Here is a 455,370-nt window from a genome sequence, read left to right as displayed (position 1 = left end):
GCAGGGGGCGCCGAGTGGTTATGCCAGGACGCTGAAGCAGCGGAAGCGTGCTGGAGCACACCGATCAAACAGGATAGTAAGTGCGAGGCGTGGCGAATCCGTAGTTCGGACCGATCTGCAAGCCCTGGTCCCTACCGCCCTTGAGTTTCTTGAGGGGGAAATTCGTCATAATCCCGTTACGGGTATGTTCATAGCGAAACGATCTGATATAGCTCGGGTCCAGTACGTGAATGACTTCGTCGTAACCGATCACTGGCCTGCGCAACACGTTAGCGACTTCCTGCGCTGCGCCGCTGGAACCGCCCTCGCACGCCAGCAGCACGAGCGGTCGGTGCGTCTCCTGGTTGGCCAGGCGAGGCGCGATTTCGCGTTTTGCGACGTTAGCGGCCGGTTCGAACACGCCCTTGGCGTTCATCAGATAGCCTTCAGGCGTACCGTGGGTCTCAAACCCTTTGAGACTTTTTCTGCCCCATAGCTGGTTGTGGAATGCCACGTCATGGTCGCCGAATACTTTTTCAAAGAGGACATCGGCGCTGGCGTCGCGTCGCAGTGTTGCGGCAGGACGGCCTGGATGGCGTGCGGCCAGCTTTGCGACCGATCCGGCGAGTCCGCTCAGCGCACCGGCAGCCAGACCGGTGCCCAGTGAGACCCAACCCAGAACGTCACCGACATTGCGGTCCGCACCAGCGGCCTCACAGATCAATCCGGCTATACCGGTGCCTATGGACACGGCATCCAGGGCACCGGCGCTGATGATCATTGCCGCGCTTGGTGTCAACGCGGCCCATCCGGCATATCCAATCGAGGCAATAACAGTGGCGGCTGCCCCGAAGCTGGCCACCGCTACCCCAATACTGATCAAAATGCCCACTGTTGCCAGAGCAGGAGCCACCCAGCTGTGGCCGTCAGGGTCGATGCGATTGACCGGATCCCCAGCGCAATAAACGTAGGGGTTGATGCCGCCCTTGCCAAACGGGCTCTCACTGTCGGGGCTCAAAAAGCACATCAGCACCGGGTCGTAAGGGCGATAGTCGCCCAGAATCTGCCATCCAGTGAGCGGCTCATGGCGTTGACCGGCGTAGCCGAACGGCACGTCTGCCTCGTCCCGTGGCTCCACGCCGTGGGCGCTGTAGCGGCGGGTGCGCACCGAGCATCCGGTCTCCAGGCGAACACTGCCTTGTACGTCTGCGCCGAGCAGGGTGGTTTGACGGATTCCCGCGGTCACTTTGCTGACGGCGAACAGGCCCTGTTCACCTGAACAGAACTGTTGGCTGATGTCACCGGTCGTTTCATGGGTCAGCTTCTCGCCACTGTAAAAGCTGCGGCTCAGCGTGCCATCGACGGTTCGGTCGGCCAGACGGCCATGAGCGGTATAACCATATTGGCAGGAGCGGTTCGCATGGCGTACTTCGACCAGGCGATCTTGCGAGTTCCAGACCATGCGACGGCCCAGGCTGTCACTGATGACCCGACCACGGGCGTCATACGTGAGGGTCACTGCCTTGGGCCACGCCGGGTGGGTATGGGTGATTTTCACCACTTGAACCGGGTTGTTGTCGGCGTAGGTGAAGCGCGCCTCATCGACGCTGGTGTCAGCGTAAAGGGTCACCACCTTTTCATGACCGTTGAGCGCGTTGAAGGTGAAGGTCTGTCTGACGATACGATTGCCGAACGGATCCTCGGGGGCGACTTGCGGGTCTGCTGCGTAACCGGTCAAGCGGCCTCTGAGGTCGTAGGTGAACATTTCTACGCCCGTTCCGGTGTCGTCGACCCAAGTGCGCGAGGTCATTTGATCCAGCGCCGAATAGCCCAGTGTCTGAGTGGCTCTCGTGGACTCACCGTCCAGCGTGACAGCCGTGAATGTGCGTGTGTGCTCCCGGCCCAGGCTGTCGTAGGTGAGCGTTGTCATCAACGAGCCAGCACTGTCAGGGTCGTCGACGACGATTTCGACGGGCCGAGACAGTGCATCGTATCGATAGCGGGTCACCACATTGCCCACCCATGTTTCCTGCACGCGGCCGGAGGCGTCGAAGCGTCGGCGGTGAGCCTTGCCCAACGCATCGACGAAACCCTGAGGCGTGCCGTTGAGCGAGTAATGCCAGTGGGTATGGTGTCGACTGTCGTCCACCGTCCAGATGTCTTCCTCAGGCTGCCCGGACGTCGTAAAGCTGAACGACTCATTGCCCAGCGCGCCGCTTGCCGAAGCCGGCATGCCCATCGGGTGGTAGGTGATGCGCTGCGTCGCCTCGTCGTGAGGGGTGACACTGAGCAGGCGGTTGTTCAAATCCGGCTCGTAGGTGAACTCGACGTGTTTGCCGTCGGCCAGGGTATTGCCCGACGGCGGAAGTTGTCCTTTCGCATAATGGAAGCGTGTCACACAGCCCGCTGCTTCCACCGATAACTGACGGCCCAGGCCGTCGAAGGTCTGACGACCTAAAATGAGAGGAGCATTCATGGTTCCAATCCTTGGAGGTGATGTCCGAGAAGTGCGCCGACGATTCAGACCGGCACCACGGTGCCGTCAGGGTGATAGATATTGGATCGCGCCGGTTTGTAGGTGGTTTTCCAGGCTTTGAAAGGGTTGCCCGTCGCGCGCATGCGCTCGAGATAAGAAGTGGCTTGCGTCGGGATGTTTGCCGCGTTCGGGTTCAACTGCAGATTGGCGAACCCTTTGACAAACACCTTTTCCGTGAAGCCCTGAACGGGACGGCCCAGCTCCTTGGCAATCTCCAGCGCAGCACCGTTCTTCCCGCCCCAGCACGACAGCAGCACGAACGTGTCATCTGCGCCGGCACCGAGCGCTTGCAGTCGAGGGGCGATGATGTCTCTTGCGAGGTCAGCTGCGCGCAATGTACTGCCGTCTGGCGCCATGAGCAGCGCGCGTTTTGGATCTCCGTGGGTCAGAAGGGCGGCGCGGTTGGAGCCGAGATAAGTCTCGATGAACCCGACGTCCACCCCCTTGGATGTGTGCTGCGCCAGCACTTCTCCCTTGCCCAGCCGGCCCGGCTTGGGCACTGCCCATCCTTGCTTGCGGTCCAGCGCCTTGAGCTGTTTGCCTGCCTGTTTCAACGTGAACAGCTTTAGGCCTACGCCAGCGCCCGCCAGGCCGGCGACCATGGAAATGCCGCCCAAGACACCGGAGGCGGCGCTGTCGTCGCCAGCGGCTTCCAATATCACGCTGGCAATGCCTGTCGTCATGCCGACGATGTCCAGCGCCATACTGACAAGCCCGGCGATTTGTGCGGAGGTCAGCAAGCCTGGTCCGACGCTGATCAGCGCTCCTGCCGCCGGCATGGTCGCAATGAGCCCCGCGATTACCGATACCACGGCCACTGCGATACCTGCGACAGGGAGAATGTAATCCGTCCAGCTATGGCCATCGGGGTCTACACGATTGACCGGATCCCCTGCACACCACGCATATGGATTGATCCCGCCCGGCCCGAACGGGCTGTCGGTGTCGGGTGCGAGAAAGCACATCAGCACTGGGTCGTAGGGGCGATTGCCGCCGGGAATGCTCAGTCCTGACAGGGGCTCGATCTGCTCGCCGGCGTAGCCAAATGCGACTTCGCTGGCGTCTGGAGCCTGTGCCCCATGGGCGGTGTAGCGGCGTGTGCGCACGGTGCTGTCGGCTTCGAGGCGCACGCTGCCCTGTGCGTCAGTGCCCAGCAGGATGGTCTTGCGGATGCTGCCCGTCACTTTGTTCACGGCGAACAGTGTGCTCAGATCGCCGATCAATTCGATGCTGTCTTCGCCGCAACGCTGATGGGTGAGCTGATCGGCACTGTAGAAATCACGTGTCAGCAGGCCGTCGACTTCTCGGTCAGTCAGCTGTCCGCTGGGGTCGTATCGGTACGTGCAAATGCCGGATGGCGAGCGGACCTGGGTCAGTCGACCCTGGGTGTTCCAGCTCAGGTGACGACCAAGGCTGTCGCTGACCACGCGCCCACACGCGTCGTACTCGAGCGTGATCTCTGACGGCCAGGACGGATGGGTGTGAGTGACTTTCACCGGACGGGTCGGGTCGTCGACGGCGTAGCTGAAGCGGGCTTCATCGCGGCTGCCGTCAGCGTAGGTGCTCACGACTGTCTCGTGCCCGTTGTACGCGTTGAAGGCGAAGGTCTGATCGACGATGAGGTTGCCGAATGGATCTGGCGCTGCCGCGCGCTTATCTGCGGTGTAGCGCACGAGCCGGTCGCGCACATCGTAGGCGAAATGCTCTGCGTGGCGCTCGGTGCCATCGTCCCAGGTTCGAGAGAGGATCTGGTCGAGCCCGGTGTACGTCAGGGCCTGGGTGATCGTTCGACCATCTGTGCCGTGCGTCTCACCCGTTCGCATGAGGGCAAAGGTGCGCGTGAGCTCACGCCCCGCGGCATCGTACGTGATCGCAGTGGTCAGGGTCTTCCCGGTTTGCGGGTCGCTGACACTGACGGTCACCGGTCGCGACAGGGCGTCGTAGGTGTAGTGGGTGTCAACCTCGCCGACGCGGGTGGTGCACACGCGGCCAGATGAATCGAACTCGCGCTGATGGGTTACCCCCTTGGCATCTCGAAAGCCTTGCAGCAGGCCACTGAACGAGTAGCGCCAGGCGGTGGTGTGCGTTTGTCCGTCGACGGTCCAGCTGTCTTCGGTCGCCTGTCCTGTGGTGCTGAATGCGAAAGCCTGGGTACCCAGCTCACCGACGATCGTCGAAGGGTGTCCGAATTGTGCGTGCCTGGCTATCTGCGTTGCCGCTTCACCATCAGCTTCAACCCTGAGCAAGGGGTTGTTCAGGTCTTTCTCATAGGTGAACTCGATCTTTTTGCCATCAGCGAGCGTGGTCGATGAAGGCGGCAGTTGCCCGGCGCGGTAGTGAAAGCGGGAGGTGTTGCCGCCGACACTGACCGACAGCTGACGGCCCAGGCCGTCGAAGGTCTGACGACCGATGATTGTGGGGTTGTTCATGTTTTCGATCCTTCGAAATGTTGCTTCCATCGCAAGCGCTGCTCTGCACCGCAGCGTTCCCGTTCATGACATGCCGTGTTCCAGCACTGTGCTCACGAGGCCAGGGTGACAAGGGATGCAGTGACAGCGATGGTCTCGGGGTGGTTATCGTCGCTGTGAGCGGCGAAGGTCCAGTTCACGACCGTGTCGTCAGCCAGCCGCTGTTCGACGATGCGCCCGTATGCGTCCAGCTGAACGGACGTTACGCGATCGACCTGGCCAGGCACCTGAAGGGTGGTTCGGGTCACTCGATCCAAGCCATCGCGTTGCCATTTTCTGGCGCGAATCAACCCGCCCTCGGCGTCGTAGAGCTGCTCCATGATCGCGCTGCCGGCGGCGTTATGGTGCGTGACCGTATGCGGCCCCTTGAGCGCGCCGTTCTGCTGCCAGCTTTTGACGCTGAGGTTGATCGGGTTGTGCTCGGTATGGCTTTCGACCCCATCGGGTGTAACGCTCAGGCTTGTCTGGCCCCAGTCGTCATAGTGCGTGTGAGTGGTCAGTCTGAGTGCGGTCACGGTGGTCGGATCCTCGGGATCGCGCAGCCAGTCCTGCTGCATTTCACTGACCGTGCGGCCTTCGGCGTCGAACACACAGCAGGCAATCTCGCGGAACACGTCAGGGCGTGGTCGATGTCTTCGAGCTCTACGCGCACTGTGCGACCCTCGCCATCGAGCCATTGGCGACGACGCTGTCCGGTCGAATGCCGATGCTCGATCATCACCGGGTTCTCGTCACCGGTCCTGCATCCACGCGCTTTTTCATCGTGCACATGGTAGGTCGACGCGCGCCTGGCCTCGTAGCGAGTGTCATCGGCAGTCACCGCCAGTGTGACGCGACCGAGGCTGTCGTAGACGTAGCGCGAAATGACGCCCGCTTGATTGCGCTCCCGCGTCAGCCGGCCCGTGCCGAGGGCTCTGGCACTGCTCTGGGTGGCACGCACGTCATCGGTGTTCTCGAAACCGGTGATGGTGGTGTGAGTGCTCAGCTCGTCTTCACTCAGCTCGTAGCGAAAGCTTGTCGTGGTGGCTTTGCCGTTGAGGGTCGTGACCTTGCTGTCCAGACGCGCATAGTGCGGTCCCGGTTCAGTGATGTAGGTCTGCGTTGTGGTCTCCAGCAGGCGACCCTGGGTGTCGTCCCGCACGATTTCGGTGTTCACCACGACAAACGCAGGCGCGCCCTCGAGCTTCGAGGCCAGTGATTCGTAATGGTAGGTGGTGGATATGACCGGAGCGCCGCCGTGGATACCGTCATCAAGGGGCGCGGGTTTGATGGTCTTTTTCTTCAGGTGCCTTACCATGCCCAGCGCGTTGGGCGGGCAACCGTTGCCTTCGGCCGAAGCCGGAGCGCCTTCAGCCGGGTAATACTCGCTGTGCTCTTCCACGCCGGCGGGCGATCGGGCGAATACGATATTGCCCGACACATCGTAGCGATATTCAGTCTGCTCGCTGCGTTGCGCACCGGCGCGGCTGTGGTCGATGTACGTGACGGTCTGCAGATGGGGCAATTGGCACCACGCGGGCTGGCCATCCCAGTCGACATCGGGCTCAAGGCCGAACGTGGTTTCGGTGCGCTTCTCGGCGCTGCCGCGGCGTGTCACTTCGCAGGTCAGCAGATGGAAGCGGTTCCACGTCCGGGTAATGGTCGCCAGGGTGTTCCCGTTGGGCCCGGTCAGGGTTTCGACGACTTCGTACTCGTAATCCTGCTCGACCTGATAGAGGTTGTCGCGCCCTCGCTGCCAGTCAAAAGCCTGATCGCTGCCGAACCCGAGAAAGTTGTGGGCGCCGGACCATTCGTAATAGCGGGTGAGTGCGGTATGGGCCGTTCCCGCCGAGTGTGTCCATTCCAGCACTCTGGGCATGACGTCGAAAGGCGCACCGGGTGGCAGTCGATGGCCTTCTTCACCAGTTGCCCAGATCATGGAATCGGTCGCGCCCAGCGGGCTGGTGACACCCGTCGGCAGCAGCAGGAAGTTCTGGGCGTCGAGGGCATGATGGTCGTAGACGATGGAGAAGGGCGTCTCGATGCCGGGCAGGTACATCTCGCTGAGTTTGTCGTTAGCCAGTTGCAGGCGCACGGCCTCGTCCTCGCGTCCCGGTATCGTGAATACGACTTCGCTGTCATCGGTTTTCACCTCGAGCAAGGTCCGGGTTTCGTCGCGGATCGTTTCAAGGATGAAATCGCCGTTGCCGTAAGGCGCCCATTCGACGAACACGCGATTGCCTTCCGGGCTGCGCACTTCCGTGACCAGGTAGCGCGCGCTGTCGTGTTGTCGAGTGAGGATTTCCGTCTGACCGTTTTTCTGATCCACGCGAAACACGTCTTCATGCTCACATGTCACCACCATGGATGTGAGTTTGGCGTCGAACAGCTTCAGCTCGCTGCCCGGGGTGAAGGTGGTGTTGTCGAGGTCGACGGCGAACTGTTCTCCCGACGACAAGCGCAAAGACGGCGCATCCTGATGCAGGTCGAGCTCGCTCAAATCCAGCGACCAGCCCAGTCCGAACCCTTTATTGCGGGTCGAGCCCAGTACGCCAAAACTCAGCGTGGGCGTGAGCGCGGGACCGGCCAGATGGTTGGCCGGCAGTAGAGGCAGTTTGAAAGCGATGGTGAATTGTCCGGTGCGGGCATCGACTCCGGTCTTTATACAGTCCATGAAGTTGTTGGCTTGGGTATGAATGCTGGACATGCGAATTCTCTTTAGCGATAAGCCATTAAGGTGGAAACGACGCGTCATCAGCGAGGGGGTATGACGCGCCGGCGCAAGTTCTATTGACACGTCAAAACATTTTGAAATCTATCTCGTTGCCCGAGTTTTTTTGGGTCATTTCAATACCGTACGAGTTACCATATTGGTCGAATACTATCCAGCGCGTTGGTCCGTACGTGCGGGAGTGGGGAGGCAGCAGGCCGATCAACTCCAAGCGTAAAAAATTCATTGCGCCGGGACGATCGTTTATTGCGACGGAAATATCTTTATACCTGAAGTCTCGGGCAGCTCCAGGTTTGAACCCGAAGTGGTACTGAGTTTCAAAGTAGGTGTAGCGAACCCATGATCGGAGTGGGTAGTAGGCTTCCGAGTCTTGATAATAAAAATGCTCATCGTCGCCATCCCGCGGTATGGCGCCTGCAATTCGCAACGTCCGATCGGCAAACTGCAGATAATAGACGTCAATGTCTACATCGGTCTCACCGTCGTCGGTGGAGCCTTCGAACGCGTGGACTCGTTCCAGTGTAAAGTCACTGCGTCTGCGGCGCGGGGTGCTAATGGCCTCCAGCTCGATATGCGAGTTGAAACGCGACGTGCAGGTGGCATATTCAACACCTTCCTCTTTAGTGATACCTGCGTACAGTTTGTAGCGTTCGCCACCATGGGCCAGTGTGGAGATATAATAATCCCGGCTCCGCGGCGCGGACTCGAGCAGAGGCTGGGGTGCAAAACCTGACGCGGCATAGTATTCCACGTTCGGATGCTTATTGAGCGATACTTTGAAATAGTCTTCCGGAGAAAAGCTGTTGTTGTTCTCCACGTCTGGATGTTTGGCATTCAGACCGAAGCCCTGACCCAGATCGCGAAAGTCGCTGCCGTCCTTTATCAGGAAGATCCAGATGCTGTCCATCTGTTGATCGGTAATTTCCTGTCCTTTAACGGGTGTCAGACTGACCGTGACCTTAATTTGCTGATTGCCGTTGTTATAAAGCTTGTTCGTGTTGGACGTCACGTCAATCTTGAATTTGCTCAGCCATTTGGCGTCATCTTTGAATTCGATATGCATGGGTAACCTTCCGTGGTTGTTGAGTGCAGCCTCAGACTAAGCGCTTGCAGCGTCCGAATTGATATAAATATATATAGAGAAGCGGCCAGATATAACGCGATGTTTCGACGCACGCAGCGGGGAATCGGCACTCAGCGTACGGCGTAGTACCAGAATCATTACACTCAAATGGCAGTATCGACACGTCGGGCGACAGGCGCGTTGGCGAAACGCGCGGTTTCCACTACATTGGCATCTTCCCGGATGATCGAAGCGTCCACTGACCTCTCTCGGCCAGCGGCGCGAAGCAGGCCCCTGTGGCCGGACAGGACGAAAGCGCAGACGATGACGACCCAGCCTCCATTAGACGGATCTATCCAGCGCTTACGGCTCAAGCGTTTTGGCCTGGCAACTGGCACCTATGTGTTATTGATCGTGCTGATAATGGTTGCCTACTGCGCCGGGTATTACCACGCGACGTTCTTTGGCGTCTGGCTCGCCAGTGTGTCGGTATTGCTGATGCAGGGCGTGCTGAGTCTGGTGTTCTTCGGCGGCTACAACCTGCGCTTCAAGGACCCGAGCCTCACTGAGTTTCAGGTGCTCATGGGGCTTGGCTGGCAGACCTTTCTGCTCGCCCACATGGATTCGGCTCGAGGCACGTTTCTGGTGCTGTATGTGCTGGTCTTGCTGTTCGGTCTGTTTCACCTGAGGCCGAAAGTATTCATCCGCTGTTCGGTGCTCGCCTTGCTCGGTTTTACAGGGCTGAACTTGTGGGACGCGGCCCATGACCGACTCGACGATCCTGGCCTGGCTGCGCTGCAGACCTGTGCGTTGTTCATCGTGCTGGCCTGGCTGTGCCTCTACGCGCGCTTCGTGCAAGCTTCCCGTCAGCGAATGCATCAGCGCAGGATCACGTTGCAGGCGCATCAGGAAACCCTGCGTGGAATGATGTTCCAGCTCGAGGAACTGGCGTCCACGGACGAACTGACCAACCTGTATAACCGCCGGTATTTCCTGCGCCTGGCGACCCGTGAGCTGGAAGCCATGGAGGGCAGTTATGCGGCCGGACTGGCGCTCATCGACCTCGACCACTTCAAGCGGGTCAACGACATTTATGGTCACGCTGCAGGTGACCGGGTCCTGCAGGTCTTCGCCAAAATTGCCGACGAGTGCCTGCGCCCGGATGACATTCTGGCGCGCTATGGAGGAGAAGAGTTCGTGTTGCTGATTCCGCGCTGCACCCGCGCGCAACTGGTCGATTGCTGTGAGCGTATCCGTCTGGCGTTCATGCAGGTCAAGCTTGCGGATGTGCCTGATCTGGACCTGAGTCTGTCCATCGGCATGACCCTCATCGAGCGCAACGACCACATGGACCCGGCACTGCAGCGGGCCGACCAGGCGTTGTACCGCGCCAAGCATCAGGGCCGCAATCGCTGTCATGGCGCCTGGGATTATGCCGATGCCTGAATTGCGGGCAGGCGGCCGTCAATGGACGGTCGCATCGGCTGCCAACCTGCTCGATGCCCTGAACGATGCCGGTTTCTCCGTTCCTTACAGCTGCCGAGCCGGCAGTTGCCACACCTGTCTGGTGCGCTGCGTCGTCGGCGAGCCGCTCGATGAACTGCCACAGGCGCTGGACGCCGACAAACGTGACCAGGGCTGGCGGCTGGCGTGTCAGTGCCGCGTGGTCGACGACCTGGCCGTGGAAATCTTCGATCCTGCCTGCGATGGCCTGCCCGCCACGGTGAGCGACTGCCACTGGCTCAGTGCTTCGGTGTTGCGCCTGCGCCTTGAACCCGAGCGCCCGCTGCGCTATCGCGCCGGGCAGCATCTGGTCCTGTGGACCGCCAGCGGCGTCGCTCGACCATATTCGCTGGCCAGCCTGCCCGGCGAGGACGGATTTCTGGAATTTCACATCGATTGCCAGCGTCCCGGTGCCTTCGCCGATGTGGCGCGCACCCTCAAAGCGGGCGATCCGCTCAGGCTTGGCGAACTGCGCGGCGGCGCACTGCAATACGATCGTGACTGGCAGGACCGGCCGTTGTTGCTGCTGGCAGCCGGCACCGGCCTGGGTCCCTTATGGGGCGTATTGCGCGAAGCCTTGCGGCAGGATCATCAAGGGCCGATCAACGTACTGCATGTCGCTCGCGACAGCAGCGAGCACTATCTGGCCGAACCGATGAATCAGCTTGAGCACGCGCATACAAACCTGAAGACCGAACTCGTAGCCGCTGCCGATTTTCACGCCGCCCTCGCGCATCTGCGCATCGCCTCCCGGCAGACCATCGCGCTGGTGTGCGGCTCGCCCGCGAGCGTCGAGGCGTTTTCCAGGCGCTTATTCATCGCCGGATTGCCGCGAGGGCAGATGCTCGCCGATGTGTTTCTGGAGAAAACCTGACCGAACGACGTCCGCCATTCGGTGTGCCACCCAAGGTAAGTGGCGTCACCTGCAGGAGTATGGTCACCCGCGATCAGACCCGAGTGGCCGTGTGATCCTGATTCGCAGCCATACGACGCAAAAGCCCCGACCTCTCAGGAGCGCCGGGGCTTTTGCCTGTTGCGTGCCGCGTCTTAAACCATCGGGTCGCCGACGTGCAGGATCTTCATGCCGTTGGTGCCGCCGATCGTGTGGTAGCTGTCGCCCTTGGTCAGGATGACCCAGTCACCCTGCTCGACCAGACCACGCTTGACCAGTTCGTCCACAGCCGACTGGCTGACCTGACCGGCCGGCAATGCCGCCGGGTCGAACGGAATGGTGTAAACGCCACGGAACATCGCGGCGCGCGCCTGGGTTTCGCGGTGCGGAGAAAACGCGTAGATCGGCACCGAGGAGCGAATGCGCGACATGATCAGCGGGGTGTAGCCGCTTTCGGTCAGCGCGATGATCGCTTTGACGCCCGGGAAGTGGTTCGCCGTGTACATCGCCGCCAGCGCGATGCTTTCGTCGCAACGGGTGAACGAGTGGCCGATGCGGTGGCTGGACGTCTTGCCGGTCGGGTGACGCTCGGCGCCGACGCAGATGCGCGCCATCGCTTCCACCGCTTCGACAGGGTAGGAGCCGGCAGCACTTTCGGCGGACAGCATGACGGCATCGGTGTAGTCGAGCACGGCGTTGGCCACGTCGGACACTTCGGCGCGAGTCGGCATGGGGCTCGAAATCATCGATTCCATCATCTGCGTGGCAACGATCACCGCCTTGTTATGGCGACGTGCGTGCAGGATGATTTTCTTCTGGATGCCGACGAGTTCAGCGTCACCGATCTCGACGCCCAGGTCGCCGCGGGCAACCATGACCGCGTCACTGGCGCGGATCAGCGCATCGAGGGTCTCGTCATCGGCGACGGCTTCAGCGCGTTCGATCTTCGAAACCAGCCAGGCGGTGCCGCCGGATTCGTCACGCAGCTTGCGGGCGTATTCCATGTCCGCAGCGTCGCGCGGGAAAGAAACGGCGAGGTAATCCAGGTCCATTTCCGCAGCGAGCTTGATGTCCTGCTTGTCTTTTTCGGTCAGCGCCGGAGCCGTCAGACCGCCGCCACGGCGGTTGATGCCTTTGTGGTCCGACAGCGGGCCACCAATGGTCACGGTGCAGTGCAGGGCGTCGGCGGTCTGCGTGTCAACGCGCATCACCACTCGTCCGTCGTCGAGCAACAATTCGTCGCCTACGCCGCAGTCCTTGACCAGATCGGGATAGTCGATACCGACGATTTCCTGAGTGCCTTCGGTCAGAGGATGGCTGGTCGAGAAGGTGAACTTGTCACCGACCTTGAGCTCGATCTTCTTGTTGGCGAATTTGGCGATACGAATTTTCGGGCCTTGCAGGTCACCCAGCAACGCGACGAAGCGGCCGTTCTTGGCGGCGATGTCGCGGATCAGCTTCGCGCGAGCCTTGTGCTCGTCGGGCGTGCCGTGGGAGAAGTTCAGGCGGGCGACGTCCAGCCCGGCAAGGATCAGCTTCTCGATGACTTCTGGCGAATTACTTGCAGGGCCAAGTGTGGCTACGATTTTGGTGCGGCGAACGGACATGCACAAACTCCTTAAATGAAGCGCAGCGAGAGGCTACTACTGTATTGGTCTGTAGTCATTGTTCCTTTGCACTACCTGACTGCCCGAATGGTGGGCAACTGGCAGACCGGCGGCGGTCAAATCGCTGTTGAAGAAATCCCGCCAGGCGCCGATACAATGCAGAGCACAGGAGACTCTCATGCGAATCGTGATCATATTTGTGGCGCTTGCCGCGCTCAGCGGCTGCACTCGTTGGGCGATGAACAGCCACTTGAACAATGCCAACCGCGCCTATGCCCAGGGCGACTGCGACGCTGTGATGTACAACCTGTCGAAGGTGGACCGGGAGAGCCGCGCGCGCCGTTATGTGCAACCGGAAGTGTCAATGTTGCGCGGCCAGTGCCTGGAACGCCAGAAATTGTACGTCGACGCCGTGCAGACCTACCGCTTCATCATCACTCAGTTTCCGTACAGCGAATACGCTTTCCGGGCTCAGGCGCGCCTGGATACCTTGCACCAGCTGGGTTACGACAACCTTGCCCCGCCGGCGGTGGCTCGGCCTGCCTCACTCTGATTACACCCGTATGGATGGACGGCACCTGTTTTGAGTGGCCATTGTAAAAATCTTGGCTAGGCTGTAATGAGTAGGGACCTAAGTTTTTCTCACAGGAGTGGCGAAGGGCGCTCGGTTTATCGTCGTGGTTATCGCGAAATCGAATAATCGGATGAGTGACTTCGGTTAACGCTGGTGAGTCAGATGACGTCCCTGTTGTAATGAACAGGTGGATTCGCTCGTTTACGTCGTCTCGGCAGTTCACGAACGACCGAATCTCAATGCACTAGCACGACCATGCTAAATGGTCTTTCCAGGGCGAGTGTCCAATGCTGAACGAAAGGCGAATAGAACGTCACCAGCTGCCGTATTACCTGCAGGTGTTCAATCGATACACCGATAAGCCGCTAGGTTGCCTGGGTAATGTATCCGAACAGGGGCTGATGCTGATCAGCGATCTGCCCATTCTCGTCGGTGCCGACTTTCAGCTTCGCCTGAAAGTCCCGGATGAGAAGAACGGACTTTACAACATCGATATCAATGCCAGCTGCCTGTGGTGCCAGGAAGACGAAACGCCCGGCGTTTTCGATTCCGGCTTCCGGCTGCAGGTCGCGCCCGCCGAGTATTTCCATCTCATTCAGGCCTTGCAGCGTTATTTCAGCTTCTATCCTCTGGAAGCGTCCGCCTGAAAACGGCACCTTTATAAGGTGCCGGCTTTCTTCCAGCTCAGGTAGCGACTCACCAATTGCGGTCCCAGCTCCACAGGGCGCACGTCCAGCACCGGAATGCCGTGGGCGCTCAGGCGCTCATGCAGGCTGGTCCGCGCGTTGGAAAACTCCACCGTGCCGCAGTAATCCAGCGCCTGTTGCCAGGTGTGTACCGGCGTGTGACGAAGTTCGTCGAGCACTTCCTCGCGCAGGCTGGCGACCAGAATCCGATGATGTCTGCCCAGCCGCTTCACTGACTCAATGAGCTGTTCGTCGTCCTCATCACGAAGGTTGGTGACCAGCACCACCAACGCACGGCGTTTCTGTCGGGCCAGTAACTGGCGGATCGCCAGACTGTAATCGGCCGGACGCTGGGTGCTGTTCAAGTCATAGACCAGATTCAGGAGCACGCTCAATTGCCGCGTGCCTTTGCCCGGTGACAGGTGGCGATCCTCATCGGCGGCAAACGTGGAAATGCCTACCGCATCACCTTGGCGCAGCGCCACATGACTGAGCAGCAGGCAGGCGTTGAGCGCGTGGTCGAAGTGGGTGAGATCGCCATCCTGGCTGCGCATGCGTCGTCCGCAATCGAGCATGAAGACAATCTGCTGATCGCGCTCGTCCTGGTATTCCCTGGCAATCGGCGTGCGCTGCCGCGCGGTGGCTTTCCAGTCGATCTGGCGCAGGCTGTCGCCCTCACGAAACTCGCGCAACTGATTGAATTCCAGCCCCAGCCCTCGACGCTGTCGCTGCCGTATGCCGATCTGGCTGAGCCAGTTGTCCACTGCCAGCAACTGGCCGTTGTGCAACCGGGCGAAGTCCGGATAGACCCGCGCCGTGTCCGTGCTCGCCAGAAAACGTCGCGACAGCCACAGCCGCAACGGGCTGCGCAGCTGGATTTCGATGCGTTCGAAGATGAATGCGCCGCGGCTGGTCGGCCTCAGCCGATAACTCAAATCGGCTTTGCGCTGTGGACGCAGCACGATGTCCTGCGGCAGATTTTCGACCTCGAAGCGATTGTCCGGGCCTTGCGGGCCGTGATCGAACAGGCTCAACGCAACCGAACGGCGCGAGTCGTGCAGCAGTTCAACGTGCACATCGCTCCAGCGGCCCAGCGCCAGACTCCCGGGCAATCGGCGCTGAACCTGTGGCGACGGCGTGCGCCAGACCCAGAACGCATCGAGTGCGGCCAGGCCGCCCATTACCCACAGCAACGACCAGAACAGACCCTCCAGTCTGGTCGCGATCCCGCGTCCGAGCGCCTGGCTGATGCCCAGCAATACGGCGATGCCGGCCAGAATCGCCAGCCACTTGAGCAGTCGCGTCGAGGGCTTGAGCAGTTGCTTCATTGGCGGGGCGCCGGGACCTGATCGAGCAGTTGTTTAAGCACCTGATCGACAGACAGCCCTTCGATGTCCAGTTCGGGCGACAGCCTGACGCGATGACGCAGAACCGCCAGGGCGCAGCCCTTGATGTCGTCCGGAATGGCGAACTCGCCACCGCGCAGCAATGCACGGGCGCGCGCGCCACGCACCAGCGCGATCGATGCGCGCGGACCTGCGCCCAGGCTCAGTCCCGGCCAGGTGCGGGTCGCACGCGCCAGTCGCACGGCGTAATCGAGCACCTGTTCATCCACCGGCAGTTCGCTGGCAATGCGCTGCAACGCGATGACGTCCCTGGCCTGCATGAGCGCGCGCAGCGGTTGCACATCGAGCATGTCCGAGCGCGTGGAGCGGGTGACCTGACGGACCATTTCCAGCTCCTGTTCAGCCTGCGGATAGTCCATGCGCAGCTTGAGCATGAAACGGTCCAGCTCGGCTTCCGGCAGCGGGTACGTGCCTTCCTGTTCGATCGGGTTCTGCGTCGCGAGCACCATGAAGGGCTGGGGCACCGGCAAGGCGCGCCCCTCCAGGGTGACCTGACGTTCCTGCATGGCCTCCAGCAACGCCGCCTGGGTTTTCGCCGGCGCGCGGTTGATCTCGTCGGCGAGCAGAAGATGGGTGAAAAGCGGGCCTTTGCGCAGCTTGAATTGCTCGCTCTGCATGTCGTAAACAGCGTGACCGGTGACATCGCTCGGCATCAGATCGGGCGTGAACTGGATGCGTGCGAAGTCGCCCCCGAAGCATTGGGCGAGGGCGCGCACGAGGAGCGTTTTGCCCAGCCCCGGCACGCCCTCGAGCAGGACGTGCCCGCCGCCGATCAGCGCGGTCAAGACATCGTCGATTACAGCATTCTGGCCGATGACGGCTTTCTGTAACTCGTGGCGCACAGCCTGCGCCAGATGGATCGCACGCTGGCGCTGCTGGGCGGGATTGCTCAATGGCGCCGTGCTTGCCTCACTGTCTTTGGGTTCCAGTGCCGCGGGGTCAGTCTCGCTCGCTCCGTTTGCTACGGAACTCGACGGTTCGGTCGGATGTTCGCTCATAAGGCATTCCTGAGTGTTTGCAGGTACGCAACCTGACGGGTGAAGTCGCTGTTGGACAGGCGTTCTTCGGGGCGTGGCCGCAGCGCCTGACCGACGCTGCTGGTGGGTTGGCGCGTCATGCGCGCCAGGGTCTGCCATTGCTCGGTCACAGGCAGCGTTTCGAATCCGGGGTGTAACTGGCGCGCGCGGCGCAGGATATCCTGCTGAAGCGCACGCAGCAGGGCATGCTGGCCTCGGCGCCGCAGCATGAAGTCAGCGCTTGCACGCAAATGTTCACTCAATTGACGACGTGCGCGAGGGGCAAGGGGCAGCATCGGCCCGTGACGCATGCCGGCGTGCCAGAGCGTGGCGACCAGACAGAGCCCCAGCGCCAACAGGGCCTGTGGGAAAAACTTCCACAACAGGCCGAACAGATCGTCGTGTTCGGTACGAAGCAACATTGTCACCTCGCTGTCCTGACTCAGGTACCACAGCAGCCACGCGTTGTCGTACTTGCCGATCGCGCGGGTTTTCCACAGGTCGGCATCGGTGACGATGGTAATCAGCCCTTTGCCGTAGATCAGTTGCAAGAGGTGCGTGGCGTCGGCGCTGTTGGCCCAGGATCGGGCATGATCCTGCGGGTCGTCGAGATGAAAGGCCGGGTCGAAACTCATGTACGCCGGGTCGCTTTCGTTTTCGACGTAGAGTCGCGTCAGCTCGGGCCAGGGCGTTTTCGGTGTCTGAACCTCAGGTGCGCTCAGGGGAATGACCGGCTTGATCAACTCGCGCTCGCGTCGCCGGTCCTGTTCACGCACATCGCGCGTGAGGAACTGGCGAATCTGCAATTGATCCAGCAGCAGATCGCCGCTGCGTCCTTTTTCTTCATCCCACAATTGCTCGGCGACGAACAACAGACGACCGCCGGCGCGCGCCCACGCCAGCAAACGCCTGACCTCGCCCGGCGTCATGTTTTCACGTGTGTCGAGCAGCATCAGGGTCTGTGCCTGCTGGCCGGTGTCTGGAAGGCTGTTGAGCGTCTCGGCGACGCTCACCGGCACGTGCTGCCCACGCAAATAAGTCTGGGCTGCAAGGTAGGGATTGGCCCGCACGTCTGGCGAAGGCCCCTGATCGACCACCTCCTCATAGTGCTCGATGCGCTTGAGCAACGGCAGGCTGGCGATGCTCAGGCCGATCAGCACCAATACGCTGACCAGAATCCACGTGTTACGCCGGCTCATGTCGCGCCCTGCGCTGCGAACAATCGCCGCCAGCGATCGCAGAGGTTTTGCCTGGCGTCCAGGGGCGGCAGCTGATGGCCGTAAGCGAGATTCTGCCAATGTTGTGTCAACTCATGGCTGAACGCGTCCAGTGACGGCTGCTTGAGTTCGGCGATGCGGGCGAGCACCTGACCTTCGGTATCGGCGTGCCTGAGCGGCAACTGATAGTCCGTCAGCAGGCGGCTGAGCAGCGCGCGATAGAGCAGGCTCAAGGCCTCGCGTGGCGATTGCTGCCACAGGCGTTCGGCGGTGCCGGCGATGTCGGCCGGCAGACTGTCGGCACTGACCTGCAGGCCGAACAACTGTTCAGGCGTGCTGCGCGGCACCGGCGCTTTTTGCTGTGAACGCCCGACATACGTGCCGAACCAGGCGCGATAGCGCCAGATCACCCACGTCATTCCCAGTGCAAGCAGTGTCCACAGCGCCACCTCGAACACCGTTGAAAGGGTCTTGCCAACATTCAACAGCCCGACCACCCACTTCGCGAGCCAGTCGGGTGCATCGCCGGTCTTGCCTGCTTTCTGGTGCTCGGCCAGGCGCCAGCCGGAAACCGGCTTGGGGTTCTTGAACGGCGGGTTGCCCAGCACGGATTTGATGGCGGTCTGTGACGCCTGGCTGGTCAATGGCTGATTGAGCAGACGCGGCGTGCCCGGCGCTGCGGCCTGTTCGTCCAGTTCGGGGGAATCCAGCGGCGGCAGCGGGCAACTGTAGACCTGTTCCTGTGGGGCATCGTCAGCCATGACCGCCGTGGGTGAAAAACTCAAGGCAACCGACGCGCCGAGCAGCAACGCATAAGCGCTGCCCATGACGCGCTGGCGAAGCCTGCGAAACGCCAGTTCGATGTCCCAGGCCTCCAGCGTGGTGCGTCGATTGAGATACAACGCAAATCCGCACGACACGTAAATCGGTCCCCACAGCACCAGCACGATGGCGTACAACCCGTTGGTCAGATGCTCAAGCCAGTTCCAGTCGCCCTCGACATCCAGCAGGCTGCGCCACGACCATTCGATTTCGATCTGCAGCGGGATCATGGCGTAGAACAGCAGCATCAGCCCCAGCCACAGACACAACTCCAGCGAGCCGCCCATGGATGTCAGCAGCCGGGCCGCGCGCAAATCTTTCTGCCCCAGCAACGCGATGCGCTGAGCGTGAGCGGAACCGTCCAGGCCCTCCAACTGTTGAACTGGCAGGGTGAAGCTGCGGCTCAGGCTCAGCCGGCGCAGCGTGAGGCTGGCAATCAATTGCGGTTTGAGCGCCGCAATCCAGGCCTTCAATGACTGCTTGAGCGTTGGCGTGGCGCCGAACAGTGCCTGGGAAAGGATCAACAAGGGCAGTCGTTCGAAAGCGGGTTTGAGCCACCAGAACAACAGGATCGCCAGCGACGGGTAATCCCACAGCAACAGGCTCAGCAGCGTGAACACCGGCAGCGTGACGATCGCCCAACTGCTCATCAGCAAGCGCCGATGCCGGCGCGCCAGGAGCACGCCCAGATCGACAGCCTCCCAAGGACTGCGCGGACGCAGTTCGACGCTGGCTTCAGTCAGGCGCATGGGACGAGCGTCCAGCGAACAGCAGGTAAGCGGCGACCAACGCCCAGAGCGCTGCGCCGACCAGATACTTGGTGGTCGGTTGCGGCCAGGTCATCGACGACCAGTACGCCTCGATGAACGCGGCGATCAGTAAAAACAGCATCACGCCGCCAATCAGCCGCACGCTGGTGCTGGCCGCCAGGCGCAGCGCTTCATCCCGTCGCAGAGCGCCCGGGGCGAGTAATGCCCAGCCGAGTTTGAGTCCGGCGGCGCCCGCCAGCGCGATGCCGGTCAGCTCGAACGCGCCGTGGCCGATCACGAACGGCCAGAAGGTCTCGCCAAAACCCACATCGGTCAGGTGGCCCGCCACCGCTCCGATCATCAAGCCGTTGAAGAAGAGGAAAAACAGGCTGCCGACGCCAAACAGCAGGCCGCTGGCAAAGGTCTGAAACGCGATGCCGATGTTGTGCATGATGTAATAGCCGAACATCAGCCAGTCAGTGCTCGACGCCCGTTCGACGGCCTGGCCGATGCGCCGCGCGGCGGGATCGTACATGGCTTCCATTTCATCCACCTGAGCGGGGCTGACCACGCTGTAGATCAGATCCGGGTAGGCGTACACCAACCCTCCCATGACGATCAGACTGCCGAAAAACAGCAGCGCGGCCAGTGCGACCCAACGCCATTCTGCACGCACCGCGCGGGGAAAATCGGCGAGCACGAAGCTCAACAGTTGTGCGGCAAACTGGCTGCGATGGCGATAGAGCTGTTGATGCCCGCGCATCGCCAGTTGTTGCAGCGGATCGACCAGATGGCTGCTGTAGCCCCGGGCCTGCGCGAGGGCCAGATGCTGGCAGATCTGCCGGTAATCACGGGTGAAATCGTCGCCGGATTCGCTCCTGCCGCGGCTGCGCTCCAGCACGTCCAGCCGAGCGCCGAAGCGCTGCCATTCGTCCTGATGCCGTTGTTCGAACTGGTTCTGCTTCATCTCGCCCCCCGCATCATGTCATCCCCGCCAGCCCGCGAGCGATACCGTTGAGCCGGTCCACAGACTGATGCGGATCCGTCTGCAGCGGGATTTGCAGGGGCTCGACGACAATGGCCGCCAGCTCATGGGCGCGCGCCGTGACGAGCTGGCCCTGACGTTCGGCGAAGGCGAGCAGGGCGCGTTGTTCATCCAGCGTCAGGGCGACCGGTGCCGCCAAAGGCGCGGCGTCCGGCAAGACCGGTCGGGGTAACAGCGTATCGCGGTAGATCACCAGCGTACCGGCGGCAATGTCGCCCAACCGTTTGAACAGCGGATGCTGCAGGCAACTGAACGCGCCCACGGTGTAGCCAAAGGGCAGCATGTCCACGAAGCGCAGCAGGTTGCGCAGCAGTGACGCAGACCAGCCGACGGGCGTGCCGTCGTCGTGGATGACCCGCAGCCCCATGATCTGCTTGCCCGGCGTGCGCCCCTGATGCAGTACTTCGAACAGCACCATGTACCACCAGTTGATCAGGAACAGCGAAAGCACGAACAGCCCGGTGCCGAAGTCGCCGAGCGTCCCGAGCAGGAGAAACAGACCGGTCAGCAGCACGCCTCGAATGACCAAGTCGATGGCGAACGCCAGCGAGCGGGACAGCAGACCGGCCGGGCGCAGAAGCAGGTCAATGCCCTCAGGCGTTTCCATGCGAATACGGGTGTCCAGTGGAGCAGGCTGTGCAGCGATCCTTGGCCAGGCTTGCGAGGAGGACATTCGGAGGAGGTACGCCGGAAAATAAAGTCTGATGCTAGCCACGCCACGACCGGTAAGCAACCTGCGTTACAAAGTGCTGCGCGCGATCAGGCGCTCACATTTCGTAGCAGTCCGACCAGACGGCAGGCGCGCGGTCCTGCACCTCGACTGCGCCGTTGAACCGTGTCCCACCCATGTTGCGCGGATTGGCGTAGAACCCATCTGGTAGACTTCGTCGGTCTTTTGTTCAGGATCAGCCCGTGACTTCCAGCATCTTCTGGTACGACTACGAAACCACCGGGATCAATCCGCGTAACGACCGTCCGTTGCAAGTGGCGGGCATTCGTACGGATGACCAGCTCAACGAGATCGGCGAGCCGGTCAACCTTTATTGCCAGCCCAGCGACGACATCCTTCCGCATCCCGCCGCATGTCTGGTCACCGGGATTACCCCGCAGCGTCTGGCCGAAAAAGGGCTTTGCGAAGCTGATTTCATGACGCGAATTCATGCCGAGCTGTCGCTGCCGGGTACCTGTGGCGCCGGTTACAACACCTTGCGCTTCGACGATGAAATGACGCGTTACAGTCTTTACCGCAATTTCTTCGATCCCTATGCGCGCGAATGGCAGGGTGGCAACAGCCGCTGGGACCTGATCGATGTGGTGCGCACGGCCTATGCCCTGCGTCCGGAAGGCATTGTCTGGCCGGAAGAAGAGGGCAGGGTCACGCTCAAACTCGAGCGTCTGACCGCGGCGAACGGCATCGACCATGGTCACGCTCACGATGCGCTTTCGGACGTGCGGGCGACGATTGCGCTGGCGCGTTTGATTCGAGAAAAACAACCCAAGCTTTATGACTATCTGTTTCAGTTACGCAGCAAGCACAAGGTGCAAGAACAGATCCGCCTGCTGCAGCCGCTGGTGCATGTATCAGGACGGTTCTCCGCCGCACGAAGTTATTTGAGCGTGGTGCTGCCGCTGGCCTGGCATCCGGTCAATCGCAATGCGCTAATTGTTTGCGATCTGTTTCATGACCACAGTCCCTTGCTCGACGAAGATGGCGACACGTTGCGTCAGCGTTTATATACCCGCCGCGAAGATCTGGCGCAGGGGCAATTACCAGTCCCGCTCAAGTTACTGCATATAAATAAATGCCCCGTGGTCGCGCCATTGAGCGTGCTGCGCGAGGAAGACCGTCAACGGCTGCAATTGGATATGTTGGCCTACAAAGAGCGCGTCGCGCGCTTGAATGAAGGTCAGGCCGTCTGGCAGGAAAAGTTGAAAAGCGTTTATGCCAGCGACGATTTTGCTGTCAGCGAAGACCCCGAACAGCAGTTATATGATGGTTTTATTAACGACCGCGACCGGCGCCTTTGTGAGCAGGTGCGCACTGTCGAACCGCAGCAACTGGGCACTGACCCTTGGCCATTCGATGACCCACGTCTTGCCGAATTACTGTTCCGCTATCGCGCCCGTAACTTTGCCGAGACACTGAATGTCGCCGAGCAGCAACGCTGGTTGAATTTCTGCCAGTGGCGCCTGACTGATCCCGTCGCCGGGGCCCCCAATACATTGAAAGCCTTTTCCCGGGCGTTGATCGAGCTGTCCATGAAGGCGACGCCAGAGCAGTTGAAGGTGCTCGCCCAGTGGCAGGAATACTCGCTGCAGTTGCAGCACCGGCTGGGCATACAGACAGGCGGGCGGTGAACCTCGGACAATAAAAAACGCCAGCGAGTGCTGGCGTTTTTTTACGTCGTACATCACTGCACAACTGCTGTCACATCACGCAGGCTGTTAGCCCAGCAGAGTTGCCCAGCCTTCAACCTCGTCACCGCCCCACTTGGCTTTCCACTCTTTCAGAGTCTTGTGGTTGCCGCCTTTGGTTTCGATGATTTCACCGTTGTGCGGGTTCTTGTATTGCTTGACCTTGCGCGCGCGCTTGGTGCCGGTAGTTTTGACGGCGGCGCCGCGTGGTGCTTTCAGTTTGGAATCCGGATCCAGCAGCGCGATGATGTCACGCAGGGATTTTTGATATTCACCCATCAAGGTGCGCAGTTTGCCTTCGAACTCAAGTTCCTTTTGCAGTTTGTCGTCTTGTTGCAGGTTCTGCAGACGGGCTTGCAGTTCTTTGATGGCTTCTTCTGTGGCGCGGTATTCGTTGATCAGAGACATGAGGACTACCTATGTTGTGATGGGCAGGGTGCAATGACGCAATAATAGTCATAGCGTTTGCGCAAGTAAACATTTAAGAAAAGTTTTATCGGTCGATTGTTGAAATAGTGACATGCGCTGCGCGTCTTAGAAACAAATGGGCGCTGTCGACAAAAAATATCGCTTATTTAGTGCCGGCGTCTGGCGCCGAAATCCCGGCGCCCCGAAATGCCGGGCCGGCCGTCCATTACCGCCGATCGGACGTGGTTTTGTTTCCGCATCAATCAGGTGCACCGGAATACTGCACAGTCCTCAGGTAATCGCTAGAATAGCGGCCTTTGCGAAGTTCTGGAGTTTCCCCTCATGCGCACTTTTCGTCTGGTGATTGCTTGCCCGGACCGTGTTGGTATCGTTGCCAAAGTCAGTAACTTTCTGGCGTCGTACAACGGCTGGATTACCGAAGCGAGTCATCACTCTGACAACCTCAGCGGCTGGTTCTTCATGCGTCACGAAATCCGTGCCGATACCTTGCCGTTTGACCTGGAAGGCTTCCGTCAGGCATTCACGCCGATAGCAGAAGAATTCTCGATGGACTGGCGCATCACTGATTCGGATCAGAAGAAGCGCGTGGTGCTGATGGCAAGCCGCGAGTCCCACTGTCTGGCGGACCTGCTGCATCGCTGGCACAGCGATGAACTCGACTGCGAGATCGCCTGCGTCATTTCCAACCACCAGGACCTGCGCAGCATGGTCGAGTGGCACGACATTCCTTATTACCACGTCCCGGTCGACCCGAAAGACAAGGAGCCGGCATTCGCCGAGGTGTCGCGGCTGGTTAAGCAGCATGAGGCGGATGTCGTCGTGCTCGCGCGCTACATGCAGATCCTGCCGCCGCAGCTGTGCCGTGAATACGCCCATCAGGTGATCAACATTCACCACAGCTTTTTGCCATCGTTCGTCGGCGCCAAGCCCTACCATCAGGCGTCACTGCGGGGCGTGAAGCTGATCGGCGCGACCTGTCACTACGTTACCGAAGAGTTGGACGCAGGGCCGATCATCGAACAGGACGTGGTTCGCGTGAGTCATCGTGACAGCATCGAGAACATGGTGCGCTTCGGCCGCGATGTCGAGAAGATGGTACTGGCCCGGGGTCTGCGCGCTCACCTTGAGGATCGCGTACTGGTGCACGACAACAAGACGGTCGTGTTTGACTGATCGGGCTCGATCCGACTCGGCGGGGCAGGGCGTGCCTGCCCCCGCCGGGCTTCACGCGGACATACCGTTCAGATTACGAGGCCGGATTTGCATGGTTTAGTGATGCTGCACGGAACAACCTTGGACGCCGCGTTTACTCCTTACAGAGGTGATCCCCATGACCGACCCGCTCGATAAAGCCACCTCCAAAGCGCCGCCAACGCTGGGAGAGGGCTGCCTGAGTCGCTACGATGTCGACGCCCTTTCGCCGGACGACGGCACGGAATTCGAGGGCGCTGCGCAGCTGTGGGAACAACTGAAAGCCAATGAGAAAAACGACGGCTCAGGCGGCTCGAACCCGCAGTAGCTTCAACAGCAACGGACGTCCGACCATCAACAGAAACACCGGACCGCCCGCCACCAGATAGAAGTAGTAGGTGACGATCCGCCAGATCAGGATCGCCGCCGCTGCAGTCGATTTGCCCACCATCGGCGCCAGCAAGGCGGCCGACGTCAGTTCCGCAGCCCCTGCACCGCCTGGCGACAGGCTGAATTGCCCGGCGCTCAGCGACAGCATCTGCACCAGGAATGTCCAGGCCCACTGGATATCCACGCCCAGACCTTGCAGCGCCAGGTACATCACGCTGTAGCGCAGGCTCCAGTGAATGCACGTCAGCACGAAGACCTGGAACAGAATCCGGTGCGGCATTTTCCAGGTGTCGGCCAGCGCGTCGCGAAAGTGCAGCAGCTTGCGAGCCCAGCGAATGCGGGTAGTGTTCTTACGCTTCAGGCGCTTGAGCAGCCTGCCGTTGAACAGAATGATTCGTCGGTGATACCGCGCGAACCCGGCGCAGGCGCATAACCCGGCGCCGATCAGCAGCGCGCTGGCAATCAGCATCCATTCCAGGTTTTCACTGAGTTTGTGAAACACCGCGTAAATCAGAATGCCGATCAGCGCGAGCAGGAAAAACACCAGATCGTTGAGTTGATCCGTCGCAAACGCCGCCGTGCTTTTCGCCGGCCCAATGCCGCTGCGCGACAGCAAGGCAACCAGCGTCAAAGGCGCGCCGCTGCCGCCGGGCGTTGCGCAATAGGCGAATTCGGTGGCCATGACCACACCCAGGCTTCTGCGCATGCCGAGGCCTTTGGCGCTGTCACCCAGCAGCAGGCGCAGGCGCATCGTGTTCATGCACCAGCCGACCAGCACCATCGCGAACATGCCCATCAGCAGCATGACCGGGAAGTTGCGTAAGCGGTGGAACATATCCGTGCCGCCCATGAACAAGGGAATGAGGAGGGCGAGGATCAGGCCTGCCGCCAGCCAGCCAAGTCGCTTCACGCTGCGGACCTGATCAATGGCTGATGCTGTAACCAAGTGAACTTGGTTACCGGTTCGCGGCCGTTTTCCAGCAAGCGTGTCAGTGTCTGCAGCCAATAGCGGCGGGAAAATTCGTGGCGCATGTCGACCGGGTGCAAACCCAGGCGAATGGTGGCAGCGTTGTGCAAATGAGCCTCTCGATGGTCGCTGATGATTTTCGACAGCCCGCGACGTACGGCGCTGCGGGCGCTCCAGACGATACCCGGTGCGTCTATCGCGTGAAAGTCAGGCAGACGATACAAGTGTTGGGCATCACTTGTGTAGTCCAGCGGCAACTGGCGAAGCGCCTGGCGGGTGCCCTCACTCATCAGCCACGCAGGGGCGACGAAGCCGTGAAGTGGCCAGTCGTTATGTCGAAAGACCTCGATTCCGGCTTCGAGGCGTTGCAGGGCCTGACGCTGGTCAAGGGTGTAAAACTCGCCTTCCCAGGTGTAGATCCGGCGCATGAAAAAGGCCTGCGGGGTGCGTGGCGCGGGGCTGTCGTCGCAATGGAAGTACCCATGCAACACCAACTCATCTCCGCGTGCCAGACGCGAGTGCATCAGCCGCTGAAACGCTGGCGCCGCGTCCACGCGGTCTTGTTTGTGAAAGTCCGGCACGACCAGCCAGGTGATCGGGATATCGCCCAGCGCATCGACCGCCTCGACAAAGGGGCGATAATCTTCCCAGGTCTGCGGCGCGACGTCGTGCAGCACCAGCATGACGCTACGCGACTGGCGAACGTGAGCTTCAGCCATGGGCGTACACCGGAGTGCTGACACCGAGCACCGCTTCGTAATGGCCCAACAGTCCGGCCACGACGGCGTCCCACTCGTAGTGTTGCTCGACATGCCGACGCGCAGCCATTGCGCGGACTTCGACGTCTTCGCTGAACAGCTGCCGGACAGTCGCGGCCATGTCCTGCGCATGATTGGGTTTGCACAGCAGGCCGCAGCTGTCGGGAATGATTTCGCGAAACGCCCCGGCATCGACAGCCACGACGGGAATCCCGCATGCCATGGCTTCAAGAACGACCAGCCCGAATGTCTCCTGATCGCCGGCATGCACCAGCGCATCGGCGCTGGCCAGTAACCGTGCAACCTCCCTGGCAGGGCAGAAGTGATCGATGACGGAAACGTTGTCCGGCACGGCGGTCGGCATGTGCGAGCCGACCAACAGCAGGTGGTAGCCCTTGCCAAGAGACTTCATGCATTCGAGCAGCACCGGCAGGTTTTTCTCCTTAGAGCCGCGACCTGCGAAGATCAGCAGGCGCGTGTCCGGGCTCAGCCCCAGTTCGGCTTTGAGGCCCGGATCGCGGCAGCCTGGCTCGAACGTCTGCAGGTCGACCCCCAGCGGCTGCACATGGACATGCTTGACGCCGATACGGATCAGCTTTTCAGCCATCGCGGTGCTGGGCGCCAAGACCCGGTCGAAGTTACCGTACAGCTTGCTGACATAGGCCTCTACGTTAGCGCCCAGCCAGCTGCCTATCCGGTTGCTCACCAGCAGCGGCAGATCCGAGTGATAGAAGCCGATCACCGGGACATCCAGTTGCCGACGCGCATCGAGCGCTGCCCATGCCGTCAGGTAGGGATCGCCGACCTCGATCAGGTCCGGCTGCAAATTGTTCAACGTGTTTCGCCAGGGCGCCAGACGCAGCGGAAAGCGATAGCCGTTGCCGAAAGGCACGGGCGGCGCCGGAACCCGATAGATGCCGTCTTCATGACTGTTGTCCGGACCTGGCACCAGAAGACTGTGCCGAACCCCGGAATAGAGCGCCAGACGCCGATGCTTGGCGTCCAGATAGGTGCGCACGCCACCGCTGGCAGGGGCGTAGAACATGGTCATGTCAGCGATGTGCACGGTATGCCTCCGTCCGGATTGTCGTCATTGGTTGACCCTTCCCGAGAATAGATGTTCGGTTACATATCCGCCGCCATGAGCGTCTCCGGGGGGAATTGCGCCACCTGGGCTAAAGTGAAAAAGCCAACCTGGCCGGCACTGTGGGTTGCGGACGATGCAGGCCGCGGCTTCGATGCGCTCGGGAAAATCAATTGCGACTTGTGGGTAAAGACATGTCTGATTCTCAACAGATTCTGATCGGCGCTGATCCGAGCGGCGAACCGGTGGGCCAGGCGTTGCGGCTGGCTAACCGTCACGGGTTGGTGGCAGGGGCGACCGGGACCGGCAAGACCGTGACGTTGCAACGCTTGGCAGAGGTCTTCAGCGATGCTGGCGTTGCGGTGTTCGCCGCCGACATCAAAGGTGACCTCTGCGGGCTGGGGGTGGCTGGCACTCCCCAGGGCAAGATCGCCGAACGCATTGCCGGTATGCCGTGGCTGAACCACAAACCGCAGGGATATCCCGTGACATTGTGGGATGTTCACGGTCAGTCCGGTCATCCGTTGCGCACTACATTGTCGGAAATGGGGCCGTTGCTGCTGGGCAGCCTGCTGGAGCTGACCGACAGTCAGCAATCGGCGTTGTATGCGGCGTTCAAAGTGGCGGATCGCGAAGGCCTGCTGCTGCTGGATATAAAGGACCTCAAAGCCCTGCTCAATCATCTTCGGGACCACCCCGAGGTGCTAGGCGAAGACAGCGCGCTGATGACCACCGGTTCCAGTCAGGCCCTGTTGCGGCGTCTGGCGGTCCTTGAGCAACAGGGCGCCGAAGCGTTGTTCGGTGAACCCGCCTTGCAGCTCGAAGACCTATTGCAGCCAGCCAGCGATGGTCGCGGGCGCATCCACCTGCTCGATGCCAGCCGGCTGGTGCACGAGGCGCCGAAGGTCTACGCGACCTTCTTGCTGTGGCTGCTGGCCGAGCTGTTCGAGCAGTTGCCCGAGCGGGGTGATGCCGACAAACCGCTGTTGGCGCTGTTTTTCGATGAGGCCCACCTGCTCTTCGCCGACACGCCGAAGGCCTTGCAGGATCGGCTGGAGCAAGTGGTGCGGCTGATCCGCTCCAAGGGCGTTGGCGTCTACTTCGTGACTCAGTCGCCGGGGGATCTGCCGGACAACATTCTGGCGCAACTTGGCCTGCGGATTCAGCACGGCTTGCGCGCGTTCACCAGCAAAGAACAGAAATCGCTGCGCGCCGTGGCCGAGGGGTTTCGTCCCAATCCGGACTTCGATGCGCTGGCCGTACTGACCGAACTGGGCATCGGCGAAGCGCTGGTCGGCACTCTTCAGGACAAGGGCACGCCCGCCATGGTGCAGCGGGTTCTGGTCGCGCCCCCACAATCGCGGATCGGACCTCTGAGCGAATCGGAGCGCGCGGCGTTGATCGGCCAGTCGGCGCTGTCCGGCCGCTATGACAAGCCCGTCGACCGGGAGTCGGCGTACGAAATGCTGCTGGCGCGCAAAGGCGAGACCGGAAAAGACACTGCTTCACCTGCGCCTGTCGAAGCCAGGCCCGAAGGTGGCTTCGCCGACCTGGCAGGCGGTTTTCTGGGAGGGCTGGCTGGGCAGGCGATGAAAAGCGCGGTGCGTCAGGCGGCCAATCAGATCGGCCGAGAGCTGGTGCGTGGGTTGATGGGGTCATTGCTGGGTGGGGGCAAGAAGCGTCGGTGACGGTTCCCGCCGGAGATGTTCAAGCAACTTCCGGACAAAAAAATGCCCATTCAATGAATGGGCATTTTCACATCGGTCGGGTCAGGCCAATGCTTTGGACGCCAGCCAGAACAGGCCGGCAGACAGCAGCACGGTGGCCGGCAATGTCAGCACCCACGCCAGCAGGATGTTGCGCACGGTGCCCCCTTGCAGGCCGCTGTTGTTCGCGACCATGGTCCCGGCGACGCCGGACGACAGGATGTGGGTGGTCGAAACCGGCAGGCTGAACACGTTGGCCAGGGCAATGGCACTGGCGGTGGTGATCTGCGCGGACATGCCCTGCGCGTAGGTCATGCCCTGCTTGCCGATCTTCTCACCGATAGTCAGCACGACGCGCTTCCAGCCCACCATGGTGCCGATGCCAAGCGCCAGCGCGACGGCCAGAATCACCCAGAACGGCGCGTATTCGGTCGTGGCGGTCAGGTCTTTACGCAGCTTCTCCAGATCGGATTTCTCGCGGGCATCGAGCGCCGGCAGCTTGCCGACTTTGCGCGCGGTGTCGTCCAGGCACAGCAGATAACGGCGAACTTCGATGCGATGTTCAGGCGCCAGGCTGTGGTAGTCGGTGACGCCTTTGAGATTGTTCAGCAGCGCATCGATGGTCGGCTCGGTCTGCTCCGGGTTGCAGCTGAAACGCTCAGGCAGATCGCCTGTCGTCGCCTTGCCCAGTGCGAGGTATTCACCCAGCGTCGCATTATTGCGCTGATAGAACTGACTCAGGTGCAAAGTCGCGTCGCGAGTACGTTCGATCTGGTAAGTGGTGGTGCTCAGGTCCAGTACGAACTGAGCCGGCACGATGCCGATGAGCACCAGCATGATCAGGCCGATGCCTTTCTGGCCATCGTTGGAGCCGTGTACGAAGCTCACCGCCATCGCAGAGATCACCAGGACGAGGCGGTTCCAGAACGGAGGATGCTTCTTGTCGTCGAGCTTGCGGCGTTGCTCGGGCGTCTTGTGCATTTTGGACAAGGGACGCCAGGCTTTCAGGCCGATCAGCACCAGACCCGCGACGATGAAGCCCGCCAGAGGCGAGAAAACCAGCGAGGCCCCGATGTCGATCGCCTTCTGCCAGTTCACGCCTTCGCCCAGCGGGATGTGGTTGATCAGCGCGTTGGCCAGTCCCACGCCGAGGATCGAGCCGATCAGCGTGTGCGAGCTCGATGCGGGAATGCCGAAATACCAGGTGCCCAGATTCCAGGTGATCGCCGCCGCCAGCAGGGAGAACACCATCGCCAGCCCGTGACCGGTATTGACGTTGATCAGAAGCTCGACCGGCAGCAGATGGACGATGGCGTAAGCCACGCCGACGCCGCCGAGCAATACCCCGAGAAAGTTGAAAAACCCCGAGAAGAACACGGCCAGATGTGGCGGCATGGCCTTGGTATAAATGACTGTCGCCACCGCGTTGGCGGTGTCATGAAAGCCGTTGATGAACTCGAAGGTGAGGACAAAAGCCAGGGCGAGCAACAGGCTCACAATCACCCAAGCATCCAGTCCGCTGAATAAATCGATCATGGAAGGTTTTCTGACCCGGTATTAAGGGGGCGGGATTATGACAGAAAAAAAACTAATCGATAGGCAAGCTGCCAACTGGTAGCACGCTGCAACGAAATTTCTGCCGATACGGCCCATTGACTTCCTGTCGGGAAGCGCACACGCATGCTTCGACCTTAGCTGAATCCGGGAAGGGGCGAGGCGAGTGGCCGTCAGTGACGCATGTCGAACGCACTGCCAGACCGCTCAAGGCTCTTCTTTCAGTTCCTGTTCCATCTTCTGCAGTTCTTGCTTGAACGCCTGATCGAGCAGGCTTGCTCGCTTGCGCCACGGTTTGCGCTCTGGTTCGGGTTGAGCGGCATAGGTGGTCACTTCACCACCGTAAACTTCCTTGTAACGTTGTTCCTGGCGCTCTAGTTCTGCGCGCAGTTCATCTTTGGTCACGTTATTACCTGAATGGTCGAGTTTGATTCCGGCGATAACGCAGCGTCTGAAATTACCAAGGCCCCCGCTGCCCGGATTGCCGGTTTGCCAGGGCTGACTTTCGCAATCAGGGCGCGGCGAAAGTGTTAGCACATTTCATAACTGCGGCTACGTGCACCAGAACGACAAGCTTGTCGTAGCTACATTCATTATTGGATGCCAGGATGCTGGCATATTGACCTGGCTTCTGGCCTGTCTATCGCTGAACCTGCTCGACGAGTTGCGCAGGGCCTGCGTGAGTTGGATCCATGCCGGGTAAGCGATGAATCGAAAACACGCTATAGCATTTAGATCGTCAATGAATGGCTACTATCTCCAAGAACTACAGAGGAGTCAACTGTAGAAAGTGTCGCAGTTCCATTAGATGGGATAAATACTATTTTGCTGTACGAAGGTTCCGAAGTTTAGAGCCAACGGAGTTGTGACAGAACTTTGTTATTCAGGATTCAGAAGTGCCGAGACAAAATTCTGACGACGTAAATTGAGGCGGTGGTGCGTAGGACGCCGTGAATGTATCCGAACTCATGCGCGTATCTGGAAGTGGTGGCGGGCACAGACAAAAACGGCCTTGCGGTGAGCAAGGCCGTGCCTGGGACTTCTCAGTGGGTACCTGACCAGTATTTCCAAGAAGCCACATGGTGGCGTGTGAAAGGTATAAGCAACGGGGCGACGGGTCAATTGCGATTATCGGCCAATGGTTCGATAATCGCCCAAAGTAGCCTTGCCGCATTTGCAAAAAGAGGCGAGAGTGGCGCAACAGAAGGCCTGCATGGCCGCGACGAACGGTGTCAGCATGAACGATCAACTGCGTAATTCCTTTGCTTCTTTGGCGCCGCCTATTGTGGCGTCACCCGCGAAGAGGATTCAGGCCCTCACAGGTGATCCGGATTTCATGACCTCGCTGGCGCGCGGGCTTGCCGTGATTCAAGCGTTTCAGGAGCGCAAGCGGCACCTGACCATCGCGCAGATCAGCCATCGAACCGAGATTCCGCGCGCCGCCGTGCGCCGTTGCCTTCACACGCTGATCAAGTTGGGGTACGCGACCACTGATGGCCGCACCTACTCATTACTGCCGAAAGTGTTGACCCTCGGCCATGCTTATCTCTCCTCCACGCCGCTCGCGGTGTCGTCCCAGCCTTATCTGGACCGTATGAGCAATCAGCTGCACGAAGCCTGCAACATGGCGACGCTGGAGGGAGACGACATCCTTTACATCGCGCGCTCAGCCACTACCCAGCGACTGATCTCCGTTGATCTGGCGGTGGGCGGGCGACTTCCTGCCTATTGCACGTCGATGGGCAGGATTCTGCTGGCGGCGCTGGACGACGTTTCTTTGCGCGAATACCTGGACCACGTTGACCTGCAGCCCAAGACCAGTCGAACGCTGCGCACGCCCGAAGCGCTGCTCGAGTGCCTGCAGCAAGTTCGGCAACAAGGTTGGTGCATCGTCGATCAGGAGCTCGAACAAGGTCTGCGGTCGATTGCCGTGCCCGTCTATGATGCATCGGGCCAGGTCCTGGCCGCGTTGAATGTCAGCACCAGCGCTGGCCGGGTGACGCGCAACGAGCTGGAGCAGAAGTTTCTCCCGATCATGCTCGACGCTAGCCGAGACTTGAGTACTCAGCTGTTCACCTGAATTCTGTCCTCTCACTATCTGTTCGATTATCGAACAGATAGTCGATTATCGGATTGTCGCTTTTCTTGCTCAGGCATAACCTCGATTTCATCCCGGCGCTGATGTCCTTGCGCCGTCCACCGATCGAGATTTGAACCTGGAGCACCCCATGGCTGAAATTCTTTCCCTGCACGATGCCGTGAAGCAATTCGTCAACGATGGCGACACCGTTGCGCTGGAAGGCTTCACCCATCTGATTCCTACAGCGGCCGGTCACGAACTCATTCGTCAGAAAAAGAAAGACCTGACGCTGGTTCGCATGACTCCGGATCTGATCTACGACCAGTTGATCGGTGCAGGCTGTGCGAAGAAGCTGATTTTCTCGTGGGGCGGTAACCCTGGCGTCGGGTCCCTGCACCGGCTGCGTGACGCCGTCGAAAAACAGTGGCCGCAGCCGATGGAAATCGAAGAGCACAGCCACGCCGACCTGGCCAATGCTTACGTGGCTGGCGCCTCCGGCCTGCCGTTCGCGGTGCTGCGTGCCTACGCCGGTTCTGATTTGCCCAAGGTCAATCCGCTGATCAAATCGGTGACCTGTCCTTTTACCGGCGAAGTCCTGGCGGCGGTGCCCTCCGTGCGGCCAGACGTCAGCGTAATCCACGCGCAGAAGGCCGATCGCAAGGGCAACGTGTTGCTGTGGGGAATTCTCGGAGTGCAGAAAGAAGCCGCGCTGTCTGCCAAGCGCTGCATCGTGACTGTCGAGGAAATCGTCGATGACCTCAACGCCCCCATGAACGCTTGCGTCCTGCCTACCTGGGCATTGAGCGCGGTGTGTGTGGTTCCCGGCGGAGCGCATCCTTCCTACGCCCACGGTTACTACGAGCGCGACAATCGTTTCTATCAGGCGTGGGACCCGATCGGCCGTGACCGTGAGGCGTTTACCGCGTGGATCGACGAATACATCCACGGCACGCGTGATTTCCGTGAATTCCAGAGCAAGCTGGCCCACGCTTCGGAGGCAAAATAATGACCTACACCACCAGTGAAATGATGACCGTGGCCGCTGCCCGCCGTTTGAAGAATGGCTCGGTCTGCTTCGTCGGCATCGGTTTGCCATCCAAGGCGGCCAACCTTGCCCGACTGACCTCATCGCCTGACGTCGTGCTGATCTACGAATCCGGCCCCATCGGCGCGAAGCCCAATGTTCTGCCGCTGTCCATTGGCGATGGGGAACTGGCGGAAACCGCTGACACGGTGGTCTCGACCAGTGAGATTTTCCGCTACTGGCTGCAAGGCGGTCGGGTGGATGTCGGATTCCTTGGCGCTGCGCAGGTCGACCGTTTTGGCAACATCAATACCACGGTGGTCGGCGATTATCACAACCCGAAAGTGCGTCTGCCGGGTGCCGGTGGCGCGCCGGAGATTGCAGGTTCGGCCAAGCAAGTGCTGATCATCCTGAAACAGTCCGCGCGGGCTTTCGTCAACAAACTGGATTTTGTAACGTCGGTCGGCCATGGCGAGGGCGGTGACTCGCGCAAACGCCTCGGTCTGCCTGGGGCGGGCCCGGTCGGGATCATCACCGACCTGTGCATCATGGAACCTGAAGCCGACACCCATGAGTTCGTCGTCACCACGCTGCACCCAGGCGTTACCCGTGAACAGGTGATCGCCGCGACCGGCTGGGACGTTCGCTTTGCCGACAATGTGGCGGTGTCCGAAGCACCTTCCGAATACGAATTGAACGCCCTGCGTGATCTGGAAGCGCGTACCGCTGCCGCTCACGGTCAGGCGCCGGGAGAAGCATGATGCGTGAAGTATTTATCTGCGACGCGATCCGCACGCCCATCGGCCGGCTCGGTGGCGCATTGGCAACCGTTCGTGCCGACGACCTGGCGGCCTTGCCGATCAAGGCGTTGATGGAGCGCAATCCTTCGGTCGACTGGAATCAGGTCGACGAGGTGTTCCTCGGCTGTGCCAACCAGGCCGGTGAAGACAACCGCAACGTGGCGCGCATGGCCGCGCTGCTGGCGGGACTGCCGGAAACCGTACCCGGCGTGACGTTGAATCGCCTGTGCGCATCGGGCCTCGATGCGGTGGGCACGGCTTTCCGCGCCATTGCCTGTGGCGAAATGGAGCTGGCGATTGCCGGCGGCGTCGAATCGATGTCCCGCGCGCCATTCGTGATGGGCAAGGCAGACACAGCGTTCGGTCGCGGCCAGAAGTTGGAAGACACCACCTTGGGCTGGCGCTTCGTCAATCCGCAGATGAAAGACCAGTACGGTGTCGAAACGATGCCGCAGACCGGCGACAACGTGGCGCAGGATTTCAAGGTTTCTCGCGAAGATCAGGACGCCTTTGCCTTGCGCAGTCAGCAACGGACCGCAGCGGCGCAGGCCTCGGGTTTCTTCGCTGAGGAAATCGTGCCGGTGCGCATCGCCCACAAGAAGGGCGAAACCATCGTCGACAGGGACGAGCACCCTCGTGCAGACACCAGTCTGGAGGCACTGAGCAAACTCAAGCCGGTCAACGGCCCTGGCAACACGGTCACGGCAGGCAACGCGGCAGGCCTGAATGATGGCGCGGTGGCGATGATTCTTGCGTCGGCCGATGCGGTGAAAAAGCACGGTCTGACCCCACGCGCCCGCGTGCTGGGCATGGCCAGCGCCGGTGTCGAACCTCGCGTCATGGGCATCGGACCGGTGCCGGCCGTTCGCAAACTGGTGGAGCGGCTGGGTCTGGCGGTCTCGGACTTCGACGTCATCGAGCTCAACGAAGCGTTCGCCAGCCAGGGCCTGGCGGTCATGCGCGAACTCGGCCTTGCAGACGATTCGCCCAAGGTCAACCCGAACGGCGGAGCGATTTCGCTCGGACACCCGCTGGGGATGAGCGGCGCGCGTCTGGTCCTCACAGCATTGCATCAATTGGAGAAGACCGGCGGCAGCAAAGGATTGGCAACCATGTGCGTCGGCGTTGGGCAGGGCCTGGCCCTGGCGATCGAGCGCTAAGCGCTACACAACCAAATCAGCCACCCGAGTCGTTGGTTGCCTCCACGAAAAGGCAACTTGATGGCTCGGGCGGTTGTCCTTGTGATGTCGAAGTGTTACTGCTTAAGTCTAAGTATTACAGACTATGTCGTAGACTGGTGGTCTGAAGCTGGTCTTATAAAAACTGGGGATAAAATAATGACAACGACTCACTACACCGGAGAAGAAAGGAGCAAACGGATTTTTGCGATTGTGGGCGCCTCTTCAGGCAACCTCGTGGAATGGTTCGACTTCTATGTTTACGCCTTCTGCGCAATCTATTTCGCACCGGCTTTCTTCCCGTCCGACGACCCGACCGTGCAATTGCTCAATACCGCAGGCGTGTTCGCAGCCGGCTTCCTGATGCGTCCGATTGGCGGGTGGCTGTTCGGTCGCGTGGCCGACAAGCATGGCCGCAAAAACTCGATGATGATTTCCGTCCTCATGATGTGCGGTGGCTCGCTGGTCATCGCCTGTCTGCCGACGTACGCCTCGATTGGCGCGTGGGCGCCGTTTCTTTTGCTGGTGGCGCGTCTGCTGCAAGGCTTGTCGGTCGGTGGTGAATACGGCACGACGGCCACCTATATGAGTGAAGTCGCGTTGCGGGGGCAGCGCGGATTCTTCGCCTCATTCCAATACGTGACGTTGATCGGCGGCCAGTTGCTGGCGGTTCTGACCGTGGTCATCCTGCAGCAATTTCTTTCTGCCGATGAGCTAAAAGCCTACGGCTGGCGGATTCCCTTCGTGGTCGGCGCCGTTGCCGCCGTCATCTCGCTGTTGCTGCGCCGCTCGTTGAAGGAAACCACCACCGCCGAAGCACGCCAGGACAAGGACGCCGGCAGCATGGCCGCGTTGTTCCGCGACAACAAAGCGGCGTTCATCACTGTGCTGGGCTACACCGCCGGTGGTTCGCTGATTTTCTACACCTTCACCACGTACATGCAGAAATACCTGGTGAATACCGTGCACATGGACGCCAAGGTCGCGAGCTACATCATGACCGGTGCGTTGTTTCTGTACATGTGCATGCAACCGGTGTTCGGCGCGCTCGCTGACAAGATCGGGCGCCGCGCCTCGATGCTGTGGTTCGGCGGCCTGGGTACGCTCTGCACGGTTCCGCTGCTGTTGACGCTGAAAACCACGACCAGCCCGATCATGGCATTCATCCTGATCACGCTGGCGCTGGCCATCGTCAGCTTCTACACCTCGATCAGCGGGCTGGTCAAAGCCGAGATGTTCCCGGTGCAGGTCCGTGCGCTGGGCGTCGGCCTGGCCTACGCCGTAGCGAACGCGATCTTCGGTGGTTCGGCGGAATACGTTGCGCTGGGTCTGAAGAACATGGGCATGGAAAACACGTTCTATTGGTACGTCACCGCCATGATGGCGATTGCCTTCCTGTTCAGCCTGCGCTTGCCGAAAAAGCCGGCTTATCTGCACGAAGATCATTGATCCATTGCGCGCGCCTGTGGTCGGGCGCGCGTCTTCCATACTCCTCATGACGTTCATGACAGTCCGAAAAAGGGGGCCGCTATGGCATTCGTACAACTTGAAGACGGTGAAATGCATTACCAGATCGACGGGCCGGCCGACGCACCCGTGCTGGTGCTGTCCAACTCCCTGGGCACCGATCTGCACATGTGGGACGCGCAGATCGCAGCCTTCAGCCAGTCATTTCGTGTGGTTCGTTACGACACTCGCGGCCACGGCAAATCGCTCGTCACTCAAGGCCCGTACACCGTCGAGCAGTTGGGCCGCGATGTGCTGGCCTTGCTCGACGCGCTGAAGATCAAGCGCGCGCATTTTTGCGGGCTGTCTATGGGCGGCCTGATTGGCCAGTGGCTGGGCATTCACGCCAATGACCGTCTGCACAAGCTGATCCTGTGCAACACGGCCGCCAAAATCGGGGGGCCGGAGATGTGGGGACCGCGCATCGAGATGATCGAAAAAGGCGGTGAGCAGGCGATGCAGGAATTAGGCGCCGGCGCGGTAGGGCGCTGGTTCACGCCGGAGTTCGCGCGCGATCATGCCGACAAGGTCAAGGCGGTTACGGACGTACTGGCCGCGACCTCGCCCTTGGGTTACGCCGCATGCTGTGCGGCGGTGCGCGACGTCGATTTTCGCAAGCAGGTCGGGTCAATCACGGTGGACACGCTGATCATATGCGGCAGTCACGATGCAGTGACGACGGTGGCGGACGGTCACTACCTGCAGAACCATATCCATGGCTCGCAGCTGTCTGATTACTACGCGGCCCACCTTTCCAACGTAGAGCTGGGCGAAACTTTCACCCTGCGTGTGAGAGAGTTCCTGCTGAGCTGATACCCAGTCCGGGCGCATCCCCATTGTGGGAAGGCATTCATTCACGCAGCTCTTCTGGCCGGTAAGGGCTGCTGTCCGAACTGACGAGCGATGCAAACAGCCATAAAAAAACCCACCAGACGGTGGGTTTTTTATTGAGCGTGGATCAGAACAAGCGTGTCGAGGGGACATCACCCGAGGTCGGCTGTTTCTGGCCGGTCGGGGTTTGTTCATACCAGCCGCCGCCGAGGGCGCGGTACAGGTTGACCTCGCTGTTCAGCTGCGACAGGCGATCGGTGATCAGCGACTGCTGGGCACTGAACAGCTGGCGCTGAGCATCGAGGAACGTCAGGTTGCTGTCGATCCCGATACGATAACGACGCTCGGCCAGGCGGTAGTAATCCTGGTTGGCGTTGACGAAATCGGTCTGTGCGCGCAACTGATCGGTGAAGGTCTTGCGCGAAGCCAGTCCGTCGGAGACTTCCTGGAACGCCGTCTGAATCGCCTTCTCGTAGTTGGCGACGCCGATGTCTTTCTGGATCTTCGAGTAATCCAGGCTGGCCCGCAGGCTGCCGGCGTTGAAGATGGGCAGATTGATCGTCGGCTCGAACAGCCAGGTGCCTGAGCCGCCTTTGAACAGGCCGCTCAGATCGCCACTCGCGGTACCGGCACTGGCCGTCAGGCTGATGCTGGGGAAGAACGCGGCACGCGCCGCGCCGATGTTCGCGTTGGCGGCCTTGAGGCTGTGCTCGGCCTGGAGGATATCCGGACGACGTTGCAGCAACTCCGAAGGCAGACCGGGCGGCAGTTCGCTGAGCATGTCGGCGCTCAGCGGTTGCGAAGCCGGCAGGTTGGCGGGCAGGGCAGCGCCCAGCAACAGCACCAGGTTGTTCTCGTCCTGCGCGACCAGACGCTGATACTGCGCCAGCTTCACGCGGGCACTTTCGACCGACGTACGCGATTGCGCCAGATCCAGTGCCGAGGCGACACCGACTTCGTTGCTGCGCGAGGTCAGACGCAAGCTTTCTTCGAACGCACCGAGTGTGTCCTGCGTCAGCTTCAACAGCTCCTTGTCCGCCTGCCAGGTCAGATAAGCGTTGGCGACGTTGGCCACCAGGCTGATCTGCGTGCTGCGACGGGCTTCTTCGCCTGCGAAGTAGGTTTCCAGAGCCTGCTCGCTCAGGCTGCGCACGCGGCCGAACAAGTCCAGCTCGTAGGCGCTCACGCCCAGACCCACCGAGTACTGGCTGCTGATGCCAGCCTCACCGGTCTGCGACAGGTCACCCGGCACACGCTGACGTGTGCCGGTCGCCTGTGCATTGATGCCTGGGTACAGGTCCGCACGCTGAATGCGGTACTGCGCCCGGTAGGCGTCGATGTTCAACGCGGCAACGCGCAGGTCGCGGTTGTTTTCAAGCGATGTCTGAATCAGCTGTTGCAGCGCCGGATCGTGGAAGAACTGACGCCAGCCTTGCTCGGCGGCCGCCTGGTTGGCCGCCTGGGCCGGCGAATACGCCGGACCTTGCGGATACTGTGCGGGCACCGGTGCGGCAGGCTGATTGTAATCGGGGATCAACGAGCAGCCGCCGAGAATGAACGCGGTGACTGCCAGCGAGATCAGGGACTTGCTCATTGGCCAGCCTCATCGTGTGGGGTTTCTTTCTGTTTGCTCTTGAACAGCGAGGATACCGAAACGAAGAACAGAGGTACCCAGAAGATCGCCAGAATCGTCGCCGTGATCATACCGCCGATAACGCCGGTACCGATCGAATGCTGGCTGCCTGAACCTGCGCCACTGGAGATCGTCAGCGGCACCACGCCGAGGATGAACGCCATCGACGTCATCACGATCGGACGCAGACGCATCCGGCACGCTTCCACCGCTGCATCCATCAGCGACTTGCCCTGCTCATGGAGTTCCTTGGCGAACTCGACGATCAGAATGGCGTTCTTCGCCGCCAGACCCACCGTCACCAGCAGACCCACCTGGAAGAACACGTCGTTGGACAGACCGCGCAGGCTGGTTGCCATCAACGCACCGATAACGCCCAGTGGAACGACGAGCAGAACCGCGATCGGAATCGACCAGCTTTCGTACAGCGCCGCGAGGCAGAGGAACACCACCAGAACCGATATCGCATACAGCGCCGGGGCCTGCGAACCGGAAAGTCGCTCCTCGAACGACAGCCCTGTCCAGGAGTAACCGATGCCCTGCGGCAGCTGCTTGGCCAGATTCTCGATTTCGGCCATCGCCTGGCCGGTACTGTAGCCCGGCGCCGGCGTACCGAGAATTTCCTCGGCCGGAACACCGTTATAGCGCGACAGCTTCGGCGAGCCGAACACCCACTCGCCGGTGGCGAAAGCGTCGAACGGAACCATCGTGCCGCTGGCGTTGCGCACGTACCACTTTTTCAGGTCTTCAGGGCTCATCCGGGATTTCGGATTGCCCATGATGTAAACCTTCTTCACGCGGCCGCGGTCGATGAAGTCGTTGACGTAGTTACCGCCCATCGCCACCGACAGGGTGGTGTTGATGTCCGATTGCGTCACGCCCAGTGCACGGGCTTTTTCATCATCGATCAGCAGCTGGTATTGCGGCTCGTCGGTCAGACCGTTCGGACGTACGCCGGTCAGGATCTTGCTCTGCGCGGCCAGCCCCAGCAGTTGGTTACGCGCCTGCATCAGTTTCTCGTGGCCCAGACCGGCCTGATCCTGCAGATACAGGTCGAAACCGGTGGCGTTACCCAGTTCCAGTACGGCGGGAGGAACCACGGCGAACGACATCGCGTCACGGAAACCGAAGAAGTGCGCCTGCGCACGCTTGGCCACCTCGAACACGCTGTTCGACGAATCCCGCTCTTCCCACGACTTGAGCATCACGAACGCCAGACCCGAGCTCTGACCGCGACCGGCGAAGTTGAAGCCGTTGACGGTGAACACCGAGCTGACGCCTGCGTCGGTCAGCAGGTATTCGCGCATCTTGTCCAGGGTGTTCTGAGTACGCTCGGCGGTAGAGCCGGGCGGCGTTTGCACCTGGGCGAAGATCACGCCCTGATCCTCTTCGGGCAGGAAAGCGGTCGGGATGCGGGTAAACATCCAGATCATGCCGGCGAAAATCAGGATGTAGACGAGGAACGACGGAATCTTGTGGCGGATGACGTTGCCGACGCCGCGCTCGTAGCTCAGTACGCTGCGGTCGAAGGTGCGGTTGAACCAGCCGAAGAAACCCTTGCGCGGCTGGCCGTGCTTCTCGGGATCGATCGGCTTGAGAATTGTGGCGCAAAGGGCAGGGGTGAAGATCAGCGCCACCAGCACCGAGAGCGCCATGGCCGATACCACGGTGATCGAGAACTGGCGGTAGATCACGCCCGTGGATCCGCCAAAGAATGCCATTGGCAGCAATACCGCAGAGAGGACCATGGCGATACCGACGAGGGCGCCCTGGATCTGCTGCATGGATTTGCGCGTCGCTTCCTTGGGAGACAAATGCTCCTCGGCCATGACCCGCTCGACGTTCTCCACCACAACGATGGCATCGTCCACCAGCAGACCGATGGCCAGCACCATGCCGAACATGGTCAGCGTGTTGATGGTGAAACCGGCTGCGGCAAGGATACCGAAGGTGCCCAACAGTACGACCGGTACCGTCATCGTGGTGATGACAGTGGCGCGGAAGTTCTGCAGGAACAGGTACATCACCAGGAACACCAGGACGATTGCTTCACCCAGTGTGTGGACAACGCCGTTGATCGACTCTTTGACCACTGGCGTGGTGTCATACGGGTAAACGACTTTCATGCCTGGCGGGAAGAAAGGTTCCAGACGGCTGACGGTGTCACGGATCGCCTTGGCAGTGTCCAGCGCGTTGGCACCGGTCGCCAGTTTGATCGCCAGGCCCGAGGCCGGCTTACCGTTGAACTGTGCGTCGACGCTGTAGTTTTCACCTCCCAGACCAATGCTGGCGACATCTTTCAGGCGAACCTGAGAGCCGTCCTGATTGACCTTGAGCAGGATGTTGCCGAACTGCTCGGCGGTTTGCAGACGGGTCTTGCCGATGATGGTGGCGTTAAGCTGCTGGCCCTTGACGGCTGGCAGACCACCGATCTGGCCGGACGAAACTTGAACGTTCTGCGCAGTGATTGCGCTTTTGACGTCGACCGGGGTCAGCTGGAAATTGTTCAGCTTGTCCGGGTCGAGCCAGATGCGCATCGCATACTGCGCACCGAACACCTGGAAGTCACCCACGCCGGGAGTACGCGCGATCTGATCCTGAATGTTGGAAACGATGTAGTTGGACAAGTCTTCCTTGGCCATGCTGCCGTCTTCCGACACCAGGCCGACCACCATCAGGAAGTTCTTCACCGCCTTGGTCACGCGCAGACCCTGCTGCTGCACTTCTTGCGGCAGCAGCGGAGTCGCCAGGTTCAGCTTGTTCTGCACCTGCACCTGAGCGATATCCGGGTTGGTGCCCTGGTTGAAGGTCACCGTGATGGTCATGCTGCCATCGGAGTTACTTTCAGACGAGATATAGCGCAGGTTGTCGATGCCGTTCATCTGCTGTTCGATCACCTGAACCACGGTGTCCTGCACGGTTTGTGCAGACGCACCCGGGTAGGTCACCTGAATGGCGATGGCCGGTGGCGCGATCGCCGGATACTGGTTGATCGGCAGCTTGAGAATCGATAACGCACCGACCAGCATGATCACGAGGGCGATAACCCAGGCGAAAATCGGTCGGTCGATGAAAAACTTCGACATGGATCAGTTACTCCCTTGCGCGGGAGCCGGGGCGGCAGCAGGTTTGATGTTGGTCGCCTCGGCCACTTTTACCTGCGCGCCTGGCTTGACGTACTGCAGGCCTTCGGTAATGACGCGGTCACCCGCGCTCAGACCTTTTTCCACGACCCAGTCTGTGCCGCTGGTGCGGTTGGCGACGAGGGTACGCAGTTCGACTTTGTCGTCCTTGTTCACCACCAGCGCGGTCGGTGTGCCTTTCAGGTCACGCGTCACACCTTGCTGTGGAACGAGGAGCGCTTTTTCGTTCACACCCGATTGCAGACGTGCATGCACGAACATGCCCGGCAGCAGCGTGTGGTTCGGGTTGGGGAACACGGCGCGCAGGGTCACGGAGCCTGTGCTCTGATCGACCGACACTTCAGAAAACTCCAGCTTGCCTTCAGTCGGGTATTGGCTGTTGTCTTCCAGAGTCAGTTTGACTTTTGCTGCGTTGTCGCCCGCTTTCTGTAGCTTGCCGCTTTCCAGTTCGCGGCGCAGACGCAGCATCTCGGCCGACGACTGGATCACGTCCACGTAGATCGGGTCGAGCTGTTGAATGGTTGCCATCGCATCGGCCTGGCCGTTGCTGACCAGCGCGCCTTCGGTGACCAGCGAGCGGCTGATGCGACCGGAAATCGGCGCGTACACTTTGGTGTAGCGCAGGTTGATCTCGGCAGTCTGCACGGCGGCCTGTGCCTGGCGAGCATTACCGACGGCGGTGTCGTATTCCTGACGGCTGACGGCCTGTTCGTTGATCAACTGCTTGTAGCGATCAGCGAGCGACTTATTGGAGTCGTACGTCGCCTTGGCGCTGTTGAGGTTGGCCTCGTAGACCGCAGGGTCGATCTGATACAGCTGCTGACCGGCCTTCACGTCCGAGCCTTCGGTGAACAGCCGTTTGAGAATGATGCCGTTGACCTGTGGACGCACTTCAGCGACGCGATAAGCCGTGGTGCGGCCTGGCAGGTCGGAAATCAGTGTGTAGGCTTGAGGCTGGATAGTCACGACGCCGACCTGAGGGGGCGGTGGTGCAGCCGCGGCCGCGTCTTCCTTTTTACTGCATCCGCTGAGCAGCGATGCCAAGGCGGCGGCAGTGACCAGTACGGTAACAGCTGGCTTGAATTGCATGAAGATCCTCGGGTCAGGAGCATGGCTCATGAAAAGTGGAAGGGGTGTTTAAGCGTTCCGGCTGGATAAGTAGCAAGCTAATGAATATACTTACGTTCACGGTTGTTTGTAAACACCCGCCCCTGCGACACTCGAACGCAGCGAGGGCATCGATTGTAGGTCCGGGACAAGGCATTACAAAGGCCGCCCGGCATGCTGTTCAGGCCACTCGACCAGAGAGCCTGAAGCATTTTTATTGAGGATTTACTGCCATGGTCCGTCGCACGAAAGAGGAAGCCCAGGAAACCCGCAGGCAGATTCTGGAAGCCGCTGAGCAGGCTTTTTACGACCGTGGCGTTGCGCGCACGACCTTGGCAGACATCGCCGCCCTGGCGGGTGTGACGCGCGGCGCGATCTACTGGCACTTCAGCAACAAGGCCGATCTGGTGCAAGCGATGCTCGACAGCCTGCACGAGCCGCTGGAGGAAATGGCCAGGGCCAGCGAGAGCGAGGACGAGGTCGACCCGCTTGGCTGGACGCGAAAACTTCTGATTCATTTGTTTCAGCAAGTTGCGCAAGATCCCAAAACCCGCCGCATCAATGAAATCCTGTTTCATAAATTCGAGTTCACCGATGAAATGTGTGACATGCGCCGTCAGCGTCAGTCGGTCTGGCTCGATGCCAATGAGCGCATTGCACTTGCGCTGGGTAATGCTGCGCGTCAGGGACAGTTGCCCGCCGACCTGAACCCCCGGCGCGGCGCATTGTGTCTGCACGCCTATATTCACGGCATTCTCGGTCAGTGGCTGCTGGTGCCTGACAGCTTCTCGCTGTACGACGACGCGGAACGCCTGGTCGAAACGGTGCTGGACATGCTGCGCTTCAGCCCGGCGCTGCGCGACCCTGCACCCGAAGCCGTCGCGCGACTCGCCTGATTCGCCTCCTGCCGCGTCATATCGTCTGCAAGCCGCGCCGTTCGGCCTGTTTGCCCGTCGGACTATAACTGTGTGGCGGTTAGCCTGCATCTATACATTCGTTCTTTCCGATTGAACAGGAGGTTTACCGAGCCTTTACCTGAATTCATCTTCGCATTCAGCCAGGCGACAGCCAGCACCTGCATCTTCAGAATGTGTAGGCCATTCATCCAGCGCCCGAATGCTTCCCTATTGCCATCGCCCGTCTAAGCTTTCTGCCAAACCAATAAAAACGGGGGAAGCGCGATGCCGGTCGTTTCAGGATGTGGAGCGTTGAAAAGGCACTTTTTCGGCTTGCTGGCCTGTCTGTGCATCGGTCAGGCATGGGCGACGGGCGATGAAGCACAAGAGGCTCCGGCCGCCAGAGCGCTGCTGGAAAAAGCAGTGGCGCGTTATCAGCAGCAAGGCGACAAGGCATTGGCCCAATTCAGCCGTCAGGGCGAGTTCGTCGATGGTGAGCGTTACGTATTCGTGACCGACACCAACGGTGTCATGCTGGCCAGCGGCGGGCCCTCTGTCGTGCTCATCGGGCGCGACGTTTCTTCGGTCCTCGATCCCGATTTGCAAAAGGCCTTCAAGAAGGTGCTGCAGACCCCGGAAAGCGCCGGCATTCAACAGGCCGAATACCGCTGGCAGAACTGGCGCGATGGCAAGGTCGAGCGCAAACGCGTGTATTTTCAGCGCATCGGCGACCGCGTCCTGGCGGTGGGCTATTACTTGCCCCGTGCGTCGCCCGAGCAAGCTCGCGCTTTGCTGGACAAGGCGTCCAGGGCGCTCGAACAGGACGCGGAGAACACCGTTCAGGCAATCAACAGCCTCAAGGGCGGATTCCTGCAAGATGACCTTTATGTATTCGTGGTCGACGTCGACACCAAGCGTTATGTCGCCCATGGCACCAGCCTGCGCTTGGTGAACACCGACTTCAGCAAGGTCAAGGACCCGGAAGGCAAGCCGGTGGGGGCGCCGATACTGGAGATGATTAAAAAGCAGGCCGAAGGCGAGTACGAGTATCGCTGGCGTAATCCGGTTACCAGCAAGATCGAACGCAAACACGCGTACGTCCGCAAAGTGGGCCATTTCCTGGTTGCCGTGGGGTATTACAACGGCTGAGGTGTCGAGCCTTTGAGTCGACACCATTGGGAAAGCAAACCCACAGGTTCGCAGGCACGGTTTTAGCGGTCTTTGTCTTCGCGCCCGCGCAGCAGATGATTGGGCATCGCCAACGCTGCCGCCAGACCCAGCAGCGACACCGCGGCGCTGCCCATCAACAGGTGCTGGAACGTCATCGACAGTTGTCCACGCAACAGATCCAGCGCGGGGCCGCTGGCCGCGTGCAGGCTGTCCATCAACAGGTTGCCGGAGCTGCCTTCGACGCCGATCATGCTGCGATCTGCCTGGGCAATCCCGGAACCCGCGAGCATCGCCAGCAACAGAGCCGACATACTCGCCACGCCGACGGCACCGCCCAATGAGCGAAACAGATTGGTGGTGCTGGTGGCCACGCCCATGTCTTTCATGTCTACCGAGTTCTGCGTCCCGACCAGTGAGGTCGGAAATTGCAACCCGCTGGCGATCCCCGTCAGCACCATGAACAGCCCGGTCAGCAGCGCCGATTGCGGCGGCGTGAAGGCGATGCCGAGGATAGCCAGCGGCATGAGCAGCGCACCGGTGAGGATGATTGGCTTGTAGCGCCCCGTCAGCGAAGTTCTGCGCCCGCCGAAGTACGCGCCCATCGGCATGCCGATGGCGAGCGGCATCAAGTGCAGTGCAGCGCTGTCGGCACCGCCACCGGTGACGGTCTGAAAGCGCAGCGGCAGCAAAACGATCAGCGAAATCGCCTGGAAACTGGTGAAGAAAATCGTGCACCAGCACAGCACTGCGCTGCGATTGGTAAACAGGTGCATCGGCAGCAACGGTTCGCGGGTGCGGCGTTCGTAGAGGACGAAGATCACCAGCGCCAGCAGCGCCACGCCCAGTTGCACCTGCACGTGTTCGCCCCGCCAGCTGTGGCCTTGTCCGATTTCAGTGATGCCGAGCAGCAAGGCCGTCAGGCCGATGATCATCAGCACCGTCCCGAGGTAATCGATGATCGGTTTACGCTGCGGAACCGGCAGTCCGACGAGCGTCTTGCGCGCCACCCACCACGCTGCGAAGCCCAGCGGCAGATTGATGATGAACACCCAGCGCCACGACAGATATTCGGTCATGAATCCGCCCAGAACCGGCCCCGCCACACTGGCCGCCGCGTACATTCCGCTGAAATAACCCTGATAACGCCCGCGTTCGCGAGGCGGCACGATGTCGCCGATGATGGCCTGACTGACCGAGACCATGCCGCCCGCGCCGATGCCTTGAAGCACGCGCGCCAGCACCAGTTGTTCCATGCTTTGTGCCAGGGCGCAGAACAGTGAGGCAACCGTGAAGGTGCCCAGGCCGAACAGCATCAGGCGACGTCTGCCGTACAGGTCGCCGAGTTTGCCGTAGATCGGCACGGCCACGGTGAGGGCGACCATGTAGGCCGAGATCACCCAGGCCAGCAGGTCAAAGTCTTTGAATTGGGCAGAAATGGCGGGCATCGACACCGCGACGATGGTCTGGTCCAGCGCGCTGAGAAATACAGCCATCATCAACGCGAAGAGAATGCTGCGGATGTCCGGGCGGGTTTGGTTCAGGCTCGTCACGGAAAAGACTCGAACTGGCAAGTTGACCCGCGCAGACCCGCGCGGGAAAAGTGGGTCCAGTCTAGTCCGTTAGCTTGCTAATCGATAGCCGCCTGTATCGATTCACCCAGGTCGAAACCTGTGATCGTCAGCGCAGAGCGCTGAAAGTGGCGTCTGTCGGCATGCAGTGGCCAAACGTGCAGACCACCGCCATGCGCGGTTCACTGCGAAGCTGCTCGATCCTGTAGGCGCCCGCTGCATAGATGCTGAGTACGGTCACAACGGCGGCTACATAAACGCACTGTCTTTTTATTGTGGTTTTCATGACGTCTGCCTCGATCCGGTCAAAAATGAATTTCTACCGTTAAGGTCAGTGTAGGCGCCCATGGCCATCATGACGTGCCGATCGGGATTGAATGTTTATATCGACCGCGCAGCTGCCAGAGAAGCACTCATGCAGCCGTTCGGGGCAGTTAATGCGCGATCTGCCGCTGGGCTGCCTGGGTCTTCAGCCAATCCAGCAGTTCATTGAGTTGTGCAGGGACAGTCGCGCGCTCCGGATAGACGAAATAGTAGGCCGCACCCGTTCTGAGCTTGAGCTCGAACGGTGTGACCAGCCGACCTGCGCTCAGGTCTTCGCCGATCAGGGCCCAATCGCCCATGGCCACGCCTGACCCTTGCGACGCCACGGTCATCGCCAGGTCCATCGTATCGAAATGCTGACCCTTGCCGACGTTGCTCAGCCGGGTGCCCGCCGCTTTCAACCACTGCGTCCAGTCCTGCTCGTCCAGCGTGGGGTGCAGCAGCATGTGTCGTTCCAGGTCGCTGTACTGCGCGAGCGGTTGCGACTCGCCGATCAGCGATCGGGAGCAGACAGGCGTGAGCTGTTCGTCGAACAGGTGATGTACGTTCATCGAGTCGCCGGGATGAGCGCCGTAGACCACCGCCGCATCGAAGCGCTCTCGTCGAAAGTCCACGCCGTGAGCGATGGTGGTCGTCAGTTCCACGGGGACGTCGGGCCGTTCTTTTTGCCATTGCATCAAGCGCGGCAGCAGCCATCGCGTGATGCAGGTCGGCGCCTTCAACTGAAGCGCCTGACGCGCCGTGCTCACCTCGTCCACCGCATCCTCGAGCAAGCTGAAGATTTGCTCGATGCGGGGAAAAAACGCCCGGCCTTGGGCGGTCAGGCTCAAACCCCGCGCCTGGCGGTGGAAGAGGCGATAGCCCAGGTGGCTCTCCAGCCCGGAAATCTGTCGGCTGACCGCGCCTTGAGTGATGTGCAACAGCTGCGCCGCGCGCGTGAAGTTGCAGCATCGCGCCGTGATCAGGAAGGTGTGCAGAGCGGGCAGGGGAGGCAGACGTTTCATGGCAGGCGCGAGGCATGAGCTGGAGACATGGCTAAGCATGACATTTTTTGCGTTGTCACCGATATGGCCGCGCAGGTCCAATGACCGCGCATGCTCAAGCGGGAGCAGTCCGGCGAGCGGCACAGATGTCATCAAAATGAATAAAGGGCCCTGACACATGGCGACGTGCGGCGAAGTATTGGTCAAGTTACTGGAAGGTTATGGCGTCGAGCGGGTGTTCGGCATTCCGGGCGTGCATACCGTCGAGCTGTATCGCGGACTGGCCAGTTCGTCGATCACGCATATCACCCCGCGCCATGAGCAGGGCGCAGGCTTCATGGCCGATGGCTACGCGCGTACCCGCGGCAAGCCGGGGGTGTGCTTCATCATCACTGGCCCAGGCATGACCAACATCACCACCGCCATGGGCCAGGCGTACGCCGATTCGATTCCGATGCTGGTGATTTCCAGTGTGCAATCGCGCAGTCAACTGGGCGGCGGGCGGGGCAAGCTGCACGAACTGCCGGCCCAGGGCGCGTTGGTGGCGGGCGTTGCGGCGTTTTCACACACGCTGATGTTGGCTGACGAACTGCCGGCGGTACTGGCGCGCGCGTTTGCGCTGTTTCAGGCCGGCCGTCCTCGCCCGGTGCACATCGAGATCCCGCTGGATGTGTTGGTGGAAAACGCCGATCACTTGCTCGACAGCCAACCTGTCTCGGTCACCCGCGCGGGGCCTGCGCCCGTGGCAATCAAGCAAATGGCGGCGCTGCTGGCAGGTGCCAGACGACCGCTGATTCTGGCAGGCGGCGGCGCGATTGATGCCGCGGCGCCTCTGACGAAACTGGCCGAGCACCTGAACGCGCCTGTCGCGCTGACGATCAACGCCAAAGGCATGTTGCCTGCCAGCCACCCGTTGCTCATCGGCTCTACGCAGTCGCTCGATCCGACGCGCGAGATCATTGAGGCCGCCGACGTGGTGCTGGCCATCGGAACAGAGCTGGCGGAAACCGACTACGACATTACCTTTCAGGGGCACTTCAAGGTCCCAGGCACGCTGCTGCGTATCGACATCGATCCAGACCAGACTGTGCGCAACTTTCCGCCGAAAGTGGCGCTGGTGTCCGACGCCAGCACGGCCGCCGAGGCGCTGGTCGCCGCTGTGAAAAACGAGGCTCTGACGCCGCGCAGTGGGGACTGGGGACCGGCACGTGCCGCCGCGCTGAAAACCACGCTCGATGCGAGCTGGGATGAGGCGACGCGCGTGCAGACGCTGTTCCTGCGCACGGTGCTCGAGGTTTTGCCGAAGGCCGTGATCGTCGGCGACTCCACGCAGCCCGTCTATACCGGCAACCTGACGCTAGATCTGGACGAGCCCCGTCGCTGGTTCAACTCCTCCACCGGCTACGGCACGCTGGGTTATGCACTGCCTGCGGCGGTGGGCGCCTGGCTTGGCAGTCAGGACTCAGGCGAACGCAACCCGGTGGCGTGCCTGATCGGCGACGGTGGCTTGCAATTCACCTTGTCCGAGCTTGCCAGCGCCGTTGAAGCGAAGACGCCGATCATCGTGTTGCTGTGGAATAACCAGGGCTACGAAGAGATCAAGAAATACATGGTCAACCGCGCCATCGAGCCGGTCGGCGTGGACATCTACACGCCTGACTTCATCGGCGTCGCCAAAGCCCTGGGTTGCTCGGCCCAGACGGTGGTCGAAGTCGAGGAACTGAAAGCTGCATTGCGGGCCGCCAGTGAACGCAACGGCCCGACTGTGATTGAAATTGACCAGCGTGGCTGGATGAACGGATTGAAAGCATCATGAGTGAGGCGACTGTGTTGAACCCGGTTTTGGCGGGGCTGTATATCGACGGGCAATGGCGTTCCGGCGGCGAGCAACTGACGGTGATCAATCCTTCGACCGAGGAGCGTCTGGCCATTGTGACCGGCGGCGACGCCAATGCGGTGTACGATGCCGTTCAGGCGTCTCGCCAAGCTTTCGTGGCCTGGTCAAAAACCACAGGCGCGGCGCGCGCCATGATCCTGCGCAACATTGCCGCAGGCGTGGCGGCCAAGCGTGAAAGACTGATCGAACTGCAGTGCCGCAACAATGGCAAGCCAGCCTTCGAAGCAGGCATCGACGTCGATGACGTCATCGCCACTTTCAATTATTACGCTGTGCTGGCGGAGGCATCCGATGGTCAGCAGAACAGCGCCGTGGAGCTGCCGAGCGACGACTTCACCGCGCGACTGCGTCGTGAGCCATGTGGGGTCGTCGGCCTGATCGTGCCTTGGAATTTTCCGATGGTGACGACCGCCTGGAAGCTGGCGCCCGCGCTGGCGGCAGGTTGCTGCGTAGTGCTGAAACCTTCGGAAGTGACGCCACTGGCGGAACTGGAGCTGGCGCATATCATCGCGTCCAGCGGACTGCCCGGCGGCGTGTTCAACCTGGTATGCGGCACTGGCGCAGCGGTCGGTGCGCCGCTGTCCGGGCATCCGGGCGTTGCGAAAATATCCTTCACCGGCAGCAATGCGGTGGGCGTGCAGGTCATGCAGCGTGCGGCGGAGACCGTGAAGGGCGTAAGCCTGGAACTGGGCGGCAAGTCGTCGTTGCTGGTGCTCGCCGATGCCGATCTGGATCTGGCAGTGGAACTGGCGAGTGGCGGCGGTTACTTCAACGCAGGCCAGATGTGCTCAGCCACCAGCCGGGTGCTGGTCGCGCAAGCGCTGCTGGAGCCGTTTCTCGAACGCCTCGTCGCCAAGGCTGAGTCGATCAAGGTGGCCGGGCCGCTTGAAGAGGGCGCCGAAATGGGGCCGCTGGTCAATCAGGCGCAATACCAGCGGGTGATTGCCCATATCGAGGCCGGCAAGCAAGCCGGAGCGCGTCTGCTGTGCGGCGGAGGCCGTCCCGACAATCAACCTCGCGGGTATTTCCTGCAACCGGCGGTGTTCACTCAGGTGCCGCTGGACAGTGCGCTGTGGCGCGAAGAGATATTCGGCCCAGTGCTGTGCGTGCGCGGCTTCGATTCAGAGGCCGAAGCGATCGCGCTGGCCAACGACAGCCAGTTCGGTCTGGTCGCCAGCGTGGTCAGTGGCGACACCGCAAACGCCGAGCGGGTCGCCGATGCGTTGCAGGCGGGGCTGGTCTGGATCAACGCGCCACAGGTCATCTTTGCGCAGGCGGCATGGGGCGGTTACAAACAGAGCAGTCTGGGACGCGAGCTGGGCCCTTGGGGCTTGCAAGCGTTCCAGGAGATCAAGCACGTGATCCGCGCCGTGTGATCACAGCGTTTTGCGCAGGCGCGCCAAGTCTCGCAGGGGCGGCGCGCCGAACAGACGACTGTATTCGCGGCTGAACTGCGACGGGCTCTCATATCCCACTCGGTAACCGGCTGCCGACGCTTCTAGGCCGTCGGACAGCATCAACCGCCGGGCTTCCTGCAAACGCAGTTGCTTCTGGTACTGCAGTGGGCTCATGGCGGTCACGGCCTTGAAACGGTGGTGCAGCGTCGACACGCTCAGGTTGACCTCCCTGGCCAGTTCCTCAATGCGCAGCGGTTGCTGAAAGTGGCTGTTCAGCCATTTGATCGCCTGGCTGACGCGATGGGTCTGGCAGTTTGAGATGGCGATTTCGTACAGACGATATCCCTCACTCCCACGCAGCAGGCGGTAGAGAATCTCTCGAGTGATCAACGGCGCCAGCATGGGAATGTCTTTCGGGCTGTCCAGCAGGCGAATCAGGCGGATGACGGCGTCAAGCAACTGCGCGTCGATGCGCTCGACATACATCCCGCGACCGCTCGGCCGGGTTGGCACACTCATGGGCCCTGCCTCTGCGATCAGCGCGTTGATGTCGGCCGGGTCGATGTCCAGGCGCATGGCCAGATGAGGGTCTTCCGGCGTCGCGTGAATCACCTTGCCGCTGATCGGCAGGGCGACTGACAACACCAAGTAGTTGAGTGGATCATAGGTGAACACTTCGCCACCCAATGTCACGTCCTTGCGGCCCTGGGCCATGATGCACAACGCCGGTTGTACAAGGCCAGGCACCGATTGCAGCGGACGGTCGTGACGCACCATGAACAGTTGCTTGATCACCGTCTGGAAGCTGCCATCGGTAGGCGCATGACGGCGGATCAGTTCGGCCAGCTCAGCACGCTGCTGCTCCAACTGCGCGCTCAGCTCAGGCATGGGGCGGCTGTCCGATACGGTGGGCTCAAGGGCGGATGGCAACATCGGGAAATTCCTCTGACAGAGCGTTAATGCAGCACAGCTTATTTTTGTGCAAGCGCAAGCGTTAGGCGAATCCTGTCGGATGATTGCCTGATTCTGTCAGCGCTTCACGTCTGTCGCGACAGAAGGCCCTGTAATGCCGGGACGATTGCTTGAAAGTCCGGTGTGGCAGCAGGCGAATCCGGTGATCAATGCTGCCTGCTTCGAATCACCCTCGCAGAATCAGGCAATAACCTGGCAGTAATCGGCTAACGGCATTGACCCGCGTCCGCCTAATCTTCACTTCCGGCCACAACGCCTTCCGTGATTGTGGCTGCATCAAAAGGAGCGCAGACCATGCACAGCCAATCAGTCGTGAGCCATCTCGTATCAATTCGCTCGAGCGCCGGAAACAGCGCGCAAGTGGGCGCACGTTTGAGCGCATTACTCGCCCCTGCACGCAAGGCCGCCGGTTGCTTGCACTTTGTCCTGCAACAATCGCTGATCGAGGACGATGTCTGGATGATCAGTGGATCGTGGGCTGACCGATCGGCGATGAATGACTGGTTTTCCAACCCCGAGCTTCAAGTGTTCGCTGACCTGGTGACCGAGCGGCTGGTGAGCAGTCTGGATTTCCAGACCTTCGCCAACGTCGGTGCGGCTCAGGCCCAAGCGTCGGTCCAGCTGCGCGACATGCGCAAAGCCGGTTAACGAGCTCGCACCTGCGTCATGGACCAGGCGCGCCAAAGTGCTGCTGACGGTTTAAAATCCCGGCCTCTCTCACCAAGGCAGGGTTTTTGATCCATGGCACGCAAAGAATTCCAGCATTACGAAGCAGTGTCGGCCGCCGTCCCGGGCAATGAAGGCTACGGCGCCGCCATCGCCGTCAAAGGGTTGGGTGCCGGTGGCGCGCCGACTTTCCATCGTGTACTGCTCGATCAGACATTCAAGACCGCGCTGGCCGCCGATCAGGCCGCGGTCGAGGAGCTCGAGCGCCTGATCGACGTGACGTCCGAAGGCGAACTGATGTTCGCTCAGGATTGATCAGGCCTTGGGGCGGTACATTTTGAACAACGACTCTGGCCCCGGCTGGAAATAGTCGGCGGGGCCGCCGCCGCGCAAGATCGGCTCGCCGGCCGCGGTGTCATAGACGCCGTCCTTGAGCAGCCGTTTGGCAATATGGACCGCCACCACTTCTCCCAGAATCAACCAGCTCGGCACGACTTCCTTGTCGGCGCGCTGCAGCTGGATGATCTGCGTCACCTTGCACTCGAAGGCCACGGGGGTCTCTTTTACGCGCGGCACCGAGACGATCCGCGAGGGCTCGGCGGTCAGATTCGCCAACTCGAATTCGTTGACGTCGGCGGCCACCGCAGCGCAGCTGAGGTTCATCTGCTCGGCCAACGGGCGCGTTGCCAGATTCCAGACGAACTCGCCGGTTTGCTCGATATTGTTCAGGCTGTCCTTGCGACCGATGCTGCAGAAACCAATGATCGGCGGCACATAGTTGAACGCATTGAAGAAGCTGTAGGGCGCAAGGTTCAGCTTGCCTTGCGCATCTTTCGACGAAATCCAGCCAATTGGCCGTGGGCCCACGATCGCGTTGAACGGATCGTGCGGCAGGCCGTGGCCCTTGGAGGGTTCGTAGAAATGAATTTCATCTGACATGGCGCATTTCCTGAAAAGTGCTTCTACACAGCGGGCCGGTAACGACGTCCGCAGAGGATGAGGCCTTTCATAGTGCAAGGCATTCCTGCGCTATTCCAGAGCTGGTCACCACGTGGGCAAAAAAAAGCCCGACATGTGCCGGGCTACAAAGGGAGTTCGGGAGGTGGAACGTGAAGCGTGAAACGTAGAGCGTGTTGAAACGGATCAGCTGACGCGGTTTGCACCGACGTGGTCGGCACCGTCTGCTGCCAGGCGGTTTGCGCCAACGTGGTCAGCGCCATCAGCGGCTTGACGGTTTGCACCGACGTGATCGGCGCCGTCTGCTGCGAGGCGGTTTGCACCGACGTGGTCAGCGCCATCAGCGGCTTGACGGTTAGCACCGACGTGGTCGGCACCGTCTGCTGCTAGGCGATTTGCCCCAACGTGATCGGCGCCATCAGAAGCTTGACGGTATGAACCAGTGTGCGAGGCATTGGTGTGAGACGAGCCACCTTCCGCAACAACAGTGCCATTCAATGCCGAATGAGTCTCAGAAACAGGCAGAGCGAAAGCGCTCGATGCCAGGATGGAAAAACTAAGGCCAAACAGGATATTTGAAGTTTTCATGATGTTCGCTCCAGCGAAAGTTCAATAATTTTTTAACTTGGGTATGGAGCTAATAATACGCGCGCACGGATTAAGTTGAAGTTAACAACATTGCTAACGACCATCGCTAAAATTGATAGTTGGCTGAAGCGCCCGGTTTTAAAGCGTTTCAGCGGACGGTGAACCGAAATGGGGCAAAAATGAGCGGCGTCGGCAGATTTGCCTGTTGACCTTTTGTACATTTTGTGAGCTAACGAATTTTTAGGCTGGCGTTGCTGAGGCGGCTTGCAGCCTGAAGGGTCATTGCAGGAATGGCGCAAGATCGGACGAAAGCTGCCAAGTGGAGATCAGAAATGAGATAACCCAACGATTGTGACGAGTTGTTGCGGCAGAAAAAATTAAGCCCGGCAAAAGCCGGGCTGCAGGATGAGCGTTTCAAGATCAGCTCAAGCGATTTGCACCCACGTGATCGGCACCGTCGGCAGCGATGCGATTTGCACCAACATGGTCAGCACCATCAGCGGCAAGGCGGTTGGCACCTACATGGTCGGCTCCATCAGCGGCGACGCGGTTTGCACCTACGTGGTCAGCGCCGTCAGCGGCAAGGCGGTTGGCACCTACGTGGTCAGCGCCGTCAGCGGCGAGGCGGTTGGCACCTACGCGATCAGCACCATCAGCAGCAACGCGACCCATGTTTGTATGAGAAGAACCGTTTTCTGCAACGACAGGGGCATTGACGTGTTGGCTGGCATCAACAGCTGGAAGTGCAAAAGCGCTGCTGGCAAGAATCGAGAAAGCCAGGCCGAAGATCAGTTTGTTAGTTTTCATGGTAGTTGCTCCAGATCTATTTAATTAAGTGGTAACTCGGTATGGAGTTAACTTTACTCGGGTCTGGATTATTAAGAAGTCAATCGCATTAGTAGCGAACATCGCTGAAATTGATACTGCGCAAAGGGCCAGGGGTTTCAGCGACTTAGCTGCGTTCACGGCAGCAAAAAGGGCAGCCACCTGCGGGGCTGCCCTTGGCTCGGCGTCTCAAAAGCCGGCGTTGGACCGGTTTTTTCTCATGCTCTTGCTCCAGCAGACTGCTCTGGCAAGGCAGTTGCGACGCTTATTCGGTCAGTCGGTCTCGATGCGAGAATGCTTGCGGGTGTCCTTCATGAACACGTACACCAGCAGAGAAACCGCGATGCACGCGGTGACGTACCAGTAGTAGCCGGTCTCCATGCCAATGCTCTTGAACCACAAAGCAATGTACTCAGCAGTGCCGCCGAAGATCGATACGGTCAACGCGTAAGGCAGCCCCACGCCGAGCGCGCGGATCTCGGTCGGAAACAATTCCGCCTTGACCACTGCGTTGATCGATGTGTAACCGCTGACGATGATCAGCGCGGCCATGATCAGGAAGAACGCGCCCCACCACGTCTGGATCGTATGCAGCGTGCTCAGGATCGGCACAGTGCAGAGCGTTCCCAGCACGCCGAAGGCTATCAGGATCGGACGACGGCCGACCTTGTCGGACAGCGCACCGATGACCGGCTGCAGGCACATGAACAGGAACAAGGTCGCGGCAGAAATGGTGGTGGAGTCGGAGATACTCATGCCGACCGTATTGACCAGATACTTCTGCATGTAGGTGGTGTAGGTATAGAACGCCAGCGTGCCGCCCATCGTGAGGCCGACGACGGTCATCAGCTCTTTGGGGTGACGCATCAACGTGCGCATCAGGCTTTCTTTCGGGGCTTCTTTCTTGCGCGTGAACGATTCGGTTTCTTCCATGCCGCGGCGCAGGAACAGCGCCACCACTGCGCACAACGCGCCGATGGCGAACGGGATACGCCAGCCCCATTCATTCAATTGCTCGGTGGTCAGCACCTGCTGCAGCACGATGAGTACGGCCAGAGCGATGAGCTGGCCGGAGATCAACGTGACGTACTGAAAGCTGGAATAGAAGCCGCGGCGCTCCTTGGTCGCCATCTCGCTGAGATAAGTGGCGGAAGTGCCGTATTCGCCGCCCACCGACAGCCCCTGCATGAGGCGAGCGAGCACCAGCATGATCGGCGCGCCGACACCGATGGTTTCATAGCCTGGGGTCAACGCGATGATCAACGACCCGAAGCACATCAACAGCACCGAGGCCATCAATGCGGCTTTGCGGCCTTTGCGGTCGGCATAGAGGCCCATCAGCCAGCCACCGATCGGGCGCATCAGAAAGCCCACGGCGAAGATCGCGGCAGTGTTGAGCAGTTGTGCGGTGGTATCGCCTTTGGGAAAGAAGACTTTGGCGAAATAGAGGGAGAATGCGGCGTAGACGTACCAGTCGTACCATTCGACCATGTTCCCGACAGAGCCGCTGAAAATGGATTTCAGACGACTGCCGGTGGTTTTCTCGGCGGTTGGCGCAGCCGTCGAGCCGTTCGACACAGAGTTGGGGATAGCCATAGGTTGTCCTGCAATCATTGTTTTTAGAAGGAGCGCAGCGATGCGGTCTGGTGAGTGTGATAGCAGGAGCCGTGCCATGGCCAAGAGGCCCGGTTTAGAAGGGTTTTGGGGCAGGCGATGAGCGAAAATCCGCTTGCTCCACGATATTCCTGAGCGAAAATCCGCTCATGGTCCTGCGGGGTGGGATGTCACGACACGTGCTTCGCGTGCTTTTCGTGGGACCGGCTTCAGCCGGGAAGGCGTCAGGTGTCGCGCTGCTGAATTGAGGTGTGCATGGAGACTTGTTCCCGGCTAAAGCCGGTCCTACAGATGTCGCGTACACCGCGTACACCGCGTACACCGCGTACACCGCGTACACCGCGTACACCGCGTACACCGCGCAAACCGCGCACACCGCGCACACCGCGCACACCGCGCACACCGCGTGCGTTGCATGCTCTGCGGGCTTTCGTAGGACCGGCTTCAGCCGGGAAGGCGTCGGGTGGCGCACCGTTGAATTGAAGGTGTTCATGAAGGTCTGTTCCCGGCTAAAGCCGGTCCTACAGATCCCGCGGACGCCGCGCACCCGCGCCCGTCGCGTACGCCGCGTGTTCTTTGTAAGACTCGCTGAACCGGTCTTGCTCGGTCCAGGTCAGCGCTGAGCATTACCCTCAGCCAGAAAGTTCTCGCGCACCAACCCGTGCCGCTGCATCTTCTCGTTGAGCGTGCGGCGGGGCAGTTGCAGTTCGTGCATGACCGCCTTGATGTCGCCTCGGTGGCGTCTGAGCGCCGAGCGAATGCAATGGGCTTCGAAGGCTTCCTGCTGCGCCACCAGCGACTGCCCCGCCGGGATGCCCTGCACAGCGGGCCCGTCCAGCCCCAACACTTGGCGTTCGGCGGCATTGGCCAGTTCGCGCACGTTGCCCGGCCAGTCATGGCTGAGCAGGTGGCTCAGCTGTTCACCGCTCAACACCGGCGCGCGGCGGCTGAGGCGTTCCGCTGCATTGCGCGAAAAGTGGCTGAACAGCATCGGAATGTCTTCGCGTCGGTCCCGAAGCGGTGCCAGCCGCAGCTCGGCAATATTCAGGCGATACGCCAGATCTTCGCGGAAACGCCCGGCCTTCGCCTCTTCCAGCAAGTCCGGCTTGGTCGCGGCGATGATCCGCAGATCGACCTCGATACTCTGGTTCGATCCCAGCCGTTCCAGTCGGCGCTCCTGGATCACGCGCAGCAGTTTGACCTGCTGAGCCAGCGGCATGCTTTCGATTTCGTCGAGAAACACCGTGCCGCCGTCTGCGAATTCCAGCTTGCCGATGCGCTTGCCCTGCGCCCCGGTGAACGCACCGCTTTCATGACCGAAGAGCTCTGCTTCGAACAGTTGCTCGGGGATCGCCGCGCAATTGACCGCCACGAAAGGCTTGTTCGCGCGAGGACCGAAGTCGTGCAGACAACGCGCGACCATCTCTTTGCCACTGCCGGTTTCGCCCCGTATCAGCACGTTCACCGGCAGTTGCGCCAGATCAAGCACCTGACGCCTGAGGGTCTGCATCGGCGGCGACATCCCCAGCAGGGTGGCGTCCAGACGCGTGCGACTGTCCGCCTGTTCGAGCAGTCTTCGGTTTTCCAGCACCAGTGCGCGTTTTTCCAGCGCCCGGCGCAGGCTGTCGAGCAGTGTCTGAGGCGTGAACGGTTTCTCGAGGAAGTCATACGCGCCGTCGCGCATGGCGTCGACTGCCATCGGCACGTCACCGTGACCGGTAAGCAGTATCACCGGCAGATCGCGATCCCGCGCCTGAAGCTCTCCCAGCAATTGCAGTCCGCTCATGCCGGGCATGCGCACGTCGCTGAGGATCACGCCGGGAAAATGGGCCGGCAGGTGCGTCAGACAATCCTCGGCCCGGCTGAACACCTGAACGGTAAAACCGGACAGCGAAAGCCATTGCTCGACCGCTTCACGAATCGGTGCTTCGTCATCAACCACGATCACTGAATTCAGCATGGGGGTTCGGTCTCCGGAGCCTTGCTCAGCGAGAAGAAAAATCGTGCGCCATTATTCAGGTTTTCGGCGCTCAGACGACCGCCCGACTCGTGAACGATCGCGTAGGACACTGCCAGCCCCAGGCCGAGTCCGTCGCCGACCGGTTTGGTGGTGAAGAACGGATCGAAGACGTTGGCCAGGTGTTCATCGGCAATTCCGCCGCCGCTGTCGCCGACCGTCAGACGCCAATGTTCGCCGGTGTCATCGATGCGGATTTCCAGGCGCCTGAGTGGCTTGTCGCGCATGGCGTCCAGCGCGTTGCGCAGCAGATTGATCAGCACTTGTTCGAGGCGAATGGCATCGCCGCGCACCCACGCCGGGCGCGTCAGATCCAGCACGCAACTGACGCGCTCTTCGCGGATGCGCGCGTCCAGCAGCAACAACGCCTGATCGACCACGCACGCCAGATCGACGCGTTCGCGCAGGCCGCTGGGGCTTTTGCGCGCGAAGGTCTTGAGGTGGCCGGTCAGGGCGGCCATGCGTGTCAGTTGCTGATCCAGCAAATCGAGCGCCTTGCCAGCTTCTTCGACACGACCGTGGTCGAGCAGCAGGCGCAAGGTCGCCAGCTGCATGCGCTGAGCGGTCAACGGCTGGTTGATTTCATGGGCGAGGGCGGCGGACATCTGCCCCAACGCCGCAAGCTTCGTCGACTGGACTAGCCCGTCCTGCGCGGTCTGCAGGTCCCGCGTGCGCGCGGCGACCAGTTGTTCGAGCTCTTCGCGACTGCGCTGACGCATCCGGGCCAGCCGCCAGCGCTGGTAAAGGAAAAGCCCCAGAAAGACCAGCGTCAGCCACGTGCCGGCAGCCGCCAGCGCCGCATTGCGAATGTCCTCATCGGCAGGCTGCGGTTTGCGCAGCAGGTGCAGCGTCCAGCCTTCCGGCTGCAGCGGGAGCGATTGCCACAAGTAGTCGGCTTCTTCGCCGGGAGCGGCAACGCGGCTGAGCTGACTGTGCTCGCCGAACGTGCGCAGTGTCGTGTGCGTGAGCGAGGTCAGCGGCTGTTTGTCGTACTGGCGAGTGCTGGCCAGCTCTGCGCGATCCTGTTCGGACAGCGGGCGCAGCGCACGATAGCGCCAGCCAGGATGATTGGCGATGAACACAATGCCCTTGGCGTCACTCACCAACAGCAGATCGTCGCCCTGCGCCCAGGTGTGCTCCAGATCAGGAAATTCGAGTTTGACCACCATCGCGCCAATGAACTGTCCGGCATCGTCGCGGACCGCGCTGGACAGGAAGTAACCGGGAATGCCGCTGGTCACGCCCACCGCGTAGAACCGGCCGACGCCGTTCGCCCTGGTTTGCGTGAAGTAAGGCCGGAAGCCGTAGTTGTGGCCGACGTAACTGCTGGGCAGCCGCCAGTTGCTGGCGCCTACGGCGAGACCCTCGCGATCCAGCAATTCAAGTGTGGAGGACTGCGCGGCGCCGTTGATCTGCTCCAGCTTCAGGTTGAGCACCTGCGTGGTTTCAGGGCTCACGGGGCCGCTCAAGGCTTCGCGCATTTGCGTGTCCAGCGCGAGGACGGCAGGCAATGCCCGGTAGCGCTCGATAAGTGTCTGCAACGTATTCGCGTACAGCGAAAGGCGATCCTCGGCGCGTGCCGCATCGTCTTCGAGTGCATGACGCTGCGCCTGATGCATCGCCAGGGCGGCAACGAGCACCGCCCCGGCGAGAATCAGCAGAATGGAGAGAGCGAGGCGCGCTGAGCGGGACATGGAGGGGGCCTGTCATGTGCGGCGATCCGGTGGGCGCCGTAGCGAGTCATCCCGATGACTAACGGGCTGCTCACACTGTTCTTGTTATTGACGAAAACCTGAATCGACTCGCCGTGGCACGGTCCAGCGCAGCTGCGGCCGCCTGACCTCGTCCCTGGATCGCAGCGCTGCACGTGTGAGTGCGGCCGAAACGGACCGCACCCCGGCCGCGATGCTTACAGCAGATTGAACGTTGTTTCTTTCACATCTTCTGAATCCAGGCCGATCATCAGCTTGAACTCGCCGGCTTCGGCCGCAAATTGCAGTGAAGGATTGAAGAACTTCAGGTCTTGCTCCGTCACGGTGAAGCTCACGGATTTCTCTTCGCCCGGCTTGAGCATGATCTTCTGGAAGTTCTTCAGCTCCTTGACCGGACGGCTGAGCGAAGCGGCGACGTCACGCAGGTACAGTTGCACCACGGTCTCGCCGGCGACTTTGCCAGTGTTCTTGACCTGTACGGTGGCGGTGAGTTTGTCCTTGCGCGTCATCTTGTTGATCGACAGCGTGATGTCCGAGACGCTGAACTGCGTATAGCTCAGGCCGTAGCCGAACGGGAACAGCGGGCTGGTCGGCTCTTCGAAGTAGTTCGAGGTGTAGTTCGAATCGTTCGGGCGGTACGGGCGGCCGGTGTTCAGGTGGTTGTAATACGCAGGCACCTGACCGACGGAGCGCGGGAACGTCATCGGCAGTTTGCCCGACGGGTTGTAGTCGCCCAGCAGGACATCGGCCAGCGCGTTGCCGCCTTCGGTGCCGAGGAACCAGCTCTCCACCATGGCGTCGGCCAACTGGTTTTCTTCGCCCAGCGCCAGCGGCCGGCCGTTCATCAGCACCAGCACCAGCGGCTTGCCGGTGGCCTTGAGCGCGCGGATCAGGTCGCGTTGACGCCCCGGCAGAACCAGGTCGACGCGGCTCGCGGCTTCGTGAGACATGTTGCGCGACTCACCCACGACGGCGACGATCACATCCGACTGCTGAGCGACCTTGACCGCTTCGTCGATCATCTCCTGTTCCGGACGGCCGTCGATGTGAATCTTGTCGTCCATGTTGTTCAGGTAAGCGATGGCTTCCTGGTTGTCAGTCACGTTGGAACCGGCCGCGTAAAGCAGTTTTGCCTTGTCGCCCACGGCATTGGCCAGCCCGTCATAAGCGCTGACGGTCTGGCGCGCCAGACCGGCTGCCGACCAGCTGCCCATCATGTCCAGCGAGCTTTTGGCCAGCGGGCCAATGACGGCGATGGTGCCTTGCTTCTTGAGCGGCAGGGTGTTGCGCTCGTTCTTCAACAGCACGATGCTCTTGCGCGCGACGTCGCGGGCTTCTTCGCGATGCAGGCGGTTTTCCGCGTTGCGATCGGCGGGATCATCGACCGCAGCACCGATGCGCAGATAAGGATTGGCGAACAGACCCATGTCCCATTTCGCGCCCAGAACCTCACGCACGGCATTGTCGACTTCCTTGACCGACACTTCGCCGCTCTTCACCAGCGCCGGCAGTTCTTCGCCGTACGCCTTGTCGTTCATGCTCAGGTCCACGCCCGCCTTGATAGCCAGCTTGGCGGCCTCACGGAAATCTTTGGCGACCCCGTGATCGATCAGTTCCTTGATCGCGCCGTGATCGCTGACGGTCACGCCTTTGAAACCCCAATCCTTGCGCAGCACGTCTTGCAGCAGCCAGGCGTTAGAGGTGGACGGCACGCCGTTGATCGAGTTGAGCGCGACCATGACACCGCCCGCGCCGGCGTCGATGGCGGCGCGATAGGGCGGCAGATAATCCTGCTGCATGCGCACCGGGCTCATGTCGACGGTGTTGTAGTCGCGACCGCCTTCAACTGCGCCATACAGCGCGAAATGTTTGACCGCCGCCATGATGCTGTTGGGCGCTTGAGTGCTGGTGCCCTGAAAGGCGCGGGTCATGGTCGCCGAGAGGCGTGAAACCAGATACGTGTCTTCGCCGAAACCTTCGGAGCTGCGGCCCCAGCGGGCATCGCGTGTGATGTCGACCATTGGCGCGAATGTCATGTCCACGCCATCGGCAGCGGCTTCGATCGCCGAGACGCGACCGGCGCGGGTGACCGCGTCCATGTCCCAGGTCGAAGCCAGACCCAGGCTGATCGGGAAAATGGTGCGCTGACCGTGTACGACGTCGTAAGCGAAGAACATCGGAATTTTGCTGCGGCTGTGGGCAACTGCGGCGTCTTGCATGGCGCGGTTGTCAGGCAGGACCACGGAGTTGAATGTGCCGCCAATGCGTCCGGCGGCGATTTCCTTGAGAATTTCCGGCTTGGGCATCTCCGGACCGATGCTGATCAATCGCAGCTGGCCGATCTTTTCGTCCAGCGTCATCTGCTTCATCAGATTGGCGACGAACGCATTCTTGGCCTGGAGTGTGGAAAGGTTGCCCGCAGGGCTGGCGGCGTTCTCGGCCCAGGCCGACTGGCTGGCCAGACCGATGACGAGACTCAATAAACACAGCTTATTCATGAATGGTTTTCTCAAGGCGGTACCGGCAACTCGCGCGTAATACCGGTCAGCCATTTTTCAGGTGTCGAACCTTTGGTTTTTATTGTCGTCAGGACGGGGAAGTCGCTGAACTCCTGATCCTTATGAGCATCAGTAGCGCAGCGAGTTTTATCTGATTGCGGTCTGGCAATCCAGACCCCTGACAACGCGATGGGCAGGATTATGCCGGGGATCATCCGATTTGGCTAAAGTCATGTCTGACCGGAACCATTAATAGCGACAACAAGGAGCGCGCAGGCCATGCAAATAGAGCGTTACGGGCACATACGGGGCAGTCGTTACAATTTGTCACTGACATTGTTGATGTTCCTCAGCACCTTGTTGGCCGGCTGCGGCATCAACAATATTCCGACCTACGATGAACAGGTCAAAGCGGCCTGGGCGCAAGTGCAGAACCAGTATCAGCGGCGTGCCGATCTGATTCCCAACCTGGTGGAGACCGTCAAGGGCTACGCCAAACAGGAGCAGGACACGCTGACCGCTGTCATCGAGGCGCGCGCCAAGGCGACATCCATCCAGGTCGACGCCAACACTCTGAATGACGCGGCCAGACTCAAGCAGTTCCAGGACGCCCAGGGTCAACTGACCGGGGCGTTGAGCCGACTGATGGTGGTTTCCGAGCGTTATCCGGACCTGAAATCCAACCAGAACTTTCTGGCCTTGCAATCGCAGCTTGAAGGGACTGAAAACCGCATTGCCGTTGCCCGGCGCGACTTCATCGCTGCGGTGGAGAAATACAACACCGAAATCCGCACCTTTCCCGGTCGCCTGTGGCATTCGGTGATGTACAGCGATCTGCCGGTACGGCCCAATTTCGAAGCCACTGCCGCCGACGCCGACAAAGCGCCGCAAGTGAAATTCTGATGCTCGGGGTTCGGCGGCGTGGTGCGTGGCTGGCGATTCTGACGCTGTGCCTCAGTGTCTGCGCGCAGTGGGCGCAGGCTGACCTGACGTTTCCGCCGTTGAGCGGCCGGGTGGTGGACACCGCTGGCATGCTCGACACACCCGGTAAGGAACGCTTGTCCCAGATGCTGCGGGCGCATGAGGAGCTCAGCACCGAGCAGGTCGTGGTGGTGACGGTGCCGAACCTGCAGGGCTCGACCATCGAGGATTTCGGCTACCAGCTCGGCCGCTACTGGGGCATCGGGCAGAAGGGCAAGGACAATGGCGCGCTGCTGATCGTCGCCCGGGACGAGGGCAAGGTGCGTATCGAGGTCGGCTACGGCTTGGAGGACCGGCTGACCGACGCGCAGGCGTCGGTGATCATCAGCCAGATCATTACGCCGGCTTTCAGACAAGGCGATTTTGCTGGCGGGATCACCCGTGGCACTGAAGCGATCGTGCAGGTCCTCGGCGGCGATCCGCTGGCCGAACCGGCAGTTGGCGCCTCGGGCGGCGAAGAAGAGGTTTCGGACTGGCGAATCACGTTGCTGCTCTTTGCGTTGTTCGTGATTGCCGGCTACATCAGCATGCGCTGGGGCAACGGGATCGGCTTCATCGGTTCGGGCGGCTCGGGCGGCTTCGGCTCCGGCGGTATGGGCTCGGGCGGATCGAGCACGGGCGGAATGAGTGGCGGCGGTGGCAGTTTTGGCGGTGGCGGTGCCTCCGGTGGCTGGTAGTCGATAGCTCAATAAGGATGCGTGGCATGGCGTTACTCAATGAAGACGAACAGCGACAGGTGGCCGAGGCCATCGAAGCGGTCGAACGCGTCACCGACGCGGAGCTTGTGACCGTGCTGGCGGCCAGCGCCGACGATTACACCTATGTGCCGCTGATCTGGGCCGGGTTCATCGGAATGCTGTTGCCCGGTCTGATCAATTTCTATCCCGGCTGGCTCAACGCCAACGAACTGCTGGTGACGCAAGTGGCGACCTTTATCGCGGTCGCGTTCTTCTGCCGCCTGCCGGCCATCACCACGCGGCTGGTGCCCGCCGCCGTGCGGCACTGGCGAGCGGGGAGTCTGGCCCGGCGTCAGTTTCTCGAGCAGAACCTGCACGCGACGGTCAACGGCACCGGCGTGCTGATATTCGTCAGCGAAGCGGAGCGCTATGTCGAGATCATCGTCGACGATGGCATCGCGCGGCGGGTGGACGATCAGGTCTGGCGGTCGATGGTCGACACCTTCACCGGGCAGGTCAGAGAAGGGCGGATTCTGGAAGGGTTTCTGAGATGCATCCGCTCCTGCGGCGAGGTGCTGAGCGAAAGTGTGCCGGTCACCGATGCGCGCAATGAATTGCCCAATCGTCTGGTGGTGCTCCACTAACCGGCGAGCAGGCGCGCGCGTGGTTGCCTGGACGGGGGCCAGTCGATCCGGTCCGGTCTGCAGACCGGTCGGCAATTAAATCCACCACAATCGTCGGACACGCCTAAAATACCGGCCTCGCATTTTCGCTCCCGAGGCTTCATCCGATGTCCGCAACAGCTTCCGCCGTCGCTTCAGCGCCCGATCACCGCGCTCAGTTCCTCAGCCTGCTGGAGACCTGCCTGACGCAAAACTCGCTGATCAAGCTGGTACTGGCCAAGTATGTCGGGAATGAAGTGGACCTGCAGCGGATCATCATCAAACCGGTCACGGTGAAGGATCAGGCTTGCCTGTCATTCGTCTACCGCTACAAAACCCGGGACATCACCAAGAATCATCCGCTGACCGATGCTCAGGCGCTGATCGCCACGTTGATTCCCGATGCGTTCAAGAATGCGCACTTGCTTTCGCTCACCGATGAAGTGCAGCTGGAGTTCAGCAAGAAGGGCAAGAGCACGCTGTTCCGCAACAAGTCCGGGCAACAGCGCCAGGCGCCTGCGGCAGAACACGATCGCGAGAAGAAGCGTTATCTGGAGCTCAGCCGGCCGTTTCTGGTGGATCTTGGTGTCACCAACAAGCAGCACGAGCTGATTCCCGCGATGTCGCGCAAGTGGAAGCAGATCAACAAGTTCATCGAGGTGTTTTCCCACGCGCTGGCAACGTCGCCCATTCGGCTCGACCAACCGGTGACGGTCGCCGATTTCGGTTCGGGCAAGGGCTACCTGACGTTCGCCATCCATGATTACCTGAGCAACACGCTGCAGGCGCAAGGCAACGTGACTGGCGTGGAATTGCGCGAGGACATGGTTACGCTGTGCAACGACGCGGCGGCGCGGCTGGATCATCCGGGGCTGGTGTTCAAATGTGGCGATGTGCGCACTGTGGCGCCGAGCGAGCTGGACGTGATGATCGCGCTTCACGCCTGCGACATCGCCACCGATTATGCGATTCACACCGGCATTCGCTCCGGCGCCTCGATCATCATGTGCTCGCCTTGCTGCCACAAGCAGATCCGCTTGCAGATCCAGAGCCCCACGCTGCTCAAGCCGATGCTGCAATACGGACTGCACATGGGCCAGCAAGCCGAGATGGTCACCGATGCGTTGCGTGCGCTGTTGCTGGAAGCGTGCGGTTACGAGACCAAAGTGTTCGAATTCATCTCGCTGGAGCACACCAACAAGAACAAGATGATTCTGGCGGTGAAGCGCGCGACTCCGGCCGATCCCGCGCAGCTGCTGGCGAAGATTCAGGAGCTGAAAACCTTCTACGGCATTCAGGAGCAATGCCTGGAGAGCTTGCTCCAGGCGGACGGCCTGCTCGGCTAGATCCTCGCCGAGGTCACTGGTTTGGGCGCGATGACGGCGGTCTTGCGCCCGATGGCCAGGGTGACCACGACGCCCGCTGCGAAGATCCAGGTGATCGGGTCAATGTGCTCGCCAAAGAACAGCGCCGAGAACGCCATCGTGAAGAACAACTGGATCAGCTGGATCTGACTCACGCGCGCAATGCCGCCCATGGCAAGGCCGGCATACCAGGCAAAAAAGCCGATGAACTGCGAGAACAGCGACACGTAGCCGAATGCCCACCATGTGCCTGCCGAGATCGGTCCTTCATGCCGCGCGGCAAGATAGCCGACCGGAATGATCAGCACCGGAATCGAGATCACCAGCGCCCAGCAGATCACCTGCCAGCCACCCATCTGTTTGGCCAGTCGCCCGCCCTCGGCGTAGCCCAGGCCGCCGATCGCCACTGCGCCGACCATCAACAGATCGCCCGCCTGTAGATTGCCCGCGCCGCTGATCAACGAGTAACCGAGCACCAGCACGCTGCCCATCGCCGCGCACATCCAGAAGGCTTTCGACGGACGTTCATGCGACAGCCAGGCCGCGTAGATCGCAACGAGCAAGGGCTGCAGACCATTGACCAGCGCGCCGTGCGACGCCGGCAGGGTTTTCATTGCCCAGGCGGACAACACCGGAAACCCGATGATCACGCCCAGCGCCACGACCATCAGCGCCTTCAATTGCGCACGCGTCGGCCATTTTTCCCGGCGCCATAGCAGCAGCGCTGCCGCCGGGATCGCGGCGAACAACGCGCGGCCCAGACCGTTAAGCAGCGGGTGAATTTCCTGAACGACGATACGGGTCATGGGCAGGGTCAGGCTGAAGATCACAACGCCGATCAGGCCGAGGATCATTCCAGTGTTTTCACGAGAGGACATGGTAAGCGTGCCTTTCTTTTTATGAGTAAGAGCCGGGGTGGGAGAAGGCATTCATTCAGCCATAGATCGTCGCGAAAGCCCCTTAACAGCTGGCGACAGATTCATCCGTACACTTGCCGTTAATGAGGGAAGCGCCGTAATCGAGGATTTTTCAGCTGCAACCATTTGCAGCCCGGATCTTGGTGCAAAACTTGAATGCAATCTTGCTGCAACCGTTTGAAGGTCAAATGGGTGCCATCGAATTCAGCTAGGAGAACAATCGTGTCGGTCATCGGAAAGTGGGCGTTGCAAGGTGTCGTGGTGTTCCTGTTCGCATGGATGGCGACCGTAGCGGCTCAATGGTCATCCAGCGTTGTCAGATCGACCAGCAGCGACCGCCTGGCGGCGCTGAACAGCGTGCGCCTGTCAACGGAATCGATTGCTCAAAGCGTCAATAAAAAATCACCAGGCGAGGCCGTTGTGGTCGGCGCGCTGTCGGACGGTAACGAATAAGCGTCAGGGTTGGGAAGTTCAGAAGCATCCGGCTTCATCCTCAACAGAGCCGTCTTCGGGCGGCTCTTCCTCATCCGGTCCTGGCAGAACCGGCTTGCATGTCCCGCAGACTCACGCCTTCTTCTGTTCCAGCGTTTCCTTGAGTCGTCCTGTGGACACACTCAAATGCGGCTGGCCGAGCGGATGGGTCTTTGCATTGAAAAACTGCAGCTCAATGTGCTGGCCCGCGAACAGTGCGCTGTAATGGCGCTTCTGGTGCTGAATGAACGCTTCGCTGCGTGGCAGCACGGAAATCGCGACAGTCTTCGGTCGGGCTTGCAGGATTGCCTGCAGGATGTGTCGATCCTGCTTGCCCAATGAGTGACCGAAGATGCACAGCGCGCCGTCATGTTGCGCCAGTTGCGCGTGACAGAACGACAGGTAATCGGAGCTGCGGATGATCTTCATCTTGTCGTCGCTGCGTCCTTCGCAGACGAACAGTGGCACGTCGTCCAAGGCGTTCACCGCGAAACTGCCGAGCAGAGTGCTTTCCGAAGACATCAATTTGCGCGCCGTGCCGTCGAAGTTCTTCACCAGGTGCATGCCGCCGTGCAGATAGAGAATGCGTGTGGCATGGCTGTGGGTGCGATGAAGATTGAAGACCGCGTCTTCTTCGAACAGGTCGTCGAATGGCTGCGCCCCGTGCATCACCGCCCAATAGGCGAGCAGGTCGTAGTTGGTCGAGTAAACGGTCGCGTATTGGCTCAGCGCCGCGCTGAGGTGGGCAATCGTGCTGGTTTCCATGAGTCGCCACGGAATGTGCGCCGAACGAATACCGTGGATCAGCGCTTCCTTGATGGCGAAATAGCGATTGCGCGGAGAGGACGAGCTGATCGTCAGCGCCGCGTTCACCCGCATGGCGATCTTCAAGCCGCTCAGGACGGGCTCGAAATTTTCGGTCTCCATGGATTTGAACAACGCCAGTTCGGTCGGGCTCAGCGGCTTGTTGCGCGTGGTCTGTGCCAGTTCGAAGAGCGAATCGTAGGCAAAGTTCTTCCACACGGCCAGACTGGCGCCATTGCCCATCAACAGCCCCGAGCAGGGATGCGTGGTCTGCAGCGTGTTCCAGTCGGCCAGTTCGGCATCAAAATCCGTGAATTCCATCTTCTCGCTTCGCTTTCAGGTGAGCAGTACTGACTGGGCGCCAGAACGGAGTGGACTTATAGAAACCCAGGTCCGCGTTGTCAACGCTGCGGGGGACGGGTTGCCGCCCGGCAGATATTTCGAACCCACACATCGGACGTGCTTCTAAGCTTTGAACCCCGAATCCGGTTCGCTGCGAGGTGAGCATGAAAACCGATCCAGTGAATAGCACAGCGGCACAGAGTCCCGGTCCGCACCCAAGCCCCATGGAAAACTCGCGCAAGGATGCGACCCGCCAGCAGGCCCAAGAGTTCGAGCGGATAGAACACGCCAATGAGCAACAGTCCGAAACAGCCCCACCGCAGACCTGGAAACACCCGGACGACGGTAAGAGTCTGTCGGAGAGAGACGAGGAAATCCCCCTCAAGCCTTGAAGGCCATTTGTCTGGCGGTTGTCTGTAGAAGAATGCTCCGGCGTAAGGTTTTGCTTCCAATAACACTCTCAAAACGAGAGGGAGGTCACCATGCACAACGCGATGCTCAGTAAAACGCACTTCAACGGTTACGACGTCATCAACGTCAACAACGGCCCATGGCGGGTCTGCACCCACCATGATCGATTAGGTTCGTTCAGCACCCGCGAGGAGGCGATGGCCTTCGCGGCATCGTTGCCTGCTTACCAGGAGCGAACGGCGTACCGCGCTGCGGATGCGTCAGATGAAGCTGAAAAGCCACGAGCCAAGCACTGATCGACCAGAGCCCCGGGAAACCGGGGCTTTTTGTATGGACAGGTTTTTTGGCGGGTCATGGTCTCGCGCCTGTCACTCCCGGGCTGACCTGTCGTGGTCCCTTCATATGCAACACCCGTTTGCGCAGATTCATGCAAGGTGCACGATCCCCTGCCTCTCGCGCTCGACTTAACTCATTGTAATTACGGAAGAAAAACGATTGGCGCCCGGCGGCACGGTCGATGCAACCCACTTAGGGTACTTGCAGGATCGACGTCAGATCGGTCCACCATTCGTGAAGCCAGAGGAAATAATCATGAACGCTATCGACCTTCTCACCGCCGACCATGAACGCGTGAAGAGCATCCTGTCGCAGCTGAGCGAATCCACCGAACGTGGTGTGAAAAAACGCACTGATTTACTCAACAAGCTTGAGATGGAAATCACCATTCATACCAAGCTGGAAGAAGAGCTTCTTTATCCAGCCTTCAAGGAGGCCGGCGCCAAAGAGCAGGACATCATGTACTACGAAGCCAAGGAAGAGCACCGCACCGTTGACTCCCTCGTACTGCCAGACCTCAAGCAGACCGACCCGTCGACGCCAGAATTTTCAGGCCGGGTGAAAGTGGTCAAGGAGTTGCTGGAGCATCACATCGAGGAAGAAGAATCCGAGATGTTCCCGCAGGCGAAAAAACTGCTGGGCAAAGCCAAGCTCGAAGAGCTCGGCGCACAGATGGAGGCCATGAAGGCCCAGTATAAAAAGTCGCTGATGTCCGACCTTGCCGCATAACGCCGCGATGCACGCTAAAAACCCGGATCTGTTCCGGGTTTTTTTATGGGTGATTTCTGGAATGTCGCGTTGCGCCCGAGCGAACGTTTCTCGTGCTGTGAGGCCGAAGGAGTAATCGAGCCAGATGTTGCGAGCATGATAAAAATCGAACAAAGCGAATGTCGTCGACGGGCGTGGGGATTGGCATTTGTCGTCTGGTCAGTGGGTGCTGTAGTGGTTATCTGCTTGCACCGCAGTTTGCCTGAATCAGGATGGGGCGCGTGGCTGTCCTACCTCATGTACTTTCTGGAATTCTGGTATTTCCTGGCGCTTGGTGAGTTACACAGGTGCTTTTATATACTGCTGACCCGATCATCCGAATAGCGCGATGCGTCCGGGCAGCGGTCCTGTCGCTTGAAGTGGCGGATGCGGGTTTGATACATTTCGTCACAGACATTGCGCGAACCCGCGCTTTGCGTAAGCGTTAACGTCAACCAACGCAACCTTAGGACACGTCCGTCCTTAAGTTGCGTGGTTTTATGACGTCCTCTTCACCGGCCGCTTGTGTCGGTCATGTTTCAAACACCTTGTTTTTACTGATTCGTACTGCGCGGACTGCCGTCGATGCGCGCGCATCGAATATGGGTTTATCGCTCCAGTGCGACGAGAGCGTTTCAAGGTGTTCTCGAGTCATCGACGTGAATGACGCTTTTCCTGATTTTCCTTTTAAAGAGCACTTCTAATGTCTATCCAGCAAACACCTGGCCCAGTGTTGTCTGCCCACAACGCAGCCAAGATGGAAGCGGCGATGGCGGTGGGCAGTTTCGCCATCGGCACCGGCGAATTCGCGATCATGGGCCTGATGCCGGACATCGCCAATAACCTTCATCTAAGCGAGCCGCAGGTCGGACATGCGATCAGTGCTTATGCTTTAGGGGTGATGGTCGGGGCACCCTTGCTGGCCATTCTCGGCGCGAAGATGTTGCGCAAGCATTTGCTGATTTTATTGATGGTGCTGTATGCAGCGGGCAACGTAGCGACGGCGTTTACCGCCACCTTCGGAAGCCTGGTGGCATTTCGATTCATCAGCGGGTTGCCCCACGGCGCCTACTTCGGCATCGCTGCAGTCGTCGCTTCGAGCATGGTGCCAGCCAACAAGCGTGCCGGTGCAGTCGCGAGAGTGATGATGGGGCTCACGTTGGCGATGCTGCTTGGAAACCCTCTGGCGACGACTCTGGGGCAGTTCTTCGGCTGGCGCTCTGCGTTTGCGCTCGTGGGCGTCATTGCAATCGTCACCATTGCGTTGATATGGCTCTGTGTCCCTGATCGTCGAGACGAAGCCCGAAGCAATCCGCGTAAAGAGTTGCAGGCATTCAAGAAACCTCAGGTCTGGATGGCACTGTCCATTGCCGCCATCGGTTTCTCAGGCATGTTTTCGGTTTTCAGCTATCTGGCCCCGACGATGCTTGAAGTAACCCGGACGTCTCCGACGTTGATCCCGTTTGGTCTGGCAGCCTTCGGTTTGGGCGGCATCATCGGCAACATCGCAGGCGGCAAACTGTTCGATCGTCTGCAATTTCGCGCGGTGGGATGCGTTCTGCTGTGGTCGATTGCGGTGTTGACCTTCTTCCCGTGGGCGGCCCAGTCGGTCTGGGGAGTGATGCTCGGCATCGGTCTCGTCGGAACCATGATTGCTATGGCGGCACCCTTGCAGATTCGCTTGATGGATATCGCCCATGAAGCGCCCAGTCTGGCGGCGGCTTCAAATCATGCCGCGTTCAACCTCGCCAATGCCCTGGGGCCATGGTTGGGTGGAATGGCGATAACGGCGGGATTTGGCTGGACGAGCACGGGATATGTGGGCGCTGCCACTGCACTGGCAGGGTTGGCGATCTATCTCATCGCCCGACGAATGAAGGGCGGCGAATGACAGTGGTTGGATGACCATTTTGGAAGATGTTTGCGCGCACTTTGGGAAACTGCATATCGGTTTCCCAAGATGCGCTGATGATTTCATCTTCATGCCGCAAAGTCAGCTGTCAGGACATTCTGATCAGCGTTGAAATTGCGTGACTGCAGTGTGCAACTGACTGCAAGAGGGCTTCCAGAATCGAGAAGTAATACCGGCGTCGGGGTCAGCCAGGAATGCCAGTGAGGGGAAGAGCCAGAGGATGGAAACGAGGAGGAAAGGTGGAGCGGGTAGAGGGAATCGAACCCTCAACTAAAGCTTGGGAAGCTTTCGTTTTGCCACTAAACTATACCCGCTTTTTTCGTCTGTTTACTCACTGAACGGACAGGTCTGTCAGAACCCTCGTATCAGCTGTAAGAACGCTATGACGCTTTCAGCGGCTGACTTTGTACCAGATGCGGGCGGTGAATTGAAGCGTTAAATCGTCGGCGGGGAAATCCGCGTTGTTGCGCGAAGGGACAGGATTCATTCGTCGCCGCGAGTGACGGGCGTTGACGAATGAATCCGTTCCTTGAGACCTGCACGGTCAGATTGCAAATGCATGGTGCGTCTGTACCTGTCGATAGCGAGTTCTGCCGGGCTCGGGTGTCGGTGCGAGAAAGTCCATCAGGGCGTTTTGCGATTGCAGGCATGCCGCCTTGTGTTCCATGTCCAGGAAGTGGCCGGCGCCGTGGATCGTGGTGAAATGGCAATCGCGAATGTGGTGGGTAAACAACCGGGCGTCCAGTGCTGCGGTGTACTCATCCCATTCGCCGTTCATGAACAGCACGGGGACGTTGATGCGCTTGGCCGCTTTCAGTTGATGCTGGGTGTTGGTGTCCAGCACATGGTTGATGTGATGGTGCATCTGCGCATATTCATGCAGATCCAGCGAGCTGACGTGCTTGTAGTTGAAGCGCTTGAACAGCGATGGCAAGTGCTTGCCGATGGTGCTGTTGATCAGCGTGCCAACCTCGTAGCGGTCGAACGCGCCCAAGTGTTGCTGACCGCGTTCGAGGTAGTCGCGCATGGGATCGTTGATCACAGGCGAAAACGAACTGATCACGGCCTTTTCGATGCGCCTGGGCCGATGCGCGAGCGCGACCAGCGCGGCCGCGCCACCCCATGAAAACGACATGATGTGCTCGGCGTTGAAGTGGTCGATCAGCTCCAGCAGGATCTGGCCTTCTGTCTCCTTGGTGAGCGGTTTTTCATGAAGATTGTGGGGCTTGGATTTGCCCGCGTAGGGCTGATCGTAGAGAACCACATTGAATTGCGGATACAGGTTGCGGACGGTCTGGGCGAAAGATGCAGTAGTGGCCAGTGAGCCGTTGACCATGACGATGGTCTTTTCTGCGGCATCTGCGCGATAGAACTCCGTGTAAACTCGAAACTGGCCCTGTATATCAAGCACAGCGATTTCTGGCCTCATATCCATGTCTCCTGACGTAAAAACAGGTGTGCGCGCAACCACGTTGCACGAGTTTCGTGACAGGTAGGCATTTGCCTTGAAGGGGCCCCATGTCGGTCCGCAACGGTCTGTCCGACAGGTATTGTTATTGGCGGGCGGGTTGCCGGGCGCAGTGCCAGGGAAGGCATCTGCGGCGGCGAAATCGTTTTTTGGATGCACAGGTGACTCGCCGGTCACTTGTGGACCGACGTCTGGATTCAAGCAGGCGATCGGGTAACCCGCAAGTGCCGTTGGTGAATTGTCCGACACGATCTGCCCGGCGGTCGCAAGCCTTCAGATCAGCTGAATCTCTTCAGCCGTCAGTGGCCGGTACTCTCCGGGCGCCAGCGATGGGTCGAGCACCAGCGGCCCCATGCTTTCACGGTGCAGGCGCACGACCTTGTTGTCGTAATAACCGAACATCCGTTTTACCTGATGGTAGCGGCCCTCGACGATGCTGAGCCTGGCGCAGTGACTGTCGAGGATCGTGAGCAGCGCCGGCTGCGTGGTCAGGTTTTCGAACGCAAAATAGAACCCTTCGGCGAACTTTTCGAGGTAATGATCGCCCACCGCTTGCTCGGTCTCGACGTAGTAGACCTTCGGAAGTTTGGTGGTTGGCTGGGTCAGGCGTCGCGACCATTGGCCGTCGTTGGTGATCAGCATCAGCCCGGACGTATTGAAGTCAAGACGCCCGGCAATGTGAAGGTCGTGCTTGTCAGGCTCGTGCAGCAGATCGAGCACGGTCGGATGCTGAGGATCGGTGGTGGCGCTGACGCATCCGGGCGGTTTGTGCAGCATGAAGTAACGAGCGGGCTTGCCCACCTGCAATACTTCGTCGTCGAGCATCACATGGCTGAACTCACGCACCTCGTGCAGCGGATCCCGGACCGTGCAGCCATCGACCTGCACACGGCCAGCGAGCAGCGCGAGGCGCACGTCTTTACGACTGAAGCGGGGGAGGTTGCTGAGAAAGCGATCGAGGCGCATGGCTATGTTCGGCAGGCGAGCGTCATAGGGCCGGCAGGTGTTTATCAGCCAGCCCGGCGCATCGCGGACACAGGCATGCCTTGTCGCGCACCTCGTCAGGCAAGGCGGCGAGAACGGCGGGGTCGATGGTTTCGCTGAAACACCAGCAGGCGCGGTCCACCGTGCGTGGATCGGCCAGTGTGCAGCGATTGCTCTGGCCGCAGACCGGGCATCTGTCTGCGGCGGGGGATATCAGGGTCATGCCGGTTCCGCTGCTTCAGTGCATACCCGATTGCGGCCGCTTTGTTTGGCGCTGTAGAGCGCCTGGTCAGCGCGTGCGATCAGGCTTTGCAGGGTGTCGTCGGGATGCAGTTCGGTGAGGCCCAGGCTTACCGTTACTTGTAGGGCTGAGCCTGTGAACACGTAAGTATGTTGCTCGGCCAGCAAGCGAATCTTCTCGGCGACGCGTCGGGCACCGCTGATGTTGGTGTCCTTGAGCAGAATGATGAACTCTTCTCCACCCCAGCGGCAAATGATGTCGGTGTCTCGCAGGCAACGCCGGATGTCATCGGCAAATCCGCTCAGCACTTCATCGCCGGCCAGGTGGCCGTGGGTGTCGTTGAGCCGCTTGAAGTGATCCAGGTCCAGCAGCATCGCGGACAATGCTTTGTGCTCGCGACGCGCCTCGGCAATGGCATTCATGGCGATCCGGTCGAAGCCACGGCGGTTAGGCAGACCGGTGAGGCTGTCGGTCATCGCCTGGGTTTCGATGCGCAACTGGAATCGGCGCACGACCCGGTTGAGCAGAATCAGCACCACGATCATGACGACAAGGCAGATCAGCAGGTTCAGAAACAGGGAGCGGCGAATCTCGTTCAGCGCGCCGTTTTCGCGCTTGTCGACGAACAGGTACCAGTTCAACTCCGGAATGTAGCGCACGTTGAGAAAGTGCCCGTCATCGGTGGCGTCATATTGATAGCTGCCGCTGTGGGGCTTCGGCATCTGCCGATGCAGCTGCTTGAGATCCGGCAAATCACGCAGCACCTGACCGATCTTCGCGCCATTGGGGCCGCCTTCAGCGCCTGTCAGGACCAGCCGACCGAACGTGTCGACGAAATAGACACTGCGTTGATAGCGCTGCTGATAGCGATCGATCAGCTTGATCACGGCGTCCACCGTCAGGCCCACGCCGGTGGCACCAATGAAGTTGTCGTTGTAATCGAAGACCTTGTAGTTGATGAAAAAGGTCAGGTTGTCCTTGTTGGCCATGTCCGGATCGACGTTGATCTCATACGCGTCCCGCATGTCGCGCACGCGGTAATACCAAACGTCCCGGGGTTCATCGGCGCGGATTTTTTTCAGGACGCCCTTGGCCTGGTAGTAGGTCAGGCTCTGGTTGGAGACGAAGAAAGCGGTATACGCGCTGTAATGATCCATGACCTCCTTGAGATAGCGGACCATCTGCTGCGGATCTTTTTCACCCGCCACCACCCAGTCCCGCACGAACGTATCGCGGGCCATCATCGACGACAGCAGGACTGGCCTGACCAGGTCTTTCTGGATCTCCGAGTAGACCGTGTCGGAAGTCAGCGGCAATTCGGTGTTGACGATGCTGTCGCGTATGGCGTCCCTGGAGGCGAAGTAACTCAGCAAAGACGTTGCCAGAAAGCCGCTCCCCAAAAGGATCACCAACGTCAACAGCAGGGAGCGTTGTGAATGGAGCGTGGAACGAAGGGGCATGACCGATCCGCTTGAATGATTAATCCGTTAAGCCGGACATGCTAGCGTGCGGCCACTGTTTTGCGCCATGGGCGTTTTCAGTTTGCGACGGAGCGGATCAGGGCGTTATCGGCGACGACCCCGGCGGCGCGACGAATTCCGGCGCCCGACCCAGCAGCGAGCTGAGCGCAGAACAACGGCAATGCAGCAGCAGGATTCTGTCGTAATGAATGCCGCAGCGATGCAATTCGGCGAACAGATCCTCAAGGCTCGGGTTGGGCATGCCGAACCGGTTGCGCACGGTCATCACGTCCATCGCCACGGCAGGCAGATCACTGCCGGGCGAGGGCTGGTGAGAGTTGCGCACGATATGGCTGATTTGCCTGTAGCTCTCGTAGCGATCACTCTGGAATTTGGCCAGTGTGTAGTTTTTGATGCGCCCTGCCAGCGGCGTGCCGGCCATGAGGATGTCGGCATCGGGGGCGCCAGGCAACTCGCCGGTACGCGGTCCTGGAAGTGTGTGCGTGTCATTGAGCATCGAGTAAGGCGCCACCTTCTGACTGACCACTCGATGCAGCGACGGGTCGACCAGCGAGTGACCATGGGGCGCGTAGGTCCTCAACTCGGTGCCGTTGGGAACGGCGCTTGTGCGCGACCAAGGCAAATAATAGCCGTGGCTGCTGACCACCAGCGTGCGCGCCTGTCGGTGTTCGGAAGTCCAGAGCAGAAACCGCCGGCCGAGTTTCCAGGCTCGCACCGGTTCGGTCCCGAACGTCGCGTTTCCGGCCACGGTCCAGGTCTTGAGTGGGCCAAGGTCGTTGAAAAACGGCTTGAGGATTGTCTTGCGTGATGCCGTGCTGCGCTCGAGCCAGCTGTTGAAACCGCGCGACGGAGGGACCGGCACCGCTTGCCGCGTCAGCGGGTTCGAGACGCTGATCCCCCTGAATGCCCGCAGCAGTCGGGGTGTGGCCGGTCCCATCTGCAGCAACCCCAGCGAGAGAATGGCGAACAACACCTGCCGACGCTCCGCCTCGCGATCCCCCGGCAGACGAGCGGCCTGGACATGAAGCGCGAGTGTGGCGGCGCCTGCGGTCAGCGACGCAATAGACGCCGCGGGGATGAGCAATGCCAGCGGTGCCAGCAGCAACTGCAATCGCTCAGCCAGTCGGGTCCAGTTGCGCAGCGCCACCTCCCTGTCGGTCACGATGCTGTCCTCTGCGTCGTACTGGCTGTTGCGTTGCAGGCCCTGACAGATGAAGGCTGCCGGCGGCCCGTCCACCTGCATCTCGCACAGCGTGTGTTGTCGGGCTTTGTGAGTATGTGGGCGATAGAGGGGTTCAAGCCATGGACGCAGAACGGAAACCGGCTCCGGTGGCTGTCTTGTACCGGCCCACAGCTCGAGAATGTACGTCAGTCTGGCGTGATGACGCGCCGGCATGTGGTTGAGCAACGTCCGGCGCCACTGCTCGTCACCGGCTGCATGCGCGAGGTGAGCGGTCAGTTGTCGCGGATCGCGAAACTCCATGAACGGTTGTTTCTGGCCGGCCTGAAACAGCAGGCCGCCCGGTCGATCCTTGTGGCGCAGCAGCAACAGGCCCACACAGGAAGGGCAGTCACTTTCGGCGGGCAGTCCGGTGCTGACATAAAAGCCTAACGTGCTCCACTGCAGCGAGGCGTGTGGCGTCTGGCATTCGGCCGCTTGCATGGCCGCCGTCAGCAGGTTGAAACCGTCAATCGAGAGACCGCCGCTTTTCAGGCTCACGAGCGCCTGGCCAATCAGGGTTGAGCACAAGGCGCGCTCTGTCGCTTCGCGCTGACCGCGCCAGAAGCGCTCGAGCCGGCGATGCATCAGGGACAGCAGATCGACGCTTGCGAGGCAGGTGTCGACTTCGTCTGCATGGATGGGCAGTTCATTCCGGCTTGTCCAGTGGCCTTCAGCGCTCGGGTCCGCGTACACGACCCAGCGTCCGCCGTGGTCGTCATAGCCTTGCGGGGCGCGCAGCCGCAGGTTGTCCACCAGTGCCTGATCCAGCGCGACAGGTGTTTCGTCAGGGGTGAACATGACATTGCTGGCCGCAATGGACGGACGCCCCCATGGTGTCGTCGACGTGCCGCGCAGATAGCGGATGAACACCTGCCGTGGGTCCAGATTCAGGTCATATTGGTGCTTGAGCCACTTCCTCATTATCCGGTTGGCCAGTTTCAGCGGCGTCGGCACACGCTGCGGCATCTGCGCGGGGTCGTGCCAGTGGTTCAGCGCGCCGATCAGCGTCAGCGCCGGCAGGATCGGCATCACCACACAGTCATCCTCGTCGGTGGTGTCGTTTTCAAGAAGTTCGTGGGCGTCGCCCGACTCGAGTCTCGCTGTGCAGAACGCCTCCTGCGCGCGCTGCAGCAGGGTGAACACGTCGTCCACCGGTTCTGTCAGCGTGAGCCCTTGTTCGAAATCGCCGGGCTGCAGATGCAGCCGATGCCACTCGGACGCGTTGAGCGCATCCAGAACGCTCTGCGCGCGCCACGGCGCGTCGTCGCTGATGTATTCGCGGCATTGCGGATGCTGGCCGAGCACATGAACGTAGCAGTGGCCGGTGTGTCTGGCTTTCAGGTGAAACACGCCAGGAATGATTCTGCCGTTCAGCGCGATCCCGCAGACCGAGGAGCCGCGGCGTCGCCTGCCCTGACGCAGCTGCGCCACTGTGCGCGGAAACGCGTCCAGACCCAACACATCGAGCGCGAGAGCGTAGCCTTCCTTGTCGATGCGTTTACGTGCTCCCAGTCGGCACAGACCGTCGAGAAACGACAGCCTGGCGAGCGTTTGCCAGGTGTCGCGATGGCGCGCCCAGAAATGGCTCAGGGTCTGCTCGTACTCCAGCGTCCAGCGAGCGCTGATGAGCTGTCTGAAGAACGCGTTAATGGTAAAGCCGGGAAGATCATCCCGCAGCACGCGATCGGGCTCGGCACAGCGCTTGAACGCGAGGAAGGCGGCAGGGTCCAGAACAGCCCGGCCCAGTTGCCGCAGGGACAGTCGTCGTTCGAAACGCTCCTCCCCGTTGCTGTGCACTTCAGGCGCGTGGTCGGTGCTGAAACCGATGTGGATCGCGTCGAGATCAAGCGTCTGGCCATACTCATCTCGCAAGCCGGCCTGCAGGCAGCGGTCCAGATGGTCGTGGATCGGAGGGGGCAATTCGAGGTCCAGTTGCCAGGCGCGCAAAACCGTGACCGATCCGACCAGCAGCCTGGCGACGGGGCTGGCGGACAGCTGCGCCAGGCGCCTGTGATTCAGGGTGCGCGGCGCATCGGCTTGCGGCTTGGAGGGCAGCACGGTTTCAGGCCGGGCCAGTTCTTCGAAAGGCGGGGTGCCCGAGAACGCAGGGTCCGGCAGGGCGTCATTGATGTTGAAGTTCAGGCCGTTCAGGGCAGAAGGGTGGATGCTGTCGTTCATGAATACTGCGCCACGTGAAAAGACCCTCACTATGGCGCGGTAAGCCCGTCGAAAGGCGCTAACTATTTATGGCGCCTGCGACGGTTTTTTGTGCCTGCGCTCGGGCCGGCCGACGGGCGTGGCGGTCAGATCGACGCCTCCAGCACCACGACCCGTTGACCTGAGCGGACGGCGGAGCCGGGCTGCACACGGATTTCGCTGACGATGCCGGCAACGGGCGCCAGCACTGGAATCTCCATCTTCATCGACTCCAGTACCACCAGTGTTTCCCCCGCTTCGACGCGCTGGCCGACGTTGACCTGAACCTGCCAGAGATTGCCGGCGATATGGCTGTCCACACTCATCAGCCCGGCCTGCAATTGCGCTTCTTCGCAGGACTCGGCCACCGCTTCCTCGCTCTCGAAAGTCGCCTGACCGTTGGCAATCCAGCGCTCGCGCTCGGCGTTGAAAGCGCCTTGCTGCTGAGCGCGAAACGCCGCGATGCTGTCGGCCTCGTCAGCCAGGAACGCCTGATAGTCCGCCAGATTGAGCGTGCTGTGCTCGATCTGCAGCGGGTAACGTCCGAGCGGGAAGTCGCGACGGATTTTGAGCAGCTCGTCGGCGCTCACCGGGTAAAAACGGATCTGGTCGAAGAAACGCAGCAGCCAGGGTTTGCCATCGAACGCTTCGACGGCGCGGTAGCGGTTCCACATCTGCAACGTGCGGCCTACGAATTGGTAGCCTCCCGGACCTTCCATCCCGTAAACGCACATGTAGGCGCCGCCGATGCCGACCGAGTTCTCGGCGGTCCAGGTGCGCGCCGGGTTGTACTTGGTGGTCACCAGCCGATGGCGCGGGTCCAGCGGCGTGGCGACGGGCGCGCCGAGGTAGACATCTCCCAGCCCCATGACCAGATAGCTGGCGTCGAACACTGTACGTTGCACTTCGTCCAGGTTCGGCAGGTCGTTGATGCGACGGATGAACTCAAGATTGCTCGGGCACCACGGCGCATCCTTGCGCACGGTCGTCATGTACTTCTCGATGGCCAGCTGACAGGCCGGGTCGTCCCACGACAGCGGCAGGTGCACGATGCGCGAAGGCACCTCAAGATTCTTGCTGGCGCAGACGCCGTCCCATTCACCCGCGACGACAGCGAGGAGTTCGGTCAGCGGCAGTTGCTCGGGCTGGTAATGCACTTGCAGGGAGCGAATGCCCGGCGTCAGGTCGATCACGCCCGCAAGGCGCTTGCCTTCCAGCGCCTGCATCAGCGCGTGGCCCCGAAAACGCAGCACCAGGTCCAGCTCCGGCGCGCCAATCTCCAGCAACAGGTGCGTATCGCCGGACAGGCGAGCGACGAGGCGCGTGTCGGCGACACCAATGTCCAACACAATCGGCGAGGTCAGCGCCGCTCCCTGTACGAGCGCGCTTGCCCGCGAAGAGGCCGGTACATCCATTGCATCTCTGGCGGCTGATCCATCGTCATCGCGGGCAAGCGCGCTCCTACAGGACTGAGGATTGGACGCGATATCAGAGGCGTCATCCACGCCGCTGCAAAAGGCTGTTCGCGCGGCTTCGAGGCTGACGGGGTGAAACCGGACTTTATCCCCCGCCTTAAGCTGCCCCAATTGCCACAGATCGGCCTCGATGATGGTCACCGGGCACACGAAGCCGCCCAGGCTCGGGCCGTCCGGGCCAAGAATCACCGGCATGTCGCCGGTGAAATCCACTGCCCCGATGGCATAAGGATTGTCGTGGATATTCGAGGGGTGCAAACCGGCTTCGCCGCCGTCAGCGCGCACCCATTCAGGTTTCGGTCCGATCAGGCGGACGCCGGTGCGGCTGGAGTTGAAATGCACCTCCCAGTCGGTGTCGAAAAATGTCTTGATGTAGGCTTCGGTGAAGTATTCCGGCGCGCCGTGCGGGCCGTAAATCACCCGGATGTCCCGCACCGTCGGCAGATCGGCGATCAATTCGGCGGCCAGTTGCTGACCGGCGCTGCGGTCCACCAGCGGCGCGAGATGAAGGACATCACCGGCACGCAACGCACGTCCCCCGTGTCCACCGAACTGACCCAGTGTGAACGTGCTCTTGCTGCCCAGATAATCCGGCACATCCAGCCCGCCGCGCAGACACAGGTAACTGCGCGCGCCGGCGCCGGCGATCGTCCCGAGCGACAAGGTCGAACCGGCCGGAACCCGCAGCGATTGATTCATCGGCTGCGCTTTGCCATCCAGCGCCACCGGGATCACCGCACCCGTCACCGCCACGACCGCGTCGGTATTGAAGCGCAGCATCGGCCCGCTCATGGTGATTTCCAGCGCGGCGCAGCCTAGCGGGTTGCCCAGCAAGCGATTGCCCAGGCGCAGCGAGCGGCTGTCCATCGGCCCTGACGGTGGAACGCCGACTGCCCAGTAGCCCAGGCGCGCCGGATAGTCCTGAACACTGGTCTGGGTGCCACCGCTGATGACTTCGAATGTGTCGGCGCGGTACACCAGACCTTCCAGGCAGCGCGTCCACGGCTGGCCGCTGGCGAAGGGCGCATCGTCGATGATCTGGCGCAGATAGTCGCGATTGGTTTCGACGCCGTACAGGCGCGACTCGCTCAACGCCTTCGACAGCCCGGCACTGGCCGCTGCCCGATCAGGCGCCCAACTGATGACTTTGGCGATCATCGGATCGAAGAACGGCGGGATCTCGCAACCGGCTTCGACCCACGTGTCGATGCGCAGCTGTCGACCATCGGCGGGCGGAAACTGCACCGAAGTCAGCAGGCCAGGGCTTGGCTGAAAATCCCGGCCCGGATCTTCGGCGTACAGGCGTGCCTGAATCGCATGACCGTCCGGTTTGAGTTTCGCAGCCAACTGCGGCAATGGCGGCAGATCACCGGCCGCCAGTTGAATCATCCACGCCACCAGATCGACGCCCCAAACCTGCTCGGTGACGCCGTGTTCGACCTGCAGCCGCGTGTTCACTTCAAGGAAATAAAAGCGCTGATCATCGCTGTCAAAGACGAATTCGACCGTGCCCGCGCTGCGATAACTGACGGCTTTCGCCAGTTGGATCGCTGCGGCGCACAATTCATCGGCCATGCCGGTGGGCAGGTTTGGCGCGGGGGTTTCTTCGAGCACTTTCTGGTTGCGCCGCTGCACCGAACAATCCCGCACGCCCAGCGCAATGACATCCCCCTGACCATCGCCGAATACCTGAACCTCCAGATGACGAGCGCGCTGAATATACTTCTCCAGAAACACGCCTGCGTCGCTGAAGTTGTTCTGCCCCAGACGCTTGACCGCCTCGAACGATTCGCTCAGCTCGCTGGCGCTGCGGCACACGCGCATGCCGATGCCGCCCCCGCCCGCCGTACTTTTCAGCATCACCGGGTAGCCGATCGCCGATGCTGCGTTCAGGGCCGCCTCGACACTGTCGAGCAGTTCGGTGCCTTCGAGCATCGGCACGCCATGCTGTCTGGCCAGCGCGCGGGCGGTGTGCTTGAGCCCGAACACGCGCAGTTGCTCAGGCGTCGGACCGACGAAAGCGATGCCCGCGTCTTCACACGCTTGTGCGAACGCGGCGTTTTCGGAAAGAAACCCATAGCCTGGGTGAATGGCTTTGGCGCCGGTGGATTGCGCGATGGCGAGAATCTTGTCCACCGCCAGGTAAGTCCCGGCCGCGCCGCCTTCGCCGAGGCTGTGGGCCTGATCGGCTTCGAGAATATGCAGGCTGGCGGCATCGGCTTCGGAATAAACCGCCACGCCCTCGACGTTCAAGGTGCGCAGGGTGCGCAGAATGCGGCAGGCGATGGCGCCGCGGTTGGCGATCAGCAGTGTGTCGAACATGGCATTGACCCTGGAGACCGACGAGCATCGATCCCGAACTGGGGTAGCGGGCCGTCCCGCTGTGGTACTGGTTGCGCGAAGGCCGTCCCTCGCGCCGAAACGTCAGATCGGTGAGCGCCGCTCGCTCAATCCCACACCAACAATTCAGCGGGCGTCGGGTTGTAGCCGTTGCACGGATTGTTCAGCTGCGGACAGTTGGATATCAGCACGATCACGTCCATTTCAGCGCGCAGTTCCACGTACTTACCCGCGCCGGAGATGCCGTCTTCAAAGGTCAGGCCGCCTTCCGCGGTGACCGGCACATTCATGAAGAAGTTGATGTTCGGGCTGATGTCGCGCTTGCCCAGGCGGCCGTCGTGCATACAGGCGCGCAGGTAGTTGTCGCGGCAGCTGTGCATGTGGCGTTTTTCCAGCGCGTAACGCACGGTGTTGCTCTCTTGCGCACAGGCGCCGCCAAGGGTGTCGTGGCGCCCGCAGGTGTCTTCGACGATGGTCAGCATCGGTTTGCCGAGGTTGGAATACAGCACGCTGCCCTTGCTCAGATAAACGTTGTTCTGCCGACGCAACGTGCGCTGTACGTCATAGCGCTCGCGCGGGTTGGCCAGACTGTAGAACAGCGTATCGACCGCCTGATTGCCTTCCAGGTCGAGCAGGCGCAGGGTCTGCCCGGCCTTGAGCTCGGTCAGCGACGGTTCGCCTGCCGGAATGTGGGTGATGGAAACGGGGGCGTTCGTGTGGGTGTGTGCAGTGTTCATGGCAGGCCTCCTCAGGCGAACAGGCGGTCGGTATTGAAGAAGCCGCGCACGTTTTCCTCGCGTGAGGTGCGGCAGTGCTCGGCGACACTGGCGTCAGCTTTCATCCAGCTCAGCTTCACGGGCTGCGGGGCATAGTCGGGATTGGGGTCCATCGGGTGTTGCAGCGCGGTCAGCACGACCAGCGTGTCCATCGGGGCATAGAGCTCGATGTAGTCTCCCGCTTTGGCATTGCCGGGGACGAAGGCGAGGGCGCCGTGATCATCGACGTTGACCCGACTGAACAGGTTCAGGGTCATCAACAGATCGGACAGCCCCAGCCCCCATTTGCCCATTTCCACCAGCAAGTTGTCGGCGCCGTTGCGGAAGAAGCCGTTGCGCAGTTCCTGATAGCGGCCCTGGCCATATTTTTCAGTCACTTCTTCGGCGCACAGCACGCCGCCGATGCTGTCGCTCCAGCCGCAAGTGTCAGCGGTGATTGCCGCCAATACGCGGCCCATGTCCGAATACAGGCAATGGCCGGTGGTCAGCTTGGCGGTGTGTTGGCATTTGAGGCTGTCGGGCAGGTTCAGCCGCTCGGTTTTTTCGTGGGCGTTGAACATCGTCAGGCTGACGTTGGCGTTGCCATTGATGTCGGTCAGGCGCAGCAGCTCGCCACGTTTGAGCACGAAAGACAGGTGGCCGCCGCCAGGCAGCAGCTCTTCGGCGAAAACCGGGAACACAGTGGTTGAATCAGTCATGTCGAAATCCTTCAAGCCGTTTGCAGCGATTCGATGGCCGCTCGCGCGGCGCGGCGATCGCTGTTCAGGGGAATGTCGTAAGTGATGCGGGCGCCGTAGGCACCGGGGGCGTGCGGGTCGTGGCGGACTTTGTCGAAGACCATCAGGCGCGTGCCGAGATTGAAGCCTTCGGACAGGTCATGGGTGACCATGAACACGGTCAGTTGCGTCTCGCGCCACAAGTCCAGCAGCAGCGCGTGCATGTCCTTGCGGATGCCTGGGTCGAGTGCGCCGAAGGGCTCGTCGAGCAACAGCACGCGAGGTTTCATGATCAGCGCCTGGGCGATGGCGAGACGTTGTTGCATGCCGCCTGACAGCTGCGTCGGGTATTTGTCCAGCGCGTGGCCCAGGCCAACCTTGTGCAGCAGCACCGAAGCCTGCTCCCGCGCGTCGCGTTTGGCTTTTCCGAACAGTCGCCCCAGCAGCGCCGAGCGCGGCAGTTCGAGCCCCAGCGCGACGTTGTCGAGCACCGAAAGGTGCGGAAACACCGAGTAGCGCTGAAACACCACGCCGCGGCTGGCATCCGGCTCTCGGGCCAAGGGCTGGCCGTCGAGCAGAATGCTGCCTTTACTCGGCACCTCCTGGCCCAGCAGCAAGCGCAGAAAGGTCGATTTGCCGCAGCCCGATGCGCCGACGAGGGTGCAGAATTCGCCTTCGGCAATGCTCAGGTTCAGGCCTTCGAGCACCACTTGATCGCCGTATTGTTGCCAGACGTTATTGACCGAAATGAAGCTCATGCGCGCGCCCCCTCGTACCACGGAAACGCTTTACGCGTGAGGGCCTTCAGGCCCCAGTCCATCAGCCAGGCCAGCAAGGTGATCCAGACCACGTAAGGCAGGATCATGTCCATCGCCAGATACCGCCGCACCAGAAAGATCCGGTAACCCAGCCCGTCGGTGGACGCAATGGCTTCCGCCGCGATCAGGAACAGCCACGCCGAACCCAGCACCAGCCGCAGCGAGATCAACAGGCGCGGCAGCAGCTGCGGCAGCACCACCCGCAGAATCAACGTCCATGTCGAAGCGCCGAGTGTCTGTGCCTTGATCAGCAGTTCGACCGGAATTTCCCGGGCGCGCTGCTCCAGATCACGCGCGAGCACGGGTGTAATGCCGATCACGATCAGCATCACTTTCGACAGCTCGCCCAGCCCGAAGACGATGAACAGGATGGGCAGAATCGCCAGTGGCGGCACCATCGACAGGACGGTCAGCAGAGGAGACAACGGCGCACCGAACAGCGGCAGCACGCCCGATGCAATGCCCAGGCACAATCCGACGATTGCGCTGATCGCAAGCCCGATGGCCAGACGCTGCAGGCTGGCGCCGGTGTCCTGCCAGAGGATGTATTCGCCAGTGCGTTGGTCGGGAATGACCGCCACACGTTTGATCGCATCCGTCATTTGCACGGCGCTGGGCAACAGCTTGTCGTTGGGGTTTTCCGTCAGCCGCGTTGCCGAGCCTGTGAAGTAGGCGAACAGCAGCAGGGCGAACGGCAGGATCACCAGAATCAAACGGCTGGCGCGATCCGGGCGGCGGTTTATCAGACGCATAAATGTGACCTTCAGCGGAGCGGGTTTTACAACTTGCCGTCAGCGGCCATCTGCACGTAACTCGGGTCGAAGTGCAGCTTGAGATTGCCCTTGTCACCCTCGGTCACGCTGTTGGCGAAGGTCATGCCCACCGCGCTCGAGTCCTTGGCGCCTTCGCCCAACAAGCCGTGTTCGAAGGAAAAGTCGGCCACCTTGCGCATGGTGCTCGGCAGCTGTTTGCTGGTGGCGAATTCCAGGGCTTCTTTAGGCGTGGCGAACAGCTTGGTGGTGTCCAGTTGCGACTGGAAACCGGCCAGATCGGTACCCGAAGCCTTGGCCATGTGCTCAAGCGCCTTGCTGGACTCGTCGGATTTGGCGTTCATCAGTGCGACGACTTCGAACCAGGCGCCGGTCAACGCCTTGCCCAGTGCCGGGTTGTCCTTCAGGGTCTGGGTGTTGACGACCATCATGTCCATGATCTCGCCAGGGATCTTGCTGGAGTCGAACACTTCAGTGACGCCAGGCTTGGCCTTGATCTCCGACAGCATCGGGTTCCAGGTGGTGACGGCTTTGACCTCGCTGGTGTTGAAGGCAGCCGCGATGTCTGCGTCGGAGGTGTTGACCACCTTGAGGTCCTTCTCGGTCAGGTCCACCGAGTCCAGCGCGCGGGCCAGCAGGTAATGGGACACCGACAGCTCCACCAGATTGACGTCCATGCCTTTCAGATCGGTGACTTTCTTGCCGTCGCCCTTGATGACGATGCCGTCGTTGCCGTTGGAGAAGTCACTGACGACCAGCGCCGTGCTCTCCACGCCACCGGCGGCAGGAATGGTGAGGGCGTCCATGTTGGTCATTGTGCAGCCGTCGAACTGCCCGGCGGTGTACTGGTTGATTGACTCGACGTAGTCGTTGAGCTGGGTGACCTTGATGTTGATGTTGTACTTCTTGGCCCACTTGTCGACGATGCCTTGAGTGCCCGCATACTCCCACGGCATCCAGCCGGCATAGATCGTCCAGCAGACGTCGAAGTCTTTTTTCGGGGCGGCGTTGGCCGAGAGGCTGAAAGCTGCGATGAGGCCTGCGGTGATCAGGCCGAAGAGAGGGGACTTCTGCATTGGAAAACCTCCAGTAGCGAAAAGGGGCGTTCAGGAGCACGGCGACACCACTGGTGTCCTGTCTCCCGGGCTTTTATCCCGCCGTGTAACCTCTACTGGAGGTCGCCAACTCTCGGACCAGCCACTCGCTTCAAGCGAGCCGGAACCCTAGTCGGCTATTGCAAATTGTGGTGCCGCGAACCGGTGTTGACTCCTGCACAGGGATTACCAAGCGAGAGTTGTGCCAAGTTGTGGCAGGCCTTGTTAGGTGGGAGCTGTGGCGAAAACCTTGGTCTCGGGAGCGGAAGAACATGCACTGTTGCGGGGCGCCGTCCGGCGGTTGGGGCTTGAGCTGGGGCACTCGAAACGGATCCGGCAGTCTTAAATTACGTTCTCGGCAATTGGGAGAACGCCGACCAGCGCCGCTGGTTCGAGCTCTATCGCGGTCCGGGAGGCCGCCATGTATCGACGAAGCTTGCTTACCGTTTTGATGACACTGTCCCTCGCAGGTTGCTACGGAGGCTATTACGAGTCAGAGACGTATACGCTGCCAAGACCGGTCTACGGCAGCGGCTATAGCAGCAGTTATGTGTACGACGGCTATCGCCCTTACGCTCCATCCGGATATTACGGATCAACAGTTTATTACTCATCGCCGCGTTACTACTCGGCACCGCGCTATTACGCGCCGCCTCCGCGGTATTACGCCCCGCCACGCTATTACGGCCCGGGCTATGGCGGCGGTCGCCCCGGATACGGTGGCGGTCGACCCGGTTATGGGGGTGGTCACTGGAATGGTGGGGGAGGCGGCTATCACGGTGGCGGTGGCTACCATGGTGGCGGCGGCTCCGGTTATCACCCACCACCGCCCGGTCCAAGGCCCGGCGGTGGCGGTAATGGTCCGCGTCCGGGATGGAACGGTAATCCGGGCGGTGGCGGCGGGGGAGGCCGACCTCCGGGAAGGCCCTCAGGCGGCATTCGTCAGGACGGCGGATTCGGCCGTGGCGGACACGGCGGTCCCGGCGGCGGGAATCGCTGAAGCAGACACCCCTCGTGAGAACATTCAACGGCGCTCCTGTGAGCGCCGTTTTCTTGTCCCGACCTGGCATGCAACGGCGGCCAATCCAGCACACCGATCTGGCTGATGCCGCTGGCATACAGAGTACGACGGCTGGGAGCGCTGTATCTGTCAAGTCAACGTGTAGGAGCGTGGCTTGCCCCGCGATCTGGCGCGCAGCGGCAGTCAATCCTTCGCATCTGCCTGAATCTGCCAATGCATCAGGTTGATGACTGCTCTGCGACCGAACACGCAGCAAGCCATGCTTTTGTTTGTCCGACCTTCAATATTCCGACAGATCAGCCAGCGGATGACGTCCTTCCCAGGCCTTTTCGAAATGCGCATCGATCACGGCCAGCGGTATCGTCGCGATGTCCTGCCAGTGCCAGCGCGGCGTCTGATCCTTATCGATCAACCGGGCACGTACCCCTTCTGCGAACTCAGGATGCCGGCAGCAATTAAGGCTCATGGCGTACTCGAGTTGGAACACCTCGGCCAACGACATATGTCGAGCGCGCTGTATCTGTTCCCAGACCAGTTGTGCCGTCATCGGGCAACCTTCGATCAGCGTCTTCGCAGCCTTGGCGATCAGCGCGTCGTGCGAGCCGAGTTCAAGCTTCAACGCGTTCCAGGCCCCCGGTGCATCGGCGACATCCAGCAGTTCGTCGATGGCCTTTCGACGCGGCAGCCATTGGGCCTGGGGCAACTGCACTACGGCCTCCTGCTGCAAGGCCTTGAACAGGCTGTTGAGTTGCACGGCGGTCTGTTCCTGCCAGTTGATCTGCAGCAGCCGGTCGATCATTTCCTCCTGCTGGCCGTCCAGCAGAAACCGATCGGCGAGGTCCAGATCCAGCGCGTCGCGACCATTGATGTGGGCGCCGGTCAGGCCCAGAAACAGCCCGAGCTTGCCAGGCAATCTCGACAGGAACCAGCTGGCGCCTACATCGGGGTACAGGCCAATGCTGACTTCCGGCATCGCCAGCCGGCTGCTCGGCGTGACGACGCGGATGCTGGCCCCTTGCAGCAAGCCCATGCCTCCGCCAAGGACATAACCGTGGCCCCAGCAGATAAGCGGTTTTGAGTATGTGTGCAGCTTGTAGTCCAGTCGGTATTCAGCCGCGAAGAAGTGCGCCGCCAATGGTGGGACGGTTCCGGTTTTTCCGCGTCCGGCCTCGATCAGCGCCCTGACGTCTCCTCCCGCGCAAAAGGCCTTCTCGCCGTTGCCGCGCAACAGCACGCAGACGATTCCGGAGTCGCTTTCCCACGCGTCGAGCCGATCCTGCAGGGCGAGGATCATTGGCAAGGACAAGGCATTCAGGGATTTTTCCGCGTCCAGCGTGGCAACGCCCAGACGGGCGCCATCGGCGGCGGTGAGCTCTTCGAATTGCAGATTCATCGTGACCTCTTGTCAGTGGTACGGGCATCTAAAGGACTGTGAGTCCCGTCGAGGCCGGGAAGTTGCAAATCAGGTGACGCAGACCAGTGTAGGAAACGCGACGCGCGCTGCGCTGGAAATAATTGGCGACAACCCCTAAAGTCCGCCCATTTGTTCCTGCCGGATTTAGCATCATGACCAATGACGACCGCATCAAACTGGAGGCCAGCTGGAAGCAGGCCCTGCGCGAGGAATTCGAAAAGCCTTACATGGGCGAGCTGCGTGAGTTTCTGCGTCAGGAACATGCGGCGGGCAAGGAGATCTACCCGCCAGGCCCGCTGATTTTCAATGCCTTGAACTCCACTCCGCTGGACGACGTCAAGGTGGTCATCCTCGGTCAGGATCCTTATCACGGCCCCAATCAGGCGCACGGGCTGTGCTTCTCGGTGCAGCCAGGCGTGCCCGCGCCGCCCTCGCTGGTCAACATTTACAAAGAGCTCAAGCGCGACCTCAACATCGACATTCCCAATCATGGCTATCTGCAATCCTGGGCCGAGCAGGGTGTGTTGCTGCTCAACACCACCCTTACCGTCGAGCGGGCGAATGCCGCTTCCCATGCGGGCCGCGGGTGGCAGCACTTTACCGACAAGATCATCGAAACCGTCAGCGCCCACCAGCCGCATCTGGTGTTCCTGCTGTGGGGCGCTCATGCGCAGAGCAAGAAAAAGCTCATCGATGCCACCAAGCACCTGATCCTGACGTCCGTGCATCCTTCACCGCTGTCGGCCTACAAAGGCTTCCTCGGTTGCGGGCATTTCGGCATGGCGAACAAGTTTCTGATCGACAACGGCATCTCGCCGATCGACTGGCGGCTGCCGGCCAACGTCTGACGCAAGTGTTTCGCCAGTCGCATGAAGGTCGAATTCTGCGGCGCAGGTATCCACAGCATGCCCCGGCCTCTTCCCGGCTGAAGCCGGGTCTGCAGACGCTGCAAACGTTTTGTTTGACCGGCTTTGCCAGCTTGCGAAAACAGTCGAACGCCTACGGTTTTGGGTCGGCGCAGGCTTTACGATCCCAATAGCGAAACAATGGCTCCGCCAGAAATAACACAAACAAAAGCCTCATCACCTGCATCGCCGTCACTAGTGGCACTGACAGTTGCAGCACCTCGGCGGTCAGGCTCATTTCCGCAATGCCGCCGGGCATCATGCCTAGAGTGAGGGAGCGCAGGTCCAGGTGAGTCAAGGTGCTCAACGCCAGTGCGCACAGTGCGGCGATGCTCATCGTCAGCGCCGTGCCAATCAGCGTGCGCCCGATGAACGAGGGCGCACGGCGGAAAAACGCACGATTGAAATGACACCCCAGACCGCTGCCGATCAGCCATTGACCTATCTGACTGCCGCCATTGGGCAGGCCGATGTGCAGGTCGAAGCTGACGCTGATCACCGCGCTCACCAGCAACGGCCCGAACAGCCACGGATTGGGCTGCTTCAATCGTTGCCAGAGCCAGGCCACCAATGCGCCCAGTGGAAACAGAATCAGCAGCCACCACCCATCCACCACGCTTGCGTGGGAGGGCGGGCCGCCGTTACCCATCAGGTATTTGAAGATCGCCGGAACGCACAGCACCACCGCCAGCACCCGAAGGCTCTGGCCGGCGGCGACGTTGCTGAGGATCGCGCCATTGCGCGCGCCAAGGTTGACCATTTCGCCCGAACCACCGGGCATGCTGGAAAAGAAAGCAGTCGCGCGGTCTTCGCCGGTGCGCAGCATGAGCCACACGCCAACGACGCTGGATACGCTGGTCACCAGCGCGCCGATGAAAATCAGGCCGAAGTGCGAAACCACCTGTTCGATGACCACCGGGGTGAAATGCAGGCCGATCCCGATGCCGACCACCCATTGGCCGCACTTGCGGCCGCCGGGAATTTCAGCCAGCTGCCATGGCGTCAGGCAGCGAACCAGAATGATCGCCAGCAACGAGCCGACCATCCACGGCAAAGGCCAGCCGACCTGACTGGCGAGGTATCCCCCCAGCAGGCCGACCAGCGGTGTTCCCCACCATGTCTTGAATGGCCGGTCAGACATCGGCCAGCGCGCGACGCTGCACGGCGCGTTTACGCCAGATACGGATCAGCGGCAGCACCAGCATGAACGCGGTGACCACCCAGACGCCCAAGGTGATCGGGCTGGACCACAGGATGTCCATCGAGCCATTGGAAATCGACAACGCGCGACGCAGGTTCTGCTCCATCAGGCCACCCAGAATGAAGCCCAGCAGAATTGGCGACAGCGGGAAGTCCAGCTTGCGCAGGATGTAACCGAAGATGCCGATGCCCACCATCAGGAACAGGTCGAACGTGGTGGCGTGCACCGCATAGACACCGATACCCGTGATGATCGCGATCACCGGCACCAGCGCCCAGTTAGGGACGGCGAGGATGCGGGTGAAGATGCGGATCATTGGAATGTTCAGGATCACCAGCATGATGTTGGCGACGAACAGCGAGGCGATCAGGCCCCAGACGATGTCTGGTTGCTGTTGAAACAGCAGTGGCCCAGGGGTGATGTTGTACAGCGACAGCGCGCCGATCATGACCGCAGTGGTGCCTGAACCTGGAACGCCCAGCGTCAGCATCGGCACCAGCGCACCGCAGGCGGTTGCGCCGATGGCGGTTTCGGGCGCTGCCAGACCGCGCATGTCGCCCTGCCCGAATTTGCCGCCCGCACCCGCGATGCGTTTCTCGGTCATGTAGGTCACGGCGCTGGCAAGCGTGGCACCGGCCCCTGGCAGTACGCCCATGATGAAGCCCATCAGACCGCAGCGGATGTTCACGGCGAATACCGAGCTGGCTTCCTTGAGGTTGAACATCATGCGGCCCGTCGCCTTGACGGCTTCCTGACCGCGATGGGTCTTCTCCAGCAACAGCAGGATTTCACTGATCGAGAACAGGCCCAGCACCAGCACCACGAACTGAATGCCGTCCGCCAGGTGAATGTTGTCGCCGGTGAACCGGTACACGCCGCTGTTGGCATCGATGCCGATACTCGACAGAAACAACCCGATCAACGCCGCGACGAAAGTCTTGAGCGGACGATCGCCGGCCATGCCGCCCAGGCAGACGATGGCGAACACCATCAGCACGAAATACTCAGCCGGCCCAAAGGCAATTGCCCATTTCGCCAGCAGCGGGGCGAACATGACCATGCCACACGTGGCAATCAGCGCGCCGATGAACGAACTCCATGCCGACAAGGACAACGCCACACCCGCCAGCCCTTGGCGCGCCATCGGGTAGCCATCGAGCGCGGTCATGACGGTAGATGCCTCGCCTGGAATGTTCAGCAGGATCGAGCTGATGCGCCCGCCATACTCACAGCCCAGATAAACCGCCGCCAACAGAATCAGCGCCGACTCCGGTGGCAGGCCCAGTGCGAAAGCGATGGGGATCAACAGGGCGACGCCGTTGATCGGTCCCAGCCCCGGCAACAGGCCGACGATGGTGCCGATCAGGGTGCCGGAAAGTGCTGTAACCAGGTTGTATGGGGTCAGCGCGACGCCGAAGCCCTGGCCCAGATAGCCGAGAGTGTCCATATCAGTTCTCCAGAACGTCGAGCAGGCCCAAGGGCAGTGGCACATCCATCACCTTGTCGAACAGCACGTACAGCGCGATGCTCATGAAAGTGATGATGACGATGCTGGGCAGCCAGCGACCGCCATACAGGCGCGCCATCGGGATGCCGATCAGCATGCTGCTGAGCACAAAGCCCAACGGTTCGAACAGCCCGGCGAAGATCAGCAGTAAAAGGGTGCAGATCCCGATCTTGATCAGGGTCGGACGGTCCAGCGGCGGTTCGTCCTCGGAATGCTTGATCGGCGTCGGGCGGATCAGCATGTAGAGCAGCGAAATGCCCATCAGCCCCAGCATCAGCAGCGGAAACGCACGCGGGCCGACGGGCTCATAGGAAAACGGGGCCTGATAAGGCCAGGCCATGAGTGCCAGGCCGATACAGGCCAATAGCAGCACCAGGGCGAAAATGCGTTGCAAGACCATGGGAAAGCTCCTGGGTCACACCACCGCGCAGGCGGCGTGACCGTCGTCAGTCAATTGGACTCAATCACTGAATCAGGCCGAATTCCTTGGCCAGCGTCTTGTATTGCGCGACTTGCTTCTTGACGTATTTGTCCAGTTCCTCGCCGGTCATGGCGAACGGGAACAGTTCACGCTGGTCGCGCAGCTTGGCGAAATCCTCGGAGGCCAGCAGCTTGTCGAACGAGTCTTTCCACCAGTTGTATTCTTCGTCGGTGACCTTCGGCCCGAGGTAGAACCCGCGCACCACCGGCCAGACGATGTCGTAGCCCTGTTCCTTGGCGGTCGGGATGTTCTTCATTTCCGGTTCGTCCAGGCGTTGCTCGGAGAACACAGCCAGCAGGCGCATGTCGCCGCTGAGAATGTGTGGCATGGAGTCGGAGATGTCGGTGGAACCCACTTGAATATGTCCGCCGAGCAATGCCGTGGCGATTTCGCCGCCGCCTTCCAGGGCCACATAACGCAGGTCACGCGGGTTGATGCCGGCGGCCTTGGCGATCAGCGCCGTCTGCATCCAGTCCTGACTGCCCACAGTACCGCCGGAACCGATGACCACTTTGCTCGGGTCGGCCTTCAGCGCTTTAACCAGATCGTCGAGGTTCTTGTACGGTGAGTCGGCTTTCACCGCGATGGCGCCATAGCTGGTGCCAACGGCCGCCAGCCAGCGCACGGCGTTTTCATCGAAGCGCCCGAACTTGCCCTGTGCCAGGTTGAGCAAAGAGCCGCTGGACCACGCGACCAAAGTGCCGGCATCTGCCGGCCGCTGGGCGACCACCGCGTTGTAGGCCACCGCGCCGACGCCGCCGGGCATGTAGGTCACGCGCATGGGTTTGGTCAGGATTTTCTCGTTCACCAGCGCGCTTTGCGCCAGTTTGCAGGTCAGGTCAAAGCCGCCGCCGGGCGAGGCCGGGGCAATGCATTCAGGACGCTTGGGCTCACTGGCCGCCCACAACTGGGTGGCAAGCAGCATGCAGCTGGCAGCAACGCTGATTCGACGCATCGATAGGGTCATGGTCTGTCTCCAGAGGAGTTGTTGTTTTTGGAAGGTCAGGTAATCGGTCAGGCGCGTCCGCACGCTGGCTGCGCGTTAAAGACCCGTGTCAGGGACGTGACGAAGCACCGCGCGACAGGGCTGCGTGGCGAACAAAAAACGGAACGGGATTCGGGCGGCACGGTGGCCGAGGATTGCAGTGATTGCATCACCGATGACTCCGATATTGTTTTTATTGTTGAAAACGCGTCGAGGCGTTTTTCGTCACGACTCAGGGCCATTGCGCAGGCGGCGCTGGCCGCAGGCGTAACAAGTCGTGACTGAATCCTAATCAGCGAAGCTTTCATCAACCTTTCAACTACCTTTCATAAAGCTTTCGCCACAGGCGCACTGAGCGGAGGTGGCCTGATTCGAGCGGGACGGGTCTTCACAGACGGCAGCGCGCCTGTAAACTCCGCCACCAACCAACGCCTGATTCGGGAGAAGTCGATGCGTGTCCTGCTCGTCGAAGACCATCTGCAACTGGCTGAAAGCGTCGCACTGGCGCTCAAGGGCAGCGGACTCACCGTGGACGTTCTGCATGATGGCGTTGCAGCCGATCTGGCGTTGGGCAGCGAGGAGTACGCGGTCGCGATCCTCGATGTCGGCTTGCCGCGCATGGACGGTTTCGAGGTGCTGGCGCGCTTGCGTGCTCGCGGCAAAAACATCCCGGTGCTGATGCTCACGGCGCGCAGTGACGTCAAGGATCGCGTTCACGGCTTGAACCTCGGCGCGGATGACTACCTGGCCAAGCCCTTCGAACTCACGGAACTGGAGGCGCGGGTCAAGGCGCTGCTCAGGCGCAGCGTGCTGGGGGGCGAGCGTCAGCAGCGCTGCGGCGTACTGGTCTATGACCTGGACACGCGGCGGTTCACTCTTGGCGATGAGATGCTGACCCTGACCTCCCGGGAGCAATCGGTGCTCGAAGCCCTGATCGCCCGACCTGGAAGGGTGATGAGCAAGGAGCAACTGGCGGCGCAGGTGTTCGGTCTCGACGAAGAGGCGAGCGCCGATGCCATCGAAATCTATGTGCATCGCCTGCGCAAGAAGCTCGATGGTCAGCCCATCGCCATCGTCACCTTTCGTGGGCTGGGTTACTTGCTGGAAAGCCGGGATGCTTAATCCGTTTCCCTCCGCGGAAAACAGCCTGCGCTGGCGCTTGCTGTGGAACCTTGGCCTGTTGTTGGTCGTGCTGATGATCGCCAGCGGCATGAGCGCCTACTGGAACGGTCGCGAAGCGGCTGACACCGCTTACGATCGCACCTTGCTGGCTTCGGCCAGAACCATCGCCGCCGGTCTGTCCGCGCACGACGGCACTCTCAGCGCCGACGTCCCCTACGTGGCTCTCGACACCTTCGCTTACGACAGCGCCGGGCGCATCTACTATCAGGTCAACGACATCCACCAGAAGCTGATTTCCGGCTACGAAGATTTGCCTGCGCCGCCGCCCGGCACGCCGCGAACCGATGCCTATCCCGCGCTGGCGAAGTTCTACAGCGGTCGTTATCAGGGCCAGGACGTGCGCGTCGTGAGCCTGCTCAAAGCGGTGAGCGAACCGAACATGAACGGCATCGCCGAAATCCGCGTGGCCGAAACCGAAGAGCAGCGCGTGGCCATGGCCCGCAGCCTGATGGCCGATACGCTGCTGCGCCTTGGTATGCTCGGCAGCGGCGCGTTGTTGCTGGTGTGGTTCACCGTGAGCGCCGCGCTGCGTCCGCTGGAGCGCTTGCGCACGGCGGTTGAAGAGCGTCAGCCGGACGACCTGCGCGCGCTGCCCATGGTTGAGGTGCAGCATGAACTGCGGCCCTTGGTCAGCTCGCTCAATCACTTTACCGAACGCCTGCGCATGCAGTTCGAGCGTCAGGCGCAGTTCATTGCCGATGCCGCCCATGAACTGCGCACGCCACTGGCTGCGCTCAAGGCCCGCGTCGAACTGGGGCTGCGCGATCAAGAGCCGGATGCCTGGCGCGCCACGCTGGAAAGCACGGCCATCGGCACTGACAAGTTGACGCATCTGGCCAACCAGTTGCTCTCCCTTGCCCGCATCGAAAACGGTGCGCGGGCGGTTGCGGAAGGCGGCGCTCAGTTGCTCGATCTCAGCCAGTTGGCGCGCGAACTGGGCATGGCGATGGCGCCGCTGGCACACGCGCGCGGTGTCGCCCTGGCGCTGGAGGCCGATGCGCCGATCTGGGTACGCGGCGAACCGACGTTGCTCAACGAGCTGCTGAGCAATCTGGTGGACAACGCCCTGGCGCACACGCCGCCGGGCGGAAACGTCGTGCTGCGCGTGCATGCGCCGTGCGTTCTTGAAGTCGAGGATGACGGCTCCGGCATTCCGCTGCACGAGCGCGACCGCGTGTTCGAGCGCTTTTACCGGCGCCATCAACAAGGCACTGGTTCCGGGCTGGGTCTGGCGATCGTGGGTGAAATATGCCGGGCGCATCTGGCGCGCATCACGCTGCACGACGGTGCTCAGCGCGGCCTGAAAGTCCGGGTGACATTTGCGGCGGTGGAAACGGAAGGACGGTAGCGGCGCAAGACGTTTGAGGCCGGCTCAGTACAGCAGTGTCATCGCTTCGTTCATCTGGTTGATCAAGGCGCCTTCCGCCATGTTCAGGCCCAGTTGAGCGACCGCCGGAATCGCCTGGACGTCCAGGTGCGGGTAGGGCCTGCCGGTGGCTTCATGAACGTGAACCGTCGCCACTTGCACCAGGTCCACGTAATCGGCCTGTTGCGACACCCTGCTGAAATTCTGGAACTGGCGCGGCACGATCGCCAGGGCTTCGGGGAAGTCCCAGGAACGCAGCAGCCGCTCGCCGATGATCGGATGAATCCGCTCGATGACATGATTCAGGCTGATCGGGTCTGCGAGCAGTTCGAAGTTATCTTCTGCGTACGTGAGGATCGGCAGCACGCCGATGAGGTGGATCAGCCCGGCAAGTGTGGCTTTGTCGGCTTTCAGATGCGCCCGGCGGTGGCTCAGCAGGTTGCTCACGCCCGCCACCTGCAGGCTGAGCTTCCAGATGTCGCGCATCTTGGTTTCAACGACCTCGGATTTGGCATGGAACATCTGCTCCACCACCAGCCCGATCGCCAGGTTGCAACTGTAATTGACGCCCAGCCGCCGAACCGCTGTCAGCACGTCGCTGACTTCGAAGTTCGGCCGCAGCAGCGGGCTGTTGACGACTTTGATCAGGCGCGCGGACAGCGCTGTATCACTGCCGATGACCTTACTCAGGGCAATGATGGAAATTTCCGAATCTTCCGCCGCCAGGCGAATTCTCATTGCCACTTCAGGGAGCGTCGGCAGGAACAGGGCGTCTTTGTCGATCGCCTTGATCAGGTTCCTCTGCACCTCGTCAGCCATGCTACTCATATCGGGTCTCTGGATATTGCCTTCCGGCCAGCGCCTGGCCATCCGATGGCCCAGGCGCGGGCGACTACGCTGACAGCTGAACGGTGTCTGTATCAAGGTTCAACGCTGTGTTTCAAGCTTGGCGTCGAGAGTGTATGGCAATTCGCCCAATTGCAATGCGGCGCCATCGGACGAGCCCAGGCGGATATCGCCATTTTCCACCGCATCAGCCTGCAACACCGCCAGCAACTCAATGCCTGCAGAGGCGCGCGCAGCCACGACGACGTTGCCCACCGAACTTGCATGCACCGGCGAAAACAATTCGACACCCGGCGCTGGTACGTCTTCGCCAGACAGCGACAGGCGATACAGGCGGCGCTTGAGTTTGCCCAGATACTGCATCCGCGCAACGATCTCCTGCCCCGTGTAGCAGCCTTTTCGGAAGCTCACGCCGCCCACCGCTTGCAGGTTGATCATCTGCGGGATGAACTCTTCGCGGGTTTGCCCGAACACCTGACCGATTCCGGCGCGGATCTGGCCGAGCAGCCAGTCGTTCAGTGTGCCTTGCGTCAATTGCGCGGCGAGACGATTGTGCAGCTCATCGGCGTGATCGGCTTTTGCCCACAATTCACTGCGCGAAGGCGAGACGCGAATGGCGATCAGATCGTTCGCGCGCACGACCGAATCGGTGTCCTGGGGCAAGTCGAGCCCGAGGCTCATCAGTGCGCCGTCGCCGCCGTCCAGGCCAAAACGCACCCAGGATGCACTTTCGTCAGTCAGTTTCGACTTGGAAAACACGGCGTATTTCTTCAGATCCAGCAGCTGTGGTTCGACCAGTTCGCTGGCCATCGCGAGCACAACGCCGTCGCCTTCAAACAAAATGCGGAAGCTGGACTGCATGCGGCCTTTCTGCGTGCAACGCGCGCCCAACGTGGCCTTCGCCTCGCTCAGGTAATCCATGTTGCAGGTCAGTTGGCCTTGCAGGAATTTGCTGGCGTCCACGCCGCGAACGGCAAGCACACCTTCATGGGACAAGGGGCAGAAAAAAGCTGAATCGGCCATGAGTCATCGCAGGGGTAAAAGTCTGGGGCACCATCATAGTGCCGTGATTCGTTTATGGGTATATGCAAAAAGCTGCGACTAAGTGCGGGTACGCCCCGCGACGCTGCCCCTGTATACTCGCCGGCAAATTCGAGGAGCGCCCCATGGTCGAAGATGTTGAACTCAATCGCCTCTTTTGGCACAGCCGCCGCGGCATGCTCGAGCTGGATGTGCTGCTGGTGCCGTTTGTCAGAGAAGTCTATCCATCGCTCAATGATGTCGATCGCGAACTCTACCGTCGCCTGCTGACCTGTGAAGATCAGGACATGTTCGGCTGGTTCATGCAGCGCGGCGAATCGGAAGATCCGGAGCTGCAGCGCATGGTCCGCATGATTCTGGACCGTGTCCAGCCGAAGTGATCGATTCGAATGCCGTTGGCAGGCCTCTCGGGCATTGCTGACGGCGTACCTCGGCGCGCAGGCCCTGGCGCTCGTGTCACTCTCTCAACTGAATATTCCCCTTTGGGCCGGATCGGTCGGCGCGTTGCTGTGCCTGCTGCACGGCGCGTGCACCCTGCGGGGATTGACCGCGAAGCACAGCGCGCGGATGTTCACGGGCCTGCGCCGCGACAGCACGGGCTGGCATCTCTGGAGCGAGGAGGGCGGGTGGGAGCCTGCGCAGCTTCGTCCGGACAGCGTTGCGCTGCCGCAGCTGGTCATCTTGCGATTCCGACTGCGCTCTGGCTCCTGGTTGCGACAGTTGCGGGTTCGCAGTCTTTGCATTCCTGCCGACGCAATGGCGCCGGACCGCCACCGACGCTTGCGTCTGCGCTTGAAGTTCAGTCGACGAAGGTGGGCGGCACCAGAATAGTGTCGAGCGCCTCCGGCAACATATCCGGATAGTCCAGCGTGTAATGCAGCCCTCGGCTTTCCTTGCGCGCCATGGCCGAGGCGATCATCAACTCCGCGACCTGGGCCAGGTTGCGCAGCTCGATCAAATCACGGCTGACTTTGTAATTGCTGTAGAACTCGTCGATCTCGTCCAGCAACAGCCGGACCCTGTGTTGCGCGCGCTGCAAGCGCTTGCTGGTGCGTACGATGCCGACGTAGTCCCACATGAAACGCCGTAATTCATCCCAGTTATGCGCGATGATTACGTCTTCGTCCGAATCCGTCACCTGGCTCGAGTCCCACGCTGGCAAGTCCTGAGGCTGACTGACCTCGGTCAATTGTCCGACGATGTCGTTGGCTGCCGAGCGTGCGTACACAAAGCACTCCAACAGTGAATTGCTGGCCATGCGATTGGCGCCATGCAGCCCCGTGAAGCTCGTTTCGCCGATCGCGTACAGCCCCGGAACATCCGTTCGCCCTTGCTCGTTCACCATCACGCCGCCGCAGGTGTAGTGGGCAGCCGGCACCACTGGAATGGGCTGGCGAGTGATGTCGATATTGAACTCCAGACAGCGTTCATAAACGGTCGGGAAGTGGCTCTTGATGAACGCTTCGGGCTTGTGGCTGATGTCCAGATAGACGCAGTCCGCTCCCAGACGCTTCATCTCGTGGTCAATGGCCCGGGCAACGATGTCTCGCGGCGCCAGTTCGGCCCGAGGATCGAAACGCTGCATGAAGCGTTCGCCGTCAGGCAGCTTCAAGTACGCGCCTTCGCCGCGCAGCGCCTCGGTAATAAGGAAGCTCTTGGCTTGCGGGTGATAAAGGCAGGTGGGGTGAAACTGATTGAATTCCAGATTGCCGACTCGACACCCCGAGCGCCACGCCATGGCAATGCCGTCACCGCAGGCACCGTCCGGGTTACTGGTGTAAAGGTAGACCTTCGCTGCGCCCCCGCAAGCCAGAACGGTGAACCGGGCGCCATGCGTGTCCACCTCGCCTGTGGCACGATCCAGCACGTAGGCGCCCAGGCAGCGCTTACCCTCCAGTCCCAGCCGCCGCTCGGTGATGAGGTCAACGGCGACGCGTTGTTCCAGCAGCTCGATGTTCGGACGCGCCTTGGCTTGAGCGAGCAGCGTGCGGAAGATGGCCGCTCCCGTCGCATCGGCGGCATGGATGATACGACGATGACTGTGGCCGCCTTCGCGGGTCAGATGAAACTCGAAGCCGCCATCTTCCACCGAGGACTGATCATCCCGGGTAAACGGCACGCCCAGGTCAATGAGCCACTGAATGGCTTCGCGGCTGTGCTGCACGGTAAAGCGCACAGCCTGTTCATTGCATAATCCGCCACCCGCATTCAGGGTGTCTTCGACGTGGGACTGGACCGTATCGGCATTGTCCAGAACGGCCGCAACGCCGCCCTGAGCCCAGAACGTAGAGCCGTTGGCCAGGTCGCCCTTGCTCATTACGGCGATGCGCAGGTGTGCGGGCAAGGTCAACGCCAGACTCAAGCCCGCGGCCCCGGAGCCGATCACCAATACGTCGTGCTGAAAATGCTGACTCATGTTTTATTCCGGCTTCTGATGGCCACTAGTATATGAAGGGTGGGAACGGCACAATGGCCGCGATTTATGGCAATTGTGAATCACGGCGGAGGCGAATTGTGCGCCACTCCGCGACATCGTGCATACCGTTTGGCAGTCGATCCCGGCACCGGGTTTCTGGGCGGGAATGGATCCTACATACGGGCAGATGCGTGTCTTACGCCCTAATGCGAAATGTGGGAACTTTTCATAAAGCACCACGTTCAATAGAGGGTTGCCGATAAAGGGACAGCGTCGGCGTTCTGCAATGGCCGTTTTACGGACCGGCGCAAGCGCTTTCGACGACAAGATTATTCACGCAGCCGACCTGGTTCGAGCTGCGTTTTTCGTGCGGGCTACCGACGCTCGCCGGAAACTTGCTTGAAGGGGGGAGAACTTTTGCTAAAAGCCCGAGTCTATGTTTGCAAGCCTGCGAAAGAGCCGATGCAATGCTCCTTTAAGCTCTATGAGGAGTGTTCATGCTAACCCAGGAAGAGGATCAGCAACTGGTCGAACGCGTACAGCGCGGCGACAAGCGAGCCTTTGATCTGCTAGTGGTGAAATATCAGCACAAGATTCTTGGGTTGATCGTGCGCTTCGTCCACGACACCCATGAAGCCCAGGACGTTGCGCAAGAGGCTTTTATCAAGGCTTACCGTGCGCTTGGGAACTTCCGCGGCGACAGTGCGTTTTATACGTGGCTGTACCGCATCGCCATTAACACGGCGAAAAACTATCTGGTGTCGCGAGGTCGGCGACCGCCGGACAGCGATGTCAGATCTGAAGACGCGGAGTTCTACGACGGCGATCATGGCCTCAAGGACATCGAGTCGCCGGAGCGTGCATTGTTAAGGGATGAGATCGAAGGCACCGTCCATCGGACCATCCAGTTACTGCCAGAAGATTTGCGTACAGCTCTAACTTTGCGTGAGTTCGACGGTCTGAGTTATGAGGACATTGCCAGCGTCATGCAATGCCCGGTTGGTACCGTGCGCTCTCGCATTTTCCGCGCTCGGGAAGCCATTGATAAAGCCCTGCAGCCTTTGTTGCAGGAAACCTGAGACAGCGGCGATAGCCATATGAGAGGAACCGCCATGAGTCGTGAAGCCCTGCAGGAATCGCTGTCCGCGGTGATGGATAACGAAGCGGACGAATTGGAATTACGTCGGGTGCTCAATGCAATCGACGATGCGGATACACGTGCCACATGGTCGCGTTATCAGATTGCTCGCGCAGCAATGCATAAAGAACTACTGATGCCCCATCTGGACATCTCGGCGGCCGTCGCTGCCTCGATCGCCGATGAAGTCAGCCCGCTGAAGGCCGGCCGCGGCCCGTGGCGTACCTTGGGTCGTCTGGCAGTGGCTGCTTCCGTCACCGTGGCTGTCCTGGCAGGTGTCCGTCTGTACAATCAGGATGAGATCGCTGGCGCTCAGTTGGCCCAGCAATCGGCTCAGCCTGCCAACATCGCTATGCCTCAGGTGAAAGGCCCTGCAGTACTGGCCGGCTACACCGAAGGCGAGCAAGCACCCGGCCCGATGGCCAGCGGTGTGTTGCAGAATCAGGCTGGCTGGCATGATCAGCGTCTGCCGGGTTACTTGCGTCAGCACGCTCAGCAAGCTGCGTTGAAAGGCACTGAAAGCGCTCTGCCATACGCGCGCGCCGCCAGCCTGGAAAACCGTTAAGGAGGATCATGCGCGCCATCCCTCTAGTGCCGCTTCTGCTTGGTGGATGGCTGGTCCTTCCAGTTCATGCCGATGATGCGCAAGACCAGCTCAAGCGTCTTGCGCAGGCAGAACAGCAGCAAAGCTTTCAAGGCACCTTCGTTTACGAGCGTAATGGAAGCTTTTCCACTCACCGAATCTGGCACCGCGTTGTCGACGGCAAGGTTCGTGAGCACCTTCTCCAGCTTGATGGTTCCGCACAGGAAGTACTGCGCGTCGACGGGGTGACCCAATGCGTAAGCGGTACCCTTGAGGCGGGCGTTTCCAATATCCCCGATTCTCCTGCCCACGCATTCGATGCCGCGAAGCTGTCTTCGTGGTACGACATGAAAGTGGCGGGAAATTCGCGTGTAGCGGGCCGTCCAGCTGTTGTCGTGACATTGACGCCTCGTGACCAGCATCGCTACGGAATCGAGCTCCACCTGGACAATGAAACCGGCCTGCCGCTCAAATCGCTGCTGTTGAGCGAAAAGGGCCAGTTGCTCGAGCGCTTCCAGTTCACTGAGCTGGACACCAAAGAACTGCCGAACGACCAGGCGCTGCAGCCAAGCGGTGACTGCAAGCCGGTGGATGCGGTGAAGGCCAAGGCCGCTGACGCGCAGAAGACTCAGGTAGCGTGGCGATCTGACTGGCTTCCGCCAGGATTTGCGCTCAGCAGTGCTGCCGCTCGCAAAGATCCGCAGTCCAAAAATCTTGTCACCAGCCTGATGTACGACGACGGGCTGGCGCGGTTCTCGGTGTTTATCGAGCCGGTTAGTGGCGCTGCGGTGACGGATATCCGCACTCAGTTAGGCCCGACCGTTGCCGTTTCTCGCCGTCTGACCACGCCCAAGGGCGATGCGATGGTGACAGTGGTCGGCGAAATACCGATCGGGACGGCAGAGCGAATTGCGTTGTCCATGCGTAACGAGCCCGCTGCCACGAGCAAGAAGTAACCTGACAATACCGGTGAATGCCCAGTGTGAAAAAGGTTTCATATTGGGCGTTTCAGGCTGCCGGCCCGGCAATTTCGGGCTTTGGACGAGACACTGAAATGTTTGGTGAGCTTTGCAGGTTGCAAACCCACTCTTTTTTTTCTATAGGTCACAGCTTCGCAGCTCTGGCCTTTGTCGTTTCAGCCCCAGTGAATCGGCTGAGTGCTGAAACAGGCGTTGAGAATGCGCTGCGGATGATCGCAGCGCGTAGATGCTCCTCGAACCGATTGGTTCGTACCGCTTAACCATGCTCGTTGTGAACGGGAGCCGTATGTCGATACCACGTTTGAAATCCTATCTGTCCTGGATGGCCGCAGTGGTCATGCTTGGTCAGGTCCTAACCGCGCAGGCAGAAGCGTTGCCAGACTTCACCTCTCTGGTGGAGCAGGCCTCACCTGCCGTCGTCAACATCAGTACCCGCCAGAAGCTGCCGGATCGCTCGGTAGCGCAGGGGCAGGCGCCCGACCTTGAAGGGCTGCCGCCGATGCTTCGCGAATTTCTGGAGCGGAGCATGCCGCCAGGTTCGCGTCCGCCGGGAGCCGGTAAAGGCGACCGTCAGCGTGAAGCGCAATCGCTGGGTTCCGGTTTCATCATCTCCGCAGACGGTTTCATCCTCACCAATAACCATGTGATCGATGGCGCTGATGAAATTCTCGTGCGCCTCTCCGATCGCAGCGAGATGAAGGCCAAGCTGATCGGCACCGATCCGCGCACCGACGTCGCGGTTCTCAAGATCGATGGTAAAGACCTTCCCACTGTGAAGCTGGGTAATTCAGACAAGCTGAAGGTGGGTGAGTGGGTACTGGCCATTGGCTCGCCATTCGGCTTTGACCATTCGGTGACCAAAGGCATCGTCAGCGCCAAGGGCCGCAGCCTGCCGAATGACACTTATGTGCCGTTCATCCAGACCGACGTGGCGATCAACCCGGGCAACTCCGGTGGTCCGCTGTTCAACATGGCGGGTGAAGTCGTGGGCATCAACTCGCAGATCTTCACCCGTTCCGGTGGTTTCATGGGGCTGTCGTTCGCGATCCCGATCGACGTGGCCATGGACGTGGCCAACCAGCTCAAGGCTAATGGCAAGGTCAACCGCGGCTGGCTCGGTGTGGTCATCCAGGAAGTGAACAAGGATCTGGCTGAGTCGTTCGGTCTGGACAAGCCTGCCGGGGCGCTGGTCGCGCAGGTTCTCGAGGACGGTCCGGCAGCGAAGGGCGGTCTGCAAGTGGGTGATGTGATCCTCAGTGCCAATGGCACGCCGATCATCATGTCCGCTGATCTGCCGCACTTGATCGGCAACCTGAAAGACGGCAGCAAAGCCGAGCTGGAAGTGATTCGCGACGGCAAGCGTCAGAAGCTCACGGTGACCGTGGGTGCATTGCCGGCGGAAGGCGAAGAGATGGGCGCAGCCGATGCCGGCGTCGAGCGCAACAGCAATCGGCTGGGCGTCTCGGTAACGGATCTGACCGCCGAGCAGTTGAAGTCGCTCGACCTCAAAGGCGGCGTCGTCATAAAGGACGTGCAGGACGGTCCGGCTTCGCTGATCGGTCTGCAGACCGGTGACGTGATCACGCATCTTAACAATCAGGCGATCACCTCGGCCCGGCAGTTTACCGAGGTTGCCAAAGGCCTGCCGAAGAACCGTTCGGTGTCGATGCGGGTCCTGCGTCAGGGACGTGCGACGTTCATCACGTTCAAACTGGCCGAATAAGCGTCGGAAATAGAAAAAGGAGCGGTCAGACCGCTCCTTTTTTTGTGCGCGGAGGGCTTGTGGCCGTCCGGCTTCGCGTGTGAACGTGACGCCTCAGGCTTCCTTCAGGTACAATTCCCGGCTATTTTTCGGCGGGCAGTCTGCCTGCAACCTTTTTCGAGTGTTGATCCGTGAGTGATTTGAGTCATATCCGCAATTTCTCCATCATCGCCCACATTGACCATGGCAAGTCGACGCTGGCTGACCGTTTCATTCAAATGTGCGGCGGCCTGACCGAGCGCGAAATGGAAGCGCAGGTGCTTGACTCCATGGACCTGGAGCGTGAGCGCGGTATCACGATCAAGGCCCACAGCGTCACCCTTTATTACAAGGCGAAGGACGGCATCACTTACCAGCTGAACTTCATCGATACGCCCGGCCACGTTGACTTCACCTATGAAGTCAGCCGGTCGCTGGCCGCGTGCGAAGGTGCGCTGCTGGTGGTTGATGCCGGTCAGGGCGTCGAAGCGCAGTCCGTCGCCAACTGCTACACGGCCATCGAGCAGGGCCTGGAGGTCATGCCGGTCCTGAACAAGATGGACCTTCCGCAGGCCGATCCGGACCGTGTGAAGGAAGAAATCGAGAAAATCATCGGCATCGACGCCACCGACGCCGTGGCCTGCAGCGCCAAGAGCGGCATGGGCGTGGATGAGGTCCTGGAGCGTCTGGTTCAGACCATTCCGGCGCCGACCGGTAACATCGAAGATCCCTTGCAGGCGCTGATCATCGACTCCTGGTTCGACAATTATCTGGGCGTCGTCTCCCTGGTGCGCGTGCGTCATGGCCGCGTCAAGAAGGGCGACAAGATTCTCGTCAAGTCCACCGGCAAGATTCATCTGGTGGACAGCGTCGGCGTATTCAACCCCAAGCACACCGCGACCGCTGACCTGAAAGCGGGCGAAGTGGGCTTCATCATCGCCGGCATCAAGGACATTCATGGTGCGCCGGTCGGTGACACGCTGACCCTCAGCTCGACGCCAGACGTTGAAGTGCTGCCCGGTTTCAAACGCATTCAGCCGCAGGTCTATGCCGGTCTGTTCCCGGTCAGCTCCGACGATTTCGAAGACTTCCGCGATGCACTGCAGAAGCTGACGCTGAACGACTCGTCGCTGCAGTACCTGCCTGAAAGCTCCGATGCACTGGGCTTCGGCTTCCGCTGCGGCTTCCTGGGCATGCTCCACATGGAGATCATCCAGGAACGTCTCGAGCGCGAGTACGACCTTGACCTGATCACCACGGCGCCTACGGTCATTTTCGAGCTGTTGCTCAAGACCGGCGAAACCATTTACGTCGACAACCCGTCGAAGCTGCCGGATCTCTCGACGATCGAGGACATGCGCGAGCCTATCGTGCGCGCCAACATCCTTGTGCCTCAAGAGCATCTGGGCAACGTCATTACGCTGTGCATCGAGAAACGCGGCATTCAGCACGACATGCTGTTCCTCGGTACCCAGGTTCAAGTGACTTACGACCTGCCGATGAACGAAGTGGTGCTGGACTTCTTTGACCGTTTGAAGTCCACCAGTCGCGGTTATGCGTCGCTGGACTATCATTTCGATCGTTACCAGTCGGCAAACCTGGTCAAGCTCGATGTATTGATCAACGGTGACAAGGTCGATGCGCTCGCGCTGATCGTGCACCGTGACAACGCGGCCTATAAAGGCCGGGCGTTGACCGAAAAGATGAAAGAACTGATCCCTCGTCAGATGTTCGACGTGGCTATTCAGGCTGCCATCGGTGGCCAGATTATCGCGCGTACAACCGTCAAGGCCCTCAGAAAGAACGTACTGGCCAAATGTTACGGTGGCGACGTGAGCCGTAAGCGCAAGCTGCTTGAAAAGCAGAAGGCCGGTAAGAAACGCATGAAGCAGGTCGGCAACGTGGAGATTCCACAAGAAGCTTTCCTTGCAGTGCTCAGGTTGGAATAGTCAGGCCCTATGTCACTAAATTTCCCGCTGTTGCTGGTCGTCGCCGTGTTTGTCTGCGGTTTGCTGGCCTTGTTCGATCTGATCATACTGGCGCCCCGTCGCCGCACCGCGATAGCGAATTACGAAGGCAGCGTCAGCCAGCCGGACGTCGCCGTCGTGGAGCAGTTGAACAAGGAACCTCTGCTGGTCGAATACGGCAAGTCGTTCTTTCCCGTGTTGTTCATCGTGCTGGTCCTGCGCTCGTTTCTGGTCGAGCCGTTCCAGATTCCTTCGGGATCGATGAAGCCGACGCTGGACGTGGGTGATTTCATTCTGGTCAACAAGTTTTCCTACGGCATTCGTCTGCCGGTGATCGACCTGAAGGTCATTCCCGTCGGCGATCCGCAGCGCGGCGACGTGATGGTGTTCCGCTACCCAAGCGATCCGAACGTCAATTACATCAAGCGTGTGGTCGGTCTGCCGGGCGATGTCATTCGCTACACCAATGACAAGCAGTTGTTCATCAACGGCCAACTGGTCGCCAAGCAGTTGATTGGCTCGGAGCCTGGAACGCTGGGCAGCGCCGAGCTGTACAACGAGAAGCTGGGCGAGGTTGAGCACCAGATTCGTCAGGAAATGAGCCGCTATCGCGCGCCACCCGATCACGAATGGACGGTGCCGGCCGGTCACTACTTCATGATGGGCGACAACCGCGACAACTCCAATGACAGCCGCTATTGGGATGATCCCAACATCCCCAAAGACGAACTGGGCATGGTTCCGGATCGGAATATCGTCGGCAAGGCCTTCGCGGTGTGGATGAGCTGGCCCGAACCGAAACTCAGCCACCTGCCTAATTTCTCGCGGGTTGGCCTGATCAAGTAACCGATGCGGCGCTGCCAGATGCAGCGCCGTATGTCATTTCGGCGGGCTATGTTGCGTAGCTGAACGTGCAGGCAGCAGGGAAGGACTATTCTTGAGGGCAAACATGAGTTCTGCCAGATCGCAAAGAGGTTTGTCATTCGTTGGCTGGCTGGTGTTGCTGGCGGTTCTGGCGTTTGTCGGGAGTACCGCAGCCAAACTGGTGCCGCATTATCTGGATTATCTGTCGTTGAAGAAAATCATCGAGGCCGCGGGCACGGACCGGGGCGGCGATATCAGTGACAGCGACGATTTCTACAGTTATGTCGCCAAAGGCATGCAGGTCAACAATATTCGGGATGTCGATTTGAAGAAGGCGTTAAGTGTGACGACGGAGAACAACAGGTTCCTCGCCCATTTGAAATACGAGCAGCGTGAGCCACTGATCCAGAACATCGATCTGGTGGTCAGGTTCGACCACGAATTCAGCGTGGGTAAACCGTGAGCGTGTCATTGAGTCGCCTGGAGCGCCAGCTCGGCTATACCTTCAAAGACCAGGAACTGATGGTTCTGGCCCTGACCCACCGCAGTTTTGCCGGTCGCAACAATGAGCGTCTGGAATTCCTCGGTGATGCCATTCTGAACTTCGTCGCCGGCGAAGCGCTGTTCGAGCGCTTTCCGCAGGCGCGCGAAGGTCAATTGTCGCGACTGCGCGCCCGTCTGGTGAAAGGCGAGACCCTGGCGCTGCTGGCGCGCGGTTTCGACCTGGGCGAATACCTTCGTCTGGGTTCGGGTGAGCTGAAAAGCGGTGGTTTTCGTCGCGAGTCGATTCTGGCCGATGCGCTTGAAGCCTTGATCGGGGCGATTTACCTCGACTCAGGCATGGAAACCGCGCGTGATCGCGTGCTGGCGTGGCTGGCGAGCGAGTTCGACAGCTTGACGCTGGTCGACACCAACAAGGACCCGAAGACCCGTCTGCAGGAATTCCTGCAGTCGCGCGCCTGTGAATTACCGCGTTACGAAGTAGTGGACATTCAGGGCGAGCCGCATTGCCGAACGTTTTTCGTCGAATGCGAAATCACCCTCTTGAACGAAAAAAGCCGGGGACAGGGCGTCAGCCGTCGCATTGCCGAACAGGTAGCCGCGGCCGCAGCCCTTATCGCCCTGGGTGTGGAGAATGGCAATGACTGATTCAACTGCAACACGCTGTGGCTATGTCGCCATCGTCGGCCGGCCAAACGTGGGCAAGTCGACGCTGTTGAACCACATCCTCGGGCAGAAACTGGCGATCACATCGCGCAAGCCCCAGACCACGCGTCACAACATGCTGGGCATCAAGACCGAAGGCGACGTGCAGGCGATCTACGTCGACACGCCGGGCATGCACAAGGGCAGCGACAAAGCGCTCAACCGCTACATGAACAAGACGGCCTCGGCAGCGTTGAAAGACGTCGACGTGGTGATCTTCGTGGTCGATCGCACCAAATGGACCGAAGAAGACCAGATGGTGCTGGAGCGCGTGCAGTACGTCACCGGTCCGCTGATCGTGGCACTGAACAAGACCGACCGCATCGAAGACAAGTCCGAACTGATGCCGCACCTGTCGTGGCTGCAGGAACAGCTGCCGAACGCGCAGATCATTCCGGTTTCCGCTCAGCAGGGGCATAACCTTGAGGCCCTGGAAAAGGTCATCGCCGAGCAGTTGCCCGAAAACGATCACTTCTTCCCGGAAGATCAGATCACCGACCGCAGCAGCCGTTTCCTCGCTGCCGAGCTGGTGCGCGAGAAGATCATGCGTCAGCTGGGTGCTGAGCTTCCGTACCAGATCACGGTCGAGATCGAAGAGTTCAAACAGCAGGGCAAGACGCTGCACATCCATGCGCTGATCCTCGTCGAACGTGACGGGCAGAAGAAAATCATCATTGGCGACAAGGGCGAGCGCATCAAGCGCATCGGCTCCGATGCGCGCCGTGACATGGAAGTGCTGTTCGACTCCAAGGTCATGCTCAACCTGTGGGTGAAGGTCAAGGGTGGTTGGTCCGACGACGAGCGCGCGCTGCGTTCGTTGGGATACGGCGACCTGTAAAATCAGGCAATACGCCGGCCGACTGTGGGAGCGAGCGTGCTCGCGAATGAGGTGTAGCACTCAGCATTGATGTTGACTGATACGCCGCTTTCGCCAGCAAGCTCGCTCCCACAGTGGTTTTTCCCACACTGTTTTCTGGATTGCCTGTAAGACCCGTTCTTTCATTGAGATCGCAATGTCGCAAACGCCTCCCGTCGGCCAGCTTGCCTACGTTCTGCACAGCCGGGCGTACCGCGAAAACAGTGCGCTGGTTGATTTCCTGACCCCGCAGGGACGTCTGCGTGCCGTGCTGCGCAGTGCCCGTGGCAAGGCAGGTTCTCTGGCGCGTCCGTTCGTGCCACTTGAAGTCGAATTTCGGGGCAAGGGCGAGCTGAAGAACGTTGGCCGGATGGAAAGCGCGGGCATCGCCGCCTGGCTCGAAGGCGAGGCGTTGTTCAGCGGCCTTTATCTCAATGAGCTGTTGATCCGTCTGCTTCCCGCCGAAGACCCGCATCCAGGTGTTTTCGACCATTACGCCGCAACGCTGTTGGCGCTCGCCGAAGGGCGCGCGCTGGAACCCTTGTTGCGCTCGTTCGAGTGGCGTCTGCTGGACGACCTGGGTTACGGTTTCGCCCTCGATGCGGACTTGAACGGCGACCCGTTGTCTGGCGACGGCATGTACCGGTTGCAGGTAGACGCTGGGCTGGAGCGGGTGTATCTCTTTCAGCCGGGGCTGTTTCAGGGCGCCGAACTGCTGGCGATGTCAGAAGCCGACTGGACCGCGCCCGGCGCGCTTTCGGCAGCCAAGCGCTTGATGCGTCAGGCCTTGGCGGTCCATCTGGGAGGGCGCCCGCTGGTCAGCCGTGAATTGTTCCGCAAGCCTTAATCGATAAAACCGTCGCAGGCGTCAATCGCCTGTTCAGATCAAGTTTCAGGAGAGACCCGTGACCCACAGCACCCGAATTCTGCTCGGCGTCAACATCGACCACGTTGCCACCCTGCGTCAGGCCCGCGGTACTCGCTATCCCGACCCGGTAAAGGCCGCGCTGGACGCTGAAGAAGCCGGTGCCGATGGCATCACTGTTCACTTGCGCGAGGACCGTCGCCACATTCAGGAGCGCGATGTGCTGTTGCTCAAGGACGTGCTTCAGACCCGCATGAATTTCGAAATGGGCATTACCGAAGAGATGATGGCGTTCGCCGAGCGTATTCGCCCGGCGCATATCTGTCTGGTGCCGGAAACGCGGCAGGAATTGACCACCGAAGGTGGTCTCGATGTGGCGGGGCAGGAAGCGCGGATCAAAGCAGCGGTTGAGCGGCTTTCGGCCATCGGCAGCGAAGTGTCGCTGTTCATCGACGCCGACGAGCGCCAGATCGAAGCATCGGCGCGGGTGGGCGCACCGGCCATCGAGCTGCACACCGGTCGCTACGCCGATGCCGAAACCCCGACCGAAGTGGCGCTGGAACTCAAGCGGATTGCCGATGGTGTCGCCTTCGGGCTGGGCCAGGGCCTGATCGTCAACGCCGGTCATGGTCTGCATTACCACAACGTCGAAGCCGTGGCCGCGATCAAGGGGATCAACGAGCTGAACATCGGTCATGCGCTGGTGGCGCATGCCCTGTTCGTCGGCTTCAAGTCGGCGGTGTCGGAGATGAAGGCGTTGATTCTGGCGGCGGCCAAGGGCTGAAGCTGTGGGCACCTTGTAGGAGTGAGCTTGCTCGCGATTGCGGGGTGTCATAAGACAATCGCATGGCTGGCTCACTGCGGATCGCGAGCAAGCTCACTCCTACAGGGGGCGCGGAGGGTCATGACCGCTGTTTTGTGATCAGGCTTTGCGACCGACGATCACCGCACGACGTGGCGCGGGCAGTCCTTCTACGGTTTTACTGTGGTCGGCCGGATCGAGGAAGTCGCTCAGCGACTGGTAACGCATCCATTCGGTGCTGCGCTGTTCCTCGATCGTCGTGGTGCTGACGTCGACACAGCGCACGTCGACGAACCCGGCGCGGCGCAACCACAGTTCCAGGGCCGGTACGGAGGGCAGAAACCAGACGTTGCGCATCTGTGAGTAACGGTCTTCCGGCACCAGCACCTGCTGCGCATCGCCTTCCACCACCATGGTTTCCAGGACCAGTTCGCCGCCTTTGACCAGGCAGTCCTTCAGTGCCAGCAAGTGATCGATGGGCGATTTGCGGTGGTACAGCACACCCATCGAAAAAACGGTATCGAAACCCTCCAGTCGCGCAGGCAAATCTTCGAGCGTGAACGGCAGGTGCCAGGCCGGCAGGTCCGGCAGATAGCGCTGCATGGCCTGGAACTGGCAGAAGAACAGCCAGTTGGGATCCACGCCGATGACGCTGTCGGCGCCAGCGCCCAGCATGCGCCACTGGTAATAGCCGTTGCCGCAGCCGACATCCAGTACGCGTTTGCCTTTCAAATCCAGATGCGGGGAGACTCGCGACCATTTCCAGTCCGAACGCCATTCGGTGTCGACGTGGACGCCGAACACATCGAACGGGCCCTTGCGCCAGGGCGACAGGCCCATCAGTGCGGCGCGTGTCTGTTCGCGCGTGGCGTCATCGCATTCGGCGTCGAGAATGAAGTCGTCCTTGAGCTCGACGCGGCTTGGCGTGAGATCAGGCAGTGCATTGAGCGCACCCTGCCAGCGATCGAGGTCGCCATGGCCCTTTTCAAGCTTCGCATCGAGTTGCGCCTGCAGGCCTTGGGCCCAGGTGTACAGAGGGGTGCCCGCCAGACGGCGAACCAGTGGGGCAAGATCAATCATGGCAGGGCAATCAACGAGGCAAAATTAAGACACTGGAACCAAGGCACGACTTTACTGAAACCGGCCGCGAGGAGGCGTTCGCGGTGTTGCTCGAGGCTGTCGGGCTTCATCACGTTTTCGATGGCGCTGCGCTTTTGGGCGATCTCCAGCTCGCTGTAGCCGTTGGCGCGTTTGAACGCCACGTGCAGCTCAGTGAGCAGGGCCTGTTCGCCGTCATCATCAAAGCGCAGCTTCTCCGAGAGGATCAAGGCACCCCCGGGCAGCAGCGACTGGCGAATCCGGCCGAGCAGCGCCAGACGCTGATCGGGCGCAATGAATTGCAGCGTGAAGTTCAGCGCGACGACCGAGGCAGGCTGAAATTCCAGAGCCAGAATATCGCCTTCGATCACCTCGACCGGCAGCAACTCCTGAAACATCGAGTCCTGCGCGTTGAGGTATTCGCGGCAACGCTCGACCATCGCCGAGGAGTTGTCGATCGCGATCACCCGGCAGTCCTCGGTGCGCACGTGTCGGCGCAGCGCCTGAGTGACTGCGCCAAGCGAGCTGCCCAGGTCATACAAGACGCTGTGCGGCTGCGCGAACTGCGCCGCGAGCACGCCAAGATTCTCGACGATGGTTGGGTAACCCGGCACCGAACGTTTGATCATGTCCGGAAAGACCCGCACCACGTCCTCGTTGAAAGCGAAGTCGGGCACCTGGGCCAGCGGCTGGGCGAATAGGCGGTCGGGTTCTTGGCTCACGGCGATTCCGGGGGACGAGGCGAAAAGTGCGGCATTTTAGCCAATTGTGTGGCAATGCCGAAACCTCATCTGATCCGGACGTTTGAGCTGGCAGGTGTCGCGGGTGAGCGCTGCCGTGTTACTGCACGGTGATCGCGCAATCGAACGTGCGTTCAGGCGCGACTTCCGGCGCCCACGGTTGCTGATAGACCATCATCAGGTGACCGCTGCCTGCCGCCGCGGCTTTGTAGCGCCAGACGGACTGGCCCGAGGTGCCGACCAGACCGACGTCTTCCGGCGCGTTGAACACTTCCGGGCCCAGGGCATTGAGGATCGACGGCGCGGGATTCTGCATCAGCCAGCGGTGCCCGGTGGTGGGGTTGCTGGGCAACATAAGCATCAGGGTCTGGCCGGTCTTGAGGGTGATCGGGCAGTCTTTTTGATCTTCGAGAGACACGATTTGTTTCGGTTGCTGGGCGCAGGCGGCCAGCAGGGCAAGGCTCAGCGGAACGAGGAGGCGGGCACGGGTCATGGAGGCTCCGGTCGTGGGCAATGTGAGGGGAGCATAACCGAAGAATGCGGGAGTGAAACCCTGTAGAAGTGAGCCAACTGCCTTTAACGCCGTCTTCGATCAACGCGTAACACCCAACGCCTTCCGGGCTAAAGCCGGTCCTACGACAAACTTGCAACGTCTGTAGGACCGGCTTTAGCCGGGAAGAGGCCAGTGAATGCCGTGGGGATGCAGCGTCTGGAATTCAGTCTTCGCGGGCAAGCGCGCTCCTACAGGGTTCGTGTCTGGGAGGAGAATTCGGGAATGCCCGGTGATCCCTGCAGGAGTGAGCGTCCTGCAGGGCATCGAGCGAGTGGCGCGTGCTTAGAACAGCACCTTCGCCACGTCCGAGAAGCGCTTGGCGAAGTGCACGGTCAGGCCTTCTTTGAGGTAATCCGGAAGCTCCTCGAAGTTGCCGCGGTTCGGTTCAGGCAGGATCAGCTCGAAGATTTTCTGCCGTCTGGCCGCGATGACTTTTTCGCGCACGCCGCCAATAGGCAGCACGTGCCCGGTCAGCGTCAGTTCGCCGGTCATGGCGACACCTTTTTTCGGCGCCTGATTACGAGCCAGTGAGAGCAGGGCGCTGGCCATGGTCACGCCAGCACTCGGGCCGTCTTTCGGCGTCGCGCCTTCCGGAACGTGAAGGTGGACGAAGGCTTCATCGAAGAAACCCTTGTCGCCCCCGAACTTCGCCAGATTGGAGCTGACGTAGCTGTAGGCGATTTCGGCCGATTCCTTCATCACATCGCCCAGCTGACCGGTGAGCTTGAAACCACGGTTGTGTGTGTGAATTCGCGTGGCTTCGATCGGCAGCGTGGCGCCGCCCATGCTGGTCCAGGCCAGTCCGGTGATGACGCCGGTGCCGGACAACACTTGCTCGCTGCGGAAGACCGGCATGCCAAGGGACGCTTCGAGGTCTTTAGGGCCGATCTTGACAACGGTTTCCGGGTTGTCGAGCAACTTGACCACCGCCTTGCGCACCAGTTTGCCCAGCTGCTTTTCCAGCTGCCGCACGCCGGCCTCACGCGCATAACCTTCGATGACCGCACGCAATGCGCTGTCGCTGATGGTCAGACTGTTTTTCGACACACCCGCCTTGTCCAGCTGCTTGGGCCACAGGTGACGCTTGGCAATCGCGAGTTTTTCCTCGGTGATGTAGCCCGACAGGCGAATCACTTCCATACGGTCCAGGAGCGGGCCTGGAATCGAGTCCAGTGTGTTGGCGGTGCAGACGAACAGCACCTTCGACAGGTCCAGACGCAGGTCCAGATAGTGGTCGAGGAATTCGACGTTCTGCTCCGGATCGAGGGTTTCCAGCAGCGCCGAGGCCGGGTCGCCCTGATAGCTCTGGCCCATCTTGTCGATCTCGTCGAGCATGATGACCGGGTTCATCACTTCCATGTCCTTGAGCGCCTGCACCAGCTTGCCCGGTTGGGCGCCGATGTAGGTGCGACGGTGGCCCTTGATCTCGGCCTCGTCACGCATGCCGCCGACGCTGAAACGGTAGAAAGGACGACCCAGGGATTCGGCGATGGACTTGCCGACGCTGGTCTTGCCCACACCCGGCGGGCCCACCAGCAGCACGATGGAGCCGGAGATCTCGCCTTTGTAGGCGCCCACGGCAAGGAATTCCAGAATGCGGCTCTTGATGTCGTCGAGCCCGGCGTGGTGCTGATCAAGCACTTTGCGCGCATGCTTGAGGTCGAGCTTGTCTTCGCCATACACGCCCCACGGCACCGAGCTGGCCCAGTCCAGGTAGTTGCGCGTGACGGCGTACTCCGGCGAGCCGGTTTCCAGCACCGAGAGTTTGTTGATCTCTTCATCGATACGTTTACGCGCTTGCGGCGGCAACACCTTGCCTTCGAGACGTTCCTCGAACTGTTCGATGTCGGCACTGCGATCGTCTTTGGTCAGGCCCAGCTCCTGCTGGATGACCTTGAGCTGCTCCTTGAGGAAGAACTCGCGCTGATGCTCGCCGATCTTGCGGTTCACTTCGGCGGAGATTTCTTTCTGAAGGCGCGCAACCTCGACTTCCTTGCGCAGCATCGGCAGCACTTTTTCCATGCGCTTGAGCACAGGCACGCAGTCGAGGACTTCCTGCAACTCGACGCCTGTGGCCGAGGTCAGGGCGGCAGCGAAATCGGTCAACGGCGAAGGATCGTTGGGGCTGAAGCGGTTGAGGTAGTTCTTCAACTCCTCGCTGTACAGCGGGTTGAGCGGCAGCAGTTCTTTGATCGCATTAATCAGCGCCATGCCATAAGCCTTGACCTCATCGGTCGGCTCGTTGGGCTGATGCGGGTATTCGACTTCCACCAGGAACGGCGGGCGATGGTGCTTGAGCCAGGTCTTGATGCGCACACGGCTCAGGCCCTGGGCCACGAATTGCAGCTTGCCGTTTTCACGGCTGGCGTGATGAACCTTCACCAGCGTGCCGTATTCAGGCAGCGCCTTGGTATCGAAGTGGCGAGGGTCATCGGGTGGCGTGTCCATGAAGAACAGCGCCAGCGAGTGGTGGTCGGACTTGCTCACCAGTTCCAGCGTTTCGGCCCACGGATCTTCGTTGACGATGACCGGCAGGACCTGCGCCGGGAAGAAGGGACGGTTGTGGATCGGAATGATGTAGACCTGGTCCGGCAGGTTCTGACCGGGCAGAGCGAGACTTTTTCTGTCTGAACCAATGACTTCGTGTTCGTGCTCGTCGTCGTGTTGCGCGTGTGTTGAGTCGGTTTGCTGGTCGCTCATGGGGCACCTGCATAAATGGAGATGAGGCTTAGATGGGGCAGTCGGGCTCAGGTTTCAATAGGAGCGGTCGATAGCATTGAATAACGACGCCGATATAAGAGAAGAGAGTGCCTGTGTGCCTTTCGTCGGTGGTTTCAGAGTGATGGCCTTATGCCTGCTTTTAATGCGTGATCTTCCGTCGGGTGGCGGTTAATCTGCGCGGGACGCTCCAACACTTGCCAGGGCCGGCGCTTTTTTTACCGACTACGCCGTTCTGGAACATCTTTATGAACCCTGTCCTTCCTTCACTGCTGGTGACCGCATCTGTCCTGTTCGGGTCTGCCGTCAGCGCCGCTACACTGACCGCCGAGTTCGTCGACGGGCAGGGCAAGCCGTTGACTGACGCCGTGCTGACCCTGCAAGGACCGTCACCCAGAGCAGAGCCCGCGTTCAGGGCCGACATGGATCAGCGCGACCAGCGTTTTGCGCCACATGTCCTGGCCGTGCGCACCGGGACGCAGATCAAGTTTCCGAACAGCGACAACATACGTCATCAGGTGTACTCCTTTTCGACGCCCAAGCGTTTCGAGTTGCGCCTTTATGGCGGCACGCCGTCGGATCCTGTCCTGTTCGACAAACCCGGCGTCGTGGTGCTCGGCTGCAACATTCATGACTGGATGCTGGGCTACGTCTACGTCACCGACGACCCCTGGTTCGGGGTGAGCGACGACAAAGGGACGCTGACGCTGGATCAACTGCCGGCGGGCCACTATTCGGCAACCCTGTGGCATCCGCTTGCGCCTGACATGCAGCCGGTGTCCGGAGGCGAGTTCGACATTCCGGCCTCGGGCCTGCGCCAGCGTTTCAGCGTTGCCGTGCAGCCCAAGGGTGACGACATGCCCGCAGCGCCGCCTTCCAGTGCGTTCGGCGACGCCTTTCACAAAGCCGCCCATGAATGAAACTGCGAACTAGCTTCCAGGCACGCATTGCCGGCGTGCTGATCATGCTGCTGTTGATCGTTGTCGTCGCGGTGTTTCTGGCCGTCAAGGCCGCGACGCAGGATGCTGTGCGCCAGCAGGCTCAAGCGCAGCTGGAAGTGGGTACGCGGGTATTCGAAGGCTTGCTGGAGATGCGCGGCAAGCGTCTGCGCGACGCGGTGCAGCTGCTGGCCGCCGATTTCGGGTTTCGGGACGCCGTCGCGTCTGCCGACTCGGCGACCATTCGTTCGGTGCTGCTCAATCACGGCGCGCGCATCAATGCCACTGACATGTTCCTGCTGGGCATGGACGGGACCGTGCTCGCCAGCACCGTGGCGCAGATTCCCGAAGGCACGCCTTTTCCGTACATCCAGGCGCTGCGCGACCTGAAGGGCAAAAACCAGTCGATGCTGATCGTGCCGTTGCAGGGTCAGCCGCACTTGCTGGTCGACAGCACAGTGATGGCGCCGCTGCCGATTGCGCGCGTGGTCATGGGGTTCAGCATGGACAACGACCTGGCGCAGGAACTTCGTTCGCTCAGTGGTTTGCAGGTGTCGTTCCTGTCGGTCGTGCATCGTTTGCCGGGACAGATTATCAGCACGCAGCCCGAAGCGCTGTTCGAAAGTCTGCGCGGCGTCATGATGAGCACGTCCAGCGATCACATGCAGATGACCGAGCACCAGAGCCTGAGCTTTCTGAGCAAAACCCTGAGGCTGGGGAGCATCAGTGACATCGACGGCGAAGTCGTGGCGTTGCTGCAAAGCCCGCTGGATCAGGCCATGCAAGCATTCGCGCCTCTGGACGAGAAGCTGTTCTGGATCACTCTGGTGGCGCTCGCCGGTTCATTGATCGGCACGTTGTTGCTGGCGCGCAGTGTGTCGTTGCCGGTGCGCGAACTGGCCCAGGCGGCCCAGCGCATCGGCGACGGCGACTACAGCACGCCGGTGGTGCTGGCGCGCAGCGATGAGTTGGGTCTGCTGGCCGGTGCAATCAACTCGATGCAGAGCGGCATCGCCGAGCGCGAACAGCAACTGGCACACAATGCGCTGCACGACGGGCTGACCGGTCTGCCCAACCGGGCGCTGGTGATGGAGCGTCTGGGCAGTGCGATTGCGGCCAAGCGTGCCGTGGCCTTGCTGTATCTGGGGATCGACAATTTCCGGGCGATCAATGACAGCATCGGTCCTGAGGGCGTCGAGCAGTTGCTGCAGATTGTCGGCGAACAGCTGTTATTGCCGCTGCGTCCCGGTGACACCGTTGCGCGCCTTTCCGGCAACGAATTCCTGCTGTTGGTGCACAACGCCGGCACCGACGCCGCCGTGGCAGTGGCCGACCGTCTGCAGCGCCTGTTGCTCAAACCCCAGCGCATCGGCGAACACGACATCGCCATGGATGCCTGCATCGGTATCGCGGTGTACCCGGCCAACGGCGATTCGGCGTCCGAATTGCTTCAGCGCGCCTCCATTGCCCGCCAGGACGCGGTGCAGATGCCGGGGCGCCTGCAAGTCTACGAAGACGGACGCGATCTGGCTCACCAGCGGCAGATCAGCCTGATCCGCGACCTGCGGCACGCCGCTCGCAATGGCGAGCTGATCCTGCATTACCAACCCAAACTCGACATCCGCAATGGCGGCGTGCGTCAGGCCGAGGCGCTGCTGCGCTGGCAGCACCCGCAATTCGGCAATGTCTCGCCTGCCGAGTTCATCGTGCTCGCCGAGCGCACCGGCAGCATTCAGATCCTCACCAATTGGGTCATCGAGGAATCGATGCGCCAGTTGGCTGAATGGGCTCGCCGCGGTCTGCATGTTCAGCTATCGGTGAATATCTCGGCCGACGACCTGCTCGGTGGCGATTTGCCCGACCGTGTGGCGGATCTGCTCAAGCTGTACCGCGTGCCCGCCGAACAACTGATATTCGAGATCACCGAAAGCGCCGTGATGCGCGAGCCCGAGCAGTCCCTCAACGTGCTCAACCGCTTGCGTGAGTGCGGCATCAGCCTGTCGGTAGATGACTTCGGCACCGGTTATTCGTCGCTGGCGCACCTCAAGCGCCTGCCGGTGCAGGAATTGAAGATCGATCAATCATTCGTGCGCAATCTGGACGAAACCAGTGAGGACGCGGTGATTGTTCGATCGACCATCGAAATGAGCCACAACCTGGGCTTGAAGGTGGTCGCCGAGGGCGTTGAATACGAACACAGTCTGCGTCTGTTGGAGCGCTGGCACTGCGATACCGCGCAGGGCTACCTCATCAGCCGGCCGCTCAATGCGGTCGCGTTCGAGGCATGGATCGCCAAGTCGCACACTTCACCGAGCCTGATGGTTCACTGATTGGTCAATGTTATGGCACGTAGTCTCTCGGCTGTTTTCAGCCCTTTGGTGTTGGCAAGTGTGGTCGGCGGCTGCGTGAGCGCGGGCGCGCCACTGGCCTGGGGCGAACAGGGTCGTCTGGTGGCGACCGGCGGTGCGAGCAGCATCGAAGGCGGCGCGGGCGGCGGCGTCATTCCATGGGCCGTCCTGGCCGGTTACGGCGAGAAGGGCGAGTGGGGTGGCAGCGCTTTCGCGACCCACGTCAATCTGCCGGACTACACGCTGGACGTGGTCGGCGCAGCGGCGTCCTACGCTAACCGCATCGAGTTTTCCTACGCCCATCAGCGTTTCGATCTGGGTTCTCTGGTCAGCAAGCTGAGCCTGCCCGAGGACAACCTCACTCAGGACATTTTCGGGGTGAAGGTGCGTCTGTTCGGCGACCTGATCTACGACCAGTTGCCGCAAGTCTCCGCAGGCCTTGAATACAAGCACCAGAACGATTTCCTGATCCCCAGTCTGGTCGGCGCCAGACGCGATTCGGACGTCGAGGGCTACCTGACCGCCAGCCGTCTGTTCATGGGCGCAGCCTTTGGCTACAACGTCGTGGTCAACGGCGGCCTGCGTTACAGTCGCGCCAATGAAACCGGTCTGCTGGGTTTCGGTGGCGACCGCCGGGACACCCGCAGCGTGCTGAAAGAAGGCGGCGCGGCCATTCTGTTCAACCCGCACTGGGCGCTTGGCGTCGATTACCGCGAAAAGCCGGACAACCTGTCGTTTGCAGGCGAAAGCGACTGGGTCGACATGTTCGTCGGCTGGTTCCCCAACAAACATATTTCGGTGGTGCTGGCTTACGCGCACCTGGGCGAAATCGCCACCTTGGATAATCAGAACGGCACGTACCTGTCCGTACAGGGGAGCTTCTGATGATGCGGCCCGTTCGATGGATCAGTGCGTTGGCGCTGGCGTTGCTGGTCGGGTGCGCGCAACAGCCGCCCAAAGATGACAGCCTGTATCAGGAGCTGGGGCAGCGCGCCGGCATTCAGAAAATCGTCGAAGGCATGTTGCTGCACATCGCCAAAGACGACCGGATTTACAAGTATTTCGCCAAAGTCGACATCGTTCGGGTGCGTGACAAACTGGTCGAGAAATTCTGCGTCGAAGCCGGTGGCCCGTGCACCTACACCGGCGACACCCTGGTCGAGGCGCACAAAGGCCTGAACATCAGCCGCAGTGATTTCAACGCGCTGGTGGAAAACCTGATCGACGCGATGGACGACCAGCACATCCCCGTGCCAGCGCAGAACCGGCTGATCGCGCGGCTCGCGCCGCAGCGTGGGGAAGTGATCGAGAAGTAGAACGCGTTTCTTCACCCACAAAAAAAGGCGGTCATCCTGCGATGACCGCCTTTTGCGTGGCTGCTGACCGGATCAGTCCGGCAGTTTGAACGCCATCACGTAATCGCCCTGCTTGGTGCCGAGCGATCCATGACCGCCTGCAACGACCAGCACGTATTGCTTGCCGTCCTTGCCGGTGTAGGTCATCGGTGTGGTCTGGGCGCCTGCTGGCAGACGGCCTTCCCACAATTGCTTGCCGTTACGCACGTCATAGGCACGCAGGTACTGGTCAAGCGTTGCACTCAGGAACGATACGCCGCTGGCAGTGATGAACGTGCCGCCCAGGCTTGGAACGCCCATGGTCAGCGGCAGCGGAACAGGCGAGCTGTCACGCACGGTGCCGTTCTTGTGCATCCAGATGGTTTTGTGGGTGGTCAGGTCGACGGCCGCCACATAACCCCACGCTGGCGCCTGGCATGGCAGGCCCATCGGCGACAGCAGCGCTTCGAGAATCACGCCATAGGGCGCGCCTTTATTTGGCTGCACACCTTCGGTTTCGCTCTTGCGACCAGGGCCGCCTTCCACTTCGGCAGCCGGAACCAGCTTGGAGCGGAACGCCATGTAGCTCGGATTGACGAAAGCGATCTGACGCACCGGGTCGACCGAAATGCCGCCCCAGTCGAACACACCGAAGTTACCCGGGTAGACGATCGAGCCTTGCAGCGACGGCGGAGTGAACGGGCCTTCATAACGCAGCGACTTGAAGTCGATCCGGCACAGCATCTGATCGAACGGGGTGACACCCCACATGTCGCGTTCCTTGAGCGGCGGCGGCATGAAGTTCAGGTCGGATTTAGGCTGAGTCGGCGAAGTGTGGTCGCCTGCGACAGCGCCGCCGGGAACCGGTACTTCGTTGATCGGAACGATCGGCTGGCCGTTGCTGCGATCCAGCACATAGATGCTGCCTTGCTTGGTGGACGCCAGCACGGCCGGCTTCACGCCGTCAGCGGTTTTCATGTCCATCAGGGTTGGCTGACCGCCCACATCCATGTCCCAGAGGTCATGGTGAGTGAACTGGAAGTTCCACTTCACGTGGCCGGTCGCGATGTCCAGCGCGACCAGGCCGGCGCTGAATTTCTCGGACTCAGGCGTACGGTTGCCGCCCCACTGGTCAGGCATCTGGTTGCCCATCGGCAGGTAGAGCATGCCCAGCTTCTCGTCGACGCTGAACATCGACCACATGTTGGGCGAGTTGCGCGTGTAGGTCTTGCCTGGCGCAAGCGGCGTGGTGTCATCAGGGTTGCCGCTGTCCCAGTTCCAGACCAGCCGACCGGTGTGGACGTCGAATGCACGGATCACGCCCGACGGTTCGTCGGTGGAGACGTTGTCAGTGACGTGACCGCCGATGACCACCAGATCCTTGGTCACGGCAGGCGGCGAGGTGGAGTAGTAACCGCCTGGCGCGTACGTACCGATGTTGGCGCTCAGGTCGATCGAACCGTTGGTGCCGAAGTCTTCGCAGACCTTGCCGGTGTCAGCGTTCAGTGCGATCAGACGAGTGTCTGCGGTCGGCAGGAACAGGCGACGCGGGCAGGCATTACCGGTGGTGGCAACGGCCGGCGTGGCCGGGCTTTGCGCCGGAGCGGCAGCGTCGGTCGGTGCGGCGGCAGCATAAGCGGCGTCATCGTGATACGACACGCCACGGCAGGTCATGTGCGCCCAGCCTTTGAAGTTGGCCGCCTTGCCGCTGCTGATTTTCGGATCGAAGCGCCAGATTTCCTTGCCGGTGTCCGGATCCAGGGCAATCACCTGGCTGTGCGGAGTACAGACGTAGAGCATGCCGTTGACCTTCAGCGGCGTGTTCTCGGCAGTGGTTTCACCTGGATCGTTCGGCCCCGGAATGTCGCCGGTGCGGTAGGTCCAGGCAGGGACCAGCTTGCTGACGTTGTCCGGGGTGATCTGCGCCAGCGGCGAGTAGCGATCACCGAACGCCGTGCGGCCGTACGACTGCCAGTCGCCTTCCGGCATGGCAGGCGCGGCACTGGAGGTGCCTGCGGTTTCACGGTCCAGTTGGCCTTTGATTTCACCGGGGTTGGTGAACTGGCTCGCCAGAGCCGCCAGGCCAGCCAGCACGACTGCCACGCTCAGTGCGCCAGTGCCCATGCCGCCTGCCTGGCCACGCAGCACAGGGCGGCGGAACCACGGCAGCAACATGACGATGCCGAGGGCGAACAGCAGGGCCAGACGCGGCACCAGTTGCCACCAGTCCAGGCCGACCTCCCACAAGGCCCACACGGTGCTGGCAAACAGCACCAGTGCGTACAGACCGAGTGCGGCGCGACGCGCCATGATCAGCAGGACGCCAGTGACAATGAAGCCAATACCGGCCAGCAGGTAATACAGCGACCCGCCCAGCGTCAGCAGTTTGATACCCCCGGCCAACAAGGCCAGGCCCATGATCAGAATCACCAGTCCGAGCAAGCTCGGAAGCAGGCGACCCTTACCGAAAGCACCTTCAGTGCTCATAGTGTCGTACTCCGTAACGATTATGTGGTTGACGCTTTGTTCTTTTTAATCTTTCGGCTCGAGGCCTTTGAATCCGTCTTATTGAAGCTAGTTCCTGAAACGAGATTCAGAAAGGTCAAATAAGCCGATCAGAACGAGGATTGAATCTTCAGGCCGGCAACCAGCGCGTCATCGACCTGATTCACGCCGCCCGGATGGCGGATGAATTGCAGGTTGGGACGCACGGTCAGCCAGTCGGTAACGTGCACGCCGTAATACACCTCAGCGTTGTATTCAGTGTCCTGCACAGGCAGGAAGGCCGGGTCGTGGTAGTCCGACACGCCTGCGGCCTGGTTACTCAGATTGATGTTCTTCCGATACGCCGGATTGACGTGAATGCGACTGATGCCAACCCCGATGTCATCTTCGGGACGCGCGTCGAACGGACCTTTGTACGTGGCCCCGAGGGCGACAAAGTTGTCGATCATGTTGGTCTTTTTGTCGTGCAGCGTGGCGTTGGCGAACAGGCTCAGGCCGCGGCTGTTATCGCTGGCCTGGCTGGTGACTTGCTGGCGCAGGGTCAGCCACATGCCGTGTTTGCTCGACGACGACGCATAGTCATCGCCGCTGCGGGCTGCGTAACCGCCGTTGCTGTCCTTGACCACATCCGTGCTGCTGGCGGTGCTGTAGTAGTAACCCAGCCGATATTCGCCCGGCAGTCCGTTGACTTTCGGCGACCACACGACTTCCACAGGCAGTACCGCGCCCTTGGTGCCGCTGCCGCTTAGCTTGAACGCGTTGTCGTTTTCCAGATTCGACGGGTTCTGCTCGAACGCCCCGATCTGTACGAACAGTTCCGGATTCAGCTCGTATTTGACGCGCATCGCCCACTGGCTGATCGGCCAGTTGTACCAGATACCGCCGCCCCAGTTGCCCACTTGCGAACCGCACAGCGCCAGGTTCTGGAAGTCGCACGGGAAGGTGTTGAAGTCTTCGCCCGGGTTGAAGCGGCCGACTTTGACGCTGAGCGAGCGGTCGAAGAATTTCTGCTGATACCACATGTCCGTCAGGCGCGTGACATTGCCCCGGCCCCAGACTTCCTGCGAGGAAGAAATCGTGCCCACGCGCGGATCGCCAACACGGTCGTTGCTGATGTTGTCGCCGTTGCGGTTGGTCAGCGTCAGCTGGAATTCGGCGTCCTGCCAACCAAGGATCTTCTGCAGATCCATGTGCGCCCCGAGGGCGAACTGATCGCTGTAGCGGGTGGCCTTGTCGTGGTCGTAACCGCCATGCAGGTTGGAGCCCACTTCCACGACCGAATCGAGCTTGAAGTCGTAGCCTTCTTGCGACAACTCACTGCGTTTGCCGCCCCAGTCCCCCAGCATCCACGGCGATTGGCTGTCGAAGGCGGGCGCAGCGTGAGCGCTCGTTGCGAGGCTCAAGGCGGCCAGTCCCAGCGCATGGCGATGACGAAGCGGACGAATGCAGATGCAGCGTTTGGAGTGAGAAGGCATAGGGCGATGTGTTCTTTTTGGTGATCGGGAGACGGCACAGGCGCGAGCTGCGTCGATAAGCCGCGTGTCAAAACTTGACAGACAAAAAATTAAACGTTTCAGCTGGCAACGCGGCGCGATGATAGGGGGCTAACGATTTTAAAAAAAGAGGTTTTTGCGACAAGAATAGTTACAGGTTGCGCAACAGTCCGCCCAAATCGGGACAGCGCTGTCCTTCATGATTCGTCTGTTGCGGGAGGATGAGACGGTTGAGGCAGGAAGTTGAGACCGTTGCGCAGGATGTACAGATAAGGCGGCAACGCTTCGTAGCTGCGCCTGTGCAGGAACCAGATGGCTGGCCCCTGCACGCTGCGTACGAATGACTGACCGGATGAGCGAATCAGATCAGAAGGTGGTCCTGAGCCCGACCTCGATACTGCGACCTTGCGCTGGAGCGATGTCACGCAGAATGGAGCTGGCGTAGCGCACGGTCTGGTTGGTCAGGTTCTCGCCGTTGACGAAAGCGAGCCATTGGCTGCCGCCGACGTCGAATGTGTATCCGGCACTGGCGCCCAGGGTGGTATAGCCGTCGGTGCCGGTTTCGTTGTCCGGCACTCGCCCTTGTGACGCGGCGTGCTCTACATCGATACGCGCTTGCCACTTGTCCAGCGCCCACAGCAACCCGCTGTTCAGGCGAAGTGGGGCGATGCGCGGCAATGCTTCGCCGCTGTCGAGATTCTTCGCGCGGGTGTAATCCCCCGACAGCTCGAGAGCGAAGCTTCCGTAGCGGCTTTCGCCCAGTTTCCAGTGATCTTGCGCCTCGAAACCCGCGAACCGCGCGCGCACGCCCGAATACCCGTACTCGGGGATGCCGTCCGGGTCTTCGACGCCCTCATCGTTGAGGGTGCGACCTGTCCCCAGCAGCCCGATGTAGTTGGAGAAGCGGCTATAGAAGACGCCGACGCTGCCTTTGTGGGTACCGTTGTCGAAGCGCAGCGCCAGATCGCTGGAGACGGCTTTTTCTTTCGACAGACCGGCATCGCCGACTTCGTACGTTCCGGTGGCGACATGAGCACCGTTGGCGTACAGCTCATAGAAGGTCGGCGCACGTTCGGTGTAGCCCAGAGTGGCCGCCAGCGACCAGACCGGCGTCAACGTGTAGACCGCACCGGAAGACACGCTGCCGGCCGTGAAACTGCTTGAACTGTCGGCGCCGGAGAAGCGCTCGTTGCCTTTGCCGTCCGGGTCGACGGTGGTGTGCTCCAGTCGCCCGCCCAGGCTCAGTTTCAAGCGATCGGTTGCCTGCATTTCTTCCAGAATGAACAGCGCGCCGGCATCGGTATCGGTCTGCGGCACGAACGCTTCCTCGCCCAGGGCGGAGAATTCGCTGCGCGTCACCTGCGCGCCAATCACGCCATTCAACGGACCGATCGGCTGGTGCCGAGCTTCGACGCGGGCTTCGTAACCCTTGTTCTTGAACGTCGTGCCGACCTCGCCGTCCTCGATTTCCATGTGTTTGTATTCGGTGTAGCCGGCGTCCAGTTTCACCGAGCTGAATGGACCGCTGAGGTTACGGATCTCAGAGGCGAAGGCGTAGTGATCCTGCTTCATGCGAATCCGCACGTCCTGCTCGGCGGGCGAACCGTAGTTGGCGTCGTAGTTGCTGTAGGAGAGCCCGGCATAACCGTCGTCCCACGTGTACGCACCGCCAATGGCCCCGCCGTCCTGGCGCCCGTCGCTGTTGCCGAGTCGATGTTTCCTGTCGTCGCCATCCGGATCGCGGGCGCGTTGATCGGCGGTCCGGGCATACCCCGGAATCTTCAGATCGTTGAACTCGCGAGCGTTCGCGTCCAGATGCAGGGCGAACGTGCCGTTGCCCGCCTCGAGTTTGCCTGCGCTGCTGCGCGTGGTGTCGGCGCCGCCGTAGCGCAGTTCGCCTGCGCCATGAATGCCTTCGATGGCCTCGGTGGGGATGCGGTTGTCGAACGTGTTGACCACGCCACCGATGGCGCTGCCGCCATAAAGAAGCGCGGCCGGGCCACGGACGATTTCGATACGGTCGACGTTGACCGGGTCCAGCGGAACCGCGTGATCGTAGGACAGCGATGAAGCGTCCAGCGCGCCGACGCCGTTGCGCAGCAGACGGATGCGGTCACCGTCCAGGCCGCGAATGATCGGTCGGCTTGCGCCCGGTCCGAAATACGACGAAGACACGCCTGGCTGTTTGTTCAACGTCTCGCCCAGACTGCCTTTTTGCTGCAGCGTCAGTTCGTCGCTCGTCAGCACAGTGCTGGGCGACGCCAATTGATCGCTGCCTAGCGGATTGGCGGTAATGGTTTGTTGCTCCAGTTCTATGGCGTTCGCGGGTGACGCCAGCAGCAGCGCGGTGGCCAGCGGAGTCAGAGGCCAGATCGGAAAAATGGATGGGCGGGACATGCAGCGTTCCTTGTCAGGGAGTGATTCGAAAAATGATCGAGCTGTTAGTGTTATAACATAACAATAAAATTGCAATCATTTTGGAATCCAACGACGATTACAGCGCTCGTTGGCTGGCGCCGGCGTCGCTTTCGCAGGCCTGTGAGGACAAGGCCGCTCCTGCACGTCAGCTGTCTCTTCACACCTGCCGGTTGCTCCGTTAAGGTGCGCACCTCGCGACCCTGTCACTCATCGAATGCAAAAGGCCTGGCATGACCACACCCCACAACAACCCGCTGCATGGCGTGACGCTGGAGCAGATCCTCAATGCGCTGGTCGAGCACTACGAATGGTCTGGCCTTGCCGAGCGCATCGATATTCGCTGCTTCAAGAGCGATCCGAGCATCAAGTCGAGCCTGACCTTCTTGCGCAAGACACCTTGGGCGCGGGAAAAGGTCGAAGCCCTTTACGTGAAACTGGCCCGCACCAAACGCGGCTGATTCACTCCGCTTCGATCGCACAGGAATGACGCTGGATGGAAAGCCAAACGCTGCACCTGGCGCGGGGACAGCGCCGCTATGCCACCGCCGCTGCGCTACTGGGCTGGTTTGCGCTGGCCGTGCAGCTTTATCTGATTCTGTGGGGACGCTGGACTGACGACGCCAGTGTGATGGGCGGGCTGGTGCGCTATTTCAGTTTCTTCACGGTACTGACCAACACGCTGGTCGCCGTGGCGCTCACGTGTGCGATCACCGACCGGCACAGCGCGGGTCATCGCTTCTTCAGATCCCCCGTGGTGTGCGGCGGTATCGTCACCAGCATTCTTCTGGTCGGCGTCGCTTACAGCCTGCTGCTGCGCCATTTATGGAGCCCGCAGGGCTGGCAGTGGGTCGCTGACGAGTTGCTGCACGACGTCATGCCGCTGCTGTTTCTGGTGTATTGGTGGCTGTACGAGGCGAGGGGCGTGCTGCGTCTGAACCACGTGCTGCTGTGGATGCTCTATCCGGCGCTGTATTTTGCGTACTTACTGTTTCGCGGGGACATCTTCGGCGATTACCTCTACCCATTTCTGGACATCGGCACGCTCGGAGTGACGAGCGCATTGATCAATGCGTTCGGGGTGCTGGCGGGGTACGTCGCAATCGGGTTGTTGATCCTGCTGATCGACAAGTCGAGGCGTCGAAGGGAATAGCTGCGACCCCTTCGACGTCACGCGGTGTCAGGGTTATTGCTCGTCCGAACCTTCGATGCGCCAGTAGCCTGCCGCTTTGACCGAGGCCTCATCGAGCCCGAATTCATCGAGCAATACGCGACGAACTTTGCGCGACAGGCCTGATTCGGTCGCCACCCAGGCATACAGCTTGCCTTCGGGTAAGGTCAGCTGGCGTGTCACCTCCAACAGGTCGCGCTCCCCGCGCAGCACCCAGATCACGTCCACCTGGGCCTTGCTGTTCAAGGTCTGACGCTCCGCGGCGTCTTCGATCTCGACGACGACCTGCGCGCGGCGGTTGGCGGGTAATTCCTCCAGGCGGCGGGCGATGGCGGGCAGGGCGGTTTCATCGCCGATCAGCAGATAACTGTCGAACATGTCCGGGACAATCATCGAGCCGCGCGGGCCGGCGATGTACAGAAACTGCCCGGCTTGAGCCTGAGCGGCCCAGGTGGCGGCCGGACCTTCGCCGTGCAGGACGAAATCGATGTCCAGCTCGCCCGATGCCGCGTCATAGCGACGTGGCGTGTAGTCCCGCATCGCAGGCTTTGGTCCTTCGCTGTTCTGCCCAGGCATGAAGCTGTCCAGCGCCGCTTGTTCCTGTGGCGTGGTCGCGAACAACAGTTTGACGTGGTCGTCGGTGCCCAGGCTGATGAAACCGGTCAGCTCCGGTCCGTGCAACGTGATGCGGCGCATTCGCGGCGTGATGTCCGTGACGCGCAACACCTGCAGCTTGCGGCGCTTGATCTCGTGGCTGACTCGGTGGATCGACTGCTGTGAATTCATACGGACGTCTCCGACGGCTTGACTGGACCGTCGACGACGGCTCTGGCGGTTTCGTTCAACAGGTCGCGAACGCGGATGATTTCTTCCGGGCTCCAGCGACCGTGATGCATCTGCAGGGCGTGACGCAGGTTATGCACAGCCTCGTGGATTTCCGGCGGACGGTCGTGTCCCCGCAGCGAGCGCTTACTGACGTCGATGCGCATCTTCACGCCGTCCAGCGCGACGGCCTGTTCTGCAAGGAATTGCTGCCCGGTCGCGGTGATCTGGTAACGCTTCTTGCCTGCCTCGGCGTCGCCGAGGATCAGCTCGCTTTCTTCCAGAAAGGTCAGCGTCGGGTAGATCACGCCGGGGCTCGGGCTGTAGGCGCCGTCGAACATGCCTTCGATCTGCCGGATCAGGTCGTAGCCGTGGCAAGGCTGGTCGGAAATCAAGGCGAGCAGCAGCAGCTTCAGGTCGCCGGGCGCAAAAACACGTGGCCCGCGTCCGCCGCGTTCGCGGCCGGTCCGTTTCTCGAAACCGTCGCGGCTGTCGCCATGTTCGCCGAAATGCGGCCGGTGGTGGTGGGGGTGATCGTGTGAGTGGTCTCTCATCGCTTTTCATCTCTCGTTACAGTTAGATATACCTTAAGATATATCTTAATGCTTCTGCAAGAGACGTTAAGACGAACGGTTCTCGTTTGGCGGTCAGTAGGTGCTCGCCACCTGCGTCGCCGCGGGCGCTTTGCACTGACTGTACGTGCCCGGTTCCAGATACCGATTGAGGATCGGCGCCATGCCTTTGAGCACCTGAACGGGCAATGCGGAAGTGAACTTGAAACTCTCGGCCGCTCGACCGGGCACGTAAGCGGTGAGCGTGCCGAAATGGTTATCGCCGATGAAGAACACGAAGGTGGCGGTCCGGTTGATCGCCTTGGACGCCAGAATGCGCCCACCGGAGCCAATGCTTTCGATGCGGTTGTCGCCTGTGCCAGTCTTGCCGCCCATCGCCAGCGGCGTCCCGTCCTGCAGCTTGAAGCTTCCGGAAACGCGCCTTGCCGTACCCGCGTCGACCACCTGGGACAACGCCTCGCGCATGGCGGCCGCCACCTGCGAAGGCAGCACGCGTTTGCCCAGTTCCGGGTTGTTGTTCAGCTGCGTTTCGTAAGGCGTTCCGGCGGCGAAATGCAGGCTGTCGATACGCAGAACGGGCAAGCGCACGCCGTCGTTCTGAATGATCCCGATCAGCTCGGCCAACGCGGCAGGGCGATCGCCGGAGCTGCCTATCGCCGTCGCAAGCGAGGGCACCAGATGATCGAATGGATAGCCCAGACGCTGCCAGCGCTGGTGGATATCCAGAAAAGCTTCGATCTCCAGCATCGTCCGGATGCGACTGTCCCGAGCGCTCTTGTGCCGACTCTTGAACAGCCAGCTGTACACTTCCTGACGCTCGAAACGGCTGGCGGCTACGGCGTCCTTGAACTTGGCATCCGGGTTTTGCAGCAGATAGCCGACCAGCCACAGGTCCAGCGGGTGAACGCGGGCTATGTAGCCTTGATCCGGCAAATCAAACTTGCCCGGGCCGTAGGCATAATACAGCTCGTCCAGACGCTTCTCGGTCAGCCCAGGCCTGGTTTTGTCCGCCACGGCATGGGCCCGCACAAATGCGTTGAAAGCACTATGGCTGGCTTCGGGCAGCAGGTAGCGATGCACGGCGGCGAGCCGGCTGGCAGAGGGATGAACGCTGTCGAGAAAGGTATCGAGGCGGTCCTGCGTCGATTTGTTCTTGTAGCGTTTCCAGAACCGCAGCAGAAACGAGGTGCCCTCGCGATCGGCGAATTCCGCCAGGTACTCCTGACGTCGCGGATCGCTGTCGTCCTTGAGCAACACGGCGCTGTTATTCGGGCCCTGATACGTGGTGTAGCGCACCAGGTCGCGCATCAGCCGAATGAACGGCAGGTTGATCGACTCACGCAACGCCTCGCGCAGCGTCGGATTGCGCGCGTTGTCTTCCCGCCGGAAGTTATTGAAGTGGTGCAGGCCACCGCCGGTGAAGAAGCTTTCGCCCGGGCTGGCGGAATACTTGCGGTCAAGGGCTGCGGCGAGCATCTTCGACAGGTCGCGGTCCTTGTTCTGCATCAAGTAGTCCAGCGCCCACCGGCTCAGGCGGTCAGGATCCTCGACCGGGACCTTCTTGAGTTCGGCATTGCTCATGCCCGCGTACTTGTCGTGGAGTTCGGCGATGATCTGCAAATAAGTGGTCAACACCCGCATTTTCGCGGTCGAGCCCAACTCCAGCTTGCTCCCCTCGTTGATATCGAACGGCTGATCGGTGCTGTCGGTCTGCACGCGCACACGCGAGCCGTCGATGTCCCGTTCGAACAGCGTAAAGCTGTAGCGGACCGCCTGGGTGCTGGTGGGCGTGAGCAAGTGCTCACCGATCAAGCCCAGCTGGCCCGCGAATTCAGGATTCGCCAGGTCCCGCAAGTACTGGCCGACACGGGTTTGCAGATCGTTCTGCAAGGTGCTGGTCGCTGACAGGTCCAGGCGATCAAGATCGTAGAGCGGACGATCCAGCATGTTCGACAGGCGATTGCGTGCGACCGTTATCCCCTTGTTGGTTTCGATGGGCTGCACGGTAGGCTGCTGCACCCAGTCGCGATAGGTCACGGTCGCCGCGAGCGCAGCGTCGGCCAGCGGCGGGTCGATGACTTTGTTCTGCGCCAGCAGACGAATGTGGCTGTCAGTCAGGTCCGCCAGTTCCTTTCGGCCTTTTGCCAGAAAGTGCGAAGGCCGCCGTTGAGCGATCACCAGTGACAGCACCTCGCGCAGCGCAAGCCCCTGTGCGGCGAGGGTGTTCGCATCGTTGCCCGTCGCCATGAGCAACTGGTTGGTGCGGTCGAAGTCTGCGCCGTACCAGACCCGCAGCCCCTCAGCCATGCCGTGGACTTCTCCGTGGCCCGGCACAGCAGAAAGCGGCACGCTGTTGAGATAGTCACGCACGACACGCTCCCGGGCTTCAAGGGTTTGCGGCCCTGGTTGATAGGCCCGCACGCTGGCGGACACCATCTGACGGATCTTCTCGCTGCCGGATTGCGTCAAGCCATCAGGCGAATGACGGTATTTCTCGAGTTGCGTGGCAAGCGTGCTGCCACCCGCCGATTGCCCGGGCAAGCCAACTGCTTTGGCGACTTGAGACACGGCGGCTTTGAGGAACCGGGGCCAGTCTACGGCCGGGTTGGCCTGCGGCTGACCGGCATCGAGCAGGTCGCGGTTTTCGATGAATAACAGGCTGTTGACCAGCACCGGCGGGATCGCCGCAAAGGTCGGGTAAAGCTGCTGGGGGTAGGTGTATTGATAGAGAGCATCGCCGCGGCAGTCCGTGATCGTTAAGCCAGACTGGCTTTTCTCTCGATAAGGCACGAAAAAGCCGCGGTTGGCGTAGGACAGCATGCTGGGGGAGAACCGCGCCTGTGCGCTGATCAGGTAATCGCGCTTGAGCAGACGTGGCAGAAACTCCCCGAGCGCCGAATAACCCAGCCGCTTATCGAACGGGCCATCGCCGGGATAGACAATCGCATCGCTTGCGCCCGGTTCCACGGTGTAGCTCAGGTCCTTGGCAAAATCACTGAACTCGCGGGCCTGCAGTCTGGAACTGCGCACCTCCGAGGCAACGGCAAACCCCAGAGCCACCATCGCCATCAGCAACACCACCCAGACGACCCGCCAGACATACTGCCTCAGTCTCGGGCTCACAGGCATTGGAGATTCCCCCTGACTGTCAGCCGTAACCGCAGTCTTCTTCGTATCGGAATGCCAGAAAGCGCACATATCGTTGGCCCGGTTAAACCTGTTAATCGCACCTGACTACAAGCTTAGACGCTGGGCGGGGAGGGGGAGGGATTTGTGAATTTTCCCCGGGGGGCGGCCCTGGCGGGGGAGATCCGCAGTGGTTTCCAGCTCGACGTCAGATTTTCACTTCCTGGGGCTGCAGTGATGGGTAGAAGTATCCTGTTTTTGTATTTTTTCTACCTGAGTAAGACGACGTCATTGCGTCCAGTCAGGCCTTGTTGCGGATTCGGTCGGCACTCCTCTTCGGGACGCTGACCAGAAGAGTGATATCCATAATTTCCTCGCTGATTCACCCGTACCTTCTTCGCATAACGGCTGCATGCGAAACAGCTTTGCCTGATAACCCGGTAGGAAAAATCCGAGGGTTTCGTTCAGTGAGAACCCGTTCTCAGACCTGCACCACCTGCGCGCTCTTCGGGCTGCCCAGTCGCTTGTTCAATTCCAGCCAGTTGGACAGCAGCAACATCAGTCCCAGGCCCAGCAGGGCGGTGATCACGCGCATTTGCCAGATGTCACCTGCCAGCGCGTTGATGCCGTCGGCCAAGGGAGCGAGGAGCACGCCCAGGCAGAAGATCTCCAGAGAGTAGCGGCCCATGCGGCAGGTTTGCTGGGCAGGCCAGTTATCCAGCCACGCGTGTGAGGCGGGCAGCAGTTTGGCGACCACGTAGACCAGCGCGACGAAGTGCAACAGGCGCAGTGGAGAGAGGTTGGTTTTGTCGATCGGATAGATCAGGTCGGTGAACGCTTTGGGCAGCAAGGCGTCGTGCACCTCCGGGAATTTCCAGAGCAGGGCGATGTTTGTCGCGATCAACAGGTAAAGCGCGGCGCCCATAAACAGCGGCTGTTGCCACAACGGGCGCTCGCCAGAACGAACGGTCACCGGTTTTTGTGTGTGCATGGCGAAGGCGCCGCCGAGCACGAAGATCAATTGCCAGGCCACCGGGTTGAAGTACCAATAACCGCCGCCTTCATAGGCGCGCAGGTTCCAGCCGAACAGCGGCACCATCATGTACAGCGAGATCGATAGGCCGACGGCGACGGCAGTGTTGCGCAGCATGATCGGCAAGATCAGCGGCAACGCTCCCATCAGCAGGATGTACAGCGGCAACGGGTCGGTGAGGTTGGGTTTGAAGCGCAGCAGCAATTCGTCGGCCAGTGCCTGTTGGGGATTGCCGACAAAATATTCAAGGCCCATCTCGCGCACCATGTCGCGGGTTTCGACGTGGTTGTTGGCAACGAATACGATGCCCATCAACAGGGTCAGCAGGAAGATATGCGCCACATAGAGCACCCATGTGCGTCGCAGGATGCGCAGACACGCAACCGCATACCCGTCGCGCTGGGCGACACGTCCATAGGCCAGCACAGCGGCATAACCGGCGAGGAAAACGAAGACTTCAGCCGCGTCGCTGAAGCCGAAGTTGCGCAGGGTCAGCTGCGCGAAAGGGTTGTCCGGTACGTGATCCCAAAAAATGAAGATCAGCGCCAAACCTCGAAAGAAGTCGATTCGATGGTCGCGTCCGTTCGTCATGACGGTGGAGCTCTTGCAATGTGTTTAAAGAAGATAGGCCAATGGCGGCCCTGGTTCCGCAGTGACAGCCAAGGCTGATCGGCGGCGCGAAGGGTGGAGCGTTTAAGGGGTAAAGGCAAAGGTTGAATATTACAGAATGTCTCAACCGGCCGCTCCGAAGCAGGGCTGAAGCAGCCCTGCGCAGCTGCGCCAACAGCATGTTCAACACGCTGCCGACAGCATCAGCTTCTATTCTGCCGCGAGGGCGAATCGGTCAGTCAATATCATTGGGCTCGAAGCTGTCGGCCCGCGCCATGCGCCACATGCGTGAATAAAAGCTGTCATCGACCACGCCGTTGAGCAACTGCCCAGGCTGCAAGAAAACGTGTGACTGAGAGAACAGTTTGACCTCGGTGGCGGACATGCGGCGCACCAGATGCTTGCCTTCCAGTTGCGATGGCGAATCCAGACCGGCGGCGGCGAGCATTTCGGCCAACGCGTGAAGCGTGTTGCGGTGGAAGTTGAACACCCGCTGGGCTTTGTCCGGAACCACCAGCGCACGCTGGCGCAGCGGATCCTGGGTGGCAACGCCGGTCGGGCATTTGTTGGTGTGACAGCTTTGCGACTGGATGCAGCCGATGGCGAACATGAACCCGCGCGCCGAGTTGGCCCAGTCAGCGCCGATGGACAGCACGCTGGCGATGTCGAACGCGCTGACGATTTTGCCGCTGGCGCCTAGCTTGATCTTGTCGCGCAGGTTCAGGCCCACCAGCGTGTTGTGCACGAACAACAGGCCCTCGCGCATTGGCACGCCCATGTGGTCGGTGAACTCCACCGGCGCGGCTCCGGTGCCACCTTCGGTGCCATCGATGACGATGAAATCCGGAAGAATCCCGGTGTCGAGCATGGCCTTGGCGATGCCCATGAATTCCCACGGGTGGCCCAGGCATAATTTGAAGCCCACCGGTTTGCCGCCGGACAGCTCACGCAATTGCGCAATGAACTGCATCAATTCGGTGGGCGTCGAAAACGCACTGTGCCGAGAGGGCGAAATGCAGTCTTCGCCCATGGGAATCCCGCGCGTGTCGGCGATTTCCTGAGTGACTTTGTGCTTGGGCAGAATGCCGCCGTGACCCGGCTTGGCCCCTTGGCTCATCTTGATCTCGATCATCCGCACCTGAGGATCCTGCGCCTGTTTCGCAAAGCGTTCCGGATCGAAGCGGCCATCGGCGGTACGGCATCCGAAGTAGCCACTGCCCAGTTCCCAAGTCAGATCGCCACCGTTTTCACGATGGTAGGGGCTGATGCTGCCTTCGCCGGTGTCGTGGGCGAAGTTGCCCAGTTTTGCACCCTTGTTCAGCGCGCGGATTGCGTTGGCGCTCAATGAGCCGAAGCTCATGGCGGAGATGTTGAAGATCGACGCGGAATACGGCTGAGCGCATTGCGGGCCGCCCACTGTCACGCGGAACTGGTTCGGGTCGGCCAACGGCGCCGGGCGCATGGAATGGCTGATGAATTCGAAACCGGTCTGATAGACGTCGATCAAGGTGCCAAACGGTTTGTCGGCTGATTCATTTTTGGCGCGTGCATAAACCAGCGAACGTTGAGCGCGGGAGAAGGGCAGGGCGTCGCTGTCGGATTCCAGCAGGTACTGGCGGATCTCCGGTCGGATGGTCTCGACGGCGTAGCGGATGTTGCCAAGAATCGGATAGTTGCGACGTATCGAGTGTGGCACCTGGATCAGGTCGAACAGCCCGATCAGGCTCAACACTGCCGTGGTGAGGGTGAACGGCCAAAGCCATTCGTGGTACAGAAACGGAAGGCTGAACAGGGTGAACAATACGCAGCCGACGAATACGGCGTAGCGACTTAGAAGCGACAAGCTCATAGGCGGTCCTGGTCTTTACACGGTTAAGGGAGAGAGCGCTGTGCCGCGCCTTGTATCGGCAAGACTGTGTTTCGCTTCACGCGCTTTGCGCCTGAAGAAAAATCGAAAACAGCTCGGACTGTGATTTGATCCCGAGCTTGCTGTAGATATGCTTTTTGTGAACCCGCACGGTTTCGGCGGAGATATCCAGTTTGCGTGCAATTTCCTTACTCGAACAACCGCTGAGCATCAGGCGGCCCACGTCCAGCTCCCTGGCGGTCAACTGTGCGCCGCGACTTTGCTGCACCGAGGCCTCCAGCTGGATACGCCAGTCGGCGCCGGGCTGTTGGGCGATTACCGGCTCGTTATCGGACGTCCTTTCCGCCAGCTCAAACGGCAGGCGTTGGCGCAGCAGCGCAATGACCCACGGTTGGATCGTTGACAGCAGGGCGATCTGCTCGGCGCCGTAACGTTGCGTCGAACCGAGCGACAGGCAGAGCGTTCGGTCCTGATCAAGCTGGCAATTGAACTGTATTTCATCGGCGACGACATTCAGACGAAAGTATCGCTGGTAGTACTCGGTCAGTTCGAAATGCTCGGGCGCGACTTCTGCAAGCCGGAACAGACCGCTTTGCGAGCGCTCGCGACTGGCGATGTAGAAGGGGTCCAGCAGGTACAGGCCTTTGAGATAGTCCTGGAATAGCTGATCGGGGCTGCCGTCCTCGGCCGGGCATTCGGCGAATACGTGGGGCCGTTGGCCAGAGCTGAATTGCAGCGCCACCCAACTATCGAAGCTGACGTACTGACCCAGCAGGCGTACCAGTTGCGCCCAGAAGTTGGGGCGGTCAAGCGCTTCGATCAACTGCGCGACCGAGCGATGCCAGGCAATGTCCTGAAGTGCGATTGTCATTGATCTACCCCTAATGGGTTACTACAGCTGCGTAATACCCCGTGACACTTGCTGATGCGCATACTGCCCGCAGAGCCAATGTTCAGGCCAGCATTTTGTGCCCGATCGGCTACGTGACTCTAATAAGGAGAACCCATGAAGGTGGAATTAGCCCAACTGACGGGCCAGGACAACGCCACGGCGCACAACCTGAAACAGGCGTTGAACGCAATTGCTGCGTGCGCCAGCGATACCGCGCTGATCGTGTTTCCGGAAACCCATCTGATGGGCTTCCCTTCCAGCGAGACCGTCGCTGAGGTATCCGAACCTCTCGACGGTCCGACCGTGCGCGCGATTGTTCAGGCAGCCCGAGCGCGAGACGTCTCGGTCGTGATCGGCATGGCCGAGAATGACCAGGGGCGTTTTTACAACACCACGCTGCTGATCACTCCTGAAGGCGTCGCGCTGCGCTATCGCAAAACCCATTTGTGGGCCTCTGACCGAGGCGTGTTCAGCGCAGGTGATCGCTATGCAACCTGCCTCTGGAACGGCGTGCGCGTCGGCATGCTGATCTGCTATGACATCGAATTTCCCGAGTCGGCCCGTGCCTTGGCCCAGTTGGGGGCCGAGCTGATTATCGTCACCAACGGCAACATGGACCCGTACGGCCCGACGCATCGCACCGCGATCATGGCGCGCGCCCAGGAAAACCAGGCGTTCGCGCTCATGGTCAACCGCGTGGGCGAGGGTGACGGCGGCCTGGTATTCGCCGGCGGCAGTGCGCTGGTCGACCCGTTCGGCACGCTGTTGCACGAAGCGGGACGTGACGAAGAACAGTTCAGCGTCGAGCTCGATCTGGAGCAGTTGCAGGCTGTCCGTCGCGACTACCGCTATCTGGACGACCAGCGCCTGCGCCTGCCGGGCGAAGTGATCGAGCGGCCCGATGGCATCCGCGAACTGTTGATTCCGAAGCACCCATAAAAAGTCATCAGTGACCGTCGCCGGGCGCAGTTCCTCGGCGGTCACCGCGTCACTCAATAAAAGAAACGCCTTTGTTCTGCCGAACTTTTCTCTGCCATAAAACCTATAAATTCGGAGTAGTCGCTCATGGCTCGTTTGCAACGCACCCTTTCGTTAGGGTCGGTGGTGCTGTTCGGCATCGCCTATATGACCCCCATCATTGTGCTCGGGACATTCGGAATCTTGGCGCAGTCGACTGGCGGCATGGTTCCTGCCTCGTATCTGGCGGCGCTGGTCGCCATGTTCTTCACTGCAATGAGCTACGGCCGTATGGCTTCGGCCTTTCCCGTCGCCGGTTCTGCGTACAGCTACGTGCGCAAAGCGATCAGCCCGAAGCTTGGCTTCATCGCGGGCTGGGCGGTCTTGCTGGACTACCTGTTCCTGCCGATGGCGATCTGGTTGATCGGCGCCGCATACCTGGGTTCGGCGTTTCCTTCGGTGCCGCAGCCGGTCTGGGTGCTGGCGTTCATCGTCGTCACCAGCCTGATCAACATCGTCGGCCTGAAACTGGCCAACACGGTCAACGCCTTGCTGATGATCGTGCAGTTCCTGGTGCTGGCGGCTTTCGTGGCGCTCTGCATCCATTACATCGCCGGCGACGCCAGCAAGCCGTTGTGGACGCTGACCCCTTTCCTGAATGGCGACATGCAGATGCCGTTGATCATGAGCGGTGCGGCGATTGCCTGTTATTCGTTCCTGGGCTTTGACGCGGTCAGCACGCTGACCGAAGAAACCAGAGATCCGCGGCGCACGATTCCCAAAGCCATCATGCTCATTACGCTGATCGGCGGGCTGATCTTCGTGGGTGTGTCGTACTTCGTGCAACTGGCTCACCCATCGGCGCAGTTCGACAATGTCGATTCGGCCGCCTACGAGATTGCGCGCAACATCGGCGGCGATGTATTCGTGACCATTTTCATGATCGGTCTGATCGTCGGCCAGTTCGCGTCCGGGCTTTCGGCGCAGGCCAGCGGTTCGCGCCTGCTGTACGCAATGGGTCGCGACGGGGTGCTGCCGAAAGCCTTTTTCGCCGGGCTGAGTGAGCGCTTCGGCACGCCGGTCAACAGCATTCTCTTGTGCGCAGTCGTCGCGTTGCTGGCCTTGGAACTGGACGTGACCACGTCGACCTCATTCATCAACTTCGGTGCGTTTCTGGCGTTCAGCCTCGTCAACCTGTCGGTGATCTTTCATTACTGGATCGCAGGCAAAAAGCGCGGCTTGCGTGAGCTGTTGCTGTTCCTCGTCTGCCCGTTGATCGGTCTGATCGCCGATCTCTGGCTGATGGTCAGTCTGGACCGGCTGGCGATCATCCTGGGCGTGAGCTGGCTTGCGGTGGGTTGTGTCTATCTGGCCTGGCTGACCGGCGGTTTTCGTCGCCAGCCGCCTGAAATGGACTTTCAGGAAGCGACTTGATCACAGCGAGGCGCGCCTTTTGGGTGCGCCTCTGTTGCTGCGTGGATGTCACCTGCGCCGCTGGCCTGTAGCCTTGGCCGTGGTTATTTCGGTACGGCCATTGGTTTGCGGTTCATGGTTTCGCTGACCATCTTGCAAATGTCTTTCTTCCCGTCGTCGTTGCAGCAGCGAATCTGATGCAACATCTCTCGTTCCGATGGCGACAGCGCGATGTAATTCCACTCGCAGGCCTGGCGCATGAATGCGTCGTGACCATTGATTGCCCGGACGTCGTCAGCGGCGTCGTTCAGCGCTTCCACCAGGGGTGTCAGCGAGTCGACAAGCTGGTCTCTTCCCAACGGTTCTTCCGTGGACTGCACCAGACGCTCAAGATGATTCAACGCGCTCCGTGCGTCGACCAGGCGCATGTGGCCTGGGATGGTCAGTTCATATCGGTCGATCATGTACATGGCATTACCTCCTGGTGGCGGTTCGATTCCGTTCCCGGAAATCCGGGCTGGCTTCAGCGGCGCGAACATTAGCGGCAGGGGAGGTGAGAGCAAAGACTAAAGTTGTAACGGTTACAAAATGGTTCGATTGAACTTCTTTCTCGTGTTACTGTATAACGTATTACATGATTACTTACATCTGGAGAGCGCCATGAAAGCCGATATCCATCCCGATTACCGTCAGGTCCTGTTTCACGACACCGCTGCCGATGTGTACTTCCTGATCGGCTCCACCGTCGATACCGATCGCACCCAGAAGCACACGGATGGGAACACCTATCCCTACGTCGCCCTCGACGTGTCCAGCGCCTCGCACCCGATGTACACCGGGCAGCAGCGCAAGACCACCACCGAAGGCCGTATCGCAGGGTTCAACAAACGCTTCGCGACCTTTGGCTCCGGCGCGAAAAAAGCTGAATGACCGTTGCTGCGCCCGCGCTCGGGGTGTCGCTTTGCGGCACTCCAGGCGCGGGTTGGTCGTGCGCGTTTCACGTCTGCATTCCGTCCAGCAGATGACCGTGGCACTGGACTAACGGCGCAAATTGCTTTTAGCTCTGCGACCTGAAATCCAGGAGCCATCCCTTTGAAAAAGTCAGTCGCCATCGTTTTCGGTGGGCAATCCTCCGAACATGAAGTGTCGTTGCAATCGGCGCGCAACGTGATCAATGCGATTGATCGCAACAACTACTACGTCACCCTCATCGGTATCGACAAGCAAGGCCACTGGCTGCGCTTCGACGAGCGTGATTACCTGCAGAACGCGTCGGATCCGGCCCATATCAAGCTCAGTGAGTCCGGCCGTCTGCTGTCGCTGATGCCCGGCGCACAAGGGCCGCAGTTCGTTGAGGTGGAAACCGGGCTGGAAGTCCCGCGCATCGATGTCGTATTCCCGCTGATTCACGGCAGTTTCGGCGAAGACGGCTGCCTGCAGGGCATGCTGCGTCTGCTGGATATTCCCTTCGTCGGTCCCGATGTGCTGGGTTCCGCTGCGTGTATGGACAAGGATGTGACCAAGCGTCTGTTGCGCGACGCGGGGATCGCCGTGGCGCCATTTGTGGTGCTTCATCGCGGTGAATCCGTGGATTTCGTCAGCGTCTCGGCGCAGCTTGGATTGCCGCTGTTCGTCAAACCCGCGTGTCAGGGCTCGTCAGTGGGCGTGAGCAAGGTGACGGACGAGGCCAGCTATCTGCTGGCGTTGAAGCTTGCCTTCGAGTACGACAACAAGGTGTTGATCGAGCAGGGTATCGTTGGCCGTGAAGTGGAGTGCGCCGTGCTGGGCAACCACGAACCTCAGGTCAGCGTCTGCGGCGAAGTGGTCGCCAACGACGAGTTTTACGCCTACGACACCAAGTACCTGAATGACGGCCAGGCGCGCATCGCGATCCCGGCGCAACTGCCCGACGGTTTGAGCGATGAAGTCCGAGAAGTCGCGTTGCAAGCCTACCGCGTGCTCGGCTGCGCAGGTCTGTCCCGGGTCGATTTCTTCGTCACTGAAGCGCGGGAAATCATTATCAACGAAATCAACACGATCCCCGGTTTCACCTCCATCAGCATGTATCCCAAATTGTGGCAGGCGAGCGGCCTGAGCTATCCCGAGCTCATCGACAGGCTGATCGTGCTGGCGCTGGAGCGGGCCGAGGAAACCCGCGCGCTGAAAACCGAGGTGGTGCTGTGAAGACGATTCGTATTGCTGCAGCATTACTGATCGGGCCCGACGACAGAACCCTGCTGGTGCGCAAGCGCGGCACGCAGGCGTTCATGCAGCCGGGCGGCAAAATCGACGCGGGTGAGTCCGCGATTCAGGCCCTGGCCCGTGAGTTGAACGAGGAACTGGGGCTGGTGATAGCGACCGAAGACGCCGGGTTTCTCGGCGAATTTTCCGCTGTGGCGGCCAACGAACCCGGACACGAAGTGAATTGCCAGCTGTACCGCGTGCAGGTCGAGCAGGACGTCGTGCCGGCGGCAGAAATCGAAGAAATCGTCTGGGTTGACGCTGGCGATGTCGGCCATCTCGAACTCGCGCCGCTGACCCGCGACGCCATCCTGCCGTTGTACCGAACGCTGCAGACAGCCTGATCGACGCTGTATCGAGGGTGAAACGACCGCGTTTCACCCTGCGTTCTTGCGGTCTGCGCGGGGCACGCTGGCTCAGCGCACCGCGCTGACGCCATCCAGAGTCGAAAACGACGTGTCCTTTGCCGTCAGCAGGAAGTCGCGCATGTAGGGCGCATCCAGCATATCTGTACGAATCGCCGCATAGAGCGTGGCGAACAGTCCCTTTTCCCCCAGCCGTTTGGCTTTCACATAGCCCCTTGAACTGTATTCGTGCAGCGCCCAGTGCGGCATCCCACAGACGCCTCGGCCGCTGGCCACGAGCTGCATCATCATCACCGTCAGCTCCGAGGTGCGAACCTGTGCCGGTTCGACGTCCGCAGGTTCGAGGAAGCGCGTGAAAATATCCAGCCGGTCCCGCTCCACGGGGTACGTGATGAGTGTCTCGCTGGCCAGATCTTCCGGCACCACATAGGGGCGCGCGGCCAGCGGGTGCTGATTGGCAACGGCAAGCATCGCTTCATACGTAAACAGCGGCACGTAGGTAATGCCTGCCAGGTCGAGCGGATCGGAAGTCACCACCAGATCAAGGTCGCCTCGTGCCAGAGCGGGCAGCGGGGCGAACGCGAAGCCGGACGCCAGGTCCAGTTCGACCTCAGGCCAGGCATCGCGGAACTGGTCGATGGTCGGCATCAACCACTGGAAACAGCTGTGGCATTCGATTGCCATGTGCAGACGTCCGGCGACGCCGCCCGCCAGACGAGAAATATCGCGTTCCGCATGGCGCAACTGCGGCAGCACGGAGTCGGCCAGTTGCAACAGACGCAACCCCGCGCTGGTGAAGCGAACCGGTTTGGTCTTGCGCACGAACAGCGGCATGCCCATGCGCTCTTCGAGTTCCTTGAACTGGTGCGACAGCGCGGACTGCGTCAGGTGCAACCGGTCGGCGGCGTCCACCAGGCTGTCGGTCTCGCGAAGGGCGTGCAACGTTTTCAGATGGCGGATCTCAAGCACCCAGGCGCTCCATGAATGAATTTTGTGGTCGGGACGGGTGTGATGAGTTTGTCTCATGTACGCGACGCTGTCGATATCCTTCCAATCCCGTGCGCAAGCGCTGTACAGGGTGACAGTACGCCCTGCTTTCCTACCACTCGGCTCCCTTCATCAAACTGTCACGCAACTGTGGCAGCGCGCTTCTGAAAACTTCATCAGACTCGCGGCCTACTGGGGTTCTGCGGTTCGGTGTTTTCCATGCGGTTTTTCTTCTTTCTGGCTGCGCTGATGTGCAGCCTGCCGTCTTTTGCGGCCTCTCGATGCGATGTCGACGTTTCCACTCAGGTGGCGGAGCTTGACGACGTGCACTTGGCTTATCAGAGCATCGGTCAGGATTCCGACCCTGCGCTGCTGCTGGTGATGGGGCTGGGCGGGCAATTGATTCACTGGCCCGACGAGGTCGTCGTCGCGCTGTGTCAGCAGGGTTTTCGGGTGATTCGCTACGACAATCGCGACGTCGGACTGTCGACCTGGGTGCAGGCGCCTGGCAATGCGAACCTGACCTACGAAGTGCTGCGCTACAAAATCGGTTTGCCGGTGTCCGCGCCGTACTCGCTGACCGACATGGCGCAGGATGCGCTGGGCCTGATGGACGCTTTGCGCATTCAGCAGTTCCACGTGCTGGGGGCGAGCATGGGCGGGATGATTGCGCAGCATCTGGCCGACATGGCGCCCAAACGCGTGGAAAGTCTGACGCTGATCATGACCAGTTCAGGCGCCCCGGGACTGCCAATGCCCAGCCCTGCGCTGCTTCAGTTGCTGGCCCGCCGTGGTGCGCCAGATCGCCAGAGCGCGCTGGAACAACAGGCTGATTTGCTGGCCGCGCTGGGCAGTCCGGAGGTCAAGGACGATAGACAGAAACTGCTCCAGCAAGCGGCGATTTCCTACGACCGTGCGTTTAATCCGGAGGGCGTGAAGCGGCAGATTCTGGCGATCCTCGCTGAACCCAGCCGGGTGGAATTGTTGAATCGTCTGCGGGTGCCAACGTTGGTGGTGCACGGGACGGCTGATCCACTGCTGCCCGTGATGCACGGCGTTCATGTGGCCGCGCACATCCAGGGCAGCCAGTTGAAGCTGATTCCGGGCCTTGCCCACCGTTTTCAGGAGGCATTCAAGGCGCCGTTGCTCGCGGCCGTGTTGCCATACCTGCGTGAGCACCGGGAGGATGCTTCCCACGTGGCGCAACTCTGATGACAGCAGGCAGCGCACAGGTTTGAGTGTCAGCCTGATCAGCGTATCGTGGCGTTTTCCCTCATTTGCACGAGGCCGCCATGAGCACTCCGCTGAAAATCGACTTCATTTCCGACGTTTCCTGCCCCTGGTGCATCATCGGTCTACGCGCCCTGGACCAGGCGCTGGAGCATCTGGGCGATGAAGTCCAGGCCACGATTCACTTTCAACCTTTCGAACTGAACCCGAACATGGGCCCGCAAGGGCAGGAAATCTTCGAGCACATCGCTGAAAAATATGGTTCCAGCCGCGAGCAGTACCAGGCCAACGCCGAAAACATTCGTCAGCGCGGGGCCGAGCTGGGCTTTGTCTTCATGCAGGGCGAGCGGAAGATCTACAACACCTTCGATGCTCACCGTCTGCTTCACTGGGCTGAGCTTGAAGGGCAGCAACAGGCCCTGAAAGAAGCGCTCTTTACCGCCTATTTCAGTCATCACGCCGATGTGTCGTCCCACAAGGTATTTGCCGACATCGCACAGAAAGTCGGGCTGGATCGAGTGCGTGCCGAAGCGGTGCTGGCGTCCAACGAGTATGCGGTCCAGGTACGGGAGCTTGAACAACTCTGGGTTTCGCGAGGCGTCAGCTCGGTGCCCACCCTCGTTTTCAATGACCAGTACGCGGTGTCCGGCGGGCAGCCTGTCGACGTGTTCGTCAGCGCCATTCGTCAGATCGTCAGCGAACAATCGAGCGTGATCGACCCGGCGCAGTGACGAGCTACCCTGACTGTCGCTCTGCCCAGTCACACGTGTATCCGCGGGCGTCATCTGTCACCTTTGCATTCTCTGAAAGGGCAGCGCGCGCTCGCAACGCGATGTAACGGATGTAACAAATCTTCGATTGCAAATAAAAAATCACTTGCTCCCATCAACCACTTTCGGATATCAATTTGTACATGATTAGACAGGTTCGATTCGACAAGAAAAAACGCGTGGTCGATGAGCTCGCTCGACGCATTGAAACCGGCCAGATGGGCTCCGGGGAGTTGCTGCCCGGCGAAAACATGCTCGCTCAGGAATTCAATGTCAGTCGCGGCACGCTGCGCGAGGCACTGTCCGAACTCAAGCGGCGCAACTACATCGCGACCCAGACAGGCGTGGGATCGATTGTCACGTACGACGGTATTTCTCTTGATCAGCGCGCCGGCTGGGCGCAGGCACTGGCCGATACCGGTGCCAGGGTGACGACTGAAATATTGCGACTGGTGGCTGTGCAGCGCCCGGACCTTGCGGGTCGCTTCGGAACGGCGGATTTCATCGCGCTGGATCGTCGTCGTACGGCGGCCGATGGCAGCGTGGTGTCGCTGGAGCGCGCCCTGATTCCGGCCAGCGACGGCCTGGAGAATCTGCCGCGCGATGGCCTGATCGATGATTCGCTGACGGTGACCATGGCCGCTCATGGGTTTGTCGGTGACCGGGGCGATCAGTGGATCGGAGCGGAGCCTTTGAGCAAGGACGATGCGACGTTGATGTTGCGCGAGCCCGGCTCGGTGTTTCTCAAGGCCACTCGAACCACTTTTGATCGTCGCGAACGTTTCATGGAGCACGTGGAGAGCCTTCTGGATCCCGTGCATTTTCGACTGCATCTGGCTTTTGGATCGTCCACATGACCGCACTGATCGACATTCGCGACCGAAGCCTGGCCGCTTTCTATGGCCTGGCCCTCGGCGACGCACTGGGCATGCCCACGCAGTCGCTGAGTCGCGAGCAGATCAAGCAACGTTTCAACCGTATCACCACGCTGACGGCAGCGGATGCCGACCAGCCGATTGCTCCGAACATGGCCGCAGGTTCCATCACCGACGACACCGAGCAAGCGGTACTGGTGGGTCAGTTACTGGTCGAGGGAGGAGGGCGCATCATCCCGTCGGACCTGGCGCATAGTCTGATCGAGTGGGAAGCGGTGATGCAGGCCAAGGGTTCGCAAGATTTGCTTGGCCCGTCGACAAAGCGAGCGATCGAAATGATTCTGGCAGGCCATAGCCCCGAAGAAGCTGGGCGTTTCGGCACGACAAATGGCGCCGCCATGCGCATCGCGCCGATTGGCATCGCTTTCGACGTGGCTGAGGAAGCGGCTTTCGTTGAGTCGGTCAAACAGGCGTGTCAGGTCACCCATAACACCAATCTGGGTATCTCCAGCGCCGCTGCGGTCGCGGCCGTGGTGTCGGCAGGGATCAACGGCGCCAGTCTGAGCGACGCGCTGGGTGTCGGCGCGCACATCGCCGATCAGGCCGAGCGGTTCGGTTACTGGATCGCTGGCGCGCGCATCGGTCCGCGCATCCGCTGGGCCCGGACGCTCTGCGCCGATTGCAGCAACGAGCAATTGCCCGATGTGATTTACGACGTCATTGGCACGTCGGTGGCGTCGCAGGAGTCAGTGATCGCAGCGTTCGCCATCGCGCATCAAGTGGCGAGCGCAAGGCTCGATGCGTTCGATGCGCTGTGCATGGCCGCGAGTCTGGGCGGCGACACCGACACCATCGCAGCGGTGCTCGGTGCCATGCTCGGCGCTTGCCAGGGCATGAGTGCCTGGCCGAACGCCATGATCGAGCAGATCCGCACAGTGAACGATCTCGACCTCACAACGCTGGTCGAAAACCTGTTGACCCTGCGCGCAGCCTGAGCCGGCCGACGCCAGAACACTGATATGAATAAGACACACGTCGTCGCTGATCACAGCGGCGATCCGGGGCCTCTTGCTGTCCAGAAAAGCCCCTGCTGACACGGACGTCGTTTGCTTTGCGTACTGCCCACAACCAGAACAAATGGCAACAGGAGCATTTCCAATGACGTCATCCAACGCCAATCAGGGCGCAGGACAGCTTGAAACACGCGGTATCGAGCCCGTACCGGAACACGAATGCAACGGTCATCCGCTGCAGCTCTTCTGGGTCTGGTTCGCCGCCAACATCAGCATTCTCGGCTTGCCGCTGGGTGCGACCCTCGTGGCATTTCGTGGCTTATCGATCTGGCAGGCCATCATCGTGGCAATTCTGGGAGCTGCAGGCTCCTTCGCCGTGGTCGGGGTGATCTCCATCGCAGGCCGACGCGGCAGGGCGCCAAGCCTGACATTGTCTCGGGCCATTTTCGGGGTGCGTGGCAACATCGGTCCTACCATCGTTTCACTGATGTCGCGCCTGGGCTGGGAAACAGTCAACACCACGACGGCCGCTTTCGTACTGCTGTCGCTGTGCTCGATCCTCTTCGGCACGCCGGTCGAAGCGAAGAGCGCGCCGGGTCTTACGCTGGTGTTCATTGCCATCTTCGTGCTGATGACGCTGACCGTATCCGGCCTCGGCCACGCGACATTGCTGGTGATCCAGAAGTGGGCGACCTACATTTTCGGTGCGCTGAACATCATCGTCGGCGGCTTCCTGATTGCGCACATCGACTGGACGGCGGTGTTCAACGCGACACCGGCGCCCTTGAGCGCGATGATCATCGGTGTCGGCACCATGGCCGCCGGCACCGGTATCGGCTGGGCCAACGCTGGCGCCGACATGTCGCGTTATCAGCATCGCAGCGTGAGGGCGGCGGGGCTGGTTGCATCGGCAGCGTTCGGTGCAGGCATTCCACTGGTGTTGCTGATCACCCTCGGCGGCCTGCTCTCGGTGGGCAACGATCATCTGGCCTCGGCCACCGACCCGATCATTGCAATCCGCGAGCTGCTGCCGACCTGGATGGCGGTGCCTTACCTGATCACTGCTTTCGGTGGTCTGCTGCTGTCGAACAACCTGTCCGTTTATTCGGCAGGCCTGACCACGCTGACGCTGGGCTTGAAGATCAAGCGCGTGCACGCAGTGATCGTCGACATCGTGGCCATCTTCGCCGGGTCGATTTACTTCATGCTGATCGCAGACAGTTTCTACGGCCCGTTCATCACCTTCATTTCGATGCTGGCAGTGCCGATCACGGCGTGGGTCGGGATCTTCGTCGTCGACCTCATTCATCGCCATTACTACTCGGCCAAAGACCTGATGGATGTCTCGCCGCGCAGCGCCTACTGGTATCGCGGTGGCGTGGAGTGGCGCGCGGTGGGCGCGTGGGCCTTGGCGATCGTGCTGGGTTTCAGCTTTACGACGGTCGCGACCACGCCGGAAAACGTGCTGTTTAAAGGCTTTCTGTCAGACTCCTGGTTCGGCCATAACGGTTTGGGCTGGATCGTGACATTCATAGTGGCGGGCGGTCTGTACGCGACTCTCGGCGGTTCGCGCGATCGCCGCGTCGTCAACGAAGAGGCTGCTCATGCCCGCTAGATTGCTGTATACCGGCCAGGTCGTGGTTGACCTGGTCATGGCGCTCGACACGCTGCCGCGGTCGGGGGGCGATGTGCTCGCCAGCTCCGCCAGATTCGAGACCGGTGGTGGTTTCAACGTCATGGCCGCTGCCTGTCGCAATGGCATGCAGACGCGCTATCTCGGGCGTCACGGGAAGGGTCGTTTCGGGGATCTTGCCCGTCAGGCCATGACCGAGGAGGGCATCGAGTTCGCTGCGGCCAGCGCCGATGAGCAGGACACGGGCTTGTCGGTTGCACTGATCGAGCCTTCGGCCGAGCGTTCCTTTATCTCGTACGTCGGGGCAGAAGGCGGGTTGTCAGAAGACGACCTGCATGATGTTTCGGTACAGCCTGAGGACTACGTTTTCGTCAGCGGCTACAGCCTGTTGCACGCGCATAAGGTCCCCACGCTGCTCGATTGGTTGGGGACGCTGCCGCAGGGGACTGACGTGGTGTTCGATCCGGGGCCGCTGGTGAATTCGCCAGACGGCGCCGAGATGCAGGCTGTTCTGCCGGTTATCTCGCTGTGGACCAGCAATTGCGAGGAAGCGTTGCGTTTCACTCGGTGCAACGCCATTGCCGATGCGCTGGAGACCCTGGCGCAGTGGCTGAATCAGGACGCGCTGATCGTCGTGCGTGACGGGCCGCAGGGTTGCTGGATTCGCCAAGGAAACCGTACCCAGCACGTGCGCGGGTTCCCGGTGAAGGCCATTGACACCAACGGCGCAGGTGATGCTCATGCGGGTGTCTTGCTGGCGGGGCTGGCGGCGGGACTGTCGGCGGAAGAAGCGGCACTGCGTGCCAACGCGGCGGCGGCGATTGCCGTCACGCGCTGGGGGCCGGCGACAGCGCCGAAGGCCGACGAGGTGGATGAGTTGATCACGAACGCGCAACAATAGGTTCGTGCGCTTGGCCGCCATCGCGGGCAAGCGCGCTCCTACTGCATCGACCTCAGCCCAACCCGTACTTTTTCACTTTGTCGAACAACGTCGTCTTGGCCATGCCCAGCTCCTGGCTGGCCTGACTCAGGTTCCCGCCGCTGCGTTGCAGCGCCTCACTGAGCAAGTTCTTTTCGAACGCCTCCACTGCCTCGGAAAAGCCAAGGCTCTGGCTGCTCGCCGACAGTCCCGACTTTTTGAACGCTGGAAGCCCCAGCGCATAACGCTCGGCGACATTGCGCAGTTCGCGCACGTTGCCCGGCCAGTCGTGGCTCATCAGTGACGACAGGGTTTGCGCATCGAGTTGCGGAGGTTCCCGGTCGAAACGCAGCGACGACAACTGCAGGAAATGCTCGAACAGTTGCAGGATGTCCTCGCGGCGTTCGCGCAGCGGTGGCAGTTCCAGCGTCACGACGTTCAGGCGGTAGTACAGGTCGCTGCGGAACTGGCTGGCTTTGCTCAGTTCGTTCAGGTCCGATTTGGTGGCCGCGATGACCCGGCAATCCACCGCAACGCTCTGGTTGGAGCCCAACCGTTCGAGGGTGCGCTCCTGCAGCACGCGCAGCAGTTTGATCTGCAGATTGATCGGCATGCTTTCCACCTCATCGAGGAACAGCGTGCCGTTGTGGGCGTGCTCGATCTTGCCGATCCTGCGTTTGCCGGCGCCGGTGAACGCATTGGCTTCATGACCGAAGATTTCACTTTCAAACAGGTTTTCCGGCAGTCCGCCACAATTCAGCGCGACGAACTGATTGCTGTGGCGCCGACTGAAATCGTGCAGGCAGCGGGCGACGAGCTCTTTGCCGGTGCCTGTTTCGCCTTCGATCAGCACGTTGGCTGAGGTGTCGGCGACATTGGCGATCAGGGCGCGCAGGTTCTGCATCGCGGCAGAGCGACCGATGATTCTGCCTTCCAGCGAATCGCGCTCAGCCAGCTGGCGACGCAACGACCACACCTCGCGAGCCAGGCTACGCTGCTCCAGCGCGCGGCGGGCGACGTCCACCAGGCGTTCGGGCGAAAAGGGTTTTTCCATGAAGTCGTACGCGCCGTCGCGCATCGCCCCGACCGCCATCGAGACATCGCCATGCCCGGTGATCAGCACCACTGGCAATGTGCGGTCGCGCTCTTTGAGACGTTTGAGCAGTTGCAGGCCGTCAATGCCGGGCAGGCGGATATCGCTGATGACGATGCCTGCAAAGTTGTCGCCGACCAATGAGAGCGCTTCCTCGGCGCTGCCCACGCCCTGACTGTGAATGTCTTCCAGCGCCAGCGCCTGCTGACAACCGAGCAGGACGTGGGGATCGTCTTCGACGATGAGGACGGTCAGTTCAGTGTTCATGTGTATGCCTCATCCGTATGGGTAGGAGCGCGCTTGCCCGCGAATGCTGTCTATCAGGTTTGAAAGTGGTGACTGACAGACTGCAATCGCGGGCAAGCGCGCTCCTACAGGAGAGTGGGCGGTCAGATGCGTCATGGAGACGAAATTCCAGTCGCCACCAAAGGCAACACCAACACAAACATCGTGCCGCCTTCTGCCGGGTCCTCGGCGTTGAGGCTGCCGCCTGCCGCGGCGGCGAGGCTTGCCGACAGCGTCAGGCCCAGGCCCAGGCCTTGTTCGCCGGGTTTGGTGGTGAAAAATGGCTCGAACAGGTGCTTGCGTGTCTCGGCGTCGATGCCGTGACCATTGTCGCGCACGCGTAACCGATAACGGCCCTCGAACACCTCGCCCTCCAGCCACAGCATGGGCAATGGCTGCGCCTGCATGGCGTCCAGTGCGTTACCGATCAGGTTCACCAGAATCTGTTCCAAGCGGGTCTGGTCGATCGCCAGTTCCACATCATCGAATTGCTGATGCAGGTCCAGCGCGCTTTTTTCCAGACGTCCCGCCAGCAATTGCAGGGCTGCGTCCACGGCCTTGGCCAGCGACGCCTGGCCCTTGTCTTCGCCGCGACGTGCGAACGAGCGCAGGCTGGCGGTGATGCGACCCATCCGGTCAACCAGATCGTTGATTGTGCGCAAATTGGTGCTCGCGGTTTCCAGCGCGCCGCGTTCGAGAAAGCGCACCGTATTTCCCGACAGCGTGCGCAATGCCGCGAGGGGCTGATTGAGTTCGTGAGCGATGCTGGTGGACATCTGGCCGATGGCGGCGAGTTTTCCGGCCTGCACCAGTTCGTCCTGAGCCTGACGCAACGTCTCCTCGGCCTGACGCCGTTCACGGATCTGGCCCTTCAACCGCTCGTTGCTCGCGCGCAGATCGGCGGTGCGTTCGGTAATCCGACGCTCAAGTTCATTGTTGGCCTCCTCCAGTGCTTCCCGGGCCGCAAGGCGTGTGGAGATCACCTTGCGCCGTTCGTTCCAGGCGATCAGCAGAAACATCGCCAGGGCGCATGCCACTGCCACCAGCATGCCTTGATTGGCGGCTTCCCGGCGCAGGTCCTCGAGCGGGGTGAGCAGTGTCAGGTGCCAGGGGGTGTCGGCCAGGTCGCACGTCTGCGCCAGGTAGCTGACCACCGTGTGTTCATGGTCGACGCTGCTGTTGGCCGGGAAGGTCAGCTTTTCGACGCCATCGGCGATGGATTCGCGCTCCAGCGGCATCAGTTCGTTCAGCGGCCACCAGTAATATTGCAGGCTGCGCGCCAGACGCTCCTTGATGTCGGCCGTCAGCGGACGAACGGATTTGAGCCGCCGCGCAGGATCGCTGGAAAGAATGATGATGCCGTTTTCGTCGCTGACGAAGGCCTCCAGTCGCGCCCGCTGCCAGCGCTCTTCCAGCGCTTCGAGGCGCACCTTGATCACGGCAACGCCGATGATCCTGCCTTTTTCTTCCAGCCCGTGGGCCAGGTAATAACCGGGCTCGCCGGTGGTGCTGCCGATGCCGTAGAAACGCCCCGGCAGTCCGCGAATCGCGTCCTGATAATAAGCACGGAACGACAGGTCTTCGCCCAGATAGCTGTCGGCGTCGCGCCAGTTACTGGTCGCCAGCACACGGCCCGTGGTGTCGAGCACGTAGATCGCGCGGCTGCGGCTGCGGCGATTGAGGCCTTCCAGGTAGTCATTGACCTTGCTGCGCAACTCCGGCGAAGGGTCGTTGAGCAGATCGGAGACGTTGGATTCGAGCTCCAGCACGCTGGGCAGATAGTTGTACTTGTTGATTTCACTTTCGACGGTGCGCGCGTGCAGCTCGAGCTGACGTTCGCCGTTTTCGCTCAGCGCCTTGATGCCGTTCTTTTCGCTGTACAGATAGGTGACGTAGCCCAGCGCGATCATCAGCAGAATGACCAGCGGCGGCAGAAACAGGTGGCGGATCAGGCGGGGTTTCACGGCAAGTGATGGCGGCGGGCTAAGAGGTGGATCGCATTTCATCACAGTCGTCCTGGACCGGCCAGCCGCCCGTGTCATTGATGATCGAGTCCGGGCGGCGGGTGGTTTTTTGCCCTTGTGAGGCGTGAATCAATTAATGCTGCAGGATCTTGTTGAGGAACTGCTGGGCACGTTCGGAGCGTGCGTTGACGTCACCGAAGAACTCTTCCTTGGCGCAGTCCTCGACGATCTGGCCCTTGTCCATGAAGATCACCCGGTCCGCGACTTTGCGGGCGAAGCCCATCTCGTGGGTCACGCACATCATGGTCATGCCTTCATGGGCGAGTTGCACCATCACGTCGAGCACTTCGTTGACCATTTCCGGGTCCAGCGCGGAGGTCGGTTCGTCGAACAGCATGACCACCGGATCCATCGCCAGCGCGCGGGCGATCGCCACACGCTGCTGCTGACCACCGGACAACTGGCCCGGATGCTTGTGGGCATGCGCCGACAGGCCGACGCGCTCGAGCAATTGCAGGCCCTTTTTGGTGGCCTCTTCCTTGCTGCGGCCCAAGACCTTGATTTGCGCGATGGTCAGGTTTTCAGTGATGGTCAGGTGCGGAAACAGCTCGAAATGCTGAAACACCATGCCAACCCGCGAACGCAGTTTCGGCAGATTGGTTTTCGGGTCGGCGATGGATGTGCCGTCGACCACAATGTCGCCTTTCTGGAAGGGCTCAAGCGCATTGACGCATTTGATCAGGGTTGATTTGCCCGAGCCCGAAGGCCCGCAGACCACGATCACTTCGCCTTTCTTGACCTCGGTGCTGCAATCGGTCAGCACCTGGAAGTCCCCATACCACTTGTTGATATTTTTGATGGAAATCATACGGCTAACCTTTTCTGCATGAGCTTGACCAGACGCGATGCCGCGAAGCTGATCGTGAAATAGACCAGACCTGCGACGATCAGGAATTCATTGGAGCGACCGATGATGTCGCCGCTCGAACGCGCCGAGTTGAGGAAGTCGACCAGCCCCACCGTGTACACCAGCGAGGTGTCCTGAAACAGGATGATGCTTTGCTGCAGCAGCAGCGGGGTCATCTTGCGGAAGGCCTGCGGCAGGATGATCAGGCGCATCATCTGGCTGTAGGTCATGCCCAGCGCCTGTGCTGCACCCATCTGGCCGCGAGAGATCGATTGCACACCGGCGCGCACGATTTCGCAGAAGTAGGCCGCCTCGAACATCATGAACGCCACGACGCAGGAGGTGAACGCGCCGACCGGCGTGTCTTGGCCGGTGATCCAGCGCAGCACGAAGGGCACCGCCAGGTAGAACCAGGTGATGACCAGCAGCAGCGGAATCGAACGGAAATAGTTGACGTAGGCACCGGCGATGCGCGACAGCAGTTTGTTCGACGACAGCCGCATCAGCGCCAGCAGCGTGCCGATTGCGATACCGCCGATCACACCCATGACCATCAGTTGCAGGGTCATGACCATGCCGTTCCACATGCCTGGAATGGCCGGAATTACTCCAGAGAAGTCCATTATTTACCTCCCACGGAGATCAGGCCGGGCACGGCGACTTTCTTCTCGACCAGGCGCATGAGCAGCATCAGGCTCATGTTCAGGGTGAAATAGATCAGCGTGGCCAGGGTGAACGCTTCGAACAGGTTCGCGGAGAACTCGGCGGTCTGTTTGGTCTGCGCGAGCAACTCCATCAAGCCGATCAGCGAGGCCACGGACGAGTTCTTGAACACGTTCAGGAATTCGGAGGTGAGCGGCGGAATGATGATCCTGTAGGCCTGCGGCAGCAGTACGTTCCAGTAGATCTGCGGCAGTTTGAAACCCATGGCGCGCGCGGCCGATTCCTGTCCGGGCGGCAATGCCTGGATGCCGGTACGCACTTGTTCGCAAACCCGTGCGGCAGTGAACAGGCCCAGACACACGACAACGCTCAGGAATGCCGAGGTGGTCGGGTTGAGGTCTTGCTTGTACCACTCTTGCAGGTTTTCGGGCAGCAGATCGGGCACCAGGAAGTACCAGATGAACAGTTGCACCAGCAGTGGCACATTACGGAATATTTCCACGTAGATCGTGGCGATGGAAGAAACGATGCGGTTAGGCACCGTACGCATGACCCCGAGCACCGAGCCCAGGATTAACGCGATGATCCAGGCGGCGACGGCAATGGCGATTGTCCAGCCCAGACCGGTGATGTACCAGTCCAGATAGGTCTCGCTGCCAACGCCAGTGGACTTGAAGAACACGCCCCAGTCCCAGTTGTAATTCATCAGGGTCTCCCCTCTGATCGATCGTTATGCACGCATGCGCTTTGCAGCGGCTCCCGGGAAAACACTGGGTCTTCCCGGGAATCAGGCTTTTACGTTCTTATGGTTTGCGGCGAAGGGCTCAAGCCTTCTTGTCTGGGGCCGGCTTGTCGTTCGGGTTGGCAATCAGCTTCTTGAGCTCTTCGCTCATCGGGAAGCTCAGGTTCAGGCCTTTTGGAGGAATCGGCTGGGTGAACCACTTGTCGTAGATCTTGTTGATCTCGCCCGATGTGTAGAGGCCGACGATCGCGTCGTCGACGGCTTTCTTGAACGCAGGATCATCCTTGCGAACCATGCAGCCGTAGATTTCATAGGATTGCGGCGTGCCGGTCACGTGCCAGTCGGTCGGCTTCTTGGCCTTGGCCATTTCGCCTGCCAACAGTGCGTCGTCCATCATGAAGGCAACGGCGCGACCCGATTCCAGCATCTGGAAGGACTCGCCGTGGTCTTTGGCGGAGATGACGTTCATGCCCATCTGCTTGTCAGCGTTCATCGACTTGATGATGCGCTCGGACGTGGTGCCAGCGGTGGTGACGACGTTCTTGCCCTTGAGGTCGTCGAAGTCGTTGTACGGCGAGCCGACTTTGGTCAGCAGCCTGGTACCGATTTCGAAGATGCCGACCGAAAACTCAACTTGCTGCGCGCGTTCGGCGTTGTTAGTGGTCGAACCACATTCAACGTCGACGGTGCCGTTCTGCACCAGCGGAATGCGGGTCTGAGACGTGACCAGGTTGTACTTGACGTTCAGATCAGGCTTGTTCAGGTCTTTTTTGATCGCTTCAACGATTGCCAGCTGAATGTCGTGGGAATAACCGACTGGCTTGCCGGAAGCGTCAGCGATGTACGAGAAAGGAATGGAAGAGTCGCGGTGACCGAGGGTGATGGTGCCTGAATCGCTGATTTTCTTCAGAGTTCCGGTCAGCTCGGCAGCGGACACTGGGGTGCTGATCAAAACGGCGGCAGCGATGGCTGCGCCCAGGAGGTGGGGAACGATACGCATCTGTTTATCCTCGACATTGTTTTTTTTATGGGTCCGGTGTTGGTTCGGCCCTATCGCTTCAGAACGCTTCAACGGCGGCCCATTCAGGCGGCACGCTACATCGGAGCAATCGTGGAAGAGTGTAGAGCATGAGTCATGCCAGGCGCGTGACAGCGCTTAACCTATTGAATTAAATGGAAATTTATTTAAGGTTTGACGTCGGCAGGCATTGCCGTGTCCGGGATGCCGAATGGGGCGAGGAGTAGCGTTCGGAAAACCGAATATTGAGGCGAGGCAGACGCATGAGTTGCACAAGCGCGCTGCCTGCGATGATGTCGGGGAGATCACCCTATCTGTGTCCTCAAACCGATTTTTCGCGGGGATGCGCGCTCCTACACTGTTTGGTGTTGATTTATGCCGCCTCGATGGCACCCTTGTTGCGCGCTACCTTGTCGAGGTAAGTCTGGACGTTCTGCTGTTCTTCAGGCGTGGTGAAAAGGCCCAGCTTGGTACGGCGCCACAGAATGTCTTCAGCTTTGGCCGCCCACTCTTCGCTGCACAGATAATCAACCTCACGACTGTACAGCCCGCCGCCAAGGTGCTCGCCCAAGTCTGTCAGATCCCGCGCGCCTTCGACGATGCGCCAGCTGCGCGAACCGTAGGTAATCGCCCAGCGGCTGGCAATGTCCGCCGGCAGCCAGCTGAAACGCTGCTTGAGCTCGGTGGCCAGTGCCGCTGGCGTGGTCAGGCTTTCGCCACCCGGCAGGCTGGACTTGGCGGTCCAGCTCGGCTTCATCTGCGGGAAGAACGGCGCCAGCTGCTGCATTGCCGATTCGGCCAACTTGCGATAGGTCGTCAGCTTGCCGCCGAAGACCGAGAGAATCGGCGCCTCTTCAGCGCTTCCCGACAGAGAAAGCGTGTAATCGCGCGTAATCGCTGACGGATTGTCCGACTCGTCGTTGCAAAGCGGTCGCACGCCCGAATAGGTGCGGATGATGTCGTCGCGGCTGAGCTGCTTTTTAAAATGCTCGTTGACGATTTTCAGCAGGTAATCGGTCTCGCCTTCGGTGATCGCCACTTTGGCTGGATCGCCGGTGTACTCGCGATCGGTCGTGCCGATGATGGTGAAGCGCTCCAGATATGGAATCGCGAATACAATGCGCTGGTCTTCGTTCTGCAGAATGAACGCGTTCTCGCCTTCGTAGAGTTTCGGCACGATCAGGTGGCTGCCCTGAATCAAACGGATGCCGTACTGAGACTCGAGCTTCAAGTCTTCACGAATGAACTTGGCCACCCACGGACCCGCCGCATTCACCAGCGCTTTGGCGCGAATGGAAAACAGGCTGCCATCCACGCGCTCCATGTTCAGGTGCCACAGGCCGCCGCTGCGTCGGGCGCTCAGGCAGCGGGTCTGCGTATGAATATGAGCGCCTTTTTCACGAGCGGCCATGGCGTTGAGTACGACCAGACGCGCGTCGTCGACCCAGCAGTCCGAGTATTCGAAACCACGAGTGATGGTGCTGTTCAGCGGACTGTCAGCGCCAAAACGCAGGTTCTTTGACGCAGGAAGCTTTTCGCGCTTGCCCAAATGGTCATAAAGGAACAGGCCGGCGCGAATCATCCATGCCGGACGCAGATGCGGGCGGTGGGGCAGCACGAATCGCATGGGTTTGACGATATGCGGAGCCTTATCCAGCAGCACTTCGCGTTCGGCCAGTGCTTCGCGCACCAGGCGGAACTCGTAATGCTCCAGATAACGCAGACCGCCATGGATCAGTTTGCTGCTGGCGGAAGACGTATGGCTTGCCAGATCGTCCTTTTCGCACAGGAAAACCGAAAGGCCACGCCCCGATGCGTCTGCCGCGATGCCGACACCGTTGATACCACCGCCGATAACGGCGATGTCATAGACCTCTGAAAGGGGTGGGGTGGGCAAAGTGGCGCTGGCCATCGGGGCCTCCTGTCTGGATTCGGTGACGCCTGTCGTCAAAGGCGCTCGCTTGAAAGGCGAATTCGAACATTTATGTTCATTTCCGAAAATAGTAGCGCAATAACGAGCCGCGAACTACTCAGTATTGATTGAAAATACTGATTGAAGTGTGGGGAAAGGAACAATATCGAACATTCGAGCGTTGACCGCGGATGGAGCGTGTGCGCGATTACCGTCGATGAAAGCGAGAGGTCCTGGAGGGACGCGGCAGGCGGGCACCCTGCGTCTTAGGGCAGACGCAGGCGAGGAGCGAAGCTTAAACCACTTCCAGTCGGATCTTGTTCTGCGTCAGCAACTGGGCCAGCGCTGGCACCGGTGCCTGATCAGTTACCAGGCAGTCGATCAGCGTGATGGGGCCGAGGCGAACCATCGCGTTGCGGCCGAACTTGCTGGAGTCAGCGGCCAGAATGACCTGCCGGGCATTGGCGATGATGGCTTGTGAAACCCGCACTTCCTGATAATCGAAGTCCAGCAGGCTGCCGTCTTCGTCGATGCCGCTGATCCCTACCAGGGCGAAATCGACTTTGAACTGCGTGATGAAGTCAACGCTGGCCTGACCCACCACGCCACCGTCACGACGCACATTGCCGCCCGCCAGCAGGACCTCGAAATCGTCCTTGCCGCTGAGAATCGACGCAACGTGCAGGTTGTTGGTGATGATTTTCAGGTGGTTGTGATTCAGCAGCGCGCGAGCGATGGACTCAGTGGTGGTGCCGATGTTGATGAACAGCGAGGCGTGGTCGGGAATCTGGGCCGCGATGGCCTCGGCGATACGTTGTTTCTCGTCGCGCATCTGGTCGGCGCGCATCGCGTAAGCGGTGTTTTCGATGCTGGAGTCGTAAGCGGCACCACCGTGGTAGCGGCGCAGCAGGTTCATTTCTGCCAGCTGATTGATGTCGCGGCGGATGGTTTGCGGGGTCACGACGAACAATTGCGCCATTTCCTCAATGCTGACGTAGCCGCGCTCACGGACCAGCTCAAGGATCTGCTGTTGACGGGGTGGCAGATTCATTTTTTTTCCTTCGGGCGAGGGCGCCCATGATGCCGCAGGCAGCCATTACCTGTCAGCCGGAAAAATCTGCACGTCAGATCAACCTTCGGGAGCGAGCTCGCTCCCGAAGGTCATACACGGTTTATGTGCTTATTCCGCCTCTTCGTGAGGCTCCCAATCGCGCGTGCGCTCAACGGCCTTGCGCCAGCCTGCGTAGAGTTTTTCCTTCTCGGCCTCGTCGCACTGCGGCTCGAACCTGCGCTCGATCACGGCCTTGTCCTTCAGCTCATCCAGGCCGCTCCAGAAGCCGATCGCCAGCCCTGCGAGATAAGCGGCGCCCAGCGCGGTGGTCTCACGCATTTTCGGACGCTCCACCTGAGTCCCGAGGATGTCAGCCTGGAACTGCATCAGGAAGTTGTTCGCCACCGCGCCGCCGTCGACGCGCAGCGCTTTTAGCGGCTCGCCAGCGTCTTGCTGCATGGCATCCAGCACATCACGGGTCTGATACGCGATGGACTCGAGCGCTGCGCGAATGATGTGATCGACTTTTACGCCGCGCGTCAGGCCGAACAGCGCTCCGCGTGCGTAGGGATCCCAGTACGGCGCGCCCAGCCCGGTGAACGCTGGAACCAGATACACCCCGTTGCTGTTCTTCACCTTGGTGGCGAAATATTCGGTGTCCATCGAGTCGTTGACGATCTTCAACTCGTCGCGCAGCCATTGCACCGTCGACCCGCCGTTGAATACCGCGCCCTCCAGCGCATAAGCCACTTCGCCACGCGGTCCGCAGCCGATGGTAGTGAGCAGACCGTGGTTCGACTTGACGGCTTTCTTGCCGGTGTTCATCAACAGGAAGCAACCGGTGCCGTAAGTGTTCTTGGCCTGACCGGGCTCCACGCACATCTGACCGAACAGCGCCGATTGCTGGTCGCCTGCGATACCGGCGATGGCAATCCCGCTTTTGCTGTGACCGTACACTTCAGATGAGGATTTGACCTCGGGCAGCATCTCCCTCGGTACGTCAAGCACTTCCAGCATCCGCTGATCCCATTCCAGGGTGTGGATGTTGAACATCATCGTGCGTGACGCGTTGGTATAGTCAGTGACATGCACCTTGCCGCCGGTGAATTTCCAGATCAGCCAGCTATCGACGGTACCGAACAGCAGCTCGCCACGGCGCGCGCGTTCCCGGCTGCCTTCGACGTGGTCGAGGATCCACTTCAGCTTGCTGCCGGAAAAGTACGGATCGATGACCAGACCGGTGGTTTGCTTGATGTAGTCCTCAAGACCGTCGCGCTTGAGCTGCTGGCAGATTTCCGTGCTGCGTCGGCATTGCCAGACGACCGCGTTATAGATTGGACGCCCGCTGTCCTTCTCCCAGACCACCGTGGTTTCCCGCTGATTGGTGATGCCGATGGCGGCAATCTGATTGTGATGCAGATTCGCCTGCGCCAGCACTTTGGTCATGCAGGCGGTCTGGGTGGCGAAGATTTCCATCGGATCATGCTCGACCCAGCCAGGCTGTGGATAGTGCTGAACGAACTCACTCTGCGCAGTGCTGACCACGTTGGCGTCGCGATCAAAAATGATGGCGCGAGAGCTGGTCGTACCTTGGTCGAGAGCGATGATGTAATTCTTGTTTTCGGTGTCGGTCATGTCGATTGCCTGGTGATAACGCGGGTGTCCGGAAGACTGTCATCAGTTTACGTGCGAAAACGCACCGATTGCGCGGTGCTCTTCACGGTGGACGACTGAATATTCGTATTCGAAAAAATATAGACGTAAACGAACAATGTCAAAGGTCGAAAGTGAACCGCTGCAAGGCTTGGACGACTGGGCCGATTTTATTCGCGCGAGCGCGCGGAACAGAGGCGTTTCGATGGCAAATGGCCTAAAGTGACGGCATAAACAAGAGACAATCTGGTCCTCTGGAGCGCTGCATGACCCCCGCACTGGATTTACTGAAAAAAGCCCGCGCCGAGCATCGGGTGCACAGTTATGAACACGACCCCAAAGCGGCTTCGTACGGGCTGGAAGCGGCAGAAAAGCTCGATCTGCAGCCCGCTCGGGTCTTCAAGACATTGCTGGCCAGCACGGAAAAAGGCGAATTGTTGGTGGCAGTCGTGCCGGTTGCAGGTTCGCTTGATTTGAAGGCCCTGGCTCACGCCGCTGGCGCAAAGAAGGCCGAGATGGCCGACCCGGGCGCAGCACAGCGAGCCACCGGTTATCTGCTCGGTGGCATCAGCCCGTTGGGGCAAAAGAAAAGACTGCGAACTTTCATTGACGAGTCCGCTCAACCTTTTGCCACTATCTACGTCAGCGCGGGCCGACGGGGACTTGAGGTCGAACTTTCCGCGGCGGTGCTCGCCCAGCACACCAATGCGATTTTTGCTCAGATTGGCCGCGAATGATTCCTTTGCATCATCAGAAATATCAGGATTATTCGCACAGCGACCGTTTGCGGCGACCAAGGCAGGACGCCGCCCTACAACAATGATTGGGGATGCCTTCCATGCAGCTTGAATTTCATCAGGTCGATGCGTTCAGTGATCGGCCGTTCGCGGGTAACCCGGCCATGGTTTACCGGCTCGATGCATGGCTGACCGATGAGCTGATGCAGCGCATTGCCGCTGAGCACAATCTTTCCGAAACTGCGTTTGTCGTGCGCGAAGCGCAGGGCTGGCACATTCGCTGGTTCACCCCGACCCATGAAGTCCCACTCTGCGGCCATGCCACGTTGGCCAGCGCGTTTGTGCTGCTTGAGAAATATGGCGAAGCGTCCGAGACCATCGAGTTCGTCAGCAAATCGGGCCCGTTGAGTGTGACGCGCGAGAACGGCCGGCTGCTGCTGGATTTCCCCGCCATGCCGCCCAGCGAAGTGGGGGTGACTGTCGATATCGAACGCGCCCTGAATGCAGAAGTGGTGGACGTGCTGGGCTCGGCGGAGCTGCTGGTGGTGCTGGAGTCGGAGCAGGCGGTACGCGCTTGCAAGCCGGACTTCGCGGCGATCGCCCGACTGCCTTGGCCGGGCGTGATCATCACGGCAAAGGGAGATGGCGAGCGCTACGATTTCGTGTCCCGTTATTTCGCGCCTGCCATCGGTATTCCGGAAGATCCTGTCACCGGCTCGACCCATTGCTGCCTGATTCCCTACTGGTCGTCACGCCTGAACAAATTCAGCCTGACCGCACACCAGAGCTCGGCCCGTGGTGGAGAGTTGTTTTGCAGGCTTGAAGGCGATCGCGTCAAGATCGGCGGCGACGCGACACTGGTCGCCAGCGGCACCTTGACGGTTGGGTGATCAACCGTTCTGCTAGACACTCACCTGCGGCAGCGAGCTTGTCCGAGAAGGCGTGATGCACTACCCGTAGGAGCGTGGCTTGTCCCGCGATCGGCGACGCAGTCGTCGTAAAGCCAGGCCATGCATTCTGCCTGAAATACCCCGTCATCCGATTCTGCTACCGCTGCGCGCCGGATCGCGGGCAAGTGCGCTCCTACAAGGGATTTGTGGGGTTGCCAGGTGTGTGTCGAGCACAAAACTCGAACGCTATTGTCACGCGATATCTATGCGGCGCACATATCGGCCCCATCGTGAGCAAGCTCACTCCCACAGGGATCTCCGGGCATTCCCGATTCTCCTCCCAGACACGAATCCTGTAGGAGCGCGCTTGCCCGCGAAGACTGAATTCCAGACGCTGCATCTGCAAGGCATGAACCGGCCTTTTCCCGAGTGAAGCCAGTCCTACAGACGCTGCAAGTTTTTCGTAGGACCGGCTTCAGCCGGGAAGGCGTCGAGTATTACGCCGTTGATCGAAGGGGCGTTAAAGACAGTTGGCTCACCCCGCACGATTTCAGCGTCTGCCGGCATAGGTCAAGCACAAAACCCTGTGCTCGAAGCCTGTTTCTCAGACCGCTGCTTCTTGATGCACTGGCACACTGCCCGCCGCGCGGAACAGGACCAGATGTTCTGCGCAGACGCTGATGCCGACTTCGTCCCCAGTGCGCAGGTCTGCATGGCTCGGAAACAGCGCCTCCAGTTGAGTGCCGGTCGGCAATTGCAGGCGATACAGCGTCGACGCGCCCTGAAATGTTTTGCTCGCCACCTTCGCCTTCAATGCGCTGTCCGGGGTGTACACGATGTCGTCGGGTCGCAACAAAACGTCCATCGCCGTTCCGCTGATGCCTGAATAAGCGCGATTGCCGCGCAGAATGCCAAGTTCGGTCTGCACAGATTCCGCGTCGATCATCTGCCCACGGATGAAATACCCCTGTCCGACAAAGCTCGCAACATAAGGGGTAGCCGGTTCGTGATACAGGTTGTACGGCGTATCCCACTGTTCCAGCCGGCCTTCCTTGAACACACCCACATGATCGCTGACCGCGAACGCCTCTTCCTGATCGTGGGTCACCAGAATCGCGCTGGTGCCGCGCGCTTTGAGGATATCGCGCACTTCATGGCTCAAGCGGCGACGCAGCTCGCCATCAAGGTTGGAAAACGGCTCGTCCAGCAACAGCAATTGCGGTTCCGGCGCGAGAGCCCGGGCCAGGGCAACGCGTTGCTGTTGACCGCCGGACAGTTCGTGGGGATGGCGCTTGCCCAGCGCGCCGAGATTGACCAGATCCAGCATTTCCTGAACGACCTGCGTCAAACGCGGGTGGTTGCGGATGCCAAATGCGATGTTCTCGGCGACCGTCAGGTGCGGGAACAGCGCGTAGTCCTGAAATACCATGCCGATTCGACGCTTCTCCGGCGCCAGGGTGAATCCGACTTTGGAGATGACTTCGCCCGCCAGCACGATTTCGCCTTCGTGCACCGGTTCGAAGCCGGCAATGGCGCGAAGTGTCGTGGTTTTACCGCAGCCTGAGGAGCCCAGCAGGCAACCGATGTCGCCCGGACTGAGGTGCAGGTTCAGATTCTGCACCACCAGATGGTCCTGATAACCGCAGGCGAGGTTGCGCAGTTTCAGCAGCATGGCATCACTCACTCTGGCGTGTAGGCCGGCGCAACGAGAAATTCCAGCAGCGCTTTCTGGGCGTGCAGGCGGTTTTCGGCCTGATCCCACGCGACGGAGCGGACGTCATCGAGCAAGTCTTCGCTGATTTCCTCGCCCCGATGCGCTGGCAGACAGTGCATGAACACGACGTCTTCGGCTGCCAGATCCAGCAGCGCCCGAGTGACCTGGAACGGCTTGAACAAGGCGATGCGCTTGGCGGTTTCCTCTTCCTGGCCCATGGAGGTCCAGACGTCAGTGCTGACCAGATGCGCACCCTTGACCGCTTCACGCGGGTCGCGGGTCACCGTCACGCGATCGCCCGCCAACGCCATGAATTGCGGGTTGGGCTCATAACCCTCGGGGCAGGCGACGCGCAACTGGAAGTCGAACTGGATGGCCGCCTCTATATAGCTGTTGCACATATTGTTGCCATCGCCGATCCAGGCCACGGTCTTGCCCTTGATCGAGCCTCGATGCTCAAGGTAGGTCTGCATGTCTGCCAGCAATTGGCAGGGATGCAGATCGTCGGACAGGCCGTTGATGACGGGCACCCGCGAATGAGCGGCGAATTCGGTGAGGTTGCCATGGGCAAAGGTGCGGATCATCACCGCGTCAACCATCCGCGACATGACGCGTGCGCCATCGGCAATCGGTTCGCCACGACCCAGCTGAGTGTCGCGGGGAGAGAGAAAAATGGCCTGGCCGCCGAGTTGAATCATCCCGGCTTCGAACGAAACCCGGGTACGAGTCGAAGATTTCTCGAAGATCATCGCCAGAATACGCCCTTTGAGCGGCTCGAACAGAACCCCTCGATTTCGCAGGTCCTTCAGCTCAATGCCGCGACGAATCACGCCGACCAGCTCATCGGGCGTGTAATCCATCATCGAGAGAAAGTGCCTTGCGCTCATCATTAACTACCTTGTCTGCAACAGACCGCAGATCCTCTAAGCCGGGTTTTATCGGGAAAACGGGCGAGACCTGCGGCAAAAGCCGCACGGGGCGACGAATAGGGGAGGCGCGAGGGTATAAGAAAATGTCGCCTGATGCCAAGGGCTGACATGTTTCATAGCTGCCGTCAGACGTTCGGTCGCTTAAAAATGGCGGTTTGAGAACACATCCACCCCAAGCTGATGCTAGAGTGTTGCCTGATGGCAGGCAATTTGCCACTCTACGTAGTCGCTGTGAATCCGACAGTAGGCGAATGCCTGGGTTTCGTATGACGCTCGGTGCATTACTACGGGATTCGCAACAGTCAAAATCGGGCATAAGGCCTTATGCGACATGCTTCACGCCGCGGAAAACCGGACGTTTCCTAAACCATCGGTGTGGGTTATAAAGGCCGCTTATGTACTCCAAAGGGGGTGAGGAATGGATTCAAAAGAGAAACAACTGACGGAACTGCTCGGGCTCACTGCCCGCACCCTGACGCACCTCACCGCTTCCATGACCTCGATGTCCTTCGAGCTGATGCGCAGTGAAGATGAAGTCACGCGCTCGGCAGGCCGTCGGATGATCGACCGTATGGCGACCATCAGTTCCGGTCTGGACGACCACTGGCGTCTGATCGGCGAACTGACCGGCGTGCAAGTGTCGCAAGAGCAGGTCGAGACCGTTCACGAGATCCAGATGCAGCGCAAGGTCGTCACGCCCATCGGTGGTTCGGCGTCCTGATTCCCTCCTGATTGCCCCGGCGAGCTATCGGCTCGCCTGATGTCGTCCGATTCACGGCACTGAAGTTTCTGGCGAAGCACTGCGGCAAGCTCCATAGTTTTGTAACCGTGATCGTTCCGATCGCCCTACAAAAACTTGAGACTGGCGATGACCAAGACTCTTCACTACCGGGCCTGTCACCTGTGTGAGGCCATCTGTGGCCTTGCCATCGAAACCACCCGCCAGGACGATGCCTCGACGCTGATCAGCTCAATCAAGGGCGACGCGCAGGATACGTTCAGTCGCGGACACATCTGCCCCAAGGCCGTCGCGTTGCAGGATATTCAGAATGATCCCGATCGTTTGCGTCAGCCCATGCAGCGCGTCGGCACGCAATGGAAGCCGATCGAATGGCAAGCCGCTTTCGAGCTGGTCGCCGAGCGTCTGGCCGATGTCCAGCAGCGTTACGGGCAAAATGCTGTCGCGGTGTATCAGGGCAATCCCAGCGTTCACAATTACGGGCTGATGACCCACAGCAACTACTTTCTCGGCTTGCTGAAAACACGCAACCGTTATTCGGCAACGTCGGTGGATCAGCTGCCGCATCACCTCACCAGTTACTTGATGTACGGCCACGGCTTGCTGCTGCCGATTCCCGATATCGATCACACAGACTTCATGCTCATCCTGGGGGGCAATCCGCTGGCTTCAAACGGCAGCATCATGACCGTCCCCGATGTGGAAAAGCGTCTCAAGGCCATTCAGGCGCGAGGTGGCAAGGTGGTCGTGGTTGATCCGCGTCGCAGCGAGACCGCCGCCATCGCCGATCAGCACCTTTTCATTCGTCCGGGCGGCGATGCGGCATTACTGTTCGGGTTGCTGCATACCTTGTTCGCCGAGGGCCTGACCCGCGAGAGTCACCTGGCCGTGGATGGGTTAGACGCCGTGCGCAGTGCGATTGCCGAGATGAGCGCCGAGGCCATGAGCGAGCGATGCGGCATACCGGCCGGGCAGATCCGGCAACTGGCGCGGGACTTTGCAAGCGCTGGTAGTGCGGTCTGTTACGGGCGCATGGGGGTTTCCACTCAGGCGTTCGGCACGCTCTGTCATTGGCTGGTACAACTGATCAATCTGGTCACCGGCAACCTGGACCGCCCCGGCGGCGCGTTGTGCACCCAGCCTGCGCTGGATTTGGTGGCTTCGACATCCGGCGGCGGTTTCAATCGCTGGCAGAGCCGTGTTTCGGGCTTGCCGGAATACGGAGGCGAGCTGCCGGTTTCAGCGCTGGCCGAAGAAATGCTGATCGAAGGCGAGGGGCAGATAAAAGCCCTCATCACGGTCGCAGGCAACCCGGTGCTGTCCACGCCCAACGGGCGCAGGCTCGATGAGGCGCTGGAAGGGCTGGATTTCATGCTCAGCATCGATCTGTACATCAACGAAACCACGCGACACGCCGACCTGATCCTGCCCTCGACGTCCGCACTGGAAAACGACCACTACGACACCACGTTCAACATGTTCGCGGTGCGCAATGTCACACGGTTCAATCGCGCCATCCTGGCTAAACCCGAGGGTGCACTGCATGACTGGGAGATATTCGTCGGGCTGGCCCAGGCGTTCGCCGCCAGGACCGGACGTGAGCTGAAACCGACCCTGCCGCCCGCGCAGATAGTCGATCGCGGTCTGCGTGCGGGACTTTACGGGGATGCGTCGCCGCACAAACTGTCGCTGGAAACGCTGTACGCGCATCCTCACGGGCTGGATCTGGGGGCATTGCAACCTAATCTGGCGACCCGTCTGAAGACGGCGAATCAGCGCGTGCAGGCTGCGCCTTCGGTGATTCTGGCCGACCTTGCGCGGTTTGCGCAGTCGTCCACACCCCAGGCGGGCGAATTGCTGATGATTGGCCGCCGGCACGTGCGCAGCAACAACTCGTGGATGCACAACTACCACCGCCTGGTGAAAGGCAAGCCGCGTCATCAACTGCTGATGCATCCTGCGGACCTGGCCGCACGCGGCCTGAGCGATGGTCAGCGTGTCCGGGTGACTTCACGCGTCGGCGTCATCGAGGTGGAGGTGTCGAGCAGCGCCGACATGATGCCGGGCGTCGTGAGCCTGCCCCATGGCTGGGGGCACGAGAGGGCGGGTGTACGACTGGAGATAGCCAAAGGTCAGCCCGGCGTCAGCGCCAATGACCTGACCGACGAGCGGCAACTGGACGCCTTGTCCGGAAACGCCGCGCTCAACGGCGTTCCGGTGACCGTCGCTGCGGCATGACGCTCATCATATTTCTCACCGCGCTAAGGCCAAGACCGAGCTTTACGCTCGGGATTCCGTTACAATGCGCCACCGTGTCGACTCATACAGTCGTAAAGTTAAGCCGAGGTGCTCCATGGATATCATCGAAACGATCAAAGACCAGATTGCCAAAAACACCGTTCTGCTTTACATGAAAGGCGCTCCGAATGCCCCGCAGTGTGGCTTCTCGGCCAAGGCGTCTCAGGCATTGATGGCGTGTGGCGAAAAGTTCGCGTACGTCGATATCCTGCAGAATCCGGAAATCCGCGCCAACCTGCCGAAATATGCCAACTGGCCGACCTTCCCGCAGCTGTGGGTCGACGGTGAACTGGTGGGCGGCAGCGACATCATCGTCGAAATGCACGCCGCCGGTGAACTGCAACCGCTGATCAAGGCCGCCGTCGAGAAGAACGCGACCGCCTGATTCACCCGGTTACCCGAAAGCCCCGGTCTCGTTCGAGACACGGGGCTTTTTTGCGCGCGGCTGTTGCTCAAAACCAGACAGGGGCGGGCAGCCATTTGCGGGAGTCCGCGCATAAAAAAGCCCCGCCAGGCTCACACCCGGCGGGGCTTTCTTGACTGCGAACCTGGAATCAGTCTTCTTCGCCCATCTGCGACTGCAGGTAGTTCTCGATGCCAACCTTGTCGATCAGGCCCAGCTGGGTTTCCAGCCAGTCGATGTGCTCTTCCTCGGATTCGAGAATATCTTCCAGCATTTCACGACTGCCGAAATCACCCACGGTTTCGCAGTGGGCGATCGCTGCCTTCAGGTCGGCGTGGCCTTTACGCTCGATCCTCAGGTCGCACTCGAGCATCTCCTTGGTGTGCTCACCGATCAGGATCTTGCCCAGGTCCTGCAGGTTAGGCAGGCCTTCAAGGAACAGGATGCGCTTGATCAGCTTGTCCGCATGCTTCATCTCGTCGATGGATTCGTGGTACTCGTGTTTGCCCAGCTTGTTCAGGCCCCAGTCTTCATACATGCGGGCATGCAGAAAGTACTGATTGATTGCGACCAGCTCGTTTCCGAGGATCTTGTTGAGATGCTGGATGACTGTAATGTCGCCTTTCATTATCGAGGTCCTGTCGAAGGTGTTCGTATATAAGCGGCAAGTCTGAGCCCGATATAAACGCCTGTCAAACCTAAGTTATTGAATAGTAAGTGAAAATAAATAGGAATAAGAATGTTTGTGTTCCGCATCTTGGTGCTAAGCGGTTGAATTAAAGGCATAAAAAAACCGGACACGAAGTCCGGTTCTTTGAAATCGATTGACTCAGGCTGCGGAAAATTCTGCGGGATATGCGAGTGCGGCCTGCGTCGTCTGCAATTCGGTCAGGGTTTCACGTACCACTTCCTTCGCCAGGCAGGCACATTTCCCACACTTACTGGCGACACCTAAGGTCTCGCGCACTTCACGATAGCTGCAGCATCCTTCCATGATCGCTTCGCGGATTTGTCCGTCGGTGACACCTTGGCAGAGGCAGACATACATAAAAAGTAACCGTCGCTGAGTTATTTGCTCAATGCGAAAGATACTAATGTTAATGAGAATGCTTGTCAAAACTACTTCTGCTTCGTCGGATGATGGCCGATGAGTGGTCAGAAGAAGGTGAGCACAAAAGCAAGCCGCGGCGCGTTTGAGTCACTTCAATGTCCCGCCTTTTCAGCGACCGCGCGCAGATACAGGCCAAAAAAAACCGGCCTAAAGGCCGGTTTTTTCTGCAAGCGCAGGACTCAATCGTTGAAGTCGTGCCAACCGCCCATTTCTTTCCAGCGGTTGACGATGCCGCAGAACAGCTCGGCGGTCTTCTCGGTGTCGTAGCGAGCCGAGTGAGCCTCACGACCGTCGAAGTCGATGTCCGCCGACTGACAGGCCTTGGCCAGCACAGTCTGTCCATAGGCAAGGCCTGCCAGCGTCGCAGTGTCGAAGCTTGAGAATGGATGAAACGGATTACGTTTCATGTCCAGTCGCGCAACGGCCGCATTGAGGAAGCCCAGGTCGAAGCTGGCGTTATGGCCCACCAGAATCGCGCGTTTGCAGCCATTGGCCTTCAGCGCCTTGCGGATACCGCGGAAGATATCGGTCAATGCCGTCTCTTCGCTGACCGCCATGCGCAACGGGTGGTCGAGCTTGATCCCGGTGAACTCCAGGGCTGCCTGTTCGATATTGGCGCCTTCGAACGGTTCGACGCGGAAGAAATAGGTGTGCTCGGGAAACACGAAGCCTTTCTCGTCCATGCCGATCGTCGTGGCCGCAATCTCCAGCAACGCGTCGGTGGCCGAGTTGAAGCCACCGGTTTCTACGTCGACGACGACCGGCAGGTAGCCGCGAAAGCGCGCTGCCATCGGATGCCTGGAGCCTGTGCCGCCGCCAGAACCTTCCTGATCGTCGTCGTATTGGTCTTCACTCACGCGTGTTCCTCCAGCAGGCGCCAGCGCAGTTTCTCACCGGCGCGCAGCGGGATAACGGACAGCTCGCCGAACGGCAGGCTGGCAGGCGCCGTCCACTCGTCGCGAACCAGGGTAATGGTGTCGGTGTTGGCGGGCAGGCCGTAGAACGCCGGGCCGTTGAGGCTGGCGAACCCTTCGAGCTTATCCAGGGCGTTGCGTTGCTCGAACGCTTCGGCGTACAGCTCGATCGCAGCGAAGGCGGTGTAGCAGCCCGCGCAACCGCATGCTGCTTCTTTGGCATGCTGCGCGTGAGGCGCCGAGTCGGTGCCCAGGAAAAACTTGCGGCTGCCGCTGGTCGCCGCATCCAGCAGCGCCACCTGATGGGTGTTGCGCTTGAGGATCGGCAGGCAATAGAAGTGCGGGCGAATGCCGCCCACCAGCATGTGGTTGCGGTTGTACAGCAGGTGATGCGCGGTGATGGTCGCGCCGACGTTAGCCGAAGCCTCGTTGACGAACTGCACGGCGTCCGCTGTGGTGATGTGCTCGAACACCACTTTGAGGGTCGGGAAGCGCTCCACGACCCGACGCATGTGCTCCTCGATGAAGATTTTCTCGCGGTCGAAGACATCGGTGTCGCCGCGAGTGACTTCGCCGTGGATCAACAGGGGCATCCCGACTTCGGCCATGGCCTCGAGCACCGGGAAGATCTTGTCGACGCTGGTCACGCCCGAATCGGAGTTGGTGGTGGCGCCGGCCGGGTACAGCTTGGCAGCGTGCACGAAGCCGCTGGCCTTGGCGGCACGGATGTCTTCGGGTTGAGTCACGTCGGTGAGGTAAAGCACCATCAATGGCTCGAAACGGCTGCCTGCGGGGCGCGCAGCCAGGATGCGCTGGCGATAGGCATCCGCTTGCTCTGCGTTGCGTACCGGCGGCACGAGGTTTGGCATGATGATGGCGCGGGCAAAGGTGCGCGCTACGTCAGCGACGGTGTGGGGCAAAACAGCGCCATCACGAAGATGGATGTGCCAGTCGTCGGGGCGCAGGAGGGTCAGGCGTTCGGACATTGGGGATTCCAGGCGGGTCAAACTCGCTGGGAATGCTACCGGAAAAGACTCTTGCAGGCACTCGCTATCAAGTTTTGCAGCAAGCAACCGATAGCCCGCTGTAAGCCATAAATTTTGTAACGCTGTGAATTCTTTGTGGAGCCTCCCGTGCGCCAGCGATATCTAGCCCTGCTCAGCGTGTTTGCCAGCCTGCCGGCCATGGCTCTCACTTTCCAGACCCGTCTGGAGAATATTGAGTGGAAGGTAGAAGGCGACCAGTTCGAATGCCGCCTGAGTCAGCCGATCACCGATTTCGGTGCGGGCGAGTTCGTGCGTCGCGCGGGTGAACAGGCGACTTTCCGACTGAAGGCTACCGGCTACAGCCTCGCGTCCGGTTCGGCCACCCTGATCGCCGCCGCCGCGCCGTGGCAGCCAGGGCGCAGTGACCTTAATCTGGGTGCAGTAAAAGTCGGCAACGGCGAGATTCCCTTTAATACCAACCAGGCGCAGGCTGGCCGGTTGATCGCGGGTCTGATGGAAGGGCGCAGCCCGGTGATTCGTCATGCCCTGCGTGACGGCGGAGCGATGGAGGTGCGGCTGCTGCCCGTCAAATTCAGCAAAGCGTTTGGCGACTTCCAGCAGTGCACCGCCAAGCTGCTACCCATGAACTTCGAGCAGGTGCGCCAGGCCGAGATCGGTTTTCCCGGTGGCGGCATCGAGCTCGACGCGCAGGCCAAGCGCCGGCTCGACACCGTGCTCGCTTACATGAAGGCCGATCCGACGGTGAATCGGGTTGAGCTCGATGGCCACTCGGACAACAGTGGCAATCGCCTGACCAACCGTGATCTGTCGCGTCGCCGTGCGTTGGCGGTCATGGATTACCTCAAAGCCCAAGGCGTGCCCGAAGAACAAATCACGCTGCGCTTTCATGGCGAGCAATACCCGCTGGTGCCCAACACCAACAACGCCAACCGTGCGCGCAACCGTCGGGTGAACATTCATCTTGATCGTGTGCCGGAGCCGCAACCTGCCGTCGCACCCATTGCCGCGCCGGCGGTGTCGCCTGCTCCAGCCCAGGCCCCTTCGCCCGTGCCTGCACCGTCCACGGCGTCAGGTGCCGCGCCAGCGAAGACGTCCTGAACGTCTTGATATCGAGTCGTGTGCTCGACAGATTCTGTCGCTTCGTCGTCAGAAGCTGTCGCGACACTGTAAATCCACGTGGTTGAACGGTAGAATCAGCGGTTTTCCGTACAACGCGTTGGAGTGATGGCATGGCGGACGTAAACAAGGTAGTTCTCGCGTATTCCGGTGGCCTGGATACTTCGGTAATCCTCAAGTGGCTGCAGGATACGTATAACTGCGAAGTGGTGACTTTTACCGCCGACCTGGGTCAGGGCGAAGAAGTCGAGCCCGCACGCGCCAAGGCGCAGGCCATGGGCGTCAAAGAAATCTACATCGATGATCTGCGCGAAGAATTCGTGCGCGATTTCGTCTTCCCCATGTTCCGCGCCAACACCGTCTACGAAGGCGAGTACCTGCTCGGTACTTCCATCGCCCGTCCGCTCATCGCCAAGCGTCTGATTGAAATCGCCAACGAAACCGGTGCCGACGCCATTTCCCACGGCGCGACCGGCAAGGGGAACGATCAGGTTCGTTTCGAACTGGGCGCCTACGCGCTCAAGCCTGGCGTCAAAGTCATTGCCCCATGGCGCGAGTGGGATCTTCTCTCACGTGAAAAGCTGATGGACTATGCCGAGAAGCACGCGATCCCGATCGAGCGTCATGGCAAGAAGAAGTCCCCTTACTCGATGGATGCCAACCTGCTGCACATTTCTTACGAAGGCGGCGTGCTGGAAGACACCTGGACCGAGCATGAAGAAGACATGTGGCGCTGGACCGTCTCGCCGGAGAAGGCGCCTGACCAGGCGCAGTATCTGGAACTGACCTACCGCAACGGTGACATCGTCGCCCTGGACGGCGTCGAGATGACCCCGGCCACTGTGCTGGCGACGCTCAACCGGATCGGCGGCGAACACGGCATCGGCCGTCTGGACATTGTCGAAAACCGTTACGTCGGCATGAAGTCCCGTGGCTGCTACGAAACCCCCGGCGGCACCATCATGCTCAAGGCGCATCGCGCCATCGAATCGATCACGCTGGACCGCGAAGTCGCTCACCTGAAAGACGAGCTGATGCCCAAATACGCCAGCCTGATCTATACCGGCTACTGGTGGAGCCCTGAGCGTCTGATGTTGCAACAGATGATTGACGCGTCTCAGGCTCACGTAAATGGCGTAGTGCGCCTGAAGCTGTACAAGGGCAATGTCATTGTCACTGGCCGCAAGTCCGACGATTCGCTGTTCGACGCCAACATCGCGACGTTCGAAGAAGATGGCGGCGCTTACAATCAGGCAGACGCCGCCGGTTTCATCAAGCTCAACGCGCTGCGCATGCGCATCGCCGCGAACAAGAACCGCAAGCTGTTCTGATCCACTCTGTTTCAAGAGCAGCCCCGCCCGGGGCTGCTTTTCTCAACGCCTTCCGCTGTTACTCTTGTTTGCCATCGTTTCAACGAGTGCTGCCGCGTGCCCATGCGCGGTCGTGGCTGGGGGCATCCGATCAATCGCAATCGGTTTTATCTTCCGGCGCACCTCGCGCTATTTCGGCGTGTTCCCGGTTTTTGTTGAACTCAAAGCGGTATGCCTGACCGATGTCCCAGACATCCCTGACGCCCAGGCCCAATAGCTGGGCAATTTCCGGCACCGTATATCCCAGCGTCGAGTAATGCATTGCATGACCGGCAACCACGTCGTCAACGGTCGTGGCTTCTCGGCTTCGCGCGCTACGAGTCCGCCTCACAGGGCGGCTGTAACGTATCTTCAGCCCGTTTTCACTGGCGAGGCGCTTGATGTCCTTGCGGTTCATTCGCAAGGAGTACTGCAATGCCGAGACGCCGGCCCCCTTCGCCACGAGGCCCTTGAGCAACTCCAGTTTGGTGTCCATCTCAGATTCGCAATCAGCCGCGCAGGCCGGCCCTGTCGGGTGCACGGGTTCCCTCGTCTGGCCTTCAGGAACTACATGGATGACACCCCCGCAGGAAATATAGTGCTCCACGGCACTGGCTATCTTTAGATGATCAACCGAGACACCAGACGGATCTGTCTTTTTATTCATGGTTTATTCCTTTGAACGTGTTGATATACACGACGCTGAAGAACGCCGCAGTTCTGGATGAAAATAAACTTCGTATAAGAGAGTGCGGTCTTGAACCCGTTTATATCTTCCGTGCTAAAAGCCCGGTAAGAGCATAAAAGAGTGTGAAGGCGCTATTTAATGAGTGCGTCGCAAGAAGGCGTCGTTATATGTGCGAATCGCCTGGCGGCGTACTTGAGAAAAAAGTAACGATTGGTAATTGCTTTGGCAAGTAAAAAATCCACAAAGAAGGCGTTCGCTCTTTAATATTTTTTCAGCAATGGATTCCGGGGTAATAAGGGTCTGTTAGTTATGTAGTATTTTTCTGCTTCGCCATTCATTGCTGGATATCCGGCGCTGGATGGTATTACGTGTATGTCGGAGGAGCCTCTCAATGAGGTGAACGGTTTTTTAACGTTAGTTGAAGTTTGCTGGTCGAGCTTCTCGGCGGTGTGTCTTCGTCACAGAAAAAAGGCGCCTATTTCGGCCGAAAATGTAGGGGTTCGGAAGCCTCCCAAGATGAAGTAGGAATCTTCCCAAAATAAATATGTATGAAAATGTGCGTGTGTAAATGTGTACTTTCAACGGAGACAGCTGCCGCCGAGACGTTTTGATGCTTGCAATATTTTTTGATTTTTGTTTTCTCACATGCTCGCAAGATCAGCATATCCTGAGTTCAGGGCAGGTCAGTTGAAGTTGCGCAGGTGTGCGTGACGCCGGTAAAGGGTGTTTTGAACATGCCAGGACAACACGATTGCAATCCGGGAGAACGAATTTCCGGTCTCCAGCCATATGTCGACGGCAGCTAACCCGTTCACCTGATGCTTCAATAAGGTATTTGTTTATGTTCCATCCTGTTGAGAAACTCGGTCCGTCATCAATTCGGGCTTGTCCGAATTATGTTCTGGCGTCCGCCGGATGGACGGACGTCGCAGGGGGAGCACCGAGGAAAAAGATCGCAATGGATGCGGATGAGGCAGGTTTTGTAGGATTTTTCTGTGGCTTGAGTGGGAAAGGTCTTTGCCTGCTAGTCCGTAGGGAGGAGCGCCATGCAAAGCACTAAACGACTAAGCTATTGTGCGGGCTCTGAAAATTCGAACAGCAAAGAAATGGACTGCTCATGAATAAAGTGTTGATCGTGGATGATCACCCTGTCATTCGGCTTGCCGTACGCATGTTGATGGAGCGGCATGGTTACGAGGTCATTGCCGAGACGGATAACGGCGTGGATGCCTTGCAGCTGGCGCGTGAACATTTGCCGGATATCGTAATTCTGGATATCGGGATTCCCAAGCTTGATGGTCTTGAAGTCATCGCCCGTCTGACGGCCATGACGCTGTCGTTCAAGGTTCTGATACTTACCTCGCAAGCGCCCGGTCACTTCTCGATGCGCTGCATGCAGGCGGGTGCTGCGGGCTATGTCTGCAAGCAGCAGGACCTCACCGAGCTGCTGAGCGCCATCAAGGCCGTACTGTCCGGTTACAGCTATTTCCCGAACCAGGCGCTGCACACGGTGCGGTCAAGCCTGGGCAATGCAACCGAAGCGGAAATGGTCGACAGACTGTCCGGGCGTGAAATGATGGTGCTGCAGCAACTGGCCCGCGGTAAAACCAACAAGGAGATTGCGGACGGCATGTTTCTGAGCAACAAAACCGTCAGCACCTACAAGACCCGCCTGCTGCTCAAGCTCAATGCTCACTCGCTGGTGGACCTGATCGAACTTGCCCAGCGCAACGGACTGGTATGAATGAGCGAGCTGCAAACCCGCCTGTAAGGTTATGAGGTATCGGCGCGGGCTGATGGGGCACAGGCCTAAGCCTCTCGCGCAGTGGAGAGGCTTGAGGGGAGGGGGTCAGAAATCGAAATCGTAATCTGCCAACTGCCGCTGCAGTCGACGTTCTTCCAGCAGATTGTCAATGGTGCGGCGTTTGCTGAGATTGGTTTTAGCCGTCTCTACCGGTACTTGCGCGGCTTCGTCAGAGTCTCCGGACACGAAGTCGTCATCTACGTCGATCTGCTCTTTGTCAGTGCTCATATGTTGACTCCAGACTTAGGCTGTCATTGGCGCACCTTATAGCGACAAACTTGAGTCCGGTAAAAAAGATTTTTTCAATCGATCAACTAGCCACCGACCTATCGCTCAATCGTCGGAGGTTTTGTGCTTGTACTCGCACAGGTCTTCAATCCGGCAGCTGCCACACCGAGGCTTGCGGGCAATACAGACGTAACGGCCGTGAAGTATCAACCAATGGTGGGCGTCGAGCAGGTAACTCCGAGGCACGAACTTCATCAGTTTGTTTTCCACTTCAACCACGTTCTTGCCCGGGGCGATCCCGGTACGATTGCTGACGCGGAAGATGTGCGTGTCGACGGCCATGGCGAGCTGGCGAAACGCGGTATTGAGCACAACGTTTGCAGTCTTGCGTCCTACACCCGGCAGTGCCTCCAGCGCTTCGCGCGTCTGCGGGACTTCGCCGCCGTGCAGCTCAATCAGCATACGGCATGTCTCGATGACATTCTTCGCCTTGCTGTTGTAAAGCCCGATGGTTTTGATGTACTCCGACAGCCCCTCTACGCCCAGTGCGTAAATCGCCTGCGGGGTGTTCGCGACCGGGTAGAGCCGCGCCGTAGCCTTGTTTACGCTGACATCGGTAGCTTGCGCAGAGAGAATGACGGCAATCAGCAATTCGAATGGCGTGGTGTAGGCCAATTCAGTTTTGGGATCAGGATTGTCCTCGTGAAGGCGACGAAAAATTTCCAGACGTTTTGCTGCATTCATGAGAAGCGTATTCCTCGAGGAACGGTCGGGCGCGTGTCGCGGCTTCGGTAGATCGTGTGATGCATGGGCTTACCCCAGGCGGGCGTCAATCAGGTTTGCCAGTGGCCAGATCAAATGCAGCCAGATGCTCTGCAGCCTGATTGACTTCGTTGCCAAGCGCTGCAATGCGCTCGGCAGAGTCTTGAGCCGCAATGGCTTTATTCAGCGCGGCACGGCGCATCGCCAGCTGGATTTTCGCGCGGTTCATGCCCGCTGCATCGCCTTTGGCTGGAACCGGAGACGACGTCGGCGCGGGTGTCGGCGCTGAACGAGCGTTTTCAAGCAGCTTTGCCAGTCCGCGTTGGGCTTCCTCAAATTCGCGCCCTAATTCAACTAACCTTGCCGCTTGCTCGGCCGTGGGTGGATGGCCAAATGCTTTGAGCGACTTGTGAAGTTGCGCCCGGCTCATGCTGACTTGAGTGCGTGCCTGTTTGAGTGCCGCATCGTTGTCGGCGGCTCGTTGCAGACGGACGCGCTCCAGTGCCGCCTGCACCGGATCGGCGGGCGTGAGACTCGCCGCGGGAGGCCGTTGCTGTCTGGCGAGGCGCTCGGCCTGACGCTGTCTCTCTTCGCGTTCAAGTCGGGCATTGCGTGCCTCGAAGCGCTGGCGTGCATGCCCGCGTTTGGCGGCGCGCGCGATGCGCTGAGCTTCGTCTGATGCAAGTCCGCCGACGATAGGCACGACAGACGCGACGGGCAGCGGATGCAGTTCGATGCAATCGACCGGGCAGGGCGCCACGCACAGATCGCAGCCAGTGCATTCATCGACGATAACGGTGTGCATGAGTTTGGCCGCGCCGACGATGGCGTCCACCGGGCACGCCTGGATGCATTTGGTGCATCCGATGCACTGGGCTTCGCGGATGAACGCGACTTGCGCAGGCGCGCTTCCGCGATCGTTATCCAGCGCAATGATGGGCACATTCAGCAGGCGCGCGACTGCCGCGATGGTTTCGTCGCCGCCGGGGGGACATTTGTTGATCGCCTCGCCATTGGCGATGCCTTCGGCGTAGGGCTTGCATCCTGGATGGCCGCACTTGCCGCATTGGGTTTGCGGCAACAGGGCATCGATGCGCTGAATCAGGTTCATGCGTTGACCAGACTGGCGATCCGCAGATCGCCAGCCACGTTCAGGGTTACTTGATGCGTTGACCTGGCTTGGCGCCGCTGTCAGGGCTCAGCAGGTAGATTTCTTCACCGCCGGGGCCTGCTGCCATCACCATGCCTTCGGAAATGCCAAAACGCATTTTCCGTGGCTTGAGGTTGGCAATCATCATGGTCAGGCGACCTTCGAGCTCAGCCGGGTTCGGGTAAGCGCTCTTGATGCCGGAGAACACATTGCGCTTCTCGTCGCCAATGTCGAGGGTCAGGCGCAGCAGTTTATCGGCACCCTCGACATGCTCGGCTTTTTCAATCAGCGCGACGCGCAGGTCAATGGCGGCGAACGCGTCGAAATCGATTTCCGGCGACAGCGGGTCCTTGGCCAGTTCACCGTTGCCTTGCGGACCCGTGTCGGTGACGCTGGCTGCCAGATCTTCTTTCGAGGCAGTGGTCATGGCTTCCACTTTTGCTGGATCGATGCGCGTCATCAGTGCCTGGAACGGATTGAGCTGATGGTTGCTCAGCAGCGTCAGGTGATCGTCCCAGGTCAACGGCGCGACGTTCAGGAACTGCTCGGCATCGGCCGCCAGATTCGGCAGGACGGGCTTGAGGAAGATCACCAGCTGGCGGAACAGGTTGATGCCCAGCGCGCAGATGGCCTGAACTTCGTCCTGTTTGCCTTCTTGCTTGGCCAGCGACCACGGCGCCTTGTCGGCGATCCAGGCGTTGGCGCGATCTGCCAGCGCCATGATTTCCCGCATGGCCCGTGCAAAGTCCCGTGCCTCATAAGCCTCGGCGATGCTCGGCGCGGCAGCGAGGAAGGCATCGGTCAGCTCTGGCGCGGCATTGCCCGCCACCAACACGCCTGCGTTGCCCTTGTGGATGAAGCCTGCACAGCGGCTTGCGATGTTGACCACTTTGCCGATCAGGTCGGAATTGACCTTTTGCACGAAATCTTCGAGGTTCAGGTCCAGATCGTCCACGCCGCGGCCCAGCTTGGCTGCGTAGTAATAGCGCAGGTATTCCGGCGAGAGGTGCTCAAGGTAGGTGCGCGCCTTGATGAACGTGCCGCGGGATTTCGACATCTTCTGGCCGTTGACCGTCAGGTAGCCGTGGACATTGATTGCGGTGGGCTTGCGGAAGCCAGAACCTTCGAGCATGGCCGGCCAGAACAGGGCGTGAAAATTGACGATGTCCTTGCCGATGAAATGGTAAAGCTCGGCCGTGGAATCCTTGTTCCAGAATGCGTCGAAGTCCAGACCTGGCGTGCGGTCGCACAGGTTCTTGAAACTCGCCATGTAGCCGATGGGTGCATCCAGCCACACGTAGAAGTACTTGCCAGGCTCACCCGGAATCTCGAAACCGAAATACGGCGCATCGCGGGAGATGTCCCACTGCTGCAGGCCTGAGTCCAGCCACTCCGACAATTTGTTGGCCACAGCGTCCTGCAGGGTGCCGCTGCGGGTCCAGCTCTTGAGCATGGCGTCGAAGGCGGGCAGGTCGAAGAAGAAGTGCTTGGAATCCTTGAGAACGGGCGTGGCTCCGGAAATCGCCGATTTCGGGTCTTTCAGGTCGGTCGGAGCGTAAGTAGCGCCGCATTTCTCGCAGTTGTCGCCGTACTGATCTTCAGTACCGCATTTCGGGCAGGTGCCTTTGATGAAACGGTCGGCCAGGAACATTTTCTTTTCCGGGTCGAAATACTGCGTGACCGAACGCGTGGCGATGTGGCCAGCGTCGCGCAGACGTGTGTAGATCAGGCTCGACAGCTCGCGGTTTTCCTCGGCGTGAGTGGAATGAAAGTTGTCGAAGTTGACCAGGAAGTCGGCAAAGTCGGCGCTGTGTTCAGCCTGAACGTTGGCGATCAGTTGCTCCGGGGTGATGCCTTCCTTTTCTGCACGCAGCATGATGGCCGAGCCATGGGCGTCGTCCGCGCACACATAAATGCACTGGTTGCCGCGGTGCTTCTGGAAGCGCACCCACATGTCGGTCTGGATGTACTCGAGCATGTGGCCAAGGTGAATGGAACCATTGGCATAGGGCAGGGCGCTGGTGACGAGAATCTTGCGTGGCTCGGACATGGGGCTCGGCTACTTGAAGTGAAACGGAGGTCGGCCACTATAAAGGCCTGAGCGTTTTTTTTCATCCCGCACAGCGTGTGGGAATCGGCTTCGCGAGTTATGGGTAAAAACCCGGCCCCTCTTATTCCGACGAACGCGGTAGGATAGCCGCCTGTTTTGCTCAGTCTTTTTCGGGAGTGACCCATGAGCGCTGTCAACCGCGCAACGGTGGAGGCCGTCCTTCGCCAGTACACCGATCCTTATTTGAACCAAGACCCGGTCAGTGCCGGCTGCGTGCGGGCGATCGACATCGAAGGTGATCGCGTCAGCGTTCAGCTGCAGCTGGGCTACGCTGCCGACCTGTTCAAGAACGGCTGGGCGCAGATGCTGCAAATGGCGATCGGGAACCTCGATGGCGTGGCGTCTGCCAAGGTGCAGGTCGATACGCTGATCGGCGCACACAAGGCACAGGGCCAGATTCCTGGCCTGGCCAACGTCAAAAACATCGTCGCCGTCGCCTCCGGCAAGGGTGGCGTGGGTAAATCCACCACCGCTGCCAACCTGGCGCTCGCTTTGTCGCGTGAAGGTGCGCGGGTAGGCATTCTTGATGCCGACATCTATGGACCCAGCCAAGGCGTGATGTTTGGGATTGCTGAAGGCACGCGTCCGCAGATCAAGGACCAGAAATGGTTCGTACCCATCCAGGCGCATGGCATCGAAGTGATGTCGATGGCTTTTCTGACCGATGACAACACGCCGATGGTCTGGCGCGGGCCGATGGTTTCCGGCGCGCTGCTGCAGCTGGTGACTCAGACCGCCTGGAACGATCTGGACTATCTGGTCATCGACATGCCGCCAGGCACCGGTGACATCCAGCTGACGCTGGCGCAAAAGGTCCCGGTTGCGGGGGCGGTCATCGTTACCACGCCGCAGGATCTGGCATTGCTGGATGCCAAAAAAGGCGTGGAGATGTTCCGCAAGGTCAACATTCCCGTGCTGGGCGTCGTCGAAAACATGGCGGTCCACATCTGTTCGAATTGCGGTCATGCCGAGCATCTGTTCGGTGAGGGCGGAGGCGAGAAGCTTGCGTCCCAATACGGCGTTGAGCTGCTGGCTTCGCTGCCGCTGTCGATGCTGATCCGTGAGCAGGCCGATGGGGGCAAGCCCACAGCCATCGCCGAACCGGAAAGCCAGATTGCGATGGTGTATCAGGAGCTGGCGCGTCACGTCGGCGCGCGCATCGTCCTGCAGGAAGCGGCAACGCCTGCGATGCCTGACATTTCCGTCAGCGACGATTAACGGGAGATCGTCCGGTCTGACGTGCAACTCCACTCGTCAGGGTGGGGTTGCTCGCTGGCGTTCGGTCGCTGAAGCAGTCCGGACAGGCACCGCGAGCAAGCTCAGTTCTACGGGTGTTGCACGCTGTGCAAAACCTGCAGGCATAAAAAAACCCCGCTTTGAGGGCGGGGTTTTTTAAGCGAATCAGTACAAGTTAGATAACTTGAACTTCTTCAGCTTGCATGCCTTTCTGACCGCGAGTAGCGATGAAAGAAACCTGCTGGCCTTCTTTCAGGCTTTTGAAGCCGTCGGACTGGATTGCTTTGAAGTGTACGAACAGGTCGTCACCGGATTGTGGAGTGATGAAGCCGAAGCCTTTTTCATCGTTGAACCACTTAACGGTACCGGTTTGGCGATTGGACATGGTGTATCTCCTTGGACAAAGTTAACTGCGACTCAGGAAGAGCCCTGGCCGAGACTGAGTGCAAAGAGCAGGAAAAATTCTTGGAGATGGTTGGATCGAAATTCAACATCGTGTAGAGATTCTCAGTGACACAAGCAACACAGTGGACCCACCTTAACCGGTTTTTTCATACGTGCCAATGGGCTTGTTCCATTTATTTCTAACCATGGCAAATGGGCATCGTCCGAAGCGCCAGGGTCGAATGGACAGCCTTTGAACCGGAGGCCCCGGCCCGGTAAGATGCCGGACATCTTTTTCACCTCGCTATTCAGGACACCGCCATGAGCATCAAATCGGACAAGTGGATTCGCCGCATGGCGCAAGAGCACGGCATGATCGAGCCGTTCGTGGAGCGCCAGATGCGCGGCGAGGGTGCTGACCGGCTGATCTCCTTCGGTGTGTCGAGCTACGGCTACGACGTGCGCTGCGCCGACGAATTCAAGGTGTTCACCAACATCAATTCCGCGACCGTCGATCCGAAGAATTTCGACGAAAAGAGCTTCGTCGACATCAAGAGCGACGTCTGCATCATCCCGCCGAACTCCTTCGCCCTGGCACGCACCGTCGAGTATTTCCGCATCCCGCGCAACGTCCTGACCATCTGCCTGGGCAAGAGCACGTATGCACGTTGCGGCATCATCGTCAACGTCACGCCGCTTGAGCCAGAGTGGGAAGGCCACGTGACGCTGGAATTCTCCAACACCACGACGCTGCCCGCGAAAATTTATGCGAACGAAGGCGTCGCTCAGATGCTGTTTCTGGAGTCTGACGAAGAATGCGAAGTGTCCTACAAGGACCGTGGCGGCAAGTATCAGGGGCAGCGCGGCGTTACCCTGCCGCGCACCTGAGTCTGTGACGTGGCGCACCGTTGGTCATTTTGAAACTGAATTAGTCACGAAATCGGCACTCTATTGATTGAACTGTTCCCATCCGCACCATGCGGATGGGGCCAACGCTCGGGAGTGCCCTATGAAGAGACAAATCAAAACCAGCATCAAGGAAGCCGACCCCGGACAGAACCAGGTCGGGTTGCTGGCTTGGTCGCTGTTAGCGCATCCGCACCTGAATAACATGGTCGCTGGCGGGATTCCCGGCCAGCCTAGCCCTGACACCCCTAACGACTATCCTCAGCCCGAGGAGCCCGGTGAGCCTACGTTGCCAGATGAGCCGCCGCCCGCCCCCGTAGCCTGACCACTTGCCAACTGCCAGCCTGCCGACCTCGCGTCGGCAGGCTGCTTTTCGCCTGGCGATCGGCAGCGTCTTGCACTTTTTATTTCGCTTCCCACACCGCGCCGTCCCCTACAACGTAAATGCGGCCGCCCTGCGCCGGTCTGATGTTCATGCCTCCGGTGAACGCGCCAAAGGCGGGAAGCAGGCTTACGTCTTCCAGCAGGTAGAAGCACGGCAGGCGCAGACTCTGGCGCCCTTTGCCCTGCAGTCGATATGCAGGGTGCACGTGGCCGGCCAGGACGTGATGTGTCGGGTGGGGGTCGGGCTCGTGCTGAAGCGCGAATGCACCCAGCATGAGCGGCTCGGGAACGACATTGATGCGCAGATCCTGCGGCGGATCGCCGGCTCGCTTGTCATGGTTGCCGCGAATCAATGTGATAGCGAGGCCGGCGTGACGATCGCGCCAGGCCCTGAGTGCCGACAGCGTCAGTGCCGCGTGGGACTCGGGGGCGTGCAGAAAGTCGCCGAGAAAAATCAGCTGTTCGCAGTCGTAGCCTGCCAGCAGATTGTCCAGACGCTCCAAGTTGTCATCTGTGGTGCCATGCGGCACCGGTTGACCCAGCCGTCGATAGGCGGCGGCTTTGCCGAAGTGAGCGTCGGCGATCAACAGTGCGCGGTAGGCCGGGTAATAGATCGCTTTTTCTGCCAACAACCAGAGCTCTGCGCCCGCGAGCTCAATGGACAGGTAGGGCCTCATGTGATGACCTCAGGGCCGGCGGCTTTTTCCAGATCCTGCACCATGCGTGCAATGCGGTCCGACAGTTTCTCGGTGCTGAGGCTTTCGCGCATGCGTTCGACCAGCAACGGGAACGCCATCGGTGTCGGACGCTTGATCACGTGCATGTCCAGCGTTCGGCTGTTGATCCGGCGCAGGGTCTGTTCGAGTCTCGCCACATCGAGTTCCTGACGCAGCACTTCTTCCTCGGCCTGGGTAAGCAGCAGATTTTGCGCGTCGTATTGCTTGAACACCTCGAAAAACAGCCCGCTGGACGCCTGCAGTTGTCGATTGCTCTTCGGTGCGCCGGGATAGCCAGAGAAGACCAGACCGGCGATGCGTGCGATTTCACGGAAGCGGCGCAAAGCGAGCTCGCCTGCGTTGAGGCTGGCGATGATGTCGGCCAGCAAATGGTCCTCCGAGAACAATGCAGCGCTTATTCGTTCTGGCCAGTCGATCCGGGTAGCGCTCAGCAATTCGAAGCCGTAATCGTTGACCGCAATCGAGAAGGTCAAGGGCGTGTCCCTGCTAAGGCGCCAGGCCAGAAGACTCGCCAGGCCCAGATGCACGTGGCGTCCGGCGAACGGGTACAGGAACAGGTGCCAGCCTTCGCGGGATTTCAGCGTTTCGGCCAGTAACGTGTCTTTACGTGGCAACGCAGACCACTGGCGTTGCACCTCCAGCAGCGGGCTGACCGTGTGCATTTCCGGGCTGTCGAAATGGCCGTGGGCGGCGGAATCGAATTTCTCCACCACGGCGTCGGCCAATTCGCTGGAAAGCGGCATCCGACCTCCATTCCAGCGTGGGACGGCGGCCTTTTTGCTGGTGGCGCGTTTGACGTAGGCGGTCATATTCTCCACGCGCACCAGCTCCAGCAGGCGGCCGCTGAACAGGAAGCCATCACCGGGTTTGAGCCGCGCAATGAACCCTTCCTCGACGCTGCCGAGCGAGCCGCCGCCACCGCCCTTGCTCCAGTACTTCACGTTGATGCTGGCGTCGCTGACGATGGTGCCGACGCTCATCCGGTGACGCCGTGCCAATCGTGCATCCGGCACGCGCCAGACGCCTTGGTCATCGGGCTCGACGCGCCGGTAATCGGGATAGGCCGTCAACGACAGACCGCCATGGCGAACGAAGGCCAGCGCCCACTCCCATTCGTCATCGGTCAGGTCGCGATACGCCCAGGCCGTCCGAACTTCGGCCAGCAGCTCGTCAGGCAAGAAACCGCCTCCCAGTGCCATGCTCACCAGATGCTGTACGAGAACATCCAGCGACTTGTGGGGGGATTCGCGCGGCTCGATCAGGCGCGCAGCCACCGCGTCGCGTGCAGCGGCGGCTTCGACCAGTTCCAGGCTGTGCGTGGGCACCAGCGTGACGCGGGAAGGGCGGCCCGGCGCATGGCCGGAGCGCCCGGCGCGCTGCATCAGGCGGGCGACGCCTTTGGCTGAACCGATCTGCAACACGCGCTCCACCGGTAGAAAGTCCACACCCAGATCCAGGCTCGATGTGCAGACCACGGCCTTTAAATGACCTTCTTTGAGGGCGCGTTCGACCCAGTCGCGAACCTCCCGCGACAGCGACCCGTGGTGCAGTGCAATCAGGCCAGCCCAGTCGGGCCGAGCGTCGAGCAGCGCCTGATACCACACCTCCGACTGCGCGCGGGTATTGGTGAACAGCAGGCAACTGGAGCTGCTGTCCACCTCTGCCAACACCTGCGGCAGCATTCGCAAGCCCATGTGCCCGGCCCAAGGGAAGCGCTCGATGCTTAGAGGGATTAGGGTGTCGACGGTCAGCTGTTTTTCGACCTTGCCCTGCACCGTGACACCGCCTTCGCCAAGCAAGACGCGTTGCGCATGCTCCTGATTGCCGAGGGTGGCGGACAGTCCCCACACGATCAGTGCAGCGTTCCAGTGGCGCAGGCGGGCGATGGCGAGTTGCAGCTGAACGCCTCGTTTATTGCCGATCAGTTCGTGCCATTCATCGACGACGATCATCTTGAGGGTCGAGAAGGTCGCCTGTGCGTCAGCGCGCGTCAGCAACAGGGTCAGGCTTTCAGGTGTAGTGATGAGCGCGGAGGGGAGGCGACGGCCCTGTTTTGCCCGCTCGCTGCTGCTGGTATCACCGGTGCGCAGGCCGACACTCCACGGAATGTCCAGGTCCAGCAGCGGCGCTTCCAGGGCCCGTGCGGTATCGGCTGCGAGGGCGCGCATGGGCGTGATCCAGAGCACGCTCAACGGCGTGGGAGGCGGCTTGCGTTTGCGCGCCGTGCCATCGGTCTTTTCAGGAATCGTTCTGGCAAACCGATTGAGAGCGGCGAACCACACCGAATAGGTTTTGCCGGCACCGGTGCTGGCGTGCAGCAGGCCGGACTCTCCTCGCGCAACGGCGGCCCACACTTCTTTCTGGAATGCGAAAGGCTTCCAGCCGCGAGCGGAGAACCAGCGCTGGGCAAAATTGACGGTTTTGGGCATGCGCGGGCTCTGTAGTGGGTTACTTCAGAGACCGTCGTGGGAGTGGATTAGTTTGGTCTGGATTTATCGTCTGGCGCTGAACGTGCAGGAGTGAGCCAACTGTCTATAACGCCCCCTTAGTTCTACGGCGTAATAGTCGACGCCTTCCCGGCTGAAGCCGGTCCTACGGAGACTTGCAGCCGCTGTAGGACCGGCTTCAGCCGGGAAGAGGCCGGTACATCCGTTGGAGATGCAGCGTCTGGAAATCAGTCTTCGCGAGCAAGCTCACTCCTACAGGGTGAGGGTTTCGGGAAATTTACTTCAAGTTGCCACTCAGGAACTGCTTGAGGCGTTCGCTCTTCGGATTTCCCAGCACGTCGTCGGGGTGGCCGATTTCTTCGATCTGACCTTGATGCAAGAACACCACCTGATTCGCGACTTTGCGGGCGAAGCCCATTTCGTGGGTCACCAGAATCATCGTGCGGCCTTCCTCAGCCAGGCCCTGAATCACCTTCAGCACTTCGCCCACCAACTCGGGGTCGAGCGCCGAGGTCGGCTCGTCGAACAGCATGATTTCCGGCTCCATCGCCAGCGCGCGGGCAATTGCCACCCGCTGCTGCTGGCCACCGGAGAGAAACGCCGGATACTGATCGGCTACGCGAGCAGGCAAGCCAACCTTCTCCAGGTATTTTCGCGCGCGGTCCTCGGCTTCGACCTTCGAAACGCCGAGCACCCGACGCGGGGCCATGGTGATGTTCTCCAGCACGGTCATGTGGCTCCACAGATTGAAATGCTGAAACACCATGGCCAGCCGCGTGCGGATGCGCTGCAGTTCGGCCGGGTCGGCAACGCGCATGCCGCTGGCGTCGGCCACCATACGAATCTGCTGGCCGTCCAGGCTCATGGCGCCGTCGTTGGGCTGTTCGAGAAAATTGATGCAGCGCAGGAACGTGCTCTTGCCCGAGCCGCTGGCGCCGATCAGGCAGATCACGTCACCGACGTTGGCCTTCAGCGAAACGCCCTTGAGCACTTCGTGGTCACCGTAGCTTTTATGCAGGCCATCGATGGTCAGTTTGTACATGACTGGCAAATCCTTAAGGAGAAAGTAGGTAGCCGCTGCGGTAGGCCTCGGTGCCGGCGACATGGGCGATGACCATGCCGGCAGTTGCCATGCGTCGCAAGGAGCGGGCGTACATAAGACCGGCGTTGGCCGTATGGATCGGGGTCACCGCGTCGCTGATCGGGTCAATGACCTCAGCGATCAGTTGCCCGGCCTCGACGTACTCGCCCGGCAGTGTACAAAACACAAGCAGGCCGCCGACTGGCGTGGCAACCGGTTCGACCGCCGCCAATGGCGTCGCCGGATAGATCAGTTCAGGTTGCGCCACCGGCTCACCGGCGATGGCGCCGTAATGCATCAGGTAGCTGATGATCGCCTGGCAGTCGCGGCTGCCGAGTGCGTGATTCACATCGCCCTGGCCGCGCAACTCCAGGGTGGCCGAGAAGCTGCCGAGCGGAATCGGGAAGCGCTTTTCGAAGCGCTGCTGCAACTGCCACCACACCAGCGTGAAGCATTCATCGAAAGACTGACCGCCCGAGTCGGTCGCCAGCAGGCTGGCCTGCGCTCCGAGGTAGCGTGACAGCGGCTCGACCTGCGGCCAGGCTTCAGGCGTGGTGTAGAGGTGCTCGACCGATTCGAAATCGCAGTGCAAATCCAGCACCATGTCGGCGTCGCACGCCAGGCGCTGCAGGGTCAGGCGCTGCGATTCCAGCTGAGTGCCGCCGATGCAGGCATCAAGGGCATTGCGCAGGCTTTGGCGAATCAACGCGACGTTGTGTGCTGCATCGTCGGTCAACAGCGGCTCGACCTCGTCGCCCACCTGCTGGCCCAGATCGACGAACCGGCGGTTGAAATTCTGCCCGCTTTCCAGCTCGTACCGGCCCAGGGGAATGTCCATCAGGACCTGGTCCAGACCGATCGGGTTGGCCACGGGAACGACCACGATCTCGCCCAGCAACTGGCCTGCGTTTTCCAGCTCGGTCAGCCGCTGCTTCAGGTACCAGGACACCAGCATCCCTGGCAGTTCATCGGCATGCAGTGACGACTGGATATAGATTTTGCAGGCGCCGTTTTCCGGGCCGTAGTGAAAGCTGTGGATCTGCCGCGCCGTGCCAGGCACCGGCGCCAGCAGATCATGGGTCTGGTGTCGCATGCGATTGTCCTAGTGAGACGGGCCGAGGAAGGCCAGCCAGCGGCGCTCGGCCAGGCGGAACAGGCCGACGAGGATGAAGGTCACGGTAAGGTAGATCAGCGCTGCGATGCCGAACGACTGGAACGTCAGGAACGTCGCCGAGTTGGCGTCCCGCGCGACCTTGAGCACGTCCGGTACCGTTGCAGTGAAGGCCACGGTGGTCGAGTGCAGCATCAGAATGACTTCGTTGCTGTAGTACGGCAACGAGCGACGCAGCGCCGACGGCATGATCACGTACGTGTAAAGGCGCCAGCCGGTCAGGCCATACGCCTTGGCCGCTTCGACTTCGCCGTGGTTCATGCTGCGAATCGCGCCCGCGAAAATCTCGGTGGTGTACGCGCAGGTATTGAGGGCGAAAGCCAGAATGGTGCAGTTCATCGCATCGCGGAAGAATGCGTTGAGCATCGGTTGATCCCGCACGGCGGCAATGCTGTAGATGCCGGTGTAGCAGATCAGCAACTGGATATAGAGCGGCGTGCCCCGGAACAGGTAGGTGTAGAACTGCACCGGCCAGCGCACCAGAGGATTGGGCGAGACGCGGGCAATGGACAGCGGAATCGAGACGACGAAGCCAATGGCGATGGAGGCGCTGAGCAGCCACAGCGTCATCGCCAGGCCGGTGATGTTCTGGCCGTCCGTATAAAGGAAGGCGCGCCAGTATTCCTGAAGCAGTTCAATCATCGTTTAGCCTCCCGGCTGCCTGCGGCGTAACGCCGTTCAGCCCAGCGCAGGGCAAAGTTGGACACGCTGGTGATGACCAGATAGATCAACGCGGCGAGTACCAGGAAATAGAACAATTGATACGTGCTTTTGCCGGCGTCCTGTGACGCCTTGACCAGATCGGCCAGACCGATGATCGACACCAGCGCCGTGGCCTTGAGCACGACCTGCCAGTTGTTGCCGATCCCGGGAAGGGCAAAGCGCATCATTTGCGGGAACACCACGAAACGAAAACGCTGGGCGCGGCTGAGTCCGTAGGCGGTGGCGGCTTCTACCTGTCCACGAGGCACGGCGAGAATCGCGCCGCGGAACGTTTCGGTGAAGTAGGCGCCGTAGATGAAGCCCAAGGTGATTACGCCAGCGGCGAAAGGGTCGATTTCGATGTAGTCCCATTCCAGCGCTTCGGTGAAGCTGGTCAGCCAGGTTTGCAGGCTGTAGAAAATCAGGAGCATCAGCACCAGGTCAGGTACACCGCGGATCAGCGTTGTGTACACCTGGGCCGGGACGCGAAGAAACGCGGCCTTGGAGAGCTTGGCACTGGCGCCCAGCAGGCCGAGCACGATGGCCAGCAGCAGCGACATTACCGATAATTTGACGGTCATCCAGGTGCCTTGGAGCAGCAACGGGCCGAAGCCTTTCAGGCTGAACGCGGACAGTCCCAGGTTTTGCAGGAGAGTATCGAACATGTGGAACCTATACAGTCAATAAAAACGCCCGTGAACTTCAGCGGGGGATTCGGATGATCGCTGAAGACACGGGCGTTTGTGTTCTTACTTACCGCTGTACAGATTCAGATCGCCGAAGTGCTTCTTCTGGATCTCGGCATACTTGCCGTCATCGTGTAACGCTTTGATACCTTTGTCCAAAAGCGCTTTCAGGTCTTTGTTACCTTTTGCGATGCCGACTGCGGTCTTGGCTGGCAGCAGCGGATCGTCGATCGGCTTGCTGACTTCGTAGTCAGCGCCCTGTGGCGACTTCAGGAAGCCCAGTTCGGCTTGCAGCATGTCTTGTACGGAAGCGTCCAGACGACCGGACACCAGGTCGGCGTACACCTGATCCTGGTTGGCGTAGGCCTGGGTTTTAACGCCAGCCTTGTCGAGGATGGCCTTGGCGTAGGCTTCCTGGATGGTGCCTTGCTCGTAGCCGACGGTCTTGCCTTTGAGCGAGGCAACGTCAGCGCTCAGGCCGGAACCTTTTTTGTAAACCAGCGAGGTCGGGCCGGAGAACAGTTCGCTGGAGAAGTCGATGACTTTCTCGCGAGCCGGAGTCACGGTCATGGAGGAGATCACGCCGTCGAACTTGTTGGCTTTCAGGCCAGGAATCATGCCGTCGAAATCGCTTTCGACCCACTTGCACTTGACCTTCAGTTCAGCACAGATCGCGTTGCCCAGATCGATGTCGAAACCCACGAGGCTGCCATCGGCAGCTTTCGATTCGAATGGAGCGTAGGAAGGATCGACGCCGAAACGCAGCTCCTTGTACTCCTTGGCCATTGCGTTACCCGCGGCCAGACAGATGGCGAGTGCGGAAAGGGTCAGCCATGCTTTTTTCATCGTTCAGTCCTTAAAACCAAATTGAGCGTTGGGAACACGCGAAGGCTTGCTACCGGCAGGTGCCAGACCGCAAAAAGATAGCAATTTCCGAACCAAAGAGACGAACGTGCGTTTTAAATGTACGGAGTTGTCGCAATGATGACTTTGAGCCATCTCTCGTCTTTTTTCAGGGCGCCGGAGGCACGGGGAGAGTAGCCGAAACGGTTGAAAAGGGCGCGTAAAAAATCATCCCCGGCGCCTGCTGTTTCCGTAAACGGCAGGTTTGCATCCAACCGTAGCAGTCCGGTTTTCTCCGGTAGCGATTTTCGCCGTTGCAAGCGACGCGTGCGTGCCGCTCAAGAGAGCATGTGCGTGAGGCGATTCGGGGCGTCACGCACCAAAAAGGTGCCTAGGATAATAAATCCTGCAGCGTCGCCAGGCTGTCTGCCTCGGTAACAGGCTTGTCCTGCCGCCATCTGAGCATGCGCGGAAAGCGCACGGCGATCCCGCTTTTGTGGCGCTTCGACAGCGCGATGCCTTCAAACCCAAGCTCGAATACCAGGGTTGGGGTAACGCTTCGCACCGGCCCGAATTTTTCGACCGTGGTCTTGCGGATGATTGCATCGACTTTGCGCATTTCTTCATCGGTCAGGCCGGAATAGGCCTTGGCGAATGGCACCAGCGTGCGCTCGCTGGACTGCGGCGGGCCGTCCCAGACGGCGAACGTATAGTCGCTATACAGACTGGCCCGACGCCCGTGCCCGCGTTGGGCATAGATCAACACCGCATCGACGCTGAAGGGGTCGATTTTCCATTTCCACCAGACGCCCATGTCCTTGGTCCGGCCAACGCCGTACATCGAGTCGCGCGCTTTGAGCATCATGCCTTCGACACCCAGGCTGCGGGACGCTTCGCGCTGCTGACCGAGGTCCAGCCAATCCTTGCCCCCCAGCACGGGAGAGGCGAGCAACACCGGGCTCTGCGCCTGAGCGATCACCGCCTCAAGCTGAGTGCGCCGCTCATGCTGAGGTCGACTGCGCCAGTCATGTCCCTGCCATTCCAGCAGGTCGTAGGCGAGGATGATGACGGGCACGTCCTCAAGGATTTTCTTGCCCAATGTCTTGCGGCCGATGCGTTGTTGCAGCAGCGCGAAGGGTTGCACGGACGGTGTTGCTTCGCCCGGCGTACCGGGAGCCGGAGTTTCGAGGGAGAAGTCGCCTGCGCTGTCGGCTTCGGTTTGAGGCGCTGGCGCTTTCCAGACGACGATTTCGCCGTCGATCACCGTCCCGTCGGGCAGGCATTGCAGCAAGCTGTGCAGTTCGGGGAAGCGATCAGTCACCAGCTCTTCGCCGCGCGACCAGATCCACAAGCGGCCTTCGCGCTTGACCACTTGCGCGCGGATGCCATCCCACTTCCATTCGACCTGCCAGTTTTCAGGCGATCCGAGCAGCGTCTCGAATTGATCGACCGGCTGCTGCAAGGAGTGGGCGAGGAAGAACGGGTACGGTTGTCCGCCGCGCTGGGCATGTTCGTCCTCTGACTCTTCGGCGATCAGTTTAAGGTAGCCCTCGGCGCTCGGCCGGTGCGAAAGGTCGGTGTAGCCGACCAGTCGCTGCGCCACGCGCTTGCTGTCGATATCGGCCAATGCGGCGAGCGCACGGGTGACCAGCAGTTTGGACACGCCCACGCGAAAACTGCCGGTGATCAACTTCAGGCAGACCATCAGGCTTTGCGGATCCAGCTGCGACCAGAAAGTCGGCAAGCGTTCCAACAGCTCCTCGGGCGGCAAGCCGCGCAGGGGTAACAATTTGTTTTCCATCCAGCTCGCCAGGCCTTCTTCGGAGCTGTGCTCGGCCTTCGGCAACAGCAGCGACAGGGTTTCAGCCAGGTCGCCGACCGCCTGATAGCTTTCTTCGAACAGCCATTCAGGCAGGGCCGACAGTTGCATCGCCTGTTCGCGCAGAAGGCGCGTGGGCACCAGTTGCCGTGGCCGTCCGCCTGACAAAAAGTACACCGCCCAGGCCGCGTCTTCTGGAGCAGCGTGCGCAAAGTAGTGCTGCATGGCGGCCAGCTTGGCGTTGCTGGAGGTCGTGGCATCCAGCAGGGCGTAAAGCTCGGCGAAGGCTTTCATGATGATGCCTCCTGAATCTCGGCGCCGTCGCCGTCGGGGTGCGTCTTGCTCGGCGCGTCGTCTTCCTCGTCGCCGTATTCGGTGGTGAAGCCTTGGGCGTCGAGGCCGGATTCGCGCAGGTAGCGAACCAGCACGGCGACCGAACCGTGGGTCACCATGACCCGTTCGGCGCCGGTGTTTTCAATCGCCCAGAGCAGCCCCGGCCAGTCGGCGTGGTCGGACAAGGCAAACCCCCGGTCCACCCCGCGACGCCGTCGAGTGCCGCGCAGCATCATCCAGCCACTGGCGAATGCATCGCTGAAGTCGCCAAATCGCCGCATCCAGGTACTGCCGCCGGCCGAGGGCGGCGCCACGATGAGCGCCTGGCGCAGCGCCGGGTCAGTTTTTTTGAAGTCGCCAGCGTAATGGGTCTCTGGAATGCGAACGCCCGCCTCGCGATATGCCCGGTTCAGCGGTTCAACGGCGCCGTGAACCAGAATCGGTCCGATATCGGGATCGATACCGTGCAGGATGCGCTGCGCTTTACCGAAGGAATACGCGAACAGGACGCTGGCCTTGCCCACGGCCGCATTGGCGCGCCACCAATCGTTGATGCCGGTGAAGATTTCCGATTGCGGCTGCCAGCGATAAATCGGCAGGCCGAACGTGGATTCGGTGATGAATGTGTGGCAGCGCACCGGTTCGAACGGCGCGCAGGTGCCATCGGGCTCGACTTTGTAATCGCCCGATGCGACCCAGACTTCACCTTTGTATTCCAGCCGCACTTGCGCCGAACCGAGCACATGGCCCGCAGGATGAAGGCTCAATTTGACGCCGTGATGGGTGATGGACTCGCCGTATTCGAGGGTCTGCAGGTTGATGTCCTGACCCAGCCTTGAGCGCAGGATACCTTCGCCGGGAGCGGCTGCCAGGTAATGCTGGTTGCCCGTGCGCGCATGGTCGCCGTGGCCGTGGGTAATCACCGAGCGCTCGACCGGGCGCCACGGATCGATGTAGAAATCGCCGGGCGGACAGTACAAACCTTCGGGGCGCGCAATGACAAGATCCATGGAATGACCGGATGTGGGGGCTTGTCAGGTAGAGCGACTCAGGTGGAGGGAAGTTCGGTTTTTTGTCGAGCCGTGTGGGCTGCGCGAAAGCGCGCTTGCGCTGGGCCGCACTCGGACGATCTGCCGCGGCGGTAGCAAAATCAGGCGACCCAATCAGGCGACCCAATCAGGCCTGACACCCCGCATTCACAGGTTTGCTGCTGGTTTCCGGCAGATCGCGGGACAAGCCGCGCTTCCACAGTCAAGAGCGGGAGGTGGGTCCAGGCCGGGCCCCAGGCCCGACCCCGGACCCAACTCACCCTTGATCCCCGCTACTCACGTCGTAGCCGCGCGGCCTTACTTGCCGGGCGTCAGGGTCAGCCGCTGCTTCCCGTAGACCTTTTCAAAGTTCTCGGGCTGCATCGGCACCGACATGTAAAGTCCCTTCAGCCACGGATCGATGCCGTCGGCATAGTGCGGGCTGGCCGGATTGCCCGATTGGCCTGCCGCGTTCTGCGCCATCATTGGCTCCTGCTGGGCAAAGTCGACAATCATGCGCATTGCCGGAATCACCGCTGCATCGAAGTCCTGCCCCCAATGGAAGCCTGACGCATTGATCGTGGTGTGATCGCCACCTGCTGCCATCGGCCCTTTGACGAGGCTCGCCTTGCTGCCGCTCATTGCCGCGGTCAGTTGCGCGCTTTGCGAAGTCCAGCTGTAGGCGTGTAGCTTGCCCCATTGCCATGCCTTGTGATCGCTGCCCAGCCGGGCTTCGCCAGCGACGATGGCCGCCGCGAGACTGCGTGCCAGAATCGCAGGCTTGTCCTCTTTTTGCGGCGTTTTCACGTCGTCCCAATACGGACTGTCCTCACGCCCCAGCAGGTGATCAGCCTGAGGCGAGTAGGAAAGGTCCGCGCTTTGCACCAGCGCTTTCCAGGCCGGGCTGCTTTCAGGGCCGAGTTCGTCGAGGAAGATCTGCTTGGCGCTCTCCTGCAGGAACAACTCGTAAATCGCGGCATCGGCGGAAACCGGCGAGAGCCGGCCGTCGAATGCCATCAAGCGAGTGAACGCCTCCCGGGCCTTGTCGCGTTCCGCCGCAGGCAAGGCGTCGATAGCCTGTTGCAACGGTCTGGCCATGCCAGGCGCTTCGAACATTTTTTTCAATTTGGCAGCGAACAGAGTGGTCTGATCATACTGCATGCTGATCGTGCTGCGCGTGTCCTGCTTGCCGGTGTTGGCGAGGTCGGCAATGCGCTCGGCACGCTCCGGGTAATCCCACGAATTGGAGAGCTGCATGCCGTAGCCCTTCGGCATCGTGCGCTGGTTGGCGGTGGCGATCCAGCCTTGCTGCGGATCCTGGTCGTAAGGGTGCAGCATGGCATCGGCATAGCCGTCCCAGTCAAAACGGCCCTCCCAGCCCGGCGAAGGAATGAGCCCCAGGCCTTCACGGCGATTCGGGTAACGGCCGGTCACTTGCCAGCCGGTGCTGGAAGCGTCCGCGAAGACCATGTTCAGCGTAATTGCGCGGATTTCCCGCGTCGTGTCGAACGCACGCTCCACGTTCTGCGCGCGGGTCAGGTCAAACAGCGCGTCGAGGGTTTTGTCGTCCTTGGCATCCGGGGTTTGCAGTGCAATGCCCAGGCCACTGGCCAGTTGCGCCGACCCTGCGTTGAGCAGCGGTCCGTGGCGCGTTTCGTAAGCAGGCTCGCGCACGGGCCGCTGGCCTTTGACGAAATAGGTTTCTTCATGAGCGCCGGCAGCGACCCATTTGCCATCGGCCATGACCATCAGGCGGTTGTTTTCACGCTTGAGCTTCTCCAGGAACAGGTCCTGATTGTCGCCCATGGCAGGTCCCATGCCCCACGCCAGCTTGCCGTTGAAGCCGGACAACACCAGCGGCAGACCGGCGACCGTCGCACCGGCGGCCTGATATTTCGGCGCGCGAATCTGCACGAAATTCCACATTGAAGGCAGCGTGGCCGGCAGCTGGCTGTCGGTGGCCAGCAAGCTCTTGCCCGCGCGAGCCCGTTGCGGCGAAATCACCCAGTTGTTCGACGCCGAGACACCCAGCAGATTCAGGTCGGAAAGCTGCAGTGCGGCCTTGTCCAGATCGCTCAGGCCAGGCATCTGGCTGCTCAGGTTCAAGCCTTTGAGCTTGTCGGCTTCCGCGAACGGCAGCGCTTCGTCGGGATAGGTCGGCAGCAGCCAGGCCAGTTTGTCGGCACCGACTTTCTGAGCCAGCACCAACGAGGAAATCTCTTCCTGCAGGTTCACGGAAAGGCTGAAGTTGAGCAGGCTGAAGATCAGCGCCGAGTCTTCCGGCTTCCAGTATTCGGGCTTGTAGCCGGCATCGGCCAGGTCCGAAGGCAGTTTGTCGCGATAGCGGAACAGGTACGCGTTGACCCCGCGGCTGTAGACCTCGAAGAACCGTTTGAGGCGTGGCGATGACGCGTTGTACAGCTCGCTGGCCGTCTGCTTGAGGTTGGCGGCGCGCATCATGCGATCCAGGTCCAGCGCGCCCGGCCCGGCGATTTCCGACAGCCGACCCTGAGCGAGCAGACGCATCTGCACCATTTGCGAGATGCGATCACTGGCGTGGACGTATCCCAGCGTGAACAGGGCGTCATGGAACGTGTTGCTCTCGATCAGCGGCATGCCTAGATTATTGCGCCGCACGGACACGTTCTGCGCCAGCCCCTTGATTGCGAACACGCCGCTGGTGGGCGGCAGATTATCCCGGTCTTCGCCGCCCAGCTGGCAGCCGGCAAGGCTCAACAGCCCGATCATGACAGCGGCGGTGCTGAGTCGCGTCTTCAGGAAAGATGGGGCTGGCGAGGCCATGATGAAGCTCCTGCGGGGGTAGGCGTTGGAAAGGCGCTACGTTAGAGAGCGGGCAGGCGCCACGCAAGCGGGAGGCAGGAGTTTATTTCAGGATTTTTCAACGCAGCCGCCCAAGCCTCACACGCATAAGGAATAGGCCGACTGTCATTGAAGTCTCCCTACGATCAACGGCGTAACACCCGACGCCTTCCCGGCTAAAGCCGGTCCTACGGAAAACGTGCGTCGTCTGTAGGATCGGTTAACACCGTTCCCACGAAAACGTGCACCGTCTGTAGGACCGGCTTCAGCCGGGAAGAGGCCAGTGCTTGCCGTGGTTGCAAATCTGCCTTTGCGAGCACGCTTAGGCCTGCAACGGTCATTGCGGCTCAAGGCTTCGGCGGATTGACCTTGTCTACCAGCGCATAGGCGCGCTTCACCGCATCGCGGCTGGCAACCGACTCGAACCAGCGTTTGAGGTTCGGAAAGTCGTCCAGGTTCTGTTCCTGATAGGTGTGGGGCACGATCCACGGATAAATCGCCATGTCGGCAATGCTGTATTGCTCGCCTGCCACGTAGGCACGATCGGCCAGGCGCTTGTCCAGCACGCCATACAGACGCGCGGTTTCATCGACGTAACGCTTGATCGCGTACGGAATCTTTTCCTTGGCAAACCGATTGAAGTGGTGATTCTGCCCGGCCATCGGACCCAGGCCGCCCATTTGCCAGAACAGCCACTGCAGCGTCTGCTCGCGGCCACGCCGGTCGGTGGCAATGAACTGGCCGGTTTTTTCCGCGAGATAAAGCAGGATCGCGCCGGACTCGAACACGCTCAGCGGCTCGCCGCCGTCGGCCGGTTCATGGTCGACAATGGCCGGAATCCGGTTGTTGGGTGAGATCTTCAAAAAATCGGGCTCGAACTGCTCGTTCGCACCGATGTTCACCGGGAAAATCCGGTAAGGCAGGCCCGCTTCTTCCAGAAAGATGGAAACCTTGTGGCCGTTGGGGGTGGTCCAGTAGTGCAGATCGATCATGGAACGCTCCAAATGAGTCATCGCGACTGCCGTTTCAGGCTGACGCTGTTTTACGCTCTCGGATGGTTGACGCACAAACGAAAACGGCCTGATCGCTCAGGCCGTTGAATGAAGCGCAGGCAATCAGGCGCCGTGGCACTTCTTGAATTTCTTCTCGCTGCCGCAAGGGCAAGGGTCGTTGCGACCGACATCCTTGAGTGCATTGCGAACCGGCTCTTGAGGCTCGTGATTGCAATGCGGGCCGTGGACGTGGCCGTGGTCATGATGATGGTCGTGATGATCGTGATCGTGGTTGCAATCAGGACCGTGCACGTGGGCTTGCTGGTTCATGGGGTTACTCCGGAATCAAATCGCCGGGGATTATCTCGCCATCGCGGCCAATACGCACGTGATGTCCGAATAAAAATCCGGTTTTGAGCTTGCCTTCCAGCCGGTAATGAATAGGCTGCCTGGGTTTGCCCAGCATGCGCGTCACATCCTTGAGGTGTTCCCAGAGATTGGTGCGGATGGGCACCGAGAAGTTCTTGTGGCTGTCGGCCTTGACGATGAACCAGTCACTGTAATCGCCTTCGGCGATCAGGATGTCGTTGAGCATCACCTTGTAGCGTAAGCCGCGCACCAGAATGCTGGAGTCGTTGGGGTTGTCGACGCGAAAGCGCAGCTTGAGGTCCTGGTGAAGCAGTCGGGCCTTGACCACCTCGACCTTGAGCAGCCTGACGTCGGGATCTTCGGCGCCGCCGGTGATCAAAGACGAGCAGCCCGTCAGCGTCAGTGCCATGCACAAGCCGAAGATTCTGAACACGCTTGCCGGAAACACCATTGGTTCACTCCCTGTCGGGCTTGAGTCTAGCAAGCGACCGTTTCAGGGCAACTCGCTGTTCTACTGAGCCTGCGCCATACTCACGCGATGTGTCGAAGGAGTATTGACCCATGAAACGCTATGAAATTGTATTTTCCGGCCAACTGGTTCCGGGCGCGCAGCTGGATCGGGTCCAGGCGAACATGGCCAAGCTGTTCCAGGCCGATGCCCAGCGTATCGCATTGCTGTTCTCCGGTCGCCGGCTGGTGCTCAAGAATAATCTTGATCAGGCGGGCGCCGAAAAATATCGCTCGACACTGGAGCGCGCCGGCGCCCGTGTCGAGGTAGTGGAAATGCCCGAGCAGGTCGAAGTCGAGGAAGTGGAGCTCGCTCCGCCGCCCGACGAGCCCACCTGGACGCGCAAGACAACGTCCCCCGCTGCGCCTGCTTCCGGCCGGCCGAAAGCAGAGCAGAAGTCGCGACTCGAGCCTCGGGATGTCTACGCCGCAGCGTTCGTCGATGTCGAGGCGCCGGACTTCACGTTGTCCGAGCCTGGGCAAGATGTGCAGGACCCGAAGGCGGAACCGGTCGCCCCCAGGCTCGATCTTTCCGGCCTGAGCCTCGCGCCTGCCGGCAGCGACATGGGTGAGTCCCGGCGTGTCGAACAGGCGCGTGTACCCGATATTTCACACCTGAAGCTGGCGTGACAGCGCCGGCTTCAGGCCATGTACCCGGCGCAACACTTCTTGAATTTCTGCTCACTGCCACAAGGGCAGGCGTCATTACGCGTGGTCTTGAGCGAAACCGTCGGATCGATGAAATACCAGCGGCCCTGATTCTGCACGAACGCTGATTTTTCACGATGGCTGTGTTCGCCCGTTGCGTCATGCCAGCGGGCGACAAAGGTGACAAAAGCGTGCTCAGGTTTGCCGCCGAGCAGTTCGGCGCTTTCGACCTCAAGTCCGAGCCAGGTGCTTTGCGCGCTCCATTGACGGATCGAGTCGCGATCCAGGCCATGTTGCTGCGCGGGGAGCGTGGTTGCCAACAGATAGTCGATCAGGCCGAGCACGTAAGCGCTGTAGCGTGAGCGCATGAGCGCTTCGGCGCAGGGCGCGGGCTGACCGGCGTGATAACGGCCGCAGCAGGCGACCAGAAGATTGCCGCTGCCGCAGGGACAGATTGCGCTGCTCATGATGCGAGTCTCACCACCAGTACTTGCCGAAATTCTCCGGGTTGGCCCAGAACTTCGCGTTCAGCCAGTCCGGTACCTGTTTGTATTCGCGCAGATCGTAGGTGAACAGGGTCAGCACTTGTTCATCTCTGGCGAAACGCTCACTGGCCTGCAGCGCCAGTGAATAGAAATCCGTGGTCTGCCAGCCGCAGGCGTGCAGGTCGGCCAGCACGGCGATGCGGCTGGCGTTGAGATTGCGGATGCCGCCCAGTAGCTCAAGGCCTGCGCGCTTGGAAATGTGTTCCAGACAGTCGACGACCAGGGCCAGGTCAAAGCGCCGCGCAGCAAGCTCGGGGGGAAGCGGGCCGGGCGCCGCGAGGGCCAGTTCGGTCTCCGGATGAGCCTCCTGAAAGGCCTGCAGCGCCGGAAAACTGTCTGCTCCGATCAGCAAGAGCCGCTTGGGCGCATAGCGATCGAGCAGGGCGGCGAGGGCCTGTTGGGGCGTGCGGGTGGAAAAACTGTCGGTCATCAGAATCCCTCAATGTAGCCCGCAAGGTTAGCGCGCCGAACCTTAATGGCCTAGTGCTTGAACTTTTTCATTCGTCGTCCTGACAAAGCGTACGAGTGAAGGCAAAAGGCTATTCAAATAAAGGGACAGATTTTCTTCGACTTTTCGGCCGGCCTGACGCAACGCAGTAATCACCCACTGTTTATTGCCACGCGCAGCCTCTGTGAAGTTGAAGAATGGCTAAGTGCCGTCTTTACTCCACCCCAGTCGGTTTTAGCCGATACCAAAGGAGAAGAACTGTATGAGCATGATTCGGACAGCGTTACCTCTGATTTTGGTTACCAGTGTATTGACGGGCTGTGCCGGCTTGCAAAAGACCGACTGGCCTCTGTGTGCGGCAGGCGGCGTGCTGAGCGGTGCCGCTATCGGTGCATTTCAGTCCGCCTCCGTGGCAGCGGGCCTGGGCGGCGCGGTCGGCGTAATGGCCGGTGCCTACTGCTGGGCTCACGGCGATGGCGATGATGATGGCGACGGTGTATTGAACAGCGTCGACAAGTGCCCTGATACGCCAAAAGGCACGCCAGTCGATGCGACCGGTTGCCCGATCGTGACGCCAGCGCCAGAACCTGTCGCAGCGCCGGTCGTTCTGCCTAAAGAAGAAATCATCACCATTCGCGATGTGCACTTCGAGTTCAACAAGGCAACGCTGACCCCAGGCGACAAACAGCAACTGGATATGGTTGCGACCAAGCTGAAAACCGAAGCGCCGAACGTGCAACTGCACGTCAGCGGCCACACCGACAGCGTAGGCAGCGATGCTTACAACCAGAAACTGTCGGAAAAACGCGCGCAGTCGGTGACTGATTATCTGGTCAGCGCAGGCATTGCTCGCAGTGCGTTCGTCTCAGTCGAAGGCGACGGTGAAGCGCGTCCAGTGGCCGACAACAAAACGGCTGATGGCCGTGCGTTGAACCGCCGTGTGGAAATCAAGATCAATCGCTGATTGATGCGTGATCCGGAAAACCCTGCTTCGGCAGGGTTTTTTTATGGCCGCCAGGCGGGACGACGCGCGCCTGATTGCGCAGATTTTTGAAATCATCTTCTGGCATAGTCGTTGCTCTGGCCTTACTGTGCGCGAAGCGTTTTCGCCGCACGGAAATAAAAAAACAGCAGGGGCGTTTCATGAAGTTGTTCTGGGGGTTGGGAAAAATCCTGACATTGGGGTTCTGGCTGGTCGTACTGGTCAACGCGGTCGTTGTCCTGCCAAATCCTTTTGACGTGTTGATCAAACTGGCGGGCGGCTTTTTATTGCTGACTCACCTGCTGGAAGTGCTCCTTTTCAATGGCAGCTTGCGCGGGCGACCTCATCCGTGGCGCGACCGTCTGCAGATCGTTTTCTTCGGCATCTTTCACCTGCATTCACTCGGTCGCCGTCAGGCGGAGGTTCACCATGCGTAACGCGTTGTTGATGACAGCGGGCCTGCTGTCGGCCCTGAGCAGTTCCTGGGTGATGGCGCAGGCCATCTCGGTGGAGCCGCACTCGCTGATGCGTCTGCCGAGCAACACCAGCGTGCTTCAACTGGAGCGGCTGGAGGTCGCCGATTACGGCACGCTGCTGATCCCCGCCGGCCTGACCGAGGTGAAGGTCGATCAACTGGTCATGGGGCATGAGTCACGCATCGCCATCGTGCCGAGTCCTCAGCCGTTCAGCCTGCAGGTCAAGCGGGGCGAGCTGGGCAGCGGCGCGCAAATCACGGCACGCGGCGCGCCGGGCACGTTCGAGAAAGCACCGTTGCCAGGTCGCAACCTCACCGTCCGGGTCGAGCAATTGACGGCCGACCTGCTGTCGATCGACGCCCGCGGCGGTGCGGGATCGCCGGGGTTCGTGGGTCTGGATGGCGGCAACGGCGAGAACCCGGGCTGCACCTGGGGATCGGCCAGTCGCGGTTTCGACGGTGACAACGGCGGAAACGGCCGTGAGGGCGCGGCCGGTGCGCTGGTGCGGCTGGAACTGCCTGCGGCCTTCCCGGATGATCACGTGCAAGTCAATGTCCAGGGCGGGGCTGGTGGCGCGGGGGGTGAAGGCGGTCGCGGCGGCAAAGGTGGCGCTTCCAAGGGCTGTATCGTGTACCGCGCCGATGGCGCGAAGTCGGGCAAGAACGGGGAAAAGGGCCAGTCAGGTGCACAAGGGGCCGCAGGTTCGGTGAGCGTGCGCAAGCTGTAAGCGCGTCACGCGGTCCGACGCTGAAACATGCGCGTGCGGGCAACGATGGGCCTCGCGAACGGGCCGCTGCGCGTCAGCAGCGGCTTTTGAACACACATGTGCACTTTCTTGCCGACGGCCTTGCGTCTGGTTAAAACCCGGGACGTGCCGCCGCAATGGCGATGACGGCGATCCCGACCAGCAGATTGATTCCCACCAGACGCCGGATCTTGCCCAGCGCCGCGGCGCCATCCGGCCACCGTTCGGCAGCCACGGCCTTTCGCAGCTCTGGCAGGTTAAGGGTCGAAATCCGCAGAAACAGCGCCACCATCACAACGTACAGCCCGATCATTACCTGCACGTAGCGGGGCGCGGTCTGCAGGCCGCTGAAATTGATGTTGATCATGCCGATACCGGTGACCGGCAGCAGGATCACGGCCCCCCATACCCAGATAAAGAAGCGCGGAAATACTTGCACCCACAGCTTCAGACGTGCCGGGCCCTCAAGGGCGGCGATGACCGCTGGTCGAAGAATCATCCAGGCGAAAAACATTCCTCCTACCCACAGAACAGCCGCCAGCACATGCATGGCGTAGACAAAGGCTACAAGTGACATCAAGAACTCCGATCTGCGCAGAAAGCATTAGCGCGGTATGATAGCCGCCCTCCAGGAACTGGAAATATATCCAGCAGTTTTTTTGTGTTCTTATTCAGCACCCGTGACGCCGAGCCAACGACCCAGCCAATGATCAGCACCGAACTCAAATCCCAGATTCAGGGCGCCTATTCGCGTTTCCTCGAAGCCAAGAGCCTCAAACCCCGTTACGGCCAGCGTTTGATGATCGCCGAAGTGGCCAAGGTGCTGGGCGACGTGGACACCGACGAGGAAGGCCGGCGTTCGGGCGATCCGGCTGTGGTGGCGGTCGAGGCGGGGACGGGTACGGGGAAAACGGTCGCTTACGCCATCGCCGCGATTCCCACGGCCAAGGCTGCGGGCAAGCGCCTGGTCATCGCCACCGCAACGGTCGCGCTGCAGGAACAGATCGTTCACAAGGACCTTCCTGACCTGATGCGCAACAGTGGCTTGAGCTTCACCTTCGCATTGGCGAAGGGGCGTGGCCGTTACATGTGCCTGTCCAAGCTCGACATGCTCTTGCAAGAGGGCAACGCGCAAAGCGCTACGGCTCAGTTGTTCGAAGAGGAAGGCTTCAAGATCGAGGTCGATGAAGCGAGCCAGAAGCTTTTCACGACCATGATCGAAAAACTGGCCGGCAACAAGTGGGACGGCGACCGCGACAGCTGGCCCCAGGAACTGGCCGATCAGGACTGGGCCCGCCTGACCACCGATCACAGCCAGTGCACCAATCGTCATTGCCCGAATTTCCAGCAGTGCGCTTTCTACAAGGCGCGCGAAGGCATGGGCAAAGTCGATGTCATCGTCACCAACCATGACATGGTGCTGGCTGACCTGGCGCTGGGCGGCGGCGCTGTCTTGCCGGATCCTCGCGACACGCTCTACGTGTTCGACGAAGGGCACCATTTGCCGGACAAGGCCATCGGCCATTTCGCTCACTTCAGCCGTCTGCGTTCCACGGCTGACTGGCTGGAACAGACCGCGAAGAACCTCACCAAACTGCTGGCCCAGCACCCGCTGCCCGGTGATCTGGGCAAGCTGATCGAGCAAGTCCCGGAACTGGCGCGGGAGATCAAGACTCACCAGCAATTCATGTTCACGGCCTGCGAACAACTGGCCGACTTCAAGGCCGGCGAAGACATGGAAGGCCGCGAACGTCCTCGCCATCGCTTCGTCGGCGGCGTGGTGCCTGAGCACATGCGCGAGATGGGCATCGAACTGAAAAAGGGTTTCGCGCGGCTGGACGACCTGTTTACGCGCCTGACCGACCTGCTCAAAGAGGGCATGGACGGCGAATCCAACATCGGTATCGCCAGCCATCAGGCCGAAGAGTGGTATCCGCTCTTCGGTAGCCTGCTGGCCCGGGCCCATGGCAACTGGGAATTGTGGACGGCGTTCACCGCCGAGGACCCTCAGAACAGCCCGCCGATGGCGCGTTGGCTGACGCTGGCCGAGAGCGGGTCGCTGTTCGACATCGAAGTCAACGCCAGCCCGATCCTTGCCGCCGAAATGTTGCGTCGCAACCTGTGGAACGTGGCATACGGCGCCCTGGTGACGTCGGCAACGCTGACGGCGCTTGGCAAGTTCGATCGGTTCCGCATGCGCGCCGGTCTGCCCAAGGACGCGGTCACCGCCGTGGTGCCAAGCCCGTTCCATCATGCCGATGCGGGCGTGCTGCGGGTGCCGGATCTCAAGGCCGATCCGCGCAACGCTGCCGAACACACTGCGGCGATCATTCGTGAACTGCCCGATCTGGTGGAGGGCTCGAAAGGCACGCTGGTGCTGTTCTCCTCACGCAAGCAGATGCAGGAAGTGTTCGACGGGCTCGAGCGGGACTGGCGCAAGCGGGTGTTCATTCAGGGCAACCTCTCCAAGCAGGAAACGCTGAACAAGCACAAGGCTCGGGTCGACGGCGGCGATGAAAGCGTGCTTTTCGGCCTTGCCAGCTTCGCTGAAGGCGTCGACCTGCCGGGCGATTATTGCGAGCACGTGGTGATTGCCAAAATCCCGTTCGCCGTGCCCGACGATCCTGTCGAAGCGGCACTGGCTGAGTGGATCGAAGCGCGCGGCGGCAACCCGTTCATGGAAATCGCCGTGCCCGATGCGTCCTTGCGCCTTATCCAGGCGTGCGGCCGTCTTCTGCGCACCGAAAAAGACCGTGGCATCATCACGCTGCTGGATCGCCGTGTGGTCACTCAGCGTTACGGCAAAGCTATTCTCAACGCGCTTCCTCCGTTTCGCCGCGAAATTTCCTGACGCATCTGGGGCATGAACGCAGCGGGTCAGGTCTTAACCCGCTCTGCCCGGCGACCGCACACCTGGTTGTCCGACGGATGCCTTTCAAGCGTCAGACTGCGTCCGACGCTGTGTTGCGGTTCCCAAATCCGCTGATCGCTGGAACAATGCACGGCATTTTGTGAAGCCCCTGATCGGAGAGCGAAACCGTGCAGATTCAAGGTCATTTCGAGCTTCAATTCGAGGCCGTCCGCGAGGCATTCGCGGCGCTGTTCGACGATCAGCAAGAGCGCGGCGCGGCGTTGTGCGTGCAGATCGGCGGAAACACCGTGCTGGACCTGTGGGCCGGCACCGCCGACAAGGACGGCGCCGAAGTCTGGCACAGCGACACCATCGCCAACCTGTTTTCCTGCACCAAAACCTTTACTGCTGTCACCGCATTGCAGTTGGTGGGAGAGGGCAAGTTGAAACTCGACGAGCCTGTCTCGCGGCTATGGCCGGAGTTTGGTGCGGCCGGCAAGCAGGCCGTTACGCTGCGTCAACTGCTGTGTCATCAGGCCGGGTTGCCGGCGATTCGCGAGATGCTTCCGGCCGAGGCGCTCTATGACTGGGACGCAATGACCCGTGCGCTGGCTGCCGAAGAGCCTTGGTGGACGCCGGGCCAAGGACATGGATACGCCGCAATCACGTATGGCTGGCTGGTGGGGGAAATGATCCGCCGCGCCGATGGCCGAGGGCCGGGGGACGCCATCGCGGCGCGGATCTCGAAGCCGCTGGGCCTGGATTTCCATGTCGGATTGCCCGACGCGGAATTTCATCGTGTTGCTCACATCGCTCGCGGCAAGGGCAATATGGGGGATGAAGCTGCGCAGCGACTGGTGCAGACCACCATGCGCGAACCTGCTTCGATGACTGCGCGAGCGTTCACCAATCCTCCTTCGATCATGACCAGCACCAACAAACCGGAGTGGCGCCGCATGCAGCAGCCCGCGGCGAACGGTCATGGCAACGCCCGCAGCCTGGCGGGCTTCTACAGCGCACTGCTCGACGGCAGCCTGCTGGAAGCGGAGTTGCTCAACGAGCTGACGCGCGAGCACAGCGTCGGCCAGGACAAGACTTTGTTGACCCAGACGCGCTTCGGCCTGGGCTGCATGCTGGATCAGCCGTCGGTGCCTAACGCTACGTTCGGACTGGGTGGCAAATCCTTCGGACATCCCGGGGCAGGAGGCTCGGTCGGCTTCGCCGATCCGGAGCGCGATGTCGCGTTCGGATTCGTCACCAACACGTTGGGGCCGTATGTGCTGATGGATCCCCGCGCTCAGCGCCTGGTGCGTGTCCTTGGTGAGTGTTTGCAATAACTATCGCTGATAAGTGCTTGTTATACCGACTGTCAGTTAAACCGCTCATATTCGAACCGTAGGGCGGTTTCCTTTTCCAAAACGGGGTTTATGCGTGTTATATGGGCGCTGCTTCGTTCATTTTCTGATCAATTATTTGTGTGGGTCACCCATGTCTGCCAATAAATCTCTCGCATTCGCGCTGTGCATCGCCGTCACCGGCTGTGCGCAAACTCCTCAGGATCAATCGGCCAGCAATGGCCACTGGTGGTCGTTCGGCTCAGGCAAGGGCACCGATGCCGCGTCAGTCAAACCGGCCGCCAGCCCGGTCGCCGCCGAGGTTGCCAAGACGGAAGCTGAAAGCGGCACGCATTGGTACTGGCCATTCGGCTCTGACCATGGCACCACTGAGAAGAAGCCCGAGCTGGCCGCGACTCAACCCGCTGAAAAGCCAGCGGTGGCGAAGGCCGATGATGGCAGCAAGTGGTGGTGGCCGTTCGGCGGCAGCGAAGCAAAAAAAGATGCGACGCCTGCCATTCCCAAGGTCGATCCGAAGGTCACTCAGGCCTGGCTGGACCAGTATGAGCCACGCGTGCGTGACGCGATCAAGGACAGCAAATTCGAACTCGAGCGCCGCGAAGACGTTCTGGTCGTGACCGCGCCCGTGGACAGCACCTTCAACCCGGACCGTCCCGAGATGCTGCTTCCCGTCAATCTGGGCCCGATCACCCGCATGGCCAAAGTCGTTGAGGGTGACCAAAAGACCGCCATTCTGGTGCTGGGTCACAGCGACGTCGCCAGCGACACCAACCTGAAAATCAGCCAGCAACGCGCGCAATCGGTTGCCGCCATTTTCCGCCTCAGCGGGCTGGAGCGTAATCGCCTGAACCTGCGTGGCATGGGTGCCGTGATGCCGCGAGCGGCGAGCGACAGCGCAACCGGTCGTGCGCTCAACCGTCGTGTGGAGATCATCATGACGCCGCAGGACACCATGGTTGCGCTGATGGCCAAATACAACCTGCCTCCGGCGCCGACCTTGGTCGCGGTGCAGAACGCCAAGCCTGCGCCTGCCCCGGCACCTGCGCCAGCAGCACCGGCCAAGGCTGCAACTCCGGCGAAAAAAGCTGCCACCGCCAAGGCGCCCGCTGCTAAAAAAGCAGCCGTGAAGAAAGCCGCGCCAACCAAGGCCAAAGCCGCTCCAGCCAAGGCTGCGGCCAAGAAACCCGCTGCGGATGCCCAAGCCAGCAACAACTGAGGTTAATATCGGCGTCCCGCTCATGGATTTCGATTAAGGAAGGCAGTGATGAGCCAGAGTCTGGCCGATATGCGTCGTAACTATGCCCGCGAGGGTTTGACCGAAGCCCAGGCGCCGGATGAGCCGTTCGCGCTGTTTCGCCAGTGGTTCGACGAAGCGGTGAAGACCGAACAGGCGCCGGTTGAAGCCAACGCCATGACGCTGGCGACCGTCGATGCCGACGGTCGCCCTCACTGCCGCGTCTTGCTGCTCAAAGGGCTCGATGCGCAAGGCTTCACCTTCTTCAGCAATTACCTCAGTGCCAAAGGGCAGCAAATCGCTGCGCAGCCTTTTGCGGCCATGACGTTCTTCTGGCCGACCCTCGAGCGCCAGGTGCGGATCGAAGGGCGTGTCGCCAAGGTCACTCACCAAGAGTCCGACGCTTATTTTCAGGTCCGCCCGCTGGGCAGCCGGCTTGGTGCCTGGGCGTCTCCACAGAGCCAGGTCATTGCCAGCCGCGAGGCGCTTGAAGGTCTGCTCAAGGCCACCGAAGAGCGCTTCAGCGATACTCAGCCCACCTGTCCGGATCATTGGGGCGGCTACCGACTGGTCCCGGATCGCATCGAATTCTGGCAGGGACGTCCCAGCCGTCTGCATGACCGTCTGAACTACCGCCTGATCGATGATCTCTGGCAACGTGAACGTCTGGCGCCCTGACGCTCCGGCGGCAAATCACACGAATCTTTGAATCTATCCAGCACGCCGTCGTCCATAAAAGTAGACGCCGGCGGCTTGCTGTATCGCGCCTGAATAAACGTAAATTATCGGTACAGGACCGTGACATCGGTTGGCGTCGCGGAGTCTAATGGCTACCTGTTCCTTCGGAGATAAAGTTTATGCGTAAGTCTGTTCTGTTGGTCGCTTCGTTCACCGCCATGGCGCTGACGCTGGGCGGCTGCACATCGAGCCTGACTGGCGACTCGTACTCGCGCGATGAAGCTCGCCAAGTGCAGACCGTGCGCCTGGGTACCATCGAATCGTTGCGTCCTGTGAAGATTGAAGGCACCAAGACTCCGATCGGCGCAGGCGCCGGTGCAATCGTCGGCGGCGTTGGCGGTAGCGCAATCGGTGGCGGTCGCGGCAGCATCGTGACAGCGGTGATCGGTGCGGTTGCCGGTGGTCTGCTGGGTTCTGCGGCTGAAGGTGGCCTGACCCGTGCCCAAGGTGTGGAAATCACCGTGCGCGAAGATGACGGCACCATGCGTGCATACGTTCAGGAAGTACAGGAAAACGAAATCTTCCGTGTTGGCGAACGTGTGCGCATCATGACCGTGAATGGCACGAGTCGTGTGACGCACTAAGCGACGTTTGAAACGCCGAGCAAGGGTTCCGCAATACTTGCTTACACAAAACGCCCCGGTTGATCCGGGGCGTTTTTGTTTGCCATGTTCATTCTTCAGATCACGGTGCAGACGCTGAATCGACAGCCTTGCGGCTGGCAATCGCGGTGATGCCGTAGCCAATCAGCGCCGCGAGTATCGAACCCGTCAGAATCCCCATGCGGTCCATGCCAGCGAAGATACTTTGCCCCGGCACGAACGCCAGTGAGCCCACAAACAGGCTCATCGTGAAACCGATTCCGCACAGTATCGACACGCCCAGCACCTGGCCCCAGTTGGCGCCCGTTGGCAACGCCGCCATGCCGGTCCTGATTGCCAGCCAGGTCAGGCCGAACACGCCGAGGGTTTTGCCCAGCAGCAGGCCCAGGGCGATACCCATCGGCACGTGATGGGTGAAGCTTTCGAGGGACATACCGCTCAGCGACACGCCCGCATTGGCGAACGCGAACAGCGGAAGGATGGCGAACGCCACCCACGGATGGAGCCCGTGTTCGATTTGCTGCAGCGGCGAGGGCGCTTCGCGCTGTGTCCTCAGCGGGATGCAGAAGGCCAGGACCACGCCCGCCAAGGTAGCGTGTACGCCGCTTTTGAGGACGCACACCCACAACACCAGCCCGACCAGCAGATACGGCGCAGGCCTGATGACGCCCAGACGATTCATCATGATCAGTGCGCCGATAGACGTTGCAGCCAGGCCCAGCGCGAGGCCCGATAGCTCAGCGGAATAGAACAACGCAATGACCATGATCGCGCCCAGGTCGTCGATGATGGCCAAGGTCATCAGGAACAGCTTCAGTGACACCGGGACGCGCTTGCCGAGCAGCGCCAGAACGCCGAGCGCAAACGCGATGTCGGTCGCCATCGGAATGGCCCAGCCGGACAGGGCATCAGGGTTGTCTTTGTTCAGCGCCCAATAGATCAGGGCGGGAACCACCATGCCGCCGAGTGCCGCGGCACCGGGAAGCACGATCTGCGAAGGATGGGACAAATGCCCTTGAAGCACCTCGCGTTTGACCTCCAGCCCGATCAGCAGAAAGAACAACGCCATGAGGCCATCGTTTATCCACAGGAGCAGCGGTTTGGCGATCTTGAGGGCGCCAATCTGCGCCACGACGGGGACGTCCAGCAGGCCGTTATAGAGCCAGGACAGAGGGGAGTTGTTGATGATGAGCGCGAGCGCTGCTGCTGCAATCAGCAGTAATCCGCCGGCAGCCTCCAATTGGAAGAAACGTCTGAAAGTATTGCGAACGGGCAAGGTCACGCTCCATGGACATGCGCAAAAGGAGTGACACCCTAACCTCAGTTCTTATTTCTGAAAACAAAAGTTATATTCGATTTGGTTATTAAAAATCGATGTGTGTTCTGTATACAAGTGGATATTAAGATAAGTTACAAAGTGCTACAGGGCTTATGCCGCGTGCCTTGTAGGAATTGTTACTAATCTGAAAAAGAAACGACTGTGGGAGCGGACTCGTTGACGACGGTGGATATGACTCAAGAAAACAGAGTTGGATGCACCGGCCATTCGCTCACGAATTCGCTCCCACCGGGAGCATCGCTTTTGTTGGATCAGGCGACGATACCCAACATGCCCTTCGCTAGGGCTTCGGCAATGCGAATGCCGTCGACGCCCGCGGACATGATCCCGCCTGCATACCCGGCGCCTTCACCTGCCGGGTACAGGCCCTTCACGTTCAGGCTCTGCATGTCGGCACCGCGGGTAATCCGCAGCGGTGAAGAGGTACGGGTTTCAATGCCGGTGAGCACGGCGTCGGGTTGCGAGAAGCCTTTGATCTGCTTGTCGAACGCCGGCAACGCTTCACGAATGGCCTCAATCGCGAACGCGGGCAGGGCGTCGGCGAGGTCGGTCAGCTTCACGCCTGGTTTGTAGGAAGGTTCTACTTCTCCCAGTGAAGTCGACGCCTTGCCAGCGATGAAATCGCCGACCAGTTGAGCAGGGGCTTCGTAGTTTTCGCCGCCCATGATGTAGGCGTGTGATTCCAGACGCTCTTGCAGTTCGATTCCCGCCAGCGGGCTGCCCGGATAATCTTCTTCGGGCGTGATGCCGACGACGATGCCGGAGTTGGCATTGCGTTCGTTGCGTGAGTACTGGCTCATGCCATTCGTGACGACGCGGTTGGGCTCCGACGTTGCGGCGACGACAGTTCCGCCGGGGCACATGCAGAAGCTGTAGACCGAGCGTCCATTGCGTGCGTGGTGCACCAGTTTGTAATCGGCGGCGCCCAGTTTCGGGTGACCGGCGTATTTGCCCAGGCGCGCGCGATCGATCAGGCCCTGAGGGTGTTCAATGCGGAAACCGACCGAGAACGGCTTGGCCTCCATGTACACGCCGCGGCCGTGAAGCATGCGGAAGGTATCGCGGGCGCTGTGGCCGAGGGCGAGGATGACGTGGCGCGATGCGATGCGTTCGCCGCTGTCCAACTGCACGCCCAGCATCTGACCGTCTTCGATCAGCACATCAGTGACGCGCTGCTGAAAGCGCACTTCGCCGCCCAGCGCTTCAATCTGCTGGCGCATGTTTTCCACCACGCCGGTCAGGCGAAACGTACCGATGTGCGGTTTGCTGACGTAGAGGATTTCCTCGGGCGCGCCGGCTTTGACGAACTCGTGCAGCACTTTGCGGCCGTGGAATTTCGGGTCTTTGATCTGGCTGTACAGTTTGCCGTCCGAGAACGTGCCCGCGCCGCCTTCGCCGAACTGCACGTTGGACTCGGGATTGAGCACGTTCTTACGCCACAGGCCCCACGTGTCCTTGGTGCGCTGACGAACTTCCTTGCCACGTTCGAGAATGATCGGCTTGAAGCCCATCTGCGCGAGCAGCAGACCTGCGAAAATGCCGCATGGGCCGAAGCCCACAACCAGCGGACGCTCGGTCAGACCGGCAGGGGCATGGCCCACCACTTTGTAGCTGACGTCAGGTGCAGGACCGATATGCTTGTCGTGGCTCAGGCGTTTGAGCAACGCAGCTTCGTCGCGCACCTGGAAGTCGATGGTGTAAATGAACTGCAACTCGGTGGATTTCTTGCGCGCGTCATAGCTGCGCTTGAACAGGGTGAAATCCAGCAGTTCGTCGCTGCCGATGGCCAGGCGCTGCAGGAGCGCGGCGCGCAGCTCGTCGTCCGCGTGATCCAGCGGCAGTTTGAGTTCGGTGATTCGTAACATTGAGAGGTCCGGTTTCGGGCCGCAGGATCGGCCCGGCAGCGCTACAAGAACCGGCGATTATAAGACAGATTGGACGTCGAGCGTTGGCCGGAGCGACGATCCACAGACAGGTGTCGATCATCGAGTCAGCGCACAACCTTCAATTATTGCGCTCGACGCGCGCAAGGCGATCAATCGTTTCGCATCGCCCCGAAGTACGCACACCCACGCTGCACCTGACCGTTGACCCGCAACTCGGCGGTCAGATGCTGCACCGAACCGTTGACTGGATCGACGCAACGCTGGGGGGCGACGTACAGCTCGACGTGCTGGTCGTTGGCGTCGGTGATCAGGTTGAAGCGGCCTTCGGGCATCTGCTCCTCCATGTAGGGAACAGCGAACGGCTCCATGCCCTGGCGTTCGAGGACCAGACCCTTGCCGCTGGCGTTCAGGCTCCATTTCGGGCCGTTGCCGCCGGCATGGATGGTCAGGCGCTTGAAGTTGGGATCTTCACAGGCGCCGCTGGGACGTTCGGCGCGGTACAACTGGAAGACGTCGGCCTGACCGTCGCTGCCTTGAGCTTTGCTGGCGACGAAATTACCGCGCACGTCGGCGAATGCCATGCCGTTCTTGTCCACCACCGACGCAGCTTCCTGCAGGATGCCGGTGTTGCCTTTGTCAGTCACCGCGTAGCGTCGCTGTTCATTGCAGGGCGAGAAATACAGTTTGCCGCTGTCACCGCTGAGGATGCCTTGCATGCGGATCATGCCGGCGGTGGAAACCTTGTTGTCGGCGGATTGCGAAGGCAGCAACTGGCACCCGGCGAACAGGGGCAGCAGGGCGAACATGAGGACGGAACGAGCAGCGAACATGTGGCGGTCTCCAGACAAGTGCCGCCACGTTACTCAGGCTTCCCGTTCATCACAAGTGGCGATTAACCGACGTGATAGGTCTGGCCGGTCTGAAGCCCCTCGACGCTTTTTGCGTAGGCCAGCGCGACATCGGTAGCGGGAACCGGCTTGTAACCGCGGAAGTACGGCGCGTAGCTGCCCATGGCCTCCACCAGCACGGTCGGGCTTACGGAATTGACCCGCATGCCACGCGGCAACTCGATGGCGGCCGCCCGCACGAATGCGTCGATTGCACCATTGACCAGGCTCGCCGACGCGCCTTTGGCGATCGGGTCGTGGCTCAGAACGCCTGTGGTGAAGGTGAATGAGGCCCCGTCGTTGGCGAACTCGCGGCCGATCAGCAGCAGATTGACCTGGCCCATCAGCTTGTCGCGAAGCCCCAGCGCAAAGGCGTCCTCCGTCATTTCAGCGAGCGGTGCGAAGGTGACATTGCCCGCCGCACAGATCAGAGCATCGAAAGAACCTGTCCGTTCGAATAGTTTGCGAATCGATGCGCTGTCACTAATATCGACGTGCTCATCCCCACTGGTTCTGCCGATGCGGACGATGTCGTGGCGCGGCGCCAGTTCTTTCTCGATGGCTGAGCCGATGGTCCCGCCAGCGCCAATCAGTAAAATTTTCACGATGCAGTTTTTCCGTTCAGAGGATCAGGTGCACAGTGTGAGTCGCGTTTTCCCACCGATAAATGGCCTGAACGGCAACCCCGGTTTGCGAAAAAGGAAACAATCATGAGCGAAATGGACGACCTGGCAGCGTTCGCGATGCTGGTTGAGGCCAATAGCTTCACGTTGGCCGCGCAATGGCTGGACACCAGTACCAGCCAACTGTCCAAGCGCATCAGCAAACTGGAGAAAAGCTACGGCGTGACGTTGCTGCACCGCACCACGCGCAGTCTCACGCTGACGTCAGCCGGCGCCATCTTGCTGCCTGAGGCGCGGGCGTTGCTGGCGCAGCGTGACCGGGTGCGCGATGCCATGGCATACCTCAGCGAGAGTCTGATGGGGACCGTGCGCCTGACGGTTCCGGTTTCGTTGGGCGAAACGTTTTTCGAGGGGCTGCTGGGTGAGTTCGCCAAGACTTATCCGGACGTGCAGGTGGAACTGGATCTGAACAATCAGTTTCGCGACATGCGCCGTGACGGGTTCGACCTGGGCATCCGCTCCAGCGTAGGAATAGATGAGCGGCTGGTGGCCAAACCGCTGTTGTCCTTGCAGGAACTCACCTGCGCCAGCCCTGAATACCTGGCCGAACGCGGCACGCCGCAGTCGCCAGACGAACTGCGTGTGCATCGTTGCCTGCTCAACAGTCATTACGCGGGGCGCGAAACGTGGGCGTATCACCAGAACCACGAACTGACCCGGGTGAACGTGCGAGGCACGTTTGCCAGCAATCACTATGGTCTGTTGAAAAAGGCTGCGTTGGTCGGCGCCGGTATTGCCAGGCTGCCGTCCTATATGGTCCACGATGAGCTCAGTGACGGCCGGCTGATCTGGCTGCTGCGCGACTATCAGACGCCCGTTTCGTCACTGTATCTGGTGCATCCGTTTGAAGGGCATCTGCCAAGAAGGATTCAGGTGATGGCGGACTACCTGACGCAGTGGTTCGAGCGGAGTACGGCGGCGTTGGAACGACTGGGTCACGTTTAAAACAGCGGCCGCCGGTGCCGTTTTCGGGCTCACCTCTTCGTTGCCCCTACCCGAAATGGTAGGAGCGTGGCTTGTCCCGCGATCGGCTGCGCAGCAGTCGCAAAACCGGTCACCTCGGAGTATCAGGCAAACCGCATTCACAGGATTGGCTGCCGGTCCCCGGCAGATCGCGGGACAAGCCACGCTCCTACACCTTCTGTAATAGTGGCCCTGCGTGGATCCGATGGTGCTGATTCTGCCAGAAGAAAGCGCGCTTGCCCGCAATCCGAAATCCAATAAAAAAAGGCCCCAAAAGGGGCCTTTCCATATTTTTCAGAACGCCGGATGGCAGGGGATCAGCCCCCCAGATACGCATCCCGCACTTTCGGATCAACCAGCAACTCAGCCCCTGAACCCTGCATTACCACCCGGCCGTTCTCCAGAACGTAGGCGCGGTCGGCGATTTTCAGGGCCTGGTTGGCGTTTTGCTCGACCAGGAACACCGTGACGCCGTCACGCCGCAGCTGTTCGACGATTTCGAAAATCTGCTGAATGATGATCGGCGCCAGACCCAGCGACGGTTCGTCGAGCAACAGCAGCTTGGGCTTGCTCATCAGCGCGCGGCCGATGGCGAGCATCTGCTGCTCGCCGCCGGACATCGTGCCGCCGCGCTGATGGAAGCGCTCTTTCAGGCGTGGGAACAGGGCCAGAACCTTGTCCATCTGCTCCTGATAATCGCCCTTGTCCGTGAAGAAACCGCCCATGGCCAGGTTTTCCTCGACGGTCAGGCGGGCAAACACGCGGCGGCCTTCCGGCACCACCGCGATGCTCTTGCGCATGATCACCGACGACTCAAGGCCGACCAGTTCTTCGCCCATGTAACGAATGCTGCCGCTGTGCGCACGCGGCGACCCGCACAAGGTCATCAGCAACGTGGATTTACCCGCGCCGTTGGCGCCGATCAGGGTGACGATCTCACCCTGCTGAACATCGATGCTGACGCCGTGCAGCGCCTGGATCTTGCCGTAGAAGGTGGAAACGTTGTCGAACTGCAGCATTTACGCTTCCCCCAGGTAGGCTTTGATCACTTCAGGATTGTCACGGATCTGCTCGGGCGTGCCATCCGCCAGAGGCGTGCCCTGATTGATCACCACGATGTGGTCGGAAATGCTCATGACCAGCTTCATGTCGTGCTCGATCAGCAACACCGTGGCGTTGTGCTCGTTGCGCAACACGCCGATCAGTGCTTTCAGATCCTCGGTTTCCTTGGGGTTCAGACCGGCTGCCGGTTCGTCGAGCATGAGGATACGCGGGCGCGTCATCATGCAGCGCGCGATCTCCAGCCGGCGTTGCTGACCGTAGGCGAGCGTGCCGGCCGGGCGGTTGGCGAACGCTTTCAGATCGACCGCTTCGAGCCAGTGCTCGGCGTATTCCATGGCCTCGCGCTCGCTTTTGCGGTACGCCGGCGTTTTGAACAGGCCCGACAGGAAGTTGGTGTTCAGGTGCCGATGCTGAGCCACCAGCAGGTTCTCGACAGCGGTCATTTCCTTGAACAGACGCACGTTCTGGAAGGTGCGCACCACGCCTTTGCGCGCGATCTCGTGACCGGCCAGGCCTTGAATCGGCTCGCCGTCCAGCAGGATCGTGCCCGCCGTCGGTTTGTAGAAACCGGTGAGGCAGTTGAAAACGGTGGTCTTGCCGGCGCCGTTAGGGCCGATCATCGACACGACCTGTTTCTCTTGCACAGTCAGACCCACGCCGTTGACCGCCAACAGGCCGCCAAAGCGCATGCTCAAGCCAGAGGCTTGCAGAAGTGGACGGCTCATCAGCGCTCCCCTTTGAGTTTCATGACGGGACGCTGCATTGGCAGGAAGCCCTGAGGACGCCAGATCATCATCAGCACCATCAAGGCGCCGAAGCCGAGCATCCGGTATTCACTGAATTCGCGGAGCAGTTCAGGCAACAGGATCATCACGACTGCCGCCAGAATTACGCCCAGCTGCGAGCCCATACCACCCAGAACCACGATTGCGAGAATGATCGCCGACTCGAGGAAGGTGAACGATTCTGGGGTGATCAAGCCTTGGCGCGCCGCGAAGAAGCTGCCGGCGAAACCGGCAAATGCCGCGCCCAGCGTGAACGCGGAAAGCTTGATCACGGTCGGGTTCAGGCCCAGCGCGCGGCAGGCGATTTCGTCTTCGCGCAATGCTTCCCACGCACGACCGATCGGCATGCGCAACAGGCGGTTGATCACAAACAGCGCCAACAGTGCCAGCAACAGCGCGATCAGGTAGAGGAAGATCACCTTGTTGATGGAATTGTATTCCAGGCCGAAATATTCGTGGAAGGTCTGCATGCCCTCGGCCGCTTTGCGCTCGAACGTGAGGCCGAACAACGTCGGTTTTTCGATGTTGCTGATGCCGTTCGGGCCGCCGGTGACATCGGTCAGATTACGCAGGAACAGGCGAATGATTTCACCGAAGCCCAGCGTCACGATGGCCAGGTAATCGCCGCGCAGGCGCAATACCGGGAAGCCCAGCAGGAAACCGAACGTCGCTGACGCCAGGCCCGCCAGTGGCAGACAGATCCAGAAACCAAAGCCGAAATAGTGCTGCAGCAAGGCGTAGGTGTAAGCGCCGACGGCATAGAAGCCGACATAACCCAGGTCCAGCAGGCCGGCCAGGCCGACCACGATGTTCAGGCCCAGGCCCAGCATCACGTAGATCAGGATCAGGGTGGCGATATCCACCGCGCCGCGGGAACCGAAGAATGGCCAGATCAGTGCGGCAATGACGATCGCGCCGAGAAACCAGCGCTGCGTCGACGGCAGGGTGAGGAAGTTGCTGGCCTTGTCCGACACCAGCTGCCTTTGCGGGCGCGAACGCCACATGGCGCTGATCTGCTCGTTGAACAGCACGCGCAGGAACATCAGCAACGCGGCGGCGAAGATCACCAGGACTGTGGTGGTGCTTGCCCCGACGACCGCGAGGTTGACCCCGACGATGTCCAGTTTCAGCCCGAGGATCGGGTAGGCGACGGCCAGCACCAGCACTGCGCTGAAGAGGGCCGATTTGAGATTTCTGGTCATACTTTTTCAACCTCCGGACGGCCGAGCAGGCCGGTTGGCCGGAACAACAACACCAATACGAGAAGACCGAACGCCACCACATCCTTGTACTGATCGCCGAAGATATCGGCGCCAAACGCTTCAGCCACACCCAGCACCAGACCACCGAGCATCGCGCCCGGGATGCTGCCGATACCGCCCAGAACCGCTGCGGTGAAGGCTTTGATGCCGACCAGAAAACCTGCGTTGGGGTTGATCACGCCGTACTGCATGCTCAGCAGTACCGCTGCGACCGCCGCCAGCGCTGCGCCGATGACGAACGTCAGGGCGATGATGTTGTTGGTATTGATACCCAGCAGGTTCGCCATCTTGATGTCTTCGGCGCAGGCGCGGCAGGCGCGGCCAAGGCGCGAGCGCGAGATGAACCAGGTCAGACCGAGCATCGCCAGCACGGTGACGACGAAAATCAGGATCTGCATGTACGAGATCACGACTTCATGGGTGCTGGCGCTGCCGAACACGAAGTTGCCGGGAATCAGGTTCGGGATCGATTTGTCTTTGGAATCCTGCGACAACAGCACGGTGTTCTGCAGGAATATCGACATGCCGATCGCGGAAATCAGAGGGATCAGACGGTTACTGCCGCGCAAGGGACGGTAAGCGACGCGCTCGATGGCGTAACCGTAGGCACTGGTCACCACGATACTGGCGACGAAGGCCGCCGTGATCAGCAGCGGAAGGTTATCCAGACCCAGCATGGTCAGGCCCGCCAGGGCGATGAACGCCACGTACGAACCGATCATGTACACCTCGCCGTGGGCGAAGTTGATCATGCCGATGATGCCGTAGACCATCGTGTAGCCAATGGCGATCAGGGCATAAGTGCTGCCAATGGTCATGCCATTAACCAGCTGTTGGAAAAAATGATAGATATCTATCTCGGGCATTGCCGCGCTCCTAAAAACCTTCTCGGTGTTTCACTGGTGAAGTCTTTTTCCCGCTCGCGCGTCGTGATCTACGTCCGCGTTCGGCACGAGCCCAGTGATTCACTGGTGCGGTTTCAAGATGTTCAGGTGTCGGGACTCTTGTGAAATCCGTCGGCCTCGTAAAACAAAGCCCACTGCGGTTGCAGTGGGCTCTGGGTTCAACATGAGGCGTGCGATTACTTCACAGGCGCTTCAGTCTTGGTGCCATCTTTGTGCCAGGTGTAAACGACGAATTTGAAGTCTTTCAGGTCACCCTTGGCGTCGAAAGACAGATCGCCGGTAGGGGTCTTGAAGGTACCGGCGTGGATGGCAGCAGCCACTTTGGCGGTGTCTTCGGACTTGGCGGTCTTGATGGCTTCGGCAATTACTTCAACCGCGGCGTAGGCCGGGAACACGAACGGACCGCTCGGGTCTTCTTTCTTCGCTTTGAAGGCATCAACCAGCGCCTGGTTCGCAGGATCCTGATCGAAGGACTTAGGCAGGGTCACCAGCAGACCTTCGGATGCATCCTGTGCGATTTGCGAGATGGACGCGTTACCCACGCCTTCCGGACCCATGAAGCCGGCCTTCAGGCCTTTTTCCTGTGCCTGGCGCAGGATCAGACCCAGCTCAGGGTGGTAGCCGCCGTAGTAGACGAAGTCGACGTTGGCTTGTTTCATTTTGGCGATCAGCGAGGAGAAGTCCTTGTCGCCGGCATTGATGCCTTCGAACAGGGCGACTTTCACGCCGTCTTTTTCCAGCGTCTGTTTGACCGCGGTGGCGATGCCTTCACCGTACTGCTGTTTGTCGTGGATGACCGCAACGACTTTCGGCTTGACCTGCTTGGCGATGTACTCGCCGGCGGCCGGGCCCTGAGCGCTGTCCAGGCCGATGGTGCGGAATACCATTTTATAACCACGGGCGGTGATTTCCGGGCTGGTTGCAGCCGGGGTCACCATGATGACGCCTTCGTCTTCGTAAATGTCGGACGCTGGCTGAGTGGAGCTGGAGCAGAGGTGGCCGACCACGAATTTCACGCCGTCGTTGACCACTTTGTTGGCGATCGCGACCGCTTGTTTAGGGTCGCACGCATCGTCGTAATCAACGGCTTCAAGCTTCTTGCCGTCGATGCCGCCTTTGGCGTTGATCTGTTCGATGGCCATCTTGGCACCGCTGAACTGCATGTCGCCGTATTGGGCAACAGCGCCGGTTTTAGGGCCGGCGATGCCGATCTTGATGGTATCAGCTGCGAACGAATGGCTGGCAACCCCCGCCAGAACCAGTGCGGCAAACAGCTTGGAAATCTGATTAATACCCTTAGTCATGATGCTCCACTCTAGCGTTGTAGTTTTTATAATCCTGACGGCCAAAAGCTGCAGGACCGGATTGATTTCTCCAGGCCACACCCCCGGCAACTGTACCGGAACAGTTTAGAGCGCCGGTCGAGCGCTTGAAAAGCTGGCTGCAGGGGGCAAAACCTGTTGATGTCGCTTAATCGAAAGAAAGATACACAATCAAGCCGGTCGATCAGTCGGACCGGTCGTTCAATCTATCGGCTTGAGCGAAGTTCTCTGCAATCAATCACTTGAATCCGGGTTTGTCCGCATGAAGGGCGGCGGTATCATTACGCCGATTTTCAATACGGTGAAACCCATGACGCAAGAACCTAGCACCCTCTATGCCAAGCTGCTTGGCGAAACGGCTTCGATCACGTGGAAAGAATTGCAACCATTCTTTGCCAAGGGTGCCCTGTTGTGGGTCGATCCCTCCCGGGATTTGATCGCCGTGGCGCAGGCATTTGCCGAGAATGCCGAGGCAAAGGTGGCAGCCTGGCTGGAAGCGGGAGAGGTCGGCAAGGTCTCTGAATCAAAGGCCCTGGACCTGCTTGAGCGTGATCCGGCGTTGTGGGCGGTGGTCGTTGCACCCTGGGTGTTGATTCAGGAAAGGGCGCCGCAGGGCTGAGCGCACTGATTTGGTGCTTTGCATGATGGCAAAGTGGGTAAGTCGGTAACCTTGGGTCGGCACTGGATTGTTACTCTGATGCCCTGGCGGGCCTGTCGCGAGCGAGCTTGCTCCTACATTTGTTGCAATGTGCCATGGCCTGATAGACCAAGTTGCTAGCCTTTAAAAGCTCAAACCTCGATCTATCAGAATGTGGTTCGTTGCAGAGAATGCAGGAGTGAGCCAACTGTCTTTAACGCCCCTTCGATCAACGGCGTGATACCCGACGCCTTCCCGGCTGAAGCCGGTCCTACTTGCAGCGTCTGTAGGACCGGCTTCAGCCGGGAAGATGCCGGTGCATGCCAAGCAGATGTAGCGTCTGGAATTCAGTCTTCACGGGCAAGCGCGCTCCTACGGGAGTGGGGCGTGCCCGGAGAGTGCGGGAATACCCGGAGATCTCTGTAGGAGTGAGCTTGCTCGCGATCAGGCCCGAAGGGCATCGATGTGGCGATATTAAGCCAAACCCTTCAATTCAAATACCCCGTCTTGCCCGTGTGCTGATTCAGCGAGATCACCCGGGTCTTGCCGATCCGGTGACGATAGATCTCGCGCAGGTATTTGACGGCTTTTTTCACGCTCTCGCGAGAGATCCGGATGTCGTTTATCGAGACAAAGCGTTCCTTGTCATCGATCAGCTCCCGGTATTTCTTCTCGTACATCGGCTTGATTGCGTACCAGTTGGTGTCGAGGATTTTCGCCGGGTTTTCGTATTCGTTGAGCAAGTCGTCGATGCGGTTCTCATCGAATTCGTCGCTCATGATGAAGTCCAGAATCGAGTTGTCCAGCGTGTCGTCGAAGCGATACGGCTGTTTGGCAAAGCAGCGTTTGATGAAGGCTACGATCAGGGTCAGGAAGTCGTCCGACAGGCACGGGCTTTTGGCGATCAGGGTGGTCAGCGACAAGTTCGCCGAGGCGCCGATCACCAGCGCATAGCGCTTGAGCGTAGTGTTGGGGAACAGGCTGTTGAGGTGCGTCTTGAGCCGGTTAAGGTCCATGTACGACAGCTTGTAGTCCTTCGGCAGCGAGACGATCGACACCACCGACGAGCAGTTCTTGAAGAAATGCAGATCGTGCAGCGCTGCGGCGTCATACCCCGATGCCTTGTACTGCTCAAGTGCCGCGCGATAACGGCGCGACTCAATCGGCAAGAGGCTGATGCCCTCGATCGCCTGAGTCATTTTGTTGAAATGCGGCAGGTCGATCGAGCGGAAGAACAAGTCGTCGATGTCCAGCCTTGGCGGCTCTTTCTCGAAGATCTTCAGCTTGTCCGAACCTTGGGACGGGGTTTCCGGGACGACCGATTCGGCGTAGGCGATCGCAACCGGCCCTGCCAGACTCATGAACAGATCGTTGGCATCCAGGCGGATGGTTTCACCGATGTCGATGCCCGCGCGGCGGAAGTAATTCTGATCGTAGTCGGTGGTGACCGCCTGAGCCGTCAGAATGTTGAAGATCTGCTGTGAGATGTACTGGTTGGCATGCCGCTCCATGGCGTTGACGTCGATGTTCTCGATGGTGCCATCGTCGCTTTCTTCCGCGTACCGCATGATGTCATTGGAGATCAGCATCATTGCGTTCCATGGGCGGATGCGACCCATGACACTGGCTTCGCTGCTGTCTTCGTTCTCGAAGTTGTACGAGAAGTCCCATTCCTCAGCGAGATACTTGCACAGCAGACGCCCGGCATTGATATGCAAGGCTTCTGACATTTCGCTGCGGTGGTCGGAAATGTTCGGCAGCACGCAGATGCCGCTGGTGAAAATAGGCTCGAAGACAAACGAGCGGCCGCGTTTGCCATCGTTTTCACTGGCCGGTTTGGTGTCGAACGTTTTGTTCATGTACGAGAACTGCTGGGCCAGGCCGAACTCCGATGCCATGCCCGATCCTGTACCGCCGCCAGCGCTGAAGATGTAGAAATACAACCGCGACTGGTTGGCTTTGATGCCACACGAGTCGATCAGGTAGGAGTGGATCAGTTTCCAGTCGGCGCTGGAAAAGTGCTCGGTGTCCTTGTTCAGGATGATCTTGGCCAGATACTGGCCCAGGATCGGCGCGTTACCGGCGCCACCGGCGTGGACCTCGGACAGGTCCATGATCTTCATTTTGCTGTAATCCTTGATGAAGCCGCTTTTCTCGCCCTTGCGCGAGAAACGGATACGTCCGGCGATGTCTTTGTCCAGATCGCCCAGCATCACCAGCGGTTCGACCAGGAACACCGGTTTGCTCGACTTGTTCTGGACCAGCCGCAAATTGTTGCGAATCCAGCGCGCGGGGCTGTAGCCCTTGTCGTCGCGCAGGCGGTCATCGTTGTTCAGCTGGTTCAGATAAAACTTGCGGGCGTTGTACACCAGCTCCGCGACATCCAGTGCGATGTTGGAGCCGCAACGGCCCAGGCCGATCAGGCAGACCGAGGGGAACTGCTGATCGCTGCGGTTTTCGGTGTCCTCGAAGTGCATCGAGGGCGGAAACACCATATCCCGCAGGCCGTCGAGGTTATCGAGAATGCGGTCGGTGTCGGTTTCAGTGAAATACAGATACGACTGCGCAGGCGCTGGCTGAGGTCGGTAGTGCCCCTGGGGCACGACGCTGTGTTCGCTGAGTACGTTTTGCAGAAGTTCGGATACAGCGCCTGCTGCCTCGGTTTTATTGGTCATCGCACGCCATGCCTGTGGGATGACGCCGAAATGTCATCGCGCCATCATCAAAAGAAAACCCGACTGTACAGCGGGATATTGCCCACGAGCGATAGGGTCGAACCCTAGCTCTGCGTAAGGGAATCCCTCGGGTCATCGGCGACGAACGGTCGTTCTTGAATCGGGAATGGCGCAAGGCCACGTGATTGAGCCCTCGTTCACATTCCCGTCGGGCGATTCAGCGCATCGGCTAGGCGCCCGAGCGGTCTGTGGAGGCGGCTTTCACGTCGCTGACAGCAAGCTGCGCGCCGTGATTCTCGACCGCCAGCTTTAGGGCATCGAGCATGTGGGTGGATGGCGACAGGTCCGTCGGACGACGCAGGTTGAGCTGTTGCACCAAAGGCCGCAATTCGTTCAGCGGGGCAGGTCTGCTGAACAGGTAGCCTTGCACATAGTCGCAGCCGTACTGACTGAGGAACGCTAGTTGTGCCGGGTTTTCCACGCCTTCGGTGACGACCTTCAGGTGCAACGTGTGGGCCATCAGAATGATCGCCTGCACGATCTCCATGTCCTGAGGTGAAGCGGGAATGTCGAGGATGAACGAGCGATCGATCTTCACCGTGTCCAGCGGCAGACGTTTGAGATATGCCAGCGACGAGTAGCCCGTTCCGAAGTCATCGATCGACAGCGACACGCCCAGCTTGCGGATTTCCTTGAGCAGAAGAATCGTGTTGCTGATGTTGCCCATGAGCGCGTTTTCAGTGACTTCCAGTTCCAGCCGGTGAGGAGCGACTGCCGCGTCCGTCAGTGCGGCGGCGACCTCATCGACCAGCTCATCTCGCGCCAGATTCAGCGCTGAACAATTGACGGCAATGATCAATTTTTCGAAGCCCGGCGCTGTGAGCTGGCTGAGGTCGCGACACGCGCGGCGCAGCACCCAGTTGTCCAGTTCGGCGATCAGGCCATTGTTTTCCGCGATGCCGATGAAGCGCTCCGGCGTCAGCAGGCCGTGGCCAGGATGGTCCCAGCGTACCAGCGCTTCCAGTTTGGCGACATGCCCGGTGCGCAGGTCGACGATGGGCTGGTAGTACAACTGCAGTCCCCGTTCTTCACGTAATGCAGCGCGCAATTCCTCTTCCAGCAGCAGCTCAAGGCTGGCTTTGGTCTTGAGGTTGGGGCTGAAGAAATGAACGCTGTTGCGGCCATGCCCCTTGGATTGATACAGCGCCAGATCGGCGTGCTTGAGCAATTCTTCAGTCGTTTCGCCATCCTCGGGGTAGACGCTGACGCCGATGCTGGTGGTCATGACCATTCGCCTGCCCGACAGCGCAATCGGCTCCTTCATCTTGTGCATCACTCGCTGGGCAAGGTGCAGGGCTTCGTCGGGCTCGTGCAGCGCGATCAGGATGCAGAATTCGTCGCCGCCGAAACGTGCGACCACATCGCCGGTGCGTGTGGCACCGCGAATGCGTTCGGCAATGACCTTGAGCAAATCGTCGCCTGCGTCATGGCCGAGGCTGTCGTTGATGCGCTTGAAGTGGTCGATGTCCAGAAACATCACAGCCAGTCTGCCTTGGGCTTGCTGCTGCTCGATCAGACGCTCGGCAAAGACCTGATTGAAGCCACGTCGGTTGATCAGGTTGGTCAGTGCGTCGTAATGCGCGACCTGCTGCAGGGAAACCCGGGCCTGATCAAGCTGGCTGAGCAAGGCATTGACCCGGCGCAGGTCGCGATCCTTGCTCTGCAGCTTTTTGTCGGCGAGGGCCGAGCTGACGCTTCCCGCGATGATCAGCAGCACGATCAGGGCGATGGTCAGGCTCAATTCCAGGGTGTTCTGAGGGCCGGGCGTCTGCATCTGTGCGTCGCCCGGAATGGCCAGGCGCAGCGACCACATGCCCATGAAGTGCGTGAAGACAATGCCGGCACCCAGCGCCAGACTGGCGCCGTATTTAAGCACTTGATGGCGCGCGCCGCTGCCCTGGCGCAGGCGGATTGCAAGCACCAGCGCGGTCAGGCTGGCGACGATGGCGATCAGGATCGAGGCAAAAAAACGCACGGGTTCGTAATACTGCGTGGCGTGGGAACGCATCGCCGACATGCCGACGTAATGCATGCTGGCAATGCCCAGACCCATGAACACAGAGGCAATCACATACTGCACCATGGTGAGCTGGTTGTGGCTCAACGCTTCCATCGCCACCATGCCCGCGATCAGCGCAAGCATCAGCGACACCACCGTGACGGACAGATCGTAATGCATCATTAACGGGGTCTGGAAGGACAACATGCTGATGAAATGCATGGCCCAGATGCCCACTGCAAGGCACAAGGCCCCGAGGCTGCGCCAGCGAATCCTGGCGTGGACGTTCTCGACATGCCCGATCCGCTCGGCAATGTGCAGCGTTGCGAAACTGGCGGCGCAGGCCACGAGATAAGCAAGACCCACCAGTAAGGGGTTGTGACTGCAGTCCAACAGCAACCGGCTGTCCGCCGGCAACGCGGCAAGAAAATGCAAACCCAGCCAATCCATAGCGTGCCCTATCTGTCCATTACCACGTAACCACGGCCTCAGGGACCGATGGCACTTTGCAATGATTATAGAGAGCGGCCGGTTATAAACATCTGTTCGGGGACGGGCGTGCCAACTATTTTGGAATAACAGTAATCGCTAAACGTTCTAAGCGATGGCAACCACTTCAAACACAGACGGGCCGCTCTCATGCATCACCGAAGGGGCTGCGATGGGTGCCAGGCCAAATGCGGCGCGCGCGGCGTCGCAGTCCGGGTTGTGCTGACCATCCGTCCAAGACGCATCGAATTCGCGGCAGGTGCTCGAGCGCTGAGCATAAATCGAACAGCTCACGCCCTTGCCCACTTCGCCTTCCAGCGCGGTGCAACGAACGTTTTTGCAGTCGGTGCCGAGCATTGCCACGCGGCTCGGGCTGATGCTGCTCACCCATTCATCAGGCACCGTGCCGCCCGCCGACGTGCATTCGCCCCAGAAGAAAGACACGCGAAAATGCGAACAGCAGGCACCACAATTCAGGCACGGACTGACATCGGACATGACGGTAACCGAAAAGAAAGAGTAGGGGATAGGGGCACAACGGCCGGTTATTCTAGGCTTTCTGTTGGCGGTGGGAAGTGGGGGCGAAAGATATATTTCGGCGTGTTTCCGGGGGATGTGACGTTGCTCCGTGACACATGGGGATCACGCGGCTGAATTCGCGCGTAGCCCCCGTAGCGTTTGGGCTCGAGCATTTGAAGCCGCAGTTTAAGGGCCGTGCAATGGCTGGGTATCAGCCTTGCGAATGATCAGGGACAGCGCGTCTTTCCATGACTAGATTTGCACTCTCCAGGTGTGAGCAGTGTCTGGCCCCCACAACAATAAGAGAGTTCGGCGCATGGACCATTCGACTCAGGCAAGGAACGCGTGGCGCGTTCTGTTTCTGCTGTTTCTCGCCAATCTGTTCAATTTCTTCGACCGAACCATCCCGGCAATCATCATCGAGCCCATCCGCAAGGAATGGCTGCTCAGCGATTTTCAACTCGGCATCATCGGCACCGCGTTCACGCTGGTTTACGCCATTGCCGGTCTGCCACTGGGGCGCATGGCTGACAATGGATCGCGGCGCAAGCTGATGGGCTGGGGGCTCGCGGTGTGGAGCGGGTTGACGGCCGTCAATGGGCTGGTCGGCAACTTCTGGGCATTCCTGCTGGTGCGCATGGGCGTCGGCATCGGCGAGGCCAGTTACGCCCCCGCCGCCAATTCACTGATCGGCGATCTGTTTCCGGCCCATCGTCGTGCTCGAGCGATGGGCATCTTCATGTTGGGCTTGCCGCTTGGGCTGTTATTGGCATTCTTCACCATCGGCGCGATGGTGCAGGCGTTCGGCAGCTGGCGAGCGCCATTTTTCATTGCCGCTGTGCCGGGGCTGGTGCTGGCCGTGTTCATGTTTTTCATCAGGGAGCCGGCCCGGGGCGCTGCGGAAAGCGTGGCGATGTCCCAGGAGAAAATCGACAAGCCGATCCGTCGGGTGCTGTCCATTCCGACGTTTCGCTGGCTGGTGCTGGCCGGACTGGCCTTCAACTTCGCGACCTATGCGTGCAACTCGTTCATGGTGCCCATGCTGCAGCGCTACTTTCTGCTGCCCTTGCAGGAAGCGGCGATGGCCACGGGCATGATCGTCGGCGTGACGGGCCTGATCGGGCTGACCGCAGGCGGCTGGGTTGCGGACAAACTGCATCAGCGCTGGACCAACGGCCGCCTGATGTTCGCTGCAGTGAGCATGGCGGTGGCGACGCTGTGCACGGGATACGCCTTGCATTCGGGGCGCATCGAGATCGGCGTTTTTGTCGGCGTGTTCAGCCTGGGCTGGCTGTTTTCCTATAACTTTTACACCTGTGTCTACACCGCAATCCAGGATGTCGTACAGCCGCGATTACGCGCGACGGCGATGGCGCTGTTCTTTGCCGGGCTGTATTTGCTGGGCGGAGGTCTGGGGCCGGTGGTTGTCGGACTGTTGTCAGACCATTTCGCTCATTCGGCGATGTACGCCGCGCAGGCCGAGCAGATGACCGAGCCGTTCAAGGCTGTCGGGCTGCATGACGCGATGTATCTGATTCCAGTGGCGCTGTCCTTCGCACTGGTGTTTCTGGCGCGGGCGTCGAAATGCTTCAGCCGCGACGCACAAAGCATGAGGGAAGGAATGGTAGCGGATGAGCCGGTGGGGCTGGGGGTGAAGCCGTCGGTGGCGTGATTTTCCGGTGTTCTACGGACCTGTAGGAGCGCGGCTTGTCCCGCGATCGACCGGGAACCGGTCGCAGAACCAAGCGGCACAGTTGTATCTGATACACCGTGCCCTCTGGTTTTACTTCCGCCTCGCGGAAGATCGCGGGACAAGCCACGCTCCTACAAAGGTTTGTGTTCGCCGCATTTGCGGCGAGGTGGTTTAACCCGCGACCAACACCCGAATCGCTTCCAGCCGCAGCGCGGCTTTGTCGAGCATGGCCAGACCCTGTTCGCGCTGTTCACGCAGGGCCGTCAGTTCGCTGTCGCGCACCGTCGGGTTCACGGCTTGCAGCGCGGTCAGACGTGCCAGCTCTTCATCGGTATCGGCAGCCAGACGACGCTGCGCCTCGGCCACGCGCTCGGCGTGTCTGGGCGCGATCTTGCTTTCCGCCGCATTGATCTGCGGGTTGAGCACATCGCGTTGTGCCTGGATGAACTTGTTGGCGCTGGCCCGTGGCACGCTTTCGAGCTGATCGTTCAAGGTGGTGAAAGAGACACGACCCGACAGATCGTTGCCATTGGCGTCCAGCAGGCAACGCAGTGCCGCGGGCGGCAAATAGCGACCCAGCTGCAGCGAACGCGGCGCGACGACTTCGCTGACGTACAGCAGCTCAAGCAGGACGGTGCCAGGCTTCAATGCCTTGTTTTTGATCAGCGCAACGGCGGTGTTGCCCATCGATCCGGACAGCACCAGGTCCATGCCGCCTTGCACCATCGGGTGCTCCCAGGTGATGAACTGCATGTCCTCGCGCGACAGCGCCTGATTGCGGTCGTAGGTGATGGTAACGCCTTCGTCGTCGCCCAGCGGGAAGCTGGCATCGAGCATTTTCTCGCTCGGCTTGAGGATCAGCGCATTCTCCGAATGGTCTTCGCTGTCGATGCCGAATGCGTCGAACAGGGTTTCCATGTAGATCGGCAGGGTGAACTGGTCGTCCTGCTCCAGGATCGCCTCGACCAGCGCCTCGCCTTCGCCCGCGCCGCCGGAGTTGAGCTCCAGCAGGCGGTCGCGACCGGTGTGCAGCTCACTTTCCAGGCGCTCACGCTCGGCACGCGCTTCGCTGACCAGCGCCTGCCAGTCGTCTTCGTCACCGCCTTCGAGCTGCGGCAACAGACGCGGACCGAACTGGTGCTGCAAGGCGTTGCCGGTCGGACAGGTGTTGAGGAAAGCGTTGAGCGCTTCGTGGTACCACTGGAACAGCCGCTCTTGCGGGCTGGTTTCCAGATAAGGCACGTGCAGTTCGATGACATGCTTCTGGCCGATCCGGTCCAGACGCCCGATGCGCTGCTCCAGCAGGTCGGGGTGTGAAGGCAGGTCGAACAGCACCAGGTGGTGGGAGAATTGGAAGTTACGGCCTTCGCTGCCGATTTCCGAACAGATCAGCACCTGCGCGCCGAATTCTTCATCGGCGAAATAGGCCGCCGCGCGGTCACGTTCAAGAATGTTCATGCCTTCGTGGAACACTGTGGCCGGGATGCCGGAGCGCACGCGCAGGGCGTCTTCCAGGTCCATCGCGGTCTCGGCGTGGGCGCAGATCACCAGCACTTTGACGCGCTTGAGCATCTTCAGCGTATCGATCAGCCAGTCGACGCGCGGGTCGAAGCGCCACCAGCGCTCTTCTTCGCTGGTCTCGCCTTGTGCCTGGAAGCTGACTTCCGGGTACAGGTCGGCATGCTCGCCAATCGGCAGCTCCAGGTATTCGGCAGGGCAGGGCAATGGATGCGGATGCAGCTTGCGTTCCGGAAAACCCTGCACGGCGGCGCGGGTGTTACGGAACAGCACGCGGCCGGTGCCGTGACGGTCCAGCAGCTCGCGGATCAGCCGGGCGCTCGCCTCTGTGTCGCCATCGGCCACGGCAGCGAGCAGTGCTTCACCTTCGGCGCCAAGGAAGCCGTGGATGGTCTTGTGCGCTTCGGGCGACAGCCGGCCCTGATCGAGCAGTTCCTGAACGGCTTCGGCCACCGGACGGTAATTTTCGCTCTCGGCGCGGAAGGCATGCAGGTCGTGGAAACGGTTGGGGTCAAGCAGGCGCAGACGCGCAAAATGGCTGTCTTGCCCCAGTTGCTCCGGGGTCGCGGTCAGCAGCAGAACGCCCGGAATCACCTCGGCCAGTTGCTCGACCAGCGAGTATTCGCGGCTCGCCTTGTCTTCGTGCCAGACCAGATGGTGCGCCTCGTCGACCACCAGCAGATCCCAGCCGGCCGCGAACAGCGCATCCTGAGCCTTCTCGTCTTCGACCAGCCATTCCAGCGACACCAGCGCCAGTTGCGTGTCTTCGAACGGGTTGCTGGCATCGCTTTCGAGGAAACGCTCGGCGTCGAACAGCGCAACTTGCAGGTTGAAGCGGCGGCGCATCTCCACCAGCCACTGATGCTGCAGGTTCTCCGGAACCAGAATCAGCACGCGGCTGGCGCGGCCTGACAGCAACTGGCGATGGATCACCAGACCGGCTTCGATGGTCTTACCCAGACCCACTTCGTCAGCCAGAAGTACACGCGGTGCGATCCGGTCGGCGACTTCCCGGGCGATGTGCAGCTGGTGGGCGATCGGCTGTGCACGAACGCCGCCCAGGCCCCACAGCGACGACTGCAGCAGGCGGCTGGTATGTTCCAGCGTGTGATAGCGCAGAGAGAACCAGGCCAGTGGGTCGATCTGGCCGGCGAACAGTCGGTCGCTCGCCAGACGGAACTGGATGAAGTTGGAAAGTTGGGTTTCGGGCAACGTCACAGCCTGGTTCTGGGCATTGAGGCCGTGATAGACCAGCAGGCCGTCGACGTCTTCGACTTCGCGAACGGTCATTTTCCAGTTCTCGAAGTGAGTGATAGTGTCACCCGGCGAGAAACGCACCCGCGTCAGCGGGGCATTGCGCAAAGCATACTGGCGGGTGTCGCCAGTGGCCGGATAGAGCACGGTCAATAAGCGGCCGTCCTGTGCCAGAACGGTGCCCAAACCCAGCTCGGCTTCGCTGTCGCTAATCCAGCGTTGCCCCGGTTGATACTGCTGCGCCATGCTGCCTGACTCCCGCCTTGAAAAAGCCGACTATGGTAACGGAACACGGCGCTCAGGCCAAAGATACATTGTAAATACGCCCGGATTTGTTGGGCTTTGGGCCTGATACCGGCACTTGTTGCGAAAAACATAGTCGAAACTTCCACTTCCAACGGCTCAAGTCGACGAAACGGCAGCCGACAGCTTGATAACAGGAGACCATTACCATGCTGCCACCGCTGATTCCTTTGAGCGCGGCCCCCGTGACGTCGCAGCTGGACCCGGTCAAGCCCACACCGGACATTCCGCCTGTGGCGCCGACGCAACCCAGTTCCAACGAAACCAACATTGACATGAGCGAACGCGATCGCGAGCAGGCCGAGCTGCTGCTGCGCGAAGAGCAACGCCGTCAGCAACGACGCCGCCGGGATCGTCGCGTGGCTGATCGTCATCCCGATCTCGAAGATGGGCCGGCCATTCCGGGCGAATCGTTGAATGCTGACAACACGGTGCCGGTGGTGCCGATCATCGATAACGAGCCGCGTCAGGGGCTGTGGGTGGATCTGAAGGTCTGACGCTGGTCAGCGCTGCCGTGATTGCGCATTATTGACAGCAACAGGCATTAAAGAGCGGTACATCCATGAGCGATGACGGAAAACTGGTAGACCTGAGCGTCGAGCGCGCCAAGCGCGTTCATGACCTTAATGACAAGCGGCTGAACGAAGTGCGACAGGCTTTCGAACAGGCGATGCCGCTGGGCAAGGGCAAGAAAAAGTCGAAGAACAAACCGAAGAAACGCTGAATTCCTCCCGCCTGCAAAGCGGGTCGGCCCGGCATCATTTGCGATGTCCTGCGGCATTGACCTGCGTCAACACTCCTCGATATGCGTCCGGTTAGTCTGCACCCATCGAACAGGGTCAAGCAGGAGGCGCGCTCATGTTTCTCGACCACGCAGTGATCGCCGGCGTCATGACAGTAGGTCTGATGGTGGTGTTATTTGCAGGCTATGGACTGTTCATCTGGAGAGACTCACCCAGGCGCGGCAAAGAGTGAGTGCCGATACAAAGAGCACGCAAGGCATTTCGGGCAGCCTCGGTTGCCCATTTTTTTGTGCGCTGATTCCTCAGTTGAACAAAGCGAGCGCCGTTCAGGACGTCGTCTGACAGCGCCCGCTTCGGTCATTCAACCCACGGTGATCGGCGGCAACTCGGCGAGACTCACGGTCTGTTCCTTGCGCGGGGCGAGGATCTCGGCTTCGCCCTCGACCACCAATTCATCGTGCTGGTTGAACACGTTGGTGGCGATGCGCACGCGGAATTTCGGCAGCTTTTCGAGGATCTCCAGGCGCACGGTCAGCGTATCGCCAATCTTCACCGGTTTCTGAAAACTCATCTTCTGACCCAGGTAAATCGTGCCCGGACCAGGCAGCTCGCAGGCCACTGCCGCGCTGATCAACGCGCCGCTGAACATCCCGTGAGCGATACGATCCTTGAACATGGTCTTGGCCGCGAACTCGGCATCCAGATGCACCGGGTTGCGGTCACCGGACATTTCGGCGAACAGCTGAATGTGGCGCTCTTCGACGGTCTTGCTGTAGCTCGCGGTCTGGCCGACTTCAAGGGCCTCGTACGGCGTGTTGGTGACATGTGTCATGTTGCGGTCCTGTAACGTGAATAGAAAAAAGAAAAGATGAAAAATCCTGACCGGTCACTCGCTGCGGCGCGGTCGCGGCTGTTCCAGCGCTTGTTCGAGCCAGGCGAGTAAATCATGAGTGACGGCCTGGCGGTTGGTCTCGTTGAGGATTTCATGACGCGCCTGCGGGTAGATCCTCAGTGCCACGGCATGATGATCGGTACCGGTCAGGGCGTCGGCCAGATCCTTGAGACGCTTGCCATCGCTGACCGGATCACATTCGCCGCCCATGATCAGAATCGGCAGGCTTTTGTCGATCTGCGCCAGGTTGGAACGCTTGCTGATCTGCTGGAGGCCACCGAGCATGTCCAGCCAGAACTGATTGGTGCATCGGAATCCGCAGAGCGGATCGCTGATGTAGCGGTCCACTTCCTGTGGGTCGCGGCTCAGCCAGTCGAATGGCGTGCGTACCGGCTTGAAGCGTTTGTTGAAGGAGCCGAACGAGAGGAATTCGATCAGTGCACTGCGGCCTGTTGCGCCCTGACGCCAGCGTTCGAAGCGTGCCACCAGTCTGGCGCTCCGGTAAAGCGAGACCGGCTGGAAATTCGAGCCGCTCAAGATCGCGCCTTGCAGGCTTGCGCTGTGATGCATCAGGTAAGCCTGAGCGACGTAGCTGCCCATGCTGTGACCCAGGAGAAACACCGGCACGTCGGGATGCTTCTGCGCAATCGAGGCGTTCAGCGTGGCCAGATCGCCGACCACTTTGCTCCAGCCGTCCCGATCGGCGTAGTGGCCGGGCAGTCCCTCCGATGCCGTCCGGCCGTGGCCGCGCTGATCGTGTGCATACAGTGCGAAGCTTGCCTGGGTCAGCGCCTCGGCCAAACGTTCGTATCGCCCGCTGTGCTCGGCCATGCCATGGGACAGCATCACCACCGCTCTGGCCGGTCCGTCAGGTGCCCAGGCGTTGACAAAGAAACGGCTGTGGTCGCTGGCGTCCAGCCAATAGGCTTCATGGTTCATGGCGTTTCCCTGGCCTTGTAAGAATTTGTCATGAAAATTGCGCGGCGAGCGCCTCGCATCAGTGTATAGCCGTTGCCAGATGGCGGTCTTGTCACTCACAAGATTCACGTCATTGATGACGGCCCGCGGCGTATTTGCCTTCTGCGCGTTAGCTGCTAACGTCCGGCGAACGCCCGTTTAAAAACCATTGGGCCAGCACTCTCAGGTAAGAGGATAAAAACAACATGCAACCTGACTTCTGGAACGACAAGCGCCCGGCTGGCGTCCTCTCCGAGGTGGACCTTCACGCGTACAAGTCAGTGGTCGAGGTGTTCGAGCGCAGTTGCCGGAAGTACGCCGACCGCCCGGCCTACAGCAACATGGGCGTGACGTTGACGTACGCCGAACTCGAGCGCCAGTCCGCGGCCTTTGCCGGCTACCTGCAACAGCAGACCGAACTCAAACCGGGCGACCGCATTGCCGTGCAGATGCCCAACCTGATCCAGTACCCCATAGCGGTGTTCGGTGCGATGCGCGCCGGTTTGATTGTCGTCAATACCAACCCGCTGTACACCGCCCGCGAAATGCGCCATCAGTTCAAGGACGCCGGGGTGCGGGCGCTGGTTTACCTGAACGTCTTCGGCAAGCACGTCGAAGAAGTGCTGCCCGATACCGACATCCAGTACCTGATCGAAGTGAAAATGGGCGACATGCAGTCGCCAGCCAAGGGCTGGTTGATCAACACCGTGGTCGAGAAGATCAAGAAGATGGTGCCCGAGTACCACCTGCCGCAGGCCGTCTCGTTCAAACGTGTGCTCAAACTGGGGCGCGGCGATCATCTGCAGCAAGTGACACGGGGGCTGGATGATGTTGCGGTGTTGCAATACACCGGCGGCACCACCGGGTCGCCCAAGGGCGCGATGCTGACCCACGGCAATCTCGTGGCGAACATGCAGCAGGTTTATGCCTGCATGCTGCAGCACGGCGCCGATGGCTCGCCAATCTTCAAACAGGGCAGCGAAATCATGATTGCGCCGCTGCCGATGTACCACATCTACGCCTTCACCTGTAACTGCATGTGCATGATGGTCAGCGGCAATCACAACGTGCTGATCACCAACCCCCGAGACATCAGCGGCTTCATCAAAGAGCTGAAGAAGTGGAGGTTCTCGGCGATGCTCGGCCTCAACACGTTGTTCGTCGCGCTGATGGATCACCCTGAGTTCAAGACCCTGGATTTCTCCACGTTGCGCCTGACCAACTCAGGCGGTACGGCGCTGGTGAAAGCCACGGCCGAGCGCTGGCTGCAGTTGACAGGCTGCCCGATCGTGGAAGGCTACGGGCTGACCGAAACATCCCCCGTGGCCACCGCCAACCCCTACGGCGACAAGTCCAGGCTGGGCACCGTCGGAATGCCGGTACCGGGCACCACCGCGAAGGTGATCGATGACCAAGGCGTGGAACTGCCGGTGGGCGAGCGTGGCGAGCTGTGTCTCAAAGGTCCGCAGATCATGCTGGGTTACTGGCACAAGCCTGACGCCACAGCCGAGGTGCTCGACAGCGAAGGCTGGCTCAAGACCGGCGACATCGCCGTGATCGACCCCGATGGCTTTATCCGCATCGTCGATCGCAAGAAGGACATGATCATCGTCTCCGGCTTCAACGTTTATCCCAACGAAATTGAAGACGTTGTCTCGCGCCATCCCAAAGTCGCCAACTGCGCGGTGATCGGCGTCCCGGACGAGCGCTCGGGCGAGGCCGTGAAGCTGTTCGTCGTGCCCAGGGACGCAAGCCTGACGAGCGACGAACTCAAGGCGTACTGCAAGGAAAACTTCACCGGCTATAAAATCCCCAAACAGATCGTGCTGCGCGAGTCGTTGCCGATGACGCCGGTGGGGAAAATCCTGCGGCGAGAGCTTCGCGAAACCGCATAAGAAGGTCTGGCAAGAGAAAGGCGTGTCGCGAGGCACGCTTTTTTTTGCGTGCAATAAACGGTTGTCGCTGCAAGCCTGTGGCCCTTGAATTCATTCGCCAGACGTCGATGCGGGGGCTATAGCTAAAGAGGTGCAGATCCAGCTGAACCGTCGCGAATGCATCTGCTGTGCGCCGTGTTTGATCGAGTCAGACCGGGGCGTTAAAAGCAGGCGTTTTCGACATTTAGGTTCATTGCTCTAAATGTGACCAAGGTATATTCAAGAGTCATTTATGTGACTGTAGGGGCCGCTTTTGGCCCTAGTCGGCCTTTGGCAAAGCTGCTACGCTCGGCCCGCTTTTTGTCCAGTCGATAGACAAAACGCAGTGGCTACACCATTCCAAACACAAGAAATCATCGCATGAGCGGTGTGTAGAAACGCTGTCGCTGAGGAGTCGGCTTCCATGATCGAAAACTTCTGGAAGGATAAATATCCGGCTGGTATCGCTGCCGATATCGATCCGGACCAGTATCCAAACGTTCAGGCGGTATTGAAACAGTCCTGCGAGCGTTTCGCCAACAAACCTGCCTTCAGCAACCTGGGCAAGACCCTCACTTATGGTGAGATGTACGCGCTGTCCGGGGCGTTTGCCGCCTGGCTGCAGCACCACACCGACTTGCAACCGGGCGACCGGATCGCCGTGCAGCTGCCGAACGTGCTGCAGTACCCGATCGCCGTGTTCGGTGCCATCCGCGCCGGGCTGATCGTCGTCAACACCAACCCGCTGTACACCGCGCGGGAAATGGAACACCAGTTCAACGATTCCGGCGCCAAGGCTCTGGTATGCCTGGCGAACATGGCGCATCTGGCAGAAAAGGTCGTGCCCAAGACCGGCGTCAAACATATCATCGTCACGGAAGTCGCCGACCTGCTGCCGCCGCTCAAGCGGGTGCTGGTCAACAGCGTCATCAAGTACGTGAAGAAGATGGTGCCGCCGTTTCACTTGCCCAAGGCCGTCAAGTTCAATGACGTGCTGGCGAAGGGGCACGGCCAGCCGGTCCAGGACGCGGCGCCGAAGAGCGATGACGTTGCCGTCCTGCAATACACCGGCGGCACGACCGGCGTTGCCAAAGGCGCGATGCTGACCCACCGCAACCTGATCGCCAACATGTTGCAGTGCAAGGCGTTGATGGGTTCCAACCTCAACGAAGGCAGCGAAATCCTCATCACGCCGCTGCCGCTTTATCACATCTACGCGTTCACCTTTCATTGCATGTCGATGATGCTGAGCGGCAACCACAACGTCCTGATCAGCAACCCCCGCGACCTGTCGGCGATGGTCAAGGAGTTGTCGAAATGGAAGTTCACCGGCTTTGTAGGGTTGAACACGTTGTTCGTGGCGTTGTGCAGTAATGCAGACTTCCGCAGTCTGGATTTTTCCTCGCTGAAACTCACACTGTCCGGCGGCATGGCGCTGCAACAGGCGGCCGCAGAGCGCTGGAAAGAAGTGACCGGTTGCTCGATCTGCGAAGGTTACGGCATGACCGAAACCAGCCCGGTGGCGACGGTGAATCCGATTCAGAAAATCCAGATGGGCACCATCGGCATTCCGGTTCCGTCGACGCTGTGCAAAACCATCAATGACGCGGGCGAAGAGCTGCCGTTCGGGGAAGTCGGCGAGTTGTGCGTCAAGGGCCCGCAGGTCATGAAAGGCTACTGGCAGCGCCAGGAAGCCACCGATGAAATGCTCGACGCCGAGGGCTGGTTGAAGACCGGTGATATCGCGGTGATTCAGCCCGACGGCTATATGCGCATCGTCGATCGTAAGAAGGACATGATTCTCGTGTCTGGCTTTAACGTGTATCCCAACGAACTCGAAGACGTGCTGGCCACGCTCCCGGGCGTGATGCAGTGCGCGGCGATTGGTGTGCCGGACGAAAAGTCGGGCGAAGCGATCAAGATTTTCGTGGTCGTCCGGCCGGGCATGACACTCACCAAAGAGCTGGTGATGGAGCACATGCGCGCGAATGTCACGGCGTACAAAGTGCCCCGCAGCGTCGAATTCCGCGATGCCTTGCCGACCACCAATGTCGGCAAGATCCTGCGCCGCGAACTGCGTGATGAAGAACTGAAAAAACTGGCGCTGAAAAAACCCGCGTAAGTGCTACATCACCAACAGACCCCGCCATCGTGCGGGGTTTGTTTTTTCTAGCTGCGCAGTCTTTGCAGGAGCGTGGCTTGTCCCGCGATCTGCCGGGACCGGCAGCAAATGCTGTCGACTCGGTGTGTCTGATGCGGCCGGATCTACCGGTTCGGCTGCCGCTGCGCGTCAGATCGCGGGACAAGCCACGCTCCTACAGACACTGGGGTATATCAGTGGATATGCATCCCGACCCCCAAATCTGCGACAATCCGCGCCCTGCATCCAGATAGAAAAGACTTCCCGCCCTGATGACCGACGAATCGACCTCAATCGACCAACTGTTGAAAAGCCTTGACCACGCGATGATCAGTGATCGTCATCGCTTGCGTCGTCAGTTGCATGAGCTGCGCAAGAATCCCGACGAGGCGAAGTTGGCGCAGTGGGTCGAGCGTGTGCAGGCGTCGTGCGCGCGGGTCGCCACTCGCAAGCAAAGCGTGCCGTCGATTCGCTACGACGAAAATCTGCCCATCGCGGCCAAGCGCGATGAAATCAAAGAGGCCCTGCTCAAACACCAGGTGCTGATCATCGCGGGCGAGACCGGCTCGGGCAAGACCACCCAGCTGCCGAAAATCTGCCTGGAAATCGGCCGCGGTCAGCACGGTCTGATTGGTCACACCCAGCCCCGCCGGATCGCTGCCCGCAGCGTCGGCAGCCGGGTCGCGGAAGAAATCGGTACGCCGTTGGGCGCGCTGGTGGGATATCAGGTGCGCTTTGAAGACCAGAGTGATGAAAACACCCTGATCAAGTTGATGACCGACGGCATCCTGCTCGCCGAAACCCAGCATGACCGCTTTCTCGAACGCTACGACACGATCATTGTCGACGAGGCCCACGAGCGCAGCCTGAACATCGATTTCCTGCTGGGCTACCTGAAAACCCTGCTGCCGCGTCGCCCGGATCTGAAGATCATCATCACCTCCGCGACCATCGACCTTGAGCGCTTCTCCGCGCATTTCGACAACGCGCCGATCATCGAAGTCTCCGGTCGCACCTTTCCGGTCGACACCTGGTACAGGCCGTTGACCGCCGAGCAGGATGAAGAGGGCAATAGCGTCGAGGAGGACCTGACCGTCGATCAGGCGATTCTTGCCACGCTCGACGAACTGGCGGCCTTCGAGCGCAGTGAACGCAAGTCGCCAGGCGACGTGCTGGTGTTTCTGCCCGGCGAGCGTGAAATTCGCGATGCCGCCGAAATGCTGCGCAAAGCGCAGCTCCGACACACCGAAATCCTGCCGTTGTATGCGCGACTGTCGCCAGCCGAACAACAACGGATTTTCCAGTCGCATCCGGGACGTCGCGTGGTGCTGGCGACCAACGTCGCCGAAACCTCGCTGACCGTGCCCGGCATCCGCTACGTGATTGACACGGGCACTGCGCGCATCAGCCGCTACAGTTATCGCGCCAAGGTCCAGCGGCTGCCCATCGAAGCCATTTCCCAGGCCAGTGCCAACCAGCGCAAGGGCCGATGCGGCCGTGTCGAGCCAGGGTTATGCGTGCGCCTGTACAGCGAGGAAGATTTCCTCTCACGTCCTGAGTTCACCGATCCCGAGATTCTTCGCACAAACCTGGCAGCCGTCATCCTGCAGATGCTGCACCTGCGTCTGGGCCAGATCACTGATTTTCCGTTCATCGAGCCGCCGGATGGCAAAGCCATCAGCGATGGTTTCAACCTGCTGCAAGAGCTGTCGGCGGTCAACCGCGAGAACCAGCTGACGCCACTGGGGCGCCAACTGGCGCGCCTGCCCGTGGACCCGCGCATGGGCCGCATGCTGCTGGAGGCCGCGAAGCAGGGCAGCTTGCAGGAAGTGCTGATCGTCGCCAGCGCCATGTCGATTCAGGATCCGCGGGAACGTCCGCCGGAACGCCAGCAGGCGGCCGATCAGGCTCATGCGCAGTGGAAAGATCAGGATTCGGACTTCGCCGGGCTGGTCAATCTGTGGCGTGGATTCGAGGAGCAGCGCCAGGCGCTGACCGCCAGCCCGTTGCGCAACTGGTGTCGGCGCAACTTCCTCAACTACCTGCGCCTGCGTGAGTGGCGTGACTCTCACCGTCAGTTGAGCCTGATCTGCCGCGACCTGCAGTTGACCGTCAACAAGGACCCAGCCGACTACCCGAAATTCCACAAGGCCGTGCTGTCAGGCCTGTTGAGCCAGATTGGCCAGAAGACCGAAGAAGGCGATTACCTGGGCGCGCGTCAGCGACGGTTCTGGGTGCATCCGTCCTCGGGTCTTGGCAGAAAACGCCCGCAATGGATCATGGCCGCCGAACTGGTGGAGACCACCAAGCTCTACGCGCGAATGGTCGCCAAGATCGAGCCAGACTGGATCGAGCCGCTGGCCGGGCATCTGGTCAAGAAGAACCATTTCGAGCCTCACTGGGAGAAAAAGCGCGGGCAAGTCGTGGCCTTCGAGCAGATCACCTTGTTCGGCCTGATCGTCGTTGGCCGGCGTCCCGTGCACTTCGGGCCGATCGATCCGGTGGTTTCCCGCGAGCTCTTCATCCGTGAAGGGCTGGTGCGTGGCGAGATTCAGTCGCGGGCCAAATGCCTGAGCGCCAACACGCGCCTGCTCGAGCAGCTCGACGAGCTCGAAGCCAAGGCGCGGCGCCGTGACATTCTCGCTGACGAGGAAACGCTGTTCCGGTTCTACGACGAGCGACTGCCTGCCGAAATCCACCAGACGGCGACGTTCGACGCCTGGTATCGCATGGAAAGCCAGAAGAACCCGCAATTGCTGATCATGCGCGAGGAAGACGTGCTGGCCCGCGAGGCCAGCGAAGTCACCGCCAATCAGTACCCGGACACGCTGCGCCTGGGCGATCTGACCCTGCCGCTGACGTATCACTTCGAGCCCAATCATCCGCGCGATGGCGTGACGTTGCGCGTGCCGGCGCCGTTGCTGTTGTCGTTGCCGGCCGAGCGGCTGGAGTGGCTAGTGCCTGGGCTGTTGGAGACCAAATGTGTCGCGCTGGTGCGCAATCTGCCCAAAGCGCTGCGCAAGAATTTCGTGCCGGTGCCTGATTTCGTCAAGGCCGCGCTGCAGCGCATGGTGTTCGCCGACGGCTCGCTGCCGCACGCATTGGGCCGCGAGCTGTTGCGCATGACCGGCGCACGGGTGTCCGACGACGCCTGGGCCGAGGCGGCGCAACAGCTCGAAAGCCATTTGAAAATGAATCTTGAAGTGGTCGACGCCAACGGCAAGTTCCTCGGCGAAGGTCGTGATCTGGATGAGCTGACCGCGCGTTTTGCCGAGGCCGGCCAAGCCGCCCTCGCGGTGCCGCAGTCGGCCAGAAGTCAGCAACCCGTCGAAGCCAAGGGCTTCGCGGCCGTCGCGGAAAAGACCCAGCAGAACATCGCCGGGTTGTCGATGACGGTCTACCCGGCGCTGGTCGAAGAAAACGGCACGGTCAAAGAGGGCCGTTTTTCGACCCAGACCGAAGCCGAGTATCAGCATCGTCGGGCCCTGCAACGCCTGCTGTTGCAGCAGTTGGCCGAGCCTGCAAAATTCCTGCGCAGCAAACTGCCGGGTCAGACCGAGCTTGCGTTGCTGTATCGCGACATGGGCCGGGTCGACGCACTGATCGAAGACATTCTGCTGGCGAGCCTGGACACCTGCATCCTGGAGGGCGAGGCCAGTCTGCCTCGCGACGGCGCCGGGCTGATGTCGCTGGCCGAGCGCAAGCGCGGGGCGCTGACCGAGCATGCCGAGCGGCTGGCGAAGCTGACGCTGGAAATTCTCAAGCTCTGGCATGGCCTGCAAAAGCGCTTCAAGGGCAAGATCGATCTGGCTCAGGCCGTTGCGCTCAACGACATCAAGGCGCAACTGGGCAAGCTGGTGTATCCGGGATTCGTGCGTGAAACCCCGGCACAGTGGCTCAAAGAGCTGCCGCGCTACCTCAAAGCCATTGAGCTGCGACTGGAGAAACTGGGCAGTCAGGTGCAGAAAGACCGGGTCTGGAGCATTGAGCTGGGCAACCTCTGGGCGCAGTACCAGACTCGCGCCGACAAGCATGCCCAGGAAGGCAAGCGCGACGACGAACTGGTGACCTATCGCTGGTGGCTCGAGGAGTATCGCGTCTCGCTGTTCGGCCAGCAGTTGGGAACGAAGGTGCCGATTTCCGACAAGCGCCTGAGTAAACAGTGGGCGGCGGTAGAGGGATGATTCTGTTTGCGGTTATCTGAATCACCAACGGCTCCAGAGTCAGCTCTCAGCGAGATTAACGGGCTGCCGTTCAGTGCATCGATAGCGCCAAATCCCGGCCGTTATGGCAAACTTCGCGGCTAAAACCTCAAAGCGTCACCCATATTGATCTCCCGTATACGGGGGAATTTATCGTTGCATTGGTACTGTCGTTCCAAAACAGCCAGGACCATGCTTGCGCAGGCGACTTGTCTGCTGCCATCCAAGAGAGAGGAACGACCGTGTACGACGTCGTGATCAGTGGGACCGGACTTTTCACCCCGGCCAACAGCATTTCAAACGATGAACTGGTGCAGTCTTTCAACACCTACGTCGCGCAGTTCAACGCAGAGAATGCCGCTGCTATCGAAGCGGGTGACGTTCAACCGCTGACCGAATCCAGCGCCGCGTTCATCGAGAAGGCCAGTGGTATCAAGAGCCGCTTCGTCATGGACAAGGACGGCATTCTCGACCCGCAGCGCATGAAGCCGCGCCTGCCCGAGCGCTCCAACGATGAGTGGTCGATCCTCTGTCAGATGGGTGTGGCCGCTGCCGAACAAGCCTTGCAGCGCGCCGGCAGAACTGCTGCTGACATCGACGGCGTGATCGTCGCCTGTTCCAACCTGCAGCGTGCGTACCCGGCAATTTCGATCGAAATCCAGTCGGCGCTGGGTGTTCAGGGTTTCGGTTTCGACATGAACGTCGCCTGCTCGTCGGCCACCTTCGGCATCCAGACCGCGTGCAACAGCGTCAAGCTGGGCCAGGCCCGCGCGCTGCTGGTGATCAGTCCGGAAATCTGCACTGCGCATCTGAATTTCCGCGACCGTGACAGCCACTTCATTTTCGGTGACGCGGCGACGGCGGTCGTGGTTGAGCGCGCAGATCTGGCGACTTCCGCGCATCAATTCGAGATCGTCAGCACCAAGCTGCTGACCACGTTCTCCAACAATATCCGCAACAACTTCGGCTTCCTCAATCGCACGGCGGAAGAGGGTGAAGGCAAGCCGGACAAACTGTTCGTGCAGGAAGGTCGCAAGGTCTTTCGCGACGTCTGCCCGATGGTGGCTGAACTGGTGGCGGCGCATTTGGACGAAACCAGTCTGAATGTCAGCGACGTGAAGCGTTTCTGGCTGCATCAGGCGAACCTGAGCATGAACCACCTGATCGTGAAAAAACTGCTCGGGCGTGACGCCTCCGTCGAAGAAGCTCCGGTCATTCTCGACAGCTATGCCAATACCAGCTCGGCAGGTTCGGTGATCGCATTCCACACATATCAGGACGATCTGCCAGCCGGCGCGCTCGGCGTGTTGAGCTCGTTTGGCGCGGGCTATTCGATTGGCAGTGTGATTCTGCGCAAGAAGTGATGCGCCCTGCATGACCGCGGTCGATGAGGCAGGGTTGTCCGGCGTATCGCCTGACGACAAAAAAGCCCGGCGCTGACCTGTCGGAACGGATGATGGGGATCCGACAGGGCAACGGCGGGCTGGAAGTCTGGAGCGCTTCAGGCGACGGGAGCGGGCCGCCTGGAGTGTGTCACCGGGTAGTCAGACGCGGCCTGGTTTAGAACTTGGCCATGACGTCCAGTTGCAGCGTGTTGGCATCCTTGTCGCGTTGATTGCGCGGAGCGGCCTGTGCGGCGGCGTTGGCGAAGTCAGCTTTGGTCAGGAAGTACGTCGCGCCGACCGAGAAGTTCTTGTCGATGTCGTAGGAAACGCCCAGTTTGTGACCGCGCGAACCGGTGGTGCCGTTGGCGAAGTCGGAGTCGGTGAAGGCGCCAACCACTGCGTTACGCTGAGTATCGCGATAGTTGTAGTCCAGACCGAAGCCGAACACCTTGGTCTTCACACCTGCCAGCCACGCCGTGTCTTCGTCGCTGTCGGTGGCGCTGTTGACCACGTATTGACCGTACAGGCTGACCGGCACTGCCAGACCGGTGAAGTCCAGTTGACCGAAGCCTTCATACAGGCGGAAGTCGTTGGTGTCGTTGCCGTTGATGTTCAAGCCGCAGAACGTGGTCGAGGTGCTTGCCGCTGCCGGGTTACAGTCGTTGGCGTTTTCGTACTGATACACCGAACCGCCGACGGTCATCTTGGCGTTGTCAGTGACGGCGATGCGCGTGCCCAGTTGCGCGGCATTCAAGCGCAAGTCGTTCTTGAATTGAGTGCCTTCACCGCTGATGTTGTCTTTGAGGGTGTAGGTACCAGCGCTGCCGAACAGCTCAAAGCCCTTGGTGACCGGCAAGCTGTAAGTGGCTGCAAGACCTTCAGGGTTGATGTCGTTATCCCAGATCACGTCGCCTTCGCTGACCCACGGCTGAGCCATCTTGCCGCCGATGATGTGCAGGTTCTGGATGGCGGTCGGGTGGTAGTCGATGTAGCCCTGATCCAGCCACAGGTCTTTCTTGGTGAAGTAGTCGTTCTGGTCGACGTTGGTGGAGTTGGCCTTGTTGTCGCCACCGGTGGCAATACGGATACCGGTGCTGACTTGCGGGTTGATGTCGGTATACGCACCCAGACGAACACGGATACGCTGACGGTTGCGATCCTGGCTGTTGTTCTGGTCGTCGATCTTGACGGTTTCCTGGCGAACGCGAACGTCGCCCTTGAATTGAGTCTTGGCGGCCCATGCCACTTTCTGTTCGAACGCGGACAGCTCCGAAGATTTTGCGGCGGAAGCGGCTGCGATCTGGTCAGCGGTCGCTTTCTGCGCTTGTTGTTGAGCCAGCTGGTCCTTGGCGAGCTCTGATTGCAGCTCGGCATACTGGGCAGGTGAAATCGAGCCGTTGGCCTTGAGCATGTCGAGCAGTTTCGCGTCGACTGCGGCGCTGGCCGGTACACTCATGGCCAGCAGCAGCCCGCCACACAGGGCTGCCGCAGTTTTCGTGGAAGCAAGACGCATATCAATCTCCGTAAATGAGAAGGATGACTAAGCCATCCAGGGAACAACCGACCATTGGCGGGCGGGAAGAATCGAAGTTTTTAGAACCGGGGGCTCTAAAAACAGGCGCCAGTATTACGGCCGTTTATGACAGGGGGATGGCTATGTGATGGCATGTCGATGACATGTGGGAAATCTGTTGAACCCGCGAGCTAGAGCGGTGTCGTGGGTAAATTCATGTGCAAACGTCTTCGATCAGTGATATTGCGCAAACGTTGGCGTGAAGACCGGGAGCAGCAAGATGTCGTTACATCGATTGGATAGGTTGTCGGATCTGGCGTCCGAAGAATGGGACGCGCTGATACCTGGCGACTCACCGTTTTTGCGCCACGCTTTTCTCAGTTCGCTTGAAGACAGTGGCAGCCTCGGGCCCCGTTCCGGTTGGCGTGCAGAGCACTTGCTGCACTACGAAGGTGAGCGGTTGATCGCCGCATTGCCGAGCTACCGCAAGTGGCATTCCTATGGCGAGTACGTTTTCGATCACGCCTGGGCCGACGCCTGCCGCCGCGCAGGCATCGCCTATTACCCCAAGTTGCTGGTAGCCGTGCCATTCAGCCCGGTCGGCGGGCCACGGCTGCTGGCGAAGACGCCCGAAGATGGCCGCGAGTTGCTGGCTTGCCTGCCCGGTTATGCGGAAGCTGAAGAACTGTCCAGCGTGCACGTGAACTTCACCGATCCGATGACCGACAGCCTGCTCGCCGAGCAGCAGGGCTGGCTGCAGCGCATCGGCTGTCAGTACCACTGGCAGAACCGCGGCTATCGCGACTTTCAGGATTTTCTGGACGCGTTGAGTTCACGCAAGCGCAAGCAGATGCGCAAGGAGCGTGAGCAGGTGGCGGGGCAGGGTTTCGAGTTCGAATGGCTGCAAGGTCATGAGCTCAGCGAGGCTCATTGGGACTTTGTCTACGCATGCTATTCGAACACCTACGAAGTGCGTGGTCAGGCGCCCTACCTGACGCGGGCGTTCTTCAGCCTGTTGGCCGAGCGCATGCCCGAGGCAATCCGCGTGGTGCTGGCGAGACAGGGCGCACGCCCCGTGGCGATGGCGTTCAGCCTGATCGGCGGCGACAGTTTTTACGGTCGTTACTGGGGCTGCCTGGCAGAGTTCGATCGGCTGCATTTCGAGACATGTTTCTACCAGGGCATGGACTTCGCCATCGCCGAAGGCTTCAAGCGATTCGATGCCGGCGCGCAGGGCGAGCACAAACTGATTCGCGGGTTCGAGCCGGTCATCACCCATTCATGGCACTACCTCGCGCACCCCGGTTTGCGTGAAGCGGTGGCGGACTTCCTGCAACAGGAACGCGCCGGCATCCTGGCCTACGCCGAAGAAGCAAGAAGCGCGCTGCCTTATCGGCAGGCGGATTGATACCTTCACGGCCCCCACGATTCGGCGGCGTAATACTCAACGCCTTCCCGGCTAAAGCCGGTCCTACGAAAAGCTCGCAGCGTCGGTAGGACAGGCTTCAACCGGGAAGTGGGCGCTGCATCCGGCGGGAATGCAGCGGTTGGAAAACAGCCTTCGCGAGCGAGCTCACTCCTACAGGTCATGTGTTCAGCAAGACAGTCAGTACAAGTGGCGGGCCATGGGGGGAATGTGCTTGCTCATGACGCCTTGCAATTCAGCGGTGTAACACTGGACGCCTTCCCGACTAAAGCCGGTCCTGCGAAAAGCTCGCAGCGTCGGTAGGACCGGCTTTAGCCGGGAAGAGGCGAGGGCACCCGGGGGAGAGGCAGCGGTTGCTCCCATCTTCGTGTGCACGTCCAACACCGCGGATTTTCGTGCGCGTCAATCCACTCCGACAAACCCGCCGGTCTGGTGCGCCCAGAGGCGTGCGTACAGCCCTTTGTGCGCGAGCAGTTCCGAATGGGTTCCGCTTTCGGCAATGTGGCCATTTTCAAGCACGACCAGCCGATCCATTTTCGCGATGGTCGACAGCCGGTGCGCGATGGCAATCACCGTCTTGCCTTGCATGAGCGTCTCCAGACTCTCCTGAATCGCTGCTTCGACCTCCGAGTCCAGCGCCGAAGTGGCTTCGTCCATGATCAGAATCGGCGCGTCCTTGAGCAGCACGCGCGTGATCGCGATGCGCTGGCGCTGACCGCCGGAAAGCTTCACGCCTCGTTCGCCGACGTGGGCATCCAGACCGGTGCGGCCTTCGGAGTCCGACAACAGCGGGATGAACTCGTCGGCTCGTGCCTTGCGCATGGCTTCCCACAGCTCGGCATCGGTTGCATTAGGTTTGCCGTAAAGCAGGTTGTCGCGAATCGAGCGATGCAGCAGTGATGTATCTTGCGTGATCATGCCGATATGCGAGCGCAGGCTTTCCTGAGCGACGTGGGAAATGTCCTGATCGTCAATCAGAATTCGACCGCCTTGTACGTCGTAAAGGCGCAGCAGCAGGTTCACCAATGTCGATTTACCGGCACCGGAAGGTCCGATCAGGCCAATCTTCTCACCTGCTCTGATGTTCAGATTCAGGCCGTGAATCACGCCTTTGTTCTTGCCGTACTGGAACTGCAGATCCTCGAATTTCACCTCGCCACGGCTGACCGAAAGCTTCGGTGCGGCCTCGCGATCCGTCACGCCGACAGGCTGCGAAATGCTTTGCAGACCGTCCTGCACCATGCCGATGTTTTCGAAGATGCCGTTGACCACCCACATGATCCAGCCGGACATGTTGACGATACGAATGACCAGACCGGTCGCCAGGGCGATAGCACCGACGGAGATCATCGACTGGCTCCACAGCCACAGTGCCAGCCCGGTGGTCCAGACGATCAGGATGCCGTTGAGCGTTGTGATCACCGTGTCCATCTCGGTAATCACACGGCCTGCCAGTTGAGTCTTCTCGGTCTGCTCGCTGATGGCCTCGCGGGCGTATTGCTGCTCGGAATTGGTGTGGGCGAACAGCTTGAGCGTGGTGATGTTGGTGTAGCCGTCGACGATGCGGCCCATCAGTTTCGAACGGGCGTCGGAGGACACCACCGAGCGCGCCTTGACCCGCGGCACGAAGTACCAGAGCGCAAGGATGAAGCCGAGAATCCAGCTCAGCAGCGGAATCATCAGACGCCAGTCGGCTTCGGCAAACAGCACCAGCGCGCCGATCGAATAGATCAGCACGTGCCACATCGCGTCCACCGTCTGCACTGCGGAGTCGCGCAATGCATTCCCGGTTTGCACGATGCGCTGAGCGATGCGCCCGGCGAAGTCGTTCTGGAAGAAGTTCAGGCTCTGCTTGAGCACGTAACTGTGGTTTTGCCAGTTGATCATGCTGGTCATGCCGGGGCTGATGGTCTGATGCACCAACAGGTCGTGCAGCGCGACGAAAATCGGCCGCAGAACCAGCGCGACGACGACCATCCAGGTCAGCTCAAGCGCGTGATCACTGAAGAAATTCGGGTTCGGCGCCCCTTGCGCCAGATCGATGATGCGACTGAGGTAACTGAACAGCGACACCTCGATCAGCGCTCCGATCAGGCCGACCACCAACAGCGCTACGAAGCTGGGCCAGACCTGACGCAGGTAGTAGACGTAGAACGACATGACGGTGTTGGGAGGAGCGGCGGTGGGCGCGTCGCGGAAGATATCGATCAATTGTTCAAAACGACGATAGAGCATTGGCTATGACGCCCACGCTTGAGCGGGCTCTCCTTTCTGAGGGACCTTCAGGAACAGTCCCTGTTCTGACCGCGTGAAAATCGCGAATGTTCGCGCTGATTCACGGGCGATTGGCCTGGAAACGTAAAAGCCGGGCACGTGCCCGGCTTTCGTACTGGCGTGGAACTTAGTTCACGCGCTTGGCGGACTTGATCAGGATCGGGTCCAGCGGAACGTTCTGCATGCCGTTTTTGCTGCCGGTCTGCACGTTGACGATCTGGTCGACCACGTCCATGCCTTTGACGACTTTACCGAACACTGCGTAGCCGAAATCCCCCTTACCGTGGTCGAGCATCGAGTTGTCGACAACGTTGATAAAGAACTGGCTGGTGGCCGAGTTCACCTCGGAAGTGCGGGCCATGGCGATTGTGCCGCGCACGTTATGCAGGCCGTTGTCGGCTTCGTTCTTGATCGGATCGTTGGTGGATTTCTGCACCATCTGCGCCGTGAAGCCGCCGCCCTGGACCATGAAGCCCGGGATCACGCGATGGAAAATGGTGTTGCTGTAAAAGTTGCTGTCCACGTACTTGAGGAAGTTCTGAGTACTGATCGGCGCTTTGTCCTGATTCAGCTCGATCTCGACCTGGCCAAAACTGGTGTCCAGCACGACATGAGGGGCAGGGGCCGCCATCAGATTGCTGGCGAACAGTGCGGCGGCGGCGGAGAGGGCGATTTTTTTCAGCATGGGCAGAGTCCTGAAATTGATGTCGACTGCAAAAAAACAGGACGTAAGGGAAGCACGTTTGAAAGGTTTTTGACAGGGGCCGGCTGGTAGAACGTGCCGGTTTGAATGATTGCCAGGCAACAGCGGCTAGTCTGCGGTGGCGTCAGGGGAGTGTGGTCTCATGACTTCGGATTCTTCGAGTAGAAACGCCAGAAGAATCCTGTTGAATTCATCCGGCTGATCCAGTGGACTGGCGTGTCGAGAGTCGTTGATTACCACCAGTCGGGCACCGGGTATGAGCCGGGTGTAAGCCTCTTTCAACGCCACCGGTGTGTAGTCGCGATCAGCGGTAACAACCAGCGTCGGGCACCCGATTCGCGATAACTTCTCCCGCACGCCCCAGCCGACAATCGCGCTGAAACTGGCGAGATACGCACGCTTGTCATTCTGCGCCCATCGCCTTGCGATCTTCTCTCGCAGGTCGGCCTGATCGGGCTTGGGAAACAGATTCTTGCCCAGCGCCTTGCCAATGGCGTGCATGCTGAATGCGCGTGCCAGCAGCCAGCGCTTGGCGAACTGCCGCCAGTCCGCGAAATTTTTGATTTTCACCTCTGGCGCGCTGTTGACGATGGTCAGGCTCTTCAACCGGTCGGGATGATCAATGGCCAGTTGAAAGCCGATCATGCCGCCCATTGACAGCCCGACGTAATGCACGGGCCCGGGTTGCAAATGGTCGAGCAGGGCAACGATGTCAGCGCTGAAACCGGCGATGCTGTAGCGCTCGCGCGGTTTGTCGGAGCGACCATGACCCCGAACGTCGACGGCAATCACCCGATAGCGCTGCGCCAGCGCCGGAATCTGATACTCCCAGTCCTGAGCACTCGACCCGAGCCCGTGGACCAACAGCACCGGCGCGCCTTGGCCGTACTCGTCATAGTGCAGGGAACAGCCGTCACGTTGGAACTGTGGCATGGGACATCCTTGTGTCTGAGTGAGAGCGGGCTTGCTCACGAAGCCCGTGATTCAGCGGCATCACACGCGACGCCTTCCCGGCTGAAGCCGGTCCTACGAAAGTTTGCAGCGTCCGTGGGACCGGCTTTAGCCGGGAACAGGCCGGTTGCATAACGTGGAGATGCATCGGCAGAAGATCAGCCTCCGCGAGCAAGCGCGTCGCCACGGGTTTGTGATCGGCCCGGAACCTGTCAATTCCGCATGCCCTCAAATCACCTGCTGTGGGGCGGCAAATGCTGCGTCGAGCGGTGCGGTGTCGAAGGTCTGGATCAGCTCGATGAGGATCTGCGTCGCCGGGCCCAGCGGTTTGTCCTTGCTGGAATAAAGGTAGAAGGTCGGATGACGGCTGCCACCTTTGTCCAGCGGCAGGATCTTCAGCACGCCTTCCTTTATCTCGCGCTCGATCATGTGCCTCGGCAACCAGGCGAAGCCCAGGCCGCTGCTGACGAAGGTGGCCGCCGTCGCCAGACTGCCGACCGTCCAGCGCTGCTCGGCACCCAGCCAACCGACGTCCCTTGGCTGGTTGCGGCCCGAGTCGCGGATCACCACCTGAAGCTGGCTTTCCAGGTCCTGGAAATTCAACTCGCGCTGCATCTGATGCAACGCGTGCTCGGGATGCGCGACGGCAACGAACTCGACAACGCTCATTTCAGTGCCCAGATAACCCGGAATGCTGAACCCGCTTATCGCCAGATCGGCCACGCCTTCAAGCAACACTTCCTCTACGCCGGACAAGACTTCTTCGCGCAGACGCACGCGACAGCCGCGGCTTTGCGGCATGAAGGCAGTCAGCGCACGAACCAGGCGCGCGTTCGGGTAAGCGGCATCCACCACCAGCCGCACCTCGGCTTCCCAGCCCTGTTCCATGTGGTGGGCCAGGTCCTCCAGCTGACTGGCGTTCTTCACCAGTTGCCGCGAACGGCGCAGCAGCACCTCGCCGGCCTCGGTCAGCACTGCCTTGCGCCCGTCGATGCGCAGCAAAGGCACGCCGAGCTGATCCTGCATTCTGGCCACGGTATAGCTGACAGATGACTGCGAACGGTGCAGCGCTTCAGCTGCCTGGGCGAAACCGCCATGGTCGACCACGGCCTGCAAGGTGCGCCATTGATCAAGGGTCACGCGGGGCGCTTTCATCTCTCGCTCCTTTAGTCCTAAGCTGGCAGTCCTTACACATTCTCGTCTGGAGACTGCCGAATGAATAAATTCTGTTGTGTGCTGCTGGCAATGCTGCCGCTGAGCGCGTTCGCCTACCCGATCGACGTGGAGAAAGATCTCAAGGGCGTGCAAATCGATTACAACAGCCACGACACTGCTTATGACATCGGCAACATCACCGTGAACAATTACGGGGACGTACCCGCCAAATGCAGCGTGGTTTTCCGCAATGGGCCGGAGGCCCCGCGCACCCGACGCGTTCAGGTCGCGCCGAAGAGCAGTACCGAGGTCACCGCAAAATTCAATCGCGAGATCGTCAAGCTGCGCATCAAGCTCAGCTGTGAGCCGCTTTGACGCAGCTCGGCGACAGAGAGGAGCGTATTGCTCTTCCTTGCATAAAACAAATTATTAGATGTTTAGCAGCAGATTTTTGCGCTTTTTAATCGATTTGTCAGAGCTTAATCTTCTCTCCATCGAATTCATCCCTCTCATTCATTCGCTGGAGGCCACACCATGTCTCGCGTCCTGATCATCGAAAGCAGCGCCCGTCAGCAAGACTCCGTTTCCCGCCGCCTGACCCAACAATTCATCAGCCAGTGGCGTGCCGCGCACCCCTCTGACGACATCACCGTGCGTGATCTGGCAGTCAAGCAAGTGCCGCACCTGGACGTCGACCTGCTGGGCGGCTGGATGAAACCTCAGGATCAGCGCAGCGCTGTGGAACAGGCTGCCCTGGAACGCTCCAACGAGTTGACTGACGAACTGCTGGCAGCGGATGTCGTGGTGCTTGCTGCGCCGATGTATAACTTCGCAATCCCCAGCACGCTCAAATCCTGGTTCGACCACGTGCTGCGTGCCGGCGTGACGTTCAAGTACGGCGAGACCGGACCGCAAGGCCTGCTCACCGGCAAACGCGCCTTCGTACTGACTGCCCGCGGCGGCATTTACGCCGGCAGCACGCTGGATCACCAGGAGCCTTACCTGCGTCAGGTGCTGGGATTCGTCGGCATCCATGACGTGACGTTCATTCATGCCGAAGGCCTGAACATGGGCGGCGATTTCTCCGAGAAAGGCCTGAACCAGGCCATTGCCCGGCTGGCTCAGGTCGCGTGATCACGTGAGGATGATCGCTTAAGCGGCCGTTAATGCCGCCGCGCGATCATCCTCGCGTTCATCGATTCCCCTTGGCACTCATCCCGCTCCTGAGTGCATTGCCCGATAGTCCCGCCTGATTGCGCCGGGTCATCGGGTTTTTTCTTGTCTGCGCAACCACCAGCTGCCTGGTTGACGGGTATCGCTTGAACAGCATCGCTCCAACCCGCTAAGGTCGCCGCCTTCAAAAAAGGGGCAACCATGGGCTATCTACTTTTCGTTACGCTGATTCAGGCGTTTTCCTTCAGCCTGATCGGCGTGTATCTGGCGGGGCACGTCGACAGTTACTTCGCCGTGCTGATTCGTGTAGTACTGGCCGGGCTGGTGTTCATTCCCCTGACGCACTGGCGTCGGGTTCCGGCGCCATTCGTGCGTGGCATGTTGCTGATCGGCGCGCTGCAGTTCGGCGTGACCTATGTCTGCCTGTACTTGAGCTTCCGTGTGCTGACGGTGCCCGAAGTGCTGCTGTTCACCATTCTCACGCCACTGCACGTGACGCTGATCGAGGATGCGCTCAATCGCCGTTTCAATCCGTGGGGGCTGCTGGCGGCGATTGTCGCAGTGCTTGGCGCGGTCATCATTCGGTACGACCGCGTGGACCCCGACTTTCTCGGCGGTTTCTTGCTGCTGCAACTGGCCAACTTCACCTACGCGGCGGGGCAGGTGCTGTACAAACATCTGGTGGCGGACCACCCCAGCGAACTGCCGCACTACCGGCGCTTCGGTTTCTTCTACCTGGGTGCGCTGGCCGTCGCGCTTCCCGCGTTTCTGCTCTTTGGCAACGCGCAGCATCTGCCCGATGCGCCGCAACAATGGGTTGTTCTGTTGTTTCTGGGACTGTGTTCCACTGCGCTGGGCATGTACTGGTGGAACAAGGGTGCCTGCATGGTCAACGGCGGTACGCTGGCCGTGATGAATAACCTGCACGTGCCGGTCGGCCTGCTGATAAATCTGTTGATCTGGGGGCAGAACGAAGACCTCGGCAAGCTGTTTTTTGGCGGCCTGGTGATCGTTTTTTCGGTGTGGATCAGTCGGCGCGGACTCGGTAAACAGCCGTTGAATCGCTGAAATAGCGGTGCTAGACGCTTGCGCTGCTTACATCATCGAGGTTGATGTTTGATATCTCCCTGCTTGGTTTTTCATGTTGGGGCTGACCGAATAGATTGGCTCCAACGAAACGAACTAACCCCACTTACTCAAAGTTCTGCGGAGATCGCCCTCATGAAAAAATCAATCGCCTTCGGTTTTGCACTTTCGATCCTGGCTGCCGGTTCTGCTTTTGCCGCTCCGGAAAAAACCTACCAACGCGCTATCGTTGATGTTTCCAGCGCCACTGTCCTGGACAGCAAAGTAGCCAGCAAAGACGCCGTCAAGCCTTTCGACACCCAGTCGTCGAGCACCGTGATCGTTGCAGAGAACCGCAAAGAGTTCGGTTCCAGCTATCAGCGCTACTGATAACGGCAAGACTGTACGCAACGCATTAAAGCCCGGCACACGCCGGGCTTTTTATTTGCCTGGAATAAATGCAAGGTCGTTACATAGTGCCCCGATTCTGCTTGCGTTTGCGCGGGGTTCGGGGAGGGTTTGCACATTATCCAATGCCCGAATGCCCGTGCCAGACGGCTGCAAGCCTTATATCAGCGGGCTTGATGTCGAATATGCTCAGGCTTGGTTTTCCATTGTCAGCACAGCCGGGTAAGTTGGCTCCAACGAAACGGATTAACCTTACTTAACGTTCTGCGGAGATCGCCCCCATGAAAAAATCAATCGCCTTCGGTTTTGCACTTTCGATCCTGGCTGCCGGTTCTGCTTTTGCCGCTCCGGAAAAAACCTACCAGCGCGCAATCGTCGATGTTTCCAGCGCCACTGCACTGGACAGCAAAGTAGCCAGCAAAGACGCCGTCAAGCCTTTCGACACCCAGTCGTCGAGCACCGTGATCGTTGCCGACAACCGCAAAGAGTTCGGTTCCAGCTATCAGCGCTACTGATTACAGCAAGACGGCATCAAACGCATTAAAGCCCGGCGCACGCCGGGCTTTTTATTGCCGATCATAAAGTCAGATTGACGGAGTTTATTGCGCCAATAGTGCTTTCCCTATTATCAGCGCAATCGATGTTCAGCATAAGTCGCGGTGTTTTTTAATTCGTCGGCGATGGGAATAAATTTAATTCAACGCCACGATTCACCCCCAACTACCGGAGACACTGATCATGAAAAAATCCATCGCCCTGGGCTTCGCGTTGTCGGTTCTGGCAGCCACCTCTGCCTTCGCCAGTCCGCAAGCTTCCACCGCCGGCCAGACCATCGTTCTGGAACCCACCTACATCCACGCCACGGCCATCAATGCCGACGGCGCAGATAAAACCGGCGTCAAACCTTTCGCCAGCCCATCGACCAACACCGTTATCGTCGCTGACAACCGCAAAGAATTCGGCTCGCAGTATCAGCGTTACTGAGTGCAGCAATCGCGCACTGACCATCAAAAGCCCGGCGGACGCCGGGCTTTTTGTTGCGCGAGTGAAAAGGCGCAGCCTCTGCTTCCATGTATACACCGGCTCTGCGCGCCAATGTCTTACGACCTTGCCAGACCGATCCGCATGTCCGATCCACTCGGCTGCTGATAAAGACTCAGCCCGAACTCCGGCAACACCGCCAGCAGGTAATCGAAGATATCGCCCTGAATGCGTTCGTAGTCGGCCCAACTGGTGGTGCGCGTGAAGCAGTAGATTTCCAGCGGAACGCCCTGCGCTGTCGCCTCCATCTGACGCACCATGCAGGTCATGTCCGGGTGAACGTCCGGATGGCTTTTCAGGTACGCCAGCGCGTAGGCGCGGAAAGTACCGATATTGGTGATCCGGCGCCGGTTTGCCGACAATTCCGCAACGCTGCCCTGGGCTTCGTTCCAGGCTTTGAGCTCGGCTTTCTTGCGACCCATGTAGTCCGTCAGCAGGCGAACCTGGGTCAGTTTCAGTTCCTCGCTGTCCGACACGAAGCGCACCGCGCTGGCATCGATGTACAGACTGCGCTTGATCCGCCGACCGCCAGCCTGCTGCATGCCACGCCAGTTCTTGAACGACTCGGACATCAGCCGCCAGGTCGGGATCGAGACAATGGTCTTGTCGAAGTTCTGCACCTTGACGGTGTGCAGCGTGATATCCACCACGTCGCCGTCGGCGCCGACTTGCGGCATTTCGATCCAGTCCCCCACGCGCAACATGTCGTTGCTGGTCAGTTGGACGCTGGCGACGAACGACAGCAGCGTGTCTTTGTAAACCAGCAGAATGACCGCCGACATCGCGCCCAGTCCCGACAGCAACAGCAGTGGCGAGCGGTCAATCAGCGTGGCGACGATGATGATCGCGGCGAACACATACAGAATCATTTTCGCCAGCTGCACGTAGCCCTTGATCGACCGCGTTCGGGCATGTTCGGTACGGGCGTAGATGTCCAGCAGCGCGTTGAGCAGCGCGCCAAGCGTCAGCATCAGCGAGAGGATGGTGAACGCCAGGGCGACGTTGCCCAGCACGTGGCTGGCCACCGGCGTCAGATCTGGCACCAGGTTCAGGCCGAACTGGATCACCAGCGACGGCGTGATCTGGGCGAGCCGATGGAAGACTTTGTTGTGCAGAAAGTCGTTCAGCCAGAACAGGGCCGGCTGGCGGCCTAGAGCTTTCATGCCGTGCAGCAGCAGGAAGCGCGCAAGGCGGCCAAGTGCGAAAGCCGCGACCAGCAACATGAACAACCCCAGCGTCGCGCGCAGCACGGGTTGATGTTCGAGCAGGTCCCAGATCTCCTGGGCGCGGAGCCAGATCGAGTGAGTGTCCATGGGCGCAGATTCTCCTGGTAAAAAAAGGGCGCGATTAGAGCACTGTTGAGCAACACAAAGCAGTGCTCGGCAGATCCGGTAACAAAATAGGCCGTTCGAGGTAAAGAGACTCGGCGAAGACCGCTTAAACCGGTAACCTATGCGACTGTTTTTTTGTATTCCGCCGAGGTAACACCCGTGTTCTCCCAATTCGCCCTGCACGAACGCCTGCTCAAAGCCGTGGCCGAACTCAATTTCGTCGAGCCTACGCCTGTGCAAACAGCGGCCATTCCGCTGGCGCTGGAAGGACGCGATCTGCGGGTGACGGCGCAAACCGGCAGCGGCAAGACTGCCGCGTTCGTATTACCGATGCTCAATCGCCTCATGGGGCCGGCCAAGGTTCGCGTGGACATTCGCGCCTTGATTCTGTTGCCGACCCGCGAGCTGGCGCAGCAGACGCTCAAGGAAGTCGAGCGCTTTTCGCAGTTCACCTTCATCAAGGCGGGCCTGATCACCGGCGGTGAGGATTTCAAGGTTCAGGCCGCGATGCTGCGCAAGGTGCCGGACATTCTGATCGGCACACCGGGTCGCCTGCTCGAGCAACTTAATGCGGGCAATCTGGATCTCAAACAGGTGGAGCTGCTGGTGCTCGATGAAGCCGACCGCATGCTCGACATGGGGTTCGCCGAAGACGTCGAGCGTCTGGCGGGTGAGTGCGCCAATCGTCAGCAGACCATGCTGTTCTCGGCCACCACCGGTGGGTCGGGCCTGCGCGAGATGATCGCCAAGGTGTTGAAGGATCCTCAGCATCTGCAAGTCAACAGCGTCAGCGAACTGGCTGCGGGTACCCGCCAGCAGATCATCACCGCCGACCATAACGTGCACAAAGAACAGGTTCTGCACTGGCTGCTGGCGAACGAGACCTACCAGAAAGCGATCATTTTCACCAACACCCGGGCCATGGCCGATCGCATTTACGGTCGCCTTGTGGCGCTGGAGTACAAGACGTTCGTGCTGCACGGTGACAAGGACCAGAAGGATCGCAAGCTGGCCATCGATCGCCTGAAGCAGGGCGGCGTGAAGATTCTGGTCGCCACCGACGTGGCCGCTCGCGGTCTGGACGTCGAAGGCCTGGACATGGTCATCAACTTCGACATGCCACGCACGGGTGACGATTATGTCCACCGCATCGGCCGCACGGGCCGCGCCGGTGCAGAAGGCCTGGCGATTTCGCTGATCACCCACGGTGACTGGAACCTGATGTCCAGCATCGAGCGCTACCTCAAGCAGAAGTTCGAGCGCCGCACCATCAAAGAAGTCAAAGGCAGCTACACCGGGCCGAAGAAGGTCAAGGCTTCGGGTAAGGCGGTGGGCGTGAAGAAGAAAAAGACTGACGCAAAAGGCGACAAGAAGGCCGCCGACAAGAAAAAAGCCGCCAAGGGCCCGACCAAGCGCAAGACGGTGAACCGTCCGAAGGCCGAATCGCTGGTCAGCCAGGACGGCATGGCGCCATTGAAAAAGCGCGTTACTCGTCCGCCGGTTTCCGAATAACGCGTCGTTGAATCCATGCGCCGGCTGGGGGCATGGATCACGTGACGTTCTGCAGGCGTGAGTGGGCGCCTGCAGCGTCCTGTCAGCGGCAGGCAGCGGGTTGAACTCAGCCCTGCGCTTTCTTCGCCGCTTCGTCCATCTCTTTCAAGCGCTGATCGATCAACTGGCATTTGTCCGGAACGTCTTTGGCCGCCGTCTCCAGCTGCATGTCCTTGATCTCTTGATTCAGCTCCTTGGCCTTCGCCGGGTTCTGCTGCGTCAGCCTTTGCACCTCCTGCGCCAGCTGTTCGCGTTTGGCCTCTGCCTCTTCCGGCGTGCAGGCCCACACCGGCACGGCTGCAAGCAGCGTCAGCGCGGTGGTGATGCTCATCAGGGTTTTCATGATTGCCTCGGTATCCATTGCGGGCTTACTGAAGTGGAGAGGGGCGCTCATGCAAAAGTTCAGCGCGCGACCGCCCGGCCAGCGGGCTGAACGGCGGTCTACGGCTTCGGTCACATTTTCAGAGCACCAAGCCCGATGACTGGACGTCACGGGTAACTATCTCTGCTGGAGGTTGGAATATGTCTGATGCATCTGACAACAAAAGCTACGACTGGGACCTGATCGAGCGTCTGCTGCATGAAGTACAGAACAGCGCCGATAAAGCATTCGCGCCTCGCAAATATGCCGAAGAACATGCGGCGGCCAAAGCCGCCGAAGGTGAGAGTGCGGGCAATCTGGATACATTGAAAAGCCAGGCCGCTGACCTGGAGGCGTTGCTGTTGAAACGCGGATTCATCGAATCGCGGCCTGAGGAAGAGGGCGGAAACGGTGAAAACTTCGTCCTGACGCCACGCGGTTCACGCCTGCTGGCCATGATCGACAGCGGTATTCCCGGCGACACCGGTCCGCGTCAGGCGCTGGATAATCTTGCGGATCCGCTGGATCCTGAGAAGTTTGACAGCATTGCGTCGCAGCCTCAGACATCGCCTGGCGCGATCTGAATCTTCGGGGCCGGGTCCTCTGGACACCGGCTCACGACGAGCAAGTACGCGTCGCTGCTGAGCGAACGCTTCGCCCGGTTCAGGAAGCTTTCTTCGCCCCTTTCAAACAGGCCAGGTCATTGAAGTCGTTACGCACGTCAGCGATTTTCTCAAGCAGTTTCTGGCGCTGATCCGGCGAACTCTGAGCGACGAGGTCGCTGATCAGGGAAATGGCGGCGTGTTCAGTGTGGTCATACGCTTGGCGGTACTCGGGCGTCCAGAAGGTCTCGCGATCCTGTAGAAGACTGGCAATCTTTTGATCGAAACCGGGCAACTCGCGCTGTCTGACGGCGTTGACAAGCAACGACTGCCAGTGCGCGCGGTTATCGATCCACAGTCGGTTCTGTTCGCCCAGCGATGTCGACCACTGCATCACGCGGTCTCGTTGCACGGGACTGAGCTTGCCGATCCAGGGGTTCAGGCGTTTTTCCATCCGCTGGGCACGATCACGGATCTGCTTGTCCAGCGGTTGATCGACGAACTCGGCCTCATGCTTCTGCATGTCCTTGGCGAACGCCGATTCCATCTCCGCGACCTGCTGATCGTTGAGCTGACGGAGCAACTGAACGGCTGACGGAGTGATTTCCCGTGAAACTGCTGCAATGGCCTGACGCGCCTCGTCGGTTCGAGCCTCGAGCTGTTGCTCGTTTACCTGATGGGTTTCGACCATGTTCTGCAGACGATCCAGCCAATCCAGATAGCCCGGAATCTGCGTGGTGCAGTGCCAGCTCAGGTGCTCTTTCAGGCGCTCGTCCAGCCAGTCCTTCTGTGCGGCATTCATGTCCAGATAGTCGTTCAACGACCAGGGAATGATCAGATCAAGATGCCGGTAGGTCAGACCAATCTGGCTGCAGCCTGCCAGCAGCATCAGGCTCAGGCACAACGAAATACAGGTCTTCAGCGCGCTCCGCATGACAGCTCCTTGCTCGTTGACTTCCCAGTTATAGAGCAAGCCGGTTCATGCCAGTTCAGCCAATCAGAAAAACGAGCGGACCACTTTCAGGGTGACCGCGCCTTCGCATTGGGTGTTATGGCCGCTGTACGCGCTGCAATCGGCGCCGTTGAGGCTCGACCCGCTGTAGATCAGGTTCATGTCCATGCCCATCCAGGGGCGAGACACATTGAACGACCAGTCGTTGTAAGTGCTGACCACGCCGCCGCCTTCGATCACTGACGGCGTGTCGAGCTGATGATTGCCGTATTGCATGCGCAGGTCCAGGCCCAAGGGAATGAGGCTGCCCAGGTCCAGAAATAACGTGCTGTCCTGACGCCCCGCATCGGTGCTGAAGGCTGTGCCAATGCGGCTGTCGAAGATCCGGAATCCTGCATAAAGCTCATGGCTGTCGAGCTGATCGGTGTTCGGGTAGCTGTAACGGATGACGCCGAGCTCATACCCGAGGGTTTTGTCGAAGGGCTTTTTGAAGCCCATGTAGGAGTCGACTTCAAGCGCCGTGTCCGGAGTAAGGCCTGCACTGGGTGACCACTGGCCAAAATAGAAACCGCTGTCGTGTGTCAGGTCCAGGCCGCCGTGAAACGCCGTGTCGCCGCCACTCGGCGTGACGAGACCTTGAGCCATCGTCCGGCTGGGTGTGGTGCCCAGCTTGAGACTGAAATCACCCAGTTCGCGCTCTATGACCTGAGCACTGGCGGTCTGATGCACAAACATTGCGCCGGTGAAAAGCGCAACGCTCCATCGTATGAAACAGCGAGCATAAGGCATGCTTCACTCCTTTCAGATTCAGAGGAGTGGGATCGAAGGTGTCTTATCGGTACGCCGATTGGCTCGATAGGAACCGCGAGCTAGAGCGTCGCAAGCATACCGCCGATTGCCGCGACGACTCGACCGCTCATCGATTCGATGCAGAAAATGTGAACTTCGCGATCAGTTGCCCTGCGAAATCAGCTTGTTGACCACGATCAAGGCTTCGGGAAAAGAAGGGTATCCGCTCTTGGCTACATCGAGTTCGTCGTACTGCGCGCGGTACCGGATAGCCTTGGCTTGATCCTGTGTGGCGGTGCGCTGGGCCATCAACGCAACGGCCAGTGGATACTTGCGATCGGCGGAGTCCTTGAGCTTGTCGTTGACCTGCGCCTCATCTGCATTCTGCCGCAGCATCAGCACCGCCTGATAAAACTCGGCCTCACCGGTAGTGTCTTCGCGAGCGGCTCGTTGCAGCAGAGCACTGGCCAGCTCGTAATTTTCCTGACGACGCTCATTGATCAGCAGCTTGGCCTGCAGCATATCGTTCTGATACAGCAGATACTCTGCGCGGCATGAACTGCCCGCGACCGTGTTGTCACACCCGTGAGTCGCACAACCGCCCAGACCGAGACAGACCAGGGCGCCGAAGAACATCCATTTTTTCATATCGGGTTTCCGCAGGGACGACAGGAAAAATCAGGGCATCGTCCTGTCTGTCTGGTCATTCAGCCGAATGCTGTGTCGGGACAGCGACGAGCGGTCAATGACGGACAGTAAAGCAGAGCTTTATGCAGCGGGGATCGATGGACCTGGCGCTTTGTGTTCAAAGCGCCTGGATGTCGACCGCGGGGGCGGGGAAAAATTTTACTTTTTGCCGAGGGAGATCTGTTTCGACGGGCCGAAGGTCTGGCCGCTGACGCCTTTGGCGATCTGCTGGATTTCGCCGCCGGATTTCAGGAAAGCTGCGATCTGGGCGTTGATCGAATCACTGGTCTCAACGGCTGGAGCTGGCTTGGCTTTCGAGTTGGATGCTTTTACGCGCATGGCTGCTATTAACCTATATAAAATTAATACGGCCGGCCATGTTATCTGAATGCGCAGGAGATTGCTCGGCAAATATTGGCGCGGAACCCTATACCCATAAGTCGACAAGACGCAAATCATTTCCTGAAAATAATCGGTAAATGCCTGTTTTAATTGCCAAGTCCGCGATGAAGCCGTCCGCGAATTGACGTGCGATGACGCTTTGAATTCTATCCGCGACCTGACGAATGGCCTTTCGCGGCCGATGCGTTGCGCCGTTCAAGCCTCTCAAAACGTTGATTTTCAAGGCCTGCGGCGGCGCCGATTAAACCCGTTCGGGGCAAGCGGCAAACCGCTGGCAAACTCGGGTAGAATGCCGCCCACGTAATGAGGGTATCTGGACATGGCTTTAGTCGGACGCTACAACAGTTTGCAAGTGGTCAAACACACGAACTTCGGTTTATATCTGGACGGTGCGCAGGACGGCGAAATATTGCTGCCCAACCGTTATATCCCGAAAGATATTCCCAGTGAAGATGAAGACTGGCTCAACGTTTTTATTTACCTGGACAGCGATGACAAGTTAATTGCTACCACTGAAAAACCCAAAGTTCAGGTGGGCGAATTCGCCAGTCTCAAAGTGGTTGAAGTCAACAGCATCGGGATCTTCCTCGATTGGGGCCTGCCCAAGGATCTGCTGCTGCCTTACTCCGAGGAGAAGCGTCCGCTGAAGGCCGGCGACTACTGCGTCGTCCACGTTTACCTGGACAAACACACCCGCCGCATCACTGCGACCACCCGCCTGGACCGCTACATGGACAAAGTGCCGGCCAACTATTCGGTCGGGCAGGAAGTCGACCTGCTGGTGGCCGAAGAGACCGCGATGGGGTTCAAGGCCATCATCAACAACAAGCACTGGGGCCTGATCCACAAGAACGAAGTGTTCAAGTTCCTGCGCCCGGGCAAACAGGAAAAAGGCTTCATCAAGGAAGTGCGCAGCGACGGCAATATCAGCCTGAGCCTGCAGCCAGTGGGCGAACAGCTTGCCAGTAGCCTGAACGCGAAAATTCTTGGCAAGTTACGCGAGAACAACGGGGTGTTGCCGGTCAGCGACAAGAGCGATCCGCAGGTGATCAGCAATCTGTTCGGTGTCAGTAAAGGCAACTTCAAGAAAGCCATCGGCGCCTTGTACAAACAAGGCCAGCTTGTCATTCACGCCGACCGCATCGAGCTGGTCTGAACCCAGCAGTCGTGCCCCGCGCCTCCGCTTGCCGGGGCGCGGCGTTCACGTCAGCGAAGGTGAGAGCCGGCGTTCCGGCCCGCGCGTTTATTTCTGCACGAAGCCTGCAAAGCTCAGGCTGGCGCCGTTGGGACGCATGTCCTTGAGGTAGGAATCCTTGTCGGCGGACAGCTCGAGGCTGACAGTCGACTTGCGTTTGCCTTCGTTACGAATGACCACGCCGTCCTTGTTCTCGCGCAGGAATCGAGTGGTCACCTTCAGATGGATCAACTCGTCGGTGGCCGGTGTATGCAGCAGCAGGTGCAGCCATTCGTACTGGCCCACTGCAAGGCGGCTGACGGGCAGGTCGAACCACCAGATATTGCGCTTGGGGTCCAGAGTGGCGAAATGGGTGTTGTTGGTGCCGAGCACAGCGCCACCCAGTTGTTCGTTGCGGCGCGCGATGGCCTGCTGCTTGTCGAGTTTCATAACGTTCCTGTGGATCTCTGTCTCGTGAATCTGGTGTTGCATGATAGGCACTGCCCGGCTCGGGGGCGCATTCTCCGGGGTTCTGAAGCAAAACTAAAGGCAAACTTGGCCGACGGGACGAATTGTCCGGTGGCGTCGATTATTGCCGCCGGGAAAATAATTGAAACTCTGCGCGAAGGCGGTCAGTCAATCATTACGTCGAGGTTATGACACCCGATTCCGCTTCCGGAATCTCACACTGGAGAAATTCCCATGAGCAGCACCAGCGATAAAGTCAAAGGTATGGCCAACGAAGCAGCCGGTAACGTCAAACAAGGCGTGGGCAAAGTGACTGACAACGACAAACTGCGTGCTGAAGGCAAGGCGCAGGAAATCAAAGGTGAAGCGCAGCAGACGGCCGGCAAGGCCAAAGACGCTGTCAAGAAAGGCGTCGACAAGGCCTGAGGCCTCTTCGCTTCAGGCGTATGAGTCTGGGGCGGACACATGCTTCACCCATAACGGCCATCCTCGGATGGCCGTTATCATGTCTGGTGCTGTTTTTTGAAACGCATCGGGTATGGCAAAACTGCTTAACTGTCTGTAAAAAACCGGCCCGTTGCAGCGGGCACACGGAATTTCAAAGCGTTTGCCCGCTCGTATAGGTAAATGTGCTTCAGATACGTCTACGTTGCGAAAGGAGACGCCATGATATTCCCGGATTTGCGCCGACTGCGTCTGACGACGGTGTTGGTCAGAACGGTTAAAGAATTCCTCGATGACGAGATGTCGACGTACGCCTCGGCATTGGCTTATCAGATGCTGTTTTCGTTGTTCCCGTTTTTACTGTTCCTCATCGCCCTGATCGGTTTCCTGCACCTGCCGGACTTTTTCAGCTGGTTGCGATTGCAGTCCGAGCTGGTGCTGCCGCCTCAGGCGCTGGATCAGGTCAATCCGGTTATCGATCAACTGCAGCAATCCAAAGGCGGGCTCCTGTCCATCGGTATCGTCATTGCGTTGTGGACCGCTTCGGCGGGGGTGCGCCTGATGATGAGCGCGATGAACGCAGCCTACGACGTGGTCGAAGAACGGCCGGTGTGGAAGCGCATTCCATTGTCAGTGCTCTACACCATCGGCATTGCCGGGATGCTGCTGGCCGCTGCCGCATTGATGGTCACCGGGCCTCAAGTGATCAGCTGGCTGGCTGCGCAGATCGGCATGGAAGATTTCATCGTCACGCTGTGGACGATTCTGCGCTGGCCGCTGATCATCATCTTGCTGATGGTCGCGGTAGCGATCATGTATTACGTGATGCCGGACGTTAAGCAAAACTTCCGCTTCATCACACCCGGTTCAGTATTGGCCGTCGTGGTGTGGATCGTCGCCTCCCTGGGCTTTGCCTATTACGTGAAGACGTTCGCCGATTACAACGCGATGTACGGCAGCATCGGAGCGATCATCGTGTTGCTGCTGTATTTCTATATCTCGGCCGCGGTGTTGTTGCTGGGTGCCGAAATGAATGCCGTGATCGAGCACATGTCTGCCGAGGGCAAGGACAAGGGCGAGCGCGAGGCGGGCGAAAACGACGGCGCCACCGGCGCGGGCAAAACCTCTTACGAGCCCGCTTACGAAAAGCAGCATCTGTCTGGGCTGGGTCGTGATCATCGCCACGATCACGACTACGAACAGCAGCCCCAGGTGCTCAAGACCGACAAACCCTGATCGAGAATGTGGCAGGATGCGCCTTTATCCGGCGCGTCCGCCCAGTCGAAAGGTTCTGCCATGATTCGTGAAATTCTGAAAATGGGTGACGAGCGCCTGCTCCGCGTGGCGCCGCCTGTGCCTGCATCGATGTTCGGCTCTCGTGAGTTGAAGACGCTCATCCAGGACATGTTCGAAACCATGGAAAGCGTGGGTGGCGTGGGCCTTGCCGCGCCGCAGATCGGTGTCGACCTGCAGCTGGTGATCTTCGGATTCGAGCGCAGCGAGCGTTATCCCGATGCCGAACCCGTGCCGCAGACCATCTTGCTCAACCCGCTGATCACACCGCTGGCGCCCACGCTGGAAGAAGGCTGGGAAGGGTGCCTGTCGGTGCCGGGGCTGCGGGGTGTGGTGGAGCGTTACGAACACATCCGTTACGAAGGTTTCGATCCCGACGGCAAGCCTGTTCAGCGTACCGCCCGCGGTTTCCACGCACGGGTGGTGCAGCATGAATGCGATCACTTGATCGGCCGTTTGTACCCGTCGCGCATCACCGATTTCAGCCGCTTCGGTTTTACCGAGGTGCTGTTCCCGGACATGGACCCGAACGCGGACGATTGACTTCGGGTCTTCCGGGCTCACCTATTTGCCGGGCTTGATGAAGCGTAGCGTCATCCTGTCCGACTCGCCGATGGCAAGGTACCTGGCCCTGTCCTGATCACCTTTGATCAAGGCTGGTGGCAGGGTCCAGACGCCGTCCGGGTAGTCCTTGGTGTCTTTGGGATTGGCGTTGATTTCGCTTTCTCCGGCCAGCGTGAAGCCTGCGTTTTGCGCCAGCTTGATCACGTAATCCGTGGGCAGGTAGCCGTTCTTCTCGTTGTCTTTCGCATTCGTGCCGCTTTTCGCGCGGTGATCGACAACGCCCAGCGTGCCGCCCGGCTTGAGCACCTCATAGAAGGCCTTGAAGGTTGCCGCTTCGTTGCCGGCATCGACCCAGTTGTGCACATTGCGGAAGGTCAGGACCGTGTCTGCCGACCCCGGCTTGCCCAGGACCGGGGCCGCTGGCGCATATTCCACGACCTCGACCTTGCCGTAATGCGCGGGGTCGGCGGCGTATTTCTGCTTCAGGCTATCGGCGGATTTCCTGGCGTAGTCGCTGACTGAAGGCGCGACGATCGCCGCCACGTAATGACCCTTTTCCTTGAGCAGCGGCGCCAGCAGTTCGCTGTACCAACCGTTGCCGGGGGTGATCTCGATGACCGTCTGGTCATCGCGCAGACCGAAGAATTGCAGGGTCTGCTCGGGATGGCGGTATTGATCGCGGGCAGCGTTCTGCGGCACGCGCCAGTCGCCGGCAAGTAACGAGGCGAACTGCGCATGGCTGATAGTCGAGGCTGGCGCAGGTGTTGCGGCAGTGGCCAGCGTCGGGCCGATGAGTACTGCCAGGGACAAAGCCAGAAGCGTGCGTTTCATGTGCATCCCGTTCGATCAGAAGTGATGGGCGAGGCTAGCACGCGGGATTCAGCGGGGAATGGCACATTTGGTTTGGTGGTCCGCACCAACGGATCTAAGGATTGCGACGTCGGGGTAAACCAGTGCGACCAGCGGTTTTGTCTGGCGATAACGGGCCAGCCGATCAGCCAGGGTCCGGGGCAGGTCCTCTGTCTCGATAAAACCCAACCGCTGGTAAAAGCCTGCGACCAGAGCCGGCTCGCAGAACAACCAGACGCAGCCCTGGACGGGCGCGACGGCAGCCTTCACCAGACCTGCGCCAATGCCGCGTCCGCGCATCGATGGCGCGACGAATAACCCGGTGAGCCAGTGCCCTTCGGCCATCGGTGTCAGGCACAGGCCGCCCACCACTTCGCCGGTCTTCGCGACCCAGAACTGCGCCTCGCCTTTGCTGCGCATGGAGGAGCGCTGCGCACGGTAAAACTTGTCCAGCAGGGGACGTTGCAGGTCGGGCAGGGCGTGAAACCGGATCGTGGACATCTGCGTACAAGGTTGGGGACGTATCGCGCAGCGTAGCGCTCGGGGCTTCGTTCTACCGTCATAACCAATCGATCTACAAGTTTTTCCTGCGCCGATGCACATCCCTGTATCAGCCCGACTGCAGGAACCGGCAATGCCCAACTATCTGGACGACGCGCAACGCGATGAGATCGTACGCCTGCGCACGAGCTTCACTGGCCGCACGGAGTGGCCGACGTGGTTGCTGTTGATCGCTGTGTATGCCGGCTGGCCTGTGCTGATGCTGCTCAGTCCGACGCTGGGTGTGTGGCCGACCACGCTGCTGTTGATCCCGCTGCTGATCCTGTGGATGTCGCTGCAGCATGAGCTGCTTCACGGCCATCCGACTCGCCGTGCGTGGCTGAACAAAATGCTCGGTTACGCGCCCTTCGCGGTCTGGTATCCCTACACGCTGTACCGTGACACCCATCTGCAGCACCACTGCGACGAGGACCTGACCATTCCGGGCCGGGATCCGGAAAGTCGTTACCTCAGCCAGACCCGCTGGCAGCAGACTGGCGCGCCGATGCGTCTGCTATGCTGGCTGGACAAAACGCCGCCAGGGCGTCTGGTGTTTGGCGTGCCGCTGGCGCTCTACGGCCTGATCGTCGGGGAAGCAACGCGTCTGCAGCAAGGCGAGCGACAGGCGTGGGCGATGTGGGTGACGCACGGGGTCTTCCTGGTGTTGATGTTCGGTTTCATCGAGCGTTACAGCGCGTTGTCCAGCCTGCATTACCTGGTTTTCGGCACCGTTCCGGCGCTGGCCATTTCCATGGTCCGCTCGTATTACGAGCATCGGCCCAGCGAACAACCGCAGCAGCGCACCGTGATCAACGAGGCATCATGGCCGTGGGGCTGGTTGTTTCTGAACCTCAATCTGCACCTGGTTCATCACGACTTGCCAGGGCTTTCCTGGTACCACATTCCGCAGGTATATCGCGCCCGCCGCGAGCAGTGGCTGGCACGCAGCGGTGGTTTTCTGGTGCCCGGATATGCTGAACTGTTCCGGCGTCACAGTTTCAGTCCCATCGACAGCCCACAGCACCCTTACGTCTAGACCCGGAACTCGAACATGCCCCAGAGATTTGCCGAACTGCTGATGTATGTCGCGCCAGCGCGCGTCCAGGAGGCACAGGAAAAGTGGCTGCTGCAAGCACTGGACATCCTCGGCGTGGAGCGTCTGGATGCGCAGGCGCTGGACTTGAAACAGCTGTGGTTGTCGCCGCAGCTGCTGCTCGCTCAGACCTGCGGTTATCCACTGATGACCGCGTTGCGCGGGCAGGTTCAGGTGGTCGGTCGACCAGTGTATCAACTGGCCCACAGCGCTGACGGCAACCATTGCAGCCTTTTGGTCGCGCGTGCCGACGATGCGCGTCAGACGCTTGAGGCTTTCCGCGGCAGCCATGGCGTGCTCAATTCGCGGGATTCCAACTCGGGCATGAACCTGCTGCGTCACACGCTCGCGCCCTTGCAGCAGGACGGCCGGTTCTTTGCCCAGGTGTCCTTGTCGGGCGGGCATCGCAACAGCCTGGCCCGGATCAAGGCCGGAGAAGGGGATCTTGCCGCCATCGACAGCGTGACGTTCGACTATCTGGCCCGCGACCAGAGTGAGGAGATCGCTGGCATCAAGGTGATTGCCCGCACGGCGGCGGGACCCTGTCTGCCGTTCATCACCCGCCTGGATAACGACGGCGCAGCGATCCGCAGGGCGCTCAATCAGGCACTCGAAGCGTTGCCGGACGTCGCACAAACGCTGGCGATCAGTGAAGTGCTGCCTACGGCCGAAGGCGATTATCAGGTCCTGCTCGATTATGAACGTGACGCCCATAGGCAGGGCTTGAGCACGCTTTAGGCGGTTCGATCCTGTGAGCGCGACTGCCACCGCGTCGGCGCGGGCTAAGGACTTCCGCTGATTCCATTTATTTCCGATTCGTCTATAAGAAGCACTTTTAAGTCTTTTTACTGCATAACGGCACTTGTTAGCATGGCGCCACCGGCACTCCCGGGATAACAAGAACACGTCAGGGGACGTCTCATGGCTGGCGCCGATCTTACCCATCGCCAATACCTCAGCGAGTTGTTCGTACAGCACCATGCGTGGCTGTGCGAGCGCCTGCGTCGGCTGCTGAAGTCTCGCGAATGCGCACAAGACATCGCTTCGGAAACCTTCCTGCAACTGCTCGGGTCGCCCAATGTGGTGCCGATCCGTCAGCCGCGCGCACTGCTGACCACCATCGCCCAGCGCCTGATCTATCAGCGCTGGCGCCGCGGCGATCTGGAACGCGATTACGTGCAGGGGCTGGCGCAGGAGGAACAGCAGGCGCCTTCCCCCGAGCATCTGGCGGCCGCGCTGCAGACCCTCGACCGCATCGACCGGCGCCTCAACCGTCTCCCGCTCAAAGTCAAAGCGACTTTCGTGCTCTCCCACACACAAGGCCTGACCTACCCCGAAATTGCCGTGCAACTGGGCATCTCGCAAAGCTCGGTCAGTGCTTACATGGACAAAGCTGAAACCTGTTGCCGGCGCGCTTGTCTGGAATGAAGCGTGAGCTGTGCTAAACCCAACTGGGCCTTTCCTAATCTTGAGCCACGAGAGACAACGATGACATCGATCAAACACTGGCTGGGCGGCTCGCTGCTGGCCTTGGCTGCGCTGGCGAGCTCAGCGAACGCCGCAGAAAAGACAGCGCCGATCCACTTCGGCGACATCACCTGGGAAAGTGGTAGCCTGATCACCGAGATCCTGCGCACCATCGTCGAAAAGGGTTACGGTTACCCCACCGACAAACTGCCTGGCAGTACTGTCAGCCTTGAAGCCGCGCTGGCTAAAAACGACATTCAGGTGATCGGCGAAGAGTGGGCCGGCCGCAGCCCTGCGTGGGTCAAGGCTGAAGCCGAAGGAAAGGTGCACGGCCTTGGCAACATCGTCAAAGGCGCGACTGAGGGTTGGTGGGTGCCGGAGTTCGTGATCAAGGGCGACCCGGAAAAAGGCATCAAGCCGCTGGCGCCGGACCTGAAATCAGTCGCCGATCTGCCCAAATACAAGGACGTGTTCAAGGATCCCGAATCGCCGGACAAGGGGCGTTTCCTCAACAGCCCGACCGGCTGGACCTCGGAGATCGTCAACACGCAGAAGCTCAAGGCCTACAAACTCAACGACAGCTACGTCAACTTCCGCACCGGCTCGGGCGCCGCGCTGGATGCGGAAATTGCCTCATCGATCCGTCGCGGCAAACCGGTGCTGTTCTATTACTGGTCACCCACGCCGCTGCTTGGACGGTTCAAGCTGATCAAGCTGGAAGAGCCGCCGTTCAACGAAGCCGCCTGGAAAACCCTGTCCGATGCCAGCAATCCGAATCCGATCGGCTCCAGTTCACTCGCGGCGCATCTGGCCATCGGCGTCTCGGAGCCTTTTCACAAGCAGTATCCGGAGCTGGTGAGCTTCTTCGAAAAGGTTGACCTGCCTATCGACCAGTTAAACAAAACGCTGGGCGTGATGAGCGAGAAGCGCCAGGAACCGGATGCCGTGGCCAAGACCTTCCTCAAAGACCACCCGGAAATCTGGAAAGCCTGGGTGCCTGCCGACGTCGCGCAGAAAGTCTCGGCGGCGCTGTAAGGCCGGGTTGCGCCGGGCCGTCAGTGATTGGACCCCTGACAGCCCGGTATCAAACCCCTGTGAAGCCAGTTCTTCACCCCTCTGCCGCTGGTCACAAACGCCAGCCTGCGCCATGCTCAAGGCTTGTGCCCGCAGGATTTGCGACCATGACTCATCACGCTCTATCCCGGCATACCGAGCGCCTGACGCTGCGTGAGTTGATCCCTGACGACACGCAGGCCATGGCGCAGATACTCGGCGACGCTGAGGTCATGCGTTATTCGGTACGCGGGGTACTGTCGGAAAAGGCCACGGCTGAATTCATCAAGTGGTGCCGTCATTCCTACCGCCAGTACGGTTTCGGGCCGTGGGCGGTGGTGGACAACGCCTCTTCAATCTTGGCCGGATTCTGCGGTCTGAATGCTGAGCGCGTGGATGGGGCCGACGAGGTCGAGCTCGGGTATCGGCTGGCGTCAGCGTTTTGGGGTAGAGGATTGGGCACCGAGGCAGCGCGTTGCGCGCTGCAAGCGGGATTCGCAGGCGCCGGTGTTGATTCAGTGATCGCTATCGTCCACCCCGCCAATGTGGCGTCCGTCCGGGTGATACAGAAAGTCGGCTTCCAACGCTTCGTGCACAGTCAGTACCACCGTCAGGGTGTGAGGATCTATCGCATGAGCGCGCAGCAATGGTCGTCATTTAACCCGTCTTGTACCTGAGCTGACCGATTATGTGCGCCTGGAGAACTGGCAAAGCAGGGCTCAACTGCTAGTTTCACCGAACGTGACACCGAGCCGTCAATGAGTTGATCACACTGATAAAAGTCGCCGGGGAGAGGACATGGGATATTGCAGATCGACTGCGTTGACGATTTCAAAGGGGGCGAGCGCGCTGATGCTCAGCCTGTTGCTCGCGACGGCTGCCCAGGCCAGGGCATCGGAAGCGGCGCCCGCAGCGCCCGTGCCAGACAGCGCGCTGACATTCGTCAAGGACCGCCATCTGGGAGAAAGTCTCGGCTGGCTCGGCTATCAGGTTGCGTCACGCACCGTGGCGTTCTCCACCCTCGTCGAGGCGGTCGGTCGGACCAAGGCGCAGGAAATCGTGCAAGACGAGCTCCAATACCTGCAGCCTCAATATCAGCAGGAATGGGACCGGAATCTGGCCGCAGCTTACGCCGCTTCCTTTACGCCCGAAGAACTTCAGGCGCTGGACATCGGCGACCCGGAGCCTGAAATCGCCAATAAATTTCGCACCAAACAGCGCGATGTCGGCATGGACATGAAAGAGCGCTCCAGTGAATTGCTCAAGGTCTATGTGTCGACTGCACTGGACAACGCGCTGAAAAAAGCCAAGCCTTGAGACCGCCTGACCCTGCACGAGCAGGGCTGCAGATTTATTGACCCTACGGGAGAGGAACCATGGACCCATTCATGCAGGCTGCGATTGACGAGGCGCAAAAGGGGTTGGCCGAGGGCGGCATTCCGATCGGTTCGGTCATCGTCCACGACGGCAAGATCATTGGGCGCGGGCACAATCGCCGGGTCCAGGAAGGCAGCGCGATCAAGCACGGCGAGATGGACGCCTTCGAAAATGCCGGTCGCCAACCCGCCCGCGTCTATCGCGAGGCCACGCTGTACACCACCTTGTCGCCCTGCGCGATGTGCAGCGGGGCCATCCTGCTTTACGGCATCCGCAAGATCATCGTCGGCGAGCACGAGACGTTCATGGGCGAAGAAGCGTTGCTGCGCTCGCGCGGCGTCCAGGTCGACGTCGTCCACAACCCCACCTGCATCGCCCTGATGAAGCAATTCATCGCCGACAAGCCAGAGCTGTGGAACGAAGACATCGGCGAGTAATATTCCGATATCGAGCACGTCAACGCGGCTTACCGCTGGCGATTTGCCGGGTTGCAGCGGTGAGCCCAAAGTCAATCCAGCTGCAGTGTCGAGTTGAACTGGCTGATGGCATCCACCACGTGGCGGGAGCCTTGCTGGATTTCCAGGATGACTTCTCCGGCTTCGTTGGCCAGTTCCACGCCAGTGCCGGTTCGGCTGAGGCTGGATTGCATGCTTGAAACCGCGCTTTTTGCCAGTTCGTTGTTCTGTCGCACCACGTCGACGATCTCAACCGTAGCTTTACTCGTTCGTGCCGCCAGGCCGCGTACTTCGTCGGCGACCACAGCAAACCCGCGACCATGCTCGCCCGCACGGGCGGCTTCAATGGCAGCGTTGAGGGCCAGCAGGTTGGTCTGATCGGCGATGCCGCGGATGGTCTGGACGATGCTGGCGATGACTTCCGACTGTTTATTCACCGCATCGATGCTCCGCGCGGCCTCGTTGAGGTCGTTGGAAATCTGCTCGATCACTTCCACGGTCTGCTGCACCACGCTCGAACCCTTTTGCGCGCTGGCGTCGTTGCGTACCGAGGTGTCATGTGCGGTGGCGGCCGCATGGCGCTGGACCGTCACTTGCTCGGTGATGTCGCTGGCAAACTTGACGACTTTGTACAGCCGGCCTTTCACGTCGAACAGCGGGTTGTAGGAGGCTTCCAGATAAACCGTCTGACCCAGTTTGTTCACCCGCTCGAAGCGATGGGAGTGATACTCCCCGCGATTGAGCGAGGCCCAGAAGGCTTTGTAGGCCGGCGACTCCACTTCGGCGCGGGTACAGAACATGCTGTGATGCTGCCCAATGACTTCGTTCAGCGAGTAATGCATGGTCTGCAGAAAATTCTCGTTGGCGGTGAGCACGCGGCCGTCCGGGGAGAATTCGATGATCGCCATCGAGCGTCCGATCGCATCGATCATGCTTTGGTTTTCATGCTCCTTGTGCGAGCGCTCGGTGATGTCGGACGCGATCTTGACGACGCTCTGAACGTTGCCGCCGGCATCGAATACCGGCACATAACCCGCTTCCAGCCAAATTTCCCGGCCGGATTTGTCCAGGCGCATGAACGTCCCGCACACCGGCTCGCCCCGCGCCAGATCACGCCAGAGCCTGGAGTACGCCTCGCTCTCATGAAAGGCTTTTTCGCAAAAGATCCGGTGATGCTTGCCCACCAATTCCTCGCGTTCATAGCCCATTGCGCGGCAGAATTTCTCGTTGGCATCGAGAATGATGCCGTCAGGCGTGAATTCGATCATCGCCATGGCCCGGCTGATGGCCGCAAGCTTGGACTGAGACTGGCTCAGCGCCGCCGTGGACATCTGTAACTGGGCTTCAACGGCCTTGCGGTGTGAATTGAACATCTGCCATGTACCTCAATAAATGCGAAATGCGGTCTGAGGGACCGTCTTCCCTGAATTGGCTAACCAGAAGAGTCGACCTGCGGAAAACCGCCTTGAGTCATGGCGGGATGGCATCAACCTTTGTCTGAGTCCTTGGTAGAGGGCTGAAACAGCCGGGCCAGAGGCCTGCAAGGATTACAGGAGGCATGTCGACCGGTTGTCCGATGAGCATCGAAACGATAAACGGTCGCGGAAATCGGAAGAGAAGCAGCGTTTCCATGTCGGAGCCTGACGTCCATAGTCGATGACTTGCTGACCCTTGGTCCGCCATTCGAATGAATGGCAGACGACAAGTCTGGAAGCATAGACAAATGCCGCGGCGATGCAATCGCCGTAGTGGCATTTTCCCATCGCAATGCGCTCAGGTTCGCACTTTGGCAAAAGCGTCGTACGTCGCCGCAGCCTGCGCAGAGTTGTGGCAACGATTCAGCGCTGCAGGCGCGCGGCGCCGAACAGCTGCACTTGTGCCAAATCACCCTGTTGCTCGATCAGTCGAACGGGCGCTGTCCCGCCCGGCATCACCACCTCAACGAGCCCCGCTTTGACCCAGCCGCATCGCCAGGCCGCTGAAGCCACTGCACTGGCACTGGTGCCTGACGACGCCGTCGGACCTTCGCCGCGTTCGAACACCCTGGCGGCGATCCGGTCGGGGCCCAGCTTGGCCGCCCATTGCAGGTTGACGCCCGCCGGACAGGGATCGCCGCTGCCGAGCGCCCCGGCGGCGAAGGCGATGCGCGTCAAGGCATCGTTCAAGGGGTTGTCTTGCAGTTGCTCGAAACCTGGCAGCGCGTCGACGTCGGCGACCAGTGTCACGCAGTGCGGATTGCCGACCCTCACGAACACGCTGCTGTGCCACGCCGGGTGCAGGCAGGCCAGTCGTTCGACCCGGTTGACCCGGTGCGGGCCGAGCAGGGCGTCCGCCACGCCGTCCCCTTTTGCGCCGACGGCTTGCGGGCCGAACCCCGGGGTGCCGATGTCCAGCCAGAAGCCGCTCACGTCGTTGACGACTGCAGGGACCACCTGAGTCGGCTGCGGGCTGGCGGAGTCGGCGTTGTCGTGATGAACGTGCAGGGTGAAGCTATCGCTAGCGTCGATCAGTCCAGTGTCGGTGAGGGATTGGGCGAAGATGGTCAGGCCGTTGCCGCTGCGCTCGGCGAGGGTGCCGTCAGTGTTGACGATCAGCACGTCGAACGGCGCAACGCCCTGCGGCGGCGTAGCGGCTGGGAGCGGCGCAACCCTTGGGAACGGGCCTACCAGCAAGCCATCCGAGCGGTGGGCTTTACTCCCTTCCGGACGCTGCCCCGCGGGCCAGTCGCAGATTGCGCTAATGGCGGCTGACGTCCAGTGCTGACGGGCCGACGCGGCTTGCGCTGCCGATTCTGGCACGTTGACGCCGATGGCGCGCAGGGCCTGAGGGGAAATAACGGCGTAGATATTGCCGCGTGCATCGTAGAAAGGCGCCATCTTGCGTCCTGATCGGCATTGAAAGCTGGCATTAGAACACGCCCGCCAGTGCGCCTCACATCACCAGCGTCAGCCAGGCGGAGGCCAGCAATAACAGCGCCATGGCTTGATTGAAGCGCTTCATGCTGCGCGCCGAGCGGAACAATTTCGCCGCGCTTACGCCCACGTAGGCCCAAACGATCAGGCATGGGACCGACACGAGAAAAAATACCAGCGACAGCCACATCACTTGCAGCATCCGGTCGGCGCCGGTTCCGGCAAACACGCTGACCACGGCCAGTGCCATCATCCAGGTTTTCGGGTTGACCACCTGCAGGCTGGCCGCGCCCCACAGGCCGAGTTGCGGCGTGCCTTTGGTGCGATCAGGCTCGACCGCTTCGGCGGGTGCCCGGAAAATTTGCCACGCCAGCCAGGTCAACCAGAGAATGCCGGTCCACGACATCGCCGTCTGTATCGCCTGATGACGTGCCAGCAGGTCGCCAAGGCCCGTGCCGACCAGCAACACCAGCAGCGCCGCACCGGCGCAGCCGCCCAGCACGATAGGCAGGGTTCGCAGCATGCCGTGACGCGAGCTGTTGGTCAGCACCAGAATGTTGGTCGGGCCGGGGGTGATTGACGCGACGAAGGCGAACAGCAGAAAAGGAAGCAAGGTTTGCATGGGACCACTCGGCAGTTATTGATCATGAATCGATGATCGCTGCCGCCCGGGTCGTCAGTCTGGAAGATTTGAGCAACGCCTGCGGTAGTCCGCCGGGGTCATGCGGTAAGCGCGCTGGAACCAGCGGCCCATGTGGCTCTGGTCGGAAAAACCGAGTGCCGCTGCGACGCTGACTGGCAGTTCGCCGCGGGCCAACAAATGTCTGGCGCGGGTCAGGCGCAATTGAATCAGGTACGCATGGGGCGCCATGCCGAACGCTGCTTTGAACGCACGGCTCAAGCGGAAGCGGTCCACGCCGGTGGCGCGGGCCAGATCATCCAGGCCGATGTCCTGATGCAGGTGGCTGTGCAGGTAATCGCGAGCCCTTTGTGCCACCAGCGGCAGGCGCGGATCGGGCGTGATCAACGTGCGCCAGCGCAGATGGCCGGTCAGGCTCGACAACAGCTGATCAAGAGCGGTCTGGCGCACGATGCGCAGTTCGTCATGGTGCATGGCTTCGAAGGCATTCGCCGTTGCGACGGCCAGGTGGCTGTCCTCGGCCAGTGTTTCAGCGAAGCTCAGGCTGGCGTTGTCCGGCGCTTCCTCGAACTGCGCGCGCAGTTCGCGATCAAGCCAGGCGGGATCAAGGTAAAGCGTGCGATAGGTGAAGCCGCCTGCATCGGGGGCGTGGCCATCGTGGATGTCGCCGGGTTCGAGCAGAAAGACTTTGCCCGGCGTACTGTTGTACTGCTGGCGTCGGCAATTGAATTGCTGCACCCCTTGTTCGGTGATGCCGACCAGATAGCTGTCGTGCCAATGCGGGTCGTAGGCGTGGCCCTCGAAATGCGCGCGCACGGTCTCGATGCCGGACATCGCGTCCTGCCTGAGATCGATCCAGTTGCGGTCAGACATCGGGGGCTCCTGAGGGGAACGGCTGGGCGAAACGGACAGCACAGCGCATCCGGTCGATACCGCACGCTGCGGTGAGTACGTTGCCATCGCTGCTTACCTTATCAACAGCGGACGGTCCGGTCTGGAAGATTTGTGCAGCAGCCGACCGACTGCCCATCCCCCGGCGACAGACTAGTCTTGTTACAAAGCGAATCGTCCTACGCGTTGCTAGGCCACCCGTGCGGCGCGAACCTACGCGCTCGATCGTCATCAAACACCGGAATCGTGACTCATTCGATCGCCCTTCCACATGAGATAACCGATGAACAGTTTCCTGCGACGCCTCGTGATGTTTTCCCTGACTGGTTTGCTCAGTGCCGGTGCCGCGCACGCCGCTGAGCGCGGGGCGGATGCATCCTTGCAACTGGCTGCGGCCAACTACCCTGGCCGATCGAACACGACGCCGGACAATGGCGCCATCCGCCGCGCCAACCCTAACAGCCGCCAGGGCACCCAGTCGATTACGCCCGGCATGCGCGGCCCTGATTTACGGCCAGTTCAGCCGCGGCCGCCCACCCTCGAAAACGGCGGCATCGGCAATGGCTACCCGGCGCGCCAGCCTGCGCCTGCGGCGCCTACCACCGACGCACCGCGCCGCGTTCAATGAAAAACGATGACCGTGACCGCCACTTCCGCTCCCCGCCGAAAAGGAATTGCCCATGATGCATAGCTCGTTGATCCGCAGGACCCTGATTGCCAGTGTGAGTGCGTGCGCCTTGCTTGGCCTGTCGATGCACGCGTCGGCAGCCACTTATCAGAGCGAAGAGGGCACATTGACCGTGGATGAAGTCGTCGGCGGGTTGCAGCATCCGTGGGCCGTGGCATTTTTACCCGGCAACAACGGCATGCTGGTGACCGAGCGCACCGGCAGCCTGCGGCGCGTGGCACCTGACGGCAAGCTGTCAGCACCGATTTCCGGTGTGCCGAAGGTCTGGGTGCAGGGCCAGGGCGGGCTGCTGGATGTCGAGCTGTCCCCTGATTTCGACAAGGACCGGATGGTCTATCTGACTTACGCCGAGGCGGGCAGCGATGGCAAAACCGGCGGCACCGCTGCGGGGCGCGGGCGACTGTCCGAGGACATGACCAAGCTGGAAAACTTCACGCGGATTTTCCAGCAACAGCCGAAATTGTCGGTGGGCAATCACTTCGGTTCGCGCATCGTGTTTGACCGGGACGGTTACCTGTTCATTGCCTTGGGCGAGAACAACAACCGGCCGACCGCGCAGGATCTGGACAAGCTGCAGGGCAAGATCGTGCGGCTTTACCCCGACGGCACGGTGCCCAAGGACAACCCCTTCGTCGGCCAGAAGAACGTGCGCCCGGAAATCTGGAGTTATGGCCACCGCAATCAGCAAGGCGCGGCGCTCAACCCATGGAGCGGGACGCTGTGGACCAATGAACATGGGCCCATGGGCGGCGATGAAATCAACATCATCGAACGGGGCGCGAATTATGGCTGGCCGATCTCCACGTTCGGCATCGATTACACCGGCCAGCCTATTTCCGAGGCCAAAGGCAAGATCGTCGAGGGCGTGAAGAATCCGTTCCATGTGTGGGAAAAATCCCCGGCCATCAGCGGCATGGCGTTCTATGACGCTGACCGGTTCAAACAGTGGGACCACAACGTGTTCATCGGCGCGCTGTCGGCTCAGGTGTTGATCCGGCTGGAGCTCAAGGACGACAAAGTGGTGCACGAAGAGCGATTGCTCGGCGAGCTGAAGTCGCGCATTCGCGATGTGCGCCAGGGCCCGGACGGCTATCTCTACGTACTGACGGACGAAGACGACGGCAAGTTGTTGAAGGTTGGCCTGGCGCAGTAAGCGCCTGATCAGGGCTTGCGCGGCAGAAGCCCTGGTACGGCATGCATCAGCGCATTGATCGCGAAACCGATGAACATCACGCCGCACAGCCGCGTGATGGTCAGTTCGTGCCGTTGATAGACCGACTGCACGTGGCGAGCGCCGACCACGCCGACGATGATGCCGTACGCCACAATGCCGCCCAGCGTGCTGATCAGGATCAGCAGCGGCAACATCGACCAGTTGAGCATGTCGGCGCGGCTGGAAAGCAGAGCCGTGAAGGTCGCGACGGCCACCGGGTACGCCTTCGGGTTGGTCAGACCGAACATGATGCCGTGCCAGAAAGGCTGCCGCGCCGGCGCTTTGGTCGGGTCGTCGCTGCTGCGTCTGGCGCGAAGGGCACGCCAGCCGAGCCAGAACAGAAATACCCCGCTTATGAGCCCGAGCACGTCGAACGCCGTCGTCCCGATCACCCTGGCGCCGATGATCGCGGCAAGCGCCGTGCTGCACCAGATCACATCGCCCAGCAAATGCCCGCACAGAAAGGCCGCCCCGGCGCGGCGCCCTCTGGACGCGCCGATGCCGAACACGGCGAGCACGCCGGGGCCTGGCGAAATGGCGTAGATGAAGCCTGAGGCGAGCACGGCCAGGAGCAGCGAGGGCGTCATAGGGGAGCGTCCATGAAGAGGTAAGCCCGGAGTGTAAAGGAGGCTGCCCCGACATTTCGAGGCGCGTGCGAGGTTTATATCGAGGTTGTAAAAAACCGGCGCAGAACGTAAAAGATGCGCCGCCGATTCGCCTGCGCGTCGTTCACCGCCGACCGCTATCAACCAGGAATTCCGCCGCCGATGAACACCCCGTCCCGCCCTGTCGCAGGCTTCACGCGTCGCTTGTTGCCGCTGAGCATCGCTTTCGCATCGCCCTGGCTGGCCGCGCAGGAGGCCGAACCGCTGACGCTCGATGCGCTGAATGTGTCAGGCGAACTGGAGTCGGTTTATCAAGCTGGCAGCGCGTCGGTCGGCGGCTTCAACGAGGCGCCCTTGATCGATACACCCGCCTCGATTTCGGTGTTCAGTCAGGAAATGCTCAAGAATCAGCAGGCCAGGCTGCTCAGCGAGGTGCTGCGTAACGATGCCTCGGTGGGCGACAGCTACGCGCCGGTGGGTTACTACGAGAACTTCGTCGTCCGCGGGTTCTCTCTGAACGCCGCCAACAGCTACCGCATCAACGGCCGCAGCATCACGGGCGAGCAGAACGTGGCGCTGGAAAACAAGGAGCAGGTCGAACTGCTCAAAGGGCTGTCGGGCTTGCAGAGCGGGGTTTCCGAGCCTGCCGGCGTGGTCAATTACAAGACCAAGCGCCCGGAAGACGTGCGCTCGGTGACCGTCTCCACCAACGAACATGGCGAGCGCTACCTGGCGACGGATGTGGGTGGCTGGTTCGGCAACGAAAAGCAGTTCGGCCTGCGCGCCAACGTTGCCCACGAAGACATTCGCTCGTATGTCGAGCATGCTGACGGCAAGCGCGATTTCGCCTCGCTGGCGTTCGACTGGAACATCAACGATCAGTCGACGCTGCAGCTGGACGTCGAGTATCAGACCAAAGAGCAGCGATCGGTGCCGGGCTATCAACTGCTGGGCGGCACCGAGCTGCCTCACGACGCCTCGCCGCGCAAGTTGCTCGGCTATCAGAGCTGGTCCAACCCGGTCGGCATCGACTCGCTGAACATGAGCGGCCGTTACGAGTACCGCTTCAACGATGACTGGAAGGCCAGCCTCAGCGCCTCGCGCAGCCGCGTGGTGATCGACGATTACAGCGCGTTCGCTTACGGCTGCTATTTCCAGAGCGACTGCCCGAGCAAACCGGTAACGGGGCATTTCACCCCAGGCGGCGGTTACGACATCTACGACTTCCGCAGCCCCGACGACACCCGACGCAACGACGAAGTCGAGGCGTCGATGAGCGGGCTGTTCAACACTGCCTGGCTCAAACATGAGCTGACATTCGGCACCAGCGCGTTTCGCCGCACTGTGGACACCCGGCCGTATTTCAGCGAATACGTGGGCTCGGGCAATATCCACGACACGCCGCAGACGCTCGATCCGTCGGACCTGCCAGTCGGGCATACCGAGCGGCGTCTGGACAGCCGTCAGTACGGCCTGTTCGCCACGGATCGCATCCATTTCGATGAGCATTGGCAGACCGTCATCGGTGGGCGGCAGGTGCGCCTCGATGAAAAAGCGTACAACGACGACGGCAGCGACAATCGTCACACGCAGCGCTCGATTTTCCTGCCGCAGGCCGCGCTGATCTACAAACCGGTCGACAACGTTTCGCTTTACACCAGTTACAGCAAAGGCCTCTCGCTGGGCGGCACGGCGTCGGTGTTCGATTCCAACGCGGGCGAAATTCTGGCGCCGACGATCTCCCGTCAGCTCGAGGCCGGGGTCAAGTACGATTGGCGCCGGATGAGCTTCACCGCGGCGGTGTTCCAGACGCGCCAGGCGTACCAGTATTCCAGGCCCAATGATGACGGCATCAGTTCGGTGTTCGTCCAGCAGGGCCAGCAGAAGAACACCGGTCTGGAGCTGAGCGCCAACGGCTGGCTGACTTCGCAGCTGCAGATCGCCGCCAGCGTCGCGGCCATCCGCGCGCGCGTGGAGGACAGCGGCACCGCCGCGTACGAAGGCCACCAGGCGATCAACGTGCCGAAAGTGCGCGGCAGCCTGTTCGCCGATTACAGCTTGCCGATTCCGGGACTCGCGCTGCTCGGCGGCATGCAGTACAGCTCAAGCAAGTACGCCAACCGGGAAGGCTCGGTGAAGGTCGACGACTATGCAGTGTTCAATGCCGGCAGCCGCTACAGCACCCGCATCGACGGCTACGACACCGTGTTCCGGCTGACCGTCGACAACCTGTTCGACAAACGCTACTGGCGCGACGTGGGCGAATACCTGGGCGACGACTACATCTTCCTCGGCGCCCCCCGCACGGCCCGCCTGTCAGCGACCGTCAGTTTCTGAGGCGGAGCGAGGGTGATGACAGTTCATCCGGCAGAGACAGATCGGGTGGAGATGTGTTGGTCGGAATGATGCCTTCGCGGGAAAGCGCGCTCCTGCAGGATTCGTGTCTGGGAAGAGAACTCGGGAATGCCCGGAGATCCTTGTGGGCGTGAGCTTGGTCATAGCGCCTTCTATTCAACGGCCTGACGCCCGACGCTTTCCCGGCTGAAGCCGGTCCTACGAAAAGCCCGCAGCGCCCGTAGGACCGGCTTTAGCCGGGAAGAGGCCGGTTGCATCCGGTAAAGATGTGTTGGTCGGAATGCCGCCTTCGCGGGCAAGCGCGCTCCTGCAGGATTCGTGTCTGGGAAGATAATTCGGGTATGCCCGGAGATCCTTGTGGGCGTGAGCTTGGTCATAGCGCCTTCTATTCAACGGCCTGACGCCCGACGCTTTCCCGGCTGAAGCCGGTCCTACGAAAAGCCCGTAGCGCCCGTAGGACCGGCTTTAGCCGGGAAGAGGCCGGTTGCATCCGGTGGAGATGTGTTGGTCGGAATGACGCCTTCGCGGGCAAGCTCGTTCCTACAGGTCATGTGCGCTGTGGGAATGGATCTTTTCCTCACAGGGCTGCGGCGTTGTCAGAAATCGAGCTGTTCCCCACAAAACGGCTGCGTCGCCCGCGAAAGATCATTCCCCCTGATTCAAGATCCGAGCTCGGCGCTTTCGCCCGTAAGCTCATTAGCGCATTCTGTCGCCTGAGCGGTGGCATTACATGGACAGGGCGGTTCGTGGGTCTTGAGGGCGAGGAGCGAAGATGATCGAGTTGAAAAAAGGCAGCATCGCCGATATTCCGTTGTTGTGGGCGCTGCGTACGCGGGCCGTGCGCAGGGTGTGTGCCAGTCATTATTCTCCCGAACAGATCGACGTCTGGAGCGCTTCGCCGCCGCCTGAGTCTTATCTGCGGCTGCTTGCCACCGGATGCGCCGTCATCGCCGAAGAGGACGGCCAGTGGCTCGGCTACGGCATTCTCGACCGGCAGAGCGGCGAGGTTGTCGCCTTGTTCGTAGAACCCGGACTGATCGGCAAGGGCATCGGGCGACGTCTGATGCACGCGCTGGAAGCCATTGCCGCCGAAGAGCGCTTCACCCGGCTTCATCTCTACGCGTCGCTCAACGCCGCCGACTTTTATCGCGCGATGGGCTTTGTGGCGATTCGTGACGAGCCCTACGAACACCCCAGCGGCATTACATTGCGCAGTCTGTACATGGAGCGGGCATTACCAGCCCATTCCGTTCACTGAGCGAGCGCGGAAAACCTGTCGTGTTACTGGCAACGGTCCTTCTGGCTTGCTAACGTCGGCAAGCCTCTCAACCGGGAAATCGGGCCATGACAGCACAGTACCCGTTGCAACGTCGCATCCAGGACGGCCGACCCGTATTGGTCAATGCGCCCTTGCAGTCGGGCAGCGAAGACAGCCTGCACCGTTACCGTGAAGGCCAGTTGTGGGCTGTCCGGGAAGGCGTGATTACGGCCGAGCTCGACACCGGCAGTTGGGTCGTGCCGGCGCGTCGCATCGGCTGGATTCCTCCGGGCGTTGCCCATGCCGCGCGGATCCATGAGGCCGCCAGAGGGTGGATGATCTACCTGCGCCCCGACCTCTGCCCGCTGTTTCCCACCACTCCCACGGTTTTTGACATGACGTCGTTGTCCCACGCCTTGCTGGAACGCATCGGCGGCTGGAGCGGCGCGCTGATCGAGCACAGCGCTGGCGAACTCACACCGCCGCAGCATCGTCAGCTGGAAGTCCTGTTCGACGAGTTGAAAATTTCTCCTGCCGAGCCGCTGTTTCTGCCGATGCCCAGCAGTCCGCATCTGGTGGGAATGACGCTGACGATCGTGGCCGATCCTGCCAATAAACTGAGCCTGGACGACTGGGCCCGGCGGACCGGGATGTCGCGGCGCGGCCTGACCCGGCACTTTCGCGCGGAAACCGGCATGTCGCTGGTGCAGTGGCGCATCGTCGCGCGAATGAAGCGCGCGTTGGAACTGCTCGCGCAAGGCGACAGCGTCAACCGCGTCGCGCAGCGCCTGGGCTACGACAGTGTCAGCACGTTTATCGGCGCCTTCAGCGCCCAATTCGGCACGACTCCCGGCGCATACACCCTGTGATCGGACGCAAGTGGCGTCACGTCAGCCGTCTGCCAACCGCCCTCAATCTGTAAGCTTTGTTATCCTGCGCGCCTTTGTCGCACTTAACTGCCGTTTCAACCTGTGATTTGGGGTCTTTCATGACAGCCATTCTTCGACCACGTCCACAACCGATCAACCGGGGCGACTACAAGACCCTGGGCTTGGCGGCATTGGGCGGGGCGCTGGAAATCTATGATTTCATCATCTTCGTTTTCTTTGCCCTGACGCTCAGCCAGCTGTTTTTTCCCCCTGAAATGCCCGAGTGGCTGCGCCTGCTGCAAAGCTTCGGCATCTTCGTCACGGGCTACCTGGCGCGTCCGCTGGGCGGCATCCTGATGGCGCATTTCGCCGACAAGCTGGGGCGCAAGCGGGTGTTCAGTCTGAGCATTCTGATGATGGCGCTGCCGTGCCTGCTGATCGGCGTGATGCCGACGTACGCCGAAATTGGCTACTGGGCGCCACTGGTGCTGCTGGCATTGCGCATTCTGCAGGGGGCAGCCGTGGGGGGCGAAGTGCCGAGCGCCTGGGTGTTCGTCGCTGAACATGCGCCCAAAGGCCACCGCGGCTACGCCTTGGGGGTGCTGCAGGCCGGGCTCACCTTCGGCTATCTCATCGGCGCGCTGACGGCCACCTGGCTTGCGCGAGTGTTCACCCACGCAGAAATCCTCGATTTCGCCTGGCGAATCCCGTTTCTGCTGGGCGGCGTATTCGGTGTGATTGGCGTCTGGCTGCGTCGCTGGCTGAGCGAAACCCCTGTCTTCATGGCGTTGCATGCCCAGCGTCAAGGCATGACCGAGCTGCCGCTACGCGCAGTGATTCGTGAACATCGCCAGTCGTTGCTGCCAGCGGCGTTGCTGACCTGTGTGCTGACCTCTGCGGTGGTGACGCTGGTGGTGATCACGCCGACGGTGATGCAACAGCGCTTCGGCATGAGCCCTGGCGACACGTTCGCGCTCAGCAGTGTCGGCATCGTGTTTCTGAACATCGGCTGTGTGCTGGCCGGCAGGCTGGTCGATCGCATCGGCGCCTGGCGCGGCGTCGTGTTGTACAGCCTGCTGCTGCCGATTGGCGTCGGTCTGCTGTACGCCAGTCTGGTCATCCAGTGGCTGCCCGTGGGCCTGGCCTATGCCGTCGCGGGCCTGGCCTGCGGCATCGTCGGCGTCGTGCCATCGGTCATGGTCGGACTGTTCCCGGCGAACATTCGCGTCTCCGGTATCTCACTTACCTACAACGTCAGCTACGCGCTCTGGGCCAGCACCACGCCGCTGGCATTGATCGCGCTAATGCCTTGGAGCCCATGGGTCTGCGTCGGCTATTGCGTGATCATGGGGTCGGTCGGCCTGCTGACCGCGATGTTCTTCGGCATGCGCAAGGGCATGCAGGTGGACGACGTGATGGTGGCGCAGTCAGGCAACTGATCGTCGGGCAACCCGGACGATTGCTCTGGCAGAACTACGCTTGATCGGTGGAGCAGGTTTCAGACAAGGCGGGATGGCGCGGCCGCAAGGCACGGCGCTTCCCGCCGGCGACCGCGCGCGGCGGTCATCGGGTGAGCGAACCTGCGCCGCACCGCAACCAGCTGTGAAGGCTTAAGCCTCTGGAGCCTGCCATGAGCGTCAAACCTATCCCCGACGGCCAGCACAGCCTGACCGTGTACATGGGCGTTTCGCCCGCCGACCAAGCTATCGAGTTCTATAAAAAAGCCTTCGATGCCCAGGAAATGTTCCGGCTGGACGGGCCGGGCGGAAAGGTCGGTCACGCCGAACTGCAAATCGGCGACTCTCGCCTGATGCTCGCCGAGCCTTGCGATCAGGGTGGCTTCGTCAGCCCTGAACCCGGCAGCAAAACCTCGTTCGCCATGCACCTGTACGTCGCTGATGTCGACGCGCAATTCAAGCGCGCCGTGGAGTCGGGCGCGACAGTGGTCAGCGAGGTCCAGGACATGTTTTACGGCGACCGCAGCGGCAGCGTGCGCGATCCGTTCGGGCATCTGTGGTTCATCGGCACGCACAAGGAAGACCTCACTCCCGATGAAATCCGCGATCGCGCCGCGATGCTGTTTGCTCAACCTTCGTCCTGAAACGTATTCATCGTTCTGCAGCCGCCCGGAGCGCTCCGGACTTTCCGGTCCGGTCGCCGGGCGCGTGAACACAGTGATGCCACGCCCTGATTTGTAACAGATGATTGTAATTATCATTCGTAAGTATCATCGTGCCTGTCTATACAAGCTGTCTCTATATGTCTGTGCCGAACTTGGTTTTCGCCAGGAATTAATTATTGTGCGGGCGATAATTGGTCAGCCATCAAGGAAGTGTCCCTGCATGCTGTAGGAATAGTTACTTTCGTTGTGCTTATTATTAACCCTTCGCCTGGTTCGTCAGTCGAAGTTGTGCGCGCTCGAAAAACTCAACTCAATAAAATTGTATCAGTGCCGATGAGCTGAGCAACGCCAGGGACGGCAACTAACGGGGGTTATTGCAGGCAGATGATGGAACAAGACCGCAAGCGAAAACGATCGAGCAGAGCGACGCCCAGAGAGCGGGAAGTCCTGCAGTTGGTGCTGCTGGGCTGCACCAACAAGGACATCGCCCAGCGGCTGGGCATCAGTGATTACACGGCGCGGGACCATGTCTCGTCGCTGCTCAAGAAAAACGAGGTCAAAAACCGGGCGCAGTTAATGGCGCTGCACGTGCCCGGGCTGCGTAAAAAGAAAACCCCTGCACCCCTACATTTGACGGATTGTATCGCCGAGCGAGGCGCGCATAATAAAACCGATTGAAGACTGAGCATTTATAAGTATTGCGACGCCCGCAATTATTTGGGTCGATACGGGCGCGTGCCTGTGAAGTTGCAACTCGCATGCATCAATGGATTGGCAGGAAAGATCATGAATCAGATGTCGAGCGATACTTCGGCTGCGTTATTTGTTTTACGCGGTGTCAGTCAACGTTATGGCAAGGGAAAGAATGCGGCCGGGATGGCTGGGGAAACCTGCAATGGAAAATATTGCGCTGAAGGCTGCCTGGCCGAGAGGCTTCGCCAGCAGGGCGCGGCGAAGCAGGACGATTGATAGCGCGGCCATAACAATGCTGCCGAACAACAGTTGAACAACAAAAAGGAACGATCCGATGACACTTCAAAGCGCCACCTCACAGCCTTCGGCTGCGCTTCGTTCGCGACCTGATCACGTCGGGGTCGCGGTTGAGTTCGACCGGCTGGTAGAGGAGCAGGCCGCGCTATCCAGAGATCAGCTCACTGCACTTCACAAGCAATGGTTCGGTCCGCAGGGCCTGTTCGCCACCTTCAGTGCAGAGGTCGAGCGGCTGGGGCGGCAGGCGCCGGCGCTTGACGACCTGACCTGGCTCGACAACCCGCAGCGTCTACAGGAGGCGGAGCGCGCAGTGGCCTTCGCTCTGGCGCAGAGCAATCGACGCGGCGCGGTCGTCAATCCGTTCAGCGGCCGTACGCGCCATGAGCTGTGTTGTGTGGTGTTCGATGAAACCGGCGCGTACACGCTGGTGGAGCGCTATGCCGCGTATGAAGCCATGCGCCAGAGCGATTCGGATTTCTTCATCAAACTGATCGCCACCACCCGCGGCGTGGTGGAGCGGCGCATTGTTTTCCGAGGCCTGCTGGAGCATTTCGACCGCCTGCTGCCCATCGAAAAAAGCATCTATCCCGGTGCTTATCGCGAAGTCCAGCAAGCGCATCTGGACCGCGAAGAAGGGCTGTACGGCCCTTTGACGCTGAGCGACAGCCTGGTTGTGTTGCTGGAGAGGGTGTCGCCAGTCGAGTTGCTCAAGCTGACCCAGCGCTGCGCAGACTGACCGAACTCAGGCACAGGCCGGGCTGCAGGCGTCGAAAATGCAGAGCCTTCTCCAGTGTGTGATGGTGCAGCGCGAGTAGTTCGAGTTCAACGACAGTGTCACTCCCTCGCGCTGCCAGACCCTCGCTCGCCTCCGACGCTGATTCACTCAAGTTCGGCATCTGCTGATTCACAGGCCCTTACGCCGGGCGGCGCCGATGTCACCCGGTTGCGCCCGGTGCTTTTGGCTTTGTACAACGCCATGTCGGCCTCATGCAGCCACATGCCCGCATCGTTCAGATGGGCGCCGTAAGCGGCGATGCCGACGCTCAGGCTCAATTTAAGGTCGGGGAGGGCGGCGTGGGAGTGTTCGTTCACCGTGCGGCGCAGGCGCTCGAGGATGTCGGTGGCTTGCGCAAGTGAGGTGTCGGGCAGGATCACGCAAAACTCGTCGCCGCCATAGCGTCCGGCCAGATCGGTTTCCCGCAGGTTGGCTGACAGGGCGTTGCTCAACTGCTTGAGCACGCTGTCGCCGATAATGTGGCCGTAGGTGTCATTGATGGTTTTGAAGTGATCGATGTCGATCAGTGCAACGCTGTTGTGCCTGTCCAGCGTCCGGCTCTTGTTGAATTCCAGCGTCAGCAGATCCTTCCAGGCGCCATGGTTCATCAGACCTGTCAAGCTGTCGGTCGTGCTCAGCTTCTCCAGCGCCTTTTTGCTATTGGAGAGCTGCACCGCGACGCGGTAGCACAGCCAACCAATCGCCAATGGATAAATCACCAGCATCGGCAGGCAGGCGTACATCTGGATCTGAGTGACGGCCGGAAACAGGTCCGGACGGAAAATCCAGTACGCCAGCAGCGCGCCGCTGGCCTGCGCAACCGAGCCGATCGCCAGCATTCGCGGGCCGCCAGCGGCGATGTTGTTCATGGCCAGCATCGATAGAGCTGCTACTGCAGGAAGCGGATTCAACCCCATGGCGCCAGCCCAGAAACCACCGGCCAGCGAGTCATAAACCAGATTGCGGCGCTCAGCCTTGTAGGGCTCGTCGGAACGGCAGGCGAGAAGATACGCCAAATGTGGCCAGACGTAGCCGTGCAGCACCATCAGCACCCAGACCCATATGGGTGGATGAGAAGGGTATAACGCGGCGGCCACGGTGAAGAAACCCATGCCCAGGCCAACGCTGCGCGGCAGATGCAGACGCCGGGCGAATGAAAGACCTTTGTGGCTTGAGGTGCTCATAGCTCTTCACCGGGTGATGACACAGCGTCCGGATTGAAACATCGGCCACGACCAATGACCCAGAGTGTCGCTTGCCGATTGAAGGGAAGGAAGAGCGATTTGCCACTATTCGTCCATTTCGCATCGCCGGTCGTCGCCTGAGGACGAATCAGGCTGATCGGATGGGCAGAGCGTAGACCCTATTGCTTCATCCAGCCTGCACATCCATCTGAATACCCCGACGGACATGGCTTCTTGCAGCCGGTGTCCGCAGGGGGCGCGTCCTTCAGACAGGCCGCTCACTTGCTCCCGGTCAGGTTTTTGATCAGCTGCGCGTGCGCTTTAGCGTCCTTGGCGAGCGAAATGACATTGACCATTGCAGTGCGCGTTCCGGAGGCGGCAGTCAGCGTGGTGCTCAGGACATTGCCGCCTTCCACGCCGCCCGCGATATCCAGCTGACGAAGGCCGAGGCCTTTTCTGACCATCTTCTTCTCGCCGAGCTTCTTGAAATCACGGTAACTGGACTGCTGCTGAACGAGCGTTTCGGCAATGATGTTGTCCAGCGTTTCGCCATCGTTGGAAGGAACAGACTTACCGTCCGGCAGCGGCGTTTCGGTGATGATCACCACGCGCTTCGCGGGCTTGTTCATGTACAGCGAACCGGTCACGCCAGCGGCCTTGGCCTTGTCGTCGATCTCCTCCATCGGCCCTTTGACGTAGTCCTTAGGCAGATAGAACAGGAACTTGCCGCCCAGCATCGAGACTTTCTGACCTGTAGGTTTGGTTGGTTTTTTCGTCGACTTGGCAGGTTTGGAGGTCTTCGAAGACTTCGTCGTTTTGGAAGAATGCGCGGTCTTCGACGACTTGGACGACCCCTGCGTGTCGGTCGCGGCTTGCACGCCGGCCGCCCCGACACTCATCGCCAGCGCGAGGCAAATCAAGGCAGTCTTAAATCTGAACAGGCGCATTCCTACCCCTTTGGCGGCTGAGTCCTACATAGGGTCGGCATTTTGCCTGACAGGGGCGCCTGCCTGCTACGGGCATCATTTGAATGCTCTGCCGTTATCGAGGGATTTGCAGTCGGTCTTATTGGGGACAGGCTTCGTTTTTGGCAACTTGTAAAAGTAGCCAGGATATAAATCATGTTTGGTTGAATCGAAAAAAAGCCGCTGGGGTCAGCGGCTGAAGTTTGGAGCTTTGAGGCCCCACGCCGGGAGCAACGACGCGGAGAAACAGCAGAAACGACACGATGAATCAACGTACAGGTCAGGTATGTTTGGCGTTCTCCGCTTGTGGGTTGTAAGTCGAGGCTTGCTGAGTCTTGTCCTGCTCCCTGGCCTTGCCGGCCAAGGCCTCTTCGTGCTGCTCGAAGCTCGCGTGCAGCGCTTCGTTACGCGCCACAAACGCTGGGGACTCTTCAGCCATTGCGAAAGGAGCAACCCATAAACAGGAAAGAATAAGTGCGCTGGCAATACCGATGGATTTAAGCATTTGAATTAACCTTCTTGCTCGTGCAAGTTCGATCAGGTGACGCCACTGTAAGAACACAGCGACGCCGGATCAAATGAAACCCAGGTAAAGATTCTTTAGAAAAAATGTTATGTGCAGAGGAGGGAATTAATCAGATTATGCCTATGGGCAAACCCTTCATTGCCGCACCTTCATCGCCGGGAACTGTGGCCGAATCCCCCGGCACTCCGGATAATCGACGCATCCCCAGAAGTGCCCGCCGGCGTTTTTCCCGGTGCGCGCCCGTTTCGTCACCATCGTCTTCTTACAAAACGGGCAAGCCGGCGCTGTCGGCTCGACCACGTCAGCCACTGATTCCGGCGGCTTTACCTTGGCCGTCGACGCCTCAACCGCTGGCTCAACTGCTGGCTTAACTGCTGGTTCAACGCATTCGGCGGTCGCCTCCGGGCGAGGCGGCGGTTGACGCTTCTTCGTCTCGGCAATCCACAGCTTTAACTGCTCGCCGTCAATCAGCTGCACGTTGCGTCCCGAGGCAAATGCGCGCGCTGGTTTGGAAAACGTCCCACTGGTCACGACGAAACCGCCTACCGCGCCCTCCGCCGCCATCGCGCCGTAAAGCTCACGCACCACCGGCACGCCGACCTGTATCGAGCGCCACTGCTTGCATTGCACCAGATACGTTTCGCCATCCTTGCGCGCAACCAGATCCACGCCGCCATCAGGTCCGTTCGCACCTGTTTCCAGCACGGCATAACCACGGCGCCGTAAGGCTTCACCTACCACCAGCTCGAAATCGTGCCAGCTGATGGTCAGCAGGGTATGACCGCCTGCCGTGCTCACTGAATTCAAAAGATGGCTGCGTTTGCGGCGTCTGAAGATCGAGGCAACCGCGCCCGCCACAAAAATCACCGGCACAAAAAACTGCCCGAACGTCGCCAGTCCGCTGAGTACCGAGTGAGTCAGCACCGTATCGATATGTCGAACGTCACTCATCGTCGGCGGGGCAGCGGTGGCAAGGGCGTGGAGGTACATTCCCGAGGCAGCGGCGAGCGCGATGCTCGCCCACCAGGGCAATTTGCTTGCGAGAAAAATGAACGCTTCGACAGCAGAGGTTTTCTTGGCCATATCCGTGGTCTGTTACAAATCCTGAGAGAGAAGGTGATCAATAACGCAGCAGAACTCTAGGTCTAGCGATGCTTGCAGCGTGACCCTCATAAACGACCTCTGACATTCAGAGAAACGTCTGTCAGAAGGCTCGTCTGTAATAGCAGGAAAACGCCGTCATTCTATAGAAAAAAAGCATGATAGTGGCTTATTGATGTCATGGTAAAACGTTGGCGGAATTTCCGTCCGTACAGCTAAGGAACAGCCATGACCAAGGTAGGAATCAGCTTCATCGCAGCCCTCGCACTGCTCAGTGCTTTCACCGTTTCCGCGAAGGACGCGCGCCTCACCGACGCCGCCATCGCCCAGATTCTCATCGAAGATTCGATCTCTTCCTACCCCGGCAACTGCCCATGTCCTTACAACTCGGCTCGCAATGGCAGCCGCTGCGGCAAACGCAGCGCCTACAACCGCGCGGGGGGATACTCGCCACTGTGCTTCAAGGAAGACGTCACCAAAGACATGGTTCAGGCGTATCGAGCGCGCTCGAAGGGTTGATGCCGCTTTGCTTTTTGGCACTGCGCTGACGTCAGCGTGTTGCGTAAGTGATTGGCGCGCACGAGTGAGTGACCCGCTTCATTGAGGTCACTCACTCCCTCGCATGCCTTACGGTTCAGTCGCTGTCGCTGTCGACCAACGTGTTCTCCAATGCAAGGGCTCGCAACTGGCGCACTTTGTCGATGCTCTTTTCCGGCGATGATCTGATCACATCCCTTGGGTCATTGATTCGCACCCGACCATGCCCGTCGATAATGAACTGCAAGTCTTCAATGTGCAGATCGTGGTTTCTCAATCTGGATATAATCTCGTCGCAGTCTTTCAACACATTCTTATTGAACGCCAAGTCCTCAGGCATGGGCTTGCGACGATTGATGACATCCTCCGAATCCAGGGCGTTGTGGATATAGTCTTTCGACAGACCCACCTTGCCGTCATGCGTGACCAACTCATGTGCATCGACGACCGGAAATCCGAAGTCCTTAAGCTTCTTCGTCATTTCCAGCTCTTTAGCCGCGCAGTCGCCCTCCGCGATAGTTCCGGTCGTGCCTGGCCGGATCAGACAAATGCACTGCGCGGCATTCTGCCGAGAATGGTAAACGTCCTTCTGGCTTCCTTTGCCGAGGAAGTGGCCGACCGAGTCGATCGACTTGAACTCACTCGCCGCCGCTGCAGTTGAAACGCCTAGATTGTGCCGGATTGAGGCGGCATTGGAGACGTTTGGCATCATGGTCATCACCTTGTCTGACTGGCTTGATGGGACAGGCGAGCAAGGAGCTCGCGCGATTCTGCGCAGTGAGTGGGTGAATAGATGGATTGAGTTCCGGGTATTGGGCGGAGTTTGCTTGAGTTCGGGTTGATGATGCCTAAGCGCTGTAGGAAATATCGCTGGCAGATTCAAAAAGATCCTACGTTGTGCAGCGTGCCAGCCCACATCCCGACGCCTTGTATTACCGGAACACTCCTGACCGCAGTATTTCTCAATGACGGTACGGAGCGGTTTTATGGCATTTGATGCATTCATCAAAATTGATGGGATCGGTGGTGAGGCTTTGGATGAAAGGCACAAAGACTGGATTGAAATCACCGGGTACAACTTCGGCAGTCATCAAAGTACATCGGCCACTGCCAGTTCTGCGGGCGGCGCTTCATCCGGCCGCACGACACTCACCGATCTGACGTTCACCAAGTTCCTGGACAGCGCCAGTTGCGGGCTGATGGAAGCCTGCTGCGCAGGCGAACATGTGAAAGAAGTCAGGCTCGCACTCAACCGCGCCGGGGCCGAGAAGCTCAAGTATTTCGAAATCATCCTCGAAGAAGTGATTATTTCCGAGTACACGCAGAACGCCAGCTCGGGCGTGCCCCTTGAGATCGTGAAACTCAATTACGGGCGGATCAAAACCGTTTACACCCAACAGAAGCGCACCGACGGCAGCGGCGGCGGCAACGTCGCAGGCGGGTGGGACCGAATCGGCAATAAAAAATACGCCTGAGGTGGTTCATGGCCGTTCCGTACAGTTTCATCAATCCCCGCATGCAGACTTATCAAGGCTTGAAATCCAGCGTCTCGCTGGCGGGCAAGTCGCTGGCGAAGTTCGATACGCTCAACGCGCATATACGTGACAGCGTCGTGCTCGCGGGTGAGCTGGTCATCATCGGAGATCACTCAACCAAATCCTGCACCTCCCACGAGGCGTACCTGATGGCGAAAGCTGTCGAAGTGCACCACATGCTGCTCATCCATGGGATGGAAGGGGACAGCTACATCGTTGAGAACTATGACTTCCTGCAGGATATCCTCGAGAGAACCTCCGTTGCGACAGGCGTCGTCACCGATGGCTGGTCCCGACATCTGAAAAACATCGAAAGCAGTCTTGAAGAAATAAATACGCTGTACAAGAGCCATCTTTCCTCAGGGAAACTTCAGAACGGGGAGCTCTTCTTTCAGAAGCGCGCACAGCTACAAGCCAAGATACAAAGCCAGTTGAGCAGCTATGCCAGCACCGGATCAGGCCTGGGCAGAAACAGCCGCATCAAGGATATGTTGGGACTGTCGACCAAGAGCTATCTGAAACACGGCGAAATCGCGCGATATGCCGACACCGTGGCGGGCGTGGCGAAGGCCGCGACCCTCATCAAACGAGGCGGCTACATCGGCGTCGCGCTTGACGTGGCGTCTACGTCGCTGGAGATCAGAGAGGCTTGCCTGGCGGGGGATGAGCGACAGTGCAGGAAGGCGCGATATGTGGAGGGTGGGAAGTTGATTGGGAGTTTGGGGGGAGGTGCGATTGTCGCATTACCCAGTGCGGCGATTTCAAATAGCATTTGTAAAGTTGTTATTGGAGTATTGACTCGCGGAAAAGGCTTGAATGCGTGCGTAGTTATCGGCACGGGCGCAACCACTTGGGCGGCAGGCGAATTTGGCGGCCAGAGGGGCGAAGAAATGGGTGAGATCGTCTATGAGAATATTTATGAATAAACTCAATATGGCCAATCTTACTCTTGTTGTCATAATGCTGCCGTCTCCATTTTTAGCAATTTGGTCGATCGTCGTATGTCACAGAACTGTTGATCAATTAGAAGCGATTTTAGGAAGCAGTCGCCTGGTAATCGAAAACAGAGCTTCGATGAAGTATCTTGGTTTGGCAGGTAAAGTTTTGCGGTGCGGAGCAATTATCGCGATTTGCTTCTATCCTAGAATTTACGTCCGAGACGGAAGTGTTGTGGAGAAAGAAGTGCTCGCCATTCCTAAGGCGTTAAAAAGAAGATTATATGCGCCATTCATAGCTTGCACGCTTTGGTCGGTCGTATTTTGCGTCTGGAATGTACTGGGCTGGTAGTTGCCTCGCAGTATTGCGAGCTCAAATTCTGAAATCACAGCACGCTGAGGTGCGTTCGTCTGGTAGGCCAGGAAGGCGCGGTATGTGGAGGGTGGGAAGTTGGTTGGGAGTTTGGGGGGAGGCGCTGCTGGGGCGTTCGCTGGAGCAGCTCTCTCCAAACACATCTGCGCGGTGATTATTGGTGCGGCGACTAGGGGACTTGGCACTACCGCATGTGTGGCAATAGCCAGTGCGGTGGGCGGTTGGGCGGGGGGTAAGCTAGGAAGCAACCCGGGCGAGCTATTAGGCGAGTCGATTTACGAGACTTTGAATGAATAAATTAACGACCGAAGGCGTTGTAGCTTGCTTGATAATGGTTCCTATGCCCGTAATAGTGATTTGGACTGCCGTGACGTGCCACATTCTGGCGGAGCCGTTGGAACGTTTATTTGCGAATGGCTCGCTTTTTCAGCACGACAGGAAAGTAATCAAGTACTTTGGATTGTTCGGTAAGATTATTACCTGTGGAAGCGTATTTTGGATCTGTTTGACGCCAAGCCTTTCAGTGTCAAGAGGGTTAGCGCTTGCAAATGAAATTCACAGTGTGCCAAAGAGAACCAAGTACTGGCTGTATCCGCCGTTTATTTCGTTATATCTGTGGTTTTTTGCGTTGGTTATATCGGGCATGATCTTTGGATGGTGGCCAGACTAGGAACAATTACCTGTTCAAAGAGGAGGTCGGGTGGGGGGGCGGGCGGAGTGTTAGTGATACTTCGCGGGTATGCCGCCGCTCCTTGTGCCGCTTTATTCGGACCGGCTACCGCTGGGTTAGGAGCCATAGCTTGCGTAGCTGTTGTCGGAGGTGTTTCCGCTTGGGGTGGTGGCGAGTTGGGAAAAAAACCTGGAGAGTACATAGGCGAAATTCTATATGAGCATAATTTGTGATCGAAATTGGGTTTCTAGAAATTGCAGTAATCACTTCAGTGTTGCCCCTGCCTTTGATACTGCTTTGGGTGGTAGTAGTAACCGTTTTTACTTTAGAAGGCCTTGAAGAGGTTTTTTCTGAAAGCGCACTGGTTATACACAACAAAGATATGCTTAAAGGGCTAGGGTTACCCGGAAAAGTCATACGGTGTGGCGCCATATTCATGATGAGCATACGGCCTGACTGGCATGAATCAAAGGGCTTGCTTCGGAGGCATGAGTTGAACGCCGTAACAAGGGCAATGAAACTGACGCTTTACCCACCTTTCATAGCATTGTCTGTTTTCACAAGCGCAGCGGTGATATGTGCTGTTGTCCTAAGATTCCACCGGAGCTAGCAGCGGGGCAATTAGCAACGATCGTAACCGAATACTTGGTTGCTATATTAAAGGATGACGCTCACTGATTGATGAGTTTACAGATGGCTGGAGCCGACATCCAAAAGAATATGGAAGGCAGTTTGCACTAATAAGTGCGCTGTACAGGCGTCGCGCTCGATGTAGCATCGTCGCTGGAGATCAGAGAGGCTTGCCTGGCGGGGATGAGCGACTGTGCAGGAAGGCGCGGTATGTGGAGGGTGGGAAGTTAATGAACATGATCAAAGCCCCGCTCGGCATAAGCGGGCTACTCCCACGCTACAAAAGGCGACAGCAGGCTCATAAGAAATTCGGTGTAAATCCAATCCCCGGCTCGGCTTAAGGATCAATAACCAAGCGCTTGACCTGACCGTCCAACTCATCGCTGTGAAACAAGTCCAGGCACTTCAGCAAATCAAAGCGGGTACCGGGGGCTTCCGGTTCTGCCAATGGATTGTGGTAGTCCCTGGACAGGAATTGATCGACCAGATCCCTGATCTCATCAGGCGCTTTCTCCAAGTCGTAATAAGTCCAGTCCCGCAACGCGCTGACACTGCTGCCCGCATCGGCGGCAGCCTGTTTTTCGTCTCGGTACGCAGTTGCTATGCAGGCCGCCAGAACCAGATCTTTGTAATTCTGCGCATGAGTGCGAGCGCTGGCTTGCGGGGAGTCGGTAGCGCCGGCCATCGAATAGCAGACCGACAGCAGCGCCAGAACCGTCGTCCCAGTCACGCGCAGAGTCATGCCAAGCGTCCGCCGGAATCAGACGGGTCGTAAATGCGCTGCGAGGCAGCCCACGCGGTGGTAAAGATCGGGCGGTTCATTCCACATCCTTGGCTCGGTTCGACATCACGGTCGTGACTCTACCGGCGTTTTTGGATGCCCAGCCGTCGTCGAGAAAAACCAGAGTTTTCCTATCTCTGTTCTGAGTTCTTCCTACGTAGACGGGGTTGGCGCCTCTAGAGCCGATGCTGTAGACCGTTTCTGAAAATGTCGACCGAGGCACACCGTCACCCGTTGGCGACTCTCATACCTAACTTTTTGATGTGGGGGATCTCGGCAAGATTCGCAAGGGGCGCTTGGCTGTCGCTACCTAGCGCCTCTGACCCGTCGGACGTTTTTTCCAGTGATTTGAACGAGTTGATGTGTGAGAGGAGCGCGGTCGCGCTCGGCTGGTCAGATGATTTTTGCGGGACGAAGATCGGCTTGCCCGCCCAGTTTTGATATTCGCTCTCCCTCAATGCCTCAGCCAGCTTTACAACTCGACTATCTGGATCGATCCACAAAAGCCCGAGGTCAAAAAGGGTATGGATATCAGCGCGAAGCAGCAGACCATTACTGACCACATTGGTATCGGAACCTTGATAAGGAACGATGTGCGCTGCCTCTAGCAACGCCTCAATAGTGCAATCTGTGACGGCGCACTTACCCTCATACGCCTTGAGCAGTGCCGCTCTGAACTGGGTCTGGCCTTGCCGGCGCACCACAGAGGCAAGGACTTTCCGGCGTGCGTCGATGATGTTTCGAGGATCGAATTCGCCTGAATCCTCTAGCTCCGCTTCAATGAGCGGAATGCTCAGCGCTGGGCTATTAGCTTGGCGAAGCGTGAATTGGGTCGGTCCTGAACCTTGATCACTTTGATAAAGAAACTTGCCCTTGTAAGTGAAGCCCGCGCCGGGGTGCTCGTACTTTTTCGTTCGATAGAACAAAAGCAGCTCTATGCCGCGTACGACGTGCTCCCTGATGAGGTAGTCGGTGGCGCCTTGCGTCTGGCCTTCCATGTTCAACACGTCGTCGATCAAGGCGTCGACGTATTGAGTGCGGTCGGCTGTCTTGTGTTCGGTTACAAAGATCCACACGGAGTCGTAGGCTGCGGGTTTGAAGATTCCGTTGTTGATGCTCGAAGCGGTGATGGCGAAGAGTGCGCGCAGGTCGTCGCGGGTGTAGACATGACCTTCCTCAAGCGACTGCGATGCGTATGAGCCAGTGAGCACTTGCTGTGAGTTCTTCTTCGCCACGTTGTAGTCCTTTTCCATGTCGCTTGTAGGAAAAGGGATGTTGCTTCAGTGTGAGGCGTGGTTACAACTGGTTATTGATCGTTCCAACGCTCCGCGTGGGAATGCCGCGAGTGACGCTCCGCGTCAGCTAATACCACTTCTGGATCTCAATCAGCCCTGGTTGTCCCTGGTAATCCCGCGCGCTGGAGTATCTCCAATGCTCACCAAAATCGACGTATCCTCGTTTCACTGGATTGGCGTGGATGTACTCGAGCTTCTGCCGCATCACGCTTTCGCTATACACCAATTCAGCATGTACGCCCTCTTGCCAGACCTGATAAACGCGGTCGACTTTATGTGCGCGCTTAGCGAAGCGCAGGCGCTGCAGGGTGCGTTCTGCCCGGACTCCCTCCAAGTAATCGATGATGTTTCTCGCCGTGAAAGACTTGAAGCTGGCGACAGATTTTTCGAGGTCTGGAGATTGCGCGAGGTAATGGAGGTGGTTTTCGAGAACGACATAACCATAAAGCTTCAGGCTCTGATTCGCTTGTTGAAAGCGCCATGCGTTCAGCACGATGTCGACCAGGGCTGGGCGGGTGAAGAGTGGAAGCCATTCGACGATGGTGCACGTGAGGAAATGAGGATTATGGGCTTCGGTGATGGTATATCGGCTTCTGGCCATGGAATCGTCCTTGAATCTGAAAGGGAGCGATTTAGGCTAGGTTATGTATAAGGCGCGAGTCGTCGCGCTGGTGTTTCGGAGTGCTTCGAGCGTGTATCGGATTTGTCGAGACTGAGACGCGGAGCGTCAGCAGCTGCATTCCCACGCAGAGCGTAGGAACGATCTCGGAAGCAGGGACGAGCTTAGATCACGTGTCACGATTACCTCTCTTGGCCGCTGCTTCTGGTAAGCCCATACGCCAGAATGTCGTCCAATTCAGAAAATTCGAGGCTCACGGTTGAGACAAAAAAGGGTTGCCATTTGGCAACCCTTTCGACACCAAACCATTTCATTCTTGATGAGATGGATTCAGGTTTTGATGCGACTTCACGGGGGTAATTATCAATCCCAGCTCAAAGCCCCACCCGTCTGATACTCAATCACTCGCGTCTCAAAGAAGTTCTTCTCTTTCTTCAAGTCCATGATCTCGCTCATCCATGGGAACGGGTTGGTGGTGCCTGGGTATTCTTCCTTCAGACCAATCTGGCTCAAACGACGGTTGGCGATGAACTTCAGATAGTCTTCCATCATCGCGGCGTTCATGCCCAGTACGCCGCGAGGCATGGTGTCGCGGGCGTATTCGATTTCCAGCTGAGTGCCTTGCAGGATCATTTGCGAGGCTTCTTCCTTCAGTTCGGCGTCCCACAGGTGCGGGTTTTCGATCTTGATCTGGTTGATCACGTCGATGCCGAAGTTCAGGTGCATGGACTCGTCGCGCAGGATGTACTGGAACTGCTCTGCGACGCCGGTCATTTTGTTGCGGCGGCCCATCGAGAGGATCTGGGTGAAGCCGCAGTAGAAGAAGATGCCTTCGAGAACGCAGTAGTAGGCGATCAGGTTGCGCAGCAGTTCTTTGTCGGTCTCGACGGTGCCGGTGTTGAATTCCGGATCGGAGATGGCGCGGGTGTATTTCAGGCCCCAGGCGGCTTTTTTCGCAACCGATGGGATCTCGTGGTACATGTTGAAGATCTCGCCTTCGTCCATGCCCAGCGATTCGATGCAGTACTGGTAGGCATGGGTGTGGATCGCTTCCTCGAAGGCCTGGCGCAGGATGTACTGGCGGCATTCAGGGTTGGTGATCAGGCGATACACGGCCAGCGCGAGGTTGTTGGCAACCAGGGAGTCGGCGGTGGAGAAGAAGCCCAGGTTGCGCATGACGATGCGGCGTTCGTCGTCGGTCAGGCCTTCCGGGTTTTTCCAGAGGGCGATGTCGGCGGTCATGTTGACTTCTTGCGGCATCCAGTGGTTTGCGCAGCCGTCCAGGTACTTCTGCCAGGCCCAGTCGTACTTGAAAGGCACGAGTTGGTTGAGGTCGGCGCGGCAGTTGATCATGCGCTTTTCGTCGACGGCAACGCGTGCGGCGGAGCCTTCCAGCTCGGCCAGACCTTCGGCGATGTCGAGTTTGTTCAGAGCCGCTTTGGCGCGGGCGACGGCAGCGGAGTCGTTGGCGTTGGCAGCGCGTGCTTCCTGCGCGGCTGCACCACCGGCGCTGTCGAGTTTGTCCATGGCCGCTTCTGAAGCGTGGCCGGCGTTGGCGCCTTTGGCGGGTTCAGCGGCGTCTTCTTTGTCGAATTCGTCCCAGCTCAGCATGGTGATGAGGCTCCTGCGTGAGGGTCAGTGATAGATGACTGACCTGATGGATCTTGAGTGTCGGTTGCGTATCAGGCGTTGCACGCAAAGAACATGAAGTCTTGGGGACTGAGCCCCTGATTTTGCTTTTTTAACTGGCGCTGCATGAAGAGCGCGAGTCTGAGCGAGTGACCGCTAGGCGCCGAGTTTTTTGGACCCCGGAGCGTACGTCAGTACGTGAGGAGGCCGAAAAACTCGGCAACAACGCGGACGCCGCTCAGAAACGTGCGGCGTCCAGCGTGTTTATTACTGACAAGCCTCGCAATCCGGCTCATCAATGGCGCAGGCCTTTGGCACTGGCGCTGGGCCGGCCGGGGCTGCTTCGGCTGGACGTGGGGCGGTGATCGCCGAGTCGTCCGGGCCGTGGCCGCCGCTGGAAACGGCGTTCAGTTTACCGGTGTTGATGGTCGACTTCTCGGTGCTGGTCGCGGCCAGGGCACGGAGGTAGTAGGTGGTTTTCAGGCCACGGAACCACGCCATGCGGTAGGTCACGTCCAGCTTCTTGCCCGATGCGCCAGCGATGTACAGGTTCAGCGACTGAGCCTGGTCGATCCACTTCTGGCGACGGCTTGCAGCGTCGACGATCCAGCGGGCTTCGACTTCGAACGCGGTGGCGTAGAGGTCTTTGAGCTCCTGCGGGATGCGCTCGATCTGCTGGACCGAACCGTCGTAGTACTTGAGGTCGTTGATCATGACCGAGTCCCACAGATCGCGAGCCTTGAGGTCGCGAACCAGGTACGGGTTGATCACGGTGAACTCGCCCGACAGGTTCGATTTCACGTACAGGTTCTGGTAGGTCGGTTCGATCGACTGCGAAACGCCGGTGATGTTGGCGATGGTCGCGGTCGGCGCGATGGCCATGATGTTCGAGTTACGAATGCCTTTCTGAACGCGAGCACGCACGGGCGCCCAGTCCAGGGTTTCGTTCAGGTCGACGTCGATGTACTTCTGGCCACGGGCTTCGATCAGGATCTGTTGCGAATCCAGCGGCAGGATGCCTTTGGACCACAGCGAACCCTGGAACGTCTCGTAGGCGCCACGCTCGTCGGCCAGATCACAGGAAGCCTGGATCGCGTAGTAGCTGACGGCTTCCATCGAGCGGTCGGCGAATTCGACGGCAGCATCGGAACCGTAAGGAATGTGCTGCAGGTACAGCGCGTCCTGGAAGCCCATGATGCCCAGACCGACCGGACGGTGACGGAAGTTGGAGTTCTTCGCCTGTGGCACCGAGTAGTAGTTGATGTCGATGACGTTATCGAGCATGCGAACGGCTACGTCGATGGTGCGCTTGAGCTTGTCGGTGTCCAGCTTGCCGTTGACGATGTGGTTCGGCAGGTTGATCGAGCCCAGGTTGCAGACCGCGATCTCGTCCTTGTTGGTGTTCAGGGTGATCTCGGTGCACAGGTTCGAGCTGTGGACCACACCAACGTGCTGCTGTGGCGAACGCAGGTTGCACGGGTCTTTGAAAGTCAGCCAAGGGTGGCCGGTTTCAAACAGCATGGACAGCATCTTGCGCCACAGGTCTTTGGCCTGAATGGTCTTGAACAGCTTGATCTTGCCTGGGTACTCGGTCAGCGCTTCGTAGTACTCGTAACGTTCCTCGAAGGCTTTGCCGGTCAGGTCGTGCAGGTCCGGAACTTCGGAAGGCGAGAACAGGGTCCATTTGCCGTCATCGAAGACACGCTTCATGAACAGGTCAGGAATCCAGTTGGCGGTGTTCATGTCGTGGGTACGACGGCGATCGTCACCGGTGTTCTTGCGCAGCTCGATGAACTCTTCGATGTCCATGTGCCAGGTTTCCAGGTAGGCACAGACAGCGCCTTTGCGCTTGCCGCCCTGGTTCACTGCAACGGCGGTGTCGTTGACCACTTTCAGGAATGGCACAACGCCTTGGGATTTGCCGTTGGTGCCCTTGATGTACGAGCCCAGCGCACGAACCGGCGTCCAGTCGTTGCCCAGACCGCCTGCGAATTTGGACAGCATGGCGTTGTCGTGGATGGCGTGGTAAATGCCCGACAGGTCATCCGGAACAGTGGTCAGGTAGCAGCTCGACAGCTGTGGACGCAGGGTGCCGGCGTTGAACAGCGTCGGGGTCGATGCCATGTAGTCGAAGGACGACAACAGGTTGTAGAACTCGATGGCGCGGTCTTCACGGGCTTTCTCTTCGATTGCCAGGCCCATGGCCACACGCATGAAGAAGATCTGCGGCAGTTCGAAACGCACACCATCCTTGTGGATGAAGTAACGGTCGTACAGGGTCTGCAAGCCCAGATAAGTGAACTGCTGGTCGCGCTCGTGGTTGATCGCCTTGCCCAGTTTTTCCAGGTCGAATTCGGCCAGGACAGGGTTCAGCAGTTCGAACTCGATACCTTTGGCGACGTAAGCCGGCAGTGCCTTGGCGTACAGGTCGACCATTTCGTGGTGAGTGGCGCTTTCGGCGACGCCCAGGAAACCCAGGCCTTCGGCACGCAGGGTGTCCATCAGCAGGCGGGCGGTGACGAACGAGTAGTTCGGCTCACGCTCGACCAGGGTGCGCGCTGTCATCACCAGTGCGGTGTTGACGTCGGTCAGGGCCACGCCGTCGTACAGGTTTTTCAGGGTTTCGTTCTGGATCAGGTTGGCGTCAACCTCGGCCAGGCCTTCACACGCTTCGGTGATGATGGTGTTCAGGCGACCCATGTCCAGCGGCGCGAGGCTGCCGTCCTTGGTGGTGATGCGGATCGACGGGTGAGCCTGCACAGGCGCATCGCCGCCACGACCGGCACGCTCTTTGGAGCGGTCGTTGCGATAGATCACGTAGTCGCGAGCCACTTTTTGCTCGCCAGCGCGCATCAGCGCCAGTTCTACCTGATCCTGAATTTCTTCGATGTGGATGGTGCCGCCCGAAGGCATGCGACGCTTGAAAGTCGCGGTGACCTGTTCGGTCAGACGGGCAACGGTGTCGTGGATGCGCGACGAAGCGGCAGCGGTGCCGCCTTCAACTGCGAGGAAGGCCTTGGTGATGGCGACGGTGATCTTGTCATCGGTGTACGGAACAACGGTGCCGTTACGCTTGATCACGCGCAGCTGACCCGGAGCGGTCGCGGACAGGTCCTGCTGGGTCGCACCTGTCTGCGGCGCAATGGCCTGCGGATTCTCGCGAGTTGTGTCTGTTTGCATGGGTGTCTCCACGTTCTCTATGTTTATTTGGACGCCAGGGGCATCCACCGTTCCGTCTTGAGGCAGTTGACCGACAAACGTCAGTCCAGAAACTTCAAAACGGAGGGAAAGGCTGATTGACCGTCCGTGGTTTCGAAGTCCAGAAGGGTACGGGCCTGAGCCCGTCGCCCGGAAAAAACTGTTGCAGAATGCTCGACTTGTGTTGCAACACTTGTACCGCTACGCGCAGATCGTGACGCTTGCTGTCTGCCATTCGCGTGAAAGCGGTCAGGCGGTAAAACCGGGGGTGGTTCAGCCCTTTGAACACGAGAAAAAATGCTTGAAATCTCTCGGCCACTTGTGTTTGGTTTTTCGAGTCAAACCCTACATGTAGGGTCTTCATCAGCGACGGGCTACAAGATAATGCGTTTCGGACACCAATTGCAACGTGTCACCTGTGGATAAAGCTGTGTGTAATTTGTGTGCGAATCGGGGAAATCGCGTGTAGGCCGCATGGCGACTGGGATGGGCGATTTTTCAGGGGTAGAAATCAATTTTCGGGTTTTTCGCGGGCGCGCACCCTATCACAAAATATGCGCCTGGCAAGGCTGTGTGGCATGTCGTTTGTCATGTTGGAGGACTGGTTACAATTGCGTCCGTCAGGCCGACGAAATCCTGTGAGCGCGAACCCTCTGCTGCACTGGCTATTAATAAGAACAATCACCAGGAGACACCGACCGTGCACCAAGAACCCTGGCAGGTGCTGATCGTCGAGGATGATCGGCGGCTGGCCGAGCTGACCCGCGATTACCTTGAAAGCAACGGCCTGCGCGTCAGTCTGGAAGGCGATGGCGCGCGCGCTGCTCAGCGGATCATCGACGAGCAGCCGGACCTTGTGATTCTCGACCTCATGCTGCCCGGCGAAGATGGCCTGAGCATCTGCCGCAACGTGCGCAGTCGCTACGAGGGACCGATCCTGATGCTCACGGCCCGCACCGACGACAGCGACCAGATTGAGGGTCTGGACATGGGCGCCGACGATTACGTGGGCAAACCGGTTCACCCTCGGGTGCTGTTGGCGCGCATTCGTGCCCTGTTACGGCGCACCGAGCCGGCGCAAACGCCCGCTCCAGAGCAGCGCCGTCTGGTGTTCGGCCCTCTGGTGGTCGACAACGCGCTGCGCGAGGCCTGGCTCAACGACCACAGCATCGACCTCACCAGCGCCGAATTCGACCTCTTGTGGCTGCTGGTGGCCAACGCCGGTCGCATTCTCTCCCGTGAGGAAATCTTTACAGCGCTGCGCGGCGTCGGCTATGACGGCCAGGACCGTTCGATCGATGTGCGCATTTCGCGAATCCGTCCGCGCATCGGTGACGACCCGATCCATCCGCGCCTGATCAAGACTGTGCGCAGCAAGGGCTATCTGTTCGTACCGGAAGCGGCCAGGGACATGAGTCACGTCATGCTCAACGGCTGACCCATGCACTCCATCTTTCTGCGCATTTACGGCGGCATGCTGGGCGTCCTGGTGCTGGTCGCCCTGCTGGGCGTGCTGACGCTGCACCTGGTCAACAAGGTGCGCAGCGAGCAATACCGCGAGCAACTGGCCCACGGCACCTTCACCCTGATGGCCGACAACCTGAAACACATGGACAGCATCGAACGCATCCGTGCGCTGGCCGTGTGGGAACGCTTGCTCGGCATTCCGCTGGCGCTGCAAACCGCCGCTCAGGCGCATCTGGATGGCAGCGCGCGCAATCGGCTGAGCCGTGGCCAGGTTATCGTCGAACAGACCGGCCCCCATGCCGCTCGGGTCTTTCGCGAAGTTGCGCCGGCGGGCTCGTCAGACAGCGGGGCAGCGTTGCTGTTGACCGGCGAAGTGCAGCAGATCAGTGAGCAATTGGCCCGGGCGACGCTCTTTCTGCTGCTCGATGAGTTGGTGCGTGTGCCCGTTGACGAGCAGCCGATGCGCCTGGAAAACCTGCGAGTGAGCAAGGGTTTCGGCTTCGACCTGCACCTGATCAGGCTGGAGCAGGCCGACGTCGACGACGATCAGCGTCGGCGCATCGAGGAGGGCGATACGGTAATGGCGCTGGGCAAGGGCGGCGATTCCATCCGCGTGCTGTCCGGCGTCGGTAAAACCCCGTGGGTGCTGGAGATCGGCCCGCTTTACCAGATGAATCCTTACCCGCCCGAACTGCTGATTCTCATCGCGTTTCTGGGGCTGTGCCTGATCGGTCTGGTGGTGTATTTGCTGGTGCGCCGGCTGGAACATCGCTTGCGCGGGCTGGAGGCCGCCGCGACGCGAATCGCCCAAGGCAGCCTGGAAACCCGCGTGCCGGAAAGCGGCGCCGATTCGGTGGGGCGTCTGGCCTCGGCGTTCAATGGCATGGCCGAGCATTTGCAGCGTTCGCTGACCACCCAGCGTGAACTGGTGCGGGCGGTATCCCACGAGCTGCGTACGCCGGTGGCGCGCCTGCGCTTCGGTCTGGAGATGATCGGCGAGGCGAGCACGCCCCAGGCGCGGCACCAATACATGGTCGGCATGGACAACGATATTCAGGACCTCGACAAGCTGGTCGACGAGATGCTGACCTATGCGCGTCTGGAGCAGGGCGCGCCAACCTTGAATTTCCAGCGGATCGACCTCGACGCCTTGATCGATCAAGTGATCGCCGAGCTTGCGCCACTGCGCGCCAACGTTCGCGTCACCCGCGGCCAGTGCCTGGTGGTCAACGAAGATGCGGCTCTGGGCAACGGAGCCTGGGTCGAGGCCGAACCCCGTTACCTGCATCGCGCATTGCAGAATCTGGTGAGTAACGCCACGCGGCACGCGGAGTCCGAGGTGTGTATCGGCTATCAATTGAGCCAGACGCGCTGCCGAATCGATGTCGACGACGATGGCCCCGGCGTGCCGGAAACGGCATGGGAGCGGATTTTCACGCCGTTCATGCGCCTGGATGACAGCCGCACGCGGGCTTCCGGCGGGCATGGTCTGGGGCTGTCGATCGTCCGGCGGATCATTCACTGGCACGGCGGGCGCGCGTTGATCGGGCGCAGTCAGCACCTGGGCGGCGCGTGCTTCAGCCTTTCCTGGCCGCGACAACAGGAGGACGTTTGAGCGTGTGTGTGTTTGACGGCCCGTTGGCCACCTTTGCGGACACCATCGTCGCGGATGACGGGCGTCCTGTCGTGCCGCTGCCAGAGCTGTTGCGCGATGACACGCTGGATCGCCTGCTGCTGAAGGTCTACGGCCCTGAACTGATGGCGGGCGTGTTGCCGGTGCTGGTGTCGCAGTGGTTCAAATTCTACGCCATGCAGTTGATCCCGCCGGTGGTGGCGGCGACGCTGACGCGACGGATCAGTTGGCCATTGCAGCTGGATCAACTGGCTTTTGCCGTGAATGAACAGGGCGTGCTCGACGGGGTGAAGTTTTACGCAGCGGCGTACGAAACGTCTGCTTCGGAAGATCCGTTCCTGCGGTTTGCGCCTTTGCTCGACAATCTGCAACACGTCATCGCCCGATTGAGCGCTTACGGCAGCGTGGCGCCGGGCGTGTTGTGGAGCAGCGCCGGGGATTACCTGGAAACCTGCCTGCGGGAGTTGGCGGCGGTCAGCGATGTGTCGCTGGCGTCGGGTTACGGGTTGTTGCGCGAAAGGCTGCGGCCGGACGGGAAACGCAATCCGCTATTCAATGCGATCACTTATATAGAAGGGAAGAACGGGCAGTGGGTCAGGCAGCGGCGCAGTTGCTGTCTGAGTTATCGGGTTGAGTGGGTCGGACGGTGTGAGCATTGTCCGTTGCGTGGGGCCGACACCGAACAACTGAAGGCGTGAGCCAACTGTCTTTAACGGCCCCTCGATCAACGGCGTGGCGCCAGACGCCTTCCCGGCTAAAGCCGGTCCTACGAAAAGCCCGCAGCGTCGGTAGGACCGGCTTCAGCCGGGAAGAGGCCAGTGCATGCTATGGAGATGTAGTATCTGGAAGCCAGCCTTCATGAGCGAGCTTGCCCTACAGTTTTTGTGGCCCGGCTCGATTCCCGTCAGCCCCGCGTACCCCTGTAGGAGCGCGCTTGCCCGCGAATTGGTCGGTGTGTCCGGTGGAGATGCAGTGGCTGGAAGTCAGTCTTCGCGGGCAAGCGCGCTCCTACGGGAGTTGGGCGTGGCCGGAGAGTTCGAGAATCCCCGGAGATCTCTGTAGCAGTGAGCTTGCTCGCGATCACGGTCCGTCAGATGAATGAGTGTTCGATGAGCCGCCGCAATCGCGGGCAAGCGCGCTCCTACAGTGGTTTTCCGTTCACGCGGGGATGGCCACCAGGCTCAACAACTGCCCGTCGCGCACGCCGAACTGCGCCTCCAGCTCCTTGCCGTCATGCCATTCTGCGCTGAGATCGATCTTCAGCCGCAGGCGCGCGCGGCCATCGTCCGACCACTCCAGCAACTCGGCGTCCTCGAAGTAAAAGCGCTTGAGCACAAGGGGATAAAGCGCCTTGAACAGGCTTTCTTTCAGCGAAAACGTCAGCGTCACCTGGTGGGCGACCTGATCTTCCGGGCCTGCGGCCATGCGCTTGAGCTCGTCGGCGGTGAGGATTTCCCCGGCCAGGCGTAGGGCGCGCTCGTTGCTCATCAACTGTTCCGCATCCATGCCCAGCCCGCGCCAGTGTTGACGACGGGCCACGATGGCGGCGGCCCAGCCGGTGCTGTGGGTGATCGAACCGCACAGGCCCTCCGGCCAGACCGGCGCGCGATCATCGCCGATCGGCGGTACGTGCGTGCGGCCGTCCAGCAGGCGCATGGCTTCGCGGGCGCACAGGCGGCCGGCAAGAAACTCGGCCTGCCTTTTTGCCACCGAGCGCTGAATGCTCGCGGGCGGATCGATCAGGCAGCGTTGAAAATCGCCATCGGCCAGTTTGTGCGGATCGAAGGGCGTGCTGACCAACACCACATCAGCCAGTGGCTGAGGCAGCGGCCAGTGATGAGTGAGGGCGGGGCAGCAGAGTGGCAGATCAGGGGATGAGCTCATGGACGGCATTTTGCCGGAACTGGATCAGGGCACGCCATACGAAAGCCAAACGGTGGGCATGAGCTTGCTTGAGATCGCGTTTTTTTCACCGCTGTGAATGTCAGAGACAGCAATCGCGAGCAAGCTCACTCCTACAGGGTTTTGCAGCGCTGCGAAATTTCCACGCCACCCACACATCCCATGGGAGTGTGCCGACTCGCGACGACTGGCTCGCGACTGCCACATTTCTGCCAAATGCACCGGCCTTCCCGGCTAAAGCCGGTCCTACGGACGTTGCAAGCTATTCGTGGGACCACCTTTTCCCGGCTAAAGCCGGTCCTACGGACGTTGCAAGCTATTCGTGGGACCACCTTTTCCCGGCTAAAGCCGGTGCTACGGACGCTGCAAGCTTTTCGTGGGACCACCTTTTCCTGGCTAAAGCCGGTGCTACGGACGTTGCAAGCTTTTCGTGGGACCACCTTTTCCCGGCTAAAGCCGGTGCTAGGGACGCTGAAAGCTTTTCGTAGGACCGGCTTTAGCCGGGAAGGCGTCGGGTGCCATGCCGTTGATCGAAGAGCGCGTTAAAGACGGTCGCCTCACTCCTACAGGGCATGGCTCGCTGCATGGTTACAGGGTCGAGTTCTTCGCGAACTGCTCTTTCAGGAACGCTTTCATGTCTGCCCACGAGCTCATGTCTGCGGCCTGGTTGTAGCCGATGTCCGGGCCGCCATGGTCGCCGTGACTGAGCTTGTCGGCGTCGGGATTGGTAAAGCCATGTTTCGCGCCTTCGATGCCGACGAATTTGTAGTCGGCCTTGGCCGCGTCCATTTCCTTCTTGAAGTCCGCGACATTCTGCGCCGTGACCATGGTGTCGTTGTCGCCATGCTCAATCAGCATCGGCGTCTGGGTCACGCCCTGTCTGGCGGGCGTCTTGGTGGTCAAGGCACCGTGGAAACTGACGACAGCGGCCAGCGGTTCGCCCCGTCGCGCGGCGTCGAGCACCACGCCGCCGCCGAAGCAGTAGCCGATGGCGGCGATCTTCCTGGGGTTGGTCTCTGGCTGTTTTTTCAATTGCTCGACACCTGCGTCGAAGCGTTTGGCCGATGCTGCTGCGTCAGCCGTGGCCGCTTGCATGAAGGCCATCGCGTCTTTCGGGTGTTCGGTGTTCTTGCCTTCGCCATACATGTCGATGGCCATGGCGCTGTAGCCCAGCACGGCCAGGTCGCGGGCGCGGCGTTTGGCGTAGTCGTTCAGGCCCCACCATTCATGCACCACGACAATGCCGGGGCGTGGGCCTTTGATGGCGTCGTCGTACGCGAAGTAGCCGACCAGACGGGTGCCGTCGGCGCTTTGGTAATCGATGGTCCGGGTCTGCACCTCTGCCTGGGCCAGGCCGGCCAGGCACATGAGGGTGAAGGCTATGAGTAAACGCATGTCAATCTCCTTGTCCGGTTGCTCGTCTGGCGTTGAGCCTAGACGAATGTGCCGCTCACGTTCCGACCGAAAGGGTGCACGTATGTTCAGCCAGGGTTCAGTGGGTGTTCAGGAGGGGTTCAGCGCTCGCTGCGTATGCTCAAACCGTACCCGACAAGGCGCCTGGGCGCCGGAGGACCTGCACATGCTGATGTTCAACAAGTTTTTCCTGGCGCTGGCTTTTCTCGGCGGCAGCGCTGCGGCACAGGCGGCGGACGGCAATGCTGACGTTTCACGCATCGACTACGGCAAGAACAGCGAAAAGACCGACAGAACCAGTGGCATTCGACGGACGCAGAGCGTCAGCACGGCGATCGGCGGCTGGAGTGAGGGTTTCACCCAGCAACCTGTCGATCATCCCTACTGCGTGAGCTTCGAAAACCTGTCGGCCACGGTCAACGGTGTCAAGCTACGCCAGGAATCACAGCTCGCCAGCTACGATGTGAAGATGCCATCAAGCACGGCGGCTAAACTGTTCAGTGACGCCATGCCCGCCCGCACGGTTGGTGCCGGCGAGTCACTGAGCCTGAGCGACAGTCCGGACAACTACTTGCCCGTTCACCGTGTCCTGTAAGCCGCCGATATTCTTGTCGGTGTCCGGATTGCGCAATCGTCGCCAGGGTCGTCACCATGACGACCCTGGCAATGTCGTTGGGTCCACGAATCGAGAGGTATGCCTTTGCCTGGGAGTGCGTTATGAAATTGCTGGTTGTCGAAGATGAAGCCTTATTGCGTCATCACTTGCAGACCCGTCTGACCGAGAGCGGCCACGTGGTCGAGGCGGTGGGCAATGCCGAGGAGGCGTTGTATCAGGCAGGGCAGTTCAACCACGATCTGGCGGTGATCGATCTGGGCCTGCCGGGCATTGGCGGGCTGGACCTGATTCGTCAGTTGCGCGCTCAGAACAAGGCGTTTCCGATCCTGATCCTCACCGCGCGCGGCAACTGGCAGGACAAGGTCGAAGGCCTGGCCGCCGGTGCTGACGATTACGTGGTCAAGCCGTTTCAGTTCGAAGAACTGGAGGCCCGGCTCAATGCGCTGTTGCGCCGCTCGAGCGGCTTCACGCAGTCGACGATCATTGCCGGGCCGCTCACCCTGGACCTCAACCGCAAGCAGGCCTCGCTGGACGAACAGCCGCTGGCGCTGACTGCTTACGAATACCGGATTCTGGAATACCTCATGCGCCACCATCAGCAGGTGGTGCCCAAAGAACGCCTCATGGAGCAGCTCTATCCCGATGACGACGAGCGCGATCCCAACGTGATCGAAGTGCTGGTCGGTCGCCTGCGCCGCAAACTGGAAGGGCCTGCGGGCTTCAGACCGATCGACACCGTGCGCGGCCTGGGCTACCTCTTCACCGAGCGCTGTCGATGATTCGTTCGCTTCGCCTGCGTCTGATGCTGGCCGCCGCGACGCTGGCGGTCATCTTCATGCTGCTGATGCTGCCGGCGCTGCAAAGCGCGTTCAGCCTGGCGCTGGAAAGCTCGATTGAAAAACGACTGGCCTCGGACGTCACCACGCTGATTTCCGCGGCGCGGGTGGAGGACGATCGGCTGTTGATGCCGACGCTGCTGCCAGGCGAGCAGTTCAGCCTGCCGGACAGCCGCTTGCTGGGCTACATCTATAACCGCGCCGGCAAACTGGTCTGGCGGTCCCGCGCCACCGAAGACGAAGCCATCGACTATCAGCCGCGCTATGACGGTCGGGGTAACGAGTTCGCCAAGATCCGTCAGCCCAATGGCGAAGAATTCTTCGTGTATGACGTGGAAATCAAACTGCTGGGCGGACGCAATGCGGCCTACAGCATCGTCGCCTTGCAACCGGTGCGTGAATATCAGGAAACCATTTCCGGGCTGCGTGAAAAGCTCTATCTGGGCTTTGGCGGCGCGTTGCTGGTGCTGCTGATTCTGCTCTGGGTCGGCCTGACCTGGGGCTTGCGTGCGCTTCGCGGGATGAGTCAGGAGCTCGATCAGGTGGAAGCCGGTTCGCGCGAAAGCCTCAGTGAAGACCACCCCAGCGAACTGTTGCGCCTGACCGATTCGCTCAACCGCCTGTTGCGCAGTGAACGTGAGCAGCGCATTCGCTACCGGGACTCGCTGGGCGATCTGGCCCACAGCCTGAAAACGCCGCTGGCCGTCTTGCAGGGCGTCAGTGAAACGATCGCCAAGCGCCCCGAAGACCTTGAGCAGGCGCGCATTCTGCAATCGCAGATCGAGCGCATGAGTCAGCAGATCGGTTACCAGCTGCAGCGCGCCAGCCTGCGCAAAAGTGGTCTGGTGCGCCATCACGTCGCGTTGAAGCCGGTCATTCAAAGCCTGTGCAACACGCTGGAGAAGGTCTATCGCGACAAGCAGGTGACGGTCGTGCTCGACCTGCCGGACAACTGTCAGGTGCAGATGGAGGAGGGCGCGCTGCTGGAGATGCTCGGCAATTTGCTGGAAAACGCCTATCGCCTGTGCCTGGGCGAAGTGCGGGTCAGTTGGCGGCCTTCGATGATGGGCGACGAATTGTGCATCGAGGACGACGGCCCCGGCGTCCCCCTCAACCAGCGCGCCCGAATTCTGGAGCGCGGTGAGCGCCTGGATCAGAAAAACCCGGGTCAGGGCATCGGCCTTGCGGTGGTCAAGGACATCATCGAAAGCTACGGCGCAGGGCTGACCTTGGGAGATTCGGAGTTGGGCGGCGCAGCGTTCAGGATTCAGTTTGCGATTTAAACTATCCGTCACGACCCTGTAGGAGCGTGGCTTGTCCCGCGATCGGCTGCGCAGCAGTCGTCAATCCGGACACTTGGGCGTCTGTCCCTGCGCGTTGTCAGGAAATGCTGCCGCTGCGCGCCAGATCGCGGGACAAGCCTCGCTCCTACCCAATATGCTCAGGCCCTTCACACCGCCTGCGCCCGATACGCCCCTGGCGTGAGGCCTGTCCATTTCTTGAACGCGCGATGAAACGCCGAAGGCTCCGAAAACCCCAGTTGCTCGGCGATCTGCTGCAGTGAAAGGTTTGGCTGACCCAAATGGTAAATCGCCATGTCCCGGCGCAATTCGTCCTTGAGCCCTTGAAAGCTGGCGCCTTCCTCGCGCAGATGACGGCGCAATGTTTGCGCGCTGATGTGCAAGTGATCGGCGACCGTTTCCAGGTCCGGCCACTGATTGCAATCGCGGCTGAGCAGGCGACGCAACTGGCTGCTCAGGCTGTCGCCCTCATCGGGGCGGGCGAGCAGGTCAGCGGGAGAGCGTTCGAGAAACCGCTTCAACGTACGCTCGTCCTGCAGCAGCGGCAGGTTCAGGTAACGGTGATGGAAGGTCAGGGCCGTGCGCTCGGCATCGAATTGCAACGGCGAGTAAAACAGCAGCTCGTACTCAGCGCCATGGGCGGGCCGTGGATAGGCGAACGTCGACTGCTCCAGGCGAATACGCTGGCCGATCAGCCAGCTCGCCAGCCGGTGCCAGATCACCAGCAGCGACTCGCTGAGAAAATGTTCCGGGTCACGCAGGCTCGAATCGTCCAGGCACAGCCGCACCCATTCGCCATCGCGCTCAAGGCTCAGCCGTGGGGCCTGCGCAAACAGGCCATAAAACCTGAACCCGCGTTGCAGCGCTTTTTCCAGCGTCCGGCAATGAATCAGGGTGTGGCACATCATCGCGAACGTGCCGCGTCTGCTGGGCGCGAGGCCAAAGCCCATGAATTCGTCATCCAGAGCGCGCCAGACCAGCTGGATCAGCCGTGCGAACTGCTCCGGCGCGATCCGCGCCCTTGGCCCGTTCAGCCATTCAGGCTGTATACCCGCCTGCTCCAGTATCGGCCGGCAATCAAGGTCGTAATGCCGCGCGCCTTGCAGAACGGCCCGGGCGAAGTGGCTGGCGATGGTGCGATGGCGCATGAGGCTGCTCTTTTTGTGTTTTGGCTGCGGATGCGTGAACGCAGGGTCGCGCCGATCGTTGTCGCCTGCAAGGCGGATACCCGCCAATGACAGCGCCTATTTGTCGAAAAAGGGCGGAAATCCGCCACCGTGCCTACCGATTTCCGACTAGGATTTAGCGAATGGTCCTTGCCACTTGGGGTTTCTGGCGCTTTATCGAACGATGGCACGGGGCTTGCGTTACTGGGTGCAGAGGTCTGCCTGAGAGCAGCTCGACAACAACAAATCCCTCCGAGCAGGAGGGTTCGCACTTTAGGCGTCGCTGCATCTGGAATGCTGCAAACGATGCTCTTGAGGAAACTGCAATGACGACTCGTCAGCCAATCTACAAATCCCTGTATGCCCAGGTGATCGTTGCAATCATCATCGGTATCGCACTCGGTCACTGGTATCCCGACACTGCCGTTACGCTCAAACCCTTGGGTGACGGGTTCATCAAACTGATCAAAATGGTCATCGCCCCCATCATCTTCTGCACCGTGGTCAGCGGTATCGCTGGCATGCAGAGCATGAAATCCGTGGGCAAGACCGGCGGTTACGCGCTGCTCTACTTCGAAATCGTGTCGACCATCTCGCTGATCATCGGCCTGATCGTGGTCAACGTGGTTCAGCCGGGCGCCGGCATGAACATCGACGTTTCGACCCTCGATGCATCCAAAGTTGCCGCCTACGTCACGGCCGGTAAAGACCAGAGCGTGATCGGTTTCATTCTGAACGTGATCCCGAACACCATCGTCGGTGCCTTTGCCAATGGTGACATCCTGCAAGTGCTGATGTTCTCGGTCATCTTCGGCTTCGCGCTGCACCGCCTGGGTTCGTACGGCAAGCCGATCCTGGACTTCATCGATCGCTTCGCTCACGTGATGTTCAACATCATCAACATGATCATGAAGCTGGCCCCACTGGGTGCGCTGGGCGCGATGGCTTTCACCATCGGCGCTTACGGCGTCAGCTCGCTGGTGCAGTTGGGTCAGCTGATGCTGTGCTTCTACATCACCTGCCTGCTGTTCGTCCTGCTGGTGCTGGGCAGCATCGCCCGTGCACACGGTTTCAGCATCCTCAAGCTGATCAAGTACATCCGTGAAGAGCTGCTGATCGTGCTGGGGACCTCTTCCTCTGAATCGGCTCTGCCACGCATGCTGATCAAGATGGAGCGTCTGGGCGCGAAGAAATCCGTCGTGGGTCTGGTGATCCCGACCGGTTACTCGTTCAACCTGGACGGCACGTCGATCTACCTGACCATGGCGGCCGTGTTCATCGCGCAAGCGACCAACACCCACATGGACATCACCCACCAGATCACCTTGCTGCTCGTGCTGCTGCTGTCTTCCAAAGGCGCAGCGGGCGTGACCGGTTCGGGCTTCATCGTACTGGCGGCGACCCTGTCTGCAGTCGGTCATCTGCCAGTGGCCGGTCTGGCGCTGATCCTGGGTATCGACCGCTTCATGTCCGAAGCCCGCGCGCTGACCAACCTGGTTGGTAACGCAGTCGCAACCCTGGTCGTGGCCAAGTGGGTGAAGGAACTTGACGTGCCGCAAATGCAGGCTGAACTGGCCAGCGGCGGTCGCGCCATCGAAGAAACCCGTCCAGAAGACGATCTGGGCGTGGCCGAGGGTTCTGCTACGGTAGGCCGCTCTTGATCGCTTAGCGTCTGGCTGATGTGAAAAACCCGCCCGAGGGAAACCCGGGCGGGTTTTTTATTGGCTGTAAGTCGGGAAACAGTACCTTTGGGTGTGGGCTTGCTCGCGAAGCCTCAGCTCCGCGCCGAATGTCCTGCGCATGCACCGGTTTGTTCCCGGCTAAAGCCGGTCCTACGAAAAGCTTGCAGCGTCCGTAGGACCGGCTTTAGCCGGGAAGGCTTCGGGTATTACGCCGTAGATCGAGGGGTATAAAGACAATTGGCTCACAACCTCCGAGGCCGCCTGCAAGTCTTGATGATGGATTGTGTCATTGCCCCGCCGAACGCCCCGACCTACGCTGTCCCTCATCGCCGATGTCCAGGGACGCCCTCGCATGCAAGGTCCGTTGTCTTCGCTCAAAGTCCTCGATTTTTCCACGCTGTTGCCCGGCCCCTTTGCTTCGTTGCTGCTGGCCGATATGGGCGCCGACGTGTTGCGCATCGAATCGCCGACCCGGCCAGACCTTCTCCGCACGCTGCCGCCCCATGATCAGGGCGTGTCGGCCAGTCACGCGTACCTCAACCGCAACAAGCGCAGCCTGGCGCTGGATCTCAAACAGCCGCAGGCGATCGAGGTCGTCAAACGACTGGTCGCGGATTACGACATCGTGCTGGAGCAGTTCCGGCCCGGCGTGATGGAGCGTCTGGGCATCGGTTATCAGGCGCTGCAGGCGATCAACCCGAAGCTGATCTACGTGGCAATCACCGGCTACGGCCAGACCGGGCCTTATCGCGACCGTGCCGGGCATGACATCAACTACCTGGCGCTGTCGGGACTTGCCAGCCACACCGGTCGCAAGGACAGCGGCCCTTTGCCGCTGGGCGTGCAGGTTGCCGATGTGGCGGGCGGTTCGCTGCACGGCGTGATCGGCTTGCTGGCAGCGGTGGTGGCGCGCAACGAGACCGGGAGAGGGCAGTACGTCGATGTCAGCATGACCGACTGCGTCTTCAGCCTGAATGCCTTGGCCGGCGCCGGTGCTCTGGCGGCGGGCGTCGAGCCGCACCGCGAAGCCCAGATGCTCAACGGCGGCAGCTTCTATGACTACTACTGCAGCCGCGACGGACGCTGGTTCGCGGTCGGCAGTCTGGAGCCTGTGTTCATGAAGGCGCTATGCGAGGCGTTGGGGCGACCCGAACTGGCCCGGGCGGGACTTTCACCGGACCATGCCCAGCAGACGGCGCTTAAACAAGCGTTAGAGATCGAGTTCGAACGGCGCAGTTTTGCCGAACTTACGACCTGTTTCGCCGCGATTGATGCATGCGTCGAGCCGGTGCTGAGCTTCTCGGAGGCGGTGGACCATCCGCAGTTGCAAGCCCGGCAGGTGGTCACGCTGGTGCCGAGGAGCGATGGCAGCGCTCAGCCACAGATGGCGTGTCCGCTGAAGTTCTCGGACGGCCTTTCACCGCCCCGGCATATCGGCGTGTCAGTGGGTGCGCACAGCGAACAGGTGCTGGCGGAGGCGGGGTTTGATCAGGAGCAAATCAGCGCCATGCGTGCGAACGGGGTCATTGGCTGATGGGTGTGGCGCAATCAACGGTTCTTCGCGAGCGAGTCCGGCCATGCCTCGATCCCCTGCGGGAGTGAGCTTGTGCACGGGCAGTGAGGACTGGCGAGAAGAGGAGGGTTACTCGACCCGCGTCTCGCCGCTGAACACCAAGATTTCCCGACACCGGCGGCACAGATAACGCCGACCTTTGCGCACCAGCTTGTGCCGCTGCACGGAAAACGGGAAATCGCTTTCCGGGCACGGGCAACGGTAGATGTAGCGGGTCACGCGGCGGCGCTGGATTTCATAGGTGTGGCAGCGGTTGGGCGGCAGCTCATACACGCCACGCATGATCAGTTGCCACTCTTCGCCGTGAGGCGCGATGGTGTCGCCGAACAGTTGATGGGCGACCAGGTGCGCGACTTCATGGGCCACGGTCTGGCGCAGGAAATCTTCACTGTTTTCGCGGTACAGCTGCGGATTGAAGCGCAGCATGTTTTCGTGCAGATGCGCGACACCGGCCTTCTGGCCCCGTAATTTGAGGCTGACGAGAGGGCGTTTGAAAGGGCGTTTGAAGAAGTCTTCGGCTTGTTGGTAACAGGATTCGACGCGGGTATTGAGTTGCTCGAGCATGCTTCATCGGTCTCCAGAGGAGGCGAGTATGCCGCAAAGCGCGTCCCTGCCGAAAACCTGAGCTGCCGAATGGTCATGAATTCACCGCCGAGCCGTGTAGGAGTGAGCTTGCTCGCGATTGCTATCTGTCAGAGAAATCCTTGTGTCTGGCAGACCGCAATCGCGAGCAAGCTCACTCCTGCAGGTTTTGCGTACGGTCGCTGGATCGATGACCGACAGGCCTCAATTCGTGTATTCAGGCCCGACCCCGATGCCCCACAGCACCACCGTGAATGCCATGATCGCCACCAGCACCACCAGCCCCACCGCCAGCACGGAGCTGGAAAACATGAAGCCTTCGTCCGGGTCGATGCCCATGAACACCGGCAGCCCGACGTACAACAGATAAACCGTGTAACAGACCGCCGCCACCCCGACCATCATTCCCAGCCACATGTGCGGGTAGAGCGCCGCCAGTCCGCCGATGAAAAGCGGTGTGGCGGTGTAGGTCGCAAACGCCACGCAGCGTGCGAGGCTGGGGCTGGCGTCGTAGGTTCGTGCCATCCAGTGAATGAACCCACCCATTACGGCGACGCCCGCCAGCATGGCGATGTACGACATGATCGTCATCCAGATCGCACTGTCGCTGGTGAGCATGACGGGTGTGCGTCCGCCGATCACCCAGCCGACCTGCGTGGTGCCGATGTACGCCGAAACGGCCGGGATCGCCGCCAGGATCAATGTATGCGTGAGGTACATGTGGCCGATGCTTTCTTCTTTTTCGCCACGTATTTGTTGCCATTCCTGATCGGGGTGCGTGAACAGCCCCAGAACGTGATGAATCATGCCCGCTACTCCTCATGAGGGAACCGTCGCACCTGACAACCTGATGAAGTCAGGGCAAGGTCACGCTCTGGCAAGGGAAACGGCGGCGACCTCACTGGCAGTATAGAAAGCTGCAGGCCATGAAAACCGCAGGCGTTAGAGTGTTTGGCGCATTCAAGAACGCTGTTAATAGCCGTTGGTGATTTGCAACCGGATGGCACCTACGTAAACACGCAGAACCCGGCCAGTGTTCAAGGGACCAACAGGCATTACCAGCCCCAGCGTTTATGCGTAAAATGCCGTCCTTTTCCAGAGTCACAGCGAGCGGATATCAGCGCCATGGGCACCCTTTCAGTCAATCAGAACAAACTGCAGAAGCGTCTGCGTCGGCTTGCAGGCGAGGCAGTTGCCGATTTCAACATGATTGAAGAGGGCGACAAGGTGATGGTCTGCCTGTCCGGCGGCAAGGACAGCTACACCATGCTCGACGTGCTGCTGCATTTGCAGAAGGTCGCGCCGATCAAGTTCGACATCGTTGCCGTGAACATGGACCAGAAACAGCCGGGCTTTCCGGAGCACGTGCTGCCGGCCTACCTGAAAGAGCTGGGCGTCGAATACCACATCGTCGAGAAAGACACCTACTCGGTAGTCAAGGAGCTGATTCCGGAAGGCAAGACCACTTGCTCGCTGTGCTCGCGCCTGCGTCGCGGCACGCTGTACACCTTCGCTGACGAAATCGGTGCGACCAAGATGGCGCTCGGTCACCATCGTGACGACATCGTCGAAACGTTCTTCCTGAACATGTTTTTCAACGGCACCCTCAAGGCCATGCCGCCCAAGCTGCGCGCCGACGATGGCCGCAACGTGGTGATCCGGCCGCTGGCGTACTGCGCCGAGAAGGATATCCAGGCGTATTCGGACATGAAGCAATTCCCGATCATTCCTTGCAACCTGTGCGGCTCGCAGGAGAACCTGCAGCGTCAGGTGGTCAAGGACATGCTTCAGGAGTGGGACCGCAAGACACCGGGCCGCTCCGAAATGATCTTCCGCAGCCTGCAGAACGTGGTGCCGTCGCAACTGGCCGACCGCAATCTGTTCGATTTCACCAGCCTGAAGATAGACGAAACCGCCGCGTCGCGGTTTGTGAATGTGGTGAATATTTAAAGCAACGCACGGAATCCTGTAGGAGTGAGCTTGCTCGCGATTGCGGTAGGTCAGAGATAAAACAGTGTCTGACGAATGGCAATCGCGAGCTAGCTCACGCTTACTATGGTCAAGTGTCGTTCAGCAGGTTCGTCAAAGCCCCACATCCGGCAACACCGGCTTGTTCGCCAAGGCGGTCTTCATCAGCCCTTCGACGTACGCCCGGTCGCTGTCCGGCAACGCCAGACGCGGAGGGCGGGTGAGAGCGCTGCCGCGTTCCATGATCGCTTCGCACAGCTTGATGCACTGCACCAGATCCGGACGCGCGTCCAGGTGCAACAGCGGCATGAACCATTCATACAGAGCCATCGCTTCGGCGAAGCGTCCTGCCTTGGCCAGACGGAACAGGGTTTCGCCTTCTTTCGGGAAGGCATTGGACATGCCCGACACCCAGCCCACCGCGCCCACCGCCACGCTTTCGACCAGCACGTCATCGAGCCCTGCGAACAGCACGAAGCGGTCGCCAACCTCGTTGCGCACGTCGATGAAGCGGTTGGTGTTACCCGACGAGTCCTTGAAGCAGACAATGTTGTCGCAGTCGGCCAGGGAAATCAGGATGTCCGGGGTGACGTCGTTTTTGTAAATGGGCGGGTTGTTGTACACCATCATCGGCAAATCGGTGGCGGCGGCCACGGTGCGAAAATGCGCAGCGGTTTCGAACGGTTTTGACGAATACACCAGCGCGGGCATCAGCATGATCCCGTCGGCGCCGGCCTTCTGCACGTCTTTGGCGACAGCGCTGGCGTTGGCGCTGGTGAATTCGGCGATCCCGGAAATCACCGGCACTCGACCGGCCGAGGCGTCCTTGGCCGCCTCCACCAGACTGATTTTTTCGGACACGCTCAGAGAGGTGTTCTCGCCCACGGTCCCGCAGATCACCAGACCTGACACGCCGTCGCGGACCAGATTGGAAATGACCTTGTGGGTAGCCTCCAGGTTGAGGGAAAAGTCTTCGTTGAATTGCGTGGTGACCGCGGGGAAAACACCGCTCCAGGATACGGACTGACTCATGAGTGACTCCTTGTTTGATTGAAGGTATTTCGTATACGTTTTGATTCGAGCGTAAAACGCCTGTGATTTGTTGCAATTAACCGGTTTTTGAACGCTACCCCGAGCCCTGTAGGAGTGAGCTTGCTCGCGATAGCGATGGGTCTGACACCCATTGATTGGCTGACATACCGCCATCGCGAGCAAAGCTCACTCCTACAGGGGTGGGTGTTTCTCCAGATATTTCACCGATTGATGCTCAAAGCTTCAGGCCAACCGGCCAGGTGTCGGTCAGCTTGTATCCCTCTGGCCACGGGTCGCTTGGGTCGAGCATGTGCTGGTGGGTCCCGGTGATCCAGGCGCGGCCCGAGAGGCTGGGCACAATGGCCTTGCGGCCGGCGATTTCGGTTTCGCTCTGGATCTTGCAGTGAAACTCCGAGCCGATGATCGAGCGCCCGATGAACCGATCACCGACCTTCAACCGTCCCTTGGCGTGCAACACCGCCAGCCGCGCCGAACAGCCGGTGCCGCACGGTGAACGGTCGATCTTGCCGGGACGGATCACCACCGCGTTCGCGGCATTGGCGACGCCAGCGGCGTAATTCACCGGGGCCGCGATCTGACAGAACGAAATGTGGTTCCAGTCCTTGTTCAGCGGGTGGGTGAAGCCCAGTTGCTCGTTGGCCGCCTGGGTGATCTTGAGCCCCGTTTCCACCAGATCCTTCGCCTCGTCGGCGGTCAGCGAGAAACCCAGTTTCACTGAGTCGACGATGGCGAAACTGTCGCCGCCGTAAGCCGTGTCGACCTGCACCGAACCCAGGCCGGGCACCTCGATCCACACGTCCAGTTGATCGGCGAAAGACGGATGGTTGTGCACCTCGACGCTCTGTACCTTGCCGTCGCGGCATTGCGCGATGGCTTCGATCAGTCCGCCGGGCGCTTCAAGAATCAGGCGGGTTTGCGGCTCGGTCATGGGCAGAATGCCGCTGTCCAGCAGCACCGTTGCCACGCACAGCGAGTTGGAGCCGGACATCGGTGGCACGTCGGCAGGTTCCATGATGATCCAGCCCATCTGCGCCTTGGGGTTCTTGGGCGGCACCAGCAGGTTGACGTGGCGGAACACGCCGCCGCGCGGCTCATTGAGCATGAAGTTGCGCAGCACGTTGTCCTTCTCGATCCAGCGAGACTGCTCCCAGATCGTGTCCCCGGGTGGCGGCGCGACCCCGCCGACGATCACATCACCGACCTCGCCCTCGGCGTGACAACTGACCACATGAATCACTTTCGATGAGCGCATTTCGCAAAACCCTCCTGTTGGACTCGTATTACCTGACGCCACTGCACAATGTGTGGGAGTAAGCCACCTGCCTATAACGCCCCCCACGATCAGCGGCGTAACACCCGACGCCTTCCCGGCTAAAGCCGGTCCTACGCAAAGCTTGCAGCGTCTGCAGGACCGGCTTCAGCCGAGAAAAGGCCGGTCCTACGCAAAACTCGCAGCGTCTGCAGGACCGGCTTTAGCCGGGAAGAGGCCGGTACATCCGGTGCAGATGCCTGGACTGAAACACCGTCTTCGCGAGCAAGCTCACGCCTGCAATTTTGATCTGCGCAGGCCTTGCGCCTGATCCTCAGGCTTCAGATCCTTTAATTGATCGACCGCAGGAAGTCCGCCGTTTCAGGCCGCTGCGGGTTGCCGATGACCTGGTCCGGCGTGCCGATTTCATGCACCAGGCCATTGCGGAAAAACGCCACGCGGTCGGACACGTCCCGTGCGAAGCGGATTTCGTGGGTCACCAGAATCATCGTCATGCCGTCCTCGGCAAGCATGCGCATGGTGTCCAGGACCTCGCCCACCAACTGCGGGTCGAGCGCCGAAGTCGCCTCGTCAAACAGCATGTAGTCCGGCGACATCGCCAGCGCCCGGGCAATCGCCATGCGCTGTTGCTGCCCGCCCGAGAGCTTGCCGGGGAATACCTTGAGCTTGTCGCCCAGCCCCACATGGGTCAGTTGCCGGACCGCCAGCGCTTCGGCCTCGGCTTTGCTTTTACCCAGCACCGTGCGTGGCGCCAGCATGACGTTCTCGAGCACCGTCAGGTGCGGGAACGCGTTCCACTGCTGGAAGACGATGCCGATCTTCTGCCGCAGCTTGTTGATATCGGTGCCCTTGGCATGCACTTCGGTGCCATCCACGCGAATGCTGCCGCTCTTGATCGATTCCAGGCCATTGATGCACATCAGCAGCGTCGACTTGCCCGAGCCCGACCCGCCGATGATCGACACCACTTCGCCCTTGTTCACCTGCAGGCTCACGCCCTTGATGACTTCAAGCTCGCCGAATGATTTGTGTACGTTGTCGATCTCAATCATTTTCCTGCCACCTTGTTTCCAGCCGGGCACCCAGACGGGCGATCACCAGACTCATGACGTAGTAAATGAGGCCTGCGATGCACAGCACCAGCAGCGGTTCCTGGATGCGCGTGACGATGGTCTGCGAGGCGCGGAGCAGTTCGACGATGCCGATCCACATCACCAGCGCGGTGTCTTTCATGACTGAGAGCAGCAGATTCACCCAGCCGGGGAAGGCGACGCGGGTCGCCATCGGCATGACGATCCGGCGCAGGTCCTGCCAGTACGTGAGGCCCAGCGAGCGGCTGGCGCGACGCAGGCTGAGCGGAACCGACAGCACACCGCTGCGCACGATCTCCGTGCAATACGCAGTGACATACAGCCCCAGCACGACGCAGGCCACGGCGAACGCGCTCCAGTTAAGGCCCGCGATGCTTTTCAGCGCATTGAACAGGACGAACTGAATCAGCAGCGGCACGCTGCGAAACACATCCAGCAACCAGGCCAGCGGGATGGTGCTGCGTGGCAGCAGCGCGCGGGCCATGCCGCAGACCACGCCCGCCAGGGTGCCGATGATCATCGAGACGACCGTCAGCAGAATCGTCACCCAGGCGCCCTGAAGCATGAATTGCAGGTCGTTCCAGCTGAACGTGCTATTGAACATGCTCGACTCCTCAGTACCGGAACAGGCGCCAGGACAGCAGCCGCGCCACGGCCACGATCAATTTGGCGATCAGGTAATAGAGCACCGCCGCGATGGCGAAGAATTCGAAAGTGCGGAAGGTTTTGACGTTGTAATCCTGCGTCACGCCGGTGAGGTCGTTGTTCAGGCCCACGATCACGCCCATCGAAGTCATCAGGACCGCCCAGACCATCTGATTGGTCAGGGGGTAGTAGACGATGCGCAGCAACTGCGGAATGACGATCAGCCGATAGGCCTGCGGCGCGCTCATGCCCAGCGAGCGGGCGGCGCGCAGTTGAGTGTCAGGCACCGCCTTGAGGCCGCCGCGAAAATTCTCCGCGAGATAGCCTGCGTTATTCAGGGTGATGCCCGCCAGCAGGGCGACCCATGAGCTCACATGCAGACCGAACGAGCCAAGGCCGAAATACAGGATGTACACCTGAAACAGCGAGGGCGTGTTGCGCGCGATGGAGATCCAGGTGGCTGCGAAGCCGCGGAACACAGGGTTCTTGCCCTGACGCATGAACACCAGAAACAGCGCGATGATGACCCCGAGGATCATCGACAGGGCGGCGGTCTGGAAGGTCACCCAGGCGCCATCAAGCATGTCCGGCAGCGCCTTGAAGGCCGCTCGCCAATGGAAGTTGTAATCAAACATTCGCGGCAGCCTCCGCGCGGGCCGCCGCTTGCAGCCAGGCTGGCAGACGTCCGCTGGCGGCGCCGGTGCAGGCGCTTTCGACGCACTCGGCAAGGCTGGCGAAATGCACGCGGCGTCCCACCAGACCGGGTGCGTAGTGGGCGTATTTGCCCGAATTGGTCATCAGCGTGCGGGCGGTCGGCGGGATGACCGGCTCGGCGAGCATGCACCAGCAGGTGTCGGTGACGAATTGCACGCCAAAGCGTTCCAGCGTGGCGACGTACCCGGCCAGTTGCGCGCGCTCCAGTGTGGCGCGACCACAGGTGATGACGATGGCGACGCGCTCGTGCTTGCGTTTGCCTTGGCACAGTGCTGCCAGGCTTGCGCATTCGCTCAGGGAAAAGTGCGGATTACCCAGCGTCACCGCGTCGACCTCCGGGCTCTGCGCGCTGTTCAGTTCGCGCCAGCTGTGCAGTAAATCGGTTTCACTGACGCTCAGCGTTTGGGCGGGAGGATGTCCGCCCAGCGCGAGTTCGACGGTGGTGGCTTCAGGCGTGACGCCGGCGATGTGAAACATGGGCGCAGCCGACGTGGTGGCGAACGCGGCACCGAAGGCCTTGAGGTCATCCAGGGTTGGGCCTTTGTGCTCCAGGCCGCAGACCACCGGGATCTCGGCACCGCAGAGCAGGCCGATGTGATAGCCCAGCAGTGGGTATAAACTGTCGTCCAGCCGGTCGAGCGCAGGAATGTCGATGCGCAGGGTGGCCAGGCGTTGCTGCGTCAGGTGGCAGCCGATGTTTGGCGCACGGCCGGTCAGGGCGATGCAGATGTCCAGGTAGTCCGGGTACTTGAGGGTGCGCGCGCCGATCACGCTGTTGGCGTAGACCACCGCATTGGATTCGGCCCAGACAATCTGGTCGCCCAGCTCTGGCGCGCTGTCCAGCAGATAAGGCGCGCAGGTAAAACTGACGCGGGCGCCCATGTCCAGATATGCATCACCCAGTTGACTGGCGGGTTCGCCGAGCGCCGGATCGACCCCCAGCTCGCGCCAGCGACGCTTGTCCACGGAGATCGAATTCAAGGTGGTCGGCACGCGCACTTTGGCGCCCCATTCGACCAGTTGCCGGGCGAAACGCAGACTCGCCGGGCCGGTGTAAATGCAGCCATCGATGTGCGCCTGAGTGATGTCCAGCAGCTCTGTCGCCCCTTGCAGCTCGGCCATGCGCAGGATGATGCCCATTGCCACTTGTGCGGCTTTGCCATAGGCGCCGTCGAGAAAACTCTGATCCATCTCGCTCAGATTGATGGTGTGGCTGACGCGACTTGCCTGACGTGGCGACCGAGCCGGCAGGACAGGCGGTGCGCTGTCGAATGCCGTGACTCGGGCACCTTCGACGCGCAGGAATTTCACTGGGCGTAATGCTGCGAAACCTGCCTCGCCCAGGCTGATGACCGGAATCGAGTGGTCGAACATTTGCTCGGCGACGAGCACGCCGAGGGTCAGAATGTCTTCGACTCGCTCGAAGACCAGTGCAGCAGGCGCGTGGCCGTTGAGGATCAGCTCCAGCAGCACGCTGCTGCCGGTGCACGAACCGCGTCCGCTGGGAATCGCCAGCACCCGTCCGGTGATGATCTGGCCGCTCAACGGGTGATGGCGATCGATCACTTCGCCGGTGAACGGCTCGACCCCGCCCCAGAAGCTCAACCCGACATCGGCGTACAACAATTCGCCCTGGGCAGCGCCTGCGACCAGACAACGGCCGTTTAACGAAACTTCAGACATCGTGGGCTCCTGAATGAGGTAGTCAAACCAGATGCGATCCCTTGTAGGAGCGTGGCTTGTCCCGCGAGCGGCGACGTAGTCGTCGTAACCCTGCGCATGCGGTGTATCAGGCCCCACGCATGCGCTGAATTCGCTGCCGGTTTCCGGCAGGTCGCGGGACAAGCCACGCTCCTACAGGGGGATGTCAACTCCACGCTCAGTAGTAAACCCCCGGCACGGTCAGGTTGGCCGGCTTGATTTCGTCACCGACCCACTTCTTCCACAGCTCGTCATAACGCCCGGTGCGCACCTGTTGGTTGACGAACAGGTTGAGGTAATGAATCAGGCCGTATTCATTGCGTTTGGCCGCCAGAGACACGTAGTCGATGACATACGGCGCGTTGCCCGCGACCTTCAAGCCTTTGTATTTCCCGGATTTGAGCGTGGCCGCGGCGACGGTGTTGGTGACCACGGTCGCGTCGATGTGGCCTTGAGCGACGGCCAGGATCGTGTCGTTCTGCGTCTGGTAGGCGCGGAAACTGCCGCTGCCCCAGGCCTTCTGGTCTTTTTCCAGCGCGATGGCTTCATAGGTGCCGCTGGTGTTGCCGACGTTCTTGCCCTTGAGGTCGTCGTATTTGCCGATGCCGGTGTTGTCGCGGGTCAGAACGACCATCTGAAAGGCGAAATAGGGAACGGTCATCGCCACGGTTTTTGCCCGCTCCAACGTGTCGGAAGTCGAGGCGACGATGACGTCGGCGCGTCCCGAAACCAAGGCCGGAATCCGGTCCGGGAACGGCGTTTCCACCACTTCGGCGGTGACCCCGAGCACCTTCGCCAGATCGTTGCAGTAATCGACGTCAAATCCGACCGGGTTGTTCTTGTCATCGCGCGAACCCATGGGCGGGAAGTCCAGGGTCACGGCGCAGCGCAGTTTGCCGGAGTCGATGATGTCATCGAGCTTGTCGGCAAAGGCCGTGTTGATGAAAGAGGAACTCATTACAGCGAGGAGGGCTACGGCAACAGGATGCTTTTTCATAGAAGCCTCGGTGGATGCAAGTAATGGGACGGGCGGATAAGTAATTTCGTATACGATATTTCATATGCACGGCGCGTGCCCGATTTGCCATCACGCGCTGAAGGGCTTTGGATGGGCGGCCTGACGGCAGCGCAGGGGCCTATGAGGGCGCCAGGGGTGTTACATAAAGGAGCAAAAAAGCACGCAGTGCTTCATAGATGCACGTTGGTGAGCGCGGTGGGCGAAGCGGTCGGGCGGAACAGTCTGTGACTGAGCTTAGTCATGAAAGGTTGTCGCTGAAGGGTGATCACTCTGAGCTGCGTCATCGGTGCTCATCCCATCATTTCTGCTGCTGCGCATCCCGATACTGACTGGGCGACACGCCCGTCAACGCCTTGAATTGCCGGCTGAACGCGCTGTGATCGGTGTACCCGCAACGCAGGGCGATCTCGGTGATCGACAGGTCCTCCCGCAACAACCGCGACGCTTCGCCCAGTCGCGCCTTGTGAATCATCTGGCGCGGCGTGAGCTGAAAAATGCGCTTGCAGTGGCGCTCCAGCTGGGCAATCGACAGCCCGGCGATGGCAGTCAGTTCCTGAAGGGTGATGGAGCGCGCGAAATGCTGGCGAATATAAGCATCGACTTCGACCAGCTTCTGATACGCCGGGTGTGTGGTCTGCAGGGTCTGTAAATCCCGGGATATCCCGGCCAGACCAATGATCGCCCCTTGATGGTCGCGCAGGGCAATCTTGTGGGTCAGGCACCAGATCGGCTGATTGCCGTAATAGAGGTGCAGTTCAAGCTGATCACTCAGCTGTCTGCCATCGGCCAGAACCCGCCGATCCTGCGCGGTGTACAGCGGGCCGAACCGCGCCGGGAAAACCTGCTCGGCGGTCAGCCCGACGATCTGCTGCTTCTCCTTGCAACCGCACCGCTGCACCAGCGTCTGGTTGACCAGCGCATAACGTGCATTGGCGTCCTTGATGAAAAACACCACGCCGGGAATTGCATCGAACAACGGCGCAACCAGTTCCAGACTGGTCAGCAATTGATCGAGGTCGCGCAGGGGCGAGGCAGGCAGCAGGTCAATCATGTTCATCATCAGGGCGGCCGGACGGATGGGCAGGGTCGATCATGCGGCAATGTGGCGCTGCTTAGAAAGCAGCAATACGCAGGACGAAACCTCACCGGCCGTCAGGCCGCAGGTTCCGCTTCGTCCAGACACGCCAGCGTCGCGATGCGAGCCGGACTGAACGGTGGGCGCAACACCGGTGGCTCCCAGCCGAACAGGGTTTGCGCGGCGGTCGAGCAGATGCGGCCCTGGCAGGCGCCCATGCCGCAGCGGGTGTTGAGTTTGGCTGCACTCCAGGTGCCATGTTCGACGAGGCTCGCGTAAGCCACATCCTCACAGCGGCACACCAGCGTGTCCGGCGCGGCCAGTCGCTTCAAGGCCGGATCGAGGGCAAACGCACGGTTCAACCGGTCGGCAAACCGCTGCCAGCGTTGACGCTGAGGCCACAGCGCACGCGCCTGGTCCTGGCGGTCGATCGCCACGAGCCCGGCAATCCGGCCCTCGACCAGCGCCAGTTCGCTGCCGCCGAAACCGGTGCATTCCCCGGCCGCGTAATGATCGGTCAGCGTGCTCGCCTGCCAGTCGTCCACCACGATCGCCTGATCCCGCACCTCACAGCCCAGGGCCTTGGCGACCTCGACGTTCGGCACCAGGCTGAACCCGCAGGCCAGCCGTTCGCAAGCGACTTCCTCGACGCGCCCACCCATCTGGATTCGCACCGCTTCAAGGCGGTCCGAGCCCAGCGCCTCGACCACATGGGCCGCTGTCCGGTAAGCACCGCTGAACAACGTCAGCGCCTGAATCGCTTTGTTCGGCCATTGCCAAAGCCCCATTGCAAACCGGCCGACCGCACCTGGCCCGGCTTGCTCGGCGACGCGCACGATCCTTGCGCCGTTCTTCCTGGCGGTTGCGGCCGAGGCGAGCAGCAGCGGTCCGGTGCCTGCGACCACCACGCGCTCACCGTCCACCGACAGGCCGCCTTTGATCAGGGCTTGCAGGCCGCCGGCGCCGGTCACACCGGGCAGCGTCCAGCCGGGAAACGGCAGCAGCCGCTCACGCGCGCCGGTGCACAGAATCAGCTTGTGGTAACTCAGCAGCCAGCCCCGTTCAGGGTCTTCGAGCAGCAGCCGTTTGTGGCCGGCGAGGGCGACGACCTTGCAGGCGCTGTGCAGATGAATGTTGGGATGACGGGCCAGTTGCGCGCGCATGTCACTGGCCAGCCCGGGCAGTTGCGCCTGCGGGCCGTCACGCCAGATCTGTCCGCCTGGCACAGGGTTGTCGTCCAGCAACGCAATGTTGATGCCGCTGGGCGCCGCGGCCAGGGCTGCGGCCATGCCGGCCGGCCCCGCGCCGATGATCAGCAGATCGACAGGCCGGCTCATGGTCGCGTCTCAACGTGCATGCCGTCGCGGCAGAGTGTCTGGCAGGCCAGTCGGCGCAGACCGTCGACGTTGACCCGGCATTCCTGGCAGATGCCCATGCCGCACAGCGGCGCCCGACGCTGGCCGCTGACCGACGTGCGACTGCAGCGGTCACCCGCGGACATCAGCGCGGCGGCAACGGTGGTGCCTTGAGCGACGCGCAGGGGCTGGCCGTCGATGATCAATTCAGGCATGGGCGTGGGCTCCGATAAAACGTTGCGGCAGGTACGCGTCCAGGTGCGCCTGCAGCGAAGAGGGAGGTGGCAGACCCAGCAATTGCGCGGCCAGCAGTCTCGCGGTGCCTGGGGCGGTGGTCACGCCAAGCCCCTCGTGTCCCACCGCCAGCCACAAGCCAGGCTGCAAAGGGTGCTCGCCCACCAGCGGCTGGCCGTCGGGGCTGGCCGAACGAAAACCGGTCCAGCTGCGAATGCCGTTCATCTGGCCAAGGTCCGGCAGAAACTCCATCGCCCGGCGCAGCATCCGTCCCAGCATCGCGGCATCGACCGCAGGGTCGTGATTGTCAAACTGACGCGAGGAGCCTACGAACAGTTGCCCTGTCGGCCGCTGCTGCACGTTGAACGCCACGGAAGGCCCGTTGCCCTTGTGCGCACTCGTGACATAACCCAGCTCAACCAGCGTATGCGTAATCTGCGTCGGGTAACGGTCGGTGATCAGCAAATGGCCTTTCTTGGCCTGAAGCGGCAGGTCGGCGCACAGATCGCGGGCATGGATACCGTTGGCGAGCACGACCGCTGTGGCGTGCAACCACTCGCCGGTTTTCAGACGGACGCGATGGCCCTGCACCTCGACGACTTCAGCGCGTTGCTGGCGCACCTGTTCAGGTCGACGTTGCAACAGCCAGCGCGCCGCATTGGGGGCGTACAGAATGCCGTCGCCCTTGACCCGCAGAGCGCCAGACAGCCCGGACCGCAGAGACGGCTCGACCGTCGCCAGTTGCGCCCCGGACATCAGCTCACAGGTCAGCCCATACGCGTTGAGCGCCAGGTGCTTGCGTTCGGCCTCGGCCATTTCTTCTTCATTGCACGCCAGCCACAGGGTGCCGTTGTTGCGCATGGCGCAGTCGTCGGGAAGCTGCGGCGCCAGCTCGCGCCACGCCCGCACCGAATATTCACCCAGCGCCAGCTCCGCCGGGCTGTGATCCAGCACCACAAGGTGGCCCATGCCCGCAGCGGTCGCGGCCGGGCGCTGGCAGTCCAGCACCAGCACCCGCAGGCCATGGCTGGCCAGTTCGTCGGCGCACGCGGCCCCGATGATGCCGCCGCCGACGATGATCACGTCCGCCACGTTGCCCTGCATCGCCTGGCGGTCGATCAAGCGCGGATACCCCAGGCGAACGGGTCATCGTCGTCCAGCAACAAGGTGGCTTCGGCACTGATGTAGGCGCGGCCGCGAATGGTCGGCACGATGCGGTCGCCCAGCTGCCGCTCCCCGTGCTGCCACGCGAAACTGCCCTCGAACTGGCTGCCGATGACGCTGGCCTGCTGCCAGATCGCGCCGGGTTGCAGCTTGCCGTCGGCCGCCAGGCACGCCAGTTTGGCGCTTGTGCCGGTGCCACACGGCGAGCGATCGTAGGCTTTGCCGGGGCAGAGAACGAAGTTGCGGCTGTCGGCGTGATCGTCGTCGGCGAACAGCTCGATGTGGTCGATGACGCCGCCGTCTTCGCCGCGAATGCCCTGGCTCTCCAGCGCCTGACGGACTTTCCAGGTGTAATCGGTGAGGGCGTCGAGGTTGTCGCCCGTCACGCTCAGGCCATGATCGGCAATCAGGAAGAACCAGTTGCCGCCCCAGGCGATGTCGCCGGTGACGTTGCCCAGCCCAGGCACATCGACGATGAAGTTTTTCCGGTAGCGATAGGACGGCACGTTATCGACGCTCACCGAGCGGTCTTCGTGCAGCGTCGCCTGAACCGTGCCCACCGGCGTTTCGATGCGGTGGACGCCGGGACCGATTTTGCCCAGATGCGCCAGCGACACCACCAGGCCAATGGTGCCGTGGCCACACATGCCCAGATAGCCGGTGTTGTTGAAGAAAATCACCCCGGCGCAGGCTTGCGGGTCCACCGGTTTGCACAGCAGCGCACCCACCAGCACATCGCTGCCGCGCGGTTCCAGCACGGTCGCGGCGCGCCAGTCATCGAATTCATCGGCCATCAGCTGCCGCCGCTGCGCCATGCTGCCGACACCCAAGTCGGGAAAACCGTCCAGCACCAGCCGTGTCGGCTCGCCGCCGGTGTGGGAATCAAGGATCTGGATGCGCTTCATGAATTCACCCCAAGGTGGAGAAGATTGGCGGTAGCGGTGGACAGACGCGCACTCCTGCGGGAGTGAGCTTGCTCGCGATTGCGGTATGTCAGATGCAGGAGTCCACCTGCACGCACTGCATTCGCACGCACGACCGGTCTTAAGATTGGCGTCAAAGCGCCGCGGGGTCTTGACCGATTTCGTCCTTGAGAATGACGAAATCGGCACAGTCGGCATGCCGTCAGATTTCGGAAATCGCGGCGTTGGGCAGGTGGGCGTAAAGCGCTCGGCAGACGCCGATGATGTGGTGTTCGATCAATTCGGCGGCTTTGTCGACATCACGATCGGCACAGGCCTTCAGGATGTCGCGGTGCTCGCGATCGGCGCGCTCCTTGCCCTCTTCAAAGCTCATCTGCACGCGCAGGTAGCGTTCGACCTTGTCGTGAATCGAGCGAATCATGTTCAGCAGAAACGGCCGCTGCGCCGCTTCATACAGACACGTGTGAAAGGCCCAGTTGAGCTCTGCCCAGCGACCGATATCGTCATCGTCGAAGAACTCATCGCAGATCGCAGCGGCCCGTTCGATCTGTGCCTGAGTCAACCTTGGCACAGCCAGTCGAATGGCCTGAACCTCGAGCAGCACGCGCACCTCGAAAATCTGCGCCAGCTCAGGTTCGGAAATCCGTGTGACCACCGCGCCCTTGTTCCGCTGAAACTGCACCAAGCCTTCTGCCTCGAGCCGTTTGAGCGCTTCGCGCACCGGGATCTTGCTGACATTGAACACGCGGGCGATGTCATCCTGGCGAATGGGCTCATCTTCGGCGAACTGGCCGGAAATGATCGATTCGCGCAGGAATCGGGAGATGACCTCGGACGCCGAGGGGGCGACGCCTAGATTAGGCGCGTCTGGAAGAATGAAGGGCACGCGGATGGCTCGGCAGTGACAAAGTGGCGGATATTGTATACGACCTCCGATTCCTTATAGCCACTGCCCGGCAAGTCGACGCGAAAAAAGATCAGTGGTTGACCGTGTATGCCAGCATCATCGACAGCTGGCACATGGGACGGCCGCTCTGTTCATGCCATTCGTTGAACGCCGCTTGCACTGCCGCCTGATCGCGCTGACTGCTCGGTACTTTTTCGACGATATTCTGCGCGTTGAGCGCGGCGACGACGTCGTAGGTCGGGATGAACGTGTCCTTGCCGACCATGCGCAGGAAGCGCGGTGCGGACAGCCCGCCCAACTGGTTGCCATGTTTGGCCAGGTAGCGCCACAGGCCGACGATGTCAGTCACAGGCCACTGCGCGATGAAGTGACCGAAGCTGCCGTATTCGTGGGCGATATCGAGGATCAACTGCGCGTTGCGCGGCACGCTCTTGAGTTTGCCCAAATGACGAATGATCCGCGCATCCTGCATCAGCCGCTCAAGATGGTCAGCGCCCATCAACACCACTTTTTCCGGATCGAAGCCAAAGAATACCTGCTCGAAAGCCGGCCATTTGGCGTCCACCAGGCTGTGCTTCAGACCGGCCCGAAACACGCGCAGGGCCAGCGTCGAGAGGTAGCGATCGTTGCTGATTGCCTCAAGGCGTCTGGGGGTGGCGGGACTGGGAAGATGCGCCTCAAGGGCGGCGGCGGATCCGAAGCGATTCAAGCAGTATTCATTGAGCCATTTGTAGTCTTGCATGCCCTCTCCAAAACGAAATTTGAGCCATAGCCCTGTAGGCGCGCGTCTGCCCGCGACGCCGGTGTGCCTGCAACCGATGATGGGCCCGACACACCGCAATCGCGGGCAAGCGCGCTTCTACAAGGCGGCGAGCTTGCGGTTGAGTTGATACCGCCAGCGCACATACAGCAGGGCGCTGGTGAACACCGCCAGACTGGCCAGCATTTCCAGCACGCCGAACACCATGCGGCTCGGATCGTAGGCTGCCAGCGCGCCCTTGATGAAATACAGGTTCACCCCGAAACACGTCCAGGAATGTCCGCGCGCGCTGCCGCTGATCATTCCCGGTGTGAGCACCAGCAGCGGCACCAGTTCAATCGAAAGAATCACCCAGGGCCGTGCGCCATGCAGGTCGGCGGCGATCAGGTAGTACGCCGCCAGCAACGCGATCAGCCCGAAAAAGCACGACAAGGCCGCCACCCGGCTCCAGCGAACCCGAGGTTCGAGCCATTCCAGAGAGGGCAGGGCCTTGAGCGCTTTAGCCACGTGACGGATCCAGCAGCAGCGCGGTTTTCGCCAGGCGCTGACCGAGCACGCGGCACAGGGTAGTTTCGTGTTGATCCAGTGGACGTTTGCCGTCCGCCCCGGCGTGATGGCTGGCGCCGTAAGGCGTGCCGCCACCCTGGGTATCGATCAGGGCAGCTTCGCTGTACGGCAGGCCGGTGATGAGCATGCCGTGATGCAGCAACGGCAGCAGCATCGACATCAGCGTGGTTTCCTGGCCGCCGTGCAGGCTGGCGGTCGAGGTGAACACGCTGGCCGGTTTGCCCACCAATGCCCCGGTCAGCCACAGGTTGCTGGTGCCGTCGAGGAAGTATTTGAGCGGCGCGGCCATGTTGCCGAAACGGGTCGGACTGCCCAGCGCCAGGCCCGAGCAGTTCTTCAGGTCGTCGAGGGTGGCGTACAGTGCGCCGGTGTCCGGAATGCTCGGCGCCACGGCCTCGCATTCGGTGGAAACCGCTGGCACGGTGCGCAGCCTGGCTTCCATCCCGCCCATCTCGATGCCCCGGGCGATCTGCCGGGCCATTTCGCTGGTCGAGCCGTTGCGACTGTAAAACAGCACCAGAATGTAGGGCGCGCTCACGGCAGGATCTCCAGGATTTTTTCCGGTGGGCGGCCTATCACGGCCTTGTCACCAGCGACCAGAACAGGGCGTTCGATCAGCTTGGGGTGAGCCGCCATGGCCGCGATCAGTTGCTCGTCGCTCAGGCTGGCGTCGGCCAGGTTCAGGGCCTTGTACTCGTCCTCGCCGGTGCGCAGCAGGGCGCGGGCGCCAATGCCCAGCTTGCCCAGCAGTTCGCGCAGCTGCGCGGCGTCCGGCGGGGTCTCCAGGTATCGGATGATGGTCGGCGCAAGGCCTCGGGCTTCGAGCAATTCCAGCGCGCCACGTGACTTGGAGCAGCGTGGGTTGTGATAAAGCGTCAGATCGGTCATTTGCAGGTCGCATCTAGCGTGAGGTGGCGGCTATTCTACAGGCGTGACGACAAAGACCAATATCGCGCGCCAGCGGGGCGCAGTCCGAGTCGGTTTTCCATACAGGAACAAGCATCATGGCAAGGCGGTTGGCGGCGACAATAGCGCTTTTGGGAAGTGTGTTGCTCAGCGGTTGCGGGGTCGATCTGGGCACCGATCAGAACGGGCAGAAGGTGGCCAGCGAGCGGGTCGACAAACATTGGCTGGTGGTCAATTACTGGGCCGAATGGTGTGGCCCGTGCCGGACCGAAATCCCCGAGCTGAACAAGCTGTCCGATCAGATGAGCGGGCAGAAGGTCAGCGTGTTCGGCGTGAATTTCGACAACCTTCAGGGCGACGACCTGAAAAGCGCCAGCAACGCGCTGGGCATCAGGTTCACGGTACTGGCGCAGGATCCCGCCGATCAGTACGACTTGCCCAGAAGCGAAGCGCTGCCGGTCACCTACATCATCGACGACAAAGGCAAAGTGCGTGAGCAACTGATGGGTGAGCAGACCGCCTCAGGCGTGGCGCAGAAACTGGCGGAGTTGAAAGGCAAGGGTTGATTCAGGAAGGTCTGATCACGCCTCTGTAGGCGCGTACTGCCCCGCGATGGCGATTTGCCGAGACCTGTTCGGCGGCCATCACCAGCCCATCGCGGGCAAGCGCTCCTGGGCTCGGGCATTCAACCCTCTTCGGGCCAGAACCTGAGGGGCAAACCCTGCGCAGGCCACAGCTGCAGCTGCTCGACCTCAGATACATCCCAGTGCTCGACCTTGCCGATGGCTTCGAGGAACCGGTGTTCCTGTTCCATCAGCGCGGGCGCGCACATCTTGCGCGTGCTGCCGACCGGGCCGAAGTGGATGACATCGCCGTCCAGCTGATAGGACGCGAACCAGTGATTACAGCCGGCATTGCCATACGCCCGGCCGTCTTTGCCCAGGGTCATGGTCAGGTGGCTGTTATCGATCAGCGGACGCTCGCCGATCCACTCCAGCACGTAGCCATGATCGCGCTTGAGCGCATCGGTGTCCGTCGCGCAGCCTGTCAACAGGGCGGTGGCGAGCAGCGTCAGCAGAAAGGCTTTCATGCGGCGGCTTTCGCACAGGCCGGGCAGAGATGGTTCTCACCGACGGTTTTCCAGCCCAGTTCCACGATGCGCGCGGTGGCGGCGGGCTTCAGGGCTTTCTTGCCGTCCTTGCCGTCGACCATGAACTCGATATCCTGCTCTTTGCCACAGCCGTTGCAGTTGACCTTCCACTGATGAATCGCAAGCTCGGTGAACGCCGGACCGTTGGCCACCGCCACCCACTGGCCGGGCGGGTTAATCAGGTGACGGACTTTTTCCACGTTCAGGCGCATGTACAGGTCTTTGCTGCCCTTGACGGTGACCAGCAACACGTCGTCGTGTTTGATCGAACCACCGTTGCCGGTCACTTGATAGCGCCCGACCGCCAGACTGCGGCACTCGATCAGGGTGTGGTGCGGGGTGAGCATGCTGTAGCGAAAATCGTGTTCGGCCATGAGGGTCTCCAGATAGGCGGCGCATCCTAACACTTTAGATCGCCGATGCCCGCTGCCGGTAGGCGGAAGGACGAACCGGCGCCACGCGCAGGATGGGTGTCAATCGAGGGTCGACGTCATAGCAGGGAGCTTACTGACCGAGGCGTCGGCGCAGCCTCTGAACATCGGTTATCCGGAGGTCCCGCGCGTAGACTCTCTCGCCACAGGCGGCGTGATCACACCTGGTTCTGCGGCGTACCGGCCGCCCAGCAGCGGATGTTATCCAGCGTGGTCTGCGCAATCGCGCCCAGCGCCTCTCGGGTCAGGAAAGCCTGGTGGGCGGTCACGACCACATTGGGGAAGGTCAGCAATCGTGCGAGCACGTCGTCCTGCAGCGGAAGGTCGGAGCGGTCCTCGAAGAATAGCTGCGCTTCCTCCTCATACACATCCAGCCCCAGATAGCCCAGTTGCCCGCTTTTCAGCGCCTCGATCAGCGCTGGCGTGTCGACCAGCGCGCCACGACCGGTGTTGATCAGCATCGCCCCGCGTTGCATGCCGCTCAACGATTGCCGGTTGATGAGGTGGCGAGTGTGTTCGTTGAGCGGGCAATGCAGGCTGATGATCTGCGACTCGGCCAGCACCTGTTCCAGCGGCAGATAACGCGCGCCGAGCGCTTCAACCTGCTCGGCAGGGCAGGGATCGTACGCCAGCAAACGGCAGCCGAAACCCGCCATGATGCGGGCGAACGTTGCGCCGATCTGGCCGGTGCCCACCACGCCGACCGTCTTGCCCACCAGGTCGAATCCGGTCAGACCGTGCAGGGTGAAATCGCCGTCACGGGTGCGGTTATAAGCCCGGTGCAGATGTCGGTTCAGGGACATGATCAGCGCGACCGCATGTTCGGCCACGGCATGAGGCGAGTAGGCCGGAACGCGCACGACCTCCAGACCCAGACGCTTCGCTGCGGGCAGGTCGACATGATTGAAGCCTGCCGAACGCAAGGCGATCAGCCGGGTTCCGCCGGCAGCCAGCCGCTCGAGAACCGGCGCACCGAGGTCGTCATTAATGAAGGCGCACACGACCTCGTATTGATCGGCCAGCGCTACCGTGTCGAGCGTCAGCCGCGCAGGCTGAAAATGCAGCTCGACATCAGAAGGCACGTCGGCGGCGAGGAAACTTTCGCGGTCGTAGGTCTGGCTGCTGTAGAGGAGGGTACGCATGGTTGCTCCTTGGTTTTTATGAAACGCCGCAGCTACAGGTTTTGTGCCGCACTCGAAGGGCAGCAGCAACGCCAGACCCTTGTGGGAGCGAGCTTGTCTCTGGGCCGCTCCGAAAGGTCTGGCGCGCAATTTCTCTGATGTCCAACCACGGCCTCTTCACCGCATGCAACGGACTCTTCCCGGCTTAAGCCGTTCCTGCAGACGCTGCAAGCTTTTCGTAGGACCGGCTTTAGCCGGGAAGGCATCGCGTATTACGCCGTTGATCGAAAGACGGTAAAGACAGTTGGCTCACCCCTACAGAATACCCATCAGCCCCACACGGATATTGACTCGTATCAAGCACTCACCCGGGCTTCGATCTCCAGTCGTGTGATGGCTTTTTCCAGGTCGTCCAGGGCCTTGTCGCTGTCCGGCGAGTCCTGCTTGAGCAGCGTTTCGGTGCGCTGACAGGCAGCCCGCAGTTGCGGCACGCCGCAGTACCGCGTTGCGCCGTGCAGGCGATGCACGCGTTCGATCAGCGCCACGTGATCGTCGGCCTCGCGCGCGCTGCGAATCGCCTCGCGGTCGGTGCCCAGCGAAGCCAACAGCATCGCCAGCATGTCGGCGGCGAGGTCGGCCTTACCGGCGGCCAGACGCAAACCTTCTTCGTGATCGAGCACCTGCAGATTGACGCCGCCCTGAGCCACCTCATGATGCCGCTCCGGCGCCTGATTGCGCAGCGCCAGCCCGGTCCACTTGAGCACCACCTGCGCCAGTTGCCGTTCACTGATCGGCTTGGTCAGGTAGTCATCCATGCCGCTCTGCAGCAGCGCGCGCTTTTCGTTGGCCATGGCGTGGGCGGTCAGCGCAACGATCGGCAGCGACGAGACGTGCCGCTCGGTCTCCCAGCTGCGAATGGCTTCGGTGGCCTGGCGCCCGTCCATGCCGGGCATTTGCACGTCCATCAGCACCAGATCGAACGGCTCGTCCTGCACCGCCTGGATCGCCGCGTAGCCGCTGTCGACGGCCAGAACCTTGGCCCCCATGTCTTCGAGCAGCGTCTGCACCAGCAACAGGTTCGCCGGGTTATCGTCGACGCAGAGGATTCGCGGCGGCCGGCTGGACATTGGCTCCGGCACCTCGTTGCGCAGCTGTTTGGGGTTGATCAGCTCCGACAGCGCGCGGCGCAGCTTGCGCGTACACGCCGGTTTAGCCTGCAGCTGAGTGTAGGCGTCGGGCACTGATAGCTGATACAGCGCCTGCTCGGTAGTGGGGCACAGCACCAACACCTTGCAGTCCAGGTTCTCCAGATCCCAGATCTGCTGACGCAGCCGTTCGGGCGGCAGTTCGTGAGCGGTCACGCCCAGTACCGCCATCTCGATGGCGTGGGGCGTCTGATGCACCACCGTCACGCCATTGATCAGGTTCTCCAGATTGTTGAACACCATCGGCTGCAGGCCGCAATCCTCCAGCTGATGTTCCAGCGCCTGGCGGGCCAGATCGTGATGCTCCAGCACGGCGGCACGGCGCCCCATCAGCGGCGGTGCGGGCAAGTCATCCAGGTCGTCGCGGGTTTTTGGCAGCGTCAGGCTGATCCAGAATTCCGACCCTTCGCCGGGCGTGCTTTCCACGCCGATTTCCCCGCCCATCTGCTCGATCAAACGCTTGGAAATCACCAGCCCCAGGCCGGTCCCGCCGGAGTGACGGGACAGCGAATTGTCGGCCTGACTGAATGCCTGAAACAGTGCGCGCACATCCTGGCTCGACAGGCCGATGCCGGTGTCCTGCACGCTGATGCGCAGCTGAACGCTGTCGTCCTGTTCGTCCTCCAGCATCGCCCGGGCGACAATGGTGCCTTCGCGGGTGAACTTGATGGCGTTGCTGACCAGATTGGTGAGGATCTGCTTGAGTCGCAGCGGGTCACCTACCAGCGACAGCGGCGTGTCGCGGTACACCAGGCTCACCAGCTCCAGCTGTTTGGCGTGAGCGGCAGGAGCGAGGATGGTCAGGGTGTCTTGCAGCAAGTCGCGCAGATTGAACGGAATGGCATCGAGCACCAGCTTGCCGGCCTCGATCTTCGAGAAGTCGAGAATCTCGTTGATGATGCTCAGCAGGCTGTCGGCAGATTTTTCAATGGTGCTCAGGTAATCATGCTGACGCGGCGTCAGCTCGCTTTTCTGCAACAGGTGAGTGAAGCCGAGAATACCGTTCAGCGGGGTGCGAATTTCATGGCTCATGTTGGCCAGAAACTCGGACTTGATCCGGCTGGCTTCCAGTGCTTCCTTGCGCGCCAGGTCCAGCTCGATGTTCTGGATTTCGATGGTTTCCAGATTCTGGCGGACGTCTTCGGTGGCCTGCTCGATGCTGTGCTGCAACTCTTCCTGAGCATTCTGCAGTGTCGCGGCCATGCGGTTGATGCCTGAACCGAGCTCGTCCAGTTCGTGGCTGCCCATCGGCGGCAACCGCGCCTCCAGATTGCCGTCTTTGAGCTGGGCAACGACGTGTTTTATCTGTGCAATAGGCGCGTTGATCGTGCGGCTCATGCGCAGCGCCAGCACGGCGGTCATGCCCAGGCCGACGACGATCAGCAGCAGGCTGGCGAAGAGGCTGCGATAGCCGCGCAGCAAGGTGCCGCTGTGGGACAGCTCCAGTTCGACCCAGCCCAGCAGGCGGTCGTCTTCGCCTGGCACGACATTGCCGGTTAAATGACGATTGCGCCCGAACACCGGCATCAGATAACGCGTGGCATCGTTTTCCGAGCGCTGCAGCATGTGCGAACTGTTACCCACCGGCGCCTGATTGATCATCGTCGGCCCGGCGTGGGCCAGCAGATTGCGGTCGGCATCCAGAAACGAAACCGCTCGGACATCGGCCTGTTCGAGGACCTGCCCGGCGATGCGCTCCAGCAACGACTTGTCGCCATTGCCCAGCGCGGATGCCGAGAGCGGTGCAAGCTCGTTGGCGATCATCTCGCCGCGCTTGAACAGCTGCGTCTGCAGTTCCGACAGCTGCATCCAGGTGAAATAGCCGCCCAGCAGCGCTGCCATCAGGCAGGTCGGCAGGAGGGTCAGCAGCAACACGCGGCCTTTGATGCCCAATTTGGTCAGCACACTTTTTTCTCCAGCAATCCTGGCACGGATTCAGGCAACCGCTGTGCCATGTCAGCCTAAGCGGCTCGATAACTGCGCAGTGTAGTCACTTGTGCATGAGGAATCCCGGCTTTAAAACCGCGAGCAGGGACGCAGGCCGCAACTCCCGATCAATCGCCATTGCTCAGCCGCAGGCAATCTTGAATAATCGTCGGCTTGAGAATCACTCGCAGACGCCAATGAATCCCGCCAGCATCCAACGCCCCAGCATACTCGCCATCGAGGACGATCCTGTGCTCGGCGCCTTTGTGCACGATCAGTTGCACCGCTGCGGCTTTCAGGTCACCTGGTGCCAGGATGGCGCAGAAGGGCTGGACCGTGCGCAGCGTCAGCCCTTCGACGTCGTGCTCATGGATATTCTGCTGCCGGGCATGAACGGTCTGGACATCCTGACTCACCTGCGGCGCCGCCATACAACGCCAGTCATCCTCATGTCGGCACTGGGCGCGGAGGCAGATCGCATCAGCGGTTTTCGCAACGGCGCCGACGATTACCTGCCCAAGCCTTTCAGCGTCGACGAGCTGCGGGTGCGTATCGAGGCAATCCTGCGGCGGGTAAATCTTGAACGCCGCTTTCAAACTTCGACGCCGTTGCCACAGGTCTTCCCTGATGAGCCTGACGCCGAGGCGCTGGTGTTCGACGAAGGACTGAGCGACGTGCGGTTCGAAGGCAGGCCGGCGCAACTCACGCGCAGCGAATACCGCTTGCTGGAAACCTTGTGGCGCAACCCCGAAGACGTGCTCAGCAAGCCGTTCCTTTATCAGCATGTGTTGCAGCGCGGCTATTCACAGCACGACCGCAGCCTGGATATGCACATCAGCCAGATTCGCCGCAAGCTCAAGGCCGTCGGTTATCAGGCGCGCGAGGTGCGTACGGTCTGGGGCAAGGGCTACGTGCTGACAGCGGCCGCACCCGATGCCTGAGTCCGCCAATCACCTTCCCGGTCGCCATTCGTTGTTCTGGAAACTGGTGTTTCTGCTGGTCGCCTTCTGCCTGCTGATGATCTGGCTCAGCTGGTATTGGGGCCGATACATCGAGAATCAGAATGCTTACCTCAGTCACGAAGCCCGCAATGTACTCAACCGCTACGCCGCCGAAGCGGGGCAGGCCTGGCGCACGGGGCGGCGACAGGGCATCGACGCATGGCTGGATGAAATCAGGCATCACGAACAGGGCTGGGTCGGCGTCATCGGCAACGATCTGCAATCGTTGAGCAGTACGCCGCTGGACGGCAGTGAGATGCAGCGCCTGACGTTCATGCGCGGTGTCGACTGGCCGATGAGTGCCCGACAGAAGACCGCCCCCTGGTTGAAGATCGCCTTCCCGGATGACCCTCAGGCGGGCAGTCTGGTCATCGAGCTGCCGGCGCGCTTCAAGCCCGGTCGGCACGCGCTGATCTGGCAGATGCTTACCAATGTCCTGATTCCGGCGCTGTTCACGTTGCTGCTGTGCGTCGGGCTGTATCGGCTGCTGATTCGCCCGCTCAACCAGCTGCGCGAGCAGGCCAATGCCTGGCGTGCAGACCGGTTGTCCAACCGGCTGTCGCCGCAGATGACCTCACGCCGGGACGAACTGGGCGAGCTGAATCGTGCTTTCGATCACATGGCCGCGCGGTTGCAGTCTACCGTGCAGATTCAGCAGCAGTTGCTGCGCGACCTTTCTCACGAATTGCGCACGCCCCTGAGCCGCCTGAAAGTCGCCTGCGACAGCGACCAGACGCTGCCGGAACTGCGGGAGCGATTGAACCGTGAAGTGGACGGCATGCGCCGTCTGGTCGATGACACCTTGCACCTGGCGTGGCTGGACGCCGAGCGCGAGAAACTGCCCAGCGAAGACATTCAAGTGCTGGCGCTGTGGGACATGCTGGTGGACAACGCCTGCTTCGAGAGCTGCTGGCCGTCTCGACAGCTGCGCTGCGATCTGGACAGCAACTGCTGGGTCAGCGGCGACCTCAACACGCTGGCTCAGGCGCTGGAAAATATTCTGCGCAACGCGATCCGGCATTCTCCGCCGCAAGGGATCGTACAGTTGAGCGGCAGGCGGCAAGGCGAGGACTGGCTGCTGTGGCTGGAGGATCAGGGCGGCGGCGTGGACGACAACGACCTGGAGCGGATCTTCGCGCCCTTCATCCGCCTGGACGGTGCCCGACCGGGCCACGGCGGTTTCGGCCTGGGCCTGAGCATCGCGCGTAACTCCCTGCGCCTGCAGGGCGGCGACATGTGGGCAGAAAACACCGCCCAAGGGTTGCGAATGAACCTGCGCCTGCCCGCCCGGGAAGTCGAAGCACCCGTCTGACTCGGCGCAATGCTGTAAGAGCATGCTGGGTCGCGAACGCTGACTGTCTGGCAATGCATCTCCAGCGGCCATACCGGCCTCTTCCCGGCTAAACCCGGTCCTACAGACGCTGCGAACTTTTCGTAGGACCGGCTTTAGCCGGTCTTACAGACGTTGCAGATTTTTCGTAGGACTCGCTAAAGCCGGTCCTAGAGACGCTGCAGACTTTTCGTAGGACCGGCTTCAGCCGGGAAAGCGTCGGGAGTTACGCCGTTGACAGCAGAAGTGGTTAAGACAGTCGACTCACTCCCGCAGAGATGACCGATACGGTGGAAATATTCGGTCAGACACAAATCCCGTAGGAGTGCGCTTGCCTGCGAAGACTGACGTTCAGCCGCTGGATCCCCGACGGACACGCCGAATCACGCTCCCACGGAGTAAACACGATGGCATCGCCGTCGCGCCCATGATCGGCCGCTTATTCCATTTCGCCCTATCGAACTCACTTTGCGTGATATGGGCTTACGGCGATTGCCGGTATGATAGGCGACCCCCGCATGTCTGGATCGCGAACACGCCATGACCCTGCAGTATCCAACCATCGCCGATTGCATCGGCAACACCCCGCTGGTGCGTCTGCAACGCATGGCCGGGAACACCAGCAATACGTTGCTGCTCAAGCTTGAAGGCAACAACCCGGCTGGCTCTGTGAAAGACCGACCGGCGCTGTCGATGATCACCCGTGCCGAGTTGCGCGGGCAGATTCATTCCGGCGACACCCTGATCGAAGCGACTTCCGGCAACACCGGCATTGCCCTGGCCATGGCGGCCGCCATCAAGGGCTACCGCATGATCCTGATCATGCCCGACAACTCCAGCGCCGAACGCAAGGCGGCGATGACCGCATACGGCGCCGAGCTGATCCTGGTCAGCAAGGAAGAAGGCATGGAAGGCGCCCGCGATCTGGCCGAGCGCATGCAGGCCGAGGGGCGCGGCAAGGTGCTCGACCAGTTCGCCAATGGCGATAACCCGGAAGCGCACTACGTCGGCACCGGCCCGGAAATCTGGCGGCAGACGGGCGGCACCATCACCCATTTCGTCAGCTCCATGGGTACCACCGGCACCATCATGGGCACCTCGCGTTACCTGAAGGAACAGAACCCCGACATCCAGATCGTCGGCCTGCAGCCGATGGACGGGTCGGCGATTCCGGGCATTCGTCGCTGGCCGCAGGAGTACCTGCCGAAGATCTATCAGGCCGATCGCGTCGACCGCATCATGGACATGGCCCAAAGCGAGGCCGAAGACGTCATGCGTCGTCTGGCGCGCGAAGAAGGCATCTTCTGTGGCGTATCGTCCGGCGGCGCCGTGGCAGGCATGCTGCGTCTGTCTCAGGAAGTCGAAAACGCGGTCATGGTCGCGATCATCTGTGACCGTGGCGACCGTTACCTGTCGACCGGTGTCTACGATGCGCCCAACTGATGGCCAAGCGTGACTCAGGCCTGCGTTTCCAGCCCAGCGGCGGCACACGGGCAACGCAGGTCCCGACCGGTAAAAAACAACGTCTGAAAATCGAGCGGCTGGCCAACGACGGCCGCGGCATCGGTTTCGTCGAAGGCCGGACCTGGTTTGTCGCCGGCAGTCTGGCGGGGGAGGAAGTCGAGGCGCGCGTACTGGGTGCCCACGGCAAGGTCGTTGAAGCGCGTACCGAGCGCGTGTTTCAGGCGAGCCCGTTGCGGCGGCCTGCGCCGTGCAAGCATTTCGGCCGCTGTGGCGGTTGCAGCGTGCAGCAAATGCCCCACGACGAACAACTCGCCCTGAAACAGCGCATGCTCGCCGAGCAGTTGAGTCGCGTGGCAGGTGTGGAGCCTGAAGAGTGGGCCGCCCCTCTGACCGGTGATGAATTCGCCTACCGTCGCCGCGCGCGCATCGCCGTTCGCTGGGACGTGCGCAGCAAACAGCTGGAGGTCGGCTTCCGTGCTGCCTCGAGCCAGGACATCATCGCCATCGAAGAATGTCCGGTGCTGGTACAGGCCTTGCAACCGATCATGACGGCGTTACCGGCCATGCTGCGGAGTCTGGGCAAGCCGCAGGCGCTGGGGCATGTCGAGTTATTCAGTGGGTCGGCCAATGCGCTGCTGTTGCGTCACACCGCGCCATTGGCGGAAAACGACCTTGCGACGCTCAAGGCATTTTGTGATGCCCACAGTGCGCAACTGTGGTTGCATGGCGAAGGTGAGCCGCAGCCTGTGGACCCATCGGCAGCGCTGGGCTATCGCCTGGAGCCGTGGAACCTTGCGCTGGCTTATCGTCCCGGCGACTTTGTGCAGGTCAACGCACAGGTCAATACGGCGATGATCAGCCAGGCGCTGGACTGGCTCGAACCTCGTGCCGATGAACGAGTGCTGGACTTGTTCTGCGGGCTTGGTAATTTCGCTTTACCGCTGGCCCTCAAGTCGCGCGAAGTCGTGGCAGTGGAGGGCGTGGAGACGATGGTTCAACGCGCCACGGGCAACGCGGCGAGCAATGATTTGCATAATGTGAAGTTTTATCAGGCGGATCTGTCGCAGCCGCTGGACAAGGCGGCCTGGGTGGCGGAAGGTTTCCGCGCGGTACTGCTCGATCCTCCCCGTGACGGGGCGTTCGAAGTGGTGCGAAACCTCAAGGCCCTGGGTGCTGAACGGTTACTTTATGTGTCGTGCAACCCGGCAACTTTGGCGCGCGACACGGTCGAATTGATCAGGCAGGGCTACCGATTAAAACGTGCCGGAATTCTCGATATGTTTCCGCAGACTGCGCATGTCGAGGCGATGGCGTTATTTGAAGCGAGTAAGTGAGGCCTCCGGCTCAGGGAATCGAGTCAGCGCCTCACACGGAGTCTCGTTTAATCCGACTGGCCCGCGCACGCGTCCTTGCATGGCCCGCAAGGCGTATGCGCTTCAAGAAGGCTGGCGACTGATGGCGCATTTCATCGCGCCGTAGGGAAGGTAAGCAACATGGTACAGGTGAGAGCACACCAGCCGATAAACACAGACGGCAGTATCAATCTCGACGCATGGCTTGATCATGTGGTCAGCGTCGACCTCGCAGTGGACCGACAGGCGTTGAAAGAGGCCTGTGAATTTGCCCGGCAGGCCGAGCAGCAGGACAACGCCGCCAAGAATCTCTGGGCGGAAGGCACGTCGAGTTTTCAGACGGGCCTGGAAATCGCCGAAATCCTGGCCGACCTCAAACTCGATCAGGATTCTCTCATCGCCGCCGTGATCTATCGCGGCGTGCGCGAAGGCAAGATTCCCTTGCCCGATGTCAGCCAGCGTTTCGGCCCGACGGTGGCCAAGCTGATCGACGGCGTGCTGCGCATGGCGGCGATCAGCGCCAGCCTCAGCCCGCGCCAGTCGCTGGTGCTCGGCACTCAGGCGCAGGTGGAAAACCTGCGCAAGATGCTGGTCGCGATGGTCGATGACGTTCGCGTCGCCCTGATCAAGCTGGCCGAACGCACCTGCGCCATCCGGGCGGTGAAAAACACCGACGACGAGAAGCGCAACCGGGTCGCCCGGGAAGTCTTCGACATCTATGCGCCGCTGGCCCATCGTCTGGGCATCGGCCACATCAAGTGGGAGCTGGAGGACCTGTCCTTCCGCTACCTGGAGCCCGAGCAGTACAAGCAGATCGCCAAATTGCTGCACGAGCGCCGCCTCGATCGTGAGCGTTTCATCACCGATGTCATGTCGCAGCTGGAGAACGAGCTGCTGGCGACCGGGGTCAAGGCCGACATCAGCGGGCGTGCGAAGCACATCTACTCGATCTGGCGCAAAATGCAGCGAAAAGGGCTGGAATTCAGCCAGATCTACGACGTTCGTGCCGTTCGCGTGCTGGTGCCCGAAATGCGCGACTGCTACACCGCCCTCGGCATCGTCCATACCCTGTGGCGCCACATTCCCAAGGAGTTCGACGACTACATCGCCAACCCCAAGGAGAACGGCTATCGCTCGCTGCACACGGCAGTGATCGGCCCTGAGGGCAAGGTGCTGGAAGTGCAGATCCGCACCCACGCCATGCATGAGGAGGCCGAGCTGGGCGTCTGTGCTCACTGGCGTTACAAGGGCACTGACGTCAAATCGAGCTCCAATCATTACGAAGAGAAAATCTCCTGGCTGCGTCAGGTCCTCGAATGGCATGAAGAGCTGGGCGATATCGGCGGTCTGGCCGAGCAACTGCGCGTCGACATCGAGCCGGACCGCGTCTATGTGTTCACGCCTGATGGTCATGCCATCGACCTGCCCAAAGGCGCGACGCCGCTGGATTTCGCCTATCGCGTGCACACCGAGATCGGCCACAACTGCCGCGGCGCCAAAATCAACGGTCGCATCGTGCCGCTCAACTACAGCCTGCAGACCGGTGAGCAGGTCGAGATCATTACCAGCAAGCACGGCACGCCGAGCCGCGACTGGCTGAACTCGAACCTGGGTTACATCACCACGTCGCGGGCGCGGGCGAAGATTGTTCACTGGTTCAAACTGCAGGCGCGCGATCAGAACGTCGCGGCCGGTAAAGTCTTGCTCGAACGCGAGCTGGCGCGCCTGGCGCTGCCGCAGGTGGACTTCGACAAGCTGGCTGAAAAGGCCAACATGAAGATCGCCGAAGACATGTTCGCGGCGCTCGGCGCCGGCGATCTGCGTCTCGCGCAGCTGGTCAACCTGGCTCAGCAACTGGTCGAGCCCGAGCGTGGTAACGAGCAGCTGGAGCTGATTCCGCGCAAGGCGTCCGGGTATAAGCCGGGCAAACGCGGCGACATCCAGATTCAGGGCGTCGGCAATCTGATGACGCAAATGGCCGGCTGCTGCCAGCCGCTGCCGGGCGATGCGATCGTCGGTTACATCACGCAGGGGCGCGGCGTCAGCATCCACCGTCAGGATTGCGCCTCGGTGCTGCAACTGGGCGGGCGCGAGCCCGAGCGGATCATCCAGGTCAGTTGGGGCCCGGTGCCGGTGCTCACTTATCCGGTGGACATCATCATCCGCGCCTACGACCGATCCGGTCTGTTGCGGGACGTCTCTCAGGTGCTGCTCAACGAGCGCATCAACGTGCTGGCGGTCAACACCCGCTCGAACAAGGAAGACAACACCGCCCTGATGTCCCTGACCATCGAAATCCCGGGCCTGGATGCGCTGGGCCGGTTGTTGGGGCGCATCTCGCAATTGCCGAACATCATCGAGACGCGGCGTAACAGAACGCCGTGACTCTGTAGAAGCGCCCTTGCCCGCGGCTCGTGCCTGTGACGACTATGTCGACGACACACCGCAATCGCGGGCAATCGCGCTCCTAAAGGCCTCGATGCTGCAGATGGGATAACTATGTACAAACTCCAGGACTTGCTCACGCTCATGGCCCGGCTGCGAGACCCGCAATACGGTTGCCCGTGGGACGTGAAGCAGAATTACGCGACCATCGTGCCGCACACCCTCGAAGAGGCTTACGAAGTGGCCGACGCCATCGAGCGCGGGGATTTCGATGATCTGCGAGGTGAGTTGGGCGATCTTTTGTTTCAGGTGGTGTATTACTGCCAGCTAGCGCGCGAGGAAGGCCGGTTCGAGTTCGATGCCGTGGTAGACGGGATCACGCGCAAGTTGATCAGGCGCCATCCCCACGTGTTTCCGACCGGTGATCTTTACGCGCCTCTGGAGACGCCGCGCCTGAGCGAAGAGCAGGTCAAGCATCGCTGGGAGGAGATCAAAGCCCAGGAGCGGGCGGAGAAAGCGCACGTGCCGGAGCAGCTGTCCTTGCTCGACGATGTCCCCAGCGTACTCCCAGCATTGTCGCGCGCCGGCAAGTTGCAGAAACGCGCCGCACAAGTGGGTTTCGACTGGCCTGAAGCGTTGCCCGTGGTCGATAAAGTGCGCGAGGAACTCGACGAGGTGCTCGAAGCGATGGCCGACAACGACCCGGCCGCGATCAGCGACGAGATCGGCGACCTGCTGTTTGTGGTGGTCAATCTGGCCCGCCATCTGAAGGTCGATCCCGAAAATGCGCTGCGCGCTGCCAACAGCAAGTTCGAGCGACGTTTCCGATTTATCGAACAGGCCTTGCGCGATGCCCGTCGGCCCATTGAAGATTGCAGCCTTGAAGAGATGGACGCGCTCTGGGGCGAAGCCAAGCGTCAGGAAAAGAACACGCCCAACTGCGGTTGAGCTGACTGTTTAGAAAGAGAAGTCAGAGAGAGAAAACACATGGCGGGTATTTCCCTTCGTGACCAGTTGCTCAAGGCAGGTCTGGTCAACGAAAAACAGGCCAAGCAGGCCGCCAAGAGCAAGCAGAAAGAACAGCGTCTGGTGCACAAGGGGCAGGCCGTCGCCGACGATGCCGCCCAGCGCGCCGCGCAGGAAGCGATGGCCGAAAAAGCCAGGCGCGACCAGGAACTGAATCGTCAGCAACAGGAAAAGGCCGAGCAGAAAGCGCGCGCCGCACAGGTCAAGCAACTGATCGAAGCGACCCGTCTGCCCAAGCTGACCACCGAGGATTACTACAACTTCGTCGACGACAAGAAGGTCAAGCGCCTGTCGGTCAACGCGCTGATGCGCAGCAAGCTCAGCAATGGGTCGCTGGCCATCGTCCATCATGGCGGCACTTACGAGGTCATCCCGCGCGAGGCGGCGCTCAAGGTCCAGGAGCGCGATCCGCGGCGCATCGTCTTGTTGAGCGAGCCGACTGAAGAGCCGGATGGCGATGATCCGTACGCGGCGTACAAGATCCCTGATGATCTGATGTGGTAAAGCCTGAAACGACAAAACCCGCCGAGGCGGGTTTTGTCTTGTTGCGATTCCGTTATTGCGAGTTGCTCGCTGCCTTCTTGGCTTCCAGTTCCGCGAGCTCTGCTGCGTAACGCTGTGCGTCCGATTCGTGGTGAAACATCCCTACCAACTGGTCTTGCTGGCGAACATCCCAGATTTGAATGCCATCCGCGATGCTTTCGTGGGAAATGTGGGCGTCGTCGCGTTCAGTAACAGTTACCGTCATAGTGAAAACTCCTGACTCTTTGATATCTGCGGCAGGACGTCGCAGTGGTTTCTTTATAGGATTTGGTAGGTTGCTAAGTAAACGAGCGATTCTGGCAAGAGTTTTTTACCGATTCGGTAACAGTTGCTAACTGATTGTTTTAAATGGGTTGCGGCGTTTTGTCGCACTCGTTTGGAGGGCGTGAAGAAAATTTCATGTTCGCTTGGGAATAAGGGGACGTTGCCGAATTTGCGGTCGGAGCCTTGTTCTGAGGTCTGAGGAGCGGGGGATGTGCATCTGCGGAGGGCCTGGCAAGGGCGAGTCGACTGGTTTTGCTACCGCTGCGCGGCAGTTCGCGGGACAAGCCACGCTCCTACAGGGTCAGTGTTGCACTGGCGATGTATGGTTGATGGTAGGAGCGCGCCTGCCCGCGATCTCCTGACATCCGACGCCTTCTCGGTTAAAGCCGGTCCTACGAAAAGCTTGCAGTGTCTGTAGGACCGGCTTTAGCCGGGAAGGGGCCGGTGCATCCTGAGGATGTGCTTTACTTGAAAATCAGGCTTCGAGGGCGCGCTCCCACAGGATCAGCGTCGCGGGGTAGGAGCGCGCTTGCCCGCGATCAGCCGGGAACCGGCAGCAAGGCCGCTGCTTGCGGAGTGCTTGGCGAAATGGAGTCGATTGGTTTTGCTACCGCTGCGCGGCAGTTCGCGGGACAAGCCACGCTCCTGCAGGGTCAGCGTTGCCCTGGCAATGTGTGGTTGATGGTAAGAGCGCGCTTGGCCGCGATCTCCTGACATCCGACGCCTTCTAGGCTAAAGCCGGTCCTACGAAAAGCTTGCAGTGTCTGTAGGACCGGCTTTAGCCGGGAAAAGGCAGGTGCAGTGGCTGGAAATCAGTCTTCCCGGGCGCGCTCCTACAGGGTGAGTGTCGCAGTGCTTGAGCGATTGGCCTTGGCTGATCCGAAACCGATTCAATAAAAAACCCCGCTAGTTGGCGGGGTTTCTAAAGGGCAGGGTCTTGGGTCAGCTGCCTTTCACAGCTTTACCGTTCACCGAGCCCTCCTGCAGCATGATGTTGTATTCCTTGCCATCGGTTTCGACCTGCTGCAGGCGAACCAGCAGATAGTCGTAATCCTTGGCAAACCACATCACCGTGATGCGCTTGTTCTGCGTTGGATCGCGCACGCGTTCGACCTTGATGGCATCGACGGAGCCGACCTTGGTGTCGACCTTCTCGGTGCCCAGTACGCGGAAGTCGTAGGTGTCGACTTCATCGCCATCCACGACCTGGTAGGTCATGCTCTTCTTGCCTGCTGCCACGTCATGCTGCAGGGCCAGCTGATACGTGGATTTGTCGAGGACGCCGGTGTTCAGCGGGATTTTCACCGCATCGTTACGATCGGTCCCGGTGATGAACTTGGTCGGCCAGTCGAAAACCAGATCCACCATCTTGCTTTTGCCAAGGCCACCCCGTTCGAAGTGGTAGGTCTGCGGCAGCAACTGGTCCTTGTCGACCTTGAGGGTGCTCACTTCGGTCAGGCTGGCGATCATCATTGAAGCCTTGAAACTCAGGGTCCAACTGCCGTTAGCGTTCTTTTCCAGGCTGCGGGTGGCGCTGCCGCCGCCCACGGGCAGCTGTTTGAAGTCAGCGGTGTAGCTGGCGGAGAAAGGTTGAAGGTCTGCCGCGTTGACCGCAGGGAGCGCGAACAGAGCGAGAGCGAAGAGCAGAGCGCGACGCATAATATCTCCTGTCTTGGATTAGAGGGCCGGAATCAGGTGGCCGCTGGGTCCCAGTGGCTGGCCGTTCAATGATGCGCCATGTTCGCCGAGGGTCAATCGTCCTTCTGCGAACCAGCGAATGGCCAGTGGGTAAATCAGATGTTCCTGGGTGTGAACCTTTTGCGCCAGTGTGGCAGGCGTGTCATGCGACTCTACCGAAACGACAGCTTGTACGACCAGAGGCCCCCCATCGAGTTCCTCGGTGACGAAGTGCACGCTGCAGCCGTGTTCGGCATCGCCAGCTTCCAGTACGCGCTGGTGCGTATGCAAGCCTTTATACAGGGGAAGCAGCGAGGGGTGAATGTTCAGCAGCCGGCCATGGTAGTGACGCACGAAGCCAGGTGTGAGGATTCGCATGAAGCCGGCAAGGACAACGAGCCCGGGAGTGAAGGTGTCGATCAGCTCGATCAGCGCGGCATCGAAAGCCTCCCGGCCTTCATAGCCCTGATGGTCGAGGACGCGGGTTTCGATGCCCGCCTTCCTCGCGCGCTCCAGCCCGTAGGCATCGGCGCGGTTGGACACCACCGCGCGGATACGGGCCGGGCTCGAGTCTTCCTGAAAGCTGTCGATCATCGCTTGCAGGTTACCGCCAGTGCCGGACAGCAGCACCACCACATCACAGGGTTGAGGCATGTCAGGCATCAATGTGCCTTGAGGTTCTTCAGCTCGACTTGAGCGGCGCCTGGCGCAGCAGTGCCGATCTGGCCGATGACCCAAGGCTGTTCGCCCGCGTCACGCAGCGCTTTGAGGGAAGCTTCGACATGTTCCTGAGCCACGCAGATGACCATGCCGACGCCGCAGTTCAGAACGCGGTGCATTTCGTGCTCGTCGACGTTGCCCTTTTCCTGCAGCCAGTCGAACACCGCTGGACGGGTCCAGCTGGCGACGTCGACGACGGCTTGCGCGCCTTCAGGCAGTACGCGCGGGATGTTGTCCAGCAGACCGCCGCCGGTGATGTGGGCCATGGCTTTGACCGCGCCGGTGTCCTTGATCAGCTTGAGCAGCTGCTTGACGTAGATGCGCGTCGGCGCCATCAGCAGGTCGGTCAGTGGCTTGCCGTCCAGCTGGATGGATTCGATGTCTGCGCCCGACACTTCAATGATCTTGCGGATCAGCGAGTAGCCGTTGGAATGCGGGCCGGAAGATGGCAGGGCGAGCAAAGCATCGCCCGCCTGGACCTTGGAGCCGTCGATGATGTCGGCTTTTTCTACGACGCCGACGCAGAAGCCGGCCAGATCGTAGTCTTCGCCTTCGTACATGCCAGGCATTTCAGCGGTTTCGCCGCCGACCAGCGAGCAGCCCGCCAGTTCGCAGCCTGCGCCGATGCCGGTGACCACCTGTGCGGCGGTGTCGACGTTCAGTTTGCCGGTGGCGTAGTAGTCGAGGAAGAACAACGGTTCTGCGCCGCACACCACCAGGTCGTTCACGCACATGGCGACCAGGTCGATGCCGATGCTGTCGTGTTTGTTCAGGTTCAACGCCAGACGCAGCTTGGTGCCCACGCCGTCAGTGCCGCTGACCAGTACCGGCTGCTTGTAGCCCGCCGGAATTTCGCACAGAGCGCCGAAGCCCCCCAGGCCGCCCATCACTTCCGGGCGCTTGGTGCGCTTGGCGACGCTCTTGATGCGTTCGACCAATGCTTCACCGGCGTCGATGTCTACACCGGCGTCTTTGTAGCTCAGGGAGGGTTGCTTGCTCATGATCCAGGCCTTTAGGGGGGATTCGGGGTAACGACCGAGTGGGAACGGCTCGTGGCCGTGTCATCGCCGGTCTGCGAAGGCGCGCGATTTTATCAGGATTGGCTTCAAGCGGCCATCCTTGGGCCGACGGGCAGGGCCATGATGAAGAAGAAATAACCTGATTGCAGGCATCGCGGCGGCTGCCGGGGCTGGTCCGTTCGTCGGCAGCTATATAAGGTGTAAGTTCTTCGCCAGAGGTGAGCGATTCGCGCCAACCTGTGGTCTGAGTCGTGCCGACATTATCACGCAGCTGTCCATACGCTGCCATTTGCCCATCGGGAATTTTCCATGCTTCCACCTTCATTCATGCGCCTGAAGACATGCCTGTTCGTGGGCTGTCTCTCTCTGATCAGCCTGCCGGCGCTGGCCGAGACCGTGACCAACCTGTATCAGGTTCGCGAGCCCGTCAGCGGTCAGACCCCGGACGAGAAAACCCGCGCCACCCAGGCTGCCCTCGAGACTCTGGTGATTCGCCTGACCGGTGACGGCAAGGCCGCGCAAGGTCCGGGACTGGCTGACGTGCGCAAGGATCCGCAGCAGATCATCAGCCAGTATGGCTACGACGCAGGGCCGCCCGAGACCTTGCAGGTCGACTTCGACCCGGCCAGTACCGACCGCGCATTGCGTCAGGCGGGGCTGTCATTGTGGGGCTCCAATCGCCCGGTAATCATGGCCTGGTGGCTGAACGATGCCACCGACGGCGCCAATCTGGTAGGCGACGGCCAGTCCTCTGCCGAACCGTTGCGCCGCGCCGCGCAGCATCGGGGTCTGCCGCTGCGTCTGCCGCTGGCTGACCTTGCCGAGCAGGGCATCGGCAATGCGAAGACGCTGGATGGCAACGATGTGAAGCCCCTCAAGGAGGCGTCCGAACGTTACGGTTCTGACGCGATTCTTGCCGTGCACGCGCAGGAAAATGGCGGTCAGTGGCAAGGCAAGTGGCATCTGTGGCTGGGTGACAAGATGGAGCAGGGCAGCGCGTCGGGAGCGAGTTCCGCCGAGCTGGCCGATGCGGTGCTGCTGGCGGTAAGTCAGCGCCTGGCGCCGCGTTTCGTGGTCAAGCCGGGCGCGTCGTCCGGCATGGCGCTGGACGTGCAGGGCATGAATCTGGAGCGTTACGCGCAGCTGCTGCGCTTGCTGGAGCCTTTCGGCGGCCGCCTCAAGTCGGTGGACGCGGATCGCGTGGTGTTCGATGTCAGCGGCAGTGCCGACCAGTTGCGCTCGCAATTGTCCCTCGCAAAACTGCAGGAAGTGCCCGAGGGTGAAGTGGCCGGCGCGCCAGTCAATGCTGCACAGCCGCCTGTTGACGGCGCGACCCCAACGGTCCAGCCGCCAGCTGTTTCCGCGCCTGCGTTGCACTTCCGCTGGTGAGCGGGTTCATAACGACGTTGCACGATGCACATCATCCGGGGTTAAGGGGCAGTAATGACTGATACGCGTCGTTGGTTCTGGCTGGGCGGGGTTGTCCTGCTCTGTCTGTTTATAGGGTTGCTGCACGCGATTCTGACGCCGTTTCTGGTGGCGCTGTTGCTGGCGTACATGGGCGATCCACTGGCGGACCGGCTGGAAAAGCTGAAGATGTCGCGCACGTTCAGTGTGGTGACGGTGTTTATGCTGTTTACGCTGATCTTCATGGGCTTGCTGCTGGTGCTGGTGCCCATGCTCGCCAAGCAGCTGTATCGCCTGTATGAACTGGCGCCGCAGATTCTCGACTGGCTGCAGCACACGGCATTGCCCTGGACGCAGGCCAAGCTGGGTCTGGCGGACGGTTTCTGGAAATTCGACAAGGTCAAGGCGGCCATTTCCGAGCACATGGGGCAGACGGGCGACATCGTCGGCATCGTGCTGGCTCAGGCCACGACCTCAACGCTTGCGCTGATCGGCTGGTTGACCAACCTCGTCCTCATTCCAGTGGTCTGCTTTTATTTGCTGCGCGACTGGGACGTGATGATGGCCAAGGTGCGCAGCCTGTTGCCGCGTCATCGCGAGAAGAAGATCGTCGCGCTGGCGGACGAGTGCCATGAAGTGCTCGGCGCGTTCATTCGCGGTCAGTTGCTGGTAATGGTTGCGCTGGGCGTGATCTACGCCGCAGGGCTGATGCTGGTCGGACTGGAGCTGGGTCTGTTGATCGGCGTCATCGCCGGGCTGGCGGCGATCGTGCCTTATATGGGCTTCGTGATCGGAATCGGGTCGGCCATCCTGGCGGGCCTGTTCCAGTTCGGCGGTGACTTGTATCCGATGCTGGGCATCATCGCCGTCTTCATGGTCGGGCAGGCGCTCGAGGGTATGGTACTGACGCCGCTGCTGGTGGGCGATCGTATCGGCCTGCATCCGGTGGCCGTCATCTTCGCCATTCTGGCGGGCGGCGAGCTGTTCGGCTTCACCGGCATCCTGCTGGCGTTGCCGGTGGCGGCGGTGATCATGGTGCTGGTGCGTCATGTCCACGATCTGTACAAGGATTCGGATATTTATGGCGGGAAGGAAGATCCGGATCTATAACCCGTCAAGTGAGTGCCCTCGAACCCTGCATGGGCAGCGTGTTCGCGAATATGGCAGATCCGTCACGCCAAGTGCGCTGATCCTGCGCATTCGTGAACAGGCTGGCTTCTAACATTTTTGGGGTTCGGCTCTTCCGAAAGGGTGAGCCCTGTAATCACGGATAAAAGCCCGACTTTTGCGGGCAATCCGCGGCCTGGCCGGGTGCAGGCGCAACCCTTTGATTTTGCAGGCGGTCTGGCGCATTGTGCGGTCCGGCTTGCGGGTATAAACTTTGCAGACTTTACACAGAGGCCCCTTGGCGGTTCGTCATGAACCGTTCAGCCAGCATGAAACCAGTTCAGCTGCCCCTGAGTGTGCGTCTGCGTGATGACGCCACCTTCATCAATTACTATCCAGGCGCCAATGCCGCTGCACTCGGCTACGTCGAGCGGCTGTGCGAAGCCGACGCCGGGTGGACCGAAAGCCTCATCTATCTCTGGGGCAAGCACGGAGTAGGGCGCACGCATCTGTTGCAGGCCGCGTGTCTGCGCTTTGAGCAACTGGGCGAGCCGGCGGTGTACCTGCCGATGGCTGAAGTGATTGATGAAGGCGTGGAGCTGTTCGACCACCTGGAGCAGTACGAACTGGTCTGTCTGGACGATCTGCAGGCCGTGGTCGGCAAGCCGGAGTGGGAAGAAGCCCTGTTTCACCTGTTCAACCGCTTGCGCGACAGTGGCCGGCGCCTGCTGATCGCAGCGTCCTGCTCTCCTCGCGAACTGCCGGTCAAACTGGCCGATCTGAAATCCCGACTGACCATGGCGCTGGTGTTCCAGATGCGTCTGCTGTCGGATGAAGAGAAGCTCCGCGCCCTGCAACTGCGTGCCTCCCGGCGTGGCTTGCACCTGACCGATGAAGTCGGCCATTTCATCCTGACCCGTGGTACGCGGAGCATGAGCGCGCTGTTCGACCTGCTCGAACAACTCGATCAGGCCTCGCTTCAGGCGCAGCGCAAGCTGACTATTCCCTTCCTTAAAGAGACGCTCGGCTGGTGAGCCAGTCGGCGGTCGATCCAGCCCTCGTGCTGCAAACCGCAGCCGCTCTGCGTCACGCCAGAAGAATTCTGATCATCACCGGCGCGGGATTGTCCGCCGATTCCGGTCTGCCGACCTATCGGGGTGTCGGCGGTCTTTACAACGGCCAGACCGACGACGGCCTGCCGATTGAAATGGCGTTATCCGGGCCGATGCTGCGACGTGATCCTGCGTTGTGCTGGAAGTACATTGCCCAATTAGGCAGCGCTTGCCTGGGCGGGCAACCCAATGCGGCGCACTATGCCATCGCACAATTGCAGCGGTACAAGCCCGAATGCTGGGTGCTGACACAAAATGTTGACGGTTATCATCGTGCGGCAGGCAGTCCAGCGGAACGGCTTATCGAAATTCATGGGCAAATGGCGCCGCTGTATTGCCAGTCTTGCGGGGCGGAAGATCCGCAGCTGAGTGCCCATCTAGAGCGACCGCTGCCACCGCTGTGCGCGCAATGCCACGGCGTGCTGAGGCCGCCGGTCGTCTTGTTCGAAGAAATGCTGCCAGAGCTGGCATTGAAAATGCTGTACGAAGAGATGGCAAAAGGCTTTGATGCTGTAATCAGCATTGGAACCACCGCCAGCTTCCCGTATATTCACGAGCCGATGTTGCGCACGAGGGTCACGGGAGGCTTTACCGCCGAGATAAACCCGTCGCCCACCGATCACTCCGATCACATGGATGTATTTCTGAGGTGTAGAGCCTTAGATGTGATGGAGGACATCGTAAGTCACATTTGTTTCGATTGAATTTGCAAATGATGACGATAGAGGGCATAGTCTCGGCTTCTTTACATATTAGCCACGGTCGTGCCCATGCTAAATCGCTTCGCACCCCTCGTGCCTCTCGCACTCGTTTCGCTGTTGTTCGGCTGCGCGGCCCAGATGCCAGCGTCGCAACAACAGTCGCAGAGCCCGCAATTCAAGGACTCCGCAACCGCACAGACCGCCACCAAGCGTGCTGATTATTCGTCTTCCGTGCTGGATGACGAGATCGCCACGGAAGATGAGCTGGCCCAGTTCTCCGACAATAAGCCGTACCGGTTGCCGGTTCTGGCCGATAGCATCCTGGAACGCGGCAAGTCGCTGATAGGGACGCGCTATCGTTTCGGCGGTACCTCGACCACTTCCGGTTTCGACTGCAGCGGTTTCATCGGCTATCTGTTCCGCGAAGAAGCCGGCATGAGCCTGCCTCGTTCTTCTCGTGAAATGATCAACATCGACGCGCCTCTGGTCAAACGCAACGACCTCAAGCCTGGTGATCTGCTGTTCTTCAGCACGGCCGGTCGCGGTCGCGTCAGCCACGCGGGCATTTACCTGGGGGATGATCAGTTCATTCACTCCAGCAGCCGTCGCAGTGGCGGTGTCCGTGTAGACAGTCTTGACGACGCCTACTGGGCCCGGACGTTCATCGAAGCCAAGCGCGCGCTGGCCATGGCACCTTCCAAGGTTCCAGAAACCACGACCGCCATGACCTCGACTACAATCAAGCGCCAACACCGGTAGCAGGAGTCGCAGCACCCCCTGCTTTTAGCGTGCAACCGGGGAATCCCTGATTGCACGCAACGCTGGCTCCCGGCAAAGTAAGCCGCATCCCGCAAAGGTTGTTGTGTTTATGTCGTTTACGGTTCGCCTGGCTGTTGTTTCAATGGCTGCATTGCTGGCCGCTTGTTCCAGCAATCCACCGCCATCCCCTCCGAAGGTCGTTTCCAGGCCTGTTGTTTCCGCTCCCGCGCAGTTTTCTTCTCCTCTTGCAGATGACGTTTTACTACGTGCCATCGGGCTCGTGGGCACGCCTTATCGCTGGGGCGGCAATACGCCGGATTCGGGGTTCGATTGCAGTGGCCTGATCGGCTATGTGTATCAGGGCGCGGCGGGCATTACGCTGCCACGCTCGACGCGTGACATGATCAACCTGCGTGGACCGAACATCGATCGCAGCGAGCTGCAGACCGGCGATCTGGTGTTTTTTGCCACCGGCGGCGGGTCGAATGTCAGCCATGCCGGGATTTACGTGGGAGAAGGGCGCTTCGTGCATGCGCCAGCCACCGGCGGCACGGTCAAGCTGGATAGCCTCGACAAGCCGTATTGGCAGAAAGCCTGGCTGAACGCAAAGCGCGTGATTCAGCCTTCCAGTCTGGCTCGGCAGTAACTGACGTGAACCTCTGCCCAGCGGGCGCGTGGCGTGTACTGCGACCGTCGGGAAACCCGTCGTAGCATGTTCGACGACGGGGCCGATGTCAGCGAGGCACGCTGCGCGCCTGTGATCACCTATTGAGTCGAGGCCTGCGCCGTGCGCGCGGCTGTCACGCGCCAGATCTTGTTGCCAACGTCGTCGGCCACCAATACGCCGCCCTTATTGTCGTTGACCACTCCCACCGGTCGGCCTTGCGCTTTTTCGTCCGCATTCAAAAAGCCGGTCAGCAGGTCGACCGGTGTACCGCTCGGCTTCCCGTCCTTGAAGGGAACGAACAGGACTTTGTAACCACTGTGCGGTTTGCGGTTCCACGAGCCGTGTTGTCCAACGAACAGCCCTTCATTGAAAGGCGCGGGCAAGGATTTGCCGTCAGCGAACGCCAGGCCGAGCGAGGCTGTGTGCGGGCCCACGGCGAAGTCAGGTGCGATGGCCTTCTGTACCAGTTCTGGATTCTGTGGCGAGACCCGAACATCCACATGCTGGCCGTAATAACTGAAAGGCCAGCCGTAGAACGCGCCGTCCTGCACAGAAGTGACGTAGTCGGGCACCAGGTCGCTGCCGATTTCGTCACGTTCGTTGACGGCGGTCCACAGCTTGCCGGTGTGCGGTTCCCAGTCCATGCCGTTGGGGTTGCGCAATCCCGAGGCGAAAATCCGATGGTTACCCGTTGCGGCATCCACTTCCCAGATCGCTGCGCGGCCTTTCTCGGCATCCAGACCGTTTTCCGCCACGTTACTGTTGGAGCCAACGGTCACGTACAGCTTGCTCCCGTCTTTGCTGGCGATGACGTTTTTGGTCCAGTGGTGATTCAGCGTGCCGCCAGGCAGGTCGGTGACTTTCAGCGGCTCGCCCTTGATCGATGTTTCGCCGGGGACATAGTTGAAGCGCAGCAGGCGATCGGTGTCCGCCACGTAAAAGTCGTTGCCGACCAGGGTCATGCCGAACGGGGAGTTCAGATGGTCGATAAACACTGAGCGGGTTTCCGCGACGCCGTCGTGATCGTTGTCGCGCAACAGGGTGATTCGGTTGGCGCTCGGGACACCTGCGCCTGCGCGGCCCATGACTTTCTTCATCACCCAGCCTCGGATCCCCTTGCCGTCGTCGGGTTTGGGCGGCTCGTTGGTTTCGGCGACCAGCACGTCACCGTTGGGCAGCACATAGAGCCAGCGCGGGTGATCGAGGTTCTCCGCGAACGCCGCCACTTGGGTCCCGGGTGCCGCGGCGGGCTTGGCACCGGCTGGCCAGCCGACGGCCGGGGCGATGTTGACGGTGGGGATCAAGGTCTTGTTCGGCTCTGGCAGGCGGGGTGATGGCCCCGTCCCGTCGGACACCTGCAATCGGGACGACTCGCCACAGGCGGCGAGGCCGCCTGCAACTATCAGTAAAACCACAGCGTGGGGCCTGAGCGTGAACATGATCGATCTCCCTTTCCTGGCAGTCATGCAAGCGCATGTCTATGAGTAGAGGCGCGCCTGTGCGCGGGGTTCAACCGGCGCGGCGGATACCGAGTCGATTGACGCTCCTTAGTCAACCCTCTAACCTTCGCCGATTGTTTCAGGTGCCTTGGGCCGCTGGCGGTCGACAGGGTGAAACAGGGAAGCCGGTGCGAGCGCCTTCATGCTCTATCCCGGCGCTGCCTCCGCAACGGTGAATGAGCAGATGCCACGCACGATGCCACTGTGTTCAGCGAACATGGGAAGGCGCGCGGCTTAAGGCGACAGAGGGCGTGTCGCCACTCATGAGTCCGGAGACCGGCCTGATCCATTCAACAGCATCACGGAGGGCGATGCTCTGCGCAGGCGCGTGCCCATCAGGGTGACGGCGCGTGCTGTCAGTCTTTGCCTGCGCCCTCCGTTTGCCACACCTGCCCTCAAGCGGAGAGCTGAGATGAGCGAATCCCCCGAACGTGACGAACGCCACCTGGCGCGCATGCTGCGCAAAAAAGCGGTGATGGACGAGCGCATCGCCAGCGCACCCAATGAATGCGGACTGGTGCTGGTTCTGACTGGCAACGGCAAAGGCAAAAGCAGCTCCGCCTTCGGCATGCTCGCACGCGCGATGGGCCACGGCATGCAGTGCGGCGTGGTGCAATTCATCAAAGGCCGTAACAGCACGGGCGAGGAGCTGTTTTTCCGCCGCTTTCCCGATCAGGTGCGCTATCACGTGATGGGCGAAGGGTTCACCTGGGAAACCCAGGACCGCCAGCGCGACATCGCAGCTGCCGAAGCCGCCTGGGCAGTGACTCAGGAAATGCTTCGCGACCCGACCATCGGCCTGGTGATTCTCGATGAGCTGAACATCGCCCTCAAGCATGGATACCTGGACCTTGAGCGTGTGCTGAGTGACCTGCAAGCCCGTCCGCCCATGCAGCACGTGGTGATCACCGGCCGAGGCGCGAAACAGGAGCTGATCGACCTGTCCGATACCGTGTCGGAAATCGGCGTGGTCAAGCACGCGTTTCAGGCCGGCATCAAGGCGCAGAAGGGCATTGAATTGTGAGTGAGCGTGAAACCCGGCATTGTCCGGCCGTATTGATCGCAGCGCCTGCGTCCGGTCAGGGCAAGACCACGGTCACCGCAGCGCTTGCCCGATTGCATCGCAATCAGGGGCGCAGGGTGCGCGTCTTCAAATGCGGCCCCGACTTTCTCGACCCGATGATTCTGGAGCGCGCCAGTGGTCATCCGGTGTATCAACTGGACATGTGGATGGTGGGCGAGCAGGAGAGTCGCCGCCTGTTGTGGGAAGCGGCCGCCGAGGCGGACCTGATCCTCATCGAAGGCGTCATGGGACTGTTCGATGGCACGCCGTCCAGCGCCGACCTGGCGCGACGGTTTGGTGTGCCGGTGCTCGGTGTCATCGATGGCACGGCGATGGCTCAGACCTTTGGCGCGTTGGCGCTCGGGCTGGCCCGCTATCAGCCGGACCTGCCTTTTGCAGGTGTCCTCGCCAATCGGGTCGGCACTGTGCGCCACGCGCAACTGCTCGAAGGCAGCCTGACGGAAGGCCTGCGTTGGTACGGCGCGTTGTCGCGGGAAACCGGGATCGAGCTGCCGAGCCGCCATCTGGGATTGGTTCAGGCGAGCGAATTGAATGATCTCGACCTGCGTCTGGATGCCGCCGCTGATGCGCTGGCCAGTTCGTGCGACGCGACGCTGCCGCCTCCGGTGAGCTTTTCGGCGCCTGATATCACCCCGGCGCCACCCTTGCTGGCAGGCATTCGTATCGCCGTCGCCCACGACGAAGCATTCGCGTTCACCTACGGCGCCAGCCTCGACCTGCTGCGGGCGATGGGGGCCGAGTTGTCATTTTTCTCGCCGATCCGCGATCAGCACCTGCCAACCGCCGACAGCCTGTATTTGCCCGGCGGCTATCCGGAACTGCATCACGTTGCCTTGGGGCAGAACGTTTCGATGCTCAACGCCATTCGCGCGCACCATGCGGCAGGCAAGCCGCTGCTGGCCGAATGCGGCGGCATGTTGTACCTGCTCAATGCGTTGACCGACGTCGAAGGGCAGCGCGCCGAGCTGGTCGGTCTGCTCGACGGCGAGGCGGTCATGCAAAAACGCCTTGCGGCGCTGGCGTTGCAGGCGGTCGAGCTGCCGGAAGGCACGCTGCGCGGGCACACGTATCATCATTCGCTGACCAGCACTGAGCTCACGCCGATCGCGCGCGGCGTCAGCCCCAACGGCGGCCGCGGCGCTGAAGCGGTGTATCGCGATGGGCGCATGACCGCCTCTTACGTGCACTTTTATTTCCCGTCCAATCCACAGGCGATGGCGGCGCTGTTCCTGCCATGAACCGCGCCACGACAATCCCCGTCGCGCTCTCACAGGCAGGATCACCGATCCCTGTGGGAGCGGCGTCGTTGCGCGTTCGGCGTTTTCTGCCTGCAGAATCACCGAACCCTGTGGGAGCGAGCTTGCTCGCGAAGAGGCCGGAGAGTCAGCCACACATCCAGCGCCTGCCGAGCAGCCTTCGCGACCAAGCTCGCTCCTACAGAAAAACAGCGTTCTTGCGCGCTGCGGAGGCGTGTCATGACTGATCTGGCTTTCAGCGAGGAAGAACGCGCAGCGGTCTACCGTGCGATTGCCGAGCGGCGGGACATGCGTCATTTCACCGGCGGCGAGGTCGCGCCGGCGCTGCTGGCCCGACTGCTGGAAGCGGCTCACCAGGCACCGAGTGTCGGCCTGATGCAGCCTTGGCGGTTCATCCGCATCAGCGACCCCGCGCTGCGTGCGCAGATTCAGGCTCAGGTGGAGCAAGAGCGCGTCCGCACCGCCGAGGCGCTGGGCGAGCGGTCCGATGACTTCATGAAGCTCAAGGTCGAGGGCATCGGAGACTGCGCAGAAGTGCTCGTCGCCGCCCTGATGGATGATCGCGACAAGCATATTTTCGGTCGCAGGACCCTGCCGGAAATGGACATGGCGTCGTTGTCCTGTGCGATCCAGAACCTGTGGCTCGCCGCGCGGGCCGAGGGTCTGGGCATGGGCTGGGTTTCGTTGTTCGAGCCCCAGGCGCTGGCTGATCTGCTGCACATGCCAACGGGTTCAAAACCCTTGGCGATTCTGTGCCTGGGGCCAGTCAAGGAATTCTATCCCGCGCCGATGCTGGTGCTGGAAGGCTGGGCGCAGGCGCGGCCGTTGCATGAGTTGGTTTACCAAAACAAATGGGGAGTGAGTCAATGAGTGTGGCGTTATTGAGCGTCGCAGGCGTTGCGCTGGATGCGCTGCTTGGCGAGCCAAGACGAAACCACCCGCTGGTGGCGTTCGGCCGATATGCCGAGCGCATCGAGCAACGTTTCAATGCAGGCGGCCGAGGCTGGCGCAGTCATGGTGTCACCGCCTGGTTCATCGCGGTCGTGCCGCTGACCCTGCTGATCACGCTCTTGAGCTGGCTGCCTTACATCGGCTGGCTGATCGACGTCCTCGCGCTGTATTGCGCGCTGGGATTGCGCAGTCTGGGGGAGCATGTCGGACCGGTCGCGCAGGCGCTGCGCGGCAATGATCTGGAAGAAGCCCGTCGTCGGGTCGGCTTTCTGGTCAGCCGACAGACATCAGAGCTGGACGCCACCGAAGTCGCCCGTGCGGCCACCGAATCCGTGCTGGAAAACGGCAGTGACGCAGTGTTTGCAGCCATTTTCTGGTTCGTCGTGCTGGGCGCGCCGGGCGTCGTGCTGTACCGGCTGTGCAACACGCTCGATGCGATGTGGGGCTACCGCAACGAACGGTTCGAGCGCTTCGGTTGGGCCTCGGCAAAAATCGACGATCTGCTTAACTACATTCCGGCGCGTCTCGTGGCGTTGACCTACGCACTGCTCGGTAAAACCCGACTCGCCGTGCGCTGCTGGCGTACACAGGCGCCCAAGTGGGACAGCCCGAACGCAGGTCCGGTGATGGCCGCCGGAGCCGGCGCGCTCGGCGTCGAGCTGGGCGGCGCGGCGATCTATCACGGCGAGTTGCATCAGCGTCCGCAATTGGGCGACGGTGCACCTGCCGATGCTGATTCCATCGATCGGGGCTGGCAGCTGGTGCAGCGTGGGGTCTGGCTGTGGTTGCTGATCCTGTGTTTGGGGACTGAATTCTATGCTTGAGCACGGCGGTCGACTGCGAGGGGCGGTGCAGAAATACGGCATCGATGAAGCGGACTGGCTCGACCTCTCCAGCGGCATCTCGCCGTGGTCATGGCCGATCCCGGCGATACCGACGCAGGCCTGGGCGCGTCTGCCGGAAACCGACGATGGGCTGGAAGCGGCGGCGTGCGCTTACTACGGCGCCCCCGACGTGCTGCCGGTGGCCGGGTCGCAGGCGGCGATTCAGGCGCTGCCGCGGTTGCGTCAGGCGGGCAAGGTCGGCGTGCTGTCGCCGTGTTACGCCGAGCATGCCGAAGCGTGGCGCAGCAGCGGGTTTCTGGTGCGCGAGGTGCTGGAACATGAGGTCGAGCGCTTCATCGACAGTCTCGACGTGCTGGTGGTGGTCAACCCGAACAACCCCACGGGCCTGAGCCTGACGCCGGAGCGCTTGCTCGACTGGCATGCCCGGTTGGCCCAGCGCGGCGCCTGGCTGGTGGTGGACGAGGCATTCATGGACAACACGCCTGATGCGAGCCTCGCTGCGCACAGCCAGCGGCCGGGCCTGATCGTACTGCGCTCGTTCGGCAAATTTTTCGGGCTGGCCGGCGTACGTCTGGGGTTCGTGCTGGCCGAGTCGCGTTTTCTGAAAGTGCTCGCCAGGCAGATCGGCCCGTGGTCGGTCAGCGGCCCCACACGGATTCTCGGTCAGGCTTGCCTGGCGGACGTCGAGGGGCATCGGCTGCAGCGTGAGCGCACGGCGCAGGCCAGTCAGCGTCTGGTCGAGCTGTTGAGCCGGCATGGCCTGACGCCTCATGGCGGCTGCGCGCTGTTTCAGTGGCTGGTCACGCCATTGGCTGCCGAGCTGCACGAGTTCTGCGCACGACGCGGCATTCTGCTGCGCATCTTTCTCCACAACAGCAGCCTGCGTTTCGGCCTTCCGCGCGAAGAGGCCGACTGGCAGCGACTGGAGCTGGCGCTCAGCGAATTCGCCGGGGGCGCGCATGATCACTGAGCCGACCGGCAAAACCCTGATGGTTCAGGGCACCACCTCGGACGCTGGCAAAAGCACGCTGGTGACTGCACTGTGTCGCTGGCTGACCCGGCAGGGCGTACGCACTGTGCCGTTCAAACCGCAGAATATGGCGCTCAACAGCGCGGTGACTGCCGACGGCGGCGAGATCGGCCGCGCCCAGGCGGTACAGGCCCAGGCGTGCGGGCTGGAACCGCACACCGACATGAACCCTGTGCTGCTCAAGCCCAACAGCGATACCGGCGCGCAAGTGATCATTCATGGCCGCGCCGTGACCACAATGAATGCGGTGGCGTATCACGATTACAAAGCCATCGCGATGCAAGCGGTGCTGGCTTCCCACCAGCGTCTGAGCGCCCGTTGGCCAGTGGTCATCGTGGAAGGTGCCGGATCGCCGGCGGAAATCAATCTGCGTGCTGGCGACATCGCCAACATGGGATTCGCCGAAGCTGTGGATTGTCCGGTTCTGCTGATCGCCGACATCAATCGAGGCGGCGTTTTCGCCCACCTCGTCGGCACCCTGGAGTTGCTCTCGCCCAGCGAGCAGGCGCGGGTAAAAGGCTTCATCATCAACCGTTTCCGCGGCGACATCGCGCTGCTCCAGCCAGGCCTGGACTGGCTCGAACAACGCACCGGCAAACCGGTGGTCGGCGTGCTGCCCTACGTGATGGACCTTCATCTCGAAGCCGAGGACGGCCTCGATCAGCGCCAGACCGACAAGGCCGAACAAGTGCTCAACGTAGTCGTACCGGTGTTGCCGCGCATCAGCAACCACACCGATTTCGACCCGCTGCGTCTGCATCCGCAGGTCAATCTTCAATTCGTCGGGCCCGGACAGCCGATTCCGCGGGCTGACCTGATCATCCTGCCCGGCTCGAAAAGCGTGCGCAGCGATCTGAGCTATCTGCGCAGCAATGGCTGGGACACTGCCATCAGCCGCCATTTGCGTTACGGCGGCAAGGTGCTCGGGATCTGCGGCGGCCTGCAGATGCTCGGTGAAGAGATCCATGATCCCCTCGGGCTGGAAGGCGCAGCGGGGTCGAGCCCGGGGCTCGGGCTGCTGGCGATGAGCACAGTACTGGAACGGGAAAAACAACTGCGCAACGTGCAAGGTCGACTGATGCTGGAGGATGCGCAGGTCAGCGGTTATGAGATCCATGCGGGCGTCACCACGGGCGCGGCGCTGGAACGTCCGCTGGTGCAGCTTGGCGATGGTTGCTGCGACGGCGCGCAAAGTGTTGACGGCCAGGTGCTCGGCACCTATCTGCACGGCCTGTTCGAACAGCCGGCCTCCAGCAGCGCGCTGTTGCGTTGGGCCGGTTTGCAGAACGTGCAACAGGTCGACTATCACGCCTTGCGCGAGCGGGACATCGAGCGTCTCGCCGATCTGGTCGAGAAACACCTGGACGGCACGTTGCTGCGTGAACTCTGTGGCGTGGAGCAACCGTGATGCTGCAATTGATTCTCGGCGGCGCACGTTCCGGAAAAAGCCGGCTGGCGGAAAAATTCGCCAGCGAAAGCGCGCTCCAGGTCGTGTACATCGCCACCAGTCAGCCATTGGACGGTGAAATGAATCAGCGTGTAGCGCTGCACCGGCAGCGGCGCCCGGATTCATGGGGATTGATCGAGGAGCCGATCGAGCTGGCGCGCGTGCTGAGGGACAACGCCGCGCCGGATCGTTGCCTGCTGGTGGACTGCCTGACCCTGTGGCTGACCAACCTGCTGATGCTGGAGGATCCGCAGCTCCTCGTCCGAGAGCGCGACGCCTTGCTCAACGGCCTGGCGAATCTGCCTGGCGAAATCATTTTTGTCAGCAACGAGACCGGGCTTGGCGTTGTGCCACTTGGCGAGCTGACACGTCGTTATGTCGATGAAGCCGGCTGGCTGCATCAGGCACTGGCCGAGCAATGCCAGCGCGTGGTGTTCACGGTTGCCGGTCTGCCCATGACCTTGAAAGGACCCGCACTATGAGTAATGCCTGGTGGCTCGCGCCTGCACGTGAAGTCAATCGCGAAAGCCGTGATCATGCGCTGGCCCGTCAGCAGCAATTGACCAAGCCCGCTGGCTCGTTGGGCCAATTGGAAGCGGTGGCGGTACGCCTTGCCGGTTTGCAGGGGCGAGAGAAACCGACCGTGGAGAACGTCTGGATCGCGATCTTCGCCGGTGACCATGGCGTGGTCGCCGAAGGGGTTTCGGCCTATCCGCAGGCTGTCACCGGCCAGATGCTGCATAACTTCATCATGGGCGGCGCGGCAATCAGCGTGCTGGCCCGACAGTTGTCCGCGCATCTGGACGTGGTCGATCTCGGCACTGTGGCGCCGCTGGATCTGCCAGGCGTCTTGCACCTGAACTTAGGCGCCGGCACGGCCAATTTTGCCCAGACCGAGGCGATGACTCAGGATCAACTGGAGCGTGCCCTGCAGGCCGGTCGCGACAGCGTGCTGCGCGCGAGCGCGAAGGGTTGCCAGTTGTTCATCGGCGGGGAAATGGGCATCGGCAACACCGCCGCCGCCAGCGCCGTGGCCTGTTCGCTGCTGGAGTGCCCGGCCTCGCTATTGGTCGGCCCGGGGACCGGGCTCGATGCACAAGGCATCAGCCACAAAGTCCGCATCATCGAGCAAGCGCTGCGACTGCACGCGGCACACGCACAGGATCCTCTGGGAAGCCTGCGCGCGCTGGGCGGTTTTGAAGTGGCGGCGCTGGTTGGCGCTTACCTGGCGTGCGCGCAGCAAGGCATTGCCGCGCTGGTGGACGGTTTCATCTGCACGGTTGCCGCGCTGGTCGCGGTGCGTATCAATCCTTCCTGCCGCGAGTGGCTGTTCTTCGGCCATCGTGGCGCAGAACCCGGCCATCGTCATGTGCTGGAGGCCCTGCACGCCGAACCGTTACTGGAACTTGGCCTGCGCCTGGGCGAAGGCAGCGGCGCAGCGCTCGCCGTGCCGCTGTTGCGAATGGCGTGCGAACTGCACAACGGCATGGCGACGTTCGCCGAAGCGGCCGTGGCGGATCGCCCGGCATGACCCTGCGTCTGGACGTGTTGCGCCACGGCGAAACAGAAGCCGGCGGCGGATTACGGGGCAGTCTGGATGATGCGCTCACCGAGCCGGGCTGGCAGCAACTGCGTACTTCAGTCGAGGGCCGGGGGCCGTGGGACCGCATCGTCAGTTCACCGCTGCAACGTTGCGCGCATTTCGCTGACGAGCTGTCGACGCGACTGTCGCTGCCCTTGACGCTGGACGCCGATCTCAAGGAGCTGCACTTCGGCGACTGGGAAGGGCAGGGCACGGCGCAGTTGATGGAAACCGACGCCGAAGGGCTTGGCCGCTTTTGGGAAAATCCCTACACCTTCACGCCGCCTAACGGCGAGCCGGTCCAGGCGTTTGCCGTCCGCGTGCTCGGCGCGGTTCGACGGTTACAACGCAACCACGACGGTGAGCGAATCCTGGTGATCAGCCACGGTGGCGTGATCCGGCTGCTGCTGGCGCAAGCGCGCGGCCTGCCACGGGAGCAGTTGCTTCAAGTGATCGTCGGCCATGGCGCTCTGTTCAGCCTGGATGTCGGCGAAGACTGTGGGTTGACGGAGGTATAAATGCTGCCTTTCTGGATCGCCCTGCAATTTCTCAGCAGTCTGCCGATTCGCCTGCCGGGCATGCCTGCGCCGACGCAGCTTGGACGTTCGCTGTTGTTCTATCCGGTGGTCGGGCTGGTGTTCGGCTCGATACTCATGGCGCTGAACGCATTGCTCGACGGCGCGCCGACACCGCTGCATGGCGCATTGCTGCTGGGCGCGTGGGTGCTGCTCAGTGGCGGCCTGCATCTGGACGGCCTGGCTGACAGCGCGGACGCCTGGCTGGGCGGTTTCGGCGACCGTGAACGCACGCTCACCATCATGAAGGATCCGCGCAGCGGCCCCGTTGCGGTGGTGACGCTGGTGGTCGTGCTGCTGTTGAAGTTCACGGCGTTGCTGGCGTTGATCGATGCGCATCACGGGGTTGGCCTGTTACTGGCACCGGTCATCGGGCGTGCAGCCATGCTGGGATTGTTTCTGAGCACGCCGTATGTACGCGCTGGCGGTCTGGGCCAGGCGCTGGCGGATCATCTGCCACGCAAACCTGCGGTGCAGGCTTTGTTGCTGACCGCTGGGGTGTGTGTGCTGTCAGGGGGCGTTGCGGCTGTCTGGGCGCTGTTGCTTGCCGTAGGCGGATTCTTCTGGCTGCGTCGGATGATGATCAAACGTCTGGGCGGCAGCACGGGCGATACGGCGGGAGCCATGCTTGAACTGCTGGAAACTCTGGTAATTGTCGCGCTTGCGCTGATGAGTACCTGAGGATCCCGGATCAATCCGGCTTGCCGAGCCGATTCATCAATTGCATGAACGTCGGCAAGCCGTGCTGATACAGGTCATCGTTATTTCAGTCGGGCCACGAGTGCCTTGGCGGCCGCTTGCGACGAGCCAGGGTTCTGGCCGGTGATCAGCAGGCCGTCTTCCACCACGTACGAAGACCAGTCCGCGCCCTTGGAGTATTTGCCGCCTTTTTCCTTGAGCATGTCCTCGACCAGGAACGGCACCACATCGGTCAGGCCGACCGCGTCTTCTTCGCTGTTGGTGAATCCGGTAACCGACTTGCCCGCCACCAGCGGCTTACCGTCGGCGGCCTTGACGTTACGGAACACGCCCGGTGCATGGCACACGGCGGCCAGAGGTTTGCCAGCGGCCAGGGTGTTTTCGATCAGTGCGATGGAGAACGCGTCCTCGGCCAGATCCCACAACGGGCCGTGTCCGCCTGGGTAGAAGACCGCGTCGAAATCCTCGGCGCGAACGTCCTTCAGGCTCAGCGTGCTCTTGAGCTGCGCAGTGGCTTCGCTGTCCGCTTCGAAGCGGTGGGTCGCATCGGTCTGGAAATCCGGCTCGTTGCTCTTCGGGTCCAGCGGTGGTTGCCCGCCTTTGGGAGAAGCCAGCACGACCTGATGGCCGCTGTCTTTGAAGACGTAATAAGGCGCGGCCAGTTCTTCCAGCCAGAACCCGGTCTTTTTACCGGTATTGCCCAGTTGATCGTGGGATGTCAGCACCATGAGAATCTTCATCGTTGTTACCTCGCTATATAGAGAATGATTGAATGAAGCGGTAAAGCCTGTCCTTCGCTGTTCTTTTCAAGAACAGCGGGTGACGGTAAAACATGAATATATTCGGTGTTACTGCAACGGCTTCAATATCTGCCGAGTGGCCGACATCGTGTGTTCGAACGGCACGGCGCTGCGCGTGATCTTCACCATGATGCTGGCGCCCAGCCACAGTTCGTACAGCATCAGCGCCACCTTTTCCGGTGTGTCCGGCAAGTTCACCGAACCTTCCTGTTGCCCTCGCAGCATCGCCGCGCCCAGGCGTTGAATGATCTGCGCCGTGCCCCTGTCCAGCGCCTGACGCATGGACTCGGACAGGTCGGCAACCTCGGCGCCGAGCTTGACCGCCAGGCACTTTCCGAAGAACTGCTGGCTGGTCTGATTATGGATCCAGCCCTGCCAGTAATTGATCAGTTTCTGATATTCCGAAGCGTCCGGATTCAGAAAGATATCGTCCATTTCCGCCAGGTAACCTGAGAAGTAAGACTCAAGTAACGCTTCACCAAAGGCATCTTTGGAACTGAAGTAGTGATAGAAAGAACCCTTCGGTACCTTGACAGTTTGAAGGATTTCATTGAGACCAACTGCCGAGAATCCTTTTTTACCGATGATCGAACCTGCGGTGTCGAGGATTCGCTGTTTTACATCTGTTTGAGTATTCATGGTTGATCACTGTTAAGTAGACCAGTCGTCTAGTGGGTGAAGTGATCTTAGGATCTAGTGCAAATGCCAGCAATGTCATATCCGCAAGGATTTCGGACATCGATGAAAATCCGCGTGCGCGCTCCTCGGTGCCAAGCTAGCATCGGCTTCCATCACGACAGCCCGTCTGTCAGTCGTCTGACCGGCGTTCAAGGCCGGCGCACCGGAGAGCTGCATGCATAGCGTTGCCCTGGTTGTTTACCCCAATTTCCAGTCGCTGAGCCTGTCCATCGGATCGGTGCTGGCGTGCGCGAATCTGATGCAGGGCGAGCCTGCGTACTCGTTTCATCTGGTGTCCGAAGCCGGCGGCGCGGTCATGACCTCCGAAGGCTTTTCGGTGAACACCACCGCGCTCCACCCCGACGGCTACGACACCACCATCGTCAGCGGTTACATGGACTTCCAGGTGCCGACCCACAGCCTGCTTGAATTCGTGCGCACGGCGTCTGCTCATTCCCGGCGAGTGGCGTCGTTGTGCACCGGCAGTTTCGTCCTGGCCGAGGCGGGACTGCTGGAAGGCAGACGCGCGACGATGCACTGGATTCACACGCCGGAATTTCGCAAGCGTTACCCCAACATCCGCGTCGAAGAGGACAAGCTTTTCGTCATCGACGGGCACATCTGGACCGGCGCCGGCATGAGTGCGGGACTCGATCTGGCGCTGGCGATGGTCGAGAACGACCTGGGCAGCGACATTGCCCGGCAGGTGGCGCGCAAGCTGGTCATTTATCAACGCCGCGGCAGCGAGCAATCACAACTCTCGACGCTCCTCGAACTGGACCCTAAATCCGACCGCGTGCAACTGGCCCTGGCGTACGCCCGGGAAAACCTGAAAAGCGATCTTTCCATCGAAGCGCTGGCGGCGGTGGCGAGATTGAGTCCGCGCCAGTTCAGTCGGGTGTTTCGCGAAGAAACCGGGCAGACGCCAGCCAAAGCGGTTGAAAGCCTGCGCGTCGAGGTGGCTCGGGCGATGATGGAAACCAGTCGCCATCCGGTCGAAGTCATTGCCAGGGAAGCCGGCTTCGGCGATCGGGAAAGAATGCGTCAGGCGTTTCTGCGCAGCTTCGGCGAACCGCCGCAGGCGATGCAGCGGGCGTTCATGTGCGCCGATAAAGCCAGCTGAGCCAGCCCCGCCCGCGCTGCAGTCTGGGGGCGTTCGTTCCACAACCTCGCCAGGGCGAACCGCTCATGTCCAGCGGCGACGCGTGGATTGACACCTCCAGAACCGGCGCGTAGCGTCCGCTCTTTCAGATTTGCTGGCATATGCGCCTAAACCCATCGGGCAATGCGTCGAGAGCGGAGAACAATCATGGCATCGGTCTGGCGTACCAGTGGCTGGATTCTGTTGGGCAGCGCGCTGATCCTTGCGCTGTCGCTGGGCACGCGACACGGTTTCGGCCTGTTTCTGCCACCGATGAGCGCGCAGTTTGGCTGGGGCCGAGAGGTCTTCGCGTTCGCCATCGCTCTGCAAAACCTGATCTGGGGGCTCGCGCAGCCGTTCACCGGCGCGCTGGCTGACCGGTTCGGGGCGGCCAGGGTCGTGTTGGTGGGTGGCGTTCTCTACGCGGCCGGCCTGATGCTCATGAGCATGGCGGACTCGCCCGCGTCCTTGTCATTGAGCGCCGGTCTGCTGATTGGCATCGGGCTCTCCGGCACGACCTTTTCCATCATCCTCGGCGTGGTCGGCCGGGCATTGCCGGCTGAAAAACGCAGCATGGGCATGGGCCTGGCCAGCGCAGCCGGTTCCTTTGGCCAGTTCGCCATGCTGCCGGGCACGCTGGGATTGATTGGCTGGCTGGGTTGGTCCATGGCGCTGATCGCACTGGGTTTGCTGGTGGCTTTCATCCTGCCGCTGGTGGCCATGCTCAAGGACAAACCGTTGCCGCCCAGCGCGGGCGAGCAGACTCTGCGCGAAGCGTTGCACGAGGCCTGCACGCACTCGGGCTTCTGGCTGCTGGCATTCGGCTTTTTCGTGTGCGGTTTTCAGGTGGTGTTCATCGGTGTGCACTTGCCCGCGTATCTGGTGGACCAGCACCTGCCTGCCACTGTGGGCACCACGGTGCTGGCGCTGATCGGGCTGTTCAACGTCTTCGGCACGTATGTGGCAGGCTGGCTCGGCGGGAAAATGTCCAAGCCACGGCTGCTGACCGGCCTCTATCTGCTGCGCGCGGTGGTGATCGTGCTGTTTTTGTGGGCGCCGCTGACGCAGACCACCGCCTGCCTGTTCGGCATCGCAATGGGTCTGTTGTGGCTGTCCACCGTACCGCTGACCAACGGCACCGTTGCCACCCTGTTCGGCGTTCGCAACTTGTCGATGCTGGGTGGCATTGTATTTCTCTTTCATCAATTGGGCGCGTTTCTGGGCGGCTGGTTGGGTGGCGTGGTGTATGACCGCACCGGCAGCTACGACCTGATCTGGCAGGGCTCGATCGTTCTGAGCCTGATGGCGGCCGCGCTCAACTGGCCGGTCCGCGAACGTCCTGTCGCCCGCCTTCAAGTGCAACCGGTGGCACTGTGACGCGCCTCATGGCCGGGTTCGGCGTTGCAGCCATTGTGCTGCTGGCATTGGCGTGGTGGGGCTGGCAGCGCGCCGGACTGGCCGCGCTGCAATTGGGCCTGTCCTGTTGGTGACTGGCGCTCTTACAACGAAAAACCCCGCAGCCATCGCTGGCTGCGGGGTTTTTCTGTCTGACGGACAGGTGATCGGCCTGTCCCGCCAACTGCATCAGAAGCGGTAAGTCAGACCCAGGCCGAAACCGTTGGCGCTGTTTTCGTACTTGGCGTTGTAGCTCTGGCCCAGTGCGTTGGTGTTACGCACCTTGACGTCTTCTTCTTTCAGGTACGAGTAGGCGACATCGATGGTGATGTCGTCAGTCGGGCTGTAGCCAGCGCCCAGGCTGAAAATCGTACGGTCGCCAGTCGGGATGCGCGGCGAGCGGTTTTCGTTGTTGGTTGGCGACTGGTCGAACGACAGGCCAGTGCGCAGAACCCATTGCTTGTTGACCTGGAACGAAGTACCGATCGCGTAGGCCCAAGTGTCATGCCATTTCTGTTCTTCGGTGATGGTGCCCGCCAGTGCCCCGGTGGCATCGAACGGGGAGACCGGAACGATGCCGGAGTTTCTGACGGTAATGTCGTGCAGACGGCTCCAGCGCGTCCAGGTGGCGCCCGCGTAGACCTTCCACGCATCGCCCAGCTGTTGAGTGACGGAGAAGTCCACGTTTTCCGGTGTGTCCAGGCTCAGCTTGGCATCGTAGCGGCCACCGGGCAGAACAGCGGCAGGTACACCCGCGCCAGGCGTGATCTCGGTGTGGCCGTCCAGCTTGTAGGTCACTTTGGAGTGGTAGGTCAGGCCGACGCTGGTGGTGTCAGTGGCTTGCACCAGCAAGCCGACGTTGAAGCCGTAGCCGACGTCGTCGCCCTTGACCTGTACGCGGCCGTCACCGGTGGCGGCACCCAGAAGCGGGCTGACGTTGAGCGTGGACTCCAGCGAACCGGAGATACGGTTGATGGTCGGACCGAAACCGATCGATACCTTGTCGTTGAAGGCGTAGCTGACGGTCGGCTGGAAGGTCACGACCTTGACGATGCTCTTGCTGCCGAAGTTCTGGCCCTGAAAGTTGCTTTCGTAGTCGGTGACCAGGCCGAAAGGTGCGTAGACGCCCAGGCCGAAGGCCCAGTGCTCGTCGATCGGGTTGACGTAGAAACCCATTGGCACGGCGATGAATGGAACCATGTCGCCTTTGTTGGTACCGGCGCGGCTGCCGCTGGCGTCGGAGATGTCAGTCTTGGCATCGATCGCAGCAACGCCCACAGTCACTTGTTGGCGTTTGAGGCGCGACATGCCGGCCGGGTTGCCGTACACGATACTGGCGTCGTCGACGGACGATGAGCGACCGGCAAAGCCTGTGCCCATGCCGCTGATGCTCTGTTCGTTGAGGGCAAAACCGGATGCGAAAAGTTGAGTGGAGGCAAGAGTGACGGCGAGACTGAGGCTGGATTTGATCATTGTTTTTTTCATTGTTAGAACTCCTTGTTGATCACCGCGCGGAAATTACCAACATTTTCCATAACGCGCTATAGGCCGGATCACCCGAGATAGAGCAGTTTTTGTAGGACAATCCAAGAAACTTGTTGCGAACGTCAGCGAAACTGCCGAGTCACAAAATGGCTGGTTCGACCTGAAACAGAGGGTGAACCGAGGTTTGCCAGGCCGTCGTGAAATCCTGCAGGCGCCCTTCGGGTTGAAATATTTCGCGCCACAGTCGTGCCATGCCGAGCAGGTCGTCCGAGCGGGGCAAGGTCAAACGGCTGGCTTCAACCATCAGCCAGGCGATTGCCGTTGCGTAACGCAGGTTGACCGTCAGTTCCAAGTCAGGGCCGGTGAGGAATGCATGTTGGCTGGCCAGGCCGCGCACCAGGCTGGCGAGGTCCGGGTCGCGGGCCAGGTATTCATCCCACAATTGCCGATGGCGCACGTCCGGAATGCTGTAGAGGCCGTGGCCGCGCTGGGTATCGAGTTCCGCGCCCAAGGCAGACTGGCTGGCAGCGACCCCGAGCAGAAAGTATTCAGCTGCGCAATTGTGTCGGCCCAGATAGATCAGCGTAGGGCGGATCACATAACGGCAGAGTTCACTGGCAGCGATTCCCATAACACCCTCGGGAGTTCAATGAGCCGGTGAACCCTGGCGCTTGGCAGCAGGAATAAGATCGGGTTCACCGGAAGCGGCTCAGACCGCTCGAGTTGAAGTGTAGTGTCATATTCCGGGTGTAAAGGGCTGTTTTTAAAATATTTCCCGTCGGCTGGACGGTCGTCTGTTTCAGCGAAGAAACGGCCAAGGACATTTTTTTCAGGAAAAACAGACACAAAAAAGCCCCACCGTTTAAAGGTGAGGCTTGGGTCTCGCGAGGAATGCGCCGACAGACGGTATCAGGCGATCAGTGCCTGACGCGTGCGGTCGATAATCGCCTGCAGCGGCTCCGGGCTGGAGTACTGATCGGGATACAAACGCTCGCTGTGACGGGCAATACCGTGTTCATTGACGATGGTGAAGCTGAAGCAGCCTTTGCGCGCGGCCATGATCAGGCAGTTCATCGGTGCGAAGGCGTTGGTAAGGGTGCGAATGGCATCCTGAGTTTGAATATGAGTAGTCATGTTTAGGTGTTTCCTGAATCGACACGCAATAAGAGGCGTGCAAAATAAAAACGTTCCAGTAAACGCGGACCCATGCTCGAAAAGCGAGTCAGGGGCGGGGCGCAGAACCTGTCTGGAACAAAAGCAGCCAGTTGAAGCGCGGTTATCGTGTGGCGCTGGGCTGACTGGTAGGTACTTCGGAGGGCAGGCGACACAGCAGGAGCAAAGGTTCGATGCTCGGGGTGAAGATCCTGATCAATTTGCAGGCTGGTCTTGCAGTGCATGAATGAGTCTGCACACCCTCCGATTCTTCGGCAGGCCGTGTGAGTTCATGTCTGGAAACCATCGAGGTGATCGATCCCTTTTTTCAATCCGTTTACTGAGTTCGTAAACCGGGATTGGGGGATTTGTTCGATCAGAATTGACTTTCAGCTTGGTACTAACGGCGGCGATGGTAATCGAACGCAAAAAGCGACACAAGCCCTCACTTACTTTAAATGCACAAAGCTGACGAGCGGAGGGTCAGGGATCGCGCCGGCGCGGGAAACGATCTCAATTGCGCACGGTATGTGAGGTGGCGATTTGCCGCATGTTTGCCGAATTATGCGTGCATTCGCCCTTCAGTCGCCGCGCTTATACCGAATGGAAATTGACTTGTGCACATTGCAACCGGGAGCTGCCATCTCACTGTCACATTGCTCGCTAACAGCTTGATTTCACGTAGCCAATTATTAAGTCAATGAAAATCATCGCTTTTTTTTGTTGGTGAAAAAATCGTCAGTTTGAACGCAGGCCCCATTCTGCGTGCGTTTGCGGGGGATCACTGGCCGTTGTCCACTGAGTTATCCACAGCTTCTGTGGATTGTCCCAAACGCTTGCTCTAGTCCGCGGCTTTGCGTTTTCAAGTCAGACTCGGTTCCGTCGCTTTGCAATCTGGTATGCCGATCTGACGTCGCCGGCGGATCTGCGCATAATGCTGCCTGCGAGAATGATGGAGTCTGTATTTTGATGGGTTTGGAGCTGACCAGCCTGCTGCTGGGATTAGGCATCGCGGCCTTGCCGCTTATGGCACTGGCCTGGCAACTGCAACGGCGTATCGCCCGGCACGAGGCGCAGGCGGTGCTGCTGGACGAACGCTTGAGCAACGCGCAGATGGCGCAGGATGGGCTCAATGCCCAGCTCGACGCCTGCCGGGACGAGATCAGCGACCTGGGCCAGGCCAATGCCGCCAAGCAGGCTGATCTGGCCGCTCTGCGGCGCGAGGTCGAGTTGTTGCGCCTGCAACAGGAAACGGCGCGGGCGAGCGAAGAACAGTGGAGCCACGAGCGCGCAGTCAAAGAGCAGGAACTGCGCCGCCTGGATGCGCAGTGCGCCTCGCTTGGGGCCGAGCTGCGCGAGCAGGAAGAAAGCCACCAGCAGCGCCTGACTGACCTTCAGGGTTCTCGCGACGAATTGCGCGCGCAGTTCGCGGAGCTGGCCGGCAAGATCTTCGATGAGCGCGAGCAGCGTTTCGCCGAGACCAGCCAGCAACAACTGGGGCAACTGCTCAATCCGCTGAAAGAACGCATCCAGTCTTTCGAAAAGCGCGTAGAGGAAAGCTACCAGCAGGAAGCCCGCGAGCGCTTTTCGTTGGGCAAGGAGCTGGAGCGCTTGCAACAGCTCAATCTGCGCCTGAGCGATGAGGCGACCAATCTGACCCGTGCGCTCAAGGGCCAGAAGACCCAGGGCAACTGGGGTGAGCTGATTCTGGAGCGCGTGCTCGAACACGCGGGGCTTGAGAAGGGTCGCGAATATCAGACGCAAGTCAGCCTGAAAGGCCCGGACGGCGAGCGTTTCCAGCCCGACGTGTTGATCATGCTGCCCGGCGACAAGCAAGTGGTCGTGGACGCGAAGGTCAGCCTGACGGCGTATCAGCAATACGTATCCGCCGAAGATGAAGCGATTTCTCAGGTTGCCCTCAAGCAGCACGTGCTCTCCCTGCGCAATCATGTGAAAGGGCTCTCCGGCAAGGATTACAAACGCCTGGAAGGCCTCCACAGCCTGGATTTCGTTCTGCTGTTCGTGCCGATCGAAGCGGCATTTTCAGCGGCTTTGCAGGCGGAGCCCACGCTGTTTCAGGAGGCGTTCGACCGCAGCATCGTGATTGTCAGTCCCACCACATTATTGGCAACGCTGCGGGTCATCGACAGCCTGTGGAAGCAAGAGCGGCAGAGTCAGAACGCGCGGGAGATCGCCGAGCGGGCAGGCTGGCTGTACGACAAATTCGTGCTGTTCATTCAGGATCTGGACGAAGTGGGCAATCGTCTGCAGCAACTGGACAAGGCCTACAGCGCTGCGCGCAACAAGCTGACCGATGGACGCGGCAACCTGGTCAGCCGCAGCGAACAGCTCAAGCTTCTGGGCGCACGCGCAAGCAAACAGCTGCCTGCGGACCTGCTCGAACGCGCGATGACGGATGAAGACGGGCTGGTTCAGCTGCCGGAGTAAGACGTCTGTCTCTGCTGGGGAGTATCTCGCAAGGCGACTGCTAGGGGCCGTCCGGTGAGCGGCCCCCTCCACGAAGAACATCAGGATCCGCAACAGATCATAGGGCCTCCCGGCCAACGCCGATGCCTGAGGACGACGCTGCGTTCATCGGAACAATCGAAAGGCATCCTGTATACAAATATTGCCAGCGTTCTCCGCGCTCGCACTTGCCACGTCACGTGCACCGCCTTCAAGCACGGCTGCACTGTCAGCGAGCGCAAGGCGCTGACCTGTCGCTGATATCGTATCGCTACCTCCGCCGCCTGACTTTCTCCAGATGCCGCAGTTTCAGGGCGCTGAGGCGACGTCGGCGGGTGTCTGGCACGCATTCTGCCTCTCAGTTCGTATACAACCCACGCTCGCTCCCGTACGCAGTGTGGTCACAGTAATGCTTATGGGAGCCAGTTCGTCCTGTCAGGGAGAAATGCGATGACCGAGCCAATGCCCAAAGGCTACAGCCCCCGTCTTTATAATCAGGATCTGGGGCCATTGCCGCAGAAATGGACCTGGTACAACATTTTTGCGTTCTGGATGAGTGACGTGCACAGCGTGGGCGGTTATGTGTTCGCCGCCAGCCTGTTCGCGCTGGGGCTGGCGAGCTGGCAGGTGCTGATCGCGCTGCTGGTCGGCATCTGCATCATTCAGGTCATCGCCAACTTGCTGGCCAAACCCAGCCAACAGGCCGCTGTGCCGTATCCGGTGATTTGCCGCCTGGCCTTCGGCGTATTCGGCGCGAACATTCCGGCGGTAATCCGCGGATTGATCGCAGTGGCTTGGTACGGCGTGCAGACGTACCTGGCTTCAAGCGCGCTGATCATCGTGGTGCTTCGCTTTTTCCCGCAGATGTCGGTGTACGCCGAACCTCATTTTGCTGGCTTGTCCTACCTGGGATGGTTCGGCTTCCTCGCGTTGTGGCTGGTGCAGGCCGCGGTGTTCTGGACCGGGATGGATTCGATTCGCCGTTTTATCGATTGGGCCGGACCGGTGGTGTACGCGGTCATGTTTCTGCTGGCGGGCTGGATCGTCTGGAAAGCCGGCTGGGCCAACATCAGCTTTACCTTGTCAGAGAAATCGCTGACTGGCTGGGAGGCGTTTTCTCAAGTGATCATGGCCACGGCGCTGGTGGTGTCTTACTTCTCCGGCCCGACGTTGAATTTCGGCGATTTCAGTCGCTACTGCCGCAGCATGGCTGAAGTGCGCCGGGGCAATTTCTGGGGTCTGCCGGTCAACTTTCTCGCGTTTTCGCTGGTGACCGTGGTCATCGTCTCCGGCACGTTGCCAGTATTCGGCGAGATGCTTCACGATCCGATCGCCACCGTTGCGCGCATCGATAACGATGTGGCGGTTCTGCTTGGCGCGTTTGCGTTCGTGACCGCGACCATCGGCATCAACATCGTCGCGAACTTCGTGTCTCCGGCATTCGATTTCGCCAACGTTGCGCCCAGCAAAATCAGCTGGCGCGTTGGCGGCATGATCGCGGCCGTCGCTTCCATCTTCATCACGCCCTGGAATCTGTTCAACAATCCCGCAGTCATCCATTACACCCTCGACGTTCTGGCGGCGTTCATCGGCCCGCTGTTTGGCATCCTGCTGGTGGACTATTACCTGATCAAGAAGCAGCAGATAGACGTCGACTCGCTGTTCAACGACGGCCCTGGCGGAAGGTACTGGTACAACGGCGGAGTGAATTACACGGCGGTGAAAGCGCTCATTCTCGCGACGCTGGTCGGCATCGCCATTACGTTTATTCCGGCATTGCAGCCGATGGCCAACTTCGCATGGTTTACCGGATGTTTCCTTGGCGGGGCGCTGTTCTTCATGTTCGCCAGACGCGCGCAAGCCCACGAAGGCGCGGCGTTGACGCCTGCCGTAACTGGATGAACCGCCTGCCGTTTGTCGCGTGACGCGCCCAGATTCCGGATTTGGACGGTCACAGCGTAAAGAATGGGAAAATTTCCTGCCGCGACACTCGGTAGCAGGCGTAAAGTGCGACTTAGCACTATGATCTGCGGTAAGCAGATCAGAAGTTGGCTGCCGAGTATTTCCCTGAAGGGGGCGTTAAATGAACAGCAAATTGCAAGAATGGCTTCACGATGTAGGCGTTGCGCTGGGCTTGATCGAACGGCCGAAACTGCAGCCCGTACCTGTCCGTACCGATGACGACGAGCGCCGCCGTCCTCGCCGCTGAACCGCTGACCCGTTCCCGCCTTTTCTGGATCAGGTTTCCAATCGGCGGCGCTATCGCCTGATAGCCCGCTCACGCACCTCACTCGCTGCGACCTGCACGGCGAGTTTCTCAGCAGCTGGCTCCCATACTGAAATCAAACGCATCTGCGTTCACTTTAGCGCTTACGTGTTCAGCCTTTCATTTTCTTGACGATCAATTCGACCAGTCCTTCAGCCGTGAGAGTGCTCTGCGGTTCACCATGATGCGCTTCTTCAGTGTCCCGAACGCCAAACGCTCTGAGAAATTCGCTGAGGGAATCTTTTGGAAGGGGGATATTAGAGTCGCTGCGCAGGGCCTCGAGAAAGTTGACGACGTCCTCCTCCTCCAGCATGAATTCGGTCAGTCGCGGATCGCCGTCTTCCTGAATGAGCGTCTTGTCGACCAGAATTTTCCCCAAGGCGTCATCTACGTGCTGCCTTACTTCGTCTTTGTCCATGGCGGGCCTCTGCTGATGTGGCTGAAATCACCTCGACTGCTGTGACAGAGGCTGTCGGTGGAAGGCCAAAAACCGGGTTGCTCACAAGCGTGTGAGAACCCGCTTCGTTGGCAGTCCTGACGTTAAGGCTAGTTCAACTTGAAGCGCCAGGAGCGGGCTGGATGTGCTGTTTTTTTTGTAACTGCGCATAAGAAAAGGCGCCCGCAGGCGCCCTTGTCTGGTCGTCTTCATCATGCAGCGCTGGCGACGGCTACCGAACGTGGCGACACCAGGCTGACGATCACGAAACTGATCAGGCCGACCGCCAGGCTGTAATAAATGGGCGTGTTGGCATCCAGCCCGTCCTTGAACATGAACACCAGTGCGGTCACGAACCCCAAGGCCATGCTGGTAATCGCGCCGGCGGTAGTGGCTCGTTTCCAGTAGATCGCGCCGATCAACGGAATCAGCATGCCGCCGACCAGCAGGTTGTAAGCCAGGGTCAGGGCACTGATCACGTCGTTCACTACCAGCGCAATCGCCAGTACGACAAGGCCAGTGAGTGCCGTAAAGAGGCGGTTGATGCCCAGGCTCGATTGCTTGCCACCGCGCAGCCGGGGCAGTAAATCCTCGGTCAGCGTGGTGGATGCCGCCAGCAGACCCGCGCTGGCGGTGGACATCATGGCCGCAAGCGCAGCGGCGATCACCAGTCCGCGAATGCCGTCGGGCAGCGACGCTTTGACGATGGCGGCAAAGGCGGTGTTGACGTTCGCCAGATCAGGCAGCAACACGTGGGCGGCCATGCCGATCAGTGCACACGCCAGGCCGTAGAGGATGCAGTAGACGCCGGCGATGGAGCCCGCGTATTGCGCGACCTTTTCGGTACGCGCCGTGAACACGCGCTGCCAGATGTCCTGGCCGATGAGAATGCCGAAGAAGTAGATCAGGAAGTACGTGATGATCGTGTCCCAGCCGATGGTCGTCCAGCTGAAGCTTGTGGCAGGCAGTCTGGCGACCAGTTCGTCCCAGCCGCCCACTCGATACAGGCAGATCGGCAGCAGGATGAACATTAATCCCACGGTCTTGATGACGAACTGAACGATGTCGGTCAGGGTCAGCGACCACATGCCGCCGATGGTCGAATACACCACGACCACGCCGCCGCCCAGCACCACCGAGATCCAGAAGGGGAGGTCGAACAGCACTTGCATGACCGTGCCGATCGCGAGAATAGACGTCACGCCGATCATCAGCGCGTAGGCAAGCATGATCACCGCGCTGGCCTGGCGCGCCATCGGGTTGTAGCGTTTTTCGAGGATTTGGGTGACGGTGAAGATGCGCAGTTTGAGCAGCGGTTTGGCGAGAAACAGGTTCAGCGCGATTATGCCCACGCCCAGTGCGGCACACAGCCAGAAGCCCGAAATGCCGTGAACATAGCCCAGACGCACAGTGCCGACCGTGGAAGCGCCGCCCAGGACCGTGGCGGCCATGGTGCCCATGTACAGGCTTGGACCCAGATTGCGCCCGGCAACCAGGTAATCTTCATGGGTCTTGGCCTTGCGCATGCCGTACCAGCCCAATACCAGCATGCCGGCCGCGTAGATCAGCACGACGAAAATATCTAAAGCCATGGAGTGTCTCCAATCATTGTTTTTATAGTGAAGCGCGCATCATCCGGCTGAGACGGCACAGGCGGTCAGCGATGAAGGCTGTTTATCGTGTTGCGGAGCCGTGAGTTTCTGCAGGAGCGCGGTTGCCCGCAGTTGCAGTTTGCCCGTGACCTCTCTGGCAACTGACACGTTGCATTCGCGGGCAAGCGCGCACCTAAGGGTTCAGCGTGGTTATCAGCGGTGCGCTACTCCCGGCAGCACGCAGAGCATTTCGTACAGCAGGTTGGCGCCGAGCAGCGAGGTGTTACCGGTGGTGTCGTAAGGCGGCGAGACTTCTACCAGATCGCAACCGATCAGGTCCAGACCCTGGCAGCCGCGGATGATCTCGATGGCCTGGATGGTGGTCAGGCCGCCGATTTCCGGGGTGCCGGTGCCGGGCGCCCAGGCCGGGTCGATGCCGTCGATGTCAAAGCTCAGGTAAACCGGGCCGCCGCCGACTTTCTCGCGCACTTCGGCCATCAGCGGCTCCAGCGACTTGTGCCAGCATTCTTCGGCCTGCACGACGCGGAAGCCCTGCTTGCGGCTCCAGTTGAAGTCTTCGGCGGTGTAGCCCTGCGCGCGCAGACCGATCTGCACCACACGGTCGCAATCCAGCAAGCCTTCTTCGACTGCGCGACGGAAGGTGGTGCCGTGGGCGATCTTCTCGCCGAACATGTGATCGTTGACGTCAGCGTGAGCGTCGATGTGGACCAGGCCGACCTTGCCGTGCTTCTTGTGGATCGCACGCAGGATCGGCAGGGTGATGGTGTGGTCGCCGCCGAGCGTCAGCGGGATGATCCCGTGTTCGAGGAAGCCGTCGTAGGCCTCTTCGATGATGCGCACGGCATCCAGCAGGTTGAAGGTGTTGATCGCCACATCGCCGATGTCGGCCACCGAAAGGGAGTCGAAAGGTGCAGCGCCGGTGGCCATGTTGTAGGGGCGAATCATCACCGATTCGGCGCGGATCTCGCGCGGCCCGAAGCGGGTGCCGGCACGCAGCGAAGTGCCGATGTCCAGCGGCACGCCGATGAAGGCAGCATCAAGGCCGGCGGGCGATTGCAGGTGTGGCAGGCGCATCATGGTAGCGATGCCGGCGAAGCGCGGCATTTCGTTGCCGCCCAGTGGTTGGTGGAAAATCTTGTCCACGGGATTGCCTCATCGGTGAGTAGGGTGAGTTATCAGACTGGGGCCGATTCTGCGAACCGCACGCGGTGCGAACAATCGCTGAGGCAAAATACTTAGTTCAGAGAATTCTGAACTATCGTCCGAATCAGGTTAAGCTGCCGCGCCTGGACGGCCACGCCTTTGCGACAGCCGCTGCCAGGATTCTGACTGATTCGGGCACGTAATCTTTCCGGTGTTTTCATGGCTAACGCATTACCCGATCTGAAATTGCTGCGCATCTTCGTCTGCGTGGTGCGCCATCAAGGTTTCGCCAGCGCGCAGCAAGAACTCAACCTGTCGACATCCGCCATCAGCACGTACATGAGTCAGCTGGAGTCGGCGCTGGGCATCGTGCTATGCCATCGCGGGCGAGGGGGCTTCAGCCTGACCAGCAAGGGCGAGCTGTTTCATCAGGAAACGTTGCGCCTGCTCGGCGAGCTGGAGGGGTTCGAGCTGTACGCCGCAGCGCTAAAGGGCGAACTGCGCGGCACGCTGAATCTGGGCGTGCTCGATTCGACCGTCAGTGATCGCGCGTTGCCGTTCGCCGAAGTCATCGGCGCCTACAGCGAAGAACACCCGGCCGTGCACCTGCACCTGTCGGTCATGAGCCCTTACGAACTGCAACTGGGCGTGCTGGACAATCGCCTGGACCTGGCGATCGGGTCGTTTTCGACGCGCATGAACGGGCTGCTGTACCAGCCGATGTACCGCGAGCAGCACTGGTTGTACTGCAGCAACCGCCACCCGCTGTTTACCGAGCGGCGCATTCCGGAGCCGGTCATCACCCAGCAACGCATGGTGGGCCGGGGTTACTGGAGCCAGGCGGAGCTTGCGCGCCACGGTTTCAAGCACAGCGCGGCCACGGTGGAAAGTATGGAAGCGCAGCTGATTCTGGTGCTGTCCGGCGCATATATCGGCTACTTGCCAGAGCATTACGCGCAGTCATGGGTCGATTCGGGGCACCTGCGGGTCTTGCTGCCGGCTACGTTCGGGTATCAGGCGCCTTTTTCGATGATCCTGCGCCGCGGCCGCAGTCGCGAACCGTTGATCCAGACGTTCCGCGATCTGCTCAAAGCGCAACTCAACCCCGTTTAAGGACGGTCCACGATGTCACGAGCCCGCTGCGAGCGCTGCCTGCGTCCTGTAACACATTGTCTGTGCGCGCTGATTCCGCGGCTCGGGAGTCGGACCCGAGTGCTGATTCTGCAACACCCGAGCGAGGTCAACCATGCGCTGAACACTGCGCGTCTGGCGGCGTTGGGGCTTGAGAACGCGCAGCTGCTGGTAGGGGAAGTGTTCGAGGATCTCCACCGGCAGCTCAACGTTCCCGGTTATCAGGCGCGTTTGCTGTTTCCGGGAGAAGGGGCGACGACGCTCATCGCTCAATCGGCTGAACAGGCGCCGATGCTGCTGGTGGTGCCCGACGGCACCTGGCGCAAGGCGCGCAAGCTGCTGCACCTCAATCCGCAGCTTGCCGCATTGCCGCGGGTAACGCTCAGCGACCCGCCGTGTTCGCGCTATCGACTGCGAAAGGCACTCGACCCGGATGCCTTGTCAACCCTGGAGGCCATTGTCCACGCGCTTCAGACACTGGAACCGGCGACGTCATTCGACGCCCTGTTGCGCCCGTTCGAAGCGTTGATCGAGGGGCAGATTGCGGCGATGGGCGAGGACACGTTCCGCCGCAATCATCAGAAGTAAGTCAGGCGTTCAGTGACGATGCGTCAGGGCTTGTAAACCGCCCGGCCTGCATGCGGCGGATATAGGCCTCGGTTTCGCGCTCGGCGTCTTCCTTGCTGGAGAACGGACCTTCGAGGGTGTTCTCGCGCGTACTGAAAAAGTACAGGCCATTGACGCGGGAAACGCGGTCGCTGCGAAAGTGCACGGTGACATCTGAATCTTGTTCACGCTTGCTCAACATGGCCTTCTCCAGCGAGGGGCGTTTGGGGGAGGAATCAGGACGGCTGAACCTTGAGTCGATGGCCAACTGACGATTCCACAGCGTGAGACGAAAAAGTCGGCTGGACGTTCGATAATTTACTCCAAACCACAAGGTTTGGTGCAGTGCCGTGAAGCGTCGGGTTCGAGCGAACCTGCCAGGTCGCAAAATCCGAAGGGCCAGCAAGCCGGCGCCCTCGAGTTTTTGCGTGCGCCCCTGCACACGCTTGAGCGCGGGACGCGTCAGCGCTTGCCCAAGGCTTCGGCCTGATGAATCCACTGCTGGCGCTGTTCTTCGGTGGACGTGCGCACTGGGGAAAACTCCGTCAGGCGTGTGGTCTTGATCCCGCAGAACTCCAGGATTGTCTTGATCATCTGCCGATGAGCCGGCGCCTTGAAGACCCAGCGGAAGTACCGCGAAGGCGTGTCCATGGTCACCAGCAACTCCGCGGTGCGGCCCTTGAGCAACTCGTTGGACGGATGATGGCGACCATGGGCCTTGAAGGCGAAACCGGGCATGAACACCCGGTCGAAGAAGCCGCTGAGCAGGCTTGGCAACCCGCCCCACCAGACCGGATATACGAACACCAGATGCTGGGCCCAGTGAATTTCACGCTGGGCTTCGAGCAGGTCATGTTCCAGTGTCTGGCTCGATTCATAGCCGCCGTGCAGCACCGGATCGAAGTCCATTTCTTCAAGTTTCAACACCCGCACCACATGACCCTGGCTGCGCGCGCTCTGGGCATAGGCTTCGCCCAGCGCGTGACCGAGGCTGATGGTCTTCGGCGAACCGATGATCATCAGGATGCGCTTGCCGTACCCTTCCAGTGGGGTGGCGCCGCTGATTGGCTCAGCCATTGCTGCCCGCCTCGAGCATCTTCTCAGGCCGTACCCAGGCGTCAAACTCGGCGTCGGTCAGGAAGCCCAGCTGCAGCGCGGCTTCGCGCAGCGTCAGGCCTTCGCTGTAGGCTTTCTTCGCGATCTGGGCGGATTTGTCGTAGCCGATATGCGGGTTGAGCGCCGTCACCAGCATCAGACCCCGTTCCAGATGCTCGGCCATCTTGCCGGCATCCGGTTCCATCCCGGCGATGCAGTGCTCGTTGAAGTTGCGGCAGCCGTCGCCCAGCAGGCGAATTGATTGCAGCAGGTTGTGGATGATCACCGGCTTGAACACGTTCAGCTGCAGATGACCCTGGCTGGCGGCAAAGGCGATCGTGGTGTCGTTGCCCATGACCTGGCACGCCAGCATCGACAGCGCTTCGCACTGGGTCGGGTTGACCTTGCCCGGCATGATCGAGCTGCCGGGCTCGTTGGCTGGCAGCTTGACTTCGGCCAGCCCGGCGCGCGGGCCGGAGCCCAGCAGACGCAAGTCGTTGGCGATTTTCATCAGTGTGACAGCGAGGGTTTTCAAAGCGCCGGAGAGCGCGGTCAACGGCTCGTGGCCGGCGAGCGCGGCGAATTTGTTCGGCGCGGTCACGAACGGCAGCCCGGAAAGCGCGGCCAGTTCGGCGGCGACTGCCTCGGCAAAACCGTGCGGAGAGTTCAGCCCGGTGCCGACAGCGGTGCCGCCCTGAGCCAGTTCACAGACGGCGGGCAGGGCTGCGCGGATGCTCTTCTCGGCGTAGTCCAGTTGCGCGACGTAAGCGGAAAGTTCCTGGCCGAAGGTGATCGGAGTGGCGTCCATCATGTGCGTGCGGCCGGTTTTCACCAGTTTCATGTGCCGAGACGATTGCTCGGCGATGCCCGCGGACAGTTCGGCAATGGCCGGCAGCAGTTGCTCTTTGACCGCCTGGGCCGCCGCGATGTGCATAGCCGTTGGGAAACAGTCGTTGGAGCTTTGCGAGCGGTTGACGTGGTCGTTGGGGTGAACCGGCGATTTGCCGCCGCGACCTTTTCCGGACAACTCGTTGGCGCGACCGGCGATCACCTCGTTGACATTCATGTTGCTCTGCGTGCCGCTGCCGGTCTGCCAGACCACCAGCGGAAACTGGTCATCGAGCTTGCCGCCAAGCACTTCATCGGCCGATTGTTCGATCAGGCGCGCGATATCGGCAGGCAGGTCGCCGTTGCGGTCATTGACCCGCGCGGCGGCTTTCTTGATCAGCGCCAGTGCATGCAGGACAGGCAACGGCATGCGTTCCTGACCGATGGCGAAGTTGATCAGAGAGCGTTGCGTCTGCGCGCCCCAGTAAGCGTCTTCTGGGACTTCGATCGGACCTATGCTGTCGGTTTCGGTACGGCTCACTGGACTCACTCCTTAAGGTCAATTGCGCAGTTTTAGTACCCGCAAAGCCGGACGGGTTCCCGGTAGCGGCCGGTTGGCAGGCACTGGAGAGGACAGTGTGCGACAAAATGCCGGAAAAGGTCGCCATAAACCTTCGTATACGCGATATCGTCGGTCGTGTGTGACAACCACTCGTAGGGACAGGGGTTGAGCGCAGTGCGCAAAGGGGCGCAGAATGCTCGGCCTTGGGGTTTTGCCTCGCCTGCTAGATAAGGAAACTCGATGACCCGTCTTCGTGCCATCTGTGCTGCGGTCGCTCTGGTATGTGCCAGCGGCCAGGTTCTCGCCGACACCGCCAGCCATGACGCCAGTGCTGTAGCGTTCCTCAAACTGGCTCACGCCGATCAACTGGGTGCGCCGGTTTACATGCAAGTCCAGCAGATGTTCGCCCAGCGTTTTGCCGAAACCAAAGCGCCAGCGTCCAAGCAAGCCACCCTTGAAACCTACCAGGCCAAAGCCAACGCTGCGCTGGATCAGGTCATCAGCTGGGACAAGTTGCAGCCCGACATGGTCAAGCTGTACACCTCGAACTTCACGGAAAGCGAGCTCAAAGACCTCGTCGCTTTTTACCAGTCGCCGCTGGGCAAGAAAGTCCAGGCGAAAATGCCTCAGATCAGCCAGCAGTCCTTCCAGCTGACGCAAAGCAAGCTGGAAAGCGCGGTGCCTGTGGTCAACAAACTGTTGGCCGACATGACCAACGAGCTGACGCCGGCGGGCAGCAAGCCAGCCACCGCTCCGGCTCCCGCCAAGAAGCCATAAGCGAAGCCCGACATGAGCATGCAACAGCGAATCGAATCCGCGTTGGCGGTCTTTCAGCCTGAGTACCTTGAGGTGCTCAATGAAAGCCACATGCACAGCCGCGGCACGGACACTCACTATAAGGCGGTGGTGGTCAGCGAGCAGTTCGCTGGCCTCAACGCAGTCAAACGCCATCAGAAGGTCTACGGCCTCCTTGGTGGCTTGATGGGTGCATTTCACGCGTTGGCGCTGCACACCTACACGCCACAGGAATGGTCGAAACTGGGCACCGCGCCTGCTTCGCCGACCTGCGCCGGTGGGCATGACTGAGCAGGTGTTCAACTCGCTTTCAGCCTGATTCCGTGAATGAATGCGTGCCCCTCGTGGGCGCGCATTCATTCCGGGCGGCGCTCCGCGAGCCGCTGGCCTGCCAGCGCAACGCGTCCGGGTCACCGGTTTTCTGCAATTGGATTCGCGCCACCGGCAAGTTCGGTGTCAGGCGTGTCTGTTGACTCGCGTCAATTCCCCGCTGATCCAGCGCCCTGTCTGCTGCCCTGCGATCTTTGCTAGAATCCGCGCCGCGTTGCCCACTTGGCCCGCATTCACTTGAATCATCACATCCGGTAGGCCCTTTGCGAGGGTCACCACCTGGAGACGCAACATGACCCAAACCGCACCCATCGTCGTCGCGGCGCTGTACAAATTCGTCACCCTTTCGGACTACGTCCAGCTGCGCGAGCCGCTGCTCGAAGCGATGATCGCCAACGGCATCAAAGGCACCCTGCTGATCGCCGAAGAAGGCATCAACGGCACGGTTTCCGGTACCCGCGAAGGCATTGACGGGCTCATGGCCTGGCTCAAGAACGATCCGCGCATGGACGACATCGACCATAAAGAGTCGTACTGCGATGAGCAGCCGTTCTACCGCACCAAGGTCAAACTGAAGAAAGAAATCGTCACCCTCGGCGTGCCCGGCGTCGACCCGAACAAGGCTGTTGGCACCTATGTCGAGCCCCAGGACTGGAACGCGCTGATCGCAGACCCCGAAGTGCTGTTGATCGACACCCGCAACGACTATGAGGTTTCCATCGGGACGTTCGAAGGCGCCATCGACCCGAAAACCACCACGTTCCGTGAGTTTCCCGAGTACATCAAGGCGAACTTCGATCCGGCGAAACACAAGAAGGTCGCGATGTTCTGCACCGGTGGCATTCGCTGTGAAAAAGCCTCCAGCTACATGCTTGGCGAAGGCTTCGAAGAGGTTTACCACCTTAAAGGCGGCATCCTCAAATACCTTGAAGAAGTGCCCCAGGAAGAAAGCCAGTGGCGGGGCGACTGCTTCGTGTTCGACAATCGCGTCACTGTCCGTCATGACCTGACCGAAGGCGACTACGATCAATGTCATGCGTGTCGCACGCCAATCAGCGCCGAAGACCGTGCCAGCGAACATTACTCGCCCGGTGTCAGTTGCCCGCATTGCTGGGACTCGCTGAGCGAGAAAACCCGGCGCAGCGCCATCGACCGGCAAAAGCAGATCGAGTTGGCCAAGGCGCGCAACCAGCCGCATCCGATCGGGCGCAACTACCGTCTGCTGGACGCTCATGCTGCCGATAACCACACCCACGAGGCCTGAGTCATGCATGCCCGCCTGCTCTACGTGATGGACCCGATGTGCTCCTGGTGCTGGGGATTCGCCCCGGTCGCCGAAGCACTGGTCGAGCAGGCGAGGGCCGCGGGCCTGCCGTTGCATCTGGTGGTCGGCGGATTGCGCACTGGCAGCGGCGCGTCGCTTGAGCCGTCGACCCGACGCTACATTCTCGAACACTGGCAGGCGGTGCAGAACACCACCGGGCAGTCATTCAAGTTCGACGGCGCGCTGCCCGACGGCTTTGTCTACGACACCGAGCCTGCGTGCCGCGCCATCGTCGCCGCCCGTAGCCTGGCGCCGGACATCGCCTGGAAACTGGTCAAATTGATTCAGCAGGCTTTTTACCTCGAAGGCCGCGACGTCACTCAGGCGTCGGTGCTGGCGGAACTCGCTGAAACCGCCGGTCTGCCGCGTATCGAGTTCGCCGATGCGTTCGACAGCGCCGAGCAGCGCGCGGCCACCGCTTCGGATTTTTCCTGGGTGCAGGACCTAGGGATCGCCGGTTTCCCGACGATGCTGGCCGAGCGCAATGGTCAATTGGCGTTGCTGACCAATGGCTATCAATCGCTGGACGAACTGGCGCCGTTGCTCAGCCGCTGGCTGGAGCGCGCCGCCAGTGCGTGAACCTGCCGAGATCGAACACCGCCCTCAAGCGCCGGATGATTCACTGGCGCACGTCGACCGCCTGAGTTGGGCGCAGATCCGGCGTCTGGCCCTGCAGCACAAAAAAGCGCTGTGGATCGCCAATGGCGTCGCCGTTCTGGCCGTCCTCTGCTCGGTGCCGATTCCCCTGTTGCTGCCCTTGCTCGTGGATGAAGTTTTACTGGGCAAGGGCAATGGCGCGCTGGTCTTCATGAACCAGTTCCTGCCCGAGAGCCTGCACAAACCGGTGGGCTATATCGGCCTGATGCTGGGGGCGACGCTGTGTCTGCGCCTCGGCGCGCTGCTGTTCAACGTGATTCAGGCACGGCTGTTCGCGGGGCTGGCCAAGGACATCGTCTACCGCATCCGCACGCGGCTGATCGAGCGGTTGAAGCGGATTTCGCTGAGCGAATATGAAAGCCTGGGCAGTGGCACGGTGACTGCGCATCTGGTCACCGATCTGGACACGGTGGATAAATTCGTCGGGGAAACGCTCAGCAAGTTTCTCGTGGCGATGCTGACACTGACCGGCACTGCCGCGATTCTGGTGTGGATGCACTGGCAATTGGCGCTGCTGATTCTGCTGTTCAATCCGTTGGTGGTGTTCGCCACGGTGAAGCTGGGCAAGCGCGTCAAACACCTGAAAAAACTCGAGAACGACAGCACCTCGCGCTTCACCCAGGCGCTGACGGAAACCCTGGACGCGATACAGGAAGTCCGCGCCAGTAATCGCCAGGGGCATTTTCTGGGCTTGCTCGGATTGCGTGCCCGGGAAGTCCGCGATTACGCCGTGTCTTCGCAATGGAAAAGCGACGCGTCAGGCCGCGCCAGTGGCCTGCTGTTCCAGTTCGGCATCGATATCTTCCGGGCGGCGGCCATGCTCACGGTGCTGTTTTCCGACCTGTCCATCGGCCACATGCTCGCGGTGTTCAGTTACCTGTGGTTCATGATCGGCCCCGTCGAACAGTTGCTGAACCTGCAATACGCGTTCTATGCCGCGGGCGGTGCGTTGACGCGCATCAATGAGCTGCTGGCCCGCGCCGATGAGCCGCAGTATGAAGGGCAGGTCAACCCATTCCTGGGTCGCGAAACGGTCAGCATCGACGTACGCGGCCTGTGTTTTGGGTACAACGACGAACGGGTGCTCGACCAGCTCGACCTCTCCATCAGCCCTGGCGAGAAGGTGGCCATCGTCGGTGCCAGCGGTGGTGGCAAAAGCACGCTCGTGCAACTGCTGTTGGGGCTGTACAGCGCCAAGGCCGGGACCATCCGTTTTGGCGGCGCGAGCTTGCAAGAGATCGGCCTGGACACAGTGCGCGAGAACGTCGCAGTGGTGCTGCAACATCCCGCGCTGTTCAACGACACGGTGCGCGCCAATCTGCTGATGGGGCGAGAGCGTGACGACGACGCCTGCTGGCAGGCGCTGGAAATCGCCCAGCTGGACGCGACCATACGTGCGCTGCCTCGGGGGCTGGACAGCGTCGTCGGCCGCTCCGGGGTGCGACTGTCCGGCGGTCAACGCCAGCGTCTGGCGATTGCACGCATGGTCCTGTCCGACCCCAAAGTGGTGATTCTCGATGAGGCAACGTCCGCTCTGGACGCCGCCACCGAATACAATCTTCATCAGGCGCTGAACCGCTTTCTCAGCGGTCGTACCACGCTGATCATTGCTCATCGTCTCTCCGCCGTTAAGCAGGCCGACCGAGTGCTGGTGTTCGACGGCGGCAGCATCGCTGAAGACGGCGATCATCAGCAGTTGATCGCCGACGGCGGTCTTTATGCCCGTTTGTATGGGCACCTGCAGCAGGTGTAATACATCCTGTCGGTTTTTATCCCTGCTTTTTGCAAATGGCGTATCGCCAGTGGAATCCGTCAATTCTTGGGCTACGCTAGACCTCTGTGCGTAACCGACGTGTGGAAAGCGTCATATTTACGTCTTTGGGAGCCGTCTGGATGGAGCGGCGCAAAGGCGTAGAATCGCCCGCTGCATCGTGGAATTAGCCGAGTTCTCCGGTTTCAGAAAGGTAGTCTGGATCGCAGAAGTGAGTATCTGGCAGTGCTGATGAAAGGGACACCATGAAGCAAAAGCGGATTCTCGAGAAGCCACGTCTTCTGGGTATCGTGTGGCCATTTATCGCCGTAGTGCTTCTACAGGCGCTGCTCGGCTGCGTCAGCCTTTATATGATGTCGGCGGTGCGCAGTTACGTCGGCGGGGAGAGCCTCTGGTCCAAGGGCCAGAAGGACGCCATCTATTACCTCAACCTCTACGCCAACAGCCGCGATGAGATCAATTACCTGAAATATCAGCAGGCCATCGCCATCCCGCAGGGCGGTCATGATCTGCGGATCGCCATGGATCAGCCTGTTCCCGACATCCCGCGCGCCACAGCCGGCATTCTGCAGGGCGGAAACCATCCCGATGACGCTAAAAGCATCATCTGGCTCTACCTGAATTTCCGTCATTTCAGCTATCTGGAGAAGGCCATCGATCTGTGGAAGATCGGTGACAACTACCTGGTGCAGCTCGATGAGGTCGCGCGGGAAATGCACGGGCGCATCCTCGAAGGTGACGTGACCAACGGCGATGTGCTGGCATGGCGTCAGCGCATCAACGCGATCAACGAAGGCGTCACGCCGGCCGCGACGGCGTTTAGCGATGCGCTGGGCGAGGGCTCTCGGGTCATCCTGCGAATCCTGCTGGTGGTCAATCTGGCGACCGCCGTCTGCCTGATCATTCTTGCATTGCTGCGCACGCATAAACTGCTGGAGCAACGGCATGCTTTCGCCACGGCCCTGCAGACCGAAAAGGACCGGGCGCAGATCACGCTTGAGTCCATCGGCGACGGCGTCATCACCACCGGCGTCGACGGCGCCATTGCCTACATGAACCCTGCCGCCGAACAGCTGACACACTGGAAAAACGAGCAGGCAGCAGGATTGCCTCTCGCGGCGCTGTTCAACCTCATCGACGAAAACGACCAGAAAGACAGCTCGACGCTGCTTGAACACATGCTCAGCGGCAAGCTGGGAGGCGGCAGTGAAAACTCCCGGGTGATTCAGCGCCTGGACGGCAGCACGGTGTCGGTGGCCCTGGTGGGCTCACCGATACGCACCGAAGGCAAGGTCAGCGGCGCGGTGTTGGTGCTTCATGACATGACGCAGGAGCGTCAATACATTGCGAATCTGTCGTGGCAGGCGACCCACGATGCCCTGACCGGCCTGGCCAATCGCCGGGAGTTCGAATATCGCCTTGAGCTTGCGCTCACCGGGCTGGCCCGACAGCCCGGTCACCACACCTTGATGTTCCTGGACCTGGACCAATTCAAACTGGTCAACGACACCAGCGGCCACGCGGCCGGGGACGAATTGCTGCGGCACATTTGCACTCTGTTGCAACAAGGCATCCGCGAGGGCGACACGCTGGCACGGCTGGGTGGAGACGAGTTCGGGGTGCTCCTTGAGCACTGCGCGCCCGACGCCGCCGAGCAGATTGCCGAGGGGCTGCGTGAAACCGTCGAGAGCCTTCACTTCGTCTGGAAGGGTCGGCCATTCGTGACCACCGTCAGCATCGGGCTGGTTCACATATCTCAGGCGCCGATGACGCTGGAAGCGTCGCTGCGCTCGGCCGACATGGCCTGCTACATGGCCAAGGAAAAAGGCCGCAACCGCGTACAGATCTATCACGACGACGATTCCGAACTCTCCACGCGTTTCGGCGAGATGGCCTGGATTCAACGGCTGCACATGGCCCTCGAGGACAACCGCTTCTGTCTGTACTCCCAGGAAATCGCGGCATTGGGGCGTGAAGCGGGGCAGGGCACAGGGCACATCGAAATACTACTGCGTCTGCGTGACGAGTCAGGACGCATGATCCTGCCTGACAGCTTCATCCCGGCCGCCGAGCGTTATGGCATGATGACCACCCTTGACCGTTGGGTGGTGCAAAACGTCTTCAAGATCATCGCCGACTGCCTGACCAGCAATCATCGTCACGGCCCGCTGGCGGTCTGTGCGATCAACTTGTCCGGCACCAGCATCGGTGACGACGCCTTTCTCGAATATTTGCGACAGCAGTTCCAGATCTACGCAATACCCCCTGAACTTATCTGTTTTGAAATCACCGAAACCAGTGCAATTGCCAATCTGGGCAGTGCCATTCGGTTTATCAACGAGCTCAAAAGTCTGGGTTGCCGTTTTTCGCTGGATGACTTCTGTGCAGGCATGTCGTCATTCGCTTACTTGAAGCATTTGCCTGTGGACTTCCTGAAGATTGATGGCAGTTTCGTAAAGGACATGCTCGACGATCCGGTCAACCGGGCGATGGTGGAAGTGATCAACCATATCGGGCACGTAATGGGCAAGCAGACGATCGCCGAGTTCGTCGAAAGCCCTCAGATAGAGCAGGCATTATTGGAAATCGGTGTGGACTACGCTCAGGGGTATGTTATCGAGCGACCGCAATTATTCACCTGCGAATGTCTGCACGCACGGCCCGCGAGGCAGACCCCCATGTTATTCAGCGCACCCGGGACTTTTCGCTGAATGGCACCGATGCAACATCAAATAAGGAGCTACATAGTGATCGATATGTTCATAAGAACCGGTCCGCTGATGGATGCCAGCAGTTACCCCGCCTGGGCGCAGCAATTGATCAAGGATTGCAGCGACGCCAAGGAAAGAGTGGTAGGGCATGAACTTTATCAACGTATGAGAGATGGGCGGCTCAGTTCGAAAACCATGCGCCAGTATTTGATTGGTGGCTGGCCGGTGGTGGAACAGTTCGCGGTCTACATGGCACACAACCTGACCAAAACCCGTTTCGCCCGACACCCGGGAGAAGACATGGCGCGTCGCTGGTTGATGCGCAATATTCGGGTCGAACTCAATCATGCCGATTACTGGGTAAACTGGAGTGCCGCGCACGGGGTCACGCTTGAAGACCTGCAGGCGCAACGTGTGCCTTCGGAACTGCATGCGCTGAGCCACTGGTGCTGGCACAGTTGCTCCTCCGATTCGCTGGTCGTCGCGATTGCCGCGACCAACTATGCGATTGAAGGCGCCACTGGCGAATGGTCCGCTGTGGTGTGCTCGCAAGAGACCTACGCAGATATGTTCCCGCCGGATCAGCGCAAGCGGGCAATGAAGTGGTTGAAGATGCATGCACAGTACGACGACGCCCATCCCTGGGAAGCGCTGGAAATCATCTGCACGCTGGCCGGCAACAATCCCAGCGAGCAGCTGCAGGCGGACCTGAGAATGGCGATCTGCAAGAGCTACGAGTACATGTACCTGTTCCTTGAGCGCTGTATGGTTCAGGAGCGACCGCAGGAGTCCAACGCACCGCTGCGCGAGCGTCGGTTCGCGCTCGGCGTCTAAACCTTCAGCCCGCCATTTCGAGGCGGTTACGGCCCTGGCGCTTTGCCGCGTACAGGGCCGTGTCGGCGCGTCTGAGCATGCTGTCGCAGGATTCGCCAGGCAGCAGCGTCGAGCAGCCCAGACTCACCGTCAGTTCGACCGTCCGGTCATTCACTGGGTAGGTCAGCCTGAGCGCAGCATTGCGCAGGCGTTCGCCGACCAGCGCGGCCGATTCGCGACCGGTATTGGTCAGCACGATGAGAAATTCTTCCCCGCCGAAACGGAACACCTGATCGATGTTGCGCAGCCGGTCCTTGACCGTGTCCGTCACCGCCCGCAGCACTGCATCGCCGGTGGCGTGGCCGTGGGTGTCATTGATGACTTTGAAATGGTCGATGTCGAGCATCAGCACCGACAGCGGCTGCTGCTGGCGTCGGGCGACTTCCACTTCACGGGTCAGGGACTGCTCCATGGCAATGCGGTTGCCAGCGCCGGTCAGCGGGTCGCGCAGGGCGCTCAGGCTGGCATTGCGATACAGCAATGCGTTGCGCAGCGGGTACAGCAGGTGGGTGAGCAGCGATTCCAGTTGGGTCAACTCCTGCTCTCTGAAGCGGCGGTCGCGATGGAACGTCACCTCGCCCATCTGCTCACCCTCGTGGGTCATGCAGTAGCTGGCGCCGTGCCGCGCGCGTTCACCCAGTTCCAGGCGCAAATCTGTCCCCAGGTGCTTGTACCTCAGCGCATCGAGCGGAATGAGTTGCTGCACCTGGTCGAAGAAGATCGAGAGAATCTTGTCCGCTTCGAGGCTGGTCTGCAGTTGCAGGCCAAGCTGACGCTGCAGCTGCTCGTAATCCAGCGGTTGCGCAGGGGAGTGCGTTGGCATGAAGCCATGGCGTTGAAGCCGTGCACTGTCGAAATCAATGGCGTTGGTTCTTGTCGGAAAACTCATGTTTTCGCTCCTGCGCCTCTCATCGGGCTTGGATTCACCGGAGCGAAAGTCGTGCCAATTCGCCTGCTGGGAATAAATATCAATAAAATCAAGTAGTTGGCACGTTTGGTCAACGATTCGCACATCGTCGGCGCCTTGGAATTGGCTAAGCTACCGGTTTAGCCGCGCATGGACCAGCAAGGGGCGACGGAAAACCGCCAGCAGATGAAAGGCAGACAGGTTTTGAGTGCTGCGATGTTCTTGCGGGGCGCGCAAGCCGTGCCCTGCAAGCTGGCGAGCGAACAGCGCGGATCACTTCTGTTGTGCGTCGAAGGCCTGGCCGTTGATGCCGACGCTGTCCGCGCCCATCAGGTACAGGTACACCGGCATGATTTGCTCTGGCGTCGGATTTTTCATCGGGTCTTCTGCCGGATACGCCTGCGCTCGCATGTCGGTGCGCGTGGCACCCGGATTGATGCTGTTGGCGCGTATCGCCGTGACGCCCTCGACCTCATCGGCCAGGGTCTGCATCAGCCCTTCCGTGGCGAACTTCGACACCCCGTAAGCGCCCCAGTACGCACGTCCCTTGCGCCCGACGCTGCTGGAGGTGAACACCACCGAGGCGTCTCGCGACAGCTTGAGCAGCGGCAACAGCGCGGCCGTCAGCATGAACGTGGCGTTGACGTTGATGTGCATCACCCGCATGAAATGCTCGCCGGACAGCTGTTCGATGGGCGTTCTCGGGCCGATGATCGACGCGTTGTGCAACAGCCCGTCAAGGCGCCCGAACTCGCCTTCGATCATCGCCGCCAGCTCGTCATATTGATGGGGCAGGGCTGTTTCCAGATTGAACGGAATGACTGCGGGTTGCGGATATCCCGCCGCTTCGATTTCGTCGTAGACCGCCGTCAGGTTCGACTCGGTCTTGCCCAGCAACAGCACGGTTGCGCCATGGGCTGCGTAGGTCCTGGCCGCCGCGGCACCGATGCCCCGGCCAGCGCCGGTCACCAGAATGATACGGTCCTTGAGCAGTTCGGGGCGGGCGGAATAGTTGAACATGGGGGCTCCATTTTTAGGGATACCGAACGCGGTGGCGAGGATATGAAGAGCATTGCAGGAACGCGCTTGCCCGCGAAGGCGATGGACGGTTCACCATCAATGTCACTGATAAACCGCAATCGCGGGCAAGCGCGCTCCTACAGACGCCGCGTTTGGTTCAGCAACTGCACAACGCATTATCCAGCACCCGCCGCAGCTCCAGCGGGTGGTTCACCACCACATCAGCGCCCCAGTGATCGGGGTTGTCGTGGGGATGAATGTAGCCGTAGCGCACGGCAGCCGTCCTGGTCCCGGCATCGCGCCCGGATTCGATGTCGCGCAGATCGTCGCCGACGAACAAGACGCTGGCCGGGTCCAGATCCAGCATCTTGCAGGCAAGCAGCAAGGGCTCCGGGTCCGGCTTGCTTTTGGTCACGTGGTCCGGACAGATGAGCACTGCGGAACGCTCGGCCAGTTTCAACTGTTCCATGATCGGTTGGGCGAAACGCACAGGCTTGTTGGTCACCACGCCCCAGATCAGGTTCGACTTCTCGATGTCCGCCAACAGCTCCGCCATGCCATCGAAGAGCTTGCTGTGCACCGCGCAATCCTTCTGGTAGCGCTCGAGAAACTCCAGACGCAGCGCTTCGAACTCAGGCTCGCTCGGCGGCATTGCGAACGTCGCCGACACCATGGCCCTGGCGCCGCCGGAAATCTCGTCGCGGATCAGTTTGTCTTCCACCGCCGGAAAGCCGCGCTCGGCAAGCATCGCCTGACAGATCGCGATGAAATCCGGCGCGGTGTCGAGAAGAGTGCCGTCCATATCGAATAGAACTGCTCTCAGGCGCATGATTCAGGCTCCCCGCAATGTCTGGATCATGTAATTGACGTCGACGTCCGAAGCCAGTTTGTAATGCTTGGTCAGCGGGTTGTAGGTCAGGCCGATGATGTCCTTGACCTCAAGCCCGGCGCTGCGGCTCCAGGCACCCAGCTCGGAGGGACGGATGAATTTCTTGAAATCATGAGTGCCGCGCGGCAGCAGATTCATGATGTACTCGGCGCCGATGATGGCAAACAGATAGGCCTTGGGATTGCGGTTGATGGTGGAGAAAAACACCTGGCCACCCGGTTTGACCATCTTGTAGCAGGCGCGGATGACCGACGACGGGTCCGGTACGTGTTCGAGCATTTCCAGGCACGTCACCACATCGAACTGCTCAGGCATTTCTTCGGCGAGCGCCTCGGCAGTGATCTGCCGGTACTCCACGTTCACGCCGGATTCGAGCTGATGCAGCTGGGCCACGGCCAGCGGCGCTTCGCCCATGTCGATGCCGGTCACGGTTGCTCCGCGCAATGCCATGGCCTCGCTGAGAATGCCGCCGCCGCAGCCGACGTCCAAAACTTTCTTGCCGGCCAGGTTCACGCGCTCGTCAATCCAGTTCACCCGCAGCGGATTGATGTCGTGCAGTGGCTTGAACTCGCTGTTGCGATCCCACCAGCGGTGAGCCAGGGCTTCGAATTTTGCGATTTCGGCGTGGTCGACGTTGCTCATGTGTGATCCCTCTAAAACTTGAATTCGATGTTCGGTCCCGGCCAGCGGCCGTGACTGCAGAAAGTCAGCCCTTGGCGGCGATGCGATTGCCCCAGGCTTTGGCGGTGCGTGTCAGCGCTTCTTCGTCCATGCGCGTCAGACGCTTGTCGGCGAGCAACTGTTTGCCCGCGACCCACACGTGGCTGACACAGTCGCGACCGGTGGCGTAGATGAGTTGCGAGACCGGGTCGTAGATCGGCTGCTGCGCCAGCCCCGACAGGTCGAAGGCGACGATGTCGGCGGCCTTGCCGATCTGCAGCGAACCGGTGTGATCGTCGATGCCCAAGGCGCGAGCGCCGTTGAGTGTGGCCATGCGCAAGGCCCTATGAGCATCCAGCGCCGTGGCGGAGCCCGCGACGGCTTTGGCGAGCAGGGCGGCGGTGCGGGTCTCCCCGAGCAGGTCCAGATCGTTGTTGCTGGCGGCGCCATCGGTGCCCACCGCTACGTTGACGCCGGCCTGCCACAGACGCTCGACCGGGCAGAAGCCACTGGCCAGCTTGAGATTCGATTCAGGGCAATGGATCACACTGGAGTTGCTTTCCACCAGCATCGCCAGATCTTCATCGCTGATCTGGGTCATGTGCACCGCTTGAAAGCGCGGCCCCAGCAGACCCAGGCGTTGCAGCCGGGCCAGTGGACGTTCGCCGCGTTGTTGCACGGCTTCCTGCACTTCGAAGGCGGTCTCGTGCACGTGCATGTGGATCATGGCGTCCAGTTCGTCGGCGATCACCCGGATCTTCTCCAGGTTTTCATCGCTGACGGTGTAGGGCGCGTGCGGGCCCATGGCGATTCGGATGCGATCGTGATGGGCCAGATCGTTGAACAGCTCGACGCCGATGTGCAGCGCTTCGTCAGTATTGCGTGCGCCGGGTATCGGGAAATCCAGCACCGGCACCGTGATTTGTGCCCGAATGCCACTGTTGTGCACGCGCTCGCAGGCGACTTTCGGGTAGAAATACATATCGGAGAAACAAGTGATACCGCCCTTCAACTGCTCGGCAATGGCCAGATCGGTGCCGTCGCGTACGAAAGCTTCATCTACCCATTTGCCCTCGGCCGGCCAGATATGGTCCTGCAACCAGGTCATCAGTGGGAGATCGTCCGCCAGGCCGCGGAACAGCGTCATCGCGGCGTGACCATGAGCGTTGATCAGGCCAGGGCTGAGCAGCATGCCGGGCAGCTCGCGCACTTCCCGGGCCTCCTGGCGCAGCGCCTCGGCGCGGGGCCCGATATAAGCGATCAGGCCATCACGGATGCCGATACCGTGCTGTTGCAGCACGACGCCTGCGGGTTCGACCGGTACCAGCCAGTCAGGCAGGAGAAGAAGGTCGAGCGGGGCAGCGGACTGAGGCATGGCGCGAGCATCCAATGGCTTATTACAGGGACGGCGAAGTATACCCGAGCGTCTTGGCGGGCGGCTCGCTATAATCGGCGGCTTTTTCAGCTGCTGGCTATTTGATTCCTGGGCCATGCAGTCCTGAGGAAGTGAGCGTGCTCACGGTTGCCAGGGTACTGTCACCGACAAGGCGGCGCGGGCAACGGTTCCTCAGGTCTTCAACAATTCATCATGTGGGGTGTGCAATGCGCGATCGATTACTGGCTGCGGAGAAGGTGAAGGCCATCGATTGGCGGGACGGCACGCTGTTTCTGCTGGATCAGCGGATTCTGCCGTTCGAAGAAACCTGGCATCCCTATAAGAGCGCCGCCGGCGTCGCCGAGGCGATCCGTTCGATGGTAGTGCGCGGCGCGCCCGCCATCGGCATCAGCGCGGCGTACGGCATTGTGCTGGCGGTGGTCGACCGTCTGGCGGCCGGCGGCGACTGGCAGATGGCGCTGGAGGAGGATTTCGACCTGCTGGCCAACTCCCGGCCCACGGCGGTAAATCTGTTCTGGGCGCTCAATCGCATGCGCGAGCGTCTCTATCGCCTCAAAGACCACGAAGACCCGCGTGCGGCAATGGAGGCCGAGGCTGTCGCCATTCACCTGAGCGATCGCGAGGCCAACCTGACCATGGCGCAGTTGGGTGCCGAACTGATCCGCAAGCATCAGGGCAATCTGCAGACCGTACTGACCCACTGCAACACCGGCGCGCTGGCGACCGGCGGTTTCGGCACGGCGCTGGGCGTGATCCGCGCTGCCCATATAGAAGGCATGATCGAGCGCGTGTACGCCGACGAAACCCGCCCGTGGCTGCAAGGCTCGCGGCTGACCGCCTGGGAACTGGTCAACGAAGGCATCCCGGTCACGCTGAACGCGGACTCAGCCGCTGCGCACCTGATGAAGACCAAAGGCATCACCTGGGTCATCGTCGGTGCCGATCGCATCACCGCCAATGGTGACGTGGCGAACAAGATCGGCACTTACCAGCTGGCCGTTGCGGCCATGCATCACGGCGTGCGTTTCATGGTGGTTGCGCCCAGTTCGACCATCGACATGAACCTGCCCAGCGGTGAAGACATCCCCATCGAAGAGCGCGACGGTCGAGAGCTGCTCGAGGTCGGCGGTCAGCGCGTCGGTGCCGACGTCGATGCATTCAACCCGGTGTTCGACGTCACCCCGGCAGATCTGATCGACGCGATCGTCACTGAAAAGGGCATCGTCGAGCGGCCCGATACGGTGAAAATGGCGCAATTGATGTGCCGCAAGCGTCTGCACTGATCGCCGGCTTCCAGGTAATGGCGAGCGCTGCGAAGGCGCTATCGGGCCCTGTAAGCGCGTCTCAGGCGTCTGCTGGCGAAATGGCTCGTTTTCAGCGCCTTCAAAGACTTCGTGCCTGACGGCGATTGTGGTAACATCCGGCGGTTTCCAAGGGGGCGCATTGCGGCCCTCTTTACTGCGCAAATCCAAGGCATAAATCGCTGATTTGTCGTAAGTCGTCGCCTGACAATTGTCGGCGGCGGCGAGCTTCGTTCATCCCGGATGGCTGAACGAGGTTTCACCAGAAAAAGGAATCAGGCTTCTCATGGGCGAACTGGCCAAAGAAATCCTCCCGGTCAATATCGAAGACGAGCTGAAGCAGTCCTACCTCGACTACGCGATGAGCGTCATCGTCGGACGAGCTCTGCCCGATGCGCGCGACGGCTTGAAGCCCGTGCACCGGCGTGTACTGTACGCAATGAGCGAACTGGGTAACGACTGGAACAAGCCGTACAAGAAATCCGCCCGTGTGGTCGGTGACGTCATCGGTAAATATCACCCGCATGGTGACACCGCGGTCTACGACACCATCGTGCGTATGGCGCAACCCTTTTCCCTGCGTTACCTGCTGGTAGACGGCCAGGGCAACTTCGGTTCGGTGGACGGCGATAACGCCGCGGCCATGCGATACACCGAAGTGCGCATGACCAAGCTGGCCCATGAGCTGCTGGCCGACCTGCACAAAGAAACCGTCGACTGGGTGCCCAACTATGACGGCACCGAGCAGATCCCTGCGGTCATGCCGACCCGGATTCCCAACCTGCTGGTCAACGGTTCCAGCGGTATCGCCGTCGGCATGGCGACCAACATTCCGCCGCACAACCTCGGTGAAGTCATCGACGGTTGCCTGGCCCTCATCGACAACAACGACCTGACCGTCGACGAGTTGATGCAGTACATCCCCGGCCCTGATTTCCCGACTGCTGGCATCATCAACGGTCGTGCCGGTATCGTCGAAGCCTACAAGACCGGTCGTGGCCGCATCTATATGCGCGCCCGCTCCATCGTCGAGGACATCGACAAGGTCGGCGGCCGCCAGCAGATCGTCATCACCGAGCTGCCGTATCAGCTGAACAAGGCGCGTCTGATCGAGAAGATCGCCGAGCTGGTCAAAGAGAAAAAGCTCGAAGGCATCACCGAACTGCGCGACGAGTCCGACAAAGACGGTATGCGTGTGGTTATCGAGCTGCGTCGTGGCGAAGTGCCTGAGGTCATCCTCAACAACCTCTACGCCCAGACCCAGCTGCAAAGCGTGTTCGGCATCAACATCGTTGCGTTGATCGACGGCCGTCCGCGGATCCTCAACCTCAAGGACCTGCTCGAAGCCTTCATCCGTCACCGCCGCGAAGTCGTTACCCGTCGCACCGTGTTCGAACTGCGCAAGGCCCGCGAGCGCGGCCACATCCTCGAAGGCCAGGCCGTCGCGCTGTCGAACATCGACCCGGTCATCGAGCTGATCAAGGCGTCGCCGACGCCGGCCGAAGCTAAGGAAGGCCTGATCAACACGCCGTGGGAATCGAGCGCCGTGGTGGAGATGGTCGAGCGCGCAGGCGCCGAGTCGTCCCGTCCGGAAAACCTCGATCCGCAATACGGCCTGCGTGACGGCAAGTATTTCCTGTCGCCGGAACAGGCCCAGGCGATTCTGGAACTGCGCCTGCACCGTCTGACCGGTCTGGAACACGAAAAGCTGCTCACCGAGTACCAGGAAATCCTGACGCAGATCGGCGAGCTGATCCGCATCCTCAACAGCTCCACGCGCCTGATGGAAGTCATCCGCGAAGAGCTGGAGCTGATCCGCGCCGAGTACGGCGACGTGCGTCGCACCGAAATTCTCGATGCGCGTCTGGACCTGACGCTGGGCGACATGATCCCGGAAGAAGAGCGCGTCGTGACCATCTCTCACGGTGGTTATGCCAAGACTCAGCCGCTGGCCGTCTATCAGGCTCAGCGTCGCGGCGGCAAAGGCAAGTCGGCGACCGGCGTCAAGGATGAGGACTACATCGCTCATCTGCTGGTCGCCAACAGCCACACCACACTGTTGATGTTCTCCAGCAAGGGCAAGGTTTACTGGCTCAAGACCTACGAGATTCCGGAAGCGTCCCGCGCTGCCCGTGGTCGTCCGCTGGTCAACCTGCTGCCGTTGAGCGAAGGCGAATACATCACCACCATGCTGCCGGTCGACCTGGAAGCCATGCGCAAGCGGGCTGACGAGGAAGAGGCAGAAGGTGTCGAGACCGACGCTGAAGACATCGAGAACAGCAACGAAACCGAAGAAGAGCGCAAGGCGCGTATCAAGGCCGCAGACAAGAAGAAGGCACCGTTCATCTTCATGTCGACCGCCAACGGTACCGTCAAGAAGACCCCGCTGGTGGCCTTCAGCCGTCAGCGCAGCGTCGGCTTGATCGCACTGGAACTGGACGAAGGCGACATCCTGATTTCCGCGGCCATTACCGACGGCGAGCAGGAAATCATGCTGTTCTCCGACGGCGGCAAGGTCACGCGCTTCAAGGAATCCGAAGTCCGTGCCATGGGCCGTACCGCTCGCGGCGTGCGGGGCATGCGTCTGCCAGAAGGTCAGAAGCTGATTTCCATGCTGATTCCGGAGCAGGGCAGCGAGATCCTCACCGCGTCCGAGCGTGGTTATGGCAAGCGCACCGCCATCACCGAATTCCCTGAGTACAAGCGTGGCGGTCAGGGCGTTATCGCCATGGTCAGCAACGAACGTAACGGCCGTCTGGTCGGCGCGGTTCAGGTGCAGGACGGTGAGGAAATCATGCTGATTTCCGACCAGGGCACGCTGGTTCGGACTCGCGTCGACGAAGTCTCGAGTCTGGGCCGCAACACTCAGGGCGTCACCCTGATCAAGCTGGCCAAGGACGAGAAACTGGTGGGTCTTGAGCGCGTTCAGGAGCCGTCCGAGGTTGAAGGCGACGTGCTGGAAGGCGAGGAGTACGAAGGCGAAATCGTGGACGGCGAGGTCGCGGACCTGTCGGATGTCGATGAGTCTGCCGGCGATCTGCAAGCCGACGGCGCTGCCGACGAAGAAGAATCGCAAGACTGATGTAAACGCGGGGGGGGGGCTGGTGACAGGCCCCGGTTGGAGTGGTCGTGATGTGGGTGTGTCAGACGCACCGCATCGCGACCGTCTTAACCTCCGATTGCTCCTACAGTTGATCTCGGTCAGAACATGACTCTGATGCACACGCGAACCCTGTAGGAGCAATCGGAGTTACGACGGTCAGGGCCGCATCTGTACGAATGCGATCCACCTGATGCGCCGCAGCCCCGCCCCGCAACGCTTTCACCCGTTTCAAATTAAATGCGTTACTGACGAGAGTGGATATGAGCAAGCGAGCCTTTAACTTCTGCGCAGGTCCTGCCGCGCTTCCTGATGCTGTTTTGCAGCGTGCCCAGGCCGAAATGCTGGATTGGCACGGCAAAGGCTTGTCAGTGATGGAGATGAGTCATCGCAGCGACGATTACACAGCGATCGCCGAGAAGGCCGAGCAGGATCTGCGCGAGCTGCTGTCCGTTCCCTTCAACTACAAAATCCTGTTCCTGCAAGGTGGCGCCAGCCAGCAGTTCGCGGAAATTCCGCTGAACCTGCTGCCGGAAAACGGCACCGCTGACTACATCGAGACCGGCATCTGGTCGAAAAAGGCCATCGAGGAAGCTCGTCGTTTCGGCAACGTCAACGTCGCCGCCAGCGCCAAGCCGTTCGACTACCTGGCCATTCCGGGTCAGAACGAGTGGAACCTGACCAAAGATGCCGCGTACGTTCACTACGCTTCCAACGAGACCATCGGTGGCCTGCAGTTCGACTGGGTGCCGCAGACCGGTGACGTCCCGCTGGTGGTCGACATGTCGTCCGACATTCTCTCGCGGCCGATCGATGTCTCGCAGTTCGGCCTGATTTACGCCGGTGCCCAGAAAAACATCGGCCCGAGCGGCCTGGTAGTGGTCATCGTGCGCGAAGACCTGCTCGGTCAGGCGCGCAGCAGCTGCCCGACCATGCTCAACTACAAGATTTCAGCCGACAACGGCTCCATGTACAACACGCCGGCGACCTATTCCTGGTACCTCTCGGGCCTGGTGTTCGAGTGGCTCAAGGAGCAGGGCGGCGTCGAGGCGATGGAGCAGCGCAACCGCGCCAAGAAAGAGCGCCTGTACGGCTTCATCGATAGCAGCGAGTTCTATACCAACCCGATCAGCCATAACGCCCGTTCGTGGATGAACGTGCCGTTCCGTCTGGCTGACGAGCGTCTGGACAAGGCCTTCCTCGCTGGCGCCGAGGCGCGTGACCTGCTCAACCTCAAGGGCCACCGTTCGGTCGGCGGCATGCGTGCCTCGATCTACAACGCACTGGGTCTGGAAGCCGTCGAAGCACTGGTGGCCTACATGACCGAATTCGAGAAGGAACACGGCTGATGTCGGAACAAGAGCTCAAGGCGCTGCGGGTTCGTATCGACAGCCTGGACGAAAAGGTTCTGGAGCTGATCAGCGAACGCGCTCGCTGCGCGCAGGAAGTGGCGCGGGTCAAGATGGCTAACCTTGCCGAAGGCGAGGAGCCCGTTTTCTATCGTCCGGAGCGGGAAGCTGCGGTGCTCAAGCGCGTCATGGAGCGTAATCGCGGCCCGCTGAGCAACGAAGAAATGGCGCGTCTGTTCCGCGAAATTATGTCGTCCTGCCTGGCGCTGGAACAGCCGCTCAAGGTTGCCTACCTGGGGCCCGAGGGCACGTTCACGCAAGCCGCCGCGCTCAAGCATTTCGGTCATGCGGTGATCAGCAAACCGATGGCGGCCATCGACGAGGTATTCCGTGAAGTGGCCGCGGGTGCGGTCAACTTCGGCGTGGTGCCGGTGGAAAACTCCACCGAAGGCGCGGTCAACCACACGCTGGACAGCTTCCTCGAGCACGACATGGTGATCTGTGGCGAAGTCGAGCTGCGTATTCACCATCACCTGCTGGTGGGCGAGAACACCAAGACCGACAGCATCAGCCGCATCTATTCCCATGCACAGTCGCTGGCTCAATGCCGCAAATGGCTGGATGCGCATTACCCCAACGTCGAGCGCGTCGCTGTTTCCAGCAATGCCGAGGCGGCGAAGCGGGTCAAGGGTGAGTGGAATTCCGCCGCCATTGCCGGCGACATGGCCGCTGGTCTGTACGGCCTGACCCGGATTGCCGAGAAAATCGAAGACCGTCCGGACAACTCGACGCGCTTTCTGATGATCGGCAATCAGGAAGTGCCGCCGACCGGGGACGACAAAACCTCGATCATCGTGTCGATGAGCAACAAGCCTGGCGCGTTGCATGAACTGCTGGTGCCTTTCCATCAAAATGGAATCGACTTGACCCGAATCGAGACCCGGCCTTCGCGCAGTGGTAAATGGACCTACGTGTTCTTCATCGATTTCGTAGGGCATCACCGGGATCCGCTGATCAAGGCGGTGCTGGAGCAGATCAGCCAGGAAGCCGTGGCGCTCAAAGTGCTGGGTTCCTATCCGAAAGCGGTTCTCTGACAGTCATGGCCTGAAACCGCGTGACGTGTGCTGGGGCGATTTTTCAAGTCGCCTTCGGTGGGTCGGCTTTCACGACGACGAACCTGCAGGACTGAAGTTTCATAAAGAGGTATAGCGGTAAATGAGCGGCGACTTCCTCGCGCTGGCGCAGGCTGGTGTGCAAAAACTTTCGCCATACGTCCCTGGCAAACCGGTGGACGAACTGGCCCGTGAACTGGATATCGATCCGGCTCGAATCATCAAGCTCGCCAGCAACGAAAACCCGATGGGCGCGAGCCCCAAGGCGCTGCGGGCGATCAGCGATGCCTTGGCAGAATTGACCCGCTACCCCGATGGCAACGGTTTCGACCTGAAAAAACGCCTGTCGCAGGTCTGTGGCGTCGCGCCGAATCAGGTCACGCTGGGCAATGGCTCCAACGACATCCTTGAGATCGTTGCCCGTGCCTACCTCGCTCCCGGACTGAACGCTGTCTTCAGCGAGCACGCCTTTGCGATCTACCCGATCGTGACCCAGGCAGTGGGCGCGGATGCACGCGTGGCGAAAGCCAGGGACTGGGGGCACGACCTGCCAGCCATGCTCGCGGCCATCGACAGCAACACCCGCGTCGTCTTCATTGCCAATCCGAACAACCCGACCGGCACCTGGTTCGGGCCGGAGGCTCTGGCTGCCTTCCTGGCTGACGTGCCGAAAGACGTTCTGGTGGTGCTGGACGAGGCCTACATCGAATACGCCGAAGGCGCCGAGTTGCCAGACGGCCTGAATTTTCTGGCGGATTATCCGAACCTGCTGGTATCGCGCACGTTCTCCAAGGCCTATGGATTGGCGTCGCTGCGGGTCGGCTACGCGCTGTCCTCGCCGGTGGTGGCCGATGTGCTGAATCGTGTTCGTCAGCCCTTCAATGTGAACAGCCTGGCGCTGGCCGCCGCATGTGCCGCACTGGATGACGCCGACTATGTGGCGCAAAGCCGTCAGCTGAACGAGGCGGGCATGCAGCAAATGGAAGAGGGCCTGCGTCAGTTGGGCCTGAACTGGATCGCGTCCAAAGCTAACTTCATCGCGGTCGACCTCGCCCGCGAAGCCGCCCCGGTGTACGACGGTCTGCTGCGCGAAGGCGTGATCGTGCGTCCGATCGCAGGGTATGGCATGCCTCATCACCTGCGCGTGAGCATTGGCCTGCCTAGTGAAAACAGCCGTTTTCTCGAGGCGTTGAGCAAGGTTCTGGCGCGTGGTTGATGTTATCTCGGCGCAATCCGGCGCGCCTGTGATCGGCCGCCTGGTGGTGGTCGGTCTCGGTCTGATCGGTGGATCGTTCGCCAAAGGCCTGAAAGAGAGCGGTCTGTGTCGTGAAGTGGTGGGCGTCGATCTCGACCCGCAGTCGCGCAGAATGGCCGTCGAACTGGGTGTGGTCGATCGCTGTGAAGACAGTCTTGCTGCTGCCTGTGTCGGTGCCGATGTCATTCAGCTGGCCGTGCCGATTCTGGCGATGGAAAAACTGCTCAGGGTGCTGGCTACGCTGGAGCTGGGCGACGCCGTGCTGACGGATGTCGGCAGCGCCAAGGGTAACGTCGTGCGTGCCGCTCGCGAGGCGTTCGGCGCCATGCCGGCGCGCTTCGTCCCCGGGCATCCCATTGCCGGTTCCGAACAAAGCGGAGTGGAGGCTTCCAACGCGCAGTTATTCCGTCGGCATAAAGTGATTCTGACGCCGCTGCCTGAAACCGATCAGGCAGCGCTGGCGCTCGTCGACTGTATGTGGTCCGCGCTGGGCGCCGACGTCGAGCACATGCAGGTCGAGCGTCACGACGAAGTGCTGGCGGCGACCAGCCATCTCCCGCATCTGCTGGCGTTCGGGCTGGTGGATTCGCTGGCCAAGCGCAACGAGAATCTGGACATTTTCCGCTATGCAGCGGGCGGTTTTCGCGATTTCACCCGGATTGCCGGCAGTGATCCGGTGATGTGGCACGACATCTTTCTCGCCAATCGCGAGGCGGTGCTGCGCACGCTCGACACCTTCCGCAGCGACCTCGACGCCCTGCGCGACGCCGTGGACGCGGGTGACGGCCATCAACTGCTGGGCGTTTTCACCCGGGCGCGCGTGGCCCGCGAGCATTTCGGCAAGATCCTCGCGCGGCGTGCCTACGTCGAAAAGGCCGCTGCGGACGATATGACGTTCGTTGCCCAACCGGGCGGCAGTGTGAACGGGCAGATCCGGGTGCCAGGCGACAAGTCGATTTCCCATCGCTCGATCATGCTCGGCTCGCTGGCGCAAGGCGTCACCGAAGTCGAAGGCTTCCTCGAAGGGGAGGACGCGCTGGCGACGCTGCAGGCATTCCGGGACATGGGCGTGGTCATCGAAGGGCCGCATCATGGCCGACTGACCATTCACGGCGTAGGCCTCAATGGCCTGAAACCCGCGCCCGGTCCGATCTATCTGGGCAACTCCGGCACCTCCATGCGCCTGCTGTCCGGCCTGCTCGCGGCGCAGCCTTTCGATAGCGTGCTGACCGGCGATGCGTCCTTGTCCAGGCGGCCGATGGGGCGTGTGGCGGAGCCTTTGCGGCAGATGGGCGCAGTCATCGAGACCGCCGCCGATGGCCACCCACCGCTGACGATTCGTGGCGGCAAGGCCCTCAACGGCATCGCTTACGACATGCCGATGGCCAGCGCGCAGGTCAAATCCTGTCTGCTGCTCGCCGGCCTCTACGCACAGGGCGACACCACGGTGACCGAGCCTGCACCGACGCGGGACCACACTGAGCGAATGCTGCGCGGCTTCGGTTACCCGGTCACGGTCAATGAAGCTGCGGTCAGCGTGCAGGCGGGCGGCACGCTGCAAGCGACCCGCATCGAAGTGCCGGCCGACATTTCTTCGGCGGCCTTCTTCCTAGTGGCCGCCTCAATCGCGCCAGGCTCCGATCTGCTGCTCGAGCACGTCGGGATCAACCCGACCCGCACCGGCGTCATCGACATCCTGCGCCTGATGGGGGCTGACATTAGGTTGCAGAATGTGCGAGAGGTGGGCGGCGAACCGGTTGCCGATCTGCGCGTGCGTTCGGCGACACTCAGCGGTATCGAGATTCCCGAAGCGCTGGTGCCACTTGCGATCGACGAGTTTCCGGTGTTGTTCGTCGCCGCGGCCTGTGCTCAAGGGCGTACCGTGCTGCGTGGCGCTCAAGAGTTGCGGGTCAAGGAGTCCGATCGCATCCAGGTCATGGCCGACGGTCTGACCACGCTGGGTATAAAGGTTGAACCCACCGCCGATGGCCTCATTATTGAAGGCGGAATCATCGGCGGTGGCGAGGTCAATGGTCATGGTGATCATCGCATCGCCATGGCTTTCAGCATCGCATCGTTGTGCGCTACCGATCCGATCCGGATCCGGGACTGCGCCAACGTGGCGACTTCTTTCCCCAATTTCCTGGCGCTTTGTGCCCAGGTGGGTATTCGTGTAGCGCAAGAGGGGCAATCGTGAAAGTTCAAGCTCCGGTCATTACGATCGACGGACCTAGCGGTTCCGGGAAGGGTACGGTAGCCGGTCTGCTGGCCAAGCGTCTGGGTTGGTGCTTGCTGGATTCCGGCGCGTTGTACCGTCTGTTGGCATTTGCAGCCCGCAATCATGGCGTCGATCTGACCAATGAAGAGGCACTAAAACTTCTGGCGGCACACCTTGACGTCCAGTTTGAAGCGGCGACCGACGACCATGGTCAGCGCATCATTCTGGAAGGCGAGGACGTGACGCTGGCGATCCGCAACGAGCAGATCGGCAGCGGCGCTTCGCAGGTTGCATCGTTGCCGGCGGTGCGTGAGGCATTGCTGCAGCGTCAGCGTGCATTTCAGGAGTTTCCCGGTCTGATCGCCGACGGCCGGGACATGGGCACGGTGGTCTTTCCATCCGCGCCCCTGAAGGTTTTTCTGACCGCCAGCGCCGAAGAGCGTGCTCGCCGCCGATATTTGCAGTTGAAGGCCAAGGGTGACGATGTTAGTCTGTCGAGTCTGCTAGATGAGATACGTGTCCGCGACGAGCGCGACACCCAGCGAGCGGTAGCCCCGCTCAAACCGGCGCATGACGCCATTCAGCTGGATTCCACCGAATTGTCCATCAAGCAGGTGCTTGAACGCATCCTGAGTGAAGTCGCACTTCGCGATCTCGCTGGATGACCAGGAAGCCATGTGGGAGACCAGTCATAGTCCCGCAGGCTTTCTTTCATATGAACGAAACCCACGTTGTCTGGAGCGTGGCAGATGGGCGGTTACTTCGCCCTTATCAACAGGAATTAAAATGAGCGAAAGCTTTGCAGAACTCTTTGAAGAAAGCCTAAAGACCCTCAATCTTCAGCCGGGTGCAATCATCACCGGTATCGTTGTCGACATCGACGGCGACTGGGTTACCGTACACGCTGGCCTGAAGTCCGAGGGCGTCATCCCGCTCGAGCAGTTCTACAACGACGCTGGCGAGCTGACCATCAAGGTCGGTGACGAAGTTCACGTTGCGCTGGACGCGGTCGAAGACGGCTTTGGCGAAACCAAACTGTCCCGCGAAAAAGCCAAGCGTGCTGAGTGCTGGATCGTTCTGGAAGCGGCTTTCGCAGCTGAAGAAGTGGTCAAGGGCGTTATCAACGGTAAGGTTAAAGGCGGCTTCACTGTCGACGTTAACGGCATCCGTGCGTTCCTGCCAGGTTCTCTGGTTGACGTCCGTCCAGTGCGCGACACCACGCACCTGGAAGGCAAAGAGCTGGAATTCAAGGTCATCAAGCTGGACCAGAAGCGCAACAACGTTGTCGTTTCCCGCCGCAGCGTCCTGGAAGCCGAGAACAGCGCCGAGCGCGAAGCTCTGCTGGAATCCCTGCAGGAAGGTCAGCAAGTCAAAGGTATCGTCAAGAACCTCACCGATTACGGCGCATTCGTCGATCTGGGTGGCGTCGATGGCCTGCTGCACATCACCGACATGGCCTGGAAGCGCATCAAGCATCCATCTGAAATCGTCAACGTTGGCGACGAGATCGATGTAAAAGTCCTGAAGTACGATCGCGAGCGCAATCGTGTTTCCCTGGGCCTGAAGCAACTGGGCGAAGACCCATGGGTTGCTATCAAGGCTCGTTACCCGGAAGGCACTCGCGTCACCGCGCGTGTTACCAACCTGACCGACTACGGCTGCTTCGCAGAGCTGGAAGAAGGCGTGGAAGGCCTGGTACACGTTTCCGAAATGGACTGGACCAACAAGAACATCCACCCATCCAAAGTCGTTCAGGTTGGCGACGAAGTGGAAGTCATGGTTCTGGACATCGACGAAGAGCGTCGTCGTATCTCCCTGGGCATCAAGCAGTGCAAATCTAACCCATGGGAAGATTTCTCTGGCCAGTTCAACAAGGGCGACAAGATCTCCGGCACCATCAAGTCGATCACCGATTTCGGTATCTTCATTGGTCTGGACGGCGGCATCGACGGTCTGGTTCACCTGTCCGACATCTCCTGGAACGAAGTGGGCGAAGAAGCCGTACGTCGCTTCAAGAAGGGCGACGAGCTCGACACCGTGATCCTGTCTGTTGATCCAGAGCGTGAGCGCATCTCGCTGGGTATCAAGCAGCTGGAAAGCGATCCGTTCTCCGAGTACGTCACTGTCAATGACAAAGGCGCTATCGTTCGCGGTACCGTTAAAGAAGTTGACGCCAAAGGCGCCATCATCACTCTGGCCGACGACATCGAAGCTACCCTCAAAGCCTCCGAAATCAGCCGTGACCGCGTTGAAGACGCGCGTAACGTTCTGAAAGAAGGCGAAGAAATCGAAGCCAAGATCATCAGCGTTGACCGTAAGAGCCGCGTGATCAGCTTGTCCATCAAGTCGAAAGACGTTGAAGACGAGAAAGAAGCGATTCAGAGCCTGCGTAGCAAGCCTGACACCGCTGAGAACACAGGTCCTACCACTCTGGGTGACCTGCTGCGTGCTCAAATGGAAAAGCAGAACTGAGTTCTGTCTGACCATTGAAAAAGGGCGACTTCGGTCGCCCTTTTTTGTGGGCGACGGTTTTGCGCGCTGCAATCCAGGGTCCTATAGCGTCAGTCGTCTGTCCGAGCCATAGACTCGCCAGGCCACGGTTAATGAGACCTGGGCGCGATAATGGCCTCTTGCCTGGAAACGGCTTTCACATAAGTCGATACATGGGCTGTTCAAAATCTTCCGGTCATGCTAAAACCTTCAAAGCGCTTTACCTAGCTGCTTGAAAAAGAAGGGAAAAATATGACGAAGTCGGAGTTGATCGAACGAATTGTCACCCATCAAGGACTCCTCTCATCCAAAGATGTGGAGCTGGCCATCAAGACGATGCTTGAGCAGATGTCGCAATGCCTTGCCACTGGCGACCGTATCGAGATACGGGGCTTTGGCAGTTTCTCCCTGCACTACCGCGCGCCCCGCGTCGGTCGCAATCCCAAGACCGGACAATCCGTCAGCCTCGACGGGAAATTCGTCCCTCACTTCAAGCCCGGAAAAGAATTGCGTGACCGGGTGAACGAAGAGGAAGAGCACGAACTCCAATAGCCGTTATGGGGGGAGTGGATGCTGTATGCGAAATCTGAAACGTCTGAGCTTCTTCGTCGTCGTCCTGCTGATCGTATCGGCGACGGTAGTATTCGTGCTTGAAAACCAGCAGTCCGTGACGCTGGTGTTTTTCGGATGGACTGCACCCGAGCTGTCCATTGCCGTGCCGGTTATTCTGGCGTTTCTCTTGGGTATGTTGATTGGTCCGGTAGTAGCCTTTATTTTGGGGTTCGGAAAGCGCCGTCGGCTTGCGGTTCGCGGGAATCGGCAGGCCGTGCAGTAAACAATTTGCAAAACATATCGCTGGGGATGTCCTGTCCGGACCTCTATCATGCAGCCCCTCCCGCAATCTCCTATTGATCAGGCTACTCTTGATACGCTTGGTTTCGTATCTGCCGTCTGGTCTTGCTCCAAATATAAAGGACTAATACATGACGACTTCTTCCCGATATTCGCAGGACGCGGACGAGATTGACTTGATTGAAGTGGCCCGGGAACTGTGGGCTCAAAAGACCCTGATTATCCTCATCACGCTTATCGTTACCGTCGCTGTCGGGGCTTATGCATTTCTGAGCAAGCCTGTGTACGAAGCGAAACTGTTTCTGCAGCCGCCCACCTACAACAGCATCGCGGATTTCAACTATGGCCGCACCAAAGAGGCCGAACTTGATCCGTACTCGGTGAAGGATGTTTACGATGTATTCATTCGTCGTCTTCAATCTGAATCGTTGCGTCGCAAGTTCTTTGATGATGTTTATCTGCCATCACTTCCCAAAGATAAACAGGAAGGTTCCAGGGAACTGCTTTACGCCGCGTTGCTTGCTGATCTGACCATTGCACCCGTTCGAGGATCTTCCGACCGTTATGAGATCAGTGCGCGGACAAACGATCCGTCTGTTGCTGCGCAATGGATAACCGAGTACCTCAAGCGCGCGGATGATGTCGCGAAAGCCGAGATGATTCGCAACGTGACCCGGGAGGCCGAGGTCCGCGCCCGCAACATCGAGCAGCAGATCGAAACCCTGCGCATCAGCGGCAAGGAAGCTCAGGAAGACAGCATCGTGCAGTTGAAGGAAGCGCTGCGCATCGCAGAGTCGATCGGCCTGGAGAACCCGCCGCTGATCTCCGGTAATCTTTCTTCTGAGGTCTCAGCTGCCATGGACGGTCAACTGACCTATATGCGCGGTGCGAAAGCGCTGAGGGCCGAGATCAGAAACCTCGAAGAGCGCGAGTCGAACGACCCCTTCATCGAAAACCTGCGCGACCTGCAAATCAAGGCCGGCTTCTATCATGGGCTTAATGTTAATCCCGAAGATGTCGCCTTATATCGACAAGATGGCAACGTGGAAGAGCCTGATCGTCCGATCAAACCCAAGAAAGCGCTCTTGTTGTTGGTGGGCGTTCTAGGTGGCGGTGTCTTGGGTGTCGTAGTCGCGATCGCTAGGTATGTTGTGAGACGTTTCCGAACTGCAAAGAGAATAGACCCATCTCAGCTGTAGGAAAATTCATTACAGAGTGATGTCAAGTCTTGGAAATCTGCTCATTTGATGGCACGATGATTTCATACCTGTAGGTGGAAACATGCCGTGGCATTTCCAAGCACATCAACCGCTAGAGTTGACGCGCCTGCATTGATTGGACTGATGACAGGCGGTTGGTTTGAACAAGGCTGTTTTAGAGCGCAGTGATTCTCATTTAGAGTCAATCAATCTCTTTTCTTTTTTTGAAGTGGTCTGGCAGCGCAAGTTGTCAGTCGCGCTGACCGTTGGCGTGTGCCTTATTACCGCGTGCGCTTACTTATTCCTGACCCCGCCAGTCTATGAGGCCAGGACTTCAGTACTGCCTCCTTCGGCGAATGGCATCGCCGCTTTCAATGCGGGCCGGTCGGAAGAGGAGGGGGTCGTACCTTTCACCGTTGATGACGTCTACGGCATCTTCCTGCGCAACCTGCAATCCGAAGCGTTGCGTCAGAGATTTTTCGAAGAGCTTTACCTGCCTTCGCTGAGTGCCGAGCAACGCGCGGGTTCACGCACCGCGCTGTACGGTAAGTTCATGCGGTCCATTTCGGTTGTGGCCACCGATCCAGTGGTGCGTGGGCAGAGCCTGGCTCCACTTGGCCGCAACAGCGTGCGCTTCCTGCACACCAACGCGCCGCAGGCAGCGCACTGGCTGCAGACCTATATCGACTGGATCGAAGAAGCGTCCAAGACCGAGATGATCCTCAACGTTTCAAGCGAGAATCAGGTATTGGCGCGCAATATAGAGTTGCAAATCGCTGGCCTGCGCGAGAGCGCCCAGTTGAATCGCCGCGACTTGCTGGCTCGTTTGAATGAGGCCTTGCGCATCGCCGAAAACATCGGCCTGGAGAATCCACCCATTATCACGGCTGGGGGGCCCTCGCGCATTTCGGCAGACATGAATGGCTCGCTTGTTTACATGAGGGGCGCCAAGGCATTGCGTGCGGAGATCGACAATTTGAAGTCCCGTACTTCTGACGATCCTTTCATCCCGAACTTGCGAGCCCTGCAGGCGCGCGCCGAATACCTGCACGCCATCCAGATCGATCCTGCCACGGTGAGGGTGTATATCGGCGATGGCGCAGTCGAGGCGCCTGAAAGACCCGTCAAACCGCAAAAGGTATTGATCGTCTGCCTCGCACTGATTCTGGGTGCCGTCATTGGCGTCCTGATCGCGAGTATTCAGTACCTGGCAGGCATGCGGCGCAACATTTCCCTCTTCAAGTGAGCCGATACCTGGTCACACCTTGAAACGTTAAAGACAAGACGTAGCGGGCTCAGTCGCTATGCTACGTCGCCCTTTTTGAGGGCGTGGTTCTTTAAGTCTGTTGAGAGGGACTCTCATGCAATACCCGAAAATCATTCACCATGGTGCAGTCGAGGGCGTCACGGGTTCGTGTCACCAGTTGGCGCTGGACGCCGCGCTGAGCCTGTTGATTGACTGTGGGCTGTTTCAGGGTGAGGAGGCAGCGACCCAGCGCCGGCTGAACCCGGAGGGCCCTTCGTTGGAAAACGTGGTGGCCTCGATCAAGGCGCTGGTCGTCACCCATGTGCACGCCGATCATGTAGGAAGGCTTCCCGAACTTCTCGCCGCCGGGTTCAAGGGCCCGATCCTTTGCAGCGAACCATCGGCGTTACTGCTGCCTGTGGTGCTCGAAGACGCGTTCAGCATTCAGTACAGCCACGAGGGTGCGCTGGTCGAGCGCTACCTCAAGCAGATCGCCGAACGCGTCATTGCTCTGCCGTTCGATCACTGGTTCGGCATCGTCGACACCCCTGAGCTCAAATGCCGCATCAGGCTTCAGCGTGCCGGGCATGTTCTGGGGTCGGCGTACGTCGAATGCGACATTGAGTACCCACTGGAAAACCGGAGCAAGCGGATCGTATTCTCGGGTGACCTGGGGGCATCGGACACGCCAATCCTGCCGAGTCCCGTGTCACCTGAGCGCGCCGACACGCTGGTACTGGAAAGCACCTATGGCGATCGCCTGCATGAAGACCGCAGCACGCGGCATGAGCGCCTTGAGAAGGTGATCGAACAGGCGCTCGCCGATCAGGGCACGATCCTTATCCCCGCGTTCAGTCTGGGGCGCACGCAAGAGTTGCTCTACGAAATCGAAGATATTCTCCACCGCAAAGCCATTCCCGGTACCTTGTCGGCCAAGAGCGAAACGGCGCAAACGGGCGGAATGGGCGTTGACTGGCCAACCCTTCCGATCATCCTCGACTCGCCATTGGCGACCAGGCTGACCGCGGTGTACGAAGGACTTGCCGATTACTGGGACGAGGAAGCGACCCTTCGTACGGCTGGCGGGCGAAATCCGCTCAATTTCAAACAACTGATCAAGGTCGAGACGCATGCCGACCATTTGCAGGTGGTCAATTACCTGACCAGCACCCGCAGACCCGCTATCGTGATTGCCGGCAGCGGGATGTGCTCCGGCGGTCGCATTGTCGACTACCTCAAAGCCATGCTCGGTGACACGAGGCATAATGTCGTATTCGTGGGTTATCAGGCCAAAGGCACGCCCGGCGCCTCGATTCAAAAGCATGGGCCGCAAGGCGGTTATGTCGAGCTTGATCGGGAGCGTTACGACATTCATGCGGGAATCACGACATTGGGCGGATATTCTGCACACGCCGATCAGCAGGGTTTGGTAAAGTTCGTGACTGAAATGTCACAGTGGCCGTCCGAAATCCGGCTTGTCCACGGCGAGCCACAAGCAAGGAAGGCATTACGCAGCGTGCTGATGAGGAAATACGAACTCAAGCGCATGCCATTGATTATCGAATAAGCGGTCCTCCGACGACCTGCCTGGATGAAATCTGCCAGGCAGACGGACCGACTCAAGACGCATCAGCCAGCAGTAAGGCCGCAATGCGATGGACGCATACGCAAGCGGTGACAGGAGATGGATATTTTAAGCGTTACCAGTGCCCCACGTCAGATATCGCAGGAAAGCTGGTATCTGGTGCAATGCAAGCCTCGTCAGGACGCGCGTGCTCAAGACAACCTGCTTCGTCAGGGCTATGAGTGTGTTCGGCCCATATGTGTCCGCCGGGAAGTGGTCAAGGGATCCATGCAGTCCCTTTCCGAATCGCTTTTCCCGGGTTATCTGTTCATCAACCTTCCATACGACACCAGTTGGGCGCCGTTGCGCTCGACTCGCGGCGTGGCCCGTATCGTCAGCTTTGGCGGTAAGCCACTGGCCGTTCGCGCGTCATTGGTCGCCGAGTTGAAGAGCCGGGTGATCGATACAACGGCTGCGCCGCTGAAGGCGGGCGCAACCGTGAAATTCCAGCACGAAGAATACGCAGACCTCGACGCCGTTTTCCTCGGGAAGGACGGCGAGGAGCGTGTGATTCTGCTGATCAATATTTTGAACCGCCAGCAACAGGTCAGTGTGCCGCTGGCGAGCATAGCGTTGGGCTAAACCAGGCCGACTTGTCGTCGGCCAGACAATCAGAAGCTGCGTTTTCAGGAAACGAACGTTAAATCCTGGGGCGGTAGCGTGTCCGAAGAGACCTATGACCAAGAATACAGACCTGCTGCTCACCCGTTCGCGCCTTGCCCGACGTTCAGCGGAACCTTCGCGATGATGCCAGCAAGTTATCGAAGACTTCTGAGCGTGGCGCTACGCAGTCTGACGCTCGGCTGCAAATTTGTGCTCGTCTTTTTTTTGGCCCGGTTGCTGAATCCTGAGGACCTCGGGTTATACGGCTTGATGGTCGTGACTGTCAGTTATGCACTGTATGTGTTGGGATTTGATTTCTACACCTACACGACCCGCGAACTCTTGAAATATGATCGGAGTCGTTGGGGCGAATTTTTGAAGTCTCAAGTTGCACTAACAGCAGTGCTGTACGCATTGGCGATGCCGGGGCTGTCCATCTTGTTCTACCAAGACCTGTTGCCTTGGGCGTTAATGAGCTGGTTTTTTGCTCTTTTGGTGTTGGAACATCTCAATCAGGAGCTCAGCAGATTGCTCGTAGCAGTTTCAGAGCAATTAACGGTCAGCGTGATGCTGTTCGTCAGGTCAGGCGCCTGGGCGATTTTGGTGACGGCCTTGATGTATTACGACGTGGATTATCGTACGTTGCCAGTAGTGCTGGGCGCTTGGCTGATTGGTGGTAGTGTGGCTATGGTAATCGCCATCCATAAGCTTTCGCGGCTGAATATCGGAGGATGGCGGGCCGACGTTGATTGGCGTTGGATTGCGACAGGCTTGAAGGTAGCGGTTCCTTTGGTGATCGCTACCTTGGCGCTGAGAGGAATATCGACGGTTGACAGGTATTGGTTTGAACACACCGCCGGGCTGCGCTACTTAGGTGCTTATGTTCTATTCGCCGGTCTCAGTGCGGCGCTAATCTCATTTTTAGATGCTGGTGTATTTTCATTTATCTATCCCAACATGATCAAATTGCATCATGACGGAAATGTTGATGGGTTTAATGCAGAGTTTAAAAGGTTAGCGACACATACGATCGTCCTAAGTGTCTTATTTGGTTTTATTGCCTTATTGGCAATTGGCCCGATTCTAGAATGGCTGGGGAAGGACCTTTATATCCAAGAAAAGTATCTCTTCCCTTGGGTGCTGGCTGGGGCCGTAATGAGCGGCCTGAGTATGATTCCTCATTATGGTTTATATGCCAAGGGACTCGACTCTCCTATTATTAAAAGCCATTTGGTAGGATTTATAGCTTTCTGCGGTTTGGCGTGGGTCCTGGTTGATCTGATAGGCGCGATCGCAATTCCAGTAGCAGTGTTGGCGGCGCAGGTCCTAATTCTGTGTTGGAAAACATTGAGTTATTTTTACGACACAAGATGTGCTCGTCAAAAATCTATTAAAAGTATGTAAGGGAGTGAATATGTTCACTAATAAAACCATTCTTATCACCGGTGGTACAGGGTCCTTTGGCAACACTTTTGTTCCAATGACTCTGGCAAAATACAATCCGAAAAAGATAATAATTTTTTCTCGCGATGAAATGAAGCAGTGGGATATGGCGAAGAAGTTCGCCGGCGATCCCCGCGTCAGATTTTTTATTGGTGATGTTCGTGATAAGGATCGCTTGTACAGAGCGCTGGACGGCGTTGATTATGTGGTTCACGCCGCTGCAACCAAGATCGTTCCAACAGCCGAGTATAATCCGTTCGAATGCATCAAAACCAACATCAACGGCGCAATGAATCTGATTGACGCCTGTATAGATAAGGGCGTGAAGCGAGTGGTGGCACTGTCTACTGACAAGGCAAGTAGCCCAATCAATTTATACGGTGCTACTAAACTTGCGTCCGACAAAATGTTCGTAGCAGGCAACTCTTACGCCGGTGGACATGATACTCGGATGGCGGTAGTGCGGTACGGCAATGTCATGGGATCAAGGGGATCGGTTATTCCTTTCTTCATGTCAGTGAAAGACACAGGCGAAGTTCCAATCACCGATGCGCGAATGACACGCTTCATGATCTCGCTGGAGGAGGGAGTAGAGCTGGTGTGGCACGCGTTCGAGGATATGGAAGGAGGCGAAATTTACGTCAAGAAAATTCCTTCCATGAAAGTTACGGATCTTGCGCGCGTAGTCGCTCCAAATGCCAGTCAAAAGATCGTCGGTATTCGCCCTGGGGAAAAGCTGCACGAGCAGATGATCAGTGCAGAAGATGCTTATTATACGTACGAATACCCTGAGCACTTCAAAATTCTTCCCGTCATCAATGAATGGGCTAGCTGCCCAACCAGAATAAAAGATGGGAAGAAAGTCCCCGAAGGGTTTGTTTATTCAAGCGATAACAACAGTGAGTGGATGTCTGACGAAGATTTGCAGCGATGGATTGAAGCGAATGAAGGAAAAATAGGGAGTATCTGAGAATGATTCCATATGGCCGGCAGGATATTACGCAGGCGGACATCGATAGCGTTGTTGAGGTTTTGCAATCTGACTTCCTGACGCAGGGACCGAAGGTTCCAGAGTTCGAGGCCCGTGTGGCGAAACATGTAGGCGCGAAATATGCCCTCGCTGTTAACAGTGCAACTTCCGCCCTGCATATTGCCTGTCTGGCTTTGGACCTGGGTCCGGGAGATTGGTTGTGGACGTCGCCCGTGACCTTCGTAGCATCCGCGAATTGTGGTGTTTATTGCGGGGCGAGCGTCGACTTCGTCGATATCGATCCGAAAACGTACAACATTTGCCCAAACGCATTGAGCCTTAAGCTTGAAGATGCAGCTCGCGAAGGAAAGCTGCCGAAGGTACTGGTCGTCGTGCACCTTTGCGGCCAATCTTGTGATATGCAAGCCATACATGCTTTGGCCATGCGTTACAGTTTCAAGGTGATAGAGGATGCATCTCACGCGATTGGTGGTAAGTATAAAGATCAATTTATAGGTGGTTGCCAATACAGCGATATAACGGTATTCAGTTTTCACCCTGTGAAAATTGTCACGACAGCCGAGGGCGGCTTGGTGCTGACCAATAGCTCGGCGCTTTCGGAAAGGATGGAGCTGCTGCGAAGTCACGGTATTACGCGCAATCCAGACCTGATGGAAGAGGCCAATCCTGCACCTTGGTATTATGAGCAGATTGATCTAGGCTACAATTATCGGATGACTGAGTTGCAGGCCGCGTTGGGAATCAGTCAACTGGACCGCCTCGATGAATATGTCAGTAAGCGGCACGCTCTTGCGGCTCGGTATGATGACATGCTTGCCTCGCTACCGGTAGTAACACCTTGGCAGCATCCTGAAAGCTATTCCGGCTTTCATCTCTACGTAATACGCCTTCAGTTAGATCAAATATCAAAAAGCCGCCTGGAGGTGTTCCGTTCTCTACGTGCCCAAGGCATTGGTGTGAACGTGCACTACATTCCTGTGTATAAACAGCCTTACTATAGGCAAATGGGATTCAGCGGCGAGGGCTTTCCCCAGGCTGAGGCCTATTATGAGGAAGCGATTAGCCTCCCGCTTTTCCCAACGATGTCTGAAGTCGACCAGGATACTGTAATCGCAGCTCTACATCAGGCGTTGCTGTGATGAGACTGGCCGTTATTCCTGCCCGCGGAGGAAGTAAGCGAATTCCTCGTAAGAACATCAAGGAGTTTGGTGGTAAACCTCTGATTGCTTGGTCCATCGAAGCTGCTTTAAAGAGTAAATGCTTTGATCGGGTGATAGTGTCCACTGACGACGTCGAAATCAGCAATGTTGCTAAAAACTATGGGGCAGACGTCCCCTTCATCAGGCCTGAAAATCTTTCCGACGATTTCACCGGAACGATCCCGGTTATCCAGCACGCAATCCAATCGCTTTCCAGCGACGGCACCGATTTCCAAGAAGTATGTTGTTTATACGCGACTGCTCCTTTCGTCAGACCTGACGACATCAGTCGCGGGCTGCACGAGCTGAACTTATCCGATGCGTCGTATGCGTTTTCCGTTACGAAATACCCGTTTCCTATTCAGCGCGCGGTCAGGCTGAATGAAGAAGGTCGTGTTCAAATGTTTAGCCCGGAAATGTTCAGCGTCCGGTCTCAAGATTTGGAGGAGGCTTATCATGATGCGGGCCAATTTTACTGGGGAAAAACTCAAGCTTGGCTTCGAGGAACCCGCATCTTTTCAGTGGAATCAGTGCCTGTTCATCTTCCGATGCATCTCGTTCAAGATATTGATACCGAGGAAGACTGGATCCGGGCAGAGTGGATGTTCAAGGCGTTCGCGTTAGCCTCCGGAGAGAATTAACCCGCCACAGTCTTCCGTTAGCTATTTGACAATAGGGGAGCGCGCGGTCTGAATGTTTGGGGAGATGATTGTGGAAAATAGCAGCGGCAACGTTTATAAACTCAGACTGATGGGTGATGAACATCTCGACCTGGTTTTGGGTTGGCGTAATCATCCGGAAGTTCGGCGTTACATGTATACCCAGCATCTTATCAGCATGGAAGAGCATCAAGCTTGGTTTAAGCGCGCTTGTGCAGATGACGCGAAATGTCTTCTAATCTTCGAAAAGCTGGGAAAGCCGATCGGTTTTCTCAACTTTTCGCTCCAAGGCAAGGGAAGGGTGGCGGACTGGGGTTTTTATATGGACCCCGACCATCAGAAAGGCGATGGCCGGCATCTTGGCTTAGAGGGGTTGCGTTACGGGTTTGATAATTTAAAATTGCATAAAATATGTGGCCAAGCGCTTGAATATAATAACGCCTCCATCGGGTTTCATGAGTATTTAGGGTTCGTACAGGAAGGTTGTTTGCGAAGTCATGCATTTGATGGTAAGGAATATAATTCTGTAATCTGCTTCGGACTCCTGGCCGAAGAATGGGCCAGTGACAAGGTTAAGGTATGAAGACTCCTACGATTAAGATCAATGGTCGCTGCATCGGAAGTAATGAGCCGCCTTACATTATTGCAGAATTGTCGGCGAACCATAACGGTAATATTGAGACCGCAAAGGCTATTATTAGAGAGGCTAAGCTGGCAGGCGCTGACGCTGTAAAATTACAGACGTATACCGCTGATACCATCACGCTTAAATCCGACGGTCCAGACTTCCAAATTCGAGGCGGTTTATGGGATGGCAGAACGCTCTATGATCTATATCGAGAAGCCCATATGCCATGGGATTGGCATCGGCCCCTTTTTGAATTTGCACGAAGTTTGGATATCACGATTTTCAGTTCGCCTTTTGACAAAACTGCGATCGATCTTCTTGAAGATCTTAACACCCCTGCTTACAAAATTGCTTCATTCGAAGCGATCGACTTGCCACTGATCAGATACGCCGCGTCCACCGGGAAGCCCTTGATTATCTCGACGGGGATGGCTGATGCTGAAGAGATATCTGAGGCGATCAGTGCTGCACAGGAGGGGGGCTGTACAGAGCTTGCCATTTTGCACTGCGTGAGTGGATATCCAGCTCCGGCTGCTGACTATAATCTTCATACTATTTCGGATATGAGGAAGAGGTTTGGCTTGGTAACGGGGTTGTCGGACCATACACTGGATAACACAACTGCGATAACCAGCGTTGCTCTAGGTGCGTCGATCATTGAGAAGCACGTGACGCTAGATCGAAATAACGGTGGCCCCGACGACTCGTTTTCTCTACAGCCTGCGGAGCTGGCGGCGCTTTGCCGTGACACTAAGACCGCCTGGAGCGCTTTGGGGAGCATCGACTATGGGCGAAAGTCCAGTGAGGTCGGAAATGTGCAGTTCCGGCGGTCACTGTACTTCGTTAAAGCACTTAAAGCTGGGTCCGTAATTACAGAAGACTGTATCCGGAGCGTTAGGCCTGGATTTGGCGCGTCTCCCAAAATGCTTGATAGAATTCTGGGCTGTACAGTGACCCGTGATGTTTTAATCAATACTCCGGTGCTACTCGATGAGCTCGACTTTGGTTAAGAAAAATGTTAGATCGTTATTGCAGCGCCTGCCTATGTCACTGCAATTAGCCATCGCGGACCTGTTCTGGATATTATGGGAGTCTAAGCTTCAACTTTACCGGGCAAATCGTCTCCGCAAGCGAGGGATGGCGGAATTCAAGATGTCCGAAGAACAGACCGCTAAGTCGGATTGTCACATTCTCGCATCAGGTTGGAGTCTGAATTATACTTTCAACACAATTCCCCGGTCTGCCGCTTATGTGATTGGTTTCAACTATTCGTTTTTGAAATGTCCTGACCCGGACATTCACTTTATAGAATGTGCCTCTCATAAGGATAAACGCTTTATCCAAGCAACAACGTGGATTTACTCTGGCCTGAAAAAATCAAAGGCGTTTGATTGTTCTAAGATTGTCTTTAAAAATATATCCGAATTAAAAAATTCGCATAACATGATAGCAGGGCTTTACAGTGATAATGGACTGTTTATGCAAGATCGCCATTTTCGGATATTTAGCCCGCAAGGTGTGCCGCATATTCTGAAGAAAGCTCTGGCTGAACGCAGTGTCTTGCCCCAGGCGGTCTCAAGCGTGATCAGCATGATATTCCTTGCTCGAAACATGGGGTTCAAGAATATCGTTATTCACGGCCTGGATTTCGGCGGGCCGCATTTTTATGGCAGCAGCCCAGAGGCAATGATTTTTGACGATGCGGCGGACATTGGGTTGGTCCCTCTTTCGGATGAGATGGTAACGCCACACAAAACGGCGATAGGAGAGAGCGGAGTGGGAACGCGCACTCTTCTAATCGAGCTGAAGCGCTCATTGGAACAGGAGGGCGTGACTTTGCTTTCTGCCTCGAAGGTATCCCCCTCGTCTGAACTATTGGGAGTTTGGGTTCCCGAAGGTGCTGGGGTCGATAATGCGTCATAATATTTTGGCGAGATTTATATATCTCACTATGCTATGCCTCAGCTGTGCTTACGTTGGGTTGTGTGCAGCAGCGTTTTATTATGGTGACCTCGCATTGAGGACAAGCGTTGTAATAGTCGGTACACTCATTTTTTTTATGATGCTTGCTAACCGAGGAAGAAGACTCGGGCAGCCTTTTGTATGCACGATATTGGTATTCTTATGTATCTTTGGATTTTCGTGGCTTAATTCTGAAGAAACCTCATTTCGAAGCGTGTTCACAGTGTTTATACTTTTGGGGTGCTTTGGCGTCGCTTGGTTCACCTTGGACTACGAAAAGACTGCCGTATTTTTTGAATACCCTTTTTACTTGATGCTCGCCTTTAGCCTGTATCTCATTGTTGTAGAGGGGTATGGCCCATCTCAGTTTAATAACCTGTTGGAAGGTTCTAGCAGGAACGTCTATTCAGGCGCGCTGATAGCGCTTGCAAGCGGATACATTTATTCTCGTGTTTTAACAGGCAAAGTTATAGCGCTGTGGCCTTTGTTCTTGGTCGTCGTTATAAGCATTCCTCTGTATAGCCGCAATGGGCTTGTAATTTCGGTCCTTCTATTTTCTTTCGTATTAATCAAGCGTAGTCCCATAGCGGCAGCGGTGTGTGCTTTTCTTTCAATGGTTGCCGTTGCTTTGTTCTGGAGCCAGATAATGGACGTCGTTATGGTGGACACTAATCTTGGTGCGGGGCTCACAAGTGATCGTTTCAAAATTGCAGGCGATTTCCTTGCGCATTTAAACTTCCTGAATGTTCTCAAAGGTACAGACTTGAGCCAGGTCGACGCTGTCGTCGATTTCGGTGGGAACCCTCACAATGCTTACATTAGACTGCAGTCATTTTATGGAGCTGCTCTGTTACCCTTTCTTGTAGTGGTGTTTGTGTCGCTAGTCCAACTTCTGGTAGATAAAAAATATCTTCTGGCTTCTGTTCTTTTTTTATATTTGTTTAGAGCCTATTTCGATATTTTTTATTTATTCAATCTTTTCGATTTTCTCGTTTTTCCATTGGTTTTTCATTGGTACTTCCGTAGGTATCTGAACCAGTATCGTAATAGTGGCGACGCGCTGTTGAGGTCTTGAGGCTCTCTTTAGCTAGTTGGCGAAAATAAACTCCAAGGTTAATTGTTTATGAAAAAAGCTTTAATTACCGGTATTACTGGCCAAGACGGCTCCTACCTAGCTGAGCTGCTGTTAGAAAAGGGCTACGAAGTTCACGGCATCAAGCGCCGTGCATCTTCATTCAATACCCAGCGGGTCGATCATATCTACCAAGACCCGCACATCGACAATCGCAATTTCGTGCTTCACTACGGCGATTTAACTGATTCGTCAAACCTCACCAGGATCATCCAGGAGGTGGCCCCTGATGAGGTTTACAATCTCGGCGCTCAATCGCACGTTGCGGTGAGTTTCGAGTCGCCCGAATACACTGCCGATGTGGATGCCATGGGCACGTTGCGTATTCTGGAAGCGATTCGGCTCCTGGGGCTTGAGAAAAAAACTCGGTTTTATCAGGCTTCGACTTCTGAGTTGTACGGCTTGGTGCAGGAAACACCGCAGAAAGAAACCACTCCCTTCTATCCAAGGTCTCCCTACGCAGTCGCAAAGCTCTATGCGTACTGGATTACGGTCAATTACCGTGAGTCATACGGCATGTTTGCGTGCAATGGCATTCTGTTCAACCATGAGTCGCCACGTCGGGGAGAGACGTTTGTAACCAGAAAGATCACCCGGGCGCTTGCCAACATCTCTCAAGGTTTGGAGCCGTGTCTGTATCTGGGCAATATGGATGCGCTGCGTGATTGGGGGCATGCGAAGGATTATGTGCGCATGCAGTGGATGATGCTTCAACAAGACACCCCTGAGGACTATGTGATCGCGACCGGCGAGCAGCACTCGGTGCGCGACTTCGTACGGTGGTCCGCGGCTGAATTGGGCATTGTTCTTAGATTCGAAGGAACAGGTGTTGACGAAGTCGGTATCGTGGACAGCGTAGACAGGGCCATTTCGACAGTCCTGAATGTGGGAGACGTCATCGTCCGCGTTGACCCCCGCTATTTCCGTCCGGCAGAGGTCGAAACATTGCTGGGGGATCCTTCAAAAGCGAAAGAAAAGCTTGGCTGGACCCCTGAGATCACCGTTCAAGAAATGTGCGCGGAAATGGTCAGGGAAGACTTGAAGGCAGCCCAACGGCATGCCCTGCTGAAGTCCCACGGCCACGAAATTCCCGTATCTGTGGAGAATTGAGATGGCTATGGAAACGTCAGCGAAGGTTTTTGTCGCCGGACATAAGGGGATGGTTGGGTCCGCGATCGTCCGACGATTGAGCAAGCTTGGGTACACGAACATCATCTGCGCTGGACGTGATGAAGTCGATTTTCTGAATCAGAATGCCGTCAACGAATACTTCGGCGCGCATTCGTTTGATCAGATTTATCTGGCTGCTGCGAAGGTGGGGGGGATTCACGCCAATAACGTCATGCCCGCCGACTTTATCTATCAAAACCTCATGATCGAGGCAAACATCATCCAGGCCGCGCATTTGTCTGGTGTGCAAAAGCTGTTGTTTCTCGGGTCGTCCTGCATCTATCCCCGTGATGCTGAACAACCTATGAAAGAAGACGCGCTATTGACCGGCGTGCTGGAGCCTACCAATGAGCCGTACGCGATCGCGAAGATTGCAGGCATCAAGTTATGTGAAAGTTACAATCGCCAGTTTGGGCGTGACTACCGAAGCGTGATGCCAACGAACCTCTATGGCCCCAACGACAATTTTCATCCTGAAAACAGCCACGTTATCCCTGCACTGCTGAGAAGATTTCATGAGGCTGTATCGGAGAATGTAACTGAGGTGGTGATCTGGGGAAGCGGTAAACCAATGCGCGAGTTTCTCCACGTTGACGACATGGCCGCAGCGAGCGTGCATGTCATGGAGCTGCCTTCCGATGTCTATGCCACACACACACAACCCATGCTTTCCCATATCAACATTGGCACAGGGGAAGATTGCACGATCAGGGAGTTGGCCGAGACCGTTGCTCAGGTAACCGGCTTTCGCGGCAACCTGGTTTTCGACAGCACTAAACCTGATGGGACGCCTCGTAAACTGATGGATGTCAGTCGTTTACAACGCCTCGGTTGGAAGTCCAGCATCAGTCTGGAAGCCGGCCTGGCAGATGCTTACCGTTGGTTCGTGGAGCATCGCCTTGAGGCGAGAAGCTGACGTTTACATCCCTCGGAATTCAGCTCATTCAATGTCACCAGCAGCGTTAACCCTGCATCCGTGTGAAGGATTGCACAATGTTTTATCCGGTAATTTTGGCGGGTGGCTCGGGCTCCAGGCTCTGGCCACAGTCGCGGCATTTGAACCCAAAGCAGTTTCTACCTCTGGTTGATCCCGAAGTATCAATGCTGCAATCGACGGTGGGTCGGCTGACTGGCTGTACGTTCGGTTCGCCGATCGTGATTTGCAATGAAGAGCATCGCTTTCTTGCAGCTGAACAGCTGAGGCACCTCAAGGGGATTCACGCGCATATTTTGCTTGAGCCAGAGGGTAGAAACACCGCTCCAGCGGTAGCATTGGCAGCGTTGCACGCCTTGGAGTTCGAAGATGACCCGACGCTTCTCGTTCTGCCGGCGGATCATTTCATAGGAGACGTGAGCGCTTTCCACTCCAGCCTCGCTGACGCTGAGCGGCTTGCCGATAATGGAAAGCTTGTTACTTTTGGAATCGTGCCGACCTACGCAGAGACTGGATACGGGTATCTCAAATGCGGGGAGCATTCTACGAACGGCAGCTACCTGTTAGATCAATTCGTTGAAAAACCTGATCGTCAGCACGCTGAAGAGTTTGTTAGCAAGGGCGGTTACTACTGGAACAGTGGCATGTTCATGTTCAAGGCACGTCGATATCTGGCGGAGCTGGATGTACATGCGCCTGCTATCGCTTCAGCATGTCGGTCCTCGATGGCCAGCGCTCGAAAAGATCTGGATTTTGTGCGCATTGGTGTCGATGCTTTCGTGGGGTGCAAAAGCGACTCGATCGATTATGCCGTCATGGAGCACACCCAAGATGCGGTTGTTCTGCCGCTGAATGCTGGCTGGAGCGACATCGGATCTTGGTCAGCGCTGTGGGATATTGGCGAGAAAGACAGCGCCAATAATGTCGTAGTAGGCGATGTGGTCACCGAAGCGAGCAAGAACAGCTATATCAGCGCCAATCATCGCCTCGTGGCCACGCTCGGCGTTGATAATCTGATCATCGTAGAAACAAAAGACGCCGTCCTGGTCGCCCAGAAGGACTGCGTTCAGGATGTAAAGCGCATCGTCGCACAGCTTGAGGAAAAAGGTCGTCAGGAACACCTTGAACACAGAGAGGTGTACCGGCCGTGGGGCGTGTATGACTCTATTGATCAGGGCCCCCGATACCAGGTTAAAAGAATCACCGTCAACCCAGGCGCGAAGCTTTCCGTACAGAAGCATCATCATCGTGCGGAACACTGGATTGTTGTGAGCGGTACCGCGCAAGTGACCAATGGTGAAGATACCTATCTAGTCACTGAGAATCAGTCGACCTACATTCCAATTGGGCAGATCCACGCGCTTGAAAATCCGGGCGTCATTCCCCTTGAATTGATTGAAGTTCAGTCCGGCTCTTATCTGGGAGAGGATGATATCGTTCGTTTCGAAGATAAATACGGCCGGGTAAAAGGTTAAGCATTTGAAAATTTCTATAATTACAGTTTGCTACAACAGCGCGGCGACTATTCGCGATACGATCGAGTCCGTCCTGGCGCAGAGTTATCCTGATATTGAATATATTGTTGTGGATGGCGCGTCGAAGGATGCCACCGTTTCTATCGTGAGCGAGTACGACGGACGAATAGCAAAATTCATCAGCGAGCCCGATAAGGGAATCTATGATGCGATGAATAAGGGGGTCGCGCTCGCCACAGGTGATTACGTCGGGATCTTGAACTCTGATGACGTGTTCAAGGATGCCAGTGTTATTGCTTTACTGGCCGAAGAATTGAAGCGTCAACCTGATATCGGCGCCGTGTACGCAGATCTTGTATTCGTCGAGAGAACCAACACCGATGCCGTCACGCGCACCTATTCTTCTGCTGGCTTTTCCCCATGGAAAATACGCTTTGGCTTCATGATTCCCCATCCTACCTTCTATGCGCGCCGCGAATTATTTGCACAGTTGGGTAATTACAAGATTAATTACCGCGTCTCGGCTGATTTTGAATTGATGGCGAGGTTTATGTCGAAGGGCGTCACAATGGCGCGGATACCGGCGACGTTTGTGAAAATGCGCGATGGTGGCATCAGTACCACAGGATTTTGGTGGCGCGTGCACCAGAATATGGAGATCGTCAGAGCCTGCAGGGAAAACGGGATTTACACCAACCTGGCAATGATCGCGTTGAAGGTGCCCTTTAAATTGGCAAGCTATCTAAAGCGCTGATGTTTGGTTTTTGCCCTCGGATGGAGTCCTTGGTACATGGGTGCGTTATCGTGAAAGTGTTATGGCTATCGGCGCTGGTCGTTTTTCTGTTCTCCGTTATTTTGACCTGGCTCTTGCGAATGTATGCGCTGCGAAACAGCGTGATCGATATTCCGAATGAGCGCAGTTCGCACAGTGTTCCTACCCCTCGTGGCGGCGGGGTGGCTATCGTCATCTCCTTCATGGCGGTGCTGCCTTACCTCTGGTATTCAGAGCTATTGCAGTTCTCCGATATGTGCGGGTTGCTTGGCGCAGGCGGCGCTTTGGCGATCCTGGGTTTTCTTGATGATCACGGGCATATCGCTGCTCGTTGGCGTCTAGCCGGGCACTTCATTGCTTCAGGATGGATTCTGTTCTGGCTTGGAGGTTTGCCAGCCATCGAGATGTTCGGCACCCGCTTTGACTTGGGGTGGATCGGCACGGTTTTGGGAGCTTTTTATATTGTCTGGCTGCTCAATCTCTATAATTTCATGGACGGTATTGACGGCCTCGCCAGTGTTCAAACCATTACCACATGCGTTGGCGCCTGCGTTTTGTATTATTGGCTTGGCGAGAACAGGCTCATCCCCACCTCGCTGCTTTTAGCCATCAGTGCGGGTGGATTTTTGTGTTGGAATTTTCCGCCAGCCCGGATTTTCATGGGTGATGCGGGGAGCGGGTTCCTCGGCATTGTGCTGGCAGCGTTGTCACTGCAGGCCAGCCAAAGCAACCCTGATTTTCTGTGGGCCTGGTTAATTCTGTTAGGTGTGTTCATCGTCGACGCGACTTTCACCCTCATGCGCAGACTCCTTCGCGGTGAGCGTGTTTATGAAGCCCATCGCACCCATGCCTATCAATATGCTTCCCGCCGGCACAAGGCGCATTTGCCGGTCACCCTCACCGTATTGCTGATCAATGTACTTTGGTTGTTTCCATGGGCGGCTGCCGTGGTGCTGTTCAAACTTGACGGTCCTATTGCTCTATTGGTCGCCTATGCTCCACTGGTCGCACTGGCAATCAGATACAATGCTGGAACGCCTGAACACGTCTAGCGCGAGGTTATCGGGCTGTTTGAGGGCTGTCGTTTTTTCTGGAGAGTTTCGAGGCGTAGGATGATGGATAAATTGAAGGCTTATTTGTTGAGCTTGACCCGTCGCCAAAAACGATTTTTGCAAGTCCTGGTCGATGTCGCTCTGGTGTGGCTGGCGCTTGAGATGGCGTTCATCGTCAGGTTAGGCATTGAAAACCCGTGGATGCCCCTGACGCAGCACCGTTGGTTGTTTCTCACTGCACCGATAGTTGCACTGCCATTTTTCATCAGGATGGGAATGTATCGTGCTGTGCTGCGGTATTTCGGCAATGACGCGCTTATCACGATCATCAAAGCGGTCAGTCTGTCCTCACTGACTCTGTCGCTGATTGTCTACTGGAACAACCAACATATTCCGGTCGTCCCACGCTCCATTATTTTCAATTACTGGTGGCTTAGCCTGATTTTGATAGGCGGGCTGCGCCTTGCGATGCGCCAGTATTTCCTGGGTGACTGGTTTTCCGCGACGCGTCATGTTCCGTTCGTACCTCGTCATGATTCACTTCCCAGGGTCGCAATCTATGGGGCAGGGGCCGCTGGCAATCAGCTGGTCGCGGCTTTGAGAATGGGCAGACTGATGCGCCCGGTTGCATTCATCGATGACGATCCGACGATTTCCAACCGCGTTATATCGGGGCTGCAGGTCTATAAGCCCAAGCATATTCAACAGATGCTGGATGTCACCGGGGCACAAGAAATACTGCTCGCAGTCCCATCGTGTACCCGCACGAGACGCAGAGAGATTCTTGGTTTTCTCGAGCAATTCCCGCTGCATGTTCGTAGCGTTCCCGGATTTATGGATCTCGCCAGCGGGCGAGTGAAAGTCGACGATATTCAGGAAGTCGACATCGCTGATTTGTTGGGCCGCGATCCTGTACCTGCGCAAGCTGACCTTCTGGAGCGCTGCATCAGGGACAAAGTCGTGATGGTCACAGGCGCAGGTGGCTCCATTGGCTCGGAGTTGTGCCGTCAGATTCTTTCGATCGGTCCCGCTACGCTGTTGCTGTTTGATCACAGCGAATTCAACTTGTACAGCATCCTCTCGGAGCTTGAACTGCGCACGCGTCGAGAATCGCTGCAGGTCAGAATTCTGCCCATTTTGGGCACTATCCGTAATGCGCCAAAGTTGCTGGACGTGATGAAAACCTGGCAGGTGGAAACTGTGTACCACGCCGCCGCGTACAAACATGTGCCCATGGTCGAGCACAACATCGCCGAGGGTGTGCTCAACAATGTCATAGGAACGCTGAACACAGCGCAATCGGCGTTGCAGGCGGGCGTTGCTAACTTCGTGTTGATCTCGACGGATAAGGCCGTCAGACCTACCAACGTCATGGGAGGCACAAAACGTTTAGCTGAACTTGTCCTGCAGGCGCTCAGCAAGGAAGCTGCTCCGGTCATGTTCGGGGAACCGTCGAACGTGGCCAGGGTGAACAAGACGCGATTCACGATGGTGCGTTTCGGTAATGTTTTAGGATCTTCCGGATCGGTCATTCCACTATTCCACCGGCAGATAAAATCCGGGGGGCCCGTCACTGTGACTCACCCGAACATCACGCGTTATTTCATGACCATTCCGGAAGCAGCGCAGCTGGTTATTCAAGCTGGATCAATGGGTCTGGGTGGTGATGTGTTTGTGCTAGACATGGGCGAGCCCGTGAAGATAGTCGAGTTGGCTGAGAAAATGGTTCACCTGTCAGGGCTCAGCATATGCTCCGAACAAAATCCTCATGGCGACATCGAGATCGAGTTCACCGGTTTGCGCCCCGGAGAAAAACTCTACGAAGAGCTTTTGATCGGGGATAACGTGGTGCCAACTCGACACGCGATGATTATGAGTGCACACGAAGACTTTCTTGCTTGGGATGTACTCAAAGCGCGATTGTCTGAATTGCTCGCAGCTACAGAAGTGGATGATTACGGCAGGGTCCGTTCGATATTGCGCGAAACAGTGAGCGGCTACACCCCAGAAGGGGAAATCGTCGACTGGATTCATATGGCGAGAAAACCAAAGGTCTGAGACATTTCAGATTTTTCAGGTGGTCAGCGCTGCCGGAAGCGACGCCGTGTTCCTTTACCTGACGCAAGCTCAGGCCTTTCCGGCCTGAGCCGCGCTGTATTCCTCCGCCCCCGCCCAGAAAAATTTCCACCCCCCAGTTAACAAATCCCGTTTTCCACTGCCTAACCCTCGCCTCCGGACTGAAGTGCGCGAGGGATGCGTGTGGCCTGTCGTTTGGGCTGCTTCATACTGAACGGAACCCGTGGGTTCTTTGCATATAGGTTTTTAGACATGAATTCCGTCTATCCCGCTATTCAGACCCGCTGTTTCAAAGCTTATGACATCCGTGGCCAGGTCCCCACCGATCTGGACGACGACATTGCCTACCGTATCGGGCGGGCATTGGTGCTGGAGTTGGGTGCGAAAAATATCGTGGTGGGCCGCGACATGCGTCTGGAAAGCCCGCCGCTGGCTCAGGCGTTGATGAAAGGTATTCAGGATGCCGGCGCGGATGTCATCGACATCGGCCTGTGCGGCACCGAAGAAGTGTATTTTGCGACCAGCCACTACGAAGCCGACGGCGGCGTGATGGTCACCGCCAGCCATAACCCGAAAGGGTACAACGGCATGAAGCTGGTCAAAGGCCAGTCTCGGCCGATCAGTGGCGACACCGGGCTGGACGCCATCCGTGAGCGCGTCGATGCCGGCAATATCGGTGACAAGGCCGAACGTCCGGGCCGTGTGGATTCCCGTCCTGACAAGGCCGCGTACATCAAGCACCTGTTGAGTTACGTCAGCGGCGTCGATCTTCGCCCGCTGAAGATCCTTGCCGACCCGGGCAACGGCGCGGTCGGACCGGCACTCGAGGCCATCAAGTCGCAGCTGCCGTTCGAGTGGGTGATCATCAATGCCGAGCCAGATGGCAATTTCCCTAACGGTGTGCCAAACCCACTGCTGCCGGAAAACCGCAGCATCACCCGCGACGCATTGCTCAAGCACAGTTGCGACATCGGTCTGGCGTGGGACGGCGATTTCGACCGTTGCTTCTTCTTCGACGAGAAAGGGCGCTTCGTAGAGGGCTATTACCTGGTTGGTCTGCTGGCAGAAATGCTGCTCAAGAAGGAGCCGGGCTCGAAGATCATTCACGACCCGCGCCTGACCTGGAACACCATCGATCAGGTTCAGCAGGCAGGCGGTACGCCGGTTCTGTGCAAAACCGGTCACGCGTTCATCAAAGAGCGCATGCGTAAAGAAGACGCGGTGTATGGCGGCGAGATGAGCGCCCACCATTACTTCCGCGACTTTGCCTACTGCGACAGCGGCATGATTCCGTGGCTGCTGGTGACCGCGCTGATGTCCGTTTCGGGCAAGAAGTTTTCCGAACTGGTTGACGAGCGCATGGCGGCGTATCCGTGCAGCGGCGAGATCAACTACAAGGTGGCCGACGTTAAATCGGTGCTGAGTCAGGTGCTCGAGCATTACTCGCCGAGCGCGTCGAACATCGATCGCACCGACGGCATCAGCCTTGAGTTCGCCGAATGGCGCTTCAACCTGCGTGGCTCCAACACCGAGCCGCTGCTGCGCCTGAACGTTGAAAGCCGTCGCGATCCGGCGTTGGTCGAGGCCAAGGTCAAAGAAATCGAAGGCCTGCTCAAACAAGGTCAGTAAGCAGCAGCGAAGCCCTTGGTCCTGTGACCAAGGGTTTCAATTTATCTCTCGTCGCCGGTTCTGGCTGGCCGATCGTCGTCGAACTTCATAGAAACCGTCTTCAATTCCGAACGCTACACATCCCGTCACGTACACCCTCATCCAGGTTCCGTCAGCATCGTCTAGGTTTGCAGGGCAGCTCAGGAAAGCTGCTTTCACTCACGATGTCCATGGAGCACCCTCATGCGTATTCCCTACCTGTCCTCTTTGATTTTTGCACTGCTGGCGAGCACCTCGGTTGCAGTGACCGCAGCCCCCGCTGCGCCGGTCGACGCCGCAAAACCTGCGGTCGCCTCGGCCAAGGTCGAGCAGACCGGCAGAGTCAATATCAACACCGCCAGCGCTGAAGTCCTGCAAAAAGAGTTGTCCGGCATCGGCGCGGCCAAAGCCGGAGCGATCGTCGCCTACCGTGACGAGCACGGAGGCTTCACCTCGGTCGATGAGCTGATCGAAGTCAAAGGCATCGGCAAAGCGCTCCTGGACAAGAACCGCGAAAAACTCTCGATAGACTGAAACACCCTCAAGCCAGAAAGGCCGATCACGCGATCGGTCTTTTTTTTGCCCGGCAGTCACCGGCCTCACGGCCTGTTCTTCACGCTTGACATTAAAAATGTCAATCGACATATAATTTGTAAAATTACGAGCGTAATATGCGCTGACAGCTAACCTGAACATCCTTGGAGAAATGCCCATGAGCACTAACAGCAGCAAAGGTACAGCCCTGATCACCGGCGCATCCTCTGGCATCGGTTTCACCTACGCCGACCGTCTGGCCAAGCGGGGTTTCGACCTGTTGCTGGTGGCGCGCGACCAGGCGCGTCTGGAAACGCTTGCCACTGATCTGCGGGCGAACACGTCGGCCAGCGTCGAAGTGCTCAAGGCTGACCTGACCAACGCTGCCGACGTTGCCAAGATCGAGCAGCGCCTGCGTGACGATGCGGCCATCACGCTGCTGGTCAATAACGCGGGCGTGGCTTTGAATGCGCCGCTGTCGCAAGCGGACCTGGGCGACGTCGACCGACTGATCTCGCTGAACATCACCGCGCTGACGCATCTGGCCGCCGCGGCCGCTGCTGGTTTCGTCGCTCGCCAGCGCGGGGCAATCATCAACATCGCGTCTGTGGTGCCGATGATTCCCGAGCGCTTCAACGCGGTCTACACGGCGAGCAAGGCATATGTCCTGAGCCTGACTCAGTCGTTGAATGCTGAAATCGGTGAGAAGGGCGTGCAGGTTCAGGCGGTGATGCCTGGCGCGACGCGCACCGAAATCTGGGAACGTGCCGGCATGGACCTGAACGCCTTCCCGGCTGAAATGGTGATGGACGTCAACGAAATGGTCGACGCGTCGCTGGCCGGCTTCGATCAAAAAGAGCTGGTGACTATTCCTTCGCTGCCAAACGCCGAGGACTGGCAGAACTTCGTCAACGCGCGTCTCGCGCTGGGGCCGAATCTGTCGCTGCAGCACGCAGCGGCACGTTACAAAACTTCGGGTGCGTGAAACGTACCTGTTTACGCCATGAATGTTGAAAAGGTGAATGCATGAGCGAACGTCGCATCGTAGTGACGGGAATGGGGTTGGTCACGCCTTTGGGCACCGGTGTCGAGGCGGTCTGGCGACGCTTGCTCGAAGGGCGTTCCGGCATCGTTCGGTTGCCCGAGGAGACCGTTGCTGACTTGCCGGGCAAAGTGGGCGGGCCAGTTCCGACGCTGGCGGAGGATCCTGAAGCCGGTTTTGACGCCGACGCTGCAGCACCTCCCAAAGAGCAGAAGAAAATGGACCGCTTCATCCTGTTTGCCCTCGGCGCTGCGCAACAGGCCGTGGCGCAGGCAGGCTGGGCACCCTCGACCGATGAAGAGCGCGAGCGTACCGCGACGATCATCGGCGCGGGCGTCGGCGGTTTCGGCGCTATTGCCGACGCGGTGCGCACGACCGACTCGCGCGGCCCGCGGCGTCTCTCGCCGTTCACCATTCCTTCGTTCCTGGTCAACCTGGCGGCCGGTCACGTGTCGATCCAGCACGGTTTCCAGGGCCCGCTCGGCGCACCGGTGACCGCTTGCGCGGCCGGGGTTCAGGCGATTGGCGATGCGGCCCGGCTGATCCGCAACGGCGAAGCGGACATCGCGATCTGCGGCGGCGCCGAAGCCTGTATCGATCGTGTCGCACTGGGCGGTTTTGCGGCTGCACGGGCGCTGTCCAGCGGTTTCAATGACACGCCGGAACGCGCTTCAAGGCCTTTTGATCGCGACCGCGACGGCTTCGTCATGGGCGAGGGCGCCGGCATCATGGTCATCGAGACCCTGGAACACGCGCTTGCCCGCGGCGCCACACCGATTGTCGAACTGGTGGGTTACGGCACCAGCGCCGACGCCTATCACCTCACGGCCGGGCCGGAAGACGGCAGCGGAGCACGACGGGCGATGCAGGCGGCCATTCGGCAGGCGGGCATCGAGCCTGCGCAGATCCAGCACCTCAATGCGCACGCGACGTCCACGCCGGTCGGGGACAAGGGTGAAATGGCGGCGATCAAGACGGTGTTCGGCGATCAGAATGGCGTCGCCGTGACCTCGACCAAATCCGCAACCGGGCATCTTCTGGGCGCGGCGGGAGGCATCGAAGCGATCTTCACGGCGCTGGCGATTCGCGATCAAATCGCGCCGATGACCCTGAACTTCGAAAACCCGGACGACGTTGCCGAAGGCATCGACATCGTTCACGGCAAGGCCCGCGAGATGGAGATCGAGTACGCGCTTTCCAATGGTTTCGGATTCGGGGGCGTGAATGCCAGCGTGCTGTTTCGTCGCTGGCGGCCCTGAGTGACGCAAAGCTCCCCTGTCGTGGCTGACAGGGGAGCGCGGGATCAGGCGGTTTTGATCTGCTGCTTCAGCTGCTCGCGAGTGCTGCTGAGAATGCGCTCGGCCAGCGCCGGGTCTTTTGCACTGCGCGAGAGCACCAGTGCACCGACGAGGCTCGACATGAGCATCACGCTTTTCTCGCTGTCCTCTTCGGCCGGCATGCCGGACTCAAGGGTCTGGAGCATGCGGGTGATGAGTTCGTCGGTGATCTCGCTGGGCTGGCCACGCTGGCCCAGCTCCGATGCCATGGTGGGCAACGGGCAGCCTTTTTCCGGCTCGTCGCGATGGGCCTTGCTCAAATACATATCAATGAAGGCCTGAGCCGAAGGATCCCCGGCCAACTTCTCGCCTCGAGACTCGCTCAGCTGGTCCACTGCGCAACGCAGGGCCTTTTCGACCAGATCATCCTTGGATTTGAAATGGGCATAAAAGCCACCGTGGGTCAGGCCCAGGGCTTTCATCAGCGGCTGCAACCCCGTGGCACCGATGCCGTCGCGACGAAAACGTGCGGCAGCCTCGTTGAGGATTCGCTGATGAGTCTGGGCTTTGTGATCTTCGGCGTAACGCATGGAACGAGCCTCCCGCTTGGCCCTTGAAATGTTGATCGACATTTTTACATGTATGGTGAGCCGATGCAGCATCCACTTTTCGGGCCAGGTTGCCATTGGTCAGTTGATCACACGCGCTCAGACGCTTATTTGGGGCCCATTATCTTCGCCAGCACGTCAGGCCGGGGCGCGCCTTGTTGCTGTTGCAGGTGGCCGCTTTCGTCCTTGTAGAAGATCGAAGGTGTTGCCGAAAGCCCCATGTCTTCCATCAGTTTCATGTTGCCGTCGAGCTTGGCCTGAATGTCTTTGGGAATGGTCTGTAGAGGCTTCAGCGAACTGCTTTTGCCGGCTTGCTCATGTTTTTGCAGCGCCATTTCCGGGTTGGCATCGGCCATCAGTGCAGCGGCTTTGGCGGCGCTGTCTTCGCGAATCACACCGACCATGATGTGGCGCAACTGCACCTTGCCGGATTTGACCCACGGCCGCGCCTGTTCCCAGAACATGTTGCAGTAGGGGCAATTGGCGTCGCTGAACAGATAGATCACTTTAGGCGCGGTCTTTGCGCCGTCCTCGATCCAGGCGCTGTTCTCCATCCGGGTCCACATGGCCTTGGTCATGGGCTCGTAGACCAGCTTCTGCAGCGGCGCTTCGCTGAGGTCTTCGCCCTTTTCGTCGAACAGATTACCCGCCAGCACGTGCTTGCCATCGGGCGTGAGGTACAGCGCCATGCCCTGATTCTGGTATTGCGCGGCGTAACCCTTGAGCCCGCCGGGCGCATCGAAACTGCCCTTGATGGTCGCGCCTTTTGCTTCCAGCGCCTTGATCGGTGCGGGTAATTCTTCGGCCCGCAACAGCGTGCTCTGCAGGGCGAGCACGCCGGCGGCGGCCATAATCGATAAACGCATGAAACTCATTGACTGCTCCTTGGCTGGGAGGAAGAAGGCATCACCGGTGCGCTGAGGTTGTCCAGATAATGCTTCAGGCTGGCGTCGGAAAGTTCGCCCAGATGGCTGCCCGACAGGCTCGCGTCCGGGTTGTAGAACAGGGTGGTGGGCAGGGCGGCGGAACCGACGCTTCTGGCCAGCTCACCGCTGTCATCGAATAAAACGTTGTCCAGATGCAGACCCTGGCTTGCAAGAAAAGTCGCCACCTCCCGAGGACTTTCTGCCTGATTGACGAACAGGAACACGACATCGGGATTGAGCCGTTGCGCGGCCTGCAACACCGGCATTTCACGGCGACACGGCGGGCACCAGGTCGCCCACAGGTTGATGACCAGCTTGCGTCCGGCATAGTCGCTCAGTTGCACCGGCCGCCCCGCGGTATCGCGCAGCGTGAGGTCGGGGAGGGAGACGTTCTGATGCTGCGCGCTGACAACGAGCCCCGCCAGCCACCAGAACAACAATCCGCTCGCGACGCCAAGCCCCAGGGCCTTGCGTTGCAGCGGCCGGTTCCAGACCAGCACTGTGGTGGCGACCACCACGGCGACAACGCCAGGCCAGATCAGAAAGCCGCCGTCACGGATGTCGACGATGCGCAGAATCTGGCTTTGGTACTGCGGCCAGTACGCGGCGACGAATGCCAGTCGTGCGACCAAAAGCCCGAGAAGGAACAGCGCAAACAGCGCACGCTCCGGATTGATGCGCCGCCTGCGACCGGCCAGCCAACCGACCAGTGTCGACAGCGCCAGGGCCATCAACAGCAACAGATGCGTCAGGGAGAGCACCAACGGACCAAGGGAAAAGCTCAACATCAGCCGCGCTCCCGCGTCGCTTGCCAGTGCTCGGCGAAGCCTTTGGCATCGATTTCACCGGTGATCCGCCGGTCTCGGCGCTCGCTGCCGTCAGGTCCGATCCACAACAGGCTGGGCGGCCCCGGAACCTGATACCGACCCAGCAGCTCGCGGCTGGCGGCGTTGTCGGCGGTGACATCCAGGCGCAGAAGTCGCACGCCGCTCAATGCTTGCAGCACATCGTTTTTGCCGAACACCTCTTTTTCCATGATCTTGCACGACACGCACCAGTCGGCGTAGTAGTCGATCAGTACCCACTGGCTTTCTGACTTGGCGCGGGCCAGTTCGCGGTCCAGTGCCTGCGGATCGCTGATAGTGGTGAAGGCGTCGTGGCTTCCGCCTGCGGCTTCGGTTGCCGAACCGCTGAAGACCTTGAGCGGCTGCCACGGATCATGGCCGCCGCCTGCTGCGCCGATCAGCATCAGCACGCCCCAGAGGCCGATGATCGCACCGCCGGGTGTCCCCATCAGCACGACACGCTGGAGGGCGCGGGTCTGAACGACAGCGCAGAACCCGGCGACGACCAGCAGCGCGCCGAACAGGCCCAGCCACACGCTTTCGGCCAGCAGGGGGCGGACCATGATCAACGCCGTCCCTAGCAACAGGAAGCCGAAAACGCCCTTGACCGCATCCATCCACGCGCCGGGCTTGGGCAGGAAGCGACTTCCCACCGTGACCAGCAAGAGCAGCGGCAGCCCGATGCCCAATCCCATGACGAACAACACCAGGCCACCGTGCACGGCATTGCCGCTTTGCGCGATGTAAAGCAGCGCGCCGGCCAGTGGCGCGGTCATGCATGGCCCGACCATCAGCCCCGACAGCGCACCGAGCAACGCTGCGCCCGGCAGGCTGCCGCCTTGGCGCTGGCGCCCGGCGCTGGCCAGACGATCACGCAGGAAACCCGGCAGCTGCAGCTCGAAGAAGCCGAACATGGGCAACGACAGAATCACGAATAACCCGGCAAAGCTGCCGAGCAACCAGGGCTGTTGCAGCGTCGACTGCAGGTTGGCGCCGAGCAGCGCGGCGAGCACACCCAGCCCTGCATAGATCAGCGCCATGCTCAGGACATAACAGCCAGCAAGCGCAAAACCACGACGCGGGCTCGCACCGCTGCCCACCACGACGCCCGCCAGAATCGGCAGCATCGGCAACGAACAGGGCGTGAACGCCAGCAGCAGGCCCAGACCGAAAAAGATCAGCACACTCCAGCCCGGCGAGCGGTGTTGCAGATCGGTTGCCAGCGCCTGATCTGGCGCCAGGCCCTGACTGACGGCAGCGCTGGAAGCTGGGCTGTCAGCGCCCAGATCGAGTCGCAGACTCTGGGGCGGGTAACACAGGCCCGCGTCGGCGCAGCCCTGCCAGCCGATGGTCACCTGACCGCTGGCCGACGCTGGGATCGTCAACTCCAGCCCTTGGCGATAGACCTGCTGCTGGCCGAAGTACTCGTCGTTGTGATCTTGCCCCGCCGGCAGGGTGGGTTGCTGTTGCGGGGACAGGCCGTCGAATTTCAAGCGTTTCTGATAGAGGTAGTAACCGTCCGCGATCTGCCAGTACAGCCGCGTTTCCCCGGAGTCCAGGCGCTCGGAACTGAAAATGAAAGCCTGCCCGACCGGCAGAAAGTCAGGCTTCTTGAACAAGTCCCCACCGGGAAGCGCCTGCGCCAACAGCGGAAACAACACCAGCAACAGCATCCATACCCTACGCATGCCCGACCCCAGCCAATCATCAATGCCCCGCAGCGTAACGATCGGTGATTAAGGCCCGGTTAACGTCGGGTCCGCATCCTCACCCGGTGTTGCCCGGCGACGACTTTCCGGCAATTAACAAGACGACCAGCAACGCCTCGGGCCGGTGCATAATCCACGCTTAATCCCACGCTGTTCCAATCGCCTTTTTCTCCGGGGCTTGCCATGCACGTATTGCTTTGCGAAGACGACGACCTGATTGCCAGCGGTATCGCCGCCGGTCTGGACGCTCAGGGCCTGACGGTCGACCGGGTCGCCACCGCATCGGCGGCGCGGGCGATGCTGTCGGCCGCGCATTTCGATGTCATGGTGCTGGACCTGGGTCTGCCCGACGAAGACGGCCTTAAGCTGCTGCGTCAGTTGCGCCATCAAGGCGTCGAGATTCCCGTGCTGATCCTCACGGCCCGCGACACCGTCACTGATCGGGTCGACGGCTTGCAGGCCGGTGCCGACGACTATCTGCTCAAGCCTTTTGACCTGCGTGAACTCAGCGCACGCCTGCACACGCTGGTGCGGCGTATGGCCGGGCGCAGCGTCAATGTGATCGAACATGGCGTCTTGAGCTACGACCCCAGCACCCGCGAAGCGCGTCTGGCAGGTCAGCCGGTGGATTTGTCACGCCGTGAGCAGGCGCTGCTGCACGCGCTGCTGAACAACAACGGTCGGGTGCTTTCGGGCGAGCAACTCAAAGACTGCGTCTACGGTTTCGGCGACGAAGTCGAGAGCAACGCGCTCAACGTCCACATCCACCACCTGCGCCGCAAACTCGGCGGCGGCATCATCGAAACCGTACGCGGATTGGGTTATCGCCTCGGGCCGGCAAGTGACGCCCGGGAGCCGCCGCGATGATGAGCCTTCGCACCCGCCTGAGCCTGATCCTGGGCTCGGCGTTCATTCTGATCTGGGTGCTGGCCGCCGCCTGGATGCTGCGCGACCTGCGCACCCAGATGATGCAGTCGCTGGACCAGCGCCTGGAGGCGTCGGCACGCATGGTCGCCGGATTGCTTGAACAGATGCAGATGCCCGCGGCGGCCGATGGACGCTCGCTGCGCGCAGGCGATCTCGGAATTCCCAACGGCATGGCGTGCCAGCTGAGCTCGCAGCGCGGCCAAGTGCTGGCGCGCACCGAAAGCTCGCCGATGGAGCCGCTGAAAGCCGACGCCAGCGGCTTTCATGACCAGATGATCAACGGCGATCACTGGCGCGTCTACACGATGATGCATGGCAGCATTCGGGTGAGCACCGCCGACCGCCAGATAGAACGCGACGTGCTCGGCCATTCGGTGTTGCTTGCCGCCTCCGTGCCGGTGCTGGTGGCCCTGTTCGGCAGCCTGATACTGGTCTGGTTCGGCATCGGGCGAGGGCTGGCGCCGCTGAATCGAATGCGTGATGCGTTGAACCGCCACAGCGCCGATTCGGTCGAGCCGCTGGATGTGCCGAACCTGCCCAGCGAATTGCAGCCGCTGCTCAAGAGCCAGAATCAGCTGTTCCAGCGCATCGCCCAGACCCTTGAGCGTGAGCGCAGGCTGACCGGCGATGCGGCCCACGAATTGCGCAGCCCGCTGACGGCCATCAAGACCCACCTGCAAGTGGCGCGGATGACTGACGGCGATAAACGCGACAAGGCGCTGGCCCATGCCGAGGAGGGCGCCGACCGGATGCATCGAACCCTCGAACAGTTGCTGTTGCTGGCGCGTGTCGAGGGCAGTCTGTCGTTCGACGACGGCGTGCAGTGTGATGCGGAAAAGGTCGCGCGGCTGGCGATCCATGACGCCAATCACGGCGATGACACGCGTATCGAACTGATCCTCGCCTCGCGACTCTCCACTGCGCCGGTGGAAATGCCGGCCGCACTGGCCGTGGCGGCGCTGCGCAATCTGCTCGATAACGCCCTGCGTCATACCCATGCGGCTGCGCGCGTGGAACTGAGCGTGGAAACCTTCGACGGCCAGGCGCACTTCCGGGTGCGTGATTACGGGCCGGGCATCCCCGAGTCTGATCTGGAAAAGCTCACCCAGCGTTTCTGGCGCAATGGCAAAAGCCCAGGCGCGGGACTGGGGCTGGCCATCGTTCAGGCGATCGTCCAGCGCTGCGCCTGCTCGCTGCGTTTCGACAGTCGAAGTGATGGATTACGGGTCGAGTTGAGCATGCCGCTGAGGCCGATGTCGGCCTGACCGTGTGCGCGACTGCAGGCGGCGCCTTACAGCGCCGGGCATTTCGTTGCCATGCGCGAAGGGGGTGCGATCGATCGTCATGCCTGCGTAATCTTGTCGCAGTTCACCGTCAGAGGCGTCTGAAAGCATGACCATCCCTCCGACAACCCTTTGATTCTGCTCCCTAATCCCGGACAATCGCGCCCCTTTCCCTGTAGAGAACCGGTCAGGGGCGCCGACTGCCGAGCTGTTTGACGCGCTTTTGACCTTGTAGCTATCACCGGCAACGGAGAAATCGACCGGATGAATGATCAGGCCAACAGCGTCGAACCACGCATCGACGCCGCGCCCGCGAGCGTGACTTCATGGAACCGCCAAGACACCACCTGGATGCTCGGGTTGTTCGGCACCGCCATTGGCGCAGGCACTCTGTTCCTGCCGATCAACGCAGGCATCGGCGGCTTCTGGCCGCTGCTGATTCTCGCCGTGCTGGCCTTCCCAATGACGTTTTACGCGCATCGCGGGCTGACCCGTTTCGTGCTGTCGGGCCGTGAAGGCGCAGACATCACCGACGTGGTCGAACAGCACTTCGGCAAAAAAGCCGGCGCCCTGATCACGCTGCTGTATTTCTTTGCGGTGTTCCCGATCCTGCTGATCTACAGCGTTGCGCTGACCAATACCGTCGGCAGTTTCCTCGAGCATCAACTGCACATCCAGCCGCCGCCGCGCGCGCTGCTGGCCTTCGTGCTGATTGTCGGCCTGCTCGCCGTGGTGCGTTGCGGCGAACAGATCATCGTCAAGGCCATGAGCCTGATGGTCTACCCGTTCATCGTCGCGCTGCTGTTTCTGGCGGTGTTCCTCATTCCGCACTGGACCGGCGGGATCCTCAGCACCGCAAGCAGCGTGCCTGCGCCATCGGCCTTCGTGCACACCTTGTGGCTGGCGATTCCGGTGATGGTGTTCTCGTTCAACCATTCGCCGATCATCTCCGCCTTCGCGGTCGACCAGAAGCGTCAGTATGGCGAACAGGCCGAGCGACGCAGCTCGCAGATTCTCGCCCGCGCCCACCTGCTGATGGTGGTCATGGTGCTGTTCTTCGTATTCAGTTGCGTGCTGACCCTTTCGCCGGAGCAACTGGCCGAGGCCAAGGCGCAGAACCTGTCGATCCTGTCTTACCTGGCCAACCATTTCAGCAACCCGACCATTGCGTTCGCGGCGCCGCTGATTGCGTTCGTGGCGATCACGAAGTCCTTTCTGGGTCATTACATCGGTGCCAGCGAAGGCCTGAAAGGGCTGGTGGTAAAAACCGGTCGTCGCCCTTCGCCACGCACGCTCGATCGGCTGACGGCAGGCTTCATGCTGGTGGTGTGCTGGCTGGTAGCGACGCTCAACCCAAGCATCCTGGGCATGATCGAAACCCTGGGCGGCCCGGTCATTGCCGCGCTGTTGTTCCTGATGCCGATGTATGCCGTGCGCAACGTCCCGGCCATGCGTCAGTACGCGGGCAAGGCGTCGAACGTATTCGTCGTGGCCCTGGGGCTGGTGTCGATTTCGGCGCTGGTTTATTCGCTGCTGCCTTGACCGCCTGACGTTGGGCTGGGTGATCTGTCGGCGTGCTTCATCGCGCTGGCGGATGACCGGTGTCCGGAAGTCTGATCGCGCGGCGAAGCTCGGCGTATGGCAAGTTCTGATTTGTGCATGACCGTAGGGTCGCGAATCGACGAGCGGTTCACGAGGCTGGTCTATATTGATTCGGCGTTCTTACGCGCATCTTTGGACAGGGAGGCTCAAACATGGCTGACACATCCGCAGTATCGACGAGCGCCGAGATCGGTGATGCGTCCGTTTCGTTCAAAACCACTGACTTTCCCCGCATCGGGAGGGCCAGAGCGGAGTCAGGTAATTTCGAGCTGGGCGAACTGAAACCCTGGTTCACGTTAGTGGACGACGAGGAAGAAGAGGAGGAATAGACACCTTGAGACCGCCGGGAAAGGCCAGGGGCGTCACTTGAGGGCGCCTCTGGTCACTTGCGTCACCTATTGCGCATCCTGCACCTCACGCGATGGTATCGACCACGCCGCCATCGACCCGCAATGCCGCTCCACTGGTGGCTGACGCCTGCGTCGAAGAGACATAGACCACCATGTTCGCGACCTCCTCAACCGTTGCAGCACGTTGAATCACCGAGGATGGACGATGGGCCATCACGAACTCAGCGGCCGCCTCTTCCAATGACTTTCCGGATTTTGCCACCTCGTCCTTGAGCATGTCGGCCACGCCTTCAGACAGCGTAGGGCCCGGCAGGACCGCATTGACGGTGACGCCGGTGCCCGCCAGCCGTTTGGCCAGGCCCCGGGAAATCGACAGATTGGAGGTTTTGGTAAAGCCGTAATGGATCATGTCGGCGGGAATGTTCAGGGCCGATTCGGACGAGATGAACACGATCCGGCCCCAGCCGCGCTTGGCCATGTCATCGGCATAAGCACGGGACAGCCGAACGCCGGACAGCACGTTGACCTCGAAAAAACGCTGCCAGACTTCATCGGGCGTTTCGAAGAAGTCCTGAGGGCCGTAAATGCCGACGTTGTTGATCAGAATGTCCACCTGCGGCACCGCCTTGACCAGGGCATCACAACCGTCGGCCGTCCCGACATCGGTCGCCACGCCGCGCAGGCGCGCGCCGGCCACTTCCTTCTGCAGGCTGGCGATGGCCTTGTCCACCGCATCCTGCTTGCGGCCGTTGACCACCACTTCAGCCCCGGCCTCGGCCAGTCCTTTGGCGATGGCATAACCGATGCCCACCGTAGAGCCTGTCACCAGCGCCGTCTTGCCCGTCAAATCGATCTTCATCACATGTCTCCGTTGAAGGTGCAAAGAAAGATGGAGTGCCGCAGGTGAGCAGGGGTTCAGGCCGATGTGCAATCTTCATGTTGTCTCGCCGATGACGGGGCCTGAATCGTTGTCGCTGCGCGGCCATTCGTCCGAGTGCGCAGCAGTCGCAAACCAGCCGCCGCGTATGCCTGACACACCGCGTTCACCGGTTTTGCTGCCGGTCCCCGGCAGATCGTCCGAATGCGGCCCAGAGCAAGCTCACTCCTACGGGCTTTGAGTGTGGCTGTAGAGTACGGGAAGCCCGCAGATCACCGTAGGACCGGCTTCAGCCGGGAAGAGGCCGGTACATCCG

The 455,370-nt window shown here is 60.1% G+C and carries 411 protein-coding genes, 1 tRNA gene, 2 pseudogenes and 2 riboswitches; of the genes and pseudogenes, 211 read left to right on the top strand and 203 right to left on the bottom strand.

Annotated features, from left to right (window positions below; translation table 11 throughout):
- Positions 1-64: 64 nt before the first annotated feature.
- The 5 genes from BMZ10_RS11470 to BMZ10_RS11450 all read right to left on the bottom strand — a co-directional run bounded on the left by BMZ10_RS11470 (position 65) and on the right by BMZ10_RS11450 (position 8,756).
- Positions 65-2,455: an RHS repeat-associated core domain-containing protein gene (locus tag BMZ10_RS11470; RefSeq protein WP_093461650.1), complete on the bottom strand. Its 2,391-nt coding sequence runs from the start codon at positions 2,453-2,455 to the stop codon at positions 65-67.
- 44 nt (positions 2,456-2,499) lie between these two features.
- The gene (locus BMZ10_RS11465) at positions 2,500-4,944 is read right to left on the bottom strand and encodes an RHS repeat domain-containing protein (protein WP_177182101.1); all 2,445 of its coding nucleotides are present in this window, start codon (positions 4,942-4,944) and stop codon (positions 2,500-2,502) included.
- A 92-nt stretch (positions 4,945-5,036) separates the two neighbouring features.
- Positions 5,037-5,498: a hypothetical protein gene (locus BMZ10_RS11460; RefSeq protein ID WP_177182100.1), complete on the bottom strand. Its 462-nt coding sequence runs from the start codon at positions 5,496-5,498 to the stop codon at positions 5,037-5,039.
- Positions 5,495-7,669, bottom strand: coding sequence for an RHS repeat domain-containing protein (locus tag BMZ10_RS11455; RefSeq protein WP_093461641.1), 2,175 nt, complete (start codon positions 7,667-7,669; stop codon positions 5,495-5,497). Before BMZ10_RS11455 ends, BMZ10_RS11460 begins: the two co-directional genes overlap by 4 nt.
- 91 nt (positions 7,670-7,760) lie before the next feature.
- Entirely contained in the window at positions 7,761-8,756 is a 996-nt protein-coding gene (locus BMZ10_RS11450) for a hypothetical protein (protein ID WP_093461638.1), read from the bottom strand.
- Between the two features lie 324 nt (positions 8,757-9,080).
- Here BMZ10_RS11450 and BMZ10_RS11445 point away from each other — a divergent pair, with 324 nt between their 5' ends.
- Entirely contained in the window at positions 9,081-10,202 is a 1,122-nt protein-coding gene (locus BMZ10_RS11445; protein ID WP_093461635.1) for a GGDEF domain-containing protein, read from the top strand.
- A complete protein-coding gene (locus BMZ10_RS11440; RefSeq protein WP_093462563.1) occupies positions 10,195-11,133 on the top strand; it encodes an iron-sulfur-binding ferredoxin reductase in 939 nt (312 codons plus the stop codon). Before BMZ10_RS11445 ends, BMZ10_RS11440 begins: the two co-directional genes overlap by 8 nt.
- Positions 11,134-11,306: 173 nt before the next feature.
- On the opposite strand, the gene pyk is transcribed toward BMZ10_RS11440, so the two are convergent.
- Positions 11,307-12,758: a pyruvate kinase gene (gene pyk / locus BMZ10_RS11435; RefSeq protein ID WP_093461632.1), complete on the bottom strand. Its 1,452-nt coding sequence runs from the start codon at positions 12,756-12,758 to the stop codon at positions 11,307-11,309.
- A 178-nt stretch (positions 12,759-12,936) separates the two neighbouring features.
- Here pyk and BMZ10_RS11430 point away from each other — a divergent pair, with 178 nt between their 5' ends.
- Both BMZ10_RS11430 and BMZ10_RS11425 read left to right on the top strand, forming a co-directional pair.
- On the top strand, positions 12,937-13,311 hold the full coding sequence (locus BMZ10_RS11430) for a tetratricopeptide repeat protein (protein ID WP_093461629.1): 375 nt from the start codon (positions 12,937-12,939) through the stop codon (positions 13,309-13,311).
- A gap of 308 nt (positions 13,312-13,619) precedes the next feature.
- The gene (locus tag BMZ10_RS11425; RefSeq protein WP_093461626.1) at positions 13,620-13,979 is read left to right on the top strand and encodes a PilZ domain-containing protein; all 360 of its coding nucleotides are present in this window, start codon (positions 13,620-13,622) and stop codon (positions 13,977-13,979) included.
- Positions 13,980-13,990: 11 nt separating this feature from the next.
- Here BMZ10_RS11425 and BMZ10_RS11420 read toward each other — a convergent pair whose 3' ends face one another.
- From BMZ10_RS11420 to BMZ10_RS11395, 6 genes are read right to left on the bottom strand one after another with little or no spacing between them, the layout of a single operon-like run.
- Positions 13,991-15,346 (bottom strand): DUF58 domain-containing protein, encoded by a 1,356-nt coding sequence (locus tag BMZ10_RS11420; RefSeq protein WP_093461623.1) that lies wholly within the window; start codon positions 15,344-15,346, stop codon positions 13,991-13,993.
- Positions 15,343-16,422 (bottom strand): AAA family ATPase, encoded by a 1,080-nt coding sequence (locus BMZ10_RS11415; protein WP_093461620.1) that lies wholly within the window; start codon positions 16,420-16,422, stop codon positions 15,343-15,345. The genes BMZ10_RS11420 and BMZ10_RS11415 overlap by 4 nt, the downstream gene beginning before the upstream one ends.
- The gene (locus tag BMZ10_RS11410) at positions 16,419-17,639 is read right to left on the bottom strand and encodes a DUF4350 domain-containing protein (protein ID WP_093461617.1); all 1,221 of its coding nucleotides are present in this window, start codon (positions 17,637-17,639) and stop codon (positions 16,419-16,421) included. Before BMZ10_RS11410 ends, BMZ10_RS11415 begins: the two co-directional genes overlap by 4 nt.
- The gene (locus tag BMZ10_RS11405; protein WP_093461614.1) at positions 17,636-19,228 is read right to left on the bottom strand and encodes a DUF4129 domain-containing protein; all 1,593 of its coding nucleotides are present in this window, start codon (positions 19,226-19,228) and stop codon (positions 17,636-17,638) included. Before BMZ10_RS11405 ends, BMZ10_RS11410 begins: the two co-directional genes overlap by 4 nt.
- Positions 19,215-20,195 carry a stage II sporulation protein M gene (locus tag BMZ10_RS11400; protein ID WP_093461611.1) on the bottom strand — a complete coding sequence of 327 codons (981 nt, stop codon included), beginning with the start codon at positions 20,193-20,195 and terminating at the stop codon, positions 19,215-19,217. Before BMZ10_RS11400 ends, BMZ10_RS11405 begins: the two co-directional genes overlap by 14 nt.
- Positions 20,196-20,208: 13 nt before the next feature.
- Positions 20,209-20,946, bottom strand: a complete 738-nt coding sequence (locus BMZ10_RS11395; protein WP_093461608.1) for an RDD family protein — start codon at positions 20,944-20,946, stop codon at positions 20,209-20,211.
- 239 nt (positions 20,947-21,185) lie between these two features.
- On the opposite strand from BMZ10_RS11395, the gene sbcB reads away from it, so the two are divergent.
- Positions 21,186-22,631, top strand: a complete 1,446-nt coding sequence (sbcB, locus tag BMZ10_RS11390) for an exodeoxyribonuclease I (RefSeq protein ID WP_093461605.1) — start codon at positions 21,186-21,188, stop codon at positions 22,629-22,631.
- A gap of 87 nt (positions 22,632-22,718) precedes the next feature.
- Here sbcB and mvaT read toward each other — a convergent pair whose 3' ends face one another.
- Positions 22,719-23,096, bottom strand: a complete 378-nt coding sequence (mvaT, locus tag BMZ10_RS11385; RefSeq protein ID WP_093461602.1) for a histone-like nucleoid-structuring protein MvaT — start codon at positions 23,094-23,096, stop codon at positions 22,719-22,721.
- A 342-nt stretch (positions 23,097-23,438) separates the two neighbouring features.
- On the opposite strand from mvaT, the gene purU reads away from it, so the two are divergent.
- Positions 23,439-24,290 (top strand): formyltetrahydrofolate deformylase, encoded by an 852-nt coding sequence (gene purU, locus BMZ10_RS11380; protein WP_093461599.1) that lies wholly within the window; start codon positions 23,439-23,441, stop codon positions 24,288-24,290.
- A gap of 157 nt (positions 24,291-24,447) precedes the next feature.
- The gene (locus tag BMZ10_RS11375) at positions 24,448-24,636 is read left to right on the top strand and encodes a hypothetical protein (protein WP_093461596.1); all 189 of its coding nucleotides are present in this window, start codon (positions 24,448-24,450) and stop codon (positions 24,634-24,636) included.
- On the opposite strand, the gene BMZ10_RS11370 is transcribed toward BMZ10_RS11375, so the two are convergent.
- The 3 genes from BMZ10_RS11370 to BMZ10_RS11360 are packed head-to-tail and all read right to left on the bottom strand — an operon-like array spanning position 24,613 to position 27,474.
- The gene (locus tag BMZ10_RS11370; protein WP_093461593.1) at positions 24,613-25,608 is read right to left on the bottom strand and encodes a glucosaminyl phosphatidylglycerol flippase; all 996 of its coding nucleotides are present in this window, start codon (positions 25,606-25,608) and stop codon (positions 24,613-24,615) included. The genes BMZ10_RS11375 and BMZ10_RS11370 overlap by 24 nt on opposite strands.
- A complete protein-coding gene (locus BMZ10_RS11365; RefSeq protein WP_093461589.1) occupies positions 25,605-26,384 on the bottom strand; it encodes an N-acetylglucosaminyl phosphatidylglycerol deacetylase in 780 nt (259 codons plus the stop codon). Before BMZ10_RS11365 ends, BMZ10_RS11370 begins: the two co-directional genes overlap by 4 nt.
- The gene (locus BMZ10_RS11360; protein WP_093462561.1) at positions 26,377-27,474 is read right to left on the bottom strand and encodes an N-acetylglucosaminyl phosphatidylglycerol synthase; all 1,098 of its coding nucleotides are present in this window, start codon (positions 27,472-27,474) and stop codon (positions 26,377-26,379) included. Before BMZ10_RS11360 ends, BMZ10_RS11365 begins: the two co-directional genes overlap by 8 nt.
- Positions 27,475-27,701: 227 nt before the next feature.
- Here BMZ10_RS11360 and BMZ10_RS11355 point away from each other — a divergent pair, with 227 nt between their 5' ends.
- A complete protein-coding gene (locus BMZ10_RS11355) occupies positions 27,702-29,195 on the top strand; it encodes a helicase HerA-like domain-containing protein (RefSeq protein ID WP_093461586.1) in 1,494 nt (497 codons plus the stop codon).
- Between the two features lie 81 nt (positions 29,196-29,276).
- On the opposite strand, the gene BMZ10_RS11350 is transcribed toward BMZ10_RS11355, so the two are convergent.
- Both BMZ10_RS11350 and BMZ10_RS11345 read right to left on the bottom strand, forming a co-directional pair.
- Entirely contained in the window at positions 29,277-30,749 is a 1,473-nt protein-coding gene (locus BMZ10_RS11350) for an inorganic phosphate transporter (RefSeq protein ID WP_093461583.1), read from the bottom strand.
- Between the two features lie 225 nt (positions 30,750-30,974).
- Entirely contained in the window at positions 30,975-31,172 is a 198-nt protein-coding gene (locus tag BMZ10_RS11345) for a hypothetical protein (protein ID WP_093461580.1), read from the bottom strand.
- Positions 31,173-32,004: 832 nt separating this feature from the next.
- Here BMZ10_RS11345 and pcaR point away from each other — a divergent pair.
- The 6 genes from pcaR to pcaD all read left to right on the top strand — a co-directional run bounded on the left by pcaR (position 32,005) and on the right by pcaD (position 38,168).
- Positions 32,005-32,847, top strand: a complete 843-nt coding sequence (gene pcaR / locus BMZ10_RS11340; RefSeq protein ID WP_093462559.1) for a pca regulon transcriptional regulator PcaR — start codon at positions 32,005-32,007, stop codon at positions 32,845-32,847.
- 148 nt (positions 32,848-32,995) lie between these two features.
- Complete coding sequence (locus BMZ10_RS11335; RefSeq protein ID WP_093461577.1) at positions 32,996-33,853, top strand: CoA transferase subunit A; 858 nt, start codon at positions 32,996-32,998, stop codon at positions 33,851-33,853.
- Positions 33,853-34,632 carry a CoA-transferase subunit beta gene (locus BMZ10_RS11330; RefSeq protein WP_093461574.1) on the top strand — a complete coding sequence of 260 codons (780 nt, stop codon included), beginning with the start codon at positions 33,853-33,855 and terminating at the stop codon, positions 34,630-34,632. Before BMZ10_RS11335 ends, BMZ10_RS11330 begins: the two co-directional genes overlap by 1 nt.
- A complete protein-coding gene (gene pcaF, locus BMZ10_RS11325) occupies positions 34,629-35,831 on the top strand; it encodes a 3-oxoadipyl-CoA thiolase (protein WP_177182099.1) in 1,203 nt (400 codons plus the stop codon). Before BMZ10_RS11330 ends, pcaF begins: the two co-directional genes overlap by 4 nt.
- Before the next feature lie 177 nt (positions 35,832-36,008).
- Positions 36,009-37,298 (top strand): MFS family transporter, encoded by a 1,290-nt coding sequence (locus tag BMZ10_RS11320; protein ID WP_093461569.1) that lies wholly within the window; start codon positions 36,009-36,011, stop codon positions 37,296-37,298.
- Positions 37,299-37,379: 81 nt separating this feature from the next.
- Positions 37,380-38,168, top strand: coding sequence for a 3-oxoadipate enol-lactonase (gene pcaD / locus BMZ10_RS11315; protein ID WP_093461566.1), 789 nt, complete (start codon positions 37,380-37,382; stop codon positions 38,166-38,168).
- A gap of 145 nt (positions 38,169-38,313) precedes the next feature.
- Here the strand turns inward: pcaD and BMZ10_RS11310 are convergent, their stop codons facing one another.
- Genes BMZ10_RS11310 through BMZ10_RS11300 form a run of 3 tightly spaced genes read right to left on the bottom strand, consistent with a single transcriptional unit; the run spans position 38,314 to position 44,051 of the window.
- Entirely contained in the window at positions 38,314-39,780 is a 1,467-nt protein-coding gene (locus tag BMZ10_RS11310) for an AdeC/AdeK/OprM family multidrug efflux complex outer membrane factor (RefSeq protein WP_093461563.1), read from the bottom strand.
- Complete coding sequence (locus tag BMZ10_RS11305) at positions 39,777-42,905, bottom strand: efflux RND transporter permease subunit (RefSeq protein WP_093461560.1); 3,129 nt, start codon at positions 42,903-42,905, stop codon at positions 39,777-39,779. The genes BMZ10_RS11310 and BMZ10_RS11305 overlap by 4 nt, the downstream gene beginning before the upstream one ends.
- A gap of 3 nt (positions 42,906-42,908) precedes the next feature.
- The gene (locus BMZ10_RS11300; RefSeq protein WP_093461557.1) at positions 42,909-44,051 is read right to left on the bottom strand and encodes an efflux RND transporter periplasmic adaptor subunit; all 1,143 of its coding nucleotides are present in this window, start codon (positions 44,049-44,051) and stop codon (positions 42,909-42,911) included.
- 251 nt (positions 44,052-44,302) lie between these two features.
- Here BMZ10_RS11300 and BMZ10_RS11295 point away from each other — a divergent pair, with 251 nt between their 5' ends.
- Together BMZ10_RS11295 and BMZ10_RS11290 are read left to right on the top strand one after the other, a co-directional pair.
- Positions 44,303-44,965, top strand: coding sequence for a TetR family transcriptional regulator (locus BMZ10_RS11295; RefSeq protein WP_093461554.1), 663 nt, complete (start codon positions 44,303-44,305; stop codon positions 44,963-44,965).
- A 285-nt stretch (positions 44,966-45,250) separates the two neighbouring features.
- Positions 45,251-46,114, top strand: coding sequence for a cache domain-containing protein (locus tag BMZ10_RS11290; RefSeq protein ID WP_093461551.1), 864 nt, complete (start codon positions 45,251-45,253; stop codon positions 46,112-46,114).
- Positions 46,115-46,176: 62 nt separating this feature from the next.
- Here the strand turns inward: BMZ10_RS11290 and BMZ10_RS11285 are convergent, their stop codons facing one another.
- Both BMZ10_RS11285 and BMZ10_RS11280 read right to left on the bottom strand, forming a co-directional pair.
- Positions 46,177-47,685, bottom strand: coding sequence for an MDR family MFS transporter (locus BMZ10_RS11285; protein WP_093461548.1), 1,509 nt, complete (start codon positions 47,683-47,685; stop codon positions 46,177-46,179).
- A gap of 452 nt (positions 47,686-48,137) precedes the next feature.
- Complete coding sequence (locus tag BMZ10_RS11280) at positions 48,138-49,031, bottom strand: LysR substrate-binding domain-containing protein (protein ID WP_093461545.1); 894 nt, start codon at positions 49,029-49,031, stop codon at positions 48,138-48,140.
- Between the two features lie 157 nt (positions 49,032-49,188).
- Between BMZ10_RS11280 and BMZ10_RS11275 the strand changes: the two genes are divergently transcribed.
- Together BMZ10_RS11275 and BMZ10_RS11270 are read left to right on the top strand one after the other, a co-directional pair.
- Positions 49,189-50,826, top strand: coding sequence for a 5-guanidino-2-oxopentanoate decarboxylase (locus tag BMZ10_RS11275; protein WP_093461542.1), 1,638 nt, complete (start codon positions 49,189-49,191; stop codon positions 50,824-50,826).
- The gene (locus tag BMZ10_RS11270; RefSeq protein ID WP_093461539.1) at positions 50,823-52,283 is read left to right on the top strand and encodes an aldehyde dehydrogenase family protein; all 1,461 of its coding nucleotides are present in this window, start codon (positions 50,823-50,825) and stop codon (positions 52,281-52,283) included. The genes BMZ10_RS11275 and BMZ10_RS11270 overlap by 4 nt, the downstream gene beginning before the upstream one ends.
- Here the strand turns inward: BMZ10_RS11270 and BMZ10_RS11265 are convergent, their stop codons facing one another.
- Positions 52,284-53,192 (bottom strand): AraC family transcriptional regulator, encoded by a 909-nt coding sequence (locus BMZ10_RS11265; RefSeq protein WP_093462557.1) that lies wholly within the window; start codon positions 53,190-53,192, stop codon positions 52,284-52,286.
- 378 nt (positions 53,193-53,570) lie between these two features.
- Here BMZ10_RS11265 and BMZ10_RS11260 point away from each other — a divergent pair, with 378 nt between their 5' ends.
- Positions 53,571-53,924: a putative quinol monooxygenase gene (locus tag BMZ10_RS11260; protein ID WP_093461536.1), complete on the top strand. Its 354-nt coding sequence runs from the start codon at positions 53,571-53,573 to the stop codon at positions 53,922-53,924.
- A 93-nt stretch (positions 53,925-54,017) separates the two neighbouring features.
- Entirely contained in the window at positions 54,018-54,257 is a 240-nt protein-coding gene (locus BMZ10_RS11255; RefSeq protein WP_093461533.1) for a hypothetical protein, read from the top strand.
- On the opposite strand, the gene BMZ10_RS11250 is transcribed toward BMZ10_RS11255, so the two are convergent.
- The 7 genes from BMZ10_RS11250 to bglX form a co-directional block, all read right to left on the bottom strand.
- Positions 54,258-54,881, bottom strand: a complete 624-nt coding sequence (locus BMZ10_RS11250; RefSeq protein ID WP_093461530.1) for a flavin reductase family protein — start codon at positions 54,879-54,881, stop codon at positions 54,258-54,260.
- Positions 54,882-55,085: 204 nt separating this feature from the next.
- Positions 55,086-55,487 (bottom strand): hypothetical protein, encoded by a 402-nt coding sequence (locus BMZ10_RS11245; protein ID WP_093461527.1) that lies wholly within the window; start codon positions 55,485-55,487, stop codon positions 55,086-55,088.
- Positions 55,488-55,907: 420 nt separating this feature from the next.
- Positions 55,908-56,294 (bottom strand): hypothetical protein, encoded by a 387-nt coding sequence (locus BMZ10_RS28285; RefSeq protein ID WP_093461524.1) that lies wholly within the window; start codon positions 56,292-56,294, stop codon positions 55,908-55,910.
- Between the two features lie 291 nt (positions 56,295-56,585).
- On the bottom strand, positions 56,586-57,908 hold the full coding sequence (locus BMZ10_RS11235) for an MFS transporter (protein WP_093461521.1): 1,323 nt from the start codon (positions 57,906-57,908) through the stop codon (positions 56,586-56,588).
- Between the two features lie 631 nt (positions 57,909-58,539).
- On the bottom strand, positions 58,540-59,886 hold the full coding sequence (locus BMZ10_RS11225) for a sigma-54-dependent transcriptional regulator (protein ID WP_093461515.1): 1,347 nt from the start codon (positions 59,884-59,886) through the stop codon (positions 58,540-58,542).
- Positions 59,880-61,637 carry an ATP-binding protein gene (locus BMZ10_RS11220; protein WP_093461512.1) on the bottom strand — a complete coding sequence of 586 codons (1,758 nt, stop codon included), beginning with the start codon at positions 61,635-61,637 and terminating at the stop codon, positions 59,880-59,882. Before BMZ10_RS11220 ends, BMZ10_RS11225 begins: the two co-directional genes overlap by 7 nt.
- Before the next feature lie 215 nt (positions 61,638-61,852).
- Positions 61,853-64,153 (bottom strand): beta-glucosidase BglX, encoded by a 2,301-nt coding sequence (gene bglX / locus BMZ10_RS11215; RefSeq protein WP_093461509.1) that lies wholly within the window; start codon positions 64,151-64,153, stop codon positions 61,853-61,855.
- Positions 64,154-64,495: 342 nt separating this feature from the next.
- Here bglX and BMZ10_RS11210 point away from each other — a divergent pair, with 342 nt between their 5' ends.
- The 4 genes from BMZ10_RS11210 (at position 64,496) to BMZ10_RS11195 (ending at position 67,819) form a co-directional block, all read left to right on the top strand.
- On the top strand, positions 64,496-65,056 hold the full coding sequence (locus tag BMZ10_RS11210) for a LemA family protein (RefSeq protein ID WP_371265965.1): 561 nt from the start codon (positions 64,496-64,498) through the stop codon (positions 65,054-65,056).
- On the top strand, positions 65,056-65,811 hold the full coding sequence (locus BMZ10_RS11205) for a TPM domain-containing protein (RefSeq protein ID WP_093461503.1): 756 nt from the start codon (positions 65,056-65,058) through the stop codon (positions 65,809-65,811). Before BMZ10_RS11210 ends, BMZ10_RS11205 begins: the two co-directional genes overlap by 1 nt.
- A 26-nt stretch (positions 65,812-65,837) precedes the next feature.
- The gene (locus tag BMZ10_RS11200; RefSeq protein WP_093461500.1) at positions 65,838-66,455 is read left to right on the top strand and encodes a TPM domain-containing protein; all 618 of its coding nucleotides are present in this window, start codon (positions 65,838-65,840) and stop codon (positions 66,453-66,455) included.
- A 146-nt stretch (positions 66,456-66,601) separates the two neighbouring features.
- On the top strand, positions 66,602-67,819 hold the full coding sequence (locus BMZ10_RS11195) for a class I SAM-dependent methyltransferase (RefSeq protein WP_093461497.1): 1,218 nt from the start codon (positions 66,602-66,604) through the stop codon (positions 67,817-67,819).
- Here BMZ10_RS11195 and BMZ10_RS11190 read toward each other — a convergent pair.
- Positions 67,816-68,715 (bottom strand): DMT family transporter, encoded by a 900-nt coding sequence (locus BMZ10_RS11190; protein ID WP_093461493.1) that lies wholly within the window; start codon positions 68,713-68,715, stop codon positions 67,816-67,818. The two genes, BMZ10_RS11195 and BMZ10_RS11190, sit on opposite strands and share 4 nt — an antisense overlap.
- 261 nt (positions 68,716-68,976) lie before the next feature.
- On the opposite strand from BMZ10_RS11190, the gene BMZ10_RS11185 reads away from it, so the two are divergent.
- Positions 68,977-69,207, top strand: coding sequence for a hypothetical protein (locus BMZ10_RS11185; RefSeq protein ID WP_093461489.1), 231 nt, complete (start codon positions 68,977-68,979; stop codon positions 69,205-69,207).
- Positions 69,208-69,318: 111 nt separating this feature from the next.
- Here BMZ10_RS11185 and BMZ10_RS11180 read toward each other — a convergent pair whose 3' ends face one another.
- Entirely contained in the window at positions 69,319-70,350 is a 1,032-nt protein-coding gene (locus BMZ10_RS11180; protein ID WP_093461486.1) for a DUF4917 family protein, read from the bottom strand.
- Between the two features lie 185 nt (positions 70,351-70,535).
- On the opposite strand from BMZ10_RS11180, the gene BMZ10_RS27420 reads away from it, so the two are divergent.
- The 4 genes from BMZ10_RS27420 to BMZ10_RS11165 all read left to right on the top strand — a co-directional run bounded on the left by BMZ10_RS27420 (position 70,536) and on the right by BMZ10_RS11165 (position 73,756).
- A complete protein-coding gene (locus BMZ10_RS27420; protein ID WP_143070284.1) occupies positions 70,536-70,763 on the top strand; it encodes a hypothetical protein in 228 nt (75 codons plus the stop codon).
- A 90-nt stretch (positions 70,764-70,853) separates the two neighbouring features.
- The gene (locus BMZ10_RS11175; protein WP_093461483.1) at positions 70,854-71,078 is read left to right on the top strand and encodes an SPOR domain-containing protein; all 225 of its coding nucleotides are present in this window, start codon (positions 70,854-70,856) and stop codon (positions 71,076-71,078) included.
- Positions 71,079-71,373: 295 nt separating this feature from the next.
- A complete protein-coding gene (locus tag BMZ10_RS11170; RefSeq protein WP_093461480.1) occupies positions 71,374-71,847 on the top strand; it encodes a hemerythrin domain-containing protein in 474 nt (157 codons plus the stop codon).
- 721 nt (positions 71,848-72,568) lie between these two features.
- Positions 72,569-73,756 (top strand): MFS transporter, encoded by a 1,188-nt coding sequence (locus BMZ10_RS11165; RefSeq protein WP_093461477.1) that lies wholly within the window; start codon positions 72,569-72,571, stop codon positions 73,754-73,756.
- Between the two features lie 261 nt (positions 73,757-74,017).
- On the opposite strand, the gene BMZ10_RS11160 is transcribed toward BMZ10_RS11165, so the two are convergent.
- The 12 genes from BMZ10_RS11160 to BMZ10_RS11105 all read right to left on the bottom strand — a co-directional run bounded on the left by BMZ10_RS11160 (position 74,018) and on the right by BMZ10_RS11105 (position 89,340).
- Positions 74,018-74,091 (bottom strand) — tRNA-Gly (locus BMZ10_RS11160).
- Positions 74,092-74,321: 230 nt separating this feature from the next.
- Positions 74,322-75,206 (bottom strand): alpha/beta fold hydrolase, encoded by an 885-nt coding sequence (locus tag BMZ10_RS11155; RefSeq protein WP_093461475.1) that lies wholly within the window; start codon positions 75,204-75,206, stop codon positions 74,322-74,324.
- A 312-nt stretch (positions 75,207-75,518) separates the two neighbouring features.
- Positions 75,519-76,211, bottom strand: coding sequence for a pseudouridine synthase (locus BMZ10_RS11150; RefSeq protein WP_093461473.1), 693 nt, complete (start codon positions 76,209-76,211; stop codon positions 75,519-75,521).
- Positions 76,212-76,233: 22 nt separating this feature from the next.
- Entirely contained in the window at positions 76,234-76,452 is a 219-nt protein-coding gene (locus BMZ10_RS11145; RefSeq protein WP_093461470.1) for a cysteine-rich CWC family protein, read from the bottom strand.
- On the bottom strand, positions 76,449-77,930 hold the full coding sequence (locus tag BMZ10_RS11140) for a sensor domain-containing diguanylate cyclase (RefSeq protein ID WP_093461467.1): 1,482 nt from the start codon (positions 77,928-77,930) through the stop codon (positions 76,449-76,451). The genes BMZ10_RS11145 and BMZ10_RS11140 overlap by 4 nt, the downstream gene beginning before the upstream one ends.
- 97 nt (positions 77,931-78,027) lie before the next feature.
- A complete protein-coding gene (locus BMZ10_RS11135) occupies positions 78,028-81,351 on the bottom strand; it encodes a dermonecrotic toxin domain-containing protein (RefSeq protein ID WP_093461464.1) in 3,324 nt (1,107 codons plus the stop codon).
- Positions 81,352-81,476: 125 nt separating this feature from the next.
- On the bottom strand, positions 81,477-85,166 hold the full coding sequence (gene uca, locus BMZ10_RS11130) for an urea carboxylase (protein WP_093461461.1): 3,690 nt from the start codon (positions 85,164-85,166) through the stop codon (positions 81,477-81,479).
- A gap of 125 nt (positions 85,167-85,291) precedes the next feature.
- The gene (locus BMZ10_RS11125) at positions 85,292-85,921 is read right to left on the bottom strand and encodes an urea amidolyase associated protein UAAP2 (RefSeq protein ID WP_093461458.1); all 630 of its coding nucleotides are present in this window, start codon (positions 85,919-85,921) and stop codon (positions 85,292-85,294) included.
- Positions 85,922-85,932: 11 nt separating this feature from the next.
- Positions 85,933-86,658, bottom strand: a complete 726-nt coding sequence (locus BMZ10_RS11120) for an urea amidolyase associated protein UAAP1 (RefSeq protein ID WP_093461455.1) — start codon at positions 86,656-86,658, stop codon at positions 85,933-85,935.
- Positions 86,659-86,669: 11 nt separating this feature from the next.
- Positions 86,670-87,434 carry an ABC transporter ATP-binding protein gene (locus BMZ10_RS11115; RefSeq protein ID WP_093461452.1) on the bottom strand — a complete coding sequence of 255 codons (765 nt, stop codon included), beginning with the start codon at positions 87,432-87,434 and terminating at the stop codon, positions 86,670-86,672.
- Complete coding sequence (locus BMZ10_RS11110; RefSeq protein ID WP_093461447.1) at positions 87,431-88,246, bottom strand: ABC transporter permease; 816 nt, start codon at positions 88,244-88,246, stop codon at positions 87,431-87,433. The genes BMZ10_RS11115 and BMZ10_RS11110 overlap by 4 nt, the downstream gene beginning before the upstream one ends.
- Before the next feature lie 26 nt (positions 88,247-88,272).
- Positions 88,273-89,340, bottom strand: coding sequence for a putative urea ABC transporter substrate-binding protein (locus tag BMZ10_RS11105; protein WP_093461444.1), 1,068 nt, complete (start codon positions 89,338-89,340; stop codon positions 88,273-88,275).
- A 60-nt stretch (positions 89,341-89,400) separates the two neighbouring features.
- Positions 89,401-89,502: riboswitch (guanidine-I (ykkC/yxkD leader) on the bottom strand.
- A 277-nt stretch (positions 89,503-89,779) separates the two neighbouring features.
- On the opposite strand from BMZ10_RS11105, the gene BMZ10_RS11095 reads away from it, so the two are divergent.
- Positions 89,780-90,358 (top strand): hypothetical protein, encoded by a 579-nt coding sequence (locus tag BMZ10_RS11095; RefSeq protein ID WP_256214477.1) that lies wholly within the window; start codon positions 89,780-89,782, stop codon positions 90,356-90,358.
- A 301-nt stretch (positions 90,359-90,659) separates the two neighbouring features.
- Here BMZ10_RS11095 and BMZ10_RS11090 read toward each other — a convergent pair whose 3' ends face one another.
- Positions 90,660-91,772: an enoyl-CoA hydratase/isomerase family protein gene (locus tag BMZ10_RS11090; protein WP_093461441.1), complete on the bottom strand. Its 1,113-nt coding sequence runs from the start codon at positions 91,770-91,772 to the stop codon at positions 90,660-90,662.
- A 170-nt stretch (positions 91,773-91,942) separates the two neighbouring features.
- On the opposite strand from BMZ10_RS11090, the gene ung reads away from it, so the two are divergent.
- Entirely contained in the window at positions 91,943-92,641 is a 699-nt protein-coding gene (gene ung / locus BMZ10_RS11085; protein ID WP_177182118.1) for a uracil-DNA glycosylase, read from the top strand.
- A 151-nt stretch (positions 92,642-92,792) separates the two neighbouring features.
- Here the strand turns inward: ung and BMZ10_RS11080 are convergent, their stop codons facing one another.
- The 4 genes from BMZ10_RS11080 to BMZ10_RS11065 form a co-directional block, all read right to left on the bottom strand.
- The gene (locus BMZ10_RS11080; RefSeq protein ID WP_093461435.1) at positions 92,793-93,839 is read right to left on the bottom strand and encodes an AbrB family transcriptional regulator; all 1,047 of its coding nucleotides are present in this window, start codon (positions 93,837-93,839) and stop codon (positions 92,793-92,795) included.
- Positions 93,832-95,346 (bottom strand): tripartite tricarboxylate transporter permease, encoded by a 1,515-nt coding sequence (locus BMZ10_RS11075; RefSeq protein ID WP_093461432.1) that lies wholly within the window; start codon positions 95,344-95,346, stop codon positions 93,832-93,834. The genes BMZ10_RS11080 and BMZ10_RS11075 overlap by 8 nt, the downstream gene beginning before the upstream one ends.
- Before the next feature lies 1 nt (position 95,347).
- Positions 95,348-95,806: a tripartite tricarboxylate transporter TctB family protein gene (locus BMZ10_RS11070; protein ID WP_093461429.1), complete on the bottom strand. Its 459-nt coding sequence runs from the start codon at positions 95,804-95,806 to the stop codon at positions 95,348-95,350.
- A 64-nt stretch (positions 95,807-95,870) separates the two neighbouring features.
- Entirely contained in the window at positions 95,871-96,854 is a 984-nt protein-coding gene (locus BMZ10_RS11065) for a Bug family tripartite tricarboxylate transporter substrate binding protein (RefSeq protein ID WP_093461426.1), read from the bottom strand.
- Between the two features lie 27 nt (positions 96,855-96,881).
- On the opposite strand from BMZ10_RS11065, the gene BMZ10_RS11060 reads away from it, so the two are divergent.
- The 3 genes from BMZ10_RS11060 (at position 96,882) to BMZ10_RS11050 (ending at position 99,402) form a co-directional block, all read left to right on the top strand.
- Complete coding sequence (locus BMZ10_RS11060; protein ID WP_093461422.1) at positions 96,882-97,157, top strand: hypothetical protein; 276 nt, start codon at positions 96,882-96,884, stop codon at positions 97,155-97,157.
- A 165-nt stretch (positions 97,158-97,322) separates the two neighbouring features.
- Positions 97,323-97,994, top strand: a complete 672-nt coding sequence (locus BMZ10_RS11055; protein WP_093461419.1) for a response regulator — start codon at positions 97,323-97,325, stop codon at positions 97,992-97,994.
- Positions 97,987-99,402: a sensor histidine kinase gene (locus BMZ10_RS11050; protein ID WP_093461416.1), complete on the top strand. Its 1,416-nt coding sequence runs from the start codon at positions 97,987-97,989 to the stop codon at positions 99,400-99,402. Before BMZ10_RS11055 ends, BMZ10_RS11050 begins: the two co-directional genes overlap by 8 nt.
- Positions 99,403-99,426: 24 nt before the next feature.
- Here the strand turns inward: BMZ10_RS11050 and BMZ10_RS11045 are convergent, their stop codons facing one another.
- Positions 99,427-100,248, bottom strand: coding sequence for an HDOD domain-containing protein (locus tag BMZ10_RS11045; RefSeq protein WP_093461413.1), 822 nt, complete (start codon positions 100,246-100,248; stop codon positions 99,427-99,429).
- Positions 100,249-100,347: 99 nt separating this feature from the next.
- Complete coding sequence (locus BMZ10_RS11040; RefSeq protein ID WP_093461410.1) at positions 100,348-101,289, bottom strand: CAF17-like 4Fe-4S cluster assembly/insertion protein YgfZ; 942 nt, start codon at positions 101,287-101,289, stop codon at positions 100,348-100,350.
- A gap of 143 nt (positions 101,290-101,432) precedes the next feature.
- On the opposite strand from BMZ10_RS11040, the gene BMZ10_RS11035 reads away from it, so the two are divergent.
- Positions 101,433-101,687 carry an FAD assembly factor SdhE gene (locus BMZ10_RS11035; protein WP_093461407.1) on the top strand — a complete coding sequence of 85 codons (255 nt, stop codon included), beginning with the start codon at positions 101,433-101,435 and terminating at the stop codon, positions 101,685-101,687.
- Positions 101,671-102,138, top strand: coding sequence for a protein YgfX (locus tag BMZ10_RS27985; RefSeq protein ID WP_093461404.1), 468 nt, complete (start codon positions 101,671-101,673; stop codon positions 102,136-102,138). The genes BMZ10_RS11035 and BMZ10_RS27985 overlap by 17 nt, the downstream gene beginning before the upstream one ends.
- On the opposite strand, the gene nadB is transcribed toward BMZ10_RS27985, so the two are convergent.
- A complete protein-coding gene (nadB, locus tag BMZ10_RS11025) occupies positions 102,107-103,723 on the bottom strand; it encodes an L-aspartate oxidase (protein ID WP_093461401.1) in 1,617 nt (538 codons plus the stop codon). The two genes, BMZ10_RS27985 and nadB, sit on opposite strands and share 32 nt — an antisense overlap.
- Positions 103,724-104,220: 497 nt before the next feature.
- On the opposite strand from nadB, the gene rpoE reads away from it, so the two are divergent.
- The 11 genes from rpoE to pdxJ all read left to right on the top strand — a co-directional run bounded on the left by rpoE (position 104,221) and on the right by pdxJ (position 114,707).
- Positions 104,221-104,802 carry an RNA polymerase sigma factor RpoE/AlgU gene (gene rpoE / locus BMZ10_RS11020; RefSeq protein ID WP_037014368.1) on the top strand — a complete coding sequence of 194 codons (582 nt, stop codon included), beginning with the start codon at positions 104,221-104,223 and terminating at the stop codon, positions 104,800-104,802.
- Positions 104,803-104,835: 33 nt separating this feature from the next.
- The gene (locus tag BMZ10_RS11015; protein WP_093461398.1) at positions 104,836-105,426 is read left to right on the top strand and encodes an anti sigma-E factor RseA C-terminal domain-containing protein; all 591 of its coding nucleotides are present in this window, start codon (positions 104,836-104,838) and stop codon (positions 105,424-105,426) included.
- Between the two features lie 8 nt (positions 105,427-105,434).
- Complete coding sequence (locus BMZ10_RS11010) at positions 105,435-106,400, top strand: MucB/RseB C-terminal domain-containing protein (protein WP_093461395.1); 966 nt, start codon at positions 105,435-105,437, stop codon at positions 106,398-106,400.
- Between the two features lie 346 nt (positions 106,401-106,746).
- Positions 106,747-108,147 (top strand): DegQ family serine endoprotease, encoded by a 1,401-nt coding sequence (locus tag BMZ10_RS11005; protein ID WP_371265964.1) that lies wholly within the window; start codon positions 106,747-106,749, stop codon positions 108,145-108,147.
- A 170-nt stretch (positions 108,148-108,317) separates the two neighbouring features.
- Entirely contained in the window at positions 108,318-110,114 is a 1,797-nt protein-coding gene (gene lepA / locus BMZ10_RS11000) for a translation elongation factor 4 (protein WP_093461389.1), read from the top strand.
- A gap of 9 nt (positions 110,115-110,123) precedes the next feature.
- Complete coding sequence (lepB, locus tag BMZ10_RS10995; RefSeq protein ID WP_093461386.1) at positions 110,124-110,978, top strand: signal peptidase I; 855 nt, start codon at positions 110,124-110,126, stop codon at positions 110,976-110,978.
- 103 nt (positions 110,979-111,081) lie between these two features.
- Positions 111,082-111,459 (top strand): DUF4845 domain-containing protein, encoded by a 378-nt coding sequence (locus tag BMZ10_RS10990; RefSeq protein ID WP_093461383.1) that lies wholly within the window; start codon positions 111,082-111,084, stop codon positions 111,457-111,459.
- Positions 111,456-112,145, top strand: coding sequence for a ribonuclease III (rnc, locus tag BMZ10_RS10985; RefSeq protein ID WP_093461378.1), 690 nt, complete (start codon positions 111,456-111,458; stop codon positions 112,143-112,145). The genes BMZ10_RS10990 and rnc overlap by 4 nt, the downstream gene beginning before the upstream one ends.
- Positions 112,138-113,040 (top strand): GTPase Era, encoded by a 903-nt coding sequence (era, locus tag BMZ10_RS10980; protein ID WP_093461375.1) that lies wholly within the window; start codon positions 112,138-112,140, stop codon positions 113,038-113,040. The genes rnc and era overlap by 8 nt, the downstream gene beginning before the upstream one ends.
- 175 nt (positions 113,041-113,215) lie before the next feature.
- Positions 113,216-113,905, top strand: coding sequence for a DNA repair protein RecO (recO, locus tag BMZ10_RS10975; RefSeq protein WP_093461372.1), 690 nt, complete (start codon positions 113,216-113,218; stop codon positions 113,903-113,905).
- Between the two features lie 58 nt (positions 113,906-113,963).
- The gene (gene pdxJ / locus BMZ10_RS10970; protein WP_093461369.1) at positions 113,964-114,707 is read left to right on the top strand and encodes a pyridoxine 5'-phosphate synthase; all 744 of its coding nucleotides are present in this window, start codon (positions 113,964-113,966) and stop codon (positions 114,705-114,707) included.
- Positions 114,708-114,845: 138 nt separating this feature from the next.
- Here the strand turns inward: pdxJ and cmoB are convergent, their stop codons facing one another.
- The 4 genes from cmoB to lon all read right to left on the bottom strand — a co-directional run bounded on the left by cmoB (position 114,846) and on the right by lon (position 119,816).
- Positions 114,846-115,805, bottom strand: a complete 960-nt coding sequence (gene cmoB, locus BMZ10_RS10965; RefSeq protein WP_093461366.1) for a tRNA 5-methoxyuridine(34)/uridine 5-oxyacetic acid(34) synthase CmoB — start codon at positions 115,803-115,805, stop codon at positions 114,846-114,848.
- Positions 115,802-116,545 (bottom strand): carboxy-S-adenosyl-L-methionine synthase CmoA, encoded by a 744-nt coding sequence (cmoA, locus tag BMZ10_RS10960; RefSeq protein ID WP_093461363.1) that lies wholly within the window; start codon positions 116,543-116,545, stop codon positions 115,802-115,804. Before cmoA ends, cmoB begins: the two co-directional genes overlap by 4 nt.
- Before the next feature lie 118 nt (positions 116,546-116,663).
- Positions 116,664-117,056: a protease inhibitor I42 family protein gene (locus tag BMZ10_RS10955; protein ID WP_093461359.1), complete on the bottom strand. Its 393-nt coding sequence runs from the start codon at positions 117,054-117,056 to the stop codon at positions 116,664-116,666.
- A 342-nt stretch (positions 117,057-117,398) separates the two neighbouring features.
- Positions 117,399-119,816: an endopeptidase La gene (gene lon, locus BMZ10_RS10950; RefSeq protein ID WP_093461353.1), complete on the bottom strand. Its 2,418-nt coding sequence runs from the start codon at positions 119,814-119,816 to the stop codon at positions 117,399-117,401.
- A gap of 266 nt (positions 119,817-120,082) precedes the next feature.
- On the opposite strand from lon, the gene BMZ10_RS10945 reads away from it, so the two are divergent.
- Genes BMZ10_RS10945 through BMZ10_RS10930 form a run of 4 tightly spaced genes read left to right on the top strand, consistent with a single transcriptional unit; the run spans position 120,083 to position 124,436 of the window.
- Positions 120,083-120,754, top strand: coding sequence for a methylamine utilization protein (locus tag BMZ10_RS10945; protein ID WP_093461349.1), 672 nt, complete (start codon positions 120,083-120,085; stop codon positions 120,752-120,754).
- Complete coding sequence (locus BMZ10_RS10940) at positions 120,751-123,102, top strand: bifunctional diguanylate cyclase/phosphodiesterase (RefSeq protein WP_093461346.1); 2,352 nt, start codon at positions 120,751-120,753, stop codon at positions 123,100-123,102. The genes BMZ10_RS10945 and BMZ10_RS10940 overlap by 4 nt, the downstream gene beginning before the upstream one ends.
- Positions 123,103-123,114: 12 nt before the next feature.
- Positions 123,115-124,005, top strand: coding sequence for a DUF3034 family protein (locus BMZ10_RS10935; protein WP_093461343.1), 891 nt, complete (start codon positions 123,115-123,117; stop codon positions 124,003-124,005).
- A gap of 2 nt (positions 124,006-124,007) precedes the next feature.
- Positions 124,008-124,436, top strand: a complete 429-nt coding sequence (locus tag BMZ10_RS10930; RefSeq protein ID WP_093462554.1) for a group 1 truncated hemoglobin — start codon at positions 124,008-124,010, stop codon at positions 124,434-124,436.
- 72 nt (positions 124,437-124,508) lie between these two features.
- Here BMZ10_RS10930 and BMZ10_RS10925 read toward each other — a convergent pair whose 3' ends face one another.
- The 3 genes from BMZ10_RS10925 to BMZ10_RS10915 all read right to left on the bottom strand — a co-directional run bounded on the left by BMZ10_RS10925 (position 124,509) and on the right by BMZ10_RS10915 (position 130,849).
- Entirely contained in the window at positions 124,509-126,941 is a 2,433-nt protein-coding gene (locus BMZ10_RS10925) for a glucose/quinate/shikimate family membrane-bound PQQ-dependent dehydrogenase (protein WP_093461340.1), read from the bottom strand.
- Positions 126,942-127,069: 128 nt separating this feature from the next.
- Complete coding sequence (locus BMZ10_RS10920; RefSeq protein ID WP_093461337.1) at positions 127,070-128,434, bottom strand: carbohydrate porin; 1,365 nt, start codon at positions 128,432-128,434, stop codon at positions 127,070-127,072.
- Positions 128,435-128,818: 384 nt separating this feature from the next.
- Positions 128,819-130,849, bottom strand: coding sequence for a TonB-dependent receptor (locus BMZ10_RS10915; protein ID WP_093461334.1), 2,031 nt, complete (start codon positions 130,847-130,849; stop codon positions 128,819-128,821).
- A 251-nt stretch (positions 130,850-131,100) separates the two neighbouring features.
- Here BMZ10_RS10915 and BMZ10_RS10910 point away from each other — a divergent pair, with 251 nt between their 5' ends.
- Entirely contained in the window at positions 131,101-131,328 is a 228-nt protein-coding gene (locus tag BMZ10_RS10910) for a VF530 family protein (RefSeq protein WP_062388148.1), read from the top strand.
- Positions 131,329-131,363: 35 nt separating this feature from the next.
- Positions 131,364-132,020: a Pr6Pr family membrane protein gene (locus BMZ10_RS10905; protein ID WP_093461331.1), complete on the top strand. Its 657-nt coding sequence runs from the start codon at positions 131,364-131,366 to the stop codon at positions 132,018-132,020.
- Positions 132,021-132,053: 33 nt separating this feature from the next.
- On the opposite strand, the gene BMZ10_RS10900 is transcribed toward BMZ10_RS10905, so the two are convergent.
- The 6 genes from BMZ10_RS10900 to BMZ10_RS10875 all read right to left on the bottom strand — a co-directional run bounded on the left by BMZ10_RS10900 (position 132,054) and on the right by BMZ10_RS10875 (position 140,938).
- The gene (locus tag BMZ10_RS10900) at positions 132,054-132,824 is read right to left on the bottom strand and encodes a siderophore-interacting protein (RefSeq protein ID WP_093461327.1); all 771 of its coding nucleotides are present in this window, start codon (positions 132,822-132,824) and stop codon (positions 132,054-132,056) included.
- On the bottom strand, positions 132,821-133,414 hold the full coding sequence (locus BMZ10_RS10895; protein ID WP_093461324.1) for a PadR family transcriptional regulator: 594 nt from the start codon (positions 133,412-133,414) through the stop codon (positions 132,821-132,823). Before BMZ10_RS10895 ends, BMZ10_RS10900 begins: the two co-directional genes overlap by 4 nt.
- 93 nt (positions 133,415-133,507) lie before the next feature.
- Positions 133,508-136,630 (bottom strand): transglycosylase domain-containing protein, encoded by a 3,123-nt coding sequence (locus BMZ10_RS10890; protein ID WP_093461321.1) that lies wholly within the window; start codon positions 136,628-136,630, stop codon positions 133,508-133,510.
- A 409-nt stretch (positions 136,631-137,039) separates the two neighbouring features.
- Positions 137,040-138,182: an OpgC domain-containing protein gene (locus BMZ10_RS10885; RefSeq protein ID WP_093461318.1), complete on the bottom strand. Its 1,143-nt coding sequence runs from the start codon at positions 138,180-138,182 to the stop codon at positions 137,040-137,042.
- A gap of 253 nt (positions 138,183-138,435) precedes the next feature.
- Positions 138,436-140,049, bottom strand: a complete 1,614-nt coding sequence (locus tag BMZ10_RS10880; protein ID WP_093461315.1) for an FMN-binding glutamate synthase family protein — start codon at positions 140,047-140,049, stop codon at positions 138,436-138,438.
- A gap of 76 nt (positions 140,050-140,125) precedes the next feature.
- Entirely contained in the window at positions 140,126-140,938 is an 813-nt protein-coding gene (locus BMZ10_RS10875; RefSeq protein ID WP_093461312.1) for a helix-turn-helix transcriptional regulator, read from the bottom strand.
- Positions 140,939-141,073: 135 nt separating this feature from the next.
- Here BMZ10_RS10875 and BMZ10_RS10870 point away from each other — a divergent pair, with 135 nt between their 5' ends.
- Together BMZ10_RS10870 and BMZ10_RS10865 are read left to right on the top strand one after the other, a co-directional pair.
- Positions 141,074-141,898 (top strand): carbon-nitrogen hydrolase family protein, encoded by an 825-nt coding sequence (locus BMZ10_RS10870; RefSeq protein WP_093461310.1) that lies wholly within the window; start codon positions 141,074-141,076, stop codon positions 141,896-141,898.
- A 126-nt stretch (positions 141,899-142,024) separates the two neighbouring features.
- Entirely contained in the window at positions 142,025-143,350 is a 1,326-nt protein-coding gene (locus tag BMZ10_RS10865) for an APC family permease (protein WP_093461307.1), read from the top strand.
- 83 nt (positions 143,351-143,433) lie between these two features.
- On the opposite strand, the gene BMZ10_RS10860 is transcribed toward BMZ10_RS10865, so the two are convergent.
- Positions 143,434-143,799 (bottom strand): hypothetical protein, encoded by a 366-nt coding sequence (locus BMZ10_RS10860; RefSeq protein ID WP_093461304.1) that lies wholly within the window; start codon positions 143,797-143,799, stop codon positions 143,434-143,436.
- A 190-nt stretch (positions 143,800-143,989) separates the two neighbouring features.
- On the opposite strand from BMZ10_RS10860, the gene BMZ10_RS10855 reads away from it, so the two are divergent.
- The 3 genes from BMZ10_RS10855 (at position 143,990) to BMZ10_RS10845 (ending at position 145,914) form a co-directional block, all read left to right on the top strand.
- Complete coding sequence (locus BMZ10_RS10855; RefSeq protein ID WP_093461301.1) at positions 143,990-144,259, top strand: type B 50S ribosomal protein L31; 270 nt, start codon at positions 143,990-143,992, stop codon at positions 144,257-144,259.
- A gap of 162 nt (positions 144,260-144,421) precedes the next feature.
- Positions 144,422-145,513, top strand: a complete 1,092-nt coding sequence (gene ddlA, locus BMZ10_RS10850; protein ID WP_093461298.1) for a D-alanine--D-alanine ligase — start codon at positions 144,422-144,424, stop codon at positions 145,511-145,513.
- Positions 145,510-145,914, top strand: coding sequence for an NUDIX hydrolase (locus tag BMZ10_RS10845; protein WP_093461295.1), 405 nt, complete (start codon positions 145,510-145,512; stop codon positions 145,912-145,914). Before ddlA ends, BMZ10_RS10845 begins: the two co-directional genes overlap by 4 nt.
- A gap of 72 nt (positions 145,915-145,986) precedes the next feature.
- On the opposite strand, the gene metR is transcribed toward BMZ10_RS10845, so the two are convergent.
- Complete coding sequence (metR, locus tag BMZ10_RS10840; protein ID WP_093461292.1) at positions 145,987-146,904, bottom strand: transcriptional regulator MetR; 918 nt, start codon at positions 146,902-146,904, stop codon at positions 145,987-145,989.
- Between the two features lie 237 nt (positions 146,905-147,141).
- Between metR and BMZ10_RS10835 the strand changes: the two genes are divergently transcribed.
- The 6 genes from BMZ10_RS10835 to BMZ10_RS10810 all read left to right on the top strand — a co-directional run bounded on the left by BMZ10_RS10835 (position 147,142) and on the right by BMZ10_RS10810 (position 153,344).
- A complete protein-coding gene (locus tag BMZ10_RS10835) occupies positions 147,142-148,134 on the top strand; it encodes an alpha/beta fold hydrolase (RefSeq protein WP_093461289.1) in 993 nt (330 codons plus the stop codon).
- Positions 148,135-148,214: 80 nt separating this feature from the next.
- Positions 148,215-148,883 carry a DsbA family oxidoreductase gene (locus BMZ10_RS10830; protein WP_093461286.1) on the top strand — a complete coding sequence of 223 codons (669 nt, stop codon included), beginning with the start codon at positions 148,215-148,217 and terminating at the stop codon, positions 148,881-148,883.
- 182 nt (positions 148,884-149,065) lie between these two features.
- Positions 149,066-149,779 (top strand): GntR family transcriptional regulator, encoded by a 714-nt coding sequence (locus BMZ10_RS10825; protein ID WP_177182097.1) that lies wholly within the window; start codon positions 149,066-149,068, stop codon positions 149,777-149,779.
- A complete protein-coding gene (locus BMZ10_RS10820; protein WP_093461280.1) occupies positions 149,776-150,792 on the top strand; it encodes an ADP-ribosylglycohydrolase family protein in 1,017 nt (338 codons plus the stop codon). Before BMZ10_RS10825 ends, BMZ10_RS10820 begins: the two co-directional genes overlap by 4 nt.
- A 163-nt stretch (positions 150,793-150,955) precedes the next feature.
- Positions 150,956-152,425 carry a purine-cytosine permease family protein gene (locus BMZ10_RS10815; protein ID WP_093461276.1) on the top strand — a complete coding sequence of 490 codons (1,470 nt, stop codon included), beginning with the start codon at positions 150,956-150,958 and terminating at the stop codon, positions 152,423-152,425.
- On the top strand, positions 152,415-153,344 hold the full coding sequence (locus tag BMZ10_RS10810; protein WP_093461273.1) for a PfkB family carbohydrate kinase: 930 nt from the start codon (positions 152,415-152,417) through the stop codon (positions 153,342-153,344). The genes BMZ10_RS10815 and BMZ10_RS10810 overlap by 11 nt, the downstream gene beginning before the upstream one ends.
- Before the next feature lie 52 nt (positions 153,345-153,396).
- On the opposite strand, the gene BMZ10_RS10805 is transcribed toward BMZ10_RS10810, so the two are convergent.
- The 9 genes from BMZ10_RS10805 to glpK form a co-directional block, all read right to left on the bottom strand.
- Positions 153,397-154,722 carry a two-component response regulator AauR gene (locus BMZ10_RS10805; protein ID WP_093461269.1) on the bottom strand — a complete coding sequence of 442 codons (1,326 nt, stop codon included), beginning with the start codon at positions 154,720-154,722 and terminating at the stop codon, positions 153,397-153,399.
- A 131-nt stretch (positions 154,723-154,853) separates the two neighbouring features.
- Positions 154,854-156,746 (bottom strand): two-component sensor histidine kinase AauS, encoded by a 1,893-nt coding sequence (locus tag BMZ10_RS10800; RefSeq protein ID WP_093461266.1) that lies wholly within the window; start codon positions 156,744-156,746, stop codon positions 154,854-154,856.
- 91 nt (positions 156,747-156,837) lie between these two features.
- Positions 156,838-157,572, bottom strand: a complete 735-nt coding sequence (locus BMZ10_RS10795) for an amino acid ABC transporter ATP-binding protein (RefSeq protein ID WP_093461263.1) — start codon at positions 157,570-157,572, stop codon at positions 156,838-156,840.
- Positions 157,569-158,237 carry an amino acid ABC transporter permease gene (locus BMZ10_RS10790; RefSeq protein ID WP_177182116.1) on the bottom strand — a complete coding sequence of 223 codons (669 nt, stop codon included), beginning with the start codon at positions 158,235-158,237 and terminating at the stop codon, positions 157,569-157,571. The genes BMZ10_RS10795 and BMZ10_RS10790 overlap by 4 nt, the downstream gene beginning before the upstream one ends.
- The gene (locus BMZ10_RS10785; protein ID WP_093461256.1) at positions 158,234-158,980 is read right to left on the bottom strand and encodes an amino acid ABC transporter permease; all 747 of its coding nucleotides are present in this window, start codon (positions 158,978-158,980) and stop codon (positions 158,234-158,236) included. The genes BMZ10_RS10790 and BMZ10_RS10785 overlap by 4 nt, the downstream gene beginning before the upstream one ends.
- Before the next feature lie 118 nt (positions 158,981-159,098).
- Positions 159,099-160,016 carry a glutamate/aspartate ABC transporter substrate-binding protein gene (locus BMZ10_RS10780; protein ID WP_093461252.1) on the bottom strand — a complete coding sequence of 306 codons (918 nt, stop codon included), beginning with the start codon at positions 160,014-160,016 and terminating at the stop codon, positions 159,099-159,101.
- 391 nt (positions 160,017-160,407) lie between these two features.
- Positions 160,408-161,946: a glycerol-3-phosphate dehydrogenase gene (gene glpD / locus BMZ10_RS10775; protein WP_093461249.1), complete on the bottom strand. Its 1,539-nt coding sequence runs from the start codon at positions 161,944-161,946 to the stop codon at positions 160,408-160,410.
- Between the two features lie 295 nt (positions 161,947-162,241).
- Positions 162,242-162,997, bottom strand: a complete 756-nt coding sequence (locus tag BMZ10_RS10770; protein WP_037012305.1) for a DeoR/GlpR family transcriptional regulator — start codon at positions 162,995-162,997, stop codon at positions 162,242-162,244.
- A gap of 129 nt (positions 162,998-163,126) precedes the next feature.
- On the bottom strand, positions 163,127-164,632 hold the full coding sequence (gene glpK / locus BMZ10_RS10765; RefSeq protein ID WP_093461246.1) for a glycerol kinase GlpK: 1,506 nt from the start codon (positions 164,630-164,632) through the stop codon (positions 163,127-163,129).
- 284 nt (positions 164,633-164,916) lie between these two features.
- On the opposite strand from glpK, the gene ybaK reads away from it, so the two are divergent.
- Both ybaK and BMZ10_RS10755 read left to right on the top strand, forming a co-directional pair.
- A complete protein-coding gene (gene ybaK, locus BMZ10_RS10760) occupies positions 164,917-165,387 on the top strand; it encodes a Cys-tRNA(Pro) deacylase (protein WP_093461243.1) in 471 nt (156 codons plus the stop codon).
- Between the two features lie 101 nt (positions 165,388-165,488).
- Positions 165,489-166,277: a PhzF family phenazine biosynthesis protein gene (locus tag BMZ10_RS10755; RefSeq protein WP_093462550.1), complete on the top strand. Its 789-nt coding sequence runs from the start codon at positions 165,489-165,491 to the stop codon at positions 166,275-166,277.
- A 604-nt stretch (positions 166,278-166,881) separates the two neighbouring features.
- Here the strand turns inward: BMZ10_RS10755 and BMZ10_RS10750 are convergent.
- Together BMZ10_RS10750 and argF are read right to left on the bottom strand one after the other, a co-directional pair.
- The gene (locus BMZ10_RS10750; protein WP_371265961.1) at positions 166,882-167,961 is read right to left on the bottom strand and encodes an ABC transporter ATP-binding protein; all 1,080 of its coding nucleotides are present in this window, start codon (positions 167,959-167,961) and stop codon (positions 166,882-166,884) included.
- The gene (argF, locus tag BMZ10_RS10745; RefSeq protein ID WP_093461235.1) at positions 167,958-168,878 is read right to left on the bottom strand and encodes an ornithine carbamoyltransferase; all 921 of its coding nucleotides are present in this window, start codon (positions 168,876-168,878) and stop codon (positions 167,958-167,960) included. Before argF ends, BMZ10_RS10750 begins: the two co-directional genes overlap by 4 nt.
- A 460-nt stretch (positions 168,879-169,338) precedes the next feature.
- Here argF and BMZ10_RS10740 point away from each other — a divergent pair, with 460 nt between their 5' ends.
- The 3 genes from BMZ10_RS10740 to grxD all read left to right on the top strand — a co-directional run bounded on the left by BMZ10_RS10740 (position 169,339) and on the right by grxD (position 172,342).
- Positions 169,339-169,641: a hypothetical protein gene (locus tag BMZ10_RS10740; RefSeq protein WP_093461232.1), complete on the top strand. Its 303-nt coding sequence runs from the start codon at positions 169,339-169,341 to the stop codon at positions 169,639-169,641.
- Positions 169,642-169,788: 147 nt separating this feature from the next.
- Positions 169,789-171,897, top strand: coding sequence for a molybdopterin oxidoreductase family protein (locus BMZ10_RS10735; protein WP_093461229.1), 2,109 nt, complete (start codon positions 169,789-169,791; stop codon positions 171,895-171,897).
- 115 nt (positions 171,898-172,012) lie between these two features.
- Complete coding sequence (gene grxD, locus BMZ10_RS10730; protein WP_093461226.1) at positions 172,013-172,342, top strand: Grx4 family monothiol glutaredoxin; 330 nt, start codon at positions 172,013-172,015, stop codon at positions 172,340-172,342.
- 169 nt (positions 172,343-172,511) lie between these two features.
- Here grxD and bfr read toward each other — a convergent pair whose 3' ends face one another.
- The 4 genes from bfr to pyrC all read right to left on the bottom strand — a co-directional run bounded on the left by bfr (position 172,512) and on the right by pyrC (position 175,371).
- Positions 172,512-172,988 carry a bacterioferritin gene (gene bfr, locus BMZ10_RS10725; protein WP_065992554.1) on the bottom strand — a complete coding sequence of 159 codons (477 nt, stop codon included), beginning with the start codon at positions 172,986-172,988 and terminating at the stop codon, positions 172,512-172,514.
- A 201-nt stretch (positions 172,989-173,189) separates the two neighbouring features.
- A complete protein-coding gene (locus tag BMZ10_RS10720; protein ID WP_092410435.1) occupies positions 173,190-173,408 on the bottom strand; it encodes a bacterioferritin-associated ferredoxin in 219 nt (72 codons plus the stop codon).
- A gap of 242 nt (positions 173,409-173,650) precedes the next feature.
- Positions 173,651-174,328: a ribonuclease T gene (gene rnt / locus BMZ10_RS10715; RefSeq protein ID WP_093461221.1), complete on the bottom strand. Its 678-nt coding sequence runs from the start codon at positions 174,326-174,328 to the stop codon at positions 173,651-173,653.
- On the bottom strand, positions 174,325-175,371 hold the full coding sequence (pyrC, locus tag BMZ10_RS10710; RefSeq protein ID WP_093461217.1) for a dihydroorotase: 1,047 nt from the start codon (positions 175,369-175,371) through the stop codon (positions 174,325-174,327). The genes rnt and pyrC overlap by 4 nt, the downstream gene beginning before the upstream one ends.
- 147 nt (positions 175,372-175,518) lie before the next feature.
- On the opposite strand from pyrC, the gene BMZ10_RS10705 reads away from it, so the two are divergent.
- Positions 175,519-176,490 (top strand): flagellar protein MotY, encoded by a 972-nt coding sequence (locus tag BMZ10_RS10705; RefSeq protein WP_093461211.1) that lies wholly within the window; start codon positions 175,519-175,521, stop codon positions 176,488-176,490.
- A 131-nt stretch (positions 176,491-176,621) separates the two neighbouring features.
- A complete protein-coding gene (locus BMZ10_RS10700) occupies positions 176,622-177,839 on the top strand; it encodes an argininosuccinate synthase (protein ID WP_062387973.1) in 1,218 nt (405 codons plus the stop codon).
- Between the two features lie 130 nt (positions 177,840-177,969).
- Here BMZ10_RS10700 and BMZ10_RS10695 read toward each other — a convergent pair whose 3' ends face one another.
- Positions 177,970-178,524: a hypothetical protein gene (locus tag BMZ10_RS10695; RefSeq protein ID WP_256214474.1), complete on the bottom strand. Its 555-nt coding sequence runs from the start codon at positions 178,522-178,524 to the stop codon at positions 177,970-177,972.
- Between the two features lie 1,138 nt (positions 178,525-179,662).
- Here BMZ10_RS10695 and BMZ10_RS10690 point away from each other — a divergent pair.
- Positions 179,663-180,289 (top strand): response regulator transcription factor, encoded by a 627-nt coding sequence (locus BMZ10_RS10690; RefSeq protein WP_093461208.1) that lies wholly within the window; start codon positions 179,663-179,665, stop codon positions 180,287-180,289.
- A 105-nt stretch (positions 180,290-180,394) separates the two neighbouring features.
- On the opposite strand, the gene BMZ10_RS10685 is transcribed toward BMZ10_RS10690, so the two are convergent.
- From BMZ10_RS10685 to metG, 4 genes are all read right to left on the bottom strand, one after another.
- A complete protein-coding gene (locus BMZ10_RS10685; protein ID WP_093461206.1) occupies positions 180,395-180,577 on the bottom strand; it encodes a PA3496 family putative envelope integrity protein in 183 nt (60 codons plus the stop codon).
- 105 nt (positions 180,578-180,682) lie between these two features.
- On the bottom strand, positions 180,683-181,321 hold the full coding sequence (gene nth, locus BMZ10_RS10680) for an endonuclease III (protein WP_093461203.1): 639 nt from the start codon (positions 181,319-181,321) through the stop codon (positions 180,683-180,685).
- A gap of 85 nt (positions 181,322-181,406) precedes the next feature.
- Positions 181,407-182,450 (bottom strand): electron transport complex subunit RsxB, encoded by a 1,044-nt coding sequence (rsxB, locus tag BMZ10_RS10675; protein WP_093461198.1) that lies wholly within the window; start codon positions 182,448-182,450, stop codon positions 181,407-181,409.
- A gap of 46 nt (positions 182,451-182,496) precedes the next feature.
- The gene (gene metG / locus BMZ10_RS10670) at positions 182,497-184,539 is read right to left on the bottom strand and encodes a methionine--tRNA ligase (RefSeq protein WP_093461195.1); all 2,043 of its coding nucleotides are present in this window, start codon (positions 184,537-184,539) and stop codon (positions 182,497-182,499) included.
- Positions 184,540-184,722: 183 nt separating this feature from the next.
- On the opposite strand from metG, the gene apbC reads away from it, so the two are divergent.
- Positions 184,723-185,817, top strand: a complete 1,095-nt coding sequence (apbC, locus tag BMZ10_RS10665) for an iron-sulfur cluster carrier protein ApbC (RefSeq protein WP_093461193.1) — start codon at positions 184,723-184,725, stop codon at positions 185,815-185,817.
- A 193-nt stretch (positions 185,818-186,010) separates the two neighbouring features.
- Here apbC and BMZ10_RS10660 read toward each other — a convergent pair whose 3' ends face one another.
- Positions 186,011-186,220: a cold-shock protein gene (locus BMZ10_RS10660; protein WP_002554837.1), complete on the bottom strand. Its 210-nt coding sequence runs from the start codon at positions 186,218-186,220 to the stop codon at positions 186,011-186,013.
- 320 nt (positions 186,221-186,540) lie between these two features.
- On the opposite strand from BMZ10_RS10660, the gene dcd reads away from it, so the two are divergent.
- On the top strand, positions 186,541-187,107 hold the full coding sequence (gene dcd / locus BMZ10_RS10655; RefSeq protein WP_017126297.1) for a dCTP deaminase: 567 nt from the start codon (positions 186,541-186,543) through the stop codon (positions 187,105-187,107).
- A gap of 121 nt (positions 187,108-187,228) precedes the next feature.
- Positions 187,229-187,450: a hypothetical protein gene (locus BMZ10_RS10650; RefSeq protein ID WP_093461190.1), complete on the top strand. Its 222-nt coding sequence runs from the start codon at positions 187,229-187,231 to the stop codon at positions 187,448-187,450.
- A 79-nt stretch (positions 187,451-187,529) separates the two neighbouring features.
- Here BMZ10_RS10650 and pdeM read toward each other — a convergent pair whose 3' ends face one another.
- The 13 genes from pdeM to BMZ10_RS10585 form a co-directional block, all read right to left on the bottom strand.
- A complete protein-coding gene (gene pdeM / locus BMZ10_RS10645) occupies positions 187,530-188,186 on the bottom strand; it encodes a ligase-associated DNA damage response endonuclease PdeM (RefSeq protein ID WP_093461182.1) in 657 nt (218 codons plus the stop codon).
- Positions 188,183-190,675, bottom strand: coding sequence for a ligase-associated DNA damage response DEXH box helicase (locus tag BMZ10_RS10640; RefSeq protein WP_093461179.1), 2,493 nt, complete (start codon positions 190,673-190,675; stop codon positions 188,183-188,185). Before BMZ10_RS10640 ends, pdeM begins: the two co-directional genes overlap by 4 nt.
- A 295-nt stretch (positions 190,676-190,970) precedes the next feature.
- Positions 190,971-191,735, bottom strand: coding sequence for an ABC transporter ATP-binding protein (locus tag BMZ10_RS10635; protein WP_093461177.1), 765 nt, complete (start codon positions 191,733-191,735; stop codon positions 190,971-190,973).
- Between the two features lie 13 nt (positions 191,736-191,748).
- Positions 191,749-192,867 (bottom strand): succinylglutamate desuccinylase/aspartoacylase family protein, encoded by a 1,119-nt coding sequence (locus BMZ10_RS10630; protein ID WP_093461174.1) that lies wholly within the window; start codon positions 192,865-192,867, stop codon positions 191,749-191,751.
- 9 nt (positions 192,868-192,876) lie between these two features.
- Complete coding sequence (locus tag BMZ10_RS10625; protein ID WP_093461171.1) at positions 192,877-193,587, bottom strand: ABC transporter permease; 711 nt, start codon at positions 193,585-193,587, stop codon at positions 192,877-192,879.
- Positions 193,584-194,312 (bottom strand): ABC transporter permease, encoded by a 729-nt coding sequence (locus BMZ10_RS10620; protein WP_093461168.1) that lies wholly within the window; start codon positions 194,310-194,312, stop codon positions 193,584-193,586. Before BMZ10_RS10620 ends, BMZ10_RS10625 begins: the two co-directional genes overlap by 4 nt.
- 84 nt (positions 194,313-194,396) lie before the next feature.
- Positions 194,397-195,179 carry a transporter substrate-binding domain-containing protein gene (locus BMZ10_RS10615; RefSeq protein WP_062387926.1) on the bottom strand — a complete coding sequence of 261 codons (783 nt, stop codon included), beginning with the start codon at positions 195,177-195,179 and terminating at the stop codon, positions 194,397-194,399.
- 388 nt (positions 195,180-195,567) lie between these two features.
- Positions 195,568-197,289, bottom strand: coding sequence for an ATP-dependent DNA ligase (locus BMZ10_RS10610; protein ID WP_093461165.1), 1,722 nt, complete (start codon positions 197,287-197,289; stop codon positions 195,568-195,570).
- Positions 197,286-198,338 (bottom strand): ligase-associated DNA damage response exonuclease, encoded by a 1,053-nt coding sequence (locus BMZ10_RS10605; RefSeq protein WP_093461162.1) that lies wholly within the window; start codon positions 198,336-198,338, stop codon positions 197,286-197,288. The genes BMZ10_RS10610 and BMZ10_RS10605 overlap by 4 nt, the downstream gene beginning before the upstream one ends.
- Positions 198,339-198,674: 336 nt before the next feature.
- Entirely contained in the window at positions 198,675-201,158 is a 2,484-nt protein-coding gene (locus tag BMZ10_RS10600; RefSeq protein WP_093461158.1) for a penicillin acylase family protein, read from the bottom strand.
- A 365-nt stretch (positions 201,159-201,523) separates the two neighbouring features.
- On the bottom strand, positions 201,524-202,168 hold the full coding sequence (locus BMZ10_RS10595; RefSeq protein ID WP_093461154.1) for a glutathione binding-like protein: 645 nt from the start codon (positions 202,166-202,168) through the stop codon (positions 201,524-201,526).
- Between the two features lie 123 nt (positions 202,169-202,291).
- Positions 202,292-202,498 carry an SEC-C metal-binding domain-containing protein gene (locus BMZ10_RS10590; RefSeq protein WP_062387914.1) on the bottom strand — a complete coding sequence of 69 codons (207 nt, stop codon included), beginning with the start codon at positions 202,496-202,498 and terminating at the stop codon, positions 202,292-202,294.
- A 4-nt stretch (positions 202,499-202,502) separates the two neighbouring features.
- The gene (locus BMZ10_RS10585) at positions 202,503-202,988 is read right to left on the bottom strand and encodes an LEA/WHy family protein (protein WP_093461151.1); all 486 of its coding nucleotides are present in this window, start codon (positions 202,986-202,988) and stop codon (positions 202,503-202,505) included.
- Positions 202,989-203,098: 110 nt separating this feature from the next.
- On the opposite strand from BMZ10_RS10585, the gene BMZ10_RS10580 reads away from it, so the two are divergent.
- The gene (locus BMZ10_RS10580) at positions 203,099-203,674 is read left to right on the top strand and encodes a hypothetical protein (protein WP_093461147.1); all 576 of its coding nucleotides are present in this window, start codon (positions 203,099-203,101) and stop codon (positions 203,672-203,674) included.
- Between the two features lie 11 nt (positions 203,675-203,685).
- On the opposite strand, the gene BMZ10_RS10575 is transcribed toward BMZ10_RS10580, so the two are convergent.
- Both BMZ10_RS10575 and BMZ10_RS10570 read right to left on the bottom strand, forming a co-directional pair.
- Positions 203,686-204,159: a YchJ family protein gene (locus tag BMZ10_RS10575; protein ID WP_093461143.1), complete on the bottom strand. Its 474-nt coding sequence runs from the start codon at positions 204,157-204,159 to the stop codon at positions 203,686-203,688.
- A gap of 10 nt (positions 204,160-204,169) precedes the next feature.
- A complete protein-coding gene (locus BMZ10_RS10570; RefSeq protein ID WP_093461139.1) occupies positions 204,170-204,667 on the bottom strand; it encodes a DUF6231 family protein in 498 nt (165 codons plus the stop codon).
- 280 nt (positions 204,668-204,947) lie between these two features.
- On the opposite strand from BMZ10_RS10570, the gene BMZ10_RS10565 reads away from it, so the two are divergent.
- A complete protein-coding gene (locus BMZ10_RS10565; RefSeq protein ID WP_093461136.1) occupies positions 204,948-205,649 on the top strand; it encodes a PA1041 family peptidoglycan-binding anchor lipoprotein in 702 nt (233 codons plus the stop codon).
- Here BMZ10_RS10565 and BMZ10_RS27410 read toward each other — a convergent pair.
- Positions 205,639-205,830 (bottom strand): hypothetical protein, encoded by a 192-nt coding sequence (locus BMZ10_RS27410; protein ID WP_143070282.1) that lies wholly within the window; start codon positions 205,828-205,830, stop codon positions 205,639-205,641. The two genes, BMZ10_RS10565 and BMZ10_RS27410, sit on opposite strands and share 11 nt — an antisense overlap.
- Between BMZ10_RS27410 and BMZ10_RS10560 the strand changes: the two genes are divergently transcribed.
- Both BMZ10_RS10560 and BMZ10_RS10555 read left to right on the top strand, forming a co-directional pair.
- Positions 205,829-206,104 (top strand): DUF1145 domain-containing protein, encoded by a 276-nt coding sequence (locus tag BMZ10_RS10560; protein ID WP_093461134.1) that lies wholly within the window; start codon positions 205,829-205,831, stop codon positions 206,102-206,104. The genes BMZ10_RS27410 and BMZ10_RS10560 overlap by 2 nt on opposite strands.
- Positions 206,097-206,870, top strand: a complete 774-nt coding sequence (locus BMZ10_RS10555; RefSeq protein ID WP_093461131.1) for a hypothetical protein — start codon at positions 206,097-206,099, stop codon at positions 206,868-206,870. The genes BMZ10_RS10560 and BMZ10_RS10555 overlap by 8 nt, the downstream gene beginning before the upstream one ends.
- 130 nt (positions 206,871-207,000) lie before the next feature.
- Here the strand turns inward: BMZ10_RS10555 and BMZ10_RS10550 are convergent, their stop codons facing one another.
- Positions 207,001-207,465, bottom strand: coding sequence for a CopD family protein (locus tag BMZ10_RS10550; RefSeq protein WP_093461128.1), 465 nt, complete (start codon positions 207,463-207,465; stop codon positions 207,001-207,003).
- A 129-nt stretch (positions 207,466-207,594) separates the two neighbouring features.
- On the opposite strand from BMZ10_RS10550, the gene dinG reads away from it, so the two are divergent.
- From dinG to BMZ10_RS10525, 5 genes are all read left to right on the top strand, one after another.
- A complete protein-coding gene (gene dinG, locus BMZ10_RS10545) occupies positions 207,595-209,739 on the top strand; it encodes an ATP-dependent DNA helicase DinG (protein WP_093461125.1) in 2,145 nt (714 codons plus the stop codon).
- A 188-nt stretch (positions 209,740-209,927) separates the two neighbouring features.
- On the top strand, positions 209,928-211,076 hold the full coding sequence (locus tag BMZ10_RS10540; protein ID WP_093461122.1) for a serine hydrolase domain-containing protein: 1,149 nt from the start codon (positions 209,928-209,930) through the stop codon (positions 211,074-211,076).
- Positions 211,077-211,227: 151 nt separating this feature from the next.
- Positions 211,228-212,310 (top strand): OmpA family protein, encoded by a 1,083-nt coding sequence (locus BMZ10_RS10535; RefSeq protein WP_093461119.1) that lies wholly within the window; start codon positions 211,228-211,230, stop codon positions 212,308-212,310.
- Positions 212,311-212,358: 48 nt separating this feature from the next.
- Entirely contained in the window at positions 212,359-213,006 is a 648-nt protein-coding gene (gene pdxH / locus BMZ10_RS10530) for a pyridoxamine 5'-phosphate oxidase (RefSeq protein ID WP_093461114.1), read from the top strand.
- 179 nt (positions 213,007-213,185) lie between these two features.
- On the top strand, positions 213,186-213,650 hold the full coding sequence (locus tag BMZ10_RS10525; protein ID WP_093461110.1) for an outer membrane lipoprotein: 465 nt from the start codon (positions 213,186-213,188) through the stop codon (positions 213,648-213,650).
- A 100-nt stretch (positions 213,651-213,750) separates the two neighbouring features.
- On the opposite strand, the gene nhaA is transcribed toward BMZ10_RS10525, so the two are convergent.
- From nhaA to BMZ10_RS10505, 4 genes are all read right to left on the bottom strand, one after another.
- Positions 213,751-214,944 (bottom strand): Na+/H+ antiporter NhaA, encoded by a 1,194-nt coding sequence (gene nhaA / locus BMZ10_RS10520; protein ID WP_093461106.1) that lies wholly within the window; start codon positions 214,942-214,944, stop codon positions 213,751-213,753.
- Positions 214,945-215,258: 314 nt separating this feature from the next.
- Positions 215,259-216,872 (bottom strand): NAD(P)/FAD-dependent oxidoreductase, encoded by a 1,614-nt coding sequence (locus BMZ10_RS10515; RefSeq protein WP_093461102.1) that lies wholly within the window; start codon positions 216,870-216,872, stop codon positions 215,259-215,261.
- Between the two features lie 170 nt (positions 216,873-217,042).
- Positions 217,043-217,723 (bottom strand): COG3650 family protein, encoded by a 681-nt coding sequence (locus BMZ10_RS10510; RefSeq protein ID WP_093461099.1) that lies wholly within the window; start codon positions 217,721-217,723, stop codon positions 217,043-217,045.
- A 62-nt stretch (positions 217,724-217,785) separates the two neighbouring features.
- Entirely contained in the window at positions 217,786-218,385 is a 600-nt protein-coding gene (locus BMZ10_RS10505) for a short chain dehydrogenase (protein ID WP_093461097.1), read from the bottom strand.
- A 105-nt stretch (positions 218,386-218,490) separates the two neighbouring features.
- Here BMZ10_RS10505 and BMZ10_RS10500 point away from each other — a divergent pair, with 105 nt between their 5' ends.
- Positions 218,491-219,408, top strand: coding sequence for a LysR family transcriptional regulator (locus tag BMZ10_RS10500; RefSeq protein ID WP_093461094.1), 918 nt, complete (start codon positions 218,491-218,493; stop codon positions 219,406-219,408).
- Between the two features lie 335 nt (positions 219,409-219,743).
- Here the strand turns inward: BMZ10_RS10500 and BMZ10_RS10495 are convergent, their stop codons facing one another.
- From BMZ10_RS10495 to BMZ10_RS10475, 5 genes are all read right to left on the bottom strand, one after another.
- Positions 219,744-220,445 (bottom strand): ABC transporter ATP-binding protein, encoded by a 702-nt coding sequence (locus BMZ10_RS10495; RefSeq protein ID WP_093461091.1) that lies wholly within the window; start codon positions 220,443-220,445, stop codon positions 219,744-219,746.
- Entirely contained in the window at positions 220,446-221,213 is a 768-nt protein-coding gene (livG, locus tag BMZ10_RS10490; protein ID WP_093461088.1) for a high-affinity branched-chain amino acid ABC transporter ATP-binding protein LivG, read from the bottom strand.
- Positions 221,213-222,475, bottom strand: coding sequence for a high-affinity branched-chain amino acid ABC transporter permease LivM (locus BMZ10_RS10485; RefSeq protein ID WP_093461085.1), 1,263 nt, complete (start codon positions 222,473-222,475; stop codon positions 221,213-221,215). Before BMZ10_RS10485 ends, livG begins: the two co-directional genes overlap by 1 nt.
- Complete coding sequence (gene livH, locus BMZ10_RS10480; protein ID WP_093461082.1) at positions 222,472-223,401, bottom strand: high-affinity branched-chain amino acid ABC transporter permease LivH; 930 nt, start codon at positions 223,399-223,401, stop codon at positions 222,472-222,474. Before livH ends, BMZ10_RS10485 begins: the two co-directional genes overlap by 4 nt.
- Positions 223,402-223,616: 215 nt before the next feature.
- A complete protein-coding gene (locus tag BMZ10_RS10475; protein WP_093461078.1) occupies positions 223,617-224,744 on the bottom strand; it encodes a branched-chain amino acid ABC transporter substrate-binding protein in 1,128 nt (375 codons plus the stop codon).
- Between the two features lie 328 nt (positions 224,745-225,072).
- On the opposite strand from BMZ10_RS10475, the gene BMZ10_RS10470 reads away from it, so the two are divergent.
- Positions 225,073-225,381 (top strand): DUF2288 domain-containing protein, encoded by a 309-nt coding sequence (locus tag BMZ10_RS10470; RefSeq protein ID WP_177182115.1) that lies wholly within the window; start codon positions 225,073-225,075, stop codon positions 225,379-225,381.
- Between the two features lie 506 nt (positions 225,382-225,887).
- Here BMZ10_RS10470 and BMZ10_RS10465 read toward each other — a convergent pair.
- The 3 genes from BMZ10_RS10465 to BMZ10_RS10455 all read right to left on the bottom strand — a co-directional run bounded on the left by BMZ10_RS10465 (position 225,888) and on the right by BMZ10_RS10455 (position 231,120).
- Positions 225,888-228,074 carry a hypothetical protein gene (locus tag BMZ10_RS10465; RefSeq protein ID WP_093461075.1) on the bottom strand — a complete coding sequence of 729 codons (2,187 nt, stop codon included), beginning with the start codon at positions 228,072-228,074 and terminating at the stop codon, positions 225,888-225,890.
- Between the two features lie 229 nt (positions 228,075-228,303).
- Positions 228,304-230,583, bottom strand: coding sequence for a putative bifunctional diguanylate cyclase/phosphodiesterase (locus tag BMZ10_RS10460; RefSeq protein WP_093461072.1), 2,280 nt, complete (start codon positions 230,581-230,583; stop codon positions 228,304-228,306).
- A gap of 147 nt (positions 230,584-230,730) precedes the next feature.
- Positions 230,731-231,120 carry a YkgJ family cysteine cluster protein gene (locus BMZ10_RS10455; RefSeq protein WP_093461069.1) on the bottom strand — a complete coding sequence of 130 codons (390 nt, stop codon included), beginning with the start codon at positions 231,118-231,120 and terminating at the stop codon, positions 230,731-230,733.
- Between the two features lie 337 nt (positions 231,121-231,457).
- Here BMZ10_RS10455 and BMZ10_RS10450 point away from each other — a divergent pair, with 337 nt between their 5' ends.
- Positions 231,458-232,813 carry a spinster family MFS transporter gene (locus BMZ10_RS10450; protein ID WP_093461066.1) on the top strand — a complete coding sequence of 452 codons (1,356 nt, stop codon included), beginning with the start codon at positions 231,458-231,460 and terminating at the stop codon, positions 232,811-232,813.
- A gap of 192 nt (positions 232,814-233,005) precedes the next feature.
- On the opposite strand, the gene rapA is transcribed toward BMZ10_RS10450, so the two are convergent.
- The gene (gene rapA / locus BMZ10_RS10445) at positions 233,006-235,852 is read right to left on the bottom strand and encodes an RNA polymerase-associated protein RapA (protein WP_093461063.1); all 2,847 of its coding nucleotides are present in this window, start codon (positions 235,850-235,852) and stop codon (positions 233,006-233,008) included.
- 206 nt (positions 235,853-236,058) lie between these two features.
- On the opposite strand from rapA, the gene BMZ10_RS10440 reads away from it, so the two are divergent.
- The 3 genes from BMZ10_RS10440 (at position 236,059) to ccoM (ending at position 236,884) form a co-directional block, all read left to right on the top strand.
- A complete protein-coding gene (locus BMZ10_RS10440) occupies positions 236,059-236,406 on the top strand; it encodes an aspartate-semialdehyde dehydrogenase (protein ID WP_093461060.1) in 348 nt (115 codons plus the stop codon).
- Between the two features lie 65 nt (positions 236,407-236,471).
- Positions 236,472-236,633: a hypothetical protein gene (locus tag BMZ10_RS27715; RefSeq protein WP_093461057.1), complete on the top strand. Its 162-nt coding sequence runs from the start codon at positions 236,472-236,474 to the stop codon at positions 236,631-236,633.
- Between the two features lie 134 nt (positions 236,634-236,767).
- Positions 236,768-236,884, top strand: coding sequence for a cytochrome c oxidase subunit CcoM (ccoM, locus tag BMZ10_RS28095; RefSeq protein WP_305729101.1), 117 nt, complete (start codon positions 236,768-236,770; stop codon positions 236,882-236,884).
- A 129-nt stretch (positions 236,885-237,013) separates the two neighbouring features.
- Here ccoM and BMZ10_RS10430 read toward each other — a convergent pair whose 3' ends face one another.
- Both BMZ10_RS10430 and BMZ10_RS10425 read right to left on the bottom strand, forming a co-directional pair.
- Positions 237,014-237,484 carry a MaoC family dehydratase gene (locus BMZ10_RS10430; RefSeq protein WP_093461054.1) on the bottom strand — a complete coding sequence of 157 codons (471 nt, stop codon included), beginning with the start codon at positions 237,482-237,484 and terminating at the stop codon, positions 237,014-237,016.
- 54 nt (positions 237,485-237,538) lie between these two features.
- Positions 237,539-238,483, bottom strand: coding sequence for an alpha/beta hydrolase (locus BMZ10_RS10425; protein WP_093461052.1), 945 nt, complete (start codon positions 238,481-238,483; stop codon positions 237,539-237,541).
- Between the two features lie 224 nt (positions 238,484-238,707).
- Here BMZ10_RS10425 and fadD2 point away from each other — a divergent pair, with 224 nt between their 5' ends.
- The 4 genes from fadD2 to BMZ10_RS10405 all read left to right on the top strand — a co-directional run bounded on the left by fadD2 (position 238,708) and on the right by BMZ10_RS10405 (position 248,120).
- Positions 238,708-240,396 (top strand): long-chain-fatty-acid--CoA ligase FadD2, encoded by a 1,689-nt coding sequence (gene fadD2, locus BMZ10_RS10420; RefSeq protein WP_093461050.1) that lies wholly within the window; start codon positions 238,708-238,710, stop codon positions 240,394-240,396.
- Between the two features lie 442 nt (positions 240,397-240,838).
- A complete protein-coding gene (fadD1, locus tag BMZ10_RS10415) occupies positions 240,839-242,536 on the top strand; it encodes a long-chain-fatty-acid--CoA ligase FadD1 (RefSeq protein ID WP_093461048.1) in 1,698 nt (565 codons plus the stop codon).
- A 290-nt stretch (positions 242,537-242,826) separates the two neighbouring features.
- Positions 242,827-246,738 (top strand): ATP-dependent RNA helicase HrpA, encoded by a 3,912-nt coding sequence (gene hrpA, locus BMZ10_RS10410; protein ID WP_093461046.1) that lies wholly within the window; start codon positions 242,827-242,829, stop codon positions 246,736-246,738.
- A gap of 260 nt (positions 246,739-246,998) precedes the next feature.
- Positions 246,999-248,120 carry a beta-ketoacyl-ACP synthase III gene (locus BMZ10_RS10405; protein WP_093461044.1) on the top strand — a complete coding sequence of 374 codons (1,122 nt, stop codon included), beginning with the start codon at positions 246,999-247,001 and terminating at the stop codon, positions 248,118-248,120.
- A 196-nt stretch (positions 248,121-248,316) separates the two neighbouring features.
- Here the strand turns inward: BMZ10_RS10405 and BMZ10_RS10400 are convergent, their stop codons facing one another.
- Positions 248,317-249,654 (bottom strand): putative porin, encoded by a 1,338-nt coding sequence (locus tag BMZ10_RS10400; RefSeq protein ID WP_093461042.1) that lies wholly within the window; start codon positions 249,652-249,654, stop codon positions 248,317-248,319.
- A gap of 280 nt (positions 249,655-249,934) precedes the next feature.
- Here BMZ10_RS10400 and BMZ10_RS10395 point away from each other — a divergent pair, with 280 nt between their 5' ends.
- Positions 249,935-251,062 carry a GNAT family N-acetyltransferase gene (locus BMZ10_RS10395; RefSeq protein ID WP_093461039.1) on the top strand — a complete coding sequence of 376 codons (1,128 nt, stop codon included), beginning with the start codon at positions 249,935-249,937 and terminating at the stop codon, positions 251,060-251,062.
- A 420-nt stretch (positions 251,063-251,482) separates the two neighbouring features.
- Here the strand turns inward: BMZ10_RS10395 and BMZ10_RS10390 are convergent, their stop codons facing one another.
- The 4 genes from BMZ10_RS10390 to BMZ10_RS10375 all read right to left on the bottom strand — a co-directional run bounded on the left by BMZ10_RS10390 (position 251,483) and on the right by BMZ10_RS10375 (position 256,163).
- Positions 251,483-253,315, bottom strand: coding sequence for an ABC transporter ATP-binding protein (locus BMZ10_RS10390; protein WP_093461037.1), 1,833 nt, complete (start codon positions 253,313-253,315; stop codon positions 251,483-251,485).
- Between the two features lie 166 nt (positions 253,316-253,481).
- Positions 253,482-254,039 carry a peptidylprolyl isomerase gene (locus BMZ10_RS10385; protein WP_093461034.1) on the bottom strand — a complete coding sequence of 186 codons (558 nt, stop codon included), beginning with the start codon at positions 254,037-254,039 and terminating at the stop codon, positions 253,482-253,484.
- 126 nt (positions 254,040-254,165) lie between these two features.
- The gene (locus tag BMZ10_RS10380) at positions 254,166-254,990 is read right to left on the bottom strand and encodes an alpha/beta fold hydrolase (RefSeq protein ID WP_093461031.1); all 825 of its coding nucleotides are present in this window, start codon (positions 254,988-254,990) and stop codon (positions 254,166-254,168) included.
- Positions 254,991-255,236: 246 nt separating this feature from the next.
- On the bottom strand, positions 255,237-256,163 hold the full coding sequence (locus BMZ10_RS10375) for a LysR family transcriptional regulator (protein WP_093461028.1): 927 nt from the start codon (positions 256,161-256,163) through the stop codon (positions 255,237-255,239).
- 60 nt (positions 256,164-256,223) lie between these two features.
- Between BMZ10_RS10375 and BMZ10_RS10370 the strand changes: the two genes are divergently transcribed.
- The 6 genes from BMZ10_RS10370 (at position 256,224) to BMZ10_RS10340 (ending at position 259,793) form a co-directional block, all read left to right on the top strand.
- Positions 256,224-256,538: a 3-phosphoglycerate kinase gene (locus BMZ10_RS10370; protein ID WP_093461026.1), complete on the top strand. Its 315-nt coding sequence runs from the start codon at positions 256,224-256,226 to the stop codon at positions 256,536-256,538.
- 159 nt (positions 256,539-256,697) lie between these two features.
- On the top strand, positions 256,698-257,297 hold the full coding sequence (locus tag BMZ10_RS10365) for an FMN-dependent NADH-azoreductase (protein ID WP_093461024.1): 600 nt from the start codon (positions 256,698-256,700) through the stop codon (positions 257,295-257,297).
- 240 nt (positions 257,298-257,537) lie between these two features.
- Positions 257,538-258,404, top strand: coding sequence for a carboxylate/amino acid/amine transporter (locus BMZ10_RS10355; RefSeq protein ID WP_093461020.1), 867 nt, complete (start codon positions 257,538-257,540; stop codon positions 258,402-258,404).
- Positions 258,405-258,557: 153 nt separating this feature from the next.
- On the top strand, positions 258,558-258,791 hold the full coding sequence (locus tag BMZ10_RS10350) for a hypothetical protein (RefSeq protein ID WP_093461018.1): 234 nt from the start codon (positions 258,558-258,560) through the stop codon (positions 258,789-258,791).
- 299 nt (positions 258,792-259,090) lie between these two features.
- Entirely contained in the window at positions 259,091-259,324 is a 234-nt protein-coding gene (locus BMZ10_RS10345) for a hypothetical protein (RefSeq protein WP_093461016.1), read from the top strand.
- Positions 259,325-259,547: 223 nt separating this feature from the next.
- A complete protein-coding gene (locus BMZ10_RS10340) occupies positions 259,548-259,793 on the top strand; it encodes a hypothetical protein (protein ID WP_093461014.1) in 246 nt (81 codons plus the stop codon).
- A 116-nt stretch (positions 259,794-259,909) separates the two neighbouring features.
- On the opposite strand, the gene BMZ10_RS10335 is transcribed toward BMZ10_RS10340, so the two are convergent.
- The gene (locus tag BMZ10_RS10335; RefSeq protein WP_093461012.1) at positions 259,910-261,163 is read right to left on the bottom strand and encodes a mechanosensitive ion channel family protein; all 1,254 of its coding nucleotides are present in this window, start codon (positions 261,161-261,163) and stop codon (positions 259,910-259,912) included.
- 177 nt (positions 261,164-261,340) lie between these two features.
- On the opposite strand from BMZ10_RS10335, the gene BMZ10_RS10330 reads away from it, so the two are divergent.
- Positions 261,341-262,693, top strand: a complete 1,353-nt coding sequence (locus BMZ10_RS10330; RefSeq protein WP_093461010.1) for a DEAD/DEAH box helicase — start codon at positions 261,341-261,343, stop codon at positions 262,691-262,693.
- A 106-nt stretch (positions 262,694-262,799) separates the two neighbouring features.
- On the opposite strand, the gene BMZ10_RS10325 is transcribed toward BMZ10_RS10330, so the two are convergent.
- On the bottom strand, positions 262,800-263,075 hold the full coding sequence (locus BMZ10_RS10325; protein WP_093462541.1) for a hypothetical protein: 276 nt from the start codon (positions 263,073-263,075) through the stop codon (positions 262,800-262,802).
- A 179-nt stretch (positions 263,076-263,254) separates the two neighbouring features.
- On the opposite strand from BMZ10_RS10325, the gene BMZ10_RS10320 reads away from it, so the two are divergent.
- Positions 263,255-263,677 (top strand): transcriptional regulator, encoded by a 423-nt coding sequence (locus tag BMZ10_RS10320; protein WP_093461008.1) that lies wholly within the window; start codon positions 263,255-263,257, stop codon positions 263,675-263,677.
- A 79-nt stretch (positions 263,678-263,756) separates the two neighbouring features.
- Here the strand turns inward: BMZ10_RS10320 and BMZ10_RS10315 are convergent, their stop codons facing one another.
- The 4 genes from BMZ10_RS10315 to BMZ10_RS10300 all read right to left on the bottom strand — a co-directional run bounded on the left by BMZ10_RS10315 (position 263,757) and on the right by BMZ10_RS10300 (position 266,462).
- On the bottom strand, positions 263,757-264,629 hold the full coding sequence (locus tag BMZ10_RS10315) for a DUF6279 family lipoprotein (protein ID WP_093461006.1): 873 nt from the start codon (positions 264,627-264,629) through the stop codon (positions 263,757-263,759).
- A 63-nt stretch (positions 264,630-264,692) separates the two neighbouring features.
- Positions 264,693-265,436 carry a TorF family putative porin gene (locus tag BMZ10_RS10310; protein WP_093461004.1) on the bottom strand — a complete coding sequence of 248 codons (744 nt, stop codon included), beginning with the start codon at positions 265,434-265,436 and terminating at the stop codon, positions 264,693-264,695.
- A 162-nt stretch (positions 265,437-265,598) separates the two neighbouring features.
- Complete coding sequence (locus BMZ10_RS10305) at positions 265,599-266,084, bottom strand: hypothetical protein (RefSeq protein WP_093461002.1); 486 nt, start codon at positions 266,082-266,084, stop codon at positions 265,599-265,601.
- Positions 266,085-266,282: 198 nt separating this feature from the next.
- On the bottom strand, positions 266,283-266,462 hold the full coding sequence (locus BMZ10_RS10300) for a hypothetical protein (RefSeq protein ID WP_037012170.1): 180 nt from the start codon (positions 266,460-266,462) through the stop codon (positions 266,283-266,285).
- 382 nt (positions 266,463-266,844) lie between these two features.
- Here BMZ10_RS10300 and BMZ10_RS10295 point away from each other — a divergent pair, with 382 nt between their 5' ends.
- Positions 266,845-267,681, top strand: a complete 837-nt coding sequence (locus BMZ10_RS10295; RefSeq protein WP_093461000.1) for a CvfB family protein — start codon at positions 266,845-266,847, stop codon at positions 267,679-267,681.
- Between the two features lie 87 nt (positions 267,682-267,768).
- Here BMZ10_RS10295 and BMZ10_RS10290 read toward each other — a convergent pair whose 3' ends face one another.
- Positions 267,769-268,149, bottom strand: coding sequence for a hypothetical protein (locus BMZ10_RS10290; protein WP_093460998.1), 381 nt, complete (start codon positions 268,147-268,149; stop codon positions 267,769-267,771).
- A gap of 252 nt (positions 268,150-268,401) precedes the next feature.
- Between BMZ10_RS10290 and BMZ10_RS10285 the strand changes: the two genes are divergently transcribed.
- The 3 genes from BMZ10_RS10285 (at position 268,402) to def (ending at position 270,447) form a co-directional block, all read left to right on the top strand.
- Positions 268,402-268,593: a CsbD family protein gene (locus BMZ10_RS10285; protein WP_093460996.1), complete on the top strand. Its 192-nt coding sequence runs from the start codon at positions 268,402-268,404 to the stop codon at positions 268,591-268,593.
- A gap of 240 nt (positions 268,594-268,833) precedes the next feature.
- A complete protein-coding gene (locus BMZ10_RS10280) occupies positions 268,834-269,847 on the top strand; it encodes a YihY/virulence factor BrkB family protein (protein ID WP_093460994.1) in 1,014 nt (337 codons plus the stop codon).
- Between the two features lie 60 nt (positions 269,848-269,907).
- Positions 269,908-270,447 carry a peptide deformylase gene (gene def / locus BMZ10_RS10275; protein WP_093462538.1) on the top strand — a complete coding sequence of 180 codons (540 nt, stop codon included), beginning with the start codon at positions 269,908-269,910 and terminating at the stop codon, positions 270,445-270,447.
- A 21-nt stretch (positions 270,448-270,468) separates the two neighbouring features.
- Here def and BMZ10_RS10270 read toward each other — a convergent pair whose 3' ends face one another.
- Positions 270,469-271,299, bottom strand: a complete 831-nt coding sequence (locus BMZ10_RS10270) for a class I SAM-dependent methyltransferase (protein WP_093460992.1) — start codon at positions 271,297-271,299, stop codon at positions 270,469-270,471.
- A 48-nt stretch (positions 271,300-271,347) separates the two neighbouring features.
- Positions 271,348-271,818, bottom strand: coding sequence for a GNAT family N-acetyltransferase (locus BMZ10_RS10265; RefSeq protein ID WP_093460990.1), 471 nt, complete (start codon positions 271,816-271,818; stop codon positions 271,348-271,350).
- Between the two features lie 133 nt (positions 271,819-271,951).
- Here BMZ10_RS10265 and BMZ10_RS10260 point away from each other — a divergent pair, with 133 nt between their 5' ends.
- The 7 genes from BMZ10_RS10260 (at position 271,952) to BMZ10_RS10230 (ending at position 277,284) form a co-directional block, all read left to right on the top strand.
- The gene (locus BMZ10_RS10260; protein WP_093460988.1) at positions 271,952-272,893 is read left to right on the top strand and encodes a fatty acid desaturase; all 942 of its coding nucleotides are present in this window, start codon (positions 271,952-271,954) and stop codon (positions 272,891-272,893) included.
- Positions 272,894-272,908: 15 nt separating this feature from the next.
- Positions 272,909-273,688 (top strand): phosphate/phosphite/phosphonate ABC transporter substrate-binding protein, encoded by a 780-nt coding sequence (locus BMZ10_RS10255; RefSeq protein ID WP_093460986.1) that lies wholly within the window; start codon positions 272,909-272,911, stop codon positions 273,686-273,688.
- Positions 273,689-273,871: 183 nt separating this feature from the next.
- Positions 273,872-274,378 carry a sigma-70 family RNA polymerase sigma factor gene (locus BMZ10_RS10250; protein WP_093460984.1) on the top strand — a complete coding sequence of 169 codons (507 nt, stop codon included), beginning with the start codon at positions 273,872-273,874 and terminating at the stop codon, positions 274,376-274,378.
- A 60-nt stretch (positions 274,379-274,438) separates the two neighbouring features.
- Positions 274,439-275,452 carry an ABC transporter substrate-binding protein gene (locus BMZ10_RS10245; protein ID WP_093460982.1) on the top strand — a complete coding sequence of 338 codons (1,014 nt, stop codon included), beginning with the start codon at positions 274,439-274,441 and terminating at the stop codon, positions 275,450-275,452.
- A 146-nt stretch (positions 275,453-275,598) separates the two neighbouring features.
- Positions 275,599-276,147: a GNAT family N-acetyltransferase gene (locus BMZ10_RS10240; protein WP_093460980.1), complete on the top strand. Its 549-nt coding sequence runs from the start codon at positions 275,599-275,601 to the stop codon at positions 276,145-276,147.
- Positions 276,148-276,322: 175 nt separating this feature from the next.
- Positions 276,323-276,787, top strand: coding sequence for a hypothetical protein (locus tag BMZ10_RS10235; protein ID WP_093460978.1), 465 nt, complete (start codon positions 276,323-276,325; stop codon positions 276,785-276,787).
- 59 nt (positions 276,788-276,846) lie between these two features.
- Positions 276,847-277,284 (top strand): nucleoside deaminase, encoded by a 438-nt coding sequence (locus tag BMZ10_RS10230; protein ID WP_093460976.1) that lies wholly within the window; start codon positions 276,847-276,849, stop codon positions 277,282-277,284.
- A gap of 71 nt (positions 277,285-277,355) precedes the next feature.
- Here the strand turns inward: BMZ10_RS10230 and BMZ10_RS28280 are convergent.
- The 5 genes and pseudogenes from BMZ10_RS28280 to BMZ10_RS10210 all read right to left on the bottom strand — a co-directional run.
- Positions 277,356-277,790 (bottom strand): annotated as a pseudogene (locus BMZ10_RS28280) (methyl-accepting chemotaxis protein); the annotation flags it as partial.
- Positions 277,791-277,892: 102 nt separating this feature from the next.
- Positions 277,893-278,570: pseudogene (locus BMZ10_RS28275) on the bottom strand (PAS domain-containing protein); the annotation flags it as partial.
- Between the two features lie 570 nt (positions 278,571-279,140).
- Entirely contained in the window at positions 279,141-280,178 is a 1,038-nt protein-coding gene (locus BMZ10_RS10220; RefSeq protein WP_093460972.1) for a diaminopimelate epimerase, read from the bottom strand.
- A gap of 55 nt (positions 280,179-280,233) precedes the next feature.
- Positions 280,234-280,836 (bottom strand): LysE family translocator, encoded by a 603-nt coding sequence (locus tag BMZ10_RS10215; protein ID WP_093460970.1) that lies wholly within the window; start codon positions 280,834-280,836, stop codon positions 280,234-280,236.
- 54 nt (positions 280,837-280,890) lie between these two features.
- Positions 280,891-281,727, bottom strand: coding sequence for an AraC family transcriptional regulator (locus BMZ10_RS10210; RefSeq protein WP_093460968.1), 837 nt, complete (start codon positions 281,725-281,727; stop codon positions 280,891-280,893).
- A gap of 301 nt (positions 281,728-282,028) precedes the next feature.
- On the opposite strand from BMZ10_RS10210, the gene BMZ10_RS10205 reads away from it, so the two are divergent.
- Both BMZ10_RS10205 and BMZ10_RS10200 read left to right on the top strand, forming a co-directional pair.
- Positions 282,029-282,373: a hypothetical protein gene (locus BMZ10_RS10205; RefSeq protein WP_093460966.1), complete on the top strand. Its 345-nt coding sequence runs from the start codon at positions 282,029-282,031 to the stop codon at positions 282,371-282,373.
- A gap of 67 nt (positions 282,374-282,440) precedes the next feature.
- Positions 282,441-283,586, top strand: coding sequence for a PQQ-dependent sugar dehydrogenase (locus BMZ10_RS10200; RefSeq protein WP_093462535.1), 1,146 nt, complete (start codon positions 282,441-282,443; stop codon positions 283,584-283,586).
- Positions 283,587-283,594: 8 nt separating this feature from the next.
- Here BMZ10_RS10200 and BMZ10_RS10195 read toward each other — a convergent pair whose 3' ends face one another.
- On the bottom strand, positions 283,595-284,233 hold the full coding sequence (locus tag BMZ10_RS10195) for a LysE family translocator (protein ID WP_093460964.1): 639 nt from the start codon (positions 284,231-284,233) through the stop codon (positions 283,595-283,597).
- A gap of 180 nt (positions 284,234-284,413) precedes the next feature.
- On the opposite strand from BMZ10_RS10195, the gene BMZ10_RS10190 reads away from it, so the two are divergent.
- The 8 genes from BMZ10_RS10190 (at position 284,414) to BMZ10_RS10155 (ending at position 292,581) form a co-directional block, all read left to right on the top strand.
- The gene (locus tag BMZ10_RS10190) at positions 284,414-286,588 is read left to right on the top strand and encodes a TonB-dependent siderophore receptor (protein ID WP_093462532.1); all 2,175 of its coding nucleotides are present in this window, start codon (positions 284,414-284,416) and stop codon (positions 286,586-286,588) included.
- A 790-nt stretch (positions 286,589-287,378) separates the two neighbouring features.
- Positions 287,379-287,864 carry a GNAT family N-acetyltransferase gene (locus tag BMZ10_RS10185; RefSeq protein WP_218147218.1) on the top strand — a complete coding sequence of 162 codons (486 nt, stop codon included), beginning with the start codon at positions 287,379-287,381 and terminating at the stop codon, positions 287,862-287,864.
- An 86-nt stretch (positions 287,865-287,950) separates the two neighbouring features.
- Positions 287,951-288,733, top strand: a complete 783-nt coding sequence (locus BMZ10_RS10180; protein WP_093460962.1) for a helix-turn-helix transcriptional regulator — start codon at positions 287,951-287,953, stop codon at positions 288,731-288,733.
- A 119-nt stretch (positions 288,734-288,852) separates the two neighbouring features.
- Positions 288,853-290,172, top strand: coding sequence for an MFS transporter (locus tag BMZ10_RS10175; protein ID WP_093460960.1), 1,320 nt, complete (start codon positions 288,853-288,855; stop codon positions 290,170-290,172).
- 191 nt (positions 290,173-290,363) lie between these two features.
- A complete protein-coding gene (locus BMZ10_RS10170; RefSeq protein WP_093460958.1) occupies positions 290,364-290,834 on the top strand; it encodes a VOC family protein in 471 nt (156 codons plus the stop codon).
- A 408-nt stretch (positions 290,835-291,242) separates the two neighbouring features.
- Positions 291,243-291,533 (top strand): helix-turn-helix domain-containing protein, encoded by a 291-nt coding sequence (locus tag BMZ10_RS10165; RefSeq protein ID WP_093460956.1) that lies wholly within the window; start codon positions 291,243-291,245, stop codon positions 291,531-291,533.
- 108 nt (positions 291,534-291,641) lie between these two features.
- A complete protein-coding gene (locus tag BMZ10_RS10160) occupies positions 291,642-291,824 on the top strand; it encodes a hypothetical protein (RefSeq protein WP_093460954.1) in 183 nt (60 codons plus the stop codon).
- Positions 291,825-291,882: 58 nt separating this feature from the next.
- Positions 291,883-292,581, top strand: coding sequence for a hypothetical protein (locus BMZ10_RS10155; RefSeq protein WP_093460951.1), 699 nt, complete (start codon positions 291,883-291,885; stop codon positions 292,579-292,581).
- Between the two features lie 143 nt (positions 292,582-292,724).
- Here BMZ10_RS10155 and BMZ10_RS10150 read toward each other — a convergent pair whose 3' ends face one another.
- From BMZ10_RS10150 to BMZ10_RS10135, 4 genes are all read right to left on the bottom strand, one after another.
- Positions 292,725-293,804, bottom strand: a complete 1,080-nt coding sequence (locus BMZ10_RS10150) for a diguanylate cyclase (protein ID WP_093460949.1) — start codon at positions 293,802-293,804, stop codon at positions 292,725-292,727.
- Positions 293,805-294,082: 278 nt separating this feature from the next.
- Positions 294,083-294,751 (bottom strand): DcrB/PsbP domain-containing protein, encoded by a 669-nt coding sequence (locus BMZ10_RS10145; RefSeq protein WP_093460947.1) that lies wholly within the window; start codon positions 294,749-294,751, stop codon positions 294,083-294,085.
- A 298-nt stretch (positions 294,752-295,049) separates the two neighbouring features.
- Positions 295,050-295,274, bottom strand: a complete 225-nt coding sequence (locus tag BMZ10_RS10140) for a hypothetical protein (protein ID WP_093460945.1) — start codon at positions 295,272-295,274, stop codon at positions 295,050-295,052.
- A 156-nt stretch (positions 295,275-295,430) separates the two neighbouring features.
- Positions 295,431-296,378: a restriction endonuclease gene (locus BMZ10_RS10135; protein WP_093460943.1), complete on the bottom strand. Its 948-nt coding sequence runs from the start codon at positions 296,376-296,378 to the stop codon at positions 295,431-295,433.
- A 246-nt stretch (positions 296,379-296,624) separates the two neighbouring features.
- Here BMZ10_RS10135 and BMZ10_RS10130 point away from each other — a divergent pair, with 246 nt between their 5' ends.
- Positions 296,625-296,915, top strand: a complete 291-nt coding sequence (locus tag BMZ10_RS10130) for a hypothetical protein (protein ID WP_093460941.1) — start codon at positions 296,625-296,627, stop codon at positions 296,913-296,915.
- 115 nt (positions 296,916-297,030) lie between these two features.
- Here the strand turns inward: BMZ10_RS10130 and hopBF1 are convergent, their stop codons facing one another.
- Entirely contained in the window at positions 297,031-297,645 is a 615-nt protein-coding gene (gene hopBF1 / locus BMZ10_RS10125) for a T3SS effector protein kinase HopBF1 (RefSeq protein ID WP_256214467.1), read from the bottom strand.
- 274 nt (positions 297,646-297,919) lie between these two features.
- Here hopBF1 and BMZ10_RS10120 point away from each other — a divergent pair, with 274 nt between their 5' ends.
- From BMZ10_RS10120 to BMZ10_RS27405, 3 genes are read left to right on the top strand one after another with little or no spacing between them, the layout of a single operon-like run.
- Entirely contained in the window at positions 297,920-298,408 is a 489-nt protein-coding gene (locus BMZ10_RS10120; RefSeq protein ID WP_093460939.1) for an Hcp family type VI secretion system effector, read from the top strand.
- A gap of 8 nt (positions 298,409-298,416) precedes the next feature.
- Entirely contained in the window at positions 298,417-299,394 is a 978-nt protein-coding gene (locus tag BMZ10_RS10115; RefSeq protein ID WP_093460937.1) for a hypothetical protein, read from the top strand.
- Entirely contained in the window at positions 299,387-299,755 is a 369-nt protein-coding gene (locus BMZ10_RS27405; protein WP_143070281.1) for a hypothetical protein, read from the top strand. The genes BMZ10_RS10115 and BMZ10_RS27405 overlap by 8 nt, the downstream gene beginning before the upstream one ends.
- Positions 299,756-301,413: 1,658 nt before the next feature.
- Here BMZ10_RS27405 and BMZ10_RS10105 read toward each other — a convergent pair.
- From BMZ10_RS10105 to BMZ10_RS10085, 5 genes are all read right to left on the bottom strand, one after another.
- Positions 301,414-301,761 carry a type VI secretion system amidase immunity protein Tai4 gene (locus BMZ10_RS10105; protein WP_256214493.1) on the bottom strand — a complete coding sequence of 116 codons (348 nt, stop codon included), beginning with the start codon at positions 301,759-301,761 and terminating at the stop codon, positions 301,414-301,416.
- Positions 301,762-302,084: 323 nt separating this feature from the next.
- Positions 302,085-303,092 carry an HNH endonuclease gene (locus tag BMZ10_RS10100; RefSeq protein ID WP_256214466.1) on the bottom strand — a complete coding sequence of 336 codons (1,008 nt, stop codon included), beginning with the start codon at positions 303,090-303,092 and terminating at the stop codon, positions 302,085-302,087.
- 127 nt (positions 303,093-303,219) lie between these two features.
- Positions 303,220-303,753 (bottom strand): REP-associated tyrosine transposase, encoded by a 534-nt coding sequence (locus BMZ10_RS10095; protein WP_093460930.1) that lies wholly within the window; start codon positions 303,751-303,753, stop codon positions 303,220-303,222.
- A 381-nt stretch (positions 303,754-304,134) separates the two neighbouring features.
- On the bottom strand, positions 304,135-305,382 hold the full coding sequence (locus BMZ10_RS10090) for a ribonucleotide-diphosphate reductase subunit beta (protein WP_093460925.1): 1,248 nt from the start codon (positions 305,380-305,382) through the stop codon (positions 304,135-304,137).
- Positions 305,383-305,667: 285 nt separating this feature from the next.
- On the bottom strand, positions 305,668-308,580 hold the full coding sequence (locus BMZ10_RS10085; RefSeq protein ID WP_093460922.1) for a ribonucleoside-diphosphate reductase subunit alpha: 2,913 nt from the start codon (positions 308,578-308,580) through the stop codon (positions 305,668-305,670).
- Between the two features lie 718 nt (positions 308,581-309,298).
- On the opposite strand from BMZ10_RS10085, the gene BMZ10_RS10080 reads away from it, so the two are divergent.
- Genes BMZ10_RS10080 through fhuF form a run of 3 tightly spaced genes read left to right on the top strand, consistent with a single transcriptional unit; the run spans position 309,299 to position 312,396 of the window.
- Entirely contained in the window at positions 309,299-310,036 is a 738-nt protein-coding gene (locus BMZ10_RS10080; protein ID WP_093460919.1) for a response regulator, read from the top strand.
- A 3-nt stretch (positions 310,037-310,039) separates the two neighbouring features.
- The gene (locus tag BMZ10_RS10075; RefSeq protein WP_093460916.1) at positions 310,040-311,680 is read left to right on the top strand and encodes an ATP-binding protein; all 1,641 of its coding nucleotides are present in this window, start codon (positions 310,040-310,042) and stop codon (positions 311,678-311,680) included.
- Complete coding sequence (gene fhuF / locus BMZ10_RS10070; protein WP_093460913.1) at positions 311,638-312,396, top strand: siderophore-iron reductase FhuF; 759 nt, start codon at positions 311,638-311,640, stop codon at positions 312,394-312,396. Before BMZ10_RS10075 ends, fhuF begins: the two co-directional genes overlap by 43 nt.
- A 460-nt stretch (positions 312,397-312,856) precedes the next feature.
- On the opposite strand, the gene BMZ10_RS10065 is transcribed toward fhuF, so the two are convergent.
- Positions 312,857-313,582, bottom strand: coding sequence for a 4'-phosphopantetheinyl transferase family protein (locus tag BMZ10_RS10065; protein ID WP_218147209.1), 726 nt, complete (start codon positions 313,580-313,582; stop codon positions 312,857-312,859).
- 606 nt (positions 313,583-314,188) lie between these two features.
- Positions 314,189-314,995, bottom strand: coding sequence for a dienelactone hydrolase family protein (locus BMZ10_RS10060; RefSeq protein WP_093460907.1), 807 nt, complete (start codon positions 314,993-314,995; stop codon positions 314,189-314,191).
- Between the two features lie 184 nt (positions 314,996-315,179).
- Here BMZ10_RS10060 and BMZ10_RS10055 point away from each other — a divergent pair, with 184 nt between their 5' ends.
- The 3 genes from BMZ10_RS10055 (at position 315,180) to BMZ10_RS10045 (ending at position 317,748) form a co-directional block, all read left to right on the top strand.
- The gene (locus BMZ10_RS10055) at positions 315,180-315,608 is read left to right on the top strand and encodes a hypothetical protein (RefSeq protein WP_093460903.1); all 429 of its coding nucleotides are present in this window, start codon (positions 315,180-315,182) and stop codon (positions 315,606-315,608) included.
- 122 nt (positions 315,609-315,730) lie between these two features.
- On the top strand, positions 315,731-316,408 hold the full coding sequence (locus tag BMZ10_RS10050) for a response regulator transcription factor (protein WP_093460900.1): 678 nt from the start codon (positions 315,731-315,733) through the stop codon (positions 316,406-316,408).
- On the top strand, positions 316,405-317,748 hold the full coding sequence (locus BMZ10_RS10045) for an ATP-binding protein (protein ID WP_093460896.1): 1,344 nt from the start codon (positions 316,405-316,407) through the stop codon (positions 317,746-317,748). The genes BMZ10_RS10050 and BMZ10_RS10045 overlap by 4 nt, the downstream gene beginning before the upstream one ends.
- A 167-nt stretch (positions 317,749-317,915) precedes the next feature.
- Here BMZ10_RS10045 and BMZ10_RS10040 read toward each other — a convergent pair whose 3' ends face one another.
- Positions 317,916-318,914, bottom strand: coding sequence for an AraC family transcriptional regulator (locus BMZ10_RS10040; protein WP_093462520.1), 999 nt, complete (start codon positions 318,912-318,914; stop codon positions 317,916-317,918).
- A 344-nt stretch (positions 318,915-319,258) separates the two neighbouring features.
- On the opposite strand from BMZ10_RS10040, the gene BMZ10_RS10035 reads away from it, so the two are divergent.
- Positions 319,259-320,593, top strand: coding sequence for a dicarboxylate/amino acid:cation symporter (locus tag BMZ10_RS10035; protein ID WP_093460893.1), 1,335 nt, complete (start codon positions 319,259-319,261; stop codon positions 320,591-320,593).
- Between the two features lie 373 nt (positions 320,594-320,966).
- Entirely contained in the window at positions 320,967-322,148 is a 1,182-nt protein-coding gene (locus BMZ10_RS10030; protein WP_093460890.1) for a CaiB/BaiF CoA transferase family protein, read from the top strand.
- Positions 322,149-322,256: 108 nt separating this feature from the next.
- On the opposite strand, the gene BMZ10_RS10025 is transcribed toward BMZ10_RS10030, so the two are convergent.
- Complete coding sequence (locus tag BMZ10_RS10025) at positions 322,257-322,751, bottom strand: SprT family zinc-dependent metalloprotease (protein WP_093460887.1); 495 nt, start codon at positions 322,749-322,751, stop codon at positions 322,257-322,259.
- Between the two features lie 222 nt (positions 322,752-322,973).
- The gene (locus tag BMZ10_RS10020; RefSeq protein ID WP_093460885.1) at positions 322,974-323,576 is read right to left on the bottom strand and encodes a Yip1 family protein; all 603 of its coding nucleotides are present in this window, start codon (positions 323,574-323,576) and stop codon (positions 322,974-322,976) included.
- Positions 323,577-323,894: 318 nt separating this feature from the next.
- Here BMZ10_RS10020 and ttcA point away from each other — a divergent pair, with 318 nt between their 5' ends.
- Positions 323,895-324,719: a tRNA 2-thiocytidine(32) synthetase TtcA gene (ttcA, locus tag BMZ10_RS10015; protein WP_093460881.1), complete on the top strand. Its 825-nt coding sequence runs from the start codon at positions 323,895-323,897 to the stop codon at positions 324,717-324,719.
- Between the two features lie 132 nt (positions 324,720-324,851).
- Here the strand turns inward: ttcA and BMZ10_RS10010 are convergent, their stop codons facing one another.
- From BMZ10_RS10010 to arsC, 17 genes are all read right to left on the bottom strand, one after another.
- Entirely contained in the window at positions 324,852-325,769 is a 918-nt protein-coding gene (locus BMZ10_RS10010) for a dihydrodipicolinate synthase family protein (RefSeq protein WP_093460878.1), read from the bottom strand.
- 235 nt (positions 325,770-326,004) lie between these two features.
- Positions 326,005-327,042, bottom strand: coding sequence for a trans-3-hydroxy-L-proline dehydratase (locus BMZ10_RS10005; protein WP_093460875.1), 1,038 nt, complete (start codon positions 327,040-327,042; stop codon positions 326,005-326,007).
- A 347-nt stretch (positions 327,043-327,389) separates the two neighbouring features.
- Entirely contained in the window at positions 327,390-328,112 is a 723-nt protein-coding gene (locus BMZ10_RS10000) for an amino acid ABC transporter ATP-binding protein (protein WP_093460872.1), read from the bottom strand.
- Positions 328,105-328,755: an amino acid ABC transporter permease gene (locus tag BMZ10_RS09995; protein WP_093460869.1), complete on the bottom strand. Its 651-nt coding sequence runs from the start codon at positions 328,753-328,755 to the stop codon at positions 328,105-328,107. Before BMZ10_RS09995 ends, BMZ10_RS10000 begins: the two co-directional genes overlap by 8 nt.
- A gap of 10 nt (positions 328,756-328,765) precedes the next feature.
- Complete coding sequence (locus BMZ10_RS09990; protein ID WP_093460866.1) at positions 328,766-329,431, bottom strand: amino acid ABC transporter permease; 666 nt, start codon at positions 329,429-329,431, stop codon at positions 328,766-328,768.
- Positions 329,424-331,193, bottom strand: coding sequence for a cis-3-hydroxy-L-proline dehydratase (locus tag BMZ10_RS09985; protein ID WP_093460863.1), 1,770 nt, complete (start codon positions 331,191-331,193; stop codon positions 329,424-329,426). The genes BMZ10_RS09990 and BMZ10_RS09985 overlap by 8 nt, the downstream gene beginning before the upstream one ends.
- Before the next feature lie 196 nt (positions 331,194-331,389).
- Positions 331,390-332,208 carry an ABC transporter substrate-binding protein gene (locus BMZ10_RS09980; protein ID WP_093460860.1) on the bottom strand — a complete coding sequence of 273 codons (819 nt, stop codon included), beginning with the start codon at positions 332,206-332,208 and terminating at the stop codon, positions 331,390-331,392.
- Between the two features lie 319 nt (positions 332,209-332,527).
- The gene (locus BMZ10_RS09975) at positions 332,528-333,280 is read right to left on the bottom strand and encodes an AraC family transcriptional regulator (protein WP_093462517.1); all 753 of its coding nucleotides are present in this window, start codon (positions 333,278-333,280) and stop codon (positions 332,528-332,530) included.
- Between the two features lie 101 nt (positions 333,281-333,381).
- Positions 333,382-334,641 carry an NAD(P)/FAD-dependent oxidoreductase gene (locus BMZ10_RS09970; RefSeq protein ID WP_093460857.1) on the bottom strand — a complete coding sequence of 420 codons (1,260 nt, stop codon included), beginning with the start codon at positions 334,639-334,641 and terminating at the stop codon, positions 333,382-333,384.
- Positions 334,638-334,874, bottom strand: a complete 237-nt coding sequence (locus BMZ10_RS09965) for a (2Fe-2S)-binding protein (RefSeq protein WP_093460854.1) — start codon at positions 334,872-334,874, stop codon at positions 334,638-334,640. The genes BMZ10_RS09970 and BMZ10_RS09965 overlap by 4 nt, the downstream gene beginning before the upstream one ends.
- Positions 334,867-335,997, bottom strand: a complete 1,131-nt coding sequence (locus BMZ10_RS09960; RefSeq protein ID WP_093462514.1) for an NAD(P)/FAD-dependent oxidoreductase — start codon at positions 335,995-335,997, stop codon at positions 334,867-334,869. Before BMZ10_RS09960 ends, BMZ10_RS09965 begins: the two co-directional genes overlap by 8 nt.
- Before the next feature lie 14 nt (positions 335,998-336,011).
- On the bottom strand, positions 336,012-336,962 hold the full coding sequence (locus BMZ10_RS09955) for a 4-hydroxyproline epimerase (protein WP_093460851.1): 951 nt from the start codon (positions 336,960-336,962) through the stop codon (positions 336,012-336,014).
- 220 nt (positions 336,963-337,182) lie between these two features.
- A complete protein-coding gene (locus BMZ10_RS09950; RefSeq protein ID WP_093460848.1) occupies positions 337,183-337,866 on the bottom strand; it encodes a GntR family transcriptional regulator in 684 nt (227 codons plus the stop codon).
- 91 nt (positions 337,867-337,957) lie between these two features.
- Positions 337,958-338,629, bottom strand: a complete 672-nt coding sequence (locus tag BMZ10_RS09945; protein WP_093460843.1) for a DNA-3-methyladenine glycosylase I — start codon at positions 338,627-338,629, stop codon at positions 337,958-337,960.
- Between the two features lie 117 nt (positions 338,630-338,746).
- Complete coding sequence (locus BMZ10_RS09940) at positions 338,747-339,154, bottom strand: DUF2069 domain-containing protein (RefSeq protein WP_093460838.1); 408 nt, start codon at positions 339,152-339,154, stop codon at positions 338,747-338,749.
- Entirely contained in the window at positions 339,147-339,752 is a 606-nt protein-coding gene (wrbA, locus tag BMZ10_RS09935; RefSeq protein ID WP_093460835.1) for an NAD(P)H:quinone oxidoreductase, read from the bottom strand. The genes BMZ10_RS09940 and wrbA overlap by 8 nt, the downstream gene beginning before the upstream one ends.
- Complete coding sequence (gene arsC / locus BMZ10_RS09930; protein WP_093460832.1) at positions 339,749-340,102, bottom strand: arsenate reductase (glutaredoxin); 354 nt, start codon at positions 340,100-340,102, stop codon at positions 339,749-339,751. The genes wrbA and arsC overlap by 4 nt, the downstream gene beginning before the upstream one ends.
- Positions 340,103-340,218: 116 nt before the next feature.
- Between arsC and BMZ10_RS09925 the strand changes: the two genes are divergently transcribed.
- Entirely contained in the window at positions 340,219-340,686 is a 468-nt protein-coding gene (locus BMZ10_RS09925) for a TlpA family protein disulfide reductase (RefSeq protein WP_093460829.1), read from the top strand.
- Between the two features lie 119 nt (positions 340,687-340,805).
- On the opposite strand, the gene BMZ10_RS09920 is transcribed toward BMZ10_RS09925, so the two are convergent.
- From BMZ10_RS09920 to BMZ10_RS09905, 4 genes are all read right to left on the bottom strand, one after another.
- Complete coding sequence (locus BMZ10_RS09920; RefSeq protein ID WP_093460826.1) at positions 340,806-341,210, bottom strand: META domain-containing protein; 405 nt, start codon at positions 341,208-341,210, stop codon at positions 340,806-340,808.
- Positions 341,207-341,644: a hypothetical protein gene (locus BMZ10_RS09915; RefSeq protein WP_093460823.1), complete on the bottom strand. Its 438-nt coding sequence runs from the start codon at positions 341,642-341,644 to the stop codon at positions 341,207-341,209. Before BMZ10_RS09915 ends, BMZ10_RS09920 begins: the two co-directional genes overlap by 4 nt.
- Positions 341,645-341,859: 215 nt before the next feature.
- Positions 341,860-342,843 carry a 2-hydroxyacid dehydrogenase gene (locus tag BMZ10_RS09910; RefSeq protein ID WP_093460821.1) on the bottom strand — a complete coding sequence of 328 codons (984 nt, stop codon included), beginning with the start codon at positions 342,841-342,843 and terminating at the stop codon, positions 341,860-341,862.
- Between the two features lie 335 nt (positions 342,844-343,178).
- Positions 343,179-345,932 (bottom strand): response regulator, encoded by a 2,754-nt coding sequence (locus BMZ10_RS09905; RefSeq protein WP_093460818.1) that lies wholly within the window; start codon positions 345,930-345,932, stop codon positions 343,179-343,181.
- 218 nt (positions 345,933-346,150) lie between these two features.
- Here BMZ10_RS09905 and BMZ10_RS09900 point away from each other — a divergent pair, with 218 nt between their 5' ends.
- The 7 genes from BMZ10_RS09900 (at position 346,151) to BMZ10_RS09870 (ending at position 355,015) form a co-directional block, all read left to right on the top strand.
- Entirely contained in the window at positions 346,151-346,894 is a 744-nt protein-coding gene (locus BMZ10_RS09900; RefSeq protein WP_093460815.1) for a response regulator transcription factor, read from the top strand.
- The gene (locus BMZ10_RS09895) at positions 346,887-348,266 is read left to right on the top strand and encodes a sensor histidine kinase (protein ID WP_093460812.1); all 1,380 of its coding nucleotides are present in this window, start codon (positions 346,887-346,889) and stop codon (positions 348,264-348,266) included. Before BMZ10_RS09900 ends, BMZ10_RS09895 begins: the two co-directional genes overlap by 8 nt.
- 558 nt (positions 348,267-348,824) lie before the next feature.
- Positions 348,825-349,727 carry a cysteine synthase CysM gene (gene cysM, locus BMZ10_RS09890; RefSeq protein WP_093460809.1) on the top strand — a complete coding sequence of 301 codons (903 nt, stop codon included), beginning with the start codon at positions 348,825-348,827 and terminating at the stop codon, positions 349,725-349,727.
- On the top strand, positions 349,727-351,082 hold the full coding sequence (gene rlmD / locus BMZ10_RS09885) for a 23S rRNA (uracil(1939)-C(5))-methyltransferase RlmD (protein WP_093460806.1): 1,356 nt from the start codon (positions 349,727-349,729) through the stop codon (positions 351,080-351,082). The genes cysM and rlmD overlap by 1 nt, the downstream gene beginning before the upstream one ends.
- A gap of 159 nt (positions 351,083-351,241) precedes the next feature.
- Positions 351,242-353,485, top strand: coding sequence for a GTP diphosphokinase (gene relA, locus BMZ10_RS09880; protein WP_093460803.1), 2,244 nt, complete (start codon positions 351,242-351,244; stop codon positions 353,483-353,485).
- A 114-nt stretch (positions 353,486-353,599) separates the two neighbouring features.
- Entirely contained in the window at positions 353,600-354,433 is an 834-nt protein-coding gene (gene mazG, locus BMZ10_RS09875) for a nucleoside triphosphate pyrophosphohydrolase (RefSeq protein WP_093460800.1), read from the top strand.
- Positions 354,434-354,472: 39 nt separating this feature from the next.
- Complete coding sequence (locus BMZ10_RS09870; RefSeq protein ID WP_093460797.1) at positions 354,473-355,015, top strand: DUF2058 domain-containing protein; 543 nt, start codon at positions 354,473-354,475, stop codon at positions 355,013-355,015.
- Positions 355,016-355,067: 52 nt separating this feature from the next.
- Here the strand turns inward: BMZ10_RS09870 and BMZ10_RS09865 are convergent, their stop codons facing one another.
- From BMZ10_RS09865 to purM, 4 genes are all read right to left on the bottom strand, one after another.
- Positions 355,068-355,259 (bottom strand): hypothetical protein, encoded by a 192-nt coding sequence (locus tag BMZ10_RS09865; protein ID WP_062380056.1) that lies wholly within the window; start codon positions 355,257-355,259, stop codon positions 355,068-355,070.
- Positions 355,260-356,260: 1,001 nt separating this feature from the next.
- A complete protein-coding gene (locus BMZ10_RS09855; protein ID WP_093460791.1) occupies positions 356,261-356,977 on the bottom strand; it encodes a DUF3108 domain-containing protein in 717 nt (238 codons plus the stop codon).
- Positions 356,978-356,995: 18 nt separating this feature from the next.
- Positions 356,996-357,649 carry a phosphoribosylglycinamide formyltransferase gene (gene purN / locus BMZ10_RS09850; protein WP_093462511.1) on the bottom strand — a complete coding sequence of 218 codons (654 nt, stop codon included), beginning with the start codon at positions 357,647-357,649 and terminating at the stop codon, positions 356,996-356,998.
- 8 nt (positions 357,650-357,657) lie between these two features.
- Entirely contained in the window at positions 357,658-358,716 is a 1,059-nt protein-coding gene (gene purM / locus BMZ10_RS09845; RefSeq protein WP_093460788.1) for a phosphoribosylformylglycinamidine cyclo-ligase, read from the bottom strand.
- Between the two features lie 345 nt (positions 358,717-359,061).
- Here purM and BMZ10_RS09840 point away from each other — a divergent pair, with 345 nt between their 5' ends.
- The 6 genes from BMZ10_RS09840 to BMZ10_RS09815 all read left to right on the top strand — a co-directional run bounded on the left by BMZ10_RS09840 (position 359,062) and on the right by BMZ10_RS09815 (position 364,466).
- Positions 359,062-360,123 carry a DUF2066 domain-containing protein gene (locus BMZ10_RS09840; protein WP_093462508.1) on the top strand — a complete coding sequence of 354 codons (1,062 nt, stop codon included), beginning with the start codon at positions 359,062-359,064 and terminating at the stop codon, positions 360,121-360,123.
- Positions 360,124-360,177: 54 nt separating this feature from the next.
- Positions 360,178-361,251, top strand: coding sequence for an AI-2E family transporter (locus BMZ10_RS09835; RefSeq protein WP_093460785.1), 1,074 nt, complete (start codon positions 360,178-360,180; stop codon positions 361,249-361,251).
- 326 nt (positions 361,252-361,577) lie between these two features.
- Positions 361,578-362,282, top strand: coding sequence for a DnaA regulatory inactivator Hda (gene hda / locus BMZ10_RS09830; protein WP_093460782.1), 705 nt, complete (start codon positions 361,578-361,580; stop codon positions 362,280-362,282).
- Complete coding sequence (locus tag BMZ10_RS09825; protein WP_256214464.1) at positions 362,279-363,064, top strand: NAD-dependent deacylase; 786 nt, start codon at positions 362,279-362,281, stop codon at positions 363,062-363,064. The genes hda and BMZ10_RS09825 overlap by 4 nt, the downstream gene beginning before the upstream one ends.
- 66 nt (positions 363,065-363,130) lie before the next feature.
- Positions 363,131-363,820 carry a C40 family peptidase gene (locus BMZ10_RS09820; RefSeq protein ID WP_093460779.1) on the top strand — a complete coding sequence of 230 codons (690 nt, stop codon included), beginning with the start codon at positions 363,131-363,133 and terminating at the stop codon, positions 363,818-363,820.
- A gap of 109 nt (positions 363,821-363,929) precedes the next feature.
- Positions 363,930-364,466, top strand: a complete 537-nt coding sequence (locus tag BMZ10_RS09815; protein WP_093460776.1) for a C40 family peptidase — start codon at positions 363,930-363,932, stop codon at positions 364,464-364,466.
- Between the two features lie 119 nt (positions 364,467-364,585).
- On the opposite strand, the gene BMZ10_RS09810 is transcribed toward BMZ10_RS09815, so the two are convergent.
- Positions 364,586-365,926, bottom strand: a complete 1,341-nt coding sequence (locus BMZ10_RS09810) for a PQQ-dependent sugar dehydrogenase (RefSeq protein WP_093460773.1) — start codon at positions 365,924-365,926, stop codon at positions 364,586-364,588.
- Between the two features lie 124 nt (positions 365,927-366,050).
- A riboswitch (cobalamin riboswitch) is annotated at positions 366,051-366,286 on the top strand.
- Between the two features lie 112 nt (positions 366,287-366,398).
- Here BMZ10_RS09810 and cobO point away from each other — a divergent pair.
- The 10 genes from cobO (at position 366,399) to BMZ10_RS09760 (ending at position 375,437) form a co-directional block, all read left to right on the top strand.
- Positions 366,399-367,010 (top strand): cob(I)yrinic acid a,c-diamide adenosyltransferase, encoded by a 612-nt coding sequence (cobO, locus tag BMZ10_RS09805; protein ID WP_093460771.1) that lies wholly within the window; start codon positions 366,399-366,401, stop codon positions 367,008-367,010.
- Complete coding sequence (locus BMZ10_RS09800) at positions 367,007-368,308, top strand: cobyrinic acid a,c-diamide synthase CobB (RefSeq protein WP_093460768.1); 1,302 nt, start codon at positions 367,007-367,009, stop codon at positions 368,306-368,308. The genes cobO and BMZ10_RS09800 overlap by 4 nt, the downstream gene beginning before the upstream one ends.
- 237 nt (positions 368,309-368,545) lie before the next feature.
- Positions 368,546-369,196 carry a 5,6-dimethylbenzimidazole synthase gene (bluB, locus tag BMZ10_RS09795; protein ID WP_093460765.1) on the top strand — a complete coding sequence of 217 codons (651 nt, stop codon included), beginning with the start codon at positions 368,546-368,548 and terminating at the stop codon, positions 369,194-369,196.
- A complete protein-coding gene (gene cbiB, locus BMZ10_RS09790; RefSeq protein WP_093460763.1) occupies positions 369,193-370,101 on the top strand; it encodes an adenosylcobinamide-phosphate synthase CbiB in 909 nt (302 codons plus the stop codon). Before bluB ends, cbiB begins: the two co-directional genes overlap by 4 nt.
- Entirely contained in the window at positions 370,094-371,092 is a 999-nt protein-coding gene (gene cobD / locus BMZ10_RS09785; RefSeq protein ID WP_093460760.1) for a threonine-phosphate decarboxylase CobD, read from the top strand. Before cbiB ends, cobD begins: the two co-directional genes overlap by 8 nt.
- Positions 371,082-372,560, top strand: coding sequence for a cobyric acid synthase (locus BMZ10_RS09780; protein WP_093460758.1), 1,479 nt, complete (start codon positions 371,082-371,084; stop codon positions 372,558-372,560). The genes cobD and BMZ10_RS09780 overlap by 11 nt, the downstream gene beginning before the upstream one ends.
- Positions 372,560-373,081, top strand: a complete 522-nt coding sequence (gene cobU / locus BMZ10_RS09775) for a bifunctional adenosylcobinamide kinase/adenosylcobinamide-phosphate guanylyltransferase (RefSeq protein WP_093460755.1) — start codon at positions 372,560-372,562, stop codon at positions 373,079-373,081. The genes BMZ10_RS09780 and cobU overlap by 1 nt, the downstream gene beginning before the upstream one ends.
- On the top strand, positions 373,078-374,130 hold the full coding sequence (gene cobT, locus BMZ10_RS09770) for a nicotinate-nucleotide--dimethylbenzimidazole phosphoribosyltransferase (protein ID WP_093460752.1): 1,053 nt from the start codon (positions 373,078-373,080) through the stop codon (positions 374,128-374,130). The genes cobU and cobT overlap by 4 nt, the downstream gene beginning before the upstream one ends.
- On the top strand, positions 374,127-374,699 hold the full coding sequence (cobC, locus tag BMZ10_RS09765; RefSeq protein ID WP_093460749.1) for an alpha-ribazole phosphatase family protein: 573 nt from the start codon (positions 374,127-374,129) through the stop codon (positions 374,697-374,699). Before cobT ends, cobC begins: the two co-directional genes overlap by 4 nt.
- Positions 374,700-375,437: an adenosylcobinamide-GDP ribazoletransferase gene (locus tag BMZ10_RS09760; RefSeq protein WP_093460747.1), complete on the top strand. Its 738-nt coding sequence runs from the start codon at positions 374,700-374,702 to the stop codon at positions 375,435-375,437.
- An 80-nt stretch (positions 375,438-375,517) separates the two neighbouring features.
- Here BMZ10_RS09760 and BMZ10_RS09755 read toward each other — a convergent pair whose 3' ends face one another.
- The gene (locus BMZ10_RS09755) at positions 375,518-376,195 is read right to left on the bottom strand and encodes a type 1 glutamine amidotransferase domain-containing protein (protein ID WP_093460745.1); all 678 of its coding nucleotides are present in this window, start codon (positions 376,193-376,195) and stop codon (positions 375,518-375,520) included.
- Positions 376,196-376,303: 108 nt separating this feature from the next.
- A complete protein-coding gene (locus BMZ10_RS09750) occupies positions 376,304-376,894 on the bottom strand; it encodes a TetR/AcrR family transcriptional regulator (protein WP_093460742.1) in 591 nt (196 codons plus the stop codon).
- 214 nt (positions 376,895-377,108) lie between these two features.
- Here BMZ10_RS09750 and BMZ10_RS09745 point away from each other — a divergent pair, with 214 nt between their 5' ends.
- Both BMZ10_RS09745 and BMZ10_RS09740 read left to right on the top strand, forming a co-directional pair.
- Positions 377,109-378,056 (top strand): GlxA family transcriptional regulator, encoded by a 948-nt coding sequence (locus tag BMZ10_RS09745; protein ID WP_093460740.1) that lies wholly within the window; start codon positions 377,109-377,111, stop codon positions 378,054-378,056.
- Positions 378,057-378,242: 186 nt separating this feature from the next.
- Positions 378,243-379,451: an MFS transporter gene (locus tag BMZ10_RS09740; protein WP_093460738.1), complete on the top strand. Its 1,209-nt coding sequence runs from the start codon at positions 378,243-378,245 to the stop codon at positions 379,449-379,451.
- A gap of 207 nt (positions 379,452-379,658) precedes the next feature.
- On the opposite strand, the gene BMZ10_RS09735 is transcribed toward BMZ10_RS09740, so the two are convergent.
- The 3 genes from BMZ10_RS09735 to BMZ10_RS09725 form a co-directional block, all read right to left on the bottom strand.
- On the bottom strand, positions 379,659-380,954 hold the full coding sequence (locus BMZ10_RS09735; RefSeq protein WP_093460735.1) for an OmpP1/FadL family transporter: 1,296 nt from the start codon (positions 380,952-380,954) through the stop codon (positions 379,659-379,661).
- A gap of 139 nt (positions 380,955-381,093) precedes the next feature.
- Positions 381,094-381,585: a hypothetical protein gene (locus BMZ10_RS09730; protein ID WP_093460733.1), complete on the bottom strand. Its 492-nt coding sequence runs from the start codon at positions 381,583-381,585 to the stop codon at positions 381,094-381,096.
- Between the two features lie 278 nt (positions 381,586-381,863).
- Positions 381,864-382,088, bottom strand: a complete 225-nt coding sequence (locus tag BMZ10_RS09725; RefSeq protein ID WP_093460731.1) for a hypothetical protein — start codon at positions 382,086-382,088, stop codon at positions 381,864-381,866.
- Positions 382,089-383,189: 1,101 nt separating this feature from the next.
- On the opposite strand from BMZ10_RS09725, the gene rmuC reads away from it, so the two are divergent.
- The 3 genes from rmuC (at position 383,190) to BMZ10_RS27980 (ending at position 386,781) form a co-directional block, all read left to right on the top strand.
- Positions 383,190-384,554: a DNA recombination protein RmuC gene (gene rmuC, locus BMZ10_RS09720; protein ID WP_177182113.1), complete on the top strand. Its 1,365-nt coding sequence runs from the start codon at positions 383,190-383,192 to the stop codon at positions 384,552-384,554.
- Positions 384,555-385,022: 468 nt separating this feature from the next.
- Positions 385,023-386,474, top strand: a complete 1,452-nt coding sequence (locus tag BMZ10_RS09715; protein ID WP_093460726.1) for an NCS1 family nucleobase:cation symporter-1 — start codon at positions 385,023-385,025, stop codon at positions 386,472-386,474.
- A gap of 181 nt (positions 386,475-386,655) precedes the next feature.
- Positions 386,656-386,781, top strand: a complete 126-nt coding sequence (locus BMZ10_RS27980) for a PA1414 family protein (protein WP_256214461.1) — start codon at positions 386,656-386,658, stop codon at positions 386,779-386,781.
- A gap of 169 nt (positions 386,782-386,950) precedes the next feature.
- Here BMZ10_RS27980 and BMZ10_RS09710 read toward each other — a convergent pair whose 3' ends face one another.
- The 3 genes from BMZ10_RS09710 to speB all read right to left on the bottom strand — a co-directional run bounded on the left by BMZ10_RS09710 (position 386,951) and on the right by speB (position 390,030).
- Positions 386,951-387,256 (bottom strand): hypothetical protein, encoded by a 306-nt coding sequence (locus tag BMZ10_RS09710; RefSeq protein WP_093460724.1) that lies wholly within the window; start codon positions 387,254-387,256, stop codon positions 386,951-386,953.
- Positions 387,257-387,486: 230 nt separating this feature from the next.
- Positions 387,487-388,866, bottom strand: a complete 1,380-nt coding sequence (locus tag BMZ10_RS09705) for a sodium:solute symporter family protein (RefSeq protein WP_093460722.1) — start codon at positions 388,864-388,866, stop codon at positions 387,487-387,489.
- A gap of 213 nt (positions 388,867-389,079) precedes the next feature.
- Positions 389,080-390,030, bottom strand: a complete 951-nt coding sequence (gene speB / locus BMZ10_RS09700) for an agmatinase (RefSeq protein WP_093460720.1) — start codon at positions 390,028-390,030, stop codon at positions 389,080-389,082.
- Between the two features lie 219 nt (positions 390,031-390,249).
- Here speB and BMZ10_RS09695 point away from each other — a divergent pair, with 219 nt between their 5' ends.
- Positions 390,250-391,143 (top strand): LysR family transcriptional regulator, encoded by an 894-nt coding sequence (locus BMZ10_RS09695; RefSeq protein WP_093460718.1) that lies wholly within the window; start codon positions 390,250-390,252, stop codon positions 391,141-391,143.
- Between the two features lie 12 nt (positions 391,144-391,155).
- Complete coding sequence (locus BMZ10_RS09690; RefSeq protein WP_093460716.1) at positions 391,156-391,749, top strand: tRNA-uridine aminocarboxypropyltransferase; 594 nt, start codon at positions 391,156-391,158, stop codon at positions 391,747-391,749.
- A 1-nt stretch (position 391,750) separates the two neighbouring features.
- On the opposite strand, the gene BMZ10_RS09685 is transcribed toward BMZ10_RS09690, so the two are convergent.
- The 3 genes from BMZ10_RS09685 to BMZ10_RS09675 form a co-directional block, all read right to left on the bottom strand.
- Positions 391,751-391,969, bottom strand: coding sequence for a DUF6316 family protein (locus BMZ10_RS09685; RefSeq protein WP_093460714.1), 219 nt, complete (start codon positions 391,967-391,969; stop codon positions 391,751-391,753).
- A gap of 260 nt (positions 391,970-392,229) precedes the next feature.
- Complete coding sequence (locus tag BMZ10_RS09680) at positions 392,230-392,844, bottom strand: NAD(P)H-dependent oxidoreductase (RefSeq protein ID WP_093460712.1); 615 nt, start codon at positions 392,842-392,844, stop codon at positions 392,230-392,232.
- Positions 392,837-394,231 (bottom strand): class II fumarate hydratase, encoded by a 1,395-nt coding sequence (locus tag BMZ10_RS09675; protein ID WP_093460710.1) that lies wholly within the window; start codon positions 394,229-394,231, stop codon positions 392,837-392,839. The genes BMZ10_RS09680 and BMZ10_RS09675 overlap by 8 nt, the downstream gene beginning before the upstream one ends.
- Positions 394,232-394,492: 261 nt before the next feature.
- Between BMZ10_RS09675 and BMZ10_RS09670 the strand changes: the two genes are divergently transcribed.
- The 7 genes from BMZ10_RS09670 (at position 394,493) to BMZ10_RS09635 (ending at position 402,674) form a co-directional block, all read left to right on the top strand.
- Positions 394,493-395,029, top strand: coding sequence for a DUF2059 domain-containing protein (locus BMZ10_RS09670; RefSeq protein ID WP_093460708.1), 537 nt, complete (start codon positions 394,493-394,495; stop codon positions 395,027-395,029).
- Between the two features lie 12 nt (positions 395,030-395,041).
- Complete coding sequence (locus BMZ10_RS09665) at positions 395,042-395,338, top strand: BolA family protein (protein ID WP_093460706.1); 297 nt, start codon at positions 395,042-395,044, stop codon at positions 395,336-395,338.
- Between the two features lie 331 nt (positions 395,339-395,669).
- Entirely contained in the window at positions 395,670-396,641 is a 972-nt protein-coding gene (locus BMZ10_RS09655; RefSeq protein WP_093460702.1) for an oxygen-dependent tRNA uridine(34) hydroxylase TrhO, read from the top strand.
- Positions 396,642-396,677: 36 nt separating this feature from the next.
- Positions 396,678-397,280, top strand: a complete 603-nt coding sequence (locus tag BMZ10_RS09650) for a DsbA family protein (protein ID WP_177182112.1) — start codon at positions 396,678-396,680, stop codon at positions 397,278-397,280.
- Positions 397,210-399,111 carry an ABC transporter ATP-binding protein gene (locus tag BMZ10_RS09645; RefSeq protein WP_093460696.1) on the top strand — a complete coding sequence of 634 codons (1,902 nt, stop codon included), beginning with the start codon at positions 397,210-397,212 and terminating at the stop codon, positions 399,109-399,111. Before BMZ10_RS09650 ends, BMZ10_RS09645 begins: the two co-directional genes overlap by 71 nt.
- A gap of 263 nt (positions 399,112-399,374) precedes the next feature.
- On the top strand, positions 399,375-401,840 hold the full coding sequence (locus BMZ10_RS09640; RefSeq protein WP_093460693.1) for an EAL domain-containing protein: 2,466 nt from the start codon (positions 399,375-399,377) through the stop codon (positions 401,838-401,840).
- A gap of 36 nt (positions 401,841-401,876) precedes the next feature.
- On the top strand, positions 401,877-402,674 hold the full coding sequence (locus BMZ10_RS09635; protein ID WP_093460691.1) for an iron-containing redox enzyme family protein: 798 nt from the start codon (positions 401,877-401,879) through the stop codon (positions 402,672-402,674).
- A 4-nt stretch (positions 402,675-402,678) separates the two neighbouring features.
- Here the strand turns inward: BMZ10_RS09635 and BMZ10_RS09630 are convergent, their stop codons facing one another.
- The 5 genes from BMZ10_RS09630 to BMZ10_RS09610 form a co-directional block, all read right to left on the bottom strand.
- Positions 402,679-403,602 (bottom strand): GGDEF domain-containing protein, encoded by a 924-nt coding sequence (locus tag BMZ10_RS09630; protein WP_093460688.1) that lies wholly within the window; start codon positions 403,600-403,602, stop codon positions 402,679-402,681.
- A 291-nt stretch (positions 403,603-403,893) separates the two neighbouring features.
- On the bottom strand, positions 403,894-404,640 hold the full coding sequence (locus BMZ10_RS09625; RefSeq protein ID WP_093460686.1) for a YciK family oxidoreductase: 747 nt from the start codon (positions 404,638-404,640) through the stop codon (positions 403,894-403,896).
- 157 nt (positions 404,641-404,797) lie between these two features.
- On the bottom strand, positions 404,798-405,469 hold the full coding sequence (gene mupP, locus BMZ10_RS09620) for an N-acetylmuramic acid 6-phosphate phosphatase MupP (RefSeq protein ID WP_093460683.1): 672 nt from the start codon (positions 405,467-405,469) through the stop codon (positions 404,798-404,800).
- A 3-nt stretch (positions 405,470-405,472) separates the two neighbouring features.
- The gene (ubiG, locus tag BMZ10_RS09615; RefSeq protein WP_093460681.1) at positions 405,473-406,171 is read right to left on the bottom strand and encodes a bifunctional 2-polyprenyl-6-hydroxyphenol methylase/3-demethylubiquinol 3-O-methyltransferase UbiG; all 699 of its coding nucleotides are present in this window, start codon (positions 406,169-406,171) and stop codon (positions 405,473-405,475) included.
- A 64-nt stretch (positions 406,172-406,235) separates the two neighbouring features.
- Positions 406,236-407,564, bottom strand: coding sequence for a TRZ/ATZ family hydrolase (locus BMZ10_RS09610; protein ID WP_093460679.1), 1,329 nt, complete (start codon positions 407,562-407,564; stop codon positions 406,236-406,238).
- 227 nt (positions 407,565-407,791) lie between these two features.
- On the opposite strand from BMZ10_RS09610, the gene mtnA reads away from it, so the two are divergent.
- From mtnA to fabF, 32 genes are all read left to right on the top strand, one after another.
- Positions 407,792-408,868 (top strand): S-methyl-5-thioribose-1-phosphate isomerase, encoded by a 1,077-nt coding sequence (gene mtnA, locus BMZ10_RS09605; RefSeq protein ID WP_093460677.1) that lies wholly within the window; start codon positions 407,792-407,794, stop codon positions 408,866-408,868.
- Between the two features lie 304 nt (positions 408,869-409,172).
- Positions 409,173-411,968 carry a DNA gyrase subunit A gene (gene gyrA / locus BMZ10_RS09600; RefSeq protein WP_093460675.1) on the top strand — a complete coding sequence of 932 codons (2,796 nt, stop codon included), beginning with the start codon at positions 409,173-409,175 and terminating at the stop codon, positions 411,966-411,968.
- A gap of 281 nt (positions 411,969-412,249) precedes the next feature.
- Positions 412,250-413,335, top strand: coding sequence for a 3-phosphoserine/phosphohydroxythreonine transaminase (gene serC / locus BMZ10_RS09595; RefSeq protein ID WP_093460673.1), 1,086 nt, complete (start codon positions 412,250-412,252; stop codon positions 413,333-413,335).
- On the top strand, positions 413,335-414,429 hold the full coding sequence (pheA, locus tag BMZ10_RS09590) for a prephenate dehydratase (RefSeq protein WP_093460671.1): 1,095 nt from the start codon (positions 413,335-413,337) through the stop codon (positions 414,427-414,429). The genes serC and pheA overlap by 1 nt, the downstream gene beginning before the upstream one ends.
- A gap of 121 nt (positions 414,430-414,550) precedes the next feature.
- The gene (hisC, locus tag BMZ10_RS09585; RefSeq protein ID WP_093460669.1) at positions 414,551-415,663 is read left to right on the top strand and encodes a histidinol-phosphate transaminase; all 1,113 of its coding nucleotides are present in this window, start codon (positions 414,551-414,553) and stop codon (positions 415,661-415,663) included.
- A 28-nt stretch (positions 415,664-415,691) separates the two neighbouring features.
- The gene (locus BMZ10_RS09580; protein ID WP_256214490.1) at positions 415,692-417,899 is read left to right on the top strand and encodes a bifunctional prephenate dehydrogenase/3-phosphoshikimate 1-carboxyvinyltransferase; all 2,208 of its coding nucleotides are present in this window, start codon (positions 415,692-415,694) and stop codon (positions 417,897-417,899) included.
- The gene (cmk, locus tag BMZ10_RS09575; protein ID WP_093460663.1) at positions 417,896-418,585 is read left to right on the top strand and encodes a (d)CMP kinase; all 690 of its coding nucleotides are present in this window, start codon (positions 417,896-417,898) and stop codon (positions 418,583-418,585) included. Before BMZ10_RS09580 ends, cmk begins: the two co-directional genes overlap by 4 nt.
- Before the next feature lie 121 nt (positions 418,586-418,706).
- Positions 418,707-420,392, top strand: a complete 1,686-nt coding sequence (rpsA, locus tag BMZ10_RS09570) for a 30S ribosomal protein S1 (RefSeq protein ID WP_093460660.1) — start codon at positions 418,707-418,709, stop codon at positions 420,390-420,392.
- Positions 420,393-420,662: 270 nt separating this feature from the next.
- A complete protein-coding gene (ihfB, locus tag BMZ10_RS09565) occupies positions 420,663-420,962 on the top strand; it encodes an integration host factor subunit beta (RefSeq protein ID WP_037011901.1) in 300 nt (99 codons plus the stop codon).
- 25 nt (positions 420,963-420,987) lie between these two features.
- Positions 420,988-421,245, top strand: a complete 258-nt coding sequence (locus BMZ10_RS09560; RefSeq protein WP_093460657.1) for a lipopolysaccharide assembly protein LapA domain-containing protein — start codon at positions 420,988-420,990, stop codon at positions 421,243-421,245.
- 148 nt (positions 421,246-421,393) lie between these two features.
- Positions 421,394-422,461 (top strand): LPS O-antigen chain length determinant protein WzzB, encoded by a 1,068-nt coding sequence (locus BMZ10_RS09555; protein WP_093460654.1) that lies wholly within the window; start codon positions 421,394-421,396, stop codon positions 422,459-422,461.
- Positions 422,462-422,621: 160 nt separating this feature from the next.
- Positions 422,622-423,707, top strand: coding sequence for an LPS O-antigen chain length determinant protein WzzB (locus tag BMZ10_RS09550; protein WP_093460651.1), 1,086 nt, complete (start codon positions 422,622-422,624; stop codon positions 423,705-423,707).
- Between the two features lie 115 nt (positions 423,708-423,822).
- Positions 423,823-425,274: an MBL fold metallo-hydrolase RNA specificity domain-containing protein gene (locus BMZ10_RS09545; RefSeq protein WP_093460648.1), complete on the top strand. Its 1,452-nt coding sequence runs from the start codon at positions 423,823-423,825 to the stop codon at positions 425,272-425,274.
- A 117-nt stretch (positions 425,275-425,391) separates the two neighbouring features.
- Positions 425,392-425,913, top strand: coding sequence for a transcription/translation regulatory transformer protein RfaH (rfaH, locus tag BMZ10_RS09540; protein ID WP_177182096.1), 522 nt, complete (start codon positions 425,392-425,394; stop codon positions 425,911-425,913).
- A gap of 78 nt (positions 425,914-425,991) precedes the next feature.
- A complete protein-coding gene (locus tag BMZ10_RS09535; protein WP_256214459.1) occupies positions 425,992-427,338 on the top strand; it encodes a lipopolysaccharide biosynthesis protein in 1,347 nt (448 codons plus the stop codon).
- A 10-nt stretch (positions 427,339-427,348) separates the two neighbouring features.
- Positions 427,349-428,347 carry a UDP-N-acetylglucosamine 4,6-dehydratase (inverting) gene (pseB, locus tag BMZ10_RS09530; protein ID WP_093460645.1) on the top strand — a complete coding sequence of 333 codons (999 nt, stop codon included), beginning with the start codon at positions 427,349-427,351 and terminating at the stop codon, positions 428,345-428,347.
- A gap of 2 nt (positions 428,348-428,349) precedes the next feature.
- Positions 428,350-429,507 carry a UDP-4-amino-4,6-dideoxy-N-acetyl-beta-L-altrosamine transaminase gene (pseC, locus tag BMZ10_RS09525; RefSeq protein ID WP_093460642.1) on the top strand — a complete coding sequence of 386 codons (1,158 nt, stop codon included), beginning with the start codon at positions 428,350-428,352 and terminating at the stop codon, positions 429,505-429,507.
- On the top strand, positions 429,507-430,208 hold the full coding sequence (gene pseF, locus BMZ10_RS09520) for a pseudaminic acid cytidylyltransferase (protein WP_093460639.1): 702 nt from the start codon (positions 429,507-429,509) through the stop codon (positions 430,206-430,208). Before pseC ends, pseF begins: the two co-directional genes overlap by 1 nt.
- 70 nt (positions 430,209-430,278) lie before the next feature.
- Positions 430,279-430,809 (top strand): UDP-4-amino-4,6-dideoxy-N-acetyl-beta-L-altrosamine N-acetyltransferase, encoded by a 531-nt coding sequence (gene pseH / locus BMZ10_RS09515; RefSeq protein ID WP_256214458.1) that lies wholly within the window; start codon positions 430,279-430,281, stop codon positions 430,807-430,809.
- Positions 430,806-431,864: a pseudaminic acid synthase gene (pseI, locus tag BMZ10_RS09510; RefSeq protein WP_093460636.1), complete on the top strand. Its 1,059-nt coding sequence runs from the start codon at positions 430,806-430,808 to the stop codon at positions 431,862-431,864. The genes pseH and pseI overlap by 4 nt, the downstream gene beginning before the upstream one ends.
- A complete protein-coding gene (locus BMZ10_RS09505; protein ID WP_143070279.1) occupies positions 431,845-432,777 on the top strand; it encodes a hypothetical protein in 933 nt (310 codons plus the stop codon). Before pseI ends, BMZ10_RS09505 begins: the two co-directional genes overlap by 20 nt.
- Positions 432,767-433,891 carry a hypothetical protein gene (locus tag BMZ10_RS09500; RefSeq protein WP_143070278.1) on the top strand — a complete coding sequence of 375 codons (1,125 nt, stop codon included), beginning with the start codon at positions 432,767-432,769 and terminating at the stop codon, positions 433,889-433,891. Before BMZ10_RS09505 ends, BMZ10_RS09500 begins: the two co-directional genes overlap by 11 nt.
- A gap of 48 nt (positions 433,892-433,939) precedes the next feature.
- A complete protein-coding gene (gene gmd, locus BMZ10_RS09495; RefSeq protein ID WP_177182095.1) occupies positions 433,940-435,058 on the top strand; it encodes a GDP-mannose 4,6-dehydratase in 1,119 nt (372 codons plus the stop codon).
- Position 435,059: 1 nt separating this feature from the next.
- A complete protein-coding gene (locus tag BMZ10_RS09490) occupies positions 435,060-436,034 on the top strand; it encodes a GDP-L-fucose synthase (protein ID WP_093460624.1) in 975 nt (324 codons plus the stop codon).
- Between the two features lie 77 nt (positions 436,035-436,111).
- Entirely contained in the window at positions 436,112-437,527 is a 1,416-nt protein-coding gene (locus tag BMZ10_RS09485) for a mannose-1-phosphate guanylyltransferase/mannose-6-phosphate isomerase (protein WP_093460621.1), read from the top strand.
- 4 nt (positions 437,528-437,531) lie between these two features.
- Positions 437,532-438,281, top strand: coding sequence for a glycosyltransferase family 2 protein (locus tag BMZ10_RS09480; protein ID WP_093460618.1), 750 nt, complete (start codon positions 437,532-437,534; stop codon positions 438,279-438,281).
- A gap of 20 nt (positions 438,282-438,301) precedes the next feature.
- Positions 438,302-439,351 (top strand): MraY family glycosyltransferase, encoded by a 1,050-nt coding sequence (locus tag BMZ10_RS09475; protein ID WP_093462493.1) that lies wholly within the window; start codon positions 438,302-438,304, stop codon positions 439,349-439,351.
- Between the two features lie 63 nt (positions 439,352-439,414).
- A complete protein-coding gene (locus tag BMZ10_RS09470; RefSeq protein ID WP_093462490.1) occupies positions 439,415-441,409 on the top strand; it encodes a polysaccharide biosynthesis protein in 1,995 nt (664 codons plus the stop codon).
- 270 nt (positions 441,410-441,679) lie between these two features.
- On the top strand, positions 441,680-443,056 hold the full coding sequence (locus BMZ10_RS09465; protein WP_093460615.1) for a phosphohexomutase domain-containing protein: 1,377 nt from the start codon (positions 441,680-441,682) through the stop codon (positions 443,054-443,056).
- Positions 443,057-443,278: 222 nt separating this feature from the next.
- Positions 443,279-443,608, top strand: coding sequence for a ComEA family DNA-binding protein (locus BMZ10_RS09460; RefSeq protein WP_093460612.1), 330 nt, complete (start codon positions 443,279-443,281; stop codon positions 443,606-443,608).
- Positions 443,609-443,786: 178 nt separating this feature from the next.
- Positions 443,787-444,593 (top strand): SDR family NAD(P)-dependent oxidoreductase, encoded by an 807-nt coding sequence (locus BMZ10_RS09455; protein ID WP_093460609.1) that lies wholly within the window; start codon positions 443,787-443,789, stop codon positions 444,591-444,593.
- Positions 444,594-444,634: 41 nt separating this feature from the next.
- Complete coding sequence (gene fabF / locus BMZ10_RS09450) at positions 444,635-445,909, top strand: beta-ketoacyl-ACP synthase II (RefSeq protein WP_093460606.1); 1,275 nt, start codon at positions 444,635-444,637, stop codon at positions 445,907-445,909.
- A gap of 44 nt (positions 445,910-445,953) precedes the next feature.
- Here the strand turns inward: fabF and BMZ10_RS09445 are convergent, their stop codons facing one another.
- The 4 genes from BMZ10_RS09445 to dsbD all read right to left on the bottom strand — a co-directional run bounded on the left by BMZ10_RS09445 (position 445,954) and on the right by dsbD (position 449,994).
- Positions 445,954-446,517, bottom strand: coding sequence for a TetR/AcrR family transcriptional regulator (locus tag BMZ10_RS09445; protein ID WP_093460603.1), 564 nt, complete (start codon positions 446,515-446,517; stop codon positions 445,954-445,956).
- 125 nt (positions 446,518-446,642) lie between these two features.
- Positions 446,643-447,410 (bottom strand): thiol:disulfide interchange protein DsbG, encoded by a 768-nt coding sequence (dsbG, locus tag BMZ10_RS09440; RefSeq protein WP_093460600.1) that lies wholly within the window; start codon positions 447,408-447,410, stop codon positions 446,643-446,645.
- Entirely contained in the window at positions 447,407-448,249 is an 843-nt protein-coding gene (locus BMZ10_RS09435) for a TlpA family protein disulfide reductase (RefSeq protein ID WP_093460597.1), read from the bottom strand. The genes dsbG and BMZ10_RS09435 overlap by 4 nt, the downstream gene beginning before the upstream one ends.
- Positions 448,249-449,994, bottom strand: a complete 1,746-nt coding sequence (gene dsbD / locus BMZ10_RS09430) for a protein-disulfide reductase DsbD (RefSeq protein ID WP_093460594.1) — start codon at positions 449,992-449,994, stop codon at positions 448,249-448,251. Before dsbD ends, BMZ10_RS09435 begins: the two co-directional genes overlap by 1 nt.
- A 204-nt stretch (positions 449,995-450,198) precedes the next feature.
- On the opposite strand from dsbD, the gene BMZ10_RS09425 reads away from it, so the two are divergent.
- The 4 genes from BMZ10_RS09425 (at position 450,199) to BMZ10_RS27710 (ending at position 454,156) form a co-directional block, all read left to right on the top strand.
- The gene (locus tag BMZ10_RS09425) at positions 450,199-450,882 is read left to right on the top strand and encodes a response regulator (protein ID WP_093460591.1); all 684 of its coding nucleotides are present in this window, start codon (positions 450,199-450,201) and stop codon (positions 450,880-450,882) included.
- Entirely contained in the window at positions 450,879-452,207 is a 1,329-nt protein-coding gene (locus BMZ10_RS09420; protein WP_093460588.1) for an ATP-binding protein, read from the top strand. Before BMZ10_RS09425 ends, BMZ10_RS09420 begins: the two co-directional genes overlap by 4 nt.
- Before the next feature lie 282 nt (positions 452,208-452,489).
- The gene (locus tag BMZ10_RS09415; protein ID WP_093460585.1) at positions 452,490-453,767 is read left to right on the top strand and encodes a serine/threonine transporter; all 1,278 of its coding nucleotides are present in this window, start codon (positions 452,490-452,492) and stop codon (positions 453,765-453,767) included.
- A gap of 212 nt (positions 453,768-453,979) precedes the next feature.
- A complete protein-coding gene (locus BMZ10_RS27710) occupies positions 453,980-454,156 on the top strand; it encodes a hypothetical protein (RefSeq protein WP_177182094.1) in 177 nt (58 codons plus the stop codon).
- Positions 454,157-454,241: 85 nt separating this feature from the next.
- Here the strand turns inward: BMZ10_RS27710 and BMZ10_RS09410 are convergent, their stop codons facing one another.
- Positions 454,242-455,036, bottom strand: a complete 795-nt coding sequence (locus BMZ10_RS09410) for an SDR family NAD(P)-dependent oxidoreductase (RefSeq protein WP_093460582.1) — start codon at positions 455,034-455,036, stop codon at positions 454,242-454,244.
- Positions 455,037-455,370 lie beyond the last annotated feature (334 nt).

The organism is Pseudomonas sp. NFR16 (assembly GCF_900108875.1).
GTDB lineage: Bacteria > Pseudomonadota > Gammaproteobacteria > Pseudomonadales > Pseudomonadaceae > Aquipseudomonas.
Note: the sequence above shows the minus strand (reverse complement) of the source record. Positions and strands in the feature narration are given on the sequence as shown.

What these genes read in the sequence shown, in the direction of transcription:
- BMZ10_RS10210 (WP_093460968.1), bottom strand. Translation starts at nt 281,727, where the DNA reads ATGTCTGACCGCAACTGGATCGATCTCAGGCAGGACGCGATGTCCGGC.
- BMZ10_RS10825 (WP_177182097.1), top strand. Translation starts at nt 149,066, where the DNA reads ATGATTAGACAGGTTCGATTCGACAAGAAAAAACGCGTGGTCGATGAG.
- BMZ10_RS10640 (WP_093461179.1), bottom strand. Translation starts at nt 190,675, where the DNA reads ATGCCCAAAACCGTCAATTTTGCCCAGCGCTGGTTCTCCGCTCGCGGC.
- BMZ10_RS09475 (WP_093462493.1), top strand. Translation starts at nt 438,302, where the DNA reads ATGGAGTCCTTGGTACATGGGTGCGTTATCGTGAAAGTGTTATGGCTA.
- BMZ10_RS10440 (WP_093461060.1), top strand. Translation starts at nt 236,059, where the DNA reads ATGCTGCCACCGCTGATTCCTTTGAGCGCGGCCCCCGTGACGTCGCAG.
- bglX (WP_093461509.1), bottom strand. Translation starts at nt 64,153, where the DNA reads ATGAATAAGCTGTGTTTATTGAGTCTCGTCATCGGTCTGGCCAGCCAG.
- BMZ10_RS09855 (WP_093460791.1), bottom strand. Translation starts at nt 356,977, where the DNA reads ATGCGTCGCGCTCTGCTCTTCGCTCTCGCTCTGTTCGCGCTCCCTGCG.
- BMZ10_RS10695 (WP_256214474.1), bottom strand. Translation starts at nt 178,524, where the DNA reads ATGAATAAAAAGACAGATCCGTCTGGTGTCTCGGTTGATCATCTAAAG.
- BMZ10_RS10500 (WP_093461094.1), top strand. Translation starts at nt 218,491, where the DNA reads ATGAGCGAAATGGACGACCTGGCAGCGTTCGCGATGCTGGTTGAGGCC.
- pyrC (WP_093461217.1), bottom strand. Translation starts at nt 175,371, where the DNA reads ATGTCCGAACGCCTGACCCTCCTGCGCCCCGACGACTGGCACATCCAT.
- BMZ10_RS11065 (WP_093461426.1), bottom strand. Translation starts at nt 96,854, where the DNA reads ATGACCCTATCGATGCGTCGAATCAGCGTTGCTGCCAGCTGCATGCTG.
- fadD2 (WP_093461050.1), top strand. Translation starts at nt 238,708, where the DNA reads ATGCAACCTGACTTCTGGAACGACAAGCGCCCGGCTGGCGTCCTCTCC.
- BMZ10_RS09690 (WP_093460716.1), top strand. Translation starts at nt 391,156, where the DNA reads ATGTCACGAGCCCGCTGCGAGCGCTGCCTGCGTCCTGTAACACATTGT.
- BMZ10_RS10285 (WP_093460996.1), top strand. Translation starts at nt 268,402, where the DNA reads ATGAGCAGCACCAGCGATAAAGTCAAAGGTATGGCCAACGAAGCAGCC.
- nth (WP_093461203.1), bottom strand. Translation starts at nt 181,321, where the DNA reads ATGAATGCAGCAAAACGTCTGGAAATTTTTCGTCGCCTTCACGAGGAC.
- BMZ10_RS09915 (WP_093460823.1), bottom strand. Translation starts at nt 341,644, where the DNA reads ATGGCCGAACACGATTTTCGCTACAGCATGCTCACCCCGCACCACACC.
- arsC (WP_093460832.1), bottom strand. Translation starts at nt 340,102, where the DNA reads ATGACCGATCTGACGCTTTATCACAACCCACGCTGCTCCAAGTCACGT.
- BMZ10_RS10030 (WP_093460890.1), top strand. Translation starts at nt 320,967, where the DNA reads ATGCAAGGTCCGTTGTCTTCGCTCAAAGTCCTCGATTTTTCCACGCTG.
- BMZ10_RS10600 (WP_093461158.1), bottom strand. Translation starts at nt 201,158, where the DNA reads ATGGCCTCGCCAGCCCCATCTTTCCTGAAGACGCGACTCAGCACCGCC.
- serC (WP_093460673.1), top strand. Translation starts at nt 412,250, where the DNA reads ATGAGCAAGCGAGCCTTTAACTTCTGCGCAGGTCCTGCCGCGCTTCCT.
- glpK (WP_093461246.1), bottom strand. Translation starts at nt 164,632, where the DNA reads ATGACCGACACCGAAAACAAGAATTACATCATCGCTCTCGACCAAGGT.
- BMZ10_RS11275 (WP_093461542.1), top strand. Translation starts at nt 49,189, where the DNA reads ATGGCGACGTGCGGCGAAGTATTGGTCAAGTTACTGGAAGGTTATGGC.
- ccoM (WP_305729101.1), top strand. Translation starts at nt 236,768, where the DNA reads ATGTTTCTCGACCACGCAGTGATCGCCGGCGTCATGACAGTAGGTCTG.
- era (WP_093461375.1), top strand. Translation starts at nt 112,138, where the DNA reads ATGACTGATTCAACTGCAACACGCTGTGGCTATGTCGCCATCGTCGGC.
- BMZ10_RS09420 (WP_093460588.1), top strand. Translation starts at nt 450,879, where the DNA reads ATGATGAGCCTTCGCACCCGCCTGAGCCTGATCCTGGGCTCGGCGTTC.
- BMZ10_RS09735 (WP_093460735.1), bottom strand. Translation starts at nt 380,954, where the DNA reads ATGAAAAAAACAATGATCAAATCCAGCCTCAGTCTCGCCGTCACTCTT.
- BMZ10_RS11430 (WP_093461629.1), top strand. Translation starts at nt 12,937, where the DNA reads ATGCGAATCGTGATCATATTTGTGGCGCTTGCCGCGCTCAGCGGCTGC.
- BMZ10_RS09865 (WP_062380056.1), bottom strand. Translation starts at nt 355,259, where the DNA reads ATGACGGTAACTGTTACTGAACGCGACGACGCCCACATTTCCCACGAA.
- BMZ10_RS09960 (WP_093462514.1), bottom strand. Translation starts at nt 335,997, where the DNA reads ATGCAGGGCAACGTGGCGGACGTGATCATCGTCGGCGGCGGCATCATC.
- BMZ10_RS09840 (WP_093462508.1), top strand. Translation starts at nt 359,062, where the DNA reads ATGCGCCTGAAGACATGCCTGTTCGTGGGCTGTCTCTCTCTGATCAGC.
- BMZ10_RS10885 (WP_093461318.1), bottom strand. Translation starts at nt 138,182, where the DNA reads ATGACGAACGGACGCGACCATCGAATCGACTTCTTTCGAGGTTTGGCG.
- glpD (WP_093461249.1), bottom strand. Translation starts at nt 161,946, where the DNA reads ATGGCCAGCGCCACTTTGCCCACCCCACCCCTTTCAGAGGTCTATGAC.
- BMZ10_RS10255 (WP_093460986.1), top strand. Translation starts at nt 272,909, where the DNA reads ATGCCCCAGAGATTTGCCGAACTGCTGATGTATGTCGCGCCAGCGCGC.
- BMZ10_RS11310 (WP_093461563.1), bottom strand. Translation starts at nt 39,780, where the DNA reads ATGAGCAAGTCCCTGATCTCGCTGGCAGTCACCGCGTTCATTCTCGGC.
- BMZ10_RS10820 (WP_093461280.1), top strand. Translation starts at nt 149,776, where the DNA reads ATGACCGCACTGATCGACATTCGCGACCGAAGCCTGGCCGCTTTCTAT.
- BMZ10_RS10450 (WP_093461066.1), top strand. Translation starts at nt 231,458, where the DNA reads ATGGACCATTCGACTCAGGCAAGGAACGCGTGGCGCGTTCTGTTTCTG.
- BMZ10_RS09445 (WP_093460603.1), bottom strand. Translation starts at nt 446,517, where the DNA reads ATGCGTTACGCCGAAGATCACAAAGCCCAGACTCATCAGCGAATCCTC.
- BMZ10_RS10280 (WP_093460994.1), top strand. Translation starts at nt 268,834, where the DNA reads ATGATATTCCCGGATTTGCGCCGACTGCGTCTGACGACGGTGTTGGTC.
- BMZ10_RS10940 (WP_093461346.1), top strand. Translation starts at nt 120,751, where the DNA reads ATGAAACTGCGAACTAGCTTCCAGGCACGCATTGCCGGCGTGCTGATC.
- BMZ10_RS10040 (WP_093462520.1), bottom strand. Translation starts at nt 318,914, where the DNA reads ATGCGCCATCGCACCATCGCCAGCCACTTCGCCCGGGCCGTTCTGCAA.
- pseF (WP_093460639.1), top strand. Translation starts at nt 429,507, where the DNA reads ATGAGACTGGCCGTTATTCCTGCCCGCGGAGGAAGTAAGCGAATTCCT.
- BMZ10_RS10395 (WP_093461039.1), top strand. Translation starts at nt 249,935, where the DNA reads ATGTCGTTACATCGATTGGATAGGTTGTCGGATCTGGCGTCCGAAGAA.
- BMZ10_RS10375 (WP_093461028.1), bottom strand. Translation starts at nt 256,163, where the DNA reads ATGAAAGCGCCCCGCGTGACCCTTGATCAATGGCGCACCTTGCAGGCC.
- BMZ10_RS10660 (WP_002554837.1), bottom strand. Translation starts at nt 186,220, where the DNA reads ATGTCCAATCGCCAAACCGGTACCGTTAAGTGGTTCAACGATGAAAAA.
- rpsA (WP_093460660.1), top strand. Translation starts at nt 418,707, where the DNA reads ATGAGCGAAAGCTTTGCAGAACTCTTTGAAGAAAGCCTAAAGACCCTC.
- BMZ10_RS10550 (WP_093461128.1), bottom strand. Translation starts at nt 207,465, where the DNA reads ATGTCACTTGTAGCCTTTGTCTACGCCATGCATGTGCTGGCGGCTGTT.
- BMZ10_RS09665 (WP_093460706.1), top strand. Translation starts at nt 395,042, where the DNA reads ATGAGCATGCAACAGCGAATCGAATCCGCGTTGGCGGTCTTTCAGCCT.
- BMZ10_RS09910 (WP_093460821.1), bottom strand. Translation starts at nt 342,843, where the DNA reads ATGCGTACCCTCCTCTACAGCAGCCAGACCTACGACCGCGAAAGTTTC.
- BMZ10_RS10270 (WP_093460992.1), bottom strand. Translation starts at nt 271,299, where the DNA reads ATGAAACGCACGCTTCTGGCTTTGTCCCTGGCAGTACTCATCGGCCCG.
- BMZ10_RS10170 (WP_093460958.1), top strand. Translation starts at nt 290,364, where the DNA reads ATGAGCGTCAAACCTATCCCCGACGGCCAGCACAGCCTGACCGTGTAC.
- BMZ10_RS10340 (WP_093461014.1), top strand. Translation starts at nt 259,548, where the DNA reads ATGAAAAAATCCATCGCCCTGGGCTTCGCGTTGTCGGTTCTGGCAGCC.
- BMZ10_RS10050 (WP_093460900.1), top strand. Translation starts at nt 315,731, where the DNA reads ATGAAATTGCTGGTTGTCGAAGATGAAGCCTTATTGCGTCATCACTTG.
- mtnA (WP_093460677.1), top strand. Translation starts at nt 407,792, where the DNA reads ATGCGCGATCGATTACTGGCTGCGGAGAAGGTGAAGGCCATCGATTGG.
- BMZ10_RS10000 (WP_093460872.1), bottom strand. Translation starts at nt 328,112, where the DNA reads ATGATTGAGATCGACAACGTACACAAATCATTCGGCGAGCTTGAAGTC.
- BMZ10_RS10800 (WP_093461266.1), bottom strand. Translation starts at nt 156,746, where the DNA reads ATGAAATGCGATCCACCTCTTAGCCCGCCGCCATCACTTGCCGTGAAA.
- BMZ10_RS09925 (WP_093460829.1), top strand. Translation starts at nt 340,219, where the DNA reads ATGGCAAGGCGGTTGGCGGCGACAATAGCGCTTTTGGGAAGTGTGTTG.
- BMZ10_RS11220 (WP_093461512.1), bottom strand. Translation starts at nt 61,637, where the DNA reads ATGTCCCGCTCAGCGCGCCTCGCTCTCTCCATTCTGCTGATTCTCGCC.
- BMZ10_RS10875 (WP_093461312.1), bottom strand. Translation starts at nt 140,938, where the DNA reads ATGACAATCGCACTTCAGGACATTGCCTGGCATCGCTCGGTCGCGCAG.
- BMZ10_RS10585 (WP_093461151.1), bottom strand. Translation starts at nt 202,988, where the DNA reads ATGGTGTTTCCGGCAAGCGTGTTCAGAATCTTCGGCTTGTGCATGGCA.
- BMZ10_RS09990 (WP_093460866.1), bottom strand. Translation starts at nt 329,431, where the DNA reads ATGTTTGATTACAACTTCCATTGGCGAGCGGCCTTCAAGGCGCTGCCG.
- BMZ10_RS10140 (WP_093460945.1), bottom strand. Translation starts at nt 295,274, where the DNA reads ATGCTTAAATCCATCGGTATTGCCAGCGCACTTATTCTTTCCTGTTTA.
- BMZ10_RS10205 (WP_093460966.1), top strand. Translation starts at nt 282,029, where the DNA reads ATGAACAGTTTCCTGCGACGCCTCGTGATGTTTTCCCTGACTGGTTTG.
- BMZ10_RS09465 (WP_093460615.1), top strand. Translation starts at nt 441,680, where the DNA reads ATGAATTCCGTCTATCCCGCTATTCAGACCCGCTGTTTCAAAGCTTAT.
- BMZ10_RS11170 (WP_093461480.1), top strand. Translation starts at nt 71,374, where the DNA reads ATGAACGCTATCGACCTTCTCACCGCCGACCATGAACGCGTGAAGAGC.
- BMZ10_RS11125 (WP_093461458.1), bottom strand. Translation starts at nt 85,921, where the DNA reads ATGAACACTGCACACACCCACACGAACGCCCCCGTTTCCATCACCCAC.
- BMZ10_RS10925 (WP_093461340.1), bottom strand. Translation starts at nt 126,941, where the DNA reads ATGAGCACTGAAGGTGCTTTCGGTAAGGGTCGCCTGCTTCCGAGCTTG.
- BMZ10_RS10190 (WP_093462532.1), top strand. Translation starts at nt 284,414, where the DNA reads ATGAACACCCCGTCCCGCCCTGTCGCAGGCTTCACGCGTCGCTTGTTG.
- BMZ10_RS10235 (WP_093460978.1), top strand. Translation starts at nt 276,323, where the DNA reads ATGCTCAGCCTGTTGCTCGCGACGGCTGCCCAGGCCAGGGCATCGGAA.
- metG (WP_093461195.1), bottom strand. Translation starts at nt 184,539, where the DNA reads ATGTCCGAGCCACGCAAGATTCTCGTCACCAGCGCCCTGCCCTATGCC.
- BMZ10_RS10020 (WP_093460885.1), bottom strand. Translation starts at nt 323,576, where the DNA reads ATGATTCATCACGTTCTGGGGCTGTTCACGCACCCCGATCAGGAATGG.
- BMZ10_RS10815 (WP_093461276.1), top strand. Translation starts at nt 150,956, where the DNA reads ATGACGTCATCCAACGCCAATCAGGGCGCAGGACAGCTTGAAACACGC.
- hopBF1 (WP_256214467.1), bottom strand. Translation starts at nt 297,645, where the DNA reads ATGATGCCAAACGTCTCCAATGCCGCCTCAATCCGGCACAATCTAGGC.
- BMZ10_RS09815 (WP_093460776.1), top strand. Translation starts at nt 363,930, where the DNA reads ATGTCGTTTACGGTTCGCCTGGCTGTTGTTTCAATGGCTGCATTGCTG.
- BMZ10_RS11295 (WP_093461554.1), top strand. Translation starts at nt 44,303, where the DNA reads ATGGTCCGTCGCACGAAAGAGGAAGCCCAGGAAACCCGCAGGCAGATT.
- rlmD (WP_093460806.1), top strand. Translation starts at nt 349,727, where the DNA reads ATGGCCAAGCGTGACTCAGGCCTGCGTTTCCAGCCCAGCGGCGGCACA.
- BMZ10_RS10590 (WP_062387914.1), bottom strand. Translation starts at nt 202,498, where the DNA reads ATGAACCAGCAAGCCCACGTGCACGGTCCTGATTGCAACCACGATCAC.
- BMZ10_RS11250 (WP_093461530.1), bottom strand. Translation starts at nt 54,881, where the DNA reads ATGTCAGATGAAATTCATTTCTACGAACCCTCCAAGGGCCACGGCCTG.
- BMZ10_RS10900 (WP_093461327.1), bottom strand. Translation starts at nt 132,824, where the DNA reads ATGAATTCACAGCAGTCGATCCACCGAGTCAGCCACGAGATCAAGCGC.
- BMZ10_RS10685 (WP_093461206.1), bottom strand. Translation starts at nt 180,577, where the DNA reads ATGAGCACTGACAAAGAGCAGATCGACGTAGATGACGACTTCGTGTCC.
- BMZ10_RS10325 (WP_093462541.1), bottom strand. Translation starts at nt 263,075, where the DNA reads ATGAAAACCCTGATGAGCATCACCACCGCGCTGACGCTGCTTGCAGCC.
- BMZ10_RS10910 (WP_062388148.1), top strand. Translation starts at nt 131,101, where the DNA reads ATGACCACACCCCACAACAACCCGCTGCATGGCGTGACGCTGGAGCAG.
- BMZ10_RS10245 (WP_093460982.1), top strand. Translation starts at nt 274,439, where the DNA reads ATGACATCGATCAAACACTGGCTGGGCGGCTCGCTGCTGGCCTTGGCT.
- BMZ10_RS10400 (WP_093461042.1), bottom strand. Translation starts at nt 249,654, where the DNA reads ATGCGTCTTGCTTCCACGAAAACTGCGGCAGCCCTGTGTGGCGGGCTG.
- BMZ10_RS10525 (WP_093461110.1), top strand. Translation starts at nt 213,186, where the DNA reads ATGCGTAAGTCTGTTCTGTTGGTCGCTTCGTTCACCGCCATGGCGCTG.
- BMZ10_RS09725 (WP_093460731.1), bottom strand. Translation starts at nt 382,088, where the DNA reads ATGACTACTCATATTCAAACTCAGGATGCCATTCGCACCCTTACCAAC.
- BMZ10_RS10005 (WP_093460875.1), bottom strand. Translation starts at nt 327,042, where the DNA reads ATGCGCTCATCGAAAGTGATTCATGTGGTCAGTTGTCACGCCGAGGGC.
- BMZ10_RS11290 (WP_093461551.1), top strand. Translation starts at nt 45,251, where the DNA reads ATGCCGGTCGTTTCAGGATGTGGAGCGTTGAAAAGGCACTTTTTCGGC.
- BMZ10_RS09645 (WP_093460696.1), top strand. Translation starts at nt 397,210, where the DNA reads ATGGCTATCAATCGCTGGACGAACTGGCGCCGTTGCTCAGCCGCTGGC.
- BMZ10_RS11005 (WP_371265964.1), top strand. Translation starts at nt 106,747, where the DNA reads ATGGCCGCAGTGGTCATGCTTGGTCAGGTCCTAACCGCGCAGGCAGAA.
- BMZ10_RS27420 (WP_143070284.1), top strand. Translation starts at nt 70,536, where the DNA reads ATGAAAACCGATCCAGTGAATAGCACAGCGGCACAGAGTCCCGGTCCG.
- BMZ10_RS10060 (WP_093460907.1), bottom strand. Translation starts at nt 314,995, where the DNA reads ATGCGTTTACTCATAGCCTTCACCCTCATGTGCCTGGCCGGCCTGGCC.
- cobU (WP_093460755.1), top strand. Translation starts at nt 372,560, where the DNA reads ATGCTGCAATTGATTCTCGGCGGCGCACGTTCCGGAAAAAGCCGGCTG.
- cysM (WP_093460809.1), top strand. Translation starts at nt 348,825, where the DNA reads ATGACCCTGCAGTATCCAACCATCGCCGATTGCATCGGCAACACCCCG.
- BMZ10_RS10465 (WP_093461075.1), bottom strand. Translation starts at nt 228,074, where the DNA reads ATGACCAATAAAACCGAGGCAGCAGGCGCTGTATCCGAACTTCTGCAA.
- BMZ10_RS10795 (WP_093461263.1), bottom strand. Translation starts at nt 157,572, where the DNA reads ATGATTTCCATCAAAAATATCAACAAGTGGTATGGGGACTTCCAGGTG.
- BMZ10_RS10915 (WP_093461334.1), bottom strand. Translation starts at nt 130,849, where the DNA reads ATGTCCCGCCCATCCATTTTTCCGATCTGGCCTCTGACTCCGCTGGCC.
- BMZ10_RS10215 (WP_093460970.1), bottom strand. Translation starts at nt 280,836, where the DNA reads ATGCAAACCTTGCTTCCTTTTCTGCTGTTCGCCTTCGTCGCGTCAATC.
- BMZ10_RS11080 (WP_093461435.1), bottom strand. Translation starts at nt 93,839, where the DNA reads ATGTCTGACCGGCCATTCAAGACATGGTGGGGAACACCGCTGGTCGGC.
- BMZ10_RS10475 (WP_093461078.1), bottom strand. Translation starts at nt 224,744, where the DNA reads ATGACTAAGGGTATTAATCAGATTTCCAAGCTGTTTGCCGCACTGGTT.
- BMZ10_RS11335 (WP_093461577.1), top strand. Translation starts at nt 32,996, where the DNA reads ATGGCTGAAATTCTTTCCCTGCACGATGCCGTGAAGCAATTCGTCAAC.
- BMZ10_RS10350 (WP_093461018.1), top strand. Translation starts at nt 258,558, where the DNA reads ATGAAAAAATCAATCGCCTTCGGTTTTGCACTTTCGATCCTGGCTGCC.
- BMZ10_RS09500 (WP_143070278.1), top strand. Translation starts at nt 432,767, where the DNA reads ATGCGTCATAATATTTTGGCGAGATTTATATATCTCACTATGCTATGC.
- BMZ10_RS10230 (WP_093460976.1), top strand. Translation starts at nt 276,847, where the DNA reads ATGGACCCATTCATGCAGGCTGCGATTGACGAGGCGCAAAAGGGGTTG.
- BMZ10_RS10045 (WP_093460896.1), top strand. Translation starts at nt 316,405, where the DNA reads ATGATTCGTTCGCTTCGCCTGCGTCTGATGCTGGCCGCCGCGACGCTG.
- BMZ10_RS11225 (WP_093461515.1), bottom strand. Translation starts at nt 59,886, where the DNA reads ATGCTGAATTCAGTGATCGTGGTTGATGACGAAGCACCGATTCGTGAA.
- pcaR (WP_093462559.1), top strand. Translation starts at nt 32,005, where the DNA reads ATGAACGATCAACTGCGTAATTCCTTTGCTTCTTTGGCGCCGCCTATT.
- BMZ10_RS09995 (WP_093460869.1), bottom strand. Translation starts at nt 328,755, where the DNA reads ATGTTCAATAGCACGTTCAGCTGGAACGACCTGCAATTCATGCTTCAG.
- BMZ10_RS09640 (WP_093460693.1), top strand. Translation starts at nt 399,375, where the DNA reads ATGAAGCAAAAGCGGATTCTCGAGAAGCCACGTCTTCTGGGTATCGTG.
- BMZ10_RS10830 (WP_093461286.1), top strand. Translation starts at nt 148,215, where the DNA reads ATGAGCACTCCGCTGAAAATCGACTTCATTTCCGACGTTTCCTGCCCC.
- pcaF (WP_177182099.1), top strand. Translation starts at nt 34,629, where the DNA reads ATGATGCGTGAAGTATTTATCTGCGACGCGATCCGCACGCCCATCGGC.
- BMZ10_RS11165 (WP_093461477.1), top strand. Translation starts at nt 72,569, where the DNA reads ATGTCTATCCAGCAAACACCTGGCCCAGTGTTGTCTGCCCACAACGCA.
- BMZ10_RS10290 (WP_093460998.1), bottom strand. Translation starts at nt 268,149, where the DNA reads ATGAAACTCGACAAGCAGCAGGCCATCGCGCGCCGCAACGAACAACTG.
- BMZ10_RS09625 (WP_093460686.1), bottom strand. Translation starts at nt 404,640, where the DNA reads ATGTTCAACTATTCCGCCCGCCCCGAACTGCTCAAGGACCGTATCATT.
- BMZ10_RS10260 (WP_093460988.1), top strand. Translation starts at nt 271,952, where the DNA reads ATGCCCAACTATCTGGACGACGCGCAACGCGATGAGATCGTACGCCTG.
- BMZ10_RS10865 (WP_093461307.1), top strand. Translation starts at nt 142,025, where the DNA reads ATGGCTCGTTTGCAACGCACCCTTTCGTTAGGGTCGGTGGTGCTGTTC.
- BMZ10_RS10160 (WP_093460954.1), top strand. Translation starts at nt 291,642, where the DNA reads ATGAATCAGATGTCGAGCGATACTTCGGCTGCGTTATTTGTTTTACGC.
- apbC (WP_093461193.1), top strand. Translation starts at nt 184,723, where the DNA reads ATGAGCGCTGTCAACCGCGCAACGGTGGAGGCCGTCCTTCGCCAGTAC.
- BMZ10_RS10035 (WP_093460893.1), top strand. Translation starts at nt 319,259, where the DNA reads ATGACGACTCGTCAGCCAATCTACAAATCCCTGTATGCCCAGGTGATC.
- BMZ10_RS10470 (WP_177182115.1), top strand. Translation starts at nt 225,073, where the DNA reads ATGACGCAAGAACCTAGCACCCTCTATGCCAAGCTGCTTGGCGAAACG.
- fabF (WP_093460606.1), top strand. Translation starts at nt 444,635, where the DNA reads ATGAGCGAACGTCGCATCGTAGTGACGGGAATGGGGTTGGTCACGCCT.
- ihfB (WP_037011901.1), top strand. Translation starts at nt 420,663, where the DNA reads ATGACGAAGTCGGAGTTGATCGAACGAATTGTCACCCATCAAGGACTC.
- dsbD (WP_093460594.1), bottom strand. Translation starts at nt 449,994, where the DNA reads ATGCGTAGGGTATGGATGCTGTTGCTGGTGTTGTTTCCGCTGTTGGCG.
- BMZ10_RS10895 (WP_093461324.1), bottom strand. Translation starts at nt 133,414, where the DNA reads ATGAGAGACCACTCACACGATCACCCCCACCACCACCGGCCGCATTTC.
- BMZ10_RS10460 (WP_093461072.1), bottom strand. Translation starts at nt 230,583, where the DNA reads ATGGATTGGCTGGGTTTGCATTTTCTTGCCGCGTTGCCGGCGGACAGC.
- BMZ10_RS10295 (WP_093461000.1), top strand. Translation starts at nt 266,845, where the DNA reads ATGGCTTTAGTCGGACGCTACAACAGTTTGCAAGTGGTCAAACACACG.
- hisC (WP_093460669.1), top strand. Translation starts at nt 414,551, where the DNA reads ATGAGCGGCGACTTCCTCGCGCTGGCGCAGGCTGGTGTGCAAAAACTT.
- BMZ10_RS11330 (WP_093461574.1), top strand. Translation starts at nt 33,853, where the DNA reads ATGACCTACACCACCAGTGAAATGATGACCGTGGCCGCTGCCCGCCGT.
- BMZ10_RS11470 (WP_093461650.1), bottom strand. Translation starts at nt 2,455, where the DNA reads ATGAATGCTCCTCTCATTTTAGGTCGTCAGACCTTCGACGGCCTGGGC.
- livH (WP_093461082.1), bottom strand. Translation starts at nt 223,401, where the DNA reads ATGCCCGAGATAGATATCTATCATTTTTTCCAACAGCTGGTTAATGGC.
- cobD (WP_093460760.1), top strand. Translation starts at nt 370,094, where the DNA reads ATGCTTGAGCACGGCGGTCGACTGCGAGGGGCGGTGCAGAAATACGGC.
- BMZ10_RS27715 (WP_093461057.1), top strand. Translation starts at nt 236,472, where the DNA reads ATGAGCGATGACGGAAAACTGGTAGACCTGAGCGTCGAGCGCGCCAAG.
- BMZ10_RS11410 (WP_093461617.1), bottom strand. Translation starts at nt 17,639, where the DNA reads ATGAGCCGGCGTAACACGTGGATTCTGGTCAGCGTATTGGTGCTGATC.
- BMZ10_RS11455 (WP_093461641.1), bottom strand. Translation starts at nt 7,669, where the DNA reads ATGTCCAGCATTCATACCCAAGCCAACAACTTCATGGACTGTATAAAG.
- BMZ10_RS09485 (WP_093460621.1), top strand. Translation starts at nt 436,112, where the DNA reads ATGTTTTATCCGGTAATTTTGGCGGGTGGCTCGGGCTCCAGGCTCTGG.
- BMZ10_RS09705 (WP_093460722.1), bottom strand. Translation starts at nt 388,866, where the DNA reads ATGGCTTTAGATATTTTCGTCGTGCTGATCTACGCGGCCGGCATGCTG.
- BMZ10_RS11255 (WP_093461533.1), top strand. Translation starts at nt 54,018, where the DNA reads ATGGCACGCAAAGAATTCCAGCATTACGAAGCAGTGTCGGCCGCCGTC.
- livG (WP_093461088.1), bottom strand. Translation starts at nt 221,213, where the DNA reads ATGAGCCGTCCACTTCTGCAAGCCTCTGGCTTGAGCATGCGCTTTGGC.
- rpoE (WP_037014368.1), top strand. Translation starts at nt 104,221, where the DNA reads ATGCTAACCCAGGAAGAGGATCAGCAACTGGTCGAACGCGTACAGCGC.
- BMZ10_RS09900 (WP_093460815.1), top strand. Translation starts at nt 346,151, where the DNA reads ATGAATCCCGCCAGCATCCAACGCCCCAGCATACTCGCCATCGAGGAC.
- BMZ10_RS10155 (WP_093460951.1), top strand. Translation starts at nt 291,883, where the DNA reads ATGACACTTCAAAGCGCCACCTCACAGCCTTCGGCTGCGCTTCGTTCG.
- ybaK (WP_093461243.1), top strand. Translation starts at nt 164,917, where the DNA reads ATGACCCCCGCACTGGATTTACTGAAAAAAGCCCGCGCCGAGCATCGG.
- BMZ10_RS10990 (WP_093461383.1), top strand. Translation starts at nt 111,082, where the DNA reads ATGAGTTCTGCCAGATCGCAAAGAGGTTTGTCATTCGTTGGCTGGCTG.
- BMZ10_RS11195 (WP_093461497.1), top strand. Translation starts at nt 66,602, where the DNA reads ATGTCCGCAACAGCTTCCGCCGTCGCTTCAGCGCCCGATCACCGCGCT.
- BMZ10_RS11050 (WP_093461416.1), top strand. Translation starts at nt 97,987, where the DNA reads ATGCTTAATCCGTTTCCCTCCGCGGAAAACAGCCTGCGCTGGCGCTTG.
- BMZ10_RS10650 (WP_093461190.1), top strand. Translation starts at nt 187,229, where the DNA reads ATGAAGAGACAAATCAAAACCAGCATCAAGGAAGCCGACCCCGGACAG.
- BMZ10_RS10515 (WP_093461102.1), bottom strand. Translation starts at nt 216,872, where the DNA reads ATGTTACGAATCACCGAACTCAAACTGCCGCTGGATCACGCGGACGAC.
- pdxH (WP_093461114.1), top strand. Translation starts at nt 212,359, where the DNA reads ATGAGCCAGAGTCTGGCCGATATGCGTCGTAACTATGCCCGCGAGGGT.
- BMZ10_RS10115 (WP_093460937.1), top strand. Translation starts at nt 298,417, where the DNA reads ATGGCCGTTCCGTACAGTTTCATCAATCCCCGCATGCAGACTTATCAA.
- BMZ10_RS10430 (WP_093461054.1), bottom strand. Translation starts at nt 237,484, where the DNA reads ATGACACATGTCACCAACACGCCGTACGAGGCCCTTGAAGTCGGCCAG.
- BMZ10_RS10835 (WP_093461289.1), top strand. Translation starts at nt 147,142, where the DNA reads ATGCGGTTTTTCTTCTTTCTGGCTGCGCTGATGTGCAGCCTGCCGTCT.
- BMZ10_RS09835 (WP_093460785.1), top strand. Translation starts at nt 360,178, where the DNA reads ATGACTGATACGCGTCGTTGGTTCTGGCTGGGCGGGGTTGTCCTGCTC.
- BMZ10_RS11155 (WP_093461475.1), bottom strand. Translation starts at nt 75,206, where the DNA reads ATGAGGCCAGAAATCGCTGTGCTTGATATACAGGGCCAGTTTCGAGTT.
- cmoB (WP_093461366.1), bottom strand. Translation starts at nt 115,805, where the DNA reads ATGATTGATCTTGCCCCACTGGTTCGCCGTCTGGCGGGCACCCCTCTG.
- BMZ10_RS11205 (WP_093461503.1), top strand. Translation starts at nt 65,056, where the DNA reads ATGCTCGGGGTTCGGCGGCGTGGTGCGTGGCTGGCGATTCTGACGCTG.
- bluB (WP_093460765.1), top strand. Translation starts at nt 368,546, where the DNA reads ATGACTGATCTGGCTTTCAGCGAGGAAGAACGCGCAGCGGTCTACCGT.
- BMZ10_RS09490 (WP_093460624.1), top strand. Translation starts at nt 435,060, where the DNA reads ATGGCTATGGAAACGTCAGCGAAGGTTTTTGTCGCCGGACATAAGGGG.
- BMZ10_RS09435 (WP_093460597.1), bottom strand. Translation starts at nt 448,249, where the DNA reads ATGTTGAGCTTTTCCCTTGGTCCGTTGGTGCTCTCCCTGACGCATCTG.
- BMZ10_RS10575 (WP_093461143.1), bottom strand. Translation starts at nt 204,159, where the DNA reads ATGAGCAGCGCAATCTGTCCCTGCGGCAGCGGCAATCTTCTGGTCGCC.
- BMZ10_RS11190 (WP_093461493.1), bottom strand. Translation starts at nt 68,715, where the DNA reads ATGTCCTCTCGTGAAAACACTGGAATGATCCTCGGCCTGATCGGCGTT.
- dcd (WP_017126297.1), top strand. Translation starts at nt 186,541, where the DNA reads ATGAGCATCAAATCGGACAAGTGGATTCGCCGCATGGCGCAAGAGCAC.
- def (WP_093462538.1), top strand. Translation starts at nt 269,908, where the DNA reads ATGATTCGTGAAATTCTGAAAATGGGTGACGAGCGCCTGCTCCGCGTG.
- BMZ10_RS11015 (WP_093461398.1), top strand. Translation starts at nt 104,836, where the DNA reads ATGAGTCGTGAAGCCCTGCAGGAATCGCTGTCCGCGGTGATGGATAAC.
- recO (WP_093461372.1), top strand. Translation starts at nt 113,216, where the DNA reads ATGTCGCAAACGCCTCCCGTCGGCCAGCTTGCCTACGTTCTGCACAGC.
- BMZ10_RS09975 (WP_093462517.1), bottom strand. Translation starts at nt 333,280, where the DNA reads ATGATTGACCTGCTGCCTGCCTCGCCCCTGCGCGACCTCGATCAATTG.
- BMZ10_RS10180 (WP_093460962.1), top strand. Translation starts at nt 287,951, where the DNA reads ATGACAGCACAGTACCCGTTGCAACGTCGCATCCAGGACGGCCGACCC.
- BMZ10_RS10105 (WP_256214493.1), bottom strand. Translation starts at nt 301,761, where the DNA reads ATGGCCGGCGCTACCGACTCCCCGCAAGCCAGCGCTCGCACTCATGCG.
- hda (WP_093460782.1), top strand. Translation starts at nt 361,578, where the DNA reads ATGAAACCAGTTCAGCTGCCCCTGAGTGTGCGTCTGCGTGATGACGCC.
- BMZ10_RS10565 (WP_093461136.1), top strand. Translation starts at nt 204,948, where the DNA reads ATGAGCATGATTCGGACAGCGTTACCTCTGATTTTGGTTACCAGTGTA.
- BMZ10_RS09740 (WP_093460738.1), top strand. Translation starts at nt 378,243, where the DNA reads ATGGCATCGGTCTGGCGTACCAGTGGCTGGATTCTGTTGGGCAGCGCG.
- BMZ10_RS11140 (WP_093461467.1), bottom strand. Translation starts at nt 77,930, where the DNA reads ATGCCCCTTCGTTCCACGCTCCATTCACAACGCTCCCTGCTGTTGACG.
- BMZ10_RS09780 (WP_093460758.1), top strand. Translation starts at nt 371,082, where the DNA reads ATGATCACTGAGCCGACCGGCAAAACCCTGATGGTTCAGGGCACCACC.
- cbiB (WP_093460763.1), top strand. Translation starts at nt 369,193, where the DNA reads ATGAGTGTGGCGTTATTGAGCGTCGCAGGCGTTGCGCTGGATGCGCTG.
- BMZ10_RS10955 (WP_093461359.1), bottom strand. Translation starts at nt 117,056, where the DNA reads ATGACCCGTGCCCGCCTCCTCGTTCCGCTGAGCCTTGCCCTGCTGGCC.
- BMZ10_RS10145 (WP_093460947.1), bottom strand. Translation starts at nt 294,751, where the DNA reads ATGCGCCTGTTCAGATTTAAGACTGCCTTGATTTGCCTCGCGCTGGCG.
- rapA (WP_093461063.1), bottom strand. Translation starts at nt 235,852, where the DNA reads ATGGCGCAGCAGTATCAACCGGGGCAACGCTGGATTAGCGACAGCGAA.
- BMZ10_RS10315 (WP_093461006.1), bottom strand. Translation starts at nt 264,629, where the DNA reads ATGCGGAGCGCGCTGAAGACCTGTATTTCGTTGTGCCTGAGCCTGATG.
- BMZ10_RS11210 (WP_371265965.1), top strand. Translation starts at nt 64,496, where the DNA reads ATGTTCCTCAGCACCTTGTTGGCCGGCTGCGGCATCAACAATATTCCG.
- BMZ10_RS09560 (WP_093460657.1), top strand. Translation starts at nt 420,988, where the DNA reads ATGCGAAATCTGAAACGTCTGAGCTTCTTCGTCGTCGTCCTGCTGATC.
- BMZ10_RS10455 (WP_093461069.1), bottom strand. Translation starts at nt 231,120, where the DNA reads ATGTCCGATGTCAGTCCGTGCCTGAATTGTGGTGCCTGCTGTTCGCAT.
- BMZ10_RS10240 (WP_093460980.1), top strand. Translation starts at nt 275,599, where the DNA reads ATGACTCATCACGCTCTATCCCGGCATACCGAGCGCCTGACGCTGCGT.
- cobT (WP_093460752.1), top strand. Translation starts at nt 373,078, where the DNA reads ATGAGTAATGCCTGGTGGCTCGCGCCTGCACGTGAAGTCAATCGCGAA.
- gyrA (WP_093460675.1), top strand. Translation starts at nt 409,173, where the DNA reads ATGGGCGAACTGGCCAAAGAAATCCTCCCGGTCAATATCGAAGACGAG.
- BMZ10_RS10890 (WP_093461321.1), bottom strand. Translation starts at nt 136,630, where the DNA reads ATGTGCGCTTTCTGGCATTCCGATACGAAGAAGACTGCGGTTACGGCT.
- BMZ10_RS09955 (WP_093460851.1), bottom strand. Translation starts at nt 336,962, where the DNA reads ATGAAGCGCATCCAGATCCTTGATTCCCACACCGGCGGCGAGCCGACA.
- BMZ10_RS11090 (WP_093461441.1), bottom strand. Translation starts at nt 91,772, where the DNA reads ATGAATCTGCAATTCGAAGAGCTCACCGCCGCCGATGGCGCCCGTCTG.
- BMZ10_RS10720 (WP_092410435.1), bottom strand. Translation starts at nt 173,408, where the DNA reads ATGTATGTCTGCCTCTGCCAAGGTGTCACCGACGGACAAATCCGCGAA.
- BMZ10_RS10870 (WP_093461310.1), top strand. Translation starts at nt 141,074, where the DNA reads ATGAAGGTGGAATTAGCCCAACTGACGGGCCAGGACAACGCCACGGCG.
- BMZ10_RS10905 (WP_093461331.1), top strand. Translation starts at nt 131,364, where the DNA reads ATGGAAAGCCAAACGCTGCACCTGGCGCGGGGACAGCGCCGCTATGCC.
- BMZ10_RS10735 (WP_093461229.1), top strand. Translation starts at nt 169,789, where the DNA reads ATGACCAAGACTCTTCACTACCGGGCCTGTCACCTGTGTGAGGCCATC.
- nadB (WP_093461401.1), bottom strand. Translation starts at nt 103,723, where the DNA reads ATGAGTCAGCATTTTCAGCACGACGTATTGGTGATCGGCTCCGGGGCC.
- BMZ10_RS11260 (WP_093461536.1), top strand. Translation starts at nt 53,571, where the DNA reads ATGCACAGCCAATCAGTCGTGAGCCATCTCGTATCAATTCGCTCGAGC.
- BMZ10_RS10305 (WP_093461002.1), bottom strand. Translation starts at nt 266,084, where the DNA reads ATGAAAAAATGGATGTTCTTCGGCGCCCTGGTCTGTCTCGGTCTGGGC.
- BMZ10_RS10635 (WP_093461177.1), bottom strand. Translation starts at nt 191,735, where the DNA reads ATGTACAAACTGACCATCGATGGCCTGCATAAAAGCTACGGTGACCAC.
- BMZ10_RS10135 (WP_093460943.1), bottom strand. Translation starts at nt 296,378, where the DNA reads ATGGCCAAGAAAACCTCTGCTGTCGAAGCGTTCATTTTTCTCGCAAGC.
- BMZ10_RS11305 (WP_093461560.1), bottom strand. Translation starts at nt 42,905, where the DNA reads ATGTCGAAGTTTTTCATCGACCGACCGATTTTCGCCTGGGTTATCGCC.
- BMZ10_RS10920 (WP_093461337.1), bottom strand. Translation starts at nt 128,434, where the DNA reads ATGCCTTCTCACTCCAAACGCTGCATCTGCATTCGTCCGCTTCGTCAT.
- BMZ10_RS27710 (WP_177182094.1), top strand. Translation starts at nt 453,980, where the DNA reads ATGGCTGACACATCCGCAGTATCGACGAGCGCCGAGATCGGTGATGCG.
- BMZ10_RS27405 (WP_143070281.1), top strand. Translation starts at nt 299,387, where the DNA reads ATGAATAAACTCAATATGGCCAATCTTACTCTTGTTGTCATAATGCTG.
- BMZ10_RS11010 (WP_093461395.1), top strand. Translation starts at nt 105,435, where the DNA reads ATGCGCGCCATCCCTCTAGTGCCGCTTCTGCTTGGTGGATGGCTGGTC.
- BMZ10_RS11180 (WP_093461486.1), bottom strand. Translation starts at nt 70,350, where the DNA reads ATGGAATTCACGGATTTTGATGCCGAACTGGCCGACTGGAACACGCTG.
- BMZ10_RS09655 (WP_093460702.1), top strand. Translation starts at nt 395,670, where the DNA reads ATGACCCAAACCGCACCCATCGTCGTCGCGGCGCTGTACAAATTCGTC.
- pyk (WP_093461632.1), bottom strand. Translation starts at nt 12,758, where the DNA reads ATGTCCGTTCGCCGCACCAAAATCGTAGCCACACTTGGCCCTGCAAGT.
- BMZ10_RS09555 (WP_093460654.1), top strand. Translation starts at nt 421,394, where the DNA reads ATGACGACTTCTTCCCGATATTCGCAGGACGCGGACGAGATTGACTTG.
- pseB (WP_093460645.1), top strand. Translation starts at nt 427,349, where the DNA reads ATGTTCACTAATAAAACCATTCTTATCACCGGTGGTACAGGGTCCTTT.
- BMZ10_RS10130 (WP_093460941.1), top strand. Translation starts at nt 296,625, where the DNA reads ATGACCAAGGTAGGAATCAGCTTCATCGCAGCCCTCGCACTGCTCAGT.
- dsbG (WP_093460600.1), bottom strand. Translation starts at nt 447,410, where the DNA reads ATGAGTTTCATGCGTTTATCGATTATGGCCGCCGCCGGCGTGCTCGCC.
- BMZ10_RS10485 (WP_093461085.1), bottom strand. Translation starts at nt 222,475, where the DNA reads ATGACCAGAAATCTCAAATCGGCCCTCTTCAGCGCAGTGCTGGTGCTG.
- argF (WP_093461235.1), bottom strand. Translation starts at nt 168,878, where the DNA reads ATGAGCGCAAGGCACTTTCTCTCGATGATGGATTACACGCCCGATGAG.
- BMZ10_RS10345 (WP_093461016.1), top strand. Translation starts at nt 259,091, where the DNA reads ATGAAAAAATCAATCGCCTTCGGTTTTGCACTTTCGATCCTGGCTGCC.
- BMZ10_RS10555 (WP_093461131.1), top strand. Translation starts at nt 206,097, where the DNA reads ATGCGTAACGCGTTGTTGATGACAGCGGGCCTGCTGTCGGCCCTGAGC.
- relA (WP_093460803.1), top strand. Translation starts at nt 351,242, where the DNA reads ATGGTACAGGTGAGAGCACACCAGCCGATAAACACAGACGGCAGTATC.
- BMZ10_RS11405 (WP_093461614.1), bottom strand. Translation starts at nt 19,228, where the DNA reads ATGCGCCTGACTGAAGCCAGCGTCGAACTGCGTCCGCGCAGTCCTTGG.
- BMZ10_RS11105 (WP_093461444.1), bottom strand. Translation starts at nt 89,340, where the DNA reads ATGCAGAAGTCCCCTCTCTTCGGCCTGATCACCGCAGGCCTCATCGCA.
- BMZ10_RS09730 (WP_093460733.1), bottom strand. Translation starts at nt 381,585, where the DNA reads ATGGGAATCGCTGCCAGTGAACTCTGCCGTTATGTGATCCGCCCTACG.
- BMZ10_RS11110 (WP_093461447.1), bottom strand. Translation starts at nt 88,246, where the DNA reads ATGCGTCTGATAAACCGCCGCCCGGATCGCGCCAGCCGTTTGATTCTG.
- BMZ10_RS09415 (WP_093460585.1), top strand. Translation starts at nt 452,490, where the DNA reads ATGAATGATCAGGCCAACAGCGTCGAACCACGCATCGACGCCGCGCCC.
- BMZ10_RS10620 (WP_093461168.1), bottom strand. Translation starts at nt 194,312, where the DNA reads ATGTTCGATACTCTCCTGCAAAACCTGGGACTGTCCGCGTTCAGCCTG.
- BMZ10_RS09970 (WP_093460857.1), bottom strand. Translation starts at nt 334,641, where the DNA reads ATGAGCCGGCCTGTCGATCTGCTGATCATCGGCGCGGGGCCGGCCGGC.
- BMZ10_RS10510 (WP_093461099.1), bottom strand. Translation starts at nt 217,723, where the DNA reads ATGTTCGCTGCTCGTTCCGTCCTCATGTTCGCCCTGCTGCCCCTGTTC.
- BMZ10_RS09425 (WP_093460591.1), top strand. Translation starts at nt 450,199, where the DNA reads ATGCACGTATTGCTTTGCGAAGACGACGACCTGATTGCCAGCGGTATC.
- BMZ10_RS09545 (WP_093460648.1), top strand. Translation starts at nt 423,823, where the DNA reads ATGCAATACCCGAAAATCATTCACCATGGTGCAGTCGAGGGCGTCACG.
- BMZ10_RS10380 (WP_093461031.1), bottom strand. Translation starts at nt 254,990, where the DNA reads ATGCCACAGTTCCAACGTGACGGCTGTTCCCTGCACTATGACGAGTAC.
- BMZ10_RS11200 (WP_093461500.1), top strand. Translation starts at nt 65,838, where the DNA reads ATGGCGTTACTCAATGAAGACGAACAGCGACAGGTGGCCGAGGCCATC.
- pdeM (WP_093461182.1), bottom strand. Translation starts at nt 188,186, where the DNA reads ATGAGGCCCTACCTGTCCATTGAGCTCGCGGGCGCAGAGCTCTGGTTG.
- BMZ10_RS11320 (WP_093461569.1), top strand. Translation starts at nt 36,009, where the DNA reads ATGACAACGACTCACTACACCGGAGAAGAAAGGAGCAAACGGATTTTT.
- BMZ10_RS09685 (WP_093460714.1), bottom strand. Translation starts at nt 391,969, where the DNA reads ATGTTGAGCAAGCGTGAACAAGATTCAGATGTCACCGTGCACTTTCGC.
- BMZ10_RS09610 (WP_093460679.1), bottom strand. Translation starts at nt 407,564, where the DNA reads ATGCCTCAGTCCGCTGCCCCGCTCGACCTTCTTCTCCTGCCTGACTGG.
- BMZ10_RS27410 (WP_143070282.1), bottom strand. Translation starts at nt 205,830, where the DNA reads ATGAAACGCCCCTGCTGTTTTTTTATTTCCGTGCGGCGAAAACGCTTC.
- BMZ10_RS10535 (WP_093461119.1), top strand. Translation starts at nt 211,228, where the DNA reads ATGTCTGCCAATAAATCTCTCGCATTCGCGCTGTGCATCGCCGTCACC.
- BMZ10_RS11365 (WP_093461589.1), bottom strand. Translation starts at nt 26,384, where the DNA reads ATGGCTGAAGCTCACGTTCGCCAGTCGCGTAGCGTCATGCTGGTGCTG.
- BMZ10_RS10320 (WP_093461008.1), top strand. Translation starts at nt 263,255, where the DNA reads ATGTCTGATGCATCTGACAACAAAAGCTACGACTGGGACCTGATCGAG.
- BMZ10_RS09695 (WP_093460718.1), top strand. Translation starts at nt 390,250, where the DNA reads ATGGCTAACGCATTACCCGATCTGAAATTGCTGCGCATCTTCGTCTGC.
- BMZ10_RS10755 (WP_093462550.1), top strand. Translation starts at nt 165,489, where the DNA reads ATGCAGCTTGAATTTCATCAGGTCGATGCGTTCAGTGATCGGCCGTTC.
- BMZ10_RS10780 (WP_093461252.1), bottom strand. Translation starts at nt 160,016, where the DNA reads ATGCGTATCGTTCCCCACCTCCTGGGCGCAGCCATCGCTGCCGCCGTT.
- BMZ10_RS10075 (WP_093460916.1), top strand. Translation starts at nt 310,040, where the DNA reads ATGCACTCCATCTTTCTGCGCATTTACGGCGGCATGCTGGGCGTCCTG.
- BMZ10_RS10120 (WP_093460939.1), top strand. Translation starts at nt 297,920, where the DNA reads ATGGCATTTGATGCATTCATCAAAATTGATGGGATCGGTGGTGAGGCT.
- BMZ10_RS11415 (WP_093461620.1), bottom strand. Translation starts at nt 16,422, where the DNA reads ATGAGCGAACATCCGACCGAACCGTCGAGTTCCGTAGCAAACGGAGCG.
- BMZ10_RS09945 (WP_093460843.1), bottom strand. Translation starts at nt 338,629, where the DNA reads ATGCAAGACTACAAATGGCTCAATGAATACTGCTTGAATCGCTTCGGA.
- BMZ10_RS10355 (WP_093461020.1), top strand. Translation starts at nt 257,538, where the DNA reads ATGGGCTATCTACTTTTCGTTACGCTGATTCAGGCGTTTTCCTTCAGC.
- BMZ10_RS11465 (WP_177182101.1), bottom strand. Translation starts at nt 4,944, where the DNA reads ATGAACAACCCCACAATCATCGGTCGTCAGACCTTCGACGGCCTGGGC.
- BMZ10_RS10310 (WP_093461004.1), bottom strand. Translation starts at nt 265,436, where the DNA reads ATGCCTTATGCTCGCTGTTTCATACGATGGAGCGTTGCGCTTTTCACC.
- BMZ10_RS11145 (WP_093461470.1), bottom strand. Translation starts at nt 76,452, where the DNA reads ATGACCCTGATATCCCCCGCCGCAGACAGATGCCCGGTCTGCGGCCAG.
- BMZ10_RS09505 (WP_143070279.1), top strand. Translation starts at nt 431,845, where the DNA reads ATGAGCTCGACTTTGGTTAAGAAAAATGTTAGATCGTTATTGCAGCGC.
- BMZ10_RS10610 (WP_093461165.1), bottom strand. Translation starts at nt 197,289, where the DNA reads ATGAAAGCCTTCGCCGAGCTTTACGCCCTGCTGGATGCCACGACCTCC.
- BMZ10_RS09710 (WP_093460724.1), bottom strand. Translation starts at nt 387,256, where the DNA reads ATGGACAAAGACGAAGTAAGGCAGCACGTAGATGACGCCTTGGGGAAA.
- BMZ10_RS10090 (WP_093460925.1), bottom strand. Translation starts at nt 305,382, where the DNA reads ATGCTGAGCTGGGACGAATTCGACAAAGAAGACGCCGCTGAACCCGCC.
- BMZ10_RS09965 (WP_093460854.1), bottom strand. Translation starts at nt 334,874, where the DNA reads ATGCCTGAATTGATCATCGACGGCCAGCCCCTGCGCGTCGCTCAAGGC.
- pseC (WP_093460642.1), top strand. Translation starts at nt 428,350, where the DNA reads ATGATTCCATATGGCCGGCAGGATATTACGCAGGCGGACATCGATAGC.
- ttcA (WP_093460881.1), top strand. Translation starts at nt 323,895, where the DNA reads ATGGGCACCCTTTCAGTCAATCAGAACAAACTGCAGAAGCGTCTGCGT.
- BMZ10_RS09460 (WP_093460612.1), top strand. Translation starts at nt 443,279, where the DNA reads ATGCGTATTCCCTACCTGTCCTCTTTGATTTTTGCACTGCTGGCGAGC.
- BMZ10_RS10370 (WP_093461026.1), top strand. Translation starts at nt 256,224, where the DNA reads ATGAATAAATTCTGTTGTGTGCTGCTGGCAATGCTGCCGCTGAGCGCG.
- BMZ10_RS10335 (WP_093461012.1), bottom strand. Translation starts at nt 261,163, where the DNA reads ATGGACACTCACTCGATCTGGCTCCGCGCCCAGGAGATCTGGGACCTG.
- BMZ10_RS09985 (WP_093460863.1), bottom strand. Translation starts at nt 331,193, where the DNA reads ATGTCTGAAGTTTCGTTAAACGGCCGTTGTCTGGTCGCAGGCGCTGCC.
- purM (WP_093460788.1), bottom strand. Translation starts at nt 358,716, where the DNA reads ATGAGCAAGCAACCCTCCCTGAGCTACAAAGACGCCGGTGTAGACATC.
- BMZ10_RS09715 (WP_093460726.1), top strand. Translation starts at nt 385,023, where the DNA reads ATGACCGAGCCAATGCCCAAAGGCTACAGCCCCCGTCTTTATAATCAG.
- BMZ10_RS10055 (WP_093460903.1), top strand. Translation starts at nt 315,180, where the DNA reads ATGCTGATGTTCAACAAGTTTTTCCTGGCGCTGGCTTTTCTCGGCGGC.
- BMZ10_RS11040 (WP_093461410.1), bottom strand. Translation starts at nt 101,289, where the DNA reads ATGGCCGATTCAGCTTTTTTCTGCCCCTTGTCCCATGAAGGTGTGCTT.
- BMZ10_RS09920 (WP_093460826.1), bottom strand. Translation starts at nt 341,210, where the DNA reads ATGAAAGCCTTTCTGCTGACGCTGCTCGCCACCGCCCTGTTGACAGGC.
- BMZ10_RS10195 (WP_093460964.1), bottom strand. Translation starts at nt 284,233, where the DNA reads ATGACGCCCTCGCTGCTCCTGGCCGTGCTCGCCTCAGGCTTCATCTAC.
- BMZ10_RS09755 (WP_093460745.1), bottom strand. Translation starts at nt 376,195, where the DNA reads ATGAAGATTCTCATGGTGCTGACATCCCACGATCAACTGGGCAATACC.
- BMZ10_RS10580 (WP_093461147.1), top strand. Translation starts at nt 203,099, where the DNA reads ATGAAACGCTATGAAATTGTATTTTCCGGCCAACTGGTTCCGGGCGCG.
- BMZ10_RS11135 (WP_093461464.1), bottom strand. Translation starts at nt 81,351, where the DNA reads ATGAACGACAGCATCCACCCTTCTGCCCTGAACGGCCTGAACTTCAAC.
- BMZ10_RS10855 (WP_093461301.1), top strand. Translation starts at nt 143,990, where the DNA reads ATGAAAGCCGATATCCATCCCGATTACCGTCAGGTCCTGTTTCACGAC.
- BMZ10_RS09980 (WP_093460860.1), bottom strand. Translation starts at nt 332,208, where the DNA reads ATGAAAAAGCATCCTGTTGCCGTAGCCCTCCTCGCTGTAATGAGTTCC.
- BMZ10_RS09410 (WP_093460582.1), bottom strand. Translation starts at nt 455,036, where the DNA reads ATGAAGATCGATTTGACGGGCAAGACGGCGCTGGTGACAGGCTCTACG.
- BMZ10_RS10095 (WP_093460930.1), bottom strand. Translation starts at nt 303,753, where the DNA reads ATGGCCAGAAGCCGATATACCATCACCGAAGCCCATAATCCTCATTTC.
- cobC (WP_093460749.1), top strand. Translation starts at nt 374,127, where the DNA reads ATGACCCTGCGTCTGGACGTGTTGCGCCACGGCGAAACAGAAGCCGGC.
- BMZ10_RS10365 (WP_093461024.1), top strand. Translation starts at nt 256,698, where the DNA reads ATGTCTCGCGTCCTGATCATCGAAAGCAGCGCCCGTCAGCAAGACTCC.
- BMZ10_RS11400 (WP_093461611.1), bottom strand. Translation starts at nt 20,195, where the DNA reads ATGAAGCAGAACCAGTTCGAACAACGGCATCAGGACGAATGGCAGCGC.
- BMZ10_RS10740 (WP_093461232.1), top strand. Translation starts at nt 169,339, where the DNA reads ATGGATTCAAAAGAGAAACAACTGACGGAACTGCTCGGGCTCACTGCC.
- BMZ10_RS11235 (WP_093461521.1), bottom strand. Translation starts at nt 57,908, where the DNA reads ATGGCTATCCCCAACTCTGTGTCGAACGGCTCGACGGCTGCGCCAACC.
- BMZ10_RS11440 (WP_093462563.1), top strand. Translation starts at nt 10,195, where the DNA reads ATGCCTGAATTGCGGGCAGGCGGCCGTCAATGGACGGTCGCATCGGCT.
- BMZ10_RS10945 (WP_093461349.1), top strand. Translation starts at nt 120,083, where the DNA reads ATGAACCCTGTCCTTCCTTCACTGCTGGTGACCGCATCTGTCCTGTTC.
- BMZ10_RS10785 (WP_093461256.1), bottom strand. Translation starts at nt 158,980, where the DNA reads ATGAATTACAACTGGGACTGGGGCGTGTTCTTCAAGTCCACTGGCGTT.
- purN (WP_093462511.1), bottom strand. Translation starts at nt 357,649, where the DNA reads ATGCCTCAACCCTGTGATGTGGTGGTGCTGCTGTCCGGCACTGGCGGT.
- cobO (WP_093460771.1), top strand. Translation starts at nt 366,399, where the DNA reads ATGAGCGAATCCCCCGAACGTGACGAACGCCACCTGGCGCGCATGCTG.
- BMZ10_RS11420 (WP_093461623.1), bottom strand. Translation starts at nt 15,346, where the DNA reads ATGAAGCAACTGCTCAAGCCCTCGACGCGACTGCTCAAGTGGCTGGCG.
- BMZ10_RS11035 (WP_093461407.1), top strand. Translation starts at nt 101,433, where the DNA reads ATGGTCGAAGATGTTGAACTCAATCGCCTCTTTTGGCACAGCCGCCGC.
- lon (WP_093461353.1), bottom strand. Translation starts at nt 119,816, where the DNA reads ATGAGCGACCAGCAAACCGACTCAACACACGCGCAACACGACGACGAG.
- BMZ10_RS10805 (WP_093461269.1), bottom strand. Translation starts at nt 154,722, where the DNA reads ATGAACACTGAACTGACCGTCCTCATCGTCGAAGACGATCCCCACGTC.
- BMZ10_RS09470 (WP_093462490.1), top strand. Translation starts at nt 439,415, where the DNA reads ATGGATAAATTGAAGGCTTATTTGTTGAGCTTGACCCGTCGCCAAAAA.
- mazG (WP_093460800.1), top strand. Translation starts at nt 353,600, where the DNA reads ATGTACAAACTCCAGGACTTGCTCACGCTCATGGCCCGGCTGCGAGAC.
- BMZ10_RS11055 (WP_093461419.1), top strand. Translation starts at nt 97,323, where the DNA reads ATGCGTGTCCTGCTCGTCGAAGACCATCTGCAACTGGCTGAAAGCGTC.
- pheA (WP_093460671.1), top strand. Translation starts at nt 413,335, where the DNA reads ATGTCGGAACAAGAGCTCAAGGCGCTGCGGGTTCGTATCGACAGCCTG.
- BMZ10_RS11375 (WP_093461596.1), top strand. Translation starts at nt 24,448, where the DNA reads ATGACCGACCCGCTCGATAAAGCCACCTCCAAAGCGCCGCCAACGCTG.
- BMZ10_RS10570 (WP_093461139.1), bottom strand. Translation starts at nt 204,667, where the DNA reads ATGACCGACAGTTTTTCCACCCGCACGCCCCAACAGGCCCTCGCCGCC.
- BMZ10_RS10185 (WP_218147218.1), top strand. Translation starts at nt 287,379, where the DNA reads ATGATCGAGTTGAAAAAAGGCAGCATCGCCGATATTCCGTTGTTGTGG.
- BMZ10_RS09760 (WP_093460747.1), top strand. Translation starts at nt 374,700, where the DNA reads ATGCTGCCTTTCTGGATCGCCCTGCAATTTCTCAGCAGTCTGCCGATT.
- BMZ10_RS10595 (WP_093461154.1), bottom strand. Translation starts at nt 202,168, where the DNA reads ATGATCGATCTGCACTACTGGACCACCCCCAACGGCCACAAGGTTTCC.
- BMZ10_RS10625 (WP_093461171.1), bottom strand. Translation starts at nt 193,587, where the DNA reads ATGATTGAACTGCTTCAGGAATACTGGCGCGCCTTCCTTTATACGGAC.
- BMZ10_RS11350 (WP_093461583.1), bottom strand. Translation starts at nt 30,749, where the DNA reads ATGATCGATTTATTCAGCGGACTGGATGCTTGGGTGATTGTGAGCCTG.
- BMZ10_RS11115 (WP_093461452.1), bottom strand. Translation starts at nt 87,434, where the DNA reads ATGAGCTTCATTTCGGTCAATAACGTCTGGCAACAATACGGCGATCAA.
- BMZ10_RS10810 (WP_093461273.1), top strand. Translation starts at nt 152,415, where the DNA reads ATGCCCGCTAGATTGCTGTATACCGGCCAGGTCGTGGTTGACCTGGTC.
- BMZ10_RS10860 (WP_093461304.1), bottom strand. Translation starts at nt 143,799, where the DNA reads ATGTACATGATCGACCGATATGAACTGACCATCCCAGGCCACATGCGC.
- bfr (WP_065992554.1), bottom strand. Translation starts at nt 172,988, where the DNA reads ATGAAAGGCGACATTACAGTCATCCAGCATCTCAACAAGATCCTCGGA.
- BMZ10_RS10150 (WP_093460949.1), bottom strand. Translation starts at nt 293,804, where the DNA reads ATGAGCACCTCAAGCCACAAAGGTCTTTCATTCGCCCGGCGTCTGCAT.
- BMZ10_RS11075 (WP_093461432.1), bottom strand. Translation starts at nt 95,346, where the DNA reads ATGGACACTCTCGGCTATCTGGGCCAGGGCTTCGGCGTCGCGCTGACC.
- dinG (WP_093461125.1), top strand. Translation starts at nt 207,595, where the DNA reads ATGATCAGCACCGAACTCAAATCCCAGATTCAGGGCGCCTATTCGCGT.
- BMZ10_RS10700 (WP_062387973.1), top strand. Translation starts at nt 176,622, where the DNA reads ATGGCGGACGTAAACAAGGTAGTTCTCGCGTATTCCGGTGGCCTGGAT.
- BMZ10_RS11175 (WP_093461483.1), top strand. Translation starts at nt 70,854, where the DNA reads ATGCACAACGCGATGCTCAGTAAAACGCACTTCAACGGTTACGACGTC.
- BMZ10_RS11280 (WP_093461545.1), bottom strand. Translation starts at nt 49,031, where the DNA reads ATGAAACGTCTGCCTCCCCTGCCCGCTCTGCACACCTTCCTGATCACG.
- rfaH (WP_177182096.1), top strand. Translation starts at nt 425,392, where the DNA reads ATGGATATTTTAAGCGTTACCAGTGCCCCACGTCAGATATCGCAGGAA.
- BMZ10_RS11150 (WP_093461473.1), bottom strand. Translation starts at nt 76,211, where the DNA reads ATGCGCCTCGATCGCTTTCTCAGCAACCTCCCCCGCTTCAGTCGTAAA.
- BMZ10_RS10425 (WP_093461052.1), bottom strand. Translation starts at nt 238,483, where the DNA reads ATGAACCATGAAGCCTATTGGCTGGACGCCAGCGACCACAGCCGTTTC.
- BMZ10_RS11270 (WP_093461539.1), top strand. Translation starts at nt 50,823, where the DNA reads ATGAGTGAGGCGACTGTGTTGAACCCGGTTTTGGCGGGGCTGTATATC.
- BMZ10_RS10880 (WP_093461315.1), bottom strand. Translation starts at nt 140,049, where the DNA reads ATGAGCTTGTCGCTTCTAAGTCGCTACGCCGTATTCGTCGGCTGCGTA.
- BMZ10_RS10300 (WP_037012170.1), bottom strand. Translation starts at nt 266,462, where the DNA reads ATGCGCGTAAAAGCATCCAACTCGAAAGCCAAGCCAGCTCCAGCCGTT.
- rsxB (WP_093461198.1), bottom strand. Translation starts at nt 182,450, where the DNA reads ATGAACCTGATTCAGCGCATCGATGCCCTGTTGCCGCAAACCCAATGC.
- BMZ10_RS11450 (WP_093461638.1), bottom strand. Translation starts at nt 8,756, where the DNA reads ATGCATATCGAATTCAAAGATGACGCCAAATGGCTGAGCAAATTCAAG.
- BMZ10_RS11445 (WP_093461635.1), top strand. Translation starts at nt 9,081, where the DNA reads ATGACGACCCAGCCTCCATTAGACGGATCTATCCAGCGCTTACGGCTC.
- BMZ10_RS27980 (WP_256214461.1), top strand. Translation starts at nt 386,656, where the DNA reads ATGAACAGCAAATTGCAAGAATGGCTTCACGATGTAGGCGTTGCGCTG.
- BMZ10_RS09810 (WP_093460773.1), bottom strand. Translation starts at nt 365,926, where the DNA reads ATGTTCACGCTCAGGCCCCACGCTGTGGTTTTACTGATAGTTGCAGGC.
- BMZ10_RS10385 (WP_093461034.1), bottom strand. Translation starts at nt 254,039, where the DNA reads ATGCTGAAAAAAATCGCCCTCTCCGCCGCCGCCGCACTGTTCGCCAGC.
- BMZ10_RS09745 (WP_093460740.1), top strand. Translation starts at nt 377,109, where the DNA reads ATGCATAGCGTTGCCCTGGTTGTTTACCCCAATTTCCAGTCGCTGAGC.
- BMZ10_RS11095 (WP_256214477.1), top strand. Translation starts at nt 89,780, where the DNA reads ATGTATCGACGAAGCTTGCTTACCGTTTTGATGACACTGTCCCTCGCA.
- ubiG (WP_093460681.1), bottom strand. Translation starts at nt 406,171, where the DNA reads ATGAGCAACGTCGACCACGCCGAAATCGCAAAATTCGAAGCCCTGGCT.
- BMZ10_RS09670 (WP_093460708.1), top strand. Translation starts at nt 394,493, where the DNA reads ATGACCCGTCTTCGTGCCATCTGTGCTGCGGTCGCTCTGGTATGTGCC.
- BMZ10_RS11045 (WP_093461413.1), bottom strand. Translation starts at nt 100,248, where the DNA reads ATGAGTAGCATGGCTGACGAGGTGCAGAGGAACCTGATCAAGGCGATC.
- pcaD (WP_093461566.1), top strand. Translation starts at nt 37,380, where the DNA reads ATGGCATTCGTACAACTTGAAGACGGTGAAATGCATTACCAGATCGAC.
- BMZ10_RS10605 (WP_093461162.1), bottom strand. Translation starts at nt 198,338, where the DNA reads ATGGATCTTGTCATTGCGCGCCCCGAAGGTTTGTACTGTCCGCCCGGC.
- lepB (WP_093461386.1), top strand. Translation starts at nt 110,124, where the DNA reads ATGTCACTAAATTTCCCGCTGTTGCTGGTCGTCGCCGTGTTTGTCTGC.
- BMZ10_RS09680 (WP_093460712.1), bottom strand. Translation starts at nt 392,844, where the DNA reads ATGGCTGAGCCAATCAGCGGCGCCACCCCACTGGAAGGGTACGGCAAG.
- BMZ10_RS09750 (WP_093460742.1), bottom strand. Translation starts at nt 376,894, where the DNA reads ATGAATACTCAAACAGATGTAAAACAGCGAATCCTCGACACCGCAGGT.
- mupP (WP_093460683.1), bottom strand. Translation starts at nt 405,469, where the DNA reads ATGCGCCTGAGAGCAGTTCTATTCGATATGGACGGCACTCTTCTCGAC.
- BMZ10_RS10630 (WP_093461174.1), bottom strand. Translation starts at nt 192,867, where the DNA reads ATGCGACACCAGACCCATGATCTGCTGGCGCCGGTGCCTGGCACGGCG.
- BMZ10_RS11070 (WP_093461429.1), bottom strand. Translation starts at nt 95,806, where the DNA reads ATGGTCTTGCAACGCATTTTCGCCCTGGTGCTGCTATTGGCCTGTATC.
- BMZ10_RS11265 (WP_093462557.1), bottom strand. Translation starts at nt 53,192, where the DNA reads ATGCCTGAGCTGAGCGCGCAGTTGGAGCAGCAGCGTGCTGAGCTGGCC.
- uca (WP_093461461.1), bottom strand. Translation starts at nt 85,166, where the DNA reads ATGTTCGACACACTGCTGATCGCCAACCGCGGCGCCATCGCCTGCCGC.
- BMZ10_RS11300 (WP_093461557.1), bottom strand. Translation starts at nt 44,051, where the DNA reads ATGCAATTCAAGCCAGCTGTTACCGTACTGGTCACTGCCGCCGCCTTG.
- BMZ10_RS28285 (WP_093461524.1), bottom strand. Translation starts at nt 56,294, where the DNA reads ATGAAAACTAACAAACTGATCTTCGGCCTGGCTTTCTCGATTCTTGCC.
- fadD1 (WP_093461048.1), top strand. Translation starts at nt 240,839, where the DNA reads ATGATCGAAAACTTCTGGAAGGATAAATATCCGGCTGGTATCGCTGCC.
- BMZ10_RS10025 (WP_093460887.1), bottom strand. Translation starts at nt 322,751, where the DNA reads ATGCTCGAGCAACTCAATACCCGCGTCGAATCCTGTTACCAACAAGCC.
- BMZ10_RS11395 (WP_093461608.1), bottom strand. Translation starts at nt 20,946, where the DNA reads ATGTCCTCCTCGCAAGCCTGGCCAAGGATCGCTGCACAGCCTGCTCCA.
- BMZ10_RS09895 (WP_093460812.1), top strand. Translation starts at nt 346,887, where the DNA reads ATGCCTGAGTCCGCCAATCACCTTCCCGGTCGCCATTCGTTGTTCTGG.
- BMZ10_RS10770 (WP_037012305.1), bottom strand. Translation starts at nt 162,997, where the DNA reads ATGAATCTGCCACCCCGTCAACAGCAGATCCTTGAGCTGGTCCGTGAG.
- BMZ10_RS10495 (WP_093461091.1), bottom strand. Translation starts at nt 220,445, where the DNA reads ATGCTGCAGTTCGACAACGTTTCCACCTTCTACGGCAAGATCCAGGCG.
- BMZ10_RS10265 (WP_093460990.1), bottom strand. Translation starts at nt 271,818, where the DNA reads ATGTCCACGATCCGGTTTCACGCCCTGCCCGACCTGCAACGTCCCCTG.
- mvaT (WP_093461602.1), bottom strand. Translation starts at nt 23,096, where the DNA reads ATGTCTCTGATCAACGAATACCGCGCCACAGAAGAAGCCATCAAAGAA.
- BMZ10_RS10165 (WP_093460956.1), top strand. Translation starts at nt 291,243, where the DNA reads ATGGAACAAGACCGCAAGCGAAAACGATCGAGCAGAGCGACGCCCAGA.
- BMZ10_RS11355 (WP_093461586.1), top strand. Translation starts at nt 27,702, where the DNA reads ATGTCTGATTCTCAACAGATTCTGATCGGCGCTGATCCGAGCGGCGAA.
- gmd (WP_177182095.1), top strand. Translation starts at nt 433,940, where the DNA reads ATGAAAAAAGCTTTAATTACCGGTATTACTGGCCAAGACGGCTCCTAC.
- BMZ10_RS10010 (WP_093460878.1), bottom strand. Translation starts at nt 325,769, where the DNA reads ATGAGTCAGTCCGTATCCTGGAGCGGTGTTTTCCCCGCGGTCACCACG.
- pseI (WP_093460636.1), top strand. Translation starts at nt 430,806, where the DNA reads ATGAAGACTCCTACGATTAAGATCAATGGTCGCTGCATCGGAAGTAAT.
- hrpA (WP_093461046.1), top strand. Translation starts at nt 242,827, where the DNA reads ATGACCGACGAATCGACCTCAATCGACCAACTGTTGAAAAGCCTTGAC.
- BMZ10_RS10250 (WP_093460984.1), top strand. Translation starts at nt 273,872, where the DNA reads ATGGCTGGCGCCGATCTTACCCATCGCCAATACCTCAGCGAGTTGTTC.
- BMZ10_RS09820 (WP_093460779.1), top strand. Translation starts at nt 363,131, where the DNA reads ATGCTAAATCGCTTCGCACCCCTCGTGCCTCTCGCACTCGTTTCGCTG.
- BMZ10_RS09630 (WP_093460688.1), bottom strand. Translation starts at nt 403,602, where the DNA reads ATGAGTTTTCCGACAAGAACCAACGCCATTGATTTCGACAGTGCACGG.
- BMZ10_RS10930 (WP_093462554.1), top strand. Translation starts at nt 124,008, where the DNA reads ATGCGGCCCGTTCGATGGATCAGTGCGTTGGCGCTGGCGTTGCTGGTC.
- BMZ10_RS10390 (WP_093461037.1), bottom strand. Translation starts at nt 253,315, where the DNA reads ATGCTCTATCGTCGTTTTGAACAATTGATCGATATCTTCCGCGACGCG.
- BMZ10_RS09455 (WP_093460609.1), top strand. Translation starts at nt 443,787, where the DNA reads ATGAGCACTAACAGCAGCAAAGGTACAGCCCTGATCACCGGCGCATCC.
- BMZ10_RS11120 (WP_093461455.1), bottom strand. Translation starts at nt 86,658, where the DNA reads ATGACTGATTCAACCACTGTGTTCCCGGTTTTCGCCGAAGAGCTGCTG.
- BMZ10_RS10560 (WP_093461134.1), top strand. Translation starts at nt 205,829, where the DNA reads ATGAAGTTGTTCTGGGGGTTGGGAAAAATCCTGACATTGGGGTTCTGG.
- BMZ10_RS09650 (WP_177182112.1), top strand. Translation starts at nt 396,678, where the DNA reads ATGTGCTCCTGGTGCTGGGGATTCGCCCCGGTCGCCGAAGCACTGGTC.
- BMZ10_RS09870 (WP_093460797.1), top strand. Translation starts at nt 354,473, where the DNA reads ATGGCGGGTATTTCCCTTCGTGACCAGTTGCTCAAGGCAGGTCTGGTC.
- BMZ10_RS10935 (WP_093461343.1), top strand. Translation starts at nt 123,115, where the DNA reads ATGGCACGTAGTCTCTCGGCTGTTTTCAGCCCTTTGGTGTTGGCAAGT.
- BMZ10_RS10615 (WP_062387926.1), bottom strand. Translation starts at nt 195,179, where the DNA reads ATGAAAAAAGCATGGCTGACCCTTTCCGCACTCGCCATCTGTCTGGCC.
- BMZ10_RS10065 (WP_218147209.1), bottom strand. Translation starts at nt 313,582, where the DNA reads ATGAGCTCATCCCCTGATCTGCCACTCTGCTGCCCCGCCCTCACTCAT.
- purU (WP_093461599.1), top strand. Translation starts at nt 23,439, where the DNA reads ATGCGCACTTTTCGTCTGGTGATTGCTTGCCCGGACCGTGTTGGTATC.
- BMZ10_RS10690 (WP_093461208.1), top strand. Translation starts at nt 179,663, where the DNA reads ATGAATAAAGTGTTGATCGTGGATGATCACCCTGTCATTCGGCTTGCC.
- BMZ10_RS11425 (WP_093461626.1), top strand. Translation starts at nt 13,620, where the DNA reads ATGCTGAACGAAAGGCGAATAGAACGTCACCAGCTGCCGTATTACCTG.
- BMZ10_RS10175 (WP_093460960.1), top strand. Translation starts at nt 288,853, where the DNA reads ATGACAGCCATTCTTCGACCACGTCCACAACCGATCAACCGGGGCGAC.
- grxD (WP_093461226.1), top strand. Translation starts at nt 172,013, where the DNA reads ATGGATATCATCGAAACGATCAAAGACCAGATTGCCAAAAACACCGTT.
- BMZ10_RS11360 (WP_093462561.1), bottom strand. Translation starts at nt 27,474, where the DNA reads ATGACCATGTTCTACGCCCCTGCCAGCGGTGGCGTGCGCACCTATCTG.
- BMZ10_RS10085 (WP_093460922.1), bottom strand. Translation starts at nt 308,580, where the DNA reads ATGCAAACAGACACAACTCGCGAGAATCCGCAGGCCATTGCGCCGCAG.
- BMZ10_RS11245 (WP_093461527.1), bottom strand. Translation starts at nt 55,487, where the DNA reads ATGAAAACTTCAAATATCCTGTTTGGCCTTAGTTTTTCCATCCTGGCA.
- BMZ10_RS10220 (WP_093460972.1), bottom strand. Translation starts at nt 280,178, where the DNA reads ATGGCGCCTTTCTACGATGCACGCGGCAATATCTACGCCGTTATTTCC.